The sequence below is a fragment of the Arthrobacter sp. C2 genome (assembly GCA_024207135.1).
Lineage (GTDB): Bacteria > Actinomycetota > Actinomycetes > Actinomycetales > Micrococcaceae > Paeniglutamicibacter.
This window is the reverse complement of record CP042428.1, coordinates 1,764,455-2,216,010: the sequence shown is the minus strand read 5'-3', so window position 1 is coordinate 2,216,010 and position 451,556 is coordinate 1,764,455. Positions and strand designations below refer to the sequence as shown.

Genomic DNA, 451,556 nt, shown 5'->3' with positions numbered 1-451,556 from the left:
CGCGTCTGGACGAGGAAGCCAAGGTCCTGCTGCGCCAGGCCCTGGACACGTTGATCCTGGCCTGAGCCGCGTCCGAGCTTTCCTAGAACAGGGTTGCCTCGGGCGGCGGCTCGATGCCTTCGAGGCGCAGCAGGAACAGCTTGGCCCCCAGCCCTCCGGCGTATCCGGTCAGCGAACCGTCCGCACCGATGACCCGATGGCACGGAACGATGATCGAGATCGGGTTGCGCCCGTTGGCAGTGCCCACCGCGCGCGTCAGCTTCTCATCGCCCAGCGCCAGGGCCAGCTGTCCGTAGCTGCGGGACGTGCCGAATTCAATGCGTGCCAATTGCTCCCAGACCCGCTTCTGGAACTCGGTTCCCTGCGCATCCAGCGGCACCCCGAAGGCGGTCCGGGTGCCGGCGAAGTATTCGGCAAGCTCGCTCGCGCAGTGGGCGATGAACGGGTCGTCGGCCACCGAGCCCAGCAATTGCCCGAGCTTCTCGGGGTCCGGCGGGTGGGAGTGGTTTTCCATGTAGATCCCGGCGATCCCGCGCGTCGAGGCCACGATCCGCAGCTCGCCGAGGGGCGAGTCCATGACGGCGTGGCGCAGCCGTCGATCCTCAGCCAAGGATCTGCCCCAGCGCCGCCTCGAAGTCCGGATAGGCAAACTCGAACCCGGCATCGGCCAGCACCCTGGAAGTCACGTGCCGTCCGGTGGTGCCCAGTGCCGGGTCGGTGTGCAGCAGCACTGCGCCTGCGGAGAGGATCGGCCTGGGGGTGGGCAGCGAGAACCTGCGCAGGGGCCCGGGCGCCACGCGGGCACGCAGCGCGGCCATCATTTGGCTGTTGCGCACCGGATGCGGGGCCGCGAGGTGGATGGTCCCGGCCGGGAGGGCGAGGTTTTCCTCCAGCCCCAGGGCCGCCCGGACGATGCGCAGCCAGTCGGCCAGGTGGATCCAGCTGACCCATTGGTCCCCGCCGGCCACCGGGCCGCCCAGGCCGACCCGGGCCAGCAGCGACAGTCGGTCCACCAACGGGCTCTCCTGCTCGAAGACCAGGGAGGTGCGCAGGATGTTCAGCCGCTTCGTATGCGCCCCGGCCGCCGCATCCTCCCAGGGCTTGGCCACCCCGGTCATCTGCGCCAGCGCGGCCGCGCCGGTGGGCAGGGAGGAATCCTCGGTGAGGTGCCGTTCTCCGGCGTCGGCGAAGATCGCGGTGGTGCTGGCCTGCAGGAACGCGGACAGCGGCTCCGGGGCGGCATTCGAGGCGTCCACCAGCGCGCGGGTGGAATCCACGCGCGAGGAGCGCAGGCGCGCGATGTTGGCCTCGGTTGGCGGCAGGTCCACCAGTTCCCCGGCCAGGTTCAGCACCGCGGTGTCTGCTCCGGCGCGGTAGAGGACGGTGGACCAGGGACCCTGGTTCTTCCCGTCCCACAGGACCTGGGTGTAGGGGCTGTCGGGACGGATGGTGCGGGTGAGGATGGTGACCTCGTGCCCGCGGCAGTACAGGTCAGCCGCGGCGCGGGAGCCGAGGAACCCGTGGCCCCCGGCGATGACGATGCGCAATTCCTGCGTGGCGGTTCCCCCGGCCAGCGCATAGAGCCGGGCGCAGTTCTCGGCGAAGTGTGCCGCGATCGGCTTGGCCGCGGTCTGCGCGAACACGACGGAGGCCGGGCCTGCGACCGTGACCGACTGGGTCAGTTCGGTGCCCCCGGGAACCTCGCGCAGCGACCAGTCCACCAGCAGGTGCCCGCCGGGCTGCGGCTGGCGCCAGGCGATGGAGCTGCCCTCGTCGAACCGGGTGACGGTTGCCGCTGGTGCGGTGGCCGAATGGATCGGCCCGATGAGCTTCCCCGCGGGGGCCAGGTCCAGCTCGGTCCCGGCGGCCACCGGCACCTCGTGCGGTTCCAGGCGCGCAATGGCCCGGTTCCATTGGGGGACCCGGGATGGGTCGCGCAGCACCTCCCACACCGCGGCGGTGGGACGTGCGAGGAAGTGGGTTTGCGTGCGCTGCCAGGCCATGGTCCCAGCTTAGCCACCCGGACTGCGGTGCTACACCCCCGTGACGAACCCGGCCAGTGCGGCCAGCTGCGTGGTGCGCACGGCCGGGTCCAGGTACATCATGTGCCCGGCCGCGTAGTAGTGGTGGCTGAACCGTTCCCTGGCCGCCGGCGGCACGTCCAGGTGCGCCCAGACGTACTCGGCTGCATAGTGCGGGGTCGCGCCGTCGTGGTAGCCGTAGTCCACGTGCACGCGCAGCTCCGGGATGTCGATGAGCAGGCGCTCGAGGTCCCCGGTGACGTCGATGGGCTTGCCTTCGAAGGTGTCGTAGCTCCAGGGGTTCACCCGGCCGGTGAGCACCTCGTAGGGCAGGTCCGATTCGTAGCCCAGCTCGGCGCGCACGTAGTGGTTGATGGCCGCGGAGAAGGGGCCGGTGATGGCGCGCATCGAGGGGTCGTCCCAGGTGTGGGATTCCTGCAGGCGCGGGGGGACCCCGGTGAAGCGCCCGTCGATGCGCCCGACCATCAGCCCGTTTTCGCGCAGCAGCTCGGTGGCGAATTCCATGTAGTCCCAGCGCAGGTTGGTGCGCCGGATGAAGGACTCGGAGAGCGTGGTGAGCTCGGCCAGGTGCTTGACCACCCCGTCGGACTTGCGCTTGGAGAGCCGGTTGCCCAGGTGCAGGGCCACCACGTAGTCGCCCGAGGCGTAGTCCTCGGCATCGCGCACGATCTCTTCCAGCGGGCGGTTGCCGTGGCGGCCGTGGTAGTGGGCGATCGCCGCGTAGGTGGGCAGGTGCAGGGCGTAGGGGGTGTCGTTGCCCGGGGCGAAGTCCAGGGTGGACATGTTCAGCACCGTGGAGATCAGCCCCAGCCCGTTCACCGCCATGCCGTGGGCCTCCTGCAGGCGCCGGGCCACGGCCACCGCGCGCATGGTGCCGTAGGACTCGCCGATGAGGTACTTGGGGGAGAGCCAGCGCTGGTTGCGGGTGACCCAGAGCCGGATGACCTCGGCGACCAGGTCGCGGTCGGCGGTGAAGGAATGGAATTCGTCGGTGGTCCCGCCCTCAACGACGCGGGAGAACCCGGTGTTCACCGGGTCGATCATCACCACATCGGCGTGCTCGAGCAGCGACTCGGGGTTGTCGATGACCCCGTAGGGTGCCGGGGTCATGTTTCCCACGTCCCCGGAATCGACGATGCGCGGGCCCAGCAGGCCCATGTGCAGCCAGAGGCTGGCCGAGCCGGGGCCGCCGTTGAAGGCGAACACCACCGGGCGCCGGTTGGCCGCCGTTGGTCCGGACGGCTTCTTGGCGCGGGACTTGGTCCCGTTCCCGGTGGCGGGTGCTTCCTCGGTCTCGGCGGTGTAGGCGACCAGGAAGATCTCCGCCTTGGCGTTGAAGCCCTCGGTTTTGCCCTCGGTGTCTTCTTCCTTGCGCAGCACCATCCGGCCGGTGGTGCTGGTGTAGCGCAACCCGGAAGCGGTGCGGTGGCTGCGGGTGACAAAATCGTCCACGACCTCGGGCTTGGGCGTGGTCTCGGGCGCGTTCGGGGAGGGTACGGAGACATCAGGCATGCCAAGATCTTACCGTCGAAAACCGGTTCTCTGTGGGTCCGTGCGCGCTCGCCGGGGGAGGGGAAATGGAACCGGCGGTGGATTCGCGGGGCCGCTAGGGCTTTCCCGTGAATCCACCGCCGGTTTATGCCGTGGCCGGTGGAGCGGCTAGGCCTGCGGCCCATTCCCGTAGGGGTTGGCCGGAGGTGCCGGCGGGCCTGCGGGGCCGCCGAACGAGGGGCCCGTGCCGCCCGGGTAGGTGCCGGGTGCGGGCTGGTTGGAGCCAGCGGCATTGCCGCCGGCCAGGCGCACCAGTTCGCCGGTGTTCTGCGCGGTGCGGATCGTGGCGATCAGCGATTCCAGGCCCATGCGTGCCAACGCCAGGTAGATCAGCACCACCAGGGGGCCGATGATGATCAGCGCCAGGAAGCCGAAGGCCACCTGCCTGGTGGCGAACGCGGAAATCACGATGCCCAGGTACAGGATGCCCAGGCCGATGGTGATCAAGATGTAGACGATCTTGACGACCTTGGGGGTGACGAAGCTGTCGAAATTGAAATCGAAAAGTTCCTTCATGCGACTTTCCTCCCTCTCAGGGGCTCTTTGTATAAGCGAGTGACTATTTGTCGTTCCAAGTCAAGCATGACAATGCCCCCTCGCCGAAACATGGCGAGGGGGCAGGGCCACATCCAGGGGTTGGCTACGGAACGACGGGTGCCTCGACGTAGGGTGCGTTCTCCTCGATTTCCGCTTCCATCGCGGAGAACTCCTCCTCGATGGCGGCGTTGTGCTTGTAGGTGGCACGGGAGGCCAGCACGGCAACCAAGAGGTTGAGCACGAAGCCCGGAACGATCTCGTACATGGCACTGGACAGCACATCGATGTTGCCCCAGACGAAGACCGTCACGGCACCGGTGAGCATGCCCGCCAGGGCGCCGGTGGAGGTCAGCTTGCGCCAGTACAGGCTCAACAGCACGATCGGTCCGAAGGCAGCGCCGAAGCCGGCCCAGGCGAAGGAGACCAGCTCCAGGATGCTGGAATCCCGGTTCAGGGCCAGCGCCGCGGCAACAACGGCCACGACCAGCACACCGGTGCGCCCGAGCATGACCTCGCGCTTGGGGGTCAGCTTCTTGCCGGCGATGTTGTACAGGTCCTCGACCAGGGCCGAGGAGCAGACGATCAGCTGCGAGGACATGGTGGACATGATGGCCGCCAGCACCGCGGCGAGCACCAGCCCCGCCACGAACGGGTGGAAGAAGATCTGGCTCAGCAGCAGGAAGACCGTCTCCGGGTCGGTGATCTCCTTTTCCGGGCTGCCGGCAAAGTAGGCGATGCCGACCAGGGCGGTGACGATCGCGCCCAGTGCCGTGAGCATCATCCAGCCGATGCCGATGCGTCGGGCCGTCTTGGCCTCGGACGGGGAGCGCAGCGCCATGAAGCGCACGATGATGTGCGGCTGGCCGAAGTAGCCCAGGCCCCAGGCCGCGGTGGAGAAGATGGCGACGGCGGCCAGGAATCCGTTGGTCGTGTTGAAGGACGAGAACAGGTTCAGCGCATCCGGGTTGACCTGCGTGATCTTGTCACTGATCTGCCCGATGTTGCCCATCTGGAAGATGGCCACGATCGGGACGGCAATGAGTGCGGCAAACATCAGCAGGCCCTGGGCGACGTCGGTGAGGGTTGCGCCCAGGAATCCGCCGAAGAGGGTGTAAAGCAGGGTGACGCCGGCGACAACGAACAGGCCGGTGAGGTAGTTCCAGCCGAAGGAGGACTCGAAGAACTTGCCTGCGGCCACCATGCCGGAGGAAACGTAGAAGGTGAAGAACGCCAGGATGATGACCGAGGCGGCGATGCGCAGGAAGTGGCTGTTGTCCTTCAGCCGCTTCTCGAAGAAGCTGGGGATGGTGATCGCGTTCTGCGCCACCGCCGTGTAGGAGCGCAGGCGCGGGGCGACGAACTTCCAGTTCAGCCATGCGCCGATGGTCAGGCCGATGGCGATCCAGGCCTCGATGAGGCCATTGAGGTAGATCGCGCCGGGCAGGCCCATCAGCAGCCAGCCGGACATGTCGGAGGCACCGGCGGAGAGCGCTGCGACCCCGGGCTTCAGCCCGCGGCCCGCGAGCATGTAGTCGTCGATGTTGTTGGTGCGCTTGAACGCGAAGTAGCCGATGCCCAGCATGGCGGCAAGGTACACCGCGATGGCTATCAGCTGGAATGTTGAATCGGACATGATGGGTCCTCATGAAGGTTGGGGCGTCCCGGGGAAGGGTGATCCCCGGGGTCTTTCGTTGCCGGCGGCACGGTTGCACTGCCGCACCGGCACGTGCCTGTGGAACGCAACCGGTCTCGAGTATGACAGCAAAGTTCGCCGGTTTGTGGCGGCTCTCACGGTGCCGTTACCCGTTTGTGACCTAAGTAACTGTACCGTCACCGACCGCATGGGGTCCGGGGAGCGCCACCGCCTGCTCGTGCAGCGCCTTGCGCGCGGCCACCAATCCGGGGTGCTGCGCGGAGGAGTGCCGCATGGCGGTGAAGATGGTCCGGTGCGGGGCTCCGGGCAGGTCGACCACGCGCAGGTCCCGTGCCCGGTAGGCCCAAACCAAATCCGGCAGCAGGGCCACGGCGTTGCCGGATTCGACCAATCGCACGTGGGCCTGCAGGTCTGCGGTCTCGTAGCGCACATCCGGCTCGAAGCCCGCGGTGCGGCAGGTCTGCTCGGCCCAATGCCGGGAGGCCGCACCGCGCGGCTCCATGACCCACGGGAGGCCAGCCGCGGCCTCGATGGAGGAGACGTGCCGGAACTCCGCGGGCATCTCGTCGTTGTTTCCCGGCAGCGCCAGGCGGATGGCGTCGTGGGCCAGGATCTTGCGGTCCAGGGCCGCGTAGTGCGGGGCCGCATGACCGGGGTACTGCTCGGCGACGACCAGGTCGAAATCCCGCGCCCACGTCTCATGCAGGGCGGTTTCCGGCTCGTGCTGCACCATCTCCACCCGCAGGTGCGGGTACTGGTGCCGCAGCTCGCGCAGCACCGGGGGAATCAGCGAGAGCACCGCGGTCTGGAACACCGCCAGGCGCACCGTGCCGGCAATCGCCGGCTGGGTCGAGGCGAGGTCGGCCTCGGCACGTTCCATGGAGTCGAGCAGCTCGTCGGTGTGGGCGACCAGGACCTCGGCCTGCGGGGTCAGCTGCAGGCGCCGGCCGACCTTGCGCAGCAGCTTCACCCCGGTCTCCTTTTCCAGCAGCGAAAGCTGCTGGGAGACGGAGGAAGGACTGTAGCTGAGGGCGTCGGAAACCTCGGCAATGGTGCCGCGGATGCTCAGCTCCCGCAGCAGCCGCAGGCGGCGGATTTCAAGCATGGGTTGCTCCCTGGGATGCTCGGTGGGGCGGCCGGATTGCGGCCTTTGTCGACACCCCAACGATACATTGGAAAAGCCGAAGTAAATCGTTCGGGTTTGTTCACTTTTGCCGAAGTGATGGTTGGGTCCATACTGACTGGTGAACCCGCCTATCAAAGCGACACCTTTCGTGTGCAAGATGGGTAGCGGTAGCCCCTTTTTTAGCCACCCCTTTCCTCCAAGGAGAAGCAGCCGTGTCCCTTACGACCCCGCACGTGCGTGTAGTCCCGCCGGCCCTCGCCGCCGACGGCACCGCTCTGGTCCGCCCCCAGGACCTTGCAGACGAAGCCATCAAGCTGGTGCGCCACTGGCTCACCGAAGGCTCGAAGGTTCCCGTGGATGCCTCCGCCGCGCAGCTTGCCGGTGTGCTCAAGGACCCCAACGGCCTGGACTTCACCGTCGGCTTCGTCGACGGCGTGATCCGCCCCGAGGACCTGAAGGTCGCCGCCCGCAACCTCAAGGCCCTGGCCCCGAAGGTCCCCTCCTTCCTGCCCTGGTACATGAAGTCGGCCGTGGCCCTGGGTGGCACCATGGCCCCGATCCTGCCGGGCATCGTGGTCCCGGCGGCCCGCCGCGTGCTGCGCGAGATGGTCGGCCACCTGATCATCGACGCCACCGACGCCAAGCTCGGCGCCTCGATCTCCAAGATCAAGAAGGAGGGCATCGACCTCAACGTCAACCTCCTGGGCGAAGCGATCCTCGGCGAGGGCGAAGCCGCCCGCCGCCTCGAGGGAACCCACAAGCTGCTGGCCCGCGACGATGTCGACTACGTGTCCATCAAGGTCTCCTCCACCGTGGCCCCGCACAACCACTGGGCCTTTGACGAGGCCGTCGAGCACATCATCGAAAAGCTCATCCCGCTCTACCGCCTGGCCGCCACCTCCGCGCCCAAGAAGAAGTTCATCAACCTGGACATGGAGGAGTACAAGGACCTGGACCTGACCATTGCGGTCTTCACCCGGATCCTCGACCTCCCCGAATTCCGCGACCTGGAGGCCGGCATCGTGCTGCAGGCCTACCTGCCCGACGCCCTCTCGGCCATGATCCACCTGCAGGAATGGTCCGCCAAGCGCGTGGGCGCCGGCGGGGCACCGATCAAGGTCCGCGTCGTGAAGGGCGCCAACCTGCCGATGGAGCAGGTCGAGGCAAACCTGCACGGATGGCCGGTTGCCACCTGGAACACCAAGCAGGACTCGGACACCTCCTACAAGTCGGTGCTGGACTACGCCCTGCGCCCGGGACACGTGGAAAACGTGCGCATCGGCATCGCCGGCCACAACCTCTTCGACGTGGCCCTGGCCTGGCTGCTGGCCCAGGGCCGTTCCGTCACCGAGGGCATCGAATTCGAGATGCTGCTGGGCATGGCCACCGGCCAGGCCGAGGCCGTCCGCAAGGATGTCGGGCGCCTGCTGCTCTACACGCCGGTCGTGCACCCGGGCGAGTTCGACGTGGCCATCGCCTATCTGATCCGGCGCCTCGAAGAGGGCGCCAGCCAGGAAAACTTCATGTCCGCCGTCTTCGAGCTGGACAAGAACGAGGCACTGTTCGAGCGCGAGAAGCAGCGCTTCCTCGCCTCCCTGGCGGACCTGGATGACAGCATCCCGGCCCCGCACCGCATCCAGGACCGCAACATCGTGGACCCTGTGGCGATCGAGGCCAAGCTGGCCGGGCTGGCCGATGGCACGCTCGACTTCGAGAACACCCCGGACACCGACCCGGACCTGCCGGGCAACCGCGCCTGGGGCCGGGAGATCGTGAACAAGATGGTCGGCTCGACCCTGGGCAAGGATTCCGTGGCGAAGGCCATGATCCACACCGAGGACGAGCTGAACCGGGTCGTCGAGACCGCCGTTGCGGCCTCGGCATCCTGGCAGGCCATGGGCGCCGCCGCCCGCGCAGCCATCCTGCACCGCGCCGGTGCCGTCATGGAGGCGCACCGCGCAGACCTGCTCGAGGTCATGGGCTCCGAATGCGGCAAGACCCTGGACCAGGGCGACCCCGAGGTTTCCGAGGCCATCGACTTCGCCCACTACTACGCCCAGCGCGGCCTGGAGCTGGAAAACGTCGACGGCGCCACCTTCGTGCCCTCGAAGCTCACCGTGGTCACCCCGCCGTGGAACTTCCCGGTCGCCATCCCGGCCGGCTCCACCCTCTCGGCCCTGGCCTCGGGTTCCTCGGTCATCATCAAGCCCGCGGGCCAGGCGGCACGCTCCGGCGCCGTCATGGTCGAGGCGCTGTGGGAAGCCGGAGTGCCGCGCGATGTCCTGCAGCTGGTCCAGCTCTCCGAGCGCTCCCTGGGCACCGAGCTGGTGTCCCACCCGAGCGTTGACCGGTTGATCCTCACCGGCGGCTACGAGACCGCCCAGCTCTTCCGTTCCTTCCGCAAGGACCTGCCGCTGCTGGCGGAAACCTCGGGCAAGAACGCCGTGATCGTCACCCCACACGCCGACCTGGACCTGGCCGCCAAGGACGTCGCGGCCTCGGCCTTCGGCCACGCCGGCCAGAAGTGCTCGGCCGCCTCGCTGGTGATCCTGGTGGGATCGGCTGCCGACTCCAAGCGCTTCCACAACCAGCTCATCGACGACATCCGCTCGCTGAAGGTCGGCTACCCGCAGGACCCGCAGACCCAGATGGGCCCGGTCATCGAGCCGGCGCAGGGCAAGCTGCTGCGCGGCCTGACCACCCTGGGCGAGGGCGAGAAGTGGGTGCTTGAGCCCAAGAAGCTCGACGAGTCCGGCAAGCTGTGGAGCCCGGGCGTCCGCTCCGGGGTCAAGCGCGGTTCCGAGTACCACCTCACCGAGTACTTCGGCCCGATCCTCGGCGTGATGACCGCAGAGACCCTCGAAGAGGCCGTCTCCATCGTCAACGACATCGACTACGGGCTGACCAGCGGCCTGCACTCGCTGGATTCGGATGAGATGGCCTACTGGCTGGAGAACATCCAGGCCGGCAACCTCTACATCAACCGCGGCATCACCGGCGCCATCGTGCAGCGCCAGCCGTTCGGCGGCTGGAAGAAGTCGGCCATCGGCGCGGGCACCAAGGCCGGCGGACCGAACTACCTGGTGGGCATGGGCTCCTGGGAAGACGCACCGGTCGCTCACACCGGGACGCTCCCGGCAACCTCGGCCGCGCTGCTGAAGGCGGCCGGCGAGTCCGGACTCGAGGCCGCGGACGTGTCCTGGCTCGAAGGCGCACTGACCTCCGACGCCACCGTCTGGGCCAACGAGTTCAACACCGCCAAGGACGTCTCCGGCCTGCACGCGGAGCGCAACGTGTTCCGCTACCGCGCCCTGCCGGTGACCGTTCGCTTCGAGAACGAGACCTCGGGCCACGGCATCGCCGAGCTGGTTCGCGTCGTCGCCGCGGGCATCGCCGCCGGGTCCCGCGTCACGGTGTCCTCCGCCGTCGAGGTCCCTGCAGCAATCCGCGCGGTGCTCACCGAATCCTCGGCCACCGTCGTGGTTGAGGACGCCCAGGGCTTCGGCGCCCGAGCCGCACGCCTGGCCGCCAAGACCGGTCCGGACTCCGCATCCCGCATCCGCCTGATCGGAGGATCGGTCATGGACGTTGCCGAAGCAACCAACGGCAAGCCCGATGTTGCCATCTACGGCAACAACGTGGTTTCCGCGGGACGTGTGGAAATGTTGACCTTCCTGCACGAGCAGGCGGTCTCCATCACCGCGCACCGCTTCGGCACCCCGAACCACCTGAGCGACTCGGTGATCTAGTATCCCGAAGCTCTAACGACGAAGGCTCGTAGCATTCCCATAGAGGGGAACGCTACGAGTCTTCGTTAGTTATGAAGCCAGCTGTCCGACCGCAAAAAGTCATTAGATATGATGTACAGTTCCTGTCAGTTCGTTGTCTAAAAGCTGGAGGCGGTCCCACTTCAAAACTGGGGCTTCTCAATAGAAGTAATGGCGGGACTGCTTTTTCTCAGTTTTCTACGGTTTTTGAGCGAGCGAGGCCTTCGAATGAAGTCGTCGCACGCGAAGCACCTTCGTCAGAAGGAACAAAATAATCGTCGAAACAGTAGGACAAGGAGTATCAATATGAAAGCAGCTCACTCAGTGGCATCTGTAGGAAACCAAGTAGTATCAGGGGCAACCCGCTCATGGTGGCAATATGGACTTGAAACCGTTTGGGCCGTAGGAGCTGGGGTAATGGCAGCCCGCCTCCCACTTTGAGACAACGAACCGAAGGACCCCGAGAGGGGTCCTTCCCGTTTTTAGCACACTGCTGCTCTGCTTCTGCCTGAGCGATCCCTGCCATCGTTTACAACCCGTATATTACTGGTTCAACTTCAGGACCTTGCGCGAAGATAGCGCACTGCCTGACTGCATGAACGCTAGTAATTCTGTGATTGACGGCAAACCGGCCCTGGCGCTTCCTGACACCTAGAAATGTTGAAGAAGCATTCTACTAATCGGGTTCTCTGATTCGATTCCGTGTTACCTAGAAACCTCCGCGTTTAGCCTGTGCCTCGGCTTTGAATCAACGAGGACTGTTGTTCTAATCCTCGAGCTTCAGCGCCTTGCGCCAGGACAATGCCGATCCGGTCTGCATGATCGCCCGGCGGTAGATCTTCTCGCCGAACAGCACCATGGCCCAGGCCGCCGCGACGGCAACGGCCAGCGAGGCGAACGGCTCCCACAGCGGAACATCGCTGCTGAGCAACCGGATGGGCATGGCCACCGAGGAAATCACCGGAACGTAGGAAGCAACGACCAGCAACGTGCCCTTGGCGTAGATGCCGGTGAACAACACCGCCACCAACACCATGATCACCGGGCCCGTGGACTGCTGCAGGTCCTCGGTGCGCGAGGCCATCGCACCCAGCGCCGCCCAGACCGCGGCCAGGATCAGGAAGCCGGCCAGGAAGAAGGCCAGGAACCAGCCGGCGGTGGCGAACACCACCGAAACGAACGGAACCGGGGTGGGCATCATGTTCAAGGCCAGCAGGCCGATCCCCGTGAACAGGCAGAGCTGACCCATGGCCAGGATCATGTTGCCCAGGATCTTGCCCGCGAGCAGCTGGCGGATCGGGATGGCGGTGGCCAGGATCTCCACCACCCGGTTCTGCTTCTCCTCCACCACCGAGTTGGCGATCGGCATCCCGAAGATCATCGCGGACATGTAAAAGAGGAACGAGAAGATGAAGCCCATGACCATGGCCATCGAGTTGCGTTCCGAGTCCCCGTCAAGCAGCACCGGGCTCACGGTGGAACCCGCGGTGAGCGACTCGGGGGAGACCCCCAGCTTCCCTGCGTTGAATTCCAGAGCCTGGGCGCTTGCCGCGTCGCCGAGCAGCGACTGGACCGGGCCGGGTACCTCGTTCAGTGCGGTGAGGCTGTAGCCATCCGGGGTGGGCGCGAGTACCAGGTCGGCGTCCTTGGCGCGCAGGGCATCGAGCGCCGCGGTCCCTGACGACAACGGATGGGAAACCAATTCGACCTTCTGGTCGTTGGCGAGGGCCAGCTCGTTGGCCGAGGCCACCAAGGCGGCGGTCCTGCCGTTTTGCTCGAAGGCAATCGTTGCGGTGGTGGTCTTGTCTCCCATGATCCCGGCGAACAGCACCGAACCCACGATGAGCGCGAGGGTGATCAGCGTGGTGACGATGAACGACTTGTCCCGGACCTTCACCGTGACCTCGCGCAGGGTCACGATCAGCCAGGGCGCGCTTGGCTGTCCGGAAGATGCGGACCGGGCCGGTGCGTCGGTGGGCCTGGTGCGGTGATCGGTGATGCTCATCGGATGACCTCCCGGTAGATTTCTGCCAACGACGGACGTTGCGGAGCGAATTCGGTGACGGCCCCGCGATCCACCGCGATGCGCAAGACGCGCTGGGCAGCCGCGTCATCGGTGAACTCCACCAGGGCCCGCGGGCCCGCGACATCCAGCACCCGCACGCCGGGCTGCTCGCGCAGCCATCCGGCATCGGGCGGGGTCACCACCACGTGCTTGGCGCTGGCCCGCGCCCGCAGCTCCGCGGCGCTGCCGGAGGCCACGATCTTGCCTCCTGCCAGCACCACGAGGTTGTCGCAGAGCTGGTCGATCAGATCCAGCTGGTGGCTGGAGAAGAGGATCGGCACCCCGGTTGCGGCCCGCTCGGCCAACAGCTTGGTCATGGAGTCCACGGCCAGCGGGTCCAGCCCGGAGAACGGCTCGTCCAGGACCAAAGCGGTGGGGTGGTGCATCAGCGAGGCGGCGACCTGCACGCGCTGCTGGTTGCCCAGCGAGAGGGATTCGAGCTTGTCCTTGGTGCGGTCGGCAATGCCGAAGCGGTCCAGCAGGTCCAGGGCCTCGCTGCGGGCATCGGTGCGGCTCATGCCGTGCAGCTGGCCCAGGTACTGGAGCTGGTCCAGCACCTGCTGCTTGGGGTAGAGCCCGCGTTCCTCGGGCATGTAGCCGAAGCGGGCCCGGTCGGTGTCGGTGATCTGCGTGCCGTTGAAATACACCGACCCGGAATGGGACTTGAGCACTCCCATGATGATGCGCATGGTGGTGGTCTTGCCGGCGCCGTTGGCCCCGACGAACCCGGTCATGCCGTCGGCGGGGACGGAAAACGACACCTCGTCAAGCACCGTCCGGTCACCGAATCGCCGGGTGAGACCTTGTACCTCTAACACGGTGGGACATTCCTTTGGTTGGCGGGTGTTCTCCTGCCTTCCAATCTATGTGCCGGGCCGGCCGCGGCGGATCGTTCGAAGGAATGAAATTCGCCTGCACGGAACCTGCGCCCCCGTCTCAGGCCTCCGTCGTAGGGATGAGCCCGACGCGGTAGGCGAAGACGACGGCCTGCACCCTGTCCCGCACCCCGGCCTTGGCCAAGACGTTGGACAGGTGCGTCTTTACGGTTGCCTCCGAGACATACAGGGCAGCGGCGATCTCCGCGTTGGACAGGCCCGAGGCCAGCCTGGTGAGCACTTCGCGTTCCCGGTTGGTCAGCTCGTCCAGCACCCGCCGGTCATCCGGGGCAAGTGCTGCCGTCGGCGCCGCGGGCGTGCCCGGCGCCGAAGAGGCAGTGCCGCGCTTGATGATGCGCAGCGTGACCTCGGGGGAGAGCAGCGCCTGGCCGCCGGCCGCCGCGTGCACCGCCTGGATGATCATTTCCGGTTCGGTGTTCTTCAGCAGGAATCCGCTGGCCCCGGCATCGATCGCGGCAAAGAGGTAGTCGTCGCGGTCGAAGGTGGTCAGCACAACGACCTTGGCGTTGGTTGCCGAGGTGATCTGCGCGGTGGCGCCGACCCCGTCGAGCACCGGCATCTGGATGTCCATGAGCACCACGTCCGGGTGCAGGTCCAGGGCCGCGGCGACGGCCTCCTGCCCGTCGGCGGCCGTGCCCACGACCGCGAGGGACTCGTCGGTGCCCAGGATCAGGGCCAGGGAGGAGCGGATCAGCGACTGGTCGTCGCAGACAAGAATGCGGATGGGGCTCATGGGGTTCCTTCAACGGTGTCGGGCGTGTGCAGGGTGCGCAGCCGGGCGCGGGTGCGCCACCCGGCCGGGGAGCGCGGGCCGATGTCCACCAGCCCGTGGTGCAGCGCCGCGCGTTCCTTGATGCCGCGCAGGCCGTAGCCGCTGCCGGCGGTTCCCGGGCGCGGGGTCCCGTCGTCGATGACCTCGACCTCCACCCAGTCGCCGTTCCCGTCGCTGCCGCTGCGCAGCGAGAGCACCGCCGAGCGTGCGGTGGAGTGCTCGCGCACGTTGGCCAGGGACTCTGCGGCGATCCGGTACAGCGCCAGGCCCAGCCCGGGGCCGACCTCGCCCAGGAAACCCGGCCGGTGTTCGACGGTGATCAGCTGCACCGCGACCCCGGCGCGGGCCGACTGCTCCACCAGCCCCGGCAGCTGCCCCAGCGAGGGTTCCGGGGAACGGTCGGTGGCGCCTTCCGCGTCGGTGTCCCCGTGGCGCAGCACCCGCAGCAGCGAGCGGGTCTCGCCCACCGCCTGGCGGGCCGAGTCCTCGATGCCGAGCATCAGCGCGGCCGAGCGTTCCGGGTCCCGCGGCTGGACCATGCGGGCGGCTGCCGCCTGCACCCCGACGGCCGAGATGTGGTGTGCCACCACGTCGTGCAATTCCCGGGCAATGCGCAGGCGTTCGTCGACCACCGCGCGGCGGGCCAGCTCCTTGGCCTGCTCCTGCAGCTGTGCGGCCTGTTCCACCACGACCTCGTGCCGCCAGGCGCTGCGCCAGGACGTCTCTCCCAGGAAGATGGCCCCGCCGAAGTAGAAGAGGTTGACCAGGAAGTTGTACCCGGCGTAGGCGATGACCGGGTCGATGAAGCCGGAGGTCTCGATGGCGATGGGCAGTTCCAGCTCGGTGCCGTAGAACAGTTTCGCGTTGGTGATGGCCACCAGCAGCCACACGGCCATGGCCAGGATGACGCCGCCCAGTGCCAGCCTCAGGCCGCGCCGGTCGCGCGCCCAGGTGACCGCCGAATAGAGCCCGACGAAGTAGGCGATCTGCGGTGCCAGCTGCATCATGACCGTCGGGAGCCAGGTGCCGAAGCCGATGAACAGCGCCGAGAGCACCAACATCGAGGCGATCGGGAAGCGCCGGCGCACCGCCAGCGGGGCAATCATCGCGCACATGGCCAGGTAGGCCGGGACTCGGTCGGGGGCGTCTTCCGCCGGCGCGAAGCTAAGGATCATTTCCATGCCCAGCAGCGCCGCGGCCATGAGCAGCAGCGTCACCCAGGCATCGCGCCGCAACTGCTGATCGCTCGGTTGCCGGCGTTCCCATTCCTCGGGCGGAAAATCGCCGGGCAGGAAGCGTTGGCGCAAGGCCAGGAATTTCATGGTCCATCCTTTAGTTGCGCAGCTGTCGTCATCATTCCCACACACGAACCTATCGCACCGGGAACCTGCGGGGCGTCTTTCGTTGCGGCACCGGAACCCAAATTCCCTTGTCTGGGAGCGGCAAATGAGATTGGGTGGGGCCATGGGCACTTTCATCGAGGACTACGCGTTGCTTTCGGACCAGCGCACCGCGGCACTGGTCTCCCGGCTGGGCTCGGTGGACTGGCTGTGTTTCCCGCGCTTCGACTCGGGATCCGTCTTCGCCTCGCTGCTGGGCGGCCAGGAGAACGGCCGCTGGCTGCTGGCGCCGCTGCAGGGCGAAGTGGTGAGCCGCAACTACCTCGACGCTTCCTTCGTGCTGCGCACCCTGTGGGCCAGCGACACCGGACAGATCCTGGTCACCGACTTCATGCCGACGGGCAACGGACACTCCGGCATCATGCGGCGCGTGGAGGGGCTTTCGGGAACCATGCGGGTGGAACACGAACTGGTCATCAGGTACAACTACGGGGCGGTGCTGCCGTGGGTGCGGCGCAGCTTCGACCCGGTCAAGGGCACCGAGTCGCTGGTGACGGTTGCCGGCCCGCATGCCGCGGTGCTGCATGCCGCCCGGCTTCCCAAGGCCAGGCACCACACCCACCGCGACGAATTCGACGTGCGGGCCGGGGACGTGTTCGACTTCGAGTTCGCCTGCTATCCCGGGCATGCGGCGACCCCCGAGCCCAGCGACGTGGGCCTGGCCATGACCCAGACCGCGAAGCACTGGCACGACTGGGCCGCGAAGATCCCGCGGCACGAGGCCCACGACGCGCTGGTGCGCCGCTCGTTGCTGGTGCTCAAGGCGCTGACCCACCGCGAGACCGGCGGGATCGTCGCCGCGCCGACCACCTCTTTGCCGGAGTTCTTCGGCGGGGAACGCAATTGGGACTACCGCTACTGCTGGTTGCGCGACGCCGCGCTGACGCTGCAGGTGATGATGACCCACGGCTACGAGCAGGAGGCGCTGCATTGGCGCGACTGGCTTTTGCGTGCCATCGCCGGGGACCACAACAACCTGCAGATCATGTACGGGGTCGGCGGGGAGCGCGAACTGCCCGAGCGCGTCCTGCAGCACCTACCCGGTTACGGGGGAGCCAAGCCGGTGCGGGTGGGCAACGCTGCGGTGCACCAGTACCAGGGGGATGTGGTCGGCGAGGTCATGGTCGCGCTCGACGAGCTGCGCACCATGGGCGGGCGCGAGGACCACTTCTCCTGGCCGCTGCAAAAGGCGCTGATCGACTACGTGATTGCCAACCTTAAACGCAAGGACCACGGCTTGTGGGAAATGCGCGGGAGCCCGGAGTACTTCACGCACTCGCGGGTCATGATGTGGGCGGCCCTGGATGCCGGGGTCCGGGCGGTGACGCACCACGGGCTGACCGGCGACGTGCTGGCGTGGGAGTCCGTCCGCGACAAGCTGCGTGCCGAGATCATGGAAAAGGGCTTCAACGCGGATCTGGACTCGTTCACGCAGACCTACGCCACCACCGAGGTTGACGCCTCGCTGCTGGTCCTGGCCCAGGTCGGCTTCGTCGACTACCAGGACCCCCGGATGCTGGGGACCGTGGCACGGCTGGAGAAGGACCTGCTCGACGCGAACGGGTTCATCCGCCGATACCGCACCGAGGCCGCGGGAGACGGGCTGCCGCCGGGGGAGTACACCTTCTTGGTGTGCACCTGTTGGCTGGTGGAGCAGTATGCCCACTCCGGGCGCCTCGACGATGCCCGGGCCCTGTTCGAGAAGCTCGCCGAAACCGTCAACGACCTGGGGTTGGTGGCCGAGGAATTCGACCCGGTCTCCGGGCACATGGCCGGGAACTTCCCGCAGGCGCTCTCGCACCTGGGGCTGATCCGTGCCGCCGACGCTATCGCGGAGGCCGAGGGGACGCGTCCGTTCAGGCCGCGCCGCGGACCGAAGTAGGACCGCGGGAAACTCGGCCTCCGACCGGCTACCGGCCCTCGGGCAGCGGCAGCGGTTCTGCCAGCGGCTGGCGGGCGGCATCCATGTCGATCCCGTAGTCCTTGGCGAAGACCGTGCGGGTGGAGGTGTAGATGTCCTTGGCGTTCTCGTCGAGCTCGAAGACGCGGGCACCGCGCAGGTTGTGCTGTTGTGCCCCGCCCAGGCCGTAGGGTCCGAAGCCGGTGCCCGGGCCGTATCCCAGCTCGATGCCGAAGTAGTTGCCCATGTAGGTGTTGATGTGGTCGTGGCCGCAATAGGCGCCGCGCACGTCCCCGCGCTCCAGCATCGCGGTGAACAACCCCGAGTTGAACGCGCCGACGTAGACGTCCTCGTTCTTCTCTCCCACGATGCCGTGCTTCTTTGCCGCCTTGGCGTGGTCGGCGTCGTTGGAGGTGAACTGGGAACCGAACCACATGTGGTGGTGTTCCCACAGCGGGATGTGGAAGAACATCAGCGACGGGACCTTGCCGAAGCGCTGTTCTGTGGCCTTTGAAGCCGCGCTGTACCAGGCAACCTGCTCGGGCCGGATCCAGTCGTAGGACTTCAAGCCGGCAAAGTCCTGTCCGCCGACCTTTTCGTCGGCGTAGCGTCCCGAGTCGAGCAGCCAGATGCCGAACACCGGCTTGTTGCCGCGCGAGGAGGAGATCAGCAACTGGGAATTCGAGGACCCGAACACCGCGTCGTCCTTGGTGTTCACGTTGTACTTGTAACCGCGCACGAACTCGAGCATTTTTGGCTCGGTCATCCCGGTGCCATGCACCAGGGAATCCTCGTCGTGGTTGCCAAAGGTCAGGGCCCAAGGGATCTTCCGGGATTCCATGGGCATCACGACGTTGTTGATGGCCTGCTTGACCTCGATGGCGGTGGTGGGCTTGCCGTCAATGACGTCCCCGTTGATCACCACGAAGCCAGGTTTCTCGGCATCCAGCACCGCCTCCATGAGTTCCAGGGTGCGCTTGTCGGTCAAATGGCCGTCCTGCGTGTCGTTGAATTGGACGATTTTGAACTTGCCCTCTGGCCCGAACCTCAGCTTGCCGTCGGGTGAGGCCACCGGCTGCACGGGAGTGGGGGTGGTTGCTGCACTGGCCGGGGCGGTTCCGGCGGCAAGCGCGCCGGAGATGGCCGCGGCGGTGCCGCCGAGCAGGATGCCTCGGCGGGGAACGGACGAGGGAGTTTTCACGTGATGCCTTTCGGTGGTTGCGCCTCGGGGGGACGATCGAACGGGATGGTTCGAGGGCGCGAACAAGACCTTAGAAAGGTTTGGTGACCAACGGGTTAATGCGGGGTTGACGAGGGAATCCGGTGAGTGAAGTCGAAGGTGGGAGCTTTCGGGGTGCGGGCTGCGCTCGCCGAACACGACCTTGCGGCGAGCACCGTTACCTGCAAGAATTCTTGATGCGCCCCAGATGGGCCGAGCTTCCAGGAGGTCAAGGCAACTCACGTCGTTGCCACAATGCAGCGGTTCACGGACCGCCATGCACCGTGGTGACGGTCTTGCGTTCAGCAAGAGCCCCTCCGTATCCGGCGCACACACTTTTCCACACTGCCTGTCGACATGGGCCATGTGTTGCCTGCATCCTTCGGATCCACCAATTCGAGAAACAGGAAAAACCATGAGCATTTCTTTCAACCACACCATAATTGCCGCGAAGGACCGCGAAGCCTCGGCGCAGTTCTACGTCGACCTCGCCGAGGCCCACCGCATCGAAAGCTGGGGCCCGTTCACCAACCTCCAGCTGGACGACGGGGTCATGCTGCAGTTCGCCGAACCGCCCATCGACTTCCCGCCCCAGCACTACGCGTTTCTCGTCGATGACGAGCACTTTGAGCGCACCTACGCGCGCATCCAGGAACGCGGGATCGAGCATTGGGCCGATCCGCAGCGAACCCGCCCGGGCCAGACGAACACCGAGCATGGTGGGCACGGGGTGTATCTCCTGGACCCGGCGGGGCACTACATCGAGTTCATTACCCGGCCCTACCTGTAACGGGAATGTGCAGCCCGTTGTCCGTTGCGCAGAAATCGCGGGAGTCCTCAGCGTAGCTACTTGTCGAACAGGGAAGCGCAGCCCGGTGCGTGGGGGTTCCGGGTGCAGTTTTCGGCGACCAGGATCTTCCTGGTCCGCCACACGCTCATCGTGACCTGTTCGCTGGGCACGTTGGCGACGCCCGGGATCGGGGTCCAGGGGCCGCCCTCGGTCGAGTATTCACCGCGGAACCGGGTGGTCAGGCCGACCCTGAAGTCGCCGGTGTCCTGGTAGACGTGGCTGGTGCTGGTGGCCTCGTCGAAGCCGCGCTCGGCCACGGGGCCGCCGGGGAATGCGAGCGTCCGGGAGGTTCCGTCGCCGTAGGTCCACAGGTATGAAACGGGGATCGCCCGCACCCGGATGTCCTGGTCGTACAGGGTGATGTTGAAGTCCTGGGGTTCGGACTCCGCATACATGTGAGCGTGTCCGTTGCGCAGCGAGAAGTTCTCGGGCTGGCTGACAATGGTCGAAGCCAAGATCGGCAGCCTTCGGAAGTCGCTGAGGCCAACCTTTGCGATGTCGTCTTCCGCGCCCGGGATGGTGGTCGGCGGTTCAACTTGGCAGTATTGCGTAACGGAAACTACTTGGCCAGCTCGAGGACCGTTGACTGCCCGAATGGTCCGCACGATTCGATAGCCGCCACCCGGGCAAGTTGGATCAGAGATTGCGTTGCAGCCTCGAGCCAGAGTGAGATCCGGGGTGCATTCGCTGAAGTATTCCACGTCGTATCGAAGCTTAGGTCCGTTTGAAACGGTCTTTGATTTCCCTGGGAGGTGGGCGAAATTGCTGGAGTTCTCAACATTTTTCGGTGGACACGTCACTTCGATGGTCATGTGACGACCGCCCACCTTCGTGTATTCAACGCATCCTGTTTGCGCATTCGCCGGTGCTGCAAGGGCAATGCATGCGATCAACAACGAGAGAACAGCAACAAGTGTTCTGCTGCAGATGCGGCCGGACATGTCATTTCACGTCTAGGTATTCGAGAGTCTCCACCGACCATCCGTCATCCCAGCTGAGGAGCATGGTGGCCGGAAATGGCTTGTCGCTCGCAGGGAAAACTCCTTGTCTTGTCCCGTCGCTCATGTACGCCACCATTTCGCTTTGGGTGGATGTGTAGAGCACTACTCCGTTCTTGGGCTGCAGGATGCTTTTGGTGACGGTGATTTCAAAGTCCGCACCAGCCAGCCACGATCCTGCCTTCCTGTTGTTGTCGAACGGATCAATGAAACCGCTGGCACATTCGACACAGGTACGTTCTGTCACCTGTTTGATTGGTTTCGTGTCGTTCGTTTGGATCGTGTACTCAACGAGTTCGTAGTAGTACTCGGCAAAAGCCTTGATCCCAGCCTCGTTCTTTTTCTTCGCAGCCTCGGGCATCTCCGGAATCGGCCAGTTCTTTGCGGGGCCTTTGGAACTTCCCGCAACCGGTGTGGGAGTTGGCTTCGCGCTGGGGGTCGGCGATGGCGTCGGAGGGGAACTCGTTGCGGTTGCTTCAGGCGTCGGAGGCGACTTGGTTGGCTCGAGCGGTTCGGCGCTTCCGCCGCATCCCGCCGCAGTGAGCACGAGCGCGCCGGAGCAGAATACGAGCATGACCTTTTTGAATTTCGCAAACATGCCAACGGCCTACGATTCGGTTGGAGTCAATTAGCAGACATCCTAACCCCGTTGCCAAATGTTTGGGAGAGGTTTTCCACAGGCACACCATCCGGGGCCGTTTGGTGTCCTGGGCCATGTTGCGGAACATGGCCCGGGACAACTCAGGCGTCGGCCTGCTGCGGAGCATCCACCCGGTCGAGCGGATGATCGATCTCGTCCCGGTACATTCGCCCTGCAAACCAAGCCAGGACGCCGATCACCGGTGAAGCCACACCCGCCACCACGAAGATGATCCACAGCGGCATGATTGCACCCAGCGGGCCGGCAAGCGCCATCGACACGGGCATGAGAGCCAGCGAGACGAAGAAGTCCAATGAGGACACCCGCCCGAGCATGTGGGTCGGCACCCGGCGCTGCAACAGCGTTCCCCAGATGACCTGCCCGAGTCCTCCGGTGATTCCCACGACGACCAATAGTGCGGCCAGCTGCCATGGGGATCGGGTCAACCCGATGAACGCCAGGGGGATCGTGCCAAAGGCCCAGAACGCCATCATGAAGGTCAGATAGCGCCGCGGCAAGGGAAGCGATGCGGTGACCATCGAGCCCAGCGCACTGCCGATGCCGAAAGCCGCCAGCATGAAGCCGAAGGTCTTTGCGTTGCCGTTGAGCTGGTCCTCCACGACGAAGGGCAGCAGAACCTCGATCGGGCCAATGAAACTGAGCACGGCGACAACGGCAAACAACAGGGTCCACAGCAGCCACGGGGTGCCCAGCGTGTAGCTGACCGCCTCGCGGAGGTCGGCCAGGACGCTGGGGCGCTTCTGGTCGGGTTCCAGGTGCGCGTCGTAGGCGCGGTGGTGGCCAAGAAGGTTCAACACCACGAAGGCCACCAGGTGGCAGGCGGCAATCCCGACTATCGCCATCGAGGGCGCAAAGGATGCGACGAGCACGCCGGCGATGGCGGGACCCGCGGCCTGCTGCAGCACCGGGCGAAACATTCCCTCCATGCCGTTTGCGGCCAACAGGTCCTCGGCCGGCAGGATCCTGGGAAGCAGCGCCGAGTATGCGGGAAAGAAGAATGCGGCACCGGCGCCCTGGATGAAACCTGCCACGGCGAGGTGCCAGAGCTGGATGGAACCGGTGAGTGCCAGGACCGACAGGGTGCTCATCACCGTTAGCGAGACGGCCTCGACGGCGATTATGATTTTCCGGCAGCTGACCCGGTCCGCGGTGATGCCGCCAATGAGCACGAAGCCAAGCAGGCCGAGCGAGGTTGCGGTGGCCACCACCGAAAGCTGGGCCGGGCCGCCGCCCAGGTGCTTGACCTGGTAGACCATGGCCACGGCCCACATTCCATGGGCAAAGACGCTGATGGCCATGGCAATGAGCAGGATGCGGTAATCGCGATGGGCGAAGGGTCGAAGCGCGCGCGGGGCCATGGTGGGGGTCCTGAAGATGGATGCGATGTCCGGAAGCACGGTGGTGTCCGGGTTCCATCTTGAATCAACTCATTGATATAAGTCAATCACTAGCGCGCGACAAAATGGGCGACAGGTAAGTTACCCATGAGTAGGATGGGGTTCATGCATGCTCTCTTTCGCCTCCTGATCCTGCTTGCCACTGCCGGCAAGCGCCCCAAGCTGTCCATGTTCGACACCTCGTCGGTGCCGATGCGGGCGCTGCTCACCGACATCGACGTGGCCGGACACATCAACAACGGCATGTACTTCTCGCTCTTCGACCTTGGCCGGTTCGATCTCATGGTCCGCGCCGGGGTGTGGAACGTGATGAAGAAGAACAAGTGGACCCCGGTGGTCCAGGCCGAGACCATTTCCTTCCGCAAGTCCGTGATCTTCAACCAGAAGTTCACGCAGGAAACCCGCATCCTGGGCATGGACGACAAGTGCATCTACTTTGAGCAGCGGATGGTCGCGGACGGTGAGATCTACGTGCACGCAACGATGGCCACCCGGTTGCTCTCCAGGAAGGGCCCGGTGTCCAACGAAGAGATCCTCGCCGCGGTGGGGCTGGAAGTTCCAGCGGACCTGGTGCTGCCCGATTGGGTGGCGCGCTGGCGCGAGGACACCGCGTTGCCCGGCGCCCGAAGGCCGGCGCCGCACCTCTGGGGCTAGCCGGCCGGGGCGTTGAAGTCCGCGAGCTGGCCGCGGATCCCGTCGAAGTGGCAGGCGAGCAGCGAGCTGGCCAGCGGCTTGTCGCCGGACTTCACTGCCTCGAAAAGTTCGCGGTGCGAATGCGCGGTTTCGGCAAGATGCGCGCGGGTGCTGTCCTTGGCATCGATGCTCTGGTGGATGGTGCGGTACACATCCCAGAAGACGCCCAGGAGGTTGCTCAGCAGTTGGTTGTTCAGCGGCTCGAACAGGATCCGGTGGAAATTCCTGTCGGCGTCGATGAAGCTGTGGCCTTCGGCTGCGAGCCGCTCCATGTCCACCACGGTGGCTTCGAGTTCGGCCAGGTGGTGCTCGGTGATCGCCGACATGGCCGTCCCCACGAGCCCGGCCTCGAGCGCCTGGCGCACGTCCACGAGCTCATTGGCCTCGTGCCCCTTGTGGCGCAGCGACATCTGCCCGCGGAAGGTCAGCGAGTCGGACAGGGCCACGAGGTTCTCCTCGGCCACGAACATGCCGAAGCCGTGGCGGATTTCCACCACGCCCAGGGCCTGCAGGACCTTGATGGCCTCGCGCAGGGTGTTGCGCCCCACGCCCAGTTCCGCCATGAGCTCCTGCTCGGTGGGCATGGCATCTCCCGGCAATAGGCCGCGGTCCAGGATCAGGTCGGTGATGTCGGAGGTGAGCGCACGCAGCCTGGCGTGGGCATCGAGACGAGGTGGTCGCGAGACGATCATGAGCGGCTGATTCCCCTTTCGGATGGGCGGTGAAGATTCCCTGCTGAATCAATGATGATGCAAGGTTTCCAATGTGACGCGGTTGACGTGTGGTGGTGATGGCGCTTACAGTCTATCTCACAGCATAGGACGTCCTACGTCCGACTTTCACCGTCTTGGAAATGAAAGAGATTAGATATGACCATCAAGGATTTGGCCAGCAAGCCCCGTGGCCGTCGTGAATTTCTCAAGATGACCGGCATGCTTGGTGCAGCAGCTGCCTTCTCGGCAACGGTTGCGGCCTGCTCGAGCCCAGGGACCGCAACCGGCGGCAGCGCCGCCGCCACGGGTGCCGCCACCCACCTGGAAGCCGGCATTTCCTACGCCCTGTCCACCGGTTTCGACCCGATGACTTCCTCCGGCGCCACCCCGTTCGCCGCCAACATGCACATCTTCGAGGGGCTAGTCGACCTGCACCCGGCAACCCGCGAGCCGTACCTGGCGCTGGCCGCCGCCGACCCGAAGCAGCTGACCGACACCAGCTGGGAAGTCAAGCTTCGCTCCGGCGCCAAGTTCCACAACGGCGACCCGGTCACCGTGGAGGACGTCGTCTACTCCTTCGATCGAGTCACCGACACCAAGAACGCCTCGCTGTTCGCACAGTTCGTCCCGTTCATCAAGTCCGTCAAGGCCAAGGGCGAAGACACCGTCGTGTTCACCCTGAACTACGCCTTCCCGCTCTTCGCCACCCGCATCTCCGTGGTCAAGATCGTCCCGAAGAAGGTTGCCTCCGCGGACCAGGCGGCATTCGACGCAGCCCCGGTCGGCTCGGGCCCGTACAAGCTGGTCTCCGCCACCAAGGACGACAAGATCGTCTTCGAGAAATTCGCCGACTACAACGGCGCCTACGCGGCCAAGGCGGACACCATGACCTGGTACCTGCTCTCGGACGCCGCAGCCCGCGTCACCGCTGCCGAATCCGGCCGCGTCGCAGCCATCGAGGACGTCCCGTACCTGGACGTCGACCGCCTCAAGTCCAAGATGAATGTCGAATCCGTGCAGTCCTTCGGCCTGCTCTTCCTGATGTTCAACTGCGAGTCCGGCCCGTTCGCCGACAAGCGCGTGCGCCAGGCATTCCACTACGCCACCGACACGCAGACCATCATCGACCGCGCATTGCTGGGCAACGCCAAGCCGGCCACCTCCTACGTGCAGGAAACCCACCCGCAGTACGTCAAGGCCGCCAACGTCTACGGCTACGACGGCGCCAAGGCCGAGGCCCTGTTCAAGGAAGCCGGCGTCACCAACCTCGAGATCGAGTTGCTGACCACCGACACCTCCTGGGTCAAGGACATCGCCCCGCTGCTGCTCGAATCCTGGAACAAGCTCCCGGGCGTCAAGGTCACCATGCAGAACCTGCAGTCCGGTGCCCTGTACACCGAGCGCGTCGACACCGGGAAGTTCACCATCGTGGCCGCCCCGGGCGACCCCTCGGTCTTCGGCAACGACCTGGATCTGCTGCTGAGCTGGTTCTACCGCGGCGATGTCTGGCCGACCAACCGCTTCCGCTGGTCCAAGGCCGCCGAATACAAGGCGCTGCAGGGCATGCTCGATGCGGCAGTGAAGTCCAAGGACGAGGCCGGTGCCGTCAAGGCCTGGACCGAAGCCATCAACCTGCTCTCCGACCAGGTTCCGCTGTACCCGGTGCTGCACCGCCAGCTGCCGACCGCCTGGGACGAGAAGAAGCTCGAGGGCTTCAAGCCGCTTCCGACCACCGGCATCTCCTTCGTCGGCGTGGCCCCCAAGGCCTAGCCCTCGATTGTTCCGGTTGCGCCGCCGATTCTCCCAAGTCGGCGGCGCAACCGCCCCCCTCCTGCAACACCCCTTGCCAACTCATTGCCTACCCATCGGAGTTCTTGCGTGGGAACCCTCCTACGGCTGCTGCTACGCCGCCTCGCCGCCCTGCCCCTGATGATCCTGGGAGTCACCTTCCTGGTCTTCATCATCCTTAAACTTGCACCCGGTGACGAGGCCACCTCCGCCCTGGGCGAAGGCGCCAGCGCGGCGGCCAAGGACGCCTACCGCGAGGAGCGCGGGCTCAACGACCCGCTGGTCATCCAGTACGTCTCCTTCCTGGCCCGGCTGATCCGGCTGGACTTCGGCACCACCACCCCGCCGGCCCGCCCGGTCGGCGAAATGATCGCCAACGCGTTCCCGCTGACCCTGCAGCTGACCTTCTTCGGCGTGGTGATCGCCGTGGTTCTTTCCCTTCTCTTCGGCGTGCTCGGCGCCCTCTACCGGGACCGCTGGCCCGACCAGCTGGTCCGCGTCTTCTCGATTGCCGCGATCGCCACCCCGTCCTTCTGGCTGGGCATCCTGCTGATCCAGTGGCTCGCCCTGGGCGCCAACCCGCTCTTCCCCTCCGGCGGCGCGGCCGCCGCGGGCACCGGGCTCGGCGGCTGGCTGGCCCACATGACCCTTCCCGCACTCGCACTGGCCATCCCGGTCTCCGCCTCGCTGATCCGCGTGGTGCGCACCTCGATGGTCGAGGAACTGGACAAGGACTACGTCCGCACGGCCATCGGCAACGGCGTGCCCCGCGGCGAGGTGCTGACCCGCAACGTGCTGCGCAACGCGCTGGTCACCCCGGTCACCGTGCTGGGCCTGCGCATCGGGTACCTGCTCGGCGGCGCCGTGGTGATCGAGATGATCTTCTCGCTGCCCGGCATGGGCCAGCTGATCATGAACGGCATCACCAACTCCGACGTGAACCTGGTCCAGGGCGTGGTGCTGGCCATCGCGGTCACCTTCGTGCTGGTCAACATCGCCGTGGACCTGCTCTACCTGCTCATCAACCCGCGCATCAGGACGGTGTAACTTCATGGCTCTCCTCGCCCCCCGCAACGGACTTGTTTCCCGCCTGAGCGCCGGCGGCACGCGCTTCACCGCGCTGCCGCTGGGCTCCAAGATTTCCCTGGCCTTCCTGGTGCTGGTCGCCCTCGCGGCGCTCCTGGCACCCATGCTGGCCCCGCAGGACCCGCTCGCCTCCGGCATCCCCGCCCAGGGCCCCAGCGGCGAAAACCCCTTCGGCACCGACCGGCTGGGCCGCGACATCCTTTCGCGCCTGCTCTTCGGCGCCCAGGCTTCGCTGCTGGTCGGCCTTGGTTCGGTAGCCCTGGCCCTGGTGATGGGCGGGCTGCTCGGCGCGCTTGCCGCCACCAGCGCCAAGTGGGCCAACGAGACCATCATGCGCATCATGGACATGCTCATGGCCTTCCCGGGCATCGCCCTGGCCGCCGCGCTGCTGGCCTCGCTGGGCAACTCGCTGCCGGTGATCATCCTGTCGATCGCGATCATCTACACCCCGCAGATCGCCCGCGTGGTCCGCGCCAACGTGCTGGCCCAATGGGGCGAGGACTACGTGCGCGCCGAACGCGTCATCGGCGCCGGCCGCTTCTACATCCTGGGCACCCACGTGCTGCGCAACTGCGCCGCCCCGGTGCTGGTCTTCGCCACCATCATGGTCGCCGACGCCATCATCCTCGAGGCCTCGCTGTCCTTCCTGGGCGCGGGCATCCAGGACCCAGCGCCCAGCTGGGGCAACGTGATCTCCTACGGCCGCACCCTGGTGCTCAACGGCGCCTGGTGGGCCACCACCTTCGCCGGCGTGACCATCCTGCTCACGGTGCTGGCGCTGAACATCCTGGCCGAGGGCATGACCGACGCGCTGGTGAACCCCAAGTCCACCCGGAAGTCGGCCTCCACCTCGGAGCGGGCCGCGGCCAAGGCCGCCAAGCCGGCCGTCGACACCGCCGCGCTGGCCCGCCTGCGCGCCGAGCTCGAGCTGCTCGCGGCCACCGAGGCCAGGCGCACCGACCGCCTGGTGCTCGATTCCTCGACCGGGGAGCCGAAGACCATCCTGGAGGTCAGGGACCTCTCGATCCGCTTCCCGGCCCGCTTCGGCGAGACCCGGATCGTGGACAACGTCTCCTTCACCGTCCGCGAGGGCGAGACCATGGCGCTGGTCGGGGAATCAGGCTGCGGCAAGTCGATCACCTCGCTGGCCATCATGGGCCTGCTGCCGGACACCGCCGTGGTCACCGGCTCCATCAAGTTCGGGGACAAGGAACTGCTGCCCGCCGGTCCCGACGGAAACCACATCGCCGGGGACGACAAGGTCTACAAGGGACTGCGCGGCGAGCAGATCGCGATGGTCTACCAGGATGCGCTGTCCTCGCTGAACCCCTCGATGCTGGTCGGAGACCAGCTGCGCCAGCTCACCAAGCGCGGCGGGCGCACCAGCCCCGCCGAACTGCTGCGCCTGGTCAAGCTCGACCCGGTGCGCACGCTGCGCTCCTACCCGCACGAGCTTTCCGGCGGGCAGCGCCAGCGCGTGCTCATCGCCATGGCCTTGAGCCGCAAGCCCAAGCTCGTGGTCTGCGACGAGCCGACCACCGCGCTGGATGTCACGGTGCAGAAGCAGGTCGTGGACCTGCTCAACGAGCTGCGCGAAACCCTGGGCTTCGCGATGGTCTTTGTCAGCCACGACCTGGCACTGGTCGCCTCGCTGGCGCACCGTGTGACGGTGATGTACGCCGGGCAGGTCGTCGAATCCGGCCCGGTCCCGGCGGTGCTCGCCGCCCCGGCGCACGAGTACACCCAGGGCCTGCTGGGCGCGGTGCTCTCGATCGAATCCGGCGCCGCCCGCCTGCACCAGATCCCCGGCACGGTGCCCTCCCCGTACTCGTTCGCGCCGGGGGACCGGTTCGCCGAACGCTCCCAGCGGGCCGCGGCGGATCCGAACCGTCCCACCGACTTCGTCCCGGCCGGGGAGCACCCGGAACACTTCTGGGCCAGCCACGAACCAGTTTCCCCAGGAGTATCGCGATGAGCAACGCATCCAGCACCCCCGTCGTCCAGCTGCGCGACATCCACGTGCACCACCGGGCCCGCGGCGGCAAGCTCTTCAGGCCGAACATCGTCAAGGCGGTCAACGGGGTCGACTTCTCCGTCTCGCGCGGGGAAACCGTGGGCATCGTGGGGGAATCCGGCTGCGGCAAGTCCACCCTCGCCTCGGTGCTGGTGGGCCTGCAGGAACCGACCAGCGGCCAGGTGCTCTTCCGCGGCAAGGACGCGGCCAAGCGCAACGCCGCGGGCCGCAAGGAATTCGGCCGCTCGGTGGCCGTGGTCTTCCAGGACCCCTCCACCGCGCTGAACCCGCGCATGAGCATCTCCGACATCCTCACCGACCCGCTGAAGATCCACGGCATCGGCACCCCCGCCAGCCGAGCGGCCAAGGTCGCGGACCTGCTCTCGGTGGTCGGGCTGCCGGCCTCGGCGGCCTCGGCGATGCCCAACCAGGTCTCCGGCGGCCAGCGCCAGCGCGTGGCCATCGCCCGCGCCCTGGCCCTGGACCCGGATATCATCGTCGCCGACGAGCCGACCAGCGCGCTGGATGTCTCGGTGCGCGCCCAGGTGCTGAACCTGCTCACCGACCTGAAGGCCACGCTGAACCTCGGCATGGTGTTCATCTCCCACGACATCCAGACCGTGCGCTACATCTCGGACCGGATCTGCGTGATGAACGCGGGCAAGATCGTCGAATCCGGCACCGCGGCCCAGGTCTTCGAGAACCCGACCGACCCCTACACCCGCACGCTGCTCGGCGCGGCCCCCACGCTGCTGCAGCTCTAGACCTGGCGGGCGGGGAACGCGGCACCACACATCCGCGCCCCCGCCCGCCACCTTCCCCACCCCAAGCACCACCCCCTAAAGAAAGATTTTCTCGTGGCATTCGCTAACAACCCCAAGTACTCCGGCGTCATCCCCCCGGTCGTGACCCCGCGCACCGCGGAGGGGGCCATCGATGTGGCGGGCCTGCGGGCTGTCGTCGAACACCTCATTTCCGGAGGGGTCACCGGCCTGTTCGTGCTCGGTTCCTCCGGCGAGGTCCCGTACCTGACCAACACCGAGCGCGAGCTCGTGGTCACCACCATCGCCGCCGCCAACGCCGGACGCGTCCCGCTGGTCGTGGGCGCCAACGAGCAGACCACCAACCGCGTCATCGAGGAAGGCCGCAAGATGGTCGACCTCGGCGCCGACGCCCTGGTCGTGACCACCCCGTACTACGCGCTGTCCAACGCCGCAGAGGTCGAGGCGCACTTCCGCGCCATCCACGCCGCGCTGGGCGTGGACATCTTCGCCTACGACGTGCCGGTGCGCACCCACGTCAAGCTGTCGGTGGCCACCGCCGTGGCGCTGGCCACCGACGGGGTCATCGTCGGGGTCAAGGACTCCTCGGGCGATGATGTCTCCTTCCGCCAGCTGCTGCTGGCCACCAAGGACATCGAGGGCTTTTCCGTGTTCACCGGGCACGAGGTCGTCGTCGACGGTGCGCTGCTGGGCGGCGCCCACGGCGTGGTCCCGGGCCTGGGCAACGTCGACCCGGCCGGCTACCGCCGCCTCTTCGACGCCGCGGTGGCCGGCGACTTCGCCACCGCCGCCAAGGAGCAGGACCGCCTGGCCCGCGTCTTCGACATCGTCTACACCCCGGACTCGGCACGCGTCTCCGGCGGCGCCGCGGGCCTGGGCGCCTTCAAGACCGCACTGGTCGCCCAGGGGATCATCGGCTGCAACAAGATGAGCGTCCCGATGGTGGACCTGAACGACTCCGAGGCCGCCGCGATCACCGCGATCCTCGCCGAGACCGGCCTGCTCTAGACGTCCATGGACAACGCAACAGCATTGGTGCGCCCCGGGAATCCGGGGCGCACCGCCGCGTTCGGCATCGACCTGGGCGGCACCAAGATCGCCGCCGGCCTGGTTGACGCCGCCGGCACCGTCCTGGCCACCGCCTCGGCCCCGACTCCCGCCACCGCCGGGGCCCGCGCCGTGCTCGACACCGTGGCCGCGCTGGTTGCCGAGCTCTCGGCCACCGAAGCCGCGGCGAACCTGCACCCGATCGGCCTGGGGCTGGGCGCGGCCGGGGTCATCGACCCGGGAACCGCCCGGGTGCTCTCGGCCACCGACACCATTGCCCGCTGGGCCGGCACCGACCTGGCCGCCGAACTGTACACCCGCACCAACCTGCCCGTGCGCGCGGTCAACGACGTGCACGCCCACGGACTGGGCGAGGCCTGGTGCGGCGCCGCCGCGGGCCGGGCCAACGTGCTGCTGCTGGCCGTGGGCACCGGGGTGGGCGGCTCGCACCTGCTGCACGGGGTGCCGCAGACCGGCGCGCACCACGTCGGCGGGCACATGGGGCACTTCGCCTCCCCGCTGGCCACGTCCGTGCCCTGCTCCTGCGGGCGCACCGGCCACCTGGAGGCCATCGCCGCGGGCCCCGGCATCCACCGGAACTACCTGCGCCTGGGCGGGGATCCGTCCGTTCCCGACACCCGCGAGCTGACCGCCCGTGCCTATGCGGGGGATGCGTTGGCCCGCCAGGCGCTGCGCACCGGGGCGCTGGCCGCCGGGATCGCCGCCGGTTCGCTGGCCAACATCCTGGACCCGGAGGCCATCGTGCTCTCCGGGGGCATGAGCGGGGCCGGAACCCTGTGGTGGGATGGTGTGCGGGAGGGCTTCGCCGCCGAGGCCATCGACCCGCTGGCGCACCTGGAACTGCTTCCCGCGGCCCTGGGCAACGACGCGGCGCTGATCGGCGCCGCCGGCCTCTTCCTGGCCCCGACCGATTCGAAGGAAAATCCATGCTCTTGACCCCCGCCGACCTCGAGGCCCTGCGCGGCCGGTTGATCGTCTCCGCGCAGGCCTACCCGGGCGAACCCATGCGCACCCCCACCACCATGGCGCAGGTCGCCGCCTCCGCCGTCATCGGGGGAGCGGCGGCCATCCGCGTCCAGGGCATCGCGGACGTGCAATTCACCCGCAGCGCCGTGGAGGTTCCGGTGATCGGGCTCTGGAAGGACGGGCACGATGGCGTGTTCATCACCCCCACGGCCCGCCACGCGCTGGCCGTGGCCCATGCCGGGGCGCACATCGTCGCCCTGGACGGCACCCGCCGCGGGCGCCCGGACGGATTGTCGCTGCAGCAGACCATCGAGCTGGTCCACGCCGAGTCCCACGCCCTGGTCATGGCGGACTGCGGGTCGCTGGCAGACGCACTGGCAGCGGCCGAGGCCGGGGCGGACCTGGTCGGGACCACGCTGGCGGGCTACTCCGGGGAACGGCCCAAGACCCAGGGCCCGGACCTGGAACTGCTGGAGGCGATCGCCGCCGCGGGCCTGTCGGTGCCGCTGGTCGCCGAGGGCCGCATCCACACCCCGGCCCAGGCCCGCGCGGCCCTGGACGCCGGGGCGTTTGCCGTGGTCGTCGGCACCGCGATCACCCACCCGGCAACCATCACCGGCTGGTTCGACGCCGCGCTGCGCTAGCGGCGATCCTCGTGGGTGACCAGCGACTCGGCGGTGTTCACGACCTGCTGGGCATGCAGGCGCGCAATGAAGTCCATGGGCCGCTCCTCGTCCAGCGCCCGGTTCGGGGACATCAGCCAGTCGACGGCCGCCTGCGGGTCCTCCAGCGACTGCAGGGTCAGCCAGACCCGGTAGCCCAGGCGCAGCCGCTGCTCCGTCATGGTGTCCGGTTCCGTGCTGTCCGGGTGGGCCCAGCGGTGCGGTGCGGTGGCGTCATGGGTGCCGGCCAGCTGCTGCACCGCGGGCGCGCCGATGGCATCGACCAGGGTGCGGACGATGTCGTGGATGTCCGTCCGTGTTGCTTCGACATACACGGCGCTGTGGTTCAACTCTTTCATGCCCTAAGCATCGTCCTGCCGGGCCCGAAAATCCATGGGATTCGCGGTCTTTTTGCCCAGATGGGGACACGGTTCTTGGCTTGCTGTACCCGGGGGCCGATTCAGTGGTGGAATGGAGGCATGATCATCGTTCCCCCGCCGCTGGCCGTCACCGGGTCCACTGGAAGCCTTGGCAGCCGGGTTGCTGCCGGGCTTTCCGCGGCCGGCGTGAAGCAGCGCCTGCTGGCCAGGACCCCGCGCAAGGCACCGCCAGTGGACGGCGCCACGGTGTTGCAGGCGGCGTACGAGAACACCTCCGCCACGCGCACGGCGCTGGCCGGGGCCGAAACGGTGTTCATGGTCTCGGCCTCCGAATCGCTGGAGCGCCTGGAGCAGCATTGCGACTTCGTGGATGCGGCCCTCGAGGCCGGGGTCCGCCACCTGGTGTATGTCTCGTTTGTCGGGGCCGCCCAGGACGCGGTGTTCACCCTGGCCCGGGACCACTTCGCCACCGAGGAATACATCCGGGCCTCGGGCCTGGACTTCACCTTCCTGCGCGACAACCTCTACGCAGACTTCCTGCCCGGGCTCGTGGGAGCCGACGGGGCCATCCGGGGGCCCGCAGGTTCGGGCAGGGTCGCGGTGGTGGCCCAGCACGACATCGCGCGCACCGCCGTGGCGATCCTGCAGGATCCGGAACGCCATGCCGGGGCAACCTACGAGTTGACCGGCCCCGAGGCGCTGTCGCTCACCGAGGTTGCCCGACAGCTCGGTGAGGCCCGCGGGGAACCGGTCAGCTACGTGGACGAGAACGTCGAGGAGGCCTACGCCTCGAGGGAACCGTACCGGGCCCCGAGATGGCAGGTGGATGCCTGGGTGTCCACCTACCTTTCGATTGCCTCCGGGGCCATGGAACGGGTCAGCGGGGACATCGAGGCGATCACCGGGGTGCCGCCGATGACGCTGGCGCAGCTGCTGGAAACCCTGCCGGCCGGTCGCTCCTAGGACACCAGGGATGACTCCCCGGCGCGTTCCTCCACGCTCCCGGAGGGCGAGATGAACTCGCCGCGCACCACGCGCGCCAGCACCTCGGAGAGCAGGTCCACGCCGGCAAGCATGTCCGCGTCACTGGTCAGCTCGCGCTCGTTGTGGCTGATGCCCTCGACGCTGGGCACGAAGAGCATGATGGTCGGGACGATGTCCTTCATGTTCGTCGAGTCGTGGCCCGCCAGGGTGCGCACCACCCCGTGGCTCAGGCCCAGCGACCCGGCGGCCCGCGCCGCCAGCTCCAGCCCGGCCTGGTCATAGGCCTTGGCGCCCCAGGCGTGCTCCTTGCCGCGCTCGATCCGCACGTTGGCCAGCTGCTCGATCTTCGCGATGCGGGCGTGCAGGTCCGCATCCGCGGCGGCCAGCACGTCGGGATCCGTGGAGCGCACGTCCACCAGCAGGTTCACGCGGCTTGCCACCACCACCGGGGAGTTGGGGAAGACGGTGAACTCGCCGCAGGAGGTGATGACCATGTGCTCATCGGTGGAGTGCTCCAGGGCGATCTCGCGGGCGGCCACCACCAGCGCGGAGGCACCCAGCAGCGCGTCCCGGCGGTCGGCGATGACCGTGGCGCCGGTGTGCGCCTGGTCGCCGTGCACCGTGAACTCGTACTTGTTCGCGCCCCAGGTCGACTCGACCAGGCCGATGGTGAGGTCCCGGTCCTCCAGGGAGCGGCCCTGCTCGATGTGGATCTCCACGTAGGCGGCCACGGGCAGCTCGAAGTCGCCGATGGTCCCGATGGCCTCGAGCGCCTCGCGCACCGTGGTGCCGGCCGGGTCGGTGGTTTCCAGCACCTGGTTGGCGGGCAGCTTGCCGGTGTACACGGAGCTGCCCATCATCGAGGGCTTGAACCTGCAGCCCTCCTCGTTGAACCAGTTGATGACCACGATGTTGAACCTGGCGGTGCCGGGGTCCCCGTCCAGGGATTCCCTCACGCGCAGGGCCGCATGCGCCCCGGCCAGCACGCCGTAGGCGCCGTCGAAGCGGCCGCCCAGCGGCTGGGAATCCAGGTGCGATCCCACGGCGATCCACGGGGCGCCGGGAACCAGCTCGAGCATCGAATACTGGTTGCCGACGGCGTCGTAGCGCACGGTGAAGCCGTGGCCCTCCACCAGTCCGCGGAACCAGTTGCGGGTCTGCCCGTCGGCCACGGTGGCGGCCTGGCGGTCCACGCCGCCGCCGGCGGTGGCGCCGTGGCTGCTCATCGAGGTGAAGTCGGCAAGGAAGGGGTTGTGGTCGGGGGTCATGGTCTCTCCTGCAAGGTGGTGGGGGCGGGGATCAGGCGGTGGCGGGAACCGCGGCGGCGGAGCGTGAGTAGCTGGACCTGCCGCCGACGAAGGTGCCCAGGATCTCGAGCGCGGCAATGTCGTCGGCGTGCAGCGGGGACTCGGAGAGCACCACGAAATCGGCGAGCTTGCCTCGGGCCAGGGACCCGCGGTCGGCGAACAGGCCGGTGGCCTGGGCGGCGTTGATGGTGTAGAGGCGCAGCGCCTCAAGCGGGCTCAGGCATTCCGCCGCACCGCCGAGCACCGTGCCGTTCTCGGTCCTGCGGTCCACGGCCGAGGCCATGGCCCGGCGCACGTTGTTGTCGGCCACCGGCAAGTCCGAGCTGCCGGCGGCCAGGACCCCGGCGGCCAGCAACGATTGGCCCCGGTAGAGCCAGCCCTCGCGCTCTGGACCCACGAGCTTGGCGAACTGGTCGCCGAGCGGGCCGATGAAGGAGGCCTGCGGGGTCACCGCGATGCCGTGCCTGGCCACCGCCGCGACCTGGTCGGGGCGGGCGATGCCGAAGTGCTCGATGCGGTTGGGCAGCGCGTTGCGGCCGTGCTTTTCCTGCAGCCCGGAGATGATCTCGATGGCCAGGTCGATGGCCGCGTCCCCGATGGCGTGCAGCGCCACGGGCCAGCCGGAGCGGTAGGTGGCGGCGATCCGGTCCCGGTACGCCTGCGCGTCGTCGAGCAGGTAGCCGGTGTTGTGCAGGTGCCCGCAATAGTCCTCGGTCACCGCGGCGGTGGCGCCCAGCAGCGAGCCGTCCATGAACACCTTCACCGGGCCCAGCGAAAGGTGCTCGTTGCCGAACCCTGCCGTGATGCCCAGGTCCAGTCCCATCCCGGTGCCGGTGCCGTGGGCATCGGAGGGGTGGGATTCCTGCTCGCGCAGCGCGTCGAGCGTCGGCATCAGCTGGGCGCGGGCGTGCAGCTTCCCGGCGGCCAGCGCCCTTTGGTAGGCGGTGACCTCCACGGGGGAGTGGCCGATCCAGCCGCCGCCGATGCCGGCCTCGGTGAAGGAGGTGATGCCCTCGGCGGCGTAGCGGGCGGTCGCGGCGTCCAGGGCCCCGGCGATCTGCTCCACCGAGTAGGGCAGCAGCATCTTCTGGATGATCCCCTGGGCCGATTCCTCGACCAGCCCGGTGGGGGCACCCTGCGCGTCGCGCACCACGGCGCCGCCCACGGGGTCGGCGAAGCCCGGTTCCAGGGCCCCGGCCAGGGCGAGGGTGGCGGTGTTGGTGATCGAGGCGTGCCCCGAGACGTGGCGCAGGTACATCGGGCGGTCCCCGGTGATCGCATCGAGCCGCACGATGTCCGGGAACAAGCCGCCGTGGTTCTTGTGGTTGAAGCCGGTGCCGTTGAGCCACACGACGGGGGTGTCGGCCAGCCGGTCCATCTCGGCTTCGAGCAGGGCGTAGAGCTCCTCGAGTCCGCGGGCCCCGGAGAGGTCCAGGGCGGCGAGCCCCAGCCCCCACCAGGTGGTGTGGCAGTGGGCGTCGATGAAGCCGGGGGTGATGGTCGCCTCGCCGAAGTCCTCGGTGCGTTCCGCGGTGCATCCGGCCAGTTCCTCGTCGAAGCCGACGATGCGCCCGCCGATGATCCCCATCTCGCGGGCCGTGGGGCGCGCCTCGTCCATGGTCAGGATGGTGCCGGCGCGCACCAGCAGATCGAGCCTCATGCGTGGGCCTCCGCACCGCTTGCCACGGATCCGTGCGCGACGGTGCCCGGGCCCATGGTGGCCGGGTCGGTCTTCAGGTGCAGCACCGCCGGCAGGCCGCTGGACAGGGCCCGTTCGAGTGCCGGGGCGAATTCCGCGGTGGTGGCGATGAATTCGCCGTGCCCGCCGAAGGATTCGATCCACTGTGCGAAGTTCGGGTTTTCCATCGCCGTGCCCGAGGGTCGCTGCGGGTAGTGCCGTTGCTGGTGGTCCACGATGGTGCCGAAGATCCCGTTGTCCGCCACGACGATGAGCGGGGTCCCGCCGTGGGCGAAGGAGACGGCAAGTTCCTGGGCGTTCATGAAGAAGTCCCCGTCCCCGCAGATGGCCACGACGTGGCGGCCCGGGTGCATGATGCTTGCGGCCACGGCGGCCGGAACCGAAAGCCCCATGGCGCCGTTGCGCGGTCCGGCCAGGGACTTCGGGCCGTGGTGGGACAGGTAGCGGTGTCCCCAGAGCGTGGCGTTGCCCGCGCCGTAGGTGATGATGCGGTCGGCATCAAGGGCGGCCTCGAGGGATTCGAAGGCGATGCCCAGGTCCACGCCGGTGCCGCCGTCTGGCCCGGGGACCGTGAAGTCCAGCTGTTCGGCGCGCAGCCTCTCCATCCATTCCGGACCGCGCGTGCCACGCAGCGAGTCGCCGGAGGGAAGGGCGGAAAGGAATTGCGCCGGGCCGATGCCCAGGTGCGCGTCGATGCGTCCGGCGTGGCCCGTCAGCCCGGCGTCGGGGGACACCACGATGGTCGGGGTGTCCAGCGCCGCTTGGTAGCCCTCGGAGAGCACATCGCCGCGGGTGCAGCCGATGAAGACCAACAGGTCGGCATCGTTCAGCGCCTGCACGGTGCGTTCGGCCCGGCCGTAGCCCAGCCAGCCCGCGTAGGCCGGGGAATCGTGGTCGATCGCGTCATAGGCGCGCCAGTCGGCCAGCACCGGCACGCGGGCGGCCTCGGCGAAATCGGCAAGCCTTGCCGAGGTGGCCGGATCCCAGCCGTCCCCGCCCACAACGATCGCCGGCTGCATCGCCCGGCCGAGCATGGTGGAAAGTGATTCAAGGGCGGCGGCACTTGGTACGGCATCGGGCAACGGAAGCACCGCGGGCACAGGGGAGGAGGTCATGCGCACCAGGACGTCCTCGGGCAGCCCGACCACGACCGGTCCGGGGCGTCCGGTGGAGGCCAGGCGCATGGCCCGTGCCACCACGTCGCCGGCCTGGTGCTCGTCATCGAGCACAAAGACCGCCTTGGCGGTGGTGGAGAACCAACCTTCCAGGCTGAACTCCTGGAAGGAGTCCCGTCCGCGGTCCGCCAGCGGAATCAGCCCGACGAACAGCACCATCGCGGTGGCGTCCTGCCAGGCGGTGTGGATCGCGATCATGGCGTTTGCGGCACCGGGGCCCCGGGTGACCATGGCAATGCCGGGGGTCTCGCCGAGCCGGCCCTCCGCCAGGGCCATGAATCCGGCACCGCCCTCGTGCCGGGTGACGACGGTGTGGATCGGGGAATCGTGAAGCCCGTCGAGCACATCGAGGTAGCTTTCACCCGGAACCGCATAGATGCGCTCCACGCCGTGGGCTTCGAGGGTCTTGACGATGAGGTGGCCGGCTGACAGGGTCATGAGCGGTCGTGGTCCTTTGTTGTCGAGCGTAAAAAAGAAGAGGGAGGCACCCGGTGTGCACCGCAGGAGTTGGGGCTCCTGCGGTGCACACCGGAGGGCCGCTAGTGCTTGAAGCCGGGCAGGTCGACGCTGAGCTTCGGGGCGATGACGCCCGCAACCGCGGTGAACAGCGACAGGAAGATGAGCATGGCGGCGGCGGGCCACCAGTGGTTGGACGCGGCGGCGACCAAGGCGGTGGCGGCCAGCGGGATGAACCCGGAGATCATGCCCGCGGTGTTCTGCGCGAAGCCGACGCCGGTGTAGCGGGTCTTGGCCGGGAACAGCCCGGTGAGCACCGTGCCGGAGGCGGCGTAGGGCAGCGAGAGCGCCGCGACGGCCAGGGTCATGCCGGCGATGACCAGCACGTCGTTGCCCGAATCGATGAGCATGAAGGCGGGCCAGGCAATGATCGCGGAGAAGATTCCGCCGTAGGTGATGACCTTGGAGGAGCCGAAGCGCTCGCCGAGGCGGCCGCCAATGATCAACACGGGGATTTCCACGAGGGCGGCAATGATGCCGCCAAGCAGCATCAGCGAACGCTCGTATTCCAGGACGTTGACGCCGTACCAGACCACGAATGCGGTGACCAGGTAGAAACCGCCGATGCCGAGCATGCCGGCAGCCATGCCGATGATGATGTGCTTCCAGGATTCCTTGAGCGTGGTGCGGATCGGGGCCTTTTCGGTCTCGCCATTTTCCATCAATTCCTTGAATACCGGGGACTCATCGAGGCGGCTGCGGATGTACAGTGCGACCAGCAGCATCGGGATCGCAGCCAGGAACGGGATGCGCCAGCCCCAGGCGTCGAAGCTTTCCTGGGACAGGAACACGGTCATCAGGAAGAAGCCTCCCGAGGAGAGGATCGTGCCAATGGGGGAGCCGATCTGCGGCAGTGCCGCGTAACGGGCACGACGGTGCAGGGGTGCGTTTTCCACGACGATGGTCATGGCTCCGGACCATTCGCCGCCGACGAACAGGCCCTGGGCGATGCGCAGCAGCACCAGCAGGATCGGGGCCGCGATGCCGATGGCCGCGTAGGTGGGCAGCAAGCCGATCAGGCCGGTGATGATGCCGATGCCGACGATGGTCACCATGAGCGTCTTGCGGCGTCCGATCTTGTCGCCCATGACCCCGAAGATCATTCCGCCGATGGGGCGGGCCACGAGTCCCACGCCGAAAGTGGCGAAGGCTGCCATGGCGGCAGCCGTGGCATTCTGGCTGTCGAAGAACTGGATGTTGAATACCAGCGCGGCGGCAGCGCTGAAGAGGAAGAAGTCGTACCACTCCATGGCCGTGCCAATGAGGGCACCAATGGCAACCTTGGTGGCCTCCTTGTCGGAGATTTCTCGGGTTGCACCAGCTTCGAGTGTTCCAGTGTGGGTCATGGGAATTTTCTGCCTGATCTCAAGGGGAGGGCCGGTGCGTCGCTGCATGCCATCCGGTTTGTGGGGATGATGTTTATCTTGCCAAGGATCCACCGTGATGCGTCGCACGTTTCTCAACGAGTTCCATGCCACAAACGGTGCAAAAGCACATAATATGGTCGAATGGCATGGAAGCAGGGCACCGAAAGCAAGCAAAACGTCCAATCTGGCGACGCGGGGCGTTGGAGCGTCCTGTTGGATGGGTTGGACGTTGGGAAGCTGACCGACGAATTCATTGCTCGTCTGGGCGCCATTTCGATCTATGCCCAATCGCCGTTGCCGCTCAGCGAGATCAGGCGCACCGGCAGCGCATCGTTCAAGGCCCTGATCCTCGCCATGAAGGCGGATGACGACGAACCTGGCTACTTGCGTGAACGCGATGCCATCGCGCTGGATGTGGGAGTCTCCAGGGCGCGGGCGGGGGTTCCCATTGAGGCGCTGATGACCGCGATCCGCTTGGACTTCTCGGTGATCTGGGAAGCCATCACTGCCATTGCCGCGCCCGCGGACGCACAAGTGCTGGTCGAGCACACTGCTCGCGTCTGGGAAGTCGTGGACGGCTATGCGGGCGAAACGCAGAGAGCCTATGTCGCGGAGCTGGCCAGGATCCAGGCGGAGGCTGCAAGCAAAAGGCAAGGTTACCTGGCCACGCTTTTTAGCGAGAAAAAATTGACGCCTTCCGCGTTGGAACGGATAGCAGAAGAACTTGGCCAGGACCCTGACACCGAGTATGTGGTCGCGGTCGCGCTGTGGGACCACATTCCAGCATTGCGACTTGCTTTGGCCAATGTGCAAGCGAGCAACCAGGTGTCGACCTATTCAATGGCGGATGCACTGGTGGTTTTTTATCCACTCGAGGAGAGTGCCGGCTCGGAGGCCCAGCGGCTCAACGCGAGCCTTGAGCGACTCTCCTGCGGATTGATCGGGGAAGGCTGCGTTTTGGAACAGGTTCCGCACGCCGCCGCCGTGGCTGCCGCGTTGGCAAGGTTGCTGGAGCCGACGGAAGAAGGTGCCATGACATGGGCTCGGGGATGGGCTCGCATGGCCCGGCGAGAGCTGGAACGGGCGGGCGCTCCAGGGCTGGGCGAGGTGGAGCGCGCATTGGATCAATGCGGCGCGACCGAACGCCGCCGACTGGGCGAAGCGGTGCAGGCCTACCTGCAATCCGGAAGCATTGCGCATGCAGCTGAACAGTTGTACTGCCACCGAAACACCTTGATGAACCGACTCAAACGCTTTGCCCAGCTCACCGGCGTGGACCCCACCATTCCCGTCCAGGCGGCGAGACTGGTGGTGGGTTGGTCTTAGGAGCCAGCCGGCTCGGGCCCGGTCGCAGTGGCGGTGGAGCGCCACATCGCGCCGCCATGGCGTTAGTGCATGATCCTGCCCGGCGAGCTGGTGCAAACTGCAAGCGGAGCGGTCCCGAAGTGCATTCGCTAGACGAAGTGGCTTGGGTATTCGGGAAGCCCACGGGGAGTCGGTTTCCCATGTGGTTGAAGTGCTCGGGGAAGCCATTGCCGCGCGGGAACCTGACAAATCCCCGAAATGGCAGGTCGAAGCAGGACTCCACCTATCTGTAAATTGGCTTCGGGCAATGGAGCATGTCGGTGGCGGCGCCGATGCCGTCTCCTGGAGTCTCTGCGGCAGGAAGTTCATGGGCTCATAGTGTGTTTGCCGCAGATCGGAGCCGCTCCATACTTTTAGAATATTTTTTCGATAATTTGTCATGGCACCTTCTAACTGTAGATTTTTAGTTTTATAATTAAGGTATGGCAGCGGCGTCATCGAGCAGCAGCAACCCCCTTCATGGGACCGCGATGTCGCTCGCCGGACAGGCCCCCACATATGATGCGCTGGTGCTTGCGGGAGTTGACCTGGACGCGATGGTCGCCGAGCACGTGACACGAACCGGCATTGACGGGATCCGCTGCGTGGCCTCGGCCGTGAACGCTGCCCCGCTGCACGAGGCAACCCACCAGGCGATTGATTCCTTGGGGGCCTTGGAGGCCCTGAAAACGGCCACATGGGCGAAGCAAGTAGCGCAAGCGGTGGCCTTCGAAGATACGGTAATCGCCCAGCGCGTGGAAACAGGGACGCGGAAGGACAACCCCTCGTGGGGAACCCGCGGTGAAGTGGCCCTGGCCTTGCATGTTTCCCCGGACAACGGGGCCAGCTTCATGAACAGCTCGCGGCTGCTTACCGACGACCTGCCCAGTACCGTTCGGGGCATGCGGTCCGGACTTATCACCTTCGAGCAAGCCATGGTGGTGGTTTCCTGCGTGCGTGACCTTCGGGTCGAAAACCGCCAGCTGATTGATGCGCTGCTGTGGAACGGGCAGCAAACCTGCTTCGAGGCTGGAACCGCCATGTTGCGGCACCGGATCCATTGCTGGGCGCTGGCCCTGGAACCCAAGGCCGCTGCTGATCTGGAGGATCTTGCCACCAAGCGTCGCTACTTCGATGGCTACCAGATCGATGACTACACCGTTAAATTCAGCGGCAGACTTCCCTTGGAACAGGGCCTGCCGATGTTGCAGGCCCTGCGCAACGCCGCGGACAAGCCCCGGAGCGCAGAGGATGACCGATCCCGGGCGCAAGTGGCCGCGGATACCGCGTTCGAGATGTTTTCGGGCACCAAGGCCGGCGACAGCGTTCCCGTGGAGCTCCTGCTGGTGATGAACGCAGAGAACCTGACCGCAGATGCCCAGCATCCGGTGCTGGTTCCCGGACATGGCTACCTCAGCGCGGCCAAAGGCCTCGACCTGTTGGCAGGGAGCCCCGAAAATCCGTTGGACACGTGGCTTCGAAACCTATATGTGGCCCCGGATACGGGGAAGCTGGTGGCCATGGAATCTGCCGGGCGGCTCTTCGCCGGGCAACTCAAGAAATTCATCAAGGTCCGTGACCAATATTGCCGGACACCCTTTTGCAACGGCAGGATCCAGGAACTTGACCACGTGGTGCAGGTGCGTCGCAATGGCAAGACCACCGAGATTAATTCCTCGGGTCGCTGCAAACGCTGCAATATGACAAAGGAAGCGCCCGGCTGGAAGGAATCCCCCCTTCCCGGCGCAGGCCGGCATGCCTTCGAAATCACCACACCCAGCAGCCACACATACATTTCCATTGCACCGGCTCCGATGAATGGAACCGGCCCCCAGTGGCCGCCGAAGCGTCTATAGAAACCCACCTCCACAACCACTTCCGGGCTCGGAAGCCATCACCGGGAACACACATGTGCTCCCGGCACAACTATGGGCTCGAGCCGTTCGAATCGCTGGAATTGTCCTGGGATTCGTGACGGGAACCGGGAGGGCACTAGATTATGGGAATGCCACAAGCAACCCCAATCACCGTATCGATAACCCGGACGGTACTTCCTGAACATCACCGTCGTTTCAATGCCTGGGTACAGGCCGGCCAGGTACTGGCGCGGGAATGGGACGGCTACCTTGGATCCGGATGGATCCGCACCGCTCCCGACTCCAACGAATGGCATGTCCTCTACCGGTTCTCCTCAGCCAAGGCCTTGGCGGCGTGGGACGAATCCGAGGAACGCAGCTGGTGGATCGACAGCGCCGCCGAACTGGTGGAAATCACCAAGGTCGAACACCGCACCGGAATCGAGGGCTGGTTCGAACAGCCCGGGGACATGAACTTCACCATCGCCGAAACCGTGGTGCCGCCGCGCTGGAAGCAAGCGGTCAGCATCTTCCTGCCATTCTTCCCGCTGAGTCTCTTGTCCAACTTCCTGCTCATGCCGCTACTGGGAAGCTGGCCGATTGTGCTCGCGGTGCTGCTCAACATTTGCATTCTCACCCCGCTGATGACGTACATCTTCCTGCCGGTGACCACCCAGCTGCTGAGGCCATGGCTGCAAAAGCCGCGCCGGGACAAACGCCGAAAGTAACCAGACCGGTCGTGGAAAAACGGGTGGGCACGGACCTTGCGGCCCGTACCCACCCGAAGAGCAGAGTCTTGCTGCGGTCTACAGCAGCTCGGCGCGCAGTTGCTCCGGGGACTTCGGGGACAACAAGCCGGGGGCGACGTCGAAGACCGTCTTTGCCCCGATCTGGCCGGACTGGTTCATCTTGTGGACCGCGCGGGCGTAGGCCACCAGCACGCTGGAGGTGAACTCCGGGTTCGACTGCAGGGTCAGCGAGTATTCGATGACCTGGGCGTGTGCATCGGTGGTGTTGCCGCTGCGGAAGACGAAACCGCCGTGCGGCATCGAGGAATGCTCGGAAGCCAGGGTGGCGGCATCGATGAAGTTCACCGTGGTGTCGTACTGGTCGAAGTAGTGCTCCATGGTCACGATGGCCTCGCGGACCGACGCGGCGTCGGCGCCGTCCTCGAGCACCACGAAGCACTCGCGCACGTGCTTCTCACGGGTCTCCAGGCTGGGGCGTTCGCCCGCCCGGACCTTGGCGATGGCCTCGGTGCTGGGGATCGTGTACTGGACGCCGCCTGCAACGCCCGGCACCCGGCGGATGGCGTCGGAGTGGCCCTGGCTCAGACCGCGGCCCCAGAAGGTGTAGGTTTCTCCGTCGGGAAGCAACGCCTCGCCGTAGACGCGGTTGATGGAGAACATTCCCGGGTCCCAGCCGGCGGAGATCAGCGCGGTCTTGCCGGCGGCGGTGGCCGGGGCATCGACGGCGGCGAAGTGCTCGGGGATCTTGGCGTGGGTGTCGAAGCTGTCGACGGTGTTGAACATGGCGGCCAAGGCCGGGCCCTGTTCGGGCAGGTCGGACTTCGAGCCGCCGCACAGGACCAACACGTCGATGTCTTCGGTGTGCTTGGTCAGCTCGTCCATATGGAAGGCCGTAGCACCGCCGGGAAGGGACAACGTTGCCGGGTCGCGGCGGGTGTAGACGCCGACCAGTTCCATGTCGGGGTTCTTGGCAATGGCTGCCTGCACCCCGCGTCCCAGATTTCCATAACCGGCAATGCCAATGCGGATTGATGCTCCCACGAAATTCCTCACTTCAAACTATTCTTGCGACCCCTCACACGCTAGTGCCTGCGGGGCCCGAACGCATAGAACGGTGACGGGCACCCGAACGGAACCCGGTTCGACCCGGTCTGTGTGGGGGACCGGTTCGCTAGCCCGGGAGGTTGGCTTCGATCGCGCGAATGATTTCGGGGTCGTCGGGCACGGTCTTCGGGCGGAACCGCTGGATTTCTCCCGAGGGCATCAGCAGGAACTTCTCGAAGTTCCACGTGATGCGCCCGGCCTTCCCGGTAGCATCCTTTGTCTTCTTCAGCTCGGTGTACAGCGGGTGTTCATGCTTGCCGTTGACCCTGACGCGGTCAAAGACCGGGAAGGTGACGCCGTAGGTGCTCGAGCAGAATTCCGCGATCGCCTCATTGCTGGACAGTTCCTGTAGGAACTGGTTGCTGGGGAATCCGAGCACGGTGAAACCGCGGTTCCCGTAGGTGCGTTGAAGCTGTTCAAGCTGCGCGTACTGCGGGGTGAGCCCGCAGCGTGAGGCGACATTGACTAGGAGGACGACCTGCTCGGCGTAGTCGTCGAGGGTTGTCATTGTTCCATCCATTTTTGCGATGGGAATGGTGTGGATGTTCATGCCAGTTACAGCAACACGGGGGTGCCTTGCATTCCCTGCGATGCACGTTTTCCGAGCTTTCCTCGTTCGCGGTGGTTGATGCGAATGGCAGCAACGGGGAAAGCGCAGGCGGCGCGGCCCCAAACCGGGGCCACGCCACCCGCTCCTGCTTTCATCGCATGGGTGCGATGGGAACCGCGTCCTAGCCGCGCAGGTGCCGGCGGTTGCGGACCATGACCAGCACCGGGATCAGCAACAACGCCAGCGGGATGAGCAGCAGCAGCGCGCTGGGACCGCTGCTGATCTTGGCTGCCGAGACCGCCTGAGTGCTGGCCTCCAACCGCGAGGTTCCGCTGGCCAGTTGTGTGGAACCTTCCGAGAGGGTGGACAGGCCGGTGGCGAGCTGGGAGTTGCCATCGGCCAGCTTCGCCGCACCGGCGTCGAGCTTGGTGGCTCCGGTGGACAAGTCCGAGGAGCCCTTGCGCAGGGCCTCGAGGCCCAACGCCAGTGTTTCGGTGCCGCCCGCGAGCTTCGCCGCACCGGCGTCGAGGTCTTCGGCGCCGCGGGCGAGTTTCGTGTTGCCTGCAGCCAGGTTTCCGGCACCGTTCTTGACCTTGGCTGCACCTGCTGCAGCCGAGTCGGCGCCCTGGGCCAGGGTGGGGGTGTTGGCCGCCAGTTTGGAGGTTCCGGCCTTGAGCTCGCCTGTTCCGGCTGCCAGCTTGTCCGTTCCGGCTGCCAGCTTCTTGCCTCCAGCTGCCAGGTCCTTGGCCCCGGTGTTGAGCTTGGCTGCCCCGGAATCCAGGGCCGAGGTTCCGGCCGCGAGCTTGGTTCCGCCCTGTGCCAGGGCACCGGCGCCGGTGCCGAGCTTGCCAGCCCCTTCTTCCAATGATGCCGTTCCCCGCGCCAGGGAACCGGCCCCGGTGCTGAGCTTGGTGGTTCCGGCGGCCAAGGAGTCGGTGCCCTCGGCTAGCTGCGAGGCTCCGTTGCCCAGCGAGCCAAGGCCCGCCAGCAGGCCCTTGGAAGAATCGTTGAACCCGGCGTCGAGTTGTCCGAGTCCCGCGTTGAGGTTCTTGGCGCCGGCATCCAGATCGGTGGCCCCGACCTTCAGCGCGCCGATGCCTTCGCCCAGGGCCTTGGAACCGTCACTGAGTTTTCCCAGTCCTCCATCGAGCCGCGCGGCACCGGACTTCAGTGCCTGTGCACCGTCATCCAGCGCGTCGGTCTGCTGGGGAAGTTCCTTGGTTCCCGCTTTCAGGGCGTGCATGCCCTGCGCAAGTTGCTTGCTTCCGGCGGCAAGTTCCCGGGCACCGGCGGACAGGCTGGTGGTGCCGGAGTGCAGCTTCTTCAGCCCGCCGTTGAGGTCCTGGGAACCCGAGCTCAGGGCGTTGACCTTATCCAGCAACAGGCCCGCCGGCACCGCCGGGTTTTCCTTCATGAATGCCGCCAGATCCGCGAGACCGCCGGAGAGACGCTCGGTTCCGGCTGCCAGTTCTGCGGTCTTTGCATCGGCCGTGGCCAGCCCGTCGGACAGGTTCTTGGCACCGTCCTCGACGCCGGAGGAGCCTTGTTGCGCCGCGACGATCCCGCCGCGCAATTGCGGTGCGGCGGCGGCCAGCGCCTTGGTGCCTGCGGCCAGCTTGGTGCTGCCGGAGGCAAGCTGGCCTGAGCCGTCCTTCAGGCCCGCCACGCCTTCGAGCAGGGCGGGAGCCTTGGCGGCGAGTTCTTCGACGCCGCCAAGCAGCTTGCCGCTTCCGGCGGCCAGTGCCCCGGATCCGGCCGCGGCGCTCGAGGTTCCTTCAGCGAGTTTTTGGGCACCCGCGTTTGCCGCTTGGGTTCCTGCGGCGAGTTTCTGCGCACCGTCCCGGGTGGCATCGGCGCCGGCGGCGACCTGCTGCGCGCCGGCGGACAGGTCCTGGGCTCCGGCGTTGGCCTGGCCCGTTCCCAGGCCCAGCTTCGCCATTCCCGCGGACAGTTCCAGGGATCCGGTCTTGAGCGACTGCGCCCCGGAGTCCAGGGTCGCGGTGCCCGTGGCCAGCGATTCGGTGCCGGTGGCGAGCTTGGTCGAGCCCGCACTCAGTGCACCTGCACCTGTGTGGGCATCCCGTGCACCGGTGGCCAGCTTGCCTGCACCGGCATCGAGCTTGCCCGCCGCGGCATCGAGTGAAGCGGTTCCCGCGGCTAACTTGTCCACACCTGTTGCCAGGTTGCTGGCCCCGTTGCCCAGCTTGGAGGCGCCGGCCGCGGCATCTTGGGCTCCGAGGGAGAGCTTTGAGGTGCCGGCGTGCAGCGAGTCCGCGCCGTCACCGAGCTTGCCGGCGCCCGCGGCGGCGTCCTGGGCTCCGTCGGCCAGCTTCTGTGCGCCGGCGGACAGGGCACCGGTGCCGTTGGCCAGCTCCGTGGCCCCGGCGGCTGCCGCGCCGGAGCCGTCGGCCAGCTTGGCAACCCCGTCGTTGGCCTTGCCCATGCCGTTGTTCAATTCGGAGGCACCGGTGGCGACCTGCGAGGAGAACATCGCGTAGAACGCCACGAAGGCGATCAGGAACAGGCCGAGCAAAACCGTGATGACGGCATGCAGCAACGTGTGCCGCTTGGCGGCAATATGTGCATTCAACTGGACTCCTTGGGGAAAAGCGTTGGACGGTGCAGTGGCTTGACGCAGCGTTTTTGGGCGCACCGAAGTACGCCGTGCACTGCGGCACGGTGGAGAGGGGAGGGCCTGCGGCCGGAGGCCGGATGGCCCGAGGTCGAACTGTGATGGGAGTAACAAAGAGGGCTAGACCCATTGAACTTACTCGTCGGTAGGTTTGCAAGGGTTTTGGCGAAAAAACTTACCCGACAGTAGGTTGTGACGGTTTCGGCGGCATTCTCCGCGGTCGACCCAAATGCCCTTCAACCGGTGCCGAGTGGAGCCGGGTTCCTGAATCGGCCCACATGGCGCGCGAAGGTTGTAGGCTCGCAGACATGGTGAGATTCCTGATTATCGCGTTGTTGTCGTTGCTCGGCTTCCTCACGATTGTCGCCGCGTCCTTCGGCCGCGATGGATGGTGGGCGATTGCTGCGCTGGCCTTGCTGCTGCTGGGGTTGGGCATCCACGACGTGATCCAGACCAAGCATGCGATCCTGCGAAACTTCCCGGTGCTCGGACGCATGCGCTTCTTGTTCGAGTCCATCCGCCCCGAGATCCAGCAGTACTTCATCGAGCGGAACACCGACGGACGGCCCTTTGACCGCGACACCCGCTCGCTCATCTACGCACGTGCCAAGGGCGCCGACAGCCACAAGGCCTTCGGCACCGAACGCGACGTCAACGAGGTCGGCTACGAGTTCCTGCTGCATTCCACCGCCCCGGTGCCGGTCAGCGGAGAGCAGCACCGGGTGCGGATCGGCGGACCGGACTGCACCCAGCCCTACGACATGTCGCTGATGAACGTCTCCTCCATGAGCTTCGGGGCGCTGTCCAAGAACGCCGTGCTGGCCATGAACAAGGGCGCCGCCATGGGCGGGTTCGTCCAGGAAACCGGAGAGGGCGGTCTGGCCCCGTACCACCTGGAATACGGAGCCGACCTGTTCTGGGAGATCGGCTCGGGCTACTTCGGCTGCCGGAATGCGGATGGAAACTTCGACCCCGTCGTCTTTGCCCAAAAGGCGGCCAACGAACACGTCAAGGGCATCACCATCAAGCTCTCCCAGGGGGCCAAGCCGGGCCTGGGCGGGGTGCTTCCGGCGGCCAAGATCACCCCGGAAATCGCCGCGACCCGCGGGGTTCCGATGGGCGTCGACTGCATTTCCCCTGCATCGCACTCGGCCTTCGGCACCCCGCGCGAACTCATGGAGTTCGTCGCGCAACTACGGGAACTTTCCGGCGGCAAGCCGATCGGCTACAAATTTTGTGTGGGTTCGCGCACCGACGTGCTCGCCATGTGCAAGGCCATGATCGAAACAGGGATCACCCCCGACTTCATCACCATTGACGGTTCCGAGGGAGGCACCGGTGCCGCACCGCTGGAATACGAAGACCATGTGGGCACCCCGCTGACGGAGGGCCTGATGCTGGTGCACAACGCCCTGGTCGGCGCCGGGCTGCGCGGCAGGATCCGGCTGGGGGCGGCCGGAAAGATCGCCACCGGCTCCGACGTGGTCAAGCGACTGATCCAGGGCGCCGACTTCACCTTCAGCGCGCGCGCCATGATGATGGCCACCGGCTGCATCCAGGCGCAGAAGTGCCACACCAACCGCTGCCCCGTCGGCGTGGCCACCCAGGACCCCCGGCTGATGCGGGCACTTGACGTCACGGACAAGGGCAACCGGGTCTACAACTACCACAAGCTCACCGTCCAGGAAGCGGCCCAGCTGATGGCCTCGATGGGCGTGGGGGCTCCGGGCCAGTTGAACCTGCGGATGCTGCGCAGGCGCATCGACCAGTTCACCACGCGCAGCTACGCGGGGCTGCACAACTGGCTGGCGCCGGGGGAACTGCTGGAGAACCCGCAGCGCGGCTGGGCGATGGACTGGGAGGAAGCGGACTCCGGCACCTTCGGCGAGCACGTGCCCCTGCTGTGGTCCAACGACCGCGAACCCGCTCCGGCGGCCGTGGCCGGGACGGTGCCGCCCCAGCGCGTGGAGCCCAAGGATTCCACGCACCACATTGTTGCCCCGGTGCACCCGAATGCCGAACGGCCCGAGGGGCGCCCGGCACCCAAGGCCACGCCCAAGTCAGGCTGACTTCGTCATGAATGCGTAGGCCCGGGCAGGGGCGCGGAATAATCGTCGCCATGGACGCACCCGGAACGGCACCGAAAATCGGATTCCCCTCGGTGCTTGCCCACGCGTTCTTCCTGCAGGGCGCCGTATACCTGGTGCGCCCGGCAACCTCCTACAAGGCGCTCGAGCTGGGGGTGGACCCCGGGCTGCTGGGGCTGGTGGTGGCCAGCTTCTCGATCCTGCCGGTCTTCCTGGCCATTGCGATCGGGCGTGCCACCGACAGGGGACGCGAAAAGCAGGTGCTGCTCGGTGGCGCGGGGCTGATGCTGGTCTCGGGCGCCGGGCTGCTTTTTGCCGCCCCCTCACTCCCTGCGCTGCTGGGCTGGAACGCGGTCCTGGGCGTGGGCCACCTGATGAGCATCATCGGGGAGCAAAGCCGGCTGGCGTCGGCCAATGCCCGGAACATGGATCGGGTCTTCGGCTTCTACACCATGGTCACAGCGGTGGCGCAGGCCGCGGCCCCGCTGCTGCTGGGGTTCCTGGGCGGGGCGGCGGTGAACCCGGACACCGCGGTGCTGCTGCGTGCCTACCTGCTGGCCGCCTCCGCGATGTTGCTGGCGACCTTGTTCATGGTGCGCCACTCGGTCCCGGTGGCGGCCGGCGGCTCCAAGGCCCCGGTGAAGCTGGGCACCGCGCTGAGGGTCGAACCCGCCGCCCGGAACACGCTCATCGCCTCGATCGGGCTGAGCATGATGGTGCTGTGCAGCATCGACCTGCTGCAGGTCTACCTGCCGGCGCTGGGCGTCGAACGCGGGATCCCCACCCAAACCATCGGCGCCCTGCTGGCGCTGCGGGCCGCAGCCACGGTGCTTTCCCGGCTGGGCATGGACCGGTTGGTCCGCGCGGTGGGCAGGGCACGGGTGCTGCTGGTGTCCACGGGTGCCTCGGCGCTTCTGGTCGGGTTGCTGGTGCTGGATTTGCCGGTGCCCGCGATGGCGGCGGTGCTGGCGGCGGCCGGGCTGGGCCTGGGCCTGGGGCAGCCGCTGAGCATGACGGTGGTGTCCACCGCGGCGACCGAGGGCACCCGCGGGACCTGGATGTCGATCCGGCTGCTGGGCAACCGGCTGGGCCAGGCGGTGATCCCGGTGGGCGTGGGCGTCTTTGCCACCACCCTGGGCGCCGGGGGAGTGTTCCTGGTTCTGGGCTTGGGCCTGGGAGCGGCGACGCTCGGGTCGATCGCGCCGCTGCGCCCCATGGGGAAATAAGTCCGCTACGGGGCCTCGGCAATGACCGCAGCCACCGCGGCGGTGTCCACCTCTTCCAGCCGGGCCGGCTTCCACGCGGGGTTCCGGTCCTTGTCGATGACCTGGGCGCGGATGCCCTCGGCGAGGTCGGGGCGGTGCATCAGGTAGTCGGCGACCCGCAGCTCGCGGTCCAGCGCCGAGCGCAGGTGGTCCTCGGCGCGCGCGGCACGCACCGCGGCCAGCGCGCATTCAAGCGACGTGGGTGAATTGGCCCGGATCGCCGCAGCGGCCTCGGCAGCGGCGCTGTGGCCCATTGCATCGAGGCGCTCCAGGATCCCGGCCAGGGAAGGTGCGGAAAACGCAGCATCGATCCACGGTTGTGCCGCGGCCAGCCCGGACGCGGCGAAGGACCCGAAAAGTACCTCGAGCCCGGCGGCGATCTCGGGTGCGGGCATCGCCTCGAAGTCCGCCAGCGCGTCGACGAGCTCCTCGAAGCGGCCGGAATCCACCAGCATGTCCGCAAAGCCCAGCTCCACGGCATCGGCACCGCTGAAGGTGGAGGCGGTCAGCACAAGGTATTCGCCCAGGTGCCCCGGGGCGCGGCCCATCAGGTGCGTGCCACCCACATCGGGGCTGTAGCCGATGCGGGTCTCTGGCATCGCGAAGCGCGCCTCGGGGGTGGTGATGCGGATCGAGGCGTGCGAGGCCAGCCCGATCCCGCCGCCCATGCACAAACCGTGGACCAGCGTGACCACCGGCTTGGGGTAGGAAGAGATCGTCTCGTTGAGGTCGAACTCCAGGGACAGCAACTCCAGGAAGCGGGCGTGTTCCGATTCGGTGACCGCGGCGTGGAAGTCCTTGATGTCACCTCCGGCGCAGAAGCCGCGTTCCCCCGCTCCGCGCAGCACGACCATCGAGATCGCGGGGTCCTGCGCCCAGGCGGTGAACACCTCGGTGAGCTCGGCCAGCATTCCACGGGTCAGCGCGTTGATGGCCGCGGGCCGGCGCAGCTCGATGAATCCCAGCGAACCGTTGCGGGCGGAATGGATGAAGGTCTTGATCGGTCTGGTCCTGTCGTTGCGGCTGCGGTGCTGCTGCCAAGATATCGCCGATGCACCCCGGATGCGAAACCGCCCGCTCGGCAACATCGCCGACTTGAACAGCGGGACAGCGCGGCTTCGCCGGTATCCTGAACAGGAATTCACCACACCGGTGCGGCGCGCCGCCGCACCCCAGGGAAACACAGCGCAAGGGAGCACTCCGGGGCCATGGGATCGACCGACGAAAACGACGAACGCGGGTCCATCGCCCGTCGCGTGCTGCCCGGCGGCAAGGAACCCGATCCGCGCTTCACGCTGGCCAACGAGCGCACGTTCCTGGCCTGGATCCGCACCGCCCTGGCCTTCCTGGCCGGAGGCATCGCGCTGGAGGCATTCGCCGCCGACGCGTTCCCGGGCCCGCTGCGCACCGGGATCTCGGTGCTGTTGATCGTGATCGGCATGCTGGTCAGCGCCGGTGCGGCCCTGCGCTGGCGCGGGATCGAGATGTCGATGCGCCATTCGCGGCCCCTGCCCTTGCCGCTGATCGTTCCCATCCTGGGCCTGGGCGCTGCCGTCGCCGCCGCGGTGGTGGCCGTGCTGATCGCCCTGGACCGTTGAGCGCCGGCCCGCGGGAACCCATCCACCAGGATCCCGGGCTGCAGCCCGAACGCACCGTGATGTCCTGGGGCCGGACCACGCTGTCGCTGTGCGTCGCGGCCCTGGTGTTCCTGCGCTGGCTGCCGCATTACGGGGTCGGGATCCTGGCCATGGTCGTGCTGGCGATGGCGGCCGCCGGGGGCATCTACGCCACCCAGCGCCACCGCTACGCACGTTCCTCCCGGGGGATCCGCTCCGAGCTCTTGCACGCCGACGTGGTTGCGGTGCTGTCCGTCAGCGCCCTGGTGCTGGGCCTGGGAGTGATCGGCATCCTGGTGGTGCTGGGCCCGTAGCGGTTGAAATTGGCAGGCCATGGCGGGTACCGGCCGATAAACGGTGGCATATGATCGGTAGTTGATGTTCCGCCGGGAAAACGCCCGGTTTCCCGCCGCACCGAGGTCCAAGGATCAACATGAGAAAAACCGCCCTGGCCGTATCGGCCGTGCTGATTGCCGCACTGCTGGTTCCCGGTGTTCCGGCGCTGGCCGTGGCCCCCGCCGGCGCCGCCGTGGCCCCCGCCGGCGCCGCCGTGGCCCCCGCGAGCATCAACGACACCAACAAGGCCTACCTGGCCAAGGCCGCCAAAACCCTCGGCGGGGCCGACGCGGCTACGGGCAAGCTCAAGGACGGGACGCTGTGGCGTTCGCACCGCGACGGCATCGTGGTGTATTCGAACAAGCGCCGCGCGCTGACGGTGCGCAACGCGATGGCCCGGGCGTGGGCGGACACCGGCTGGGAAAACGGCCGCTTCGGCTACCCAACGGGCGAGCAATACAAATCGGGGGCCGACACCCGGCAAAACTTCGGCGGCGGCGTCATCGGCGTGCGCCCCAACGGAACCTCATACTGGCTGCCCAAGGCCCCGAAGCTTCCCGACTTCACCGTCACCGGGGCCGGCTGGGGACACGGCGTGGGCATGAGCCAATACGGGGCCCGGGCCATGGCCGCCGAGGGCAAGAGCGCCACGGGCATCCTGCAGTACTACTACAACCCCGCCAAGGTCACCGCCGGCAAGAGTGCTCCGGCCGGAGACATCCGGGTGCAGGTGCTCAAGTCCGGCAGCAGCTCCCTGGCCGTTGCCGGCGGGCGCATGCGCGTGACCGACCCGGCGGCCAAGAAGACCTACACCGCTCCGGCCGGCTCAACGCTCACCCTGAAACGCAGCGGCTCCCAGCTGTCCTACGTGCTGAAGAACGCCGCCGGATACGACGTGGTGCCGCGCGATGCGAACAAGGACGGGGCCAGCGACAAGAACCCCAAGGCACAGGAAAACAAGACGAGCAGCAAGCTGCGTATCACCTGGGAGGGCACGCGCGCCTGGGCCTCGTCCAAGCGCGCCACCATTTCCATCCCCAAGGCCAACGCCGAGTCCTCGGCACCGGGGATCTACCGCCACGGATACCTGGAAGCGGGCCTGCTCAAGGACCAGGTGAACCTGGTGACCTCGCTGCGGTTGAACGACGAATACCTCTACGGCCTGGCCGAGGTCCCCTCCTCTTGGCCCTCGGCGGTGCTGCAGGCCCAGGCCATCGCCGGGCGCACCTACGCCATGCGCAAGGTCGGCAGGCTCAAGGAATCCTGCGACTGCAACGTCACCGACGAGGTCCAGGACCAGAAGTTCACCGGCTGGGCAAAGGAAAACGAACAGCCCGGCTACGGGGCCAAATGGAAGGCTGCCGTCAACGCCACCGTCTCGCGCAACGCCGCGGGCGTGCCCACTTCCGGCAAGGTCGTCACCTACGCCGGGCGGCTGGCCGAGACCGTGTACTCCTCCTCGACCGGCGGGGCCACCCGCAACAGCGAGGACGTCTGGGGCGGCGCGGGCCAGCCCTACCTGCGCTCGCGCACCGACCCCTGGTCGTTGAAGGCCAGCGCCAACAACCCCTACCGGTCCTGGACCCAGCGCACGTCCCAGCGGGAGATGGCCAAGGTCTTCGGCCTGGGCGATGTGGTGGGCGTGAAGTTCATCCGCGCCAAGGACCTGACCATCAGCTCGGCTACCGCCACAACCTCCTCCGGGACGGCCAAGACCCTGACCGGGAACGCCTTCCGCTCCTGGGCCTCCGGCATCGGCGCGCACTCGGCCTGGATCACCGGCATCAAGGCCAGCACCACCGTCCCCAAGGCCACGGCCATCAACCCCCGGAACTTCTGCAGCACCACGGTGAAACCCGGGTCGAACCTTGCCAAGGCCGCCTCCAAGGCCCGCGACGGGGCGGTCATTTGCCTGAAGGCCGGAACGCACAAGGCCGGCAACGTGGTGCTCAAGCCGCGGCAAACCCTCATCGGGCACACCCGGTCCAACACCCGGCTCGACGGGACCATCGCGGTCACGACGAAGAAGTCGGGCAAGCTGCACCGGATCGGCACGGCGCGGATACCTTCCAAGGCCCCCACGAAGCTTTCCTGCAACACGTCGAGCCCATGCAACTCCGCCCAGGTGCTCTTCGCCAACGGGGCCCAGCTGACCGCGGTGTCCTCCAAGTCCAAGGTCAAGGGCGGAACGTACTGGATCGACCACAGGAACCGGTCCATCTTCACGTCCAAGGCCAGCAGCAAGAAGTACAAGTACACCCTGGCCACCACGGCGCGCGCGGCAACGCTGGGCACACGGGCGCGGATGGGCAATGTGACTGTGTCCGGCTATGCCAACCCGGGCAACACCGGGGCTGTGTGGCTGCGCGGCGCCCACTCCACGCTGAGCGGCTCGACCGTCACCTGGAACCACGGCATCGGCGTGCAATCCAACGGCCAGGCCACGGCGGTCCTGGACTCCTTCGTCCGGCGCAACGGCCAGGCGGGCATCAGTGCCTCGGGCGGGAAGAACACCGTGGTGCGGGGAACCGAAATCAGCAAGAACGGGTGGGCGGGATTCCGGCCCGCGACGTTCACCGGCGGCATCGCCGCCTCCAACAAGGCCACGGTGAAGGTATCGGCCTCCCGGATCCTGGACAACAGGGGAGCGGGGACCCGCGGGGTGCGCGCCAAGAAGGGCGCCAAGGTCTCCGTCGTTTCAAGCACGGTGCGCGGAAACAAATAGGCGCGCGGCCTGCCAGTGCCGGTGTTGCCGGGTGCCCCCGAGGCGAGGACGGTGTCGCGCCGGCCCCTGAACCACCCGACGATTCCGAGGAGGATCGATGAATCTAGTTCCCCTGACCCAACCTGTTTCCGGCCGGGCGGTCTACAGCCTGGCGGACCAGGCCTTTGACTTCGTCCCCACCGATCCCGGGGAAGTGGCGGCGCGCAGGGGTTCGCCTGCCTCGCTGGCACTGGACACCGTGCTTATCGAGGTAGGTATGCCCAACGGCATCCTCCTTTACGTTTGGGGATACTCGCCGCGGTCATCGTGGTTCAGTGTCCCGGGTAGGCCCGAGGGTGCTATTGACGGGGTGGTGATGGTCGACGAGCCGGCCTTGGGTCCGAGCGGAAGTGTCTCCATTCGCCGCGACCGCAGTGATCCCGCAGAGGTGTGGTGGACGCAATTCGACCCGGAAAGCGGCTGGTGCCGGATCACCCGTGGCGGCGCCGATGGGCGCCTGACGAGGATTGCGACCGACACGGTGATTGGAACCGACGACAACGGCATCACCTCGATGTGGCTGAAGCCGACGTTCGTCCGCTGAGCAAGCCTCCACTGCCTAGCGTCGCTTGGGACCGATGCTTGTCTCAGCCAGCGCCTTGGTCAGCCGGTCCATGAACACCCCGGTCTTGGGGTTGTCCCGGCCTTCGGGCCGCAGCGCGAAGATGCTGCGGGCCAGGCGGATTTCCGGGGCGTCGATGACCTGGATGCCTTCGGGGGCACGCTGCATGGCCAGCTCGGGGACCAGGGCGGCGCCCAGCCCGGCGGCTGCCATGTGCAGCGAGGCGTTGAAGTCATCGGAGTGGGCGACCACGCGCGGGTGGATGTTGAACGCGGCAAAGAGCCGGGAGATCACCGTCGCGTCGGACGTGCCGGGGTGGTGCATGATCCAGGGCATGTCGGCCAGCTGGGAGGCGGAAAAGACCGATGAGCCATCGAGCTTCCAGGAAGCGGGGACGACGACGCGGAACGGGTCGTCGCCCAGCCACTGGCGCTCGAGCTGCGCCGGCCAGGCCAGCCCGGCCTGCCCGACCTGGAAGATCAGGGCCAGGTCCAGTTCCCCGTCCCGGCGCAACCCGGTGATGGTCTGGTGCGGCTCTCCCACGTTCACGCGCAGCGCGATGCCCAACCGGTCCCAATCCTTGGAGCCGAGCAGCCGGGGCAGGGCAAAGGTGGCCAGGGACGGGAAGATCCCGATGCGCAGTTCCTGCAACGGCTTGCCGCTGGGGTCAAGGTCGGGGGTGGAGGTCGCTGCCATGAGCGCATCGATGTCGGTGAGCACGCGCTTGGCGTGGCGCACCATGGTCAGCGCGGCCGGTGTCGGCTCGATGCTCTTGGCGCTGCGGGCAAAGAGCGTGGTTGAGGTGTCGCGTTCCAGGGCGGACATCTGCTGGGAGACCGCCGAGGGCGTGTAGCCCAGGGCCAGGGCGGCGGCGGCGAAGGACTTGTGAGACACCACTTCCAGCAGGGTGCGCAGATGTACCGGATTGACCACGTGGGGAACTCCTGTGCCTGGGGACGGGTTGAGGGCGCGAGCCGGTGGGGCTCGCACTCTCCTCAATCCTAGGCGGGCACGGGAGCTATTCGGTTTCCTCGGCGAGGACTTCCTCTTCCGTCCATTCCTCTTCGACGGTTTCCTCGTCGTCGTCCTGGTCCTGGGCGGCGAGGTCGTCATCGAGCAGGTACAGGTGTTTGCGCAGCGGATCCAGGGCGGTCATGGTCTCCGGGCTGTCGGAGGAACCCTCGTAGGGCTGGCCGTCACGGCCGTCGTCCGGCTCGTACATGTCGTCGTCAATCGGCTCGTCAAAGACGGTGTCGTCAAAGCTGTTGCCCATCATGTCCCTCTTTCCTCGATCGGGCGGGATTTGCGGCTGAACCCCGATTGATTACAGCCTATGTTGACTCGACCCGTATGGGAATGGGCACTTTTCGCGTGCGGACCAGGGTGCCGGCGCGCGGTATGGTCGATATATGGACAGCGACACCACACCCAGGTTCTTCACCCCGGCCATCAGCCGCACGGCATTGCTTGCCGCCGCCGGAAGGATCCTGGCACCTGCCTTGTGGCTGGGATTGCTGATCGGGATTTCATTCATCGAGACGCCATTGAAGTTCCTGGCCCCGGGCATGACCCTGGGGCTGGGACTGGGGATCGGGCAGCTGGTCTTCACCGCCATGAACATCGTGGAGGTCGTATTCTTCCTTGTGCTCGCGGCCTCCTGCATCAAGCGCGGCCTGGACAGGGCATTCCTGTGGGTGGTCGCGTCGACCGGCCTGGTGCTGCTGGCGAAGATCGGGCTGATCCGCCCGTTCCTGGCCAAGCGCACGGAGGCGGTGCTGGCAGGCGTCGAGGCCGGCGGATCGAGCTGGCACTACTTCTACATCGCCGCCGACGGGCTGCTGACGATCCTGCTTATCACCCTGCTGGTGATGGGCGTGCGCCGCTGGGTGCTCCCGGGACGCTGAGCCGGGGGCAGCAGGGCACAAGAAGGCCGCGCCGCGCAGAAGCCGGGGAACACACGGGTGTTCCGGGGCCTTCGCGCGACGCGGCCTGTTTGGTTGCGGCGCTAGACGCCTGCCGGTGCCATGGCCTTGGCGGTGATCTTCACCGAGGCCAAGCGCTGGCCGTGGTCGCTGGCACTGTGCACGGTGATCAGCTCGTCGGCCTGCGCGGTGCGCGCGAACTCCTCAAGGTACTGGGCCACGGCCGGGCCGTCGCCGACCGCGGTGTACTTGAGCATGTTCATGATCGAGTCCCCGTGCGGGGAATCCAGCAGCATCTCCACCTCGTCGTCGGTGAACTCGACGGGGCGGTTGCGGCCCAGCATCATCCGGATGCGGTCGCGGCGGACCTGCTCGAAGATGGCATGGGCCTCCGTGTTGGTCTCGGCGGCCACCACGCCGACGCCGGCGATGACCCAGGGCTCGGCGAGGAATTCGGAGGGCCTGAATTCGTTGCGGTACGCGGTGGTTGCCTGGATGAGCGCGTCGGGGGCAAAGTGCGAGGCGAAGGAGTATGGCAGGCCCAGTTGGGCGGCCAGCTTGGCGCCGAACATGCTGGAGCCCAGGATGTAGAGCGGGACGTTGGTGCCGTGGCCGGGGTAGGCATTGATGCCCTCGATGCGTGATTCCTGCCCGAGGTACGCCTGCAGCTCCAGCACGTCGTGCGGAAACGCGTCGGAGGCGGAAGGATCCCGGCGCATCGCCCGGAACGTGGCCTGGTCGGTGCCCGGCGCGCGGCCCAATCCCAGGTCGATGCGGCCCGGGAAGAGCGTTTCCAGGGTGCCGAACTGTTCGGCGATCACCAGAGGGGAGTGGTTGGGCAGCATGACGCCGCCGGCACCCAGCCGGATGGTGTTGGTGTGGTGGGCGACGTGGCCAATAAGCACCGAGGTTGCCGAAGAGGCGATCGAGCTCATGTTGTGGTGTTCGGCGTACCAAACGCGTTTGTAGCCGGTAGCCTCGGCGGTCTGCGCCAATTCGACGCTCTGCGCGAAGGTCTCGGCGGCTGAACCGCCACGGCGGATGGGGGCAAGATCAAGGATTGACATAGGAATGCTCACATAGGCGGCAACCAGCGCCCGCCCGCATTCATTCCCCGGCATCGTGCACACCACACCGCCACCGGATCCGGGCGTAGGCTGTGGGGCATGAGGCGGATTCCGTTGATGCTGGCGCCCGGACTGCTGGCCTGCCTCCTGGGTGCCTGTACCACCCTTGTGCCCGATCCTCCCGAACCGGAACCCTCCACCGAAGCGAACACCCAGCAGCTTCAGCTGCCGGGTGATTGCCCGCAGGCCGACGCCGTCGAACCGGCGAAGGGGATCGAACCAGGGACCGATGCCCAGATAGCCGCGGACCTGCTGGCAGCGGTGGGCCAATGGAGCAATGCCGGATCCGCCATGGTTGTCAACGAACCGGCCTGGATCGGCCCCGGGGTGCCCGGGCATTGCCTGGCGGACCTGGCCGAGTCGCTGGGGCGGATCTACGCACCGGTGCTGTTTGCCGGAAACGCGGATGAGACGCTGGCGGGTTTTCGGGCCGGGATCGTGCAGGAGAACCTGGCGAACCTGAAAACGGCCCGGGCGGAGGGCCGGGGCACGGATGCCAAGCGGGAATTGGCGCTGATCCAGCAATCGTCGCAGTCGGAGTCCGGGACGTTCTTGAATCTTGTCGTGCGCCGGTTCGAGAGCGGATCAATCCAGCCGGCAGGCGTGGAGGAATGGTTCGTCATCGTGGGGCCGCCGGACTCGCGGAACCTCGTGTTTCATCTGGAGATAAAGGCGAGCCCGCACGGATCGTTCAGCTGGTGAGGCGCAAATCGTTAAACAGCAAGGGCGCCACTCCCATAAGGAGTGACGCCCTCGCCTAGTCAGCTAAAAGCCGCAGGTGATGATCCGAAGCTTAGACAGCGCGGATATCGGTGGCCTGCAGGCCCTTCTGGCCCTGGGTAACTTCGAACTCTACGCGCTGGCCCTCTTCGAGCGAGCGGAAGCCGTTCGACTGAATGGCGGAGTAGTGTGCAAAGACATCATCCGAGTTGTCGTCCGGAGCGATGAAGCCGAAGCCCTTTTCGGCGTTGAACCACTTAACGGTACCTGTTGCCATGATGGGTGTGTCCTTTCGAGACTGTCCTGAAATGGGACGTAGGGGAGTGAAATCCACTATGGAATTCACTTGCAGCTACGTGATTCAACGCGGTTCAGAAAGGTACTCGCCCCGGCAACGGGGTATTTGCACTGCTTTACTGCGAGAAAAACTAGAACTACAAGCTCAACGGTACGCTACTTGGCGCCCAGTTACTACCATCGGGGTACTTTCGAGGCAAAGTTAGCCCGAAATACCCCGTTTGTTTACCTTGCGGAGGACTGGTGATACCGGGTGACAACGATATCCACCAGCTCTTTCGGAGGGCGTTGTGTGGAATTCAAAGGGGGACCGCTCGGCACGTCGGTGGCGCATTTGGCCGCCAATCGGGCGAAGCATCCCGGTGCCAGCCGGCAGATGGCCACCACCGTGCGCCGCCCCGGACTGTGTGATCGGGCATAGGCGAGCGCATCGTCCAGGAGGGGATCCTCCGCTGAGACGCAGGCAACAGCCACCTGCACCTGCAAACGGCCCGCAGGCAGCAGCGCCATGGTGCGGCGGTCGTTGACCCCCACCGGATCCGAGGTTCCGGCGCAGGCCATGATCACCGCTTCCCCGGGAACCCAGCCCGCCTGCGGCGGCCTCCGGGGCAGGCCGCCGCAAGGGAAGCATCGGGCCCAAGGGCGCGCACCGTGCGTCTAGGCCTCCGGCTGCTCCTTGACCGAACGCAGCGCGATCGCCACGATCACCGCGGAGGCCAGGGCCAGCACCATGGCGATTGCCGAGGTGTAGACCACGCCCTTGTCGAAGGCGTGCGCGGCGGATTCCAGCAGCCTGCCGGCCGCAGGCTCGCCCAGGGACCTCGCCACCTCGTGCGCGCCGCCGAGGGTCTGCCGGGCCGTCTCGGCCGCGTCCTCGCCCAGCCGCCCGGGGACCTGGACGTTGTTGCGGTACGCGGCATTGAGGATCGAGCCCAGCACGGCCGTGCCGAGCACCGACCCGACCTCGTAGGCGGTTTCGGAGATCGCCGAGGCCGCACCGGCCTGGGCCGGGGGCACCGCGGAAAGCGCCATGTCGTTGGACAGGGTCTCGCTCATGCCCACGCCCGCCCCGAGCACGCCGAAGGCCACCATGAGCATCAGCACCGAGCCGGACTGGCCGGTGAGCATCACGATGCCGTAGGCCAGCGCGTTCAGGCCCAGACCCCACACCATCACGTGCTTCACGGCGAAGCGGCTGGTCAGTCGCACGGCCAGCAGGCCGAAGCCAACCGTCAGCGCCAGGCCCGGCAGCATCAGCACCCCGGCCATCATCGGGGTGTAGCCGGCGACCAGCTGCAGGTGCTGGGAGATGAAGTAGATGAAGCCGACCAGCGCAAAGATGCTCAGCAGGTTCACCACCAGGGCCGCGGAGAAGGACGGGTTGGCAAACAGGCGCACATCCAGCATCGGGTTGGCGCGCCCCAGCTGGCGCCGGGTGAAGGTCACCCCGGCGGCGATGCCCACGGCAATGGCCAGGCACGGGAGCACCGGGGATCCGGCGGCGGTCAGTTCCTTGATGCCGTAGACGATCGGCAGCAGGGTCATGATGGCCAGCCCGATCGAGATCGGGTCGATGGCACCGGGGTTCGGGTCGCGGGATTCGGGGACCAGGGCCGGGGCCAGCACCAGCAGCGGCAACAACATCGGCACGGCCAGCAGGAAGACCGACCCCCACCAGTAATGCTCGAGCAGGAAGCCGCCGACAATCGGGCCCAGGGCGGCGCCGCCGGAGAACCCGGCGGCCCAGACGGCGATGGCCTTGCGGCGCTCGAGCGGGTCGGTGAAGATGTTGCGGATCAGCGAGAGCGTGGCGGGCATCAGCATGGCCCCGAAGATGCCCAGCAGCGCGCGGGCGGCAATGAGCTGCTCGGCGCTGGTGGCAAAGGCGGCGGCCGCGGAAACGGCGGCGAATCCGCTGGAGCCGACCAGCAGCAGCCTGCGGCGGCCGAAGCGGTCGCCGAGTGACCCCATGGGAACCAACAGTCCGGCGAGCACCAACGGGTAGATGTCGATGATCCACAGCAACTGGTTTCCGCTGGGGGCCAGCGCCTCCGAGAGTGCGGGAACGGCGAAGCTGAGCACCGTGTTGTCCACCGAGATCAGCAGGACCGGGAACATGAGCACGGCAAGGGCCGCCCAGCGTCGGCGGTGCATGGAACCGGTGTTCGTCTGCGGGGTTTGGCGGCTCAGGCGGGGAGTGCTCATGGGGATCTGTTTCCTGAATGGGTATGTGCGTGCTGACAACAGTAACTGTACCGTCCAGACGGTACAGTTACAATGTGACGATGCCTACGTGAAAGGGATAGGGTTCACTACATGTCTCGACCGCCATTAGCCAAGGAAAAGATCGTCGACGCCTACGCCTCGATGCTCTGCGACGAGGGCGAACGCGCGGCGACCATCGAGGCCACCGCCGCACGCGCCGGCGTCTCCAAGGGCGGGTTGCTGTACCACTTTGCCTCCAAGGAGGCCCTGGCACAGGCCGTCATCGAGGGGCTGCTCCAGGCACACGCCGATGACCTGGAGCGCATGTCCGCATCCCCGGAGGGCGCTTCGCGCTACTTCGTGCGCACCTCCACCGTCATCGGCAGCGACCTGGACAGGTACTTCCTGGCCGTGCTGCGCCTGGCCCAGTCCGGGCACGAGCCCTCCATCGAGGCGCTGGAACAGGTGCACGCCGGATGGCTCGACCTGATCCACGTCGAGGTGAAGGACAAGTACGTGGCCGAGACCATCATGCTCATCGGCGAGGGGCTGTACTACCAGACCTCCATGCCCGGGCCCTGGTCCAAGGGAACCTTCGCCAAGGACCTGGAGCACCTGCTGATCCAGGTGGAACGACTCAAGAACGGTAACTAAGCCCCATGGCACTGACCCCACCCCGACAAAAGCTGGCCGGCCGGATCGGTGCGTTGCTGGGCATCATCCTGATGGCCCTGTCCCTGCGTGCGGCCGTGGTCTCGGTGCCCCCGCTGCTGGGAAGCATCGGTCCGGAGCTGGGATTCGACTCCTTTTCCACCGGCCTGCTGGCCATGCTGGCCCCCGTTGTCTTTGCCGGGTTCGGGCTGCTGACCCCGCGCCTGATCCGCTGGTGGGGGTTGGAGAAGGTGCTGGTGGGCGCGGTCCTGCTGGCCGTGGCCGGGCAGCTGCTGCGCGCCGCGGTGGGGGACGTGGCAAGCTTCCTGCTGCTCTCGACCATCACACTGGCCGGGTACGGCATGGGCAACGTGGTGCTGCCGCCGCTGGTGAAGAAGTATTTCCCGGACCGCCTGGCGATCGTCACCTCGGGCTATGTCACGATGCTGGCGGTGGGCACCTGGATGGCCCCGCAATTCTCCGTACCGCTGTCCAACGCCACCGGCAACTGGCGCACCTCCATCGCCGCCTGGGCGCTGCTTTCGGCCGTGGTCCTGGTGCCCTGGGGCATCCAGATCTTCCGGGACCGCAAGACCCCGCGCCCGGACACCCCGCTGGTCAACGGGTTGGTGGCAGCGCCCCCGGCACGGATCAACCCGTGGAAGTCCCCGGTCGCCTGGGGGCTGGCGATCTTCCTGGCCGGAAACTCGGCCCAGACCTACGTCTACTTCACCTGGATGCCGCCCTACCTCTCCGAGCAGGGGCTGGACACCATGGCCGCCGGTTCGATGCTGGCCCTGTTCGCGATCCTGGGCCTTCCGGTGAGCCTGCTGGTGCCCTTGTGGGTGCCGCGCCTGCGCCACCCAATCCTTGCGGTGCTGGTCTTCACGGCCTTCTGGATCACCGGCCACCTGGGCCTGTATCTCTCGCCGACCGAGCACACCGTGCTGTGGGTCGTCTCCGCCGGGCTGGGACAGGGCACCTTCGCCATTGCCCTGCTGATGATGAACCTGCGCTCGCGCAGCACCTACGGCTCCGGCGTGCTGGCCGGCTTCAGCCAGGGGCTGGGATATGCCGGTGCGGCGATCGCCCCGCTGCTCTTTGGCATCGTCAAGGACGCCACCGGCGGCTGGAGCGCCTCGTTCGCGATGCTCGGGGTCTGCCTGATCGTGATGCTCACCGGTGCGGTGATGATCAACGGCCCGCGCAAGATCGAGGACGCCAAGGACGAGCCGGAGCACTACGCCGAGCTCGAGCGCGTCACCTGACCAGCCCGTTCCGCTATTGCAGTTCGATGTCGCGGTGCCAGTGCCCGACGGCCTTGGGCACGTGCCAGCGGAACTTCAGCGAGAGCAGGCGCAGGAGGAAGACGACGGCCGCGACGGCCAGCTCCCACACCCAGCCCCTCACGCCCATGACCCACAGCCCGGCCATGAGTCCGGCACCCAGCATGGCCGGGACCGCATAGATGTCTCGCGGGTCGAAGATCGAGGGGGTCTTGTTGGCAACCACGTCGCGCAGCAACCCGCCGCCCACCGCGGTGGTGACGCCCAGCAGCGTGGCGGCAAAGGGATTCATTCCCGCCTCCAGCGCCTTGATCGTGCCGGAGGTGCAGAACAGGGCCAGGCCGGCGGCATCAAAGACCAGCAGCGGGCGCATGAGCCGTTGCACGCCCGGGGCCACGAAGTACACCAGCAACGCCGCCAGGGTCGGCGGAATGAAGTAGTACGGGTTCTGGAACGCGGTGGGCACCACGCCCAGGACCAGGTCGCGCACGATGCCGCCGCCGATCCCGGTCAGCCCGGCCAGCAGCAGGGATCCGATGATGTCGAAACCGCGCCGTGCGGCCAGCAGCGACCCGGAGACGCCAAAGAAGAAGACGCCCAGGAGGTCGAAGAGCAGGGGCATGGTCAACGGGTCGTGTCCTCGGGTCTCATGTTCGCGGGCGGTGCGGCACTGGAAGTTCCATTACAACATGGGCGGTGCGGCGGTTTCACCGCCCCAGGGCGCGAAGCGCAACCAGGACCTTGTCGATGGTGTTCATGTTCCGGGTGGTCACCAGCGTGGAGGAAGCGGCCTTGGCGAAGTGCTTGGCCAGGGGCGAGCCCAGGGAATCCCCGCGTGGAACCTCCCAGCAGATGCACGCGCCCAGCTGCGCCACGCGCTCGGAATCCCCGAGGTCCGGGGCGCTGCCCAGGATGGCGGCGGCCTCTTTCTCGCCGGGCGTGAGCACCAGGTAGCGGTGCCGTTGCACACCGTCCTCGGGAGAATCGAAGGGGTAGTGCTCCGTGATCGACTCCAGCTGGTCCCCATCCTGGACGATCACCCCGATGTCCCGGCCGTAGCGGTCCCGCAGGGCTTGCTCGACGGCGTCCTTCACGCGCGAGGGGGTGGCTTCGGCGGCTCCGACCACCACGTTGCCGCTGGCCAGCAGGGTCTTCACCGGGGCGAAGCCGGACTCCTGCAGCAACGTGGCGAGGTCCTTCATCAGGATCTTGACCCCGCCGACATTGACCCCGCGCAGGAAGACAGCATAGAAGTTCATGGGGCCAAGTCTGCGCCGAGCGCGCCGGGGTTGTCCATTGCCACCCGGATGTACGAACGGGGCCGCACCCGCGAAAAGCGGATACGGCCCCGTGGGGTTTGGTGCGTTGCACCGAAAGGGAAGTGCTAGCCCTCCCAGAGCGGCGAGACGGCTTTGTACAGCTGTTGGACACCCAGGGAAATGAACAGGGCTGCGGTGATGGCCAGCAGGACGTTGGTGTGGACCTTGTTCGCCCAGACCTTGGGGATCCGCTTGCCGTTGAGCAGGCCCAGCAGGGTCACGGCGAGGAACGGCATGAACAGCGAGCCAAGCACGCCGTAGGCAAGGATCAGGGCGATCGGCTTGTCCAGCAGGAACAGCACCATCGGCGGGAAGGTCAGCCACAGGACGTAGAACTTGAAGTACTTGCCGCCCACGCGGGTGTCCGGGTGCCCGGATTCCTTGCCGCGGATGTTGCCCCAGAAGTCGGCGAACATCAGCGAGACGCCGTTCCACACCCCGATGATCGAGGAGAAGGACGCGGCCCAGAAACCCACCAGGAACCCGGTGCCGACCACGTTGCCGTACTTCTCGTTCAGCACCGTGGTCAGGTCCAGCAGGCCGGCATCGCCGGCGCTCAGCGAGACGCCTGCGGCGCGCACGACCTCGGCGCCGACGATCAGCATGGCGATCACGAAGATGCCGGTGAGAACGTAGGCCATGGAGTTGTCGATCCGCATGACCTTCATCCACTTGGGCGTGTACCAGCCCTTCTCGCGCAGCCAGTAGCCGTAGGCGGCCAGTGTGATGGTGCCGCCCACGCCGCCGGCGAGCGCCAGGGTGTAGACCACGCCGCCGGAGGGGATCATCGGGATCAGGCCCTTGAACATCTCGGGGATGTTCGGTGCGGCAATCACTGCCAGGCCCACGACGGTGACGAACATGATGCCCACCAGCACCGCGGTGATCTTCTCGAAGAAGGAGTAGCGGCCGAACCAGACCATGGCGAAGCCGGCCAGGCCCATGGCCACGGCGAAGACCTTCAGGTCGACGGCCGGGAACATGGCTGCCAGCGGCATCGCGGCCGAGGACATCGCGGTGGCCCCGTAGACGAAGCCCCAGATCATGATGTAGGGGCCGAAGTACCAGGTGGTCCACTTGCCCAGGGACTTCCAGCCCTCGAAGATGGTCTTGCCGGTGGCCAGGGTGAAGCGCCCGGCGCCCTCGACGAGGATGATCTTCAGTGCGACACCGACGATCACGGCCCAGAGAAGGGCGTAGCCGTAGCGGGATCCTGCCACCAGGGTGGCGACCATGTCGGCGGCGCCGACGCCGGTGGCCGCTACTACCAGGCCGGGGCCGACGATCTTCCATTTGGCGGCCTTGCCGCCGTCGTCGTCGATGCGGTCGGCGTGCAACGCCTTGACCGTCGGGAGGTGTTCTTCTGTTGGCATGGGCCTGTGCTTCCTGATCCTTGTGGTTGCCGTATGTGCCTGGGATGTCTCCCGCGGGGCGGCACATCCGGCACGATACTTCGCGTCCTGTGGGCCGGCATGCTACCCGTCGGACGTCCTGCGGCGGAAGTCGTCCGCCGGCGGCGCAGGGGGCCGGCCCGATGCCGGAGCGCAACGCTGCGGTTCCATGTGGGCCAAGTCCCGTGCGAGAGTCTTGTCACAGACAAACGTATAGGTGATCGCCCGCACACCGGTGCTTGTCCGCCCATTCCTAACACTTTCTTAGGGAACCGGCCGGTGAGCCGTTTTGGCGTTTCCGCCACCGGGCTGCCTCGCAGCCGCACCGCGGAAGGGTTCAGCCGAGCGTGCGGGAAGGCTAGGATCGCAGCATGACTACGCGTTTGCCCTACGGCTCCTGGCCCTCGCCCATTTCCGCCGCGCAGGTGGCCGCCGGCACCACGCCGGTGGGCGGCGGCGGTTTTGTCGGGGAGGAATTGTGGTGGCTCGAGGGCCGCCCGGCCGAGGGCGGGCGGCTGACCGTCCTGGCCCGGGCCGCCGCATCCGACGCTCCGACGCGCGAACTCGTGGCCGCCCCCTTCAATGTCCGCAGCCGGGTCAATGAATACGGCGGCGCGTCCTGGGCCGCCATCGGTTCCGGGGACGGGCAGAAGCTGGTGTTCGCGAACTTCCGCGACCAGCGCCTCTACCTCGTCGATGCCCACGGCGGCACCCCGGTTCCCCTGACCCCGGAGTCCTCCGGCGCCGACGGGGATCCGGCACTGCGCTTCGCCGAGATCATCCAGGGCCCCGCCGGGCACGTGCTGGCCATCTGCGAAGACCACCGCACCGATCTGCGCCGCTACATCGCCGCGATCCCGCTTGATGGCTCCGCCGCACAGGACCCCGGCGCGCTTCTCGAGGTCACGGCGTCCTCGCGCTTTGTCGCGGCCCCGCGGCTGAATCCCTCGGGCACCCGGATCAGCTGGATTTCCTGGGAACACCCGCAGATGCCCTGGGACGGGACCGAACTCCACGTGGCCGACCTGGGGGACCTGGCGGCCGCGAACGACACGGTGCTGGCCGGTTCCACCAGCGAATCGGTGCTGCAGCCCGAATGGCTCGACGATGACCGGCTCGTGTTCATCTCCGACCGCAGCGGCTGGTGGAACCCCTACCTGCACGATGTGCCCTCCTCGACCCAGCGCCCGCTGTGCGAAAGGGAGGAGGAGTTCGCCGGACCGCTGTGGACCGTGGGCCAAACCTGGTACAAGGTCATCGACGCCAACACCCTGCTGGTGACGCACGGCACCCACGGGAGCTCGCTGGCCACGCTGGATGTTGCCAGCGGCAAGCTGCAGCAACTCGTGCTGCCCTTCACCCGCATCTCGCCCACCGGGCTGCGCGGAAGCCTGCTGCTGGCCACCGCCACCTCGCTGGTTCAGGGCGACGGGCTGCGGCTGATCGACCTGGACACGCTGGCGGTACGGAACATCTCCCTGGCCCTGAAGGACCTGCCCGACCCCGAGGCGCTGCCCGGTGCCGAGGCCATGGAATTCACCACGGCCGACGGCTCGCGCGTCTACGCCCACGTGTACGAGCCGAAGCTCGGAATGCTCACCGGGGCCGCGGACGAGCTGCCGCCCTACGTGGCCTTCGTGCACGGCGGGCCCACGTCCCAGGCCTTTGCCCAGCTCTCCTTGTCCATCGCCTACTACACCTCGCGCGGCATCGGGGTGGTGGACGTGAACTACGGGGGATCCACCGGTTTCGGCCGGGCCTACCGCCAGCGGCTGAACGGGCAATGGGGAGTGGTCGATGTCCAGGACACCGTCGCGGTGCTCGAGGGCCTGGCGGCCGCCGGCATGGCCGACCCCAAGCGCCTGGCCATCGAGGGCGGGTCCGCCGGCGGCTGGACCGTGCTGTCTGCGCTGACCACCACCAAGACCTTCTCCGCGGGCATTTCCCGCTACGGGGTCTCGGACCTGGTCGGCCTGGTGCGCGACACCCACGACTTCGAATCCCGCTACATGGATTCGCTGGTCGGCCCCTACCCCGAGGCCGCCGAGCTCTACGCGCAGCGTGCGCCGATCAACCACGTGGCGGACATCAGCTGCCCGGTGCTGTTGCTGCAGGGGGACCAGGACAAGGTGGTGCCCCCGGCCCAGTCCCAGGTGGTCGCCGATGCGCTGGCCGCCAACGGGATCCCGCACGCCTATGTGCTCTACGAGGGCGAGCAGCACGGCTTCCGCCGCGCCGAGACCATCGTCAACGCGCTGGAAACCTCCCTCGGCTTCTATGCCGCGGTGTTCGGCTTCGAATCCGATGTCCCGGTGCTCAAGCTCAGCTAGCCGCCACGCAGCCTTCCGCCCGCACACCCGACCAACGCAAGGACAATCCGTAGAATGACCACCAACGGGAACGTGTCGTTTTGGTATGCCGAAGACGGGCTGCCGGCCCCGCGCCCGGCGCTCGCCGGGGACCTGGAGGTCGATGTCGCGATCGTCGGTGCCGGGTACACCGGGTTGTGGAGCGCCTACTACCTGGCCCGGGCCGACCCGTCGCTGCGCATCGCGGTGCTCGAGTCCCGCTTCGCCGGGTTCGGCGCCTCGGGCCGCAACGGCGGCTGGCTGGCCAACACCATCACCGGCGGACGCGACGGGTACGTCAAAAGCCACGGCCGGGCCTTGGTGGGCGACTTCCAACGGATGCTCAACGAGACCGTCGACGAGGTCATCTCCGTGGCCGCGGCCGAGGGCATCGACGCGCACGTGCACAAGGGCGGGGAACTGCTGGTGGCCCGCAACCGGGCGCAACTTGGCCGGCTCGAGGCCATGGCCGCGGAGCAGCTGAAGTGGCCGGAGGACGATGCGGTGCGGCTCTCGGCCGCCGCGACACGCGAGCGGATCAACGTGGCCGGTGCCCTGGGTTCGATGCACATCCCGCACTGCGCCCGCATCCACCCGGCGAAACTGGTGCGCGGGCTGGCCGCGGCGGTCGAACGCCGCAGCGTCACCATCTACGAGAACACCCTTGTCACCGAGATCAACGCCGGGGCCCACGGGGCACCTGCACACGCGGTGACCGAACGCGGAACCGTGCGCGCCGCGCACATCCTGCGGGCCACCGAGGGGTTCACCGCCAACCTTCCGCAGGCGCACCGCGACTGGCTGCCGATGAATTCCTCGATGATCGTGACCGAGCCGTTGGATGCCGGCGCCTGGGAGGACATCGGCTGGGAGGGGTGCGAGACCCTGGAGGATTTCGCCCACGCGTATGTGTACCTGCAGCGCACGCGGGACGGCCGCATCGCCATCGGCGGTCGCGGGGTGCCCTACCGCTACGGCTCGCGCACCGACATGGACGGGGCCACCGGGCCCAAGACCGTCAAGTCGTTGACCGGGATCCTGCACGAGATGTTCCCGGCAGCGGCGGGGGCCCGGATCGAGCATGCCTGGTCCGGGGTCCTGGGTGTGCCGCGCGACTGGCGGGCGAGCGTGAACTACGACCCGGCCACGGGCCTGGGCTTTGCCGGGGGATACGTCGGCACCGGGGTCACCGCGACCAACCTGGCCGGCCGGACGCTCACGGACCTGGTGCTGGGGCGGGACACCAAGGCCACCGCCATGCCGTGGGTCAACCGCACGGTGCGCCGCTGGGAACCCGAGCCGGTGCGCTGGCTCGCGGTGCAGGGCATGTATGCCATGTACCACCGGGCCGATGCCCAGGAGCGGGGCGGCCGGGCCGCCACCGCCCCGATCGCGCGGTTCGCCGACCTGGTCTCCGGGCGGTAGCCGGACTCAGCCGCCGGAGGCGATGGCCTGCAGCGCGGCCAGATGCCGGGCCCAGGTCTCCCGGCCGGCCTTGGTCAGCGAGAGCCAGGTGCGCGGACGCTTGCCGATGTAGCCCTTGCGGATGCGCACGATGCCGGCGGCCTCCAGGGCGGAGGCCTGGCGGCTGAGCACCGAGTCGCTGACCTGCAGGTGGTCGCGGAGCACCGCGAACTCCGTCTCGTCGGTGGCCGCCAGCGCCGCGGCCATCGAGAAGCGCACCGGGTGCGCGAGGTCCTCGGCCAGCCGGTGGCGGGGGTGCGAGGGGGTCTCCGGCGCGCTCATTTAGAAGCCTCGGTCCAGGCGCCGGCCACGGTGGCGATCGTGATGGCGGCCGCGGTGGCGGCGAAGAACCACAGCTCGCCGGCGAAGAAGTTGAGCCCGACGACGCACCCGATGCCCCACAGCACGGCCCAGATTCCGATGCAGATGCCCCAGCGGGCGGTGAAGCCCTGCTTCGTGGACCTGCCGAAGTACAGCATCACGGCCATGAAGATGCCCAACCAGGCGAGCATCCCGACCATGGGGATCCAGATGAGGGACTCGTCGACCTGGCCGACGAGCCAAAACGCGAGCAGCGACAGCGAAGAGATGGCGCCCATGCCCAGCAGCATCGTGATGTGCGGCCAGCCGGCACCGGAGCGCGAGGCGGCACCGAGCCGGCCCGCCTCGTTGAGCAGGTCCTGTGCCGCTGACGGTGAAAGCTTGTTGTTGTCCATGTCGGTCTCCTTGCGGATGTTGCCGGGGATCTGGCGTTTAACCCATCGTACGCAAGTACTTTCCATATTAGCAAGTACTTTTCACCATGGTTTGTGCGCGTCGGGATGGAGCGCGCGGGGTACAGGCCCTCCCATAGGATGGATCGAGTGTCAGACAGAATCATGCTCGGAGCCGTCGCCATCGTGATTGGCGTCGTCGCGGCGGTGGCCCTCCTCATTCCGTTCATTGCCATCAGCTATCGTCGGCGCGGGCACATCAGCGCGATGTGGCTGCTGGGGTGGATCGCCCTGGCCGTTTACGCCATGTCCCTGTGGACCTATACCCTGATGCCGCTGCCGCAGGACGGCTACCGCTGCGTCGGGATCCAGCTGACGCCGTTCGCCTCGGTGGCCGATGCGCGCGCCTTCCCGCATTCCACACCCGGCCAGATTCTGCGCAACCCCTCGGTCCAGCAGGTCGCGTTCAACATCATGCTTTTCATGCCCCTGGGTTTCCTGCTGCGGACCATGTTCCGGCGCGGGCTGGTTGTCGCCGCATTGGCCGGGGCCGGCATCTCGTTGTTCATCGAGGCCACCCAGCGCACCGGCGTGTGGGGCTTGTTTCCGTGTGCCTACCGCCTGTTCGACGTCGATGACCTGATGGCCAACACCCTCGGGGCAATCGCCGGTTCCGTGGTGGCGGTGCTCTTCGTACGCCGCCGCGGATCCAGCATCGATCCGTCGCAGCCGCGGGCGGTGACGGCCGGGCGGCGACTGCTGGGAATGCTCTGCGACGTGCTCTTCCTGGCGCTCCTGGGCGGAATGCTCGCCATCGGTTGGCGGGCCTGGCAGATGTATGTCGAGCACATTCCCTTTGAGCTGCTCGACCAAGACGTGCAGAGCCTGCTCGCGGCGTGGGTGCCGCTGGCGGTGCAATTGGCGTGGATCCTGGCCAGTGGGCAGAGCATCGGCGAAAGTGCGACACTGCTGCGCGGACACCCGACCCGGATGCCCGCCGTGCTGGCCCGTCCGCTGCGTTTTGTTGCAGGCATCGGCGGGTACGGAATCCTGGCGGCCCTCAGCTTCCCGTTCAGCGGGCTCCTGCTGGCGGTCTTCGTTCTGCTGAGCCTGGTAACGGTGTGGACAAGCCGAAACCATCGCGGATTCGCGGCCATGGTGGCGGGCATGGAACTGGAGGATGCCCGCGTGCGGCACGGGGTGCGGGCCGCAGCCCGCACCTGAAACCACGTTGCGGCTCCGCGCCGATCCCCATGCCCGGGTGGCTGCCCGACGTCAAGCGGCAGCTGCGCGGGCATGGGAACCACTCCTTTCGAACCGGCCCAGGGGATCTAGTCCAGCACCGCCTCGCTTTCGACGGCTGGCGTTTCGGCGGGTGGCTCGACGACCCGCTTCGGGATCAATGACACCGCGATGGCTGCCACCACGCCGACAATGGCAAAGAAAACAAAGTTGAATTCAAAGCTCAGCCCGGTCGAGGCAATCCACCCACCGATGATCGGCCCGGAGATGGCGCCGATGCGGGCAAAGGACAGCGCCCAGCCTGTGGCGGTGCCGCGCTGTGCCGCGGGGTAGTAGTCGGCGATGTATCCGGTCAGGACCAGTGAGGTCGAGATGGACCCGATGCCGGCGAATGCCACGAAGCACAGGTTCACGAACATGGTGTTGGGGAACATCAGCAACAGGATGCCGCCGGCACCTAGCAGGTAGAAGAGCACCAGGATGGTCTTCTGCCCGTATTTGTCTGCGAGGAAGCCCAGAACCAGGCCGCCAATGGCGGAGGCCAGCGAGAACACGAGCAGGAAGGCCAGGGAAGAGCCCAGATCGTAGCCCGCCTTGCGCATGATCTGCGGCAGCCACGTGTTCAGGCCATAGACCAGCACCATCCCGCAGAACAACGAGATCCAGAAGAACACCGTGGAGCGCAGGTACTTGCCCGAGAACATGGCGGCCATGACCTCGCGCCAAGGGATCCTCCGGCCCGGGTTCGCCGGGGCCACCGGCCGGTAGTCGCGCACGTTCAGCTTCTTGGCCAGGGCCTTGGCCTCGGCGATCCTGCCCTTGGCCACCAGGTATTCGAGTGATTCCGGAACGAGCCAGGCGACCACCGGAAGGATCAGGATCGGAAGCGTGCCCACGGCAATCACCCAACGCCAACCTAGCGTTGGCAGCAATGCCATGGCCACCATGGCCGCGGCGACGATGCCCAGCGAATAACCCGAGTACATGATTCCGTAGTTCAGCGACCGCTTCCTGGGTGCCGAGTATTCGATCGTCAGTGCCGCGGCGACCGGGATGATCCCGCCCATGCCCAGGCCGCCCAGGAAGCGGAACAAGCCAAAGATCTCAGGGGTCGGGGCCAGGGCAGCCCCGGCCTGGGTGATGGTGAAGATTGCCATCGATAGCAGGAGCATCCTGCGCCGGCCGATGATGTCGCTGAGGGTTCCGATGAAGAGGGCCCCGAAGAGCATGCCGACCAGCGCATAGGCGCCCAGTCCGCCAAGCTGCAACGGGGTCAGCGACCATTCCTGGTACTCGGCCAACGCCGGCAGGACGGCGCCAAGGACCCCAACGTCGTAGCCCTCCGCCAGGATCGCCAGCCAACAGGCGAAGAGGACCACCGAGGTGGTGCGTTTGGGGATTTTCCAGTCGGTGCTGGTTTGTGTTGCCGCCATGCTTAGGGCTCCTCGTATGAAGGGGTCAAGTCTTGATGGAGGTGGAACAGCGAATGCTTGTATTATGTCGTTAAAGTGACGTGCGTAACAATGGATGGATGGAGAAAACTTTACGATGATCGGAAAATCGAGTGACAATGGTGGAGTGAAAGCCGCTGCCGTTGCGGATGCGGCAGGGGAATTTCTCGCGTCGGGAGTAGCCGGCAGCGTGTTGGAGCGCCACATCGAATGGATCGACACCGATGCGGCAGGACACCAACACAACTCCGTGGTCATGCGGTTTGTCGAGGCCGCCGAAGCCAGGCTCTTTCGGGAGCTCGGCGTCGTTTCCTACTTCGGAAATGCACCTCGGGTACGACATGAAATCGACTACCGCGCAAAACTCTACTTCGGGCAACGGGTGACCACCGCAGTGGTTATTGAACATGTCGGATCCTCCTCCATGTCCTTTGCCTTCAAGGTCTGGGGACATCCACACGAAGGACGCGATTCCGTGCTCGCGGCCGAAGGCCGCTTTGTAACGGTTTGCGTGCCGGAAGGCGCCGAAAAATCGTCACCCTGGCCGGAGACGGTGCTTGCCGCGCTGAAACAACGATCCACCATCTGAGAAGGGCATGCAAGCGACCACGGTTCGCTGCTAGCCTGACCGGAATCTGCAATCTGGCCACCAACAACATTGGAGACCCATTATGAGCCCCGTCCACAGCTTCCTTTCCTCTCTTGCGGCCGGCACGGTCGAGCTCTTCGACCTGACCGCGCCGCTTTCGGCGCAGACGCCCACGTTGGTGCTGCCCGAGCCGTTCGCCAACCTGATCGATTTCAGCATCGAGGAGGTCTCCGGGTACAACGAGCCCGGCCCGTTCTGGAAGCACCACAACATCCACACCGGCGAACACATCGGCACCCACATCGACGCGCCGATCCACTGGGTCTCCGGGCGCGAGGGCAAGGATGTCTCCCAGCTCGATCCCGAACGCCTCGTCGGCCCCGCGGTGGTCCTGGATTTCAGCGAACAATCAGCCGCGGACCCCGACTTCCTGATCGACGTCGAGCACCTGGTTGCCTGGCAGGAGGAACACGGGCCCTTCCCGGCCAATTCGTGGTTGCTCTTCCGCACCGGCTGGGATCGTTTTGACCATGACAAGCAGGCATTCCTGAACCTGGATGAGCACGGCTCCCACACCCCGGGCTTCACCGCGGAGTGTGCCAAGTGGATCGCCGAGGAGCTGGACATCTCCGGCGTCGGTGTGGAAACCGTGGGCATCGATGCCGGGAACGCCGGGGCGCTGAACCCGCCGTTCCCGATGCACCACTTCCTGCTGGGCGCCGACAAATACGGCATCACGTCGCTGAAAAACCTTGACAAGCTGCCCACCCACGGGGCCATGGTCGTGGTGGCCCCGCTGCCGATCGTCGGCGGCACCGGCGCCCCGACGCGCGTGCTGGCCATGGTCGGAAGGAACCGACCATGAACGTTGCACAACTCGTCGGCAAGACCCTGGCCGAACTCGGCGTCGGCCACTGCTTCGGAGTGGTGGGCTCGGGCAACTTCACCATCACCAACACCCTGGTCGAACACGGGGTTCCCTTCACCGCCGCCCGGCACGAGGGCGGGGCCGCCACCATGTCCGATGCCTACGCGCGCACCAGCGGGAAGGTGGCCCTGCTGTCGGTGCACCAGGGCTGCGGGCTAACCAACGCGGCAACCGGGATCGGGGAGGCGGCCAAGTCCCGCACCCCGATGATCGTGCTGGCCGCCGAGGCGGCGCCGTCGGCGGTCTACTCGAACTTCGCCATGGACCAGGACGGCTTCGCCGCCTCGGTCTACGCCATCCCGGAACGGGTCCACAGCGCAGCCAGCGCGGTGGCGGACACGGTGCGTGCCTACCGGCGAGCGGTGAACGACCGTCGCACCGTCGTGTTGAACCTGCCGCTGAACGTCCAGGCGCAAGAAGCCCCGGCCGAGCAGACCCAAGCGACAGCTACCGTGGCCCCGGCAGAACCAATCCGGCCTTCGCGCGCCTCGGTGGAGGCCCTCGCGGAGCTGATCGGCAAGGCCACGCGCCCGGTGTTCGTCGCCGGCCGCGGAGGGCGCGGCGCCAGGGACGAGATCCTGGACCTGGCCCGGCACACGGGTGCCTTGGTGGCGACCTCCGCGGTGGCCAAGGGCCTGTTCAACGAGGACGAATTCAACCTCGGCATCTCCGGCGGGTTCTCCTCGCCGCTGGCGGCCGAGCTGATCACCGACGCGGACCTCATCATCGGCTTCGGCTGCGCGCTGAACATGTGGACCATGCGCCACGGGCACCTGATCGGCACCGGCACCAGGGTCGTCCAGGTCGATGTGGAGGAACAGGCGCTGGGTGCCAACCGGCCCATCGACCTGGGCATCGTGGGGGACTCGGCGCAGTGCGCCGCCGACGTGCTCGAAGAACTTCTTGGCCGAAGCGCCGAAGCCCGCGAGGGCTACCGCATCGCCGCGGTCGCCGCGCGCATCAAGGAATCCATCGACTGGAACCAGGTCGACTTCGATGACCTCTCGGATGCTCGGCTGATCGACCCGCGCGCGCTGACCAAGCGGCTCGACGAGCTGCTGCCGGCCGAACGCATCGTCAGCGTGGATTCCGGGAACTTCATGGGCTACCCCAGCCAGTACCTCTCGGTGCCCGACGAATTCGGCTTCTGCTTCACCCAGGCGTTCCAGTCCATCGGGCTGGGCCTGTACACGGCCATCGGTGCGGGCCTGGCGCAACCGGGACGCATGCCGGTGCTGGGCACCGGCGACGGCGGCTTCCACATGGCCATCGCCGAGTTGGACACCGCGGTGCGGCTGGGCATGCCGCTGGTCTGCATCGTGTACAACGACGCGGCCTACGGCGCCGAGGTGCACCACTTTGGGACCGGGAACCCGGAAGCGGACATGGGCATCGTGCAATTCCCGGACACCGACTTCGCCGCCATCGGCCGCGGCTTCGGCGCCGACGGGATCACCGTTCGCACGCTCGCGGACCTGGACGCGGTGCAGACCTGGCTGGATTCAAGCCCGGGCAGGCCGCTGGTCATCGACGCGAAGATCGCCTCGGACTCGGGTGCCTGGTGGCTCGCGGAGGCCTTCAAGGGGCACTGAGGCAATCGCCCGGAATCACCGGCGCGGAGTGCCAGGTGGGAAACGTTCCCCGCCGGCACTCCGCGCATTTCTGCGTCTTCTGCGTGGCGCCGCTCCGGATCTTGGCGGGAATGCACAGAGGGAGCGGCTCGGCCCGCTTCACGCGAATCGAGCCACTCCCTCCCTGCTTCCGATGCTAGGCGCTAGGCACCAGGTTCTTGGCTGCGGTGGCCTTGGCCGGGGTCCAGCGCAGGTGGACCTGCTCGTCGAGCTCGTCTTCCTTCAGCAGGGACAGGCGCGGGCGGACCGCGTCGGTGCGGGCGCTGGGCGGCTTGCGGCGCCCGGCCTTGAACGGCAGCGGCCAAGTGGCGCCGTCCCCGAGGTATTCCTGCTCCGCTGCTGCCTGCAGCGTCCAGGCGGGGTTGTACAGGTGCGTGCGGCCCAGTGCGACCAGGTCGGCACGTCCGGCCAACAGGATCGAGTTCACGTCGTCGTAGGAGGAGATCGCGCCCACCGCGATGACCGCGACGCCGGCAGCTGCGGCGACCTGGTTGCGGATCTTGTCCGCGAACGGCGTCTGGTAGCTGCGCCCGAACGCCGGGGACTCGTTGCGCACGATCTGCCCGGAGGACACGTCGATGGACTTGACCCCGTGGTCGATGAACGAGGCGGCGATGGCCAACGCATCGTCCTCGGTGTTCCCGCCCTCGGTCCAGTCGGTGGCGGAGATGCGCACGCCGATCGGCTTGTGCGCCGGCCACGCCGCGCGCACCGCATCGAGCACCTCCAGCGGGTAGCGCAGGCGGTTTTCCAGGGATCCGCCGTACTCGTCGCTGCGCTGGTTGGACAGCGGGGAGAGGAAGGAGGAGAGCAGGTAGCCGTGCGCGGCGTGCAGTTCCAGCAGGTCGAAGCCCGCCGCATCGGCGCGGCGGGCCGCGGCGACAAACTCGTCGCGGACCGTATCCATCGCGGCGCGGTCCATTTCCACCGGCACGTGGCAGCCCTCGCCGTAGGGGATCGCGCTGGCGGCCAGCACCTCCCAGTTGCCGGTTTCCAGCGGTTCGTCGATGCCCTCCCACATGAGCCTGGTGGAGCCCTTGCGCCCTGAATGCCCGATCTGCGCGCCGATCTTGGCCTTCGAGTTCCCATGAACGTAGTCGGTGATGCGCTTCCAGGCGATTGCCTGTTCGTCGTTGTACAGGCCGGTGCAACCGGGAGTGATCCGGCCGATCTGAGAGACGCAGACCATCTCGGTCATCACCAGTCCGGCCCCGCCCATGGCCTTGGACCCCAGGTGGACCAGGTGGAAGTCCCCGGGAACGCCGTCGACCGCGGAGTACATGTCCATGGGGGAGACCACCACGCGGTTCACCAATTCCAGCTCGCCGATCTTGTAGGGCTGGAACATGGCCGGGGCGGATTCCGCGGAGCCGGACAGTCGGGCGAAGTCGGCGTCGACCTTGGCCGCGAACTCGGTGTCGCGCAGCTTCAGGTTTTCATAGGTGATGCGGCGGGAGCGGGTGAGCAGGTTGAAGCAGAACTGCACCGGGTCCTGGTCCTTGTACTGCCCGATGTTCTCGAACCATTCCAGCGAGGCCTGGGCGGCACGCTGGGTCGAGGCCACCACCGGGCGGCGCTCGGTCTCGTAGGCTTCCAAAGCCGCATCGACGGAGGGGTGTTCGTGCAGGCAGGCGGCCAGGGCCAGGGAGTCCTCCATGGCCAGCTTGGTGCCCGAGCCGATGGAGAAGTGCGCGGTGTGCGCGGCATCGCCCAGCAGCACGATGTTCTCGTGGCGCCAGTTCTCGTTGCGCACGGTGGTGAAGTTGATCCACTTCGAGTTGTTGGTCAGTACGTTGTATCCGGCCAGTTCCTCGGCGAAGATCTCCTTCACCTTGGCAACGGCCTTCTCGTCGCTCACCCCGGGGGAGAAGACCTCGTCCTGCGTCTCGTCGAAGCCAGCGGCGCGCCAGACGTCCTCGTGCATTTCCACGATGAAGGTCGATCCCTCGTCCGAGTACGGGTAGCCGTGGATCTGCATGGTGCCGGCGTCGGTCTCCTTGACGAAGAACTTGAAGGCCTCAAAGACCTGGTCGGTGCCCAGCCACATGTACTTGGAAGTGCGCGCATCCAGGGACGGCTTGAAGGACTCGGCGAAGCGGGTGCGGATCGCGGAATTCAATCCATCCGCGGCCAGCACCAGGTCGTAGTTTGCCGACAGCTCTTCCACGTCCGGGGCGATGGTGGAGAAGCGCACGTCGACGCCGAGTTCGATGGCGCGGCGCTGCAGCAGCTGCAGCAGTTCCTTGCGGCTCATGGCGGCAAAGCCCTGGCCGCCCACGGTGTGCATCTGCCCGCGGAAGTGGATGTCGATGTCGCTCCAGCGGGCGAAGCGCCGGGACATGTAATCGGCGATGACGGTGTCGGCGTTGCCGATCCCGCCGAGGGTCTCGTCCGAGAAGACCACGCCGAAGCCAAAGGTGTCCGAGGCGGCATTGCGCTCCCAGACGGTGACCACGTGGGCCGGGTCGAGCTGCTTCATCAGGGCCGCGAAGTACAGGCCGCCGGGGCCGCCGCCAACAACTGCAATTTTCATGTCTGGGTCCTTATCTGGGGTCGGCAGGGCTGCGGCGACCGGGACTGATTCCGGTTCCGTGCGGTGCCGACGGGGGGAAAACTATGGGAAGTGTGGCTAGTGGGCCGGGGATTGGGCCAATGCCTCGCGCAGCTTGAAGTGCTGGAGCTTGCCACTGGGGTTCCGGGGCAGTTCGTCGACGAAGCGGACCTCGCGCGGGTACTTGTAGGGTGCGATGACGGTCTTGACGAAGTCCTGGAGCTCCTTGGCCTTCTCGGCCGAAGCGGTGACCCCGTCCACGAGCACCACGAAGGCACAGACCACCGAGCCGCGGTGTTCGTCGGGGCGTGCGACGACGGCGGTTTCCAGAACGTCGGGGTGCTGGATGATGGCCTCCTCGACCTCGGGCCCGCCGATGTTGTAGCCGGAGGAAATGATCATGTTGTCGCTGCGTGCCTGGTAGGTGAAGTAGCCGTCGGCGTCGCGCACGAAGGTGTCACCGGTGACGTTCCAGCCATTGGAGACGTAGGCATGCTGGCGCTCGTCATCGAGGTACCGGCAGCCCGTGGGGCCGATGACCGCGAGCCGGCCGACCTCGTCGGGCCCAAGCTCGTTGCCGTCAAGGTCAAGAATCGTTGCGCGGTAGCCGGGAACCGCAGTTCCGGTGGTGCCGGGGCGGATGTCCGCCCCGGCGGCCGAGATGAACACGTGCAGCAGCTCGGTCGAGCCGATTCCGTCGATCAATTCCAGGCCGGTGGCGTCCTTGACGGCTTCCCAGGTGGCCGCCGGGAGGTGCTCGCCGGCCGAGACGGCAATGCGCAGCGGGCGAAGCAGGTCCGCTTTGCCTTCCTTGAGGATGGCGCGGTAGGCGGTGGGTGCCGTGAAGAGGATCGTGGCACCGGCGTCATGGGAGAACTGCGCAAGCTCCACCGGGGTGGTGCGCTCGGTGAGCAGGGTGCTGGCGCCAAAGCGCAGCGGGAAGACGACCAGTCCGCCCAGGCCAAAGGTGAAGGCCAGCGGAGGGGAGCCGGCGAAGACATCGGAGGCGGTCGGCCGCAGGATGTGCCGGGCGAAGGTGTCCGCGTTGGCCAGGATGTCGCGGTGGAAGTGCATGGTGATCTTCGGGACCCCGGTGGTCCCGGAGGTTGGGCCGAGCAGGGCCACGTCGTCGGCCGCGGTGTCGACGTTGGTGAACTCGCCGGACCTGGCGCCAGCGAGCGCCACCAGATCCGCCGGGTCCTGGGATCCGACTGCCACGACCGGGTAGGAGGAACCAGCAGCGTCGCGGGCGTCATCCAGGAAGCGGTGGTCGCACAGCATCAGGGCGGGCTTGGTCAGCTGGGCCAGCTTGGCGATTTCCGGGGCGCGCAGGGCCGGCATGGTGGTGACCACGACGGCGCCGGCCTTCAGAACCCCGAGCCAGCAGGCCACGAGCCAGGCGTTGTTGGGGGCCCGGAGCATGACCCGGTTTCCGGGGACGATCCCGAAGTCCTCGACCAGCACCTGGGCGACCTGGTTGGAGCGGGTGAGCAGCTCCCCGTAGCTTTGCACCGTTCCGTCGGGGGCCAGCAGGGCCGGGGAACCGGCCCCGAACTTTGCCACGGCGTCGTCGATCAGCACCGTCGCGGCGTTGAGTCGTTCCGGGTACTGCAGCTCGGGCAGCGTGAATTCCAGGGTTGGCCACAACTCGTGCGGCGGCAGGTGGTCGCGCGTGAAGGTGTCTTGATGGGCCGAAAGCGATAATTCCATGAACTTGCCGTCTCTTTCCAGGAGTCGATTTTCAAGATTGCAATGGTGCTTGTGGTGCCTTAGCCGCGCGGTCCGCGGATCATGCCCTCCTGGGCGACGGTGGCCAGCAGCTGGCCCCCGCGGGTGTAGAAGCGGCCCAATGCCAAGCCGCGGTTGTTTTGGCTGGAGATGGCTTCCTGGACGTAGAGCACCCAATCATCCACGCGACCGCTGCGATGGAACCACATGGAGTGGTCAAGGCTCGCGGTGACGAGTCCTTCGGTGCTCCAGGACAGGTTCTGGGTCCGCAACAGCGGTTCCAGGATGGTGTAGTCGCACACATAGGCCAGGGCCGCGCGCTGGGTGATCTGGTCATCGGGAAGTTCGGTGAACGCCTTGACCCAGACCGCCTGGTGGGCCGAGGGCTTGCCGTCGACCTCGAGGTACAGGGCCCCGGGAACGTGGCGCATGTCGAAAGACCGGCCGGTGGACCAGTACTCGGCGGCAGGGCCCTCGGCAGAGGCCAGGACGCTGGCCGCGCTGGCCAGGGTTTCGGGATCCAGGTCCAGGAATTCGGCCGGTGCCGCGGAGGACTGTTCGGGACCGGACTCCGGCACGTGGAAGGATCCCAGGGCGGTGTAGACGGCCTTGCCGTTTTGGAAGCCTCGGACCTGGCGGGTGGAGTAGCCGCGGCCATCGCGCATCAGCTCGACCTCGTAGCGGACCGGAACGTGCATGTCCACGGGGCGCAGGAAGTATGAATGCATCGAGTGCAGTTCCCTGTCCCCGTCCACCGAGCGCATCATGGCCGAGGCGCCCTGGGCCACCATGTCCCCGCCGTAGGCCTTGGGCCACGGAACATATTGGGGGATGGCGGTGAAAGCCGTGTCAAAGACCTCGGCCTCGCAGGCGGTCAAATCGATGGCGTCAAGGAAGATTTGTGAGCTCATGCCCGGCGGTATCCTTCCAGGGTTTCGTCGGCGACTTCTTCGAGGTTCACCACGATGTTTTCCGGGGTGCGGGCGGTGAGCCAGACGAGGTCCTCGGTGATCGACATGTTGGCCTCGACATGCGGCATGAACGGCGGGACAAAGACCCAGTCGCCGGCGGTCATGTCCAGGAACTGCTCGTAGTTCTCGCCGAAGTAGATCCGTCCGTGGCCGCGCAGCACGTAGCCGCCGGTTTCGGCCTCGCCGTGGTGGTGGGGGAGGGACCGGTATCCGGGGGTGTTGGAGACCTGCCCGAACCAGAGCTTGGTGGCCGGGGTGTGCTGGATGCTGACCCCGGAGACGCGGATGCAGTCGCCGGATTGCGCGGTGTTGGTGTCTTCGGCGCCCTTGCGGGTGACCACGGGGACGACGACTCCGTCGGAGTTGGCGTAGACGGTGTTCTCACCCTCGGTGCGGTAGATGGTGGGGGTCGGGTTGTTCATGGGCTTGGCTCCTTGGTCTGTGGCTGGATGCGTGGATGGGGTGGTTAGAGGGAAGCGTTGATTCGCAGGTTGATGCGGTTGGACAGGGTTCCGATTCCGGGGATCTCGGTGACCAGCTCGTCCCCGTCCTTCAGGAAGCGCGGCGGGACCATGCCCATGCCGACCCCGCCGGGGGTTCCGGTGAGGACGACGTCGCCAGGGCGCAACACGGTGAAGGTGGAGATGTAGGAAAGGAGCTTGGCGGCGGAGAAGACCAGCGTTTTGGTGTTCCCGCGCTGGACCTCTTCGCCATTGAGTGTGCAGATGACCTCGAGGCCGGCCTCCGGATCCAGCGCATCGGCGGTGACCAGCACGGGTCCCAGCGGCGTGGTGCGGTCAAAGGCCTTGCCCTGGAACCACTGCAGGGTGCGGCGCTGCCAGTCGCGCATGGAAATGTCGTTGGCCACGGTGTAGCCGGCGATGGCGCCTGCCGCCTCGTCCTCGGAGGCGTCCTTCAGTGTGGAGCCGACCACCACGGCCAGCTCGGCTTCCCAGTCCAGGTCCACCGATTCGTCGGCGACGATCGGTGCTTCGGGGTCGGTGAGGGTGTCGGCGAACTTGGCGAAGAGCGTGGGGAATGCGGGAAGCTCGCGTCCCATTTCCAGGATGTGCTCGGAGTAGTTCAGGCCGCAGCAAATGACCTTCGCCGGGCTCGGCACCGGGTTCAACACTTCGACCTCGGCTGCGGGCAGGACATCCGGACCGCAATGGCCGGAAGCGGCATCCTTGAGGATCGCCTTCCACTCGGGAAGGGCCAGCAGCTCGCTGAGATTGCGTGCCGGCAGCGGCTGGTAGCCGCCTGCCACCACAAGGGCGGCGGTGGTGCGCCCACCGTGTCGAACCGTTGCGAGTTTCATTCCGTTGGCTCCTTTGCCATCCATCAAATCAACTGTGTCGACTTTTTGACCGCCGTCACGTATCCTCAATGTAACACGCATCACTAGCCCGGCGCCAGAGCGGAAGACCCGCAACCGCCACAAGAACCCACAGGAGAGCATGATGACCGAAACCACCCTCATCCAGAACCTCACCATCAACCCCGATTCACTGGGCAAGCCCTCCGGGTTCGCCCACGGCGTGCTCGCGGGAACGACCGTGTACCTGGGCGGGCAGACCGCCCTGGACAAGGACATGAAGATCGTTCCGGGCAACATCGTGGACCAGTTCAAGCAGGCGTTCTCCAACGTCCTGGCAACACTCGTCGAGGCCGGCGGACAGCCCGAGGATCTGGTGTCGGTGACCATCTACCTCACAGACGTTGACGACTACCTGGCCAACGGCCGCGAGATCGGCCGGCTCTGGCGCGAAATGGCAGGCAGCAAGTACCCGGCGCTCGCCGGCATCGGGGTCAGCCGCTTGTGGCAGCCCGAGGCGCTCATCGAGATCCAGGGCATTGCGGTGATCCAGGACCGCGCCTAGTTATCCGAGCCGGCAAGAAGGGCAAGAAACCAAGGAAGCCGTGTCGTGCTACCGCATACCCCGCAAGGGAGGGCGGTTGCACGGCACGGCTTCCTGTTGATGTGGGGGAGCGGCTATCCGGTGACGGCGTGGTCGTCGATGGCGCGGTCGGCATGGCGCTGTGCGCGCGGGGCCAGCAAGGTGTGGAGCTGCTGGAATAGGTGCTCGGCCTCCAGTGCGTTCCAGTTCCGGGGCAGGAACTCGGTGGGCAGCCCAGGGTCGAGGTAGGGCAGGCGTCGCCACTGGGTGACCAGGACCAGGTAGTCGGCAAAGGCCCGGGCGTCGGAGTCTGGATCTGCGGTGAACCCGTCGCGCTGGTCCCATGACTCCAGCAGCCCCCGGTTTTGCTCGAGGAAGTCCGAGTACAGTGCATCAAGCGCCGGCAGGTCCCACCAAGCACCGATGTTCTTGTGCAGGTCGGCGCCGCCAACGTGGTCGGCCATGAAGAACTCGAGGTATTCGTTCAGTCCGCGGGTGTCGAAATAGGCCAACACCGCGTCGCGCAGATGGCCCGGGGCGATCCACAGCCCCGGGGTCACCGAACCGAAGCCCATGCGCACCAGCGAAGAACGGATCTTGTGCCGGATGTTGCGCTGCGACTCGGGAACGGTGAAGGTTGCCAGGAGCCACTGCTCGCCGATCTTGGCCCGCCGGGGGTGGAAGATGCGTTCGTCGCCCTCGATGAAAGTTTCGATGACCGAGGGTGCCAATGCGTACCCGTTGCGGCCGTTGACCTGCACGCTGTCGATGACGCCGCGTTTTTTCAGGCGTGAGATCGAGGACCTGGTTCCAGTGGACTCGACCCCGATGTCACGCATCAAGTCGATGATGGTGGCCACGGCCAGGGCGCCGCCGTGCTGGCGTGCATACAGACCGAACAGCGAGACGATGAGCTGGTGGTGCCGCGGGACCGGGGTCTCTCTGGGGCCCTTGTTGTCGCCTACGAGTGTGGTCATGCGCTCACCTTATCGAACCACTCAAGGTAGCCTGTCCGAAGGGGCCCGGTTTTTTCGTCGTGTCGTTCTCGTGACGCTGGGAAAAACTACAGATGAGCCGCGTCCATTCGTCCCGCCACCCAACGATAGAGGTTCCTCAGTTCCATGCGCCCACAGGTTTTGATTTGCTCGTATCTCCAGGAGGAGCTGGTTGGCCGGCTGATCGATGCCACTCCCGAGGTCGATGTCATCTACCGGCCCGAGTTGCTGCCCGTCCCACAGTTCGGGGCGGACCATTGGGGCAAGCCCCGTGAGCTCACCGGGGGACAACTGGCGGAGTGGCAGTGGCATCTGGGCAATGCGACCATCATGTTTGATTTCGACTGGTGGCAGCCGCGCGATTGGCGGGAACACAGCCCACGGCTTGAATGGATCCAGGCCTCGCAGGCCGGGGTGGGCGCGCGGGCCGAGGCGATGGGGCACATTGATAACAAGGTTCGCATCACCACCGCTGCCGGCGTGCACGCCAAGCCACTGGCGGAATTCGCCCTGGCCGGGCTGCTGCATTTCATCCGCGAAATCCCACGCCTCGAATCCCAGAGAAAGGCACACCGTTGGACAAACGGTGCATCGAAGACCCTGTACGGACTGCGCACATTGATCATCGGGGCGGGCAGCATCGGGAGCGAAGTTGCCAGGACCTTGAGCTTCATGGGAGTCAGCTGCGACGGGACCACCCGAGCGGGCAGACTGCTGGACAGTCCATTTGAACGATCCGTCAGCCTGCAGGAATGTCGGCTGGGGGAGTACGACATCGTGGTTCTTGCCTGCCCGCTGACAGATGAAACCGCGGGGCTCATGGACGAGCGGCGACTGTCCGAAATGAAGCAGGGGGCATTTCTCGTAAATCTGGCGCGCGGCCCGGTCATTGACCAGAAGGCACTTATCGATGCACTTGTAGGCGGGAACCTCGGCGGGGCCGTCCTTGATGTGGCAAATCCGGAGCCGCTACCCGACGGGCACCCCTTGTGGGACGCCCCGAACCTGATTCTCTCCCCTCATACCGCCGCAAACGTGGACGCGGAGAATTCACGTTTGGTGGAACTCTTCACGAAAAACCTGCGCCGCTACTTGGACGGCGAAGCGCTGATCAATGCCTATGACCCGTTCCTGGGGTATTAGTTCAGACCAAAAAATTCAGGCACGGGGTGTTGCATGGCGCATGCGACCGACACCCAGCGGCACAGTCGTGCGCGACTCTTCCAGGAGCCCGGCTTGAACGGCCAAGACCGCGAGCTGGACACGGTTGCTGACGCCCAGCGGTTCCATGATTTTTGCCAGTTGCGCCTTGACCGTGCCTTCACTGACATGCAGCAATGAGGCGATTTGGACGTTGGTAAGGCCTTCTGACAGTGCTTGCAGTATGCGTCGATCGCGAGGTCCGGCCTGACGCAACAGTTGCGATTTCAAGTCATACTTGCTCGCGGAGTGGGGCGGGAACTGGTCCGCATCCGCGGGCTTGGAGAAGATCATGTTTCCCGAGTGGATCATCCGAAGTGCGGCACCCAGGTCGGTTGAAATCGAATTCTTGGCCAGGTAGCTACAGGCACCCGCCGAATGGGCCCTGGCCATGGTCTCGATATCGTGGGTCGCCGAAAGCATCACTACCTTCGTCTCCGGGGCCGCCGACACGATTCGCCGGGTGGCTTCCATGCTGCATATGTTGCTGAGACTGGTTTCCATGAGCACCAAGTCAGGCCTCTTCTCGAGTGCCGCGTCAACGGCGTCGTTGCCGGTGCCGGTAACTTGTTCAAGTTGGACATCCGGGCTTGAGGCCAAGAGGCTCTCCAGACCAAGCCGAAGAAAGTAATCGCCATCAGCAAGATGGACTCGAATTTGGGGCTGCATCGGGGGCTCCTTTAACTTCTGCGAATGCTCGTGAAAGCGCAATAATTCATGCACAGCAACAACGATCAAAGCCCCAAAACTCTATTTCTCGATGTAATTAGATCTCATCGTAGCCAATGTAAATAGCCGATTGGCGATCCCGAGGTCCGAAAGCGTGCACATTACGGTATGAGGTGCCGAACTGTAGCCAAGCGGCCACTTCGTCATGGTGAAGCAGCGCCACCCGTTGGACTTAAGCCTCCTGCTCGATAGCCGTAGGTTCGGCGGAATCTGTCCGTAAAGGGCAATGAAGCATCCGATCGCTTTCCTAAGGTCAATCTCGGGTCACGTTTATTTTTTGGCCCATGATCATTCCACTTTCGCCATGGAGGATGCATTGACAAGGGATATTTCACCACCGGGGAATGGGAAGCGACGCTTCCCAATTGCTCGCAGACTTTTGGCTGGCGCTGTAGCGTCCAGCCTCTTTATCGTTCCGACGACGTCGGCATTTGCCGCGCCCACGGATTCCTCGGAAGCCGAAGGCCGTGTTCTTAGTGGCGGTGGGGCAATCAACCTCAATGGGATTGCGGCCCTAGCCCCGGCATATAGTGCGGATCCCTCGGTACCTGGAGCTAAGAACAGCACGCTGGACCTTTCGGTTCTCAGCGCACTTGGTATTGATTTGGGTGGTGGCATACAGCTCTTCGGTCCCAATGGTGTCGTTGGTGTTGGTGCTCTCGGCCAGTTCGCCGAGTCCACCGCCGGAAACGCATATGCGGCATCCGGCGCAGTAACCGACACCGGTGCAATTTCAGTGGGCGGCAACGGGCAGCAAGACAACGCCTACGTCGACGCAACCGCACTGCTTAACAATGCGGGACTCGGCGGCATTACGGACGGTCTTATTTCCGCGCTTCGCGTCGAGCTTGGTGCAATATCGGCGACAGCATCCAAAGCCGGCGTAACCGAAGCCGAAGGCGAATACCAAGTCGCCGATGGCAATCTGCTCCTAACGAGCCCAGTGGTTGGGGGACTTTCAACGACGTTGACGACAACTCTCGACACACTCAGCGACGACGTCAATGCAATTACGGGCGCTAATGGCGCTTTGAACAACTTGCTCGGAGGCGTCGCGAATGACCTAGTGGGTCCCCTGACTAGCGGACTAGGTGCGGTATCTGGAGGACTCGTTGACGTCAGCAACGTGAAGCTTGCTGCTACGATTGATGCCGATTTGAAGACGGCGCTTTCCGCCGTTTTGGAAGAGCCATTGACCAATGCCGAAGAGTCCGTCGTCATTGATCTGAGCACCGGCGAAATCGTTATTGATATCGCTAGGCTCGTGAAGGAAGAGCAAGGCAAGAGCCCGGATGGCTCCTTGAATGACTTGGATCCAAACACCGTCCTTCTATCAAAGCCGGTGTTGGACGCAGCTATTGCCGGAGTCACCGACTTGCTCGATACGCTGCCGGCCACGCTGGTGACTGTTGTGACAGACACTCTGAATTCCACCGAGCTAAATATCGATCTCACCGCGGCTGCAGGCCTCCAGCTGCCATTGGTTCCACGGGTGGACCTTGTGGACATTGACGTCAAGATAAATGGAACTGTTGGTGCTTTCCTCGATGGAGACACTTCGGCGCTTAACATCGATACCTCGGGAACGAGAGCACTCGGGGCCATCCAGATTGGGACGCTCTTGAACCCGATTCTCAGCGTCGTCACAGGCACTCTGATCCCAGCGATAGGCGTGCCACTGCAGACTGCAATCACCGGGGTAGGAATCACTTCGACCGTGTTCGAGCCAGTTCTTAACGTGGCCACCACGGCGCTTTCTCCGCTAATGGAGACTGTGGCGAAGATCGTTTCCATCACAGTGAACGTCCAAGAACGCGACGGATCGTTCACCACGGTCGGTGCGGAGAACGTGGGTTCGTTTACGGAACGGGCAGTAGCAATTTCGCTTTTGCCGGTTCTGTCTACCCCATTGGCTGAGGTTAACCTGGCTTCAGCCACAGTACGTGCCAATGTGGTCCCTGCGACGGTTGTGGTGAATCCGACCTCCGTCGAGGCCGGTAACTCGACCGAGGTGACCGGTGAGAACTGGACCCCGGGCGAGGTAGTTACTGTTCAGCTTGTTGACGCCGAGGGCGCCAACGTGGGCGATCCGGTGACGGCGACTCCTGGCGCTGACGGTTTGTTGACTGTTGAGCTGCCGGTGGGTGCCGGGACTCCTGCTGCCGGTTACACGGTGAAGGCGTCGAACGGGACCCAGTCTGCCGAGACCGCGCTGACGGTGACCGCTCCGGTGGTTGCTCCGGCTGCGACGGTTGTGGTGAATCCGACCTCCGTCGAGGCCGGTAACTCGACCGAGGTGACCGGTGAGAACTGGACCCCGGGCGAGGTAGTTACTGTTCAGCTTGTTGACGCCGAGGGCGCCAACGTGGGCGATCCGGTGACGGCGACTCCTGGCGCTGACGGTTTGTTGACTGTTGAGCTGCCGGTGGGTGCCGGGACTCCTGCTGCCGGTTACACGGTGAAGGCGTCGAACGGGACCCAGTCTGCCGAGACCGCGCTGACGGTGACCGCTCCGGTGGTTGCTCCGGCTGCGACGGTTGTGGTGAATCCGACCTCCGTCGAGGCCGGTAACTCGACCGAGGTGACCGGTGAGAACTGGACCCCGGGCGAGGTAGTTACTGTTCAGCTTGTTGACGCCGAGGGCGCCAACGTGGGCGATCCGGTGACGGCGACTCCTGGCGCTGACGGTTTGTTGACTGTTGAGCTGCCGGTGGGTGCCGGGACTCCTGCTGCCGGTTACACGGTGAAGGCGTCGAACGGGACCCAGTCTGCCGAGACCGCGCTGACGGTGACCGCTCCGGTGGTTGCTCCGGCTGCGACGGTTGTGGTGAATCCGACCTCCGTCGAGGCCGGTAACTCGACCGAGGTGACCGGTGAGAACTGGACCCCGGGCGAGGTAGTTACTGTTCAGCTTGTTGACGCCGAGGGCGCCAACGTGGGCGATCCGGTGACGGCGACTCCTGGCGCTGACGGTTTGTTGACTGTTGAGCTGCCGGTGGGTGCCGGGACTCCTGCTGCCGGTTACACGGTGAAGGCGTCGAACGGGACCCAGTCTGCCGAGACCGCGCTGACGGTGACCGAAGCTGCTGCATCTGAGGCTGATACCGAAGCTGCTATCGATGCGGACGCCGCGACGGACGCTGCTACGGATGCGGACGCTGCGACCGATGCTGACGCCGCGACGGACGCTGCTACGGATGCTGACGCTGCTACCGATGCTGCTACGGATGCTGCTACGGATGCTGACGCCGCGACGGACGCTGCTACGGATGCTGACGCTGCTACCGATGCTGCTACGGATGCTGCTACGGATGCTGACACTGCGACGGATGCTGCTACGGATGCTGACACTGCGACGGATGCTGCTACGGATGCTGACACTGCGACGGATGCTGCTACGGATGCTGACGCTGCGACGGATGCTGCTACGGATGCTGACGCTGCGACGGATGCTGCTACGGATGCTGACGCTGCGACGGATGCTGACGCTGCTACCGATGCTGCTGCGGATGCTGCGACCGATGCGGATGCTGCGACGGACGCCGCGACGGACGCTGCGACGGACGCCGCGACGGACGCTGCGACGGATGCTGCTACGGATGCTGACGCTGCGACGGATACTGCTGCGGATGCTGACGCTGCTACCGATGCTGCTGCGGATGCTGCGACCGATGCGGATGCTGCGACGGACGCCGCGACGGACGCCGCGACGGACGCTGCGACGGACGCTGCGACGGACGCCGCGACGGACGCTGCGACCGATGCTGACGCTGCTCCCGACGCTGGAGACGAAGACGGCGACGGCCAGGAATCGACTGTGACTGTCGATCCGAAATCGGTTGAGGCCGGAAACTCGACGACGGTGACCGGTGAGAACTGGACTCCGAACGAAGAAGTTACGGTTCAGCTCAAGGATGCTGAAGGCAACAACGTGGGTGATCCGGTAACGGTGACTCCAAATGCCGAAGGTAAGTTCACAGTTGAGCTCCCGGTGGGCGCCAACACTCCTGCCGGCGGTTACGTTGTAGAAGCAACTAACAGCACACAGATCGGTCAAGCTGACCTGACCGTGACGGAAGCCAGTGCTGCTGATGCAGACGCCGCAACCGATTCTGCTGCTGATGCAGACGCCGGCTCTGCTGCCGACGCCGATGGATCCAAGTCTGATTCGGGCAAGACCCCGAATGGCGACCTGGCCAACACGGGCTCGAGTGCACTGATCCTGGGTGGCTCAGCATTGCTGCTGCTGCTGGCTGGTGCCGGTGCCTTCCTGTTCTCGCGTAAGCGCTCCATGCGCTAACGCTTGAATTTACGGTGAATGGGCTGGCCGGGACCTTTTGGTCCCGGCTTGCCCTTTCGCCCGATCCAGGGCAACCGGTTGTTGGAGTTCCAACGGCCAGCTGAGCCCAGGCTTGTGGTTTGAAAATCGATCGCGGCCGTTGCCTTTACGGAGATTTGATGAAACGTCCTCTGAACAAACCCCGGATCATGGGGATGCTGTCGGCCCTGGCCGTGGTCACCTATGTATTTGTGAGCCTCGTGGTGGTCTCGCCCAATACGCCTGTGCGCGCTGCGGTATTCTCGGTCGCTTCACCGTATTACACGCAGAAGTGGAACGTCTTTGCTCCCAGCATCATGAAAGTCAATACGGATTTCTCCTTCCAAGCTCAGTGGCGGGATGCCAACGGATCGCTGGTCAAATCGGAATGGGTCAACATCACCGATATCGAGCAAGGCAACTCCCTGGGCAATTGGGCTACATCCAGGATCCATAAACAGTCGTTGAACGCCATGGGTGCCTATCAAGGTAGATACAACAAGCTGACCGCGGCTCAGAAGAAGATCGCCCGGGATACCTTCATTGAACGATCAGGAAACGGCTTTCAGCCGATCGGGAACTCCGAGTTGATTCAAAAACTGGTCGACGCCGGCAATAACCGCAGCTCCGTCATCAGTTTCCTGCGCTACGACTACATGATGATGCGCTACGCCACGATCTTCGCCACCGCTTACTTCGGTGAAGACATCGAACGGGTCCGGTGGAAGGCGGAGCGCACGCGCGCGAACGACTTTGAGCACCGGTTTGATGCTGAACAGCAATTCAAACTTTCAGATCTGGTGTTCGGATGGCGTCAATCGAACGTCACGATCGATGGTGCGGTCGTCAACGAATACGCAGGGGTCATCGAGCGGAATGGCGGAAAGCAATGACCGTGAAGAAGTACTTGGCCACGAGCATCAACTCCGCCGCACAAGGATCGTCGACGTCATCGGATTCGTCGTGGGCGTCACGGCAGATCGATCGATTTGTAGCATGGGCTACCGGGGCTTACCGTGCCACCCGCAGCTTCTCCCTGCTGAGAATCATCTACGCCGTCGGCATGTTGCTGTTTCTCATTCCCAGCTATGGGGACCGCGCCTACCTCTGGGGCTTTGCCTCGACGTGGCTCGAACCGGAAATCAAGCGCCGGGGCTACCCATTCTTTATTGAAAAAATGTTCCCCAAAGACAATACTTTCGTCTTTGACCTGTCCTACTGGAGCCTGATCGTTCTGGTCCTGTTGTTTCTTGTAGGGTACAAGACACGGTTCGTCACCCCGGTGATGCTGCTGTTCTGGATTGGTTTGCAGTCGAACAGCATGCTGGTGACCAACGGTGGCGACACCATTTTCCGCATCACCCTTTCATTCTTGATTTTTGCGAATCTGAGCAAGCATTGGTCGGTCGATGCCTGGCTGCAGAAGCGGCGTGGCCACCGAAAGTCCTATACACAGAAGCACTTCCCGGTTCCCCTGTGGCTGGGGGCGGGCCTCCACAACACCGCCTTGATGCTGTGCTGCTACCAAATCATGCTGGTCTATGTGAACTCGGGCATCTTCAAGCTGATGGGCAAGGAATGGCTCGAGGGCAGTGCCTTGTACTACTCCCTGAACCTGGATGCCTTCCAGGTTGTTCCGCTTCTGAGCGAGCTTGCCTGGCAGATCACGCCGGCCGTGTTGGTGGCAACGTGGGTATCCATCTACTTCCAGCTGCTCTTCCCGGTGCTGCTGCTGTGGAAGTACACCCGCTATCTTTCCCTCGTCCTGCTCCTGGGCATGCACGTCGGGATCGGATTCTTCATGGGGCTTTGGTCGTTCTCCTTGGCGATGATCGCCCTGGACATGCTCTTTGTGCGCGACAGTTCCTGGGAAAAGGCCGGAAATTGGGTCCGTCGCACCAACACCAAGGCCAAACAGATTCTCCGGTCCGAGATTGGCCTGCCCCCTGTGCCAAGGAGCATTCCGCCCAGGCCGGAACAGTTCGCCAACGCGGGCAGCAGCAGCACGGCTTCCGAGTGAACCCAGGGAATTCATCGCCCGTGGTTCTGCAGATTCGTGGGGAATTCGACCGGTGTTGGCAATCGGTAAAGATTGATGCCCGACTTCATTGAGCAATATTGGGCCCGGTTGGAGCAATGATCCTGGAACTTCCCTGCCACCGGTTCTCCGTTGGGAGGCGTGTCCCGGCGAAAAGTATCGTCTGCTGGACATTGCCGTGCTAGGACCGAATTCGATTTTCAAGCCTGGCCGGGCCTTGGCGATCCCCAGATCCCGCCCGCGTCGGAATTGTGGCTACTTGACCCGACGCGTCCGTCCGAATGCCAGATACGCGATGGGCCCGAGGAAATTGATGAACGAGGCCGCGGCCCACGCGCCCTTTGCCCCACGGACCTCGGCCGCCGGACGTTTGACGAGATCGCGCAAGGCAACGAACTGGAGTGCCAACTGCGTGATGCCCAGGATGGCGACGCGCCAGCGTGATACGACAGAAAGTTCGTTCCAGGACTTGTTCCGGCTCATGGTTCTCCTCTGTTGCGACAACGGCTGTGACAGCTTCACTACCGCGTTATTGGCTATCCATTCCCATCGTAGTCGCCGTCTAATGGAACTGGTCCCGGAGTCTTTCCATCTCACGCCGATCTTTCTTCGTGGGCCGGCCTGCGCCCCTGTCCCTCACGGGAACCTGGGGGATGACTTCCTTGGGTCGGACAGGCGTGTGGTCGATGTAGCAACGGGTAGCGATGTCCGCTCCCACCCTTTTGGCGATCACAGCGGTCACTTCCAGGGTGCGGTCGAATCCCGATTGCCTGACCCTGATGGTGTCACCGGGTACAACGATCTGGGCGGCCTTGGCGGGCTTGTCGTTCAACCGCACATGACCGGCACGGCACGCGGTGGTTGCCGCGGAACGGGTCTTGTAGATCCGGATCGACCATAGCCAGGCGTCGATTCTGACAGCCTTTGTTTCCTGCTTCATGCCGCCAGTCTAGTCAGCGCGGGGACTTCGCCGCGGTTGTTGCAACACACCTGTGCCGGCTCAGGCAAGTGCGTTGTCGCAGGCGGTGACGAGCCTGGCCTGGACATCGGCGGGAACCTTGTCGCCTGAGGCCGCCACATCATCGAGTGCACTGACGATTTCCTGGGGCAGGCCACCCTCGCGGACCGCGTCCACCATGGACGAGACGACCTTGAGGTCGGAGGCGTTGATGCTGCCGTCCTTGATCGGTGCACACACCTTCTTGATGAGCTCCTTCTTTGCCCCATCGGCCAGCTGGGTTGCTGCCGAGGACGCCGCGGAGGAAGCGGTGTCGGCGATGGTCGCGCAACCGCTCACGGAGAGCAGCAGGACGGCAGCGGAAAGGAGCAAGGCATTTTTGGAACGTGAAAATCTCATGCGTTCCATCGTAGTGGCTCGAAGGTGGGAGAACGCCGGGAACTCCGAGGCCTCCCACCTGCGGGCACGGGCGATCAGCCCGAAACCGGTACGTTCTCCAGACGTGCAGGCCTGGACAGGCCCAGGGTTTCGCGCAGGGTCCTGCCCGGGTATGACGTGCGGAAAAGGCCACGTGCCTGCAAGATCGGCACCACGAGTGCCACGAAGTCATCTAGCCCCGCCGGGAAGCTGGGGCACATGAGATTGAAGCCGTCGCAGGCACCTGTGGTGAACCACTCCTCGATTTCGTCGGCGACCTCGGTGGGCGTGCCGATCATGGTGGCATGGCCGCCGCCGGCCGCCAGGAATCCCAGCAACTCGCGAAGCGTGGGCTGCTTCGTTTCGATGATGCGTTGCACCGTGAGGTAGCGGCCCTGCGGTCCGGAGAACCCTTCGGCCGGCGGCAGCCCAGGCACCGGCCCATCCAAAGGATGCGAGGTGTAGTCCTGGCCCGTGAACATGTTCAGTTGGGTGATGGCCGAGTCGAGATCCAGGTAGGAATCCAAAGCGGCCTTCTTTTCCCGGGCTTCCTCCCGGCTCGCCCCGATGTAGGTGACCAGCCCGGGAAGGATAGGCACCGAATTCCCGGCCCGCCCCACAAGTTCCAACCGCCTCCGCATGTCCGCGGCATATTCCAGGGCCGATTCCCGGTCCCAGGAAACCGAGTAGATCGCTTCGGCGTACCGGGCGGCAAAGGAACGCCCGGCCTCCGAGGATCCGGCCTGGAAAAGCACCGGACGCCCCTGCGGGCACCGCGGGACGGTCAGCGGGCCGGCAACCGTGAAATGGTTGCCGCGGTGGTTGATCGGGCGGATCTGGGAGGGATCGAGGTATTGGCCGGCCTCACGGTCGACCACCAGTGCCGAATCCGACCACGAATCCCACAGTCTCTGCACCGCGTCCATGAACTCCTCGGCACGTTCGTAGCGTTGTGCGTGCCCCGGCAAGGCATCCATCCCGTGGTTGCGGGCCTCGGCGTCGAACATGGAGGTCACCACGTTGATGCCCGAGCGGCCCGCACTGATGTGGTCGAGGGACGCCAGCAGCCGGGCGGCATGGAACGGGGTGTAGAAGCTCGCAGAGATCGTGGTGACCAGACCAATATGCTCGGTGGCCCGCGCCATGGCGCTCAGCGCGGTCACCGGTTCGAGGAACCAGGGGATTCCCGCCGCGTACTCGTGGTTGACGCTTTGCCCGTCGGCAAAGAACACCGCATCCAGGCAACCACGTTCGGCCAGCCGGGCCAGTTCCTCGTAGTAGGCGATGTCGCCGACGCGGTCGGCGCTGGAGTCGGGGTGGCGCCACCCCATGGTGTGGTGGCCGGCACCGTAGATGAAGGCGTTCAGGTGCAGTTGGCGTGTCGAATCCATGGTTTTGCCCTCCTCCTAATTCATCACCAGGCCGCCGTCGACCACCAGGTTCTGCCCGGTCACCGCCCGCGACCAGGGCGAGGCAAAGAGCAGGGCGGCATCGGCGAACTCCGCCGGGGAGGTGACCCGGCGCAGGGGAGTGGAACCGGCAATCAGGTCAAAGACCTCCTCCGGGGTGGCCGCCGAGGCATCGGTGGTGCGCAGCAGGCCCCCGGAGATCATGTTGACGCGGATGTTCTCGGGGCCCAGGTCCGACGCGAACGTGCGGGTCAGCGACAGCAGTGCCGCCTTGGCCGCGGTGTAGTCGTGGTACGGGACCACGGGGTTCTGGAAGAGGTTCGTTCCGATGTTGACGATGTTGCCGAAGCCTGCGGATTTCATGCCCGGCAAGGTCGCCTGGATGGTGTTCAATGCTCCGCCGATGATGCCGGTGAATTGCGCCCCGAATTCCGTGTACCCGATCCCGTCCGCCTTGGAGCGGGCATCGCCGTTGAAGGAAAAGTCCGGCAGGGCATTGTTGATCACCGTGGTGATAGGGGCGCCAAAGTGTTCCTGCGCAGTGGCGACCAGCTCGGCGACCTGTTCGGGTTCCGAGACGTCGGCTCGTATCGCAATCGCGCGATCCTCCCCGAACTCTGCGGCCAGTTCCTGGGCCCCGGCCTCACTGGAGCGGTAGTTCAGCACGAGCCGTGCTCCCTCACGGGCGAAGGCGCGGGCCAGGTCGGTGCCCAGGCCGCGGCCGGCACCGGTGACAAGTACGATTTGGTCCTTGATGAGCATTCTCTTGCACCTTTCGTTGGAGCGAAAGGATGCCATGGAACCGCCACGAGGTACCCAAAAGCGGGGCGCCACCATGCGTCATGCCGGACCGGCATCCCTTCGCTCGGATTATCGAGATCAGGTTCAACGGGTCTATCTCTCAGCCGCCAGGCGGCACCCCGTGTCGAGTCCTTGGCCCAACCTAGCACCGGTGGATCCCGATCCCCAACCATGTGAACGGCACCTGTGCGACACACGGCTCTCGTGGACCCGGTGACTGTGAGCCGTGGTGCCCATGCGGCAAACTGGAAGGGTGAGCCAGAGCCGAATAATCCAGACCATTGCCGCAGAACTTTCCACAGCCGGGGCACCCGTTTCCCCATGGCAAGTCAGGGCCGCCATCGAGCTCCTCGATGGCGGATCCACCGTTCCCTTCATTGCCAGGTACCGCAAGGAAGCCACCGGGACCCTTGATGATGCGCAATTGCGCATGCTGGAGGAACGACTGCGTTACCTGCGCGAACTCGAGGAACGGCGGGCCGCAATCCTCAAGGCCATCGCGGAAGCCGGCAAGCTCACCGAGGAGCTGGAATCCGCGATCGGGGCCGCAACGACCAAGGCGGAACTCGAAGACCTCTACCTGCCCTACAAGTCCAAGCGGCGCACCAAGGCCCAGATCGCCCGCGAGGCCGGCCTTGAACCGCTAGCCGATTCGCTCATCAAGGATCCGTCCCAGGATCCGGAGACGCTGGGGGCAACGTTCCTGAACCCGGAGCACGAGATCAACGCCGCCACCGAGGCGCTCGCCGGTGCCCGCGCCATCCTCACCGAGCGGGCCTCCCAGGATGCGGTGCTGGTCTCCGACCTGCGGGAGCGCTTGTGGTCCCGGGGCAAGATCGCCTCGAAGACCGCGGCAGGTGCCCCGGCTGCGGACGCGGCCAAGTTCTCCGACTACGAGGATTTCGTCCAGCCCGTGGCCACCCAGCCCTCGCACCGGATCCTGGCGCTGCTGCGCGGGGAACGCGAGGGCGTGCTGGACCTGGAACTTGCCGAGGCGGACCCGCGCGACGACGCGGCGCTGGCCGAGGCGCGCGCTTCCTACGAGGCTGCGGTCGCCAAGTCCCTGGGCATCACCGCGGCAGCCGATGCACCGGCCGGAAAATGGCTGGCCCAAACCGTGCGGCTGGCCTGGCGCGGCCGGCTGCTGGCCCGACTCGAATCCGACCTGCGCACCCGGCTTTTCGAGGCCGCGGAGGAAGCATCCGTGAAGGTCTTCGCCGCGAACCTGCGCGACGTGCTGCTCGCGGCCCCGGCCGGAAACCGCTCGGTGCTGGGCCTGGACCCGGGGCTGCGCACCGGGGTGAAGGTCGCCGTCGTGGATGCCACCGGGAAGGTCGTGGACATCGCCACGATCTATCCGCATGCCCCGGCGAACAAGTGGAACCAAGCCGTTGACACGCTGGTGGCCCTGGCCGCCAAGCACGGCACCGAGCTCATCGCCGTGGGCAACGGCACCGCCAGCCGGGAAACCGACAAGCTGGCCGGCGAGGTCATCGCCAAGCTGACCAACAAGCCCGCCAAGGTCATCGTCTCCGAGGCGGGCGCCTCGGTGTATTCGGCCTCCGCGCTGGCCAGTGCGGAACTGCCGGAGCTGGACGTGTCAATCCGCGGGGCGGTCTCGATTGCCCGACGCCTGCAGGATCCGCTGGCCGAACTGGTGAAGATCGAACCCAAGTCCATCGGCGTGGGCCAGTACCAGCACGATTTGACCCCGGCGAAGCTCGACCGCTCACTGGATGCGGTGGTCGAGGACTGCGTGAACGCGGTGGGCGTGGACGTGAACACCGCATCCCCGGCGCTGCTGGCCCGGGTCGCCGGCGTCGGCTCCCTGCTGAGTCGCAACATCGTCGAGCACCGCAACGCCAACGGCCCCTTCGCCACCCGCAAGTCCCTGCTGAAGGTCCCGCGCCTGGGCGCCAAGGCGTTCGAACAGTGCGCCGGATTCCTGCGCATCACCGGCGGCAAGCAGCCGCTGGATGCCTCGGCCGTTCACCCCGAGGCCTACGGCCTGGCCGAGACACTGCTGGCCGCGGCCACCGCCAAGAACCAGTCGGTGGACTCGTTGGATGCCAGGGAATTTGTCACCGAGCAATTCGGCTTGCCCACCGTCAAGGACGTCATTTCCGAACTGGTGCGCCCGGCCCGGGACCCGCGCCCCGACTTCAAGACCGCGAACCTCAAGGAGGGGGTGGAAAAGATCGGAGACCTGCAGGTCGGCATGATCCTGGAAGGCACCGTTTCCAACGTGGCCGCCTTCGGCGCCTTCGTCGACGTGGGCGTCCACCAAGACGGGCTGGTGCACGTCTCGGCCATGAGCAACAAGTTCATTTCCGATCCGCGCGAGGTCGTCACCTCCGGGCAGGTCGTGAAGGTCAAGGTACTCGAGGTGGATCCGGCGCGCAAGCGCATCTCCCTGACCCTGCGCCTGGACGACGAGCCCGGTGCCAAGGCTGAGAAGCCCGAGCGCGGGCCCCGCGGTCCGCGCAGCGCCGAATCCCGTACCCCGCACGGGGCCCAGGGTGCTCCGCGCGGAAACAAGCCGGCGGCTTCCCGCGAGGCCAAGCCTGCGGGAGGCAACACGGCCATGGCCGAGGCCCTGCGCCGCGCCGGGCTGAGCGGCTAGGGACCGCCAACCGCACCAGCCCCGCGCTGGATGCCCTCCATATAGCGGACCGCCGGCGACTGCCTCTCGACGGTCCAAGGACACCGGGTTTCGCCCACATGGCGTAGCGTTGAGTGCAAAAGTCGGCGAGGCACAGGGAGCGAGCCACACCCATGGACGGGGAGAGAATGACCGATTTGATCATGACGGTGTTCATGGTGCTGCTCATGGCGGCACTGGCCTGGATGATGAGGGCCGCTGCCACGGGGCAGATCAAGCGCAACGCATGGGTGGGAATCCGCACCCCCGCCCTGATGCACTGCGAGGAATGCTGGCTGCTGGGACACCACGCCGCCGCCCAGAAGGGCATCATCGGCTGCTGGCTTGCCGCAGCGGTCATGGCGGTCGGCGGCGTCGCCGCGCTGCTGGCCCCGGGCGCGGACTACCTCCAGCCCGCTTCACTGATGATCGGGGTGCTCGTGATGGTCGGCGGCCTGCTGCTGGGCCTGCGCGATGCGAACACCATGCTCGCCAAGATGCACGGCGGCGATCGGGCTGCCCGCCCGTGAGCGAAAACCAGATTGCGGTCCTGCTCTGTGCTGCACTGGCGGTGGCCTTCGCCTGGGCCGTGCGCGCCATCAACGGCACGGTCGAGGGCGGGAAACGCGGCATCAACCCGACCTTGGGCATCCGCACCAGCGCCACCATGCACTGCGAGGAATGCTGGGACGCGGGCCACCGTGCCGCGGGGGCCCCGCTGCGCAGGATGCGGCTTCCCGTGGTCTTGCTTGGCCTCGCTGCGCTGCCCGCAGCATTGCTGGAATCGGTGATCGGTCCGGCACCGGCCTGGATCGCGGTGATTGCCGGATGGGCTTGGGCCATGGCCGCGGTCTTCGTCGCGCTGAAGGCGGCCAATGCCGCGGCGCGCGAATTGCACCCGGCAGGTTCACCGTCCAGGACCCGCAGACCAAGGTGAGCATCACCTTGGTAACCCCTTTCGTTGGCCCGAGGCATGCCATATTTACCGTGAGGTAAGTACGGCCATACTTCGGTGACAAGGCACAAAAGAATCGGTAGCGTGTGTGCCATGGAACTTAACGGAAAGCTTGCAGACGCATTCAACGACCAAATCACCCTGGAACTTGCGGCCTCGACCGTCTACCGCCAGCTGGCGATTGAAATGGACGTGCTGAGCCTGCCCGGCGTTGCCGGCTGGTTCCGTGCCCAGGCCGCGGAGGAACTTGTGCACGCGGAAAAGTTCATCACGCACATGACCGACCGCGGCGCACACCCGGCCATCGGCGACATCTCGGCACCCGCCGTGAGCGTCTCCACCGTGGACGGTGCCTTCCAGGCCTCGCTGGACCACGAGAAGAAGGTCTCCGAGTCCATCCGCGACCTCTACCGCCTGGCGCACAACGAGGGCGACATCGACTCGGTGCCGCTGCTGAACTGGTTCATCGAGGAGCAGGTCGAAGAGGAAGCCACCGTTGGCGAGATCCTTGACCGCGTGAAGATGATCAACAACGACGGCAACGGACTGCTGCGCCTCGACAGCGAACTGGCCGCCCGCCAGATTTGACCCCCACGGGACCCCTCGCGCCGCGGCGCCGGGTGCCCCGAAGCTTCGTTGTGACCAAGGCCCCCGGACCTAGACTGGGGGCCTTGGCCGTCTGTGCAATAACATGGGGTGTAGGCATGTCCAAGTGCCCGCATCCCGGCACGAGGTTGTTGCCAACGGTCCGGGTGGGATATCGCTCCGTGCAATGATTTGCCGCCGCGCATGCCAGTCTCCGGTCAACCGCTTTCCCAGTGAGGTCATCCAAACGTGTTCCACGTGTCCGTGCATGCCTCGCCATGGCCGTCCCCGGTGCCGCAACACCGTCGCGCGGTGATGACGGAATGAAGAAATTCGACTTTGCACGCACGGATCCTGCACCGGTGCCGGTGGAGGTTCCCGGACCGACCCACCGCACGACAGCCGAACTCAAGCTGCGCAAGGGTGCCGGCCGGCACTATGCCACCCAGTACCTGATCGCGGAAAACACCCCCGTGTACCTGCTGCGCGTCAGCGGCCTGTGGGCCAGCGTGCAGCACGGCCAGACCTTCGGTTGGCTCCCGACCCAATGCCTCGAGCGACTCGAGGCACCCAGGCAACGCCCGCAGGTCCCGGTGCGCCCGGTCGCCAGCCAGGTGGCTGCCACGGCCGGCGGGGCCGACAGTGCCCCGGAAGTCCCCGACGAGGAATTCGTTCCCACGCACCGCAGCACGGCGGACCTGAACCTGCGCAAGGGCTCGGGAACCAACTACCCGGTGCTGCGCGTGCTGGCTGCAAACCTCCAGGTCCGCAAGCTGGAGGAGCTGGGCACATGGGCCAAGGTTTCCACCGGCAAGGACATCGGCTGGGTTCCCAGCGCCTACCTTGCCCGCATCAATGTGCGTCGCCCGGCCACGGGCATCCAGCCCATGGCACCGACCGAGTACACCACCACGGTACGCCTGAATGTCCGCAAGGACGCCGGGGATCATTTCCCGGTCATGCGCATCATGCAGGCCGGGACCCTGGTGCGGGTCAACGGGAAGTTGGGTCCGTGGTGCAGGATCATGCTGGACCAGGACGCCGGGTGGGTGCCGGCCAGCCAACTGCAATTGCGCTACCTGGCCTCCACGACACCCGTCACGATCGCGGAGACCACCCTGTACCAGGGAGCATCTGCCAACTACCGCGCCGTGGCGCAGCTCGGGGCAGGCCAACAGGTCGAGCTCCTGGCCAGCCGGGGACAGTGGACCAAGATCCGTGCCGGACGGCTTGAAGGCTGGGTCCACAGCACCCACCTGGACTGACACGCGAAATCATGATTGCCGTTTTCCCCCATGGGGGACGGATTTTGCATAAGGTAGTGGCTTGGGGGCGATGCTTGGGTGATGCTCCCGACCACTCGCACATCTCGTTGCTCCCCTGAGGGGCGACACGCCCCTTAGAGGAAGACCACTGACAATGGCCCTACCGAAATCCCTTCGCGCGCTTTTCTCGGGGGTGTTGGCGGCGGGACTGGTGTTTACGGCTCTGCCCGCCACCTCGCAGATGCGCACCGAGGTTCCAAAGACCAGTCCTGTGCGCGCCGGGGGATTCTCCCTTCCGCTCGTCCCGGAAACTTACCGAATGACCTCGCCCATGGGGCCGAGATGCATGCCGGTGGTGGGCGGATCGACCCACCACCTGGGCCAGGACATGGGCACCAAGGACAACTCCCCGATCTATGCGGTGGCCGACGGCACCGTTCGCAAGATCGTCCGGGGCACCGGGTCGACCTCGGGCCAGGTGATTGTCACCCACCGGTTCGACGGGACGACCTACGAGTCGGCCTACATGCACATGTGGCCCAACGACGTCCTGGTCCGGGAGGGCCAAAACGTCAAGTCCGGGCAGAAGATCGCGCTGGTGGGCTCCTCGGGTCCCTCGACGGGCCCGCACCTTCACCTGGAGATCTGGAAAGACCGCTTCTACTCCAAGGACGGAAACGTGCGCAATCCTGCGGCGTTCCTCAAAGCCCGCGGGCTAGACCTCGGTTCCCACGCCACCGCCAGCTACTCCGAGTCGCAGAAGACCTGCACGTATTTCGCGCGCGGCAAGGCGGATCTTTTTGCCTCGGCCTCCGACACCTCGAAGGTCCTGGCCAGGCCGTCACGCAGCGCCAAGGTCACCAGCCAGCCCGGAGCCATCAACGGGTTGCTCAACGGGTCTTACATCAAGGTCAAGTACGGCTCCACGACCGGCTGGATGAACCGTTTTGCCGTCACGCCCAACCCGATGGCCGCGGCGCCCGAGTGGGGACTGACTCCCACCGGCACCGTCACCAACGGCGTCCGGGTGCCCTTCGCCAAGTACACCAACCCCAGCGGCCTGAACATGCGTTCCGGGGCCGCCACCTGGTATGCGAAGCTCCTGATGATTCCGGCCGGCGCCACCTTCGAGGCCTATGAGAGCTCCGCCGGCTGGTTGCGGGTGAAGTACAAGGGAACCGAGGGCTGGGTCTCGGCGGGCCTGACGCGCAAGGTCGCCACCGTCAACCAAGCGGCGCTGCCCGCGACGCACGAGATCCTGCGCAACCTGAAGTTGCGTTCCGGAGCCGGAACGACCTACAAGGAAACCCAGGCACTGGGCCGCGGCTCCAAGGTTGCCCTGCGGCAGGTACGGGGCACCTGGTCCCACGTCCAGGCCGGGAAGAACTCGGGCTGGATCAGCTCGGCGGACCTGAAGAAGATCGGTTCCATCACGCCCCAGGCGTCGAAGCCGCCGGTCGCCAAGCCCACGCCGACCAAGCCGACCCATGAGGCCACCGCCAACCTGAACATGCGCAGCGGACCCGGCACCAACACCAGGATCGTCAAGGTCTTGCGCGACGGCACAGACGTCATCGAACTCACGCGCCAAGGCACCTGGAGCCAAGTCAAGGCCGGGAGCTCCACCGGCTGGGTCAGCAACCGCTACCTGCGAGTGGTCAAGGCCGGTGCGGCCCCGGCCAAACCCAAGCCGTCGGCGAAGCCGAAGCCCCCGGTAATCCAGTCGGTGAAGAAGACCACCTACGTCACCAAATCGAAGGTCGTGGTGCGCAAGTCGGCGGATGCGAAGTCGGCTTCGGTGGTGGGCATTGCGGCGAAGAAACAGGTTGTCGTGGATGCCAAGAGCGGGTCGTGGTTGCGCGTGCGCTACGCGGCGAAGACCGGCTGGGTTCCGGCGAACCAGCTCGCCCTCTACAAGGCCCCAGCCAAGCCGAAGCCCCCGGCAATACAGTCGGTAAAGAAGACCACGTACCAAACCAAGTCGAAGGTCGTGGCCCGCAAGTCGGCGGATGCGAAGTCGGCATCGGTGGTGGGCATTGCCGCGAAGAAGAAGGTTGTCGTGGATGCCAAAAGCGGGTCGTGGTTGCGCGTGCGCTACGCGGGGAAGACCGGGTGGGTTCCGGCGAAGCAACTTGCCGTGTACAAGGCTCCGGCCAAGGTGAAGACGACCACCGCCCGGCTTAACCTGCGCACCGGAACGAGCACGTCGACACGATCCTTGCTCGTGATTCCCAAGGGCAAGAAGGTCACGGTCAAGGCCACGCGCAGCAGCTGGACGCAAACCAGCTATGCGGGGAAGACCGGCTGGGTCAGCTCGAAGTACCTGCGCTAACTACATTGCATTTCGGGGCGGCGCCCCGACGTGAAACGGGCCGTGGAACCAACCAAAAGGTTGGTTCCACGGCCCGTAATATCTTGGGAAGCTCGCGGTCAGGAACGCTTGGGGCGCAGATCCGGGGACGGGGATCCGGTCTCGCGTTCGGCATCGACATCCTGGGCCCGCTCGGCCGCACCGACCTCGGCATGGGCCAGGACCTGCTCCTCGGTGGGCTCCTGCGCGGCTTCGTCCTTCTTGGAATCGGCACCGGGATCCAATCCCGGAAGATCACGGCCGGACCAGATCTTCACGATTGCCCAGGCAACGGCCGTGAGCGGAACGGCCAACACCGCACCCACCAATCCACCGAGCACCGTGCCGGCGGCCAGCGACAGCAAGATCACCAGCGCGTGCAGGTTCAGGGCGTGGGCCATGACCACGGGCTGCAGGAAGTTTCCTTCCAGCTGGTTCACCACGATCACCGCACCCAGGACAATCAGGGCAACCACCGGGCCATTGGTCACCAGGGCAATCAAGGTCGCCAGGATCCCGGCAAAGGTGGCACCCACCAATGGGATGAAGGAGCTCATGAACACCACGACGCCCAGCGGGATGGCCAGCGGGACCCGCAACACGAGCAAGACCACGGTGATGCCAATCGCATCCACCGCCGCCACGGTGGCGGTGCCGCGCATGTAACCGCCGAGTGTTTCAACGGTGCGTCCACCAGTGGAAAGCCAGCGGTGCATCTGGTGGTCCGGCATCCAGGAGAGGAAGAAAGCCCAGATCTTGTCGCCGTCCTTCAAGAAGAAAAACAGGATCACCAGCAGCAAGGCCAAGCCGGTGAAGAAGTTGCCCGCGGCGGAAAGCCCGTTCAGTGCCCCGGCACCAAATTGGGAGCTGGTCAGGAAACCGGTGACCTGGCTGACTGCCTGGTCGATTTGCTCGTTGGATATGCTCCAGGGCAGCTGGTTCAGCATTTCCTGGAGCTTGTTGAAGCCCTCCACACCCTTGTCCACCAGCGTGGACCATTCGGCAAGCACCGAATAGACCAGCGCGGTCCCGATGCCGCCGAGCACCAGCAACGAACCCAGGAACACCGACCATGCCGCCAGCATGGCCGACATGACCTTGCGCAGCAGGCGCACCAGCGGCCACAACGCGCAGGAAAGGATCAAGGCGATCAGGATCGGCAGCGCGATCACGCTCAGGCGCAGGAGACTGAAGACCACGGCCGAGGCCAACACCAGTACCACCAGCAACTGGACCGACCGCGTGGCCACGCGCCCCAAGGGATCGATCCACATCCCGGACACGCTGTGGGCGGGTGGAGCCACGACGGCCGCCGCAATGGGGGCTTCCTCGGGCGGGATCGGGCGCGGCTTTCTCTTGAAACGTAGTTTCGCTGACATCCAGTGACTCCTCGCAATTGGCAACGGCTATACTCCAGACACGGAACGTGCTGAGCAAGCGCCGGAAAAACCTCTTAGCAAAAAGGTTAGTCTAATAATGCACTAGTGGGCTTCGACTGCCCCTTGTTTGGTATGTCGCGTGAAAGTGGATGGTGGGGGAGCTATGCAGGGCAAAGACAAACGGGATGGCCGATGGCCTTCCAACAGGGTTTATACGGCATTGTTCATGGGAGCAGCGCTTGTGCTGGCCACCCTGAGCCCGGCCCAGGCACAGCAGGCTCCGTCGGCATCCGTGCAGGGTTCGGTCGCGCAGGCTGCCGCGGCCCACCTTGTTTCGCAGCACACGGGCAAGATCGGTGCGGCCGCCGTGAAGAGCGTCCAAGCGACGGCAAACCTGAACCTGCGTTCGAATCCCTCCACCTCGGGCAAGAAGCTGGCGCTCATTCCCAAGGGCACCAAGCTGACCGTGGGTTCGACGAAGCCGGGATGGAGCCAGGTCCGTTACGCCGGGAAAACGGGTTGGGCCTCGAGTGCCTATTTGCGTGCGGTGCCCAAGAATACCTCCAAGGCCATCAAGCGCGGGGACCTCGGCAAGAGCACCGTCGCGCTGAAACTGCGGCGGCAGGCGAGTACCACTTCCAAGGCCTTGGCCACGGTGCCCAATGCCGGCATCTACACGGTCAATAAGGTCTCGGCGGGATTCAGCCAGATCACCAGCCGGGGAAAAACCGGATGGGTGCAAAGCAAATACCTGAAGGTTGTTGCGAAGAAGCCCGGTCGTGAGATCTACATCGACAAGAAATACACCTCCAACCGTGCCGGCCTGACCGACCGGTACTGGACCAAGGTCTCCGGGAGCGACCTTCATGAGAGCGTGAAGGGCAAGATCCGCATAGGTGATATTCCACGCAACTCGGTGGTGTACCGCGACAAGAAGATGGAAAAAACCGCAGGCTCGGTCAAGGGGTGGATCTTCGTCCGAACACAGGGGATGAGTGGCTGGATGAAGACCAGCCAACTGGCCCGCAAATCCACGGCGACCACCAAGCCCGGAAAATATTCGGTCAAGACGGTGCTGGGACAGAAAAACGGCAAGATCCCGGAACGGATGCTCGTGGCCATCGGATGGGACAAGGAAAAGACCCTCATCGCCGCTCCCGCGCTGAAGGACCTGAACCGGCTCAACACCGCCTTCAAGAAGAAGTTCGGCCACAATCTCGACATCGACCTGGCCTACCGGACCCGCGCGACCCAGGATGCCTACTGGGTCGAACTCGGACCCTATGTCGCGGCGCGCCCCGGAACCTCCAACCACGGTTGGGGCACCGCCATTGACGTGCCCGAGACCTACAACTATTCCTTCCGCGGCAAATACCACAAGTGGTTGAAGGCCAACTCCAAGAAGTTCAACTGGGTGCACCGCAAGATCCTTGAAGAGGGCTCGCCCTATGCCGAAGCCTGGCACTTCGACTACGTAGGGAAGTGAGTGAAGACGAAGCAGATGTCCGCACTCGGCTTGCTGGGGGCGGTCCTGTTGCTGTCCTCCTGCGCTACCTCCTCGACGGTGGCGCCCGGGCCGGAGGGCAATTGGGGATCCGATGGGCCCGGGCAGCCGAGCCTGGTGCTCGAAGCCGGCGGGAAACTGCACGGCACCGACGGCTGCAACCGCTTGCTGGGCAGCTACGAGGCATCCGGCACGGACATCACCTTCGGCCCCTTGGGAGGAACCAGGATGTTCTGCGAGGGAGTCGACACCTGGCTTTCGCATGCCGCCGGTGCCACGCTCGGGGCCGACACGCTTGAAATCATGGACGCGCAGGGCCAGCGGATCGGCACGCTGGAACGCATGCCTTAACGGGCGTGCTGCAGAAAAAGCGAGGCTTCGTGCGAACCCCTATCCGGGGATCGCACGAAGCCTCGCTTCATGTCACGGTGGTGCGTGTGGTTAGTCGGCCACGTAGAAGAGGCGCTTGTTGACAAACTCCTCCATGCCCAGCGGGCCCAGCTCACGGCCGAAACCGGAGCGCTTCACGCCGCCGAAGGGCATTTCCGCTCCTTCGGCGCTCGGGGCATTCACGTTGGCCATGCCGACCTGAAGGCCAGCGGCAACCTTCGCGGCACGGGCCGGATCGGTGGAGAACACCGCGCCGCCCAAGCCGTACTGGGTGTCGTTGGCCAATTCCAGGGCCTCCTCGTCGGAGGACACCTTGTAGACAATCGCCACCGGGCCGAAGAGCTCCTCGTAGTAGGCACGCATGCCCTTGGTGATCCCGGAGAGGATCGTCGGGGACAGGTAGGCACCCGGGCCCTCGTGCAGCACGCCGCCGGCGTGCAGCGTTGCACCCTTGTCGATGGCGTCCTGGACCTGCGCGGCCACGCCCTCGGCGGCGCCACGGGTGGAGAGCGGACCGAAGGTGCCTTCCTCCTCCTTGGCCGGGTCGCCCGGAACCAGGTCGACGGCAAGCTTGGTCAGTTCGCCGACGAAGTCATCGAAGATGTCCTCCATGACGATCATGCGCTTGTTGGAGTTGCAGGCCTGGCCGGTGTTTTCCATGCGGGTGGCCCACGCGGTGGCCGCGTCCCCGGCGATGTCCGCCGAGTCGAGGATGACGTACGGGTCCGAACCGCCCAGTTCCAGCACTGCCTTCTTCAGGTTGCGTCCGGCCTGCTCGCCGATGATTGCGCCGGCGCGCTCGGAACCGGTCAGCGAGACGCCCTGGATGCGGGGATCCTCGATGATGGTGGAGATCTGCTCGTGCGAGGCGAAGACGTTGTTGTAGACGCCTGCCGGGACCCCTGCATCGTCCATGATCTGCGCGATGGCCAGGGCCGAACGCGGGCAGGTTTCGGCGTGCTTGAGCACGATGGTGTTGCCGAGCATCAGGTTCGGGGCCACGAAGCGGGCGACCTGGTAGTACGGGTAGTTCCACGGCATGATGCCCAGCAGCGGGCCGACGGGCAGGCGCTGGATGATGGCCTTGCCGCCGCCGATGGTCTTGATCTCCGTGTCCGCGGCCAGCGTCGGGCCCTCGGTGGCGAAGTACTCGAAGATGTCCTTGCAGAACTCGGCCTCGCCCTTGGACTCGGACAGGGGCTTGCCCATTTCCCGGGTGATGATCGCGGCAAGCTCGTCGGCGCGTTCGGCGAAGAGCTCGCCGACACGGGAGACGATCTTGGCGCGTTCGTTGATGTCGACGTCCTTCCACCCCTGGTAGCCGGCTTCGGCCGCGGCAATGGCGTCCTGGACCTCGGCGTCCGTCGCGGTGGCGAATTCCTCGAGAACTTCGCCGGTGGCGGGGTTGAGGACTCGATATCCGGTGGCGGTTGGCGTCGTCTGGGCGTTGGCGGTCACGGCCATGCTCCTTCTGGTAGTCACTGGGCGGCGAAAATCTGCGTTGCGCGCCACGTACGGTTACATCATGTCGCGAAAACTGCGATTTGTGAAGCCGGTCACGCGGGATCAGTGGTGATATCCGCCGTCAGCGAATTGTCCATCTGCGGTATTAGTTGTTAACGACGAGAAACCCTGCGGAATTCGTCTCCGCAGGGTTTCGGGTCGGGGCGCTTCGGCTACTTAGCTCGTGGCCGCCGCGCGCCAGTGGTCGATTCCGGCATCGCCGGCGGCGATCCTGTCGATCAGTTCCAGCTCCGCGGGGCTGAATGCGGTGTTGCCCAGGGCTCCGAGGTTCTCATCCAGCTGCGCGGTCGAGGACGCCCCGAGCAGCACCGAGGTCACCCCGCCCTCGCGCAGCAGCCAGGCGATGGCCAGCTGGGCCAGGGACTGGCCGCGCGTCTCGGCGACCTTGGACAGGTCGCGGGCCTTGGACAGGTTCTCCTCGGTCAGGTGCCCGGCCAGCGAGTTCCGTCCGCCGGACGGGATGGCCGATTCGTCCTTGAGGTACTTGCCGGTCAGCAGACCCTGGGCCAACGGGGTGAAGGCGATCGAGCCCATGCCGTGTTCCTTGAGGGTGTCCAGCAGCCCGTCTTCCACCCAGCGGTTGAGCATCGAGTAGGAAGGCTGGTGAATGACCAGCGGGGTGCCCATGGCCTTGGCGGCCTGCGCGGCCTGCGCAGTGCGTTCGGGGGAGTAAGAGGAAATGCCCACGTAGAGGGCCTTGCCCTGGCGGACCAGGGTGTCCAGCGCGCCGATGGTCTCCTCGATCGGGGTGTCTGGGTCCGGGCGGTGCGAGTAGAAGATGTCCACGTAGTCAAGGCCCATGCGGGAGAGGGACTCGTCGGCCGAGGCCATGATGTACTTGCGCGAACCCAGGTTGCCGTAGGGGCCCGGCCACATGTCCCAGCCGGCCTTCGACGAGATGATCAGCTCGTTGCGGTAGGCCTTGAAATCGCCGCGCATCATGCGGCCGAAGTTTTCCTCGGCGGAACCGTAGGGCGGGCCGTAGTTGTTGGCCAGGTCGAAGTGCGTGATGCCGTGGTCGAAGGCATGGCGCAACACCTCGCGCTGGGTGTCGAAGGGGCGGTTGTCGCCAAAGTTCCACCACAGGCCCAGGGAAATCGGGGGAAGGACCAAGCCGGAGTTGCCGACGCGCCGGTAGCCGGTGGCCTCGTAGCGATCCGCGGCGGCCACATAGGGTGCGTGGGTTTCGGGGACGGGGGCATAGCGGAGTTCTTCGGCCATGGTGGTGGTGTTCTCCTGAAATTGGTGGGACGGAAAATCTCATGACGCTTTCTGGGCGTCATTCGCATCCATTCTTGTCCCCCGAGGCGCCGATAATCCACGACGGCGGGCGCGGCACGCTGGGGAGAAGCGAAATCCGCTGCTTTGTGACCCGGGGAGAGGCCCACCTTCGGTGCCGGCGTTCTTAAAGTGAAGAACCGGTCGTGACGGCTAAGGAGGTGAAACTCCGCCGCGACCGGTTCTTCTGATCACTCGCACCTTGAGAAGGTAGCTTCAGCCTAAGAGGCCAAGCTGAGTGTGGGCTGAGGATTGGTTGTCAGTCAGCCGAGAGTCAGTAATTCGACGGGGGGTCGGAGGCGGGGAAGGACTCGTCTTCCCATTCCTCGACCAGCGCCTCGTCGTGGGCGCTGGCAACATGTTCCGGCTCTGCGGCAGCTTCTTCTGCCGTGACATCTTCTTCGTCGCCGATTGGTTTTTCACTCATCACGCGTGCTCCTTGGTCCGTAGATCATGTCGCCCGATTCACCGGCGCGACCGGTATCTTCAGTTTGGTCCGAAGTTCCGACGTTGTCGAGGGGATGCGCCATGCCTCGTCTCGGCGCCGCGCGCCGGGCACCGCCGGGCTTAAATGGTTGAGCACCGGTCGGAAGGCCAGGGGGGGAATCTGCCGTGTATCCGACCGGTGCTCTCATCACTCGCACCTTCATGAGGTAGTTATTACTCTAGGATTCCAATCTATGCACAGGCTGTACGGGGCCCGGCAACCACGTGTGAACTCAGGCCCGGAGCACCAGCGCATCGCCCTGCCCGCCACCGCCGCACAGCGAGACGACCCCGGTGCCGCCGCCGCGCCGCGCCAGCTCCATCGCCATGTGCAACACCAGCCGGGCCCCGGAGGCACCCACCGGGTGGCCCAGCGCGATGGCCCCGCCCTCGGTGTTGACCCTGGCCGGATCCACGCCGAGGTCCTTGGCCGATTGCAGCACCACCGAGGCGAAGGCCTCGTTGATCTCGATTGCGTCAAGGTCCCCGGCCTTCAGCCCCTCCTTCTCCAAGGCCGCGAGGATCGAGGTGCTGGGCTGGGAATGCAGTTGCCCGTCCGGCCCCGCGGTTTGTCCGTGAGCCCCGATCTCGCACAGCCAGGACAGCCCCGCACTGCGGGCCGCCCCCTTGGACGCCACGACCAACGCGGCTGCCCCGTCGGAGAGCGGCGAGGAAGAACCCGCCGTGATGGTTGCCCCCGGCTCCTGGGAAAATGCCGGTCCCAATGCGGCCAGTTTCTCCACCGTGGTCTCGGGGCGGATGCCCTCGTCGGTGGAGACAACCAGATCCTCCCCGCGGCGCTGGGGGATGGAGATGGGGGCGATCTCCGCATCAAGGTGCGCCCGGGCGGCGGCCGCGCGCTGGTGCGAGGCCGCGGCGTACGCGTCCTGCTCCGCCCTGCCGATCCCCAGCTTGGCGTTGCCGCGTTCGGTGGTCGAGCCCATGAGCTCGCCGGTGAGCGGGTCGGCCAGGGCATCGTGGTTCAGCGAGTCCTCCAGGCCGCGGTCCCCGATCGCCAGCCCCGTGCGCATGCCGCGGACCAAGTGGGGTGCGTTGGACATGGACTCCTGGCCGGCGGCGACGATGAAGTCGGCTTCCCCGGCCCGGATCATCCGGGCGGCGTCGATGACCGCCGTCAGCCCGGAGAGGCAGAGCTTGTTGATGGTCACCGTGGGCACGTCCCAGCCGATCCCGGCCTTCAAGGAGGCCTGGCGGGCCGGGCCCTGCCCGGTGCCGGCCAGGATCACCTGGCCCATGATGACGTGGTTGATGTCGCTGGCCGGCACCCCGCTGCGTTCCAGGGCCGCCTTGATGGCGTGGGCGCCGAGCTCTGTGGCCGGCAGCGAGGAGATGGCCCCGCGGAACCTCCCAAAGGGCGTGCGCGCCCCGCCAATGATCACGGGAGTCAGATCGTCATTCATTGCTGCATCCTTAGCGCTTGGGAAAATGCCGGTTCGGTGCCATAGGCTCATTCACATGCCCCATGCAGTGAACCCGATTGATGCCCAGACTATCTACTTCGACGCCAGCGACACAGGGGCCCCACCGGTCCTGCTGCTGCACGGCTCGGCTCTCTCCCGTTCCATCTGGCGCGGCCTGGGCTATGTGAAGGCCCTGGAGCCGGAGTTCGACACGATCCGCATGGACCTGCGCGGGCACGGGCGCTCGGGCAAGCCGCACGATCCGGCCGCCTACAACATGGACCTGGTGCTGGCGGACGTCAAGGCGGTGCTGGCGGCCACCGGCCACGAGTCGATCCACATCGTGGGATATTCCTTCGGCTCGCGCGTGGGCCTCTCGCTGGCCATCAAGCACCCGTCGATGGTGCGCTCGCTGACGATGCTCGGCGGAACCCACGCCATAGAGGCCCAACACATCAGCACGCTCTTCTTCGACGGCTATCTCGAGGCGCTCAAGACGGGCGACATGGACGCCTTCATCGCAGGCATGGAAGCCGACGGCGGGAGGCTCGACCCCGCAACACGCCTGGCCTTCGCGTCCAACGACGCGCTGGCGCTGGCGGCGTACTTCGAATCGACCGAGGCAGGAAGCGCGGTGAGCGAGCTGTTGCTGGCGCAGCTGGACACCCCGACGCTGCTGATGACCGGAACCCGGGACAGGCCGCGCATCGAGCACTCGCGCACCATGGCCTCGGTGATGCCCAACGCCCGGCTGGTTGAGCTGGAGGGCCGCACCCACGGAGGCACGCTCTACCCGCCGCAACCCATCCTGGAGCAGTTGCTGCCGTTCCTGCGGACCAACACCTAGGGTCCCGCGGCGTCAGGGCATGGGCAAATAAGGTGTATCCGTTTTCCCGGGCGAGTGCTCCGGCGGAACCACCAGCACCGGCACCATGCGGTGGGAAAGCAAACGTGCCAGCGTGGAGGCGCGCAGCCGGGCGGAGGTGATGCCGAGGGGGCGCCGCATGGGGGATCCGAGGACCAAAAGCGAGGCCCCCAATGCCGTTGCATACTCCTCAAGCGCACCCGCGGGAGCGCCCACCAGTATGCGCAGGATCCAGCGCACGGGTGAATCCTGCAACGCAGCGCCGAGGCCGGCTTGGAGCTCGCGGACAACCATGACGCCGATTTCCTCCTGCGCGTCCCGACCCAGCGTCTCGAAATCGATGATTGCCTTCGCCTTCCACTCGGAAGATTCCAACCCCGTGACGGCGTAGGCACACACCAGATCCAGTTTCAGGGCCACTGCCAGGCGTGCCGCGGTGGCGACCACCTCCGGATGCTGGTTCTGGCACACCCCCACGAGCACGGGATGCGGGGTGCGAATGGTTCCTTCTCCGCGCGGCTCGTTCATGGCGCGCTCCTGGAGGTTGACGGAGGCAGCGGGCGGGCAGCAGCCTTTCACCCAGTATGCCCGGACCTCGCCGGGCAAGGATAGGGCGGCGCCGTGTCCGGGCGCCAAAGCACCCCCCTTGACCGGGGCCGCCGCAGGGGCAAGACTCAAGAAATGGATGCTGACACGGCGGCAATCTCGATCACCGGGCTGAAAGTGTTGCGCGGGAAGAACCTGGTGCTTCCCGGCCTTGACCTGCTGGTTCCGCGCGGCGAGGTCGTGGGGCTGCTCGGTCCCAGTGGCTGCGGCAAGTCGACCCTGATGCGTGCGATCGTGGGCACCCAGATCATCTCCGGCGGGGACGTGAAAGTCCTGGGGGACACCGCAGGCTCCGCGGCGTTGCGCCACCGCGTGGGCTACATGACCCAGGAAGCGAGCATCTACGACGACCTGCCGGTGGCTGCGAACCTGAACTACTTCGCCAAGATCCTCGGCGCCCCGCCCGCGCAGGTCGCCGAGATCATCGAACGCACCGACCTGGGGTCGGAGGCCAAGTCGTTGGCCGCGGACCTGTCCGGCGGCCAGCGCAGCCGGCTCTCGCTGGCCATCGCGCTGCTGGGTTCCCCCGAGCTGCTGGTGCTGGACGAGCCGACCGTCGGGCTGGATCCGGTGCTGCGCGTGGCCCTCTGGGAACTGTTCGCGCAGCTCGCCGCCGAGGGCACGACGCTGCTGGTCTCCAGCCACGTCATGGACGAGGCCACGCGCTGCGACCGGCTGATCCTGATGCGCGAGGGGCAGGTCATCGCCCAGGAAACCCCCGGCTCGCTGCTGGAGCGCACCGGGACCGACAACGCCGAGGACGCCTTCCTCGCCCTGATCCGAGGGGCACAGGAGCCAGGGAGCGACACGCCGCACGTCCCCAAGCACCGCGCCGGGTCGGAGGAACCATGAGCGTCGCCCGCACCCTTGCCACCACCGCCCGGGTGCTGAACCAGGTGCGGCACGACCACCGCACGCTGGGCCTGCTGTTGTTGGTCCCCGCGCTGCTGGTGGGCCTGGTCGCCTGGATCTTCACGGACACCCCGGTGTTCGGGCAGATCGGCCCGGCCATGATCGCGCTGTTCCCCTTCATCGTGATGTTCCTGGTCACCTCGATCGCCACGTTGCGCGAACGGCGCAGCGGCACCCTGGAACGGCTGCTGTCCCTGCCGCTGGGCAAGGCCGACTTCATCTTGGGCTACGCGCTGGCCTTCGGTTTGCTGGCGATCGTGCAGACCGCGATCGCGGTGGGCTTCGCCGTGTGGGTCTGCGGGCTGGACGTGGGCGGGAACCTGGGGCTGCTGTTCGCGGTGGCGATCGTCGATGCGTTGCTGGGCACCTCGCTGGGGCTTTTGGCCAGCGCCTTTGCCCGCAGCGAGTTCCAGGTCGTGCAGTTCATGCCGGCCTTCGTTTTCCCGCAGGTGCTGCTCGGCGGGATCTTCCTGCCCCGGGACCAGCTGCCCGAGGCCCTGGAGAAGATCGGCGACTGGCTGCCCTTGAGCCACGCCATTGATGCGCTGAACGCCGTGGCCCGCGACGACCAGGACGCCGGCTACATCTGGCTGCGCATCGGATTCATTGCCGCCTGGATCCTGGCCGCCATCGTCGTGGGCTCGATGACGCTGCGCCGCCGCACGCCCTGATCCGGGGAACCGGCGGCAACACTGGATAATGGGGCGGGTGAGCACGCAGCAGATCCGGCAGGAAAATCCCCTACCCACCCACGACTTCGACCTGGCAGCCATCGGGCACGGGTTGGTCTTTGCCCATTCCCTGCCAGAACTTGCCCAGGTGATTGAGGGCGGCGGGGCCAGCGCCACCGCGGTCATCCAAGCCCCGCCGGGCACCGGCAAGACCACCTTGGTCCCGCCGCTGGTCGCCAACGCCGTTGCCGCCCGCACCGGGAAGCCCGCCCGCATCGTGGTCACCCAGCCGCGCCGCGTCGCCGCCCGCTCCGCCGCCCGCCGCCTGGCCTTCCTGGACGGCAGCGGCCTGGGCACCCGGGTGGGTTTCACGGTGCGCGGGGAACACACCGCCGGTGCCCACACGCTGGTGGAGTTCGTGACCCCCGGCATCCTGCTGCGCCGGCTGCTGGCCGACCCGGGCCTGGAAAACGTGGACGCGGTGATCATCGACGAGGTGCACGAACGCGGGCTGGAAACCGACCTGCTGCTGGGCATGCTGCGCGAGGTCCACGAACTGCGCGGGGACCTCACCCTGGTGGCCATGTCCGCCACGCTCGATGCCCCGCGCTTCGCCCAGCTGCTGGGGGATGCCACCGGCAGCGGGGAAGCCCCGCTGGTCGACTGCCCCTCCGCGCTGCACGAACTGGCGGTGCGCTGGGCACCGGCGGCGGCCCCGCGGCTGACCGACCGCGGGGTCTCACGCACCTTCCTCACCCACGTGGCGGCCGTCGCCGTCGAGGCCCACGCCCGGGCGCTGGCCCAGGACCCGGGCATCGACGCGCTGGTGTTCCTGCCCGGGGCCTGGGAGGTCGCCGACGTCGCGGCCCAATTGCGCTCCAGGGCCGAAGGCACCGAGGTGCTCGAGCTGCATGGCCAGGTGCCCGCCAATGAGCAGGACCGCGCGGTCTCCGGGCGCGAACCCGGCGGGAAACCGCGGATCATCGTCTCCACCTCGCTGGCCGAATCCTCGCTCACCGTCCCCGGGGTGCGGCTGGTCATCGACTCGGGGCTGGCCCGCGAACCCCGCCGGGACGCGGCCCGTTCCATGAGCGGACTTGTCACGGTCTCCGCCTCGCGGGCCTCGTGCATCCAGCGCGCCGGACGTGCCGCCCGCCTGGGCCCGGGCACCGTGGTGCGCTGCTTCGAGGAAAAGAGCTTCGCCGCCGCCCCGGCGCACCCGCGAGCCGAGATCACCGTGGCGGACCTGGCCTCCGCCGCGCTCATCCTGGCCTGCTGGGGCGCCCCCGGCGGGCAGGGGCTGGCGCTGCCCGAGGCGCCCCCGGCCTCCAGCCTGCAGGCAGCCACCACGGTGCTCGAACACCTCGGCGCGATCGAGGAATCCGGGCAGGCGACCGCGCTGGGCCGGCGCCTGGCTTCCATCCCGGCGGACCCGCGGCTTGGGCGCGCGCTGCTCGACGGAGCCCCGATGGCCGGGGCCGCCGCCACCGCACGCATCGTCGCCTTGCTGGCTGGCGACTACCGGGCCCAGGGTGCGGACCTCGGGGCGCTGCTGGCCTTGCTGCGCAGCGGCCGGCACCCCGGCTCCGGTGCCTGGAAACGCGAATCGGCCCGCCTCGAACGCATCGCCACGCAGGCTGCCGGCCAAGCGGACCGGTCCGCCGAAGCCTTCACCGGCGACCCGCTGGGCCTGATCACCGCGTTGGCCTTCCCGGGCCAGGTGGCCCGGCGCGTGGAAGGCGCCGCGGGAACCACCTACCTGCTGGCCTCCGGCACCCGGGCCGGGCTCCCGGCGGCAAGCCCCGTGGCACACCACGCCTGGATCGCGGTGGCCGAGGTGGCCCGGGCCGCCGGCCGCGACGCGGCCGGAACCGGCGCGCTGATCCGCGCCGCTGCCCCGCTGGACGAGGCCACCGCGCTGCTTGCCGCAGCCCACCTGGAAACCCAGGACACGGCCACCGTCTTTGCCCACGGGAAGCTCACCGCCAGGGACGTGCACCGGCTCGGTGCCATCGAGCTGGCCAGCACCCCGGTGGCACCCACCCGCGCCCAGGGACGCGCCGCGGTGCTTGATGCGCTGCGGGCCAACGGGTTGGGCATGCTCAGGTTCTCGGCCTCCGCCACGGCGCTGCGCAACCGGCTGGCCATTGTCCACCGCGAGCTCGGGGACCCGTGGCCGTCCATGGATGACGCCGCGCTGCTGGAAGCGGCCGAGACCTGGCTGGCCCCGGAACTCGAGGCGCTCGCCGGGGGCAAGTCCGCCGGCTCGCTGCACCTGGCCGATGCGCTGCGCCGGCTGCTGCCCTGGCCCGAGGCCACTGAGCTGGACGAGCTGGTTCCCGAACGCCTCGCGGTGCCCAGCGGATCGAAGGTCCGCATCGACTACCCGGGCGTCGATGCCCCGGACGCACCGCCGGTGGTCGCGGTGAAGCTGCAGGAGTGCTTCGGGCTGGCGACCTCCCCGGCGCTGGTGCGCGGGAGGGTGCCGGTCCTGTTCCACCTGCTCTCCCCGGCCGGACGCCCGCTGGCGGTCACCGACGACCTGGCCTCCTTCTGGTCCGGGCCCTACACCCAGGTGCGGGCGGAGAACCGTGGCCGCTATCCCAAGCATCCGTGGCCCGAGGACCCGTGGACCGCTCCCGCCACCCGGCACGTGAAGAAGCGCATGGGCCAGCCCTGATCCCTCCTTGTCAGCGGTCCATGGCACACTGATGGGCATGAGCCCGCGCAGACCCATTCCCCTCGCCACCAGGCGCCGCCCGTCCGGGCTGCTGCTGATCTGCCTGGCCGGAATCGCGTGGGGGACCATCGGCCCGGCCGTCCAGCTCGCGCACCGGGCCTCGGGGCTTTCACCCTCGCTGCTCGGCTCCTACCGGGCCGCCGCGGCAGCCCTCGCCTTGCTGGTGGCGGCCTTGGTTGCCGGTCGGCTGCGCGAGTGCTGGGTGCTGGGCCGGGCGAGCCCCGGGCGCGCGGTGGCCGTGGGGTCGTTGACGGCGGTCTTCCAGTTCTTCTTTTTCCTGGCCGTGGTGTGGGCCGGGGTCAGCGTCGGCACGGTGGTGGCCCTGGGCTTGGCACCGGTGTTGTTGCTGGTGCTCAAGTCCATTCGCTCCAGGGCCTTGCCGCGGCCCGGGGCGCTGGCCACGGTGGCCGTGGCGCTGGCGGGGTTGTGCCTGGTGAGCCTGGCCGGTGCCGAGGTTTCCACGGCTCCGCACCCGGTGCTGGGGATCCTGGCCGCGCTGGTCTCGGGGACGGGGTTTGCGCTGGCTGCCGATGCGGCCGTGCCGATGGCCCGGGTGCTGGACCCCTTCGCGTTGACCGTCATCACCATGGTGCTGGCCGCCGCCTGCCTGGTCCCCGCAGGCCTCATGCTGGCCTGGGTGAACGCCGAGCCGCTGGGCACCACCGACGCCGGATCGTGGTGGCTGGTTATCTACCTGGGTGTGGTGGCGATGGCGCTGGCCTACGGCCTGTTCTATGCCGGGTTGCGCACCACCTCGAGCGCCAACGCCGTGGTGGCCACGCTGCTCGAACCTGCCACTGCGGTGCTGATCGCGGTGCTCTTCCTGGGCGATGAACCAACGGTGGCCTCGACCACGGGGTTCTTGATGATCATTGCCGCCATTGCGACGCTCGGACGGGGACCCAAGCAACCGGTGACAGGCGAGAGACCGGAAGAAATCAGCGTTCCGGGGTCCGACTGACGGCTTCCGTGCAGCGGTTCGGCACCCGGGTCTCGGACTCGGCACGCGGCAGACGCATCGGGGACGGTCCCGCACCTGCTCGCCATCTAAAAGTCCGCCCCGCGGCTGTTCCGGGCCGCCTTCCGGATCGAAGCCCAATTCCGCAACGGAACCGAGCAGGGCACGAACCCGGGCCAGATCCAGAACGCCCCGGAATTCGCGAAGGGCAAGGAGAACCTCGACGATTGCCGCGTCCAGCGCCATGAATTTGCCCCAGGACGGAACAGACGGAACAAATGACGAGACACACCGGGCTGGTTCGTGCCGGGCGCGCTAGTGGAGAATCCGGCGGACGAATCACGGATCTCCCAGGAAGAGCGGTTCGGCTCGATCCTGCAGTTTCAGCGGTGTCCACTGGCGGCCAGTTGTCGGTCGCACCTGCTAGCGTCGATCGGATGGAAGCCATGGATCCCCCGCCGCAACTTTCCGACGTGTTCGACGCGCTGCTGTCTACACGCTGGAACGTCGACCAAGCGAGGAAACGCCTGCAACCCGTTCCAGGGCTGTATGCCATCTACGGTGACGCCGACGCCTGGCACGATCTTGGCCTGGAGCCGCGGCCGGAAAACGCGCTCTATGTGGGCAAGAGCGAATCGAGTCTCGTGGGCAGGGACCTCACCACCCACTTTGCGGCCGACAAAACCGGCAAGGCCCGGACCGGCAGCTCAACCGTGCGCAGGTCTTTTGCCGCGCTGCTCAGCGATTCCCTGGACCTGCAGGCGACTCCACGGAATCCAGGGAAACCCGGAAAATATTCCCACTATGCCCTGACGGCAGCCGGGGACGCCCGGCTCACGGCCTGGATGCACGAACGCCTGACCCTCGCGGCCTGGGAGAAAACCACAGGTGTTGCACAACCGCTGAGTGACATCGAATCCGCCGTGATCCGATGCTGGAAGCCACCCATCAATATCCAGATGAACCCGCGGCCGCTTCAGCGCCTCAAGCTGGCCCGTGAAGCCATGGCACGGCAGGCCGCCGCCAGCGCCCTTGTCCCCGGCAACTCCACGCCGTCGACTCCCGGCAGGGACGGTTCGGGGGAAGAACCTGTGGCAGCCCAAGCCCGGATGCCGCGGGGTCCCGGTTTTACGCCGGTCGAGTTGGCCCGGGAGCTCGGGAAAGACCCCAAGACGGTTCGCCACGTGCTCCGGACCAGGTATGGACCGCTGCCGCATCCCGGGGACCGCTGGGGTGTGCTCACTGCCGAGCAGGAGAACCATGTCCGGGCGAGATTGGCCCCCGGTACCTAAATTGTGGAGCTGGCCGGGTCGGTTTCCGGTTCAACGAAGCCCTGCGAGTTCGGCCCGCCCGGGACTATCCGCAGGTCGAATCCGCCGGCCCCATGGCCCGCCCTAGGCCGGGCCACAGCGGGGTCAAATCCGCCGGGCCTAGCGTGGGAAACCAACCCACCACGCGCCGGCATGCGGCGCACGAGCTGCCCCAAGGAGCACCCGACCATGGAGAACAAGATCCGCAACCGCACACCGAGTTCCGGGCGTCCCACGTACAAGGGCAGGACCCTGCCGCGACCCGCGGAAGACCTCGAGGACCAGGGACTCGGCTTCGACGTCCAGACGCTGCTGGGGCGCCGCAGCGCGCTGAAGGCCTTCGGGGTTGGGGCCCTGGCGCTGGGCCTGGCCGCCTGCAGCGCCACCGCGGATGCGGAAGCACCCATCGGATCGTCCGGTACGTCCGCCGGGGAGACCCCCGATGAAACCGCCGGCCCCTATCCTGGTGACGGGTCCAATGGCCCGGACGTGCTGGAGCAAAGCGGCATCGTGCGCTCCGACATCCGCTCCAGCTTCGGGGAATCGAGCACCACGGCCGCAGGCATCCCGATGACCCTCGAGCTGAACATCAAGGACCTGGCCAACGCCTCGGCGCCCTTCGCCGGGGTCGCCGTCTACGTCTGGCATTGCGACCGCGAGGGCAACTACTCCATGTACTCCGCCGCCGTGGAGAACGAGAACTACCTGCGCGGGGTGCAGGTCGCCGATGCACAGGGCACCGTGCGCTTCACCAGCATCTTCCCGGCCTGCTACACCGGCCGATGGCCGCACATCCACTTCGAGGTCTACCCCGACGCGGCATCGATCACCGACACGGCCAACGCCATCGCCACCTCCCAGGTGGCGCTGCCCGAAGATGTCTCCGCGAAGGTCTACGCGGTCACCGGGTACGAGTCCTCGGTCAAGAACATGGCCCAGCTGTCGCTGGCGACCGACAACGTGTTCGGCGACGATTCGGGTGCCAGCCAGCTCGCCACCGTCACCGGGGATATCTCGAACGGATACAAGGTGGTGCTGGATGTCGGGGTGGACACCCGGACCACGCCCGCCGCAGGTGGCGGTGCCCCGGGTGGCGGCCAGGGCGGAACACCACCCAGTGGCGGACCCGGCGGAACCCCTCCGAGCGGTGCACCAGGAGATTCCGGCAGCCAACAGGTCGGGTCCCCGGGTTCAGGGCAGTAGCAGGCCCACCGCATACACGGCGCAGCCGACCACCAGACCGGCCAGGACCTGTGTGGAGGTGTGGTCCTTCAGCTCGATGCGCGACCATCCCACGGTTGCCGCCAGGACCAGCGCCAACGCGGGGCCAACCTGCCCCAAGGGCGCCAGGAGTTCCAGGCCCACAAAGGCCGCCACCGCGCTGTGGACCGAAAGCTTCCAGAGAAGGTTGGCCAGCAGGCACACCAGCAGACCCAGGAAGATGGTTCCCACGGCGCTGAAAAGCCCCGCGGGGGCATCAAGCACGAAGAGCAGGACGGCGCCGACCACCAGGGACGTTCCGGCCATCATCATGACCGGTGCCCGCTGGCGGCGGTCGCCGACGTGGTGGTCGGTGACCTTGCCCCGGTGCCTCATCCACAGCAGCGCGCCGAAGGGCAGCCCCGTCACGAAGAAGAAGGCCACCAGGGCCTGGGGCCAGGTGGTTCCGGGCGTGAGAAGCGGCTGCAGCAGCAGCAAGACGCTCACCAGGATCGCCGGTGACAGGATTTCGGTCACGTACCGGGCTGGCCGCAGCGTGGGAGTTAGGCTCATCCACCGATCATACGAAAGATCGTCCAACGTCAGCGGGTCGTGGCGGGCGGCGCCCGTGGCAAGGACACTGCAGTGGTGCCCTTGCCACGGTCGTGTTCCTAGGCGAAGGCGGAGATCCCGGTGATCGAGCGCCCGATGATCAGCGCTTGCACCGTTTCGGTGCCCTCGTAGGTGTGGATCGCCTCGATGTCGGCGATGTGCCGGGCCACGCGGTTCTTCAGCAGGATGCCGTTGCCGCCAAGCAGGTCGCGGGCGTTGGACGCGATGGTCCGGGCGATGCGCGTGCAGGTGAACTTGGCCAGCGAGGCCTGCACCGGAGACAGCGTGCCGGCTTCCTCGCGCTTCGTGGCCTGCATGACCATCAGCTGCATGGTGGCCAGCTCCGAGTGCATCCGGGCCAGGCGTTCCTGGACGATCTGGCTGGCGGCCAGCGGGCGGCCGAACTGGATGCGCTGGGCCGCGTACTGCACCGCGGTCTCGTAGCAGGCGGTCGCGTGTCCCACCGCGGACCAGGCGACGCCCAGCCGGGTGGCGAAGAGGACCTTGGCGGTGTCCTTGAAGCTGTTGGCCCCGGGCAGCACGTGCGAGTCGGGGACGAAGACGTTTTCCATGCGGATGTGGGCCTGCCAGATGGCGCGCAAGGACAGCTTGCCCTCGATGGTGGTGCCGGTGTAGCCCTCCCACTCCTGCTGCACGATGAAGCCGCGGACCTTGTCGTCCTCGTCGCGCGCCCACACGATGGTGATCCCGCCGGTGGAGCCGTTGCCGATCCACTTCTTCTCGCCGCTGATCCGGTAGCCGCCCTCCACCTTGGTGGCGCGGGTTTCCAGCGACACCGAGTCCGAGCCGTGGGTGGGCTCGGTCAGCGCGAAGGCGCCGAGCACCTCAGCGGTGGCGAGCTTCGGGGCCCAGTGGGCGATCTGTTCGGGTGAGCCGCAGTAGACGATGGAGCGCAGCGCCAGCCCGGCCTGCACGGCGGCGATGGTGCCCACCGATCCGTCGGCGCGGGACAGTTCCATGTTCACCAGCCCGGCGGCCAGCACGCTCATTTCCGGGTGGCCCTCGAGGGTGAGCCCGTCGCGCAGCAGGTCCAGCTCGCCCAGGCGCGTGGCCAAATCCAGCGGGTAGTCGGAGTTGTTCCAGTATTCGTCGATGACCGGGCGCACCTCGTCGAGCCCGAACTTCCGGGCGCGGTCCCAGTATTCGCGGTCCGCCGCGTCGATGTCCTCGAAGAGCCCTGCCGGATCGACGTCCACCTCGCCCCAGAGTTCGTACTCGGGTTCAACGACCCCGGCGGGGAAATTGGTGCTGAGGCTGGCTTCGATGCTCATGGAAGGTGGCGCCCTTTCGTCGGCGGCGGAAATGTCGCTAGGGCACCAGCATACTGGAACTGAGTATCACGTCAAGAGACTGAGGTTCACTTGGTCTGGGTTGCATGCCATTCATCGGCGAGCAGGGCGTATCCGTACCCGTCCATCCAGGTGCCGTCGCGGTGCAGGAAGCCTGCGGCGAGGTGGGTTTCGCGGCGCATCCCGACCCGTTCCATCAGCCGCCACGAGGGTTCGTTGGCGGAAAGGCAGCGGGCGTGGACCCGGTGCAGTCCCAGCTCGACAAAACACAGGCCCAGCACCCGTTCAACGGCCTCGGTCGCGTACCCGCGGCCGGCATGGGCCGGATCGATCGACCATCCAAGCTCGGCTTCGGTGTCTGCGGCCCGGGCCGCGGACTCGCGCTGGGACCACGCGTCGCGGAGCCGGACCACCACCTCGCCGATGAGCGTTCCGCCGGATTCCAGGACCAATCGTTCGCCCAGGTGATCCGGGCAGGCGAAGGCACGTCGGTATTCGTCGGCGTCGGTCCAAGCGGAATGGGTCCAGCGAGAGGATTCCGGCAACTTGCGGTATGACCAGGTCGCTCCCGCATCCGCAGCCGTGGCCGGGCGCAAGGCGAGCCGTGCAGTTTCCAACGGCCAAGCGGCGGCCCCATGCAGGGGCGGACTGGAATCCGAAGCCATGCCCGTCCTCAGCCCCTGGGCCGGTCCAGGGCCTCGCGGACCTGGGAGAGCACCGTCTCGGTGTCCGGGGTGCCGCCGGCGATGGTGATGACCACCGTGGTCGGCTCGGGTGCCGGCGCCGATTCCTGCGGCTCGAGCACCGGGGCGAACAGCGCGCCCAGCGCGTTCAGCTCGCGCTCCAGCTCCGGGCGGCGGGTGTCCTCCGGGTGGCGCAGCCAGCGCCGCAGGTGGTCGTTGTGCACCGAGACGACCCCGGAGGCAAAGGCGATGCACATCGCCCGCCCGTTGGGCAGCGAGTACAGCCCGCGGTCGCGCAGGTGGTTGCGGAAGACCCGCTCGTAGCGGTGGATCGAGACCAGCTCGCGGTCGCGCAGCGAGGGCACGTCCAGCAGCAGGCGGTGGCGCAGGCCCGCGGCCTCGGGCCGGGCGGTGTGCTGGTCGAAGACCGTCAGCCCCGCGTGCACCAGCGAGGCCACGGGCCCGGCCGAGGAGGTGGCCAGCACGGTTTCGAGGTGGTGGATGATCGTCTCCATGTCGGCGAAGACCATCTCTTCCTTGGAGCCGAAGCGCCGGAAGAAGGTGGAGCGCGAGATGCCCGCGGCCTGGGCCAGCGCATCGACGCTGGTGGCATCGAAGCCCTTTTCGACAAGCAGGCGCAGTGCGGCGTCGGGAACCGCGGAGGAGGTGATCATGCACGAGAATCTAGCACGCCGCCCGATTCCCGCGCTCCCATGTTGACGCGTGATTCACGAATGTGCGCCACGCCACAGCCCGCGCGTGCGCCGGCACCCGACCCGCGCCACACCGGGGGAGCTATAGCCCTGGCGGAGGGCCAAACCATAGGGTGGGGTGAGAAGTAGCAAGACCGCGACCCACGACCAGGAGAAAACACATGGGCTTCAACATCGCCAACGCCGCACTACGACTCGTCTCGGGTGCCTACATCCTCAACAGCGGCATCGGGAAGCTGCGGCTTCCCGCCGAATCAGCCCAGGGCCTGCAGTCGATGACCGCCAACGCCATCCCGCAGGTCGAAAAGCTGGAACCGGCGGTCTTCGGCAAGGCCGTCGCCGTCGGCGAGATCGGCCTGGGTGCCGCACTGCTGACCCCGTTCCTGCCCTCGCGCCTGGTCGGCCTGGGCCTGGGGGCCTTCGCCGCGGGACTGGTGGCCGTCTACCTGAAGACCCCGGGGCTGACCGAGTCCGACGGAATCCGCCCGACGACCAACGGCGGAGCGATGGCCAAGGACTTCTGGCTCGCGGGCATTGCCGCCGCCCTGGTCCTCGGCCGCGGCAAGACCAAGACCAAGATCAAGGAAGTCGCCGCCAAGAAGAAGTAGCAGGGCGGCAACGGCGGGCCGGGACGCACGAATCATCGTGCGCCCCGGCCCGCCATGTTTCACCCTGGTGGCTGTCCTACGGGGTGCGGCGCGCACCCTTGCGGAACATCAGGGCCACCAGGGCCGCGGCCATCGCCACGATGCCCGGCAGCAGCAGCGCCTGGCCCAGGGCCAGCGAGAACGCCTGGTGCAGGAACTCGGGCACCCGTGCCCCGGTTCCCGGCTCCGCGCCGATCCCGGCCGGCGCCCCGCCGGCCATGGACGCCACGACCTTCTCGGATTCCACGGCAATGCGCGATTCCATCATCAGCGCGATCAGGGCCGAACCCAGCACCGCACCGACCTGCCGGGTGGTGTTGTACACGCCCGACCCGGCGCCGGCATTGGCCTGGCCCAGGTCGCGGGTGGCGGTCAGCGAGACCGAGGGCCAGATCATGGCCGAGCCCAGCCCCATGAACACCGGCGGAAGCAGCAGCACCCAGAACGGGGTGTCGGCGCGCAGGATCAGCCCGTAGGCGGTGATCGAGGCGCCGAAGAGGAAGAACCCGGGGACCGCGAAGTACTTGGCCTCGATCTTCCCGACGTTCTTGCCGATGACCGGGGCCAGCACCCCGGCCACCACCGCCATCGGGGCGAGCATCAGCGCCGAGGCCGTGGGGGTCAGCCCGCGCACCGACTGCAGGTACAGGATCATCGGGAAGCTCATGGCGGTGATCGACAGGCCCATGAAGGCGATCGCGATGTTGGCCAGCGAGAAGTTCTTGTCCTTGAACAACCCCAGCGGCACCAGCGGCTCGGCCCGGGTGGCTGCCTGCCACCAGATGAACAGCCCCAGCAGCACCACGCCGCCGATGATCAGGTGCCAGGAACCGATGGGGCCGATGAACGGTCCCCAGTCGTGCCCGTTGCCCTCCTGGATGCCGAAGACCAGCGCAAACATCGCCACGGCGCTCAGGCCCACGCCCAGCCAGTCGAAGGAGTGCGAGTGGCGCGGCAGCTCGGGAACCTTCACCAGCACCCGCCAGATGGCCAACACGCCGACCGGCACGTTGACGAAGAAGATCCATTCCCAGCCCAGGGTGTCGACGAAGATGCCGCCGGCGATCGGGCCCACCAGCGTGGCGATGCCCGCGACAGCGCCCCACACGCCCATGGCCGCGCCGCGGCGGGCGTAGGGGAACATGCGGGTAATGAAGGTCATGGTCTGCGGGCTCATCAGGGAGGCGCCCAGGCCCTGGACCACGCGCGCAACGATCAGCGTGGTGATGTCGCCGGCCAGCCCGCACCACAGCGAGGAGAGCGTGAAGACCACCAGGCCGACGAGGTAGATGGTGCGCGGGCCGAACCGGTCGCCCAGCCGCCCGGTGATCAGCAGCGGCACCGCGAAGGCCAGCAGGTAGGCGCTGTTGACCCAGATGACGCCGTTGATGTCGGTGTCCAGGCCGTTCATGATCGCCGGCATGGCCGTGGAAACGATGGTGGAGTCCACCAGGATCATGAAGAAGCCGATGACCAGCGCCCAGAGGGCACCCCATGCGCGCTTGTCCTCGGTCTTTGCCGCTATGTCCTGGTTCGCATCCACCGCCCGAGTGTACGCCGGGGCGCCGGGGAGCAACAGGGATTTGAGCCGCACCTCACAGTGAACCGTTTTAGGGTCCTAGGGCAGGTTGACGAAGCCCTCGATGCAGGTGAACGACTGCCCGGCGATCCACACGCCGGCCGGATCGCGGTCCACGTGCAGGATCGCGGAGCGCCCCAGCCGGGTGCCCTGGCGCACCGTGTAGGACTCCGGGGCCAGCCCGGAACCGGTCAGCCAGACCCCGAACCCGGCATTCAGCGACCCGGTGGCCGGGTCCTCGGGAAGCCCCTCGCCGGGGCAGAAGGCACGGACCTCGTAGTCGGCCGGGATGCCGGTGACCACGTTGCGGAAGCGCTGGGAGCCGCGGCGCTCGTCGGCCTCGGAGACCGGGCGCAACTCCTCGCGCGCCCCGGAGGGCCGGTCTGTGGGCACATTGGGGTCGTAGGAGCGTGCCGGGATGCCCGGGACGGTGTGCGGGCCGATGACCCCGACCTCCAGCCCGGCCAGGATCGAGTAGTCCGGTTCCAGGGAGAGCACCATTTCCGCGTCGCGCAGCAGCAGCCCGGCGAATTGCGGCCCGTTGGCCAGCCACTGGTGCCCCACGACGTCCTCGCGCGTGATGCCCAGCCCGGTCAGCGCCCAGTCCAGCACGTCGTCCTCGAGCCCGCCGGTGCGCACCATGGGCGGCGCCTTGAACGCCAGGGACTCGGGATCGGACGGGTCCTCGCCCGGGACGCGGCGGACCTCGATGAGCCCGGCGTCGCATTGCTGGATCAGCGCGGCGGGGTTCTTGGGCACCCCTCCGGCCTCGAGCCACGCGTGGGCCGCACCCAGGGTGGGATGGCCGGCGAAGGGCAGCTCGGTGGTGGTGGTGAAGATGCGCACGCGGTAGTCGGCGTCGGGGTGCGTGGCCGGCAGCAGGAACGCGGTTTCGGCCAGGTTGGTCCAATTGGCGAAGTTCAGCATCTGCGCATCGGACAGCCCCTCGCCGTCGAGCACCACGGCCAGGCCGTTGCCGGTGTAGGGGGAGGAAGAGAAGACATCGACTTGCTTGTACGGGCGGGCAATACTCATGAATGAATCGTGACACATCCGCCCGAGCGGCGCGCCGGATGACGCCGTTTTGTCATCCAACGACGCAACAACCCCGGCGGGGCAACAACGGGCACCAAGGCAGGGGCGCCGGCCGCACCCCACGGTTTGTGGGGTGCAGCCGGCGCCCTGTTGCCGGGAACGAGGCGGCCTACCAGCGGTGGGCCACATCGATCACCAGGCGGCTGTTGCCCGTGGCGTCGATGAGCACGAAGGTCCGGAACGGCAGCCGGGCGCGGACCCCCAGGCCGAAGGAGCTCTGGCCCTCGAAGCTGCCCAGGAACGCCACCTGCCTGAAGGTGGTGTAGCCCGAGACGTCGCGCACGTTCAGCCGGTTGGCCGGGTAGTACGTCGGGGTTCCGGAGGTCGTGTAGGCCGGTGCCTTGACGATGATGCGCAGGTCCGCGGCCCCGGCCAGCGGAACGAGCTTGCCCTGGCCCTCGGTGTAGACGGCCGAGACGTAGCGGACGTCGTAGCCCTTCACCTTGCCCTTCAGGTCGATGACCATCCGGTCGAAGCAATCGTGGCGGCCGGTGCGGACGTTGGTGACGGTGGCCGAGGAGTAGCCGGCGACCGAGTCGGCCAGCGAGCCCCAGGTGATGCCGCAGTAGGGTGCGGCCACCGCGGTGGGGGTTGCGGCGGGGGCGGCCGGTGCGATGCCGAGCCCCGCAATGAGCAGTGCGCCGGCCAGGCCGGCGGCGATCCTGGTTTTCATGGTGATCCTCGCTTGGTGCGGTAAATCCGTGTGTGGGTGGATGGTGGAATCAGCATGCGCGCCGGGAAACCGGGCCGCAAGGGGGTATATCCACAATCCATTCCATTGCAATGCGCAGGAGATATGCCTTACGTCGACCGGTCATATCCAGCGTGCGCCCACGGGGGTGTGACAACCTTGTTGATATGCAAATCTTTGCCACCGGAACACTGGACGACGCCCTGAACGAGGTAGTGGAGAACACGAACGCATTACCGGATCCCATCCGACCATGGGTTGTGGTTGCGATCGGGTTACTGGCCGCGGTGCTCATCACCGTGGTCCTCTCCTTCATCTTCACCCGCATGCTCCGCCGCATCCAGGGGTCCGCACCCGATCGCCCCCTGCGCCGCATGCCCCTGCTGCTGACCCTGGCCTTCGCCTTCACCAAGATCACCGTGGGGCTCTCGTTTGCCTCGAACCAATGGGTCACGATCTGGCAGTTCCTGCTGCTGCTGGGACTGATCAGCTCCATTGCCTGGCTGCTAATCGTCGCCATGGGAATCTTCGAGGACATCCTCCTGGCCAAGTACCGCGAGGACGACGGGAACCCGCGGCGGCTGGCGAAGATCCAGACGCAGGTCGGATTGTTGCGCCGGGTGGCCACCGCGCTGGTCATCACCCTGGCTGTTGCAGGTGCACTGCTCACGATTCCCGAGGTCAGGGCGCTGGGCGCGGGGCTGCTGGCCTCGGCCGGCCTGATCTCGGTGGTCGCGGCGCTCGCCGTGCAGTCCTCGCTGGCCAACGTGTTCGCCGGGCTGCAGATCGCCTTCACCGACGCGATCCGGGTCAACGACACCGTGGTGGTGGAGACCCAACGCGGCACCATCGAGGAAATCACCCTCACCTACGTGGTGGTGCTGTTGCTTGACGGGCGCCGGATGATCATCCCCTCGACGCACTTCACCACGGTCCCGTTCGAGAACTGGTCGCGCCGCAGCACCGAGATCAGCGGCTTCGTGCTGCTGGACCTGAACTGGAATGCGCCCATCGAACACCTGCGCACGCGCACCGAGCAATTGCTCGCCTCCACGGATTTGTGGGACGGACGCACCGGGTCCCTGAACGTGACAGATGCCATCGGCGGCATCCTCAAGGTCACGATTGCGCTCAGCGCCAGGAACCCCGGGGACCTCTACGACCTGCGCAACTACGTGCGCGAGCACCTGATTGCCGAATTGGGAAGGGACTACCCCGACGCACTGCCCAAGCCGATGATGCCGGGTGCCGCCCCGGCCTAAAGGCGCAGTGCCGCCGGCCCGTAGTCCTCATAGGCCCGGGCCCGGGCGGTGCGTTCGCGCAGGATCGCCACCATCGCATCGGCCTTGGAGATCAGGTCGGCGATCTCGGCATCGTCGCGGTCCACCCATCGGGTCAGCGGCTCCCGGTGGACCGGGACGAAGTCCTTGTGCGGTTCCCACACAAAGAGCGTGCGCTCGGCGCCAAGCACGTACTGCTGCCAGAACACCTGGCGCAGGTAGTTGCGCGGGATGGTCTTGAACGGCTTGTTGGTGGTCTTGATTTCCGCCAGCTCCACCCGCCCGTGCTCCCGGATGCCCAAGCCGTCGGGGGTGGCCAGGTGGATGTGGTTCTCCGCGGCGTGGAACAGCTGGGTGGAGGGCACGATCCCGTAGTTCTCCTGCACCCACGCGGCGATCACTGGTTCGCGGGCCCGCCCGTGGTCGGTGTACGGATTCCCGCCGAAGCCCGAGCCGTTCAGTTTGTCCCAGGCCGCGGACTGGATGGATTTCGGGGTGGAGAGCCTGGCCGCGTCGGTGGCCGTGATGCCCTGCGAGCGGGCCCGCAGCCAGGCGATCCGGTCCGAGGAATCGGCGACGATGCGCTGCAGGCAGGCGGCGGGGGCGGGGTCTAGCGGCGAGGGGATCACCTGACCCATTGTTCACAAAAAACCCGGGCACCGCGAACCGGCGGCGCGTCGGGCCCCGGCACCCGCCGCGCGGCGATGGCGGCCTGCGGTGTCCCTGGCCGATGCCACCTGCCCCGACGACATCCGTTCGCGGATGCTCCCCGCACGATGGACGACCCCGTGGAATCGATGTCCCAAGCCTCCAGGGAACCCCGGGGGCCGCACCCAGCGCACTGGCCGGAGGGCGCACGCGGGCGTAGCCTGAAACTCCGGACCCCCCACCGCCGCAACGGAAGGAACACCGCATCGCCATGGAACGATTGCTGGGCGTGACCACCCGGGTATGGACCTCCCCGCTCACCGACGCGACGCTGCCCGAACTCGCCGCCCATGTGGCGTCGCTGGGCTTCGGCGCCATTGCGCTCCCGCTGGAAAACCTCGGAGACTGGGACCCGAAGCGCGCCCGCGAGGTGCTGGCCGAACACTCCCTGGCTCCTGTGCTCATCGGCACCATGTCCCCGGGACGCAACCTGGTCTCCGCACCCGACGCCGAGCTCGAAGCCACCCGTGACCACCTGCGCGGCCTCATCGACGCGGCGGCATCCCTCGGGGCGACCACCGTCGCCGGCCCCTTCCACGCGGCCACCGGCCGGACCTGGTCCATGAACGAGGTCCACCGCCGGGCCACCTACACCCAGCTACGCGAAAACCTCGCACCGCTGGCCGCCCACGCGGCCGCCCACGGAATCACCCTGGGGATCGAACCGCGCAACCGCTACGAAACCTCGCTGATCAACACCGTGGACCAGGCCTTTGACGCGCTGGAACCGCTGCTCGGGCCCGGGCTCGGCATCGCCCTGGACAGCTTCCAGCTGAACATCGAGGAACAGGACATCGCGGCCGCCGTCGCCCGCGCCACCGCCCACATCGCCCACGTCCAGGTCAGCGGCAACGACCGCGGCACCGTCGGCGCCGACCACTTCGACTGGCACGGCTTCATCCGCGCGCTGGACCTGGCCGGGTACGCCGGCCCGCTCTGCGTCGAATCCTTCACCCCCGGGAACGCCTCGAACGCCGAGGCGGCCCCCATCTGGCGGCCGCTGGCCAGCACCCAGGACGCCTTGGCCGCGGACTCCCTCGGCTACCTGAAGAACCTGCAAGCCGGTGGCCTGCGCTGAGGTCCACCGCTTCCGCAGCCCGCCCCTCCGGCTGGGTGGCCGGGCACCGCGGGGGAAGATTCGGGCAAGGAACGCCTTTCAGCCGAAGACATCGAAGCCCTCCTGCACCGGGCCGCGGAGCACCACCCGGTGAAGTCCGCGGTGTTCCTGGTCGGTTACGAGCCGCTCGAGGACGCCCACCGAACCCCGCCGGACAGTGCCGGCGATCCGGGTGCCGCGGTGCTGCGCGGGTACCTGGAAGACGACCAGCTCCCCTTCTTCATCCTGGAGTCCTGCGCCGGGCAGCATCCTGACACCGTCGACGGCCTCTACCGCGTGGCCCTTTCGCGCCCCGACTTCACCTGGAAGTGTGACGGGAAGTCGTTGGTGCGCACGTACAAGCCGGCACCCGTCCATCATGAGGACCTGCCGAAGATCGCGATGGTCCCGGTGTCCCTCTCCAGGCCTGCCAAAACCTCACCTGAAGACCCGCACCCGGCACCCGGGCCGATGGTCGGGGCTCAGCCGCGGGATTCCAGCCTGTCGACGTAGCCGACCAGCGGGCTGGCCACGACGGTGACGGCCTGCCCCGGCCGCAGCCCGCGGGCCTTTTGCCGGTTCCGCAGGGTCCAGGCACGGGTCCCGTCTTCGGTGTCGATGACCAGCTCGTGGCGGACCCTGCGCCGCTCGGCCCAGGACTGTCCGACGATGTTCTTCCGTTCCCACAGCGCGTTGTTCAGCGCATCGGGAAGGAAGTCCAGGAACCGGCGCTCGGAGATGCTCACGACGGTCCCGGGAACCGAGGTCCGCGGCACCAAATCGAGGATGCCCACTGCGACCTTCAGCAGCGCGGCCAGTGCCAGCACCACCAGCACGACCCCGGCCAGCATCAGGAACCCGCCCAGTTGGGCGGCCCCGGCATCCGCCGCCGCGAGCTGCCGCATCTCGGTGCGCATCCGGAAGCCCACCACCAGCAGCGCGATGCAGATTGCTGCCTGGAGCGCGCCGCGCAGGACCAGTGACAGGGGCGCATGCCCCGAAAACGGGCGCAGCGAAACCCCCAGGAACCGCGTCCACGACGTTGTTTTTTCCATGTCCAACCATTCCCCCTTGGCCATGCCCCGGCAAGGGGAGGACAACCACCCTCGGAACCGGAGCAGAACAGATGTTCACGCAGTGCGCCACACCTAAAATCCCCAAAACGCACTGGTCAGCACAGCATAGCCCGAGGCAGCAGGAAGGGGAACGGGTGCCCGCGCCGGCCTAGCGGGCAGGCTCCCAGACTCCCCGGGCCCACGTGCCGACCGGCCCCGGACCCGGCGGACGCTACGCCAGCGCGAGCGCCGCCGCGGCCAGCACCTGCTGCACGCTGGGCACCCCGGAGGCGCGGAACACCTCGGTGCCGTCCCGGCGCACCACCAGCGTGGGGGTGGAGGCGATGCCCGCCTCCTCGGATTCGGCCAGGTGCGAGAGCACGTCGACCTCGCGGATGCTCGCCTGGGCCAGCAGCTTGCCCGCCTTGCGGAGCACGGAGCGGGCGCGCACGCACGGTGCACAGAAAGCGGAGGTGTACAGAATAAGTTCCATCACCGGGATACAACCGGGACTCGGCGCATTCGATTCCCGGCTCCAAGCAGGACTGCTCGGGGTGCCGATGAAACTGTGTTGACGTTCGGTGCCGGGCCTTCCACGGAGCTTCGAAGTGCGATACCGGCGCGCTACCACGGCATCCGGTTTAATCTCCTGGACTCTGATGAACGACAGCGTTTTCACGATGAGGCCTTCGACGCGAAGGGAAAGCAGGCCCACGCGGGCCACAAGCCTCATCCATCGCTGCTGGTGTGACACACTCGCGGCACTGCGAGAATTGTGAAACAATTGGGCTTGTGGGCATTACCCACACGTGTTGTAATGGTATCAACGCAGTTTCAACCACGACGGAGACCAAGAGCATGGACGAGCGCGGCTTTGTGCCAGCAGGAGAAGTGATCGCTGATGGGCGCTCACGCATGGCCTTCGGCAAGGTTGGCGTACGCCACGACGACAAATACGCAGTGGCTGTCAACGAAGATGGAGAAATACTGTTGACGCCGTTGGCTTCCGTGCCCCTCCGGGAACTGCTGATCTGGGAAAATGCGCAGGTTCGCGAGGCCCTCAGCCGCGGACTCCTGGAAGCCGCTGCTGGCGAGACCGATGACCTCGGCGACTTCACACAGTTCATCGACGCAGATGACGACGCTTAATGGCGTTCATGTTGCGCTTTACAAAACAGGCTCAGAAGGATCTTCAAGGGCTTAGTAAGAGTGGGCATTCGGCCGAAAGGCTGAAAAAGGTTCGAAGGGCTCTTGGCAGGTTGCAGGAAGATCCGAAGTATCCGGGTTTGAGGTCGCACAAGTACCACTCAGCACAGGGGCCGGGAGATACCGATGTCTGGGATTCCTACGTTGAAAACAACACGCCATCGGCGTGGAGAATTTATTGGCAGTATGGTCCAGAGCCAGGCATGATCACCATCGTCACGATAACACCACACCCATAACCTTCACCCTGTAATAAAACAGACTCCAGCGATATGCTCGGATGACGTTACTGAGGGGGAACGAACTGTGGATTTTGAAGCGCAGTCCGAACGGTTTATCGGTCATGCAATTATCGCCTTTGCCGATTCCTGTACCCGGCCAAAGCTCACAGCCTCATGTCCGTTTTATAGGGTCGAAGGTGGTACCCCGACCTGTGACGAGGAGTGTCGGGCGATTGCCGAACAGCTTGGGTACCGTGATCGTCCGGTGGAGAGTCACGACTTTGGTGGCTTGAGACTCACGGGTCGCGCGATCCCTCTGGCGGCTACGGCCGGTTACCAAGTCTTCGATGCTAACCGGACCTATCTGCAGGATCGGCACCTCGAACCGTCAGAGCAATCCACGACGACGTTGTTGCTCGGTGTTCAGGCTCGAATTACGGCTGCCGTTTTGGGCCAGAATGAACAAGCCGAAAGTGACCTCGGATATTTCTGGGAAGAGCTGGAAAAACGAAAATTCCCGGTGAGGCAGGCTGCCGGCGCGGGCTTGGCGCTGACGCTCGCTCGCTCTGTTGTATCCCTTATCTCGCGCCCACGAATGGAAACCCTTGGGCTCATTCGATCCAACCAGGACTCAACATCCACTTTGGCAGAGTCGTGGCAGCCAGTGTTGGATGGGGTCCGGATGCAGCTCACAAACGACCACGACCGCGCCGTTCAGAGCAAAGCACTGGCCCTGCCAAATTGGATCCGAGGGCTTGTAAACAGTGAAGTCGTGATTCAGCGGATACAGCACGACGAAGAATTGCGGCATGTATTCAGCCCCGCAGTCGTTTACCCTTTGAGCAACTGGTTCGGCGGGCTGCTACGTGAAGGCGTTTTCCAATCCGTCAGGAATCGAATTCCGTCAGTCGACCTCTTCCGCTCGCTGGCAAAAGTCGGGTACTCGGACAAGCTCGGGAGTTGGTTTTGGGATAGACATACCCAAACCCGACTCGAAGATTGGCAAACCACCTCCTACGCATTGGAATGGAACTGGCAAAAATTTCAAGAAAGCCATGGACTGCCCCGTCACTTCCTCAATGAGCGCGCCATTGATTCCGAACAGATAGCCTCTGCCAGCATGGCTCGAACGATGGGAGACCACGGACGGATGGCCGAAAGTGTTGGATTTTCCAACGCAATCGGAATCGCAGTGCAGTATCTTCGAGAAGGAAATCCTCGCGCAGCAGCCGACCTGTTTTCCGGAATCACGGAACTGCAACCCGCAAACGCTGACTCCTGGAACAATCTGGGTTTCTGCCAGTTGGCTTTTGATCCGTCAGCCGCTTTGAGGTCCTTCGGGATCGCGGCTGCATTCCGTAGCAACGAAAACCAGCTGCTGACGGCAAACCATCTTCTGGCCCTGCATGTTCTGGGCCGGGACGAAGAAGCCGCACTGCTGATCAAAGCTGAGATTTACGATGATCCAACGTTGCCCGAAGCCTATGTTTGGGAACATCGCAATTGTGGGGAGCCCCTAAAGCTTGGTTCCACCAAAGACGTTTCCACATACCTGAGAATGACCGGGTCCCATATTCGTGAAATGCTAGATTCGCGTTGACGCTGGCGTTCGCGGGTCTGTACCCGGCGTGGTGTTGTTGGAGGCCTGATAGCAACATCAGAGGTGGCTTGTTCAATTTTTGCCGGTCCTGATCGACAGAAAAGGTAGCTGAAACCGTCTGGTTCAAGCGAAGTGGTTCAGTCGATTGAGGACAAATCACAAGATAGGGGCCACCGCAGGGCTGACGATGAACTCCACCCTGGGGTGGAGACGGGCCGCAAACAGTTCATCACCTGCTCCGATGCCGCGGCGGTGCGGATTTGAAATGCTGGTGGCATGATCGAAGCAAACCCCGCACCCGAGACCGCCGCAGCCACGGCGGCACCCCCATCCACCACCCCGGTGCTTTCCGCCCGGGCCCTGCGCCGCGCCTATGGATCTACCTTGGCACTGGACGGCGTGGACCTGGACATCCGCGCCGGCGAGTCGGTGGCCATCATGGGTCCCTCGGGCTCCGGCAAGTCCACCCTGTTGCACACCCTGGCCGGCATCGAACGTCCGGACTCCGGCTCGGTGCTCTTCGCCCCGGCCCAGGGGGCACCGCGTGAAATCACCGCGCTGGGAGAGTCCGAACGCTCCGCGCTGCGCCGCGGGGCCTTCGGCTTCGTCTTCCAGTCCGGACTGCTGATCCCGGAACTCACCGCCGTGGAGAACGTGGCGATGGCGCTGATGATCAACGGGACCCCGCGCGCCGCGGCGCTGCCCCGGGCCACCGAATGGCTGCGTGCACTGGGTCTGGGCGGGATGGAGGAACGCCGCATCGGCCAACTTTCCGGAGGCCAGGCCCAACGCGTGGCCATCGCCCGCGCCCAGGTGTCCGGTGCCCAGGTGACCTTTGCCGACGAACCGACCGGCGCCCTGGACTCGGGCACCGGGGCCGAGGTGCTGTCGATCCTCATGGATTCCACCGTCGGACGCGGGAACACCCTGGTCATGGTGACCCACGATGCCGAGGTCGCGGCACGCTGCGACCGGACCATCCGGCTGCGCGACGGACGCATCCTCGCCGAGCACGCCGCGGCCCCTGCCGCCGGAAGCCCGCGGACCGCAACCCCGGGAACGATGAAGTGATGCGCGCGCTGACCCTGGCCTGGATGCTGGGCCGGCCCGGCCACGGGCGCCGCGCCCCGCTGTTGCTGACCATGGGGGCCTACGCCCTGGTCTCCGCGCTGGTGCTCACCGTCACCGCCGGCGCCTTGTCCTTCACCCGCGTGCAAGACGAGTTGACCGGCATGTACCTGACGCTGGCCGGGCTCGCGGTGGTGCTGCTGCTGGTTCCGCTGGCGGTGCTCGGCGCGGCCGCCGCCCGGCTCTCGGCCCGCAGCCAGGACACCCGGCTGTCCACCGTCCGCCTGCTCGGAGGCACCCCGTCGCTGGTTGTGGGCATCACCATCATCGAATCCAGCGCCACCGCCCTGGCCGGGGCAGTGGGTGGGGTGCTGCTCTACGCCGCTGCCGCTCCGGCGGTCGGCCTGGTGCACTTCCAGGGCTCGGCCATCGGTTCGGCGATGTGGCTGGAACCGGGCATCGTCGCCCTGGTGGTGGCGGCCGTGGCGCTCATCGCCGCGATCTCGGCGGCCGTGGGCCTGCGCAAGGTCATCGTCTCCCCGCTGGGCGTGCGCAACCGCACCACCACCCCGAAGCCGCGCTGGATCCGTGCGGTGGTCGTTGCGGCACTGATCCTGGTGGTTTCCCTGGCGTTCTCGATGCTCTCGGCCTTCCAGTCCATGGCCATCATCATTGCCGTGCTGCTCGGAGGGTTCGCTCTGGGCCTGGGCGCGTTGAACCTGGTGGGCCCGTGGGCCGTGCGGGTCATCGGCAACGCCAAGCTCAAGAAGGCCGAAGCCCCGGCCGACCTGCTGGCCGCCCGGATGATCCTGGAAAACCCGGCGCAGGCCTGGCGGCAGGTCTCCGGCATCGCGATGAGCAGCTTCGTCGCGGTGGTCGGCGGCAGCGGCGCCGCGCTGATGAACACGGCGGGTACCGAGTCCGACCCCGGCAGCCCGGACGCGTTGCTGGCCGCCGACGTGATGACCGGCGTGCTGATCACCCTGGTCGCCTCGTTCATCTCGGTGGCCTGCTCCACGGCCATCACCCAGGCCGCTGCCACCCTGGATCGGGCCGACCTGTACTCCGGCCTGCACCGGCTGGGCATGGAGCGGGACACCATGGAAAAGGCGCGCGTCGGCTCCGTCATGGCCCCGGTCATCGGGGTCGGCGCGGGCGCGGTGCTCGTCAGCGGCGTGCTGGTCTTCCCGCTGGCCGGGATCGCCGTCATCGTCGCCCCGGTCTCGGTGGGCATCATCCTGCTGACGCTGCTGGCCGGGGTGCTGGCGGTGCGCGGGACCGTGGCCCTGACGGCCACCGGCGGTGTGCTGAAGCTGGGCAAATCCGGCTAGTCGCGGCAAGACCCCACAAGAAACGCCGCTGCCCGGGCACCAACCATCGGTGCCCGGGCAGCGGCGCGCGCGGCGTTGGCGCGGCGCCTACTTCCGGAGGCCGTCCCAGCCGGCGGCAAGCTTCGAGTGCCTTCGCCCGTAGCCCAGGTAGATGAACGCGCCAACGACCATCCACACCCCGAAGACCACCCAGGTCATCACCCCGAGGTTGGCCATCAGGTACCCGCAGAACAGGATCGCCAGGATCGGGGTCAGCGGGTAGAGCGGCACCTTGAAGGTGCGCGGCAGTTCCGGCTGGGTGCGGCGCAGGATGATCACTGCAAGGGACACCAGCGAGAACGCGAAGAGCGTGCCGATGGAGGTCGCGTCGGCCAGCTGGCCCAGCGGCACCAGGCCCGCGACCAGGGCCACGGCTCCGCCGGTGATCCAGGTGCCGGCCACCGGTGCGCCGTTGCGCGGGGAGATCCGCCCGAAGACCTTCGGCACCATGCCGTCGCGGCTCATCGCCACCAGGATCCGGGTCTGCCCGTAGAGCACGGTGATCACGATGGAGACGATGGCCAGCACCGCGCCGGCGGCGAAAAGCAGCGCCACCCAGCCCTGCCCGGTGACCTCCTCGAGCAGCTGGACCAGCGCGGCGCTCTTGCCCTCGAACCAGGTCCACTGGCGGGCACCGATCGCGGAGATCGCCACCAGGATGTACAGGGAGGTGATGATGACCATCGACAGCACGATGGCACGGGGCAGGTCCCGTTGCGGGTTCCTTGCTTCCTCGCCGGCGGTGGAGGCGGCGTCGAAGCCGATGTAGGAGAAGAACAGGCGGGCGGCCGCCGCGGAGACCCCGGCGGTGCCCATGGGCAGCAACGGGTCGAAGTTCCCGGAGGTGAACGCGCTGAAGGCGATCACGATGAAGAAGATGAGCACGGCGATCTTGATGAACACCAGCACGGTGTTGACCACGGTCGATTCGCGGGTGCCGCGCACCAGCAGCACCGTGGCAAACAGGACGATCAGCAGGGCAGGGATGTTGAACACCCCTCCGTCGGTGCCCGGGGGATTGGTCAGCGCCGCGGGCAGGCCGATGCCCAGCGAGCGGGCCATCTCGTTGAGGTATTCGCCGGCTCCCACCGCGATCGCCGCGACGGAGACCGCGTACTCGAGCACCAAGCACCAGCCGCAGATCCAGGCCAGGCCCTCGCCCATGGTCGCGTATGTGTAGGTGTAGCTCGACCCGGAAACCGGGACCGCGCCGGCCATTTCCGCGTAGGACAGCGCGGCAAAAAGGGCGGCAAGCCCGGCGATGGCGAAGGAGATCCAGACCGCGGGCCCGGCCATCGGCACCGAGGAGGAGAGCACGACGAAGATGCCGGTGCCCAGCGTGGCCCCGACGCTGATCATGGTCAGGTGCAGCAGCCCGAGGGTGCGGCGCAGCTTGGGGCCGCCGGTGCCGTTGCCGGCCTCGGCCATGAATGCCTCGATGGGCTTGCGTGCGCCCAGTTGTTGGCGCAGCGTGGGCTTGGATGTGCCCGCTGCAATGTTTTGCGTGGTCATGCATAAATCTTTGCATTTATTGGCGGTCTGCCGCGCGCTGCGGCAGCCGCGGGAAGCCCACGGAATGCTCATGAAACTACAGGTCAAGCATGAAGTTGTGCATCACCGACGCGGGGCGCACTGTGGCAAAACTTACCCCGGCATCCGGAATCAACGCCCCGAAACATGCACGACGATGAATTGTTTTGCATCAGCATGGCCGCCGCCGGGCCGCGCCACGAACCTCAGGCGAAGTACACGCCGATCCGGTTGCCGTCGATCTCCTCGATGCGGATGTCGATGTCGTAGATGTCGCGCAATACCTCTTGGGTCATGATCTTCGACGGTGTTCCCTGGTGCACCAGCACGCCGCGGCGCATGGCCAGGATGGTGTCCGAGTAGCAGGATGCGAAGTTGATGTCGTGGATGACGATCACCACGGTCTTGCCCAGGTCGTCGGCAAGCTTGCGGATCATCCGCATCATTTCCACCGAGTGCTTCATATCCAGGTTGTTCAGCGGCTCGTCCAGCAGCAGGTAGTCGGTGTCCTGCGCCAGCACCATCGCGATGTAGGCGCGCTGGCGCTGGCCGCCGGAGAGCTCGTCGAGGAAGCTGTCGGCCATCTCGGTCAAATCCAGCTGGTCCATGGCGGCCTCGATGTGCGCCAGGTCCTCGGTGGTCGGGTGCCCGCCGGAGTGCGGGAAACGCCCGAAGCCCACCAGGTCGCGCACGCGCAGGCGCATGGTGATGTGGTTTTCCTGCCGCAAGATCGCCATCGACTTGGCCAGGTCCTTGCTGGGGGTGCGCCCGATGTCCAGCCCGGCAATCGACACCGCACCGGAATCCATCGGGATCAGCCGCGAAATCAGCGACAGCAGCGTGGACTTGCCCGCGCCGTTGGGCCCGATGATGGAGGTGACACCACCGGCGGGGATGGTGGTGCTCACCGCGTCCACCACTGTCTTGCCGGAGTAGGACTTGGTCACCGAATCAATGCGGATCACTTCAGGGAACCCTTCAGGAGCAGGTAGAGGAACAGCAGTCCGCCGGCGAACTCGATGATCACGCTCAGCGCGGTGGCGAAGCCGAAGACCCGCTCGAGCAGCAGTTGGCCGCCGATCAGCGTGATGGCCCCGAGCAGGCAGACAATGGGGATCAGGGCGGCGTGGGAGAACTTGCGCACCATCTGGTACGCCAGCGAGACCACCAGCAACCCGAAGAAGGTCACCGGACCCACCAGCGCGGTGGAGATCGCGACCAGGATCGAGCAGAGCACCAGCACCAGCGTGACGATGCGCTGGTGGTCCACGCCCAGGTTGATGGCCGTTTCGCGGCCCAGGGCCAGCACGTCGAAGCTCTTGCGCAGCTTCCACACCACGGCCGCGACCAGCGCCACGATGACCGCGGAGATCCCCAGCAGCAGCGGCTCGACCTGGTTGAAGGAGGCGAAGAAGAGGTCCTGCAGCACGATGTATTCGCTCGGTTCCATCAGTCGCTGCAGCAGCGAGGAGAACCCGCGGAAAAGCGTGCCGATGACGATGCCCACCAGCAGCATCAGGTGCAGCGACCCGGTGCCGCCGGTGAACAGCCAGCGGTAGAGCAGCGCGGAGAACACGATCATCAGGCCCACCTCGACCCCGAACTTCAGCGCGGGGGAGGCGGTGAGCAGCGTGGAGGAACCCAGCATGAACACCAGCGCGGTCTGGATCAGGATGTACAGCGCGTCGAATCCCATGATCGAGGGGGTCAGGATGCGGTTGGCGGTCACGGTCTGGAACATCAGCGTGGACAGGCCCACCGCGACGGCGACCACCAGCATCGCGCCCACGCGGATGCCGCGGCGGGTCAGCGCGTAGGACAGGTTTCCGCGCAGCTCGATCGTCATGAAGGCGGCGATGCAGCCCAGGGTGATCACGGCCATCACGGTGATCAGCGCGGCCGGGGAGATCCGCTTGGGCGAGAGCATGGCGGGGGAGAAGCTGCGCCGGGGCAGGGGCCGGCGGGTCCCGGCGAGGGCCGGCGAGGGTGTCTTAGGCATTGCGTTTCCTGGTTCTCAGCAGCAGGGCCAGGAAGATGGTGGCGCCGAGCACGCTCATCACCATGCCCACGGGGACCTCGTAGGGGAAGCGGATGGTGCGCCCGATGATGTCGCAGACCAGCACGAAGCCGGCGCCGAAGAGCGCGGTCCACGGGACGGCCCGGCGCAGGTTGTCGCCGAAGAGCAACGAGACGATGTTCGGCACGATCAGCCCGAGGAACGGTACGGCGCCGACGGTGGTGACCACGACGGCGGAAATCAGCGACACCAGCACCAGGCCCAGGCGCATGATGGCCTTGTGGTTCATCCCCAGGTTGGTGGTGAAGTCGGCGCCCAGGCCCGCGACGGTGAACCTGTCCGCGGCCAGGTAGCCGGCCAGCGTGAGCGCGGCGACGATCCACAGCAGCTCGTAGCGCCCGCGCAGCACCCCGGAGAAGTCCCCGATCATCCAGTTGCTCAGCGTCTGGAGCAGGTCGTACTTGTAGGCGAAGAAGGTGGTGACCGAGCCGATGACCCCGCCGAGCATGATGCCCACGATCGGCACCAGCAGCGTGTTGCGCGCCGGCAGCCTGCCCAGCACCGCCAGGAAAAGGGCGGTGCCACCGAGCGCGAACACCGAGGCCACACCCATCTTCATCATGATCGGGGCAGCGGGGACCAGCACGGTGACGACCAGGATGCCCAGGGTCGCGGACTCCACGGTGCCCACGGTGGAGGGTTCGACGAAGCGGTTGCGCACCATCAGCTGCATGATCAGCCCCGCCACGGCCACCGCGGTTCCGGCCAGGATCACGGCCAGGGTGCGTGGCACGCGGGAGATCCACAGCAGGTCCCAGGCCTCCGGGTCGCCGGCCAGCAGCATCGGAAGGCTGACGTCGGACACCCCGACGAACAGGCTTACGACGGCGAGCAGCCCCACCAGGACGGTGCCGGAGACCAGCCACGTGGTTTCGGAGGGCTTCTTGGAACGCCGAACGGCCACCGCGGGATCCTGCTCCGCGGCGGCCGAACGGCTGAGTACTGGTGCGCTCATGATCAGTTTGCGACTGTGGGCGGGTGCCTACAGACCCGCAGCGACCTCGTCGATCATCTTTTCGGTGTTGTCCAGGCCGTAGCCGACCATGTACCAGGCGTTGGAATCCAGGTTCACGATCTTGTTGTTCTTGGCGGCGTTGGTCGAGGCGACCAGCTCGTTGTCCAGGACGGCCTTGGCTGCATCGCCCGAGGTGCCCATGGCCGAATCGCGGTCAATGACGTACAGGGTGTCGGGATTGTTCGTCTTGAGGAACTCGAAGGAGATCGACTCGCCGTGGGAGCCTTCGGACTTGACGTCGGCGACGGTGGCCACCCCGAGCACGTCGTGGATCAGGCCGAAGCGCGAGCCGGCGCCGTAGGCGGTCAGTTCGCCGCCGGAGGTCATGATGATCAGGCCCTTGCCGGCATCGGCGCTCTTGGCCTTGGTGTCGGCGATCTTGGTGTCGATGGCCGCGAGCTTCTCGGTGACCTTGGATTCGACGTCGAAGATTTGGCCCAGCTTGCCGGCCTGCTCCTTGAAGGAGTCCAGCGGCTTCTTGAGGTCCACGGACAGGTCGACGGTCGGGGCGATCTTGGAAAGTTCCTCGTAGGAGGTGGCGGTGCGGCCCGTGATGATGATCAGGTCCGGATTGCCGTTGGAGATGGCTTCGAAGTCGGGTTCCTTCATGGAACCGATCTTGGCGACGGAAGCGTCGTTGTACTTGGCCAGCGACTCGGGGTACTTGGTTTCCGGAACGCCGTCGGCTTCCAGACCCAAGGCGGTCATCGAGTCGAGCACACCCAGGTCGAAGGTGTAGACGGTCTCCGGGTTCACCGGAACCTCGGTGGTCCCCTGCGCGTGGGTGATGCTCACGGTCTTGCCGGAATCGGCCTGGGCACCTGCCTCGGTGGAGCCGCCGCAAGCGGTCAGGGCGAGCAGGGATGCGCCGGCGGCAAGTGCGCCAAGGACGACGCGAACGGGGGTCTTCACGATGATTTCTCCGATGGTGGGGCCGCTGCCCAAGGCCCGCATCAATTAGCGAACGACCTCGTGGCGTAAATGAACTTAAGTGAAACGCTATAGATAAGGCCTGCCTATGTGCAAACCGAGCAACCTTGATAGGTTGTCGGCGCCATCCGATCGCGAGGGTAGGTCTGCCTAAGGAACCCCTGCGACACGGGGAATCCGGGACACCCTCGCCCCGATATGTGATCTCGGTCACTCATGGTTTCGGGCGCGGCAAAAGGGCGTGCCGTGACGATTCTTGACCTCCGGCGACGGACGGGTGGCCCGTGCGGGGTGGAAGTAATGCAGTGGCTGGGCGGCCGGCCGGGGTGGGGGTGGGCGGCTTTGCTAGCGCCCGCGTCTGGCAAGGCGCTCCACCAGTGCATCGGGCGCGATCCGCGCCAAGGCGGTAGCGAGCTTGTAGCGCACCGAAGGGATCGATACGGATTTGCCCGCGTCGCTGTCGGCCAGCGCCTGCCGCACCACGCTCGGGGCATCCAGCCACCCCCGGGCGGGGATCTTGGTCTTGTCCACGCCCATGCGGTCGTGGAACTCGGTGCGCACGAAGCCGGGGCACACGGCGGTGACGGAGATGCCGCGGCCGGCATAGAAAACGTTGGCCCATCGGCTGAAATTCACGATCAGCGCCTTGGCTGCCGAGTAGCTGCCGCGCGGGGTGAAGGCGGCGACCGAGGCGACGTTGATGATCCTTCCCCCGCCGCCGGAGCCCATGGCGTTCAGTGCCGCATGCATCAGTACCAGCGGTGCCTGGGTGTGGATCCGCAGGTGGTCAAGCTCCTCGCCGAGGTCGTTGTCGGCGAAATTGCCGCGCAGGCCGTACCCGGCGTTATTGACCAGCAGGTTGACGGGTCGCGCGGCTTGGGCGAGGCGGGCGGACACCCGTTCGGTTCCCTCGTCGGTCACCAGGTCCGCGGCCAGCACTTCGACGTTGACGGCAAACTGTGCGTGCAGCCGTGCGGCGAGCTCCGCCAGCCGCTGCCCGTCACGGGCCGTGACCACCAGGTCGTGTCCGCGGGCCGCCAGTTGCGCGCAGAATTCGGCGCCCAGCCCCGAGGTGGCACCCGTGACCAGTGCCGTGCCCGGAGTGCGGTGCGGGTTGCTGGTTTCCGGCGGCAAGAAATCTTTCATGATGTGAGCCTAGTCACCGAATGGCCGGATGGCTTGCGAAATGACGGGCATTTGTCATCCCCGGCCACGGCGGCGTTCGGGCAATTAGGTCCGAGCTGTGTTGCGTAATCCGAATTGGTGAGGTTAGCCTTACTCGTCAGGTGTTGGTGTGACGGCCAATCCACAATTCCTGCCGACCGAGCACCTCCTCCTCCGTATCCATCGCTTTCCACCGCTGAATCGCAAAGGATTCCACACCCACATGAAGTTCACTCGACGCGCCGGCCTCATCGCCGCAGCAACCACCGCCCTTGCCTTGACCCTCAGCGCCTGCGGCGGAACCGCCGACAGCGCCCCGGCCAGCAGCACCGCAGCGGCAAGCGCCGCCTTCCCTGTCAGCATCAAGCACATCTACGGGACCACCGAAATCACCGAGGCACCCGAGCGCGTGGCCACGGTTTCCTGGGTCAACGCCGATGCGGTGCTGGCACTGGGCGTCGTTCCGGTGGCCATGGCCGAGGACACCTGGGGAAACAACAAGCAGGGCTCCACCGACTGGAAGGATGCCAAGCTCACCGAGCTGGGCGCCCCGATCGGCAGCGAGAAGGCCCCGGTTCAGTACTCCGAGAAGGACGGCGTGAACTTCACCGCGCTGGCCGAGGCCCAGCCGGACCTCATCGTGGCCGGGTACTCGGGCCTGACGCAGGAGGAGTACGACAAGCTCTCCAAGATCGCCCCGGTCATCGGCCCGATGGCACCGAACTACACCTCCGGCTGGCAGGACGTGACCACCGCCGTAGGCCAGGCACTGGGCAAGGACGCCGAGGCCAAGGCCGTAATCACCGAGGTCGAGGGCAAGGTCGCTGCTGCCGCCGAGGCGAACCCGGTCTTCAAGGACACCACTTTCATTGCCGGAAACCTGGAACTGTCGGACAACTCCATCAGCCTCTACGCCACCGGGGATTCGCGCCCGCGCTTCCTCACCGCACTGGGCATGACCCAGGCGGCAATCGTCGATGCGAACGCCAAGGACGGCGAGTTCTTCCTTCCATGGGCCGCGGAACGCGCGAACGAGCTGGACTCCGACATCTTCTTCACCTGGGCCGCCGAGGGCACCGGCACCGATGCGGTCGCCAAGAACAAGCTCTTTGCCCAGCTCCCCGCCGTCTCCAAGGGCGGGCTGGTGGCCGCGGCCAACGACATGGAGGTGCTCGCCATCTCGGCGGCGTCCCCGCTGTCGGTGCCCTACGCCCTCGAGAAGGTCGTCCCGGCCTTCGCTGCGGCCGCGCAGGCAGCCGCCGGCAAGTAGCCGGCCCGCACCACCCACGCACCGGCACCGATACAGGCGGGAACCACAGGCAATGTCAGGAAGCTTCGGACTCCTCAAGGTAGCGCAATTGCGCTGCCACCGAGATCTCGGCTGCCCGTCGCACCCGTGGATCCACGTCGGCGTAGACCACGTCGGTGACCTGGGCGATGGTGGGCGCAACGGCGGAATCTGCCCGGATCTGCGCCAGGGCGGCGCGGATCTGGGCCAGCCGTTCAAGCCGGTGCGCCCGGTATTCGCGCACGATACCGTGCAGGGACCCCAGCACCGGGCCGTGCGCCGGGAGCACCAGCGCATCGGGGCCGGCCTCCAGCTTGTCCAGCGAGGACAGGTAGTCGCCCAGGGTCCCGTCTGGCGCATCCAGGATGGTGGTGCCGCGGCCCAGGATGGTGTCCCCGGTGAGCATCGAGCCGTTTGCCCCGTCGTCGGGCAGCAGGAAGCCGAGCGAATCGGAGGTGTGGCCTGGGGTGGCCAGCACGCGCAGCCGCAGGCCCGCCGCGTGGATCTCCTCGCCGTCGACCAAGACCCCGGCCTCGCGGCAATGCTCCGGCAGCGCCGCACGCACCGGCGCCCCGGTGAGCCGGTGCAGCGTGTCGATGCCCTCGGTGTGGTCGTGGTGGCGGTGCGTGATCAGGATCAGTTCGACGGATTCGGCGGCCAGCGCACCCAGGTGCCCGGCGTCGTCGGGACCCGGATCCACGACGATGGCATGCTCGGACCCCGGTGCGCGCAGGATCCAGGAATTGGTTCCCTCCAGCGACATCGGTCCGGGGTTCGGGGCCAGGTGGAAGGCTGCCTGCTCGGAGACGACGGTGGCTTGCTGCTTGCTCATGGCCCCCAGTCTAGGGCCACGGCCCGCGCCTCCGCCCGGAACCGGGTGGACAATCCATGAGCGCTCCACCATCCGGGTCACGAACGTCCGAGGCCCTGCCGCTGTCCGCGCAGAAAACCGATTCCCGCGCGCCCGCCCGGCGCCCCGGGCTGATGCCCGCGCCGGTGCTCGGACTTCTCCTGGCGGCAGCCCTGGCCCTGGGGCTCTTCCTGTCCCTGCTCATCGGTGCCCGGCCCATCGCCCCGTCCACGGTCCTCGACGCGCTGGTGCACCTGGACCCGGCCAACGGGGACCACGCGGTCGTCGCCTCGCGCATCCCGCGCACCGTTGCCGGGCTGCTCATCGGCGCCGCCCTGGGGCTCGCCGGAGCCGGGATGCAGGGCATCACCCGCAACCCGCTGGCGGACCCGGGCATCCTGGGCGTCAACGCCGGGGCCGCGCTGGCCGTGGTGGCCGGCATCCACTTCTTCGCCGTGACCACGCTGCACGGCTACATCCTCTTCGCCTTCGTGGGAGCCGCGGGCGCCTCGCTGCTGGTCTACCTGGTAGCATCGCTGGGCCGCGACAGCGCCACGGGGCTGAAACTGGCCCTGGCCGGTGCGGCCATGGCCGCGGGCCTCGGGTCGCTGACCAACGCCGTGCTGATGATCGGCCAGGAGGCCCTGGACCGCTTCAGGTTCTGGCAGGTCGGCACCCTCGGCGCCCGCGAGGTGCCCGAGATGCTCTCCGTCGCCCCGTTCCTGGCCCTGGGCGCGGTCGCGGTGCTGGCCGGTGCCAGGCTGTTCAACGCGCTGGCCCTGGGCGACGACTCGGCCGTGGGTCTCGGCTTCCGCGTGGGCCGCGGGCGTGCCGTGTCGGCGGCGGGCGTGGTGCTGCTGTGCGGCGCGGCCACCGCGCTGGCCGGGCCCATCGGCTTCGTCGGGCTGATCGTGCCGCACGCGATCCGCGTGCTGGCCGGCGGGGACTACCGCTGGCTGCTGCCGCTGTCCATGCTCGCCGGCCCGGTGTTGCTGCTGGGTGCCGATGTGCTGGGCCGGGTCATCGCCCCACCGGCGGAAATCCAGGTCGGGGTCATGACCGCGGTGATCGGCGCGCCGCTGTTCCTCTGGCTGCTGCGCCGCGGAAGGAAGGTCACGCTGTGAGCCGCCAGATGCTCTCCCGGGTTGGCGACGCCGCCGCGGCTGCGCCCGCAATGGAGCGGGCCGAGGCTTCCGCCGCGCCGTCCGGAGGACGGCCTCCGGGCGCGCCGCGGCCCAGGCCCCGGCGCATGCCCCGGGCCCCGCGCCAATCCACACCCCGCGCCAAGCGCCGCATCGGCCCGGTGGCCCGGGTGAACCTGCTGGCCACCGCCGGCATCCTGGTTGCGGTGCTCCTGAACCTGGTGGCCGGGCGCCATCCCATCGCCCTCGACGAGATGCTCGCCGCCCTGTCCGGCGAACGCGTTCCGGGGGTCTCCTTCATGCTCTGGGAAGACCGGCTGCCGCAGGCCGCCGTCGGAATCCTGGCCGGGGCCGCGTTCGGCGCCTCCGGGGCCATCTTCCAGCGCATGCTGCGCAACCCGCTGGCCAGCCCCGACGTGATCGGGGTCGGCTACGGGGCGTCCGCCGCCGCGGTGGCGGGCATGTTGTTCTTCGGCGCCCAGGGGATCGGGCTTTCGCTGATCGCCTGCGCCGGCGCCCTGGCCGTGGCGCTGCTGATCTACGCGATTGCCGACGCCGGGAAGCACACCGGGGCCCGGCTGATCCTGGCCGGCATCGCGGTCGCCGCGATGCTGCAGGGCATCATCTCCTACCTGCTCACCCGCACCGACATCCGCATGGCCTCCGACGCACTGCGCTGGCTCACCGGGTCGCTGTCCGCCAGCACCTGGGAGCGGGCCGGAATGCTGGGTGCGGCACTGGCGATCCTGCTGCCGCTGCTTCTGCCCGCCGCGGCGAAGCTGCGGATCCTGGAACTGGGCGACGACACCGCCGCCGGGTTGGGGCTGCGCGTGCGGTCCACCCGGCTGGGGCTGATCCTGCTGGGGGTCGGGCTGTGCGCGGTGGCAACCGCGGTGACCGGCCCGCTGGCGTTCGTCGCGTTCCTGGCCGGGCCGCTGGCCCTGCGCCTGTGCAATGGCCGCAGCCACCTGGGCTCCGCCGCCGGCATCGGCGCCTTGCTGGTCACCACGGCGACATTCATCGCCACCAACATCTTGCCCGACATACAATTACCAGTCGGCGTCGTCACCGGCGCACTGGGAGCACCATTCCTGATTTGGGTCTTGGTGCGCTCCAACAAGGAAGGAACCTGAGGGTACGCATGGCACTTCTCGAAGCACAGGACCTCACACTCGCCTACGACGCGGTCAGCATCGTCGACGAGCTCTCGTTGCAGCTGCCCACCGGCGAGGTGACGATCATCGTGGGAGCCAATGGCTGCGGCAAGTCCACGCTGCTGCGCGGCCTGTCCCGGCTGCTGAAGCCCGCCGGGGGCAAGGTCCTGCTCAACGGCGAGGACATCCACACCCGCCCGGCCCGCGAGGTCGCCAAGATGCTGGGCCTGCTGCCGCAGACCCCGACCGCGCCCGACGGGATCACGGTGCGCGAGCTGATCGGCCGCGGCCGCTACCCGCACCAGGGCTGGTTCAAGCGTTTCTCCTCCGAGGACGAGGCCGCGGTGGCCCGCGCCATGGCCGTCACCGGTACCACCGACCTGGCCGAGCGGCCCATCGACGAGCTCTCCGGCGGGCAGCGCCAACGCGTCTGGATCGCCATGGCGCTGGCCCAGGAAACCGAGCTGCTGCTGCTCGACGAGCCGACCACCTACCTGGACGTCGCCCACCAGCTGGAGGTGCTCGACGTGATTTCCGAGCTGAACCGCACCCGCGGCACCACCGTGGTGATCGTGCTGCACGACCTCAACCTCGCCGCCCGCTACGCCGACCACCTGGTCGCGCTGAAGGAAGGCAAGATCGTTGCCGCCGGGCACCCCGCGGCGGTGGTCACCGAGGAGATGGTGAAAAACGTCTTCGGCATGCCGTGCCGCGTCATCCCGGACCCCGTGGCCGGCACCCCGCTGGTGCTGCCGATCGGCCGGCACCGGGTGCTGCGCGCCGAGTCGGTGCTGGCGGCCAAGGGCATCCACCGCACCACGAATCCCGATGCCCGGCTCGATGCCGGTCCCGTGCCGTCCGAGGTGCCCGCGGCCGCACCGGGAACCGCAGGCCCCGAGGCCGGCGGCGTTGCGGATGCAGCCACGGATTCCGTGGCGGAGGCAACGGCCGGGACCGCAGCCGCAACCGCCGAAGCGGACTCCCCGGCGCCCGCGGCCCAGGACGTGCCCGAACGCGCCGAGGAGATCAGCGAGATGCTGGCCTTCGCCACGCATGTGGTCGCGGTGCAGGGCATCGGCGAGAACTTCAAGCGCATCACCCTGGCCGGCGCGGACCTGGCGCACTTCGGCGCCGGGGATTCCCCGCTGGATCTGCGCATCAAGCTGATGATCCAGCCGGCCGCCGAATCCGGGGTCCCGGCTGCCGGGCTGCCCGCGGAATTCGCGTCGCTGCGCCCGGGCGCCTGGCTTTCCCGGGCGGAGGCCACCGGCTGGTACCGGCGCTGGCTCGCGCTGCCGGCCGAATCCCGCGGCGCCATGCGCACCTACACCGTCCGTGCCCTGCGCCCGGCGGGCCACCGGGACAACCGCGGTACGGAGGCGGAGATCGACATCGACTTCGTGCTGCACCTGCGCACCGAGAACGGCAAGCTGGCCGGCGGCCCGGCCACGGTGTGGGCGGCCCGGGCCAAGGCCGGGGACGAATTGCTGTTGCTGGGTCCCAACGCGGGCCTGTGCGGGCCCGACTACGGCGGCATCGAGTTCCGCCCCGGCTCGGCCAAGCGGATCCTGCTGGCCGGGGACGAGACCGCTGCCCCGGCGATCTGCTCGATCCTCGAATCGCTGCCTGCCGGGATCACCGGACATGCGCTCATCGAGGTGCCCGACACCGGGGACATCCAGGGTTCCTCGACCCGCTCGGGCGTGTCCGTGCAGTGGCTGCCGCGCGGTTCCCACCCGCACGGCGAGCTGCTGGCGGCCGCGGTGCGCGACGTCGTGGCGATTCCCGCCGCCGGCGCGGTGATGCCCGGGGCCGACCCGGAGGACGTCGACGTCGACTCGCAGATCCTTTGGGAGACGGCCACCGCCTCCACGCAGCCGTTCTACGCGTGGCTGGCCGGCGAGGCGGAAATGATCAAGGGCATGCGCCGCTACCTGGTCCGCGAGGCCGGCATGGACCGCAAGCAGGTCGCCTTCATGGGGTACTGGCGCCGGGGCAGGTCCGAGAACTAGGACCCGGTCGCCGGGGAGTTCCCGCGGAACGCGTTCAGCGCTCCGGGTGGCCGCCGAGCTTGCCCAGGATGCGGGCCAGCTCGGCGCGTTCCTGCGCATCGATCCGGCCGAAGTAGCTCTCCGTGTGCTCGCGGCGTGCCGCGCGGACTTCCTCGGTCAGCCTGAGCCCCTCGGCAGTCAGCGTGACCAGCGTGGCGCGGCGATCGACGGGGTCGGCGCTGCGGGCCACCAGCCCCTTGGCCTCGAGGTGGTCGATGACCTCGGTGGCCGAGCGCGGGGCAATGCGCAGGCGTTCGGCAACGTCCTTGAGCCGCATCCCGTCGGCGGACGCCGGGTCCGCGGCGTTGCGCGCGAGCGAGTGCAGGGCGCGGAACTGGTGCGGGGTCAGCTCAAAGGGGGCAAGGCGCTGCGACCAGGAATGGCGCAGCGAACGAAAAGCGCGGTGGAAAAGCTCCGAAAGGTCACCGGGAAGTGCCGGATTGTTGCTGGCTGGCATGCCCTCAAGACTACCGTCCGGCGGGTGCCGAATTTGACGGGCAACCACATAGTGAGGTAACCTCATCAATAACGTGGTGCGAGTCCCGCACCCACGACCACCACGAAAGGTGGTGCATATGTTGGAATCGAGTTCATCTTCCAGCACGGCCCGTTCGGGCCAGGGCCAATCGGCCAAGAATCACGCCGGTGCCGATCGGGCACCCGGCGGCGGGGGAGGCCGCGGCGGTCCCGTCGCCCGCCTGAACCCCGCGGACCTCAAGCAGGTCAGGCTCCACCCGGTGCAGCCGGCCCGGATCGCTGCGCTCTTCAAGCCGCACAAGCTCGCCATCGCCGTCGTCGTGCTGCTCATCTCCGCAGCCTCCGTCATCGGACTGGCCCAGCCGTTCCTGATCCGCGCCATAATCGACGACGCGCTGCCGCACCAAGACACCGTACTGCTCGCCTGGCTTGCCGGCGGGCTGGTGGCCGTCGCCGCGGCGACAGCGGCCATCGGCGTGGTCCAGACCTGGATGGCCACCAAGATGGGCCAGAAGGTCATGCACACGCTGCGGACCCGCCTGTTTTCCCACCTGCAGGCCCAGTCGCTGGGCTTTTTCACCCGCACCCGCTCCGGGGAGGTGCAGTCGCGGCTGACCAACGACATCGCCGGGATGCAGTCGGTGGTGACCTCCACCGCCACCTCGGTGGCCTCCAACCTGACCACGGCGGTGGCCACCGCCATCGCGATGGCCGCACTCTCCTGGCGGATGAGCCTGCTCTCGCTGGTGGTGCTGCCGCCGGCGATCTGGCTTTCGCGCAAGGTGGCGCTGATGCGCCGCGACGTGACCAGCAAGCGGCAGGCCGAGCTTGCCGGGATGTACACGCAGATCGAGGAGGGCCTCTCGGTCTCCGGCATCCGCCTGGCCAAGACCCTGGGCACCACCGGGCGGGACGTGGAACGCTTTGCCGGGTCCTCGCACCGGCTCGTGGACCTGGAAATGCGCAGCCAGTTGGCCGGGCGCTGGCGCATGGCCACCATGGGCATCGTGTTCGCCGCGATCCCCGCGGTCATCTACCTGGCCGCCGGCTTCCCCGCCACCTCCGGGGGGATGACCATCGGCACGCTGGTGGCGTTCACCGCGCTGCAGGGCGCGATCTTCCGCCCCATCATGGGCCTGCTGAACGTCGGGGTCCAATGGGTCACCGCGATGGCCCTGTTCAGCCGCATCTTCGAGTACCTGGACATGGACCCGGAAATCAAGGCGCCGGCGAACCCGGCGAGCCTGGACCCGGAGACCGTTGCGGGGCTGGTGCGCTTCGAAGGCGTCTCCTTCGCCTACCGGGACGGGCCGAAGGTGCTACACGGGATCGACCTGGAGCTGGCCCCGGGCACCGCGACGGCGATCGTCGGGCCCACCGGATCGGGCAAGTCCACGCTCGGTTCGCTGCTGCCGCGCCTGCATGACCCAAGCCGCGGCCGCATCACCATCGACGGCATCGACATCCGCGAGCTCGCCCCGGAAACCCTGAACAAGATCGTGGGCGTGGTATCCCAGGAGACCTACCTGATCCACGCCTCGATCCGCAACAACCTGCTGCTGGCCGATCCCGGGGCCGACGACGCAACGCTGTGGAAGGCACTGGCCAGCGCACAGATCGCCGACCTGGTTGCGGGTCTGCCCGAGGGTCTTGACACGCTGGTCGGTGCGCGCGGGCACCGTTTCTCCGGGGGAGAGCAGCAGCGCCTGGCCATTGCCCGCACCATCCTGCGCAACCCGAAGGTGCTGGTGCTCGACGAGGCCACCAGCGCACTGGACAACACCACCGAGGCGCTGGTGCAGGACGCGTTGGATCGCCTGGCCGTGGGGCGCACCACCTTGATGATCGCCCACCGGCTGTCCACCGTGGAAAACGCCGACCGGTTGGCGGTGCTCGAATCCGGAGCGATCGTCGAGCGCGGCAGCCCGGCCGAACTGCGCGATGCCGATGGCCCCTTCGCCAGGCTTGTGGCGGCCGGCGAGGAACGGGCCGCCGAGCTGGTCCCCTGAGCGGCGATTCCCGAGAGCCGACGGTACGCACATCCAGGCCAAGGGGCCCCGCCTGCGGTGAAGGCCCCATGGCAAACCCGGGCCCCAATCGGCCGATCCCGAGCCGGACGACCTGGTCCTTGCCCGCCGAAGCCCGGGAACGCCGCCGTCACTTCGCGCGGAGCACGAAGAAAATGAAGCTCAGGAACGAATCCCGGTCCTTGAATTGCGCAGGGACGATGTCCGGGGGCGCATCGGTCGAGTACGGTGGTTCGCTGAGCTCCTCGATCTGGAATCCTGCCTTGGCAAACGCGTCAGTCATGGCATGCAATGGCCGGTGCCAATACGTCAGGGTGGCCGGTTGGCCGTTGAAGGTGTGCTCATCCGAGTACTTCACGGGCTTGAAGTAGTCTGTGCCGGGGTTTGTCCAGGGATACAGGATCGGATGGTTGACGGACATGATGAGCCTGCCTTCCGGCCGCAGCACGCGCCGCATCTCGGTCAGCGGGCCCACCCAGTCTTCCAAGTAGTGGAAGACCAACGAGGCAACCACGTCGTCGAACGTGTCGTCGGCGAACGGAAGGGGCCGGCCAAGGTCCGCCACGAGCAGTTCCGCCCTTTCGCCCAGTCTTTTTCGGGCCAGATTGACCATTGCTTCGCTGGAATCAAATCCTGTCACGGTGGCGCCGCGTTCACCGAGCGCCGCAGCCAGCGGCCCGGAACCGCAGCCGGCGTCAAGAATCCGGCGGTCGCGGACATCCCCGGCGAGGTTGAGCATTGCCGGGCGCTCGTAGAATCCATTGAGCAGACTGGATTCGTTTTCGGCAGAGTACGCCTCGGCAAAGGTGTCGTAATTGGTGTCCTGCGGCATCTGGCAATTCCTCCGGAGCTTGGAAGGGGAACACGCATTTACCTGAGGCTAACAGCCCTCGACCCCTCCCACGGGGAGGAATCGCTGCCCTTGCCCGCAAGTCGCCCTAAGGCATGACTCGACGTATAACGGCCTGGAACGTCGTCTCCTGCGGGCATTCGCCATGCGGTCGACATGGGCATTCGGACGTAGGCGGTGGAGCCGAGGAGTGCCGATGGATCACCGGGCAATGGCGTCGGCTGCCAGGAGTACCATCCGACAGGTTCCACGCCCCGAGAGGCCCAAAGCTCCGTTCAGGGCAGACGACACTGCACGACTCACCCTCGCTGCAACAGCTCCAGCACTTGTTCGACGACCAGATCGGGTCGGGAAATGAACGGATGGTGCCCGGTCGGCAGTTCGACGGAGTGCGTCGCTCGGCTCGCGTGGAAGCGTTGCAACTCGACCGACGTGCTGCGGTCCTGCCCGCAGACGATGTACGTTGAATCGATTCCCTCCCAGCCGGCAGCACTCGTCGGGGTCATGAATGCCCCGGCAGCCTGTGCGGTCACCCGCTCCCACGCCTGGTGCTGGGTCTCGTCGTCTGCGTCCTGAAGGAATCGGGCTCCAAACGACGTTGCGTCGTAGCCGGACACGCTCAGCGTTCCGTCACTGTTGTCGCCGATGGATACCGGGTCGCCTTCGCCGCTCATGATCGCACCCTGAGACTGCCCGACCTCGGGCAGGTACGACGACACATAGAGCAGGTGCGCAATGGCCGGATGCCGGCCGGCTTCGGCGATAACGGTGCCGCCGTAGGAGTGGCCGACAACGATGGCGGAGTCCACCTCGCCCAGTGCGCCGCGCAGCACAGCCGCGTCCGCAATGAGGCCGCCAGCAACCTCTTCAGGTGCTCCCTCGCCGCAGGAGGGCAACGCAATGGCTCTGCTCCGGATCCCGGTGTGTTCGTGGAGCAGCTCTGCGGTCCGCTGCCACCACCACTGTCCGTCACGCACCAAAGCGCCGTGCACAAAGATCAGTTCCATGTAGAGCTCCTCACCTGGACCATTCGTTGGGTCGGTCCGCATAGGACGCCCGGACCGGGACGCTGTCGCCCTGCAGGGCCTGCCGGCCGTAGCCGCGCCGGATATGCGCAACCGTACCTTGCCAGGGCCGGTGGTTGATAGGTCACTGCGGTCCGTTCCAAGAACGGCATCCCCCGGTCTGCCGAAATGTTTTCAACGGAACTGCGATGTCTGCGCCTTGGCTTCGTGACCGTCCGCGCAGTTGCACCGGCGGCCTGTAAACGCAAAACGCCGATGGCGTGGGCCCCAGGCCTTTCGGCTCGGGATCCACGCCATCGGCGGTGGTCGACGCGGTTGGTTAGACGGCGTCCAGGTCCGTTTCCAGCAGTGCAACCAGGGAATCCAGCGCGGCCTCGGCGCCGTCGCCGGAGGCGCGCAGCACCACTTCGTCGCCCTTGGCGGCACCCAGGGTCATCAGCGAGAGGATGCTCGAGGCGTCCAGGGCATCGTCCTCCGGGGCGCCCTTGGGCGCGATGGTGACCTCGATGTCCAGGGCGCCGGCTGCTTCGGCGAAGAGCGCGGCGGGACGGGCGTGCAGGCCGGAGGCGCTGGCGATGGTGGCAAGACGTTCGGACATGTGTTTTCTCCTGTGTACGAAGGTGTTTGGGAAACAATTGGGGGCAGGCAGGATCAATCCTACGGTGCCGGGGTGTTGGCTACAGGCCCAGTTCGGCCAGTGCCGGCAGCGCCTCGCGCACCGCGGTGCGTGCTGCCTCGGCGCTCGGTGCGGCCAATGCCAGCTGCGCCAATTCGCCGGCGCGTTCCAGCGTGACGGTCTTGAGCACCGCGGCCACGGAGGCCAGCGAGCGGGCCGACATCGACAGGGTCGAGACGCCCAAGCCCACCAGCACCACGGCCAGCGCCGGATCCGCCGCGGCCTCGCCGCAGACGCCCACGGGCTTGTGGTTGCCCTCGGCCCGGGAGCCGGCAACCGTCAATTCGATCAGGCGCAGCACCGCAGGCTGCCACGGGTTGTTCAACGCGGCCAGCGGGCCGAGCTGCCGGTCCGCGGCCATGGTGTACTGCGTCAGGTCGTTGGTGCCCAGGGACGCGAAGGACACCTGGCCCAGGATGGCCTCGGAGCTCAGTGCCGCGGAGGGGACCTCGACCATCACCCCGGGGGTGGCCAGTCCGGCGTCGGCGCACATCGCGGCGAAATCGGCCGCCTCGGACGGAGTGGAAATCATCGGGGCCATGACCCAGACCTCGGCCTCGGAGCCGGCCGATGCGGTGGCGATGGCCGAGAGCTGGCGGGCCAGCACCCCGGGGGAGGTGGTGTCGGTGCGGTAGCCGCGCACGCCCAGGGCCGGGTTGGGCTCCGAGGCGTCGGTGAGGAAGGGCAGCGGCTTGTCGGCGCCGGCATCCAGCGTGCGCACCACAACCTTCTTGGACCCGAAGGCATCGAAGACGGCCTTGTACTGGGCGACCTGCTCCTCGATGGACGGCTCGGTGTCGCGGCCCAGGAAGCAGAATTCGGTGCGCAGCAGCCCCACGCCCTGGGCTCCGGCCGCAGCGGCCTTAACCGCGTCCTTGCCGCCCCCGACGTTGGCCAGCAGCGGGACCTGGTGCCCGTCGGCCATCACGCCGTTGCCGTCGAAGACCGAGAGCAGCGCGGCGTTCTTCAGCCAGGCGTCCACGGCCGTGCGCTCGGTGTCGCCGGGGGAGGTGGAAATGGTTCCCGCGGCTCCGTCGACGAAGATCTCGGTGCCGGATTCCAGTGCCTCCAGGCCCTTGGCGGCGACGATGGCGGTCAGGCCCATGGCGCGGGCGATGATGGCGGTGTGCGACTGGGGCCCGCCGCCGGTGGTCAGCAGGGCAATGACCTTGGCCGGGTCCAGCGTGGCGGTGTCCGCCGGTGCCAGGTCCTCGGCCACCAGGATGAACGGGTCCGTCGAATCGGGGATGCCGGGGGCCGGGACCCCGCGCAGCGCAGCCACGATGCGGGCGCGCACGTCCAGCACGTCGGTGGCGCGTTCGGCCATGTAGCCGCCGAGGGTGATGAGCATCTGGGCGACTGTTTCGCCGGACTCCCAGATGCCGCGTTCGGCCGAAAGGCCGGTGTTGATCAGCTTGTTGGCACCCTTGAGCAGCATCGAGTCGGTGGCCATCTGCGCGGTGGCCTCCAGCACGGCCTTGGCCTCGGGGCTGGCGGTTGCGGCGCGGGTGCGCAGGTCCGCCTGCACGGACGCGGCAGCTTCCTTGAGCCCGGCGATGGCCTGCTCCGCGGTGACCGCGGCGTCCAGCTTCTCGCCGGCCGGCGGTTCGGAAAGCGCCGGGGGCATGTGCCGGATGGTTCCGATGACACGTCCGGGCATGACGCCCACTCCGGAGAAGTGTTGCACTTGAGTTCCTCGTTCCCGTGGGTTGCTCTTGGGTTGTCCGTTGCGCGATGCAGACGATGATCACGCAGGACTCGAGCATAAACTCAAGCTGTGATCCCCTTCATATAGCAATGCTATAGGTGCTAGGGTAGCAGTCATGAGTCTAGACATCCAGCTTCCGCCGAGGGAGCGACTGCTGCAGGCAGCCGTCGAGCTCTTGGCCAATTCGGACGGGGCTCCGGTCTCCACCCGGAAGATCACCGAGCTGGCGGGGGTCACGGCGCCGACGCTGTACCACCACTTCGGGGACAAGGAAGGCCTGTTCGACGCGGTCGTTGCCGTGGGTTTCGAGCAGTACGTGGCCAGTGAAATGGACCTTGAACCCACCGGGAAGCCGCTGGACGACGTGCGGCGCATGTGGGACCAACACGTGCGCTTCGGCATCGAGAAACCGCACCTCTACCTGGTGATGTTCGGCAAGGTCAGGCCCGGAAACCGATCCAACAGGGTCTCGGAGGCGGAAGCGCTGCTGCGCGGGAAGCTCGACCGGGCAGCGGAAGCCGGGCACCTGAACGTGCCCCCGGCCGACGCGGTGCGCAGCATCATGGCCGCGAATATCGGGGTCACCCTGATGCTCATCTCCGAGCCGGAGAAGGAGCGGAACTTCGAGCTGTCCGACATGACGCGCGATGCCGTGATCACCGCGGTGTCCTCGGAGGCCGGAATTGCCGACTCCGCCACCCCGGTGGGTGCCTCCGCGGTCGTCGTGGCCGCCATCGCGCTGAACGCCGCGTTGGAGTCCTCGAACCCGCAGCAACTTTCCAACACCGAAATGAAGATGTTCCTCGAATGGCTGCATCGCATCTCCAAGACGACATAACCGTGCACACGCGTCGGTTCCTTCCCTGCGACGGCGCAGGACTAACGATTAGGAAGAATCATGGCAACACAAACTGAGGCTGCCACCCGCGGCGGGCTGCGGGTCGGGGTGCAGAAGTTCGGCACCTTCCTCTCGGGGATGATCATGCCCAACATCGGGGCGTTCATCGCCTGGGGGTTGATCACCGCGTTGTTCATTCCCGACGGCTTCCTGCCCAACGAGCAACTTGGCTCGTTGGTGGAACCGATGATCACCTACCTGCTGCCGCTGCTGATCGGCTACACCGGCGGCAAGATGATCCACGGGGTCCGCGGCGGCGTGATCGGTGCGATCGCCACGATGGGCGTGGTGGTCGGTGCCGACATCCCGATGTTCATCGGTGCGATGATCATGGGTCCGCTCTCGGCCTGGGTCATGAAGAAGCTCGATGCCGCGTGGGAAGGCCGGGTCAAGCCGGGCTTCGAGATGCTCATCGACAACTTCTCTTCCGGCATCGTCGGGGCGGCCATGGCGATCTTCGGCATGCTGCTGGTCAACCCGCTGGTGGTGGCGTTCTCCAACGGCGCCGGCGCGGTGGTGCAGTTCCTGGTCAACCACGGACTACTGCCGCTGACCAGCATCTTCATCGAACCGGCCAAGGTCCTGTTCCTGAACAACGCCATCAACCACGGCATCCTCACCCCGCTGGGCACCGAACAGGCGCTGGAGCAGGGCAAGTCCATCCTCTTCCTGCTTGAGGCCAACCCCGGCCCGGGCTTCGGCATCCTGCTGGCTTACGCGATCTTCGGCAAGGGCCTGGCCAAGGCCTCGGCCCCGGGCGCCGCGCTGATCCAGTTCGTCGGCGGCATCCACGAGATCTACTTCCCGTACATCCTGATGAAGCCGGTCATGATCCTGGCCGCCATCGGCGGCGGCATGAGCGGGATCTTCATGCTGGTGCTCACCGGCGCCGGCCTGCGCGCGCCGGCCGCACCGGGCAGCATCTTCGCCGTGTTCGCCATGACCTCCTCGGACAGCTACCTGGGCGTCGCGCTCTCGGTGGTTGCCGCAACGGTGGTCTCCTTCCTGATCGGTTCGTTCCTGCTTAAGATCTCCAAGGCCCCCGAGGGCGACGAGCTCGGCGAGGCAGCGGCCAAGATGGAAGCCATGAAGGGCAAGAAGTCCGCGGTGGGCTTCGCCTTCGCCGCCGATGCCACTTCCGGCCCGGTGAACAACGTGGTCTTCGCCTGCGACGCGGGCATGGGGTCGAGCGCCATGGGCGCCTCGGTGCTGCGCAACATGTTCAAGAAGGCAGGGCTGGTGGACGTCAAGGTCACCAACTCGGCCATTGCGAACCTGACCGACACCTACGACATCGTCGTCACCCACCAGGACCTTGCGGCCCGTGCCACGCCCGTGACGGCCAGCGCGGTGCACGTTTCGGTGGACAACTTCATGAACAGCCCGCGCTACGAGGAAATCGTCGAGCTGGTGCGCACCCGCAACGCCGCACCGGCGGAATCCGTTTCCGTGGGCGCAGTGGCAGCAGGTGCCGGTGCCTCGGCAACCGACGAGCACGCCGGTGCCGCGGCCCACGCGGCCAAGCATGCCGCCGCCCCTGCCGAAACCGAAGCGGCCCCGGCACGCGAGGTGCTGGTCGCCGACAGCGTGGTGCTCACCGGCACCGCCGCCTCGCGCGATGCCGCCATCGACGAGGCCGGCGCCCTGCTGCTGGCACGCGGTGCGGTCAACGCGGAATACGTGGCCTCGATGCACACCCGCGAGTCCTCGGTGTCCACCTACATGGGCAACTTCCTGGCCATCCCGCACGGCACCAACGAGGCCAAGGGCAATATCGCCAGCTCCGCGGTGTCGATCATCCGCTACCCCGAGGGCATCGACTGGAACGGCAAGGAGGTCAAGTTCGTGGTCGGCATCGCCGGGGTGAACAACGAGCACCTGGCCATCCTGTCCTCGATCGCCCGGGTCTTCACCGACAAGGCGCAGGTGGCACGGCTGGAAACCGCGACCACGCGCGAGGAAATCCTGGACATCTTCGGAAAGGTCAACGCATCGTGAAGGTAGTACATTTTGGGGCCGGGAACATCGGCCGGGGGTTCGTCGGGCTGCTGCTGCACGACGCGGGCTACGAGATCGTGTTTGCGGACGTGGCCGACGCGCTGATCACCGCGCTGGCTGCGGCCGACAGCTACCAGGTGCACGAGGTCGGGCAGGATCCGAAGGTGCGCACCGTGGAGAACTTCCGCGCGCTGAATTCCTCGACCCAGGCCGATGCGGTCATCGACGAGATCGCCACCGCCCAGATGGTCACCACCGCCGTGGGGCCGCACATCCTGAAATTCGTCGCCCCGCTGATTGCCGCCGGCATCGCCAAGCGCGACGCCGCGCTGGCGCCGCTGCAGGTGATGGCGTGCGAGAACGCCATCAACGCCACGGACATCCTTGAAGCGGCGGTGCGCGCCGACGGCGCCGCCGCTGCGGAGACCATCGACGCCAACGCGATCTTCGCCAACACCGCGGTGGATCGCATCGTGCCGAACCAGGCGCCGGGCCAGGGCCTGGACGTCACGGTGGAAACCTTCTTCGAGTGGGTCATCGACAAGACCCCGTTCGGGGATGCCGTTCCGGAGATCGGCGGAGCGACGTTCGTGGAGGACCTGGGTCCGTACATCGAGCGCAAGCTCTTCACCGTGAACACCGGGCACGCCGCAACGGCATACCTGGGCTTTGCCGCCGGCATGGAGAAGATCTCCGAAGCGATGGCCGACCCGCGGGTCTTTGCGAAGGTTGCCGCGGTGCTGGCGGAAACCAAATCGCTGTTGGTGTCCAAGCACGGATTTGCCGAGGCCGACCAGGAGGCCTACGTGCAAAAGATCCTGGCCCGGTTCTCCAACGAGTACCTGCCCGACACCGTGGCGCGCGTGGGCCGGGCGCCGCTGCGCAAGCTCAGCCGGCACGAGCGGTTCATCGGCCCGGCCGCCGAGCTGGCTGAGAACGGCATCAAGCCGGTGGCGCTGCTCGAGGCCATGTCCGCGGCATTGCGGTTCAACGACTCGGAAGACGCCGAGGCCGCCGAACTGGCCGTGATCCTGGCGGGAAACACGAGTGAAGCAGCCACCGAGAAGATCACCGGGCTGGCTGAGGGGCACCCGCTCTTCGGATCGGTGAACGAACTGGTCAAGGCCGCGCAAGCCGGCTGATTCCTCATCCGGGTCCGGGCCATGGCAAGGACCGTTGAACGGCCACGCGTAAGGTGCCGGTTCCCTTCTCCAGCGGAGAAGGGAACCGGCACCTTTTGTCGTTGGTCGGGGCGCCGTTTCCGGTCTGCCCCGGGAGTCGGAAGGGGGCAGTGCGGCACCACAGGGTGTTTCGACGGCCGCGAGGGGCTGTTGCGCGGTCTGCCTCGCCAACGACCCGTCGCGCTACGTGATGCATTTTTCGCGGAACGGCCAGTTCAAACCCATCGATGGCATGGAAACAGGACGGTGGAGGAGAAAGTCCAACGTGAGTTCTTTCGGGAACATGAAACCGGGCGCCGCGCCGGAAACCCTGGCTGGGTTGAAAGGACACCGGGCGGGCTCGTGGAACTTCGTCACGCGCAACCCATGGGGCTCGCGGGAAGCCGCCACCTGACGTAGCAACCGTGGAAGGAGCGCAGTTGGAGTACGAATGGTCTTGGGCCCGGTGTGGGCCTCGAATATCAAGTTGTGGCGTGAAAGTGTTGTGGATCGGTCCTGAAGTGGCTGTGTCAGCTGTCTCGCTGCTGACTACCGACCGGTCGAGATGGTGTCCGTCGAACCATCGGGGGCACGCCCCAGGAACCAATTGGCAATTGTTTCCCGGCTGACCGTGAAAGTTCGACCCGACAATGTTAAGGTCGGCTCATGGACATCCGGTTGGTTGAGCTTGGCAGCGGGATCCGAATCGCCTGTCACCTATCGGGCCCCTTGGGCGGACCTGCGATGGTGTTGTTGCACGCGTTGGGGGAGCAAGCCGCCAGCTGGTCCGGAGTCGCGCCACGGTTCGCTTCGCGGTACAGGGTGGTGAATCTGGAATTGCGCGGTCACGGCAGCAGCGATCGACCGGGGGTCTACTCGTTCGAACTCATGCGCGATGACGTCATTGAAGTCCTTGAGGTCCTCGGTTTGCATGATGTGGTGCTGGTTGGCCACTCGATGGGCGGTGCGGTGGCCTACCTGGTTGCCCAGGCGCAACCGGGTCGCATCGCGCGATTGGTGGTCGAGGACGTTCCTCCGCCGTTTCCCCGTGTCCGGCAGGTGCCCGAAAGACCCAAGGGTGCACTGGGGTTCGATTGGGCCGTTGTCCCGGCAATTGTCGACCAGGTCAACGACCCCACCCGGCGTTGGTGGAAGCGGCTGACCGATATTTCATCTCCCACGTTGCTCATCGGTGGCGGTCCCGCCAGTCACATCCCGCAGGAGTTGCTCGTGGAGGTCTCCGAAACCATCCCCGAATGCACCCTCGTCACCATGCCCGTTGGCCATAACGTTCATCAGGTGCAACCGAGCAATTTTTCCGACGTTGTCTTGGGGTGGTTGGCCGACGCCGACGCGAAGCCGGTTGCGGGAGCTCCACGGTTTGAGCCGAAGGAGTGATTCCCCCGCCGGGGGCTCTCCATGTCGGCTTCGCCGACCGGAACCAGGAGCCGGAACCGGCATCGCGTGGCAGAATAAAAACATGGACTCGAACCAGCTGCTCGTCAATTCCGCCATTGAACAACTGCGGAGCAGGTGGCCCGGGGCGCAGGACTCTGTGGCGGCCGCTGCCGTTGTCCTGGAGGACGGCCAGATCCTGACCAGCGTCAGTTTCGACAATTTCAATGCCGCCGCGACGCTGTGCGCCGAGGCCGGAGCGGTCGCCCAGGCCTACACCCTCGGAAAGCGTGTGGTGGCTTCGGCCTGCGTAACCAACGGCACCGAAGAGGGGACCTACCAGGTGCTTGCGCCCTGCGGCATCTGCCAGGAACGCCTGGCTGTCTGGGGGCCCGAGGTCCTGGCCGCCGTGCCGGGTTCGGCTGGAAACGATACGTGGGAGATGCTGACGCTGCGGAAGCTGAACCCCTACTACTGGGCAACCTCGTTCACCGCGGACGGGCACTGGCCCTCAACCGCAGAACACGGGGAGTAGGTTTCAGGGCCCGGCGCGGTCACCAGAGGTTGCGGTCGACCGCTGCCGAACGGATCTTGGCGAGCATTGTCCCGAATTGTTCCTGTTCGGCCGCGGACAGCGGGTCGAAGAGCGTTTCGCGCACGAACGAGACGTGGTCGGGGGCCGCGCTGCGAATCGTTTTCCAGCCGGCATCGCTCAGCTTGATGTCTTGGCCCCGGCCGTCGGAGCTGGAGGCGCAGCGCTCGATCAGGCCCTTGGCCTCCATCCGGCGCAACAGGTGCGAGACCCGGGATCGCTCCCATTGCAGCGTCGCGGCCAGGTCGCCCGAGCGCAGGGCCTCGGGGGCCGCTTCCGAAACGGCGGCGAGCACCGCATATTCCCCGCCGGACATCCCGGCGTCGCGGATGAGCTGGCGATCCATCGCGCGGGGGAACCCCCAGAGGAATTCCCGGAACTCCAGCCACAGCTGGGCTTCTACTTCGTTGAGCCAACGGGGCTCGGACATGGTGCGCCTCACACTTCTTCACATTTAGTTGACATGTCAATCTTCTCCCGGCAGGATAGAGATATCAAGTTTTAGTTGACGCGTCAGTAAATAGCCTGCGTGTCACCCCCCCAGACCAAGGAGACCCAGCATGACCAAGATTGCCATCATCACCGGTTCAACCCGCCCGGGACGTAACAACGCCGGCGTGGCCCAGTGGGTCCTGGAGCAGGCGAACCTGCGCGGCGACGCCGACTACGAGCTCGTTGACATCGCCGATTTCAACCTGGCACTGCTGGATGAAGCCTACCCGGCTGCCTACCAGAACTACCAGAACGAGGCCACCAAGGCCTGGTCGGCCAAGATCGCCGAATTCGATGGCTACGTCTTCGTCACCCCCGAGTACAACCACTCGGTCGCACCGGCCCTGGCCAACGCGCTGTCCTACCTGAACGCCGAGTTCGCCAACAAGGCCGCCGGCATCGTCTCCTACGGCTCGGCCATGGGCGTGCGCGCCGTCGAGCACCTGCGCGGCATCCTCTCCGAGCTGCAGGTCGCCCACGTGCAGAAGACCGGCATGTTCTCGCTGTTCACCGACTTCGAGAACTTCTCGGTGTTCAAGCCCACCGAACTGCAGGCAGCCTCGCTGGCACCGGTCCTGGACCAGCTGGTGCCGTGGACCGTTGCCATGAAGACCGTGCGCGACGCAGCACTGGTTTCCGCCTAAGGGCCAACCGCCCAAGACAACATCACTTGGCCGCTCCCCGTGCAACATGGGGGCGCGGGGACCGGCCAAGTGATTCCCCCCCCGGGCCGCCCGCCTCGTGCCGTTCAACGGACGTGCGGCCCGGCCCGCGGGATCAAGGCCTGCCCCGGAGAAGTCCACGGGCAGGCCATTCCTTTTCCTCCATGGTGCTTCAGGGCACCCGAACATAGGGTTGGGTTATGAGCGAACAGCAGCACAGCACCGCCGGTGCATACGTCACGGGCGCGGAATTCACGCGCGACACCAACTACATCCAGGACCGGATCGTCGCCGATCCCGACGCCGTGCGCGCCTCCGGCGGGCCGACCGCGGGGACCATCGGCAACGTGCACTCGGGTGCGGCCGAGGGTGCCGAACTCTGGCCGGTCCAGGCCGACCGCTACCGGCTGGTTGCCGCGCGCGCCTGCCCCTGGGCCAACCGTGCCATCATCGTGCGGCGCCTACTGGGCCTGGAGGACGCGATCTCCCTGGGCACCCCCGGGCCGGTGCACGACGTGCGGTCCTGGACCTTCGACCTCGATGAGGGCGGGGTGGACCCGGTGCTGGGCACCGAACGCATCCAGGAGAACTACTTCAAGCGCTTTGCGAACTACCCGCGCGGCATCACCGTGCCGGCTATCGTCGATGTGCCCTCCGGTGCCGTGGTCACCAACGACTACCCGCAGATCACCCTGGACCTCTCCACCCAGTGGAAGGAATTCCACCGCGAAGGCGCCCCGGACCTGCTGCCCGAGGACAAGCTCGAGGAGATGATGCCGGTCATCAAGCGCATCTTCACCGAGGTCAACAACGGCGTCTACCGCTGCGGATTTGCCGGAAGCCAGCAGGCCTACGACGAGGCCTACGACCGGCTCTGGACGGCCATGGACTGGCTGGAGGAACGCCTGGCAACCCGCCGCTTCCTGATGGGCGACTCGGTCACCGAGGCCGACGTGCGCCTGTTCACCACGCTGGTGCGCTTCGATGCGGTCTACCACGGGCACTTCAAGACCAACCGGAACAAGCTCACCGAGATGCCGAACCTCTGGGCCTACGCCCGCGAGCTGTTCCAGCTTCCGGGCTTCGGCGACACCGTCGACTTCGACCAGATCAAGAAGCACTACTACGTGGTCCACGAGGACATCAACCCGACGCAGATCGTCCCGGTCGGCCCGGACCTGGAAAACTGGCTCGAGCCGCACGGCCGCGAGGCCCTCGGCGGGAACCCCTGGGGCAACGGCACCGCTCCGGAGCCGGTCCGCGAATCCGAGCAGGTCGCCGCCGGGCACAACCCGCTCTACCCGCTGGCCTAGGAACCACCGGGCCAAAAGCACGTGTGAAGCAAGCCCAGAACCCCCACCCGAGATTCCCGGGCGGGGGTTCTGGGCTTCTGCGTCGTTCAACCGCGCCGATTCCACCGCCGGCAACCCTGGCCACGCTCCGCGGGCCGGGTCTAGCGTGAAGCCATGGAACGAACACTTGCAGGAAAGATCGCCCTGGTGGCCGGGGCAACGCGCGGGGCCGGGCGTGGCATTGCCGTCGCGCTGGGCGAGGCCGGGGCCACGGTGTACTGCACCGGGCGCAGCACCCGGGAAGCCCGCAGCGAGTACGACCGCCCCGAAACCATCGAGGAAACGGCAGAACGTGTCACCGCGGCCGGCGGCACCGGGATCGCGGTGGCGGTTGACCACCTGGAGTCCGATGCAGTTGCCGCGCTGGTGGCGCGCATCGAAGCCGAGCAGGGCAGGCTGGATCTGCTGGTCAACGACATCTGGGGCGGGGAAAAACTCATTCAGTGGGAACAAAACATCTGGGAGCATGACCTCGAGGCCGGCCTGCACATGCTGGAACTTGGGGTGAAGACGCACCTGATCACCTCCCACCACGCGCTGGGGCTGCTTTCCCGGAAGCCCGGCGGACTGGTTGTCGAGGTGACCGACGGGACCAGGGAATTCAACTGGAGCCACTATCGGGTCTCCACGTTCTACGACCTGGCCAAGAACGCTGCGTTGCGCATGGCCTTCACGCTCGCCCACGAACTCAAGCCCCATGGGTGCGCTGCAGTGGTCGTGAGCCCGGGGTGGCTGCGCTCGGAGATGATGCTGGAGCACTACGGGGTGACCGAGGCCAACTGGCAAAGCTCCCCGGAGGAAGCGGGGCACTTTGCCGCGATCAGCGAATCCCCGCGCTTCGTGGGCCGGGCAATCGCCTCGCTCGCCGCGGATCCCGAGCTTCTCTCGCGCAGCGGCGGGTCATTCTCCAGCGGGGGGCTTGCCCGCGACTACGGTTTCACGGACCTGGACGGGTCGGCGCCCGATTGCTGGCGCTACATGGACGAGGTGCAGGGAGCCGGGCTGCCGGCCAACGGTGCCGGGTATCGGTGACGGACACGGCAACCAGCCAACGGCAGCCTGCCGGGTGCCCCTGGCGCGGCCGTCCTGAAACCGCAGCAACCAGCCATCACCGGTCGGTGAAGCACGGTGTTCCGGTGCGCTAACGGTGTGCCACCACGATCAGTTCCCCGGCGCCGCGGCCCACCGGTTCCCGGTGCCAGCCGCCGAACACCGCATCGACCTGCAGGTCCGCGGCGGCCAGAGCGGTTCGCAATTGCTCCTCGCTGCGGAAGGCCAGCACGGCGTCCTCGAACTCCCGGTTTCCATCCGCCAGCAGGCGGTGCTCGGTGATGGCAACCAGGCCGCGTTCGCGTTCCTGGGCATCGATCCACAAATGGACGCCGGTTCCGTCGGCCAGCGTGTACTGGCTGCGGGTGCTGCCCGGGGTCCAGCGTTCCCAGGCCCGTGCCCGAGGATCGCGTGAGTCGAACACCAGCCGCCCGCCGGGCCGCAAGGCGGAGCGGATATCGGCCAGGGTGCGCTGCCATTCGTCATCGTCGTTGATGGCCTGGGCCACGTGCGAACTCATCAGCACCGCATCGAAGCTGGTGCCCGGCGGCAGCTGCGCCGAGGTGCCATCGATCCAGTCGACCGCCTGGGCACCGGGCTTTGTCCTGGCGGCGGCCAGCGATCCGGCGTGCGGGTCCAGGCCGGTGACCCGGTGTCCGGCCCGGGCCAGGGCGATGGTCAGCCGACCGGTGCCGCAGCCGAGGTCAAGCACCCTGCTGCGGGGCTGCTCGTCAATGAAGGCGAAGAAGAAATCCTCGGCCACGGTCCAGGTGTTCTCGGCATCGTAAAGATCCGCGTGCTGCTCCGGGGTCAGGAATGATTGCATGGCCCGAGCTTAAACGAATTTTGCCAAAGATTGTATAAACATTGTGTTCCGATTGATGCGAAACTCCTCGAAACCGGTGGTGCCGGGAACTGCGCTCCGCCGGGGGCCGGCGTGGAATCCGGGCACTTCCGAGGGGCAACATGGCGCTTCGGACGGACACCGTACCCGCGGTGCGGTGCGCCGGAGGTGTGGGCGACGGGCGAAAACCAACGGCGGCAGCTCGGTGCGGATGCCGAGGAATCAGCTGGGCTTGCGGGCGGACCAAATCATGTTGGTGCGCAGGTACTTCGGCTTGACCTTGACGTCCTCGAAGCCTGCCTTGATGAATCGCTCGCGCAATGCCTCGGGAGACAGGAAGCCCAGGGTCGAATCGACCAGGTACTCGTAGGACGCCCGGTCCTTGCCGATGAACTGCCCCAGCGTCGGGATGACGATGCGCATGCCCAGGCGGATGGCCGGTGCCAACGGCCCGGCCGGGGGGGAAGACTCCAATGCGGAGACCATGCCGCCGGGCTTGAGCACCCGAAACTGTTCGGCCAGCACCTTGTCCAGGTCGCTGACGTTGCGCAGCAGGTAGCCGTGGGTGACCGCATCGAAGGAGGAATCGGCGAAGGGAAGGTCATGGGCGTCGGCAAACTGCCATTCGATGCCGTCGCCGCCGTTGATCTGCCGGGCCAAGGCCAGCATCGAGTCGGAGAAATCGGCGCCGGTGATGCTGGCCGCGGGGTACTGTTTGCGGATTTCGCGGGCGATGACACCGGTTCCGGTGGCCAGGTCAAGGTAGTCGCGTCCCGGGAACGAGGTGGCGCGGGCGGCTACCTCGCGGCACCACGTTTGGTGCGAGCCCAGGGTCATCAGGCGGTTGATCAGGTCGTAGCGCCGGGCGACGGAATTGAAGGTCGCCTGGACTGAGGAATCTTTGTTTTGCATGGCCGCCGGTTCTTGCGTGGGAGTGCTGGTGGGTTCGCCTTCGAGTCTATGTGAGGGCACGGTCCGAAGACGTCATTGCGGGCCCCTGTCCGGGCAAGGTTGCGGCGCCGTGCCACCATGGGAAGCATGGAGATTTCCACCAGAAGGTTGCTGCTGCGCGAGTACCGCCCCGGCGACCTGGACGCCGTGCATGCCTTCGCCTCAGACCCGGTGGTGTGCGCTTTCGCCGAATGGGGGCCAAACACGCCGCAGGACACCGCGGCGTTTTTGGAAGAATGCGCCGCGGAGCAGGTTGCGGTGCCGCGGGAGACCTGGACCTTGGCGATTGCCTGGGGCGGCTCGGTCATCGGTTCGGTGGCGCTGATGACGGGGGAATCGGACCTGGTCCACGGGCCCGGTGAAGCGGAGCTCGGTTACGTCCTGGACCGTAACGCCTGGGGCAACGGGTACGCGGCGGAGGCCGCCGAAGCGCTGCTGGCTTGGGCCGGGGCGCATCGGGGGATCACGAGGGTGGTGGCCACCTGCCGGCCGGAGAACACCGGCTCGGTGCGGGTGCTGGAAAAGATCGGGATGCAGCAGGTGGACTACCTGTACGAGCACGAGCGCATCGACGGAAAAGCCCGGGATTCGCTCGTGTTTTCCGGCCTGCTTCCGGTGGGCCAACCGGCCGGGACATCGGCCGGCTAGAGGTTCACCGCCCGGGATGCCGGGCGGCCGGTTGCGGGAAGCACTCGCCGCCACGATCGGTGTTCCACCGCCAAGGGAGGGCCGACGCCGCGCTGGCCTCGAACAGAATGCTGGCTCGGAAATGCTTCACGCGTCCTGTCTGGGGACACCCCGCTCTCTGCACCAGAAAACGCCAATCGAGGCCGGGTGCGGGAGGAATGTGGTGACGGTAAATCCACTTCATCGATAACTGTCCGCCGCCGCTCCCGAAGTCTCCGAGCGCCTGCTGACGGACCCTCCGCCGGTAGTGGGGCTGGTCCATGTCTTGGCGGTGCTCGGGCTTGGGTGATGCCAGGTCGCTTAGTCCCCCTGGTCGTTGGCCACTGGGCCGGGACTCAACGAACGCGTATTCAACGTTGTCGGAGACGGGCGCTTCCCGCCCGGGCCACGGCGGATTTTTCTGCGCCGGGACCGGATCCTCGGTCGCCTCGGCACCGGATCCGCGAGTTCCGCTCGACCCCTGGTCGAGGTGTCGGGAGCTTCGGGCATGTCTTGGCGGATGCTCCCTTTTGGCGAACCAGCCATGCGGGTTTGCAGCTTCCGGGCAGCAACTGCGTTTCGCATATGGCAGGCTTGTGACCGACCTGACCCAACTTTATACAGCTAACCAATAGACTTTATGTCAGGCGAGGCAATCGAGGGAGCCCGACCGGGTGCCCAAACCGACGCTTCACGAAGTATGCACAGCACGAGAAGCGCCGGAAACTTGAGGCTCCGCCGAGGCCGAATACTTGAACCATGCCGCGCCTTTTGGCCCGTCAGTCAGCCCACGAAGGAATCGACATGCTCGCATTCGCAGTGATCGGAGGCATTGGCCTCCTGCTCCTCATCCTGTCCATGACCCTGGGAGAGCTTGTCGATTTCTTCGACGGAATCATCTCCACCACTGCCGTCGGTGCGGCAGCCACGCTTTTCGGCGCCGCGGGTGCGATTGTGTTGCTCAACAACGGTCCACTCTTCCTGGCCTACAGCGCGGGTGCCCTTCTGGGCGTGATTGGCATCGTCGGCGTAGCGCTGCTTGCCCGAAAGCTGGCAAGAATCTCCGACGCACAGCCGCACGAAGTCATCGGTTTGCTTGGCATTGCCACCACAGACATCAACGACATCGTCGGGAAAGTACAGCTGGACCACCCCGACGAAATCAATCAGCGCCTCGTATTTTCAAGCAGCCCTATCGAGAAGGACACACCAATTGCCGTCGTGGCTATTGTTGGAGACCGCATCAGGGTCGCATCCACCTCTGAACTGAACGGATTTTAGCCATGGATCTTGCCGTAAATGGAACCGTCATCGCCGTCGCAGCAATCCTTGCTGTCCTCATAGCCCTCATCTGGTATGCCACCACCCGGCTGGTCACCGTCGCCCCCAACCAGGCCGTCATTCGCGCCGGCAAGGGGGCAAAGGGACAGGTGCAAATATTCACCAAGGGCATCGTACTTTTCCTGCCGGTCATTCACCAGAAATACGTCATGTCGCTGGAGCAGCGCCAGGTGGAGCTTGCCGTGGAAGGCGTTGACAAGAACTTCATCACCACCTCGGTGACCGCCAGCCTGAACTTCAAGTTCGACGACTCGGTGGAGGGAATGAGCAAGGCCGTCCAGCGCTTTCTCACACACTCCAAGGAAGACCTGAACGCCTCGGTGACCAAGTCGGCCGAGGGCGTTCTGCGCGGCATCGTTTCGGCCATGTCGGTGGAGGACGCCAACAACAACCGCAAGGAATTCCAGGACCAGTCCCTGGAATCGGCCGTCACCCAGTTCGCCGAGCAGGGCATCCAGATTGACGCCTTCAACATCTCGTCGGTCAGCACGCCCTCGCGCACCGTGATCGGCCCGGACAACAAGCCGACCGTCATCGACTACCTGGAAGAGGTCGGCAAGCCGGGCCTGGAACGCGCCAAGCGCGAAGCCCGCGTCGCCACGTCCAAGGCCTTCCAGGAATCGGAAGCTGCCCGCATCGAGCAGGAAGGGGCCACTGCGGCCCTGGCCCGTGACCTCGCGATCAAGAAATCCGAGTTCAAGGCCGAGGAAGATCGTGCAGCAGCCATCGCCAGCTCGGCCCATGAGCTGGCCAAGGCAGAGCAGGACGTCCTGGTTGCAGAACTCGAGCGCAAGGCGCTGGCCGAAAAGGCCCTGGTGGAGCAGGAACGCCTGGACATCGATGTCCACAAGCCGGCCGACGCCCAGGCCTACAAGCTCCGTACCGAGGCACAGGCCAAGCGCGATGCCGACGTCTTCAATGCAACGGCCCGCTCCGAGTCCAAGGCCATCGAGGCCGACGGCGCCAAGCGCGCATCCATCGCCGACGCCGAGGCCCGCGCGGCCGCCCAGACCGTGGAGGCAGAAGCTTCGAAGAACGCCGAGGTGTTCCGCGCCGAGGGTCAGGCCACCGCCGTGGAGCTCAATGCGAAGGCCGAGGCAACGGCCGTTGAATACAACGCCAAGGCCGAGGCCGACGCGATTCGCCTGCGCGGCGAGGCCGAGGGCGCGTCCATTTCCGCCATCGGTGCGGCAACCGCTTCGGCAGAGGATGCAAGGGCCACCGCACTGACCGGCCACACCCAGGCCAGCCTGGCGTTCCTGGCGATCAGTGCTTTGCCGGAGATCGTCAAGGCCAGCTCGGATGCCGTCTCCGGCATCGACAACTACACGGTCATCAGTTCGGACGGTGCATCCGATGCCGTCAAGCAGGCGAACCGCATCGTCACCGAGGGCCTCGCCATGATCAAGGGCAGCACCGAGATCGACATCGCCGGAATGCTCTCCGGGTTCCTGAACGGCGCGGAAACAACCCCCGAGGCGGCACCGGCACCCGTCCTGCGCTCCGAGGAAACGGTCGCCGAGCAGAACTGACCTAACCGCCGGACCCACCCACCGATCGCCCCGCCAAACCGGCGGGGCGATCGGCCGTGGAGCACCCGGCCCAGTGGACAAAAGGCCGGAGCGTGAGTCGATGGTTCCGGCGGTGGGCCGCCCGGACCGGCTACAGCGCGGTGCTGCCGGCCTCCGCGACCTCCTGGTCCTGGGCCCCGGATCCGCCACTGACCCCGACGGCGCCGACGACCACGCCGTCGCGGGTCACCGGGATGCCGCCGGCGAAGATCATGATGCGCCCGTGGTTGGAGGCGTGGATGCCGTAGAACTGCTGGGTGGGTTGCGAATTTTCCGCGAGGTCCTTGGTGGGGAGGTCGAAGGCCCGGGCGGTGAAGGCCTTGTTGATGGAGATGTCGATGCTGCCCAGCCAGGCACCGTCCATCCGCACGTGGGAGACGAGGTTTCCGCCGGCGTCGACGACGGCGATGTTCATGGGCTGGCCGATTTTGGTGGCGCGCTCCTCGGCGGCGGCAATGATGGTGCGGGCGTCCGCGAGATTCAATGACATGGCACTGCTCCTTGAAATATGGATGGGTGGCTACTTGGAGAGGTAGCCGTTGGGGTCCAGGACGTACTTGGTGGCCGCGCCGGCGTCGAACTCGGCGTAGCCGCGCGGGGCGTCGGACAGGGGGATGGCCTGGGCGTTGACGGCCTTGGCGATGTGGATGCGATCGTGCAGGATCGCCATCATCAACTGGCGGTTGTACTTCATCACCGGGCACTGGCCGGTGGCGAAGGACAGGGACTTGGCCCAGCCGGTGCCCAGGGACAGCGACAGGCTGCCCTTCTGGGCGGCCTCGTCCACGGCGCCGGGGTCCCCGGTGACGTAGAGGCCGGGGATGCCCAGGGAGCCGCCGGCCCGGGTGAGGTCCATCAGGGAGTTCAGCACGGTGGCCGGGGCCTCGGACGCGTGGGTGCCGTGGCCGTGGCCGCGGGCCTCGAAGCCGACGGCGTCGATGCCGCAGTCGACCTCGCGCACGCCGAGGATTTGCTCGATCTGGTCGGCCGGGTCCCCGGCGCCGACGTTGATCGCCTCGCAGCCGAAGGAGCGTGCCTGGGCCAGGCGGTCCTCGTTCAGGTCCCCGACGATGACCACCGCGGCGCCCAGCAGCTGGGCGGAGGCGGCGGCGGCGAGCCCGACGGGCCCGGCGCCGGCGACGTAGACGGTGGAGCCGACGGTGACCCCGGCGGTGACCGCGCCGTGGAAGCCGGTGGGCAGGATGTCGGAGAGCATGGTCAGGTCCATGATCTTTTCCAGGGCCTGGTCGCGGTCGGGGAACTTGAGCAGGTTCCAGTCGGCGTAGGGGACCAGGACGTATTCGGCCTGGCCGCCGACCCAGCCGCCCATGTCGACGTAGCCGTAGGCGCTTCCGGGGCGGTCGGGGTTCACGTTCAGGCAGATGCCGGTCTTGGCTTCCTTGCAGTTGCGGCAGCGGCCGCAGGAGATGTTGAAGGGGACCGAGACGATGTCCCCGACCTTGAGGAATTCGACGTCGGGTCCGGTTTCGATGACCTCGCCGGTGATTTCGTGCCCCAGCACCAGGCCGGCGGGGGCGGTGGTGCGGCCGCGGACCATGTGCTGGTCGGAGCCGCAGATGTTGGTGGCCACGGTGCGCAGGATGGCCCCGTGGGGGACCTTGCGCCCGATGTTGGACGGGTTCACCCCGGGTCCGTCCTGCAGTTCGAAGGTGGGGTAGGGGGTGTCGATGACCTCGACGATTCCCGGCGACTTGTAGGCGACGGCCTTGTTTCCAGGCATGGGCACCACTACCTTCCGCAGTTCTGTTTCTCTCCGTCGGACGGGAACCTGGAAGCGAAAGCCGATGCGGGCGTTGCGGTGTGCGGGGAAAAGCTGGTCCCCGGGCGCGATGACGGCTCCAAACCTTCGATGGCGGTGTTGCATGGTGCCGCAGTCTCCGGCCCCCATCCCTTATGGCCCCAGCGTACGACCTGGACGCGGACAAGGCCATGGGTGGACCCCGCCGAAAGGCACCGATGTGAAAGCGTCGGTGGGACCGTGGCAGGATTGAAATATGACGATCACCGCAGCCGCAGACGGATCAGCCCTTGGAAACCCCGGACCGGCAGGATGGGCCTGGTACATCGACGACGACCGTTGGGCCGCCGGCGGCTGGGCCCACGGGACCAACAACATGGGCGAACTCATGGCCGTGCTTGACCTCTTCCGCGCCACCGCGCACCTGCCCGAAGAGGAACTGCACATCCTGTGCGACTCCCAATACGTGATCAACTCGGTGACCAAGTGGATGCCGGGCTGGAAGAAAAAGGGCTGGAAAAAGTCCGACGGCAAGCCCGTGCTGAACCTGGAGTTGTTCAAGGACATCGACGCCGCCATCAAGGGCCGCAAATACCGATTCGAATGGGTCAAGGGGCATGCTGGCCACGAGCTCAACGAGGCCGCCGACGACCGCGCCCGCGCCGCCGCCACCGCCTACCAGGCCGGCCGGGAACCGGACACCGGACCGGGGCTCGATGGTGTGCCGGGTGCTGCCGATCGGGCCGCCAACCACGAGGTTCCGGCGCCCGACGGCCACGACTCGATGATCTTTGAGGACCAGGAGGCACCGGTGCCGGTCGAGCCGGTGCAGGCCGACCCGGCGGCCCAACTCGCCGCGGACGTGCAGATGGTCTTCGAACTGGAAACCGAGCTTCTCTCCCCGGCGGTGCGCGGGGACCTGGACGAGGTCATGGCGTTCCTGCACCCGGAGTTCCAGGAGATCAGCCGCGACGGTTCACTGACAGACCGCTCCACCATCATCTCCGCGTTCAACGCCGCCGAGCCGCTGCCCACGGGCGGCGCCTTGCAGGTTCTGGCCGCCACGCCCTGGGGCCTGGACAAGGTGCAGCTGGCCTACCGGCTGCTGGCCGGTGACCAAGCGGTGCTGTGCTCGTCGTTCTGGCAGCGGGTCGAGGGCCGCTGGCTGCTGCGCTACCGCCAGGAAACGCCGACCGCTTGAGCAGGTCGGCGGCCGTCGGGCACGGTTGGGTCGGTAATGTGGGGGTCGTGACTACGCAGAGCAACCACACCGATGTCATTGACCAGCGCTTCGCCCCGGTGGCAGAGCTGATGTCTTCCTTCGCCGCCAACGATCCGGACTACTCCGGGCAGCTGGCCATCTACCAGGGCGGGAACCTGGTGCTGGACATGAGCGTGGGGGAGCACTGCACCCCGGACTCGATGACCGGGGTGTTCTCCTGTTCCAAGGGCGCCGGGGCCATCGTCATGGCGCTGCTGGTGCAGCAGGGACTGCTGGACCTGGATGCACCGGTGGCCGTGTACTGGCCCGAGTTCGCCGCCGCCGGCAAGGCCTCGATCACCGTGGCCCAGCTGCTCAGCCACCAGGCGGGCCTGCCCGGGGTCGAGGGCGGGTTCACCCAGGAGGAGCTGCTTGATTCGCGGCTGGCGGCCGGCATCATTGCCGCCGCCGCGCCGCTGTGGACCCCGGGCAGCACGCACAGCTACCATGCGCTGACCATGGGCGTGTTCATGGAGGAACTCGCCCGCCGCTGCGCGCAGGAATCCCTGCAGGAGATCTTCGAGCGCCGCATCCGCGCCCCGCACGACATCGACTTCCACCTGGGCCTGCCCGAGGAACTTGAACCGCGCTTCCGCCCGGTCCTCAAGGGCGCCAACGGCGAGCCGGCACCCTTCATCGACCCGTTCTCCCCGATGGGGCTGGCCCTGAACTCGACCGGCGGATTCGACGGGCCCAAGGGGCCCAGCTTCGAGATCATGGACGTGCCCAATGTGCGCGCCATCCGCGAGGCCGGGCTGGCGGCGATCGGCGGGGTGGCCAACGCCCGCGGGCTGGCCAAGCTCTACGCCGCGGTGAGCACCGGCTTCGTCGACGAGTCCGGGGACGAGCATGCGCCGCTGCTCACCGAGGCCACGATCGCGCAGGTCACCCAGGACCGGGTGTTCGGGCTGGACCGGGCCGGCGGGTACCCCGGGGCCTTCGGCATCGGGTTCATGAAGGCCCACGCGAACAACGACTTCGGATCCGCGCGGGCCTTTGGCCACGACGGGGCCAACGCCTCGCTGGGCTATGCGGATCCGGCCTACGGGTTGGCGCTGGGCTACGTCCCGGCACGGGCCGAGGCGAACGGGACCGGGTCCCGCGGTGGGCAGCTGAGCGTGCTGGCCCGCCAGGTGCAGCTGGCCGGTTAGATGACCCCGGAGTAGGAATCGTGCAGGTGCTGGTCGCCGCGGTTCTCTTCGAGCCAGGGGATCTGCGCGGGGCCGGGGCCCTGGTGGGTCGGCACGACGTCGCAACGCACCTCGTAGGTCCCCGGGCCCACGGAAACCGGACCGCTGCCATGCGCCCCGGGCTCGGGCGTGTGCGCCGGCATGCCCAGGGGCTCGGCACCGTGGCCGATGACGTTCCTGGCGGGATGCCCGTTCGTGCGGTGGGTATTGCGACGGTTTGTGGCCTTCATGTTTTCCAGCGTGCGCGCGTTGGCTAGGTGCGCGCTGTGTGCCGGCACAGCGCCGCCGGTGAGTCGTGTCCGCGTGGGTGGGTGCCCGGGTGTTGCGCAGCGTGTCGCCGCGGTGCCGGGACAAGACCGGTGCCGGCGATACGCTGGGGGCGTGGAATTTTCGAAACGATATCTGGCCCTGGGCGACTCGTTCACCGAGGGCATGGGCGATGTGGATCCGAACCGTCCGAACCGGGTGCGTGGCTGGGCCGACAGGGTGGCCGAGCAACTCTGTGCGGACCCGGACTGGGGATACGCCAACCTGGCGATCCGCGGCAAGAAGGTCGGGCAGGTGATCGCCGAACAGCTGCCCGTGGCGATGGCCATGCGCCCGACGCTGGTCAGCCTGTACATGGGCGGCAACGACATCCTGCGCCCGGCCGTCGACATCGACGCCATGATGTCCAGGTACGAGGAGGCGGTCGGCCAGCTGGCGGCCACCGGCGCCTCGCTGCTGCTGTTCACCGGGTTCGATTCCAATGGCTCGGCGATCTTCGAGAAAACCCGCGGCCGCACCGCCATCTACAACGAGGCCGTGCGCGAGATCGCCGAGCGCCACGGGGCGGTGATCGCCGACTACTGGCGATGGCGCGAATTCCGGGACTGGCGCTACTGGGCCACCGACCGCCTGCACATGGGCACCGCCGGACACACCCTGATGGCCAGGAAGGTACTCGGGGTCCTGGAACAGGACAGCGACATCCAGCTTCCCGAGCTCCCGCCGCTGGTTGTGCAGTCACGGGCCGAAAAGCTGCGTGGGGACGCGACCTGGGCCAAGGAATTCCTGGCCCCGTGGGTCAAGCGCCGGCTCACCGGCACCTCGTCGGGGGACAACCTGTCCGCCCGGTACCCGCGTTACGTTTCGCTGCCGGTGCCGCGGGTCCGGTAATCGCAGGTCGCGCCGCTGGCCAAGAAGCATCGAGGGTGCTTTGCTGGTGGGCATGGACGGGCAGCAGGAACCGCAGGGACAACACGAGGACGAACCGCACAACCAGGGCGTGGCCGAACGCCTCAACTGGCTGCGCGCCGGGGTGCTGGGCGCCAACGACGGGATCGTCTCGGTAGCCGCCGTGGTGGTCGGTGTTGCCGGCGCCACCACGGCGAACGGGCCGATCCTGGCGGCCGGGGCGGCCGCTGCCATCGGCGGGGCGATCTCCATGGCGCTGGGGGAGTACGTCTCGGTGTCCAGCTCGGCGGACTCGCAAAAGGCACTCATCGAGAAGGAACGCCTCGAGCTGGCCCAGATGCCGCAGGAAGAACTGGCGGAGTTGACCGGGCTCTACGAGGCCAAGGGACTGAGCCCGGAAACCGCAGCACGGGTGGCCCACGAACTGACCGCCCACGATGCGCTGGCAGCGCACCTTGATGCCGAGCTGCAGCTCGACGAGCAAGAGGTCCTGAACCCGTGGAACGCCGCAGTGGCCTCCGCGGTGTCCTTCACGGTGGGGGCCGCACTGCCCTTCGCCACCGCGGTGTTCCTGCCCGGGCCCCTGAAGATCCCGGTGACGTTCATTGCCGTGATGCTGGCGCTGGGAATCACCGGCGCGCTTGGCGCCAGGCTGGGCGGGGCACCCATGCTGCGCCCGACCCTGCGGGTGCTCATCGGCGGGGCCGCGGCGCTCGTGGTCACCTTCGCTATCGGCTCCTGGCTGGGGGTTGCCGGGATCGTGTAGCTGCCGCTCGGTGCACTTGCTTCGGGTCCGGACTGGATCTGCGGGGGTTTGGGTGGTGGAACGCCGCGGGGAGCCCGGCCTGGTGGCCGGGCTCCCCGCGGTGCTGCTGACATGTGTGGTCGGGTCCGGATCAGCCGACGATCTTCAGCGCGGTGCCCCAATTGAAATCGGGCAGCGCGGGGTTGACCTGCATGGCCATGACCAGCAGCTGGAAGCCCTCGAGCTCCCGGGCGTGGTGCAGGCCGCCGACCTCGATCGGGCGCATGCCGGCCGCCGTGACGAATGCGGCTACCTCGGCGCGGGCGGAATCCTCGCCGGCGATGAAGACATCCAGCGGCTCGCCTGCAGCCGAACCGGCGGTCAGCGGGCCGGCAAAGGTGGTGTTGAAGGCCTTGACGACGGTGGCCGAAGTCAGCGCGGCGATTTCCTCGGCAGCCGAGCTGCCGGCAGCGGTGGTCAGCGAGTCGAAGGTCGAGAAGTCCACCGGGTTGGTGATGTCGATGACGATCTTGGAATCGAGGGCGGCACCCTGGGCCGCGACGTATTCCTTGGCGGCGTCGAAGGGCAGCGCCAGGACGACGATTCGTCCGGCCGGGGCCTCGGTGAGGTTTCCGCCGGTGGTGCCACCGCCGAGCTCCGCGGCGAGCGTGGCCGAAGCCTCGGTGTCGCGGGCCAGGACCTGAAGGTTCTTGCCCGCTGCGAGGGTGCGGGCCGCCAGTGCGCGTCCCATGTTGCCGGTTCCGATGATGCTGATGTCGATGGACATTGCTGCCTTCTTTCCGAAGAGTCGAGCGAGGAAGTTTTTCATGTGGTCTCAATCCATATGGTTGAAGCTTCAAGTACTACGGTACGCCTCTTTTGATTGAAGTGTCAAGTGTTTATTCGCGGAGGTTTTGGGAGAGCCGTTGCCGTCGCCTGGGCGGCGCGGGCTTGCGGCCGAAAAAGCCTGGCTGACGTGGGCAATGGTTGACAGTTTTGCAGATGGTTGTGGAGGCTTGGGGCATGGTTGGAGACGAAAAAAGCACAGCGGCTGCCGAAACCGGTCTCGCCCGTGCCGGACGGGGGCTTCCCGGTCCGCGAGCGAGGCGCCTGGTGCTTCTGGTGAGCCCACTGGCCATCGTCGGCGTCGGCCACCTGGTCGCGCGCATCGCTGCCGACATGAACGCCGGGACCGCGTGGCTGTGGGTGGCCGCCGTCTACTGGGGCCTCATCGCAGCGGTCCTCGCCATGACCACCGACGCAGGGCAGCGTCGGGCTTGGTTTCGGCGCAGTGCCAGGCGCCCGGCCTGGGTGTGGATCGTGGGCCTGCTGCTCGGGCTGTTCCCGCTGGCGGGGATCCTTGCACTCAATCTCGGCTTGGTGGCGCAGTATCCCGGGGTGTTCGTTTCGGTATTGGCTTTTGCACTGGTCAACCCGGTCTTTGAGGAAGTGTATTGGCGCGGTGCGCTCCTGGATGCCGGCCGCTGTTGGCCGTTCTGGGTGATCGCCTTGTACTCGACGGTCTTGTTCGTGGCCGGCCACCCGCTGATGTGGGGCGTCTTCTCCATCGGGAACCGATCGGTGGTGCTCTACGCCACGCTGTTCGTGATGGGCCTGGCATGGTCCTGCATGCGCCGGGCCACGGGCAGCCTGCGTATTTCCATGCTGTCCCATGGCCTGGTTGATGTGGGGAACCTGTCGGTCTTTGTCTTCATGAACCTCTATATACCGCCCGGAATGTGATGCCTGGCATGGCTCCGCGGGTTCCCGGAACCGAAAGGAACATGGCGGCCCGAAACCGGGTTCCCCTACCGGCGTGGCGCGCATTGGAGGCGGGACCTAGGATGGGCTGAACAACCGCACCGCAGGTCGGAGCGCCGGTCCCGTCCAGCCAAGGAGGCGTCACGATGGAAAGGTTGACCCCTGAGGATGCGGGCACCCTCCGGAGCCGTCCGCGGACGGCCGCGTCCATCGGAGTGCTTGTCGCAGTGGTCGCCACCGCAGGCTGGGCGGGGTACCGGATGCTGGATCCGGTGGCAGGGCACGGCCAAGGCAACCTGACCTGTCACAGCACCGCGGCCCCCGGGGTGGCTCCGGGCGTCTTGACCACTCCGTGGATCGAGGTGAAGCCCGGGAGTTCGCTCCGGGTGCGGGCGCTCACGTTGGTGGCACCGGTGAACTATGCACTTGCCGGAACGGGCATCCAGCACGACGGTGTGCAACTTGGTGCATGGGAGTACCCGGTGGGCGATGGCGATCCGGAAATGCAGGCCACGTGGCTTTCCCGCACCGAACTGCCGGCCACCCTGGACGACCGGACCGATCATTCGATCATCATGGCGCTTGAACCCGTCGACGCGAGCCAAGAGTCCTCACTGCGTGCCGTGCGCGTGCGCTATGACAACCAGTGGGGCATTCCATATTCGATCGACGTCGGACCACGCTTCGAGGCCAAGCCCAGCTGCCTGCTCGACGAAGGGGAGGCGGACTAAGGGCAACCGCCGTCCCGGCAGGGGTGGTCAGTATCGGGCGAAAGCCCGAAAACTCTCTTGTGGAGCCCAAAAGACGGTTCTGACCTGAAGCGGGGCGACCCGTGTTGTTTGGCTCACGCTTCGCCGGTAGGATGGGAGTCGTGCCTCGAAAGAGGCACAGCCACTGACATGCGGCGGGAGAGTCCCGTACAGCGAAAGTTGGTCGGGCGCCGTAGGAGCAATTCCTCCCCGGGAAACTCTCAGGCCCCCGTACCGCCGCGAAGAGGCAACTCTGGAAAGTAGCAACATCGCCCTTCGGCGGTGCTGCTCACCGAAGGTGCAAGCACGTTCCGACTACCAAGTCCGGTGCGTCGCGGAAACTCTCAGGTCACAGCAACAGGGTCGGGGAGGAACTTGCAGCTCGTTCGGTGTGCGCGCACGCCGATGACCCAATGGAGTTCCCCATGACCGTGACCCCGTCCGCTGAGTTCGTCGCCCGCCATATTGGCCCCCAGGGCAGCGACATCGACACCATGCTTTCGCAGCTTGGTTATTCCTCCCTCGACGAACTCGTCGACACGGCCGTCCCGGCCGACATCCGCCAGTCCGAACCCCTTGACCTGCCAGGCGCCCTGACCGAGGCCGAGGCCCTGGCCAAGCTGCGCGAACTGTCGAACAAGAACGTCATGAAGACCCAGATGATCGGCCAGGGTTTCTCCGACACCTACACCCCGCCGGTGATCCTGCGCAACGTGCTCGAGGACCCGGCCTGGTACACCGCGTACACCCCGTACCAGCCGGAAATCTCCCAGGGCCGCCTCGAGGCGCTGCTGAACTTCCAGACCATGGTCATGGACCTGACCGCGCTGCCGATCGCCAACGCCTCCATGCTTGACGAGGCCTCCGCCGTCGCCGAGGCCGTGCTGCTGATGCGCCGCGCCAACAAGGCCAAGGGCTCCGCCAAGACCGTGCTGGACGCCAACCTCTTCCCGCAGACCGTCGCAGTGGTCCAGGGCCGCGCCGACGCACTGGGCTTCGAGGTCGAGATCGCCGACCTGACCGCGGGCCTGCCCGAGGGCGAGATCTCCGGAATCGTGCTGCAGCAGCCGGGCAACAACGGCGCCGTCATCGACCACTCCGGCATCATTGCCGCGGCCAAGGAACGCGGCGCGATGGTCACCATCGCCGCCGACATCCTGGCTCTGACCCTGATCGCCGCACCGGGCGACCAGGGCGCCGACATCGCCGTGGGCAACACCCAGCGCTTCGGCGTCCCGCTGTTCTTCGGCGGCCCGCACGCGGCCTACATGGCGGTGCGCAACGGCCTGGAGCGCCAGCTGCCCGGTCGCCTGGTCGGCGTGTCCAAGGACGACGTCGGAACCCCGGCCTACCGCCTGGCACTGCAGACCCGCGAGCAGCACATCCGCCGCGAGAAGGCCACCTCCAACATCTGCACCGCGCAGGCGCTGCTGGCCATCACCGCCTCGATGTACGCCGTGTACCACGGTCCGGCGGGCCTCAAGCGCATCGCCCAGCGTGCCCACAACCACGCCCGCGCCATCGCCACCGCACTGTCCGGCTCCGGACTGGGCCTGGCCGCCGAGTCGTTCTTTGACACCGTCCAGGTGACCGTCGAGAACGCTGACATCGTCATCTCCAAGGCCGAGGACGCGGGCATCAACCTGCGCCGCGTCAACTCCACCACCGTGGGCATCTCCACCGACGAGACCACCACGAGCGCACACGTTGCCGCGATCGCCGGGGTCTTCGGCATTGAGGGCGAGTCCTTCGCCGCCGAGGGCTTCGAGCTGCCTGCCGCCGTGCAGCGCACCAGCGACTACCTGACCCACCCGATCTTCAACACCATCAAGTCCGAGACCCAGATGTTGCGCTACCTGCGCCGCCTCTCGGACCGCGACCTGGCCCTGGACCGCACCATGATCCCGCTGGGCTCGTGCACCATGAAGCTGAACTCCACCGCCGAGATGGAATCCATCTCCTGGCCGGAATTCGCCTCCATCCACCCGTACGCACCGGAGCACCAGACCGAGGGCTGGCGCGAACTGATCACCGACCTTGAGGGCCGCCTGACAACCATCACCGGCTACGCGGGCGTCTCCATCCAGCCCAACGCCGGTTCGCAGGGCGAATACGCGGGCCTGCTCGCGATCAGCGCCTACCACCAGTCCAACGGCGAGGACGCACGCACCGTCTGCCTGATCCCCGCCTCGGCACACGGCACCAACGCCGCCTCCGCCGTGCTTGCAGGCATGAAGGTCGTCGTGGTCAAGACCGCCGCGGACGGATCCATCGACGCGTCCGACCTGGATGCGAAGATCGAAGCGAACAAGGACGTTCTCTCGGCCATCATGATCACCTACCCGTCCACGCACGGGGTCTACGACCCCGACGTGCGCGAGGTCTGCGACAAGGTCCACGCGGCCGGCGGCCAGGTCTACATCGACGGCGCCAACATGAACGCCCTGGTGGGCCTCGCGCAGCCGGGCCAGTTCGGCGGCGACGTAAGCCACCTGAACCTGCACAAGACCTTCTGCATCCCGCACGGCGGCGGCGGACCGGGCGTGGGCCCGATCGGCGTGGCCGAGCACCTGATCCCGTTCCTGCCGGGCGATGCCTCGGGCACCTACTCGATGCGCGACGGCGTGCCGGTGGTCGCCACCATGTTCGGCTCCGCCGGCGTGCTGCCGATCTCCTGGGCCTACATCGCGATGATGGGCGGCGACGGGCTGACCGACGCCACCAAGACCGCGATCCTCTCGGCGAACTACATCGCTTCGCGCCTCAACGAGCACTTCCCGATCCTGTTCACCGGCAACAAGGGCCTGGTCGCGCACGAGTGCATCCTTGACCTCCGCGAGCTGACCAACAAGACCGGCGTCACCGCCGAGGACGTGGCCAAGCGCCTGATCGACTTCGGCTTCCACGCCCCGACCCTGTCCTTCCCGGTCGCCGGCACCCTGATGGTGGAGCCGACCGAGTCCGAGGACCTGGCCGAGATCGAGCGCTTCATCGAGGCCATGGTCGCCATCCGCGGCGAAATGGAACAGGTGCTCGCCGGGGACTTCGCGATCGAGGATTCCCCGCTGCGCAACGCCCCGCACACCGTGGCCGCAGTGGTCAACACCGCCTGGGACCGCAAGTACACCGTCGAGCAGGCGGCCTTCCCGGTTCGTGCGCTGCGCGTGGACAAGTACTTCCCGGCCGTGGGACGCATCGACGGCGCAGGCGGCGACAGGAACCTGATCTGCTCCTGCCCGGCTCCCGAAGCCTTCGAAAACTAGTCCACGACCACTCGATTTACCTCACGAAAGGTAGCTTGATGAGCGACCCGAAGAAAACCTCCCTGCATGCCAAGCATGCGGAACTCGGCGCCTCCTTCACTGACTTCGGCGGCTGGGACATGCCGCTGAAGTACGGTTCGGAACTGGCCGAGCACAAGGCCGTGCGCGCCACCGCCGGCCTGTTCGACCTCTCCCACATGGGTGAGGTCTGGGTCGAGGGACCCGAGGCGGCGAAGTTCCTGAACTCCGCGCTGGCCGGCAACATGGCCGTGATGTCCGTGGGCCGTGCCAAGTACTCGGTGATCTGCAACGAAGCAGGCGGCATCATCGACGACCTGATCACCTACCGCCGCGGCGAGGAAAAATTCCTCGTGGTGCCCAACGCCGGCAACGCCCCGGTGGTTGCCGCGGCGCTGGCCGAACGCGCCGCGGGCTTCGACGTGGTCGTCACCGACGCCTCGGCGGACACCTCGCTGATCGCCGTGCAGGGCCCGGCCTCCGAGGCCATCCTGCACGAACTGGTCGATGAGTCCACCAAGAGCCTTGTCACCGACATGAAGTACTACGCGGCGGACGAGGCCACCGTGGCCGGCTTCGACGTGCTGCTGGCCCGCACCGGCTACACCGGCGAGGACGGCTTCGAGCTGTACCTGCCCAACGACCAGGCACCCGCCCTCTGGGACGCGCTCATGGCCGCCGGCGCCAACCACGGGCTGATCCCCGCGGGCCTGGCCTGCCGCGACTCGCTGCGCCTGGAAGCCGGCATGCCGCTGTACGGCAACGAGCTGTCCCTCGAAGGCAACCCGTTCGAGGCCAACCTGGGCCCCATCGTCTCCTTCAAGAAGGAAGAGGACTTCACGGGCCGCAAGGCGTTGGAGGCCATCAAGGCCGAGGGCGCCAAGAAGGTGCTCGTGGGCCTCAAGGGCCTGGGCCGTCGCGCAGGCCGCGGCGGCTACCCGGTTTCGGTTGACGGCACCCAGATCGGTTCCGTCACCTCCGGCCAGCCGTCCCCGACCCTGGGCTACCCGGTGGCCCTGGCCTACGTCGAGCCGGCGTACGCCGAAATCGGCACGAAGGTCGATGTCGACCTGCGCGGCAAGCCGGAGGCCTTCGAGGTCGTCGCGCTGCCGTTCTACACCCGAGCCAAGTAACGTTGTCGGTGGCGGGCGCGACGCGTCCCGCCACCGATCAACCGGCTTAACTTCTTTACCCACATTCTTTGAGAGGAAACACCCCCATGAGCAAGGTTCTCGCATCCCTTCGTTACTCGGCCGAGCACGAATGGGTTGACGCCTCGACCCCGACCAAGGTCGGGATCACCCAGGTTGCCGCCGACGCACTGGGAGACGTCGTCTACGTTGACCTGCCCGAGGTCGGCGACGCCGTCACCGCCGGCGAAACCTGCGGCGAGGTCGAGTCGACCAAGTCGGTTTCAGACCTGTACGCACCGGTCACCGGCACCATCGTCGAGGTCAACCAGGAAGCCATCGACAACCCGGCCATCCTGAACGAAGACCCGTACGGCGCCGGCTGGCTGTTCACCGTCGAGGTCACCGAGGAAGGTCCACTGCTTTCGGCAGCCGACTACGCCTCCGCCAACGGCGGCGATGTAGCGTGACCGCAGTTTACGAATCCCTTGCCCCTGCGTCGCTGACGCAGGACATCGGGACGCTTGATCCGGAGATCGCGCAGCGCATCGACGCGGAGCTGGCCCGCCAGCAGCGCGGCCTGGAGATGATCGCCTCGGAGAACCACACGGCCTTGGCCGTGATGCAGGCGCAGGGCTCGGTGCTGACCAACAAGTACGCCGAGGGCTACCCGGGCAAGCGCTACTACGGCGGCTGCGAGGAGGTCGACGTGGTGGAGACCCTGGCCCTGGAGCGGGTCAAGGCGCTGTTCGGTGCCGGGTTCGCGAACGTGCAGCCGCACTCCGGCGCGCAGGCCAACGCCTCGGTGATGCACGCGCTGATCCGCCCGGGCGACACCATCATGGGGTTGAACCTGGCCCACGGCGGGCACCTGACCCACGGGATGAAGATCAACTTCTCCGGGCGCCTCTACAACATCGTCCCCTACGGGGTCGAGGAGGACACCCTGGTGGTGGACATGGACAAGGTCGAGGCCCTGGCCCTGGAGCATAAGCCGAAGATGATCGTGGCCGGCTGGTCCGCCTACCCGCGGCAGCTGGACTTCGCCCGCTTCCGGGAGATTGCCGACAAGGTCGGGGCGTACCTGTTCGTGGACATGGCGCACTTCGCGGGCCTGGTCGCCGCGGGGCTGCACCCGAACCCGGTGCCGCACGCCCACGTGGTCTCCTCCACCACGCACAAGACCCTGGCCGGCCCGCGCGGCGGGATCATCCTGACCAACGACGCGGACATCGCCAAGAAGGTCAACTCCGCGGTGTTCCCCGGGCAGCAGGGCGGCCCGCTGGAGCACGTGATCGCCGGCAAGGCCGTGGCGTTCAAGATCGCCGCGACCGAGGAATTCCGCGAACGCCAGGAACGCACCCTGGCCGGGGCCAAGATCCTGGCCGAGCGCCTCACCGCACCGGACGTGGCGGCGGTCGGCATCAGCGTGCTGACCGGCGGCACCGATGTGCACCTGGTCCTGGTGGACCTGCGCAACTCCCAGCTGGACGGGCAGCAGGGCGAGGACCTGCTGGCGAAGGTGGAGATCACGGTGAACCGCAACGCGGTCCCCTTCGACCCGCGTCCGCCGATGGTCACTTCCGGGTTGCGGATCGGCACCCCGGCGCTGGCCACCCGCGGCTTCTCCGAGGCCGCGTTCGTGGAGGTCGCGGACATCATCGCCGAGACCCTCATCGCCGGCACGAAGGCGGACAACGAGGCGACGCTCGCGGCGCTGAAGGACCGCGTGCATGCCCTGGCCAACGCCCACCCGCTGTACCCGGAATTGGCAAAACTGGCATAATCCCGGTTCGCCAACCACCTCGCCGCGAGCCCGGGATCCACAAGGTCCTGGGCTCGCGGTCTCTGCACCACCGACAGTGACGCGCCTCACCAATCCGCGTGTCGGCTCCCACCCAGCAATGTCTCTTGAAAGAAGTATTCTCGTGGCTATCAGCGTTTTTGATCTATTCACCGTCGGAATCGGGCCATCGTCCTCGCATACGGTGGGACCCATGCGTGCGGCCCACGCATTCGCCGCCAAGCTGGTGCGCGAGGAACACCTCGCGAACACCGCCACCCTGCGCGTCGATGTCTACGGCTCGCTGGCAGCCACCGGCCGCGGACACGGAACATTCACCGCAATCATGCTGGGCCTCGAGGGCTACGAGCCCGAGGCCATCCTGCCCGAAGAGGTGGACTCGCGCCTGGAAGACATGGCCGCCACGGGCAAGCTGCAGCTGTGCAAGGCCGTGGGCGAGGGCGCCGGCAAGGAACTCGACTACAAGGTCGAAGACATGATCCAGCACCCGCTGACCATCCTGCCGCGGCACACCAACGGCATGAAGATGGCAGCCCTGGATGCGGACGGCAACGTCCTGGCCGAGGACACCTATTACTCGGTGGGCGGCGGATTCATCGTGCGCGAGGGTGCCGAGGAAAAACTCGCGGCGAACCTCGAGGAGGCTGTCAGCGCGCAGCCCTACCCGTTCACCACCGCCGCCAAGCTGCTCGAGCACTGCGCGGAGACCGGGCTGTCGATCGCCGGGGTCATGGCCGCCAACGAGGAGGTCTACCGCTCCAAGGAAGAGATCCGGGAAGGGCTGCTGCACATCTGGCAGGTCATGGAGGACTGCAAGAACGCCTCGCTGGAACGCGAGGGCGTGCTGCCCGGCGGGCTCAAGGTCCGCCGCCGAGCTCCCGAGTGGCACAAGCGCCTGGCCAAGGAAGACAAGGACCGCGACCCGGTGTTCTGGCAGGAATGGGTCAACCTGGTTGCCCTGGCCGTCAACGAGGAAAACGCCTCAGGCGGCCGCGTGGTCACCGCCCCGACCAACGGGGCGGCCGGCATCATCCCCGCGGTGATGTTCTACGCGACCCACTACGCACCCGGTGCCAAGTACTGGAACCAGGAGGAGCGCGAGGACGTGATCGTGCGCTTCATGCTCACCGCCGCGGCCATCGGCGTGCTCTACAAGGAGCAGGCCTCGATCTCCGGCGCCGAGGTCGGCTGCCAGGGCGAGGTCGGTTCGGCCTCCTCGATGGCCGCCGGCGGGCTGGCCGAAATCCTCGGCGGAACCGTTGACCAGGTGGAAAACGCCGCGGAAATCGCGATGGAACACAACCTGGGCCTGACCTGCGACCCGATCGGCGGACTCGTGCAGATCCCGTGCATCGAACGCAATGCCATCGCCGCTTCCAAGGCCATCAATGCCGCCAAGATGGCGCTGATGGGCGACGGGCAGCACCACGTGACCCTCGACGAGGTCATCATCACCATGCGCGAGACCGGCAAGGACATGAGCGACAAGTACAAGGAAACCGCGATGGGCGGCCTGGCCGTGAACGTCATCGAATGCTAGCGGCGTAGCCGGTAGCCTGTTGCGGCCCGGCCGGTGCCACGACCCGGAGGACTCCGGGACGCGGCACCGGCCGGGCCGTCGCTCTTTTTCCGGTGCCGGTGTCCGGCTGGTAGCGTTCGAACCATGCTTGAGATTCGCCCCTTCACCGCCGCCGACGGCCCCGAGGCGCTTGCCGCGCGCACCGAACTGGACGCAGAGGACTTTGATTTCCTGCTTGGCTACTCCTCCCGGCGGGGCTTTGAATCCTACCTGGAGCAATTGCAGGCGCACGAAGACGGACTGGGCCTGCCTCCGGGATGGGTGCGTTCGGCGCTGTGGGGCGCCTTCGTCGACGGGCAACTGGTTGGCCGCACCTGCATCCGGTTCGAACTCAACGAGAACCTGCGGGCGGTTGGCGGGAACATCGGCTACGCGGTGCGTCCCGAGCACCGGCGCCGCGGCTACGCCACACAAATCCTGCGCCTGTCCCTGGCACAGCTGGCACAGCGCAACATCGAAGCGGCGCTGGTGACCTGCCGGGAAGACAACCTCGCTTCGGCCCGAACCATCGAGGCCAACGGGGGAGTGCTGGAGAACATCATCGAGGCCTCCGACGGGCCGACCAAGCGCTACTGGGTTCCCACCTCCGCGACGCCCCGGGGCTGAACCGACGAAGGTGGACCACGGGGTCCGGAAGCCCGGGCCGGGACCCGCATTGGCCGTTCGAAGCGGTGGTGGCCTAGGATGGGAAGGACGCCCCGACCCGGTGCGGCTTGCCCGGAATGCGGCGGCCGTCCAGGGATTTTCGGGCCCTGAGGACGGATGGAGGTGACCGCACGCATGGATGACGGACCTAGTCGATCTATCACGCCGCGCGAGCATCACCTGGGTGCTCGGGAAGCCCTGACCCTCCAGCACTGATCCTCCCTTCCTCCGCCGGATGCCATGCACCGGCCCTGAGGGGGGAATGGATCCCGCACCCTTGCGCGCACCGCGCCGAGGCTGCAGGTCCCCGATGAACGGATCACGGCCGGAGGCCACCGCGGGCCGTCCCGGGGATTGAGGCGCTTGCTGCGCGGTTGTGTTTTTGCGCAACACCCAGCCCACACCACCCATTCCTGGCACACGTCGCTAAGCACGCGCCGGCGCGATGCATGCGTGTGTTTTCACCGGAGGGAACCGGATCATGATCAAGACGCCCACCAGCTCGTTTGACTTCAGCGCGGAACAACTGGCCAAGGCCCTGGCCGCCAACGACATTGCCGCGACATCAAAGGTGTTCCACCCCCTGGGGACCGCCGAGACGCTGGAACAACTTGAACGCCTGAACACCATTGACCGGGCGCTGGCCTACCGTACGCTGCCCAAGGACCGGGCCATGGAGGTCTTCGAGCGACTTGACGCCTCCTTGCAGGCGGACCTGGTCGCGGGCCTGCAGGAAGCCGACGTTGCCGAGGTCTTTGAGGCGATGAGCCCCGATGACCGGGTGGCGCTGCTCGACGAACTGCCGGCCGCGGTGGCGAACCGGTTGATCCTGGGACTGACCGAGAAGGAACGTGCGCTGACCAGCACCGTGCTGGGCTACCCGCAGGGCGCGGTCGGGCGCTACATGAGCCCGGAGTTCGTGATCACCCACCCGGAGATGAGCGCGGGGGAGACCCTGGGGCGGGTGCGTGCCCAGCTTGACGACGCCGAGTCCGTCTACACCATCCTGGTCACGGACACGGGCCGGCACCTGGTGGGCGTGGTGTCGTTGCGCGATGTGCTGCGCGCCGAGCCGGACGAGCGCGTGCAGGACATCATGAAGAAACCCATCAGCGTGGGTGCGACGCTCGACGCGGAGGAAGCCGCCCGCTATTGCGCCGACGCCAAGATCCTGGTGCTGCCGATCGTTGACGGCGAGGAACGCCTCGTGGGCATCCTGACGGTAGATGACGCGCTGCGGATCCTGGAGGATGCCGAGTCCGAGGACGCGGCCCGGTCCGGCGGTTCCGAGCCGCTGCGCCGCCCCTACCTGGCGACCCCGGTGCGCGCCATCGTGCGGGCCCGGGTGGTGTGGCTGCTGGTGCTGGCGCTCGGTGCCACCCTGACTGTCCAGGTCATCGGCGCGTTCGAGGCGACCCTCGAGGCCCAGGTGGTGCTCTCGCTGTTCATCCCGCTGCTCATCGGCACCGGCGGAAACACCGGGAACCAGGCGGCCACCACCATCACCCGCGCCCTGGCGCTGGGGGACGTGCGCCCGCGCGACGTGTTCAAGGTGTTTGTGCGCGAGGTGCGGGTCGGCGCGCTGCTGGGCCTGCTGCTCGGGTCCCTGGGCTTCGCCATCGCCGCGCTGGCCTTCGATGTGCCCATCGGGCTGGTCATCGGGCTCACGCTGCTGGGGGTGTGCACCATGGCCGCGAGCATCGGCGGGCTGATGCCGTTGCTGGGCAAGGCGGTGCGCGCGGACCCGGCGGTGTTCTCCAACCCGTTCATCTCCACCTTCGTGGATGCGGCCGGGCTGATCATCTACTTCCTGATCGCCACCAGCGTGCTGGGGCTCTAGGAAAAGCCCGGTAAAAGGGCCCCGACGTGCCGTTTCATTCGGGCCTACATGCCGGGGCCGCAGGGCACGGATGAGATCATCGTACCGGCTGGGAGCCCTTCTGGGCAGACCCTTTCGGCGGGACCTCCAGCGGTGCTACGGTGAGCAGACGGTTCGAATCGGCACGCGGGCTTCCCCGCGTGGGAAGGAGCTCCCCCATGGCATCACGCGCAGGTTCCACAGGAATCGACGCCTCGCTCTACCGTCGAGAGGGCCAATGGTGTACCGCCCTCGTAGACGTTTCGCTTGGAACAACCGCCGCGCAGGAAGCAGTTGACGCACTGCCCGAGGTCGTGGGCAAGCTGCTCGCTTCGCAGCAGGCCTCGGAGGCCGACATTGCCGCCCTGGCCGAGGCGCTGCTGCCGGCGCAGGGCCATGCATCCCCGGTGGCACGCTTCGTCGCGGTGAACAACGGGGAGGTAGTTCTCGACGAGCTCATTGACGGACTGAAGGTCGAGGCCGCGGACGTCGACTGCGGCCCGTTCCCCAACCTGGTCGCCCTGGCCCGCGCCCGCGGCGGGCAATTTCCCTACCTGGTGGCCGAGGCCAGCAAGGACGGCGGCGAGGTGCGGCTCTACCATTCCTCGGTCCAAGGCGTCGGCGAGTCCCGCGGCGTCACCGGGGACCCGGAGGAGGCACACCACGCCCGGAAGGTTCCGGGCCGCTACGACGAACCCAAGAACCGTTCCAACACCGAGGAGATCTGGCGGCGCAACGCCGACGAGCTGGCCAAGCAGATCGACGAGCTGGCGCGGGAAAACTATGTGAAGCTGATCGTGCTGGCAGGCGACATCAAGGCCCGCGAGCTGGTGGCCGGCAAGCTGGCCCCGGCGCACAAGCCGATCACCAGCATCCTCGAGCAGCACACGCGCACCGGAGGCGCCGACCAGGCCGCGTTCGCAGCTGCGGTGCAGGAGCAGGTCGACGAGGTTCTGGGCCGGGACGTCCAGGACCTCTCGGAACGGGTGGCAAACCGCAGCGGCAACGGCCGCACGGAACTGGCCCTGGGCTTCGACGAGGTCGTGGCCGCGCTGCAGCAGGCCCAGGCCGACACGGTGCTGGTGGGCCAGTACCAGGACGATGAGACGCTCATGGCCCTGGATGCCGACCCGTGGCTGTGCGGCGAGGACTCCGAGGAACATTCCGAATCGGTCATCGGGTCCTGGCCGGCCCCCGAGGTGCTCCTGCGTGCCACGGCGTTGACCGATGCCACCATCCGCTATGTACCCGAGGGAGTGCTGCCCGAGGGCGTGGGCATTGCCGCGCTGCTGCGCTGGCCCAACAACACCGCCGAGCCGGCGAGCTGACGGCAGGCGGGAAACGGCAAGGTCCGTGGGGCGCGAACCACCGGTTCGCGCCCCACGGACCTTTTTGCTGCCCGGCGGGAGGCAAGGCTACTTGGCCAGTGCCTCCATGGCCCGGATGTTGGCGTCCATCCAGGAGACGTAGTCGGTGTTCGGCGGCAGCGTCTCGGTGAAGTCGATGACCTCGACGTTGGCGGCGTCGGCCAGCGCGCGGATGCGTTCGGTCTGCGGGCTTTCGGTCTGGGTGTTGTAGGCCAGCACGTCGATGGAGCCGTTGTCGAACAAGGTGCCCATCTCGTTGAAGGCCTGCGGGGAGACCTCGCTGCCGCCCTCGATGGATTCGCTCAGGCCCTCGGGGGTGGCGTCCTCCATCCCCAGGTCCTCAAGCAGGTGGAAGGGCACCGGTTCGGTCATGGCGAAGTGCTTGGCTTCCAGCGAGCCGCGCAGGGTTGCGACCTTGGCTTCCAGGCCCTGGATCTCGGTGGTCAGCCCCGCCGCGTTCGCGGTGAAGGTCGAGGCCTTCGCCGGGTCGAGGGTGGACAGGCGGGCGGCGATCTCGTCGGAGAGCAGGCGCATGGATTCGAGGTCGTACCAGACGTGCTCGTTGAAGGCGGCGTGGTCGTGGCCGGCGTGGTCCTCGGCGGTTTCGCCCGCGTGGTCAGCGTGGTCCTCGGCGGTTTCGCCCGCGTGGTCAGCGTGTTCCTCGGCGGTTTCGCCCGCGTGGTCGTCGTGTTCGTCGGCGGCTTCGCCCTCATCGGCCACCGGGGAGGTGTCCACCGCGCTGATGACGGTGGTCGCGGGAAGGTCCAGGTCCTTGGCCAGCACGTCCATGAAGGCGTCGTATCCGCCGCCGTTGGCGACCACCAGCTGGGCCTTGGACATCGCGAGCTTGTCACGCGAGGTCGCCTCGTAGGAGTGCGGGTCCTGGGACACCGAGTCGATGAGGGCGGTGGCCTGCACCGCGTCGCCGCCGATCTTTTCCACGAGGTTGGCGTACACGGTGGTGCTGGTGACCACCTTGAGCTTCTCGCTACCGGGGGCCGGCTCGTCTCCGGCGGCGTTGCCGCCACAGGCGGCCAGTGCGAGGGTTCCGGCAAGGGCCAAGGGAAGCAGGGTGCGGGTACGGCGATTCATGGGGCGGGAAGGTCCTTGTGTCGGGTGAAGGGATGATGCGTTCGGTTTCCCAGCCTATCTTAAACAAGAACGATTCGCATTAGACGCCGGGGTGCGGGCCCGCATCCACCGCGACTCCGTCCTGCCGGGGCGTAACCGGTGCCGACGGCTGCAGCACCAGGGCCCGCCGTCCGGTTGGCCGGGAGGCGGCTTCTGCCGGAGCGGCACCCGAGCCTGTCGCCTTGACGACGGCCACCGCTATCGCGGTGGTAACCGGGATGGCCAGGACCAGGCCGATCGAACCCACCAGGATGCGGATGACCTCCTCGGCCATCTGCCCCGTGGTGAGGGTGTCGATCAGGGGCCTGTCGTACAGGCTGACCAGCACCAGGATGGGAAGGGCCGCACCCGCGTAGGCGAAGGCGATGGTGTAGACGGTCGAGGCGATGTGGTCCCTGCCGATGCGCATGCCCGAGGCGAAAAGCTGCCGGGCGGTGGAGTGCGGTGCGATCTCCGCCAGCTCCCACACCGCGGAGGACTGGGTGATGGTCACGTCGTTGAGCACGCCCATGCCGGCAATGAGCAGTCCGCACAGCAGCAACCCGGACAGGCTCAACTGCGGCACCACCGTGCTCAGCGTCAGCGCCGCGTCGTCCGTGGCCCCGGTCAGCGCCGCCGCATCGGTGGCCCAGACGGCTATCGCCGCGGTGACTCCCAGCCCGAACAGTGTCCCGAGCAGGGCCGTGGAGGTTCTGGCCGAGAAACCGTGGGCAAAATACAGGGCGGCAAACATGACGACGGTGGAGGTGGTCAGCCCGACCAGCATCGGGGACTCGCCCTCCAGCAGTGCCGGGATCATGAAGCCGACGATGAAGGCCAGCCCGCCAACAAGCCCGGCCAGGGCACGCAGCCCGCGCCAACGCGCGACCAGGCAGACAACCACCGCGTAGATGATTCCGAGCAGGGCCAGCGGGGTCGAACGCACGAAGTCAACGAAGACGTAGGGTGCCGAGGAATCGGTGGTGTGCGACAGGTCGAGGTACTTGATCTTGTCCCCTGCCACCAGGGGCCGGGACTGGGTGGTTTCCGGGGGCACCTCCAAGGCGAAGGATGCGCCGCCGGCCTCGGGGGCGACGTAGGAAACATCGCACAGCAGCTCCTTGCCGCCGACCTCGTCCAGGCCCTGGGTGGAGGGACAGGTTTCGCTCACGGTCCGGGTGACGGTGCCGGTGGAGAGCTCCACGCCGTTCGCGGTGTCAAAGACGTCGCCCAGGGGAGCCTGGGTGATGCCGCCGCTGGGCCAGAGCACCAGGGTCGCCACGAAGGCCAGGACCCCGACCGGGGCCAGCAGGATCCACAGGATGAGGTTGGCGCGGCGGCGCCTGGCGGGGTCGACGAGCACGTCGCCGTGGTGGTGTCCACCCATGAAAGTTCAGCTCCAGATCGGTTGGAAGGCCTTGTGTCCCCAAGTATTGCCCAAGGGAACAGTGTAGCGATTCGAGAAGAACAACTGGCGTTTGTGCCCGCCGGCGGCGTCAACGGAGCCGGTCCCGGAACACGGATTTGGAGCGCACAGTGCCATGGTGTGCCCGGCTAGAATCGAGCCCATGTCGAGAACCCGCGTGCGCGATGCCTACTCCCGGCGCGCCGATGAATACATCCAGGCCGTGGGCTCGATGGATCATGTCCATCGGGATGACCGTGAACTGGTGCTCGAGATGGCGCAGCTTGCCGAAGGGTTGATCCTGGATGCCGGTTGCGGGCCCGGCCAGTGGACCAATTTCCTGCAGGAACACGGTGCCGAGGTCGTGGGGGTGGATCTTTCCCCGGTCTTCGTCGAGCGTGCGCGGCAACGCTTCCCGCGGGTGCCTTTCCGGGAAGGCACCCTCGAGGACCTCCAGGTGCCGGACGGATCGGTCGGCGGGATCCTGTCCTGGTACTCGATCATCCACACCGATCCCGCGGACCTGGGCAGGATCCTGCGCGAATTCGCCCGCTGCCTCAGGCCCGGCGGCTACCTCGTGACCGGGTTCTTCGAGGGCCCGCGCCTCGAGGCCTTCGACCACCAGGTCGTGGGGGCCTACCGGTGGCCGGTGGGCGAACTGTCCGGCGAACTCAAGGACGCCGGATTCACCGTGCATGGGGTCCGCACGCGGACAGACCCGGGCCACCGGCCCCACGGCGCGATTCTCGCCCGAAGGAACGTCGGAGACAACTAGCGCGGGGCCAAGGTTTCGGGGCCGGTCCCGGTGCTACAGGGCGTCCCCGGGAACCGCGACGACCTGCACGTCGTCCTCGTGCGTGATCGTCCCGGGGCTGGTTGAACGCAGCTCGATCCACCCGACATGGTGCCTGTCCAGCAGTTGAAGGTATTCCCGGGTCATTTCCAGCAGGTGCGTTGCCGAAACCTTGAACCACGAGCATGCGCCCGGCAGCGCATAGCATTCCGGAGACGCACTGGTCGGATCCGCATACAGCGCGTTGGCCGCGGCGTTGGCGGTGCGGTGCCAGGCCACGTCGGCAGGGTCGAGCCTTCCGGCGGAGGCCAGCCCGTTCGCCAGCGCAAACACACCGGGAAACCGGCCATGCCGGTTCGGGGCGGTGCCCTGGTACCTGATGAATTCCATGTCTCGACACTACGGCAGCGGGCGCTTGCCGGTGTCGGGGACCTAGCGCTGCTTGAAGACGGTGTCCTGCCAGGCCTTGTGCACGTCGGTGTCGTGGGAGATCAGCACGTGCTTGACGTTGGTGTATTCCTCGAAGGAGTAGGAACTCATGTCCTTGCCGAAGCCCGAGGCCTTGTACCCGCCGTGCGGCATTTCCGAGACGATCGGGATGTGCTCGTTGATCCACACGCAGCCGGCCTGGATCCGGGCCGCGGCACGCATGGCCAGGTTCACGTTGCTGGTCCAGGCGGAGGCGGCCAGCCCGTACGGGGTGTCGTTGGCCAGGGCGATGGCCTCGTCCTCGGTGTCGAAGGGCAGCGCGACCAGCACGGGACCGAAGACCTCGTCCTGGACGATCTCGGAATCCTGTGCGGCACCGGTGATGAGCGTGGGGCGGTAGAACGCCCCGGGCAGCTCCGGGGCCAGCCCGCCGGCCAGCACGCTGGCACCGGAGTCCCGCGCGCGCTGGACCATGGAGGCGACCTTGTCGCGGTGGGCAAAGGAGATCAGCGAGCCCATGTCGGTGTCCGGGTCGGTGGGATCGCCCACCACCATCTGGTCCATGAGCTCGGCCACCCGTGCGGTGAATTTCCCGAACAGCGAGGAATGCACATAGGCGCGGGTCGCGGCGGTGCAGTCCTGGCCGGCGTTGATGGTGGAACCGGCCACGGCGCCGTGGGCCGCGGCCTCCACGTCGGCGTCGGCAAAGACGACCAGCGGCGCCTTGCCGCCAAGTTCCAGGTGCACGCGCTTTCCGGTCTCGGCTGCCATTTCCATGATGCGCCGGCCCACGGCCGTGGAACCGGTGAAGGAGCACATGGCCACCTGCGGGTGGCGGAGCAGGGCCTCGCCGACCTCGCGGCCGGACCCCGTGACGATGTTGATGACCCCGTCGGGGATGCCAGCGGCGGTGGCCGCCTCGGCGAAGACGAGCGAGGTTGCCGGGGTCAGTTCGCTGGGCTTGAGCACGATGGTGTTGCCGGCCGCGATCGCCGGAAGGATCTTCCAGGCCGCCATCTGCAGCGGGTAGTTCCACGGGGCGATGGAGCCGATCACGCCGATGGCCTCGCGGCGGATCATCGAGGTGGAGTTTCCGGCGTAGTCCCCGGCGGCGGCCCCCTGCAGGTTGCGTGCGGCCCCGGCAAAGAAGTTCACGTTGTCGATGGTGCCGGGCACGTCGAACTCGGTGGACATGCGCGTGGACTTGCCGGTCTGGGCTGTTTCCAGGGCGGCGAGCTGCCCGGCCCGGGAGGCAAGCTCGGTGGCGAAGGCCAGCAGGAAGTCGGAGCGGGCGCCGGGGGTCAGTCGCGACCAGGTGGTGAAGGCGGCCGCGGCGGCGGCCACCGCGTCCTCGACATCCCGGGGCCCGGCATAATCGATGACCGAGTCGACCGCCCCGGTGGCGGGGTTGATGCGTTCGGTGGCGGGGCCCGAACCCACGCGGTAGGAGCCGTTGATGTATTGGTTGCCCTGGCTGGTGGTGCTCATGGATTGCTCCCGGTGGTGTGGGTGGGGGTGAAGTAGATCTTGCGAAGCGGCTCGGTGACGGTCCAGGTGGTCTGCATTCCCGCGCTCAGGCGCATGATGGTTCCCGGCACAAGGTCGGCGGTGCGGGCGGGGTGGCCCTCGAAGGGGGCGATGACCACGGTGCCGTGCCCGGCGGTGACAACGAAGATTTCCTCGGCTTCCACGTCGTACATGGAGCCGGCGGCCATCTCCCAGATCCCGAATTCGGTCCCGGCCAGGGTGCCGAGTTCCACCAGCGCGGTGGTGGTGGTTTCGTCGGCCGCCTGAGAGGGGGCCACCGGTTCGTGGTCCATGGGCACGCGGTTCACGCGCAGGGCCTGGCCGCCCAACAGGTGCGGGAAGTCGGGGGTGCTCACGAGTCGAACCCCATTCCGAGTCGGTCCATGGCCTTGAGGAACGGGCCGCGCCTGCCCTCGTTCCGGTCGGCCTTGACCAGGCCGTTGGTCATCAATTTGACGCCCAGCCAGGCCACCGGTTCCGGGGGGAAGGGCAGCGGCTTCGTCCTGACCATTTCCAGTTCGGTCAGTTCCGTATTGGCGCCCGAGAGCAGATCGAGCATGACCCGTGCCCCGAAGCGCGTGGCGCCCACGCCCAGTCCGGTGTACCCGGCGCAGTAGGCGACGCGTCCGCCGTGGGAGGTGTCGAAGAAGGCGAAGAAGCGGCTGCAGGTGTCGATGGCCCCGCCCCAGGCGTGGGAGAACCTGATGCCCTCCAGCTGCGGGAAGGTGCCCACGAAGTGCGCGGCGAGCTTCCGGAAGGTCTCGTGGTGGGTGTCGTATTGGTGCTTGACGCCCCGCCCGTAGTGGTAGACGGCGTCGTAGCCGCCAAAGAGGATGCGCCAGCCGCCGTTCGCATCCACGGTGGGACGGGAGTAGTGGAAGCGGTTGTTCAGGTCGGCCAGGCCCATGCCTTCCTCCCAGCCGATGGCCGCACGCTGCTGATCGGTCAGCGGCTCGGTCATCAGGGCGTAGTCGTACACCGGGATGGTGTGCATCCGGTGGCGCTTGAGCAACGAGGGGAAGACGTTGGTGGCCAGGGCGACCCGCGCGGCGGTGATGTGCCCCGCTCCGGTGCGCACCCCGATCGATTCGGGGGTGGAGGAAAGTTCCTCGCCCTTGGTGTGCTCGAAGATCTTCACGCCCTTCTCCAGGCAGACCCGGCGCAGGCCCCAGGCGAGCTTGGCCGGGTGCACCAGCACGGTGGTGTGCTTATCCCAGTTTCCGCCCTCGAAGATCGGCGAGTTGATGTGGCTCCTGACCTCCTGTGCATCCATGAAGGGCACCTCGGGGTTGGCCGCCGCCTCCTCCTGGAGCCAGGACACCTGGTGTTGTTCGGTGGCGACGTTCAGCACGCCGCTGGGGGACAGGTCGCAGTCGATGTTGTACCTCTGGATGGTTTCCACGATGCCGGCGAGGTTTTCGGCGCCGAGCTCGGTGAGCCGCTTGTTTTCCCTGGGCAGGTGCTTTTCGCCGTTGGATTCCCCGTGCACCAGCGATGCCTCGCAGAAACCGCCGTTGCGCCCGGAGGCGGCCCAGCCGATGGTCTCGGATTCGATCAGGGTGACATCGCGGGCAGGGTCCGCTTCCTTGGCCAGCAACGCGGTCCACAACCCGGAGTAGCCGCCGCCGACGACCAGCAGATCGGTGGACACGCGGCCTTCCAACGCCGGAAGCGGGGCCGGGCGGTCGGGGTGCTGCAGCCAGTAGGGGGAGTAGTCGGTGCCGGACAGAGCCGCGTCGATGGCGGACCCGGAAACGGCCGCCTCGATGCGGTCAAAGGAGACGTGGGTGCCGGTGGAAGTGGCAGGAGTGCTGCTCATGGAGGTTCCTTGCATGGACGAAGTGAACGGGTGTTCGTGCAGAAAATGCGTGCGGGGGAGGACTGGAGCCGAATCGGTGCCCCTAGACGCCCGCGGTGGCCCGGGTGAAGACCGCGTGCCCAGAGGCGAGGGTGAGTTCCACCCCCACCCGGTGCAGGTCGCGGGAGGGGATGGAGAATGGATCGGCATCCAGCAGCACCAGGTCGGCCCGTGCCCCGGGTCGGAGGTTTCCGCCTTCGTGGTCGCGGTTCACCCAGGCGCTGCCGGAGGTGTAGCCGCGCATGGCCTCCAGCACCGTGATGGCCTGCTCCGGGACCAGCGGTGCGCCCTGGGGGTGGCCGGGCTCGGTGCGGTTGACCGCGACGTGGATGGCTGCGAACGGGTCGGGCGTGGAAACCGGCCAGTCCGATCCCATCACCAGGTGCGCCCCGGCGTCGATCAGGGAGCGGAAGGGATACTGCCAGCCGGCGCGTTCCGCGCCCAGGATCGGGTTGGTCAGCTCCAGCATCTGCTCGTCGTTGCACGCCCAGAGCGCCTGGGCGTTGATGCTCAGGCCCAGGGCCCCGAACCGTGCCACGTCGTCGGGGTGGATGACCTGCAGGTGGGCGAGGTGGTGGCGTCCGCCGGTGGCGCCGTTGGCCGCGCGGGCTGCCTCGAGTGCATCCAGTCCCAGACGGGCGGCCCCGTCGCCGATGACGTGCAGGTGCAGGTCGAACCCGGCGGCGTCCAGCGCCACGGCAACCGCGGTGAGCACCTCGGCGGAGAGGTAGCGCAGCCCGGTGTCGCCCGGGGAGTCGGGGGCGCAATCGCAGGCACGCAGGTAGGGATCGAGCATGGCGGCGGTCCGGTTCTCCGCGACCCCGTCGACCATGATCTTCGCGGTGGTCGTGCGGAACCCGGCGGCGGCGTTTTCCTTCCGGCGGGCCAGGAAATCCTGGACCAGGGCGGGCACCGAGGCGAGGGTGGTCTCGCGGGGAACCCAGAGCGCGCCCGCGGCCTGCCCGGTGAGCAGGCCCTCGGCCAACAGCCCGCGGTAGATACCGGACCCGTCCGTGTATCCGGCGTAGTTGCCCAGGATCGCTTCCTGCCATCCGGTGATCCCGAAGGAGTGCAGGTTCCGCTGGCCGGCCAGCAGCCCCGCGCGCAGGGTGGCTGCCTCGGGGGCGGGGACCAGGGCGTTGACCAGGTCCATGGCGCCCTCGTGCAGGGTTCCGGTCGGATGTCCCTGCGCGTCGCGCTCGATCCGCCCGTCCGCCGGGTCCGCCGTTTGCGCGGTGATCCCTGCAAGCTGCAGTGCCGCGGAATTGACCCAGGCGCCATGGTGGTCGCGGTTGATCAAGTAAGTGGGGATCGCGCCGGTGGCTGGGTCCAGCATTGCGGCGGTGGGGGTGCCGCCGGGGAAGTCGCTCATGGTCCAGCCGCCGCCGGTGAGCCAGCCGCCGGTGTGGGTTGCGGCAAAGGAAGCGATGGCTGCCAGGGTTTCGTCCGGGCCGTCGGCACCGGTGAGGTCGCAGGCCAGGGACTCCACGCCGCCCATCAGGGCATGGACGTGTGCGTCGGTGAAACCGGGGGACAGCGCACGGCCGGCCAGGGAAACCTCGTGGTCCGGGTTCGGAAGCGCGCGGCGGACCTGCGCCTCGGGGCCCACAGCCAGGACCCGGCCGTTGCGCACGGCGAGCGCGCTGCCGGCGGCCATGACGTTGTGGCCATCGAAGATGGTGCCCGAGTGGAAAAGCCAGGTCTCGCTCACTGCCGCCCTTTCGCCGTGGAGGTGCGCAGCAATTGCCTGCGACCCTGAAGAAGTGATCCACTTCATAAAATCGCACCCATGGCCTAAAGTCAACACTGTTGACTTTAGTGCGAGACAAGAGGGAGCGACACCCGCCGATGGATATCGACAAGCCAGTGGACAAGGCATCCGCCCCGCGCCGCCGCGCCCAGGGCCTGACTCGGGAGGTTATCCTCGAGGCCTGTTTGGGGCTTGCAGCCGGGACCGAACCCGATGCGCTCTCCTTCCGGAAGATCGGCAAGGAACTCGGAGCCGATCCCACCGCTCTGTACCGCCACTTCGCCGACAAGGACGAGTTGCTGCTGGCGCTCGCCGACCGGGTGATCGCCAGGGGCATGGACGGCTACGGCCCGGGCGCGGGCTGGGAGGCCTCGGTGCGGGAGCTGATGCTGCGGATCCGGGCAAGCTTCCTGCACTACCCCCAGGTCGCCACGCTTGCCGCATTGCGGGTGACGCGCCAGGAGGGCGAGCGTGAATTCATCGAGGCGATGCTCGCGGCGCTGCGCCAGGCGGGATTCGGGAAACGCGAAGCGGCACTGGTGTACCGGGCGTGCGGGGACTTCGTGCTGGCCTGGACCGGATTCAGTGCCGGCCTGCTGCTTCTGGGCGAGAAGTCCGCGCAGGACGACGAGGCCTGGGTGCGCAGCTACGCCCAGGAACCCGAGGGGAAGTACCCCCTGGGGACCGGCTCGGTGGAAGCGATGGCAGCGGTCCAGGACGAGGAGAACTACCGGTTCGCCCTGGATCTGCTGCTGGGCGGGATCGCCGCGCGGCTGGTGCGCTGAGCGCCGGGCCACCGCGGCAGGGAACCGGGAAGTATCCCAAAACCCCGCCGCGGCGGCGAAGCGGCGACTGCGGTTTAGCGGCCGGTGCCGCCGGTGCCCTCCGCGGAACGGTGGGCGGCCAGCCGCATGCCGATCCCGCAGAGCATGACCAGCGACAGCTCGGCCACGGCGATGCCCAGCATTGCGCCGGAGCCGGCGCCGGCGGTCGCGACCGGGCCCTCGCCGCCGTGCCGGTGTTCGTGGACGCCCAGGGCCATGAAGGTGTGCGCCAGGGCCATGAGGGCGGACATGGCCAGCAATTCGACCAAGGCCGCCGGGTGTCCCCAGGACCGGTGCGCGCACTTGAGGCACAGCAACACCATGGCGCCCAAAACGGCGCCCACCCACGGCCCGTGGGGAAACGCGACCATGACCCACACATGGACCAGGCCCAGACCCGCCGCCAGGATGGCAACGATCCGCGCGTAGACCACTGTCCCCGGCACCCGGGTCAGCACGGTCGCACCGATCCGCGGCACGGACCACGCGGCGGGGGTGCCGGCAAGATTCGTGGTCATGGCAGGCCGCCTAGGAGTGGCAGGACTTGCCGGTGGCCGGAGCCGGGACATCCAGGACCGGCGAGCGGTCGAAGAAGCCCTCGGGACGCAGCTTGAAGCCCACGGTGTCCACCGGCATGATGGGCCAGTCCTCCGGGCGCGGGAAGTGTGTGAGCCCGAAGGTGTGCCACAGGACGATCTCCTCGCCGTCGATGCTGCGGTCGGCCTTGACCCATTCGGGCAGCCCGGCACCACCGGCATGCTGGTTCACGAAGTCGCCGGTCGGGTAGCGCTGGTCCTCGGTGGCCGGGGTGACCCACAGGGCCTTGGCGGCAAAGGTGGCGCGGCGGTGGATCGAGGATCCCTCGTCGGCCAGGAGGGTGGGATTGCCCTGCGGGTGCAGCTTGTAGCCCACCGGGTGGCCCAGGCGGTTTTTCGATTCCGGGTTGGAGACCACCCAGGTGCGGCCCTTGGCGTTGTCCGCGTCGCGGATCGCTTCGGACTCGCGGGCCAGCACCGTGCGCTGGCGCGAGAACGCATTGCCCCGCAGGTTCTCCGGTCCGGTGGGCACACGAACCACGTCCTCTTCCTCGACGCGGCCGGGGCCGCCGTCGAGGGCGAAGTCCAGTCGTGCTCCGAAGAGGTGCTGGTGGTAGGGGGCGCCGAGCCCCGGGGCCAGCTCGGAGGCGTAGGGCGTTTCCCCGTCCGGAAGCGCACTGGTGAACACGATGCCGGTGGCCTTGGCCTCGAACTCGATGGTGCCGTCAAGGTAGAGGTACCAGTAGAAACCGTAGTCGTAGTTGCCGATGGTGGTGAAGAAGGAGATCACCAGGCGGCGGTTGCGGCGGGTGTAGTTGATGCCGCTCCACAGATCCGAGTGCTTGGCCAGGATCGAATAGTCTTCCTCGTGCATGCAGATGCCGTTGCGGATGGTGCGTGCCTCGCCGCGGGCGTTGGAGACCACCGGGGAAATATAGTGGATCTCGCCCAGGCAGTCGCAGCCCAGCTCGAGCGAGTTGGCGAACTGGCCCACCAGGTATTCGCCGGTGTCGAAGTAGTTCTGCCAGCTGCGCACCGGGGAGGGATCGCCATAGGGGACCACCATCTCGGCGATCGAGGCGCGGTTGAGGATGCGCCGCGGTGCACCCTTGTCCAAGAAGGAAATATTGTGCAGCACCAAACCCTCACGCACATCGAAACCCACATCCAGGCTCCATTTTTCCCACTCGACGTGGTTGCCTCCGGTGACGGCAAAGCTGGGGCCCTCGGGTTGCGTGATGGAGATCGGCTTCTGCGTGGTGCGCAGCGGGCCGGTCAATTCGGGGTCGGTGTAGTTGCCGTGTTCGGCTGGGATCGGGACGACGCCCAGGTCGATGACCTGGTCCACGCTGCGGTTTCCCACATCCACGTAGCCGACGAGTCCGTCGACCGGGTGGGCCCAGGCCGAGTCTTCCGGGTGGTCCTGCACGAAGGCCAGTCCGCGCAGGATGCGGCGGCCCGATTCCTCCGGGTACTCGAACACACCTGCAGAGAGCGGGGCGACGCGCACCTTGTCCACGTCGAGGTTCCGCTTGGCCAGGGCCTCGAGCCAGCGCGGGTCCTGTGCCAGCAATTGCTCGACGACCTCGAATTCCTCCTCCAGCACCGGCAGCTCGCCGCTGGTGGCTGTGTCCAGCTCGATGACGCTTTCCACCTCGCCGCGGGTCACGGAAACCACGATGTCCTTGGGGCGGTTGCCGCCGACATCGAGGAGGAAGACCCGGAAGCGGCGATCGGTCTCCGTTGCGTCCCGGCGAGGATCCTCGAGTCCCAGGTAGGCAACGCGGGCCGATTCCGGGAAGTGGCCGTTTTCGGCCAGGATGGTGCGCACCTGTGCGATTTCCGCTTCGGCGGCAAGGGCATAGGCTCCGAGGCGGGTGTCTTGGTCGATGGCGTTGCTGAGGTTCATGGCGTTGCCCTTTCGGGGGTGGGGACGAACGAGACGTGCATTACCGGTGCCGGTGACCTGCACCACGTTTTTATTCTCTGCTTGTAGAGAATAACCGCGTTTGTCGGGCATGGCAAGGGGGTGGTCCCGGGCGGTGCACCGTGCGGCAGGGGATGGGGGAATCCGTAGGATGGGTGGCATGCCAAAGATTGTTGATCATGACGCCCGCCGCCTCGAGCTTGTCGAGGTCACCTGGAGGGTCATTGCCCACCGCGGCTTTGACGGGGTGACCCTGCGCGACGTGGCGGCCGAGGCCGGCTTTGCCAACGGGGCGCTGAAGCCGTACTTTCCCACGCGGGCCAGCCTGGTCCGCGCAACCTTCACCCATGTCTTCGGCCGCACCAACGCCCGGGTCGAATCTTCCATTCGGGGCTTGAGCGGGCTGGGGGCCCTGCACGCATTTGCCCTGGAGGTCCTTCCACTGGATGAGGACCGGCTCGACGAGGCCCGGGTCGTGATCCCGTTTTGGCAGGCGGCCATCCACGACCCCGAATTTTCCGCACTCAATGACGAGGCCATGCTCCAATGGCGGAGCTGGATCAGGGAGTGGCTCGCCGAGGCGGCAAGCCAGGGTGCGCTGCGCCAGGAGGTCCGCACCGACGCCGCGGCTGAATCGCTGCTGACCTTCCTTCTGGGCGCCCAGGTGGCGGCCGTGCTGGATGCGGGGTTCAACGACCCGGCGCAACTGCGCGCCCAATTGGATCAATATCTGGAGCTGTTGAAGGCGGGCCGACCCGACACCTGGATTTAAAACCTACAGTCAGAGAAAAAACGTGACTTTAGGGGCTGTTGCGCGTACATTGACTGGAATGTGATGTCGTTCACTTCCCTTGGAGCCGTTCATGCCGAGGGACATCACCGCAATTGGGGAAAGGTCTCTCGCTCATGTACCAGATGCAACACGTTGATTCCTTCGAAGCATGGAAGTCGCTCGTGTCCAGTGCCTTCGTTCCGCTGCATTCGGAACCGGTGCGTGCGGGAGCCTTTGCCGGAAGCATCGCCGGCAGCCAATTCGGCTCCGTGGGCGTCATGCAGGTCGAGGCCACTGCCCACGCGGTGCGCCGCACAGAAAACCAGCTGGCCGCAGGCGACGCGCCGCACTTCAAGCTCAACCTGCAGCTCAGCGGGCATGGAATGCTGCTGCAGGACGGTCGGGAAACCCTGCTGCGACCCGGCGAACTGGCCATCTACGACACGCAGCGCCCCTACACGCTGATGTTCGAGGAGGACTTCAAGACCCTCGTCCTCATGTTTCCCCAGCACCAGTTGGGACTGCCGGTGGCCAAAATCCGGGAGATGACGGCCACTGCCATCGGAACAGAACATCCCCTGGGCCGGGCCGTCACGCCATTCCTGGGGCAACTGGCGGGCCTGCTTCCGCAGCTTCGGGATCCCGTGGGGCATCGGCTGGCCGCAAACGCCATTGACCTGTTGGGCACCTTGCTCGCGGCCGAACTCCACGACCACGACGACCCGGCAGCCGACGGCCAACACCGACAGCTCCTGGCCATACAGGCCTACATCAACGAGCATCTCGCCGATCCCGAATTGTGCCCGGGCTCCGTAGCCGAGTCGCATTTCGTGTCCTTGCGCAGCCTGCACAAGATTTTCGCCGAGTCGGGGCACACCGTCGCCGAATGGATTCGCACCCGAAGGCTCGAGCAATGCCGACGAGACCTGGAAGATCCCCTCCAACGCCACGTCCCCGTGGGAGCGGTTGGCTCCCGCTGGGGTTTTCCCGATGCAGCGCATTTCAGCAGGGTCTTTCGTGCGGCGTACGGGATCTCGCCCTCGGCGTTCAAGGCCCAATTCTAGTTTCGACACGACAGCCGGGCGGGGTCCGAGGGCAAGATTGCACTGTTTGCCAAGGAGCGCTCACGCAAAGCCAAGCCCCAACACCCGACTGGAAAGCAAACTGGTAGGAAAGACGCTACAAGGAGGAACTTCCCATGGCTTCATCCACCGATTCACACATCACCACGGCCCCGAGCCTCGGCAAACGCACTCTCGGGGTGCCCGCGCTGGTCTTCATGATCATCGCCGCTTCCGCGCCGCTGACGGTCGTCGCCGGGGGAGTCACCAGCAACTACGCGGTCACCGGCGTGCTGGGCATCCCGCTGTCCTTCGTCGTGCTGGGCGTCGTCCTGCTGGTCTTCGCCGTGGGGTACACGGCCATGAGCCAGCACGTGAGCAACGCCGGCGCGTTCTACGCCTATGTGGCCCGCGGCCTGGGCAAGCCCGCAGGGATCGGTGCCGCGTGGGTGGCGCTGATCAGCTACAACGCCATGCAGATCGGCATCTACGGGATGTTCGGGTTCGCGCTCGCCGATTTCCTCGCCACCACGTTCGGGTTTTCACTCCCGTGGTGGGTGTGCGCCCTGGCCGGCTGGGCCGTCGTGGCCATCCTGGGCGTGAACAAGGTCGATCTCTCCGCCAAGGTGCTGGGCATCGTGGTGGCCTGTGAATTCCTCGTCGTCATCGTCTACGACGTGCTGGCCTTCAAGGTCGCTCCCGAGGGCATCTCCACCGAGTCGCTGGAACCGGCAAGCCTGTTCACCGCCGGTGCGGGTGCCGCCCTGGCCTTCAGCATCGCGGCGTTCATGGGATTTGAATCCGGCGCCATCTACGGCGAGGAGGTCAAGGACCCCAAGAACACCCCGCGGCGGGCGACGCTGATCGCGATCGGCATCATCGCCGTCTTCTACGCGCTCTCCGCGTGGGCCATGGCCGTGGGCGAGGGACACAGCGCCGTCATCGAAAACTCCGCCGCGGGTCCAGGCCTGGTCTTCGGGTTCCTGGCCGCCCACACCCCAGGGTGGTTTGTCACCCTCGGAAACCTGCTGTTCATCACCAGCCTGCTCGCCGCACTGATCGCCTTCCACAACGTGGTGGCGCGCTACGTCTTCTCGCTGGGCCGCGAGGGCGTGCTTCCCGCGGCCGCGGCCAAGACCAACCCGCGCACCCATGCCCCGGTGGCAGGCTCGCTGGCCCAGTCGGCAGTGGCGCTGCTGGTGCTGGTGGTCTTCGCAATCGCCGGGGCGGGCGCCGACGTCATGTTCCCCGTGTTCACGCTGTTCACCTGGCTCACCAACACCGGCGCGTTCGGGCTGGTCATGCTCATGGCGCTGACGTCCTTCGCGGTCATCGGCTACTTCCGCAGCGAACCGCACGGGCTGGGACGGTGGACCACCGTGGTGGCACCGCTGCTCGCCGGGATCGCACTGGTTGTCCTCTTCGGGGCGATCGTGGCGAACTTCGACGTGCTGATCGGACTGGAAGGCGCCAGCATCCTGGGATGGCTGCTTCCGGCACTCGTGGTGGTCCCGGGCATCCTCGGCCTGCTCTGGGCCTTCAGGCTGCGCTCCACCCAACCGGCGATTTACGCGGGCGTCGGACACGGCGGGGACCTAGATGAAGCCGACGAGACCACGCCGCGCTGACCCGCCGCCCCCACCGACCCATTCAACAAACACGACTTCCGGCAAACCCAGAGACAAGAAAAGGAAACGAACCATGAGCACCGAAACCAACACCGTCGCCAGCTACGCCACCGCTGAGCAATTGCTGGAAGCCATCCAGCCGGCCACCGGCGGGCGCGAAATCCTCGACCCGGCCACCGGCGAACTGGTGGGCCGCGCACCGGAACACGAGGTCGCGGACCTCGAGGCCGCCATCGCCGCTGCCCGTGCGGCACAGCCGGAATGGGACGGACTGGGCCACGAGGCACGCCGCGCCCTGATGAACCGGGCCGCCGACGCCATCGAGGCAAATGCCGAGGCGCTGGCCCACCTGCTCTCGCGCGAGCAGGGCAAGCCGCTGAACGGCCCGAACGCCCGCTTCGAGGTCGGGGGCGCGGCAGCCTGGCTGCGCGCCGCAGCCGCCTTCGACCTCGAGGCCGAGGTGCTCGTTGACGACGGAACCACCTACGCGGAGATGCACTACCGCCCCTTCGGCGTCGTCGGTGCCATCGGCCCGTGGAACTGGCCGATGATGATCTCGGTCTGGCAGCTGGCCCCGGCCCTGCGCATGGGCAACACCGTGGTGATGAAGCCCAGCGAATACACCCCGCTGAGCGTGCTGGCCCTGGGCCACGTCATCAACCAGGTGCTCCCGGCCGGCGTGCTGCACGTGGTCGCCGGCGGCCGCGACGTCGGCCAGCTGCTGAGCACCCACCAGGACGTCGACAAGGTCATGTTCACCGGCTCCACCGCCACCGGCAAGGCCATCATCCGGTCCTCGGCCGACACCGTGAAGCGGCTGACCCTGGAACTGGGCGGCAACGATGCCGGCATCGTGCTGCCCGACGTGGACCCCAAGGCCATCGCCGAGAACCTGTTCTGGGGCGCGTTCATCAACACCGGCCAGACCTGTGCGGCGCTCAAGCGCCTCTACGTGCACAAGGACATCTACGATGAGGTCTGTGCGGCGTTGGTCGAGGTCGCGAGGAACATGCCGATGGGCGTGGGCCTGGACGAGGCCAACGTGCTGGGGCCGCTGCAGAACAAGGCCCAGTACGACATCGTCGCCGCACTGGTGGACAAGGCCACCGAATCCGGTGCGCGCGTGCTGCTCGGCGCCAACCCGCAGGCGGACCAGCCGGGCTACTTCTACCCCAGCACGCTGATCGCGGACATCGCCACCGACAACCCGCTGGTCGTCGAGGAGCAGTTCGGCCCGGTCCTGCCGATCGTCAAGGTCGACTCGATCGAGCAGGCCCTGGAACTCGCCAATGGGCTCGATGTCGGCCTGGGTGCCTCCGTGTGGTCCGGCGACCGCGAGGCGGCCCGTGCCGTTGCAGCGCGCATGCAGGCCGGTACCGTGTGGATCAACAGCCACGGCGGCGTGGATCCGCGGATTCCCTTCGGCGGGGCCAAGTCCTCCGGCTACGGCGTGGAATTCGGGGTGGACGGGCTCAAGGCCCTGGGCCAGCCGCAGGTGATCAACGGCTAGTTCCGACCAGCACAAGGGGTCGGGGCAGGGAAGCGCGTCAGCAGGCGGGAGCTCCCCACCCCGGCCCCTTGTGTGCGCGTCGCCACGACCGCTGCGGCGTTGGTCGGTGGCTAGCCGCCTTTGGCGCGTTGCGCCTTGGCCTGCTCGGCGATCACCTTCTCGGCGATGCCCTTGAGTTCCGGAGTGTAGGCGCTGAGGTGGCCGCCTTCCTGGGACACCCACCACTTCCCGCACAGGTGCGTGGTCTTTCCCTCCTGGCCGGTGGGCCACCAGTCCGCCGCCAGCAGGGGCGTCTGGTACTGGGATTCCACACGTTCGGCGAGTTCCTGGGCGGCTGCCGGATCCTCGGCGTCCAGCCCCGCCGACAGCTCGGCCTCACTGGGCTTGCCGGTCTCCGCGATCGAGGCACAGCTTTCCGGCAGCGCGCCGCCGAACTCCATGCGCAGGATGCGCTCGTTGCCCGTGGTGCGCACAACCTCCTTGAGGTTCGTCGCTTCGTCGGGAACCCAGGACGGAACGACCTTCTTTTCCTTTCCCTCGGCCCCGGTGGCGAAGTCATGGCTGGAGCTCTTGTCGTACGTGGACTCGATTCCCAGGGCGCTGCACCCGGTGAGCGCCAGGGCCGCCAGGACCGTGGCGGAGGCCAGGAAGACGGCCTTGGGGCTTAGGCATGCGGAGGGAGAAGAAGGCGTTGTCTGTGTCATGGCTTCGAGCCTACGAAGCCGCAGGGCTTGCGCGCATCGGAGGCCGGGCGCAGGTTTCGGGCATCCGACCAGGACCTGGGGTGGAGAGCCCCGGCCCCCGACGGGACCAAGGTACCGATTCGCTCAGCCCCGGCGCAGCTCCAGGGCGTGTTCGACGGCATGCTTCGGGTCCAGCCCGAATGCCGCATCGCGCAGGACCGGTGCACCCACGGCGTCGAAGGACACCTCGATCCCCGTGGCCGCAACGCCGTTGGCGTCCACCAGGTCGACCAGGGCCGCCGAGCCGTTCCAGCCGGTCATCACCACGTCGGACACGACATAGCGGGTTTCGACGTTGGCCACGAGATTCTTTTCGGATTGCTTCCACCCGGCGCCGAACATGCCGGTGAGCACCAGGGCAGCGATGAGCCCGAGGGCGGCGACACCCGATTCGATGCCCATGTCCCTGCGCCGCGCGTAGGTCTGTTGCTGGGGAGGGTCCTTGCGGAACTTGCGCCAGCGCACCAGTGCGTGGATGCCCATGGGAATGGCAAACACGAGGATGATCCCGGCCACGGCGAGGTGGAGCTGCGGGCTGGCGAAATCCACTGGCTGGTACATGTCCCCAGACTAACAAGGCATTTGAGCGTGCCGCATCGACCTTTGGGCGTATTGCCGTTCCGGTCGGCCGGATACTGTTCTAGGCTCGTTGCAGGGGCGGGATTCCGGCGCGGGGCCACCCTTAGCTCGCCGGTGAACCGACCCGGATGGAGCAGCATGATGCACAGGGGCCAAGGCGGAACGGCCCGGGCACTGGGCTTGCTGGTGCTCGGCGTCCTGTTGGCCGGATGCATGCAGTTGACCGACCAGGTCCCCGGTCCCCGGGACGGTGCCGGGCCGACGCTGCAGCCCAGCCAGCGGGCGGAACCGGCACCACTGCCGGAAATCCGCAGGCTGCTGCCGGGGAAGGGGGAAGCGGTCGTAACCCGGATGTCCGGCTACCGAGGGTCGGCCAAGGGCAGCTTCTGGCTGGGCCCGGGGGAAACGACGGTGCACTGGACCTGCGACGGGTTCGGCCCCATCGACATCACCTTCAGCGACGGCAGAAGCTATGGGGCCCGCTGCGAGGACTTCGAACCAAACGAGGTCAGGCTCGATTCCTTCCGGAACGAGTCCCCCCGCAAGCTGTTCATCGCCATCGATGCCAGGGAACGGCAGCTCTGGCAGGTGCTCGTGACCCAGCAGGCGGGGCGGCCCGGCCCCGCCGCTTGACGAGGGTTGGCCGTGCCGCGCGGAATTCCTTCCGCGGGACACGGCCAACGTTGGCACTGCGGATGCGTCTATGCCTCGACGAATCCGTCGGCGACCGTGAGCGCCTCGTCCAGGATCGCAAGACCCGCGCGCAGGTCCTCGTCGCTGATGTTCAGCGGCGGAACCACATGGACGCGGTTGAAGTTCACGAACGGCAGCACGCTGCCGGACTTCAACGCCGCGGTCACCGCGGCCATGGCCGGGGAGGAACCGCCGTAGGGAGCCATGGGTTCGCGGGTTTCGCGGTTGGTGACCAGCTCGACGGCCCAGAAGCAGCCGGTGCCGCGCACGTCGCCCACCGACGGGTGCCTGGCCTTGAGTTCTTCCAGCACCGGGCCGATGATGTCGGAGCCCAGGCGTGCGGCGTTTTCCACCATCCCCTCGTCCTTCATGGCGTTGATGGTTGCCACGACGGCGGCGGAGGCCAGCGGGTGGCCCGAGTAGGTCAGGCCGCCCGGGTAGGCGCGGTCGCGGAAGGTCTCGAAGATGGCATCCGAGATCGCCACCCCGCCCAGGGGAACGTAGCCGGAATTCACGCCCTTGGCGAAGGTGAGCAGGTCCGGGGTCACATTCCAGTGGTTCACGGCGAACCACTTTCCGGCGCGGCCGAAGCCGGCCATGACCTCGTCGGCGATGAAGACGATGCCGTGCCTGCGGGTCAGCTCGCGCACGCCTTCCATGTAGCCGGCCGGCGGCACGTAGATGCCGCAGCTGCCCGGGATCGATTCGAGGATCAGCGCGGCAATGTTGCCCGGGCCCTCGAGCACGATGGTGTCTTCAAGGTGGCGCAGTGCGCGCTGGGTCTCTTCGGCCTCGGTGGTCGAGTTGAAGTAGGAGCGGTACGGGTAGGCCGGGAAGAAGTGCACGACGCCGTCGGTGGCGTTGTCCGAGGCCACGCGGCGCGGGTCGCCGGTGACGTTCACCGCCAAGTGCGTGCCGCCGTGGTAGCTGCGGTAGGCCGAGAGGACCTTGTGCCTGCCGGTGTGCACGCGGGCCATGCGGATGGCGTGCTCGTTGGCGTCGGCGCCGCCGTTGGTGAAGAAGATCTTGTTCAGGTCCCCGGGGGTCAGCTCCGCGATCAGCCGGGCCGCCTCGGAACGGGCGTCGTTGACGTACTGCGGGGCGATGGTGCAGATGTCTGCCGCCTGCGCCTGGATGGCCGCGACGACCTTGGGGTGCTGGTGGCCGATGTTGGTGTTGACCAGCTGCGAGGAAAGGTCAAGAAGCTTGTTGCCCTCCCCGTCCCAGATCCAGGAGCCCTCGGTCTTGATGATGGTCATCGGATCGAAGGGGCCCTGGGCCTGCCAGGAATGGAAGACATGCTCGCGGTCCAGGTCGTGGGCCACCTTGCCGGCGGCAATCTGCTCCGCGGTGATCTCGGTGTTCACGGAAGTGCTCATGGGAGTAGTCCCTTTCTGGATTCTGTGCTTGTCGCTTAGGCGTTCTGCGGGAAGCCGAGGTTCAGGCCGCCGTGGCTCGGGTCGAGCCAGCGGGAGGTGACGACCTTGCCGCGGGTGAAGAAGTTGATGCCCTCGGCGCCGTAGGCGTGGGTGTCGCCGAAGAGCGAGTTCTTCCAGCCGCCGAAGGAGTAGTAGGCCATCGGCACCGGAATGGGGACGTTGATGCCGACCATGCCGACCTGGATCTCGTTCTCGAAGCGGCGGGCGGCGCCTCCGTCGTTGGTGAAGATCGCGGTGCCGTTGCCGAACTCGTTGGCGTTGATGGTCTCGATGCCCTCGTCGAAGGAGTCTACGCGCACCACCGAGAGCACGGGGCCGAAGATCTCGTCGGTGTAGATGGACATGTCGGTGGTGACGTTGTCGAAGAGCGTCGGGTTCAGGAAGAAGCCCGCCCCGTCGGCATCCGGGGTGACCTTGCGCCCGTCCAGCACCATGGTGGCTCCCGCCGCCTCGCCGGCGTCGATGTAGCCGGCGACCTTGTCGCGGTGCGCGGCGGTGACCAGCGGGCCCATGTCGCAGCCGCGGGTGCCGTCGCCCACGCGCAGGGTGGCGGTGCGCTCGGCGATCTTGGCGACCAGCGTATCGGCGATCGAGTCGATGGCGACGATCGCGGAAATGGCCATGCAGCGCTCGCCGGCGGCGCCGAAACCGGCGTTGACGGCGGCGTCGGCCGCCAGGTCCAGGTCCGCATCCGGGAGCACCAGCATGTGGTTCTTGGCCCCGCCCAGGGCCTGGACGCGCTTGCCGTGCGCGGTGCCGGTGGCGTAGACGTACTGGGCGATCGGGGTGGAACCCACGAAGGAGACCGAGGAGACACGCGGGTCGGTCAGCAGGACATCGACCGACTCCTTGTCGCCGTTGACCACGTTGAACACGCCATCCGGAAGTCCTGCTTCCTTCCAGAGCTCGGCCATCCAGATGGCGGCGGTCGGGTCCTTCTCGCTGGGCTTGAGCACCACGGTGTTGCCCGCGGCGATGGCGATGGGGAAGAACCACATCGGGACCATGGCCGGGAAGTTGAAGGGGGAGATGATCGCCGAGACGCCCAGTGGCTGGCGGATCGAGTGGACATCGATCTTGGTGGAGGCGTTCTCCGTGTAGCCGCCCTTGACCAGGTGCGGGATGCCGCAGGCGTACTCGACGACTTCCTGGCCGCGGGCGATTTCTCCCATGGCATCGTCCAGCACCTTGCCGTGCTCGGCGGTGATGATCGCCGCGAGCTCTCCCTTGCGCTTGTTGAGCAGCTCGCGGTAGTTGAACAGGATGTTGGCGCGGCGGGTCAGCGAGGTGTCGCGCCAGGCCGGGAAGGCGGCGTGCGCCGCTGCGATGACCTCGGCGGTGGTGTCGGCACTGGCCAGCGCCACGCGGGAGGAGACCTCGCCGGTGGCGGGGTTCATGACGTCGGCGTAGCGGGAGTCGGCGGGTGCTTCGAGGGTGGTGCCGTTGGACCAGTGTGCGAGGGTTTCCACGGAGGTGGTGTCCTTTCAAGACGGAGATGTTGTTGCCTCCATTGTGTCGTCCGGGACACACCCACAACACTGGCAACATGTAACCTCTTGGTGTAAAAGCATTACACTCTGTTCATGAGTCCCCTGAACACCCACCCGCATCCGGCCGTGGCCGGGACGCTGAGCATCGCCCGGATCCTTGAATTGCCCGCCGTCGCCGCGGGGGAGCCGGAGGTCCTGGGAGGATCCTCATTGCTTCAGAGCCCGGTGCGCTGGGTGCACGTGGCCGAGACCCCGCAGCTGGCGAACCTGCTGTCCGGAGGGGAACTGGTGTTGACCACCGGCATGACCTTCGGGGATACCGGCAGCGGGGTCGCCGAGTTCCTGGACCAGGTGCGCCGGGCCGGGGCCGCGGGGATCATCGTCGAATTGGTCGCCTCGCCGGCCGCCCAGCGCTCCCCGGCCATCGAGGCCCTGCGCCGGGTGGCCGCGCAAAGTGAATTCCCGGTGGTGCTGCTGCACCGGAGGGTCAGGTTCGTCGAGATCACCGAGGTGGTGCACCGGATGCTGGTCTCCGACCAGCTCGCCGCCCTGGAGCGCTCGCGGATGATCCACGAGGTCTTCACGGCGCTGAGCCTGCAAAACGCCACCGAGGAAGGGATCGTGGCGCGCGCCGCGGAACTCATCGGCGCCCCCGTCGTCCTCGAGGACGTGGCGCACCTGGTCCTGGGCTTCGACCCCGGGCCGCGGCCGGATGCCGGGTTGCTGGCGCACTGGCCCGAGCGCTCGCGCCGGGTCGGCTACCTGGAATCCACCGGACGCGGCATGGGGGAGGAAAACTGGCTGCAAACCCCGGTGGGGATCCAGGGCCAACGCTGGGGCCGGCTGGTGGTTCCCGGGGAACCGGGCAACGACTCGGACGCGGCCATGGTTCTCGAACGCGCCGGGCAGACCCTGTCGATTGCCCGTCTGGCCGGGCGGGACCAGAAGGAATTGCTGCACCAGGCCCGGGCCGGGCTGCTGCACGAACTGCGCCAGCCCCACGCCCTGGGTGCCGAGGAGGTGCTGATCCGGGCGCAGGCGCTCGGGCTGGTGGAATCCCCGCATTACGTCCCGGTGGTGTTCCGGCTCGACAAGCACCGCGGGCAGACGCCCACCGGCGTGCAGTTGCGCGAGCGGGCCCTGCTGGATGCGATCAACGCCGTGGTGGATTCCACCAGGTCCACCGCGCTGGCCGCGTCCCTGCAAAGCGGCCAGGTCGGCATGGTGCTGGGCGTTGGGGCCAAGCAGCTTGAGGAACCGCTGCTGGAGCGGATCTGCCGGCAACTGGCCCAGGGCCAGCCCGCCATCGACTGGTCGGTGGGCGTGGGCCGGGGACGGCGCGGCGTGAAGGAGGCCGCGCACGGGCTGGAGGAAGCGATCCAGGTCGCCGAGACCGTGGCGACCTTCGACACCCGCGCGCGGCCCTTCTATCGCTTTGCCGATGTGCGCCTGCGTGGATTGCTGGCCTTGATGCGCGAGGATGCACGGCTGAAATCCTTCGCCGAGGCCGAGCTGGCCGGGATCCTGGACCCGCCCGACGAGCCCGCGCTCGAGCTGCTCGGCCTGTACCTGAAGCACGGCGGAAACAAGTCGGCGCTGGCCCGCACCGGGTTCCTGAGCCGCCCGGCGCTCTATGCGCGGCTGGAGAAGCTTGAGGACAAGCTCGGGGTCAGCCTGGAGGATGCCGAGTCGCGCACCTCCCTGCACGTGGCACTGCTCTGGCTCGGCTTGGGCGCGAAGTAGCCGGCCCGCCACGGGGCCACCGGTTGGCGGGCTCCATTCCCGCGGAACGGGCAAGGCCGCCCGGGCCGCGACTTGCGCGGTGGTCCGGACGGCCTTCCTTGCATCACCTTCAGCGGGGATGCACGTGGCCGGCGTCGTCTGACGACGCCGGCCGGGTAGGTCTTAGTTGCTCGGCAGGGCGTGCTCTTCGAGCTTGCTGCCCTCGGCGGCCTCGATGTTTTCGTCCGCCGGGTCCTGTGCCTGCGTGCCCAGGTGTCCGCGGGTGAGCTTGTTCATGATCAGGGCGATGGCGCCGTCGCCGGTCACGTTGGTCGCCGTGCCGAAGCTGTCCAGCGCGATGTACGCGGCGAACATGAGGCCCACCTCGACCTCGCCGAAGCCGAGCATCTGTGCCAGCAGGCCGGCTGCGGCGGCGATCGCGCCACCGGGAACGCCGGGGGCCGCGATCATCATGACGCCGAGCATCAGGATGAAGGGCAGGTACGCCCCGAAGGTGACGTCCCCGCCGGTGAGCAGCAGCACCGCGATGGAGAAGCAGGTGATCTTGACCATCGAGCCGGAGAGGTGGATGGTGGCGCACAGCGGAACCACAAAGCCGGCAACCGAGTTGGAGACGCCGTTCTTCTTGGTCGATTCGAGGGTCACCGGGATCGTCGCGGCCGAGGAGGAGGTGCCCAGGGCCGTGAAGTAGGCATCGCGCATGTTCCACAGCGCCTTCAGGGGATTTTGGCCAGTCATGGCACCTGCCACCGAGTACTGGATGAGCAACACGACGAGGCACAGCGTGAATGACACCACGGCAACGAGCAGGAACTTGGTGACGATGGTGACCGCCGAGCCGCTGGCCGAAAGATCCATGAAGATGCCGAAGATGAACAGCGGCAGTGCCGGAACGATGATCCGACGGATCACGGACTCTACGATGGTGCGGAACTCGACGGCTCCGCGGAAGAGCACCTTGGAGTGGAAGGCGGTCAATCCGACTCCGATCACGAAGGCGAGGACCAGTGCGCTCATCACGTCGATTACCGGCGGCAGCACGATCTCGGTGGCCGAGTCGCTGGCGCTGCCAACAATTGTGATGTACGGGGTGAATCCGGAACCCGACTCGTCGCCCAGCTCCTCCAGCCCGCCACCGGCCAGCGACGGGGTGAACAGCCAACGGCTCACGAAGTACGCGAGCAGCCCCGCGATGATGGTGGAACCGTACGCGATTGCGGCGGTGGCACCGAGCCACTTGCCGGCGCCCTTGCCGAGCTCGGCGATGGCCGGCATGACCAGGCCCAGGATGATCAGCGGCACGATGAAGCCGAGGAACCCGGAGAAGATCGAGTTGTAGGTCAGGAACGCCCCGCCGAGCCACTCGGGCATGATCGGGCCGGTCAGGATGCCCAGGACGATGGCTACGATGATCCAGCCGAGCAGGGGGATCGATTTCAGGAAATTCATGGGGTCCTCAAGGTGACGGAAACGAGTGCCGCGGGTATGCGAAACATGGAGGTGGCGCTGGTCACGCCTCAGCAATCGTAGGCTGTGCGGGCCATTACTCGAAATCCACGGGCCGTGCCCCTCCCGCCCGCGGCGGAGGCGGGCCCCGCGGCGTCCGGGGCGGATCGACGGCGGCACGGGGAACCCGAGAAAGCAAGCCCCGGGGGAAACCGTGCCGTGCCGCCGGGGCGCGGCCTCCGCGTCTAGGCCCCGTAGGGTCGCCGCCGATCGGGCAACGTCTCGGTCGACCAGGGAGCGATCCACTCCCCGGTCCCCTCGGAAGGATCGAGGATTCCGGATTCCAGCCAGGTGAAGTCGCCGGCAAGGACCTTCTTGGAGAGCTTCCGGTCGGTCTTGTCGCTGTTGGCCCACAGGTCGCGGAACAGGGTTTCGCAGCGGTGCTCGGATTGTTCGCAGAAGGCCAGGGCCAGCAGCTCGGCCGAGGCCGCGTTTGCCGGGTCCTGGGTGCGCATGAGCTCGACCCGGGAGATGCAGGCGGCCATGGCGAAGAGCTCGGCGCCCAGGTCCACGACCCGGCCCAGGAATGCCTGGTGGCTTTCCATGCCGGCCTGCCAGGTGGCCATGCCGGCGAACGTGTGCCGTGCCAGGCGCCGCGAGGCCCGCTCGATGAAGCGCAGGTACTTGGCCAGCCTGCCGTGGTCCGAATAGGAATGGGGCAGCAGCCCGGAACCGACCGCCAGGGTCGGCAGCCACTTGGCATAGAATCCGGAAGCGCCCATGGCTGCCTTGGCTTTCGCCTGCAGGTCCGCGTCCTTGTTGGCCAAGTCCCCGGCGGCCTTCAGGTGGGCATCGACAGCCTCGCGGGCGATGAGCAGGTGCATGATCTCGGTGGACCCCTCGAAGATCCGGTTGATCCGCAGATCCCGCAGCAGTTGCTCCACGGGTACCGCGCGCTCCCCGCGTGCTTGCTGCGAGGCTGCGGTTTCGTAGCCCCGTCCGCCGCGGATCTGCAGCAGCTCGTCGGCGATCTTGTAGGAGACCTCCGAGGAGAAGAGCTTGGCCAGGGCGGCCTCGATGCGCACGTCCTTCATCCCGGCATCGGCCAGGGCGGCGGAAAGCTCAAAGACCGCCTCGAGGGCGAAGGTGTTGGCGGCGATGTAAGCGATCTTCTTGCCGACCGCCTCGTGTTCCCCGACCGGCTTGCCCCACTGGATGCGCGCGTTGGACCATTCGCGGGCGATCTTCAGGGACCACTTCCCGGCCCCCGCGCACATGGCCGGGATGGACAGGCGTCCGGTGTTCAGGGTGCTCAGGGCGATCTTGAGACCCGCGCCTTCCTTGCCCAGGCGGTTTTCGACGGGGACCACCACGTCGCGGAAGCGGGTCACGCCGTTTTCGATGCCGCGCAGCCCCATGAAGGCATTGCGGTTTTCCACGATGATGCCGGGGGAGTCGGCCTCCACGACGAAGGCGCTGATTCCGCCCCTGGACTTGCTGCCGTCGGGCAGCTCGTGGGGCGGGACCGCTGCCATGACCACGAGCAGCTCGGCGACCACCCCGTTGGTGGTCCAGAGCTTGGCCCCGTTGAGGGTGTAGCTGGTGCCGTCCGCCGAAAGGGTTGCCGTGGTGCCCAGGCGTGCGGGGTCGGAGCCGACATCGTTTTCGGTCAGCAGGAATGCCGAGATGGACCCGGCTGCGCAGCGGGGCAGGAAGGCCCGTTTTTGCTCCTCGGTGCCGAACATCTTCACAGGCTCGGGAACGCCGATGGATTGGTGGGCAGAGAGCAGCGCACCGAGGCTGGGGTTGAGCGTGCCCACCAGCATCAGGGCCCGGCCGTAGTCGGCCAAATCAAGGCCGAGCCCGCCGTATTCCACCGGGATCTTCATGCCGAATGCGCCGACCTCGCGCAGTGCCCGGATGATCTCGTCGGGGATCCGGGACTCGCGTTCGATGGCACCGGTGTCGAGGTCCTTGATGGCCTCGCGCAGCCGTGCCATGAAGGCCGTGCCGCGCGCTGCGGCCTCCGGGTCGGGTTGCGGATGCGGGTGGATCAGGCCCCAGTCGAAGTCGCCCATGTACAGGCCCTTGGCGAAGCTGGGCCTCTCCCACTGCTGCTCGCGGGCGGCTTCGGCCACCTGGCGTGCAACCTTCTCATCGACGCGTTCACCGGAATGCTGTTCATCAATGCTCATGGTGCTTCCTTTGTCGAAAACAAAGGGCCCGACACGGGGACTTACAGGCCCTGGCGTATTGATGCCAGCCTAGCCGCGGCGCCCGGTTGCCGATAGGGGCCTTGGCGAGGTGCGACGCGGGCCGCCAAGGGGCACCGGAGCTCGAGCGGGTCGCGGAGCAACGGAAAGGATCGGCGCACGGGCCCGCTGCGCGGCTACACCTCGTGCGGGTCGAGCCGCACGCAGCAGTGGTGCTCGTTCGTGGGTGGGTCGAAGCATGCGCGGTACGGCGCGTTGGCGCCGTCGACCGCGGCCGTGAGCAACTCGAAGTTCATGGTGCATACGGTGGTGCGGTGGCTGGCCGAGAGCTGGTGGAACGGGCAGTCCAGCAGGCCGATGGAGCCGTCCTCACGTTCTTCGGGTCGGTAGCCGTGGTCTGCCAAAGCCTGCGTCAGCGAGCCGGCATGTGCACCAATTGACCGACCGGCTTCGCGTGCCACCTCGGCCAACACAGGTGCAACGGGCCGGTTCTCGGTGCCGGCCCGATCGATGGCACTGGCCATGATATTCGCGGCCAACGCGTATTCCCGGTGCGGAATGCTTGCGGATACGTCGATCCGGGTGGCCGCATAAAGCTTTGCCGGGCGCCCCGACCCCGGCCCGCCCTTTCCGTTGAGTCGCCGAAACTCCACGGAAAGGAGTCCTTGGTCTGCGAGCTTGTCCAGCTGGAACGCGACGGTGTTGCGTGGAAGTTCGAGGGCCGAGGCGCATTCGTCGCGTCCCACGGCAGTCTCACTGGTGCGCACGAATTCATAGACTGCCTTGCGTACCGGATCGGCCAAGGCAGCCACGGCATTGAGCCCTTGATCCCTTGCTTGAAACCTCATGGCTCCAGTCTAAATCTAAAGTTAGCAACTGTTGACTTAGAGGGGGTGGTGTTTCTAAAGTTAAATATCACCACTTTAGAAGGAAGGGTCGAGATCATGGCCACCCACACCGTGAACACCGCGGCCGAGAGAAGCGTCCAGCTTCATCACCAGGCGTTCTTCGTTTTGCGCACGATCTTCACCGTCGCACCCATCGTCTTCGGGCTCGACAAGTTCACCAACCTGCTGACCGACTGGACGCACTACCTGGCTCCCTTGGCCACCGACATCATCCCGGTCAGCCCGCAGGTTTTCATGTATGCGGTCGGCGTCGTCGAAATCATCGCCGGCATCCTTGTGGCACTTCGCCCCAAGATCGGTTCCTTGGTCGTTTGCCTCTGGCTGCTGGGAATCATCGTGAACCTCATCATCCTGCCGGGGTTCTTCGACGTGGCCCTTCGCGACTTCGGCCTGCTGGTGGCCGCATTTGCCCTGAACCGTCTGGCGTTGGCGCGAGACGTTTAGGTTGGTTGGCCCCCGGCGGCACGACACCGACATTGTGGCGGCCCGGTGGACGAAGAAGACTCGTTCACCGGACCGCTGCTTCTTTTTTGCACGGGATCGAAGGGGCGGTTTGCTGAACGAAGGTGCCCGGTAGCCTTTGGCTGTGCTGTTGCCCGATGCCGGAGCGAGATGCGACGATGGGCCAGAACCCGACCGCAGGACTCCTCCGGGACCCCAGGCAACGCCAACCAGGCCCACGCCGCCAACGAAAAGGGCAAGAACCTTCATGAAGCGAACCGCAGCCACCGCCACCGTGCAAATCGACAACGATCGTGTCCGGGTGACCGAGTGGCGATTCCCGCCCGGCACCGAAACCGGGTGGCACATCCACCCGACCGACTACGTCGTCGTGCCCATGGACACCGGTGAACTGCTGCTTGAGGCCAGTGACCGCACAGCCCGGAACAAACTCACTGCCGGGGTGTCCTACACCCGTGCAGCCGGAAGCGAGCACAACGTCGTCAACGATGCGGATACCGAATTCGTGTTCGTGGAAATCGAGCTCAAATAGTGTCTTCCTGTATGCCTGCTGTGTAGCGGGCGACGGTCATTGTTTCCACGAAGCCGGACTGCCACCATGGAAGAATGCCCCGCACACCCATTGGATGCATGAACAGCGCAATGAACCGAAAGTCGCGGTCGGAGGCACCGCGACACTTTCCGTAGTCCCGTCCCGTGCAAGAAGACCAACCACAACAACGCCGGTGCAACGCGGGTCCGCGATGCGAACCTTTGGGGCACGCGGTTCTTGCAACGAACGGAATGCCTTCCAATGACGATTCCAGCGGCACGCGCTGAACGCACCGAAGAGCAAAAACAACACCGCAACATCCTGCTGGTCTTTGCCGGCCTGGTCATGACGATGCTGTTGGCCTCCTTGGACCAAACGATCTTCTCCACCGCACTGCCAACGATCGTCGGTGAACTCAACGGCGTCAACGAAATGCTGTGGGTCATCACCATATACATCTTGGCGTCCACCATCACGCTGCCGATTTACGGGAAGATGGGCGATCTGGTGGGCCGCAAGGGCATCTTCATGGGCGCCATAAGCCTGTTCATCGCCGGGTCGATCGTGGGAGGCTTTGCCCCGGACATGGCGTGGTTGATTGCCGGGCGCGGCATCCAGGGGCTGGGCGGCGGCGGGCTGATGGTGCTCTCCCAGGCGATCATCGCCGACGTGGTTCCGGCCCGCGAGCGCGGCAAGTATATGGGCATCATGGGCGGGGTCTTCGCGCTGTCCTCCGTGGCGGGCCCGTTGCTGGGCGGCTGGTTCACCGAGGAAGTGACGTGGCGGTGGTGCCTGTGGATGAATATCCCGCTGGGCATCATGGCCTTGGTTGCGGCGCTGTTCTTCCTCCACCTTCCCGAGACTGCCGCCGGGGAGCGGCCGCGGGTGGATGTCGGCGGCATGCTGCTGCTGGCGGTGGCCTCCACGGCGTTGGTGCTGACCACCACCTGGGGTGGGACCACCTACGCGTGGGATTCGGCCATGGTGCTCTTCCTCATGGGACTCACGCTGGCCGCCGCGGTGCTGTTCGTGCTGGTGGAACGGCGGGCCCAGGCCCCCATCATGTCCATGAAGTTGTTCAGGGAGCCCAACTTCATCCGGACCACCCTGGCCGGCCTGGTCATCGGGGTGGCCATGTTCGGGGCGCTGGCCTACCTTCCGACGTTCCTGCAGATGGTCACCGGGGCCAATGCCACCCAGGCTGGTTTGCTGATGATCCCTATGATGGGCGGGCTGCTGGTGACCTCCATTGGTTCCGGCGCCTTCGTGAGCAAGACCGGGCGTTACAAGTGGTTTCCCGTGGTGGGCACGCTCGTGGTCGCCGGGGCGCTGGCCCTGCTCTCGACCATGGATGCAGACCTCCAGGTGTGGATCATCTGTTGCTACCTCGCGCTGATGGGCGTCGGGCTCGGGCTGGGAATGCAGATCCTGGTGTTGATCGTGCAAAACACCTTTCCCAACTCGCAGGTGGGCATGGCCACGGCGGCCAACAACTACTTCCGGCAGATCGGTGCCTCGATCGGCACGGCCGTGGTCGGCAGCGTCTTCGTCACGAATCTGGGTGACCTGCTCACCGAGCGGATGCCGGCCGCAGGTGCCGGCCCGCAGGGCGATTCCAACTCGTTCACCCCGGACCTGGTGCGCTCCCTGCCCGAGGGGATCCGCCACATCATTGTCGGGGCCTACAGCGATGCGCTGACTCCGGTGTTCCTCTACATGGTCCCGTTGGTGATTGCCGCCGCGATCGTGCTGGTGTTCCTGAGGGAAAAGCCCCTGGCCACCTCCATCGAGCGCGACGGGCAGAAGAATCCGGCCACGGTTGCGGGCTCCGGGCCCGGGCCGGCGCCTCGCCATCGTGCGGTGCCCCCGGACGAGGGATAGGCGCACCGCGCGCGAAAAGAAGCGGCGGTGCATCCGCAAAAACGCCCGGGAGGCCGGGGCGGTGAATATCTTTACCGTCCCGGCCTCCCCGTTCCGTTCCCGCTGCTTTCCTAGAAGTGGTTTTCCGCCTCGGAGAGCACCGAACGCAGGATCGACTCTATTTGGTCGAACTCCGGCGGACCCACCGTCAGCGGGGGAGCCAGCTGGATGACCGGGTCGCCGCGGTCATCGGCGCGGCAGTACAGCCCGGCGTCGTAGAGTGCGGTGGACAGGAATCCGCGCAGCAGGCGCTCGGACTCCTCGTCGTTGAACGTCTCCTTGGTCTTCTTGTCCTTGACCAGCTCGATGCCGTAGAAATAGCCCGCACCGCGCACGTCCCCGACGATCGGCAGGTCCTTGAGCTTCTCCAAGGTCGACTTGAAGATCGGGGCGTTGTCCTTGACCCGCTGGTTCAGGCCCTCGCGCTCGAAGATGTCCAGGTTCGCCATGGCCACCGCGGTGGACACGGGGTGTCCGCCGAAGGTGTAGCCGTGGTAGAAAGTGGTGTCCCCGTGCTTGAACGGCTCGAAGAGCCTTTCGGAGGCGATCATGGCGCCCAGCGGCGAGTAGCCGCTGGTGATGCCCTTGGCGCAGGTGATGATGTCCGGGACGTAGCCGAAGTCGTCACAGGCGAACATCGAGCCGATGCGGCCGAAGGCGCAGATGACCTCGTCCGAGACCAGCAGCACGTCGTACTCGTCGCAGATCTCCCGCACCCGCTGGAAGTAGCCCGGGGGCGGCGGGAAGCAGCCGCCGGAATTCTGCACCGGCTCCAGGAAGACCGCCGCGACCGAGTCGGCGCCCTCGAACTCGATGGCCTCGCGGATGCGCTCGGCGGCCCAGAAGCCGAAGTCCTTCTCGTTGTCCGCGAACTGCTCCGGGGCGCGGTAGAAGTTGGTGTTCGGGACCCGGAACGTGCCGGGGACCAGGGGCTCGAACGGCGTCTTCATGTCCGGAAGGGAGGTGATGGCCAGGGCGCCCTGCGGGGTGCCGTGGTACGCCAGTGCCCGGGAAATGACCTTGTACTTGCCGGGCTTGCCCTGCAGCTTGAAGTACTGCTTGGCGAGCTTGAACGCCGACTCGACTGCTTCTCCGCCGCCGGTGGTGAAGAAGACGCGGTTCAGGTCTCCCGGTGCGTAGTTGGCCAGGCGCTCGGCGAGGTCGATGGCAGGTTCGTGCGCATAGGACCACAGCGGCATGAAGGCAAGCTTTTCGGCCTGCTTGGCGGCGGCCTCGGCCAGTTCGGCCCTGCCGTGTCCGGCGTTGACGACAAAGAGGCCTGCAAGCCCGTCGATGTAGCTCTTGCCCTGGTCGTCCCAGAGCGTATGGCCCTTGCCTCGGGTGATGATCGGAACGCGGCCGCCCTCCTGCAGGACGGAGTGGCGTGCCATGTGCATCCACAAGTGGTCCCTGGCAGCGACCTGGCGGTCGGTGCCCAAGGGCGTGGTGCTCGTTGCGGTGTTTGCAGTGGTGCTGGAAATGCTCATCGGGTACCCCAGTTGTATTCCTGTTTGCGTAGCGAGAGATACATGAACGTTTCGGTTTCACGTACCCCTTCCACGGATCGAATTTCTGTGATGATACGAAGCAGGTCCTCATCATTGGCGCAAATGACTTCCGCAATGATGTCCGAAGGTCCGGCCACCACAACGCAGTAGTCGACTTCGGGCAGGGCCGCGATCCTGTCGGCGGTGGCAATGATGTCGCCGGTGGATCGGATGCCCAGGAGGGCCTGGCGCTTGAAGCCAAGCTGCAGCGGGTCGGTGACCGCCACTACCTGCATGACTTTGCTGTCGACGAGTTTTTGGACCCGCTGCCGCACGGCTGCCTCGCTGAGGCCCACGGCCTTGCCGATGGCAGCGTATGAACGCCGCCCGTCTTGCTGCAATTGCTCAATGATTGCCTTGGACGTTTCATCCATGACGAAGCCATTGGATGTGCCGTTGGGTGCGGATTGGGTCACTTCCTATCGACCTCCTGATCGAACGAATTGGGTGGCCACGCTCGCGGATGCGGCTTGGGCCCCACCACTTGGGAATGAGCATAGCCCGAAGGAATCAGTTGTGGAAGAGGTGTTTTACAGCAGATTTCAGTGGTTCCTGAAATGCAACTCAACGAAAACTATTGTCAGCTTTGAAGATTCCTGACATGATCCATGTCAAGAGTTGAGCGTGACGAGCGTCACGATCGCCCAGTGTTCATCAAGGGAAGATGCAACGCCAGTTGAAGGGGAACCAGATGATGTCCAACCAGAACCAGCGCGAAATGCCTCGGGATCCGGCCGTCCGGGCCCTGATCGGACAGGCGCAGCGCATCCAGCTGTCGCGCCGCAAGTTGCTGGCAGGTGCCGGCGGCCTGGGACTGGCAGCCTTCCTGGCTGCCTGCGGCACCGGAGGCGGAGGAGGCAGCGCCACCAGCGCCTCCGCGGCCGTGACGGACATGTCCGAAAGCGACAAGAACGTCTTCTGGGCCAACTGGACCCTGTACCTGGACTACGACGACAAAACCAAGAAATATCCAACGCTCGAGGATTTCACCAAGCTCACCGGGATCAAGACGCATTACGCCGAGGACATCGACGGCAACGATTCCTACTACGGCAAGGTCCAGGCGCAGCTGGCCGCGGGCCAAGACATTGGCCAGGACATCATGACCCTGACCGACTGGATGGCCGGCCGGGTCATCCGCCAGGGCTTCACCCAGGAACTGGACCACGCCAACATCCCGAACATGAAAAACCTGTTGCCGAGCCTGAAGGACGTTGACTTCGACCAGGGCCGGAAGAACTCGCTGACCTGGCAAAGCGGCTACGCGGGCATTGCATACAACAAGGCCAAGTACCCCAAGGGACTGCGCAGCGTCTCCGACCTGTGGAACCCGGACCTCAAGGGCCGGATCACGGTGCTCGATGAAATGCGCGACACCATGGGCCTGTTGCTGCTCGACAACGGCGTGGAAATCTCCGGCGCCTGGGGGGACACCGAATTCGCTGCGGCCACCGATGTGCTTTCCAAGCAAATCGCCAATGGCCAGATCCGCCAGGTGAAGGGCAATTCCTACAAGGAGGACTTCATCTCCGGGGACGCCATCGCCGGGATCGTCTGGAGCGGTGACATCACCCAAATGAACTTCGAGAACGACAACCAGTGGGAGTTCGTGCTTCCCGATGCGGGCGGAACCCTGTGGAGCGACAACCTCATGGTCCCGGTCGCCTCCCCGCGCAAGGCCAACGCCGAGAAGCTCATGGACTACTACTACGAACCGGAGGTCGCCGCCCAGGTGGCCGCGTACGTGAACTTCATTTCCCCGGTAGAGGGGGCCAAGGAAGCCATGGAAAAGATCGACCCGGAACTGATGAACAATCCGCTGATCTTCCCGTCCGAATCCGATCTGGCCAAGGCGCACGTCTTCAGGTCGCTGAGCGCCGAGGAAGAAACCAACTTCAACAGCCAGTTCCAAACCGCGATCGGAGCCTAATGTCCCGCCCTGACCGTCAGATCTCTTCCCGTCGACGCATCGCGCGCGGGATCGCGGAAGCCCAGGCTTCACGCAGGGGCGTGTTGGCCGGTGCCGGCGGGCTGGCATTGGCCGGCCTGCTGGCAGCCTGCGGGACCGCCGGCTCCAAGTCCTCCGCCGGCCCCAGCGCCGCAGTCGACCTGTCCGGCGAGCAAAAGCTTGTCAGCTGGGCCAACTGGACGCTGTACCTTGACTACGACGACGAGACCAAGAAGTACCCGACCCTTGAACGGTTCATGAAGGAAAGTGGCATCACCGCCACGTACGCGGAGGACATCGACTCCAACGACACCTACTACGGCAAGATCCAGGCCCAGCTGGCCGCCGGCAAGGACATCGGCCAGGACATCATCACCCCCAGCGACTGGATGTCCGAGCGGCTGATCCGCCAGGGCTACGTCCAGGAACTCGACCACGCCAACATCCCCAACATCAAGAACCTGCTGCCCGAGCTGCGCGATGTCCGCTTCGATCCCGGGCGCACGAAGTCCTTGACCTGGCAGTCCGGGTTCACCGGGCTGGCCTGGAACAAGGAGGCCTTCCCGAGGGGCCTGAAAAACGTCTCGGACCTGTGGGATCCGGCGCTCAAGGGCCGGGTCACGGTGCTCGACGAAATGCGTGACACCATGCCGATGCTGCTGCTCGACCACGGCGTGGACATCCAGGGCGACTGGGGAGAGAACGAATACGGGAACTCGCTGGACGTCCTGGAAAGGAACATCGCCAACGGCCAGATCCGCCAGGTGAAGGGCAACTCCTACAAGCAGGACTTCATTTCGGGCGATGCGATCGCCGGGCTGGTCTACTCCGGGGACATCACCCAGCTGAACTTCGAAGAGGGCGACAAATGGGAGTTCGTGATGCCCGAAGCCAAGGGCCTGATCTGGAGCGACAACTTCATGGTCCCGATCGGTGCCACGCACAAGACCAACGCCGAGAAGCTCATGGACTTCTACTACGACCCGGACGTCGCCGCCGAGGTAGCGGCCTACGTGAACTACGTCTGCCCCGTGGTTGGCGCTCGTGAGGCCATGGAAAAGATCGACCCGGACCTCGTGGACAACCCGCTGATCTTCCCGACCGAGGAATTCCTCTCCCTTTCCTCCACCGAGCGCGCGATGAGCGTGGAGGAAGAAACCCAGTTCCAGAACATGTTCCAGCAAGTGATTGGTGCCTGACTATGACAACCACGACTTCCCTGAAGGGCAAGGCCCAGCCCATGACAGCCTCGGGGGCGGACCTTCACCTGGGCAACGTCACCAAGCGATTTGCCGACTTCACCGCGGTCGACGACCTGACCCTGACCGTGCCCAGCGGCACCTTCTTCGCACTCTTGGGCCCCTCGGGCTGCGGCAAGACCACCACGTTGCGGATGATCGCCGGTCTTGAACAACCCACCAGCGGCACCATCAGCATCGGCGGGCAGGACGTCACCAAGCTCGCCTCCTACCAACGCCAGGTCAACACCGTTTTCCAGTCCTACGCGCTCTTCCCGCACATGAGCGTGCTGGACAACGTGGCCTTCGGACTCAAGCGCAAGGGCGTCAAGGACTCGGTGTCCCGGGCCAAGGCCGCACTGGAAATGGTGGAACTCGAACATCTCGCGTCGCGCAAGCCGGTCCAGCTCTCCGGCGGGCAACAGCAGCGCGTGGCCCTGGCCCGTGCCCTGGTCAACCGCCCCGCGGTCCTGCTGCTTGACGAGCCCCTCGGGGCCCTGGACATGAAGCTGCGCCGGCAGATGCAGGTGGAGCTCAAATCCATCCAGACCGAGGTCGGCCTGACCTTCATCCACGTGACCCACGACCAGGAAGAGGCCATGACCATGGCCGACACCGTCGCGGTCATGAACAAGGGAAAGATCGAGCAGATGGGTGCCCCGCGCGACCTGTACGAACTGCCCAAGACCGCCTTTGTGGCCAACTTCCTGGGCAAGTCAAACCTCATGTACGGAACGGTGACCGAGGACCTCGGGGACGCCGTCGCCGTGAACGCTGCCGGACACCGCCTGGTCATGCCCAAGGACCGGTCGGTGGCCCACAGCGGTGCCGCCGTGGTGGGGGTGCGCCCGGAAAAGATGCGGGTCATGAACCTGTCCGACGAATACTCGCCCAGCGCCAACATGCTCACCGGCACGGTGCTGGACGCCTCGTTCACCGGGGTCAGCACCGAGTACCTGGTGGAGGTCCAGGGCATCGGAACCATCGGGACGTTCTCCCAGAACATGGGCCAGCCACCGGCACAGCGCGGGGACACCGTGCGCATGACCTGGGAACCGGAGTTCTCCTTCGGGCTTGACGGGGCCGAAGAGGCATCCGCGGGGAGGGACGCGGTATGACCACCACCGGATCCCGCCCCCGGAACAAGAAAAAGCCGGCAACCGTGGACCTGCGCAGCGAGGAGGAACTTGCCGCCGAGCGGCGCAAGGGAAGGGTCGGGCTGTACCTGATCATTCCGGGAATGGCCGTCCTGGCACTGTTTTTCGCGGCGCCGGTGCTGGTCCTTTTGAGCATGTCGCTCTACGCCAGGCCCCCGGGCGCCGAAATCGGCGAGTTCGTCCCGGCCCTGGAATTCGGCAACTACGTCACGGTCATCGGCGCGTACTGGGACGTGTTCCTGCGTTCGTTCTTCTTCGCCCTTATCGCCACGGTCGCGGCCCTGCTCATCGGCTACCCCATGGCCTACCTGGTGGCGGTGCGGCTGCGCGGGCACCAGCTGATGCAGGGGATCTTGCTGGTGCTGCTGATTGCACCGTTCTTCTCCAGCTTCATCCTGCGCACCCAGGCCTGGAAGCAGATCCTCTCCGACGAGGGCCCGGTGGTCACGGTGCTGCGGGCCATCGCGATCCTGCCGGCGGACGGACACCTCACCGCCACGGCCTTCGCCGTGGTGTGCGGGCTGACCTACAACTTCCTGCCGTTCATGATGCTGCCGATCTACGCCAACCTCGACCGGCTGGACACCAACCTGCTGGAGGCCTCGGGAGACCTGTATGCCAGCCCGCTGACGACCTTCTTCAAGGTGACGCTGCCGCTGTCGATGCCCGGGGTCTTTGCCGGCACGCTGCTCACGTTCATTCCCGCGGCCGGCGACTACGTCAACGCGGCGCTGCTGGGCAACAACCGGGACACGGCCATGATCGGGCAGATCATTGATTCGCGCTTCTTCAAGGTTGTCGACTACCCCGGCGCCTCGGCGTTGAGCTTCATCCTGATGATCCTGATCCTTGCCTTGGTCATGATCTACATCAAACGCTTTGGCACCAAGGAACTGTTCTAGGAAGGCTTGGAATGCGACAAAAATTTGGGCGCTGGTTCATCCCGGTCGCCGGAGGCCTGGCCTTCATCTATCTCTTGGTACCCATTGCGTACATCTTCGTGTTCTCGTTCAATGACGCCGGACGCACCAACCTCGAATGGCGGGGCTTCACGCTCGAGAACTGGAAGAACCCCTGCGGCGCACCGAATGTGTGCGAGTCGTTGGTCAACTCGCTGCAGATCGGGTTGGTCGCCACGATCTTCGCCACGGTGCTTGGCACCTGCGTGGCCCTGGGCCTGGTGCGCTACAAGTTCAAGTTCCGCAACACCGCGGACCTGTTGATCATCCTGCCGCTGGCCACCCCGGAGGTCGTGCTCGGCGCCTCGCTGCTGGCCCAGTTCCTGAACCTGGGATGGGAGCTTGGCTTCAGCACCATCGTGATTTCCCACGTGATCTTCTGCATGTCCTTCGTGGTTGTCACCGTCAGGGCGCGCGTTTCCTCGCTTGACCCCAGGTTGGAAGAAGCGGCATCGGACCTGTATGCCAGCCCGTTCCTCACGTTCTGGAAGGTCACCTTCCCGCTGTTGCTTCCGGGGATCGTGGCCGCGGCGCTGCTGTCCTTCGCGATGAGTTTCGATGACTTCATCATCACGAACTTCAACTCCGGAAATTTCTCGACGTTCCCGAAGTTCATCTACGTTTCGGCCACCCGCGGCATCCCCGCGCAGGCCAACGTGATCGGGTCGGCCATGTTCATCCTGGCGCTGGTGGTCGTTGTCACCTCGCAGGTCATTGCCTACCGCCGCCGCAAGGCCCTGGCCGCGCGCTAGAAGCGGCGGGGCCGTGCCGTGCGGTGTGCCCTTCTCCCACGGTGAAAGGGCACACCGGAGCACGGAATCTTGAAGCGGGCATGAGCTATGCAAGGATAGTGCCCATGAGCGAACCTAAGTGGCTAAGCCCCGTTGAAAGAGACGCTTGGCTGGCCCTGGTGTCCGTCACCACGCTGCTGCCCGCCGCACTCGACAGCGAGTTGCAGGTCCAGGCCAAGATCACCCTTTTCGACTACAACGTGCTTGCCATGCTGTCGGAGGCCCCCGAACGGATCCTGCCGATGAGCGAACTGGCCTCCCGGACCAGCGCCTCGCTCTCGCGGCTGTCGCACGTGGTCAAGAAGCTGGAAGGCCGGGGATGGGTTGAACGAACCAGGTCCCCGGAGGATGCCCGCGTGACCATCGCCAGGCTCACGGACGATGGGTGGGACAAGGTTGAGTCCCTTGCCCCCGAACATGTTGGTTCGGTGCGGAAACTGATTTTCGAGGGTTTAGACGACCACGACGTGGCGGAACTGGCACGCATCGGCCAGAAGCTCGTGGGCCGGCTGGACCCCGCGCACTGGATTCTGCGCTAGGAGCGCCTCGGGTCCGGTGGCCCCGCCTCGGGGCCTTTGATTCGGACGTGAGGCAGATCGCATGCCGGGGACCCGGAAAGCCCTGTTGTCGATTTGGCTGCCGATGTGTTAATCGCCTAGAATGGTTAGGCGTTAAGTCGTGCATGCCCAAACGGGTTTGCACGGTTGCCCGTAAAACCGAATATCATGGTCAGCCGAGTAGGGAAAAGTACTCATTGGCCATGAGGTTCACCGTCTTTCACGCTAAAAAAGGCTCTTCGGTTGGTTCTCACCCAGCCTGGTTACCTTCTGCAGTAATAACGGTGTCACAACTGGTGGCGGGACTCTTATACGCAGATTCAGAGGCAGCAGTTTTCCGCTGTATCTGTCAACGAGTACCGCCAATATTTACTACAACTGAGGAGTGATCATGGCAGCTGTATGCCAGGTGACTGGTGCGGTTCCGAACTTCGGACACAGCATCTCCCACTCGCACCGCCGCAACAAGCGTCGGTTCGACCCGAATATCCAAAAGAAGCGCTACTGGGTTCCGTCCCTGCGTCGCAACGTTACCCTGACCCTTTCGGTCAAGGGCATCAAGCGCATTGACGTCCGCGGCATTGATGCCGTTGTAGCCGACCTGCTTGCGAAGGGTGTGAAGCTCTAGTGGCTAAGGATAAGGACGTACGTCCGATCATTAAGCTCAAGTCGACCGCCGGCACCGGGTTCACCTACGTGACCCGCAAGAACCGTCGTAACAACCCAGACCGCATGGTTCTGAAGAAGTACGACCCGGTAGTCCGCAAGCACGTCGAATTCCGAGAGGAGCGCTAAACATGGCCAAGAAGTCTATGATTGCTAAGAACGAGCAGCGCAAGGTCATTGTTGAGCGTTACGCCGAAAAGCGTGCAGCCCTCAAGAAGACCTTGGTTGATCCGAACGCAACCGATGAGGCACGCGAAGAGGCCCGCTTGGGTCTGCAGAAGCTGCCCCGCAATGCTTCGCCGGTACGCGTTCGTAACCGCGATTCCATTGACGGCCGCCCGCGCGGCACCCTCCAGAAGTTCGGTATCTCCCGTGTTCGCTTCCGCGACATGGCACACCGTGGCGAGCTTCCGGGCATCACCAAGTCTTCCTGGTAAATTCCAGAAGCAGTCGAAGGCCCCAACCGAATCGGTTGGGGCCTTTGGCCACTTAACAAGCGCTTTCCCGATCCGGTCCCTTAAAGATCGGAACGAGAGTAGGCTCGCAGCATGGACATGCTATCGATCTTGATCGTCGCGGGGATTCTCGTGCTGTGTCTGTTGTCAGTCGGAATCGGAATGCGCAGGACCCTGGACAAGCGAGCAGTCGACATTCAGCGGACTGATCCCGAGACCGCTCGCGCCCTGCGCGAAGCGCGACGCAACATCGATCAGGGCAGAGGCCTCTACCGCCGCTGAATGCCTTCGCCACCCGTACCGGGCAGGGCGGGTGGCGCCGCCGACGGCCTGGATGGCCCACTGGCGGTCACCGCTTTCGTGCCGACCCGAACAAGCGCCCGAACCGCCCGGGACGGTGCTCCTGCGGTGCCTTTTCTGTGGGTGCCGCGGCCACTGCACGGGCGGTTCGGCGTTCTCGCCACGCGGCGACTTCGTCCTCGACGTCACGCAGCGCGGTGATCACCGGTGGACCGCCGAGCAGCTGGCGGCGGGCCTCGATGATACGGGCGTTGAAATCCTCCAGCAATGACCGCACCGCGGCGGGATCCGCCATCCGGTCCAAGGTCTCTTCCAGTTCTTCGTCTTCCTTGCGCAGCAGCAGCGCCGGGGGACCGACACCGCTGATCTGTTCACGCTTCATCAGCCCCTTGATCCACCAATCGGGATCCGCGGTGGATCCAAGGCCCGGTATCGGCTTGCCCGCATAGGCGAGGTTGTCGAAGTCGCCCCTGGCGAACGCGGCGTCCAGGGCGCTGTTGGCGACTTCCCAGACCTCGTCGTCGGCGTGGAAGCTGCGGACCTCGGCTGCCGGTTCCGACTCATCGCCCAGCCTCCGCCCGGTCCTTTCGGCGTACTCATCGACGGGGAGCTGTTCCCCGTCGACATCGCGAGCCAAGCGGTAGCGGGCCGAGCGCAGTGCGGCCTCACGGTTCTCATCAAGGTTGCGTCGGGACATGTGCTGGGACCACCCTTCCGGGATGTTGCCTTAACCTTAACAACGCGCTTGGCCAGCATCAACAGGCAGGCACTGGTGGTTCCCGGGCGCTGGGCCTCCAACGTCTCGCCCGATTAAGGCCCTGCTTTTGCTCGTTCGGTAGGCTGTGCCCGATGAAGGCACTATTTGGCACCTCAACCGTTCTGTTCCTGCTGACTACCGCCATTGCCCTGAGCATCGACCCACTGTGGGGATTGCTGACGGCCGCTGGCGCGCTGTCATCGGGCATTGGCTATCTTCTATGCCGCAACCAAGCCAAGGAGAGCAAGCTGGAGCGCTGAGCCAACGACTGGCCGGGACGCGAGCCACCGAAAGCCGGGGAGCACCGGCAGACCAACCCCACGCATCGGGCACTGCTATCGGGAAGACTGTAGCTTTGGACATCATGGACCAGTTCAAGACCACAGGCATCAACAAGACCCGAACTTCCAGGCAGGAAGACGCGGTGGTGGCACGTCGCCGAAACGGCGACGCCAGCGGCCTGCGCATCTTGGTCACCGGAGCGAATGCAGGGATTGGATTCTGGACCAGTCTCCACTTGGCCCGGCGCGGGGCCGAAGTCATCATGGCGTGCCGCGACAAACGCAAGGCGGAAGCCGCCGCGCAGGCAATTCGTGCACGTGTACCCGGGGCACGGCTTCGCCTGGCGACCCTTGATGTTTCCAGTCTCGGATCCGTCGCCGCAGCGGTTGCCGAACTTGGCCGCCTTGAGCACCTGGATGTGCTGATCGCCAACGCCGGCATGGTGCATGCCCCGCGCACGCGCCAGCAGAGCGTGGACGGGCTGGAACTCGTGGCTGCGACCAACTTCTTCGGGCACTTCGCGCTGGTCGCCGGGCTGCTTCCGGTCCTGGAACGGGCCCCGGCCGCCCGCGTGCTGACCCTGGGCTCGCTTTCCACCCTGCTGGTTCGCCCGCACCTGGATGATCCGCAATTGCAGGGCAACTATTCCTCGTGGCAGGCCTACGCCCAATCCAAGATCATGCTCCAATCCTTCGCTTTCGAACTCGACCGACGGCTGCAGCGAACCCCCGGCACGACCAGGGCGTTGAGCGCCCATCCCGGTTATTCGCTCTCCGGGCGCACACCCGGGATTGCCGGCGTCAACGAGCCCGGCACGTTCAAACGAGTCGTTGATACGCTCCAGGCCCCGTTTACCCAGGGCAAGGACCGGGGTGCCTGGCCGATAGTTCGGGCCGCCGTGGACCCCGACGCCTTCAGCACTCCGGGAGCGGTCTTTTACGGACCGCGGTGGCTGGTCAGGGGTGGCCCGCGCAAGGCCACCCCTGCGTCAATCACCACGGATTCCGGGCCTGCCGCAACCATATGGAAGGCAGCCGAATCCGCCACCGGAATTTCCCTTTTCGGTTAGCCCATTGACCGCTTGCCGGCGGAGCGACGTCGATGTTTGAAGTCCCTGGAAGCGATGGCCAGGGAACCCGAAATGACCGCGTGAACCGGTCTGCTGGATTGTGGCGACTTCGACCCCCAAGAGTGCTGTTCGTCTCTCTTTCGGAGTAAAACGGGCCGCTGAAGGCGAAAAAACCGCCAAACTTCAAAAAATTCCCGGGAATTCGGCCCGTATCGGGCGTTTCGCGCAGGAACATTTGGTAAGTTCTCACACAGAAGTCCCCGCGAACGCGAGGCGACCCGGGCCAACTGCGTCCGGGAAGAGAAGTCCAGGAGGACATACTTTGGCTATGAACCGTAGTGAACTTGTTGCAGCTGTCGCCGAGAAGACCGGCAACTCCCAGGTAGCCGTCAACGGTGTTTTGGATGCAGTGTTCGACGTATTCGTTTCCCAGATTTCCAAGGGCGAAAAGGTCTCGATCCCGGGCTGGCTCGCAGTCGAGCGCACCGACCGTGCAGCACGCACCGGCCGCAACCCGCAGACCGGCGAAGCCATCCAGATTCCGGCTGGCCACTCGGTCAAGCTGACCGCTGGCTCCAAGCTGAAGGCTGCCGTTACCGGCAAGTAGTCTGCGCCGCGCGCAACAGCTTTCAAGCCGCCCCACGCAATGGTCCCAAGGACCGGATGCGGGGGGCGGCTTTGGCGTTAATGGGTGCCGTGGGCGAATTTAGAATTCTACGACCCGTAGAATCGCGTAGAATGACTTGCTGGAACCATGAGGCATTACCTATCAATCCCTTGGCGGAGGAAAACGGCATGAAGGATCACGGCCTGCGCATCTTGCGTGGCTGGATTGGTGCATTGATTTGCACCTGCCTTGCCGCCGCCTCCCATACCGCCGTGGACGGGGTCATGCCGCCGCTTGCCGTCATCGGACTCCTGCTATGTATCAGCGCCGTCATCTGCACGGCCCTGGCCTCCGGCAAGACCTCATTGATGCGCACCGGCCTCGCGGTGTTGCTGAGCCAGGGCGCCTACCATGGCGCCTTCGGCCTGTTCGGCCACCAGCACCAAGGCGCCGCCGGGCTCATCCTGGAAAGCGGCGCCCACGCAGGACACGGTCTTGAACTGGGCATAGGCCCAACCGTGGCCGCCGCAACCGCCGCCGAGTCGCCAGCGGGCTGGCTGATGACCGTCGCCCACGTGGCCGCCGCAATCGTGACCATCACGGCCATGCGCCGGGGTGAGATCGCCGCCCGCACATTTGCCCAGGCCATCTCCCTGTACGTACCGCGCCTGATCCTGTTTGTACGCGGGCTGCAGGCAACTCGGGGCAAACAGCCCCTGCTCGGCGTTGCCTACCGCGTGCTGGTCCTGCGTGACGTGCTGCGCCCGGCCCTGCACCGCCGCGGTCCTCCGCGGGGACCTGCTTTCGCACACCCGTAAAGCAGCCCCCAACTTCCTGCGAGCCAACATCGCCGCGGAGAAAAGGACCACGTACCCCATGACTGACACAATCCAAGCCCCACGCACCGCCACCCGAATCGGCGTACTCGTCGCCGCCGTGCTGCTGTGCCTGATGACCGTTTTCGGCGTATCAAGCGCCCAGGCACACGACGAACTGATTTCCTCCACACCTGCCAGCGGAGAGGTGCTCAAGACGGCACCCAAATCACTGGTGCTGACCTTCAGCGGAGACATCAAGAAGATCGGGACGATCCTTGAACTTTCGGATGGCAAGGGAACCAACGTCGATACCACCTTTGCGATCGACCGCCGCGAAGTAACCGTCACCCCGTCCACCATCTTGGCCAACGGAGATTACACCCTCATCGCCCGGGTGGTGTCCTCGGACGGGCACCCGATTGACAAGAAGATCGCCTTCGAGGTCAACGACCCGGCGGCAGTGGCCAGCAGTGCACCGGCAACCGCGAGCGCTCCGGCGGCGTCCGCTACGCCGAGTGCCACGCCGTCGGAGCAGCCGAGCGCCGAGGACGGCGACACCACCACACCGGTTGCCGGCATGCCCGCGGGCCTGGTCTGGGCCATCATCGGCGTTGCCGGGATCGGCATCATCGCCCTGGTGTTGCTGAAGGTCCGCCGCCAGACCAAGTAGCCGCCCGGCCACACCCCGCCGAGTCCGCCACGAGGGCCCCGGTTCCCCGGCACCAGCGCATGCCGGGGAACCGGGCGGCGCCTTGCGGCTCGGCGGCGACACGACCTTCCCCCTGAACAGGCATCGCCTTCCTCCAACGGAAGCGATGCCTTGCGGGCCATGCCCACGGACAGTCTTGGCGTGCCCGCAGCCCTGAATTTTGGAGAGTTTCCCATGAACTTCAACATCCCCACCCATCGCTTTTCCGCACCCCTCGCTGCCGCATCCATGGCCGGCCTGCTGCTGAGCGGATGCGCAGTTGCCGGCGCATCCGATGCGGCTACTCAGAATGCAAACACCACCGAAGCCGAATCGCTGCAGATTTCCGAATCCTGGATCAGGGCAGCCAGCGACGGGATGACCAGCGGCTTTGCCGTGCTGGAAAACCCCACGGACCATCCGGCCGCGCTCGTCAAGGTCGACTCGACCCTGGCCGGCAGCACCGAGCTGCACGACATGGAAGGCTCGGGCACCGCCATGAGCATGAAGGAGCTTGACGGTCCGCTGGAGATCCCCGCACATTCAACCATCGAGCTTGCCCCGGGTGGCAAACATGTGATGCTGATGGACCTGAAGCAGGAACTCAAGGTCGGTCAAAGCCGTGCCCTGAGACTCACCTTCGGCGACGGCAGCACCCGCGAGGTCCCCTTCGAGATCAAGAGCTTCACCGGGGCCAAGGAGTCCTACGCACCGGAAGCCGAGGAATCGGGCCACGCAGGTCCCGCGGAAGGGGACGGGCATGCCGGTCACTGACACCGCCCATGCGAAGGCAAGCCGCCTACCCTCGCGCCGCGGCCTGCTGCTCGGCTCGGCCGCAGCCGCTGCGGGTGCCGCGGCGGGATTCACCGCCGCCGGCCTGCCACTCGGCGCGGCAGCCGCCGAACCGGACCAGGCGCTGCACGGCTCGGACACCATTGCGTTTCACGGGCAGCGCCAACCGGGAATCACCACCCCTGCCCCGGCATATGCCACATTCCTGGCCCTGGACCTGATCCATGAACCGGGCGCCAATGAGGCAACGACACGTGACGCGCTGGCCCGGATACTGAAGATCATCAGCGACGACGCATCCCGCCTCATGGCCGGCCGCGGCGTCCTTGCCGACACCGAACCGGAAATGGCGGCAAACCCGGCGCGACTCACGCTCACGGTGGGGCTGGGGCAGCACGCCGCGGCCATCCTGAATCCGGACCTGGTGCCAGGGTGGCTGAAGGACCTTCCCCGCTTCTCCGTTGACCGGCTGGACAAGGCCTGGGGCCAAAGCGACGTGCTGGTGCAATTATGCGGGGACGACCAAATCTCGCTGGTGCACGCCCGCCGGGCCATCCAAAAGGACCTGCGCACCCTGGCCAAGACCAGGTGGGTGCAGGACGGGTTCCGCCACTCGCGCGGTTCCATGCCCGAGGGGGCGACCATGCGCAACCTGTTCGGGCAGAAGGACGGCACCGGGAATCCCGTCGATGCCATGCTTGATCGGGCAGTGTTCGGCGGCGAGGGACTTGAACCCTGGGTGGCGGGTGGAACCTCACTGGTGCTGCGGCGCATCGAGATGGACCTGGATGCCTGGGACGAGGTGGACCGCCCGGCCCGGGACTTCTCCCTGGGGCGCCGCCAGTCCGACGGCTCACCGCTGACCGGGGAGCACGAGTTCGACACCCCCGATCTGCGGGTGCGCGACGCCGCCGGCTTCCCGGTGATATCCGACGATTCGCACGTGGCCCGCTCGCAGGCCCGCGAGGCGGATGAAAAAATCCTGCGCCGCGGCTACAACTACCTCGACGGCACCAAGGCGGGGTTGCTCTTTGCCTCCTACCAATGCGACGTCGATCGCCAATTCGTCCCCATCCAGCAACGCTTGGATGCGGCCGACCTGCTCAACGAGTGGACCACGCCGATCGGGTCAGCTGTCTATGCGATCCTTCCGGGGTGCCGCGAAGGTTCGTTCCTGGGCAAGGAACTGCTCGCCACCTGATCCCCGGATACCGGTCCCGAGGTGCCGGCGGGTGGCGTGAGCCACCTTGGCACCTTGGTGCCGGGCAATCGGTGGGAGAATGGATCGGCGAGGAAGCTGAAAGGACATTGTGAACAAGTCACGGAACACGCAGGCCACGGCCACCAAGGTCGAGGCGTCGATGCCAGGCAAGAGGCTCTTGCTCATGCTGACCCTTCCCGCACTCGTGGTCGGGGTGCTGGTGATCATTGCGGCCAGCTATTTTGCCGGCACCGCCCAGGCCAGTGAGCTGGGGGACCCCGGGCCCTTCGTGCGGTGGGCGCTGCCTGCCGCCAAGGCACTTCACCACTCGTCGATGGCCATCACGATCGCCGCCCTGGTCTTCGCCGCAACCATCCTGCCGCGTTCCACCAAGCCCAAGCGCCCGGAACCGGGCAAGCACGACACCGACGGCGGCCAAACCCACCCCGCCTTTGCCCGCACCTTGAACCTTGCCGCCGCCTCCGGCATGGTCTGGACGGTGTCCGCGGCCGCGGTGCTGGTCTTCAACTTCTGGGACCTGGTCGGCAAGCCCATGAGCACCGACCCCAGCTACACCTCCGCCATGCTCGACTACGTCCTGAACATCTCCGTGGGCAAGGCCTGGGCGTGGATGATCGTGATTGCCGCGATCACCTCCTCCCTTGCCTTCGGCGTGCGTTCCCCGGCCTGGGTCGGGGCCACCACCGCCTTCTCCTTCGCCGGGATCCTGCCGATGTCGCTGATCGGCCACGCCGCCGGGGGAGACGACCACTGGGGTGCGGTCAACTCGATCATGCTGCACCTGGCCGGGGTGTGCCTGTGGTTCGGCGGCATCGTGGTGCTCGCCGCGCTGGCACCGTTGCTGGCCGCCAAGGCCCCGGGACGCTACCCCGGCGCCCGCCCGATCCTGGCCGGCACCGTGCTGCACCGCTTCTCCGCGCTGGCCACCATCTCCATCATCCTGGTCGCCGGTTCCGGTGTCGTGAACGCGACCATCCGCATCACCGACTGGGACCAGTGGATGACACCCTACGGGTGGCTGGTGATCGCCAAGGCGCTGGCCACCATCGCCCTGGGCGCGCTGGGCCTGGCCCACCGCCGCCGGGTCATCCCCGCCCTGGAAGCCGGAAAGCTTGCGGCAACCCGCGCGGCCTGGCTGATCGTGGGAGCCGAAACCATCATCATGGCCACGGTCATGGCCCTGGCCACGGTGCTGGCCCGCACCGCGCCGCCCACCCCGGACACCCCGCCGGAATTGCCCACCCCGGCCCGGCTGCTCACCGGGTACGAGCTGCCCCCGGAACTGACCAGCTCCAGCTGGATGGAAGTCTGGCGCTTTGACTGGCTGTGGATCGCCATCGCGCTCTTCCTGGCCGTCGCCTACCTGTGGGCCGTGGTGACGGTGCGCCGTCGCGGCGACAAGTGGTCGATCCTGCTGACCATCTCCTGGCTCCTCGGACTCACGGCACTGTTCTACTTCACCTCCGGTGCGCTGGCGGTCTACGGCAAGATCCTGTTCTCCGTGCACATGGTGGACCACATGGCCCTGACCATGGTGGCCCCGCTGCTCCTGGTGGTCGGCTCGCCGGTCACCCTGGCGTTGAAGGCCCTGGGCTCGCGCACCGACGGGACCCGTGGGCCGCGTGAATGGATCCTGGTGCTGGTGCACTCGAAGTTCTCCGCCCTCGTCACCAACCCGCTCTTTGCCGCGGCCAACTTCGCCGGTTCCATCATCATCTTCTATGAATCCTCGGCCTTCGGCTTCGCGCTGCGCAACCACATGGGCCACGAGCTGATGAACCTGCACTTCCTCATCACCGGGTACCTCTTTGCACTGTCAATGATCGGCACCGACCCGGTCCCGAAGCGGGCACCGCACGCGATGCGCCTGGTGATCCTGCTGGCCACCATGGCCTTCCACGCCTTCTACGGCGTCTCCATCATGAGCTCCACCTCGCTGTACCAGGCCGACTGGTTCGGCAACATGGGCAGGAGCTGGGGCGAGGGTGCGCTGGCCGACCAGCGGCTGGGTGCCGGGGCCATGTGGGGGATCGGGGAGATCCCGACGCTGCTGATCGCCTTGGGCGTGATGGTGTCCTGGAACCGGGACGACACCAGGGAATCCAAGCGCAAGGACCGGCAGGCGGACCGCGACAACGACGCGGAACTGCACGCCTACAACGAGATGTTTGCCCAATTGAAAAAGCAGGACGAGGAGATTGCGCGCCGTGGCCGCTAGGACCAAGACGGGTGCGTTGCGCACCCTTGCCCTGACCCTTTCCCTGGGGCTGGCACTTGCCGGCTGCGCCGGGGCCCCGCAAGCCGTGGAACTGCCCGAGGGACACGCACCGTTGCCCACCGGCGCCTCCGCCGCCGCAACACCCAGCGGTGAGGCCGCCGAACTGAACGTCTCCGAACTCTCGGTGGCCTCGGGCATCTCCATGGCCGCACGGCTGGGCTTCGACAAGGCCCGGGTGATCTCCGGGACCGAACTCGCCGACCTGAAGAAGGCCCCCGAAGACACCCCGGGAGGGGTCGCGGTGCTGCCCACCCAATGCGCGGATGTCATCGAGTCGCTGAACTGGTCCCCGGTGCAAATGGGCGGCGAGGGAGCGCGTACCGACTTCCTCACCGAGAAGATCCCCGCCACCGGATCGGTCGAGGTCGCGAAGGTCACCGACAAGTCGGCGCTGGATGCCCACTACGCCACGGTGCTGGCGATGCTCACCGAATGCCAGAAGGTGACCATGCACCAGGAAACCGAGACCGTTCCCTTCTCCACCGAGAAGCCCGTGTTGCAGGCCGGGGACGCGGATTCGGCCATCCTGTGGACCCGCGGCAGGCAGGGCCAGGGAATGCGGCAGCAGGCCCTGGTGTTGATCAAGGCCAAGGGGGATTACGTGGCAATGGTTTCGTTCATTGCCGCCGACGGCCTGAAGGCGCCGGAGTTCAGCCAAATGGCGGCCCAGGTGCTCAACGCCGCCCTGACCCAGGCCCGCTAGCCCGTCGACGGATCGTCGCATCATGTCATGATCTCGGCTTCGCCGGGCAAAAACGGGATAATTGAATACAGCACAACGTCAGCCGACAAGCCCAGGAGCAGATCCATGACAGCAACCCCCAGCACCGGAACCGAATCCGTACGCACCTCCTACAAGGTCCGTGCCTCCGAACTGGTCGGCCGCAACTGGCTGAACACCGGCGGGAAGCAACTGACGCTGGAGGACTTCCGCGGCAAGATCATGATCCTCGATTTCTGGACCTTCTGCTGCATCAATTGCCTCCACGTGCTCGATGAGCTGCGTCCGCTGGAGGCCAAGTACTCCGATGTCCTGGTGACCGTGGGCGTGCACTCCCCGAAGTTCGAGTACGAGGCCGATCCGGTCGCGCTGGCCGCCGCCGTGGAACGCTACGAGATCGAGCACCCTGTGCTGGACGACCCGGAGCTGGTCACCTGGCAGGCCTATGCCGCACGCGCCTGGCCCACCCTGGTGGTCGTGGACCCCGAGGGCTACATCGTGGCCCACCTCTCCGGCGAGGGTCATGCGGCCGGGCTGGAATCGCTCGTCGAGGAACTCATCGCCGAGCACGATGCCAAGGGCACGCTGCACCGCGGCACCGGCCCCTACGTGGCGCCGCCCGCCCGCGAGGGGGACCTGCGCTTCCCGGGCAAGGCCGTGGCGCTCCAAAACGGGAATTTCCTGGTCGGGGACTCGGGCCACCACCGCATCGTGGAACTGGGCAACGACCTGTCCACCGTGGTGCGCACCTTCGGCTCGGGCGTGAAGGGCTTTGCCGACGGCGACGCGGAAACCGCGCAGTTCAACGAGCCGCAGGGCCTGGCCCTGCTCCCGGCCGAGCTCGCCGCCACGCTGGGCTACCACGCGGTCATCGCCGACACCGTGAACCACCGCCTGCGCGGGCTGGACCTGGACACCGGGAACGTCACCACGCTGGCCGGGAACGGCATCCAGCGCCTGCTGGACGCCGAACAGGCACGCGCCGCTGTCGACGAGAACAACGAGGAAGCCTGGATCAGCGACCTGGGCAGCGACCCGCTGGGCACCTCGCTGTCCTCCCCGTGGGACGTGCTGTGGAGCCCCAAGACGCAGGCCGTGGCCATCGCGATGGCCGGCACCCACCAGATCTTCGCCTTCAACCCGGTGACCGGTGCCCTGTCGGTCTTCGCCGGCACCGGCCTGGAAGGCCTGGCCGACGGCGGCCCGGATGCCAGCTGGTTCGCCCAGCCCTCGGGCCTGGCCCTGGACAAGGACGAGAACATCTGGGTCGCCGACTCGGAGACCTCCGCGCTGCGCCGCCTGGTGCTGGCCGAGGACGGATCGGTTGCGGCCGTGGAATCGGCCATCGGTGCCGGACTCTTCGACTTCGGCTTCCGCGACGGCGCCGCCGCCGAGGCCCGCCTGCAGCACCCGCTGGGCGTTGCCGCGCTGCCGGACGGCTCGATCGCCATTGCCGACACCTACAACGGCGCGGTGCGCCGCTACGACCCGGCCACCGCGACCGTCAGCACGCTGGCCCGCGGCCTGAACGAGCCGGCCGACGTGCAGCTGGATTCCTCGGTGGACGGCGAGCCGGTGCTGCTGGTCGTGGAGACCAACAACCACCAGCTGGTGCGCCTGCCACTTCCGGCCGAGGCCCTTCTCGTCGACGAGGGCGCGTCCCAGACCCAGCGCCCCAAGACCAAGGTCGCTTCGGGGGAGCACGCGCTGACCGTGCGCTTCTCCGCACCCACAGGGCAGAAGCTCGATGACCGCTGGGGGGATCCGACCCAGCTGAAGATCTCCTCCTCGCCGGAGGAATTGCTGCTTTCCGGCGGCGGCACCTCCACCGGGCTGACCCGGACCCTGGAACTGAACCCGGAGATCGCCGAGGGTGTCCTGCACATCACGGCCCGTGCGGCCGCCTGCGATGGCGAGCCCGGCGGGGAGATCCCCATGCACGCCGCCTGCCACCTGTACCAGCAGGACTGGGGAATCCCGGTGCTGGTGGATGCCGAGGGCGAGACCGAACTGGTCCTGGACCTGCGCGGCATGGACAACTAGGCGGCAACACCACGCCCGAAGCGAGGCCCGTCCCCCGAAACGAGGGGGCGGGCCTCGTTCGCGCTTAACACCGGGGTCGGTGGTTAGGCATCTCACCCTTCAGATGGGTGCCCGGGTGATGGCCATCATGGCGGGAATATTTCGACCCAAGTATTGTTAGCAATGCTAAGGAACTGAAGAGGTCGAAACCCAAGGCGCCGGCGCCCCGGCGCATTGAAGGAGAATCCCGGGCCCGCCCGGATCACATGAACGCAACCAATGATGCCCCGAAACCCGTACGCATAGCCCCCACCCGCGTCAGCAACGCAACCAACACCGGCGACCTGGCCGCCGAACTTCGGGTGGCCGTGATGAAGACATCCCGCCGCCTGCGCCTGGAATCAAGCTCCGAAACCCTCACCCCCGCCCAGTACTCGGTGCTGGCGGGCCTGCGGAACCAGCAACACACCATCGGCGACCTGGCTGCCCGCGAACAGGTCGCCGCCCCGTCCATGACCCGCATCGTGAAGTCCCTGCTGGAAGCCGGGCTGGTCACCCGCACCGTCAGCGAGGCCGACGCCCGCCAGGTGATGATCGCTCCCACCCCCGAGGGGATGGCCGCCTACCACGGCGCCCGAAGCCAACGCACCGCCTGGCTGGCCGTGCGGCTGGAAACGCTCGATGCCAAGGACCGGGCAACCCTGGCGCGGGCCGCGGCCCTGCTGCAGGAAATGAGCGCCAAATGAGCAAGATGTTCAGCGCCCTGAAGATCCCGAACTACCGCCTGTGGACCGCCGGCGCCCTGGTTTCCAACATCGGCACCTGGATGCAGCGCGTCGCCCAGGACTGGCTGGTGCTCACCATCCTGACCGACCACGACGGAACGGCTGTCGGCATCACCACCGGCCTGCAATTCCTCCCCATTCTCATTTTGGGACCCTTTGCTGGCGTGCTTGCGGACCGCATGGACAAGCGCAAGCTGCTGTTGATCACGCAGTCGGCGATGGGCTTCTTTGCCGTGGTGTTGGGCGTACTGGTGGTCACCGGCGCCGCGGAGCTTTGGCATGTCTACCTGCTTGCACTGGGGCTGGGCGTGGCCAGCGCCTTCGACGCCCCGGCACGCCAGGCCTTCGTCTCCGAACTCGTCCCGGCCAGCGACCTGCCCAATGCCGTCGCCCTGAACAGCGCCTCGTTCAACCTGGCCCGGCTGGCCGGCCCCGGCGTGGCCGGGATGCTGATCGCCTGGTTCGGCACCGGACCGGCATTCCTGATCAATGCAGCCAGCTTCGGGGCCGTGATCTTCTCGCTGGCCAAGATGCGCACCGAGCAGTTCCAGCCCACCCGGCTGGTGGCCCGCCAAAAGGGCCAGATCCGCGAGGGCGTCGCCTACGTGCGCAACCGCCCCGATCTGTTGCTGATCTTCGCGCTGGCCTTCGTGGTTGCCACCTTCGGGCTGAACTTCCAGCTCACCAACGCGATGATGGCCACCGATGTCTTCCATGTCGGGGCGGGGGAGTTCGGCCTGCTGGGAACCATTATGGCCATCGGCACGCTCGCCGGGGCCCTGCTGGCCGCCCGGCGCGGCAAGCCGCGGATGCGCTACCTGCTCGGTGGCGCCGTCGGCTTCGGCCTTGCGGCATTGGTCGCCAGCTTCATGCCCACGTTCTTCTGGTACGCGGTGATGATGGTGCCGGTGGGACTGGCCTCGCTGACCTTCCTGAACAGCTCCAACACCATGATCCAGCTCTCGGTCGACCCCGCCTACCGCGGGCGCGTGCTGGGGCTCTACGTGATGGTCGTCCAGGGCGGCACGCCGCTGGGCGCCCCGCTGGTGGGTTGGCTCGGCACCGAGTTCGGTGCCCGGTGGTCGGTCGGCAGCGGAGCATTGATCTCGCTTGTCGCCGGGCTCATCGCGGTGGCCGTGGTGCTGCGCCGGACCCGTCGCACACAGAAACAGGGCTCCGGGACCCCGGCCAGGCACAAGGCCCGCGCCAGGTCCCTGGTCCCGGCGCTGGGCCGCTAGGACCCGGCAACCGGGCGGCTACTCGCTGGAAACCGGGGTGACCCTGACCTTGGTGGTGCTGGCCTTGAGCACGGCGGTGAACCCGAAGCTGTCATCAACGGTCCGCTCGGTGTACCGCCCGGTGCGCAGGTCCTGTTCGGTGACGTCCAAGCGTGCCTTGACCGTCAGCGGGCGCAGGGCCCACGAGCCGTCGTAGGCCACGATCTCGGCCGAGGGGTAGTCGACGATGCTCCAGTGGATGGAATCCGAACGCACCCGCGCAGTGGTGGAGTAACTCATCGGGCAGCCCGCGGGCATGAGGACCTGCTGCTTTGCGCAGTCATCCAGGTACGCGGTGATCTGCTTGTTGACCTCGTCGAGCAGCTTCTTGGTGGGCTGCGTGCGAAGCTTGACCTCGGTGGCCTTCTTCGAGAACCCGGTGACCGCCAGGCCGCGCGAGTCGGCCCGGAAGTTCGGGGTGGCGAAGCTGGTGTCGATGACGGCCGGAACAAACACCGGGACCGTGGTCTTGCCCTTGACCAGCGGGGCGGGGCGCGCATTCACGACCACCTCGTTGGTGGTGTTCGCGGAGATCGCCACGGTGGGAAGCGTCGTGGGCACAAACGACCAGTTCTCGAAGAACAGCCAGCTGCGGCCCGTGCGTTCCAGTTGGTAGGTCGTCTGTTGCTGCACCCCGTGGATGGAGTAGGTTGCCGTGACGGTGGCCAGGTCATCGGCGCCGGCGACCTTTTCGGGCTTGCCCACCGTGAAGTCCTTGACGTCGGCGCTGGCGGCCTTCAGGCCCTCGCCGTCAAGCAGCAGGGCATTGCCCTTGGGGACCGTGGCCTGGAGCAGCCCCAGTGCCGCGGCGCCTTCGCCGCGGGTGAGATGCACATGCAGTTCCTTGACCTTCTGGGCGGGTCCGAAGGAGTTGTGGTTGACCAGGGCAATGGCAGCAAAGGCCAGGACGGCCAGCACCACAAGGGCCGCCGCCCATGTGGCGGCGACCCTTGTGGGAGATAAACGTTCGCTCATTGTGTCCAAGGCTACCGGGAATTCGGCGTGGTTCGCGCCGACCCTCCCTAGCGGCGGCGGCGCCGCTTGGTGCCGAACATGCCGCGAAACAGCTCTCTGCCGATCATGTTTGCGGCCTGCAAGGCCATGTCAAGCACGGGATTGTCGGGTTTCGGCGCGGGGGCGGGGGCACTTGCCTTGCGGCCGGGGGCTCTCTTCGCGGTCGCCGGAGGTTCGGGCATGGCGTAATCGGTGGCGCCGGGTTCCGGTGCGGAATGGGGGATCGACGAGGGCCGGCCCAGGATCGATTCCTCGATTTCGCGGGCAGCGGCATCGATGTCGGCCTGGGACTGGCCCGGACCGGGCACGCGTGCGGCCACCGATCCGCCGGTGGGGACCTGGGCGGCGGCAGGCGCCGCGGCGCCCGCGGTGAGTTTCTCGTACGCGGACTCCCGGTCCACGGCCGTGCCGTAGACCTGCATCAGGGCCGAGGTGCCAATGATCCCGGAAACCGTTTCCGGCGCCGAGGGGCCCATGGTCGATTCCGGGCTCCACATCCGGGTCCAGGCCACCGGGGTCGGCGCGCCCTTCTCGTTCATCACGGTGACCACCGCTTCACCGGTCCCGGCCTGCGTCAACGCCGCATCCAGGTCGTAGTCGCTGGTGGGGAACGTGGAGATGGTGGCCTTCAGGGCCTTGGCGTCGTCCGGGGTGAAGGCGCGCAGCGCGTGCTGGACGCGGTTGGCCAACTGCCCGAGCACGTCCGCGGGGACGTCCTTGGGCGTCTGGGTCACGAAGAACACCCCGACGCCCTTGGAACGGATCAGCCGCACCGTGGCGGTGATCGAGGCCAGGAACGCCTTGGAGGCCCCGTTGAAGAGCAGGTGGGCCTCGTCGAGGAAGAACACCAGCTTCGGCTTCTCCGGGTTTCCGATCTCGGGCAGCTCGGAGAAGAGATCGGCCAGCAGCCAGATCATGAAGGTGGAGAAGAGCACCGGCTTTTCCATGAGCGTGGGAAGTTCCAGGCAGCTGATGATTCCCCGCCCGTCGGGAGCCTGGCGCAGCAGCTCGGCGGTGTCGAATTCCGGTTCGCCGAAGAAGGACTCCATGCCCTGGGCCTGCAGGGTGACCAGCTCGCGCAGGATCACCCCGGCGGTGGCCTTGGAGACCCCGCCCAGCCCTTCGAGCTCGGTCTTGCCCTCGTCGCTGGTCAGATGCGTGATGACCGCGCGGAGGTCCTTGAGGTCGTGCAGCTCGAGGTCCTTGGTGTCCGCGTAGTGGAAGATCAGCTGCAGGCAGGATTCCTGGGTCTCGTTCAACTCCATGATCCGCGAGAGAAGCAACGGGCCGAAGGAGGAGATGGTGGCCCGGATCGGGATCCCCTGCCCGTCCCCGCCCAGAGAGTAGTACTCCACGGGGAAGGACTTCGCTTCCCAGGCCATGCCGACCGAGGCGGTGCGCGCCGTGAGTTTTTCCGTGGGTGTTCCCGGGGTGGAAAGTCCGGTGAGGTCGCCCTTGATGTCCGCCAGGAACACCGGGACCCCATGGGAGGAGAGCTGCTCGGCCATCAGCTGCAAGGTGATGGTCTTGCCGGTGCCGGTGGCGCCGGCCACCAGTCCGTGCCGGTTCATCATGCGCAGCGGCAAGCGGACCTGCGCCTCGGGGAAGAGCTGGTCATCGACCAGCGCCGCTCCGAGTGTCACGGCCGGGCCTTCGAAGGCGTAACCGGCGGTTATGGTTTCCACGTGCTGGGATGTCGTCATCTTGGCCATGTCCATAGCCTACGGTCTGGAACACGTCCGTGGTGGTGGGCGCACCAATTCTTTTTCTCCCGTCAGGGCGGCGGTCCCTAGAACGGGTTGAGCAGCCGGTGCACAAACTGCTTGGTGCGCTCGTTCTGCGGGGTGCGCAGCACCACCTCGGGATGCCCGCGCTCGACGACCACGCCCTGGTCCATGAATACGATCTCATCGGCGACCTCCCGGGCGAAGGCCAGCTCGTGGGTCACCAGCACCATGGTCCAGCCCTCGTCGGCGAGTTCCTTGATCACCCTGAGCACGTCTCCCACCAGTTCCGGGTCCAGGGCCGAGGTCGGCTCGTCGAAGAGCAGCAGCGACGGCTTCAGCGCCAGCGCCCGGACAATGCCGACGCGCTGCTGCTGGCCTCCGGAGAGCTGGTGCGGATACTGGTCGCGCTTCTCGGCCAGCCCGACCCGGGCCAGCAGGGACTCGGCCTCGGCGACCACCTCGACGCGTTTGCGGCGCTGGACCTGGAGGGGGCCCTCGATGACATTTTCCAGCACCGTCATGTGCGGGAAGAGGTTGTAGTTCTGGAACACCATGGCGCTGCGGGTGCGCAGCACCTGCGCCTGCTTCTGCGTGGTGCCCGGGGCGAAGGCCACCGCCGGTCCGCCGTCGAAGGCCACCTCGCCGCCGTCGGGGATCTCCAACCCGTTGAGGCAGCGCAGCACCGTGGTCTTGCCGGAACCGGACGGTCCGATCAATGCCAGGACCTGCCCCTTGCCGATCAACAGGTCAATGGACTTGAGCACCTGGTGCTCGCCGAAGCTCTTTTGCAGGTCGGTGGCCCTCAGCAGGGGCCGGGCGTTGCCGGGGTCAGTGTGCGACATAGCGGTCAAACCTTCTTTCCAGTCGGGTCTGGCCCGAGGAAAGCACCAGGCAGAACACCCAGTACACCAGGGCTGCCTCGATGTAGACGAGCATGAATTCCTGGCTGAAAGCGGCGATTTCCTGGGCGCGGCGGAACAGCTCGGTGAATGTGATCAGCGAGGCCAGGGAGGTGTCCTTGACCAGGGAAATGAATGTGTTTGACAGCGGCGGGACGGAAACCCTGGCCGCCTGCGGCAAGATCAGCCGGCGCAGCGTGGTGGTGCGCGACATGCCAATGGTGTAGCCGGCCTCCCACTGCCCCTTGGGGACCGAAAGGATGGCCGCCCGGATCACCTCCGCCGCATAGCCGCCGACGTTCATCGAGAAGGCAATGATGGCGCTTGGCCACGGGCTCAGGGTCACGCCGATGGAGGGCAGCCCGTAGAAGATGACGAAGAGCTGCACCAGCAACGGGGTGCCGCGGATCACCGAGATGTACGCCCGGGCGATGAAGGACACCACCGGGTTTCGGCTCAGCCGCATCAGCGCCATGACCAGCGCAATCGCCAGGCCGATGGCAAAGCTTGCCAGCGACAGCGGAATGGTGCCGCTCAGCCCGCCCAGCACTATGGGCCAGAGGGAATCGCCGATAAGTTCCCAATTGATGTCCATGGGCAGGGCTCCTTCGCACGGTGGAATCGCGGGCCGCCGGGCTGCAGTCCGCGATGCTGCAGGAAACTACTTGGTGACGTCGGCCCCGAAGTACTTATCGGAGATCGTGGACAGGGTCCCGTCACTCGAGAGCTCTTCGAGCGCCTTGTCCACGGCCTTGACCAGGTCCTCGCTGCCCTGCCGGAAGGCCATGGCGCTGAGGGACTTCTCGGCGGTCTCTGCGGCGATCTTGATGCCGTCGTCCTGCTTGGTTTTCTGCGAATCCAGGTAGGTGAGCTTGTCATTGATGGTGGCATCGACGCGGCCCTGCTTCAGCAAGGTGATGGCCTGGGCCCAGCCCTCGACGGCCTCGATATTCGCCCCGGAGTCCTTGGCCAGCTGCTGCCAGTTGCTGGTCAGGGACTGGGCGGTGGTCTTGCCCTTCAAATCCGCGAAGGAGGAAATGTCGGTATTGCCGGACTTGGTCACGATGACCCCGGTGCTCACGGTATAGGGCTTGGAAAACTCGTACTTGGCCTCGCGCTCCGGGGTGATGGAGACCTGGTTGGCGATCACGTCGGAGCGCCCGGCTTCCAGTCCGGCAAAGATCGCATCCCACTGGGTTTCCTCGAACTGCGGCTTCACGCCCAGCTTCTGGGCCACGGCGGTGACGACGTCCACGTCGAAGCCGGTCAGCGCGCCGGTCCCTCCCTCGTGGAAGGAGAACGGCTTGTAGGTTCCCTCGGTGCCGATCTTCAGCACCCCGGCATCCTGGACCTGCTTGAGCGTCAGGCCGGTCGCGGTGCCGCTGGCGGAAGGGGACCCGGAAGGATCGGTGGAGCCGCTGCACCCGGTGACCGACACGGCGAGCAATGCGGCGGTGGCCAGGGCGATGATGTGGCGCTTCATGGGAAACGGTCCTTTCGGTCACGGTCGTCCACCCGCCGCCCGGCAGCTGCCGCCGTCGCGAATCGAGGCGGGCACCGGATGCCGAACAAGTGAACCTTGATCAGACGCTAACACGGAGGTGGGAATCGCATAAGCCCTTTGTTCCGAAGTGCGTCGCCATGTCGCGTTCCGGCCCGCAACCCGGTGCCAATCCGGGAAGAAGCTCAGGTCAGCAACAGGGGAACGAGCATCATGGCCGGGACCGCGACGATGGTGGTGAGCAGGACGGTGTCCTTGGCCAGGACGATGCCGCGCTCGTAGCGCGAGGCGGTGACGAAGATGTTCTGGGCCGTGGGAAGTGCGGCCATGATGACCGCGACAAACACGGCGTGGGGATCCAGGCGGAACACCCACACGGCCAGCGCCCAGGCGACCACGGGCTGGAACACCAGCTTCATGCCGGTGGCCACCAGGGTGTCGGCCCTCCGGCCGCCGGAGGCCTCGAGGGGCTTGGAACCCACCAGCGAAATGCCGAAGGCGATGAGCATAGCCGGGATCGAGGCCCCGGCGATCAGCTCGATGGGGTCGGCCAGCGGCTGGGGGAGCCTGATGTCGAACAACGCACACGCCAGGCCCGCCAACGATCCGACGATCATCGGGTTTTTCAGGGTCTGGACCAGCATGGAAAACACCGTGGTGCGGTGCCTCGAGGTGCTGGCATCCAGGATGGCCAGGCACACGGGGGAGTAGAGGGCCAGCTGCCACAGGATCACCGGCGCCGCATGGGCCATGTCGCCCAGGACGTACAGGGCAATGGGCAACCCCAGGTTGGCCGAGTTCACGGTGGAAGCACTCATGGCGCCGATGGTCGACTCGGTCAAATCCCGGCGCAGCCACCAGCGGGTCACCAGCACGAAGGCAATGGCGGTGGCCAGGGAGGAAAGCGCGGCAACACCCAGGAACGGGCCAAGCACCGAGGCGGGGTTGGAGTCGGCCAGGGTGGTGAACAGCAGGGCCGGGCTGGCGACGAAGAAGGTCAGCCGGTTGAGCACGTAGCGGGCGTTCTCTCCCAGCACGCCGGTCCGCCCGACGAAATACCCCACGGCGATGACGGTCCAGACCACGGCAAAACCAGAGAGTACTCCGCTCATGAGGTTTAAGGGCCTGCTTCCCGCTGTTGGTGGCCCCGCGCTGCGCGAAGGCCTTAACGACGTGGGACCCGGCCGCCGGCCGGGTCCCACATGCTTGCGAGCGGGCGACGGGAATCGAACCCGCGTGTCCAGCTTGGGAAGCTGGCGCTCTACCATTGAGCTACGCCCGCAGTGCTCCGGGAAGCCTAATGGCCGCCCGGGCAGAAAACAGCATATCCCAAGGTGGGGTGCGAAAACCTAATCGGCGATCCCGGGCGCGTCAAAAAGCGGTGTCCGGCTCCGGTGCGGCCTTGGACAGGAACGGACGGGACAGAGGCTCGGCCAGGCGGGCCGCCACGGGGCCGAGGACCGCCAGCAGCAGCACATAGGCGGTTGCGAGCGCTGCCAGCTCGCCGGTGACCGCCCCGGAAGCGACGGCCAAGCCGGCAATGACAATGGAGAACTCGCCGCGGGCAATCAAGGCCAGGCCGGCGCGGATGCGCCCGGGGACCCCGATGCCGGCGCGTCTGGCGGCCCAGACACCGGTGGCGACCTTCGTCAGCGAGGTGACAACGGCCAGCAGGACCGCCATCGGCAGCACTGCGGGAATGGTGGTCGGATCGGTGTTCAGCCCGAAGACCACGAAGAACATCGCGGCAAACAGGTCACGCAGCGGCTCGAGGATCTTGGTCGCCGAGTGCGCGGTGGACCCGGAAATCGCGATGCCGAGCATGAAGGCGCCGACCGCGGCGGACACCTGCAGCGCCGAGGCGAGGCCTGCGACCAGCAGTGCGGCGCCGATCAGCTTGAGCAGGAAGTTTTCGCGGTCCGAGGAGTGGATCAGCCGGGAGATCTGCGGGCCGAAGCGCAGTGCCGCCAACAAGACCAGGGTGATGGTGCCCAGCGCGATGCCGACCGCACGCAGGCCGCCCAGGAAGCTGAGCCCGGCCAGTGTGGCGGTGAGCACCGGCAGGTAGATGGCCATGGCCAGGTCCTCGAGCACCAGGATGGAGAGCACCACCGGTGTTTCCCGGTTGCCCAGCCTGCCCAGGTCCGAAAGGACCTTGGCGATGATGCCGGAGGAGGAGACATAGGTGACTCCGCCCAGGACCAGTGCCCCGGGAAAGCCCCAGCCCATGAGCAGGGCCAGTCCGGCGCCCGGGGTGAAATTCAGCACCAGGTCCACGATCCCGGCGAGCCAGGCCCCCTTTAAGCCGGTGACAAGTTCGCGGGCGGTGTATTCCAGGCCCAGCATCAGCAGGAGCAGGATCACCCCGATTTCGCTGGCGATCTCCCCGAACTCGGAAATGCCCGCCAGGTTGACCATGCCGCCGCTGCCAAAGAGCAGCCCGCCCAGCAGGTACAACGGAACGGGGGACATGCCGACCCTGGCGGCCAGCCTCCCCAACAACCCAAGCCCCAAGAAAACGGCGCCAAGCTCAACCAAGATCAGCGCGGTGCCGTCCATGTCCCGTGCACCTCTCCCTTAGCCGTCGTTGATCAGGTGCGCTGCGTTTTCCAACCCTGCAGAGGTTCCGACGATGACCAGCACGTCCCCGGCATTGAGCTCGAACCCGGGGCTGGGGGAGGGGAAGACGCTGCCGCTGCGTGAGATCGCGACGACCGAGACGCCCGTGCGGGTGCGCAGGTGGGTGTCCCCGAGGGTCTGGTTCACGTACGGGCTTTCGTGGCTGAGCACGAATTGCTGCGTGTTGACCCCGGGCAAGTCTCGGTGCTGGTCCGACAGCTGGGTGACCAGTTGCGGTGCACCGAGCATGGCGCCGATGGCCCCGGCCTCTTCGGTGCTCAGCGGTATGGCCGCGGCGCAGGCGTCGGGGTCCTCGCGCTGGGAAATGATCAGCTGCATGGTTCCGTCACGCAGGATCACCACGCCCACCCGGCGCCCGGACGCGAGGGTTATTTCGCGACGGACGCCCAGGCCGGGCAGCGACGTATCTTCAAAATTCATGATCCCACTCTAGACCTCGCGGCGGGCCGTGGCCCGTGATTCCGGCCACCCATGCAGGCGGGATGAACCGTGGGCCTACTTCGAGGGGTTTTTCAGGCTTCCGTCGAGGTTGAATTCCTGGCGGATGGTCTTCACCCCGGCGGCGTCGATCTCCAGGCAGAGCTCGTGGCCCGGGTTGATGACCAGCCCGGTGTCTTGCAGCGAGCGGATGATGGTGCCGCCCAGCAGCTGCACCCCGTAGGGTGCGACGTCGATGTAGGCACCCGGGATCCGGGCCAGGTGGGTGAACAGGGCGATGACGGGTTCGCCGGCGGCGTTCTGCAGCAGCATCGGTTGCGCGTTGGTGGTTTCGCCGGAGACCTCCTCACGGCTGAGGAAATACACTTCCGAGTTCATGAAGCTGGCGATGACCTGTCCGTTTAGCGCCGGATCATTCTGGGCGGCGCGGATCATCATCTCCAGGTGGGTGGCCGGCTCGTTGCCGACGGTCTTCGGTTCAACGCCCAAGGCCGCCTGGATGTCCTCGGCGTTGGTGCTGGTCTTGGCTTGCTCGTTCTCTTCGCTCATGCCCCCAAGCATGTCGACTAAGCGACCGGCGGCGCAACCCGATGTCTGGTTGAAGGGCCAACCGTTCTAGAGTGGAGGGACAAAATTGTTTCTGTTGCAAGGAAGCCTGATGCCCGAATTCCAGTACGAAGACCTCCTGCCCATCGGGGCGGACGAGACCACCTACCGCCAGATTTCCACCGAAGGCGTACGCACCATCGAGGGTCCGGGCGGCCGGACATACCTCGAGGTCGACCCCGAGGCGCTTGAACTGCTGGCCTCCACCGCACTGCACGACATCTCGCACTACCTGCGCCCGGCGCACCTTCAGCAGCTGCGCAACATCCTCGATGACGAGGAAGCCAGCCCGAACGACAAGTTCGTCGCCCTGGACCTGTTGAAGAACGCCAACATCGCCGCCGGCGGCATCCTGCCGATGTGCCAGGACACCGGAACGGCCATCGTCATGGGCAAGCGCGGTTCGCAGGTGCTGACCCAGGGCCCGGACGAGAAGGACCTGTCCAAGGGCATCTACAACGCCTACACCACGCTGAACCTGCGCTACTCGCAGCTGGCCCCGCTGACCACCTGGGAAGAAAAGTCCACGGGCAACAACCTGCCGGCGCAGATCGAGCTGTACGCGGACACCACCCCGGGGCACGAGAACCAGTACAAGTTCCTCTTCATGGCCAAGGGCGGCGGCTCGGCGAACAAGTCCTTCCTGTACCAGGAGACCAAGGCCATCCTGAACCCGAACGCGATGCTGCGCTTCCTTGATGAGAAGCTGCGCTCGCTGGGCACCGCCGCGTGCCCGCCGTACCACCTGTCCATTGTCATCGGCGGCACCTCCGCCGAATTCGCGCTGAAGACCGCCAAATACGGTTCGGCCAAGTACCTGGACAACCTGCCGACCACCGGCGCGATGACCGGCCGCGGCTTCCGCGACACCGAGCTGGAGGAGCAGGTGCTGGAGCTGACCCGCAACTTCGGCATCGGCGCCCAGTTCGGCGGCAAGTACTTCTGCCACGACGTGCGCGTGGTGCGCCTGCCGCGCCACGGTGCCTCGCTGCCGGTCGCCATTGCCGTCTCGTGCTCGGCCGACCGCCAGATGCTGGCCAAGATCACCCCCGAGGGCGTGTTCGTGGAGCAGCTGGAAACCGATCCGGCGCGCTTCATGCCGGAGTCCGACCACCCGGCGATCGCCGCCCACGACTCGGAGACCGACGGGGTCACCGGCACCGGCGGCTCCTCGGTGGTGAAGATCGACCTGAACCAGCCGATGGAGCAGATCCTGGCCGAGCTGACCAAGCACCCGGTCAAGACCCGCCTGTCGCTGTCCGGGCCGCTGGTGGTGGCCCGAGATATCGCGCACGCCAAGATCAAGGAACGCCTGGACGCCGGCGAGGACATGCCGGCGTACCTCAAGGACCACCCGGTCTACTATGCGGGGCCGGCCAAGACCCCCGAAGGCATGGCCTCGGGTTCCTTCGGCCCGACCACCGCCGGTCGCATGGACTCCTACGTCGAGCAGTTCCAGGCCGCCGGCGGCTCGATGGTGATGCTGGCCAAGGGCAACCGCTCCAAGGCGGTCACCGACGCGTGCAACACCCACGGCGGCTTCTACCTGGGCTCCATCGGCGGCCCGGCCGCCCGCCTGGCCCTGGATTGCATCAAGAAGGTCGAGGTTCTCGAGTACGAGGAGCTCGGCATGGAAGCGATCTGGAAGATCGAGGTCGAGGACTTCCCGGCGTTCATCGTGGTCGACGACAAGGGCAACGACTTCTTCTCCGAGTCCTCCAAGCCGACCTTCACGGGCCTGCCGATCCGCACCAAGTAGGCATCACGCAGCGGAGCCTCCAAGGTTTCCACGGCACCCAAGTGGGGGTTGCGGGCAGTCCTGCCCGCACCCCCACCGGTGTCTTGCATCCGGTGGCGGCCCCGGGCCCGCGCAGCTTTTGGGGCATCAGCCCCGGACGGTGAGCACGATCAGCAGCACGTTCAGCGACACCAGCAGCACGGAAACCAGGATCCCGGCCCCGGTCGTGAACCAGCGGTTGGCGTGTGCGCCCATGACGGCCTTGCGGGCCGTGAGGTTCACCAGCGGGATCAGCGCGAAGGGGATGCCGAAGGACAGGGCAACCTGGCTGATGATCAGCGCGAAGGTCGGCTCCACTCCGGAGGCCAGCAGGGCCAGGGCCGGGGCGAGGGTGATCAGGCGGCGGGCCAACAGGGAAATGCGCCGGTGCAGCAGCCCCGCCATGATCTCGGCCCCGGCGTAGGCGCCCACCGCGGTGGAGGCCAGGCCGGAGGCCAGCAGGCCCACGGCGAAGAGCGTGGCGACCACGGGGCCCAGGGCAACCTCGAGGGCGGCGTGGGCCCCCTCGAGGGATTCGGTGCCCTCGACCCCGGCCAGGTTCACCGCGGCCAGCAGCAGCATCGCGACGTTGACGGACCCGGCGATGAGCATGGCGATCGAGACGTCCCAGCGCGTGGCCTTCAGCAGCCGGGGGATGGAGCGGAGCAGCGGCTTGGAGCCGAAGCGGTCCCGTGCCAGCGAGGAGTGGGCATAGATCGCGTGCGGCATGATCGTGGCGCCGAGGATGGACACGGCCAGCAGCACCGAGTTGGTGTCGGCGAAGCGGGGAACCAGCCCGCTGGCCAATCCGGCCGCCTCGGGCGGTGCGATGAACACCCCGGCGCAGAATCCCACGGCAATGACCAGCAGCAGGCCGATCACGATGCGTTCAAAGACCCAGGGTCCGCGGCGGGACTGGACCAGCAGAAGCCCCATGGAGATGACCCCGGTGATCAGGCCCCCGGCCAGCAACGGCAGGTCGAAGAGCAGGTAGAGGGCCACGGCCCCGCCGATGACCTCGGCGACATCGGTGGCCATGGCGACGGCCTCGGCCTGGAGCCAGTAGGCGATCCGGCCCGCCCGGCTGCCGAAGCGTTCGCGCAACACCTCGGGCAGCGACTTTCCGGTCACCACTCCGAGCTTCGCCGAGAGGTACTGCACCAGCCAGGCCATGAGGTTGCCGCTGAGCACCACCCACACCAGCAGGTACCCGTATTGCGCCCCGGCGCTCATGTTGGCCGCGACGTTGCCCGGGTCCAGGTAGGCGACCCCGGCGACCAGGGCCGGGCCCAGCAGCCAGAGCAGGCGGCGGGTCGCCGGCAGGTTCGTGCCGGGGGTTGTGGATTGCCCTGTTGCTACCGGGGCCTCGGGGGTGTCTTTCGCCATGGCTAAAGAATAGCCCGCTTTAGGCATGGCTAAAACACCTGGGTGGTTGGCGTGGGCACGGCCTTGGCGGCCGATTCACCCGGCGAACCATCGCCGGGAGGGAACGGGAAAGCCCCGCGGAAGCCAGGTGGCTTGCTAGCGGGCGAAGTCGTAGCCGATTGACCAGTCGCGGTACGGCGGCAGGAACCGCAGCACCAGCAGGGACTCGCGCTGCTGCTTGATCTCTGCGGCCGTCAGCGGCTTGACCTTGGACGCCTTGACCAGGGCCGCGTGGAATGCCTCGAAGGTGCCGGCCTTGGATTTTGCCATGGCCTTGGCCTGGTCCACGCCGATGTAGCGCAGGTGCCACGGCTCGTACTTGTATCCGGTCACCGTTTCGCCGTCGGCCGGGTAGCGGACGATGAAGCCGAAGTCCGCGGCATTGGCGGCCAGCCACTTCCCGCCGGCGGTGTCGCCGAAGCAGGCCTTGAGGTTGCAGTATCCGCTGGACAGGCCGATGTCCGCGGCCAGCCCGATCTGGTGTTCGCTGGTTCCGGCCGGTGCCGACAACCGTGTGGCGTATTCGGTCCCGTACCGGGCCTTGTACCCGTTGAACAAGGACAACTGGCGGTCATAGGAGCGGTACGCGCTGAGCACGGCCAGCGACTGGGAATCCTTGCGTGCCGCCTTGAGCAGGGACTCCAAGGCGGTGGCGGCATCCTTGCGCAGTTCGTGCCCGCTGCCGGCGACGTCGCGCAGGTCCTTGGGCTTGTAGTTCGCCGGATCCAGGGGATGGTCCCGGCTCACCAGCGCCAGGTAGGAACCCTGGTCCTTGGTCAGTTCCTCGGTTGTCGGCGGTTTCGGCTGCTTTTCCGCATGCACCTGCGCCGCAGCGGGTGCCGCGGGCGCGGCCTGTGCGGCGAGGGGGGCTGCCAGCACCAGGCTGGCGCCCAGCAACAGGGCGGGAATGCCGGCACGAAACAAAGACACGATGTCCCTTCGGGGAATGAAGCAAGATGGATCCCCTTCAGGATAACCGCTGGTCCCGTGGTTAGCCCATGCCGGAGGGCCCGTAGCGCCCGCCCCGGGACCCGAAGCGGCACGGGCCGGGCGGCTCGACGAGGTCACCAATGCCCGGTCCACGTGCCCAATGGGATATTTTGGGTACTGTGCTGATTTCTGATGGTGATATTCGACGCGAGCTGGCCTCCGAACGTATTAAGCTCGACCCCTTCGACCCGGCGATGGTCCAGCCGGCGAGCGTGGATGTGAGGCTCGATCGGTTCTTCCGGCTTTTCGACAACCACAAGTACGCCCACATAGACCCGGCAGCGGACCAGCCGGAGCTGACGCGCCTGGTGGAAGTCGCTCCCGACGAGGCATTCATCCTGCACCCCGGAGAATTCGTGCTGGGCTCGACGTACGAAACCGTCACCCTGCCCACCGACATCGCCGCCCGGCTGGAGGGCAAGAGCTCGCTGGGGCGCCTGGGCCTGTTGACCCACTCCACCGCCGGATTCATCGACCCGGGGTTCTCCGGGCACGTGACCCTGGAACTGTCGAACATGGCGACCCTGCCCATCAAGCTGTGGCCGGGATCGAAGATCGGGCAGCTGTGCTTCTTCAAGCTCTCTTCCCCGGCCGAGCACCCCTACGGGTCCGGTGCCTACGGAAACCGCTACCAGGGCCAGCGCGGACCCACCGCATCGCGCAGCCACCTGAACTTCCACCGCACGACGCTGGAAAGCTAGCCACAACCACCTGGCGTTCGTGTGCGTGCGCAGGTCCGGGGAACCGGGCCTGCGCACCAGCTTAAGCGCCCGGCGGGGCCGCACATCCCTACAGCTGCAACTTCATGCCATCGTGGCTCGCCGTGAATCCGAGGCCCGCATAGAAGCGGTGCGCGTCGGCGCGGCTCTTGTCCGTCGTCAGCTGCACCAACGAGCAACCCTGGGACCGCGCGTACCCGATACACCACTGAAGGAATTTCTTCCCCACCCCGCGCCCGCGGTAGTCCGCCCGGATGCGCACCGCCTCGATCTGCGCGCGCCAGGCCCCGCGGCGGGACAAGCCCGGGATGAGAGAGAGCTGAAGCATCGCGATGACCTGCCCCGCATGCTCGCACACCAGCAATCGGTGCGCCGGGTCCCGCTCGATGGCCTCGAATGCCGCCAGGTACGGCCCCGAATCGTCCCCGGGCGCATCCCGTGTTGCGCCCAGTTGGTCATCGGCCAGCATCGACAGGAGCGCGGGCAGGTCGGCCCGCGCCGCATCGCGAACCGCGACCTCCAGCCCGGGGACCTCCAAGCGGGCCAGGGGCTTCACCGGCCGTGCCTTCCGTGGTCGCGTCCGATCAGCCCCATGGAGGCGACCAGCTCGCGTTCCTCCTCGAGCTCCCTGACCGAGGACGCGATCCGCGCACGGACCTCGGCTCCCGGCTCCAGGCCCTGCTCGATCTGCCAGGCGCCGTCGCGCGAGTGCACGGGAAAGGAACTGACCAGGCCCCGGGGCACGCCGTAGGATCCGTCCGAGACCACCCCTGCAGACGTCCACGAATCGGCGGTTCCCGAGACCCAGTCCCGGACGTGGTCGATGGCTGCGGCCGCGGCCGAGGCGGCGGAGGAGGAACCTCGCACGGCAATGATCTCCGCCCCGCGCTTGGCCACCCGGGGAATGAATCTCTCCGCCAACCAGGACTCGAGGCTGCAGCTGCCGCCCAGGGCCTGCGTCAGCGCCTCGGGCAGCGGGCGGCGCGTGCCGTCGGGGCCCTGGACCCAGCCGTGGGAGATGTCCGGGACCTGGGTGGCCGAGTGGTTGCCCCAGATGGTCACGTTGCCGATTCCCGCCACGGGGACATCCAGGGTGCGGGCCACGAGCGCCAGGGCCCGGTTGTGGTCCAGGCGGGTCATGGCGGTGAAGCGTTCGGGGGGCACATCCGGCGCATGGGCCGCGGCGATCAATGCATTGGTGTTGGCGGGGTTCCCCACCACCAGGACGCGCACATCCGCAGCCGCATGGGCGTTGATGGCTGCACCCTGCGGGCCGAAGATCGCACCGTTGGCGGCCAGCAGGTCCCCGCGTTCCATCCCGGCCCCGCGCGGCCGGGAACCGACCAGCAGGGCCACGTTGGCACCGTCGAAGCCGCGGGAGGGATCGCTTGTCACTTCCACCGATGCCAGCGAGCCGAACGCACAGTCCTGCAATTCCAGGGCGCTGCCCTCGGCCGACTTCATGCCGGCAGGGATTTCCAGCAGCTGCAACCTCACCGGGGTGTCGGGTCCGAACATGGCCCCGGAGGCGATGCGGAACAGCAGCGCGTAGCCGATCTGCCCTCCGGCTCCGGTCACGGCAACGGTCACGGGTGTTGGTGTGCTCATGGCTAAATGCAACCACCAATGACGGGCAAAAGCCACGGCCCGCCAGACAGGCTAGGCGGACGTGCGCGGGCCGCGAACCGGGATCAGCAGCAGCAGCCCCAGGAGCAGCACCACCAGGATGCCCAGGATGCCGTAGCGCTGGGCCTCGGCCACATGCGGGGCGGCCACGGCGATGGAGGCCGCGAAGAGGGCCGGGGCCAGGAAGCTGACGGCACGGCCCGTGGTGGCGTAGAGCCCGAACAGCTCGCCCTCCTGCCCGGCCGGGGCCAGCCGGGCCAGGAAGGCTCGGCTGGAGGCCTGGGCGGGACCGACGAACAGGCACAGCAGCAACCCGAAGATCCAGAAGCCCGAGGCGTCGGGGGAGAAGAACACGCCCAGGCCCGCAACGAGCAACCCGAGCAGGGAGATGACGATGACCCGCTTGGGACCGATCCTGTCATCGAGCATGCCGCCGACCATGGCCCCGGCCGCGGCCACCACGTTGCCGACGATGGCGAAGATGATCACCTGCTGCAGCGGGAAGCCGAAGGTGCCCGCGGCGATGATCCCGCCGAAGGTGAACACCGCCGCCAGCCCGTCGCGGAAGACCGCACTGGCGAACAGGAAATAGACCGTGTGGCGATCCGCGCGGGCCAGCGCCACGACGCGGCGCCACAATTCCTGGTAGGACTGCACGATGGTGAAGCGCGGCCCCCCGGGATCCCCGGGGATCTCGGGCACCGCAAAGAGCACCGGCAGGCCGAAGCCCACGAACCACACGGCGGAGAACACCGCGACCAGGCGCAGGTTCAGCGAGTTGGTTTCCGAGGCCCCGGCCCAGTCGAAGAGCGGGGTCACCAGGGTGAACAGCACGATCGCCAGGGCCAGGATGCCACCGAGGTAGCCCATGCCCCAGCCGAATCCGGAGACCTTGCCGATGGTGGACGGGGTGGAAATCTGCGGCAGCATCGCGTTGTAGTTCACCGCGGCGAACTCCGCGAAGACCGAGGCCGCGGCAATCAGGGTCACCCCGAGGACCAGGAAGCGCGGCTCGGGGAAAACGAAGAAGCAGGCGGCCGTGAGAAGGGCCACGATCACGGTGTTCACACCCAGCCAGAAACGCCTCCGGCCCCCGGCATCCGAACGCAGCCCGGTGACCGGGGCCAGCAGCGCGATGGCCACCCCGGCGATGGCCAGGCCGTTGCCCAGGACCACCGAATTGGCGTCCTTGTTGCCGAAAAGGTCGCTGGTCAGATACACGGTGAAGACGAAAGTTGTCATCACCGCGTTGATCGCGGCGGAACCCCAATCCCAGGATGCCCATGCCAAGACGGGTTTGGTGATTATTTTCCGCCGGTCGGTCGATGCCGAGGGTGCCACAGGGAACTCGCTCATGGGTGCATCGTAACTCGCCGAAACAAACAACGGGGGAAGACCGGCAAATTTCGTGCTCGCGCCGCAGAAATTTTCTTTGCAATTCGGATCTTAAACAATCCGGAAACGCGTATTATTCCTCAAAACTTCATCGGCTGAATCCCGTGCCAAAGAGCTGTTCGACACCATCCGGCTGATATCCTAAAAGCTGCCTTTTGACCGTTTTTGTTGCCAGGGCACTGGCCTGCCGACCATGGGAGATAAGTGTGCTCCTAGTCCTGATTGCGCTTTTTGTTGTTGCGGCAATTGCACCATTGATTTTTCGGCTGCTGGGCCGTTCAACCTTCTATGTCTTGGCGGCGGTTCCCGCCGTGGCCTTCGCCTGGCTTGTGGCCAGCTTCCCCTCGTTCCTGGATGCCGAGCAGGCCGCCGCGAGCGGTGAGCCCAACGCACCGCCCTCCGAGCTCTACAGCTGGATCGGCCCGCTGAACGCCCATCTCGATTTCCGGATGGATGCCCTGGCCGCGGTGCTGTGCCTGCTGGTGCTCGGGGTCGGTTCCCTGGTGCTGTTTTACTGTGCGCGCTATTTCAAGAACGAGGACCCGCACACCGGAGCTTTCGGCGCCCAGCTGCTGGCCTTTGCCGCCTCGATGTTCGGCCTGGTCACCGCCGACGACATGATCATGCTCTTCATCTTCTGGGAGCTGACCACGATCCTGTCCTTCCTGCTGATCGGGTTCAACCGCACCAGGATGAGCGCACGGCGTTCGGCACTGACCGCCCTGATGGTCACCACCTTTGGCGGCCTGACGATGCTGGCCGGACTGGTCATGCTCGGCAATGCGGCCGGCACCTACCGCATCTCCGAGATCCTGGCCATGGCCCCGGAACTCACCGCCCTGGGCACCTACATCGACGTGGCCATCGCCCTGGTGTTGATCGGCGCGATCTCCAAGTCCGCTCTCGTTCCCTTCCACTTCTGGCTCCCCGGCGCCATGGCGGCCCCCACCCCGGTCTCCGCGTACCTGCACGCAGCGGCCATGGTCAAGGCCGGCATCTACCTGGTGGCACGACTGGCCCCGGGCTTCAACGAAACCGCCTTCTGGCAACCCATGCTGCTCTGGCTCGGACTGGCGACCCTGCTGATCGGCGGCTGGCGAGCGCTGAAGCAACACGACCTCAAACTGCTGCTGGCCTACGGCACGGTCTCCCAGCTGGGCTTCCTGATCCTGGTCATGGGCATCGGAAGCCCCAACGCGGCGCTCGCTGGCCTGGCCATGATGCTGGCCCACGGGTTCTTCAAGGCAACGCTCTTCCTGGTCGTGGGAATCATCGACCACAAGTCCGGAACCCGCGACCTGCACCAGCTGTCCGGGCTCTACCGCTCCTCCCCGGTCCTCTTTGCCGTTGCCGCCATCGCCGCGGCCTCGATGGCAGGCTTCCCGCCGCTCTACGGCTTCGTCGCCAAGGAAGCGGTCTACGAGGCGCTGCTGGAGCATGCCCAGGGCAACGGCGCCACCGGTGTGGTGCTGCTGGTGGGCGTCCTGCTCGGGGCCATGATGACCTTCGCCTACTCCGCACGCTTCTTGTGGGGCGGCTTCGCCTCCAAGCGGGGCCTTGAACCCAGCGTGTTCCCGCGCGTCCCGGCACTGTTCCTGGCCCCGCTGCTGGTCCTCACCGGCGCCACGGTCGTGTTCGCCTGGATCCCGCACGTGCTCGAGGGCGCCATCGCCCCCTACCTGGGCCTGTTCGGATCCGCCGAGAACCCCATCCACCTGGGCCTCTGGCACGGGTTCAGCCCCGCGCTGGGTTTGAGCATCCTGACCATGATCGCGGGCACCGCGCTCTTCCTGGCCCGGGAGAGGACCTTCCACCTCCAGTCCCGGGTCCCGGCGTTGCTGGATGCCGAACGAGACTACAAGCACATGGTCACCGGCGTGGACAACCTGGCCATCTGGCTCACCGGACGCACCCAGCGCGGTTCCTTGTCCTTCTACCTCGTGGTGATCCTCATCGTGGCGCTGCTGCTGCCGGCCGGCACCGCGATCCTGCTCAGCACCCCGGCACCGGGAAACTTCATCGCCTTCGACCACCCCGCCCAGCTGGTCATCGGGCTCATCATGATCCTCGGCGCCCTCGGTGCGCTGCAGGCCAACCGCCGCTTCCTGGCGGTGCTGATGGTCTCGGTCAGCGGCTACGGCATGGCCGCGATCTTCGCGCTGCAGGGAGCACCGGACCTGGCCGTGACCCAGCTCTTGGTCGAAACCATCGTGCTGGTCGCCTTCGTGCTGGCGCTGCGCGCCCTGCCGGTGGAACTGTGGGCCAAGAACCCCACCGGGCACCGGCTGGGCCGGGCGCTGATCGGCATCGGGTTCGGCGCCTCCATGATCTACATCGCCGCCACCTCGATGGCCTCGCGGGTCGCGGATCCGATCTCCCTGGCCTACCCGGAGCTTGCCTACACCGGCGGAGCGGGCAAGAACATCGTCAACGTCACCCTGGTGGACATGCGCGCCTGGGACACCTTCGGGGAAATCACGGTGCTGGCCGCGGCCGCCACCGGCGTGGCCTCTCTGATCTTCGTGCGCGGGCGCGGGGACAAGCGGGTGCGCGCCTCGAACGTTCCGCGCGGATCGGTCGACCACGGTTCCGAGGCCATCGGCGGGGCCAGTCCCAGCCGTGCCGGACTGGCAGTGGCCAGGACCTTTGCGATCTCCAAGAAGGATTCCTGGCTGGTCGCCGGGCACACCCTGGCCCCGGAGCGCCGCTCGATCACCTTCGAGGTGGTTACCCGGCTGCTGTTCCACACCATCCTGCTGGCCTCCGTGTACTTGCTGCTGGCCGGCCACAACACCCCCGGCGGAGGCTTTGCCGGCGGGCTGCTGGCCGGCCTGGCCCTGACCATCCGCTACCTGGCCGGCGGACGGGTGGAACTGGCCGAGGCCACCCCGGTGAGCCCGGGCACGCTGATGGGCACCGGGCTGGGCCTGGCGGCACTGACCGCCGCGGCGCCGCTGCTCCTGGGCGCCCAGATGTTCACCTCCGCGGCCATCGAATTCACCTGGCCGCTCTTCGGGGAGCAGAAGTTCGTGACTTCCACGCTCTTCGACATCGGGGTGTACCTGGTGGTGGTCGGGCTGGTCATCGACGTGCTGCGCTCCCTGGGCTCGGAGATCGACGACCGTTCCGAGGGCCGCAGCCCCACCGACACACATGACATGGTTTCCGACGCGGATACGGGAGTTGGACGATGAGCACCAATATCACCTTGCTCATAGTGATGGGCGTGCTCTTCGCCGTGGGCATCTACCTTTTGCTCGAGCGTTCGCTGACCCGCGTGCTGCTGGGCATCGTGGTGCTGGGCAACGGGGTGAACCTGTTGATCCTCTCCGCCGGAGGGCGCCGCGGCGAGGCGCCGCTGTACCGGTCGGCGCTGGATGCACAGGAATACAGCGACCCGCTGCCGCAGGCGCTGATCCTCACGGCCATCGTGATCACCTTTGCGGTGACAGCGTTCATGCTGGGCATCATCTACCGCTCCTGGGTCATCTCCCGGGCCGACGTGGTCGCCGACGACGACGAGGACCTGCGCGTCTCGCAGCAGTCGACCTTCGACTTCGAAGAAGACTCCCCGGTCCCCGAGGACACCACCGAATTCGAGGGCGAGGACGCCGAGCCCGCAGGGAACCACCCGGAGAAGGGGCCGCACGCATGATCGATGCACCACTGACCGCCGTTTCATTTGCCCCGCTGGTCGTGGCCCTGCCGATCTTCGGTGCCGCCCTGGCCTTCATCCTGCGCCGCAAGCGCCGCACCCAGCGCCTGGTCACCATCGCGGTCCTGGTCATCACGCTCTGCCTGGAAGCCTGGATGCTGGCCACGGTCTGGGGCGGGGGGACCTACTCGGTGACCCTCGGCGGCTGGGCCCCGCCGTTTGGCATCTCCATGGTCGTGGACGGGTTCTCGGCATTCATGCTGGTGGTCTCCTCCATCGTCTCCCTGGCGGTGCTGCTCTACGCCACCAGCCAGGGCATGGCCGACGGGGACGAGGACGGGCCCGTCTCGATCTTCCACCCCGCCTACCTGATCCTGGTCGCCGGGGTCTCCAACGCCTTTTTGGCCGGGGACCTCTTCAACCTCTACGTGGGCTTCGAGATCCTGCTGACGGCCTCCTACGTGCTGCTGACCCTGGGCGGGACCACCGCGCGGATCCGAGCGGGCACCACCTACGTGGTGGTCTCGGTCGCCTCCTCGCTGCTCTTCCTGATCGCCATCGGCATGATCTATGCGGCCGCCGGCACCGTGAACATGGCGGACCTGGCCGTGAAGCTGCCGGAGATCTCCCCGGGCACGCAGACCGTGCTGCACGTGATGCTGCTGGTCGCCTTCGGGATCAAGGCCGCGGTCTTCCCGCTGTCCTTCTGGCTCCCGGACTCCTACCCGACCGCCCCGGCCCCGGTCACCGCGGTGTTCGCCGGGCTGCTGACCAAGGTCGGGGTCTATGCGATCATCCGCACCGAGACGCTGCTCTTCCCCGGGAACCAGCTCTCCGAACCCTTGATGGTCGTGGCCGGGCTGACCATGCTGGTGGGCATCCTGGGTGCCGTGGCGCAGACCGACATCAAGCGCATGCTCTCCTTCACCCTCACCAGCCACATCGGATTCCTGATCTTCGGGGTGGCCGTGGGGAACCAGCTGGGGCTGGGGGCCACCATCTACTACGTGGCCCACCACATCGTGGTGCAGACCTCGCTCTTCCTGGTCGCCGGGCTCATCGAACGCCGGGCCGGGACCTCGAACATCGAGCGGCTCGGCTCGCTGGCCAAGCTTTCGCCGTTGCTGGCGCTGCTCTTCTTCGTCCCGGCCATGAACCTGGGCGGCATCCCGCCGTTCTCCGGCTTCCTGGGGAAGCTCGGGCTGGTGCAGGGCGGCGCCGAACTGGGCACGCCCGTGGCCTGGGCGCTGGTGGGGGTGTCCCTGTTGACCTCGCTGTTGACGTTGCTGGCGATAGCGCGTGTTTGGAACAGGGCGTTCTGGCGCAAGGCCGAGGACGCCACGGACCCGGACCCGCTGCTGCTGGTGGGCGTGGAAGCCGCGCGCGGGGCGACCTACGACATCGTGGCCAACGAGCCGGCCAGCCGCTATTCCGACCGCGGGAACACCGCACTGCTGCCCAACGGCATGCTGGCCATGACCGCGGCCCTGGTGCTGGTGGGCGTGGCGCTGACGGTGTTTGCCGGGCCGCTGTTTGAATTCAGCGACCAGGTCGCCGGCCAGCTGCTGGACCCAAACAACTACATCGAGGCGGTCCTCGGAACCGGGCAGGGGGTACGGTAAATGACCAAGGAACAACGGCTGAAAGACGCCACCGACGAATCCGGGGCACGCCAACGCGCCACCCTGCGCCAGGAACTGCCTCTGCTGGCAGGCATGATGCTGGTCTGGGGTGCGCTCTGGCAGGACTTCGCCATCGGCAACCTCGTCTTCGGGCTGCTGATCTCGCTGGTGCTGGTGCGGGTCTTCCGGCTGCCGCCGGTGATCCTATCGGGGCGCTTCAATGTTTGGCGTGCCGCGGTGTTCGCCGGGGCGTTCCTGCGGGACGTGACCCTGGCCAGCTTCGAGGTGCTGTACCTGGCGGTGTTCCGCGGCCCGCGCACCACAAGCGCGATCATCACCGTGCAGCTGCGCACCGAATCGGACTTGCTGGTCACCTTCGTGGGCCACGTGCTGACGCTGGTCCCCGGCTCCTACGTCGTGGAGGTGGACCGGCGGACCTCGACCCTGTACCTGCACGTGCTCAACGTCAACGACGAGGCCGGGGTGGAAAAGGCGCGGGCCTCGGTGATGATGATCGAGGAACGGCTGATCCGCATGATGGGCACCAAGGAAGAACTGGCCGAGTTGAATGCCGAGAAATCGGCCCCGGGCAAGGAACACGGAGAAACACCATGAACATCGTCCTGTGGATCTGCGGGATCACGCTCTCGATCGCCGGCGCCCTGGCCATGATCAGGCTGGCCAAGGGGCCCTCGATCCTGGAACGCGTCATCGCCACCGACGTGCTGCTGCTGATCGTCTCCGCGGCGCTGTGCGTGGACATGACCATCAACAAGCACACCGACAACCTCATCTTCGTGCTGCTGGCATGCCTGGTCGGGTTCGTCGGCTCGGTGACGGTTTCGCGCTTCGTCACGGACCGGAGGAACGCCTGATGCTGGACACCGTCATCGACATCGTGGCCGGGACGTTCATGATCGTCGGCTGCCTGATGTCACTGGCCGCGGGCATCGGCATGCTGCGCTTCCCGGACCTGCTCTCGCGCCTGCATGCGGCGACCAAGCCGCAGGTGCTGGGGCTGTTCCTGCTGCTGGCCGCGCTCGGGCTGGAACTGCGGTCCTGGGCGGTGCTTCCGGTGCTGCTCCTGGCCTGGCTGCTGCAGTTGCTCACCGCCCCGGTCTCGGCGCACATGGTGGGACGGGCCGGCTACCGGACCCGGCACCTGAAGCGCGAGACCCTCATCGCGGACGAATTGGCGGCGGTGGTCGAGGCCGCGGAGCAGCGCGAAGAGGCCGAGCACGGCCGGGACGGCAACAGGGACCGCGCCGACTTCATCGACTAGTCCACCGGACCCTGGGCCGGCGCCGCCAACCGGCACGGGCCACGCCAAAGCAGGGCCCGGCCGAACGCATCCGGCCGGACCCCCCGTGTGCGGAAGTGCGGAAGCTCAGGCCTTCTTGGTGAACCTCGCGATGGCCCGCTGGGTGCCGCGGTCGGTGAGCACCTGGATCAACGCGGCGGTGACGGCCGACAGCACGGCGAACCCGATGGCCTGGCGCATCGAGGCCTCGGCCTGGGCCTCCTTGTTGCCGTGCTTGGGCGGCTGCTGGCCGGTGAAACCGATCCAGGCCTTGTCGACGATCTTCCCTCCCAGGAAACCCGCGGCGATGGAAATTGCTGGACCGATCAGTTTCATCAAGCTGTTCATGGGGACTCCCGAATATTGCGGCAAAGGTACTAGGCCCAGCCTAGCTGAGGTAGCATCATAGAACTGAAACAATCACGACAGGGGAGCGTCGTGCGGGGCAACCCGCACCCAGGCGCTGAGAGTGCGGATAGCCGCAGACCCTCGAACCTGCCCCGGCTAGTACCGGCGAAGGAAGTCGAGTTCTCAGGGGTGCGCGCGGAAGTGTGCGGGCATTCCCTCCCCTCCTTGAATCCAAGGAGGATCAACACCATGGGCATCACCCACCAGCCCGCCGGGCACAAAACGGCAACCACATCCTGGCGCGTCGTCGACATCGTTATCGCGGCAGTCATCGCCGTGTCCTCGGGCGTCATCTTCTGGGCCTGGAACAGCAGCCACCACCTGCTCGACGTGCTGTTCCTGGCCTTCCCGCCTTCGGCCGCACTGGTCTCGGGCATGTGGCTCTTCCCCGCGGTGCTCGGCGCACTGATCATCCGCAAGCCCGGCGCGGCACTGTTCTGCGAAGTGGTCGCCGCGATGGTCTCGGCGCTCATGGGCTCGGAATTCGGGCTGACGGTCCTGGCCTCGGGCCTGATCCAGGGCCTGGGCGCCGAAGTGGTCTTCGCCGCGTTCCGCTACCGCACCTTCAACCTGCCCGTGGCACTGCTGGCCGGCGCCGGAGCAGGACTATTTGGAAGCGTCAACGACACCTTCATCTTCCGCTGGTTCCCCGAATACACCACCGGCATGCTCTTGGCCTACATCGGGTTCATGACCATCTCGGGCATCATCATTGCCGGGCTGCTCTCCTTCCTGGGAACCCGCGCCCTGGCCAAGACCGGCGCACTGGGCGCGCTTGCCAGCCGCAAGGCAGCCACCGAACCAATCCTCGGCTGATGGGCACGGGCATCACCATGTCTTCAGCCTCGATGCTGCACCGCGAAAACGACACCGCGGCCACGGTGCAACACCGCTGCGACGCGGTGTCCGTCAGCGCCCGGAACTGGGGGTGGCGGCACGCCGACCGCAAGCAAGCAGCGCTGTCGGGCCTGGACCTGGAGATCCGGGCCGGGGAACGCGTGCTGCTGGCCGGGCCCTCGGGCGCCGGCAAATCCACGCTGCTCTACGCGCTGGCCGGGGTCCTGGACGAAGACGACGAAACCTATTCCTCCGGCGAGCTGCTGCTGGACGGGGCACCGGCAGCCCAAGGCCGCGGACTGGTCGGGCTCATGCAGCAGGATCCCGAAACCCAGGTCGTCCAGGCCCGGGTCGGGGACGACGTGGCCTTCGGCGCGGAAAACCTTTCGGTGCCGCCCGCGCAGATCCGGCGGCGGATCATCGAGGCACTGGACGCCGTGGGACTGGAGGTCCCGCTGGACCACCCGACCTCCGCGCTCTCGGGCGGGCAGAAACAGCGCCTGGCCCTGGCCGGGATCCTGGCCATGGGACCGGGGCTGGTGCTGCTGGACGAGCCCACGGCAAACCTGGACCCGGACGGGGTGCTGGAGGTCCGCGACGCGGTGCTGGCCGCACTGGATTCCACCGGCGCGACCCTGCTGATCGTCGAACACCGGCTCGAGGCGTGGGCGGAGCACATGGACCGGGTCATCGTGTTGGAACCCGGCGGCGGCATCGCCCACGACGGAACCCCCGGCGAGCTCTTTGCCCCCGGCCCGGTCCGCGACCAGTTGGTTGCCGCCGGGGTCTGGGTGCCCGGGTACACCCCGGCATTCGACCCGCTGCCGGCCCCCGGGGAATCCGCTGCGTTGCTGCTGGAGGCCACGGACCTTGCCGTTACGCGCAAGCGCGGCGCCAGGCCGGCCGCCTCCGGCCTGGACCTGCGCCTGGGGGCGGGCGAGGCCTGGTGCGTGCGCGGGGCCAACGGCTCGGGCAAGTCGACCTTCGCGCTGACCCTCGGTGGACTGCTTCCGGTCGGATCCGGCACGGTGCTGGCCACCGGCGAATTGGCGGCCGGCACCGAGGCCCGGCCGTACCACTGGCGCGCCACCGAATTGGTGGGACGGATCGGCTCGGTCTTCCAGGAACCCGAGCACCAGTTCGTCACCCACACCGTGGCCGAGGAACTGGCCTACGGCCCGCGGCACGCGGTCAGGCCCGGAACCCGGGAACCGCTGTTCACCGAGCAGGAAATCTCCTCGCGCGTCGAATCGCTGCTGTCCCGGCTGCGGCTGGGACACCTGGCGGAGGCGAACCCCTTCACCCTCTCGGGCGGGGAAAAGCGCCGGCTCTCGGTCGCCACGGTGCTGGCGGCGGGCCCGCAGGTCCTCATCCTCGACGAGCCGACCTTCGGTCAGGACGCCAACACCTGGCGTGAACTGGCCCTGTTGCTGCGCGAGGAGCTGGGCCGCGGCACCGCGATCATCGCGGTGACCCACGATGCGGACTTCGCTCGCGCCCTGGGCGCACACGAGTTCGTCCTGCAGTCCCCGGACACCGCGGACGCTGCCGCCCCCGCCGACGCACGGCCCGGATTGCTCGAGGCCGATGTGCGCGGGGGGACAAGTTTCCTGGGCCGGGCCAACCCGCTGGCCAAGTTGGCCGCGGTTTCCCTGGCCACGATCCCGCTGGTCGCGTCCATGGACTGGGTCAGCAGCGGAATCGTGGTGGCCGCGACCGTCCTGGCGCTGCCGCTGGCCGGGCTGTCCATCCCGCGTTTCCTGGCCCGCGGCTGGCCGCTGCTGCTCGCCGCGCTCTTCGGGGCCTGGGGCACCGCGCTGGTGGGCAACGATTCCGGGGCGGTGCTGCTGGATGCTGGCATCTTCACCATCACCGAGGGCTCGCTGTCCGCCGGTGCGGCCACGGGGATGCGCGCCTTCGCGGTGGCGATCCCCGCGGTGCTGGTGCTGTTCACCACCGACCCGACGGATCTGGCCAACGCGCTGGCGCAAAAGGCGCGGCTGCCGCACCGCTTTGTGCTCGGCGCGCTGGCGGGCATGCGGCTGCTGGGGTTGCTGATCGAGGAATGGACGACGCTGGGCATGGCCCGGAGGGCCCGGGGCGTGGGCAGCCGCGGCTCGGCCGCCGCCCGGTTGCGGGCGAACCTGGGGCAGGTCTTCGGGCTGCTGGTCCAGGCCATCCGGCGGGCCTCGCGGTTGGCGGTGACCATGGAAGCCAAGGGCTTCGGCACCGCCGAGCGGACCTGGCTGCGGCCCTCGAGATACGGCCTGCGGGATGCGGGGATCGTTGCCGCCGGGCTGCTGCTGGGCACCGTCGCAACAGGGGCATCGTTGGCCCTGGGCACCTGGAACCTGGTCTGGAGCTAGGGCGTATCACTCCTGGTGGTTTCTCGATGTCCGAGCCCCAGATGGGCACGGCATGGAGCGCCGCGGCCGAGCGGCAGGCCAGGGCATGCCAGGCGCCCCACGATGTTGCGCCGCTTGCAGGCTTCCTTGTCATGGCTCACCGGGCGGCCGCCCGCCGAACCCTTGCGCTTGCGCAGGAGTTTCCTCTTGCCCCGGGATGGGGGAGGCCTTGCCGGCCACGGCCCGTTCGGCGTGTCTCCGGGCGCTGCCAGCCCTCGACCAGTGAGCGGATCATGGTGGTCGGGGCGGCGCAGGAGGTTGGTGCCGTGCTGGTGGGCCCAGTTGATCGCCGCGTCCACCGGCACTTTGATGACAGGCCCTACTTACTCCCCGCAACCTGATTGAACACCATGGGTGGTCTGGCGTGCCGTGGCGCCGCCGTCACACCAGGCGCTGTTTTGCAGCAGCCACGAGAATCCGTCGGTGGAAGCGTTGAGGTAGTTACCGTTGGCGCCGGGCAGGCCCGCCCCAACGGAAGGGATGGATCCCGGCGTGCCGAAGCCCCAGGCAGCTTCCGGGATGCCGATGCTGGGCAGCCACACCCAGTTGCCAACGATGACGGGTGCGGTGCAGGTCATTCCGCAGGCAGCCGGCGGGCGGCTGACGTTGAGACAGTCGTCGGCCAGGGCGGCCGTTGGGGCAATGAGGGCCAGGGCGGCGGTTGCGCCGGCCACGGCCAGGAATCTTCTGAGCATGATGAACTCCGAACTTTGGGCCCGGTAGATGGAAGCCGGGACCGTTTGTTGTTTCGAACGAGTACACGCAAAGGCGTTGACGGCGGCACAATGGTGCCGTCCGAATTTCACATCGAATCCCCAGTCTGGGTTCAGGGTAGACCTGCACGGCCAACGGCAGCAATAGCCAGTGACAGAGAATCTGGAACCGTCATTTTTCAACGGATAACGTGTGGTCGGTCCGCAGGGCCCTTGATTTGCCCCACAGCGGTGACCCTGAAAATTGGGCTTTTCACCACCGGCATCGTTGCTGCCATGTGTCTGCGCACCGCGCGGGCCACCGCGGCGATCCCGGAACGGCTGGGGCACGGGGCGGTGTTCCCGCCCGGACCGGCCCGCCGGGGCCAGATGCACGTGAATTCACCCGATTTCCAAGCCGAACCACGCCGACCGGAAGTGGGAGACAATCCCTGGTCGCAGGACCCGCTTGTTCCCGGTGCGTGCCCCCGGGGCTACCGGGTGAAGCCCAGGGACGCGATGGCCGGCAGGGTCCCGGCGGCAAGGTTCTGCAACACGTAGCGCTCGTGCTCCGGCATGGGCTCGGGCAGGTGGTCCAGGTCGAACCATTCCATGGCGGCGCACTTTTCCGGCTCCATGATGCGGGCCTCGCCCCGCCACGTATCCGCGGCGAAGAAGAAGTCAACGCGCTGGGCACGGGGAGAATCCCCGCCGTTGGTGCGGTGCAGGGTCGACAGCGGGACCAGGTCCGCCGGGTCCAGCAGCACCCCGGCCTCCTCGGCGGCCTCGCGCACCGCAGCGGCGAGCACCGATTCGCCGGCTTCCACGTGCCCGGCCGCGGCGCAGGCCCAGTGACCGTCCATGAACCCGGTGTTCTGCCGCAATTGCAGCAGCACCCGCGCGTCGCGGCGGAACACCACGTAGGCGGCCGGCACCAGCTGGAAGAGCTCTTGCATGATGGAACCTCGAATCCGTTGCTTCGCCCCGACGCCGGGGGATTGACCTGGGGCCGCTTATTGGATGGCGTCGACCATGGCGGTGAGTTCGGCATGCAGTTGCCCGTCGCGGGCGATCACGGTGCCGTCGATGGAGTTCACCGGGGTGAGCAGCCGGACGCTGGAGACCAGCCACACGCCCTCGGCATCCAGCAGGTTTTCCGGGGTCAGCGGCCCGTAGCCCAGCTCCCATCCGGCCTCGCGGGCGGCGGCAAAGATGGCTCCCTGGGTGGTTCCCGGCAGGATGCCGGTTTCCAGGGTCGGGGTGATCAGCCGCTTGGTGTCCCCGTCGCGGTGCGCGATCAGCACGGTGGAGGTGGGGCCCTCCAGGACGATTCCGTCGCTTGAGGTGAAGATGACGTCGTCGGCGCCCAGCTTCTTGGCGTGCCGCAGCGCCGCCATGTTCACCGCGTAGGACAGGGTCTTGGCGCCCATCAACAGCCAGGGGGCGCGCTCGGCCACCCGGGAGTCGTAGCCGCGGTCCAGGAAGATCACCGAGATCCCGCTCTGGCGCTGCTGCCGTCCCAGCTCCGGGGCCGGGGAGACCATGACCCAGGAGGTGCCGTGGCCGTTGCCCTCGGTGCCGCGGGTGGCCACGAGCTTCACCACCGCTTCCTCGGCCGGGGTGGAGGCTTCGAATGCCGCCACGGCGGTGGCGATGGCCGCACGCCACGCCTCCTCGTGCGGAACCAGCAGGTCGCAGGTCGAGGCCGAGACGCGCAGCCGGGCCAGGTGGGCGTCGAGCTTGCGCACGATCCCGTCGGTGTACAGCGCGGATTCGAAGATCCCGTCGCCGCGGGTCACGCCCTGGTCCAGGACCGAGAGCTGGGCGGTGGCGGCATCGGCGACGCGGCCGGCGGGAAAGTCGGGATCGAGGAACACAAGAGCAGTCATGGTTACCAGATTACCGCCGGGCCGGCGGTTCCCAAGTGTTCCCCGCACTGGCGGTAGTCTGGGACAAAGGCCGGGAACCACACTCTGGCAAGGAGGGATCCATGAACGAGGGCAACGACGCGCTGACGATCGGTGCCGCCTTGTGGTCCGTGGCCGTGGGGATCGAACTGACCATTCGCATCACCATGGTGGGCATCGTGCCCGGCAACCGCCGCCCCACCACCGCCATGGCCTGGCTGCTGGCGATCTTCTTCATCCCCGTGGTGGGCCTGCTGCTCTACCTGCTCTTTGCCAACACCAAGCTCTCGAGGCGCCGGATCCAGCGGCAGAGAAACGTCAACGAATCGATCCTTGAAGCCACCCAGCACATGATCGGCGGAAACCGCTCGCCAGAGGCCCCGGACTGGGTGCTCTCGGCGGTCGAGCTGAACCGGACCCTGGGTGCGCTGCCGCTGCAGGCCGGGAACGCGGTGGAATTCATCACCGGATACAAGGAATCCCTGGATGAGATGCGCCTGGAGATCGACAAGGCCCGACGCTACGTGCATGTGCAGTTCTACATCATCGGCGAGGACGATGAGTACGTCGGCCCGATCCTCGAGGCCCTGGAGCGCGCGGTCGATCGCGGGGTCAAGGTACGGGTGCTCTTCGACCACCTGGGCTCAATGCGCGTGAAGGGCTACTTCGGGTTGGTGCGGCGGATGAGCGCGGCCGGGATCAACTGGCGGCGGATGCTTCCGCTGGCACCCTTCCAGCGGCGGTGGCGGCGCCCGGATTTGCGCAACCACCGCAAGATCGTGGTGGTGGACGGGCAAGTCGCCTTCACCGGTTCGCAGAACCTCATCGAGCCCGGATACAAGCGGTCCTCCGCGCACAAGATCGGCCGCGAATGGGTCGAGCTGATGGCCAAGGTCCGCGGTCCGCTGGTGACCAGCCTGGACGTGGTATTTGCCACCGACTGGTCGCAGGAATCCGACGAGGACCTGCTCCACGACCTGGCCACGGTCGAGGATGCCATGCGCAAGGCGCCCGACGCGGGGGAGGACATCGGCCAGCTGGTTCCCAGCGGGCCGGGCTTCGAGGCGGAGAACAACCTGCGGCTGTTCAACACGCTGATCTATTCGGCCACCGAGCGGCTTTCGATCACCAGCCCCTACTTCGTCCCGGACGATTCGCTGCTCTATGCGATCACCACCGCCGCCCAGCGCGGCGTGGCGGTGGAACTGTTCGTCTGCGAGAAGGGCGACCAGGCCCTGGTGCAGCACGCCCAGCAGTCCTACTACGAGGCGCTGCTGCGCGCCGGGGTGCGGATCTACCGGTACAAGGCACCCACGGTGCTGCATTCAAAGTGCATGGCCGTGGACGACGAGGTGGTGGTCATGGGCTCATCCAACATGGACATGCGATCCTTCTCGCTGAACCTCGAGATCACCCTGATGCTGCTGGGCTCCGACCTGGTCAACGAGTTGATGAAGGTGCAGGACGTCTACCGGGCCAACTCCACCGAGCTGACCCTGGAGCAATGGTCCAAGCGCACCCCGGTGAGCCGCTGGATCGACAACGTCGCCAGGCTCTCGGCCACCTTGCAATAGGCGGCGGCAGCCGGGACGGCGAACCGCCAGGCCTTTGGCGCGGTGGCGCCGCGGGGGAAGGCAGCGCCGCGCGCAGGACCAGCTCGAGCACCGGCTTCGGGTCCGGCCCGGGGTGGCGGCGCCGGCGGTTCACGGCGCCGGATGGCCCTTGCCCACCACGGAGGCGCCAAAGACGCGCCTGACGATCACGGCGTTCACCGGGGCCAGGTTCATCAGGTGCAGCGACCACCGGCGTAGCAACAGCGCCCGGCGGCCGGCGGGCACAAAGAACCGGGCGTTGCGCCGTCCGGCCTCCTGCTGCTGCTCCACCAGGGGACGCCAGCTCGCCTCATAGCCGGCCAGTGCCGCGGGGATGCCATTGCCCGAGCCCAAGGCATCGACGAGCACCTTTGCCCCGGCAATGGCCAACGAGGCGCCCTGCCCGGCGAGCAGCGAGACGGCGAAGGCGGCATCACCCAGCAGCACGCATCGCCCGGCGCTCCAGGCCGGGACCACCGCCTGGGCGACGACATCCTCGAAGATCTCCGCGGGGCGTTGGTCCAGCGCCCGGTCGACATTGCTCCCCAGGCCGCGGAACTTCGCGAACAGTTCCTCCCGGGTATCCGGACCCGGGTCCGGGTCGCTGCACTCGACGACCCCGAAGAACGCAACGCGCCCGTCGGACAGGGCATAGAGCGTCGCCTGGCGGACCAGCGAATCGGTCAGCACCACCTCGCGCCCCAGGCTTGCGGCAAGCCCGGGATCCAAAAAGACGTACCCGAAGACGTGCAATCCCAAATGCCGCAGCACGCCGGTGGCGGGCAGCGCGGGCATGGCGCCGCGCACCGTCGAGTGGATGCCGTCGGCGCCGACGAGCAGGTCGGCATCGAAGTCGCGCCCGTCGGCCAACACCGCCCGTGCGGGAGCCCCCGGCCCCTCGGCATCCGGGAACCGGCCCGGGTCCACGGACACGACCTTCGCGCCCTGGATGATGCCCGCCGAATCGCCGACCCATTCGCGCAATCCCGTTTCGATGTCGGGGCGAAGGATGGAGAAGAACTTCCCGTGGGCGGCGTTCAGGAAGGATTCCATGGCGAACTTCGCCCGGGTTCGCCCGGCCGGGTCGACGTAGCGGGCCCGTGCATACATTTCCCCGTGGCGTTGCAGGTGCGCGATGGCGCCCAGGGACTCGGCCGCGGCAAAGCCGGGACCGAAGAAATCGATCATGTAGCCGGCCGTGCGCGGTGCCGGCGCCTGCTCCAGCAACGTGGTCTCCCAGCCGTTTTGTGCCAGTGCCCCGGCGGCGGCCAGCCCGCCGATTCCCGCGCCGACGACCAATGCCCGCATGGTTCTTCACCCCATTCGATCCGCCGGGGCAATCGCTGCCCCTCTGCGGCCACGATACCGCCGTGCCACGCCATCGGTACCCGATCGTTTCCACCAGGAATACACCGGAGGGAAACTGACGGCCCACGGGCGGGGTGTTCCTCGGACGCCAAGGGTTTGGGCTGACGCCAAGCCCCTGGGTGAAGCTCCAGCCGGTTTCTTCCCGGGGCCCGGGATGAAACGCGTTGGACGCTTTGCCCGGTTGGCGGTGTGGTTGCCCGGCGTCGCGAATTCGACATGGCTGTTGCCCTTGATGGTGCCTGGTCGAGGAACGAACCGTTCCGGTGCCCACCCGTTCACGGGTCCCGATTCCGCCGGGCATGGCCTTGGGTGTCGCCGCGCGGACGACCGCGGATGCTGGCATACTCGGTGGCCTACGCCACGAAGCCGCGAATGGAGCCTGCCAAGCCGTGAACAGCATCAAGGAAGCAGCGGTCGTCCTGCGCCACCGGCAGTTTCGAAGCTTTTGGACCGGGCGGGTGGTTTCCTCACTTGGATCGGCGGCGGCCCCGATCGCTGTCGCGTTTGCCGCCCTGGAGGCGGGCGGCGGAGTCGAATGGCTGGGGTTCATCCTCGCCCTCAACATCGCCCCGCAGGTCCTCCTGCTGCTCGTCGGCGGCGTGCTGGGCGACAGGGTCCGGCGTGACCGGGTCATGGTCGTCGCCAACGCCGTCTCCGGGATCGTGCAGGTGGCCATGGCCATCCTGATCCTGGCGGGTGTGGCCGAACTGTGGATGCTGGCCGCTTCCGTCTTTCTGCTGGGCATGGCCTCGGCCTTCTTCCAGCCGGCCTCGCAGGGATCCATCGTCCAGCTGGTCTCCGCGGAACTTCGGGTGGCGGCGAACGCGGTGCTGCGCCTGCCGCTGAACGTCGCCAAGGTGCTGGGCCCGGCACTTGGCGGACTGGTGGTGGCCCTGGTGGGTCCGGGCTGGGCACTGGCGTTCAATGCCTCGACATTCCTTGTGTCGGTGTTCTTTCTCGCGGCCATCCGCCTGCCGCAGCCGATCAAGGCCAAGGCCTCGGCGTTCTCGGCCTTCCGGACCGGGTGGAAGGAATTTCGTGCCAGGCGTTGGTACGTCGTCATGGTGGCGCAGTCCGCCGTCACGGTGCTTATGTGGCTTGTGGGATTCCAGCTCTTCGGACCCGTCATTTCCCATTCGTCCCTGGGCGGTGCCTTCGCCTGGGGACTGATCAGCGGGGGATTCGCCTTCGGGCTGGTCGGAGGCTCGCTGGTCGCCGTCGCGGTCCGGCTCCAACGGGTGGGCGTCACCGTGTCCTTCTGCCTCGCGGCCCAGGCCTTGCCGCTGGTTGCGCTTGGCTTTGTGGCACCGATCTGGGTGATCGTGGGTGCCGCCGTCCTGGCCGGCATTGCCCTGGATATCTCGATCGTTTCCTGGTCTGCGTTCTTCCAGGAACAAATACCGGAAGGCTTGCAGTCCCGCCTGTCCTCGATCAGCACCTTCGGCCAGCTGCTGCCCGTCCCGATCGGGTACGTCCTGTTCGGTGCGCTGAGCCGGGAGAGCGGCACGCTCGGCCTGATGACCCTCATGTCCGGCGTTCTCGTTGTCGCGGCGTTGCTCCCGCTCGCGCTTCCCTCCATTCGCCAGCTGAGGCTCGGACTAGTCATCGACGGGGACCGGGCCACGATTCCGGGCGGAGGCTCCACAGTGGGCATGGGCACCAACCTCCGCTGACGACCGGTATCCATGGGATAGCTCCGCGGAACCTAGATATTGCATGGGCAGCCTTCCCCGCCTAGACAGAGCTTGGAAGGTTCCGTCGCTGTTGTTCTCGGCAGCCAGCGGGAACAACCGGCGGATCGTGCTCGCCGATTGCACAACGGCCGGACGGATGATCCGGGCAATCGCCGGTGGCGAGTTCTGGTGGGGCCCGTCTGTCTTGGCAGTACGTACCAAAGTTCTTCCTTGCGGTTGCGCGAACACAGCACAGTCCCACCGGGACAGCCAAGGAGTGCGTCAGAACGTGGTAACTTCCCATGCAGACTTCGGATTCCAACGACGATTCACCCGGCATCGGCGCAATAAATGCACCCTGCTATCCTTGGGAACATGCGTAGCCCACAGCGATTTATCGGCCCCCGACCGTTTACCGGTCGCGAGGGCTACTTGGCGCGCGCCTAGGTCCTGGTGACGGAGCGGATCGGGGGATTGCCCACCGATCCATTCCCACCCAAGGACCCCTGATGACTAATTATCTCTCCCCGGCCGAACTTCACGAGGCGCTGGCCTTGCGCGACCTCTCCGATCCCGAACACGGCCCCCACGCCATGCAAGAGCTGCTGGCGCAAGTGGCAAACGCCCTCACCCGATCGTGGGGCGTGGCCGCCCGAACGGTGCGAAACAGCCCGTTGGTCTCGGTGGCCGACAACTACGACAAGCTCGGCTTCTCCGCGTCGACGGTGACCCGCGACCGGCGGTATTCGCGCTACGTGAGTCCCACGGTGATGCTTCGAAGCCACACCTCGGCCTCCGTCCCGGCCCTGCTCCGGAACCTGCCGCCAAAGCAACACATGGATGAGTTGGTCGTGATGCCGGGGCTGGTCTATCGCCGGGACGCCATTGACCGCACCCACGTCGGTGCGCCCCACCAGGTCGACCTCTGGCGGATCGCATCCACCCCCACGCTGGCGCCGAGGGACCTGGAATCCATGGTGGCCGAGCTTGTTGAAGCCGTCCTTCCCGGTGCCCCATGGCGCACGGTTCCGGCCGTGCATCCCTACACGAGACACGGGATGCAGGTGGATGTGCTGGTGGGGAACGACTGGCTGGAACTGGCCGAATGCGGCTTGATGGCGCCCGGGCTCTTCGCCGATGCGGGACTCGACCCGGAGCAGTGGTCGGGCCTGGCCCTGGGCATGGGCCTGGACCGCGCCCTGATGCTGCGCAAGGGAATCCCAGACATCCGCCTCCTGCGCGCCGGCAACGAACGCATCGCATCCCAGATGCTCGACCTGGAACCGTGGCAACAGGTCTCCCTGCTCCCTCCCACGCGCAGGGACATCTCGATCGTCGTGCCCGAATCATTCGACGACGAGATCCTGGGCGACGAAGTCCGCCAAGCCCTGGGCGCGCGCATGGACGACCTGGAATCTGTCGAGCTCCTGGACCTGACACCCTTCACGGAGCTGCCCGCCGCGGCACGGGACCGGCTGCGGATCGAGCCAGGACAGGCCAACGCCCTGATCCGCCTGGTCTTGCGGCCCATCGAGCGAACACTGACGGCGCCGGAGGCCAACCTGATTCGCGACGACATCTACCGGGCGCTGCACCAGGGCCCGGTCATGGAACTCATCGCCGGTTGACCCTGCGCGGGCGCGGGCGGCCGCAACTCCAAGCCGGCCGCGCCCCCGGCAAGGTTCGGCAGGCCGGATGGCCACGGGCGTTGCCGGAGCGACCGCGACCCGAGTGATGGACGCCCGACCGACCGGGTTGCATGATGGAAAGACCTCGAGAATTGGAGAAGCGCATGAACGTCATCCGAATAACGATCGACCTCACCGTGGAAGACATCGAGGGGGCGAAGGCCTTCTATTCCGACTACCTGGGGCTGGACGGGCAGGACATGGGACTCGACTGGGTCACCCGTTTCGTGGTGCCCGGATCCGGGGAACACCTTCAGCTGGTCTCGGGGGATGCGACGGCACCCGAGAACCCCAAGCTCACCGTCAAGGTGGACGACGTCGACGAAGCGTACGCCGGGGCCGTCCGACGTGGCTACGAACTCGTCCATCCGCTGACGACGGAGCCGTGGGGCATCCGCCGGTTTTTCGTCCGGGCGCCCGACGGGACGGTGCTCAACATCGCCCAACACATCGACACCTAGCCACCTCCCCGGGCTGCATCCAACGCGGGACATCCAAGCCAGCAGGATTCAAGAAGCGCTGCCCGCTGACTCCGCCTAAAGTGAATGGCGTAACGCAGACGATCGAGAGGAACAAGCCATGAGCACGACCTTCAGCAAAGAGGAAAAGGCAGCGATGCGGGCTGCCGCCGCCGAAGCCAAGGCCTCAAAGGCCGCGGCCGACCTGGAAGCGGCATGCCTTGCCGCCATCGGGGAGATGACCGGCACGGACAAGGAACTGGCCCAGACCCTGCACGAGCTGGTCCAGGAGCACACGTCCCTGGGTGCGAAGACGTGGTACGGCATGCCGGCTTACACCAATGCGGAAGGCAAGGTGGTGGTCTTCTTCCAGAGCGCCGCCAAGTTCAAGGTGCGCTATGCCACGATCGGTTTCCAGCCGGACGCGAACCTCGACGACGGCAATTTCTGGCCAAGCTCCTACGCCGTGACCAAGTTGACCGCCGACGACAAGAAGCAATTGGTTCAGTTGCTGAAGAAGGCCGTCAGCCAGGCATAGTCCGCGGGGGATACCTCCGGGCCGCTGCGGCACCACACCGCGGGTCCCGAGTGCCTGCTAGTTGCCCGGGAAGGTGGTGCCCAGGGCCGAGAGCACCCCGAAGGCCTTGGTGCGGACCTCGTCCCATTCCTCCTCGGGGGAGGAATCCGCGGTGATTGCCCCGCCCACGCCCAGGGACAGATCCCACGACCCGGCTTCGGCCTCCGGTGTCCGGCTCATCACCAGGGTGCGGATCACCACCGACAGGTCCGCGGACCCGGTGGCTGAGAAGTACCCGACGGCCCCGGAATACAGGCCGCGGGCAGCCCCGTCCTCCAGGGAATCGAGGATCGCCATGGTGGAGACCTTTGGCGCCCCGGTCATGGAGCCGGCGGGGAACGCCGCGGCGATTGCCTCGGCGCGAGGGGCTCCCGGGCGCAGCTTCGCATCGATGGTGGAGACCATCTGGTGCACCGTTGCATAGCTTTCAATGGCACAGAGCCGCGGCACCGACAGGGTGCCGGGCACCGCGAAGTGCGAGAGGTCGTTGCGCAGCAAATCCACGATCATGATGTTCTCGGCACGGTCCTTGGGGGAGGATGCCAGGTCCCGGTGAAGCCGCTGGTCGGCATCGGGCGTTTGGCCGCGCGGCCGGGTGCCCTTGATGGGTTCGGCCCGCATCCAGCCGTTGGCGCCGATGGACATGAACCGCTCGGGGGAGGTGCTGGCCGCTGCCATGTTCCCGAAGCGCAGGTAGTGGGCGAAGGGCGCGGGATTTGCCGCGCGCAGGCGCAGGTAGTTTCCCCAGGGGTCGCACGGTACGCCCGGGGCGCCCAACGCGGTGGTCAGGCAGACCTCGTAGCTGTTGCCCTGGCGGATCTGCTCCTGGGCTGCACGGACCTTGGCCAGGTAGCCGTCGCGCTCGTCGCGCACCGTGAACCCGGGGGCCGGCTCCAGTGCCGCGGGAACCGCGGGCGCCTCCACGGATCCGGGCAACACCTTCCTGACCCGGGCCTGGAATCCGGCCGGGTCGCTGGTGGCCAGCAGGTGCACGGTGGAGGTGTGGTGGTCAACGACCACGACCTGGGAGGGCCTGAGCAGGGCCGCGTCGGCCGGCCCGCCGGGAACCCGTGCCGCGGCCCGGTTGTCGCTGCCTCCGGTTTCCCGCTTGAGCTCATAGCCCAGGTAACCCAGCCAGCCGGGAAGGAAGGGCAGGCCGTTCTGGTCCGGCTGGAAGCTTCCGGCTTCCCAGGCGCGGGAGAGCCAATCGAAGAAGCCGCCGGCGAGCCGTGCGGTGGCGGTGCCCTCGGTGAGGACCCCGACCCCGCCGCGTTGTTCGTAGATGGCGCACTCGTCGGTGGTGGCTGCGGCCATGATGGAATAGCGGTTGCGTTGGTGCGGGTCCGTGAAGCCGAGGTTGCTTGATTCGAGCAGCACGGCATGTTCAGCCCCGGAATACAGCGCGGCGAAGAGCGCGGCGGCATCCGGGGCAGCATCCAGCGCCAGGTGGACCGGCTCCCGCGCCGCGGATTCGGCGCGCTCGGGCGTGAGCACGCGGTGGCAGGCCGGCAACGACAGCAGTGCCCGCAACACGTGCCCCGGGGCGCTGCCGTCGGCCCGGTTCTCCACGGTGACATCGGCCTGGTCCTGCACCGCGTCGGCGGCCAGGTAGGAATCCTCCTGGGCGGCCCAGTCGTCCCAGTGGGCGGCAAAGACCTCCCCGTCGCGTTCCAGGGCGCGGGTCTTGCGGGTGTCGTCGGGCACCCGGACCCAGAGGAGGGCATCGAGCAGGGGGCGGGCGGCTGCACAGCCGGCCCCGACGCCCTCGATGATGATGACCGGGGCGGGATTCAGTGCCGCCCGGGTTCCGGGGGTGCTCGAGCTCCAGTCCCAGGTGTCCCAGCCGGCGGCGCGGCCAGCGGCCAGGGGGGTCAGGACCTGCTCGACGTAGGCCGCGGTGCCGGCGGCCAGGCCGTCCCATCCGGGGTAGATGTCCTCGAGGTGGAAGACGGAGACCTCGCGGTGGCGGCGAAGGACGGTGGCCAGCTCCGCGGCAAGGGTGCTCTTCCCGGCGCCGGAGCGGCCGTCGATGCCAAGGACCAGGACGGGGCTAGTTGCCACGTTGGGGCATGATGTGGGCGCGCACGTAGTCGAGCACTCCCGGGATGGCGGCGTTGACCATTTGCCAGCACAGGCGGAAATCCGCCGAGTCGCCGAACCACGGATCGTAGATGCCCTGTTCCTCGAGCGGGGTCGCGGACAATGCGGTGTCGAAGGAACGCATCATGCGCAGCTCGGGTCGCGGGGCCGAGGCCTCGGTGGGCAGCAACTTCGCCAGCGCCGCGTGGTGGTCCTGGTCCATGGCCAGCAGCAGGTCCACCCCGGACAGCGAATCGGGGTCGAGGGCGCGGGCGACGTGTTCCTCGGCATCGATGCCGTGGGATTGCAGGACGGCCGCGGCCCTCGGGTCGATGCCGTGGCCTGCCTCGCCGTCGCTGGTGCCGGCGGACTCCACCGAGACGTCCGTGATCCCGGCATCCTCAAGTGCCGTGCGAAGCATGTACTCGGCCATGGGGGAGCGGCAGATGTTGCCCGTGCACACTGTCATTATCCGAAACATGGTTTTAGTCTAGGGCCCTTACGCACCTAGTGACAGGCCCAAACACGCTTCCACCCGATGGTTACCGGATTGTGCCCTTCCCCCCGTGCCTGCCGACCGTGGTGCCGTGCGGGGCGTCAGTGGATGAAGACCAGCAGGGCGGCGACGAAAATGAACAGCGTGCCAAAGGTCAGGTTCAGGATCTTTTGCCCGCGCTCGGTGGCGGTGAAGCGGCTAAAGCTCTTGGCGGAAGCGGCAAAGAACAGCCACATCACCACGATGTCCACGGCCACGATGGTGCCGATGAAGACCAGGTACTGGGGCGCCGCCGGGGCATCGAGCCGAATGAACTGCGGGGTGAAGGCCAGGAAGAACACTATGGCCTTGGGGTTGAGCAGGTTGACCCAGAGCCCGCGGCGGAACATCGAGAGGGCCGATTCGCGTCCGCGCAGGTCGATTTCCTCGCTTCCCTGCGGCTTGGCCAGGATCAGCCGAACACCCAGGTACACCAGGTAGGCGGCGCCGGCATAGCGGATGGCGGTGAAGAACAGCGGGGAGCGGGACACCAGCAGCCCCACGCCGGCGGCCACAACGATCACATGGATGAGCAGGGCGGCCTGTTGGCCCAGGATGCCCCACATGGAGCGGCGGAAACCGGAGTTCAGCGAGTTGGTCATGGTGTTGATCGCCCCGGCGCCGGGGGTGAAGCTGATCAACGTGGAAGCGCCTAGCAACGAGAGCCAAAGGGAAAGAGTCACCGGACAAGTTTAGGGGAGCGCGGGCCCCCACCTGTACCTGCCCGGCCCGGCATCCCGGCAGGTGGGACGGCCGGCGAACACTACTCCCGGGCCGGCACCCGGTGCGAGGAGGCAACCTGCGCATACCAGCGGGCCGAGGCCTTCGGGATGCGGGCCTGGGTGCCGTAGTCCACCCGCACGATCCCGAAGCGCTTGTCGTAGCCGAAGGCCCACTCGAAATTGTCCAGCAGCGACCACACCAGGTACCCGCGCACCTCGGCCCCGCGTTCCATGGCCCGGTGCACGGCCCGCAGGTGCGCATCGATGAACGCCAGCCGGTCGGCGGAGTCGTCGACAAAGCCGGAGGCATCCGGTGCATCGTCGTAGGCGGCGCCGTTCTCCGTGACGACCATGGGGATCCCGGCCGGCCCGGTGTATTGCTCCTGCAGGCGCAGCAGCAATCGTTCGAGCCCCTCGGGTTGGACCTCCCAGCCCATGGCGGTGCGCGGCAGGGGCCGGTCGATGTTCCGCACCCGTTCGCTGCCCACCGCGGGGCTCCGGCGCGGGAGCCCGCGCTCGGACGCGAACACCAGCGACTGCTCGGAGGCCGGCGGATCCTGGGGAGCGGCAACCAGCACCCCGTTGTAGTAGTTGACGCCCAACACGTCGATGGGTGCGGCAATGGTTTCCAGGTCGTTGTCCCGGATGTGCCCGGCCAGGCCGGCCCCGGCCATGTCTTCAAGGACGTCTGGGGGGTATTGGCCGCGGAAGATCGGGTCCAGGAAGACCCTGTTGAAGGAGCCGTCGATGCGCCGTGCGGCATCGACGTCCCCGGGGTTGGCCGGGTCGGCGGGATCGGCGACGGTGAAATTCAGCGTGATGCCCAGCCGGTGCTCCTTGCCCGCGACCTCCCGCATCGCTTCGGTGGCCAGTCCGTGGCCCAGCAGCAGGTGGTGCGCCGCGGCCACCGCCTCTTCCGGGTTCGTGTGCCCCGGGGCATGCTCGCCGCCGGCATGGGAGAGGAAGGAGGCGCACCAGGGCTCGTTCAGCGTGGTCCAGTCCGTGACCCGGTCCTTCAGGTGCTCGAACACCGCCAGGGCGTAGTCGGCAAAACGGTAGGCGGTGTCCCGGTTCGCCCAGCCGCCGCGCTCGCCCAGGGCCTGCGGCAAATCCCAGTGGTAGAGCGTCAGCCACGGGGAGATCCCGTGTTCCAGCAGCTCGTCGACCAGCCGCGAGTAGAAGTCCAGGCCCTTGGGGTTCAGCGCCCTGTCCCCGGGCCTGATGCGCGCCCAGGAGGTGGAGAACCTGTAGGTGTCCAGGCCCAGCTCGGCCATCAGCGCCACGTCCTGCGGCATCCGGTGGTAGTGGTCCGCGGCAACCGCACCGTCATGCCCCTCGAAGACGGCGCCGGGCAGCCGGCAAAAGGCATCCCAGATGGAGTCCTCCCGGCCGTCCTCCTGGCTCGCGCCCTCGATCTGGAAGGCGGCGGTTGCCGACCCGAAGCGGAATCCGTCGGGAAATTCCAGGGTGCGCGTGGAATCGAATCCGGCGGCCAGGGGACGGGGCGTGCCGGTGGTGGGGAGTTCGGTCATGGCGGGGACTGGTCCTCAACGATCATGAACGCACCAGCGTTCGGCCGACGGTTGCCACGAGCCTAGTGCGAATACCCGCTGCGGGCCAGCGCCGGCAGGGCAGGCCGGGACAGGCGCAGCTGCCGAGGGCCCTGTCCGTGGCGCGCTCGCCGGGACCCGGCCGGGCCAAGGCCGGCGGCTACGTGTGCTCCGCGTTGTGCCTGGCCTTGTCCACGCCGGCCGTCGCGTCGGCCATGAAGCGGGATACCAGCTTCACCTCCTGGTCGGTGTAGGTGGAGATGACCTCCATCATGCTTGCCGCCAGGGGTGCGAACATGGCCCGCCCGTCGGCCTGCGCCTTCGGTGTCATCTTGACGCGGACGACGCGTCGGTCCTTGTCGATGCGCAGGCGCTCGATGTGGCCGACGCGCTCGAGCCGGTCGAGCAGGGCGCTGGTGGCCGGCGAACTCAGTTGCAGGGTCCGGGAGAGTTCGCCCGGGGTGGGCGGGGTCCCGGCGCGTTCGAAGCGCATGATGACGGCCAGGGCATTCATGTCCGTGCGGTGGGTCTTGTGCCTGGACCCGGTGGTTTCCACGTAGCGGTCCGAGGCCTGGCCGAACTGCTGAAGCAGCAGGACGAGTTCGAAGGCGGCGGCGGGATCCATGGGAACCATTCTATGCCTCAACTTGTAATAGTTCCATGATGAAAATACTCTTTGATGGAGACGTAACTGAATGTGGATGGAAAGCCATCGGCACAACGAGGAGTTGGAACGTGGACAATCGAGTCATGGCGGTCGGGGCGGGCCCCGGCAAACCGGGAAAGAAGCCCGGTCCGGGAACGGGCAAAGCCGTCTTCCGCGCGGTGCTGGCCGTCGTGCTGGTCGCGATCTGGCTGGGCGTCGCCGGAGTGGGCGGGCCGACCTTCGGCAAGCTGGGGGATGTGCAAACCAACGACCAGGCGGCGTTCCTGCCGGCCACGGCCGAGGCGACGCGGGCCCTGGAGTGGCAAGCGAAGTTCCGCACCTCCGACGCCATCCCCGCGGTGGTGGTGATTGCCGGCGAATCGGCGATCGACCAGGACCGGATCAAGGAGGTTGCCGCCTCGCTGAAGGACCTCGGGGGCCTGGACGGCGAGATCGTCGGCCCCTTCGCTTCCGAGGACGGGCTTGCGGCACAGCTGCTGGTTCCATTGGACGGCAATGCGGAGGTCGACGCTGCGGTCGACGACCTGCGCACGGAGCTTGCCGAGCGGATTCCCGAGGGGACCCGCGCCTACGTCACCGGCCCGGCCGGATTCAGCGCCGACCTCGTGGAGGCCTTCGGGGGCATCGACGGGGTGCTGCTCGGGGTGGCGCTCGGCGCGGTCTTCCTGATCCTGCTGCTGGTCTACCGCTCCGTCCTGCTGCCGGTGACGGTGCTGTTCACGGCCGTCGCCGCACTGTGTGCCGCCATCCTCGCGGTGTACTTCATGGCCAAGGAGGGCTGGATCAGCCTCGACGGGCAAAGCCAAGGCATTCTCTCCATCCTTGTCATCGGCGCCGCAACCGACTATTCATTGCTGCTGGTGGCCAGGCACAAGGAGGCGCTGTCCAAGGGGCAGGACCGCTGGGAGGCCGTGGTGACGGCCTGGAAGCGATCCGTGGAACCCATCCTGGCTTCCGGCGGCACCGTGACAGTGGGCCTGCTGTGCCTGCTCTTCTCGGACCTGAACTCCAACAAGGCGCTGGGCCCGATTGGCGCGAGCGGCATCGTCTTTTCCATCATCGCCGCCCTGACGTTCCTGCCCGCCGCGCTGGCGCTGCTGGGCAGGAAAGCCTACTGGCCCTTCATGCCGAAGCCCGAGGTCCGGTTGGACGCCGAGGAGCTGCCCGCGGGCCTGTGGGGACGTGTCGCCGGTTTCGTCGGTCGCCACCCCCGGCCGATCTGGGTGCTTACGGCGTTGGTGCTGGCCGCCGGTGCCCTGGGCATGACCCAGCTCAAGGCCTCCGGCGTGCCGCAAAGCGAACTGGTCTTGGGCCAGACCGATTCGCGCGACGGCCAACTCGTGCTCGGGGAGCACTTCCCCGGAGGCACGGGAAGCCCGCTCTTCGCCATCGTCGACGAATCGCGCGCCGCGGACCTGTTGCCCCGGATCGAGGACGCCGGCGGGGTGGCCTCGGCCTACCTCCAGGCCGCCGACGGCGGACCCGCCCTCGTGCAGGCCGGACGCGAGCCCCAGGTGGTCGAGGGGCGGAGCCTGATCTCCATCACCCTGGACGACGCCGCGGACTCGGACGCCGCCAAGGCAACGCTGTTGGACCTGCGGGAGATGCTCCACGGGCAGGACCCGGAATCGCTGGTGGGCGGAACCACGGCGACGCTGAGCGACACCGCGACCACGGCGCAGGCCGACCTGGTCAAGATCATCCCGCTGATCCTCGGCGCCATCCTGCTCATCCTGATGCTGCTGCTGCGCTCGATCCTGGCCCCGGTGCTCCTGGTGGCGACCACCCTGCTGTCCTACGGAACCGCCATGGGGGTTTCCGCCTGGGTCTTCAACGGCATCTTCAACTTCGTCGGGGCCGACCCGTCCGTTCCGCTGTTCGGATTCGTGTTCCTGGTCGCGTTGGGCGTGGACTACAACATCTTCCTGATGACCCGGGTCCGGGAGGAATCCCTGGAGCACGGCACGCGTGCGGGCGTCCTGCGAGGCCTGGCCGTCACCGGTGGCGTCATCACCTCCGCGGGCGTGGTGCTGGCGGCCACGTTCGCCGCGCTGGGCATCATCCCCATCATGTTCCTTCTGCAGCTCGGATTCATCGTCGCCTTCGGCGTGCTGCTTGACACCCTGGTGGTCAGGTCGCTGCTGGTGCCGGCACTGGTCCATGATCTCGGCGGGAAAGTGTGGTGGCCAAGCAAGCTCGGGCGCACAAGGTAACGGATCTCTCGTTCGGCGAGGCCCCGGGTGCTGATAAGCTGGGTACTTGTAGATCGGTAAGGTGCGAGCACTCTGCTTGCAGCCCGAGGGTCTATGCGTCGACAGATTAGATTTCCCGATCCGCCGCACGCCTTGCTTCCTTTCGAGGGAGCGAACGCGGCCGGTCAATGTGCGCTTAGCGCCATCTTGGCTCTCTCTTTCTTCGGCGACCACGCGCGCCGAAACCGTCGTGCGAAGCTTTGAGAGAAAGTACCACGTGAGTCCTTCATTCACTTCCCTTGGCGTGCCCGCAATCTTCGCAGACGTCCTCGCGTCGCAGGGGATCGAGAGCGCATTCCCCATCCAGGAAGCCACCCTTCCGACCACCCTCAACGGCGGAGACGTGCTCGGCCGCGGCCAGACCGGCTCGGGCAAGACCCTGGCATTCTCCCTTCCGGTGGTCGCCCGCCTGGCCGCCAACCCCAAGCCGCGCAAGGCCCGCTTCCCGCGTGCCCTGATCATGGCACCGACCCGCGAGCTGGCCACCCAGATCGCCAAGGTTGTTGAGCCGCTGGCCAAGGCCGTGGACCTGCGCGTTGCCGTCGTCTTCGGCGGCGTCTCGCAGGTGCGACAGGAAAAGGACCTCAACGCCGGGGTCGACATCCTCATCGCCTGCCCGGGCCGCCTCGAGGACCTGCTCAAGCAGCGCGTCGCCGACCTCTCCCGCGTGGAGATCTCCGTGCTGGACGAGGCCGACCACATGGCCGACCTCGGCTTCCTGCCGGTCGTCAAGCGCATCCTGGACCAGGCCCCCCGCGGCATCCAGCACATGCTCTTCTCCGCCACCCTCGACAACGGCGTGGACAAGCTTGTCCAGCGCTACCTCGAGAACCCGACCGTGCACTCGGTGGATTCCTCCTCGGCCTCGGTGAACACCATGGAGCACCACGTGTTCCTGGTGTCCAACGACGACAAGAAGGAACTGGTCCGCACCCTGGCCTCGGGCTCCGGGCGCCGCATCATGTTCATGCGCACCAAGCACCACGCCAAGAAGATGGCCGTCTGGCTGTCCAAATGCGGCATCCCGACCGTTGACCTGCACGGCAACCTGAGCCAGAACGCCCGCGACCGCAACCTTGCCGCCTTCTCGGCCGGGGATGCCCGCGTGCTGGTGGCCACCGACGTCGCCGCCCGCGGCGTGCACGTTGACGGTGTCGAGCTTGTCGTCCACATCGACCCGCCGGCAGAGCACAAGGCCTACCTACACCGCTCGGGCCGCACCGCCCGCGCCGGTTCGGACGGCACCGTCGTCACCGTCGTCACCCCGGACCAGCAGAGCGACGTCAAGTCGCTGCTGAAGGCCGCAGGCATCAAGGTGCCGATGGTCAAGGTCACCCCGAACGCCCAGATTGTTTCCGACGTTGTCGGCGAGCGTGCCGAGCCCGTTGCCTACGTTGCCCCGCAGCTGCGCAGCACCGCCAGCGTCCGCAAGGACACCCTGAGCGACTCCGACGCAGCAGGCGGCCGGGGCCGTCGCCGCGGCGGCCGCGGCACCGCCAAGAGCGCCGGCGGGGAAGCACCGCGCAACCGCGACGAAAACCGCGGCGAGCGTCGCACTGAGAGCCGCGGCGGGAACGGCGCGGCAGGACGTGGCGGCGAACGTCGCACCGAGAACCGCACTGAGAACCGTGGCGAAGGCCGCGGCTACGCCGCTGCAGGCGGCCGTGGCGGGGAACGCCGCAACGACGGCCGCGGCGCCTCGGCCCCGCGTGGCGGCGAGCGTCGGACCGACAACCGCTCCGACCGTCGTGTCGACGTGCGCCAGGACGACCGCGACGTAGCCCGTCGCAGCCCCGTTCCGAACCGCGGTTCGGCAGCGGCACGCAACAACTCGGGCCAGCGCCAGGGTTCGGGTGCCGGCTCCCGCCCGCGCGGGGGCAACACCATTGCCGAGGCACTGGGCGCCTCCAAGGTGGAGGCCGCAACCGGTGCAGGCCGTGGACGCGGTCCGCGTCGTGCCTCGGCTCCGGCCTCGAACGGCCGCAACTTCTAGGACCATTCCGGCCACCGCTGGTGGCCAGCCTGATCCAACAACTGGGCCCGGGAATGCAACATTCGTTGCAATCCCGGGCCCACTTGGCGTTTAAGGAACGCTCGGCGACGTTCGCGGAATCATCCCTTTGGTTGAACCCGGTGCGTTCCCATCCCCGGGGAGATCATCCTTTGGATGCCCGGGCCGGGCGGGGAGAGCCAATAATCTGGTGACACGACGCCGCGGCAAGCGCCCGAATCATTTGATCGGCAGGGAAACCGCGCAGATGACCGAGACCTGACGATATTGGAGATCCACCTTGATTGAATCGCTGCAGCAGTTCACCGCCGAATTCCCGCCCGCACTGCAGTGGCTCGCCGTGATGCTGGCAGCGGCCGTCCCCTTCATCGAGTCCTACTTCGGCTCGGCGCTCGGAGTGGTCATCGGGGTCAACCCGGTGATTGCCGTGGGGGCCGCTGTCATTGGAAACGTCGCCTCGATGCTCCTGCTGGTCAACGGGGCCCACCTGGTGCGCCGAAAGGTTGCCAAGGAAAATTCCTCCCCGTCGGTGAAGTACGCCAAGCTGCGCTCGGCATTCGACAAGTACGGGATTGCCGGCGTAAGCCTGCTGGGGCAGACCATCCTGCCCAGCCAAATCACCTCGGCCGCGCTGGTGTCCTTCGGGGCCGCCAAGGAAAAGGTGATCTTCTGGCAGGTCATTTCGATCATCCTCTGGGGTACTGCCTTCGGCCTGCTTGCCTACCTCGGCGTGGACCTGGTCCTGGGTCGCTGAGCCGGTTTGCCTCGCGCCACTGCCGCACGCTACCTTGCAGGCCAGGCATCCCCGGGGTATCGATCCGCGGATGCCGGCCGGCTCACCGGCATCGGCCACGGGCGTTTCCCGCATGATCTCTGCCGGCGAACAACGTTCACAGCCAACTCCAAGTTCCCCGGGATTCCGGGGAACTTTTGTTGGATTGGGGACCAGAACCACGCCTCAACGGCAAAGTTGAGCCATTCTCGCTCAACTTTGAATTGACATCGATTTGACGGCGAGTAAACTTGAGTCCAGAACGCTCAACCGATGTGAATCGTGCTGGCGTTGGAACATTTTCCCAAGGTAATGAAGGAGCATCCCCATGTCACGTGCCGTAGGTATTGACCTCGGAACCACCAACTCCGTTGTATCCGTCCTCGAAGGTGGCGAGCCCACCGTCATCGCCAACGCCGAAGGCAACCGCACCACCCCGTCGGTTGTGGCCTTCGCCAAGAGCGGCGAGGTCCTGGTTGGCGACATCGCCAAGCGCCAGGCCGTGAACAACATCGATCGCACCATCGCCTCGGTCAAGCGCCACATGGGCACCGACTGGTCGGTCGCCATCGACGACAAGAAGTACACCGCGCAGGAAATCTCCGCACGTACGCTGATGAAGCTCAAGACCGACGCCGAGTCGTACCTGGGCGAGAAGGTCACCGACGCGGTCATCACCGTCCCGGCCTACTTCAACGACGCCGAGCGCCAGGCCACCAAGGAAGCCGGCGAGATCGCCGGCCTGAACGTCCTGCGCATCGTCAACGAGCCGACCGCAGCCGCCTTGGCCTACGGCCTGGACAAGGGCAAGGAAGACGAGCTCATCCTGGTCTTCGACCTCGGCGGCGGAACATTCGACGTCTCCCTGCTGGAAGTCGGCAAGGACGAAGACGACTTCTCCACCATCCAGGTGCGCGCCACCTCGGGTGACAACCGCCTCGGCGGCGACGACTGGGACCAGCGCGTCGTCGACTGGCTGCTGGCCCAGGCCAAGCAGAAGGGCGCAGACCTGTCCAAGGACAAGATCGCCCTGCAGCGCCTGAAGGAAGCCGCGGAGCAGGCCAAGAAGGAACTGTCCTCGGCTACCTCCACCAACATCTCCCTGCAGTACCTCTCGGTCACCGCCGACGGCCCGGTCCACTTGGACGAGCACCTTTCGCGCGCCAAGTTCCAGGAACTGACCGCCGACCTGCTCGAGCGCACCCGCAAGCCGTTCAAGGACGTCATCGCCGAAGCCGGCGTGAAGGTCTCCGAGATCGCCCACGTGATCCTCGTTGGCGGCTCGACCCGCATGCCCGCCGTTGTCGAACTGGTCAAGGAACTGGCCGGCAAGGACGCAAACAAGGGCGTGAACCCGGACGAGGTCGTCGCCGTGGGCGCCGCATTGCAGGCCGGCGTGCTGAAGGGCGAGCGCAAGGACGTGCTGCTCATCGACGTCACCCCGCTGTCCCTGGGCATCGAAACCAAGGGTGGTGTGATGACCAAGCTGATCGAGCGCAACACCGCGATCCCGACCAAGCGTTCGGAGACCTTCACCACCGCCGAGGACAACCAGCCCTCGGTTTCCATCCAGGTCTTCCAGGGCGAGCGCGAGTTCACCCGCGACAACAAGGCTCTGGGCACCTTTGAGCTGACCGGCATCGCGCCGGCCCCGCGCGGCATCCCGCAAGTCGAGGTCACCTTCGACATCGACGCCAACGGCATCGTCCACGTCTCCGCCAAGGACAAGGGCACCGGCGTCGAGCAGTCGATGACCATCACCGGCGGCACCGCGCTGTCCAAGGACGACATCGACCGCATGGTCCGCGAGGCCGAGGAGCACGCTTCCGAGGACAAGGCCCGCCGCGAGGCAGCCGAGACCCGCAACGCCGCCGAGCAGTCTGCGTACTCTGTTGACAAGCTGATCAAGGACAACGAGGACAAGCTGCCCGAGGAAGTCAAGACCGAGGTCCAGGCCGACGTCGACGCGCTGAAGGCCGCCCTGGAGAAGCAGGACAACGACGACGAGGTCAAGACCGCGTTCGAGAAGCTGCAGGCTTCGCAGACCAAGCTGGGCGAGGCCATCTACTCGCAGGCACAGTCCGAGGGCGCAGCCGCCGCTGATGCCGAGGCCCCGAACGCCGAAGAGGACATCGTCGACGCCGAGGTCATCGACGAAGACGAAAAGAAGTAAGGGGCGCATCAACCATGTCAGAGGAAAACCACGACGAGGGCATCTCCAAGGACGAGGTTACCCCCGTTGACGAGGCCCACGACTCGGGTGACGCGTTGAGCCAGGCCGAGGCCATCCTCAACGAGGCAGCAGCCGACACCGAGGCGCCGGAGGCAAACGACAAGGAAGCCGAATTGCGCGACGACCTGTTGCGCCTGCAGGCCGAGTACGTCAACTACCGCAAGCGCGTCGAGCGCGACCGTGACGTGGCACGCGATGTCGCCGTGCAGTCGGTGTTCGTCAACCTGCTGCCGGTGCTTGACGACATCGACGCGGCCCGTGCCCACGGCGACCTGACCGAGGGCCCGTTCGCCTCGATCGCCAACAAGCTCGACGCAGTGCTTGAGAGCCTCGGCCTGGAGCGCATCGCCGAGGCCGGGGTGCTCTTCGACCCGAACATCCACGAGGCGCTGATCCAGCAGCCGCACGCGGAGATCCCGGCGGACCACGTGGCCCAGGTGCTGCGCACCGGGTTCAAGAAGGGCGAGCGCATCCTTCGCGCAGCCCAGGTGATTGTTTCCCTCGGGGAATAGCCACCACCGGCAACGACTGCAGCAATGCACGAATTGCACCACCGTATGCGGCGGATCGCTTCGCTTCCCCTTGGGGGGAACCAGCGATCCGCCGCACACTTGGTGAAGCACCACCCACAGATTTCTGGTCCGCCGCGAATTTCCGGCGGGCCATCCACAGAGAATTTCACCACCAAAGGAGGCGCCTGATGGCAAGTCAGGACTGGGTCGAAAAGGATTTCTACGCCATTCTTGGCGTCTCCAAGGACGCCAGCGACGCGGATATCAAGAAGGCGTACCGGAAGCTTGCCCGCAAGCACCACCCGGACACCAACTCCGGGGATCCCGCGTCCGAGCGCAAGTTCAAGGACATCACCGAGGCGCACTCGGTGCTCTCGGATCCCGAGGACCGCCAGCAGTACGACGCCATCCGTGCCATGGGCTCCGGGGCGCGCTTCAGCGCCGGCGGCCAAGGCGGGGCACCGGGCAACGGCGGATTCGAGGATGTCTTCTCCAACCTCTTCGGTGGCGGCGGAGGCGGAGGAAGCCGGCGCGGCGGCCAGGTGCCGCCGGAATTCGCCGACCTCTTTGGCGGCGGGGGCGGCTTCGGGGGCTTCGGCCAGCAGGCGCCGCGCAAGGGCGCGGACCGCACCGCAAGCACCACCATTTCCTTCGCCGGTTCCATAAAGGGAACCACCATCGGCCTGCGCGAGGCCAACGGCGAAGTCATCGACGTGCGGATCCCCGCGGGGATCAAGGACGGGCAGTCGGTGCGCGTGCGCGGCAAGGGATCGCCCGGTTCCGCCGGCGCCGGTGACCTGATCGTCAAGGTCACCGTCAGCCCGCACCCGGTCTTCATCCGTGAAGACAACAACATCCGCATCCATGTCCCGGTCACCTTCGACGAGGCCGCACTGGGCGGACAGATCGAGGTGCCGACACTGACCGGGGAAAGCGTCAAGATGAAGGTCCCCGCGGGATCGGCAACCGGGCGCACGCTGCGGCTCAAGGGCCGCGGCGTCAAGACCTCCAAGGCCACCGGCGACCTGCTGGTCACCCTGGACGTGGTGGTCCCGCAGAACCTCTCCAAGGAAGCCAAGGCGGCCGTCGAGGCCTTCGCCGAGGCAACCAAGGGCGAGAACCCGCGCGAGTCCCTGGTCGCCCGCGCAAAACTCTAAACACCTCAGGGCCCCGCGCCGCTTGACCGGCGACGCGGGGCCCTTGGCCCCACCGGGATATTGGCTACGGTGGATGAAACCGGATGAAAGGCAGGGATCATGGGCAATGACCGACTAAGGCCGATCTTCGTCATTTCAGTTGCAGCCGAATTGGCCGACATGCACCCCCAGACGCTGCGCCAATACGACCGCCTCGGCCTGGTTTCCCCCTCCCGCCAGGGCGGCAAGCAACGCAGGTACTCCGAGCACGACGTGGAATTGCTCCGCGAGATCCAGCGCCTGTCCAAGGACGGGGTCTCGCTGGAAGGCATCAGGCGCATCATGGCCCTGGAAAACCAGGTCGCCGCCCTGCGCATGCGGATCGGCGAACTGAGCAACGAGGTCTTCGCCCTGCGCAGCGCCCACCAGGCCGCGGGCCTGGGACGCGTCTTTGCCGCCGGGAGCACCGGGGACGTGGTCTCCCTGGCCCGCGGGCAGCGCCCGCGCGGCCGCAGCCAGGCCGTGGTCGTGTGGAAGCCGCGCGGCAAGTAGCCGCCGCACCGGGACGCCCCCTATGCCACCGACCGAGGACTATGCCCGTCTCTCCGCCGCGGCCCAGCGCCGCTTCGAGGCGTTGTGCAAGATCCGCGGACGGCTGCGCACCTCCCACCGCCAGGCCCTCGACGGGACAGCCCATGCGCTGCGCCCCGGAGCCATGGACCCGGCCATTCCCGCACGCCACCTGCTGTACCTTGATTTGTCCGGCCGCGAGCCGCTGGCCGCGGTTGCCGTGGGCGAGCTGGACACCGCCACGCACGTGACCTTCCAGCTTTCCGGAACCGGCATCAGGGCGCGCAACGCGTTGTGGGGCAGCGTCCGGGAAGCCGGGCAGCTCTACCTGGAACAACTAAAGGTCGGGATCGCCGAACCCGCGGTGGTCGCGTGGCTGGGATACCCCGCCCCCAACTTGGCCAGCGCCCTGCTGGACAATGCCGCCCGGCGGGGCCTGCATCGGCTCGGGCAAGACCTGGGCACCTTTGCCCGCTTGAGGCCCGACGCCCCGCACCTGGCACTCGAAGCCCACTCCTACGCAGCCACGCTTGCCGCCCAGGTTCTTGACCCGGCATCCGGGTACGCGGTCCACGCCCAGGCGCTGGCCACCATCGGTTCGGCCGGGATTCCCCGGCACCTGTCCCGCAGCCCGGGGCGGCTGAACGTGCCGCCACACAACGTCTACGAGGCCATCGCCCCGGGCGACCGACTGGCGTGGTTAGGCCGCGCGCTCTCGGGCCGCAAGATGCTTTCCGGCCACGAGTTCAGCGTCGGTGCCATCCCGGAACTGGGACTGCATGCCGCCACCGGCCACAACACCTCCCAGCACCTGCCGGGGAATCCGGCCTCGCCCCGAGGCTACCGGGACCCCGACACGCTGTCCCTGCGCAACCTGGCGTTGATCACCACCGGGCAGCAACCGCTGGCTTAAGCACGGCGGGCGGTGCCGGACCGAAACCCGACACCGCCCACAGCAACACCGACCGGCTACGGCGCCTTGCGGTAGGCCAGGTCGAAGATCATCCGGCCGGCCTTGAGCGCCTTGCCCTCGAAGCTGGTCAACGTGCGGCCCTCGAAGCGGGGAGCCCAGCCCCCGCGCTCGTCGATGAATGCGGGATCCTTCTCGTCCTTTTCCAGGCCCAGGCGGCGCACCTTGGTGAGGTTGCTGTCCTCGCCGGCCAGCTCGCCGGGGTGCAGGCTGGTGAACGCGTCGGCCGCGTCAAAGACCTCGCGCATTTGCTCGGCGTAGTTGGACCAGTCGGTGGCAAGGCGGACCACGCCGCCGGGGACCAGCACGCGCTCAAGCTTCTTCACGAACGAATCCTTGATCAGGCGGCGCTTGTGGTGGCGGATCTTGTGCCACGGGTCGGAGAAGAAGATCCAGACCTCGTCGGCTGAGGCCGCCGGAAGCATCGAGTCCAGGACCTCCGGCGCATTGGCCTGGACCGCGCGCACGTTGGTCAGCTCGTTGTTTTCCACCCGCACCATGAGCGCTGCCAATCCGGGGCGGTACACCTCGACGGCCAGGAAGTCCTTGTCGCGGTGCTCGCTGGCGGCAAAGGCCATGGCTTCGCCCAGGCCCGAGCCGATCTCCACGATCAGCGGGGCCTTGCGGCCGTAGATGGCTTCCTGGTCGAACTGGTAGCCCTCGGCCACGGAGGTGTCTGCCTGCTCGCGCGGCGGCTCGATGATGTACTTTTGGGCGGTGCGTTCCCAGGCGTCGGCACGGCGGCCCTGCAGGCGGTTGCCGCGGCGGACAAACGAGACGGGTTCGGTTCGGTAAAAGGCGAGGTCTTCGACGGCGCGGCCGCTGACCGGCATCTTGCGCTCTGGGGGAATGCTCATGGGCTTAAGGGTAGCGAACTTCACCGGGTGGCTTTGGCGCCCTTGGCACCGGAGGCTTTTGCCGGTTGCGGGCCGCGGGCGTAGCTCTCTCCGGCCTTGAGCGCCGAATCGCCCATGAGCTCGGTGACGGTAACAAAGGTGTACCCCTTGGCGCGCAGGCCGGCAAGGATCTTGGGGACCGCCGCCACGGTGCTGGAATGGATGTCATGCATCAACACGATCGACCCCGGCGTGGTCTGGGAAATCGCGGCGTCGACGACCTTTTCGGTGTTGCGGTGCTTCCAGTCCAGGGTGTCGACGTCCCACAGGATCACCGGGGTGCTCGCGAGCCGGTCGCTGATGGAGTTGTGTGCGCCGTAGGGAGGGCGCATCAGGGTGGCGGGCTGGTCGACGGCCTTGGCGATCGCCGCGTTGGTGCGGTCAATCTCACGTTGGATCTGCGCCGAGGACAGCGAGGTGAGCGAGCGGTGGTTCCACGTGTGGTTCCCGACTTCATGGCCCTCGGCCACCATGCGGGCCAAGATCTCGGGTCGCAGCTTGGCATTGGGGCCGACGACGAAGAACGTGGAGGGCGCGTTGCCCTCGCGCAGGGTGTCGAGCAGTTTCCCGGTCTTCGGGCCCGGTCCGTCGTCGAAGGTCAATGCCACGCACTTCGTTGCCGTGCAGTCGACGGCACGTTGCGGTCGCCGGTTGCGATCGGCCCCCTCGGATTTCTTGCCGGCATCGGGAACGGATTCCGGACTCGTCGCCGCGGCACCGCCGTCGGGTGCCTGGCTGGCCCGGTCCTGCAGCAGGCCCAGCTGCACCCTGGGGCTCGGAGACGTTGCGGCCGTGCGGGCCAGGGTTCCGAACCCGGAGAGCAACGCGGCAACGTGCTCGGCATCGACCTTCACGACAATGGGGCCGGCCGAGCCGGGGCCGACACTGTTGTCATCGAATTCCACCAGGGCGTTTCCATGCGCGTCGAAATTCACGGAGTCCAGCCAGGCATCATCGAGGTCCAGCAGGCTCCCGACGAAAACCCTGGGATCGGCGGTTGCTGCCTGGGCGATGAACTCCTTGAACTGCGCCCAGTCCTCGTCGCTGTCAAACAAGTCCCTGGTTCCCAGTGCCGCTGGTGCGTCTTGGGTGAACCACTGTGTCACATACCGGGTTCCGGCACCGGCGCCGGTGGACTCATAGGTGTTGACCCGGATGCCCAGGACCCGGGTGGAAACGGCCGTGAGATGGCTGCGCATGTTCAGTTCCGCCACGGGCCGTTCCCCCGTAGCCACATCCGGAACATTCGTGGACTTGAATGCATCGACCTGCTCCGTGACAAGGTCCGACTGGGACCGGGCCACCGCGGGGACGGAAGAAACCTCGAAATGCTTGGTGAAGATGCGGCGGTGCTCATCGGTCGCGGTCACCGCATTCAGGTCCGGAACCAGGAACAGGGGAAGGGCGTCGGAGTTTTGGCCCTCCGCGTTGGATGACGCGTTTGCGGCTTCCTGGATCGAATCCCGCGGGGACTTGGGGGATCCTGGTGCCGGTGCGCAACCTGCCAGAAGTACGATCACAAGGAGTCCGGAAAGAAGCAGGGAAGATTTTCGAGCAAACGCATACGGCATCCAATAATCTTGCCTGTTTGCCGTACGCTTATCGAATCCTCGGGGCCATCGGCGCGAATCGTTAGAAAGCGTTATCAAGCAATTGGGGGACGACTCAGGGTATTACCCCATGGCGCGGCACGGGCTCATGGGCGAAGCTGGATACATGCGAAACACTCTCTCCGTGGTCCTGAACGTCATCTGGCTTGTTTTCGGCGGTATCTGGCTGGCGGCGGGATACATGCTGGCCGGCATCATTTGCTGCCTGCTCATTGTCACCATCCCCTTCGGCATTGCTTCCTTCCGGATTGCCCTTTATGCACTGTGGCCTTTTGGGCGCACGGTGGTGGACCGAGGCGGGGTAGGAGCTTTTTCAACCATTGGAAATGTCATCTGGGTATTGGTGGCCGGCATTTGGATCGCCATTGGCCACGTGCTGACCGCGATCCCGATGTTCGTGAGCATCGTCGGCATCCCGCTGGGCATCGCCAACCTCAAGATGATCCCGATTTCCCTCATGCCCCTGGGAAAGGAAATCGTTCCCAGCACCCAGTACATTCCCACGTACCGGTAGGTCTGCCCTCGCGACTGGATCCGTGCAACATCCGTGGGCGAGAGGAATCCCACGGATGCGGCGCGGAAAACTTCCGCACCCGTTTTGTCGCCGGCCCCTTGAATCATGCCGAACACCTTTCTAGCCTCTGGGGTGGGAAACAATTCCCCACACCAACCGGATGGGATCATCACATGAAAGACCTGATCAACTGCCTGTGGTTTGACGGCCAGGGGCTGGAAGCCGCCCGGTTCTACACCGGGATCTTTCCGAATTCCGGGATCGTCTCCCACCTCGACATGGACTCGCAGGGGAATCCGTCCAGCGAACCGTTGACGGTGGAGTTCAACCTCAATGGCCGATCCTTCGTGGCCCTCAACGGAGGCCCGCTTTTCAAGTTCAACGAGTCGATTTCCTTCCAGATCATGTGCGAGGACCAGACCGAAGTCGACTACTTCTGGGACAAGCTCACCGCCGGTGGAGAGGAAAGCCAATGCGGATGGCTCAAAGACCGTTTCGGCGTTTCCTGGCAGGTGGTCCCGGTGCGGATGGTGGAGCTGCTTGGCGATCCGGATCCGGAGGTTACGCGTCGGGTGACGGAGGCGTTCATGCCCATGCGGAAGTTGGATATCGCCGTGCTTGAGGCCGCCGCCCGGGGATAGACCGGTCTGCGCATCCCTGATGCGCAGGTTCCGGGCGAATGCCCGCGGCCTTTTTGGATTCCTGCCCGGTATCGCCTCGAGGGGCGGTGCCGGGGTTTCTCCGTGTCGCTGGTCGTACAAACCCCGCAGCGCCGGGGAGCGGCCATCCCGGGACCTCTTTGTCCCCGTGGCAGCACCAGCAGTTGTTGCGCCGCGGGCCTTGGCAAAAAGTCGCGGGCAACAGGAGACGGGCGGACATTGCGTTGGTAGTGTAAGCACCAGCCGGGCGGACACGTCCACCCGTACAGCAACCACAAGGGGGACCAATGACCCAGCTCGATCCAGCCTACGCGGGGACGTGGCGATTCGATCCAGGGCACACTCGCATCGGCTTCAATGCGCGCCACGCGATGGTGACGAAGGTGCGGGGCGCCTTCAACGAGGTGGAGGGAACAGTCCACATCGATGCCGAAGACATGAGCAAATGCAGTGTCGAGATGACCGTGAAAGTCGCCAGCGTCGACACGCGCAATGCCGACCGCGACCAGCACCTGCGGACCAACGACTTCTTCGACGCACCCAAATACCCAAACATCGTTTTCCGCTCCACGCGGATAGACCAGGTCGACGAGAACAGCTTCATCGTCAACGGCGAACTGACGATCAAGGAGACCACGCGAGAGATCGCGGTACCCCTCGAATTCACCGGCGTCGAGACCGATCCATTTGGCAACCTTCGTGCGGGCTTCGAGGGCAGCCGACGCATCGACCGCCGCGAGTACGGCGTGAGTTGGAACAAGGCGCTTGACTCCGGGGGAGTCCTGGTATCCGAACGGGTCCTGCTCGAGTTCGAGATCTCCGCCATCAAGGATGCAAAGGGCGGGGCTGGAGCCACCTAGCCTCTCCTGCCGGACGGCCTGTTTGGGCCCCGGCCCCCGGGGCCGAACCTCACGTAACCGGCCCGCGGCCGCACCGCAACCTGTATGGCAAAGCGCCGGCGACCCGTGTCCGGGTCGCCGGCGCTTTGCCATTCACGGGAATATCCCTCGCCAGAGCATAGTTGAGTGGAGTAGACTCAAGTTTGAGTGAATGCCCAACCATGAAAGGAAGAGCGTGGACACCAAGCTAACAACCAAAAGCCAGGAGGCGCTCGCCGCGTCGGGAATGAACGCCTCCACCGCTGGGAATCCCCAAGTGGAACCCGCCCACCTGCTCAAGGCGCTGGTCGACCAGCGAGAATCGGTCGCGGTCGCCCTGTTGAAGGCCGCCGGTGTCGACCCGGACCAGGTCTCGGTCCAGGCCAGTGCCGCCATCAAGGCGTTGCCCAGCTCCTCGGGAAGCAACGTGGCGCAGGCCCAGTATTCCCGCGGGATCCTGCAGGCCATCACCGCCGCCCAGCAGGCCGCCGCTTCCTTGGGGGACAGCTTTGTCTCCACCGAACACCTGCTGCTTGGACTCAGCGAGGACACCGGGGCCGCCGGCAGGGCGCTGCGCGAAAGCGGTGCCACCCGCCAGGCCCTGGACAGCGCGCTGCCCGGCATCAGGGGCGACCGCAAGGTCAACAACCCCGATCCCGAAAACACCTTCCAGGCCCTGGAAAAATTCGGCACCGACATGACGGCCATCGCCCGCTCGGGCAAGCTCGACCCGGTGATCGGGCGCGACGCCGAGATCCGCCGTGTCGTCCAGGTGCTCTCCAGGCGCACCAAGAACAACCCGGTGCTCATCGGGGAACCCGGAGTCGGCAAGACCGCCGTGGTCGAGGGCCTGGCCCAGCGCATGGTCGCCGGAGACGTTCCCGAGTCGCTGCGCGGCAAGACACTGATCGCCCTGGACCTGGGTTCGATGATCGCCGGGGCCAAGTACCGCGGCGAGTTCGAGGAGCGGCTCAAGGCCGTCCTGGAGGAAATCAAGTCCTCGGACGGGCAGATCGTCACCTTCATCGACGAGATCCACACCGTCGTTGGCGCGGGAGCCTCCGAGGGGGCCATGGATGCGGGCAACATGCTCAAGCCCATGCTGGCCCGCGGCGAGCTGCGCCTGATCGGTGCCACGACGCTGGACGAGTACCGCCAGAACATCGAGAAGGATCCGGCGCTCGAGCGCCGCTTCGCCCAGGTCTATGTGGGGGAGCCGAGCGTGGATGACACCATAGCGATCCTGCGCGGGCTCAAGCAGCGCTACGAGGCCCACCACAAGGTCACGATCGGCGACTCCGCACTCGTGGCCGCAGCCACGCTGTCCAACCGCTACATCGCCGGACGCCAGCTCCCGGACAAGGCCATCGACCTGGTCGACGAGGCCGCCAGCCGGCTGCGCATGGAAATCGACTCCGCACCCGAGGAAATCGATGCACTGCGCCGTGCGGTGGACCGGCTGACCATGGAGGAGCTTGCCCTCGACGGGGAGACCGATCCCGCCTCCCGTGAACGCCTCGATGCGCTGCGCGCCGACAAGGCCGACAAGAAGGAGGAGCTTGATGCGCTGAACGCCCGTTGGGAGGCCGAGAAGGCCGGACTGAACAGGGTCGGAGACCTGAAGGTCAAGCTGGACGAGGCGCGCTCGAGCGCCGAGAAGCTGCAGCGCGAGGGCGACCTGGAAAGCGCCTCGCGGCTGCTCTACGGCGAGATCCCCGCGCTGGAAAAGGAGATGAAGGACGCCGCCGCGGCCGAGGCCACCGCCGGCACGCAGGAATCGATGGTCGCCGAGGAAGTCACCGCCGACGACATCGCCGAGGTCATCTCGGCCTGGACCGGCATCCCGGCCGGGCGCATGCTGCAAGGCGAAAGCCAGAAGCTGCTCGAGATGGAGGACTTCCTGGGCCACCGGCTGATCGGCCAGCGGAAGGCCGTCGCCTCGGTCTCCGATGCGGTGCGCCGCGCCCGGGCCGGGATCTCGGATCCCGACCGCCCCACCGGCTCGTTCCTGTTCCTGGGCCCCACCGGCGTGGGCAAGACCGAGCTGGCCAAGGCCCTGGCCGACTTCCTATTCGACGACGAACGCGCGATGGTGCGCATCGACATGTCCGAGTACGGGGAGAAGCATTCCGTGGCCCGGCTGGTCGGCGCCCCTCCGGGGTACGTCGGCTACGAGGAGGGCGGACAGCTCACCGAGGCGGTGCGCCGCCGCCCCTACTCGGTGGTGCTGCTCGACGAGGTGGAAAAGGCCCACCCGGAGGTCTTCGACATCCTGCTGCAGGTGCTCGACGACGGGCGCCTGACCGACGGGCAGGGACGCACCGTCGACTTCCGCAACGTCATCCTGATCATGACCTCCAACCTGGGCTCGCAGTTCATGGTTGACCAGACGCTGGAGGAAGACACCAAGCGCGCGGCCGTGATGAACCTGGTCAACGCCTCGTTCAAGCCCGAGTTCCTGAACCGGCTGGACGATGTGATCATGTTCGACGCACTCTCGCTGGACGAGCTCGGCTCGATCGTTGCCCTGCAGGTCGACGCGCTGGCCAAGCGCCTGGCGGGACGCCGCCTGGTGCTGGAGGTCAACGACGATGCACGCGACTGGCTGGCCTTCACCGGCTTCGACCCGGCCTTCGGCGCCCGGCCGCTGCGCCGCCTGGTGCAACGCGAGATCGGGGACCGGCTGGCCCGCCAATTGCTGCTCGGGACTATCCTGGACGGCGACACCGTGGTGGTGGGCGTCGGCGAGGACGGCAACGGGCTGTCCCTGACTTCCCGCCGCAACTAAGGATCCAAGGTCAACGGCCGGTGCCCGAGGCGCGAACAGCGCTTCGGGCACCGGCCGCGTCGTGCCCGGCCTGCTTCCGCGAATGGGGTGGCAGCGGGTGTCAGGTGTTCAATGCCGCGGATTCGGAAGGCAGCATCGAGACCCGAACGCTGCCCTCGTTCAGTGACAGGAAGCAGGCGACCAGCCGGTCGCCGTTCTTCCAGGTGGCTTCGGACGGCCGCGAGAATTGATATGACCAACCCGTGTCCAGGGGGCTGGCGGGATCCAGTGCAATCGACTTGCACAGTTCCTCGGACCGCGACAGGATTCCTGCCGGACCGGGGAACTGGTCCCCGTCCATGGTGAAGGTGCCGATCAGCTGTGCGTTGTGTGCGGTCAGGCAGGTCACCACCGTGGAGGTTTCCAGCGGGCCGTTGAATCCCTGAAGGCAATCGCCAACCTGCAACTGGTCCGCCGGGACGTCCGTGGCAATGACCCCGTCGATGCCGGGGGATGCGTTTCGTGTCACTTCGGCGACCGGCGCCGCGGCGTCGTGGTGGCCAAAAAACCTGTTGGCTCCGTAGATGACAATCAGCATGATTCCCAGTGCCCCGAGCAAGGCCCAAAGGGCCGGGGCACGCCACCACGAACGCGTCTGTGACATGGCACTTAGAGCAGGAAGCGCAGCTCTTGGCTCTGGCGGTGGCGGATCAGGCAAGCAAGCTCCCGGGCGGGTGGCAGTCGACTTGGTGGACAAAATAATACTCTACCGGCGGAACGGTGGTTCCGGGCAGGCACTCGCCGCGGAATCATGTTAACCTTGAAATACGAAAGAATTAGTCACATATTCTGGGGCCTCCGCCTGACATAGGTGGACCACCTCCAGATCTACTGAAAAAAGGGGGTCACGCCATGGGGCGCGGCCGTCAGAAGGCAAAAGCGACACGACAGGCCAGGGACATGAAATATTTCTCCCCGGCCACTGATTTGTCCGCCTTGGAACGCGAGCTTGGGAAGAGCCGTGGTCACAGCACCACGACACCAAGCCCTGTCGACGTACCCTTCGAGTCCGATTATTCGGATTACGAAGACAAGTACGCAGACGATGACGACGAGGACGACCAACGGCGCATCAGCTGATGCGCCGACTCCCTGAAGTGACCCCAGAGCAATCTGTGGTTATCGGTTCTCCAATACGTGAACACGGCAGCCGTGGCCACTACGCCCCCAGCGGCGCTAGTGACCGCGGCCTTTGCCTTGCCCGGGAAACAGCGATGGGACCACATGCTGCATGAAGGCGAACTAGGCATCCGGATGGCGCATCGTGCCGCCATCCGTTCCATCGAACGCGTGGTGGGGGAGACCGCACCGCTGCAGGATCCGCAGGTCGCCGCCGCCGGCATCCGCAGGATGCTCGAGGCCGGCTCGGTGCTGGTGCTCACCGGCGCCGGGGTCTCGACCGACTCCGGGATCCCCGACTACCGGGGGCCCCAGGGGTCCCTGCTTCGCCACCGGCCGATGACCTATCAGGAGTTCCAGCACGAGCCCAGCGCCCGCCACCGGTATTGGGCACGCAGTTTCGTGGGATGGCGGCACATGGCCCAGGCCTCGCCCAACCCCATCCACCGACGCCTGGCCCAATGGGAAGCGCAGGGCAAGATCAGCGGCATCGTGACGCAAAACGTCGACGGGTTGCATGTCGCGGCCGGCTCGCTGAACGTCATTCCCCTGCACGGGGACCTGCAGCAGATCAGCTGCCTGAATTGCGGGGCCCTGGAGGACCGGAAACACCTCGATGCGAGGCTGCACGAAGCCAACCCGGGGTATCTTGAACGCGTCGACCTGGATCCCTCGCTGGTGAACCCTGACGGCGACGTGTCGCTGGATGATGCGCACGTGGCCGAGTTCCACATGGTCGGCTGCCTGGTGTGCGGCTCGCAGGCCTTGAAGCCCAACGTGGTCTATTTCGGGGAAAGCGTCCCGGCTGAACGCAAGGTCCGGCTCAAGGCGATGGAGGCGCACTCCGCCTCGCTGCTGGTGGTCGGTTCCTCCCTGGCGGTCATGAGCGGCTACAAGCTGCTGCTGGACGCCCGCGGCGCCGGCAAGCCGGTCGGGCTGATCAACGGCGGCCCCACCCGGGGAGACGCCAAGGCCGATTACCGGTGGCGCAGCAACATCGCCGAGGCCCTGGCCATCCTGGAAGAACCGCTCGGCGGGACCACGCGCCGACCCATGTAGGGCTTCCGCCTCCGCTGTCGGGCGCTGGCAGTCGACGCAGGCCAGGCGTTGGAGCCGAGGCCGGCGGCGAGCCAGGCCGGGTCGAGCGCCCGGAACAGGGGTTTCCCCTGCCGCGGGAGGCATCCCCACCGTCTGAACCCGTCTGCCGACCGGGACCGAGGACTTAAAAGAGCGAGGGACCGCACCCATCGGGTGCGGTCCCTCGCTCTTAAGGGCCTTGTGGCAGTTAGCCGGCGAAATTGCCGCGCATCAGCACCGCACCGCCGTCGACGCCCTTGGCGCCCTGGACGTAATCCAAACCGGCGGCCTTGGCTTCGTCGGTGACGGTTCCGACCTTGCCCATGACCCAGGAGGTCATGCCGCGGGCGTTGAGGCGGGCCAGCGCAGCGTCGGCCACCGCGGCGTCAACGATGGCAACCATGCCCACGCCCAGGTTCAGCGTGCGTTCCAGGTCCGGCTGCGGCACGGAACCCAGCTCGGCCATCACCTTGAACACGGCCGGAAGTTCCCAGCTGTTGCGCTCCACGGTGGCCATCAGGCCCTGGGGAAGCACGCGGGCAAGGTTGGCCGCCAGGCCGCCTCCGGTGACATGGCTGAAACCGTGGATGTCGATGGCGCCGTCGACGTTGAACGTGCGGATCAAGTCCAGGCAGTCCATGGTGTAGATGCGGGTCGGTTCCAGCAGTTCCTCGCCCAGGGTGCGGCCGAACTCCGGCACGTGGCGGTCAAGCGCCCAGCCGGCGTGCGCCACAACGCTGCGGACCAGCGAGTAGCCGTTGGAGTGGATGCCCGAGGCGGCCATGCCGATGACGACGTCGCCGTCCTTCACGCGCTCCGGGCCCAGCAGGCCGTCGGCCTCGACGATGCCGGTGGCGGCACCGGCAACATCGTATTCGTGCTCGCCCAGCAGACCCGGGTGCTCGGCGGTTTCCCCGCCGACCAGCGCGGTGCCGGCGATGGTGCAGCCCTCGGCGATGCCGCGGACGATGTCCGCGATGCGCTCGGGGACGACCTTGCCGCAGGCGATGTAGTCGGTCATGAACAGCGGCTCGGCGCCGACCACGACGATGTCATCGACGACCATGCCGACCAGGTCCTGGCCGATGGTGTGGTGGATGTCCATGGCCTGGGCGATGGCGACCTTGGTGCCGACTCCGTCGGTGGAGGTGGCCAGCAGGGGCTTCTTGTAGGAAAGGAACTTCGAGGCGTCGTACAGGCCTGCGAATCCGCCGACACCGCCTAGGACGTTGGCGTTGTGGGTGGCCTTGATGGCGCCCTTCATCAATTCAACGGCGCGGTCACCGGCCTCGACATCGACACCGGCCGAAGCGTAGGTGATTCCGGAATTCTCAGGGGTGGCGCTTGTCATCTCTGATGGTCCTTTACTTAGTTGCGCGGTGTTTTGTCTTCGGCGGTGAGAGCCGACTCGAACTCTGCATCCGGGCCCGGCTCACATCCTGCCTGGTTGCTACGTTCAAGCAGGTTCTTGCCCCGCAGTGCTGCTTCGGGCAGGGCGATCGGGTAGTCGCCGGTGAAGCAGGCGGTGCACAGGCGCTCGCGCTTCTGCTCGGTGGCACCGATCATGCCGTCCTCGGAGATGTAGGCCAGCGAGTCGGCGCCGATGGACTTGCCGATTTCCTCGACCGCGGCGCCGTTGGCGATGAGCTCGGCGCGGGTGGCGAAGTCGATGCCGTAGAAGCAGGGCCACTTGATGGGCGGGGAGGAGATCTTCACGTGGATCTCCGCCGCTCCCGCCTCGCGCAGCATCCGCACCACGGCGCGCTGGGTGTTGCCGCGCACGATCGAATCGTCGACCACGACCACGCGCTTGCCCTTGATGACCGGTTCCAGGGCGTTGAGCTTGAGCTTGATGCCCAGCTGGCGCAGCGTCTGCGAGGGCTGGATGAAGGTGCGGCCCACATAGGCGTTCTTGACGAAGCCGTGGGCGAAGGGGATGCCCGACTGCTCGGCGTAGCCGATGGCAGCCGGAGTGCCCGACTCGGGCACCGGGATGACGATGTCCGCCTCGGCGGCATTCTCGCGTGCCAGCTGGCGGCCCATTTCCACACGGGTCTCGTAGACCGAACGTCCGTTGATGGAGGCATCGGGGCGGGCCAGGTAGACGTACTCGAAGACGCAGGCCGCGGGGGTGGCCGCGCCGAAACGCCGGGAGCGCACGCCCTCTTCGTCGATGGCGATGAATTCGCCCGGTTCGATCTCGCGGATGAAGCTGGCACCGACGGTGGCCAGGGCGGCCTGCTCGGAGGCCACGACCCAGCCGCGTTCCAGGCGGCCGAGCACCAGCGGGCGAACGCCGTAGGTGTCGCGTGCCGCGTAGAGGGTGTGTTCGTCCATGAAGACGAAGCAGAAGGCGCCGCGCAGCTTGGGCAGCAACGACAGGGCGGTCTCTTCGAGGGATTCGCCTTCGGCGCCGTTGAGCAGCGCCGTCACCAGTGCGGTGTCGGTGGTGTTGCCCTGGGCGATTTCGCCGCGGACCTTTTCCCCGGATTCTTCCTGCTCGTCCCTGACCATTTCCATCAGCTCGGCCGAGTTGGTCAGGTTCCCGTTGTGCGCCAGGGCAACCGTGCCCGCGGCGGTGGGGCCGAGAGTCGGCTGGGCGTTGGCCCAGTGGCTGGCGCCCGTGGTCGAGTAGCGGCAGTGGCCAATGGCCAGGTGCCCCTGCATCGAATTGAGGGTGTTCTCGTCGAACACCTGGGAGACCAGACCCATGTCCTTGTAGACATTGATCCGGGCCCCGTCGCTAGTGGCCAATCCGGCCGATTCCTGCCCGCGATGCTGCAGCGCATAGAGACCGTAATAGGTCAGCTTCGCTACTTCCTCGCCGGGAGCCCACACGCCAAAGACACCGCATTCATCCTGCGGGCCCTTCTCGTTGGGCAAAAGATCATGATTTAGGTTTCCGTCACCACGCGCCATAGCAATTATTCTCTCACGAGCCGGATGCCCGTTTGGGCGTGAAGTCTCCCACAAGCCGGCTTCTAGCGGTGTTCTGGGTCACCCATCGGCACGGCAAGCGCGCGACGTGCCTTTTTTCGTGTGATGCGATCCACAACCAGAAAGACGACGCCGGCGAGCAATACGCCGAAGAAGGCGAATGCGACCGACAGGAAGCCCGCCACCGCGGCCCGGGAGAAGTCGGTGGATTCCTCGCCGGTGAAGGCGGAAACAAACGCGATGACGATGCCCAGCAGGGCGCCGATGCCCATGAACGGCCAGAACTTGGGTGCAGCGTAGACCTCGACCTCGATGTCGCCGGCGGCCTTGTCTGCGGGGGTGGGATTGCTGGGGTGCTGGCTGGATTCCATACCCTCTAGGGTACTAAACCAGCGGCAGTTCGGCCGACAGGTCCGCCCGCAGCCCAGAGGCGGTGACCTTGCCCGTGGCAAGCGCGGCTTCCCAGCCGATCTTGCCCGAGGCCAGCGCGAGCCAGAGCGCCGCTGGCAGCTCGATGACGTTCGGGGGAGTGCCCCGGGTGTGCCGGGGACCGGGAATGCACTGGGTCACCCCGAACGGCGGGACCCGCACCTCCACGGAGTTGCCCTCGGCCCGGCTGGCCAGTTCCTCCAGGGTGTAGCGCACCGCCATGGCAATGAGCGGGCGCGGCAGCGCGTCCGCCTGGGCGTCGGCGGTGTCGATCCAGCGGCGGAAGGCACGGTTGCCCTCGGCCGGATCAATGCGTCGCTTGATGGCCATGGCTTTTCAGGAATCCAGCAGGTCCATGACCGGGGAGGCCAGGCGCAGCGCGCCGACCGGGACCCCGCCGCCGAGCACCGGGCTGGTCAACTTGGCCAGGATGTCGGTGAGCTGGTCGGTGGAAATGGCGCCGGCGTTGGCCAGCAGCGTGAGTCCCAACAGGTCGCTTCCGCGGCCCGAACCGTCGCTCATCTTCACCGCCACCGCTATCCCGCACGGTGCTGCCAGCAGCAGCACGCCCTCGGCGCCGAGCTTGGCAATGACGCCCAGGTCCTCCATCACCACGGAGTTGGGCTTGCCGTGGCCCTGGACGGCCCACGGATAGTCGAGCATCGCGGTGGCAATCGTTGCCGCCCGCGCATCGGCATGCTTGTTGCCGGGGGCCTGGGCCAGCTTCGAGGCGGCCCGGGCCAGCCCGGCCAGCGAGATCACCGGAACCGGCGCGCCGCAGCCGTCCACGCCCAGGTGCGAGATGGTTTCGCCGGCGTACTCCTCGATGACGCCGATGACCCGTTGCTGCACCGGGTGCCCGGGGGACAGGTAGGTCTTGGTGTCCCACCCGTTCTCGGCGCACGCCCAGAGGAACGCGGCATGCTTTCCGGAGCAGTTGAAGCTGATCGCGGATTTGCCAAGCCCCGCTCGGATCCGCTCGGTGCGGGTTTCCTCGTGCGACGGCCAGGAGGCCGGGCACAACAGGTCGGCTTCCGACAGGCCGGCCTTGGCCAGCATGGATTCGACCACCTCGGTGTGTTCGGTGCTGCCGTCGTGGCTGGCGCAGGCCAGGGCCACCTGCGCGCCGCGCAACGGGACCCCGGATTGCATGGAGGCCAAGGCCTGGAACGGCTTGAGCGCCGAGCGCGGATAGACCAGGACGTTGGGGTTTCCCAGGGCGTCGAGCACCTCGCCCGCGGCATTGACGACCACCGCTGTTCCGCGGTGGCGGGATTCAATGAAGCCGTTGCGTTCGAGCACAACGAGGTCCACGGTGTCGGAAGCAAGCAAGGTTTCGGCCATGTGACCTAGTTTACGGTGCGGGCAGGCTCAAGCAGCGCAACGACGAAGTCCGCGCCGGGCCGCAGGGGCCGCATGTCCCAGGTGGAAAAGAGCGTGCCGATCCGCAGTCCCGCCGCCGCGGCGTCCGCTTCGAAGGTCTCCAGTGCGTAGCCCTTCAGGGGTGAGAAGCCCACGACGAGCCGACCGTCCGGTGCCAGGTGTTCCGCCAGCGCGCCCAGCACGGTAGCGGCGGTGCCCGGGGCGACGAAGGCCAGCACGTTGCCCGGGGAGATGACCAGTTCGAAGAGCTCGCGTTCTCCGGCCTCGTTGCGCACATCTAGTGTTGCGAGGTTGCCCTCCAGCCAGCGCGAGCCGGGAAAATCGGTGCGGGCCGCGGCCAGCAGTTCGGCATCAAGGTCCACCCCGGTGACCCGGTGGCCGCGCGCGGCCAGCTCTCCGCCGACCCGGCCGGTCCCGCATCCGGCATCCAGCACCCGCGAGCCGCGGGCAAGCATCGCATCGGCGAAGCGTGCCTCGCCGTCAAGGTCTGCGCCCGATGCGCGCAATTCCGCGAACCGGCCGATGTAGTTCCGGGCCTGGGCGGGGTCCCGGCGCGCCTGCTGCTGCCACTTGGTTTCCTGATCCATGTACACGAGCATAGGCGGGGCCGCCGGGCCTTCGAAGGCCAAGCCGGCGGCAATGCGTCGGGATCGCGACCCGGTGCGGGACCGGCCGGGCCGAACCCGGTAGGCTTAAGCCTCGTGAAGGTACTGGTTATTGGCCCCGGCGGCCGCGAACATGCACTGATCCGCGCTTTGGCTGCGGATCCCTACGTCTCCGACCTGCATTGCGCACCCGGCAATGCCGGGATTTCGCGTGATGTCACCACCCACCAAATCGATGCCCAGGACCCCGCCGCGGTGGTGGCCCTGGCCCGCGAGCTGGGTTCTGAACTGGTTGTGGTTGGCCCCGAGGCACCGCTGGCGGCAGGTGTTGCCGATGCGTTGATCGCCGCAGGCATCCCCGTCTTTGGTCCCACCAAGGCGGCGGCCCAGCTGGAGGCTTCCAAGGCCTTCGCCAAGACCGTGATGGCCGAGGCGGGAGTTCCCACCGCGATGGCCAAGGTCGCCACGAACACCGAGGAGGCAGCCGAGGCACTCGATGCCTTCGGAGCCCCCTACGTCGTCAAGGACGACGGGCTGGCCGCGGGCAAGGGAGTGGTGGTCACCTCCGACCGCTCCGAGGCCCTGGCCCACGCCGAAACCTGCTTCGATGCCGGCGGCACCGTGGTCATCGAGGAGTTCCTCGACGGTCCCGAGGTCTCCCTCTTTGTCATCTGCGACGGCACCCACGCCGTCCCGCTGGCCCCTGCCCAGGACTTCAAGCGCATCTTCGATGGCGACGAGGGCCCGAACACCGGCGGCATGGGTGCCTACTCACCGCTGCCATGGCTGCCCGCCGGCTTCGTCGACGAGGTCATGGACCGCGTCGCCTACCCGACGCTGCGCGACATGGAGTCCCGCGGCACCCCCTTCACCGGCGTGCTGTACTGCGGCCTGGCCATCACCTCGCGCGGCATCCGCGTGATCGAATTCAACGCACGCTTCGGCGACCCCGAAACCCAGGCCGTGCTCGCACGCCTGAAGACCCCGCTCGGTGCCCTGCTCATGGCCGCAGCCACGGGCGAGCTGGACGACGCCGAGCAGCTGCACTGGCGCCCCGAAACCGCCGTCGGCGTGGTCATGGCCGCCGAAAACTACCCGGAGGACCCCATCAAGGGCGCCGCCATCCGCGGATTGGATGCCGCCGAGGCACTCGAGGACGTCTCGGTGCTGCACGCCGGAACCACCGCGAACGAGGCCGGGGAAGTCATCGTCGCCGGCGGCCGCGTGCTCGCGGTCGTGGGCCTGGGTGCCGACCTGCATGCGGCCCGCGACAAGGCCTACGCCGGGGTCGCGGCCATCTCCTGGGACGGTGCCCAGCACCGCACCGACATCGCGTTGAAGGCCGCCAACGGCCAGATCAGCGTCGCGGAAGGAAGCAACTAAATGTCAGGCCTGCAAACCGAAACACTGGATCTCCCGGGCTGGACCCACTTCTACTCGGGCAAGGTCCGTGACCTCTACGTCCCGGCCGGTTCCTCCTTCGAGGAAACCGACCGCGTGCTGGTGGTCGCCTCGGACCGGATCAGCGCCTTCGACTTCGTGCTGGAGTCCGAGATCCCCGACAAGGGCAAGGTGCTCACGCAGCTGAGCCTGTGGTGGTTCGAGCAGCTCTCCGAGATCCCCAACCACGTCATCTCCACCGACGTCCCCGAGGCCGTGGCCGGGCGTGCCATGGTGTGCAAGAAGCTGGAGATGTTCCCGATCGAATGCATCGCCCGCGGATACCTGACCGGCTCGGGCCTGGCGGAGTACAAGGCACGCCAGACCGTGTGCGCGTTGCCGCTGAAGGGCGGCATGGTAGACGGTTCGAAGCTGGAGCCGGCGATCTTCACCCCCTCGGCCAAGGCCGAGGTCGGCGAGCACGACGAGAACATCACTTTCGAGGAAACCGCCGCACGCATCGGCGGCCAGCAGGCCGCGGACCTGCGCGACGCCACCCTGGCCCTGTACCTGCGCGCCGAGGAGATCGCCCGCACCCGCGGCATCATCCTGGCCGACACCAAGGTCGAGTTCGGGATCGATCCGTCCAACGGCGAGATCACCCTGGGCGACGAGGTGCTGACCCCGGATTCCTCGCGCTTCTGGGACGCGGAGACCTACGCACCGGGCAAGGCGCAGCCCTCGTTCGACAAGCAGTTCGTGCGCGACTGGCTCACCTCGGAGGCCTCCGGCTGGGACAAGGCCTCGGGCGCCGAGCCCCCGGCATTGCCGGCGGAGATCATCGAGCGCACCCGCGGGCGCTACATCGAGGCCTACGAGCGCCTGACCGGGCTCACCTTCACGGCTTAGAAGCCGCCTTCGGGTCCTCCAAGGGCAGGGGGCCTGGAACCGCAACTTGATGCGGTTCCAGGCCCCCTTGCCGCATCACCCGGGGACCGCGTGGCCTAGCCGGTGCCGGCCGCGGCGCCGCCGTGCACCAGGACGTTGGGATGCAGCCGGATGAACCCGCCGGCCTCGCGGTCTCGGGTGTCCGCATCGTCCCTGACAAGCACCGCCGTGCGCGCGGGGTTGCTGCCGGAGACCTCCACGATCTCGCCGGCGGCACCCGCACCGCCGCACCCGGCGACCCAGTCGGGATCGTTGCCCGCGGGCTGGATCAGGAGGCAGGCGGTGGTCTTGTCGGTGGTGGTGCCGGCGAAATACCTGACCCCCTCGTGCGCGGCCAGCAGGCGGACGCTTGCCGCGTCGAAGTCCTCCATCATCGTGATGCCCGGCGGCAACGCATCGCCGGGGCCCGCGGCACGGTCAAGGGCCGCCACCCCGGTGTACCCGGAGCAGCCCGCCAACAGCAGTGTCCCGCCCAGCAGGCCCGCCACGGCCGGAACCCGATTCCTTCGCATGACAACCCCTGAACTCGTCGTTGCCGGCAACCCTACCGCGAAAGCCGCGCCGATGGCACCGGGGAGGGTCAGACCAGCGAGTCCTTCCAGGCCTTGTGCAGGGCGGCGAACCTGCCCTCGGAGCCGATCAACTCGGCGGGGGATCCGTCCTCGACGATCTTGCCGTCGTGGACCACCAGTACCCGGTCGGCAATCTGCACGGTGGACAGACGGTGCGCGATGATCAGCGCGGTGCGGTTGCCCAGCAGCGTCTGCAAGCCGCGCTGCACTGCGCGTTCGGAGGGGATGTCCAGCGAGCTGGTCGCCTCGTCGAGGATCAGCACCGCCGGGTCCGCCAGGAAGGCCCGGGCGAAGGAGATCAGCTGGCGCTGTCCCGAGGACACGCGACCGCCGCGCTTGTTCACGTCGGTGTCGTAGCCTTCCGGCAGCGCGGTGATGAATTCGTGCGCGCCCACCGCGCGGGCCGCCAGGATGATCTCCTCGGTGCTGGCCCCGGGCTTGCCCAGCGCGATGTTTTCGGCCACGGTGCCGGAGAACAGGAACGATTCCTGGGTCACCATCACCACATGCCGGCGCAGGTCGTCGTTGGCGATTCTTTCGATCGGCACCCCATCCAGCGTCAGGGCACCGGATCGCAGGTCGTAGAACCGGGCGATCAGCTTGGCCAGCGTGGACTTGCCGGCACCGGTCTGCCCGACCACGGCCACGGTCTGCCCCGCCGGGATGGACAGGTCGAACCGGTCCATGACGACCGGGCCGTCGCCGTAGCCGAAGACCGCGTCCTGGAACTTCAGGGCACCGGCGACCTCGCCCAGGGGCTGGGGCCTGGCCGGTTCCACCACGGTGGGTTCCTCCTCGAGCAGCCCGGAGACCTTTTCCAGGGCCGCGGTGGCGGCCTGCAGCGAGGAGTAGAACATGGCGATGTTCTCCACCGGCTGGAACACGCGCTTGGTGGCCAGCAGCAGCGCCACCAGCACGCCCACGCCCAGGTCGCCGTCCAGGATGCGGAAGCCGCCCCAGGCCAGCACCGCGGCCACCGACAGGTTCCCGATGAGCACCAGGCCCGGCTGCAGCACCCCGAAGAGGTTGATGGAGCGGATGGAGTTGTCGCGGTATTCCCCGGCGACCTGCGCGTAGTTCTTGTCGTTGACCTTCTCCTTGCGGAAGGCCTTGACCGCGCGGATGCCCGTCATGGTTTCCACGAACGTGCCGATCAGCCGCGCGGAGACCACGCGGGATTCGCGGTAGACGACCTCGGACCGGCGCTGGTACCAGCCAAAGAGCAGCGAAATGGGGATCGCGGCGATCATCACCACGATCCCGGAACGCCAGTCCAGCACGAAGATCGAGATCAGCGTGAACGTCACGAAGACGCAGGCGGAGACCAGCTCGGAGATGCCCTGGTCCAGCAGTTCGCGCAGCGTCTCGAGGTCCGAGGTCTGCCGGGAAATGATGCGCCCGGAGGTGTACTTCTCGTGGAATTCCAGGCTCAGGCGCTGGGTGTGCCGAAAGACGCGCAACCGCAGGTCCAGCAGCATCGCCTGGGAGATCTTCGCGGTGCACAGCACGTACCAGCCCAGCAGCGAGCCGGCCGCGATGGCCGAGAGCACGTAGGCGCCGCCGGTGATGCCCAGTGCCGCGAGGTTGCCGCCGGTGACCTGCGGCAGGCCCCAGTCGATGGCCCAGGCGATGATGATCGGGAAGGATGCGCGGGCGGCATTGGAGATGACCACCAGCACCACGGTGAGCACCAGCATCGGCTTCTGCCTGGAGGCCAGGGTGGCAAGCAGCCGCCAGGAGCGGGCGCGCACGCGCTTGCGTTCGTCCGCGGTCAGGGTGATGGCGTCCTCGTTGGACACTCCGGTGTGGGTGCTCATGCCCGTGGCCCGCCTTCCAGCAAATTTGTGTCTTCGTCTTCGAGGCTGGCGATCACGAAGCGGTAGTGCTCGTTGCGTGCCAGCAGTTCCGAGTGCGTGCCGACGTCGTCGATCGCCCCGTCCCGCAGCAGCGCGACCCGGTCGGCCAGGGCCACGGTGGAGGGCCGGTGGGCGACGATCAGCGTGGTGGTTCCGGCCAGGGTGATGCGCAGCTTCTGCGTGACGGCTTCCTCGGTGCGCACGTCCAGGGCCGAGAGCGGGTCATCGAGGATCAGCACGCGCGGCCGGGCGGCGATGGCCCGGGCCAGTGCGATGCGTTGGCGCTGGCCGCCGGACAGCGAGAGCCCTTCCTCGCCGATGACCGTGTCCAGCCCCTCGGGCAGGGTGCGGGCGAACCCGGCCTGCGCGGTGTCGATCGCCTCGTTGAGCAGCGCCGTGGTTTCCGCCTCGGGGAGCTCGGGGGCGCCGAGCAGCACGTTGTCGCGGATCGAGGAGGAAAACAGGATGGTGTCCTCGAAGGCGACGGCCACCGCGCGGCGCAGCTCGAGCAGGTCCCAGTCGCGCACGTCGACCCCGTCGATCAGCACCCGCCCGCCGGTGACCTCGTGGAGCCGGGGGATCAGCGCCAACAGCGTGGACTTGCCGGTGCCGGTCATGCCGACCAGGGCCATGGTCTCCCCGGGGTCGACAGCGAGGTTGACCCCGCGCAGCGTCGGGGCGCCGGTGCCGGCCGCGTCGGGGAAGGCAAAGTGGACATTGCGCAGCTCCAGGTCCCCGAGCCCGTTCGCCGGGGTGCGCGAAGCCTGCGGGGAGGTGATGGTGTTGGGCGTGTCCATGACCTCGAAGTGGCGGTCCAGGGCGGTCTTGGTCGTCAGCGTCATGCCCAGCAGCATGCCCATGCCTTCGACCGGTCCGGCCAGCACGGTGGCGGTGGCGAAGTAGGCGACCAGGGCGCCGACGCTCAATTCTCCCTGGGCGGTCAGCCAGAGCCCGGCGACCAGGCCCAGGCCCAGGGTGGTCTCGGGGATCGCGACGACGTAGAGCAGGAAGCTGGCCAGGGTCCTGGCCTTGACGACCTCGGTGTCGCGCAATTGCTTGGCCCGGGAGTTGAAGCCGTCGTACATGTGCCGGCCGCGGCCAAAGGCCTTGATGACGCGGATGCCGTGGACCGATTCCTCCACCGCGGTGGCCAGGTCGCCGGCCTGGTCCTGGCTCAGCCGGCTGGCCGCGCGGTAGGTGTTGCGGAAGTAGAAGGCCTTGATGCTGATGGGGATGGCCCCGGCGAGGTAGATGCTGCCCAGCACCCAGCTGGAGGAGAACATCAGGGTCAGCCCGGTGATCACCGTGACGGTGGAGACGACCAGCATCAGGGCGCCGAAGGCCAGCCAGCGGCGCAGCAGGCTCAAGTCCGACATGGAGCGGGAGAGCAGCTGCCCGGAGCCCCAGCGTTCGTGGAAGGCGACCGGAAGCTGCTGGAGGTGCTCGTAGAAACGCACCCGCATCTGGGTTTCCAGGCGGGCGGCCGGGGTGATCACGAATTGCCGGCGCAGGAACACCAGCAGCGCCTCGAGGGCGCCCAGTCCCGCGACCAGGCCCACGGCCAGCCAGACCTCGGAGTCCTTGCCCTCGGGGTGCAGCACGTTGTTCACCAGCCAGGCCAGCACCTGGGGGATGGTCAGGGCAACGATGCCTGCGGCCAGCGCACAGAGGAAGCCGAAGAAGAGCCGCGGCAGGATGGGCTTGACGAAGGGGGCAAGCCGGGCAAAGGTCCGGCCAAGCGTGGGTGTGCCCGCCGCGGGGGCGTGTCCTTGTTGTACTGCCACCGGTGTCCGACCTCAATCCCCGAGCGCCAATTCGCTACTGGGAATACCCTACAGTGTGGGGTTGGGATTGTTCAATCAGACGCGGGGGGCTAGTCCCCGGCGGTCAGCGTCAGCAAGATTGCTTCCGGAGGGCAGGCGATCCGCACCGGTGCGAAGCGCGAGGTTCCGATGCCCGCCGAGACGTTCAACGGCACGCTCTTGCCCGCATGCTCCCATTGCGTCAGTCCGCTGGCACGCCAGGTCGGCAGGTCGCAATTGGTCACCAGTGCGCCGTAGCCAGGGATGCATACCTGTCCGCCGTGGGTGTGCCCGGCCAGGATCAGGTCGGCGCCCGCGTCGGTGAACGTGTCCAGCACCCGTTGGTACGGGGCGTGGGCCAGGGCAACCCGCAGGTGGGGAGCGGCGTCGGACGACACCGAGCCGGCCGGCCAGCCGGCGAAGCGTTCCAGGTGCAAGTGAGGGTCGTCCACCCCGGTGAAGTCCAGGCGCGTGCCGTTCACGGCCATGGAATGGTTTCGGTTGGTCAGGTTGACCCAGCCGGCGGCACCGAAGGCGCTGTGCATCTGTTGCCACGGCAATTGGTACTTGGGGGAGTTGCGCGGCACATCCGAGCGCTTGCCCAGGTAGCGCAACGGGTTTTTCAGGCGTGGCCCGAAGTAGCAGTTCGATCCCGGAACGAAGGCGCCGGGGAAGGCCATCAGCGGACCCAGTGCCTCCAGCAGCGAGCCCAGCCCATCCATGTGGCCCAGGTTGTCTCCGGTGTTGATGACCAGATCCGGTTGCAGTTCCGCCAGCGAGTGCAGCCAACGCCGTTTGAGTTCCTGGTTGGGCACCATGTGGATGTCCGACAGGTGCAGGATCCGGATCGGGGACGAGCCCGGTGGCAGCAGCGCCAGGGATTCCTCGCGGAGGGCAAAACGCGTCGTCTGGCCCAGGCCGTAGCCATAGAGGACACCGGCCGAAGCGGTTGCCGCTGCAGCCGCCAAAGCGGCCCCACGCACAGTGCGTGAGACCGCTTCGGCCAGCGAGGATGGGTTCGCCATGGAACTAGTCATCATTCGTCTTCTTGGGAGGGGCTGGTGTCCTGTCGCTGTTTCCCTTTGGCTTGGCGCTTTCGGTTGCCTTCGGTTTTTCCGTGGCCTTGGGCTTTTCCGAGGTGTCCTTCGGAGCGGAGGACTCGGTCGTTGCCGGCTTCGAATCGTCCTTTTCTTCCTTCTTGGGCTCAGGCTTGGGTGCTGCCTTGGCGCTGCCGAACGACTTGGCCGGGTACAGGGTACCGACCTGCTTCATGTAGTTGGTCCACAAAGGTGAGGCCCAGGTGCCCGAGTCGGTCCAACGGCGGGCAACACCGTTGACAACCTTGCCCTGAGTCTTCATTTTCTTGTCTTTGTCGTAGCGGCCAACCCAGGCCGCCGTCGACATGCCGGTGGTGTATCCAACGAACCAGGTGGAGTTGGCATCGTTATTGGTACCGGTTTTGCCGGCGATCGGGAGATTGATTTGGCCCTTGGTGGCCTTCTTGCCGATCTTCTTCATGGTGCCGTTCATGTCGGCAGCCACCTGTGGGTCCATCACTTGTTCACAAGACACGGGCTTGACCTTGTACTCATTGCCCTTCGCATCTGTGACGGAGGTCAGCGCGCGGTTCTCACAGAATTCGCCCTTGTTGGCCCAGGTGGCAAACGCGGTGGCCTGAGCCAGCGGGGTAACCTGCGCAGAACCAATAACGAAGGATGGGTTCGCCGGGTTTACCGGCTGGCCGTAGGTGCTGACCTCTCGGGTCTTGGGATCAACGTTCTCTCCGTAATCAATAATGCCCAAGCGGGTTGCGGCATTAGCGATGTCACACAGGTCGATCTTCGAGGCCTCGGTAATGGTCGCGGTATTCACCGAATTGAGGAGCCCGTAGTCAACGGTCATTGATGAGGGCCAGGTGACAGCGTTTCGTGGAGCCCAACCCTTGGCGCCACCACCCGAAGTTGCATATCCGCTAGGAAGGCACGAAGCCTTCCACTTAAAACTACTCGGATATCTCTTCACCGGTGTGCTGAGCTTTTCCCACATATTGTGACCGGATTCGAGCCAGGCCATCGTGGTGTAAGGCTTGAATGTTGAGCCAGCCTGGAAACCACCTGCACCACCCATTGCCGCTTCAACGGCAAAGTTGTACATGGTGATGGGCCCCTTGTCCTTGTCGGTCGGGGCATACGTCTTGTTCTGGCCCATGGCCAGGATATTTCCGGTGCCCGGTTCAACGGTCACGATCGCGGCGCCCATGTTCGACTTGTCGTCGGCCGGGATCATGAGCTCGGTCTGCTTGACTGCTTCCTTCTGCAACCGCATATCCAAGGTGGTCTTGATGTTCATGCCACCGCGGTACAACAGGTTCTCGCGGTCCTTCTTGGTCTTGCCGAATGCGGAATCGGAAGTGATCAATCGCGTCACGTAATCACAGAAGTAGGCAGCCCCGTCCGCGGCAATGCAACCGGACTTCAGTTCCTTCGCCTTGATGCCCAGCTTCGACTTGACGGCCTTGTCGTAGGCCTTCTTGTCGATGGCACCGGTGCGCAGCATGGCAGCCAGCACGGTGTTGCGACGCTTGAGGCTCCGCTCGGGGTACTTTTCCGGGTTGTAGGCGTTGGGGAGCTGAACCATGCCGGCAAGCATGGCGGACTGCTGCAGGTTCAGGTCCTTGGCGTCCACCGAGTAGAAACGCTGTGCGGCGGCCTGGACCCCGTAGTTGCGTCCGGAGAACAACACGAGGTTCAAGTAGCCCTCAAGGATTTCGTCCTTGGTCATTTCCTTCTCGATGGAGATCGCCAGCTTGGCCTCGCGGGCCTTGTCCGCGATGTCCTTCGTGCCGGAGATCGTCATCTCGGAGCGATCCACTCCGTTGACGACGTCGGCGTTCACCAGGAGGTTGTTGACGTATTGCTGCGTCAGCGTGGAAGCGCCCTGCTGGGAGGAAGAGGTGAAGTTGTTGACGGCGGCGCGGGCAATGCCTCGGACATCTACGCCGTTGTGCTCGTAGAAGCGCTCGTCCTCGATGGAGACGATGGCCTTCTGCATGACCTTCGAAATGTCCTTGAGCTTCACCGGCTGCCGGTTTTCCGAGTAGAACGTGGCGATGGTCGAACCATCGGACGCCAGGACCTTGGAAGGCTGGGCGATCGGCTCTCCCTTGAAGCTGGCCGGCAAAGCGTCAAACACTTCCGCACCTGCGGTTGCGCCGCTGCCGGCAAGGGAAGCGACCGGGACCATGAGTCCTGCCGCCAGTACGCCACATAAAGCGCTCACCCCAAAGAAGGCAACGATCTTGCCGAGGGTGGTAGCCGTATCAAAAAAAGGGGACTTTTTAGCTGCCATGCCCACTAGTTTACAAGGACGCGCTAACGTATCGGTTATGACCAAATGGGAGTACGCCACTTTGCCGCTCATTATTCACGCCACGAAGCAGATCCTGGATCAGTGGGGAGACGACGGCTGGGAGCTTGTTGCCGTCGTTCCCGGACCCAATGGAAATGCCCCGGTCGCTTACCTCAAGCGCCCCAAGGCCTAATCACAGAAACGAGAATTACCCATGCAACAAGAGACTTCTTCAGCAGTAGAGGCGCGCCTGGCCGAGCTCGGCCACGCCCTCCCCGCCGTCGTCGCACCCGTGGCCGCATACGTGCCGGCAACCATCACCGGCAACCTGGTTTACACCTCGGGTCAGCTGCCTTTTATTAACGGGGAACTCACAGCCACAGGAAAGGTCGGAGCCGCGGTTTCGGCCGAGGTCGCAGCCGGCCAGGCACAGGCCTGCGCGCTGAACGCACTGGCAGCCATCAAGGACGTCATCGGGGACCTGGATCGCATTGTCCGCGTGGTCAAGGTCGTTGGCTTCGTGGCCTCGGACCCGTCCTTCACCGGCCAGCCGGCCGTCATCAACGGTGCCTCCGAATTCCTCGGTGCCGTGCTTGGTGACAAGGGTGTGCACGCCCGTTCGGCGGTCGGCGTCGCTGCCCTGCCGTTGGACGCCCCGGTCGAGGTTGAACTGATTGTCGAATTTGCCTAACCAGCACGACATCGGCGGCCCCGTGAACGAGATTCCCGCGGTGAAACCGCGCAATCCGTCCACGGGGCTGCTGCGCCGGCTTTTTGACCTGCCGCCGGCGCAATATGACGCTGCAGAAAATTGGGTTTCCTTTGGAAGCCGCACGCCCCGGGCCGTGAGGCGCGCCTCATCGGTGGTGCTGATCCGCGACTCCCCAAAAGGTGTCGAAACTTACCTCGGATATCGTCCGGGCGGTTCTCCGCTCGGGAGTGTCGCCTTTCCCGGCGGGAGCCTGGAAGCCGACGACGAACGCGACATTCCCTGGTACGGCCCGACGCTCTCCGAGTGGTCAAAACGCCTGGGCATCCTTGACCAGCGACTGGTTCGGGCACACATCGTGTGTGCCATCCGCGAGCTCTTCGAGGAAACCGGTGTGCTTTTGGCGGGCACCGACGAACTCTCCGTCGTGGAAAACTGCGACAGCGAGGATTGGATGGCCGTGCGAGAGGCGGTTGCGGGCCAGGACAAGTCGCTTTCGGACGTGTTGGCCAAGCGCGGGCTGGGCCTGCGCACCGATCTGTTGCGGCCGCTCTCGCACTGGATCTCCCCGAACTTTGCGCTGCGGCGCTTTGACACCCGCTACTTTGCCGCGGCGCTGCCCGTGCGCCAAGAACCGTCGCTGTTGCGCGGCAAGGGCATCTGGGCCACCTGGCAGGTGGCCTCCGAAGTCATCGCCCAACGCAACACCACCGCGCTGGGCGACGCAGCGGGGGCACCGGACACCAAGGGCCTGCCCTTGAGCATGATCACCACGCCGGCCGTGGAGGTCTTCCTGGAAAAGATTGCCTCCACCCGTGGCACCGTCGCCTATCTCTCGGTGCGGCGCGAGTTGAAGAGCTACCATCCGGAACTCGTCCAGGTGGGCGGGAAGTTCTACTTGGATGTCACCACCACGACCGCCGCCGAGGGCGGCGGCCTGGGACGCGGCCGCTGAGCACCAGCGGCTTCCGGCACGCGGCCCCTAAAGATAGATCAATGCTCGAGGCTTAAACGGGTGTGGCGGGGTTCCCCTTCGAAGGGGAACCCCGCCACACCCGTTAGTGCACGGTTGCGTATTTAGCGTGAACGCTGGCGCAAACGCTGGATGTCCAGGATCACGACGGCGCGTGCCTCAAGACGCAACCAACCACGCTGCACGAACTCGGCCAGGGCCTTGTTCACGGTTTCGCGCGAGGCGCCCACCAGCTGGGCCAGTTCTTCCTGCGTCAGTTCGTGGGCAACCAGGATGCCGTCCGTTGCCGGACGACCGAAACGGTCGGCCAGATCCAGGAGCGCCTTGGCGACACGTCCCGGAACGTCGGAGAAGACCAGGTCGGCCAGCGACTCGTTGGTGCGGCGAAGGCGCGAAGCCAGAGCCTGCAGCAACTGGACCGAAACCTCCGGGCTGGTCAGGATGACCTTGCGCAGGTTTTCGTGACGCAGGCCGGCAAGGCGAGTCTCAGAGACTGCCGTTGCCGTGGCGTTGCGCGGGCTCGGATCGAACAGTGCCATCTCGCCGAACAATTCGCCCGGGCCGAGGACCGCAATGAGGTTTTCACGTCCATCGGAAGAGGTGCGGCCCAGCTTGATCTTGCCCGAAACGATGAAGTAGAGCTGGTCGCCCTGGTCGCCCTCGCGGAATACCGAAGCACCACGGGACAGATCCACTTCAGTTAGTTCTTCAGTCAATGCAGAGAACACCTCGTCGCCCAATGAAGCGAAGAGTGGTGCTCGGCGCAGTACCTCGATGTCCATAAAATCTCCTGTCAACTGTCGTTAGCGCTCACCTAATTGTGCCGTACGGTTGGCCCATGTGACAGCTTCCACACGCCAAATAGGGCCAAATGTGGTTAGAATCGCGGGGAACGGAGGCCGCCCCGGACTAGACTCGGGGCAGCAGATAGTGTTTTGGGGCCTTGGTTTGGGCCGTGCAGCACGGTATGAAGAGTGGGAGTCCAAACTGAATGTTGGGATTGACATGGTTGGACCTGTTGCTCATCGTTTCCTTGATCAGCTTTTTGGCCTCTGGCCTGCGTAAAGGCTTCTTTGTCACGCTCGGGGCGATCATTGGTTTCCTTGCCGGCGGCATCGCCGCGTTTTACGGAATCCCCCTGGTTTCCACCTGGGTGGCCAACCCCGGATGGCGAATCTTCTGGATTGTGGCCTCCGGACTGATCTTCATCCTGATCGGCCAGGGAATCGGCATGGCCATCGGGGCAAGAATCCGCTTATGGCTGAACTTCCCGGTCCTGAAGTCCTTTGACCGGCTCCTAGGCGGCCTGGCCAACACCCTGATGGCCGCCTTGGTCATCTCCGCCATCGCCCTTTCGGCCGCCACCATGGGCGTGCCGTGGGTGTCCCAGCAGGTCGCCGATTCGCGGGTGTTGACCGCGATCCAGACCTGGACCCCGAAGCCGATCACCAACTTCGTCACCCAGGCCCGCGCGCAGGTCATGGGCCAGACCATCCCCGAACTCCTCGAGCCCTTCGCCCCGAAGGTGCCCATCGAGGTGCCCGAGGCCGAATCGCTGGGTGCCGGTGTCGACGCGGCCGCCGGGTCGGTGGTCAAGATCATTGGCACCGCCTACGCCTGCGGCGTCAACCAATCCGGGACCGGCTTCGTGTTCGCTTCGGACCGCGTGCTGACCAACGCGCACGTGGTGGCCGGAATCAGCGAACCGTCGGTGACCACGCAGGACGGGCGGGTGCTTTCGGGCAATGTCGTGTACTTCGACTCCGTGGCCGACATCGCCGTGCTGGCGGTGCCTGAGCTTGGGCTGGAACCGCTGGAGTTCGGCAAGGACCTGGGACGCGGTGACACCGCGGCATTCCTGGGCTATCCCGGCGGCGGTTCCTTCCGCGCCATGGGCGCGGTCGTCGAGTCCCTGAGCACCATTTCGATCCAGAACATCTACGGGGCCGAACCGGCACCGTTGCGCATCTACCAGCTGGCCGGGGATGTCGAGCAGGGCAACTCCGGCGGGCCGCTGCTCGACTCCTCCGGCAGGGTCGTGGGCATGGTCTTCGCCAAGGCCAAGGGCGGTGCCGAGGTCGGTTACGCGTTGGCGCTCGACGAGATCAACGCGGCACTGGACAAGTCCGCTTCCTCCCGCGAACCGGTGCCCACCGGGGCCTGCTCCCCGCACTAGGGGCCATGTCGGCCAGGGCCCGACCCGGCGGAAACGCCGCGGGTCAGAGCCAGTGGAGTTCGGACCCGTGCTGTCCGGTGCGGGCCAGCGGAACCCGGTCCAGGGCCAGGGTGAAGTAGTTGGTGTCGGTCCCCGCCCTGGTCTGGTTCGCCGCATCCATGAAGAACGACTCGTTGGAGATCCAAGGCAGCCCAGCGCTGCGACGGTGTCGGCGAAGCGGACGCGCTGGGCTTGGTCCAGGTAGGCGAGCACCGCCGAGTGCATGACCACCGGAACCGCGTGCTTGGGCGCGGCATCCACCAGGTCGGCGATGCATTCGTTCAGGTCCCCGGCCAGCAACAGCGGCGGACCGGCCGAGGCCTGCAGGGCACCGGACTTCAACGCGGCCAGCGTGCCCAGTGCCGCATCCAGCCGTTCCAGGCGCTCTGCCTGCCCGGGCCAGACCAGGGCCCGCAGCCATGCCACGGTGTCGGGATCGGTGCCGTCGAGCGGATTCAGGTCCACCCCTGCCCGCCAGGCGATCTCCGGCAGCTGCCGCGGCAGCGGGGGATTGCCGGTGGTCGAGCAGCGCAGCAGCGGGGATCCGTTCCCGAACGGCGCGGCCCCGTCGTAGGAATACGAGTACAAGTCCGGCAGCAGGCACAATCCGGCGGAGGGGCCGACCTCGATCAGCGCCAGCGGACGCTGCTCCTGGGCGGCGACCAGTCCCAGCGCCGGCAGCAGCGTGGCGCAGCGGGCCGCCTCGTTGGTCTGGGTTGCATGGGTCATGATGACCGCGCGGATCCCTGACCAGTGCGCGGCGAGGTACGTTTCCAGGACCCCGAACGGCTCGTCGGGGCAGCCGTGGAAGCGGGCGGAGGCAAAGACCAGGTTCGGCTGGCGCTTGGGTTCGGGCAGTGCGGAAACCAAGGCCAGCAATTCCGGGCTGGTGGCCAGGCCCGTTGCCCACTGGACATAGAGTTCGCTGTGGCCGGGGAACCAGCGGCGCGCGTAGTCACGGTAGAGGGAAGCTGTGCTTTCCGTTGCCTGGTTGCTCACGTTCGTGCCTTACGTCGCCGGATCCAACGGGTGCCTGGGATGCTGCGTTCGTCTCCAGCTTCGCCCGGAACCACCCCGTGGCACAAGGGGGTCGTTTCCGGCGCGAAGGGTTCCCCGGGCACCGACCCGGCGCGGTGCACGCCCGGAGCCGTGCTCTCATTGGCGGGCGCCGCCGGCTAGCCGGTGGGACTCGACCAGCAGCTCGTGGAGCTGCGCGGTATCGACGAGCTCGAGCCGCAGCAGCACCAGCAACGGTGATCGTTCATGGTGCGGCGTCCAGAAATAGGTACCGGGTTCCATGGCCACCAGCGCCTCCCGCTCGGTGGTCTTGACGGTGAGCACGCCGTCGTCCCAGATGCGGGCCATCAGCGTTGCGGCGACCCAGGCCGGCCGCTGCCAGCTCATCCTTTCGGTGACGCCGGGAAGGGCCAGGCACAGCCGGCGGACGTCGTCTTCGGTGCTCATCTCCACACACTACCCAGCCGGCAGGCACCTCGAACAGGGGCCGGGGGACCCGGCTACCGGGAGGCGAGGTGGATCAGTTGCTGCACGCCCAGGACATAGCCGTTGACGCCCGCGCCCACAATGATGGAGGCGGCCACGGGGGAGATGTAGGAGTGGTGGCGGAAAGCCTCGCGCTTGTGGACGTTGGAAATGTGCACCTCGATGGCCGGCAGCTGCACCCCGGAAATGGCGTCGGCCAGGGCAACGGAGGTGTGGGTGAAGGCACCGGGGTTGATCACGATGCCGGCGACCTGCCCGCGGGCGGCGTGGATCGCGTCGATCAGCGCGCCCTCGTGGTTCGACTGCAGGAAGTCGACCTCGAAGCCTGCCTTGGCGGCGGCGGCACGGCACAGCTCCTCGACGTCTTTCAGGGTCTCGTGCCCGTAGATCTCCGGTTCCCGGGTGCCCAGGAGGTTCAGGTTCGGGCCGTTGAGGACCAGGATGCGCGCAGGTGTTTTTTCACTCATGCCTCCAGCTTAGGCAACCGGGGCGGGGCGGGCCGCGGCGGCAAGCCGGGTTTGCGTTAAATGACGCGGCGGGCGGGGGACGGCCCGCGGGCCTTCCCCCGCCCGCCGGCGGGTGGCGCGGTGCTACTTGCGCATCGAGTCGGCGATCTGCGCCATCACGGTGTTGTCCGCCAGCGTGGTGGAGTCCCCGACCTCGCGGCCCTCGGCGACGTCCTTGAGCAGGCGGCGCATGATCTTGCCCGAACGGGTCTTGGGCAGCTCCGGGACCACCAGGATGTGGCGCGGCTTGGCGATCGGGCCGATGTCCTTGGCCACGTGGGCCCGCAGCGTGGCGACGACGTCCTCGCCGGCCTCGGGTTCGATCTGCAGGATCACGAATGCGACAACTGCCTCGCCGGTGGTCTCGTCCTTGGCCCCGACCACGGCGGCCTCGGCCACGTACGGGTGGGCGACCAGGGAGGATTCGATCTCGGTGGTGGACAGGCGGTGCCCGGAGACGTTCATGACGTCGTCCACGCGGCCCAGCAGCCAGATGTCCCCGTCCTCGTCCTTCTTGGCACCGTCCCCGGCGAAGTACATGCCCTCGAAGCGGGACCAGTAGGTCTCCTTGTAGCGGTCCATGTCGCCCCAGATGCCGCGCAGCATCCCCGGCCAGGGGTCGCGGATGACCAGGAAGCCGCCCTCGCCGTTGCCCACGGACTCGCCGGCCTCGTCGACGACGTCCACGGTGATGCCCGGGACCGGGGTCTGCGCGGAGCCGGGCTTGGTGGCGGTGACGCCGGGCAGCGGGGCGATCATGTGCGCGCCGGTCTCGGTCTGCCACCAGGTGTCAACGATCGGGGTCGGGTGTTCCTTCTTTTCCCCGTTGGCTCCGTTGTTGGTGCCGATGACCTCGCGGTACCACATCCACGCCTCGGGGTTGATGGGTTCGCCCACCGAGCCGAGCAGGCGCAGCGAGGACAGGTCGTAGGAGTCCGGGATCTGCCGGCCCCACTTCATGAAGGTGCGGATGGCGGTGGGGGCGGTGTACAGGATGGTCACCCCGTACTTGGCCACGATTTCCCACCAGCGGCCCTGGTGCGGGGAATCGGGGGTGCCTTCGTACATGACCTGGGTGGCGCCGTTGATCAGCGGGGCGTAGGTGACGTAGGTGTGGCCGGTGACCCAGCCGATGTCGGCGGTGCACCAGAACACGTCCGACTCGGGGTGCAGGTCGAAGGTGTCGCGGTGCGTGGCCGCGGCCTGGACCAGGTAGCCGCCGGTGGTGTGGATGATGCCCTTGGGCTTGCCGGTGGTGCCGGAGGTGTAGAGCACGAAGAGCGGGTGCTCGGATTCGTGGCCCACGGCGGTGTGCTCGGTGGAGGCGGTCTCAACGACATCGCTCCACCATTTGTCCAGCGAATCGTTCCAGGCGACGTCCTGCCCGTTGCGCTTGACCACCAGCACGTTCTGCACGGTGTGGCCGGGGGCCGCGAGGGCCTCGTCGACGGCCGGCTTCAGGGCCGAGGGCTTGCCGCGGCGCCAGGTGCCGTCGGCGGTGACCACGAGCTTGGCCTCGGCGTCGTCGACGCGGGAGCGCAGCGCGTCGGCGGAGAAGCCGCCGAAGACCACCGAGTGGATCGCGCCGATGCGGGCGCAGGCCAGCATGGTGATCACGGCCTCCGGGATCATCGGCAGGTAGACGGCGACGCGGTCGCCCTTGGCCACGCCGAGGGACTCGAAGGCGTTGGCCGCCTGCTTCACCGCATCGGTGAGCTGTGCGTAGGTGTAGGAGCGGGTGTCGCCCGGCTCGCCCTCGAAGTGGATGGCCACGCGGTCACCGAGCCCGTTTTCGACGTGGCGGTCCAGCGCGTTGTAGGCGGCGTTGACCTTGCCGTCGGCGAACCACTTGGCCACCGGGGCGCCGGACCAGTCGAGGACCTCGGTGAAGTCGGTGTCCCAGGTCAGCACCTTGCGGGCCGTCTCGGCCCAGTAGCCCAGGCGGTCGGCGTTGGCCGCCTCGTACTGTTCCGGCTTGCCGATGGCATTGGCCACGAACTCGGCGCTCGGGGCAAAGGCACGCGTCTCGTGCGAGAGGTTGTCAAGCGTGGAGGTATGGGTGTCCGACACGGTTTTGGTCCTTCCAACAACTAAAGTGGGGTCTGGTGATTCAGGTTACAGCCGCGGGGCTTCCCCCAGTGTGACCCGTCACAAGTATGACAGTGGAGGGGTGGTGATTGTGCGTTGAGCGGCAAATATTCACGATCAATGGTTGCCGGCGCCCGGGCCTTCGGACCCCGGAATCTTCCCCGGGAACGGCGCCGCCGGGGCGTCGGGCCGAACCCGGATAAGACCTTGGCGGACGATGGCGTAACACGGCCGGTATTCGCGGTGCGCCGAATCGCGTCCGTTGGACGGCGGCACGGATAAGGTTGTAGCTAGCCTTGACTACAAGGCGCAACCGGTCGAAGCGCAAGCCGTCCGGGCGCCGATGCAGGGCCAAGGAAGAAACACGAACAAGAAGCGGGGTCTTCACATGGACAAGGTGCATACCAAGGCAGAGGGTTCGACGCCAGGGCGCACGCCCAAGGCTGTTCTGGGGCCGCTGACGATGCGCGACGGGTTCGTCATCCTCGGCGGGCTGCTGGTGCTGGTGGGTTCGCTGGTCCCCATCCCGTGGACCAAGGCCGTCTCGGTGAACATGTGGATCTTCCCGGGCCTGCCCTTCCACCTGCTGGTCTCGCTGTTGCTGCCGCTGCTGGTCGCCGCCGGGTTCACCTGGCGACGGCTCACCGGGCGCACCCGGGTGCGCATCGGGTCGCTGAGCCTTGACCAGGCCGGATCGGTTGTGTCGCTGTTTGCCGCCGCCTACTTCTTCAACTCCTACGTGGCTTCCATGTCCCCGGCCTACCTGATCGGGCTCGTCGGGGCGCTGGCCATGATCGCCGGCACGACGCTGGCCAGCTACCTCGGGGCCTTCCGCCGCGACTTCGTTTCCGGCGGCGAAACCGTGCTGGGTTCCGACGTCCTGGCGGCGGCGACTCCGGCCGCGAAGGCGTCCGCTGCCGCCGCGTCGGCCGAGCCGGAAAGCTTCGGCGCCAGCAGCGCCGGTGCCCCGGCCACTCCGACGGCCCATGGCGCAAACCGCCCGGGCATGCCGGTGACGGGCAAGGACGAGGCGCGCCGCGGGGCCGCACCCGCTGCGGTTCCGGCACAGAAGGCCGGCGCGTCCGCAGCCGGTGCTTCCACAGCCGCTGCTGCTGCCTCGAGCGCAGCCGCCTCTTCCGAAGCATCCGCCCCGGCTTCGGCTTCGGCCACCGGCGCCACGGATGGCGCAGCGGATGGCGCAGCGAACAAGTCCGACCACGCGCCGTTCACCAAGGATGCCGGCCGGGCACCGGCCTCCGGATCCAACGTGTCCGACACCGACGCACCGGCCCCGGGCCAGGACACCCCTCCGGTACCAGCCACGGAAGCCCCCATCGTCGATGGTTCCCGCGCCGGGGCCTCGGCCAACGAACCGGAACCGGGCAGCGCCAAGTCCGCGGAAGCAGGCGAGGCTGCCGATGCCGCACGGGCCACGGAAACCGATTCCAAGCCATCGACCGGCAGCAACGAGAACCCGGACGCAAAGGCGGCTCCCGGCACGGGTGACGGCAATGCCGCTGAAGTGAACGTCCCGATGCCCGGGGCCGGCGCAGCCAAGTCCGGCACCGGCACGGGCGAACCTGCATCGATCCGGAAGCCGGAACCGGCCGCCCCGGGCCCGAACGCTGTCGGCCAGGACGCCCCCGAACCCGGCCGGGACCTCGCGCAGGCCGCAGGCGCGGACGCCGCAGTCCACCCGGAGACGGCGAACGAAGCAGCAGCCGAGGCCAAGCCCGCCAACGACTCCGCGCCCGTTGCCGCCGAGCCTGCCGCCCCAAAGCCCGCCGCCGCGGAATCCGCCGTCCCGGCGGCCGGAAACCCGAACCCGGCCACCATGGCCGTTCCGCGGGCCGGCGACATCAAGGCCACGGCCGCGATCTCGCGCACCGAGATCGACGCGCACCGCGCCGCCGCCGAGCGCGCCAAGGCCGAGGCCGAGTCGTCCTTCGGGGCCCGGGCCGAGGTTGCCGCGGCCGATCCGGAGCCCGCCAGCTTCTGGTTCGCGTTGAACCACTCGCGCCCGGTCTTTCACCCGGTCAACGGCACCATGCTTGCGACGCTGAACCCCGGCAAATGGATCCTGTGCCTGGAGGACCGCGGCACGGAGTACCTCATCAACCTCGCCGAGGGACGCCCCGCGGTGCTGCGCGACCTCGACGACCTGCAATTCCCGGACAAGTAGGCATGGCAGTGCAAGAGACGGCGCTGGGGCGCAAGCGCCGGGCGCGGAAGATCAACCGGATCCTGGCCGAGACCTACCCGTACGCGGTCGCGGAACTGGACTTCACCAACGCCTTCGAGCTGCTGGTGGCCACGGTGCTCTCCGCGCAGACCACCGATGTGCGGGTCAACGCGATCACCCCGGCGCTCTTTGCCGCCTATCCCGACCCGCTGGCCATGAGCCAGGCCGAGCCGGAGGCGCTGCAGGAGCTGATCCGTCCCACCGGGTTCTTCCGCGCGAAGGCGACCTCGCTGCTGGCCCTGTCCACCCGGATCGTCGACGAATACGACGGGGTGGTCCCCGGACGGCTCGAGGACCTGGTCACGCTGGCCGGGGTGGGGCGCAAGACCGCCAACGTGGTGCTTGGCAACGCCTTCGGGGTCCCGGGGATCACCGTGGACACCCACTTCATCCGCCTTGCGCGGCGCTTTGGCTGGACCACGGAAACGGACCCGGTGAAGATCGAGCACGCCGTGGCGGAGCTGTTCGGGCCGGCGGACTGGACCATGCTCAGCCACCGGGTGGTCTTCCACGGCCGGCGCATCTGCCTGGCCCGCAAGCCCGCCTGCGGCGCCTGCCCGCTGACCACGCTCTGCCCCGCCTACGGGGAGGGCGAGACCGACGAGGCCAAGGCCGCCAAGCTGCTCAAGTACGAGCTGGCGCCGGGGCGCGAAGACCTGCTGGAAAAGATGCGCGCCGGGGCGACCCGCCGGGAGCTGCGCGCACAAGGTTACGGGCTGGAAGCATGAGCGTGCGCACGGAACTGCTGGAGATGATCGCGGCCAAGTCGCACCTGGTGGGCAACGGAACCCAGGACGCGACCAAGATGCCCGAAACCTGGGTGTTCAACCCGCTGGACCCGGAGACGGCCAGGCACGCGGCGGTGCTGATCCTCTTCGGGCGGCTCGACGACGTGCCGGCCACCAGCGAGGTCAAGTCGGTGCACGAGGACCTGGACGTGCTCTTCGTGACCCGGGCGGACACGCTGCGCAAGCACGCCGGGCAGGTGGCCTTCCCCGGCGGCAAGGTCGATGACGAGGACCAGGACGCGATCGCCGCGGCGCTGCGCGAGGCGCGCGAGGAGACCGGGCTGGACCCGGACGGCGTGGAGATCCTGGGCGTGCTGCCCGACGCGGAGCTGCCCATCACCAACTTCATCGTCACCCCGGTCATCGGCTGGTGGCACGCACCCTCGGAGGTGTTCGTGGTTGACACCGCGGAGTCCTCCACGGTCTTCCGCGCCCCGGTGGCCGACCTGCTGGACCCCCACAACCGGGTCTCCTCGGTCGTGGAGCGCGACGGGCAGCGCTTTTCCGCACCGGCCTTCGACGTGGACGGCGGCTTCATCTGGGGCTTCACCGGGATCCTGCTGGATCGGATCTTCAACGACCTGGGCTGGACCGTGCCCTGGGACGAGGGCCGCGAGGTGCCGATCCACGTCGGCGACCGGCGCTCTAGCTGACACCGCCCGGCCCGGAGGCTACTTGGCCTGGTCGTAGGAATCGACGACGACCGCGGTGACAGGGAAGTCCACCGGGATCTTGCCGAAGAGCAGCTCGGAGGCCGACCTGGCCGACTCGTGCACCAGGTCCACCACGGCCTGGGCCTGCGCCGCCGGGACGTGCAACATGATTTCGTCGTGCAGGAAGAACACCAGTTCGCCGGTGTCCACCCCGGCCGCCCGGCCCGCGTTCATCCGGCGGCGCAGCTCGCCCATCCAGCACAGCGCCCACTCGGCCGCGGTGCCCTGGACGATGAAGTTGCGGGTGAAGCGGCCGCGGGACCGTCCCTCGGCCTCCACCGCGCGCTGCTCGGCCTCCGTGGAGGCGCGCGACCTGGACTTCAGCCAGCCCTCGGGCGCCTGAGGGGTTCCGCGGCCCAGGAACGTCGCCACGCCCGCCCCGGCCTCGCCCTGGGCCGCGGCCCATTCGACCAGGCCCACGGCCTGGGGGTAGGTGGCCTTGAGCTGGGGCATCAGCCGGCCGGATTCGCCGCTGGTGGCCCCGTACATCGCCCCGAGCATCGCGACCTTGGCATGCGCCCGGTCCCCGCCGAACCCGGCATCGGCAATCCCCTGGTACAAATCCCGGGCCGTTGCCGCCGCCGCGAGGGCGGTGTCGCGCGAGAGTGCGGCCAGGATGCGCGGCTCCAGCTGCGCGGCATCGGCGACCACCAGCACCTTGCCGGGATCGGCGCGCACCGCCGAGCGCACCTGGTGCGGTATCTGCAGCGCCCCGCCGCCGTGGGAGGCCCAGCGCCCGGTGACCACCCCGCCGACGATGTATTCGGGGCGGAAGCGTCCGCCATGCACCCAGCGGTCCACCCAGGCGTAGCCGTTGGCGGTGGCCAGCCGGGCGATCTTCTTGTACGCCAGCAGCGGCTCGATGACCGGGTGCTTGATCTCCGTCAGCTCCCATGCGCGGGTGTTGGACACCGCGATGCCGGCCCGGTTCATGGCCTTGAGCAGCTCGGCCGGGGAATCGGGGTTCAGTGCCGGGGCGTCGAGCAGGGTGCGCAGTTGCGCGGCCAGTTCCTCCATGCGCGGGGGCCGCACCCCGGCCGGAACCTGCGGGCCCAGGGCCTCATGCAGCAGCCGGTGGTGCTCCGCCACGTCCCAGGGCACTCCCGCATGGGTCATTTCCGCGGCGATCAGCGCCCCGGCGGACTCGGCGGCCAGCAGCAGGCCCAGCTTCGCCCCGCGCTGGGTGTCCGGCACCGCGGCGCGCTGGGCCAGGAACTCGGCGAGCACGTTTTCCAGCGCGCCGGAGCGGTCCTTGGGCTCGGAGAACAGCTCGCCCTGGTTCTCCGGCACCCGTGCCGGCGGCAAGAGGTGCGCCGGGGCGGCGTTGGCCGGATCCGGTTCCCGGCCGAGGGCCGAGAGGTATTCGCCGGGCACCGCGTAGGGCGCGTTGCGCAGGATGGCACGGACCAGCCCCACGTCGTGGGCGCGTTCGATGCGCACGCCCGCGGCCACCAGCCCCGGGTACCAGGCATGCACCGAGTCGAAGACCCAGCGCGGCCTGTGCGTGGCCTCCAGCTCCGCGACCACCGCGGGAAGCTGGTCGCCATAGACCTGCATGGGCGGGATGAGCGCGGTGCCGCCCGCGTCGACCAATTGGACCACGGCGGTGGCGGAACCGGCTTCGGGTTCGGGCTGGGAGATGGAGTGGGTGGCCACTACCGCAAATTGCTGCACGCTTCATTCTCGCAGTTCCTTGGGTGTCCGTCCGGTCCGCCCCTCCGCCGTCGCGCCTTCCCGCTTTCCCGCACACCGCCGGTCGGTGCCCGCGGGGAGTTGTCCGTTCCCCGGCCGCCGGGGGCTTCACCGGGGCGGTGCCGTGCGGCCACGCTGGGGGGCATGAATGAACAGAGACGATTTGTGGCCCGGCTGCCCGGGGCGGGACCGCGGAACCTGCAGCTTCCGGCACTGCGGGCGGCCCGGGCGCAGGCACGGCCCCCGGAACCGGGGTTTGCCCGGGCACCCGGCGCCGTCCCGGGGCCCGGCCCTGCCGCGGCGCCGGCACCGGTGCCCTGGTTGGGCGAGCCCGACGGGTTTCCGGTGCGCTCCATGCCCGCAGTCATGCCCGTCGTCACGCCCGCCGATTCCACCGTGCCGATGAGCCCCGCACGGACCCCGGACCCGGCCGGAAGCCGGCCGGCTGAACTGGCCCGCTGCATCCTGTTCAGCCGCGACGTGGAGTTGGCGCAGGTGCTGGCCGCCGTCGCCGTGGGTGCGGGGGTGCAGCTGCTGCCGTGCCGGGACGCCGCCCAGGTGGCCGAACACCGCGACGAGGTGATCCTGGTGGGGCAGGACTGCGTCGCGGACATCGATGCCCGGCTTGCCGCCTCCACGCTGGTGCTCACCGGCGGGGAAGAACACCAGGGCGTGCTGTGGCGTGCGGCCGCCACCTGCCCCGGGGCCCGGGTGGCGGTGCTGCCGCAGGCCGCCGCATGGCTGGGCGAATACCTCGGTGAGCTGGGCCTGCATGCGGGGCGCGCCCACACCACCATCGTTGCCGGGGCCGGCGGCGGGGCCGGGACCTCGACCTTCGCCGCCCTGCTGGCCGCAACGGCCACGCTGGACGGGCACCGGACGCTGCTGCTGGACGCCGACCCGCACTCGGCCGGGCTCTGGCCGGTGCTGCGGGCCAGGGAACCGGACGGCCTGGGCTGGGAGGACCTGCAGCATGCCCGCGGCCAGCTCTCACCGGGCCAGCTCGCCGAGATCCTCCCGCTGTCGGCGGGCACCGCGGTGCTCTCCTGGGTGCGGAACCCGGGCTGCTTTGCGCCCTCCGAGGCCCTGCTCACCGAGGTGCTGGCCGCCTCCCGGCGCATCTACGAACGGGTCGTGGTCGACGCCGGACACGTCACCGGGGTTCCCGCGTCCGTGGCCGCGCTGGCCAACTCCCGGCTGCTGCTGCTTTCCGCACGCCCCGGGAACGGTGCGGCGGGAACCTCGGCGCGGCTGGGGGAGCAGGCCGCGAACTGGAGGCTGGTCCTCACCGGGAAACTGGCCCCCGGCACGGACACCCGCGCGCTGGCCCGGAGGACCGGAGTGGAACTGGGCGGGTACTTCGCCCCGTCCCGCCGCATCGAACGCTGTGCCGCGGACGGGGCGCTGATGAACGCGCTGGCGCACCGCCCGCTGCGCCGCGCCGTCGCCCGGCTCGGGGAGCACTCCGGTGCTGCACCCGGGTCGGCAGCGGGGCAGGCGGCATGAGCACCCCGGAACCTGCCGATAACCCGGCACCCGCAGGCACCCCGGGCCGCGGGAGGCGACGCTGGGCCGCGCCGGCGCCCGCGCAGGACCAGTCCGCCGACCCGAGGGTGCTCGAGGAGATCCGCCGCCGCGCCATGGAATCGACCGGGGGCCTGAGCGAGGTGGACCTGGCCTCGGCGGTGCGCGCCTCGGGCAGCGTCATGGGGGCGGCATCCAGTACCGAGATGCTGCGCAGCCTGAGCGATGACATCCACGGTCTCGGGGTCCTCGAACGTCTCGCCCAGGTCCCGGGCACCACCGACATCCTCGTCGACGCCGCCGGCCGGGTGTGGGTCGACGGCAGCGCCGGGCTGCATGCCTCCGAGCTTCGCTTCACCGATCCCGGGCAGATCCGCGCGCTGGCCGTGCGCCTGGCCGCGGCCGGGGGACGGCGGCTGGACGACGCCGCTCCCTTCGTCGACGTCTCGCTGGGCAACTACCGCATCCACGCGGTGCTGCCCCCGATCTCCACCGGCGGCCCGCTGCTGTCCATCCGCATCAAGTCCAAGAGCAACCAGACGCTGGACTCCCTGGTCGCCGACTCCCACTGGCTCGCGGCCCTGGAGGCCGTCGTCGCGGCGAAACTGAACTTCCTGGTCTCCGGCGGCACCGGGGCCGGCAAGACCACGCTGCTGGCCGCGATGCTGGCCCGGGTCCCGGGAAACCAGCGGATCATCGTGGTCGAGGACTCCGCGGAGCTCGCCCCCTCGCACCCGCACCTGATCGGGCTGCAGGCCCGCGGCGGCAACGTGGAGGGCGCCGGGGAGATCGGGCTGCAGGCCTTGGTGCGCCAGGCGCTTCGCATGCGCCCGGACCGGCTGGTGGTCGGGGAATGCCGTGGAGCGGAGGTGCGCGAGTTCCTCGGCGCCATGAACACCGGGCACGAGGGGGCCGCCGGCACGCTGCACGCCAACTCCGTGGCTGCGGTCCCCGCACGGCTCGCGGCGATGGGCGCACTGGCGTCGATGGACGCCGCGGCCACCGCGCTGCAGGCGGCCAGCGCCCTGGATGTGCTGATCCATGTGCGGCGCGACCCTGCCACCGGGGCCAGGGGGCCGGTCCAGCTCGGCCGGCTGGTTCTCACCGATGCCGGGACGCTGGCGGTGCGGCTGATCCACGAATCCGGCACCTGCGATCCTGGAACCCTGGCCTGGTTCCGCTCCCGGCTGGAATCCGCCGGGGAAACGAGCCCGTGGTGAGCGCGGCCCTCGCGGCGCTCGCCGCCCTGGCCGTGCTGCTGGCTGGCGCCGCCGCCTGGCTGTGGCTCGGCGGCGGGAACGCCGGGGGCCACCGGCTCCCGATGCCGCCCGGCCACCCGGGAAGCCTGCCGCACGATGCCTTCGCCCGACGGCCAGCGCGCCGCACCCTCCGCCGCGAACGCACCGACCACGCGGCCGACACCGAGGAATACGCGAAGTTCCTGCGCCAGCTCGCCGCGCTGCTGCGTGCCGGCACCGGCCCGGCTGCCGCTTTCGGGCTGCTGGCCGAGCTCTGGGCCCGGGGGTCGACCCGCACCGCCATCGACCTTTACTCCGGGGCGAGCCGCGCCCTGGCCCAGGTGCACACCGGCGGAACACTGCAGCAGGGCCTGGCCGCCCACGCCGCCGCCCACCTGGGCAACCGGCGGCTGTGGACGCGCCTGGCCTGGTGCCTGGCGATCTGCGAGGAATCAGGCGCGGCCCTGGCCGAACTGCTCGACACCCTCGCCGAAGACGCGGAAACCGCCGCCGACATGCATCGGGCCCTGCACTCCGCGCTCGCCGGACCGCGTGCCACCAGCAGGCTGCTGACCTTCCTGCCCGGCATCGGGCTGGGCCTGGGACAGCTGCTGGGCATCAACCCGCTGGCGGTCCTCACCACGCATCCCGCCGGCCGCATCGCGCTGGTGGCAGGTGCCTGCCTGTGGCTGGGCAACCGCTGGTGGTGCGGCAGGATGCTGCGGGCCATCACCAACAAGGTGCCCTCGTGATTCCCGCACTTCTCGCGGTGCTCCTGGCGGGTGCCGCGGTGTGGGTTTTCACCGGCTCCGGGTCCCTGCCGCAGGGCCCGTCCCGGGTCCGGACCCCGTCCGCTCTCCTGCGGCGCAACGGCACGCCGGACTTGGACCGTGCGGATGCCGGTCCCGATGCCGGTGCCGGTGCCGAAGGCCCCGCGGAACCACTGCCGCTGGTGCTGGAAATGTGTGCCACGCTGCTCGAATCCGGGCTGCCGATCCGCTCGGTGCTGCGCATCGTCGGCACCACCGTCCCGGGCTACGCCTCGCTGCTGCTGGTCTCCCGCGCCCTGGACCTGAACGTCGGATGGGAACGGGCCTGGGGCCAGGGTGCCGGGCCGGCGCGCGAACTGGAACAGGCGCTGCGCCTCACCCGGCTCTCCGGCGCCCCGGCCGCTGCCCTGCTGCGATCGGCCGCGGCCTCCGCCCGCAAGCGCGGGGTCCGGGAGGCCGAGGCCCGCGGCGCCGAGTTCGGCATCAAGCTGGTGATTCCGCTGGGGCTCTGCGCGCTTCCGGCCTTCATCTGCCTCGGCGTGGTGCCCGTGGTGATCTCCCTGCTCCCGCGCTTCTAGCTTCCCCGCACCTTCCGGCACCGCCTCGCGGACAGCGCACCTGCCGCCCAGGCCGTCCGCCGCCGGTTATCCCCAGCCCGCATCTTCCCCGGCGAAGCGCCCGGAGGGTGACCCCCACACTCGAAGTGGGATCCGCACGCCACACCCTCGTGGCGGCACGCGGGAAATCCGCTGTTCCAGGAGCAACCTCACCACGACCGAACAAAGGACAAAACCATGGACAACCACCTGACCGATGCCGCACCCGGACACATCGACCTGCATCTGGACGCCGAACAGGCACCGTTGGCGCCGGCCGACGAGGAAGGCAGCACCACAGCCGAATTCGCCATCGTCACCCTGGCCGCGGTGGCCTTCGCCGGGCTGCTGGTGAGCATCCTCTCCAGCGGGGACGTGCGCGGATTGCTGATGGGCCTGATCCGCCAGGCCCTGTCCTTCTAGCCGGAGGCAGGCGCGCCATGGCCAGGGAATCGCAAGCAGGTTCCGCCACCGCCGAGGTGGCGGTGCTGCTGCCCGCGGTGGCCATCTTGCTGGCCGTCGTCGCCGGGGCCGGTGCCGTGGGCGGCCAGCAGGTCCGCATCCAGCAGGCGGCAAGTGCCGCGGCCCGGGAACTGGCCCGCGGGACCTCGGCATCCGAGGCCGTCGGCACCGCCCACCGCATTGCCGGTGAACGGATCAGCGTGAGCACCGGTGAATCCGGCGGCTACGGGCACGTGGTCGTCCGCGCCGCGGTGGACCTGCCGCTGCTCGGGGCCATCGAATTGCGGGCCGAAGCCAACGCACGCACGGAGCAGCAACCATGAGCCCGCCCCCCGGCGCCCACACGCGCCCGGCCCCGGAACCGGCGATTGACAGGCACCCGGCCACGTTCGCGGGCCATTGCCCGAGCCATTCCCCGGAGCGGCGCCAACGCGGCAGCGGCACCGTGCTGATGCTCGCGGTGGTGTGCGTGGCAGCGCTGGGGCTGGTGGTGGTGCTGATGTTCACCGCGGTCTCCAACGCCGGGGCCAAGGCGGGCACGGCGGCGGACCTGGCGGCACTGGCCGCCGCGGACGCCGCCCGCCAGCTGCTGCCCGGGGACCCGTGCGCCGTCGCCGCCGCAACCGCCGCGGCGAACGAGGCAACCTTGGCCGGCTGCACGCGCCAGGGCCCTGGCGGCCAGGTCGTGACGGTGCGGGTCCAGGTGCCGGTGTCCCCGGTGGGCTGGCTGCCGCCGCTGACCCGGGCGCAGTCGGTGGCCCGGGCCGGGCCGCCGCCGCAACCCTGGCGCGGCGAGTGACCAGCGCGGCGGGCAACCCGGGCGGCCGGGCCGGCTATCCCAGCGGGAGCGGCCCGGCCGCCTGTTGCGCTTCGGCCAGGATCGCGGAAAGCAGGCGCACGGCCCCGGCCTTGTCCAGCGGGTTGTTCTTGTTCCCGCACTTGGGAGACTGCACGCAGGAGGGGCAACCGCTGGCGCATTCGCAGGCGGCAATCGCGTCCCGGGTGGCACCCAGCCAAGTGCGCGCCGCGTCGAAGCCGCGCTCGGCGAAACCTGCACCGCCCGGGTGTCCGTCGTACACGAAAATCGTCGGCATCCCGGTATCCATGTGCAGCGCCGTGGACACCCCGCCGATGTCCCACCTGTCGCTGGAGGCCACCAGCGGCAACAGCCCGATGGCCGCGTGTTCGGCCGCATGCAGCGACCCGGGGAATTCCTCCGGGGTGATCCCGGCGGCCAGCAGCCGGGTCTCGGGGATGGTGAACCACACCGACTTGGTGTGCAGGTCCCGGGCCTCCAGCGCCAGCGGCTCCTCGGAGAGGATCTCGTTGCTCATCACCGACTTGCGCTGGAATGACACCACCTGGGTGGTCACCACCACGTCGCCGAAGTTCGCGGTGATCGGCCCCCACGCCACCGCGCGGTCGTTGGTGACGACCTCGACCGTGGTGATGTCCCGGGCCTGGGTGTAGAAGTCCGGGTTGGCGCGGGTGACCATGACGCAGTGGTCGGTTTCGTTCAGCTCGTCGACCACATAGGTGGCGCCCTGGTGCACGTAGATGGCCCCGTCGTGCGCCTGGTAGTGCGTCTGCGGGGAATCCATGGTGCCCAGCAGCGCGCCGGTGTCGGACTCGATGATGCTCACCGGCCCGCCGCCGTCGCCGCGCAGCTTCACCATGGAGGCCGCGTGCTCGGGGTGCGTCCAGAACCAGCCGGCCGGGCGGCGGCGCAGGAACCCGCGCTCCACCAGCGAGTCCAGCAACCCGTGGGCGCTGGGCCCGAAGGCCGCTAGGTCTTCGGCGCGCAGCGGGAGTTCCTCGGCTGCGGCGCAGAGGTGCCCGGAGAGCACATAGGGGTTTTCCGGGTCGAAGACGGTGGCCTCGACGCCGGCCTCGAAGATCGCCTCGGGGTGGTTGACCAGGTAGGTGTCCAGCGGGTCGTCGCTGGCCACCAGCACCGCCAGCGAATCCTGCCCGGCGCGCCCGGCCCGCCCGATCTGCTGGAAGAACGAGGCCCGGGTCCCGGGCCAGCCGGCGACCAGCACCGCGTCGAGCCCGGCCACGTCGATGCCCAGTTCCAGCGCCGAGGTGGACGCGACCCCCAGCAGGGTTCCGTCGCGCAACGCATTCTCCAGCTCCCGGCGCTCGGAGGGAAGGTAGCCGGAGCGGTAGGCGGCCACCCGGTCGGGCAGCGAGGGATGGACCTGGTCGACCATCGAGCGGGTGATGGTGGCGATGGTTTCGGCCCCGCGGCGCGATTTGATGAACGCCAGGGTCCGCACGTGGGAGCAGACCAGGTTGGCCAGCAGGTTCGAGGTCTCGGCGATCACGGTGCGCCGGGTCGGTGCGCCGTTTTCCCCGTGCAGCTCGGTCAGCGGCGGCTCCCACAGCGCAACGGTCACCGAGCCCTTGGGGGAGAAGTCGTTGGTGACCTGCGTGGCCGGGGCGCCGATGAGCCTGGAGAAGGAGGCTGCCGGGTCGGCGCTGGTGGCCGAGGCGCCGATGAACACCGGGTTGGCCCCGTAGTGCGCGCAGATCCGGCGCAAGCGCCGCAGTAGGTTGGCGATGTTGGAGCCGAAGACCCCGCGGTAGGAGTGGGCTTCGTCGATGACCACGAATTTCAGCCGGCGCAGCACCCGCGCCCACCAGGTGTGGTTGGGCAGGATCCCGAAGTGCAGCATGTCGGGGTTGGAGAGGATGAAGTTCGAGTGGTCGCGGATCCAGCGCCGGGCCGAGACCTCGGTGTCCCCGTCGTAGCCGGCAGCCCGCACGGTGGGCAGCCGGTAGCCCTCGATCGCCTTGAGCTGGTCGGCGGCCAGCGCCTTGGTGGGTGCCAGGTAGAGCACCGTGGCGTCGTTGGGAACCAGGCTGGCCTGGTTCTGCAAGGCCGACGTGTGGATCGCGTTCAGGGCCGGAAGCTGGTAGGCCAGCGACTTGCCCGAAGCGGTGCCGGTGGCCACGATGATGTTGCTGCCCTCGTGGGCCAGGTTGGCGGCCTGCACCTGGTGCAGCCACGGGGAGGCCACGCCCGTGCGTTCGAAGGCGGTTCGCACTTCGGGGTGCACCCAGTCGGGCCAGGGGCCGGGCAGCGCGTCCCTGGCCTCGATGATCCGGGAATGGAGCAGCGCTTGGGGAGTTGGCCCGTGGCCCAGCAAGGCGATCTGTTCCGAGTATGCGTTCACCGCTTCATTGTGGCATCACCGGGCACAGGCCCGTGGCCACGTGAACAAGAAAGTGGTGGGCCTCGCATCCGCGAGACCCACCACTTCGAGGTGCCGGAGGCCGCTTAGGCTTCCTGCTTGCCTTCAAAAAGTACGACGTTGCCCAGGTTGGTCCAGCCCAGGGACTTGTACAGCTGCTGCCCGTCGATGCTGGCGATCAGCAGGCCTTCCTCGACGTCGTGTTCCAGGGCCAGGGAGACCAGGGCGCGCATGGTCAGGCTGCCCAGGCCGCGGCGCCGGAATTCCGGGGCCGTGATGATGCGGTCGAAGATGGCGTAGCCGTTGACGGCGGAAACGTGGCCGCTGGCCGCAACGACCTCCGGGTCGTCGACCGGGTGGATGGACACGTAGGCGTGCGTCTGGTCGCGTTCGATCTGGAAGGCGAAGCCATCGGTCGGACGCGGTTCCTCGACATCGTGGCCGCCCATCGCCGTGACCATCAGGACCTCGTCGGAATTAAGTACATTGAGCCCCGCCGCCCGGGCGGCCTCGATCAGGGTCGAAGTCTCGTCGGCAAACGCCGTCAGTCGACGCTTGGGATGCTTGTGCAGCGTCTCCGCGACGGCCACTAATTCCTCGTTGGAAGGCTCGTAAATGACATATTCCCAGTCACCCGACGTGTCATGGCGCAGGGCTGCATGGACGCGGCCCTCGTGCCTGCTCTCGTAGCCTCGTGCACCGGCCCAGCCAGATACCCATGTACCGATTAATTCATCGCTTGCAGTAGATCCCATGTTCCGACCCTACCCCGTGTCCTGCCTACTTGGCGTCCATTTGGGGGAACTGTTGCAAGCTTGAAACACTGCGTTAACCAGGTGATCACTGCCACCTCACGTGCGCCTAACGGGTTTTAGGCCATACCCTTAAGAGCGTGTCGCAGAACCGAATTGTCTTGTATTACGCCTTTGTCCCGCTGGCCGATCCCGAGGCCGTGCGCCTCTGGCAGCGTGCCCTTCTGGAGAGGTGGGGTCTGCGTGGCCGCATCATCATCTCCAAGGACGGCATCAACGGCACGGTCGGGGGTGGCATCAAGGAAGTCAAGAAGTATGTGAAGGCCACCCGGGAGTATCCGGCGTTCAAGAAAATGGACATCAAGTGGTCGGAAGGCTCTGCCGAGGACTTCCCCCGGATTTCGGTCAAGGTCCGTGACGAAGTGGTTTCCTTTGGGGCCCCCGGCGAGCTGGAAGTCGATGAAAACGGCGTGGTGGGCGGCGGTGTCCACCTCAAGCCCGAGGCCCTGCACGAGCTGGTGGAGTCGAAAAAGGCCGCGGGCCAGGAGGTCCTGTTCTTCGACGGCCGCAACGCCTTTGAGGCGCAGATCGGCAAGTTCAAGAACGCGATCGTGCCGGAGGTCGAAACCACCCACGATTTCATCGCAGAGATCGAATCGGGCAAGTACGACGGGATGAAGGACCAGCCGATCGTCACCTATTGCACGGGCGGCATCCGCTGCGAGGTTCTCTCGGCGCTCATGGTCAAGCGCGGTTTCACCGAGGTCTACCAGATGCAGGGCGGCATCGTCCGCTACGGGGAAACCTACGGCGACAAGGGGCTGTGGGAAGGATCACTGTATGTCTTCGACAAGCGCATGCATATGGAATTCAGCGAAGACGCAGTGACCATCGGAAAATGCGTGTGCTGCGAGGCCCCGACGAACAAGTTCGAGAACTGCTCGAACCTCTCCTGCCGGAACCTGCGGCTCTTCTGCGCCGAATGCGCCGCGACCGACGAACTGCGCCAGTGCCCCGACTGCGTCGCGGAAGCCACCGACCTGCTCAAGGCCTAGCACGGCATGTCCCCTGGGATAGGGGACCGCAATGCCTCGGGCCGCAATTTCCTTGAAGATCGGGCCTGCGCGGTCCCCTTCCGGCCAAGTGCCGGGGTGGACCGCCTTTTCGTACCCGCATGCCGGCCGTCGGCTGGTTGGCGATTGATCCGCGGCGCGACGTCCGGCCGGCACCAGCGCTCAGAAAAGGCGTGGTTCGGGGGTGCGCCAGTAGGTGTTGCGCCGCGGTTTTTGCTCGGGATCCATGAACTTGGGCAAGATGACGGAGAAGAGCCCGTCGTCGTCGCGGATGACCTGGAAGAGCCCGGAATGTATGCCGTGATGGGCGTCGGGGCAGAACGGGGCTCCGAGGTGGATCGCGGTCCTGCCGCCGTCGGCGTAGAAATCATAGTGGTGGATCTCGAGGTATTCGGGTGGAACCGTGCAGCCGGGCATGATGCATCCCCCGTAGAGTGCAATGATGGCCTCGCGCATGTAGTCGGGGAAGAAGCGTTCCTCCTGGCCGAGGTCCAGGATCCGGGACTTTCCGTTGAGGGTCATGGGCACGGCTCCGCCGTTGCACAAGGCCTGGCGCAGTTCCGCCGGGGTCAGTTTTTGGCCATGGCTGGTGATGCCGTGGGTATCGGCCAATCCGCGCAGTTCGTCCAGGGTCGCAATGATGAAGGTCGTCGGGGAGGGCAGGCCGATGGTCTTCTTCCCGGTGCGTGGTTGGCCCGCCGCCCGGATGAGGTTGAGCAGTCCCTGCAGGTGTCGTTGGGGCGGGGTGAGTCCGTCGCCTCCATAGGCGGTGGAGTTCATGGTTTCCGGGTCGAATAGCCCGTTCCGGGTGCCCGCGTCGCTGCCGGTGCCGTTTGCGGTGAACAGGTTGCCGACGATGCCCGGGCCCTCGGGGTCCAGTGAGAGCTTCCGGATGGTGTCCGGGTCGGTGAGCGGGGCGCCGGTGGCGGGGTCGGTGAGGAAATCCGGGAATCCGGAGCCTGTGCCGGCCTGGTCGGGTGTGCCCGGCTGGCCGTTGGAACCGTTGGAACCGTTGGAACCGTTGGTTCCGGCCTCGCTTGTCGTGGCCGGAGCGACTGCACCCGTTCCCGTAGTCGAGGTGGAGGCCAAGGCCTGGGCGAGCAGCCCGTCGCGGTCGCCGGCCTTGGTCTTCGGGTTGTCGGTGCTGGCGCACAGTGCGAGCAGGGCTTCGGTGTCCCGCGGCATGGTGCGCAGCAGGAACTCGCCGATACCGCCGGTGGTGCCGCGGTAGAACAGCCCGGTCTTTGCCCGCAGCAATTCCTCCGGAACCTCGGCAATGTCCTGCTCGAGGGTGGCTTGTATCCCGGCCAGCAGCTTCGCGGTGGTGCGGGGGTCCTCCCGGCGGACGGACTCGGCGACCTGGTGCTCCAGCTCCCCTGCCAAGCGGGCCGGTTCGGGGCGCTGGCTGATGTGCGGGGCGAGTTCCTCCAGTTTTCGCGCCGCGGCCCCGATCTGGCCGGGGTCGGCGGTCCCGTCGGCCAGGTCCCCTGCCAGCACCGGGAACTTCGGCGGGGTCGTAACCCCGTTGAGGTCGGTGCCCGGCAGCAGCCGATCGATCGACCGCATCCGTTCGCGGGCCGCGAAGAAGCTGATGTGCAGCAAACCAGTGAGCATCGCGGTGGTGTCCTTGAAGACCGGCCGCCCGGTCGGGACCGTGGCCGGGTCCGCCGGCAAGAGCACCGACCCCTCCACGTAGGGAACCGGGTCGTCGTGGATCTCGGTGATCTTGGTGAAGGCTTCTTGGGGGAGCTCGTGGGCCAGGGTGCGGCGTGCGGTGTCGGCGGCCAGCAGCTGGGTGTGGACTGCGGTGCGGTGCGCATCCTCGGCCAGCTGGGCGAACAGCACCGCCTGCACGGGGGACTTGGTGCGCGCGGCAATGCTGCGGCCCAGGTCCCTGACCAGCGCCTGGGCCTCAAGCAGGGCGCGCAGTTCATCGTCCGGGGACACGTGGTGTCCCGGGGCGCCGCGGGTGCCCGCGGCGAGTTCGATGAACCGGGTTGCTTCCATGTCCACCAGCATGCGCCGAACCCGGGAGCCGCGGGGTCGGATCCGGGAATCTGTGGATAACTATTTTTCCGGGACTGGTTTCGGGGACGACCGGCACCGGAAGGCACAAGGCGGGGGTAGCCCTTTCCAGCCAGCACGATCAGGGCGACGCCGACCACGGCCAGCCCAATGAGCCGGCCACCGCGCAGGCCAGGAAGGGGTCGGGTGGCTTCGGCGCGCACCGTGCGCGGCTGCATGGGCCCCGGGTGCAGGGCGCTGCGCACCACGATGTTGGCGCTTTCAACCAGGAAAAGGCCCACGGCAAACACCATGGCCAGCTGCTCCGGGGATAGTTGCGGATCCACGCGGGCGCGGTGGTGGTCAGCCATTGCGCGGCAGGGGTTCCGGAACAGGGCGTACCTGCTTCGGCGGACAGGAAGACAGCGGTTGCCGCCAGGAGTCCCGTTGCCGGCCACGGCCACAGCACCGCCGGGGCATTCTCGCGGCCGGCGGTGCGGGCCAGCCAGACACAACATCGTCCAAAAAATAGGTATTTAACTTATATTTTGGGGATCATGAGTTGGCGGATTCGGCCGGCCACATGCCGACGGCACCGTCCCCGGGGGAGATCATTTCGTGTTCCATGTGGAAAACACGCAGGCCGCGGGCCTCGTAGTTGGCGATGGCCGCCGGGCCGTCCAGGGTGCAGGTGTGCACCCAAACCCGGGACACCGGGGCGAAGCCTTCGAAGCGTGTATCCAGGTCCCACGCCCGGGAAATTCCCTCGGTCAGCAACGTGCCGCCCAGGCCCTGGCCGATGCAATGGGGGAACAAGCCGAAGTACATGATCTCGACCTCGGTCGCCGCACCCTCGGAGCGACCCACCAGCTCGATGTATCCGCCCGGTGCCCCGTCAACGTAAAGCACATGGGTTTCGGTGCCCGGGGCCAGCAACAGCGCTTCCCACTCGGTGCGGGTCAGGGCCAGGCGGTCGGCCCAGTTCCATCCGCTGCCCACTCCCCGGTAGAGGAACTTGCTGAACTCCGGGGTGATGGCCTCGACGCGTTCGATCCTCGCCCCGGCAGGCAGGGCCCGCCCGGAGGGGATCAGCTCGTCGGGGGAGAGCTGCTGCAGGTGCGTGGTGGTGACTTCAATCATGGGTTCCATCATAGGCAAGGCGCTACCCGGTTTGAGCGACGTCGATAGACTGTGAGGCGTGACTTCCACCATTGATTTTGCCCAGGTTCCCGATGCCCCCCGCAGCGACGATGTCGCGCTCCTGGACCGGTTTGCCGCCGACCTGCGGGCGGCCGGATACGGGCACGAGTCAATCACCGGCTTCCTGGGCGAGGTCGCCCACGAGGCGCTGATGCGCGATGCGCTCGTCCCTGCACTGCGCCGCATCTCCTCGAGGCCGGAGCCCGGCGCGCTGGGGACCATGCTCGGGCTGTTCATGCTGGGCGCCGATGCCGGACATGACGAGGTCGCCGCCGCATTCGAAGCCACTGGCGTCGACGGGCTGCTGCGGCTCGATGCCATCGAACCGTCCGACGAAGGCCGGGGACGGTGGCGGGCGAAAATCGACCTGCGCCCGCACGCCTCGGATGCCGACGCAGAGCTCTGGGTCGCCAGCGACCTCGGGGCCCACCAGCGCCCGGGGGTGCTGCGCCACGACCACGTGCTGGGCATCGGCCAGGCGTCGCTGACCCTGGCCCAGACCACCATCCGCCCGCAGGTGGACACCGCCCTGGACCTGGGCACCGGCTGCGGGATCCAGGCGTTCCACCTGCTGTCCCACGCCCGCAAGGTCGTCGCCACCGACATCTCGGCCCGCGCCCTGGGCTTCACCCGCTTCAACCTGCTGCTGAACCACGCGGCCCTGGACCTGGACCCGGCGAACCTGGCCGAGCGCGTCGAGCTGCGCCTGGGCTCCCTGCTTGAGCCGGTGGCGGGGGAGCGCTTCGACCTGGTGGTTTCCAACCCGCCGTTCGTCATCACCCCGCGCCTCGAGGGCCAAGACGACGCCGAGCGCTTCACCTACCGCGACGGCGGGATGCCCGGGGACACCCTGGTGGAGACCCTGGTGCGTTCGATCCCCGGGATCCTGAACCCCGGAGGCAGCGCGCAGATGCTCGCCAACTGGGAAATCACCGCCGCGGCATCCGCGGGGGAGGACCCGGAATGGAGCGACGGCCCGCGCTCCTGGCTCACCGGGGACACCGAGGCCTGGTTCATCCAGCGCGAAGCGGTCAGCCCCACGCAGTACGCCGAGACCTGGCTGCGCGACGCCTCGCAGGGGCGGGACGCACAGGAGTTCGCCCTGCAGTACGGCGCGTACCTGGATGACTTCGCCTCGCGCAATGTCGCAGCCATCGGCTTCGGCATGGTGTGGCTGCGCCGCCCGGCGGCCGGAAGCGCCGGATTCGGGAGGCTCTTCGAGTCCATCGGCTACCCCATTGAGCAACCCGTCGGCCCGTACCTGGCCCGCGACATCGCCGTGGCCGACGAGCTGGAGTCGCGCGACGTGGGTGCGCTCCACCTGGTGGTGGCGGAGGACGTCACCGAGGAACGCCACCAGCGTCCGGGTGCCGAGCATCCCGGGGTGATCTTGTTACGCCAAGGTGCCGGATTGCGGCGGACCGAAATACTTGACACCGCCCTGGCCGGCTTCGTTTCCGCCTGCGACGGGGACCTGGACGTATCGTCCCTAGTCGGTGCGTTGGAGTCGCTGATTGCCCCAGACGATTCGGAGTTTTCCGCAAGGCTTTATGAAGGGGTTGTTCGGCTCATTAAGCGTGGCTTCCTTTTGGAGATGCGAAACAACCGCTAAAGTTTTTTTATATGAGCCAGAACACTTCCCCGGGACCGGGTGCCAGCAACCCTGGCCTGTCACCGGCGCCGCCCCAGCCGGTGTCCATCAGCGACCCGCAAGCCATCCGGGCACTCGCCCACGAGGCGCGGTTGACGGTGCTCGAGGAACTCTTCGCCTCGCAGTCAACCCGCACCGCCACCGAGCTGGCCACGCGCTGCGAACTCACGCCCAGCGCCATGAGCTACCACCTGCGCGCCCTGGAGAAATACGGCTACGTGGTCCGCGCCGCCAGCGAGGGCGACGGACGTGAACGCCGGTGGAAAGCGGCCGGCAGCCAGCTCGTGCTCGGATCGCTCTCGGATTCGACCTCCGCGAAGAATGCCTACCTGAATGTGCAGCTCAACGCGTTCCGCGAACGGCTCTCCGCGGAGATCGCCCGTCGTGACAAAGAACGCAAGGAAGGCAAGGAGCCGGAGCCGGACCGCGCCCCGGTGCTGACCACCGGGGTGGTCTTCCTCTCGGAATCCCAGCGCAAGGATTTCATCGCCAAGGTCTACGACCTGCTCTACGAATACGAGGCCCTGGCCGAACCGGAGGCCCGCGGCGTGGACGGGGAACGGCTCTACTACATGCTTTCCTTCCTGCCCGAAATCCGTGACGGCCAGGTCCGCTGACACCAAGCGGCTCGGGCGGGAAAACGGGGTCCCGTGGTCCCTGCTTGCCGTCGGGCGCAAAAATACGGCTAACCTAGAGCAGGGAATGTGCTGTGCGCCCACTTTGGTGCACCACTGGTTGCTAATAGGAGTGTTGTGCCCGCCAAGGCCAAGGAAAAGACCGGAATGAAGCTCGTGATCGTGGAGTCCCCGGCTAAAAGCAAGTCCATCGCCAAGTACCTGGGCGAGGGCTTTGAAGTCGACGCCTCGGTGGGGCATATCCGCGATTTGGCGCAACCCGCCGATCTGCCCGCGGAGATGAAGAAGGGGCCCTACGGCAAGTTCGCCGTGGACGTCGAGAACGACTTCGACCCCTACTACGTCGTGTACCCGGACAAGAAAAAGCGCGTTGCCGAACTCAAGGCCAAGCTCAAGGGCGCCGACGCGCTCTATCTGGCAACAGATGCGGACCGCGAAGGCGAAGCCATCGCGTGGCACCTGCTCGAGGTGCTCAAGCCCAAGGTCCCGGTCTACCGCATGGCGTTCACCGAGATCACCCAAGAGGGCATCAACCGTGCCATGGAGAACATCCGGGAGCTGGACACCGACCTGGTCAACGCCCAGGAAACCCGCCGCGTGCTCGACCGCCTCTACGGCTACGAGATTTCCCCGGTGCTCTGGCGCAAGGTGGCCCGCGGCCTGTCGGCCGGACGCGTGCAGTCGGTGGCAACCCGCCTGGTCGTCGAGCGCGAACGCGAACGCATGGCCTTCCGCAGCGCCTCCTACTGGGACTTGACCGGCACCTTCGCCACCGCCAACGGCGAATCCTTCGGCGCGAAGCTCTCCTCCGTCGACGGGGCACGGGTGGCCACCGGCCGCGACTTCACCGACCGCGGCGAGCTGAAGACCCCCAAGACCGGCTCCGTCGCGCACCTGGACGAGGCCAAGGCCCAGGCCCTGGCCGCCGGTTTGGCCGATGCGGACTTCGCCGTCACCAACGTCGACGAGAAGCCCTACACCCGCCGCCCGGCCGCACCGTTCACCACCTCGACGCTGCAGCAGGAAGCAAGCCGCAAGCTGCGCTGGAGCTCGAAGTCCACCATGCAGGTCGCCCAGCGCCTGTATGAAAACGGCTACATCACCTACATGCGTACCGACTCGGTGTTCCTGTCCAACGAGGCGGTCAACGCCGCCCGCAAGCAGGCCGCCGAACTCTACGGATCCGAATCCGTGCCGGCCTCCCCGCGGCTCTACAAGGCCAAGTCCGGCGCCGCGCAGGAGGCCCACGAGGCCATCCGCCCGGCCGGCGACTCCTTCCGCCGCCCCGCCACCGTGCGCGCCCAGCTTTCGGGCGACGAGTTCAAGCTCTACGAGCTGATCTGGAAGCGGACCGTCGCCTCGCAAATGGCCGACGCCAAGGGCTTCACCGCCACCATCAAGCTGGCCGGGGAATCCACCACCGGGCAGGTCGCGGAATTCTCCGCCTCCGGCACCGTGATCACCTTCCGCGGGTTCATGGCAGCCTACGAGGAGGGCCGCGACGCCGCCCGCGAGGCCGAGGCCGCGGAGGCCGCCGAGGAGGCGCGCCTGCCGCAGCTGAAGGTCGCCGACGCGCTGGCCGGAACCGGCATCGACGCCATCGGGCACACCACGTCCCCGCCGGCACGCTACACCGAGGCCTCGATCGTCGCGGAGCTCGAGGCCCGGGAGATCGGGCGCCCCTCGACCTTCGCGCCGACCATCTCCACCATCATGGACCGCGGCTACGTCACCAAGCGCGGCGGCGCCCTGGTGCCCAGCTGGATCGCGTTCTCCGTGATCCGCCTGCTGGAGGAGCACTTCGGCAAGTACGTCGACTACGACTTCACCGCGCGCCTCGAAGACGACCTGGACGAGATCGCCCACGGCCAGAAGGGCCGCACCGCCTGGCTCAAGGACTTCTACTTCGGCTCGCCCGAGACCGGGCAGGTCGGCCTGGAATCGGTGGTCAACAACCTCGGCGACATCGACGCGCGGGCCATCAACTCCATCGAGATCGCCCCGGGCATCGTGCTGCGCGTGGGCAAGTTCGGCCCGTACCTGGAAAAGCCGCTGCCGGCCGACGCCCCCGAGGGCACCGACCCGCAGCGGGCCAACGTGCCCGAGGACCTGGCCCCGGACGAGCTCACCGCCGAGAAGGCCATCGAGCTGATGGAGACCCAGGGCCCTTCGGAGCGGGTGCTGGGCACCGACCCGGAGACCGGGCGCACCATCGTGGCCAAGGACGGGCGCTACGGCGCCTACGTCACCGAGGTCATCGTGGAGCCCACGGCCGAGGAACTGGCGGCGATGCCGGTGGAGTACTACAAGAACGGCAAGCCCAAGCCGCCGAAGAAGCCGGTCAAGGCCAAGCCGCGAACCGGTTCGCTGTTCAAGTCGATGACCGTGGAAACCGTCACGCTCGAGGAGGCGCTGCGGCTGATCTCGCTGCCGCGCGTGCTGGGCGTCGACGCCGAGGGCGTGGAGATCACCGTGCAGAACGGCCGCTTCGGGCCCTACCTGAAGAAGGGCACCGATTCGCGCTCCATCGGCTCCGAGGAGGAGATCTTCACGATCACCCTCGAAGAGGCGCTGGAGATCTACTCGCAGCCCAAGGTCCGCGGCGCCCGTGCCGCGGTGCCGCCGCTGGCCGAGTTCGGCGTGGACCCGGTCTCGGAGAAGAATATCGTGGTCAAGGAGGGACGCTTCGGGGCCTACATCACCGACGGGGTCACCAACATCACGATCCCGCGCGACACCACCCTGGAGGAGCTGACCCGGGAGAAGGCCATCGAGCTGCTCGCGGACAAGCGCGCCCGCGGACCGGTCAAGCGGACCTCCGCGGCCAAGGCCCCGGCGAAGAAGGCACCGGCCAAGAAGGCCCCGGCGAAAAAGGCCGCGGCCAAAAAACCGGCGGCCAAGAAGACCGGCAACTAGCCGCACGCGGCGAGGGGCCACACACATGAGGATGACACCATGAGGCTGGGCGTACTGGATATCGGGTCGAACACCGTTCACCTGTTGCTGGTCGACGCATATCCGGGCGCCCGGCCGGTGCCCTTCGCCTCGCACAAGCGCCCGCTCTCGCTGGTGGCCTACCTGGACGAGCACGGGGCCATCACCCCCGAGGGCCAGGACGAGCTGCTGGATTTCGTGCACGAGGCGGCGCAATTCGCGATCAACCACCACGCGGAGGACCTGTTGGCCTTCTGCACCTCGGCGATCCGCGAATCGGCCAACGGCGAGGCCGTCCTGGCCCGGGTCGTGGCCGAGACGGGCGTGAGGCTGACCGAGCTGACCGGCGAGCAGGAGGCCGGGATGACGTACTACGCGGTGCGCCGCTGGTTCGGCTGGAGCTCGGATTCGCTGCTGAACCTGGACATGGGCGGCGGCTCCTTCGAGCTGGCCATGGGCCAGGACGAGTTCCCCACCGTGGCCCACTCGGTGCCGCTGGGGGCCGGACGGCTGACCCGCGACTGGCTGGAGGCCGACCCGCCCTCGATCAAGGACGTCAAGGCGCTGCGCCACCACGTGCGCGAGGTGCTCGCCGAGCCGGTGGCCGAGCTGCGCCAGTTCGGCAAGCCGACGATGGTCACCGGGACCTCGAAGACCTTCAGGTCGCTGGCCCGGATCACCGGGGCCGCCCCGTCCGCGGAGGGCCCCTACGTCAAGCGGGTGCTGCGCGCCGAGTCGCTGAAGGTCTGGACCAACCGGCTCACCGCGATGAACTGGGAGGAACGCGCCGAGCTTCCGGGGGTCTCGGCGATCCGCGCCCCGCAGCTGCTGGCCGGTGCCATCGTCGCCCTGGAGGCGATGAACGCGCTGAAGGTCAAGAGCCTGCGGATCTGCCCGTGGGCGCTGCGCGAGGGGTTGATGCTGCGCAGGTTCGACCACGTCCTGTTTGACTCCACCGCTCCGCTCAGTAGTAGCGTGGGTGTCGGAGAGGTAGCACTGGGACAATCCTCGGTATTGTCGATGTCCCAGGGCAGCAACGTTCTGTAGCGAAAGACTCTGTAGCGAAAGAAAAGGGGCACAGGATCCATGGTCGAGTCAGGCACGGGCGCCAAGGCCCCGATCCCGGTGGCGCTTTCCAGCGCCTCGGTATACCCGCTGAACGTCCACGACGCCTTCGCGGTGTCCCACGACCTGGGCTACGACGGGGTCGAGGTGCTGGTCACCGGCAACCAGGTGTCGCAGGACGCGGTGGCGCTGAACCGGCTGGCCGAACGCTACGAGCAGCCGGTGATGGCCATCCACGCCCCCACGCTGCTGCTGACCCAGCAGGTCTGGGGCACCGCGTGGAACAAGATCGAATCCGCCGCCGCGATGGCCGTGCAGGTCGGCTGCGACGTCGTGGTCGCCCACCCGCCGTTCCGCTGGCAGGGCACCTATGCCACCGAGTTCGCCACCGGCATCCGCCGCATCATGGAGGAGTATGGGGTGAAGATCGCGGTGGAGAACATGTACCCGTGGCGGGCCCGGGGCCGCGAGGCGAAGATGTACCTGCCGCACTGGAACCCGGTCCCCGAACCCTACGAGTTCGTCACCTGGGACTTCTCGCACTCGGCGATCGCCGACATGGACTCGGCGGTGGCCATGCGTGATTTGGGGCAGCGGCTGACCCACGTGCACCTTTGCGACGGACTGAACAACGGCAAGGACGAGCACCTGGTGCCCGGCCGCGGCACCCAGCCGGTCATCGAGGCCATCGAGTACCTGCGCGACTCGGCCTGGGACGGGGTGGTGGCCGTGGAGGTCTCCACGCGCAAGGCCAAGGGCGCCGGGGAGCGCGAGGCCTGGCTGGGCGAGACCCTCGAGTTCGCCCGGCGGCACCTGGCCCCGGCCAACGAGGGCGCCGCCTCGGGGACCCACTCGATCTAGCCGCCGCACGCCGGCAAACCGGCCGGTCCGGCCGCCGGGCGTGGAACAATGGGCACATGACTTCCGTGCTTTCGACTTCCGACCTGGCCGCCAACAGACTTGCCTTCCTGGGCACCGGATCCATGAACGGGGCGGTGCTGCGCGGCATCATCGCCACCGGCTACAGCCCCGGGGCGATCGTGGCGACGCTGCGCAGCAATGCCAAGGCCCACGACCTGCGCGCCGAGACCGGCGTCACGGTCCTGGTCGGGGAGCAGGACCCGGAAGCCAACCGCACCGCCGCCCGGGACGCAGACATCGTCTTTTTGGGTGTCAAGCCCGTGGGCATCGCCGCCCTCTGCGACGAGATCAGGGACGTGCTCAAGCCCACCGCCGTGGTGGTCTCGGTGGCCGCGGCCATCACCATCGAGATGATCGCCGCGCACCTTGCCCCGGGCCAGCCGGTGGTGCGCTCCATGCCCAACACCCCGCTGAAGGTGGGCGTCGGCGCCGTCGGGCTCAGCGCCGGGGAGACCGTCTCCGAGGCGGCGCTGGCCGCGGTCGTGGACCTGTTCGCCGGTTCCGGGGTGGTCCACGTGGTCCCCGAATCCCAGCAGGACGCGGTGTCGGCGATCAGCGGCTCCGGGCCGGCCTATGCGTTCTACCTGGCCGAGGCCATGGCCGCTGCCGGGGTCAAGCTGGGCCTGGATCCGGCGCTGGCCACCGACCTGGCCCGCGCCACCGTCGCCGGGGCCGGGAAGATGCTTGTCGACCCGCAGGCCGACCCCTCCGCCCTGCGCCGGGGGGTGTCCAGCCCCAACGGCACCACCGTTCAGGCCCTGGCCGTCTTCGACGCGGAGGACCTTGCGGGGATCGTTGCCCGCGGGGCCGCGGCCGCCGCCGCACGCGCCGCGGCGATCACCCGGGAACTGGCCTAGCAAGCACATAAGTTCCCCCTTCCGTGGCGTCTTCACGCGGCGGAAGGGGGAACTTTGCGTTGTCCGGGGCCCCTAGGGCCGGGCGGCGAAGCGCTCGAGCAGATCCACGTGCCCGGAGACGATCAGCACGTCGCGCCGGGTGACCTTGGTGTCGGGCTGCGCGTAGGTGAAGTCCTCGCCGGGGGACTTCACGCCCACCACGGTGATCCCGTACTTGGAGCGCACCTGGGACTCGGCCAGCGTGAAGCCCTGGGTCTCCTTGGGCGGGAACATCTTCACGATCGCGAAGCCGTCGTCGAACTCGATGAAGTCCAGCATCCGCCCGCCGACCAGGTGCGCGGCGCGCACCCCGGCGTCTGCCTCCGGGTAGATCACGTGGTTGGCGCCGATGCGGGTGAGGATCTTGCCGTGCGAGGGCGTGATGGCCTTGACCCACAGGTGCTCGATGCCCAGGTCCACCAGGTTCACGGTGATCAGCACGGAGGACTCGATGGAGGTGCCCACGCCCACGACGGCGGAGGTGAACTCCTGGGCGCCGAGCTGGCGCAGCGCGTCGATGTTGGTCGCGTCGGCCTCCACCACGTGGGTGAGCACCGAGGCCCACTTCTGCACCAGTTCCTGGTTGCGTTCGATGGCCAGGACCTCGCGGCCCTGCTTGACCAGTTGCTCGGCCACCGAGGCGCCAAAACGGCCCAGCCCGATGACCAGCACCGGGGCGTTGTGGTCCGTGTTCTTCTCAGCCAATGATGGGCCTCTCTTCGGGGAAGTGGTAGAGCTGGTTGCGTTGGCGCAGGGTCAGTGCCGCCGCCAGGGTAATCGTACCGATTCGGCCGGCAAACATCAGTGCCGAGAGCACGTACTTGCCCGCCGGCGGCAATTCTCCCGACAGGTTGGTGCTCAGCCCCACGGTCGCGAAGGCCGAGATCGACTCGAACAGCGCCCGGGAGAGCGAGGTGCCGGAAATCGCCAGCAGCGAGGCGGTCGCCAGCATCACCAGCGTGGCGCCCAGCACGATGACCGAGATGGCCACGCGCATGGTGCCCTCGGGGATGCGCCGGCCGAAGGCGCGCACGTCGGTGTCGCCGCGGGCCTCGGCGAAGATCGCCAGGAACATCACCGCGATGGTGGTGACCTTGATGCCGCCGGCCGTGGAGGCCGAGCCGCCGCCGGCGAACATCAGCGCGTTGGACAGCAGCATCGTCACCTGGTGCATCTCGCCCTGCTCCACCAGCGAAAAGCCGCCCGAGCGGGTCATCACCGAGGCGAAGACCGAGTGGATGACCTTGTCGCCGTCGGACATGTAGCCGATGGTGTCGGGGTTGGTCCATTCGGCCGCCGCCCACAGCAGCGCCCCGGCCACCAGCAGCATCGTGGTGACCAGCAGGGTCAGCTTGGCATGCAGCGACCACTTGCGGGTGTTGAAGCGGTGGGCCAGCAGCACCATCAGCACCGGGAATCCCAGCGAGCCCAGGAAGACCCCGAGCATCAGCGGGACCAGGATCCACAGGTCGGTTTCGTAGGGGACCAGGCCGTCGGAGTGCGGGGTGAACCCGGCGTTGTTGAAGGAGGAGATGGAGTAGAAGATCCCGTGCCACACGGCCTCGCCCACCGGCTCGCCCAGGATGAGGAAGCGCGGGATGAGCATCAGGGCCAGTGCGACCTCGATGGCGACCGAGGTGGTGATCACGATGCGCAGCAGCGAACCGACCTCGCCCAGGGTGGAGGCCGCGGAGGTGTTCATGGAGTTCTGTGCCATCAGCTTACCGCGCACGCCCAGCCGCTTGGACACCGCCAGGGAGAGCACCGAGGCCAGGGTCAGGATGCCCAAGCCGCCGACGAACACCGCGATGATCATCACCAGCTGGCCGAAGAAGGACCAGTGGGTGGCGGTGGAGACGACGGTGAGCCCGGTGACGCAGACCGCGGAGACCGCGGTGAACAGGGCGTCGTAGAAGGGAGTGGGTTCGCCGTTTGCCGAGGACACCGGCAGTGCCAGCACGGAGGTGAACAGCGAGATGACGATGACGAAGGTGAACAGGGCCAGGCGGGCGGGGGAGCGGACGGTGAAATCCGAGGCCAGCGCCCGCCACTGGCCCACGCGCGTGCGCCATCTGGCCGGCGCGCCGGATTCGGCGCCGGCCCGTCGTGCTGGTTCGGAAAAGGGAGGCGTTCCCATGTGTATAGCTCGGCTCCAAGACGTGGACATCTTCGGTGCGGAAGCCCTGCCCCGCAAGCTCCCACAATAAACCATGCCGCCACGGGTTCCGCCGGGGAACGGCGCGACGCGCGGCCACGGGGCCCCGGCGCGGGGAAACGCATCCCCGCATCCGGGTTCGCCGGTGGCGTCCTCGCGGCGGTCCGGCCGGAAGGAACAGGTGTCCTTGCACACACCCGCCCGGCGGATCGCGTAGCCTAAGTGTGTGTTTGCCGTAAATGCGCCCGTGCCCCCGACCCAGGTGATCTGGAGCGAGCAGATGATGGCCTACCGCTTCAGCGAGACCCATCCGATGCACCCGCTCCGGCTCGAGCTCACCGCCCGGCTCTGCGCGGACCTGGGCCTCTTCGACCGTGCCAACCTCACTCTGGTTGAGCCCGAAGTCGCCACCGACGAGCAGCTGGCCGCGGTGCACGATCCGGCCTACATCGCCGCGGTCCACGAGGTCAGCGCCCATCCCGAGGTGCCCGACGAGGCCCGCGGGCTGGGCACCGAGGACAATCCCGCCTATGCCGGGATCCACGAGGCCAGCGCCCGGCTGGCCGGGGGGTCGCTGGCCGCCGCCGAGGCCATCCTGGGCGAGCGGGCCCTGCACGTGGTGAACTTCGGCGGCGGCATGCACCATGCCTCCGCGTCCAAGGCCAGCGGCTTTTGCATCTACAACGACGCCGCCCTGGCGATCCAGCGACTGCTGGACGGCGGCGTGAAAAAGGTCCTGTACATCGACGTGGACGCGCACCACGGGGACGGGACCCAGGCCATTTTCTGGAACGACCCGCGGGTCATGACCATTTCCATCCACGAATCCGGGATGACGCTGTTCCCGGGCACCGGGTATGCCAACGAGATCGGCGGGCCCGATGCGCAGGGCACCGCGGTGAACGTGGCGGTGCCAGCGCGCACCACCGATGCCGCCTGGCTGCGCGCCTTCCACGCGGTCGTCCCGCAGCTGGCAGCGGCCTTCGCCCCGGAGGTCATCGTCTCGCAGCACGGCTGCGACGGGCACCGCGACGACGATTTGTCCAACCTGCGCCTGACCATCGACGCCCAGCGGCAAAACGCGCTGGACATCGCCGAGCTGGCGGCCCGGCACTGCGACGGCCGCTGGATCGCCACCGGCGGCGGGGGCTACAACACCGCCTCCGTGGTGCCGCGGGCCTGGAGCCACCTGGTGGCCGTCGCCTCGGGCAAGCCGGTGCCGCTGGCCACCCCCGTGCCGCGACAGTGGCGCGACTACGTGCTGGGGCGCTACGGGGTCCGCACCCCCGAGTCCATGGGCGACAACGCCGAGCTGTGGTGGCGGTCCTGGGAGGTCGGCTACGACCCGGCGGATCCGGTGGACCGCACCATCATGGCCACGCGCAAGGAGATCTTCCCGCTTTTCGGGCTGGACCCCTGGTTCGATTAGGGCAGCCCAAGATGCCAACGCGCGTATATGCGGATAGGGTTATGCGGTGGCTCATGATGATATTTTCTCCGCACTGGCAGACCCCACCCGGCGCCGGTTGCTCGAGGCCCTGCGCGAGGATTCGTGCTCGGTCGGTTCCCTGGTCGAGGCGCTGGGTGTTTCCCAGCCGACCGTATCCAAGCACCTGAAGGTGTTGCGCGAAGCCGGGTTGGTCTCGATGCGCGCCGACGGGCAGCGCCGCTACTACGCCCTGGAACCCGCGACGTTCCTGGAACTGGAGACCTGGCTGCACCGCTACCTGCCCCCGGCGCCGGCCTTGGCCCTGGTTCCGGAGCACTACCCGGAGCAGGCTGCCGGATCCCACGAGGTCGCCAGCCAGGCGACGGTGGCGGCCGCGCAGCTGGGCCGCACCGTCGGCCGCGGCCTGGAACAGGTCACCGGCCGCGCCCAGGATTTCCTCGAACGTTTCCCCAAGCCGAAGTTCGGCAGAAAGCGGTAGCCAGCCCCCGTATGGTGCTGCGGCATCGTACCGCGTCAGGCAAAAACGTTACGCGGGCGTGGTTCCATGATTACGCCCGGGTTGTGCCCGCGGGCGCTGCGCGTGTCATTCTCTAAGGCGGGGCAGCGTCGCCAGTCATGGCGGTAGCGTGCCCTCGTGCCTGCCCCAAGTGATGAGGAGATAAGACTTGGACCAGCAACTTGCGACCATTCGCGACGAAGTGTTCCGTCGCAACCCCGGTGAAGCGGAATTCCACCAGGCGGTGACCGAGGTTTTCGAAAGCCTTGAAGCGGTTTCGCGCAAGCGTCCCGAATATGCCGAAGCGGCCATCCTGCAGCGCTTGTGCGAGCCGGAGCGCCAGATCATCTTCCGTGTCCCGTGGACCGACGATGAAGGCCGCGTGCAGATCAACCGCGGTTTCCGTGTGGAATTCAACTCCGCGCTGGGCCCGTACAAGGGCGGACTGCGCTTCCACCCCTCGGTGTACCTGGGCATCGTGAAGTTCCTGGGCTTCGAGCAGATCTTCAAGAACTCGCTCACCGGCATGCCGATCGGCGGCGGCAAGGGCGGTTCCGACTTCGATCCGCGCGGCAAGTCCGACTCCGAGGTCATGCGCTTCTGCCAGTCGTTCATGACGGAGCTGTACCGGCACATCGGCGAGTACACCGACGTGCCGGCCGGTGACATCGGCGTCGGCGGCCGTGAAATCGGCTACCTGTTCGGCCAGTACAAGCGCATCACCAACCGCTACGAATCCGGTGTGCTCACCGGCAAGGGCATCAGCTGGGGCGGCTCCCTGGTGCGTCCCGAGGCCACCGGCTTTGGTGCGGTGATCTTTACCCAGGAAATGCTCAAGTCCCGCGGCACGAGCTTTGACGGCCAGCGCGTCGTCGTTTCCGGTTCGGGCAACGTGGCCATCAACGCCATCGACAAGGCCCAGAGCCTCGGAGCCCGCGTCTTGACGGCCTCGGATTCCTCCGGCTACATCCTCGACGAGCGCGGCATCGACATCGAATTGCTTCGCCAGATCAAGGAAGTCGAACGCGGACGCATCAGCGAGTACGCCGAGCGCGCCAAGTCCAAGAGGGTGCACTATGTCGAGGGCGGCAACGTCTGGGACGTGGATGCCACCGTGGCGCTGCCCTGCGCCACGCAGAACGAGCTGGACGCCAAGCACGCCAAGCGCCTGATCTCCGCAGGTGTCCTGGCCGTGGCCGAGGGCGCCAACATGCCCTGCACCGCCGCGGCAACCTCGCTCTTCCAGGACGCCGGGGTGCTCTTTGCCCCGGGCAAGGCGGCCAACGCCGGCGGCGTGGCCACCTCGGCACTGGAAATGCAGCAGAACGCGAGCCGCGACTCGTGGAGCTTTGCGCACACCGAGGCCCGCCTGACCGAGATCATGGTCGGCATCCACGACCGTTGCGCCTCGACCGCCGACGAGTACGGGGTCCCGGGCAACTACGTGGCCGGCGCCAACATCGCAGGCTTCGTCAAGGTCGCCGACGCCATGCTGGCCCAGGGCTTGATCTAGCAAGCACCGCAGCAGCCGTCGCACGCGACACCAAGGCGGGGGCCGGCAAGCATGAACCCAAGGGGTTCTGCTTGCCGACCCCCGCCTTTGCGTGTTTGAGACGTTTTGTTTCAGCGGGTCTCGGTGCCGGGTTTGCCGATTTCGACGGGTCGGGGGTACATTTCCATCATGACTAATCGTTGGTATGCGTATTTTGTGTCGGCTCTGGAGGGGCCTAAGACGCGATAATTTCGCATACCCACCTTCAGAGCCGACAAGGGCCGCAAGCTATTGCTTGCCGGCCCTTCGCTATTTCCAAGATAGCGGCCCTGGAGGATTACGGAGACGTGTCAGCGGGGGCCGCATTGAAACCAATGGGCCCCGCGAAGACGCGCGGGGCAGAAACCGAAAGGCCCCCAGCCATGAGCATCGCAGCCGCCACCGAGACGCAGCAACGCGCCAACACCAATGAACGCGTGTTGGGCATCACCGAACTTCCCACCCCCGCCGAGATGCTCGCCGAACTTCCCGTGGGCGACGCCCAGGGATACCGGATCATGCGGGCCCGGCAGGAAGTCCGCGCCGTGCTCTCCGGGCTCGATGAGCGCCTGCTGGTCATCATCGGCCCCTGCTCCATCCACGACCCGGTTGCGGGGTTTGAATACGCCACCAGGCTCGCCGCAGCGGCCAAGGAGCACGAGGGGGAGCTGCTGGTGGTGATGCGCAGCTACTTCGAAAAGCCGCGGACCACCGTGGGCTGGAAGGGCCTGGTCAACGACCCCCACCTGGATGGCAGCCACGACATGGCCGCCGGACTGCGTGCCGCGCGCGAGTTCATGCTGGCAGCCAGCAACCTGGGGCTGCCGCTGGCCACCGAATTCCTGGAACCGCTCAGTGCCCAGTACCTCGCCGACGTGATCAGCTGGGGAGCCATCGGTGCCCGCACCACCGAAAGCCAGACCCACCGCCAACTGGTTTCGGGTCTGTCGATGCCCGTGGGCTTCAAGAACGGCACCGACGGATCGGTGCAGGTCGCGATCGACGCCTGCCAGGCCGCCGGTGCGCCGCAGTCGTTCATGGGAATCAGTGACGAGGGACGCACTGCCATCGTGCGGACCGCGGGAAACCAGGACGCCCACCTGATCCTGCGTGGCGGCGCGGACGGTCCCAACTTCGCTCCTGAACCGGTGTCCAAGGCCTCGGCGGCCATGTCAAGCGCCGGCATGAATCCGCGGATGATCGTCGATGCATCCCACGCGAACTCGGGAAAGTCCCACGTGCGCCAGGGCGAGGTCATTGCGGAACTGGCCGCCCGGATCGCCGCGGGTGACCAGAAGATTGCCGGCATCATGGCCGAAAGTTTTCTGGTCCCCGGCTCCCAGAAGCACGATCCGGACACCGTTGCGGAGGGAGCCAACGTGCTCTCGGGGCTGACCTACGGCCAGTCCGTCACCGATGCTTGCATGGGTTGGGACACCAGCGCGGAACTGCTCGAGACCTTGGCCGCTGCGGTGCGTGCGGCACGCTAGGGGTTGCGCACGCTCGTTCGACCCACGACTGGACTATGGCCTACGCATTGTTAGACGTTGCCCAGTTCACATTGGCCCCGCGAGCCACTAAAGTGTGACATAAGAACATAGGGTATCTTGGGGTGTTGGCGTGTGCAAGGAACACTCCCTAGTTGGCGCCAATGCATGACTGCTATGTGAATATTGTCAGGAGAATCAGGGAATGGTCGAATCGCAAAACTTTGCCAACGCGCGTTTCATGACGGTGGCCGAGGTTGCCGAGGTGATGCGCGTGTCAAAGATGACCGTTTACCGCCTCGTTCACGCCGGTGAATTGCCGGCCGTTCGATTCGGTCGTTCCTACCGGGTACCCGAGAATGCGGTGCAGGAATACCTGCGGGCGGCCGGGTTCGGGCGGAACTCCAGCACCGGCTAGCGCCGACGGTTTTCACGAGTGGTCAGAATCCGCTCTGGAAGCAGGTAATCTGTTAAGGAACGTTTAACGTCCCGTTGGCTATTCTGGTGCTTTGGTGCCGAAGAAGTAGTAGTCGGCAATCGAATCAGTTTGTGAGGAACCATTATGGGCTCTGTTATTAAGAAGCGCCGCAAGCGTATGGCCAAGAAGAAGCACCGTAAATTGCTTCGTAAGACCCGCCACCAGCGTCGTAATAAGAAGTAAATGCCGGCTCCGGGCTTGCCCGGAATCGAGCATGTGAAAAGGTGCGTTTCCCCTTGAACGGGAAGCGCACCTTTTTGCATGCCACGGAAGTCGCCACGGACGCGGCGGATGATCGCTCAGGGGCGGCGGCGAAGTGCTCCAACGCTGCGCCACAAGCCCCAGAGCGCGCCCGAGACCCCGGCAGCCTTCAGCCCAAAGGTCGCGGCCTTGCGCCCGGTCCGGAAATCGTAGACGGGCCAGTTTCGCTCCTTGGCGTGGCGGCGAAGCCTGCCGTCCGGATTGATCGCCACAGGGTGGCCGACCACCTCGAGCAGGGGGATGTCGTTGTGGGAGTCGCTGTACCCCCAGCATTCTGCAAGATCCAGGCCCTCTTCCCGGGCTAGGTTCTGGACCGCGTTGGCCTTCGCTGCCCCGTGCAGGATCTCGCCGACCAGGCGGCCGGTGTAGACGCCCTCGACATGTTCCACGCTGGTTCCAAGCGCGCCGCTGAGACCCAGCCGCCGGGCCATGATTGTGGCAACCTCCAGCGGCGTGGCGGTGACAAGCCAGACCTGGCGCCCGGCGTGCATATGCTGGTCGGCGATGGCCCGGGTGCCGGGCCAGATTTTCGACTCAATGAACTCGTCATAAATTTCATCCCCGAGCGCAACCATGTCTGCCACCGAGAACCCGGAAGCCAGCAAAAGCGCGCGGTCGCGGATGGCGTGGATATCACCGAGGTTTTCTCCCCGGGTCACGAACCGCAGCTGGTGAAGGGCAAACCACGCTACCTCGCGCAAGGTAAAAGCCCGGTGTTGGTACATTTTCCGGGCAACCGCATACAGCGATGCGCCACGCATCATGGTGTTGTCGACATCAAAAAAGGCGGCCGAGGTGCTGGAGAGCACCGGCTCCTGCCCAAGGTGGGACACGGGAAAAGGGTTGGAGGGCATCCGCCCAGTGTATTGCAATCTTTTTTCACCGGAGCTGTAGCGTTGGATCATGAGCAGTGTGCAGACCCCGCGAGAGATCAAGTTGTTGGTTCGTTCAGGATGCCATTTGTGCCTTGCCGCGACAAAGACCCTCGATGAGGTCACCAGCAGGCTGGGATACACGTGGCAGAGCGTTGACATCGACGAGGACCCGGAACTCCTGGCCCAGCATTCGGAAGAAGTTCCGGTGCTGTTGGTGGACGGACGGGTGCGGGACTTCTGGGTGATCGATGCCCAGCGACTTGAGTCCTTGCTGGCAGGATAGCGTCGCGGCCAGCGGCAGGCCGCCCGGGTGAAACCCGGTGGCAGTGCGGCGGCCCGGAAGAACCGGTTGGTACGTTATGAAGTCATCCAAGGAATCGAGTCAGAACCCATGCCCATTGAGCACCACCCCGCAGGCAGCGACGTGGACGCTTCCGCTGCAGGCTACCGGATCGCTGAGGACCTCGAGCCCGGCATGGAACAGGGGCGGCCGCATACCGGATCGCTGGGCCGGATCCTTCCGGAAGCGACCCTGGCTCGATTGACGCAGTACCTGCGGGCGCTGAACGCGATGCAGGCCCGCGGTGCGGAACGCACTTCCTCGGGCGTGCTGGCCGCGGAGGCGGGGGTCAACCCCGCCATCCTCCGCAAGGATTTGTCCCTGCTGGGGTCATACGGGACCCGCGGAGTGGGCTACGTGGTGACCGAATTGACCGAGCACATTTCCAAGGCCATGGGCCTGATGCAGCATTGGCGTGTTGCCATTATCGGCGCCGGCAACCTGGGCCGGGCGCTGTCGGGATATGGCGGGTTCAGAAGCCGAGGATTTGAAATCGTCGCGCTGCTGGATTCCTCACCCGAGGTCATAGGCACCGAGGTGGGGGACCTGCAGGTCCAAGACATTGCCGACCTGGACCAAATCCTTGAAGCCACCGATGCCAACATCGCGGTGCTCTCCGTTCCGGGAGCGGCCGCCCAAGACCTGTGCGACAAGCTGGTGGGCCGTGGCGTGCGCAGCATCCTGAGTTTTGCCCCGGTAGTCCTGCAGGTGCCGTCCGGCGTCAACCTCCGCAAGGTCGATCTGGCCACCGAACTCCAGATCCTGGCCTACCACGCACAGAACCTGGGTTCCTAGACTCCACCGGCCGGACGCCGAAAGGCACCGGTGCCAACAAAAAGGGTCCGCGGGGGCCAGCCGCAACCGGCTGGTTCCCGCGGACCATTCACAATGAAGGGCGGTTTTTAGCGGTAACCCGCTGCCCGTGCCGCACGGCGGGCGGCAATGTACTGGCTGGCCGGACGCAACCAGGCGAAGACAACGCCAACGACGCCGAGCACGACCGAGAGCAGGATCAGTATTCCGCTTCCGAGGCTCAAGAGCGAGAGCGCTGCAAGGATCGTGGCGAAGATGCGTGCCACGTTGCTTCCCCTGCGGACCATGAACGCAATCAACACGTAGACGCCCAGGAAGATCAAGGCAAAGACAACCGCGGTCGACTGGATCGCCGGAAGCATCCCCACGACGTCGTCCAGGGTCAGACCGGAAGCCTCAAGCTGCTCCGTCATGCCCGGCATGGCGCCGAGTTCGCTGCTCAGCGTTGCCGAGTTCAGGCTAAAGACCGAGGTGACCACGGCGATGGCAAAGACCACACCGGCTGCCAGGATGGCCCAGAACGACGTGTCCAGTTCCTTGGGGCGGTGCGTTGGCATCTGGGGTGCCGCAAAGTTGCCCTGCGGAGGCACCGGGAAGCCGCCAGGGTATGGCTGTTGGCCGTAGGGCGACGGCGCCTGGGGCGGCTGCTGGCCGTAAGGATTGTTGGCGGGCGGCTGCTGGCCGTACGGGTTGGGGTTCTGCCCATAGGGGTTGGGCTGCTGGACGCCATGCTGAGGCGACTGGCCGTAGGGCGGCTGCCCGGCGGCGGTTGGATCCTGCGGCGTGCGCTGCCCGTACTGCGGCGGGTTCGGTTCGCCGGACGGCGGCTTCGGGTTCTGGGGATCATTTTCAGGGGTAGACATAACCTGCTCCTTTTGGTGGAAAACTACGGCTTACCCCTCACGATATAGGGTGCGGTTTCCATTTTGACCCTCCCTAAGGATGGTTTTTCGTAGCGTTTGGACGATTTGTCCAACGGGGTGGCAAAGCCCGGGGCCCTTGCGGCGCAGAATACGGCCACACTTGTACAAGTTGTAGAAAATGGAGCCGATTCCTCGTGCTTTCCGGTCGGCGCAAGGGCAAAGTCACGTTTCCGGTTTAGGTATCGGAACAAAGTTTTGAGACACTTAACCCATGTCGACTGCTACCGTTCACCTTCTGCGTCATGGCGAAGTGTATAACCCGGACAGGGTTCTCTACGGTCGGCTGCCGGAGTTCCACCTTTCCGATCTTGGCCACGAAATGGCCGATCGTGCTGCGGAGTACTTCACCGCGCAGCGAAATGCGGGAGCCAACATCACGCATTTGGTCTCCTCCCCGCTCGTTCGGGCGCAGGAAACGGCCGAACCGACTTCCAAGGCGCTGGGCCTGGAAATTGTGACCGATGATCGGATCATCGAAGCCGCGAACCGCTTCGAGGGACTCTCGCAGATCAAGAACCGGCTGAAGGAACCAAAATACTGGTCCTACGTCGTTAACCCTTTTCGTCCATCCTGGGGGGAGCCCTACCGGGACCAGGTGGCACGAATGATGACCGCCATTGTCGAACACCGCGATCGAGCGGTTGAACTTGGCGGCCGTGGAGCCGAAGCCATATTGGTCAGCCACCAGCTGCCGATCTGGGTCACGCGCCGCTCTGCCGAGGGCCGAGCCCTGTGGCATGACCCGCGGAAACGCGAGTGCACTCTCACCTCCGTGACTAGCCTGGACTTTGAAGGTGAAAGTCTGGTCGCAGTCCGTTATGCAGAACCTAGCGTGGACCTCTTGGCCAACGCTGCGAACATCCCTGGAGCTTGAGATCATGACCGATCCCATCTCGGCCCAAGCACAGCGCTTGGGCCGACGTACATTCTTGCGCGCAGCCCTGATTGGTGCTGCCGTCCTGCCGCTGGCTGCATGCGTCGGCGACGAAGACCCCCTGGCCAAGCAGGCCCGCGAGGGCAACAACAAGAATTACATCGCCGGTGACGGCTCCGTGCAGGAATACGGTCCCGACTCGCGTACGGCCCCGGTGGAGATCCAGGCCGTTTCCTACGACGGAACCAAGATCGACTCTGCCGACTGGGCCGACCAGGCCACCGTCCTGAACTTCTGGTACGCGGCTTGTGCCCCGTGCCGCATCGAAGCCCCGCACATGGTTGAACTCAGCAAGGAGTTCAAGGGCAAGGTCGAATTCATTGGGATCAACGTGCGCGACGAGAAGGAAGCCGCCGAGGCATTCGAGCGCACCTTCGGGATCAAGTACCCCTCGATCCAAGACACCCAGGGTGCAATCCAGCTGGCAATGACCAAATACGTTCCGCTCAAGGCCGTGCCCACCACGCTGGTGCTGGACAAACGTGGCCGGGTCTCGGCACGCATCCTCGGCGTCGCCGAAAAGCCGACGCTCAAGGCCCTGATCAATACGGCTCTGACCGAGTCGTTGTGATCAACCCCGTGCTGGCCGGCGCCTTGATGCTGCCGGCCCAAGGTAACCAGTTTGCCGAGATCGTGCAGGACGGGTCGCTGATTCTCGCTGTCCCCGTGGCCATCCTGGCGGGCCTCGTTTCTTTCCTGTCGCCTTGCGTGCTGCCACTTGTACCGGGCTACCTGGGTTACGTCACCGGCCTTTCCGGCGCCGATCTCGCCGAGCAGAAACGTGGACGGATGGTCGCCGGAATCGGCCTGTTCATCCTCGGATTCACGGTTATCTTCATGCTCGCCGGTGTGCTCTTTTCACAGATCGCCGGATGGATGATCTACAAGGGTGCGTGGGTTACGCAGCTTTTGGGCCTCGTGGTGATCTTCATGGGCATTGTCTTCATGGGGAAGTTCTCCTTCATGCAGCGAGAAGCCAAGATACACCGCAAGCCGCCGGCCGGCCTCTGGGGAGCGCCGGTCCTGGGTCTGACCTTCGGCTTGGGATGGGCACCGTGCATCGGCCCGACGCTGGCCGCCGTGTTGGCGATGAGCTCCGGCGTGGATCCGAATCCGGGCAAGGGCGCCCTGCTGACTTTCTTCTACTGCATGGGATTGGGACTGCCGTTCCTCTTCATCGCCATGGCAATACGCCGCGGCATGGGAGCCATGCAATTTTTCCGTCGACACCAGTTGGCGATCATGCGCTTCGGCGGCGGCATGTTGATTCTTCTGGGAATCCTGATGGCCACTGGCCTGTGGGGTACCTGGGTTACGCAATTGCAGGATTGGTTCACCAATGAGATCAGGTTGCCCATCTAATGGCGAAAAATGACATGAAAAAAGACGTAGCGGTCCCGGCCCTTGGACTCGTTGGCATGCTGCGCTGGGCCTGGACCCAGCTCACCAGCATGAAAACAGCGCTTTTCCTGCTGCTGCTGCTGGCAGTGGCCGCCGTGCCCGGGTCGCTCTTTCCCCAGCGCTCGGTGAATCCGGAGCAGGTGACCATCTACCTGACCAACAAGCCAACCGCCGGGGAGTGGCTGGACCGCTTCCAGCTTTTCGACGTTTACTCCTCGGTGTGGTTCTCGGCGATCTACATGCTGTTGTTCATCTCGCTGATCGGCTGCATCCTGCCGCGCGTGAAAAAGCACGCCAAGGCCTTGCGCACCCCTCCGCCGCGCACCCCCTCAAGGCTGAACCGGTTGCCGCAAAACGGCACCATCGAAATCCAGTCCGCGTTGGAGTCTGGCCTCAGCGACGCAGAAATCGCCAGGCAGGCCGCCGCCCTCTTGAAGAAGCGCGGTTATCGTTCCGAAGCTCGTACCGAAGGCCCGACCCCGTCGGCGGGCGCCGAGCGCGGATACATCCGTGAAATCGGCAACCTGCTGTTCCACATTTCCCTGGTGGGGCTCCTGGCCTCGGTGGGCATCGGCGGAGCCTTCGGGTACAACGGGCAACGCGTCCTAGTCGAGGGCGAGACGTTCGTGAACTCTCTGGTTTCCTACGATTCGTTCAAGCCCGGCACCTGGTTCAAGGAAGACTCCCTGGACCCGTATTCGGTGAAGCTCGACAAGTTCAACATCACCTTCGACCGCGAATCGACGACCCACTTCGGCCAGCCGATCGACTTCACCGCCGAGGTCGAAACCCGCCGCAGCCCGGATGCCGAACCCCAGAAGGAAACGATCCGCGTCAACCATCCGCTGCGCATCGATGGCGCGGACATGTACCTGGTCGGCAACGGCTACGCACCGGTGGTCACCGTCCGTGACGGTGCTGGAAACGTCGCGTTCAGTGGACCGGTGGTGTCGGTGCCCCAGGACGGCATGTACACCTCGCTGATGGTGATCAAGGCTCCCGACGCCAAGCCGGATCAGCTGGGCTTCCAGGGGTTCCTGCTCCCCACCGCGATGACTGACGAGACGGGGTTCGCGATTTCCGGCGACCCCAATGCCATCAACCCGCAATTGCAGCTGAACTCGTACTACGGAAACCTGGGACTGGACGACGGCAATCCGCAAAACGTCTATGTTCTTGAAACCGACAACCTGAAAGAACTGAACAACCGAAACCTCGACGCCGGGGGCATCGTGCTGTCGGCAGGACAGACCTACAAGCTGCCGGACGGCAAGGGAAGCATTTCCTTTGACGGACTCAAGCGCTTTATCGGCGTGGATATCGCCTACGACCCGAGCAAGCGCCCGGTGGCGATCTTCGCAGCGCTTTCGCTGTTGGGCCTGGGCATCTCACTGTTCACTGCCCGACGCCGTGCCTGGGTGAAGGTCAAGACCTCGGTTGACGGATCGGGCCGTGAAGAGCGGATAATCGAATACGGATTGCTGGCCCGCGGTGAAGACCACGGACTTGAATCCGAAGCCAAGGAGCTGCGCAAGCTTCTTGAGCAGCAGTGGCCCGCCGTTGAGCGAGCCGGAGTCTAGGAGACCGAATGGAAAACAACATGCCCACGATCAACGTGGCCTTGGGTCAGTACAGCGACCTGTTCATGTTGCTTGCCGCAATTGTCTATGCATCGGCTTTCGTGGCCTTCGCGTGGGATCTTGCGAAGTCAAGCAAGCTCATCCAGGAAATCGACGCCGCGACGCTTGCATCGGAAAAGAAGGTCCTCGTCGCGGCCGGCGCCGTGGGAACACCACCCTCAAGTCGCGCGGAAGACGAGCTGGTCAACGACTCCATGACGTACACGGCCAGCTCCGCCAAGCGCATGGCGGCCAAGATTGCTGTCTCCCTGACATGGCTTGGCGTGCTGTTGCAGGGCTTTGCCGTGGTCGCCCGCGGCATTGCTGCCGGCCGCGTGCCGTGGGGCAACATGTACGAGTTCCTGTCCACCGGTTCCTTCTTGGTGGCCCTCGTGTTCTCGCTCGTGTTGTTGAAGAAGGACCTGCGCTTCATGGGCACCTTCGTCATCGGCCTAGTCACCGTGATGCTGTGTGGAGCCACCATGGGCTTCCCGACACCGGTCGCACACCTGGTGCCCGCACTGCAGAGCTACTGGCTGATCATTCATGTGTCCATTGCCGTGCTGGCCTCGTCGTTGTTCACCATCACCTTCGCGATGAACGTGCTCCAGCTGGTCCAGCACTGGCGAATGGATGCCCTGGCCGCGGGCAAGCCGGACAAGATGCCGTTCATGCGCCTGGTCCCCGGTGCCGCTCCCTTGGAAAACTTCGCCTACCGCATCAATGCGGTGGCCTTCGTGATGTGGACCTTCACCGTGATGGCCGGAGCGATCTGGGCCGAAGCCGCCTGGGGCCGTTACTGGGGCTGGGACACCAAGGAAGTGTGGAGCTTCGTGATCTGGGTTGTCTACGCCGGTTACCTGCATGCCCGCGCCACCGGCGGCTGGACGGGCGCCCGCTCGGCCTGGCTGAGCATCATCGGCTACCTGTGCATCGTCTTCAACTTCACAGTCGTGAACATCTACTTCAACGGACTGCACTCCTACGCGGGCCTGTAAAGACCCCACGCTGCACCTGGTGGCCCCATTCCCGCATTTGCGGGCGCGGGGCCACTGCCGCGTTAACAGGCCCCTCGAGGGGCCGCTGGCGGCCTTCCCGGCTTGGTCCATTCACAGGTTGTGGTCCGCTTTTGGTCTATTTGAGTGCCGGTCAGAATCAGGAACCCACCGACGATGCAGCGCCTGAGTGGACGACTCGAATTTGCCAAGCCGGGACCACGGCAGTATCTGCGAGGGGCCCAAGACATAACGGTCGCGGATGCCGTCCTTACTGCCGGGGTGCACAACGGCCAGGGCTTCGAAGGGCAAGGCGACGAGCATGACGGCAGTTCGGTGCGCCGCGACTGCATTATCGTCTCGCCCCTCAGCTTCACCGGCGTGCCAAGGGCACACGGGCCGATCGGGGGCGCAGCATTGGGGGAAGACGGCTGTCCGGTAGCGGTGCCCCTTGGCCCCCTTGGTCCCCGTTGGCAGTGGCCACCTCAGAAGGAAGCCAGTTTGCCTCCGGCGTCCGTGCGAATCGCAAAAAGGAAGTGGAATTCAATGGTGATCGACATCACTGGCGAAAGTGCATGAATATCGTGCGTTTCGGCTCAAATAACACGAATGATCCATCGATTTCTGCCGAAAACTGCCGTGATTCCGATGGGATTCGCCGAATCCACCACCCGATTAGGTCGACGGGCAAAGCGCTGTTATTGTTGTATCTACCGACGCGGGGTGGAGCAGTTCGGTAGCTCGCCGGGCTCATAACCCGGAGGTCACAGGTTCAAATCCTGTCCCCGCCACAAAGAAGAAGCTCTTGTCCCAGACCCGGGGCAAGAGCTTCTTGCATTTCCGGGTCAAGCGGGCCGCCCGCCTGATGCTTTGGGCCCCAGCGCCTGACGTGCGAGCGCGGCCATATGCTTCCTGATCCGTCTTGCCGCCCGTCGGCACCGCGGAAGCCCGGATGGCGACCGCAGGAAACGGAGCGGCACTACGGGGCAAATCAAGAATCTCTTGCTCAAAATCAATTCTCGATGTTAGGATCGGCATTTGTCGATCATTTACTGTGATCGACTCAATCTAGATCCCGATCCATGGGAAACGTCCTGAACTGAAGGGAAAGATCCGTGCTGAATCCGCAAATGACTCACACAGGCGCTCTTTCCCTGCGCGTATCCAATCGCCAGTACAAGCAAGAACCAGGCCGTCGGTTGCCCCGCGCATAGACTTCTGCACGCCAGCAGCAAGCCAAGCCCCGCAACCACACAATGGTTCGGGGTTACTTTTTTGGATCCGATCGTTTCCCCGAACCTTTCTAGCTTTGCCGTGGATTTCCATGGCAAGGAAAACAACACCAGAAAGTGAAATCGTGGAGACCATCAACAGCCGGCTCAAGAACTGGGCTTCCATCCTGGATGAGAAAACCCGTGAGCAGGCGATCACCGCCTCGAAGATGGCATTCATCTTCCCCCACCTCGCCTTGATGCCCGATGCCCACCTTGGCAAGGGAGCAACCGTAGGATCCGTCATTCCCACCATGGGAGCCATCATTCCCGCGGCGGTCGGGGTGGACATCGGGTGCGGCATGATTGCCGTGAAGACCCAGTACACCGCCCGCCAGCTGCCAAAGGACCGCAAGCCGCTGCGTGAGGACATCGAGCGCGCCATTCCGCTCTCGGCCGGCAAGTACAACCGCAAGGTCGTCGCCACCGCGGTGCCACGCATCGCCGAACTCAAGGACCTCGCGCAGCGTGCAGGCTTCGATCCGGCAAGCTACGCGGGAAACTGGGAACTGCAGCTGGGGTCGCTCGGCTCGGGAAACCATTTCATTGAGGTTTCGCTGGACGAAGACGACAACGTGTGGCTGTTCCTGCACTCGGGCTCCCGCGGGGTTGGGAACCGGATCGCCGCCAAACACATCAAGGTGGCCCAGCAGATTGCCAAGAAGTATTGGATCGAACTTCCCGACCCCGACCTTGCCTACCTGGTGGAGGGCACCGAGGAGTTCGATGCCTACATCCGGGAGTTGCGGTGGGCGCAGCATTTCGCCCTGCTCAACCGCGAGGAAATGATGGACCGGGTCATTCGCCAGTTCAGCGAATGGGTTGGGGGAGAGGTGCGCGAAATCGAGCGGATCAACTGCCACCACAACTTCACCGAGAAGGAAACGCACTTCGGCAAGTCGGTGTGGCTCTCGCGCAAGGGGGCCATCCGGGCCCGCGAGGGGGATCCGGGTCTGATCCCCGGGTCCATGGGCACCGCATCCTACGTGGTCGTCGGCAAGGGCAACAAGGTGGCGCTGGAATCCTCGCCGCACGGCGCCGGCCGGGAATACTCGCGATCGGCAGCCCGCAAGACCTTCAGCGTCGAGCAGCTGCGGGAAGCGATGAAGGGGATCGAATACCGCGACACCGACGCCTTCATCGATGAGATCCCCGGTGCCTACAAGCCGATTGACCAGGTCATGGAGGATGCTGCCGACCTGGTGGACGTGAGGCACAAGCTGCGCCAGATCATCAACGTCAAGGGGGATTGAACAGATGGGTGGTGGCCCAAGGAAGACTTGGTCCACCACCCATCCGGTGTATCGGGGTCGAGAAAGCGACTACGGCGTGTGCCGAGGGGTTTCCTCGGTGGGGTTTCCGCCTTCATCCCGCGGTTTGCCCTCTTCGCGCAGCTTGCGTTCGCGGGCTTCGAGTTCGGCCTCCTTGCGGCGCAGTTCGTCCTCGCGGGCCTTGTTGCGGCGCTGCGTTTCCAGGTTGCGGAGGAATTCCGGGTCGTCGTCCGGTGCACCGGTGGCAGGCCTGTTGGCCTGGGTGGGCTGCGCGTAGTTGCTGGAGGACGGGCGGCCCAACCAGAACCACAATCCTGCTCCGATCAGTGGAAGCAGGACGATTGCCGCCACCCAACCTGACTTGGGCAGCGAACGCACATCACTCGGACGCGTACGCACGCATTCGATCAAGGCATAGATGGTTACTGCGAGTGCAACCAACGCCATAAAAATAAAGTTCCTGACCATGCCTACAGTCTAGTGAATTTATCTGTGTTCTGGCTGCGTCTAGACTGGAGGGGTGCAGTTCTTCAAGTACACCGTGATCCGGTTAGCCCTTTTCTTCGTAGTTTTCCTTCCACTGGTCTTCCTTTTGCAGTGGCCGTTGTACACGGCCGGCCTCATCGCACTGGTGATCGCCTTTGCGCTGAGCTACCTGTTCCTGAACAAGATGCGACTGGCGGCTAACGCCGATGTGCAGAAAATGTTCAACGCGCGGGGACCCAAGAAGACCAGGCACGACCTGGAAGACGAGGAAGCCGAAGACCGCTTCCTCGATAACGGACAGTAAACTTCGCATCCATGCGGCAGAGGGGCTGCGCATTGCACGCCAAGGTGTGCAATGCGCAGCCCCTCTGGCTTTAAGCGAAGATGGGCCGTTGGTCAGGAACGCTGTCCCGCGTTCCTTTCGAGTTCGGCCGCCAGCAGTTCCCTGGCGTGGGCCAGGTGCCCATCGAGTGCCCCGGCCGCGCCTTCCGGGTCCCCGGCCGCAATCCGTTCCAGGATGGTGGCGTGCTCGCTGGCGATCTGGGCGGAATCGAGCAATTCCAGCGACTGCACTCGAGTCATGCAGAGCCGGACCTCGCCCAGCAGCGAGCGATACATTGCGCTGGTCCGCTGGTTGCCCATCGCGTCAACCAAGGCCGTGTGGAAGTCCATGTCGGGGTCGATGATTGCCGTCGCCGGCTGCGAAAGTCGGGCCTCGATTTCGGTGTTCGCGCTGCGCGCGGCGTCCGGGACGGAGGCGGTCTTGGCCAGGCGCCGGACCACCTCGGACTCCAGGAACGCCCGCGCGAAATAGATGTCCCGGACCGATTCGGCCCCCAGCGTCTTCACCCTTGCCGTCTTGTGGGCTCCGCGCTCCAGCAGGGAATCCGCCACCAGTCGCTCGATGGCGGCCTTGGCCGTTGGGCGGGCGACGTCATAGGATGCCGCCAGCTCCGCCTCGGTCAACGGCGTTCCCTGCACGAGGTCGCCCGCGTAGATTCGTCGGCGCAGATCCCCGGCGATGGCATCAATGATGGAAAGCGCGGAGACGCGTTGGCTCATGAAGACGGGATCCTTTGATTGGCGGGCAACAGGGACAACAATCGTGACAGATTTTTCCGGCGGGAGCTTGATGCACAAGTGTACTTGTTAGACAATTGTAGGGTTGGTGGCTTGGACACTCAAGACCCCCTCCACGCCCGACGGAGTATTCTCACCTGATGGAACGGAAAAGCCACACCTTGATTCCCACACTGCGCAATGCGCTGGGCAACGACGACCAGCTCACCGAACGCGCCATCGACCTGCATGCCTACGCGAACGATGCCTCCCACTTCCTGCTGACACCGCAAGCCGTGTCGATCCCGAACAATGCCGCCGAGGTCGGCGCCCTGCTCAAGGCCAGTGCCGAGCTCAAGCTGCCGCTGACGTTCCGCTCGGGCGGGACCTCGCTCTCGGGGCAGGGGGTCACCGACTCGCTGCTGGTCGACGTGCGGAAGAACTTCAAGGACATCGAGGTCCTGGACAACGGCATGCGCGTGCGGGTCCAGCCCGGAGTCACGGTGCGTGCACTGAACGCACGGCTGGCGCTGTACGGACGCAAGTTCGGGCCGGACCCGGCCTCCGAGGTGGCCTGCACCATCGGCGGCGTGGTGGCCAACAACTCCTCCGGGATGCACTGCGGAACCGTGGACAACGTATACCGCACCCTCGAATCCCTGGTCATCGTACTCACCAGCGGAACCGTCATCGACACAGGTGCCCCCGATGCCAACGAGAAACTTCGGGCACTTGAACCGGTTCTTTTTGATGGCCTCGAACGCCTCACGAAGCGCGTGCGGTCCAACCCCGACTCCGTGGCGAGAATCAACCACCAGTTCTCCATGAAGAACACCATGGGATATGGACTGAACTCATTCCTTGACTACGAGGATCCCGCCCAGACACTGGCCCACCTGATCGTCGGTTCCGAGGGAACGCTCGGGTTCGTGGCCGAGGCGACGTTCAGGACCGTGCCCACCTACAAGCACGTGACCACGTCCCTGCTGGTCTTCGACGACCTCTTTACCGCCAACGAATCCCTCGAGGCGCTGGTGGGCTCCGGGGCCGCAACCGTGGAACTCATGGATTCGCTCTCGCTGAAGGTCGGGAAGGCGCTGCCCGGGTCACCGGCGATTGTCAGCGACCTGAACGTGCAGTCGCATGCCGCGTTCCTGGTCGAATACACCGCCACGAGTGCCGAGGAACTGTCCGAACGCCAAGCCGCGGGCATGGCGCTGGCGAACTCGCTCGAGCTCAGCGCCCCGGCCAGGTTCAGCCCGGACCCCAAGGCCCGCGCCGAATTGTGGCAGCTGCGCAAGGGCCTCTACGCCTCCGTGGCGGGGGCCCGCACCCAGGGAACCACCGCGCTGCTGGAAGACGTGGTCGTGCCGGTTCCGGCCCTGGCCAGGACCTGCGCCGAGCTCTCGGTGCTCTTCGAGCGGTACGGCTACGAAAATTCGGTCATCTTCGGCCACGCCAAGGACGGCAACGTCCACTTCATGCTCACCGACGGTTTCCACACGAAGGACCAGATCCAGCGCTACTCGGCATTCACCGAGGACATGGTTGACCTGGTGCTCGGCGAGGGCGGCTCGCTCAAGGCCGAACACGGCACCGGCCGGATGATGGCACCCTATGTGCGCCGCCAATACGGCGACGAACTTTACTCGGTCATGCGCGAGCTCAAGACCTTGCTCGACCCGGCGGGCCTGCTGAACCCGGGGGTCATCCTGGACGAGGACCCGCAGGCACACCTGCGCCACATCAAGGTCACCCCCGCCGTGGATGAGGAGGTCGATCGCTGCGTGGCCTGCGGCTACTGCGAGCCGGTCTGCCCCTCGCGGAACCTCACGCTGACCCCGCGCCAGCGCATTGTCACGCTGCGCGCCATCGAAACGGCCCGGCAGGCCGGCGACGAAAAGCTGGTCGCCGAGCTCGAGAAGGACTATTCCTACGAGTCGGTGGACACCTGTGCGGTCGACGGAATGTGCCAGACCGCCTGCCCGGTGGACATCAACACCGGCACCCTGGTGAAGAAATTGCGCGCCAAGGAGGCCGGCAGGATCGAGGGCGCGGTTTGGGACGCCGCGGCGAAGCATTGGTCGGCCGTGACCCGGGGCGCCGGCACGGCGCTGACCATGGCCGACAAGGTCCCGGTTCCGCTGGTTCTTGGCGCCAACAAAGTGGGCCGCGCGGTGCTGGGGGACGACACGCTGCCGCTGTATTCCGCCGAGCTGCCCGCCGGCGGCACCAAGCGGGCACGTCCGGCACCGGCCGGCGCACCGGTCGCGGTCTACTTCCCGGCCTGCGTGAACACCATGTTCGGCCCCGCGGACCCGTCGCAGGCCGGGATCCAGGAAAGCTTCGGCGCACTGGCCGAACGCACGGGCATTGAACTGCTCGTGCCCGAGGGCATCGACTCGCTGTGCTGCGGCACCCCGTGGTCATCCAAGGGGATGGAAACGGGACATGCGTCCATGGGGGAGCGCACCGTCGCGGCCCTGCGCGCCGCCAGCCGCAACGGCGAGCTTCCGATCCTCTGTGATGCCTCCTCGTGCACCGAAGGCCTGCGCCACAGCATCGAAGCCGAAGAGATCCCGGCAGGCGGCAAGGCCCTGCGGATCATCGACGTGGTGGACTACACCGCCGAACACATCCTGCCGCTGCTGCCCGAGGGACGGAAGGTGGCCTCCCTGGCGTTGCACCCGACGTGTTCCTCCACGCGCATGGGGCTGAACCCGGCGCTGCACACCGTCGCCGAGGCCGTGGCCGAGACCGTGCAGGTCCCGGAGAACTGGGGCTGCTGCGCCTTCGCCGGGGACCGCGGGATGCTGCACCCCGAGCTCACCGCCTCCGCCACCGAGGCGCAGGCCGCCGAGGTCCGCGCCTTCGGCGCCACCGCGCACGCCTCGTGCAACAGGACCTGCGAGCTGGGCATGACCCGGGCGACGGAACAGCCCTACGAGCACGTGCTGGAATTGCTGGAGCGCGGCACCCGGCCCTAGCGCGGTTCCGACACGGCGTCCGGTCCACCGGCGTCGAGCCGAACGGCGGGAGCCGCGCCGGAACCGCCAGCGCCATGGCCAAGCATGATTCTGCGGTTGCCCGGCCCCGTCGCCACGCTCCGGAGACTAGCGAGGATAGGATGGGGCCAACGCCAGGCGGGAAGCCCCTCGGCACCGGCGGGGTTACTGCGCCACGGGGATTTCGAAGGGCAGGACCTTGATGGACACCACGCAACTAAGGCACCGGAGGACCCCGGAGGCGCGCGCCCTCGATGGGTTCGCGATCACCAAGGGCTGGCTGTCGACGCTGGGGTTGTGGCTGGGCTTCACGCTCGTGCTCGCGGTGTTTGCCGAGGCGGGTTGGGTGGAAGAGTCCCTCGCCGCCTACGACGGCTACCTTTGGGTATGGTCGATTTTTGCCGGCATCAGCATCCTCGTGGCGATATTCGTCGGGCTTCCACTGGCCGTGCTGCTGGATCTGGTCCTGCGCAGGGTGCAAGTGCCATGGGTGCACGTCGTGGCATTCCTGGTCGTCTTCGCGCTGCTTCCGGGCATCGGGTTGTGGCCTACCGTGGGATCGATGGCGCTGTTCTGGTTTTGCACACTGCTGGGCGCCTGTGCAGCAGCGGGCCGTGCCTTGGCCTTCAGGCGACGCGGAAGATACCGCCGGCCAACGACCTGGGCGTGAAGGCTAAGGCCGGGCAAGGAAAAATCACCGGTTCGAAGTCACTTATGAGGCCCGGCCTCTTGGTTCGACCCGGGTGAATCACCCTCGGGTTGCCTAGGAAATGAATCCCAATTCGGGAGAACCGCGCCCGTCGCGATCGCCGGGTGATATCCCGTTACGTTCTTTCGAGATGCCCATTGGAACCTGTTTGCCCCGCTGTAGCATTCTCCAAAGGAAAGCCCGGACGTGTGCTCAGGAGCCACCGGCTGATGATCGAGGACATCATCCACCGCCACCGTCCAGGGATTCATTGACGGGACCAGCCGAGTATTTCGGATCGTTGAAGACCATATGGAAGCCCGCGTTCTCATCCGGTGCTCGCCTTGGCTTCACTTGGCGCTCCGCCTGGTGTCGATGTCCTGAGTTATCCCGTGTGACAGGCTCGGCCGCAGCACTGCGGAATCGTGTGTCCGATGCCATAGCGCGTATGTTGTCGGTGCAAACATACCGTGGCCACACCCCCAACGTCATCCCGCGGTCTCTCGCTGTAATGACCACATGCCCATCGCGGGGTTTGGCGGATCGATCCACGATCAGATCTTCGCCGTCGGAAATCCCCGCGCCTTCCATGGAACCGCCGGAGACCGTGGCGATGAACGTACTCACCTGGTCGCGGATTAGCATCTCGGACAGGTCGATTTTCGTGTCGGAGTAGTCATGGGTCGGACTTGGACAGCCCGTCAGTACGCTGGTCATCGGCGCGTGAAGGGGTCGTTTGGATGGTGCCGACGAGCAAACCTGCATTCTTTGATTTTCATCATTCATCCCAAGCACGGATTACATGTTCCGCGTCTTCTTTTGCAGCAGGGAACCGGTCGGGCCCTCCCGAAATTTGGGGGTGAACTTTGCTGGATTCAGAGACGGTCTTGGGCGCCCGACTCGATACCAACGCAGGCCGCACCGACTTGTCACCGGAGGCAGAACGGGTTTCCGCTGACTTTCGTTGATTCGCCGTGGACCATTGGCGCGCGTCTGCTTCTTTTCGGACAATGCGCGGAATATGTCGAACTCCGGGACAACGTCAAGTTCGATCCGTCGATTGCAGTGGGCGTGCGCAATTTGAGGGTTCTTGACAGTGCAGCGATCCTGTCAACACCACATCCTGAAGCTTTCACTCCAGCTCAAAGGGTGCAAGTGACCCGTCGATCAACCACCACTGGAATGCCTGACGGTGTATTCAGGACAACACGCAGAAAGCAGAAATAGGTTCCGGCGTGGTTTGGTTAGCCCCCACAGGATCCCTGAGTGTTTGGGTGCAGGCTGGCGCTCACCGTAAGGGGCTCCGAAGTCCATCCGTCTGCGGTAGTGCGTAGACCAAGCAGAAAGGTTTCCGTATTGCTGTACATGCCTTCGAAGTATCGTCCGGATGTACTGGCGTTGATGGTGGTGGTGTACTCTGCGCTGGCATTCGGGCCGGTCGATGAATAGGCGGCCGGAGGCAGCTCGATCAGTGTCGGGTTCGTCAGGGAGGTGCTGCGCAGGAACTGGACATTCGCAAGGATATGGCCGCTATCGGCCGGGATTTTCCAGGTAAAGACAAAGCGCCGGTCAATGTTCGTGCCAGTGTGGGTGCATGTCCCGGTGGGAGTGGGGACCTTTGCCCCCATGGTTCCCTGGTGGTGTGTTGAATCCGACCAGACTGCGAGGGTGGGGGTGGAGGAAACGAGGACGGCACCCAGCAGCGCCAGTCCCGTGAGGGCGACCGCGGCCTTGGTCAGGGAGGGACGCTCCAATCCCGACGACATCATGTGCTTGTTCATCCGGGCGGCTCTTGACGCCGTGTGTAGGCTTTCTTCCAGCGACTCAGCGCCATGCCAGCCAGAACGGCCGCCAGGCCCAGGAGGCCATAGAGAGCGATATCCACGCCGGTGTTGGGCAGCGATCCATGGCTGTCGTTGGGGGTGGCGCTGCCGTCTCCCTGAGGGTCTCCGGCTCCACGGTCTGGACTGTCGCCGCTGTCCGGTCCGTGGGCATGGACGCCCACCCGCAAGGTGATTGAGGATCCCTGCACCGACTTCGGCGCACCTTTCGCCAGCGTGACTCCGGTCAGGAGATGGACCTCTTCCGGGATCTTGCCACCGCCCGTGGCGAGGTTGGCGGTTCGTGTTCCCGAGTGGTCAAGGGGTCCTTGTTTCACCAAGGTGCGCGCCCCGGTCGGGCAGACTGCATCCTGCCAGGGCTCGGAACAGGCTTGCACGCCAATGGTGAGTGCCTGGACGAATTCAGGGGTGACGGTGGCCACGCGGCCATCAGATTCCAAGGTCATCCGTAGCGTGCTGATGTCAGGGGCCCGCGTTCTAACTCCCAGCGGCCACAAGGCCGTTTCACCGGGGACCAGGACAAAGGTGTTCCGGGACTCTTCGTGCAGGTCCAGGGACTTCTCGGCAGCGTGGGCGCCGGAAGCAGCCAGCCCAGTGAGGCCGAGGGCGGCAGCCGCGACTGCGGCTGGTCCGATAAAACTGTGACGCCGCATGTTGCTATCCTCGTTCCTTCCGGGTTGAGCGCTCGGAGCGGGGCCAGAGCACCCAAGTCACCAGGGCTGCGACGGCGATCGTGATCGCTCCCAGCCCCACCGGGTTCGACATCGAGGCCAACGGATAGGCAAGCCCGGGGACCGACCCCATCACCAGCCGGGCATCGCTGATGGTGTACGGCACCGGATCCGGCGAAGAATTCGCGTCGCCCTTCATCGTGATCACCCGCTGGTTGTTTCCCGTGTCTTCCACGCTCTGGACGCGGTGGGTGACAGGGAGCAAGCCGGGCCGGTCGACGGTAAGGATGTCCCCGACCTCGACCTCGCTGGCCGGAATCTGGCGAACGACGGCCACCGATCCTGCCGGGATGGTCGGCGACATCGACCCGGTCTTGAACAAGATCAAGGTGATGTCGAACAGCAACGCACAGATGACAGCGACAATGCAAAGCGCGCCACCGGCGGCGGCAAGGTTCAGTAGCGTGGCCCGCACCATCGCCATGGCGCGCCTGGGCGACGCGGGGCGCGGTGTCGGGGGCTCAGTCATCATTCATTCGAGACGGACGTGAATTGCCAGGTCGCTACCGCGGTCTGTCCCTGCAAGGTGTTTGCCGCCCCGCTGGGCAGCCTCACTTCGAGGCAGAACTGGGTGGGAACGCCGGCGGCGGTGGATGTTGCCGCGGCCAGGGTATTGGTGACGCCGGTATTCTGCCCTGTCGCCAGCGGACTGTAGGTGGTCGCATTGCCGACCACATAAACCGCGCCGGCGGTGAAGGCAGCGACCGAACAGGTGTCCGAGCGCACGGCTCGGTACTGCATGGCCCCTGTTAGTGGGCTCGATCCGGTGAGGGTGGGTGCCGGCAAGGTGACGGTCCCTGAGGTGGAATTCGTTTTCGTCCGGATCGCAATCGGTGCATAGAAGGACACGGTTGGTGACATGGCCGCGGCGTTGAAGACCAATGTGGATCCGGGGGGTGTTGCCGCGTCGCTCCAGGGTCCAGCGACGGAGTAAGGCTTGGAAACGTTCGATTCGACGTCGAAGACACTGGTGCCGAAGCTGCCCTGGGCGTAAATGTCGTCGGTCCACGCCGCGACCGTCATCGACCCGCCCACGCCCAGCACCAATGCGCCAGCGAGCACTGCCTTGATGCGGGCGGACGTGGAGGGGCGCTCAGCGGGTTGAGGAGTCACGGACTACTGGGATTCGGCGACAAAGGACCAGGTGGTCGACGCGGTTTGACCCTGGGTAAGCGTGTCGCCGGCCGTGACCTTGAAACAGAGATTCACCGGCGTACCGGGCGCGGGATCGGCTCCCTGGATGAGGTCGAAACTCACCTCGTCGGGGGTTGTTCCCAAGGCAGTGCCGGCGGGGACAAGCGGATCCCCGGTCGAGTCCGCATCGCACCCGAAAACTTCCGTGGCAATGAGTTCGTAGGTCAAGCCGGTCACGTTCCCCGTCGTCACTTGTGGGCCGACGACGACGTTGGCATCAGTGGTTGTCTCGCCATCCAAGCGCGCGGCGAATGGGGCATACACGGCGTCTCCGGGTGCGAGGTTCTCCGGATCAACTGTAAAGGTCAGGGCTCCCGCGGCATCGGCTGTAGCGTGCTCCGCGAAGGCTGCCCCATCGGTGCTTCCCTCCATGTTGAAGGAGCCTGCCCCGAAGGTGCCGATGGCGAATTCGGAATCATTCCATGCCGCCAAGACGACGGCTGCCCCGACGCCAAGCACCAGTCCGCCTGCGAGGATGGCGCGGAATTTGCCGCGGGATTTTGTGGGGGAAGTTGTATCAGTCATGGTGAGAAGTCCTTTTTTGGAAACCTAAGAGGGCCAAAGATGACAGCGAGACCATCCTCACGGTTCACGATAGGGCACAGGCGCCAGAAAATCTCTAGTTTTTGGATAAATTGACCGAACGTTTAATGGTTTTCGCTATCAGTGAACGGATTGGGCACGTCCTCGTTCTGAAGCGATTGCCATGGGCCAACTGAAGGCAGGGGTTCAAGTTGTAGTGCTGAATCCGGCAATTCCAACACGAAGAAGGAAAGGGTCTGGTGAGCTGCGATCAAACCCTGCGCCCTACCGTTCCCACCACCGTTGCTCCACGCTGATCGCAGTCAGTTCTTATGGGAAGGAGCGTTACCTGAATCATTGAATGACCTTCTGGCACGCCAAGAAGGCGATGCCGGGCCGTTTTCGGTGCTAGAGCGTGTCTCCCAATGGTGATTTCTCGAGGCTGGTGCTCCAGATGACCACCGCGTGGAGCACCACGGCCGAGCGGTAGGCCAGGGCGAGGTTCTCATAGTGCGTCGCCATGCCGCGCTACTGCTTCAGGGCGTTGAAGCGGCGCTCGACGACGTTGCGACCCCTGTGGGCTTCCTTGTCCTCGGTGACCGGCATTCCGCCGGCGGAGTCCTCGCGCTTTCGGTTGGACTTCTGGTGGTCCTTTTCGGGGGTCACGCATTGGATGCCGCGCTCGCGCAGGTATTTCCTGTTGCCCTTGGAGGAGTAGGCATTGTCGGCCATCGCCCGGGCCGGGCGCCTTTGGGGCGTCCCTGTGGCCGGGTTCTTGACCTTCGGGGCGTCCATGAGGTTTTCTGGCATCGGGGAATCACCGGCCTGCCCGGGCCCGAGCATCATCACCAGCGGGCGCTGCTTGCCGTCTACCAGGGAGTGGATCTGGGTAGTAAGCCCCCTGCAGGACGTGCCGATGGCGTGGTCAGGGGGCTCTTCGAGAAGATTCTTGTCATCCGGCAGGTCCCCCAGTAAGGCGCGGGAGGTTGCTGCCGTGCCAGTGGGCACGGTTCATCGTGGTGTCCACGGACACCTCCCCGTCGATCGGTCCGCGGAATCGGGCATGAACGGGGCGATTAGCTCCCACTGGGCATCGGAGAAGCGGGCGAAACGGGAATTCACCCGTTAATCCCGCCAAACCGAACAGTCAGCAAGTAAATAGGAGACGCTCCCTAGGCCAAGGCCTTGTCCATCACGATCGCCACGGTGAACAACGCGGCGTAGGCAAGGTTGATGATGCCGGTCTGCTTGAGCACCGGGATCAGGGCGCCGGGCTCGTGCCTGCGCAGCACGGTCCAGCTCGGCGTGCCGCCCAGCAACGCGGTGAGCAGGATCAGCCACATCCACGGATGGGTGGACACCAGCACCAGCGGCAGCAGGATCGCCACGGCCAGCATCATCACGTAGCTGATGCGTGCCGCCTCGTCGCCCAGCCGCACGGCCAGGGTCATCTTGCCGACGTCCTTGTCGGTGGGGATGTCGCGGATGTTGTTGGCCATCAGCAGGGCGGTGGCGATGAGTCCGGTGCCCACGGCGCCGATGTAGGCCGGCAGGGTGAGCTGGTGGGCCTGGGTGTAGGCGGTGCCCAGGGTGGCCACGAGGCCGAAGAAGATGAAGACGAACACCTCGCCCAGCCCCCGGTAGCCGTAGGGGTTCTTGCCGCCGGTGTAGCCCCATGCCGCGATGATGGCCGCTACGCCAACGAGCAGCAGCGGCCAGGATCCGGTGTACACCACGAGGAATGCGCCGACGATGCCGGCCAGCCCGAAGCAGGCGAAGGCGGCGTTGCGGACCGTGGCCGGCTTGGCCAGGCCGGAGCCGGTCAGCCGCAGCGGGCCCACGCGAACGTCATCGGTGCCGCGGATCCCGTCGGAGTAGTCGTTGGAGTAGTTCACCCCGACCTGCAGCAACAGGCCCACCACCAGGGCCAGGACGGCTTCGAGCCAGGCGAGCTTTCCCGTGGTGTCCACGGCGGCCGCGGTTCCGATGACCACCGGGGCAATCACAATGGGCAGGGTGCGCAGGCGTGCCCCCGCCACCCACTGGGCAATCGTAGCCACCATCAATCCTCTCGCTGCTTGGATAAAACATGCAGCCCTCATTCTCCCTTGCCCGCGGGCAACGGAGAAATTCCGGGGAGCCCGGCGGGGTTTGGATCCACAGTTAATCGAGCGGATCCGGGCCCCGGAACCGCATCAACTGGCTGGCTGGTCCGAGACGGCAGCCAGGCGCGAGGCAAGCAGCATCCGGTCGACCTTGCCGTTGGGCAGCAACGGCAACGCCGGCAGGTTGAGCATCCGCCGCGGCACCGCCGGGGCTCCGAGCGCTTGGCGCACCGCGGCGGCCAAGGACTCCGGGGCGGCGTTGCCCGCGTAGGCGGCACCGATCTGCTGGCCCCATTGGGCATCGGGCACCGGCACCACGGCCACCGCCGAAACACCGGGCACGGATTCCAGGACGTGCTGGACCTCGGCGGCGGAGACCTTAACCCCGCCGGTGATGATCACGTCGTCCGCCCGTCCGGTTACTGACAGCACGCCGTCGGTGTAGCTGCCCAGGTCTTCGGTCGTGTACCAGCGCACGCCGGAATCATCGACGCTGAAGTGCCTGGCCGTCAGTTCCGGGTTGCCGAGGTAGCCGGAGGCGATGGTGGTCCCGCCCAGCCAGATCCGTCCGTCGACGGTTTTCACCTGGACCCCGGGCAGGGCGCGGGCGTCGTAGACGCAGCCGCCGGCGGTCTCGCTGGACCCGTAGGTGAGGTGGAGCTTCAGCGAGTGCTTGGCCGCCGCGTCCAGAACGGCCCGCGGCGCGCGCGCCCCGCCGAGCAGGATCGCATCGAAGCGCTTGAGCGTGGCCAGGGTTTCATCCGTCGGGTCGGTGAGCAGGCGCTGCAGCTGCGTGGGTACCAGGGAAACAAGCCGCCTGGCGTCGGTCAGGGCGGAGGCCGCCTCGTTGAATCCGGCGGCGTCGAAGCTGGTGTCCAGGTCCATGGCCCAGGGGCGGGTCCCGGCGTAGAGGCTGCGGGTGAGCACCGCGAGCCCGGCAACGTAGTGCAGCGGCAGGGCCAGGAGCCACTGGCCCTCGAACCCCAGGTATTCGGCCGTGGCCATGGAGGAGGTGGCCAGGGCCTGGGCCGACAGCGCGGTGCGCTTCGGTGTTCCGGTGGAACCCGAGGTGCGCACCACCGCCGCGATGTCTTCCAGGCCCTTCAGCTGCGCCGCGTCCACGGGGTTCACCCGATAGTCGTTGTTCGTGGTGCCGGGCAGGATTTCCACCGCGGGACCGTCCTCGTTGAGCGAGGCGGACAAGGCAGCGAGCGCGGAATTTGGATTCATGGGTGGTGGGGGTCCTCGGCCTTAGAAGTAGTACGGGTGGCCGGACCAGTCGGGGTCGCGCTTTTGCAGGAAGGCGTCCCGTCCCTCGACGGCCTCGTCGGTCATGTAGGCCATGCGGGTGGCCTCGCCGGCGAAGACCTGCTGGCCGGCCAGCCCGTCGTCGGCCAGGTTGAAGGCGAACTTGAGCATGCGGATGGCCTGCGGGGACTGGCGTGCGATGTCCGCGGCATATTCCAGGGCGACCTCCTCGAGTCGCTCGTGGTCCACCGCCTCGTTGACCGCTCCCATGGCCACCATGTCCTCGGCGGAGTGCTCGCGGGCGAGGAAGAAGATCGATCGGGCGTTTTTTTGCCCGACCTGGCGGGCCAGCAACGCCGAGCCGTAGCCGGCGTCGAAGGAGCCGACGGTGGCGTCGGTCTGCTTGAACTTGCCGTGCTGCCGGGAAGCAATGGTCAGGTCCGAGACGACGTGAAGCGAGTGCCCGCCGCCGGCGGCCCAGCCGTTGACCACGGCGATGACCACCTTGGGCATGGTGCGCATCAGGCGCTGGACCTCGAGGATGTGCAGGCGCCCTGCGCGTGCCGGGTCGATCGAGTCGGCGGTCTCGCCCTCGGCGTAGCGGTAGCCGTCGCGGCCGCGGATGCGCTGGTCGCCGCCGGAGCAGAACGAGTGCCCGCCGTCCTTGGGGGAGGGGCCGTTTCCGGTGAGCAGCACCGTGGCCACATCCGAGCTCATGCGGGCGTGGTCCATGATGCGGTAGAGCTCGTCGACCGTGCCGGGGCGGAACGCGTTGCGGACCTCCGGGCGGTTGAAGGCGATGCGCACGGTCGGCAGGTCGCGGACGATGGCGCCCTCGGCGTCGCGTTCGACCTGCCGGTGGTAGGTCATGTCTTCAAGGTCGAAGCCCTCGACAACACGCCAGCGCACGGGGTCGAAGATGTCGGAAACCTTGGCTGGAAACTGGGGGGTGGATTCAACGGTGCTCACAACCATGAATGCTATCCGCTGGGCGGCCCCGGGGCGAAAGGGCGGTGATGGGCGGCGCTTTGGGTGTCGGGTGCACCCCGGCAATGCCGTCGCGTGAAGGTACTGGTCGCGGATTGGCAGTAGAACTGTTCAACAATTAATATTGATGTTTTCCTTGACAGTGTGACCTTCGTCAAAGTGCGCCCCCACTTGGATGCTTGTGTTAACCGGGATGGTGTGCACCGCGTTGCGCCGCTGTGCTCCACTCCACATTCGACTTCATGTTGTGATGAAAAATACGGTAAGTTTGCCATCTGCACCCCCGCTTAAGTGTGTGATCGGGCGCCCTGAAACGGGTCTGACCGGGTGTACTCCCCGTGTTACCCATGCGGGTTGATTGAGTCACCAAAGGAGTTACACGTTGGAACCACACAACGTACGAGAGCACCAGCACCCCGTGTCCACCAAGGTCGCGGAACTGTCTGCCGAAGGCTACAAGAAGACGCTGACCCGTCGCCACGTCCAGATGATCGCCATGGGCGGCGCCATTGGCGTGGGCCTGTTCATGGGCGCCGGTGGTCGCCTGGCCTCGACCGGCCCGGCCCTGATCTTCTCCTACGCGCTGGCCGGCCTGATCGCCTACTTCCTGATGCGTGCCCTGGGCGAGCTGATCATGTACCGCCAGTCCTCGGGTTCCTTCGTTTCCTATGCCGGTGAGCTGTTCGGCGCCAAGGGTGCCTTCCTCACCGGTTGGATGTACGTGCTGAACTGGGTCATGACCGGCATTGCCGAGCTGATCGCCATCGGCCTGTACTTCACCTACTTCTTCCCCGGCGTCCCGGTGGAAGCCGCGGCGCTGTGCGCCCTGGGCCTGCTGGTGGCCGTGAACCTCTTTAGCGCCAAGGCCTTTGCCGAGTTCGAATTCTGGGCGTCCTTCCTGAAGGTTGCCGCGATCGTGCTCTTCCTGCTGATCGGCATCTACCTGGTGGTCACCAATGCGCAGATCGGCGACGGACACGCAGCGGTGAGCAACCTCTTCGCTTCCGAAGGTGGCATGTTCCCGCGTGGCGTGCTGATCTCCATCCTGGTCCTGAACGCAGTGATCTTCGCCTACAACGGCATCGAGCTGGTGGGCATCACCGCCGGCGAAATGGAGGATCCCGAAAAGGAGGTCCCCGCGGCCATCCGCGCAGTGGTGGTGCGCATCGTGGTCTTCTACGTCGGCTCGGTCACCCTGCTGGCGATGATCCTTCCGTGGAACCACTACAAGGCCGGCGAGAGCCCGTTCGTAACGGTCTTCGACCAGCTGGGCTGGGGCTGGATCGGCAGCGCCATGAACTTCATCGTCATCACCGCCGCGCTGAGCTCCTGCAACTCCGGGATCTACTCGATTGGCCGCGTCTTCCGCGCGATGGCCAACAACGGCCACGCGCCGCAGTGGCTCACCAAGATGAACAAGCGCTACGTGCCCTACGCCGCCATTTGGGCGATTGCCGCCGTCTACTTCGTTGGCGTCATGCTGAACATCTGGCTTGGCGGATCGTACGCGTTCGACCTCGCCTTGAACACCGCCTCGATCGGCGTGCTGTTCACCTGGGCCTCGATCTTTGCCTGCCAGATCATGCTGCGCAGGAAGAAGGGCAAGGTCTCCAAGCTCCCGATGTCCGGTTCCCCGTACACCAGCTGGGCGGGATTGGTGGCGCTTGCCATCATCACGGTGCTGATCGGCTTTGACACCATGGTCGGCACGGACGGGGAGGTCTTCCACCTGGGCCTTTACACCATTGGCTGCATCCCGCTGATCGCGGTCGGCCTCTGGATCGGCTGGCAGAAGGCCAAGCACAACACGGCCAAGAGCGAACTCTACTCGTAGGGTCTCGTCCGCGCCGGAGCGCAAACGGCAAAACGGTGGGTGGGTGGTTCCCAAGGAAATCTTGGGAACCACCCACCCACCGTTGTTTCCGACGCCGCTGCCCCGCGGGAATGGGCCGGGCCAAGCTAGGACCGGGGAGCGAGGGCCTCCGCGTCGGCGTCGGCCAGGATGCCCGTCTGGTGGGCGTCCGGAAGCTCGGTTCCGCGCAGCGAGGCACCGGCGGTCTCGGGCAGGTACCGCGTGGCGACCAGACCGATGGCACAGGCCGCCATCATGTAGACGGCCGGGAACAGCAGGAAGTCGGTCTCGTTGATGACTGCCTCGTTGACTATGGCCGCGGTGCCGCCGAAGATCGCGGTTGCCACGTTGTAGGTCACGGCAAAGCCGGCAAACCTGACATGGGACGGGAACATGGCGGGGAAGGTGGCAGTGATGGTGGCCAGTTGAGGGATGTAGAGCAGGCCCAGGATGGCGAAGCCGAGGATTGCGAGCGGAAAACTCCTGCCCATCAGCCAGAACAGCGGCAGGGCCAGCACAAAGAGGCCGATCAGCGACGCGAACCACAGGGGCTTTCGACCCACCTTGTCCGAGAGTGATCCGGCAAAGGGGATGACGGCCATCATCGCGACCTCACCGACCAGGATCACCATCAGGGACGCCTTCGGGTCGAGGCCCAGCTGGCCCTCGAGATAGGTTGGCATGTAGCTCAACAACGTGTAGTTCACGACGTTCAGGGCGATGACTAGGCCACTCATGATGAGCATCGGGCGCCAGTAGCCGCGGATGAGCGTGCGCAGCGAGCTTGATTCCTGGACCTCGCCGCGCTCTTCGAGTTCCTGGAAGACCGGGGTGTCCTCCAGCTTGTTTCGCAGGTAGAGGCCGATCAGGCCCATGGGCAGGGCCATCATGAACGGTACGCGCCAGCCCCAGTCCATCATTGCCTCGTCGCTCAGCGCGACCTGGAAGCCCAGCATCACGGCCGTGCCCAGGGCGAAGCCGCCGAGGGTCCCGAATTCCAGGAACGACCCGAAGAAACCGCGCTTCTTGTCCGGGGAGTATTCGGCCATGAATGTTGCGGCACCGCCGTATTCCCCGCCGGTGGAGAAGCCCTGGACCATGCGCAGGAGGACCAGCATTACCGGCGCCAGGATGCCGACCTGTTCAAAGGTCGGCAGGATGCCGATGAAGAAGGTTGCCAGGGACATCATCAGGATGGTGAGGGCCAGGATGTGCTTGCGGCCCAGCTTGTCGCCCAGCGGTCCCCAGACCAGGCCGCCGAGGGGCCTGACCAGGAATGAGAGGGCGAAGGTCCCCAGCGCCATGAGGGTTCCGCCCTCGGTGGGGAAAAAGTGGAAGGTGATGTAAGTTACTGCCACGGCGTAGACGCCGTAATCGAACCATTCGGTGAGGTTTCCCATGGCCGAGGCGGCAGTTGCCTTGCGGATTTCGCTGCGGCCGGCGGTGGTGGACAGGTCCGGGCCGATCTCTTCGCCGAAGTCCACCGGGTTGGTGGCCTGGGATGCCGCCGGTGTGGTGTTATTTAGTTGGTTGGGTTGGCTGTTTTCCGGCTGCATTACTGCTCCGTTTGCTATTCAGCTTTCCGTCGACCGGATGCCCGCCCAAGTCCATGTTGAAGGCCTGGACGGTGACGGTCCACGATCCGGGCAGGGCCCGGAGTCGGTCAAGTGGAAGACGATACGGCAGGGAATTGGCGTGGTCAACCCGAAAAGTTTGCTTGCCGGGTGGTTGACCCCGCTTGTGGCAAGATGGGATTGTATTAGTGAACGAATGGTCGGTTATTCGGCCGTTCCCGCTCAGGGAGCGGCAATCGGGGCCAAAAAACGGTGTACGAACGGTTCCTTCCGCTGGGCAAACCATCGGACGGACCTGGGCATGCACCGAATGACAAAGGAGTTGTTATGACCGAGGCATTCTTGGTGGGCGGAGCCCGCACACCGGTGGGACGTTACGGCGGGGCGCTGTCCAGCGTGCGCCCCGACGACCTGGCGGCCATCGCCATCAAGGCCGCCGTCGAGCGCGCCGGCATCGACCCGGCCGATGTCGACGAGGTCATCTTCGGCAACGCCAACGGCGCCGGCGAGGAAAACCGCAACGTCGCCCGCATGGCCTGGCTGCTGGCCGGCTTCGAGGATTCAGTCCCGGGCATCACCGTGAACCGCCTGTGTGCCTCCGGCATGAGCGCCATCACCATGGCCAGCCACATGATCAAGGCCGGTGCCGCGGACATCGTCGTCGCAGGCGGCGTCGAGTCCATGTCCCGCGCCCCCTGGGTCATGGAGAAGCCCGACAAGGCCTTCGCCAAGCCGGGCGCCAGCTACGACACCTCCATCGGCTGGCGCTTCCCGAACCCCGAATTCCTCTCCGGCGAGCTGTCCCGCGAGGGCAAGGCCACCTTCTCGATGCCCGAAACGGCCGAGGAAGTCGCCCGCGTCTATGGCACCTCCCGCGAGGATTGCGATGCCTTTGCCGTGCGCTCCCACGAACGCGCGCTTGCCGCCATCGAGGCGGGCCGCTTCAAGGACGAGATCGTCCCGGTCACCGTGAAGACCCGCAAGGGCGAGGTCGTCGTGGACACCGACGAGGGGCCGCGCCCCGGGACCACCATGGAGGTGCTGGGCAAGCTGCGCCCGGTCGTCAAGGGCGGCACCGTGGTCACCGCCGGCAACGCCTCCACCCTCAACGACGGCGCCTCGGCCATCATCGTCGCCTCCGAGGCCGCCATCAAGAAGTACGGCCTTGTCCCGCGCGCCCGCATCATCGACGGCGCCTCCGCCGGCCTGGCCCCGGAGATCATGGGCGTCGGCCCGGTCCCTGCCACCCGCAAGGTCATGGAGCGCTCCGGCCGCACCGTCGGGGAGCTCGCCGCCGTGGAGCTCAACGAGGCCTTCTCCTCGCAGTCGCTGGCCTCCATGCGCGAACTGGGGCTGGATCCGGAAATCGTGAACCGGGACGGCGGGGCCATCGCGCTGGGCCACCCACTGGGGTCCTCGGGCTCCCGCATCGTGATCACCCTGCTGGGACGCCTGCAGCGCGAAGTCCAGGAAGGCGGGTCCAAGCTGGGCCTGGCCACCATGTGCGTGGGCGTCGGCCAGGGCGCCGCGCTGCTCATCGAGGGGGTCTAGGCATGGCGGAGCGCTTGGAGCCTTCCGGTTTCACGACCCTGAAGCTCACCGAATTCGACGACCGGCTCTATGTCCGGCTTGACCGCCCGGAGGTCAAAAACGCCATCGACCAGCTGATGGTCGACGAGCTGCACGCGGTGTGCGCCTACCTGGAGGCCACCCCGAAGGTCCTGGTGCTCTCCGGCACCCCGGCGGACCCGGGCACCGGCACCAAGGGCATCTTCGCCTCCGGCGCCGACATCGCCGAGCTGCGGATGCGCCGGCGCGACGATGCGCTGGCGGGGATCAACTCGGGCATCTTCGACAGGCTCGCCAAGCTGCCGATGCCGGTCATCGCGGCCCTGGACGGGTTCGCGCTGGGCGGCGGGGCGGAACTGGCGTACGCGGCGGACTTCCGCATCGGCACCCCCGAGCTGCGCATGGGCAACCCCGAAACCGGGCTCGGCATCATGGCCGCAGCCGGAGCCACCTGGCGGCTGAAGGAGCTCGTGGGCGAACCCGTCGCCAAGGAGATCCTGCTGGCCGGGAAGGTGCTCACGGGCGACGAGGCCCTGCGCGTCGGGCTGATCACCGAACTCGTCGAGGGCAAGGACCTGCTGGAGGCCGCCTCCGCACTGGCCGACCGCATCGGCAAGCAGGACGCGCTGGCCGTGCGCATCACCAAGTCGGTGTTCCACGCCCCGCGCGAGGCGCACCCCGTCATCGACACCCTGGCCCAGGGGATGCTCTTCGAGTCCCAGGCCAAGTTCGACCGCATGCAGGAATTCCTGGACAGGAAGAAGAAGCAATGACAACCCTCCCCAATTCACTCCCCGCCAAGGTCGGTGTGCTCGGCGGCGGACGCATGGGCGCAGGCATCGCCCACGCGTTCCTGGTCAACGGGTGCGATGTGCTGGTCGTCGAGCGCGACGAGGCTTCGGCCATCGCGGCGCGCGAGCGCGTCGAATCGGCCGCGGCGAAGTCGATCGAGCGCGGCGCCACCGATGCGAACCTCGGCGAGATGGCTTCGCGCCTGCACGTCTCGGTGGACTACGCCGACTTCGCCGACCGGTCCCTCGTGGTCGAGGCGGTCCCGGAAATCTGGGACCTGAAGGTCTCCTCGCTGCAGAGGGTCGAGGAAAACCTCGCGCCCGATGCGATCCTGGCTTCGAACACCTCCTCGCTGTCGATGAGCGGACTGGCCGCCGAGCTGCAGCGCCCGGAAAACTTCCTGGGCCTGCACTTCTTCAACCCGGTGCCGGCCTCGACCCTGATCGAGGTGGTCATCGCCAAGCAGAGCTCCGAAGAAGTGATCGAGGCGGCCCGCGGCTGGGTCAAGGCCCTGGGCAAGACCGCGGTGGTCGTCAACGACGCCCCCGGCTTCGCCTCCTCTCGCCTGGGCGTGGCGATCGCGCTGGAGGCCATGCGCATGGTCGAAGAGGGCGTCGCAAGCGCCGAGGACATCGACAACGCCATGGTGCTGGGCTACAAGCACCCGACCGGGCCGCTGAAGACCACCGACATCGTGGGCCTGGACGTGCGCCTGGGCATTGCCGAATACCTGCACGAGACCCTGGGCGACCGCTTCGCCCCGCCGCAGATCCTGCGCGACCTGGTCGAGGCGGGCCACCTGGGCCGCAAGACCGGCAAGGGCTTCTACGACTGGAACGACGCCAGGTAGTTCGCCGAACCGCGCAGCCGGTGCCCGGAGGCGTTCCATCGCCCCTCCGGGCACCGGCCCTTGCCTGCCCGTGGGCCGGGCCATGCGGGAAACCGCGGGAGTTCTTCGGTAGCGTGGAACAAGGCCCGCACGGCGGGCCACCAGGTTGTCGTCCGGGGGAGGGGAAGATCCGCAGATGCAGGCGCTGACCATGCGTATCGGGGTCCCGGCCGGGGACGCGCCGGAGTTCGAAAGCCGCTTCATCGACCACTTGGGCACCGCCTTCGCGGAGGTTCCCGGGCTGGCCCCGGCGGAGCTGGAATTTCCCCGGGACGGGCAGGCCCGCCACGCGGTGGTGCCGGAGTTCGGCTTCCGGGAGCAGGATGGAGCATGGAATCAGTGAGCAATTCGATGGACCAGCCGAGATGGGAAGGCGCCGTGAACGCGCGCCAGGTGCTGGGGAAGATCTACCGCATGGGACGCAGCGAGTGGCTGACCACCACCGGGTGGCAGCAGGCCTATGCCGACGGGGTGCGCACCGTCATCGACCTGCGCAATCCCGGCGAACGGACCCGCCGGCACACCGATCCCGACGTCGACGAGGCCGCCAAGGCGGGGATCACCATCATCAATTCCCCCACCGAGGAGCCCGGCCACCCGGAGTTCGAGGCGCTCGCGGTGCCCTACATGAACCACCCGCGCATGTATCCGGAGAACCTCGCGTTCTTCCCCGAACGGATTGCCGAGGTGTTCCACCAGATCGCCGCGGCCGAGGGCAAGATCGTGCTGCATTGCTCGGCGGGACGGGACCGCACCGGGCTGATCGTCTCGATGCTGCTCGAATTGGTGGGCCGCGAAGACCTGCTCGAACCCCAATACGAGGCAGCGTTGCGCGGGATCAACGACTGGCACAGGATCAGCGCCTACAAGCACCCCCACGAGTCCTACCTCGAGGAACAAGACCTCCTCGGCCCGCTGCACGAACGGCTCCGGGCGCTGGGGGAGTTCGTCGCCTCGCTGCGCGTCGAAGACTTCCTGCGGGAGCACGGGCTCAGCGAGACGGAGCTCGAAGCGATCAAGAACCGGCTCACCTGAATTTCCCGGCATCCGGAGCCCGCGCGCCGTAGGCTGAATAGATGACTCAGATTGTTCCCGTGACGCTGGCCGGTTCGCTGGTCACGCTCGAACCGCTGGCCCCATCCCACCACGACGAACTGGTGGCGGCCGTGCGCGACGGCGAGGTCTGGAAACTTTGGTATACGGCGGTACCGTCGCCGGAGCAGATGGGCGCGGAGATCGACCGCCGGCTGGCGTTGCAGGAGGCCGGCTCGATGCTGCCCTTCGTCACCCGGCGCAATGCCGATTCCGTGGTGCTGGGCATGACCACCTTCATGGACATCGACCCCGTGCTGCCCAGGGTGGAGATCGGCTCGACGTGGAACCGGGCCTCGGTGCGGGGAACCGGCACGAACGTCGACTCCAAGCTCCTGCTGCTCACCCATGCCTTCGAGGTCCTGGGCTGCCCGGCCGTGGAGTTCCGCACGCATTGGATGAACATGGCCTCCCGCGCCGCAATCGAGCGCCTGGGTGCCAAGCTTGACGGGGTGCTGCGCGCGCACCGGCGCACGGCCGACGGATCGCTGCGCGACACCTGCGTGTACTCGATCATCGCCCCCGAATGGCCCCAGGTCCGTGCCGGACTCGAACACCGGCTGGCCAGGCACCTGGGCAACCAGGTGCAGCGGAGGACGGAACCACCGGGTCCCGCCGCGGGAACGGGAAGCGCGACCCCGGCAGCCGGCGGTCAGCCGTCGAACGGCGCCCGCGTGTAGCTGAACACGATGACCTCCGCCGATACCTCGGCGGAGGGGGCGAAATCGACGAAGACCGACCCGACGCCGTCGGGCAGGCCGCCGGAGCCTCCCGAGGAACCGCTGGTGTTGCAGGTACTGGAAGCGCCTCCGTAGTCGCTGCCCGTGGTGCCGTCCGCGATATCGAGGCTGTACCGTGCGTCCTCGGCGCACCAGACGTAGTGCCCGATGGCGTTGGCCTCGTCGTCCAGTTGGATGATGGCACGCTGGCCGCCGTCGGACTTTTCGGCATAGAGCAGTTGCACGGACCCGGGAACGGCGGAGTCGTAGGTGAAAGTGCCCTCGAGCATCGCTCGGGCGGGGGAGCTTTTCGAGAGGCCCGACACCCGCTCGGCGAGTCCCTCGGCGGAGTAGGTCTTCAGGTCCGGGACCGGGGTGCCGGGTACCGGCTCGAGCGGCAGCGGCTCGGCGACCGGGGAGGAGGCCGGTGGCGGCAGCTCCAGCGGGACGCAGCCGGTTGTCGCCGAAGCCAGAAGCGCTGCCGCCAACGCAGTGGTCAGATACCGTTTCATCGTTTGAGCCTAGCCGTTGGAGCGGGCCAAGCGGCAAGCGCACAATAACGTTTGGGCATCATCTGGGCGGAGGGGAACGGACGGCGGCGGCTGGCCGGGACCGCCCGAAGGCGGCCCCGGCCGGGTCTCAGCGCCCGCGCCCGGCCAGCGGGTTGGTCAGGGTCCCGGCGTAGATCAGCCCGCCGGACTGGTCGGTGAGATCCAGCATCTGCGCGTTGTTGCGCAGCTGCAGCCGGTTCAGGCAGGAGAGCTCGAAGTCCGCGGCAAAGAGGTCCAGCGCCTCGAACGCCGCGGCCGTCTCCGGGTGCCGGTCGCGGTAGTCGCGCAGGCTGCGTGCGGCGGTGTCCCAGAACCGATCCTCGCTGCAGATCCCCTCGCGGGCCAGCAGCGGCGCGAGGAAGCGCAGGAAGCAGTCGACGATGTCGGTGAAGACCACCAGCCGGCGCTCGGCGTCCGGGACCGCGGCCCGGATCCGCTCGACCTGGGGCGGCAGCGGCTGCCGGTCCCCGAGCACCGCGACCTCCTCGGCCAGGTCCTTGTGCAGCACCTTCACCGGGACCGAATCCTCCAGCACCAGGATGACGTTTTCCCCGTGCGGCATGAACGCCAGGTCGTAGCGGCACAGGCAGTGCACCAGCGGCACCAGGTAGGCGTCGAAGTAGCGGGACAGCCAGTCGGTGGCGGCGAGCCCCGAGCGGCGGATGTGCGCGGCGGCCAGCGAGGCGCCGGCCGAATCCACGTGCAGCAGCGAGGCCATGGTGGCCAGCTGCTGCCCGGGCGCGATCGACGCGGCGGGGGACTCGCGCCAGAGCGCGGCCAGCATCTTGCGCTGCGGGGCATCGGGGCCGGCAGCCTCGTAGAGCGGGTTGGCGTAGCCGACCGCGGCGATCTCGCGCAGCAGCCCCACGTTGCCGCCGGCCAGTTCCGCGTCGTTCGCGAAGATGCCGGACAGCCACGCGTTGATGGCCGGGGTGCCCTCCATGTAGGCGGCCGAGAGCCCGCGCATGAAGCCCATGTTCAGCACCGACAGGGCGGTCTTCACGTAGTGGCGCGTCGGCGCGCTGCGGTTGAAGAAGGTGCGGATCGACTGCTGCGGCTGGTAGAGGTCCGCCCCGGCACCCAGGTGCACCAGGTGCCCGCTGGCGACATCCCCGGCGAAACCGACGGAGAGCTTGTGCTCCCACTGCCAGGGGTGGACCGGGATGAGCACGAAGTCCTCCGGGTCCAGGCCGCTGGCCGCGCAGGCCTCGGCGATCCGTGCCCGGAAGCGCGCCAGCTGCCGGGCACCGAGCTCGTCCTGCAGCAGCGTCTCGACATCCAGCCCGGGCAGCGTGCTGTAGCTGGCGCGGGAGCCGTGCGCGGCAATCCACTGCAGGGCCAGGGCCGCCCCGGTCTCCGGGGCGTGGTCCAGGTAGCCGGTGGCGCCCAGGCCCAGCCGGCCGTTGTTGGCCACGAAGCACGGGTGCCCCTCGGTCATCGCGGCCTCGGTGCGCTGGAAGTCGGCGACCGCGTCCCCGGTCCCGGCGGCCAGCTCTGCCGCGCTCGCCGTGGAGTGCAGCTGCTTGTAGCAGTGCGAAGCCAGGGTGCTGGTGATTTCCTCGAGGTACACCGGCAGCTGGGCGTCGGGCATGCCCAGGGTGTCGCGGAAGGCCAGCACGAAGGCGGCGGCGTCCGGGGCCGCAGGCTCCCCGTTGACGGTGGCTTCCAGCGAATCCGGGTCGATGACCCAGTGCTCCAGGGCGTGGACGGTCGCGGAAAAGCGGTATGTGTGGGTTCCGGTGCCCACGGACCAGCCGCCGTCCGCGGGCACGGGGGCCAGCAGCCGCTCGTGGGTGAACTCGGCAATCGCCTTGGCCAGCAGGTGGCGGTTGGCGTTCTCCCAGCGGCCGGGGGACAGGTGCACGGCGGCACTTGCGGGGCGGGCCGTCGCGGCGGCGAAGTCCGCCCTGGTGCAGATCGAAAGCAGCGCGGTCTTGGCCGGGGTGTCGTCCCCGCCCGGCAGCTCGATCCGGCCGGCGGGGCGGAAACCCAGCCGGGAGTTCAGCGAGTGGACGGCGGTGTTCGCGGCGTCGGGCTCGACCACGATCCGCAGCACCGCCGGATCCGCGAAGAGGTGGGCGAGCGCCGCCTCCATGGCCGCGGCGCTGAAGCCCGGCAGGGCCTTGCCGTCCCCGGGGCCGGCGAGCAGCAGGTGCATGCCGGTGTCGCCGTGCCGGTGGGCGTAGCGGCCGGCCAGCGCCGAGTGTTCCGGGGCATAGTGCTCGAGCAGGAACATCGGTTCCGGTTCGGCCGCACCGCGCGGGGCGGGCAGCAGGCCCAGCAGCACGTGGTGGTGCGCCGAGCCGTCGAGCTGCTCGTAGGCGGCGCGGACCTCGGGGACGGTCGTGCCGATCATGCCCCAGTAGCGGGCCCGCTCGGTGTTCACCCATCCGTGCAGCAAGGCGGCGTCGGTTCCCGGATCGAAGCGGCGGAGGGTGAAGTCGGTGGCCGCCGGCGCGGTGCGGCGGGCCGGGGGAAGGACGATGGCGGGCGTGAAAATCATGCGTGGGCTCCTTCGAGCGTGGGGGAGGGCGATGCGGGGGCGGTGGCGGGGCTGCCGAAGGACTGGAACCCGATGCGTTTTTCCACCGCGTAGTGCTCGTATCCCAGGATCCGGTTGATGATCACGGAGTTGCGGTACGCGCCCATGCCGAGGTCGGGGGCGGTGAAGCCGTGGGTGTGCAGCTCGGCGTTCTGCACCAGCACGTCGCCGTCGTTGTTGACCGCGTAGTTCCGGTCAACATCCAGCCGGCCGTCGGCAAATCGGTTGATGCGCTCCCCGAGCCCGGCCAGGAAGGCCGGCTCGCGGTAGGCGTAGCCGGTGGCCAGCACCATGGTGTCGGCCACGGTGGAGAACTCCCCGCCGTCGTCCTGGTTGCGCAGCAGCATCTCCAGGGCGCCGTCGCGGTGTTCGATGCCCTGCAGGGACGTGGCAGCGCGGAGGGTGGCCGGGGCGTGCCCGGAGACCTGGCGGCGGTAGAGCAGCTCGTGGATCTCGTCGATCAACTCGGCGTTGATGCCCTTGTACAGGCCCTTCTGGCTGGCCGAAAGCGCGTCGCGGGTGCCCTGCGGCAACCCGTGGAAGTGGTCGATGTATTCCGGTGAGGTCATCTCCAGGGTCAGCTTGGTGTATTCGAGCGGGAAAAAGCGCGCGGAGCGGGTCACCCACTGCAGGTGCTGCTCCGGACCCAGGGTCCCGAGCAGGTCGGCGAAGACCTCCGCGGCGCTCTGTCCGCTGCCCACCACCGCGATGCGGGAGCCCGCGGCGATCGCTGCGCGGGCGGGACGGTAGCCGCTGCTGTGCACCGCGGCCCCGGTTCCCAGCACGGATGCGGGGACGGAAGCGGGCAGGTGCGGGGTGGTGCCGGTGCCCAGCACCAGGCGGCGGGTGCGCACGGTGGAGACGCCGTCGCCGGTGTGCACGTCGAGCTCGTACAGGCCGTCGGCGTAGCGGGCCGCGGCCACGTGCGCACCGAAGCGCACCGAGGGCAGGCGGGCGGCCGCCCAGCGCAGGTAGTTGTTGTATTCCTCGCGCAGCGGGTAGAAGTTCTCACGGATGTAGAACGGGTAGAGGCGTCCGGTGTCCTTCAGGTGGTTCAGAAAGGAGAGCGGGTGGGCGGGATCGGCCATGGTGACCAGGTCGGCCATGAAGGGAACCTGCAGGTGGGTCCCCTCGAGCATCATGCCCGGGTGCCAGGCGAATTCCTCGGCGCGCTCAAGCACCAGCACCTCGAGCCCCGGCGCGGTGTCCGCCAGCGCCGCGAAGCCGAGGTTGAAGGGGCCGGCGCCGATGCCCACGGCATCCCAGATTCGGTCGTGAAGCGGCGCGCTCATGCGGCAGCCATCCCGGTGCGCATCTGGCAGATCGCCCGGCCGCGGGACACCACGGCATCGAGGATTCCCGCGACGTCACCGTGCGTGGTGTTCGGGTTCAACAGCGTCAGTTTCAGGTGGCGCACCCCGTCGATGGTCGTGGCAGCGACCATGGCTGCCCCGGAGTCGTAGAGTGCCGTGCGGATGGCGTTGGCCAGCGGCTCGGTCGCGGTGTCCGTGGCGGCTTCGGGGCCAGACGGCACGTAGCGGAAGACCACGGTGCTCAATTGCACCTCGGCGGCGAGCTCGAGCTCGGGGTGCGCTTGAACCATCGCTGCGGCGGCGGCCGCGAGGTCCATGACCGAGTCGAACATCTGCCCGATCGCCTCGGTGCCCAGCGCGCGCAGCGTCACCCAGAGCTTGAGGGCGTCGAAGCGGCGGGTTGTGGCCAGGGACTTGTCGACCTGGTTGGGGGTGCGCCCGGCCTCGGCGGCGGGGTTCAGGTACTCGGCGTGGTGCGAGACCAACGCAAGGGCCGCCCGGTTGCGGACCAGGATTGCGCTGGATCCGATGGGCTGGAAGAAGGACTTGTGGAAGTCGACTGTCACCGAATCGGCTGCCTCGATCCCGGCAAGCATCCCGCGGTGTCGCCGCGAGGCCAGCAGCCCGCAACCGTAGGCGGCATCGACGTGGAACCAGGCCCCGTGTTCGGCGGCCAGGGAGCCGATGGCCACCAGCGGGTCGATGGAGCCGAAGTCGGTGGTCCCGGCGGTGGCCACGATGGCCATGGCGCGCAGCCCGGCCGCTCTGTCCTTTTCCAGTGCGCGCCGCAGGGCGGAGGCGTCCATCCGGTGGAGCGCGTCGCACTCGATGGCAACGACCGCCTCGGCGCCCAGCCCCAGCAGGGACGCGGAGGTGGAGATGCTGAAGTGGCTGTCGGCGGAGGCATAGATGCGCAGTCCGGCGAGGCACTCGGGCAGCGACCCCGGGGCCCCTGCCACCGCGGTGTTGCGGGCCAGCAGCATGGCCTGGAGGTTCGAGGCGGTGCCGCCGCTGGTGAACACGCCGTCGGCGTCCGGGCCCAGCCCGGCCAGGCCGGCTGCCCAGTCGACGAGCCGCTGTTCGATGAGGGTGGCGCCGGCGCTTTGGTCCCAGGTGTCCATCGAGGTGTTCACCGTGGTGACCAGGGCCTCGGCGGCAATTGCTGGCAGGGCGACAGGGCAGTTCAGGTGGGCGGCGTAGCGCGGATGGTGGAAGTAGACCGCATCTCGCAGGTACAGCTCGGTGGCCTCTTCCAGGGCTGCGGCCGTGCTGCCCAGCGGTGTGCGCAGGTCCACGGCGTCGAGCCGGGCGCGCAGGGCTTCCGGGCGGGGCCCGGTGGTGGGGCCCGTGGCTCCGGCAATCGTTCGGGCCGCAAGCCGGGCTGCGGAGGCGAACTCCTCGGCCATTCTTTCGGCGGTATCGCTGGTGAGCAATTGCCCGGCAGCAAGGTCAGCAGGGGAGGACAGGGATTGCGCCAGTTGACGTTGGGGCGTCATGGGGCTCCTTCAATATCGGTGACTGCCACGATGCGAGATGGAAAGGTTATGCTTACCTAACTCGTGACCAGATATTAAAGACACAGTGGCGGGAGCTAATGCAACTTAAGTTCAACAAGCAACCAAAAATTCCATGTCGGACGGCCCAAAGTGGCCGTCGTGTTTCTGCGTGCCCGGAAATGACCGCAGGACGCCAATTGCCGGGTGTAACAATTCGGAAGGAACCAAGGAAGAGGCCTGGCGTTGACAAGGCATGGCGGCGTCGGGAAGCGGCACCTTCAAAGGTTGCGCGCGTCCACCATGAATGGAATGCGCGCCCGGAGACCGGGTGCGGCCTTGGGGTTCTTCAGTCCTCTTGCGTACCGGTGTAGGCGACCACGCTGAGCACCATGTCGGATTCACCCTCGAAGCGGACCTGTATCTGCCCGGCTTCCTGGGTTTCCCGCAGGCCGGCACGCATGCCGCTGGGACCCTCGGAACCGCATGAGCCCACGCTGCTGCTGCCGCCTGTTTCCCGCCCATTGCCGTCGATGACCGAGAAAGCGTGCGGTACTGACCTTGAACAGGTCAATTCAACGCTGATGCGGTCGCTGGTGAGATTGCGGGGCAGTTCAAAGTCCATGCTGGATGAGAAGCGTTCGGCCAGCACCACGTGCTCGCTGCCCGGTTCGCCATCGTCGAGCGGGTGCAGGCCCTGCTGGATCTGGTGGGCGGCCATGGAAGGCGGCAGCTGCGAGATTCGCTTTCTCAGCCCGTCCGCGGAATACGGCTGCAGGGGCACCGGTGTTTCGGTCACCTGGATGGGCAGCGGGTGTGCATCGTGGTTTCCGCCGCTCGAGGAGGAAGGCTCCGGGGCATCGTTGCTCCCGTCAATCGGCATGCAGGCCGTCAACAACAGCCCCAGCCCGGCCAGGGTCGCAACCACCATCGAAAAACGGTTCATGACCTGACCCTATACGCATGCTTCGGCGTGTGGGCGGTTTAGTGGGTTCGATCCCGCATCATTCGGGATTCACTGCCCTTCAGCGCGCGTGAGGGTCACGACGCTGAGTTCCATCCCGGATTCCCGGTCAAAGGCGAGTTGCACCTGGCCCAGCTGGGGGTTGCCCCGGATGCCGATCCCAAAGCCGCTGGGCCCGCCGGGCGAACACTCCGATGACGAGCCGCCGCCCAGCGGGGCCCCGTTAATGTCGAAGAGCATGACCTCGAAGCCGATGCTCTTCGAGCAGGCCACCTCGATGAGGACCATGTCGCCCGGGTTTTCCCGGGGCAGTGCAAAACGGCTGCTTGCGGTCAATTGCTCTGCCAAAAGCACCTGTTCGCTGCCCGGGACTCCATAGTCGATGGGGTGCAATCCCTGTTGGATCTGGGGTGCGGCCATCGAGTGCGGCAGCTTGGCGATCCGCTGGTCGAGGTCGATGGTGCTGTATTCCTGCAGCGGCAGATCCTCACGCGGCGCTTCGACGGGCGGCACATAGGTGTCGCCGGTGGAGCTCGTGGATTCGTCGGGTGTCGGGACGGAGGTGTTCCCGTCAATCGGCACGCAGGCCGCCAGCAAGAGGCCAAGGCCGGCCAATGCTGCGATCAATCCCGAAAAACGCTTCATGGCCTCACCTTATCTGCGCCGCCCGGTACCCGCTCGCTTCGGCAACCCATCCTTGCAATGTGTCGGATTCCCTCGGGGCGTTCCTACGCCAAGAACGAAGAGGCCTTGCCGCTGGACCGGGCGCGCTGTTGGCTCGAAGCATGAAACAGATTCTGTTGTTGGGCGGGACCGGGTGGCTGGGGCAAACCATTTCCCTCCAGGCGCTGGACCGCGGACACTCGGTGACCGCGCTGGCCCGCGGCACCAAGCCTTTTACCCCTGGTGTCCGCGCCGTGATCGCCGACCGCGAAGCACCTGACGCCTACGAACAGGTGGCGGGCCGGGCCTGGGACCTGGTCATCGAGCTCACCGACAGGCCGCCTTTCGCACGGGAGGCGGTGCAACACCTTGGCGGATCGGCCGGGAACTGGGTCTTCATATCCTCGTGTTCGGTCTATGACCTCCAGTCCGAACCCGGCGCCGACGAGACCGCGAGGACCGCCGAACCGCTGCCCGGAGCGGAGGACGGGGAGGATGCGGATTTCGGGCGGGCCAAGTCCGCATGCGAGGAAGTGAGCGTCCGGTATCGCAACGGCGGGGCGTTGGTTGTCCGTCCCGGGTTGATCGGCGGTCCCGGGGACCCGAGTGGACGCAGCACCTACTGGCCGCTGCGCTTCGCCGAACGCCGGGATCCGGTCCTCGTCCCGAAGGCACCCGACGGGGAAGCCCATGTGCAAATCATCGATGTGCGCGACCTCGCCGCCTTCATCCTCGACGCGGGCCTGGCCGGGGAACACGGATACGTCAACGCCGTGGGCGAGGCGCACCGCCTGGGCCAGGCGCTGGAGATGGCCCGGGAAGCGGCCGCAACCGTGGCAGCCTCCAACGGGCGGCCGGCGCCCGAACACCAAGTGGTTGGCTACGACGTGTCCAGGATGGCGGCGGACGGTGTGAATCCGTGGGCGGGTCCCACATCGCTGCCGCTTCTGCTGCCGCCGGGCGACGGATATGCAGGGTTTGCCCGCCGCTCGGATGCCCGTGCCCTGCAGCTGGGGTTGCGCCGGCGGAGCCTGCGGCAGACGTTTGAAGACATCGTCCGTTCCGGAGGGGAAACCGATGTGGATTCGCTGAGCTCCGGGCTCACCGCGGCGGAAGAACAGCGGCTCCTGGCTCGCTGAGAATCCGGCTCCGTCCCGGTGCCCGGGGCGCGGACGTTTGACACCCGGCACCGGTGGGCAGCAGGATTGAATGGTCCCATTGTCTACGAACGGACATGACGTGCTTGTAGTTCTCGCCTTCGCCTAACCGCGCCAGGACCCCCATGCCCTCCACCCCGATGCCGGGGCAAGATCGAGGCCATGGTGATGTTTCGGCGCATCCACCGTCGAAACGAGAACAACCATGCAGCACCACAACCCCATCGTCATTGACCGCCTCGGCTATTCCTGGCCCAACGGCGGCACCGTCTTCGAAGGGCTCTCCACCACGTTTTCGCGCGGAACCACCGGGCTGATCGGGCCCAACGGCTCGGGCAAGTCAACGCTCCTGCGGCTGATCGCCGGCGAACTGGCACCCGTTCGGGGCGCCATCCACACTGACTCGCAACCCGCCTACCTGGCGCAAGACATCGTCCTTGACACCCGCCGCAGCGTGGCCGACCTCATGGGAATCGCCACCAAGCTCGCTGCGCTGCAGCGCGTCCTGGCGAACACCACCGAGAACCTGGAACTCGACCTGGAAGCCGTCGGTGACGACTGGGACCTGGAGGAGCGGTCGTCGGCGCTGCTGAACGGATATCTGGAGGTGCCGGTCGCCCCGGAATTCCTGACGCGCACCGTGGGTACGCTCTCCGGCGGCGAAACCATGGCCGTGGGCCTGGCGGGGGTCGAACTCCGCGGCGCCGGCATCATGCTGCTGGACGAGCCGACGAACAACCTTGACCGGACCGCCCGCCACCGCCTCTACGACATGGTGCAGCGCCATCCCGGAACCCTGGTGGTCTCCACCCACGACAAGACGCTGCTGCGGCTCCTCGACTCGCTGGCGGAATTGCGGCCGGTGAATGTCCGGGCACTGCGGGCCGAGAAGTTCGACCTGGTGCGCTTCGGGGACTGGGATTCCAGGGCCGAGGCCCTGGGCCACGAGGGGGACAGCGCCGAGCGCCGTCTCAGCGACGCCCGCCGAAAACTGGCCATCGAGAAGCGCCAGGGCCGCGAGGCCGAGACAAAGATCGCCAGGCGGGCCAAGCAAGGCAGGAAGGCCGCCGAATCGATGCCCAAGATCCTGGCCAACTCGCTGCGCAACCAGGCCGAGGTGTCCGCCGCCAAAAACCGGGGCATCATGAAATCGCATGAAGCGGATGCTGCAGCGGAACTGGCTGCCGCACGCGAGGCGGTGCCGGTTGACCTGCGTATCGCCATCGACCTTCCGGACACCCGCGTTCCGGCGGGACGCGGCATCGTCGAAATCCCGGTCTCCGCGATCTCCCGCGGGGCCGTGCTCGAACACGCCGAGCCCCTGGCGGAGGACTCGGTGCTCGCGATCCGGGGGCCCGAACGCATTGGGCTGGCCGGTGGCAACGGTGTCGGGAAGTCGACGTTGCTGGGCCAGATCGAGGCCGCGGCCAAGGTGCCGACCGGTTTCCTGCGCCAGCGGCTTGGCGCAGCGGAATCCGACGGCTGGGCAGGCCTCCATGACGGGCTGGGCATGTTGGAGAACCTGCGTCTGGCGGCGCCGGGCGTGGAGCCGGGGACCTTGCGGGAGAAGCTGGCGGCATTCCACTTCCGGGGGAGCCGGGTCGATGAACCGGTCTCGCAGTTGTCAGGTGGTGAAAGATTCAGGGTTGCCCTGGCGATGATCCTGCTGGCCGACCCCGCTCCCCAGCTCCTGCTGCTCGACGAGCCGACGAACAACCTGGACATGGCCACGATCGAGCAGTTGCTCTCGGCGCTCGAGTCGTTTGGCGGTGCCATGGTTGTGGCCAGCCACGACGAGGAATTCCTCGCCGCGCTGGCCACGGATCGTGAATGGGAGATGCAACGGGCGGTTACGTCGCCGGACGCATGACATGCTTGGTGCCCGGCACATGCTCTGGTGCATGGGCGACCGCCCGCGCACCGACCTCGGCCAGCGCGATGAGGGCGAAGGCGTTGGCGCCGTGCAGCAGCCCCACCCATGCCGATTCGAAGGCCACGAAGGCCAACGTGATCTGCACTGCCACGGCCAGAAGGAGCCACAGGGCCCACTTGAGTCCGGCGTGGCCCAGCAAAGCGACGACCACCAGCGCCAGCACGAGTACCGGAACGACGTACATCCCGATCATGCCGTGCAGCATCGCTGACAACGGGGGCTCGGTGGGGAGCGTCCCTGATTCCAGCGAGGGGATCAGCCCGAACATGGACCAAGCGATCAGTGCTGCCTGAACAACAACGGCAGCGGCAATGATGTGGGCAATAACCTTGTATGCGGTACGCAACGTGTATGTCCTTTCTGGGAATTGCTCAAGGTACCGAATGTGAGGGCCAGCGGTGGCCACGTGGCCGCATTTTCCTGCCGAATGGTGCGAGTGGTTTCGTGTCGTTTGCGCGGCCCAAGCGTTTTTGATGGCTAACGATAGCTCCGATGGGTGCCCGATACCAGCACGGCGAATGAACCAATTTAGCCCGTGCGGGTGTGGAGCGGTTGTCGGGGCTCCGGATGCCTACCAGGCCTCGGCGATGAGTTCGGCCAGCAGTTCCTCTCCGTCGACATCCAAGCCGCGCGACCGGAACCAGCCGCAGATGTTTTGGCAGTCGCGTTGCAGCAGCCCGACACCGCGTTCATTCCCCGCAAGGTCGACAAATTGCGGCAAGTCGATGACGACGATACGGTCCCCGGCGGCGAGCACGTTGTAGGGGGAGAGGTCCCCATGGGCAAATCCCAGCCGCGCAAAGACCTTCATGGCGTCCACGATTTGTTCCCAGTAGCGGACCAGCCGCTCGGGGTCGGGGCGCACATGTTGCAGGCGCGGTGCCGCGGCGCCCGGGGCCTCGGGATCCTCGATGAACTCCATCAGGATTTCCGTGCCCATGATCTGTACCGGATAGGGAACCGGGGCGCCTGCCTCGAAACAGAGCCGGAGGTATTGCCATTCGGAACTGGCCCAACGCGAGGCCTCCACGAGCCGCCCGTAGGTGCTGCCGTTTTTCAGGGCCCGGGCATCACGTGAGCGCCTGACGTTTCGCCCCTCGGTGTAGGTCGAGGACCGGGTGAAGGACCTCTGCTCCGGTGAACGGTAACGCTTGGCAGCCAACAACACGTGTTGGTCCGAGGTGGCCCGCTCGACCAAGAAGACGTCGGCCTCCTTGCCGGTCTTGAGCACGCCGAGCTCGGTGTCGATGGCACCGGCATCTTCGATGACGAACTCGGGGTAGGGCAAGGGCCCCCGCATGAGTTTCTCGGTGGCCGGCCAGGTTGACCAGCGCTGTGATTCCGAGAGCTGGTCGTCAAGATAGTTCCAGTCATCCGCGCGATCGGTGTGCTTGGTGTTGGCGCCCGCGGATCGCCGTTCAAAGGTGTCTGGAAAGCTGTTTTCTACGTAATTCTGCATTGCTGGAGTAACTCCTGTGGGAAGGAAAGCATGGATCCGGGGTCACGGCTGGGACACTCATTGGTTTCCTCCTCAGGTAGTTACTGTTGCAGTCGCTTCAAGGACACCACAACTCATTGGCGTGTGTCAATCACTTGGGATCATGGGCTTTGGGTCGGGATGGGTGCCATTGCCGAGCATAACGATAAGCATTATGGTTGCATGAAGGTCCGGGGAGCTTCCTCCCCGGTCTACATCAAGCGGGGCGGAGCCGGGACAATGTCCATATTGGGAACTATCGTCATGTTGCTTATGGCGCTTCTGGTGGCACTGCTTGTGGCGCCGTATGTGCACCGGAAGGGCGGGACCCCGGAAGTTGGACTTACTCGGTGGGTGGCCATCGCCTACGTGGTGATTGCCGGCGGAGCAACAATCTACCGGCTTGCCGAGATCGCGATGAGTCCCAATCTGAGAATCAGCATGCCGGTGCAGGAGTTCTGGCCGCAGATCCCCGCAAGTGCGGGTGTGGAGGGGCCAACCGCTCAGGTGGTTTCCGGTGGATTCACCGAGGCCCTCGTCGAAGTCCAGGGACTGGCATCCGGAACGCGGTGGCTGCTCGGGGCGGGAGAGCTTCTTCAGGGGATTGCGGCACTTTTCATTGGGGCAGCGGTCATCAGCATGTGCAACGGACACCTCAAGAATTCGAGCTTCAGGCCGGCGCTCGTCAAGTGGTTCTCCGCCGCGGCCGTGGTGATTGTGGTGTGCGGGCTGGTCTGGCAGGTGCTCGAAGGCATTGCGGGGTTGCAGGCATCCGAGCAGGTGCTGGGAGTTGTCGGGGCGCACTGGGATACGGCCAGCATGGGCCGCGAAAGCCTGAATGACATCATTGGCCAGCTGGAGCCAAGCGGGTTCGCGCTTCAAGTGAATTTCTGGCCGCTCTGGGCCGGGCTTGGACTGTTCACCACGGCGCAGATATTCAAGCGCGGACTCGAAATGCAAAAAGACACGGCAGGACTGATTTAGTGGCTCGCGAAGAGTCCGAGGACCACACCGAGATCAGATGCCACTTGGGGGAATTGCTTGAAGAAAGGTCGATGACGCTGGTCGAACTGGGCGAGCGGGTGGATATCAGCGTGGTGAACCTGTCGATTCTCAAGAACAACCGTGCCAGGGCAATGCGCTTCTCCACGCTGCAGGCGATCTGCAAAGCCCTGGACTGTGAAGTCGGGGAACTGCTCAGCTACGTGCCGGAGCGGTAGCAGGCCAACGCTCGCCTGCCGACCTTGTGTAGGTGGCGTTGCTGGACTACTTCTTGATGTCGATGATCAGGTTGGTGATCCGCAGGGTGCATAGGCGCTCGCCGGCCTCGTTGTCGATGACGACCTGGTGGCTTGCCATGCGCCTGCCCAGGCTGATGGGGGTTGCGGTGATCGTGATGATCCCCTCGCGTGTTCCCTTGTGGTGGGTGGCCGAGACGTCCACGCCCACCGCGGACTTGCCCATGGTCGAGGCGTGCTTCACCGCGGCCCAGGAGCCGACGGCCTCGCCCACGGCCAGCGAGGCGCCGCCGTGCAGCAACCCGAATGACTGGCGGTTTCCCTCCACCGGCATGGTGGCCACGACCTTCTGCACCGATTCCTCGATGATTTTGACGCCCATCTTGATATCAAGCTCGCCCAGGGCAATTTGCCAGACTCCGTCGATGGAGGCTTCCGGGGTGGGCGCGGTGGGGCGCTCTGCGCTCATGCTGCATTTCTCCTGAAATTCGAGGCTGTGTGACGCCCGAGGCTCGTGGCGTTCTTCCCCATACTGTACTGTGGTTGCTAATACTGACCGATCGTTCAGGAAGGATTTCGTCGATGACGACAACTCCCATGGCTCCACTCGTTCCCAGCTTCGTCCAAAACTCCTGGTGGACCCCCTCCGATCCCGACGGTGGGACCTCCGTGCTGGATGCCAACACCGGTGAGCCCCTGGCCACGGTCAACAGCGACGGCCTGGACCTTGCCGCGGTCGTCGAGTACGGCCGCACCGTCGGCCAGCGCGAACTGGGCAAGCTGTCCCTGCACGAACGCGCCCTCAAGCTCAAGGAACTTGCCACATTCCTCAACGAACGCCGCGAGGAACTCTACGAGATCTCCTACCGCACCGGCGCCACCAAGATCGACTCGATGGTGGACATCGACGGAGGCATCGGCGTGCTGTTCACCTTCTCCTCCAAGGGCCGGCGCGAACTGCCCAACTCCAACGTCATCCTCGACGGACCCATGGAAGTGCTCTCGCGCGACGGATCCTTCGCCGGCGAGCACATCTACACCCGCATCCCGGGCGTTGCGGCACAGATCAACGCCTTCAACTTCCCGGTCTGGGGCATGCTCGAGAAGTTCGCACCCGCCTTCATCGCCGGGGTGCCGACCATCGCCAAGCCAGCCACCCCCACCGGCTACGTCGCCGAGGCGATGGTGCGCCTGATGGTCGAATCCGGCATCCTGCCCGCCGGTTCCATCCAGCTGATTTCCGGTTCCGCCCGGACCCTGCTGGACGTGCTTGACTACCGCGACATGCTCTCCTTCACCGGTTCGGCCTCCACCGCCTCGGCGCTGAAGGCCCACAAGAACGTCATCGACGGCGGAGTGCGCTTCACCGCCGAGACCGACTCGCTCAACGCGGCGATCCTGGGCCCGGACGCCGTGGTGGGAACCCCGGAATTCGACGCCTTCGTCAAGGCCGTCACCACGGAAATGACGTCGAAGGCCGGCCAGAAGTGCACCGCCATCCGCCGCAACATCGTCCCGGCAGCGCTGGTCGACGACGTGGTCAAGGCCGTGGGCGGGCGCCTCGATGCTCGCGTGGTCATTGGCGACCCGCGTGCCGAGGGCGTCACCATGGGAGCCCTGGCCTCCCTGGAACAGCTGCGCGACGTCCGCGGCGCCGTCGAGGACATGATCGCCGCCGGCGGCGAGATCGCCTACGGCACACTTGACGCACCGGTGGTCCGCACCACCGGCGGAGAGGAAAAGACCGTGGATGCCGGGGCCTTCATGTCCCCGCTGATCCTCACCTGGGACGACGTGGAAAACCAGGCCGTGCACAGCCGCGAGGCCTTCGGCCCGGTCTCCTCGGTGATCGGCTACACCGACCTGGATGATGCCATCCGCCTGGCGGCCATGGGCTCGGGCTCCCTGGTGGCCACGGTCTGCACCAACGACGCGGACACGGCACGGGTCCTGACCACCGGCATCGCCTCGCACCACGGGCGCGTGCACATGCTCAACCGCGAAACCGCCCGGTCGTCCACCGGCCACGGTTCCCCGGTGCCGCACCTGGTCCACGGCGGCCCGGGCCGCGCCGGCGGCGGCGAGGAACTCGGCGGCATCCGCTCGGTCAAGCACCACATGCAGCGCACCGCCATCCAAGGCTCGCCCAACATGCTCACCGCCGTCACCGGCGTCTGGCACACCGGTGCCGACCGCGTGATTGCCGGGGATCCGGAATTCGGTGCCGTCGCCGGTGCCATCCACCCGTTCCGCAAGTCGCTGGCCGAGCTGGAGATCGGGGACGCCTTCGCCTCGCCGCTGCGCAAGGTGTCCCTGGAGGAGATCACGGCGTTCGCCAACGAAACCGGCGACACCTTCTACGCGCACACCGACCGCGCCGCGGCCGAGGCCAACCCGTTCTTCCCCGGCATCGTCGCCCACGGGTACCTGCTGGTCTCCTGGGCCGCGGGACTCTTCGTCCAGCCCGCCCCGGGACCGGTCCTGGCGAACTACGGCCTGGAGAACCTGCGCTTCATCACCCCGGTGCCGGACGGGGACTCGATCCGGGTCACGCTGACCGCCAAGAAGATCACCCCGCGCGTCACCGACGAGTACGGCGAGGTCGCATGGGATGCGGTCATCAACAACCAGGATGGCGAGATCGTGGCCACCTACGATGTGCTGACCCTGGTGGAGAAGGAAGACACCACCTACGCCAACTGGGGCAAGTAGCCCCGGGCCGCGCGTCGGCGCGGACACTTCCATTGGCCGGACGCCTGGCTCCCTTCGCGGGTGCAGGCGGCCGGCCATTGCCGTTGGCCGGGAATGCGGGCGGGCCGCGTGGTCGGCCGCGCCCTGGATGTGAGAAGGTAGCGGGCAGGGCAAGGTACCCAACTTCCGCATGGCCCTGCGCCGGATAGCCCCCGAGCACACACGAGGAACGAGGATTCGATGAATGCACCGGTCATCAAGGATGCGAACGCCTGGACCGAACGCGAACAACTTGAATTCCTTGGGTCGCCGCAGTTCGCCGGGATCCTGGCCGATGTCGTTCGGCCCATGGGGCTGGCGGATGCCAAGATCACCGTGGCCGAGTTGCACCACCGGCCCGGCGCCGGGGTCTCCGGGGTCTTCGAGGCCACCGATGGATCCTCCACGCTGTACCTGGGGGCCACGGCCGAAAAGCTCGAGACGGTTCCCGAGGGGACGGTGCAGCTGGACAGCGGACAGGGAAGTATTGTCGTCTGGCTTCACCCGGCCGACCCGCTGCTGCCCGGACTTCCCCTGGCAACCACCCCGGCGCTGGTCGAGGAACACTGGGGCGGGGGCCGGGTGATCGAGGAACTGCGCACCCTGGCCTATCGACCGTTGCGCCGGGCAGTGATGCTGGCGCGATTCGGCGACGGGCAGCAATTGTTTCTCAAGGTGCTGCGCAAGGACGCCGAACTGCTGCACGAGAAACACCTGGCGTTGTTGTCCGCCGGAATCCCGGCACCGATACCGGCGGGGCCGCCGATCGACGGGGTCCTGGCCTTTCACCGCGCCCACGGGGTGCCCCTGGCCGAGGATCTCATGCACGCCCCGGAACTGCCGCTGGCACCGCAACACATCATCGGGCTGCTCGACGCGCTGCCGCAAGCACTCCTGGAGGTCCCGGCTCGGCCGGCTTGGTCCGACCGCCTGGGCTGGTACGGGCATGCCGCGCAAACCGCCGTCCCCGACCAGGCCGGACCTATCGGTGAGCTGCTCACACGCCTGGCCCGCATCCTGGAAACCGCGCACCGCGGTGACCTGGTGCCCAGCCACGGGGACTTCTACGAGGCGAACATCTTCGTCGAGAACGGGAACATCACCGGGCTGCTCGACATTGATTCGGCCGGCCCAGGGTACCTGGTTGACGACCTGGCCTGCTTCTTGGGGCACTTGGCGGTCCTGCCCGACCTGGACGCGCGCTACGGGCGCGTCAACGGCTACTTCGAGGATTATGCCGCGGCCTTCGAGACCGAACTCGGGAACCGCGGGGTCTCGGCCAATGGACTGTATGCCCGGGCAGCGTGCGTGGTCCTGTCGCTCGTGGCAGGAGCCCGCGACGAGGCGAATCCCGACTGGCATGCCGTGGCCCTGGCCCGGTTGGCATTGGTGGAACAGTTGCTGGCCCGCGCCGAATAGGCCCCCGGCGGCGAAGATGAGAGCTTTCTCATCCGGCTCTCCTCTTCGGCTCACATTCATTGGCCATGCTTGAAGCAGATCAAGAGCAAGACAATGAACGAGAGGTTCGCAGCCATGAAGAAGTCACGTACGTTTTGGTCCATCACCGGTGCGCTGGGCGTAGTCGCCATCGGCGCTGGCGTTGCGGTCGCCCAGCCAATCGTCCCGGTCAACGAGACCGTGATCATGCAGGAAAGCGCGGCGCAGCAAGGATTCTCCTCCGTGGAGCGCGTCGCCGAAAAGGCCGAAACCTCGGCCGCGGTGGCCGACTCGGCACAGCCCGCGGTCTCTGCGGTGTCGGCGAAGTCCGCTGTTTCCCCGGTGTCGGCGAAGTCCGCTGTTTCCCCGGTGTCGGCGAAGTCGGCCGTCTCGCCGGTGTCGGCGAAGTCCGCTGTTTCCCCGGTGTCGGCCACGTCGGCCGTTTCCCCGGTGTCGGCGAAGTCGGCCGTCTCGCCGGTGTCGGCGAAGTCCGCTGTTTCCCCGGTGTCGGCCAAGTCGGCTGTCTCCCCGGTGTCCCCGATGTCGCCGCAGTCCGCTCCCTCGGCTGCCAGCGCCGCCTAACGGACAAAAGACTAGAAGACACGCGGCGGGTGCCGGTTCCGTTCCAGGAACCGGCACCCGCCGCGTTCATGCGCCCGGCAGCGCAGGGCACGTCTTCGTACCCACGCGATGTCTTGCCTGATCACTGCGGGACCGCGGTGGCATACTGTGGTTTGTGAAACCAGAAGACGCCAATGCAAGCCGCTTGGACACGGAAGCCGCCGCCCGGATGTGGGATTCGTACGCAGCAGCCCACCCGGATGCCGTGCGCCTCTGCGCCGAGTATTCGGTCGAACGCTTTGGGGATTCGGCCGAGCTGGCCGATGCCCTGCTGCGGGAAGTTATCCATGGCAGCAAGCGCGCCACCTCGACCCTGGCCCGGGAATTCCTGGACGACGGGGCATCCCTGCCCCGAGTTGGCTCGCACTGGATTGCCTGCGACGGCGAGGGAACCCCAAGGGTCATCTTGCGCAGCATCGAACTGAGATTGGGAACCTTCAACGACGCCGACGCCGATTTTGCCAGGGACGAGGGCGAGGATGACCTGTCCCTGGAAAGCTGGCGGCGTGAACACCGCAGGTACTGGCAGCGCACGGAGGCCGCCCGCGGGCGGAGCTGGAGCGAGGACGACCCGATCGTTTTCGAACGCTTCCGGATTGCCTGGACACCGGCACCTGCCGGCATTGAACCCGAAGCAGCCGGCACCTGATCCGGGCGGGGAATGACAAGCCCGAAACCGAGTTCCATGCGTAGTCATGGGGAGCCGAATCCGAGTGCTGCACGCAAGTTCGGGTAGTTAACTGGTAGCCCCACCTGTTGTCCGCCCGTTGTGGCGGACGTACTCTTCGTACATCTGGAACGCAGCATATCCACAGGGTCCTTGTGGGGAACACAAGGTGGGGCTCGTGCTTGCTGGGAGTGCAATCGATCTGTTGGGTGCCGGATGCAGTATCCAACTCGTCGATCAGAGGGATCCCATGAACAAGATCTTTGCCATTCCCAGCGCAATCTTCATCGCTTGCGCGACCATGCTGGTGGCCCCGGCAACCGCGGCACCGCCGGCAGGCACCCAGCTCTCCGGGGCGATCTTCACCTCGGATGTCACCGGCACTCCGGTCAACCTGAACGTCTACGACGCCAAGGAAGATGTCTACCTCAACGGCGGGCCCGGCATCAACGCTCCCGACGACGCGGCGGGACTGCCCGCCGGAACCTATTCCTTCCAGGTCACCGATCCCTCGGGAAAGGTGCTGCTGTCTTCGGACCCGGTTGCCTGTCGCCAGTTCACGGTGAATGCCAGCGGTGTCATCCAGGACACCTCGCCCTCGGGGGCCTGCGCCCACGCCACCGGGCTCGACGGTGAAGACGGAGGGGCAACCGTCCAGTTGTTCCCGTACGCCGACACCCCGAACAACGGCGGGGTCTACAAGGTCTGGGTCACCCCCACCGACAGGTTGGACTGCTCGGACCGGGGCAGCAAGAACTGTTTCGTGCCGCGCTACAGCAAGGTGGACAACTACAAGGTCCTCAGCGACATGATCGTCGAGATCGACGTGAGGTTCTGGAAGGACGGGGTGGCCATGGACGGCTACGCCGCCACGTGGACCGACACCAACGGCGCCCACAACGTGAAGTTCTCCGAATGGAACCCGGCGGTGTTGGCCTTCCACGAGGCCCACTTCGAGGCAACCGAGCAGGGCACGCACTCCATCCGCGTGGCCAGCCAGCCCGGCTGCACCATCGTGTCCGTCCAGGCGCCCGACGGATCCGCGGCCAAGGTGAAGGGCACGACCTCGGACGTGGCGGTGACCGTCGCGGACCACGCCGACGGCAACCACACCTACTGGGTGGATGTCACCTGCAAGTAGGCAAGCAAGGAAGCGCTCCGGCCGGGTGCCCTTTTCGGGCATCCGGCCGGAGCGCGTCAGGTGCGCAAACCGTGCCGGAGCGTCCGGCGGGACCCGCTGCCGCAACCTCGCCGGCCGCCCGGGCCCGCTGCCCGGCTAGCTCGGTTCCTCGAAGCGGTAACCCATGCCGCGGACCGTGGTGAACCATTCGGCGCCCAGCTTGTTGCGCAGGTAGCGCACGTACACGTCCACGACGTTTGAACCCGGGTCGAAGTCATAGCCCCAGACCCGGGAGAGCAGTTGCTCGCGGCTGAGGACCTGCCCGGGGTTGCGCATGAAGGCCTCGGCCAACCCGAATTCCCTGGCCGAGAGGTCGATCTCGCGCCCGTGCAGGCGGGTGCGGCGGCTGGCGGCGTCAAGCTCCAACGGCCCCACGCGGATCACCTGGTCCTCGGGCACCGCTGCCTGCGGACGCAGCCGCAGGCGCACCCGGGCCAGCAACTCCTCGAAGCGGAAGGGCTTGGCCATGTAGTCGTCCGCACCGCCCTCGAGCCCGGCGACGGTGTCGTCGATGCTTGAACGCGCGGTCAGGATGATGACCGGGGTGTCGACATTCGTGGAGCGGATCCGTGACAGCACCGAGAACCCGTCCTCGTCGGGCAACCCGAGGTCAAGGATGATCAGCTCGAAGTCCCCGGTCTGGGCCAGGTAGCCGCCCTCCTTGCCGGTGTCGGCGACGGTCGGCTGGAAGCCGGAGGACTTCAGTCCCTTGGCAACGAAGGAGCTGATGCGCTCCTCGTCCTCAATGATCAGTATCCGGCTCATCTTCTTCTCTTTCCAGGCTGGTGGGGATCTCAATGACGAAGGTGGACCCGACGCCCACGTCGGAGCTGACCCCGACGGACCCGTGGTGCGCCTCGGCGATGGCCGAGACGATGTTCAGGCCCAGGCCCGAACCCTCGGTGCGCTTGGAGTTGCGGCCACGCCCGAAGCGCTCGAAGATCCGCGATTGGTCCTCGACCCCGATGCCGACCCCCTCGTCGCGCACCCAGAGGCGCAGCACCGATTCCTCGTTGGTGCCGTGGGTGACATTGGTTCCCATGGTAATCGTGGACCCGTCGGCGGAGAACTTCACCGCGTTGGAACACAGCTGCAGCATGGCCTGGGTGATCCGCTGGGGATCGACGTTGGCCACGGCCTCCACGCGGTGCCCGATCCGCCAGGCCCTTTCGCCCAGCGGGCGGGCCCGGTCCAGCAAGTCGTCCAGCAGCGTGCCGATGTTCGTGGGCACGGGTTGGACGAAATCGACGCTGTTGGAGGTGGCCAGGGTGACCAGGTCGTTGATCAGCAGGGACATCCGGTCCAGTTCGGCCAGGGCGATGTCCCGCGACTGGTTCACGTCCACCGGATCGTTGGCGTCCATGAGTTCGAGGTGACCCTGGATGATGGTCACCGGTGTGCGTAGTTCGTGGCCCACGTCGTCCAGCAGCTGCCGCTGGGAGACCATGGCGTTTTCCACGCGGTCCAGCATGGCGTTGACGGTGATCGTCAACTCGGCCAGGTCGTCGCGCCCGACGACCTCGATGCGCTGGGACAAATCGGATTCGGAGATCTTCCGGGCCGTGTCGCGCAGCAGCGCCACGGGGCGCAGGAACCTGCCCACCAGCAGCCATCCGGCGGTTCCCGCGGCCAGCAGGATGACCATCCCGACCACCATGTACATCACGAAGCCGCGGTTCAGTGCCTGCTTCTCGGCCGTGTAGTCGTAGGCGAACACCAGGTGGGCCGGGGTCCGGGGCTGGGTGACGGTCAGCGGTATGCTCACCGCGCGGTAGGTGGACTGGCTGGTCGGCACGGTCTGCAGCATGATCTGCTCGTCCGGTGCGTCGTGCACCGCCCAGGCGACGAATCCCGGGTCGTTTTCCAGACGGGTCTGCACGACCTCGGGGGCGGTCCAACGCACCTTCTGGTTGACCAGGCTCAGCATCCCCTCGTGCCGTGCCGGCAGGGTTTGCTGCATTGCGGTGTACAGCAGCACCTCGGCCGTGAGGGGTTCGGCGGCGGTCGCCAGTTCGGAACTGCGCGCGGTGAGCACCTGGAACTCCTGGACGCTGCGCTTGAGCGAGTCGTCTATGCGGGCGTCCATGGTCTTGACCTGCAAGAGGTAGACCACGGTTCCGGTGACGGCGAAGGCAAGCGTCATCAACCCGAGCATCCCGGCCAGCACCCGGGTGCGGACGGAGAACCCGCGGCGGGCAAAACGGGTGCCTTCGGGCGCGGAGGCCAGTTGTTGGGCGAGCTCGGGGATCCTAATCATCGTCGTCCCCGTCGTCCCCGTCGTCCCCGTCATCATCATCATCGTCGTCATCATCGTCGTAGGCCTTGGAAGGCGGCAGCGGCTTGACCGGCGCCGACTTGCTGGGCAGGACGGTGGGTTTCTTGGACGGGGGGCTGGTCGTGGGCTTGGGCGTAGTCGACTTCGTGGGCTTGGGCGTTGGCGTGGGCACGGCCGATGGGCTGGGCGTCGCGGATGTCGATGACGGAGTGGCCGGTGCGGTGCCTTGCTCGATCGTGATCCCCGGGCCCAGGTTCACCGCCGGCGGAGCCGAAAGTTCCAGGGCAACCACGTAGGCGCCGAAACCCAGTGCCAAGAGCGCCACCAGCGCGGCCGCGATCTTGCCGATCTTTCCCAATCCCATGAACCCAAGTATGGCCGAGATTGATGAGACCCAAATGAGAGGGAGCCCATGTCGGCGTCGTTTCCCGCAGCAAGCCCCCGGCAACCGGCCAGCCCGTGCAACAAGGTGGATGCGGTTTCCCCGCATCCGGCGCATTGACAGGGGAACGGGGAAGGTCGACCCTGAGGACTGGGACGGCACGGGAAACCGTGGCGGGGGGAGCGTTGGCTGGTTCAGGGGCAGGGCTATGCGAAGGGAACCACGATGAGCGGCTTCGTTGGTATCGAACGAATCCGGCGTGTTTGGCTGGATGCCGTCCAGGCGGGGCCCTCCCTGCTGCAGGGACACCGGATCGCCAGGAACATCCCGAGACTCGAGGAAGCGGCCGGACCCAACTGGGGCCTGGTCGATGCGGCCGGAAGCGGCGGGGTGCCGCTGCGGTTGCTGGTCATCGGGGATTCCAACGTTGCCGGGACCGGGGCTCCCACACACTCCGTGGCATTGACCGGCCAGCTGGCGGTGCGCCTTTCGGCGCGGCGGCACCGCCCGGTGGCCTGGGAAGCCGATGGCGCGAACGGCGCCACCTTGGAACGCATCCGGCATGAAGTGCTCGGACTCATCCAGGAACACGACCCGGACATCGTCGTGCTGGTCGCCGGGGCCAACGACGCGATGTCCGGACGGAGCCCCGCGCATTGGGGCAGTGACCTGCGGGCGGTGCTGGGGGCCTTCCTGGATCCGGGCAGGGACCGGGAAATCGTGGTGGCAGGGGTCCCGCCGTTTCGGTACTTCCCGGCACTTCCGACACCGCTGAACGAGTTCCTGGAACGCCGGGCCAGCCGCCTGGATGCAGTCTCGGCGGGAGTGTGCGCGGAACTGGGGCTGGACTTCGTCTCCTTTGCCGATGATCCGCCGCTCGGGGAGGCCTTCTTTGCCACCGACCGTTTTCATGCCTCGGTGGCTGGTTACGGTCACTGGGCGGAGTTCCTGCTCGAGGTCTTGCAGGACCGCCGTTCGAGCGGTGGCTGAGGCGGCTGGCCCGCAGCAAACGGCAAGTGCCTGCCGCTTCCCCGCAGGCGGGGATGCGACAGGCACCGTTGGTTTTCGGCGCGGAGCCGGGTCAGTAGGCCTTGACGCGCTGCTCCACGATCAGGTGGACGAGGGCGAACTGGCCCTTCTCGTCAATCGCCGAGAGTGCTGCCTCGAGGGCGGCGGGAACATCGGCGTCGTTCTCGACGCGGATGCCGAAACCGCCGAAGGCCTGGGCCATCAATGCGAAATCCGGGTTCTTGAGCTGGGTGCCCGAAATGCGTTCCGGGTAGTGGCGTTCCTGGTGGGTGCGGATGGTTCCGTACTCCTGGTTGTCCATCACGATGACCAGCGGGGTGGCGCCGTACTGTGCCGCGGTGGCCAGTTCCTGGCCGTTCATCAGGAACTCGCCGTCACCGGCGATGGTGACCACGCGGCGGCCCGGGAAGTTCAGCGAGGCCGCGATGGCGGAGGGCACCGAATACCCCATGGACCCGTTGCGGGCCGAAATCATCGAGGCGTATTCCTCGGTCGGGAAGTAGCGGTGCGCCCAGTTGGTGTGCTCGCCGGCGCCCAGGGTGATGATGGCGTCCTTGGGCAGGGACGGGACCAGGTTGGCCATGAGCGTGTCCATGCGTGCAGGCCCCGCCGAGGGCGTGGCCGGGGGCAGGGCCGCGAACTTTTCCTGTTCGCCGCGCATGCGTTCGGTGAAGGACCTCCACTCGGGCTTGCCGGAGAATTCCATCATGACCAGGTCCCGCACGAAGACATCGGGCTTGGAGACGATCTGGTGGGAGACCGGGCCGGAGCGGCCGCGCAGGGACGGGTCGATGGTGACCAGGAAGTTCTTCTTTGACCAGTCCTGGCGCACCAGGAAGCCGTCGGTGATGACGTCGCCCGGGACGGTGCCGACGAAGATCAGCAGGTCGGTTTCCTCGAGCAGGTCGTAGGTGGGTTTCGGGCGGCCGTAGCCGATGGGACCCACGTAGGACGGGGAGCTGAAGGGGATGTTTCCCTCGCAGCGCCATTCGACGGCTGCCGGGAGGTGGTGTTCCTCGAGCCAGGAGGTCAGCTGGGTGGTTCCTTCCTGGGTCCAGTCGTTGCCGCCCAGGACGAACAGGGGCTTGGAGGATTGCTCGAGTGCGTTCTTGAGTTCCTTCCAGTCGGTCACGGTCATGCCGCCGGTGGCCACCGGGATGACCGGGTGCAGGGCGGGGTCGACCATTTCCCGGATGACGTCCTCGGGCAGTCCGACGACCACGGGGCCGGGGCGTCCGCTCATGGCTGCGAACATGGCTTCGGCCACGATTTCCGAGGCCCGCTCCGCGTGGTCCAGGACCATCACGCGCTTGGCGCCGGTGTCGAACCATCCCTTGATGTCGAATTCCTGGAAGGCCTCGCGGTCCCGGTGGGCGAAGGGGATCAGGCCGACGAAGAGCACCATCGGGGTCGAATCCTGCCATGCGGTGTGCAGGCCGACGTGCGCGTTGGCGGCACCCGGTCCGCGGGTCACCATGGCAATGCCCGGGCGCTGGTGCATCTTGCCGTCGGCCTCGGCCATGTAGGCGGCGCCGCCCTCGTGGCGGCACACGACGGTTTCGATGGGGGAGCGGTGCAGTCCGTCCAGGACGTCGAGGTAGCTTTCCCCGGGAATCACGTAGGTGCGCTCGACACCGTGGGCCACCAGGGTGTCGACGATGATGTGTCCGGCCGACTTCTTGGTCGGCACCTGGACCTCGGCGGGTTCTTGCAGTACTTGGGTGCTCATGCGTCATTGCTCCTTGCTGTCACCGCGGCGAACGGCGACATGTGTTGCACGGCGGTCACGTCATTGTGCCGCGTCGGGTCGAACGAATTCTGAAGTTCCAGCAAATGTACATGATGCTCGGGACCGACCCTAAGTATGGTACGAAATGCTTCTGTCACAATGGGTTGTTGATCACTATGACTTGTTTTTGCTATCGAACCTCCCGGTGAAATCGGGATCCCGGGTTTGGCCTCGCGTCGCTTGAATACCGAGTATGTAAGATGGTCGGAAGCATACTGAGTATTTAGGGGTCGATTTGTCAATCAAGCATTCATTGCTGGTCATGCTGGAACAGCAGCAACGCTACGGGTTCGAGCTGCGCGAGGAGTTCGAGCGTTCCACCGGAAGCACCTGGCCGCTGAACATCGGGCAGGTCTACACGACACTGGACCGGCTGGAACGCGACGGTCTGGTCAGCGACCTGGGCACGGACGAACGCGGGCACCGCTACTACGCCATCACCGAGGCGGGGCGGATGGAGGTCGCCGCCTGGTTCTCCACCCCGGTGGCCCCCAGCACCCCGCCGCGCAACGAGTTGGCCATCAAGCTCGCCCTGGCGCTGGGAACACCGCGGGTCGATGTCGCCGCGGTCATCCAGACCCAACGGCTCTCGACCATCCACGCCATGCAGGGATACGTGCGTTCCCGGCGCGAGGCCGACAAGGCCAACAAGGCAGAGGACTTTTCCTGGCGGCTGGTCCTGGAATCGCTGATCTACTCGGCAGATGCCGAGCTGAAGTGGCTGGACCACTGCGAGGAGAAAATGCTGACCATGGCCAAGCCCTCCGTGGCTGGGGCAGGCATCGCGGCCTCGGTGGCCGCACCGGCGCGCACCCGGGAACTCTCGTGAGCGCGCCGGGGAACCGACAGTTGCTGGAGCTGGCGGGCGTGACCAAGACCTACGGCACCGGGGACACCTCGGTTGCCGCGTTGCGCGATGTCTCCTTCAGCGTCGACGAGGGGGAGTTCGTCGCGGTGATGGGCCCCTCGGGTTCGGGCAAGTCCTCGCTGCTGGCCCTGGCCGGAGGGCTCGACACCGCCACCAGCGGGGAGGTGTTCATCCAGGACACGCCGCTGGGTTCGCTGGGCCTGGCCAACCTGGCCCGGCTGCGCCGCCGGGCCGTGGGGTACGTCTTCCAGGACTTCAACCTGATACCCACGCTGACCGCGGTGGAAAACGCCGCACTGCCGCTGGAACTCGACGGCTGGAAGCCGGCCAAGGCGCACCGGGCGGCGCGCAACGCCCTGCGCCAGGTCGGCATCGAACACCTGGCCGGGAGGTTCATGGACCAGCTCTCCGGCGGCCAGCAACAACGGGTCGCCATCGCCCGCGCCATCATTGGCGAGCGCTCACTGATCCTTGCCGACGAACCCACCGGTGCCCTGGACTCGGTGACCGGCAACGGTGTCCTCGAGGTGCTGCGCCAGCGCGCGGATGCCGGGGCCGCGGTGGTCATGGTGACCCACGAGCCCCGGCATGCGGGATGGGCGGACCGCGTGGTGTTCCTCAAGGACGGGCGCATCGTGGACCAGACCGCATTGCAAAACGACCCGGCCTCGCTGTTGGTGAACCGATGATGTTCAAGCCGCGCTCCGGAACCCAGGGACCCACCGGCCAAGCCGGCGGACGCGCCCTGGCCCGCAGGATGGCGCTGCGCGACATCCGCGCCAACAAATCGACTTCGGCACTGGTGCTGTCATTGATCGCCCTGCCACTGATGCTGATGGTGCTGGCCGTGACGCTCATCGACAGCGCCGTCCCCACGGGACCGGAAAACGCGAGCAGGCAGCTGGGCGGATTTGACCTGCAGCTGCTGGGCAGCGAGTACCCCCTCGGTGCCGTGCAGAACCCGAACGACCCCTTCCAGTCCGCCAGCAATGGCGATCCGGGCCCCGAGGAAGAGACAACTGGTGCAGCGGATGTGCCGGCGATCCTGAAACAGCTCGACGAGGGCGCCTCGAGCACCGTGGTGCGCAACGGCTACCTCAAGTTCCCGGGCGCGGACGGCGAGGTGCAAACCGAGGTAACGGTCGGGGAGCTTCAGGACCCGCGTTTCACCGGGCGCTACACGCTGTTGGCCGGTGCCTGGGGCACGGGGGAGTCGGTGGCCATCAACCGGGATCTTGCCGATGCCACCGGGCTGGGCATCGGAGGGCGGCTGGTGCTGGGGGACGCCGGGTACCCGATCAACGGGATTGCGGAGCAGTCAGTCGGCATGGGACTCAGCGGCAGCGGACTCGGGCTCAGCCTGGGGATTGGCGGGTTCGAATCCCCGGCGGTGTTCCTTGCCCCGGGACACCCGATGGCCAAGGAGGCGGAACACGCGTACTTCTCGGTCTTCGTGGAGGGGATGGAGATCGACCTGGAGCGGCAGGCAGCGCTCAATGCCCTGGGGATCGGCAGCTACGCCAGGGACTTCATCATCGACCCTCCCGCCAGTGGCCTGTGGACGGGATCCTCGGGCGACGACGCGAGGGCCGAGGCATTGTTCAGGTTCATGGCGATCTCCACCGTTGGGTTCTTCGTCTTCCTGGAGGTGGGGCTGCTGGCCGGTGCCGCCTTCGCCGTGGGAGCAAAGCGGCAACGCCGGACCTTTGCGCTGTTGGGCGCCAACGGCGCCGACGCCGGGGTGATCAGGTGGATCGGTGGGTACTCGGGTCTCTTCCTGGGCGGGAGCGCGGTACTGCTGGGCACGGGCCTGGGCCTGGCCGGGGCCCGGGGCGTGACCTGGTGGAGCGAGGCGAACGCCGGGGGCTTCCCCGGTTGGCATGTCCCCTGGAGCATCATCGCCGCACTTGTCCTGCTGGGCCTGGCCAGCGCCGTGGTCGCCGCCCTGGTGCCCGCGCGGTCGGTGTCCCGCAATGCGGCACTTTCCGCGCTGCGCGCCGAGGCGAGCCCCTCGGCGCGGCCCAGGATCCCGGTGCTTGGGTTTGTGTTCCTCGGGTTGGGTGCAGCCTGTTGGTCCGTGGCGCTGGTGCTGGGGTTCGGAGCCGGCAGCTACGGAGTGCTCAACGAGCGCGGCAGCTTGGTGGCGGGCGGATTTATTGCCGGGATGGTGCTGTGCACCGTGGGCTTGATGCTCTCGATCGGGTTCATCCTGAGGGTGCTCGGCAACGCCGGGCACAGGTTGCCGCTGGCCGGGCGGCTCGCGGTGCGCGACATCCAGCGCAACCACGGGCGCACAGTGCCCGCGGTTGCCGCGGTGATCGCCGGCACGGCGCTGGCCACGGCATTGGCCCTGGCTGCCGGGCACACGGTGTCCGGTGCCGGGTTTGCGGAGCCCACCAAGCCCCCGAACCTCCAAGCGATCTTCCTCATGTCCGGCACGGAAGAAGACTTGTCTGTCAACGAGAATGATGCCCGGACCAAGGCCGCGGAGGTCATCGAGCAACTCGAACGCTCTGGCCATGCTCCGCTGTCCAGTGCCAGGCAGGGGTCGTTCCATGCAGGCAAACGGCAGCCGGGCACCGGGGATTCCTCCGGGGGGCCGTGGGTCGCGTTGTTGGCACCGAGCAGCATCTGCCGCTACGGACACCAGGACATGGACAGCAGCACCGCTCCGGACCTGGCGGGGTTGGAAGCACGCACGCAAGCCGTGGCGCAGAGCATTTGGGAGTCGGACAGATTCACTGCACGGTACTGCGGGGTGGACGGCAACGGAAGCGGGGCCTCGGTGCATGCCGAGAACTCCGCAACCATCACCGACCTGGCGGGGCTCAAGCTCCTGTTGGACAAGTCCTACACGCCCGCGGCAGGCGAGGCCTTCGGGAAGGGCAAAGCCATCGTCACGGTGCCCGAATTCGTCACCGACCAGCAGCGCGTGGCCTTGGGAATTCCGGACATGGGGCTTCCGGAAGTCGAGCGCGGATACTTTTATGCAAGTCCCGCCGGGGCGCTGCTGGGCATTCCGGTGAAGGATGCCTTCGAGATCGACGCCCTCGAGGTGCGCGTCCCCCACCGGAACGTGCCGCCGGTCATGATGTCCAAGGAAGCGATGATCGGCACCGGGGGATTCATCGCAGACTCGACCCTGCTGGTCGATCTGGGGAAGAGCCTGAACACGGAGGAAATCCGGGCCGTGAACAAGGACCTGGAGCGGCTGGGCGTCAGCCTCGAAACGAGGATCGAACCCTCGGGAATGGACCGGCTCATGGTGTTGCTGCCCTGGCTGCTGGGCATCGCCGCCGGGCTGCTGGTGCTGGGCACCGTGGCGGTGACCACCGGCCTGGCGCTCGCCGACGGACGGCCTGATGCCCGGGTCATGGCGGGAGTCGGCGCTTCCCTGGAAACCCGCCGCCGTTTCGGGGCCGCGCAGGCCGGATTCACCGCGCTGCTTGGCACGGTGCTGGGAATGCTGCTCGGGGCCATGCCGGTGCTACTGCTGCTCGTCGTCATGGAGGGAACCGTGGATCCGCGGCTGTTGGCGCCGCTGACGGTGCTTGTGGCCGTCCCTCCGTTGGCTGGACTGGTCGGTTGGCTCATGGTTCCGCGCCGCATCCGCGCAGCTAGGATGGGCGGATGACCACAGTTGACCATTCGCCGACCGCCGGCCGCCTGCGTCCCTGGACCGACTCCGGACAAGACCTTGCCGCGATTCTCGAGGCCTTCGACAGCGACGACATGGCGGCGCAGGCCGGGGAACCGCTCGGGACCGAGGCAGCCGCGCGGCGTTGGGTGGCACAGTGGATCGGCCCCGGGAACCAGGGCGCCGTGGCGTTCGCCATCGACGTGGCGGGCAGGGCGGTCGGGCACGTGATGGCCGGCGCGATCGACCGCCGCCACGACACGGCATGGGTCTCGTACTGGGTCGCACCCGAAGCCCGTGGCACGGGGTTGGCCTCGCGGGCGACAGCCGGCCTGGCCGAGCACTGCTTCGGGTCCTTGGGGCTCTTTCGCCTCGAACTGGCCTACCGGGTGAACAATCCAGGCTCCGCGGGCGTGGCCAGGAACGCCGGGTTCCGCATCGAGGGCCTGGAACGCGCGAAGCTGCGCTACCTGGACGAACACGGGAACGCGGTGCGGTACGACGTGCAAACCTGCGCCCGGCTGCGCAGCGACGGCCCCGCACTGGTTCCTCCGCTGCCGCGCGCCCCTGCGGGAGCCGCGTAAACCGGGAATCGACGTTGGATGGCAATGGCCCGGAACCACAAGGTTCCGGGCCATTGCCATGACGGAAAAACGCGCCTGTGCCGATGCAGCCTATGCGGTGTAGGGGCTTGGCGGGTACTTTGCCCCGGGTGCCGCATCGGCATCCATCGAGGCCTGGGTGGGCAGGTTGCGCCAGGCGAACCAGCCGTAGATTCCGGCCAGGGCCTGGAAGACCGTGACGCCGAGCAGGGCCAGTGCGGGGTTGGTGTCAAAGAGCAGGGCGACATAGACGATGGCCGATGCGGTGCTGGCCAGCCAGGCCCAGCGGTAACCGCACGCGATGCCGACAAGGGACACGATCAGTGCGGCCTCGGCCGCAAAGGAGATCCACAAGGATGCGGTCCCCTCGGTGAAGATGAACCCGGATGTCAGCATGCGGCCCATGCGCAGGGCTGTGAACACCAGCACCAGCAGCACGCCGACCAACAGGGACTTGACGCTGAACCCGCGCTGGATGACCTTGCGTCCGAACTTCCCGGAGATCTCGAACTTGGAGAAACGCCACAGGCCGAAGGCCGCCGCCAGCAGGGCAGGCACGGCATAGGCGAGCAGGGATGCCTCGAATTGCAGGGCGATGACCAACGGGCCGGCGAAGACGGCCAGGATCTGTGCCCACCAGCCCAGGTCGTTGCGCCGGGCGAGCACCACCATGGCGATGCAGCTGAGCAGTGCCGAAAGGGCAAAGAGTGCCACCTGGGTTCCGGAATCCGTTCCGGGGGCCTGGGTGAAGAGATTGTAGAAAAGTTCGTCCACGAAGAATGCTGCCTATTCACAAAGAAAATCGGTGGGGGCGGTGCCTCAGCTATCGATCGTAGCGCGACTTGACGTGGTGAACCCTATTGGCCGTTCTGGTGTAATCCATCGAACATCATGGTGATGGCGTGCTCCTCGACCTGTTCGGCCGTGACGTTTCCATCTTCCCTGAACCATTCGACCAGGGAGTTGATGGTGCCGAACAGCAACCGGGTGGTGGTTCGCGGGTCGATGTCGCTGCGCAGCGAGCCTTCCCGCTGGGCCTCGACCACCAGGTCAGAGACCTTGCGGTCCACGGCGCGGCGGCGCTGGAGCGCGTCGCGCTCGATCTCGGTGTTGCCGCGCAGCCGCAGCAGCAGCGTCACGTATTGCTGGCGCTTGACCAGGACCCGGATCGTGGAGCGGAGGAAGAACTTCAGGCGTTCCTCGGCGGTGCCCACGCTGGCACGCTCGTCCTCGGCGATGGCCTCGAGCGGCACCAACGCCTCGTCAAGGGCCAAGCGCAGCAAGTCGCCCTTGGAGGGAACATGGTGGTAGATCGCGGACTTGCTGATACCCAGGTTCTCGGCGAGCTTGCCCATGGAGGTGGCGTCGTAGCCGTGCTTGTTGAAGACCTCCACGGCAATCGAGAGGACGGATTCCTGGTCGTATCCGGGGCGACCGCGCTTGGTCGGTGAGGAGTTCGTAACGCTGGCAGTCATGATTCCTCATTCTCTCACGAACGGTCGGTCCGTAAATTCGGCCCGGGATGCCGCCTTGGGGGCGGGCGGTGGCGTGTCCATCGCCCGCCCCCAAGGCGGAGGGGATCGGCCTACTTCTTCTCGCGCAGGTCGTAGATGCGGCGCAGCTTGCCCGAGGAACGGGCCAGGGAGCCGGGGTCCACGACGTCGATCTCGCAGGACGAACCGACATGGATCTTGATTTCCCGGGCAAGTTCCCTGCCGGCGGCGATCGCCCGGTCGGCGTCGCAGTCCTCGCGGCGCTCGATGCGCACCGCCAGCTGGTCCATGCGGCCCGGCCGGGTGATCTCCAGCTGGAAGTGCGGGGAAAGGCCCGGCACCCGCAACGCGATTTCCTCGATCTGGGACGGGAAGAGGTTCACGCCCCGCAGGATGATCATGTCGTCGCTGCGCCCGGTGATCCGGCCCATGCGGCGGTGCCCCGGCCGTGCGGTGCCCGGCAGCAGGCGGGTGAGGTCGTGGGTGCGGTAGCGGATGATCGGCAGGGCCTGCTTGGTCAGCGAGGTGAACACCAGTTCGCCGTGCTCGCCGTCGCGCAGGACCTGGGTCTCGTCGAAGGCGTCAATGATCTCCGGACGGAAGTGGTCCTCCCAGATGTGGCTGCCATCCTTGGTCTCGTTGGATTCGCCGGCCACCCCCGGGCCCATGACCTCGGACAGACCGTAGATGTCGCAGGCATCGATGTCGAACATGACCTCGAGCTCGTGGCGCATTTCCTCGGTCCACGGCTCGGCACCCAGGACCGCGGTCTTCAGCGAGGTCTTGCGCGGGTCGATCCCGGCCCGCTGCATGGCATCGCCGATGGTCAGCAGGTACGTGGGTGTGCACAGGATCGCGTCCGGCTCGAAGTCCTGGATCAGCGTGATCTGCTTTTCGGTCTGGCCGCCGGACATCGGAATCACCGTGGTGCCCAGGCGCTCGGCCGCGGCGTGCGCTCCCAGGCCGCCGGTGAACAGGCCGTAGCCGTAGGCGTTGTGGACCTTCCATCCCGGCTTGACGCCCGAGAGGCGCAGGCAGCGTGCGCCCATCTTGGCCCAGTCGTCCAGGTCCTGCTGGGTGTAGCCGACCACGGTGGCCCGGCCGGTGGTGCCGGAGGAAGCGTGGATGCGGGCGACCTCGTGCTGCGGGACGGCGAACATGCCGAACGGGTAGGTCTTGCGCAGGTCTTCCTTTTCCGTGAACGGGAACTTGGACAGGTCCGCCAGTTCCTTCAGGTCGCTCGGGTGGACCCCGGCGGCATCGTACTTTTCCTTGTACAGCGGAACCCGGTCGTACGCGTAGGCCAGGGTTTCCTGCAGCCGCGTGAGCTGGATCGATTCGATCTGGTCCCGGCTCATGCTTTCTTCCGGGTCCAGCGGGTTGGGCAGTTCGATCCGGGTGGAGGTCTGGGTCATGATGTGGCCTTACGTGCGATGTTGCGGGAGGTGGGGGAGGGGGGGCGTCAGGGACGCTTCGGGATGGTGCGGGAACGGCCGCGGAACTCGGCCAGCACCTCGTCCTCGGCGCCCGGGACGCTCTGCAGGACCTGGATGTCGTAGATCCCGCTGCGCCCGGTTTGCTGGCGGCGGTTGGCCACGGCGGTGAGGGTCCGGCCGGGGATGCCGGGCTTGAGGAAGTTGATGTCGACGCCGGAGGCCACCGTGATGGTGTCGGCCGAGCCGGTGTGCGGGTTGCAGGACATGGCGAACGCGGTGTCGGCGAGGGCGAAAACCATCCCGCCGTGGGCGATGCCGAAGCCGTTGAGCATTTCCCGGCGCAGCTCCATGGAAATGGTTGCGTGCCCGTCTGCCACCTTCAGCACCTCGATGCCCAACCACTTGGCCGCATAGTCGTTTTCCAGGATGGGATGCATCAGCGGTGCATCGACGCCAGTGTCGCTCATAGGGAGCCTCTCAGTTATTTACCGAACGATCATTAGGTAATCCTGAAATGTGAGATAAGTCAAGACGGGAGGAGCCGAAGCCCGGGTTTTCGGGCGACATCCATTCGTCATCAAGGTCCCAACCGGGCCGGTTGCCCAAGGTGCCCGCCGGGTCGGGTCCCGAGGCGGCGGTGGGACGAAAGCCCCTACCCGCCACGGCGCACCCGGCCCAGACTGAAGGCAGGATCAAGTGCGTGACAGCAAAGGAGTTGAAGTCCAATGCGTAGATTCAGGCGTTGGGAAGATTGGGTCGTCGTGGTCGTCGGGCTCGTGATGGCGCTGACTCCCATCTGGTCGGAAGGCACAGGCAACTCGGTGTCGATGCTGATCATCTCCGGGGTGCTGTTGCTGGCCGTCGGGCTGGTCAACCTGGCCGGGCCGAACCTGTACGGGATCGAGGTCGGGCAGGTCCTGGCATCCATCCTGGCCATCATCCTGCCATGGCTGGGCCACTTCAACGGGACAAATGTCCCGGCGCTCACCGCATGGATCGGTGGGGGATTGGCCCTGCTGGCAACCTTCCTGGCCATGAAGCCCAGCATCGACGTCTCGGAAAAACTGCACCACCAAGAGGGGTAGGCGCGGCCTCGGCCGCCTGTGCATCCGCCGGCACAACCGTGTGCCGGCGGAAGCCTGCGTCCTAGGCATTGGTTCCGCGCGGTTCGGGGCCCAGGTGCCAGCTGCGCAGCGGGGAGAAAAGAATGGGCACCGCGGATAGCCCTGCCAGCAGCGCCCACGCCCACAGCACCGGTTGGATCCCGAAGGCGGAAGCCGCAATGCCCCCGGCGATGCTGGCCACCGGCATGATCCCCAGTGTGAAGAAGCGGTTGCCGGCCATGACGGTGCCAAGCCGCGATTCCTCGCACAGTTGCGGGATGACCCCGGCGCCGGCCACGGTCGCCAGCACCAGCATGAATGCCCACAAAAACGACTGTGCGGCCACCCAGGCCAGGGCGGGGCCCGGCAGGATTTCGGCCAGGGCCAGCGCAGCAACGGCCGGCACGCAGCCCAGCAATGCGGCGATCTTCAGCCTTCCGATGCCCAAGCGCCCGAGCAGCCGCGGGGCGATCAGCGAGGCAACCAGGCTGCCGCTTGCCGAGACGGTCCCGACCAGGGCGAAGGTTGCCGCGGAAAACCCCAGCGATGAGATCACGAAGACGGCGAGGACCGAGTTGCCCAGTATTGCCGCGGCATTGAGCAACAGGTTCGACAGCAGCAGCGCGCGCATTGTGCGATGGCCAACGGCCATCGACAACCCCTGGGCGATCGAGCGCCAAAACCGCGGCCTTGGCCCGGCCGCCGGGGGCGTGGCATGGCCGGAGGCTCGGGGCAGCAGGAGCGCGGAGCACAGGTAGCCGAAGCCGCCCAGGACCAAAGCCAGCGGCGCGGCGAGGACCTTCAGCCCCGCGGTTGCCACCGCGGGGGTGCCGATCGAGGCCAGGCTGGAGGCTCGCTGGAGCCTGGCGTAGGCGCCACCGAGTTCGTTGGATCCCACAAGGGACGGGACCAGTGCCCCGCTGGCCGAAGTGAAGAAGACGTCGGCGATGCCCAGCAGTGCGGCGGCCACCAGCAAGTGCCACATGTCCAATGAACCAAGGAGAAAGAGCAATGGGATCGCCAGGATGAGTGCGGCCCGGGCCAGGTCTGCCGCGCGCATGGCCGGAAGCTTGGGGAGCCGGTCGACCAGGGCGCCTATGGGCAGTCCGAGGACCAGGAACGCCCCGAGCCCCAGGGCGTTGAGCAGGCCGACCTCCACCGTTCCTGCGCCGAGGCTTGCCACGGCGATCACCGGCAGCAGGGTCCGGGTGGCGTTGTCGGCGACGGCTTCAAAGGCGTTGGATGCCAGGAGCCGTCGGAAGGCCGCCGGATTTCCCTGTCGCTTCGCCGTTGTCAGTGTTGGTGCGGGGTTCACGGTGGGGGACCTCTCGATCGTGTCAGGTGATTCCTGACAGATTGTCAGGTTAATCCTGACAGCGCAACCCCGTTGATCACGTAGTGTTGGGTTGTGAGCGAACCAGGGGCAATGATGAGTCCGTCCGACCGGATGGCGGATACCGGCCAGTGCAGTTTTTGCGGGCGTGACCGGGAGGCCTGCGGCAAGCTTGCCTACGGGCCGGGCGTCGCCATTTGCTCGGACTGCACGGAAAACTGCGCTTCCCTGCATGCCGGCGGGGTCGCCTCCGAACCGTGGCTTGACATGACCCAAGAGCAGGTGCTGGAACTGCTGCCGCGGATTTCCGCGGTGGCCGCACAGGTCGAGCAACGCCTGGCCGCGTGGGTGGGCGTCGCCCGGGGCAAGGGTGCCAGCTGGGCACGCGTGGGCGAGGCCCTGGCCATGACCAGGCAATCGGCCTGGGAAAGGTTCAAGCAGCCCGGCAGCAATCGGGCCGCAGGGGGCAAACCGTCAAGGCCCCGAGAGCAAGGCTGAGCGACCCGGGGCCGCAGGGCCGCATGTTCCGGGATCGCCAGGCCACAAGGCCCGGCAGGCTACCGGTAGTTGGCCATCGTGTGTTCGCCGTCGGTGCCGCCGGGAGCCGGACGACGGTTAGCGTTCCTCCGGCCCCGGATGGCCTTGCAGGATCCGTGCGTAGAGGTCGCGGATGAACGGTTCCTTGGCCCGGTTGTAGTCCATCACCAGCCCGGCACCGCCGCCGCGTTCGTTGATCCGTTCGGCGGACGCCCGCTTGATGCGCGCATAGGCATCGAGGTCCGCCGGATGGGTGCGCAGCCATTGGCGGAACGCGAGCATGCGTGCGGTCTCGGGGCAGCCCGGCGCAAAGACATGGATGTTGGCTGCCGGCAGCCCGGAGCCCGGGCCGGAAACCAGCAGCCGGTGGCCATACCAGCCGCGCTCGCGGAGGCGGAAGACGAATCCCGCCGCCTCGAGCAGGGGCACGTAGTGGTCCTCAAGGTCCGGGTCCTCGACCGTCAACACCACGTCAATGACCGGCTTGGCCCAAAGCCCCGGCACCGAGGTGGAACCCAGGTGCTCGAGGGCCAGGGCCCGGGAACCCAGCGCGTCGCGCAGGCGCCCGGCGAGCGCGTCGAAGTCGCCGGCCCAGTGCGGCGAGGCGGGCACCACATGCACGGGGGCAGGGGACGGTTCCCCATGGATCCACTCGACGCCACCGTCATCGGACTGCGGGCTGCGCAGCAACGGCAGGTGGTGCAGCACGCAGAGGTAGCGGCGGCGACCGGGCCAGCGGGAATCGGGCGGTGAATCGCCGGCGTGGAACCCTGCGGCCCGGTAGAAGCCGATGGCGTCGTCATCGGTGCGGGCTACAACCATGGCGGCCTCGTCGCCCTGGATCCGGTGCACCAGCGCGGTGGCAAGCCCCTGGTTTTGCAGTGCCGGGGCCACGGCGAGGTATTCGATCTCGACCGCGAAACCGTCGATGCGCCGGTAGGCGGCCAGCGCCGCAGGTTCCCTGCCCGCATCGGGCGCAACGAGCAGCTCCAGGTCCTTGATTTCCTCAACCACGGCGTCGAGGTCGGCGCCGGTGGCGCCGGAAGCCGCGGTGAGCAGCGCCCGGAACGCGGGGTTCGTGGCGAACCCCGCGCCGGACGTGCTGGTTATTTCCGGTGTGCTCATGCGCCTTCGGGGTTCAGGCCCAGGGTGTCCAGGGCGAAGGCGTAGTCCCAGGCGCGGGTCTTCCAGCCCTCGTAGCGGCCCGAGGCGCCGCCGTGCCCGCCGTCCATCTCGATCTTCATCACGATGGGTGCGGTGCCGGTGGTCTCCTCGCGCAGCTTCGCCACCCACTTGGCCGGCTCCACGTACAGCACGCGCGTGTCGTTTAGCGAGGTGACGGCGGCGATCCGCGGGTAGGGCAGGGCCGCGACGTTCTCGTAGGGGGTGTAGGACTTCATGTAGTCGTACACCTCCTTCTCCTCGATGGGGTTGCCCCATTCCTCCCATTCCAGGGCCGAGAGCGGCAGGTCCGGGTCCAGGATGGAGGTCAGTGCGTCGACGAAGGGGACCTGGGCGATGATGCCGGCGTAGAGCTGCGGGGCCAGGTTGGCGACCGCGCCCATGAGCAGCCCGCCGGCCGAACCGCCCAGGGCGACGATGCGCTTCGGGTCTGCCCATCCGGATTCCAGCAGGTACTTGGTGGCGTCCACGAAGTCGGTGAAGGTGTTCTTCTTGGCCAGCTTCTTCCCGTCCAGGTACCACTGCCTTCCCAGTTCTCCGCCGCCGCGCACGTGGGCGATGACGAACACGACGCCGCGGTCCAGCAGCGAGAGCCGCGGGATGCCGAAGCCCGGGTCCATGGACATCTCGTAGCTGCCGTAGCCGTAGACGAGCACCGGGTTGGGCGATTCGTTGGTGATCTCCGCGCGGCGCAGGATGGTCAGCGGGATCCTGGTGCCGTCGGCCGCGGTGGCCCACTCGCGGGTGGCGCGGTAGTTGGCCGGGTCGTAGTTGTTGACCTGGGTCTGCTTGCGCAGGGTCAGGGTGCCGTCGGCGAGCGTGTAGTCGTAGACGCGGGCGGGGGTGAAGTCCGAGGTGTAGGAAAGCCGGATCATCGGCGCCTCGAGCTCCGCGTTGGCCAGCGAGCAGGTGTAGAGCTCCTCGTCGAACGCCGGTTCCACGGCCGGGAGCTGGGTTGCGGTGCCCAGGCCCGCCAGCGGGAGCACCTGGATGCGTTCGGTGGTGTCCTGGCGCACGGAGATGACCAGGTGGGTGGCCGTGGCGGCGGTGCCTTCGACCTTGACGGTGTCGCGGTGCTCGATCACCGTGTCCCAGCGCTGCTGCGCGTAGGGCAGGGCAAGCTGGTCGGCGCGCAGCAGCGAGACCATGTTGTTCAGGGCCTGGCGGTCGTGCGTGATGACGTAGGCGCGCTGCCCGTCCAGGGTGACGGGGTCCGCGGTGTGCAGGATGCGGTGCTCGCGGGAGACCAGCATGGCCGGGACCGCCTGCTCGTCGAGCAGGTCCAGGGTGCGGGTCTCGGAGTATTCGGAGTTGCCGATGGAGATCAGCAGCTCGGTGCGGTCCGCGGAGAGGTCGAAGCCCAGCCACATGCCCGGGTCGTCTTCCTGGAAGACCACGGTATCGTCGGCGGGGTCGGTGCCCAGGGTGTGGACCTTGATCTGGTGGGGGCGCCAGGAATCGTCGACCACGGTGTAGAAGACCCGGGTTCCGTCGGGGGAGAACACCAGACCGTAGAACACGTTTTCGATGGTGTCCGGGAGCAGCTGCCCGGTGGACAGGTCCTTGAGGCGCAGGGTGAAGCGTTCGTCCCCGGCGTTGTCCTGGGCGTAGGCCAGCAGGTTCCCGTCCTCGCTGACGGCCATCCCGCCCAGGGAGAAGAAGGGCTTGCCCTCGGCCTCCCGGTTGCCGTCCAGCAGCACCTGTTCGCCGGCGATGGCCACGCCCGGCTCGATGGCCGGCGGCGTCCAGTCCGCGGCCAGGTCCCCGGTGTCGGTGGCAGCCACGCGGCAGTGGATGGTGTACTGGGAGCCTTCGGCGGTGCGGGTGAAGTACCACCATCCGCGCTTGCGGGCGGGGACCGAGAGATCGGTTTCCACGGTGCGGGCCTTGATCTCGTTGAAGATCGCCTCGCGCAGCGGCGCCTGGTTGGCGGTGACCGCCTCGGCGTAGGCGTTCTCGTCCTGAAGGTGGGCCCGGACCGCGGGGCTGTCCTTGTCCCGCAACCATTCGTAGTCGTCAGTGAAGGCATCCCCGTGGTGGGTGCGAACGGTGGGGACCTTGGGGGTCTGCGGGGGGACGGGTGCGTGCTCGGCGTGGCTCATGCTTCCATTCAATCCGACTTGCCGCCCATTGGGCCCATGGCTTCGCCCAACGCGGACAAAACCACACCGGAGGGAGGCAACGGCACGAGCCAGCGGTCCCTGGGCCCGTGAGGCCCCTGGACCCCTGGCTCGTGCGACGGCCATGGATCAGCGTTGCCGGGTCAGCGTCTTGGTGTACTGCACCTTCCCGTTGGCGTTGATCAGCTTCACCGTGAAGGCGGAGCCGTCGCCGGGAATCTCCACGTGGCCGAAGTACTGGTGCTCGCCCGAGCGCGGGGAAGCCATGGTGGGCCCCGCCTGCTGGAAGTCGACCCGCGGGCCGAAGGTTCCATCCAGCGCGTTGGGTCCAAAGGAGCCGGCGTTGATGGGCCCGGCCACGAATTCCCAGAACCCGTTGAAGTCCTTGAAGGCGGCGCGCTCGGGGGAGTAGTGGTGGGCCGCGCAATAGTGCACGTCTCCGGTCAGGAACACCACGTTCTTGATGTCGTGTTTCTTGATCTCCGACAGCAGGCGCGCCAGTTCCAACTCGCGGCCCAGCGGCTTGCCGTGCTCGGCGTTGGAGATCGACTCCTGCGCCTTCCCGTCGGGGACGATGAGCCCCAGCGGCAGGTCGTTGCCGATGACCTTCCACGTTGCGTCCGAGTCGCGCAGCGAGCGGATCAGCCACTGCAGCTGTTCCTCGCCCAGCAGGGCGGTTTCCTGCGTCTCCAGGCCAGCGGTGTTGGGGCCCTTGTGCGAGCGCATGTCCAGGGCGAACACGTCCAGGTGCGGCCCGCGGCGGACCTGCCGGTAGATGCGGGCAGCCTCGAACCCGGTGCCCGGGCGCAGCGCGCGCTTGTCGGCGATCGGCATGTATTCCTGCCACGCCCGGCGTCCGCGGGCAGCGAGGGTGTCCACCTCGCGCACGGTGTAGCGCGGGTCGTCGATGATCTCGCCGGGATACCAGTTGTTCACCGTCTCGTGGTCGTCCCATTGGGCGATCACCGGGACCTGGGCATACATGGCCCGCAGGTTGGCATCCATCATGTTGTAGCGGTGGCGGCCGCGGTACTCGTTGAGGGTCTCGGCGACCTTGGAGACCTCCTCGGTGATGACGTTGCGCCAAATGTTCCCGTCCGGCTCCGTCATCTCGGCGGACATCGGCCCGTCCGCGTAGATGGAGTCGCCCGAGTGCAGGAAGAAGTCCGGCTTGGTCGCGGCCATGGCCGCGTAGCCGCGCATCCCGCCGATCTCCTCGTTGATCCCGTAGCCCTGCCCGGCGGTGTCTGCGGTCCAGACGAAGCTCTGCGCCGCCGACTCGCGGTTGCGCCCCTTGCCGGGGGCCGGGGCGGTGCTGAAGGTCCCGGTCCCGGTTTCGCTGCGCCGGCCGGACTCGTCCTCGAAGTACAGCTCCATGTTGAATCGCGTGCCCGCGGGCAGCCCGCGCGCATTGATCTTGGCCGTGAAGTCGGTACCGGCGTGCGCCTGCGATCCGGAAAGCGTCACCGTGCGGGCGAAGCGCCCCTTGAGCCGATCGCCCTGCTCGTCGGCGGCGCGCAGGGTGGCGTGCAGGCGCCCCGGTCCGGAGGCACGGGACCACAGGACGGCGGAATTCGTCGAGACATCCCCGGTGGAGATGCCCGAGGGCAGACTCAGGCGGCGGGCCGCCAGCGGCACGGCGGAGGGCCGCGGGGAGGCCAGGGCGGAAGGGGCAACGAACGAGGATGCGGCGAGGGCGGAGAGCGCCGCGGCGCCCTTGAGCAGCGAGCGGCGATCCGGGAGCGGGGAGGTATCCATGGGTTCCAGCCAACAGCACCCCGGAAACCGGAACCTTGCTCCGCGGTTAACGACCGCCCAACCTTGCCGGAACGGCCCGCCGCCGTGCCATGCGGAGCCAATACGTCGGCCACCTGCCGCCCGGTGGCAGGACGGCTCCATGAGCACAGCGCACGGGACCGGCGGGCAGCAAGCCACCAAGGGCCTCGACGAACGTGCGGGGGAGCTGGCCTCCGGGTACGGCACGCTCGCGCTCGCCGGAGAACACGGTGCCCTGGCGGGGCGCACCCGGATCGAATACGTCCACGCCCGGTTGCCGGGAGCCGCCATGGGCTTCTACTCCACCGCCTCGGACATGGAGCCCGGCGCGGTGTCACGGTCGGGCAACAATGCCGGAGCAATCCGGCGTTCCTTCCGCGTGGATGGTGCCGCGCGCGGCCATCAGCATCTAGGCTATGACCCGTGTTAGCGCCCTCGCACCACGGCGGCGGAACCTGCAATCAAGGAGATGAACGACTCTTGAAGACGTCCAGAACGACTCGAGGTCCAAGGACCTGGCCCAGGGCGGTGATTGCCGCCATCATGGGCATGTTCCTGGTGTTCGGCGGTGCCGGCGCCGCCATGGCGGCCCCTGCCGACAACGGTGTCGAAGGCAAGACCTTTGTCATCGGCACAGACACCACCTTCGCCCCCTTCGAGTTCCGCGAGAACGGGGAACTGACCGGAATCGACATGGACCTGGTCCGCGCCATTGCCGAGGCGGAAGGCTTCAAGGTCGAGATCCGTTCCCTGGGATTCAACGCGGCATTGCAGGCACTGACCTCCAACCAGGTCGACGGTGTGATCGCCGGCATGTCGATCACCGACGAACGCAAGCAGGTCTACGACTTCTCGGAACCCTACTTCGAGTCCGGCATCCAGATGGCGGTCGCCAAGAACGACGACACCATCAAGGGCTATGAGGACCTCAAGGGCAAGACCGTGGTCGCCAAGACCGGGTCCGAGGGCGAGGCCTACGCCAAGTCGATTGCCGGGCAGTACGGTTTCACCGTCAAGTCCCTGGACCAGTCGGCAACCATGTACGAGTCCGTCAAGTCCGGTTCCGCCGTGGCCGTCTTCGACGACTACCCGGTGCTCGCCTACGGCGTGGCCCAGAACAACGGGCTGAAGACCGTCACCGACAAGGTCCCCGGCGGCTCCTACGGGTTCGCCGTGAACAAGGGCAAGAACACCGCACTGCTGGCCGCCTTCAACGACGGGCTGGCCAAGCTGAAGGCCGACGGCGACTACCAGAAGATCCTGGACAAGTACCTGGCCAATCCGACCGCCGCGCAACCCACCACCTTCCTGGACCTGCTGGGCAAGTCCTTCCCTGCCCTGATGAGCGGCCTGAAGAACACACTGGTGGTGACGATCATTTCCTTCGCCGTGGCCATGGCGATCGGCCTGTTGGCCGGATTCATGAAGATCTCCCACAACATCGTGCTGCGCGGCATCGCCACGACCTTCGTCAACATCTTCCGCGGCACCCCGCTGCTGCTGTGGGCCTTCATGTTCTACTTCGGCCTCCCGCAGCTGACCGGGCAGCCGATCAACATCTGGGTTGCCGGCGTGCTGACGCTGTCGCTGAACTCCGGCGCCTATGTAGCGGAGATCGTGCGCGGCGGCATCCAGTCCGTGGACCCCGGGCAGCTTGAGGCCTCGCGTTCGCTGGGCCTGGGCTACGGCAAGTCCATGCAGAAGGTCGTGGTCCCGCAGGCGTTCAAGATGATGACCCCGTCGCTGATCAACCAGCTGATCATCATGCTCAAGGATTCCTCGCTGCTGTTGGCCATCGGCTTTGCCGAGCTCCTGTACCAGGGCCAGCAGATCTACGCGGCGAACTTCCGCGTCACCGAGACCCTGCTGATCGTGGGCGTCATCTACTTCGTGGCCGTCATGGCCCTGACCAAACTGGCAAACTACGCCGATCGGAGGTTCAACAAGTGAGTGCATCACCGGTTGAAACACAAAAGCCAGCCAAGATCACCGTCAAGGGACTGCGCAAGTCCTTCGGCGCCAACGAGGTGCTCAAGGGCATCGACGTGGAAATCGCCGAGGGCGAGGTGGTGTGCGTGATCGGTCCCTCGGGCTCGGGCAAGTCCACGCTGCTGCGCTGCCTGAACAAGCTGGAGGAGATCTCCGCCGGCCATGTCATCGTCGACGGATTCGATGTCACCGACCCGAAGGTCGACATCAACGAGGTCCGCCGCCACGTGGGCATGGTCTTCCAGCACTTCAACCTCTTCCCGCACATGTCGGTGGCGGAGAACATCATGCTCGCCCCGGTGGAACTGAAGAAGGCCACCAGGGTCGAGGCCAGGGCCCAGGCCATGAAGCTGCTTGAGCGCGTGGGCCTGAAGGAGAAGGCGGACGCCCGCCCGGCATCGCTCTCCGGCGGCCAGAAGCAGCGTGTGGCCATCGCCCGCGCGCTGGCCATGAACCCCGGCATCATGCTCTTTGACGAGGCCACCAGCGCACTGGACCCGGAAATGGTCGGCGAGGTGCTCCAGGTCATCCGCGACCTGGCCGCCGAGGGCATGACCATGGTCCTGGTGACCCACGAGATGGGCTTCGCCAAGGAAATCGGGGACCGGGTGGTCTTCATGGCCGATGGCGTGGTCTGCGAATCGGGCCCGCCGGCCGAACTGTTCGGCAACCCGCAGCAGGACCGCACCAAGGAGTTCCTCTCCAAGGTCCTTTAGGCGGAGTCCTTCACGCATAAGGACGAAAGCCCGCGCTGCCCCTGCGGTTCCCTTTCCGGGATCCTGCGCGGCAACGCGGGCTTTCGTGTTTTCACCGGCGGTTGGCCGGATGGGTCACTTCTTCGTCCCTGGTTTCTGGCCGGTCTCGTATCCGACCCCGGGTTTGGGTTGGCCGATCAGCTGGCTGACGGTGACGAAATGGTAGCCCTGGGCCCCCAGGTCCTCGAGGATCTTCGGTACGGCATCGACCGTGGACTTGTGGATGTCGTGCATCAAGACAATGGAGCCGGGCTTGATGTCCTCGGCAGCCTTGACGGTCTTCTTGGTATTGCGGGTCTTCCAGTCCAGGGTGTCGTCGCTCCACAGCACCACGGGTACTGGCTGGGCCTTCTTCAGGCTTTCGGTAATCGTGCCGTAGGGGGGCCGCATCAGCGTCGGGGCGGCCCCTGTCGCTTGCTTGATGGCCTCGTCCGCCTTTCTGAGTTCGCGTTGGGCGGCGGCCGGGGACAGCTTGGCGAGGTCCTGGTGCGACCAGGTGTGGTTTCCGATTTCATGGCCGTTGGCCAATTCCTCCCGCACGACTTCGGGATATTTGGCGACGTCCTTGCCGATGAGGAAGAACGATGCCTTGGCGTTGTGCTTCTCCATGACATCGAGCAGCGACTCGGTGTAGGGACCGGGCCCATCGTCGAAAGTCAGGGCCACGCACTTGACCTCGGCGCAGTCCGGCCCCTCCGGGGTGCCGGTCACCTCTGGGGATTCCGTGGCTGCACCCTGTTCCGACGGCGCTTTCCCCGGAAGCCCCTGCCAGTGCGCACTGAGCGGGGCGCCGCAACCGGCCAAGGTGAGGGCGAGTGCCGGAGCAAGGATGAAACGTAAAGCCGTGGAGCGAGAAATCATGCTGGCCATCCTCTCAAACCAACCTGCGAGAATGCGCAAAGGGCCCCTGCTGCGGGCCGCCGCGCCGCGGCTTCCCGGGGGACGAGCGAATGGCACGGTTGGGTGTTTCCTTTTGTGACGCGAGGCGCATCTCACATCACTTGAAGATTCAAGTAAAGATGTGTCATGGTGGATTTGAGCTTGCGGACCGGATGAACCGGTCCGACGCGACCGACATCCACGACGATGTCTGGTTTGCTACGAAACGACAGAAGGATTTTCATGGATACTGCAGCAAAGAACCCCGCCTTGGCCATCGCCGCACGGACGATGCTTCGCGTCGTCATCGGCTTCCTCTTCGCGGCGCACGGCTGGCAGAAGTACTTCCAGTTCACCCTGGATGGGACCACCGCGGCGTTCGGCCAGATGGGCGTTCCCGCGGCCGGCGTGGTGGCACCCGTGGTGGCAACCCTTGAAATCGTGGGCGGCATCGCCCTGGTCCTCGGTGTGCTCACCCGCATCTTTGCCGCGCTGTTGACCGTGAACATGCTCGGCGCACTGTTCCTGGTGCACGCCCCGGCAGGCGTGTTCGTCGAGGCCGGCGGCTTCGAGCTCGTGCTCGCCCTGGCCGCGGGCGCAGCAGCCATCGCTCTGGTGGGCCCGGGACGCCTTTCCGTGGACAGGTTCATCCCGTCCCGCATTGCCGCCTAACAGGCATTCGCCAATCCACCCGGGACGCCCCGGGGCACCGGAATTCCCCGGTGCTCCGGGGCGTTCCTGCGTGCTGCCAAGGTATGCCAGCGCTAGGTCCGGGCCCGTGCCGGCGCGGCCATGGCCCGGGCTGCGGGCACGGACCCGGCGAGCAACAGCGCCAGGGCAGCGACGCCCACGGCCGTCCTGGCGCTTGAATGGAAAGCGAAGGCGGCAATGGTCAGAGGACTGCTGGCAGCCATCATCCAGGCCGCCCACCGCGGAATGATCCGGCCCCGGCCCAGGATGACGCCAAGCATCACGTACGCGACCAGGTGGAAGGCGACGTAGACGACCAGGTAGGTGGACATGACCGCATCATTGGTGAATGTATCGAGCAACGCGCCGTTTTCCCTGGCGCCCGGATGCCGCGTCATGGCCCGGGCCAGGTCGTCCAGGGCCGTGAGCGCCGAGAACGGCAGCCATCCCAGCACCCCCAGCAGCCCGGCGCCGAGGGCGAGCCGCGGGTTGCGCCGGTACCCCAAGTAGCCCAGGCCCGCAGCGCCGACCGGCAGGAGGAACGAGGCCAGCACGAATGCCGCCAGGTGCATCGCGTTGCCCGCCGGATTCGCCGCTGCATTCGCAGCTATGGTGGCAGGTCCCGAGTCGTGGATGGCCGGCGCCAGAAGGCCTCCGAGCAGATAACCCAGCGGCCCGCCAACGATCGCCACGACCACGGGTATCCGCAGCAACCGCTCGGTCCCGCTCATGCCTTGAACGCCCATAGCTCCATGCTATTCCCGCCCGCGGACCGGGGGCGCGGGGCGGAATCGGCAGGCCCTGGCCGGTGCGTCCGATCGCTGTGTGGCTCCGACCGGCACCGGGAGGGCCAGGGCTTGTGCCGGAAAGCGGGCCTGGCGACCTTGCCGGTGAATGCTGCGCGGTTCGGCACCGTCGAATCGGCAAGCGCCCTGGATGTCGCCCTGATGCGGTGCCAGGGTGATTTCCTAGGCAGCGACGTTTGCCGGTGTTTGCTCGGGGTGATGGCCTTCCGCAGCGCCCGCAGCGCCCGCAGCGCTCGCGGTCCCCGCGGACAGTGTTGCCCCGGTAGCAGCGTGCGGTGGCTTGGTGCTTGCGTTGGAACCGATGATCGCACCCGCAGCGATGGCGGCGGCCAGGGCGATGGCGCCCAGGACCCATGGCCACTGTCTTTGCTTTCGGGCTGTGAGGTCGTCGGTGTCGGGTCTGGCGTCGGGATCTGTGCTGGTCACGGGGAAGGCTTCCTTTTGGTGCGGGAATGTGCGAGTACTGGCTGCTCGGGAACCGGGGGATTGCGCTCTCGCGCCGGCGAACTGCTCAATGGGGGCGATAGCGACCGGTGATGAACCATTGTGTTCCGTCGGAAAGGGCCCGCGCGACGGGTCGGTCACAGGATGGCATGCAACGACTTTTTGCGTCATCTGCGCGTGGGGATTCTGCGCCGCGCCTTCATCCGCCAGGCGGCTGCGGCCTGGTTGCCGACTTTCTTCGTCATGTTCGGGCGGCGTTGTGCGTTGGCGTGCTCAAAGCCGCGGCGGCAGGTGTCCCGTTTCATTGCAAGTGAGGCAAAGTGGAGGATCCGTTGGCTCGAGGGTGTTTTTAGTTGATGTTCATTTGTTGAGGTCGGCTGGTGTTGGAATCGTTGATTCAGGTGCCCTCGTTTGGTTCCATCCAATCGAGGAGAGGGCTAATGCCTCGGATGCAATGAAACGGAAAGGTGTTTGCCTCGGGTGTAGTGAGATTGCCCCACCTGTAATGAGACAGGACAAAAGCAGTCAAAACCGCGCCAGCGATTGACGAAAAGACGGCAGGACGCATATATTGAACGAACGGTCAGTAAATAATTCTTTGTCACAGTGAGGTGAGCACTATGGCTGCACAGCAAGAAAGCGGCGGATCGCTATCCGCGGTACTTTCTCCTGAGGAGCAAGCAGGGCAGGATCGGTTCAACCAGATCATTGCCGACGATTCGCGCATCGAACCGCGCGACTGGATGCCCGAGGCATACCGCAAGACCTTGACGCGGCAGATGTCGCAGCACGCGCACTCCGAGATCATTGGCATGCAGCCAGAGGCCAACTGGATCACCCGGGCACCGTCGCTGAAGCGCAAGGCAATCCTGATGGCCAAGGTGCAGGATGAAGCGGGCCACGGACTGTACCTGTACTCGGGCACCGAGACCCTGGGCACCCCGCGCGACGTGCTCAACGAGCAGCTGATGACGGGCAAGGCCAAGTACTCCTCGATCTTCAACTACCCGGCACGCTCCTGGGCCGACATGGGCGCGATCGGCTGGCTGGTCGACGGCGCAGCCATCGCCAACCAGGTGCCGCTGTGCCGCGCTTCCTACGGCCCGTACGGCCGGGCCATGGTGCGCATCTGCAAGGAGGAATCCTTCCACCAGCGCCAGGGGTTCGAGATCCTGCTGGAGCTGGCCAACGGCACCGAAGCCCAGAAGAAGATGGCACAGGATGCCATCAACCGTTTCTACGCCCCGTCGCTGATGATGTTCGGACCACCGGATTCCGATTCCCCGAACTCGGGCCAGTCCACCGCGTGGAAGATCAAGCGCTTCTCCAACGACGAATTGCGCCAGCGCTTCGTGGGCATGATCGCCGAGCAGGTCAAGGTCCTGGGCCTGACCCTTCCCGACCCGGAGCTGCGTTTTGATGCGGAAACCGGGACTTGGATCCACATGGAACTGGACTGGGTCGAGTTCAAGGCCGTCATCGCCGGCAACGGGCCCTGCAACGCGCAGCGCCTGCAGCGCCGCCGCGATGCCCACAACGAAGGCGCCTGGGTGCGCGAAGCTGCCGCGGCGTACGCGGCAAAGATGGCTCGAAAGACCGAGGTTGCATAAATCATGACCGAAACACACGGCACCTGGCCGCTCTGGGAAGTATTCGTCCGTTCCTCCCGCGGACTCTCGCACGTCCACGCCGGTTCGCTGCACGCACCGGATGCGGAGATGGCGCTGAAGAACGCCCGGGACCTGTACACCCGCCGCAACGAGGGCATTTCGCTCTGGGTCGTGGCCAGCACCGACATCATCGCCTCGGACCCCGACGCCAAGGGCATGTACTTCGAGTCCCCGCAGGGCAAGGACTACCGCCACGCAACGTACTACACCAAGAGTGAGGGCGTGAAGCACCTGTGAGCGCACACGACATCGACCATTCGCTGGACTCCTTCGGCGACTCCACGGCCTCGGCCACCCGCGTCACCCCGGGCAACGCGCTGCGCCCCGAGGACATTGCCATCGCGCAGGACAAGCCATCCGA

General features: G+C 66.7%; 411 protein-coding genes, 2 tRNA genes, 4 pseudogenes and 3 riboswitches (2 of these 420 running past the window's edge). Of the genes and pseudogenes, 224 read left to right on the top strand and 193 right to left on the bottom strand.

Annotated elements, in window-relative coordinates:
- Positions 1–65, top strand: the end of a protein-coding gene (locus FPY90_RS10370; RefSeq protein ID WP_217641819.1) for a DeoR/GlpR family DNA-binding transcription regulator. It extends 712 nt beyond the left edge of the window; only the last 65 of its 777 coding nucleotides appear in the window; its start codon lies off the left edge, out of view; it ends in the stop codon at positions 63–65.
- A 17-nt stretch (positions 66–82) separates the two neighbouring features.
- Here the strand turns inward: FPY90_RS10370 and FPY90_RS10365 are convergent, their stop codons facing one another.
- From FPY90_RS10365 to FPY90_RS10340, 6 genes are all read right to left on the bottom strand, one after another.
- Positions 83–610 (bottom strand): methylated-DNA--[protein]-cysteine S-methyltransferase, encoded by a 528-nt coding sequence (locus tag FPY90_RS10365; protein WP_286135297.1) that lies wholly within the window; start codon positions 608–610, stop codon positions 83–85.
- Entirely contained in the window at positions 603–2,003 is a 1,401-nt protein-coding gene (locus FPY90_RS10360; protein ID WP_498685412.1) for a DUF1731 domain-containing protein, read from the bottom strand. The genes FPY90_RS10365 and FPY90_RS10360 overlap by 8 nt, the downstream gene beginning before the upstream one ends.
- A 30-nt stretch (positions 2,004–2,033) precedes the next feature.
- The gene (locus tag FPY90_RS10355) at positions 2,034–3,554 is read right to left on the bottom strand and encodes a S10 family peptidase (protein ID WP_498685411.1); all 1,521 of its coding nucleotides are present in this window, start codon (positions 3,552–3,554) and stop codon (positions 2,034–2,036) included.
- Between the two features lie 147 nt (positions 3,555–3,701).
- Entirely contained in the window at positions 3,702–4,109 is a 408-nt protein-coding gene (locus FPY90_RS10350) for a DUF4282 domain-containing protein (RefSeq protein ID WP_498685409.1), read from the bottom strand.
- Between the two features lie 124 nt (positions 4,110–4,233).
- Positions 4,234–5,763, bottom strand: a complete 1,530-nt coding sequence (gene putP, locus FPY90_RS10345) for a sodium/proline symporter PutP (RefSeq protein ID WP_498685407.1) — start codon at positions 5,761–5,763, stop codon at positions 4,234–4,236.
- 181 nt (positions 5,764–5,944) lie between these two features.
- Positions 5,945–6,889, bottom strand: a complete 945-nt coding sequence (locus FPY90_RS10340; protein ID WP_498685405.1) for a LysR substrate-binding domain-containing protein — start codon at positions 6,887–6,889, stop codon at positions 5,945–5,947.
- Positions 6,890–7,122: 233 nt separating this feature from the next.
- Between FPY90_RS10340 and FPY90_RS10335 the strand changes: the two genes are divergently transcribed.
- A complete protein-coding gene (locus FPY90_RS10335; RefSeq protein ID WP_498685403.1) occupies positions 7,123–10,659 on the top strand; it encodes a bifunctional proline dehydrogenase/L-glutamate gamma-semialdehyde dehydrogenase in 3,537 nt (1,178 codons plus the stop codon).
- Between the two features lie 784 nt (positions 10,660–11,443).
- Here FPY90_RS10335 and FPY90_RS10330 read toward each other — a convergent pair.
- From FPY90_RS10330 to FPY90_RS10315, 4 genes are all read right to left on the bottom strand, one after another.
- Positions 11,444–12,682, bottom strand: a complete 1,239-nt coding sequence (locus tag FPY90_RS10330) for an ABC transporter permease (RefSeq protein WP_498685401.1) — start codon at positions 12,680–12,682, stop codon at positions 11,444–11,446.
- Positions 12,679–13,560 carry an ABC transporter ATP-binding protein gene (locus FPY90_RS10325; protein WP_498685399.1) on the bottom strand — a complete coding sequence of 294 codons (882 nt, stop codon included), beginning with the start codon at positions 13,558–13,560 and terminating at the stop codon, positions 12,679–12,681. The genes FPY90_RS10330 and FPY90_RS10325 overlap by 4 nt, the downstream gene beginning before the upstream one ends.
- A gap of 118 nt (positions 13,561–13,678) precedes the next feature.
- Complete coding sequence (locus FPY90_RS10320) at positions 13,679–14,371, bottom strand: response regulator (protein WP_498685398.1); 693 nt, start codon at positions 14,369–14,371, stop codon at positions 13,679–13,681.
- Positions 14,368–15,732 carry a sensor histidine kinase gene (locus FPY90_RS10315; protein WP_498685397.1) on the bottom strand — a complete coding sequence of 455 codons (1,365 nt, stop codon included), beginning with the start codon at positions 15,730–15,732 and terminating at the stop codon, positions 14,368–14,370. Before FPY90_RS10315 ends, FPY90_RS10320 begins: the two co-directional genes overlap by 4 nt.
- Positions 15,733–15,874: 142 nt before the next feature.
- Between FPY90_RS10315 and FPY90_RS10310 the strand changes: the two genes are divergently transcribed.
- Positions 15,875–17,692 carry a glycoside hydrolase family 15 protein gene (locus FPY90_RS10310; RefSeq protein WP_498685395.1) on the top strand — a complete coding sequence of 606 codons (1,818 nt, stop codon included), beginning with the start codon at positions 15,875–15,877 and terminating at the stop codon, positions 17,690–17,692.
- 28 nt (positions 17,693–17,720) lie between these two features.
- Here FPY90_RS10310 and FPY90_RS10305 read toward each other — a convergent pair whose 3' ends face one another.
- Positions 17,721–18,911: a metallophosphoesterase family protein gene (locus FPY90_RS10305; RefSeq protein ID WP_498685393.1), complete on the bottom strand. Its 1,191-nt coding sequence runs from the start codon at positions 18,909–18,911 to the stop codon at positions 17,721–17,723.
- 433 nt (positions 18,912–19,344) lie between these two features.
- On the opposite strand from FPY90_RS10305, the gene FPY90_RS10300 reads away from it, so the two are divergent.
- Entirely contained in the window at positions 19,345–19,719 is a 375-nt protein-coding gene (locus tag FPY90_RS10300; protein ID WP_071213964.1) for a VOC family protein, read from the top strand.
- 56 nt (positions 19,720–19,775) lie between these two features.
- Here FPY90_RS10300 and FPY90_RS10295 read toward each other — a convergent pair whose 3' ends face one another.
- From FPY90_RS10295 to FPY90_RS10285, 3 genes are all read right to left on the bottom strand, one after another.
- On the bottom strand, positions 19,776–20,234 hold the full coding sequence (locus tag FPY90_RS10295) for a hypothetical protein (protein ID WP_083411059.1): 459 nt from the start codon (positions 20,232–20,234) through the stop codon (positions 19,776–19,778).
- 487 nt (positions 20,235–20,721) lie between these two features.
- Entirely contained in the window at positions 20,722–21,375 is a 654-nt protein-coding gene (locus tag FPY90_RS10290) for a DUF6318 family protein (protein WP_139194759.1), read from the bottom strand.
- Positions 21,376–21,518: 143 nt separating this feature from the next.
- Entirely contained in the window at positions 21,519–22,796 is a 1,278-nt protein-coding gene (locus tag FPY90_RS10285; RefSeq protein ID WP_498685563.1) for an MFS transporter, read from the bottom strand.
- A 144-nt stretch (positions 22,797–22,940) separates the two neighbouring features.
- On the opposite strand from FPY90_RS10285, the gene FPY90_RS10280 reads away from it, so the two are divergent.
- A complete protein-coding gene (locus tag FPY90_RS10280; RefSeq protein WP_071214475.1) occupies positions 22,941–23,489 on the top strand; it encodes an acyl-CoA thioesterase in 549 nt (182 codons plus the stop codon).
- Here the strand turns inward: FPY90_RS10280 and FPY90_RS10275 are convergent.
- On the bottom strand, positions 23,486–24,220 hold the full coding sequence (locus FPY90_RS10275) for a FadR/GntR family transcriptional regulator (protein WP_071213962.1): 735 nt from the start codon (positions 24,218–24,220) through the stop codon (positions 23,486–23,488). The genes FPY90_RS10280 and FPY90_RS10275 overlap by 4 nt on opposite strands.
- Positions 24,221–24,397: 177 nt before the next feature.
- Between FPY90_RS10275 and FPY90_RS10270 the strand changes: the two genes are divergently transcribed.
- From FPY90_RS10270 to FPY90_RS10240, 7 genes are all read left to right on the top strand, one after another.
- The gene (locus FPY90_RS10270; protein ID WP_498685388.1) at positions 24,398–26,011 is read left to right on the top strand and encodes an ABC transporter substrate-binding protein; all 1,614 of its coding nucleotides are present in this window, start codon (positions 24,398–24,400) and stop codon (positions 26,009–26,011) included.
- Between the two features lie 159 nt (positions 26,012–26,170).
- Positions 26,171–27,076 carry an ABC transporter permease gene (locus tag FPY90_RS10265; protein ID WP_071214474.1) on the top strand — a complete coding sequence of 302 codons (906 nt, stop codon included), beginning with the start codon at positions 26,171–26,173 and terminating at the stop codon, positions 27,074–27,076.
- 4 nt (positions 27,077–27,080) lie between these two features.
- Entirely contained in the window at positions 27,081–29,090 is a 2,010-nt protein-coding gene (locus FPY90_RS10260; RefSeq protein WP_498685387.1) for a dipeptide/oligopeptide/nickel ABC transporter permease/ATP-binding protein, read from the top strand.
- Positions 29,087–29,893 carry an ATP-binding cassette domain-containing protein gene (locus tag FPY90_RS10255; protein WP_498685385.1) on the top strand — a complete coding sequence of 269 codons (807 nt, stop codon included), beginning with the start codon at positions 29,087–29,089 and terminating at the stop codon, positions 29,891–29,893. Before FPY90_RS10260 ends, FPY90_RS10255 begins: the two co-directional genes overlap by 4 nt.
- A 93-nt stretch (positions 29,894–29,986) precedes the next feature.
- Positions 29,987–30,919: a dihydrodipicolinate synthase family protein gene (locus FPY90_RS10250; protein WP_498685383.1), complete on the top strand. Its 933-nt coding sequence runs from the start codon at positions 29,987–29,989 to the stop codon at positions 30,917–30,919.
- A gap of 6 nt (positions 30,920–30,925) precedes the next feature.
- Complete coding sequence (locus FPY90_RS10245) at positions 30,926–31,915, top strand: ROK family protein (RefSeq protein ID WP_498685381.1); 990 nt, start codon at positions 30,926–30,928, stop codon at positions 31,913–31,915.
- The gene (locus FPY90_RS10240; protein WP_498685379.1) at positions 31,906–32,589 is read left to right on the top strand and encodes an N-acetylmannosamine-6-phosphate 2-epimerase; all 684 of its coding nucleotides are present in this window, start codon (positions 31,906–31,908) and stop codon (positions 32,587–32,589) included. The genes FPY90_RS10245 and FPY90_RS10240 overlap by 10 nt, the downstream gene beginning before the upstream one ends.
- Here FPY90_RS10240 and FPY90_RS10235 read toward each other — a convergent pair.
- The gene (locus FPY90_RS10235; protein ID WP_071213954.1) at positions 32,586–32,966 is read right to left on the bottom strand and encodes an MbcA/ParS/Xre antitoxin family protein; all 381 of its coding nucleotides are present in this window, start codon (positions 32,964–32,966) and stop codon (positions 32,586–32,588) included. The two genes, FPY90_RS10240 and FPY90_RS10235, sit on opposite strands and share 4 nt — an antisense overlap.
- Positions 32,967–33,086: 120 nt before the next feature.
- Between FPY90_RS10235 and FPY90_RS10230 the strand changes: the two genes are divergently transcribed.
- Entirely contained in the window at positions 33,087–33,950 is an 864-nt protein-coding gene (locus FPY90_RS10230; RefSeq protein WP_071213953.1) for an SDR family oxidoreductase, read from the top strand.
- On the opposite strand, the gene FPY90_RS10225 is transcribed toward FPY90_RS10230, so the two are convergent.
- The 4 genes from FPY90_RS10225 to FPY90_RS10210 form a co-directional block, all read right to left on the bottom strand.
- Positions 33,947–35,239 carry a M20 family metallo-hydrolase gene (locus FPY90_RS10225; protein WP_498685376.1) on the bottom strand — a complete coding sequence of 431 codons (1,293 nt, stop codon included), beginning with the start codon at positions 35,237–35,239 and terminating at the stop codon, positions 33,947–33,949. The two genes, FPY90_RS10230 and FPY90_RS10225, sit on opposite strands and share 4 nt — an antisense overlap.
- A 31-nt stretch (positions 35,240–35,270) precedes the next feature.
- Positions 35,271–36,938, bottom strand: a complete 1,668-nt coding sequence (locus tag FPY90_RS10220; RefSeq protein WP_498685374.1) for an amidohydrolase — start codon at positions 36,936–36,938, stop codon at positions 35,271–35,273.
- On the bottom strand, positions 36,935–38,590 hold the full coding sequence (locus tag FPY90_RS10215) for a thiamine pyrophosphate-dependent enzyme (protein WP_498685373.1): 1,656 nt from the start codon (positions 38,588–38,590) through the stop codon (positions 36,935–36,937). Before FPY90_RS10215 ends, FPY90_RS10220 begins: the two co-directional genes overlap by 4 nt.
- 101 nt (positions 38,591–38,691) lie before the next feature.
- A complete protein-coding gene (locus FPY90_RS10210) occupies positions 38,692–40,014 on the bottom strand; it encodes an MFS transporter (RefSeq protein WP_071213949.1) in 1,323 nt (440 codons plus the stop codon).
- A 162-nt stretch (positions 40,015–40,176) separates the two neighbouring features.
- Between FPY90_RS10210 and FPY90_RS10205 the strand changes: the two genes are divergently transcribed.
- From FPY90_RS10205 to FPY90_RS10195, 3 genes are all read left to right on the top strand, one after another.
- Entirely contained in the window at positions 40,177–41,361 is a 1,185-nt protein-coding gene (locus FPY90_RS10205; protein WP_498685371.1) for an RsbRD N-terminal domain-containing protein, read from the top strand.
- Positions 41,362–42,053: 692 nt separating this feature from the next.
- On the top strand, positions 42,054–43,235 hold the full coding sequence (locus FPY90_RS10200; protein ID WP_498685370.1) for a DUF222 domain-containing protein: 1,182 nt from the start codon (positions 42,054–42,056) through the stop codon (positions 43,233–43,235).
- A 149-nt stretch (positions 43,236–43,384) separates the two neighbouring features.
- The gene (locus FPY90_RS10195) at positions 43,385–43,963 is read left to right on the top strand and encodes a putative antibiotic biosynthesis monooxygenase (protein WP_071214473.1); all 579 of its coding nucleotides are present in this window, start codon (positions 43,385–43,387) and stop codon (positions 43,961–43,963) included.
- 78 nt (positions 43,964–44,041) lie between these two features.
- Here the strand turns inward: FPY90_RS10195 and FPY90_RS10190 are convergent, their stop codons facing one another.
- The 3 genes from FPY90_RS10190 to FPY90_RS10180 form a co-directional block, all read right to left on the bottom strand.
- The gene (locus FPY90_RS10190) at positions 44,042–45,025 is read right to left on the bottom strand and encodes a diaminopimelate dehydrogenase (RefSeq protein WP_498685369.1); all 984 of its coding nucleotides are present in this window, start codon (positions 45,023–45,025) and stop codon (positions 44,042–44,044) included.
- Between the two features lie 130 nt (positions 45,026–45,155).
- Positions 45,156–45,638, bottom strand: a complete 483-nt coding sequence (locus FPY90_RS10185; RefSeq protein ID WP_071213942.1) for a glutathione peroxidase — start codon at positions 45,636–45,638, stop codon at positions 45,156–45,158.
- A 181-nt stretch (positions 45,639–45,819) separates the two neighbouring features.
- Positions 45,820–48,228, bottom strand: coding sequence for a hypothetical protein (locus tag FPY90_RS10180; RefSeq protein WP_498685367.1), 2,409 nt, complete (start codon positions 48,226–48,228; stop codon positions 45,820–45,822).
- Positions 48,229–48,578: 350 nt separating this feature from the next.
- Between FPY90_RS10180 and FPY90_RS10175 the strand changes: the two genes are divergently transcribed.
- Entirely contained in the window at positions 48,579–50,339 is a 1,761-nt protein-coding gene (locus FPY90_RS10175; protein WP_071213938.1) for an FMN-binding glutamate synthase family protein, read from the top strand.
- Positions 50,340–50,389: 50 nt separating this feature from the next.
- On the top strand, positions 50,390–51,583 hold the full coding sequence (locus tag FPY90_RS10170; protein ID WP_498685366.1) for an MFS transporter: 1,194 nt from the start codon (positions 50,390–50,392) through the stop codon (positions 51,581–51,583).
- 5 nt (positions 51,584–51,588) lie between these two features.
- Here the strand turns inward: FPY90_RS10170 and FPY90_RS10165 are convergent, their stop codons facing one another.
- A complete protein-coding gene (locus FPY90_RS10165) occupies positions 51,589–52,710 on the bottom strand; it encodes an enoyl-CoA hydratase/isomerase family protein (protein ID WP_083411056.1) in 1,122 nt (373 codons plus the stop codon).
- 120 nt (positions 52,711–52,830) lie between these two features.
- Between FPY90_RS10165 and FPY90_RS10160 the strand changes: the two genes are divergently transcribed.
- The 5 genes and pseudogenes from FPY90_RS10160 (at position 52,831) to FPY90_RS10140 (ending at position 56,882) form a co-directional block, all read left to right on the top strand.
- Positions 52,831–53,220, top strand: a complete 390-nt coding sequence (locus FPY90_RS10160; RefSeq protein WP_071213935.1) for a YidH family protein — start codon at positions 52,831–52,833, stop codon at positions 53,218–53,220.
- Positions 53,217–53,552 carry a DUF202 domain-containing protein gene (locus tag FPY90_RS10155; protein ID WP_071213933.1) on the top strand — a complete coding sequence of 112 codons (336 nt, stop codon included), beginning with the start codon at positions 53,217–53,219 and terminating at the stop codon, positions 53,550–53,552. The genes FPY90_RS10160 and FPY90_RS10155 overlap by 4 nt, the downstream gene beginning before the upstream one ends.
- A gap of 119 nt (positions 53,553–53,671) precedes the next feature.
- A pseudogene (locus FPY90_RS10150) lies at positions 53,672–55,162 on the top strand (SpoIID/LytB domain-containing protein); the annotation flags it as partial.
- 717 nt (positions 55,163–55,879) lie between these two features.
- Entirely contained in the window at positions 55,880–56,299 is a 420-nt protein-coding gene (locus tag FPY90_RS10145) for a right-handed parallel beta-helix repeat-containing protein (protein WP_498685561.1), read from the top strand.
- Between the two features lie 97 nt (positions 56,300–56,396).
- Positions 56,397–56,882 (top strand): hypothetical protein, encoded by a 486-nt coding sequence (locus FPY90_RS10140; protein ID WP_498685362.1) that lies wholly within the window; start codon positions 56,397–56,399, stop codon positions 56,880–56,882.
- Positions 56,883–56,897: 15 nt separating this feature from the next.
- Here FPY90_RS10140 and FPY90_RS10135 read toward each other — a convergent pair whose 3' ends face one another.
- A complete protein-coding gene (locus FPY90_RS10135; RefSeq protein WP_071213929.1) occupies positions 56,898–57,833 on the bottom strand; it encodes a LysR family transcriptional regulator in 936 nt (311 codons plus the stop codon).
- An 85-nt stretch (positions 57,834–57,918) separates the two neighbouring features.
- Entirely contained in the window at positions 57,919–58,176 is a 258-nt protein-coding gene (locus FPY90_RS10130) for a hypothetical protein (protein ID WP_498685357.1), read from the bottom strand.
- Between the two features lie 133 nt (positions 58,177–58,309).
- On the opposite strand from FPY90_RS10130, the gene FPY90_RS10125 reads away from it, so the two are divergent.
- A complete protein-coding gene (locus FPY90_RS10125; protein ID WP_498685355.1) occupies positions 58,310–58,804 on the top strand; it encodes a hypothetical protein in 495 nt (164 codons plus the stop codon).
- A gap of 101 nt (positions 58,805–58,905) precedes the next feature.
- Here the strand turns inward: FPY90_RS10125 and FPY90_RS10120 are convergent, their stop codons facing one another.
- The gene (locus FPY90_RS10120) at positions 58,906–59,889 is read right to left on the bottom strand and encodes an LLM class flavin-dependent oxidoreductase (RefSeq protein ID WP_286135295.1); all 984 of its coding nucleotides are present in this window, start codon (positions 59,887–59,889) and stop codon (positions 58,906–58,908) included.
- 99 nt (positions 59,890–59,988) lie between these two features.
- Here FPY90_RS10120 and FPY90_RS10115 point away from each other — a divergent pair, with 99 nt between their 5' ends.
- Positions 59,989–60,651, top strand: coding sequence for a hypothetical protein (locus FPY90_RS10115; protein ID WP_498685353.1), 663 nt, complete (start codon positions 59,989–59,991; stop codon positions 60,649–60,651).
- Between the two features lie 91 nt (positions 60,652–60,742).
- Here FPY90_RS10115 and cspE read toward each other — a convergent pair whose 3' ends face one another.
- From cspE to FPY90_RS10100, 3 genes are all read right to left on the bottom strand, one after another.
- Positions 60,743–60,946: a transcription antiterminator/RNA stability regulator CspE gene (cspE, locus tag FPY90_RS10110; RefSeq protein ID WP_007271190.1), complete on the bottom strand. Its 204-nt coding sequence runs from the start codon at positions 60,944–60,946 to the stop codon at positions 60,743–60,745.
- Positions 60,947–61,191: 245 nt separating this feature from the next.
- Entirely contained in the window at positions 61,192–61,527 is a 336-nt protein-coding gene (locus tag FPY90_RS10105) for a sirohydrochlorin chelatase family protein (RefSeq protein WP_498685350.1), read from the bottom strand.
- A 96-nt stretch (positions 61,528–61,623) separates the two neighbouring features.
- Positions 61,624–63,171: an MFS transporter gene (locus tag FPY90_RS10100; protein ID WP_498685348.1), complete on the bottom strand. Its 1,548-nt coding sequence runs from the start codon at positions 63,169–63,171 to the stop codon at positions 61,624–61,626.
- 111 nt (positions 63,172–63,282) lie between these two features.
- Between FPY90_RS10100 and FPY90_RS10095 the strand changes: the two genes are divergently transcribed.
- Both FPY90_RS10095 and FPY90_RS10090 read left to right on the top strand, forming a co-directional pair.
- Complete coding sequence (locus FPY90_RS10095) at positions 63,283–63,825, top strand: TetR/AcrR family transcriptional regulator (RefSeq protein ID WP_071213921.1); 543 nt, start codon at positions 63,283–63,285, stop codon at positions 63,823–63,825.
- A gap of 5 nt (positions 63,826–63,830) precedes the next feature.
- Positions 63,831–65,090, top strand: a complete 1,260-nt coding sequence (locus tag FPY90_RS10090) for an MFS transporter (protein ID WP_071213919.1) — start codon at positions 63,831–63,833, stop codon at positions 65,088–65,090.
- A gap of 13 nt (positions 65,091–65,103) precedes the next feature.
- On the opposite strand, the gene FPY90_RS10085 is transcribed toward FPY90_RS10090, so the two are convergent.
- The 3 genes from FPY90_RS10085 to FPY90_RS10075 all read right to left on the bottom strand — a co-directional run bounded on the left by FPY90_RS10085 (position 65,104) and on the right by FPY90_RS10075 (position 67,800).
- Entirely contained in the window at positions 65,104–65,730 is a 627-nt protein-coding gene (locus FPY90_RS10085) for a trimeric intracellular cation channel family protein (protein WP_071214470.1), read from the bottom strand.
- Between the two features lie 85 nt (positions 65,731–65,815).
- Positions 65,816–66,367: a DUF1697 domain-containing protein gene (locus FPY90_RS10080; RefSeq protein WP_071213918.1), complete on the bottom strand. Its 552-nt coding sequence runs from the start codon at positions 66,365–66,367 to the stop codon at positions 65,816–65,818.
- A gap of 125 nt (positions 66,368–66,492) precedes the next feature.
- The gene (locus tag FPY90_RS10075) at positions 66,493–67,800 is read right to left on the bottom strand and encodes an Nramp family divalent metal transporter (protein ID WP_139194754.1); all 1,308 of its coding nucleotides are present in this window, start codon (positions 67,798–67,800) and stop codon (positions 66,493–66,495) included.
- A gap of 389 nt (positions 67,801–68,189) precedes the next feature.
- Here FPY90_RS10075 and FPY90_RS10070 point away from each other — a divergent pair, with 389 nt between their 5' ends.
- Together FPY90_RS10070 and FPY90_RS10065 are read left to right on the top strand one after the other, a co-directional pair.
- Positions 68,190–70,148 (top strand): S9 family peptidase, encoded by a 1,959-nt coding sequence (locus FPY90_RS10070; RefSeq protein WP_498685342.1) that lies wholly within the window; start codon positions 68,190–68,192, stop codon positions 70,146–70,148.
- A 54-nt stretch (positions 70,149–70,202) separates the two neighbouring features.
- Positions 70,203–71,591, top strand: a complete 1,389-nt coding sequence (locus tag FPY90_RS10065) for an NAD(P)/FAD-dependent oxidoreductase (RefSeq protein ID WP_498685340.1) — start codon at positions 70,203–70,205, stop codon at positions 71,589–71,591.
- A 6-nt stretch (positions 71,592–71,597) separates the two neighbouring features.
- On the opposite strand, the gene FPY90_RS10060 is transcribed toward FPY90_RS10065, so the two are convergent.
- Both FPY90_RS10060 and FPY90_RS10055 read right to left on the bottom strand, forming a co-directional pair.
- Positions 71,598–71,912 (bottom strand): winged helix-turn-helix domain-containing protein, encoded by a 315-nt coding sequence (locus FPY90_RS10060; RefSeq protein ID WP_071213913.1) that lies wholly within the window; start codon positions 71,910–71,912, stop codon positions 71,598–71,600.
- Positions 71,909–72,346: a hypothetical protein gene (locus FPY90_RS10055; RefSeq protein WP_071213911.1), complete on the bottom strand. Its 438-nt coding sequence runs from the start codon at positions 72,344–72,346 to the stop codon at positions 71,909–71,911. The genes FPY90_RS10060 and FPY90_RS10055 overlap by 4 nt, the downstream gene beginning before the upstream one ends.
- Before the next feature lie 147 nt (positions 72,347–72,493).
- Here FPY90_RS10055 and FPY90_RS10050 point away from each other — a divergent pair, with 147 nt between their 5' ends.
- Complete coding sequence (locus tag FPY90_RS10050) at positions 72,494–73,567, top strand: VanZ family protein (RefSeq protein WP_498685338.1); 1,074 nt, start codon at positions 72,494–72,496, stop codon at positions 73,565–73,567.
- Positions 73,568–73,674: 107 nt separating this feature from the next.
- On the opposite strand, the gene FPY90_RS10045 is transcribed toward FPY90_RS10050, so the two are convergent.
- Positions 73,675–75,018, bottom strand: coding sequence for an MFS transporter (locus tag FPY90_RS10045; RefSeq protein ID WP_498685336.1), 1,344 nt, complete (start codon positions 75,016–75,018; stop codon positions 73,675–73,677).
- A gap of 115 nt (positions 75,019–75,133) precedes the next feature.
- Here FPY90_RS10045 and FPY90_RS10040 point away from each other — a divergent pair, with 115 nt between their 5' ends.
- The 3 genes from FPY90_RS10040 (at position 75,134) to FPY90_RS10030 (ending at position 78,145) form a co-directional block, all read left to right on the top strand.
- Positions 75,134–75,625 carry an acyl-CoA thioesterase gene (locus FPY90_RS10040; protein ID WP_083411053.1) on the top strand — a complete coding sequence of 164 codons (492 nt, stop codon included), beginning with the start codon at positions 75,134–75,136 and terminating at the stop codon, positions 75,623–75,625.
- Positions 75,626–75,707: 82 nt separating this feature from the next.
- Entirely contained in the window at positions 75,708–76,490 is a 783-nt protein-coding gene (locus FPY90_RS10035) for a cyclase family protein (protein WP_498685334.1), read from the top strand.
- Positions 76,487–78,145 carry a thiamine pyrophosphate-binding protein gene (locus FPY90_RS10030; RefSeq protein WP_498685332.1) on the top strand — a complete coding sequence of 553 codons (1,659 nt, stop codon included), beginning with the start codon at positions 76,487–76,489 and terminating at the stop codon, positions 78,143–78,145. The genes FPY90_RS10035 and FPY90_RS10030 overlap by 4 nt, the downstream gene beginning before the upstream one ends.
- Before the next feature lie 175 nt (positions 78,146–78,320).
- Here FPY90_RS10030 and FPY90_RS10025 read toward each other — a convergent pair whose 3' ends face one another.
- From FPY90_RS10025 to FPY90_RS10005, 5 genes are all read right to left on the bottom strand, one after another.
- Positions 78,321–80,717 (bottom strand): bifunctional salicylyl-CoA 5-hydroxylase/oxidoreductase, encoded by a 2,397-nt coding sequence (locus FPY90_RS10025; RefSeq protein ID WP_498685331.1) that lies wholly within the window; start codon positions 80,715–80,717, stop codon positions 78,321–78,323.
- A 96-nt stretch (positions 80,718–80,813) separates the two neighbouring features.
- Positions 80,814–82,445 carry an AMP-binding protein gene (locus FPY90_RS10020; protein ID WP_498685329.1) on the bottom strand — a complete coding sequence of 544 codons (1,632 nt, stop codon included), beginning with the start codon at positions 82,443–82,445 and terminating at the stop codon, positions 80,814–80,816.
- Positions 82,446–82,504: 59 nt separating this feature from the next.
- A complete protein-coding gene (locus FPY90_RS10015; RefSeq protein ID WP_498685328.1) occupies positions 82,505–83,374 on the bottom strand; it encodes an acyl-CoA thioesterase in 870 nt (289 codons plus the stop codon).
- Complete coding sequence (locus tag FPY90_RS10010; RefSeq protein ID WP_071213901.1) at positions 83,371–83,856, bottom strand: cupin domain-containing protein; 486 nt, start codon at positions 83,854–83,856, stop codon at positions 83,371–83,373. Before FPY90_RS10010 ends, FPY90_RS10015 begins: the two co-directional genes overlap by 4 nt.
- Before the next feature lie 44 nt (positions 83,857–83,900).
- Positions 83,901–84,752 (bottom strand): fumarylacetoacetate hydrolase family protein, encoded by an 852-nt coding sequence (locus FPY90_RS10005; RefSeq protein ID WP_071213900.1) that lies wholly within the window; start codon positions 84,750–84,752, stop codon positions 83,901–83,903.
- Between the two features lie 142 nt (positions 84,753–84,894).
- Here FPY90_RS10005 and FPY90_RS10000 point away from each other — a divergent pair, with 142 nt between their 5' ends.
- Complete coding sequence (locus tag FPY90_RS10000) at positions 84,895–85,314, top strand: RidA family protein (RefSeq protein ID WP_498685324.1); 420 nt, start codon at positions 84,895–84,897, stop codon at positions 85,312–85,314.
- A gap of 113 nt (positions 85,315–85,427) precedes the next feature.
- On the opposite strand, the gene FPY90_RS09995 is transcribed toward FPY90_RS10000, so the two are convergent.
- Entirely contained in the window at positions 85,428–86,309 is an 882-nt protein-coding gene (locus FPY90_RS09995) for a PaaX family transcriptional regulator (RefSeq protein WP_498685323.1), read from the bottom strand.
- Between the two features lie 144 nt (positions 86,310–86,453).
- Here FPY90_RS09995 and FPY90_RS09990 point away from each other — a divergent pair, with 144 nt between their 5' ends.
- Positions 86,454–87,470, top strand: a complete 1,017-nt coding sequence (locus FPY90_RS09990) for a D-2-hydroxyacid dehydrogenase (RefSeq protein ID WP_498685321.1) — start codon at positions 86,454–86,456, stop codon at positions 87,468–87,470.
- 15 nt (positions 87,471–87,485) lie between these two features.
- Here the strand turns inward: FPY90_RS09990 and FPY90_RS09985 are convergent, their stop codons facing one another.
- Positions 87,486–88,196, bottom strand: coding sequence for a response regulator transcription factor (locus FPY90_RS09985; protein WP_071213894.1), 711 nt, complete (start codon positions 88,194–88,196; stop codon positions 87,486–87,488).
- 364 nt (positions 88,197–88,560) lie between these two features.
- Here FPY90_RS09985 and FPY90_RS09980 point away from each other — a divergent pair, with 364 nt between their 5' ends.
- From FPY90_RS09980 to FPY90_RS09970, 3 genes are all read left to right on the top strand, one after another.
- Positions 88,561–92,556, top strand: a complete 3,996-nt coding sequence (locus tag FPY90_RS09980; protein WP_498685318.1) for a choice-of-anchor G family protein — start codon at positions 88,561–88,563, stop codon at positions 92,554–92,556.
- Between the two features lie 119 nt (positions 92,557–92,675).
- On the top strand, positions 92,676–93,467 hold the full coding sequence (locus FPY90_RS09975) for a DUF5819 family protein (protein ID WP_498685316.1): 792 nt from the start codon (positions 92,676–92,678) through the stop codon (positions 93,465–93,467).
- Positions 93,464–94,594, top strand: a complete 1,131-nt coding sequence (locus FPY90_RS09970) for an HTTM domain-containing protein (RefSeq protein ID WP_071213890.1) — start codon at positions 93,464–93,466, stop codon at positions 94,592–94,594. The genes FPY90_RS09975 and FPY90_RS09970 overlap by 4 nt, the downstream gene beginning before the upstream one ends.
- Before the next feature lie 273 nt (positions 94,595–94,867).
- Here FPY90_RS09970 and FPY90_RS09965 read toward each other — a convergent pair whose 3' ends face one another.
- The 5 genes from FPY90_RS09965 to FPY90_RS09945 all read right to left on the bottom strand — a co-directional run bounded on the left by FPY90_RS09965 (position 94,868) and on the right by FPY90_RS09945 (position 98,158).
- The gene (locus FPY90_RS09965; RefSeq protein WP_071213889.1) at positions 94,868–95,095 is read right to left on the bottom strand and encodes a PLDc N-terminal domain-containing protein; all 228 of its coding nucleotides are present in this window, start codon (positions 95,093–95,095) and stop codon (positions 94,868–94,870) included.
- Between the two features lie 79 nt (positions 95,096–95,174).
- Entirely contained in the window at positions 95,175–95,552 is a 378-nt protein-coding gene (locus tag FPY90_RS09960; RefSeq protein WP_071213888.1) for an RNA-binding S4 domain-containing protein, read from the bottom strand.
- A 60-nt stretch (positions 95,553–95,612) separates the two neighbouring features.
- A complete protein-coding gene (locus tag FPY90_RS09955; protein WP_286135293.1) occupies positions 95,613–95,969 on the bottom strand; it encodes a hypothetical protein in 357 nt (118 codons plus the stop codon).
- A gap of 74 nt (positions 95,970–96,043) precedes the next feature.
- Complete coding sequence (locus FPY90_RS09950) at positions 96,044–97,378, bottom strand: LLM class flavin-dependent oxidoreductase (protein WP_498685311.1); 1,335 nt, start codon at positions 97,376–97,378, stop codon at positions 96,044–96,046.
- Between the two features lie 15 nt (positions 97,379–97,393).
- Complete coding sequence (locus FPY90_RS09945) at positions 97,394–98,158, bottom strand: 3-oxoacyl-ACP reductase (RefSeq protein WP_071213885.1); 765 nt, start codon at positions 98,156–98,158, stop codon at positions 97,394–97,396.
- Positions 98,159–98,235: 77 nt separating this feature from the next.
- A riboswitch (TPP riboswitch) is annotated at positions 98,236–98,329 on the bottom strand.
- A 103-nt stretch (positions 98,330–98,432) separates the two neighbouring features.
- Here FPY90_RS09945 and FPY90_RS09940 point away from each other — a divergent pair.
- From FPY90_RS09940 to FPY90_RS09915, 6 genes are all read left to right on the top strand, one after another.
- Complete coding sequence (locus tag FPY90_RS09940; RefSeq protein ID WP_498685308.1) at positions 98,433–100,820, top strand: Tex family protein; 2,388 nt, start codon at positions 98,433–98,435, stop codon at positions 100,818–100,820.
- 167 nt (positions 100,821–100,987) lie between these two features.
- The gene (locus tag FPY90_RS09935) at positions 100,988–101,368 is read left to right on the top strand and encodes an SdpI family protein (protein WP_498685306.1); all 381 of its coding nucleotides are present in this window, start codon (positions 100,988–100,990) and stop codon (positions 101,366–101,368) included.
- Positions 101,365–101,775, top strand: a complete 411-nt coding sequence (locus FPY90_RS09930; protein ID WP_071213881.1) for an SdpI family protein — start codon at positions 101,365–101,367, stop codon at positions 101,773–101,775. The genes FPY90_RS09935 and FPY90_RS09930 overlap by 4 nt, the downstream gene beginning before the upstream one ends.
- A 111-nt stretch (positions 101,776–101,886) precedes the next feature.
- Positions 101,887–102,381 carry a ferritin gene (locus FPY90_RS09925; protein WP_071213880.1) on the top strand — a complete coding sequence of 165 codons (495 nt, stop codon included), beginning with the start codon at positions 101,887–101,889 and terminating at the stop codon, positions 102,379–102,381.
- Between the two features lie 320 nt (positions 102,382–102,701).
- Positions 102,702–103,643: an SH3 domain-containing protein gene (locus tag FPY90_RS09920; RefSeq protein ID WP_498685304.1), complete on the top strand. Its 942-nt coding sequence runs from the start codon at positions 102,702–102,704 to the stop codon at positions 103,641–103,643.
- A 319-nt stretch (positions 103,644–103,962) separates the two neighbouring features.
- Complete coding sequence (locus FPY90_RS09915; RefSeq protein WP_498685303.1) at positions 103,963–105,975, top strand: SH3 domain-containing protein; 2,013 nt, start codon at positions 103,963–103,965, stop codon at positions 105,973–105,975.
- Between the two features lie 98 nt (positions 105,976–106,073).
- Here FPY90_RS09915 and FPY90_RS09910 read toward each other — a convergent pair whose 3' ends face one another.
- Positions 106,074–107,372 carry an AI-2E family transporter gene (locus FPY90_RS09910; RefSeq protein WP_071213877.1) on the bottom strand — a complete coding sequence of 433 codons (1,299 nt, stop codon included), beginning with the start codon at positions 107,370–107,372 and terminating at the stop codon, positions 106,074–106,076.
- A 226-nt stretch (positions 107,373–107,598) separates the two neighbouring features.
- Between FPY90_RS09910 and FPY90_RS09905 the strand changes: the two genes are divergently transcribed.
- Together FPY90_RS09905 and FPY90_RS09900 are read left to right on the top strand one after the other, a co-directional pair.
- On the top strand, positions 107,599–108,858 hold the full coding sequence (locus FPY90_RS09905; protein ID WP_498685301.1) for an SH3 domain-containing protein: 1,260 nt from the start codon (positions 107,599–107,601) through the stop codon (positions 108,856–108,858).
- Positions 108,859–109,227, top strand: coding sequence for an META domain-containing protein (locus tag FPY90_RS09900; RefSeq protein WP_498685296.1), 369 nt, complete (start codon positions 108,859–108,861; stop codon positions 109,225–109,227). It begins immediately after the preceding gene.
- 90 nt (positions 109,228–109,317) lie between these two features.
- Here the strand turns inward: FPY90_RS09900 and FPY90_RS09895 are convergent, their stop codons facing one another.
- The 4 genes from FPY90_RS09895 to FPY90_RS09880 form a co-directional block, all read right to left on the bottom strand.
- The gene (locus FPY90_RS09895; protein ID WP_498685293.1) at positions 109,318–110,730 is read right to left on the bottom strand and encodes an NAD-dependent succinate-semialdehyde dehydrogenase; all 1,413 of its coding nucleotides are present in this window, start codon (positions 110,728–110,730) and stop codon (positions 109,318–109,320) included.
- A 216-nt stretch (positions 110,731–110,946) separates the two neighbouring features.
- On the bottom strand, positions 110,947–112,011 hold the full coding sequence (locus tag FPY90_RS09890; RefSeq protein ID WP_071213874.1) for an aldo/keto reductase: 1,065 nt from the start codon (positions 112,009–112,011) through the stop codon (positions 110,947–110,949).
- A 331-nt stretch (positions 112,012–112,342) separates the two neighbouring features.
- A complete protein-coding gene (locus FPY90_RS09885) occupies positions 112,343–112,495 on the bottom strand; it encodes a hypothetical protein (protein WP_175475408.1) in 153 nt (50 codons plus the stop codon).
- A 292-nt stretch (positions 112,496–112,787) separates the two neighbouring features.
- Entirely contained in the window at positions 112,788–113,975 is a 1,188-nt protein-coding gene (locus tag FPY90_RS09880; RefSeq protein WP_498685291.1) for an acetyl-CoA C-acyltransferase, read from the bottom strand.
- 55 nt (positions 113,976–114,030) lie between these two features.
- Between FPY90_RS09880 and FPY90_RS09875 the strand changes: the two genes are divergently transcribed.
- On the top strand, positions 114,031–114,822 hold the full coding sequence (locus tag FPY90_RS09875) for an alpha/beta fold hydrolase (RefSeq protein ID WP_498685289.1): 792 nt from the start codon (positions 114,031–114,033) through the stop codon (positions 114,820–114,822).
- Between the two features lie 12 nt (positions 114,823–114,834).
- On the opposite strand, the gene FPY90_RS09870 is transcribed toward FPY90_RS09875, so the two are convergent.
- Positions 114,835–115,368, bottom strand: a complete 534-nt coding sequence (locus tag FPY90_RS09870; RefSeq protein ID WP_498685287.1) for a universal stress protein — start codon at positions 115,366–115,368, stop codon at positions 114,835–114,837.
- A gap of 153 nt (positions 115,369–115,521) precedes the next feature.
- Here FPY90_RS09870 and FPY90_RS09865 point away from each other — a divergent pair, with 153 nt between their 5' ends.
- The 6 genes from FPY90_RS09865 to FPY90_RS09840 all read left to right on the top strand — a co-directional run bounded on the left by FPY90_RS09865 (position 115,522) and on the right by FPY90_RS09840 (position 123,240).
- A complete protein-coding gene (locus FPY90_RS09865; RefSeq protein WP_071216690.1) occupies positions 115,522–116,298 on the top strand; it encodes an ABC transporter ATP-binding protein in 777 nt (258 codons plus the stop codon).
- Complete coding sequence (locus FPY90_RS09860; RefSeq protein WP_071216692.1) at positions 116,295–117,029, top strand: ABC transporter permease; 735 nt, start codon at positions 116,295–116,297, stop codon at positions 117,027–117,029. The genes FPY90_RS09865 and FPY90_RS09860 overlap by 4 nt, the downstream gene beginning before the upstream one ends.
- Before the next feature lie 28 nt (positions 117,030–117,057).
- Positions 117,058–119,709 (top strand): ATP-dependent helicase HrpB, encoded by a 2,652-nt coding sequence (hrpB, locus tag FPY90_RS09855; protein ID WP_498685285.1) that lies wholly within the window; start codon positions 117,058–117,060, stop codon positions 119,707–119,709.
- Positions 119,710–119,746: 37 nt separating this feature from the next.
- Positions 119,747–120,730, top strand: a complete 984-nt coding sequence (locus tag FPY90_RS09850) for a DMT family transporter (RefSeq protein WP_498685283.1) — start codon at positions 119,747–119,749, stop codon at positions 120,728–120,730.
- A gap of 443 nt (positions 120,731–121,173) precedes the next feature.
- Positions 121,174–122,019, top strand: a complete 846-nt coding sequence (locus FPY90_RS09845) for a GIY-YIG nuclease family protein (RefSeq protein WP_498685280.1) — start codon at positions 121,174–121,176, stop codon at positions 122,017–122,019.
- A 207-nt stretch (positions 122,020–122,226) separates the two neighbouring features.
- Complete coding sequence (locus FPY90_RS09840; protein ID WP_498685279.1) at positions 122,227–123,240, top strand: intradiol ring-cleavage dioxygenase; 1,014 nt, start codon at positions 122,227–122,229, stop codon at positions 123,238–123,240.
- Here the strand turns inward: FPY90_RS09840 and FPY90_RS09835 are convergent.
- The 4 genes from FPY90_RS09835 to FPY90_RS09820 form a co-directional block, all read right to left on the bottom strand.
- Positions 123,229–123,810 carry a phosphatase PAP2 family protein gene (locus FPY90_RS09835; RefSeq protein ID WP_498685276.1) on the bottom strand — a complete coding sequence of 194 codons (582 nt, stop codon included), beginning with the start codon at positions 123,808–123,810 and terminating at the stop codon, positions 123,229–123,231. The two genes, FPY90_RS09840 and FPY90_RS09835, sit on opposite strands and share 12 nt — an antisense overlap.
- A gap of 98 nt (positions 123,811–123,908) precedes the next feature.
- On the bottom strand, positions 123,909–125,141 hold the full coding sequence (locus tag FPY90_RS09830; protein ID WP_071216701.1) for an acyl-CoA dehydrogenase family protein: 1,233 nt from the start codon (positions 125,139–125,141) through the stop codon (positions 123,909–123,911).
- Between the two features lie 86 nt (positions 125,142–125,227).
- A complete protein-coding gene (locus FPY90_RS09825) occupies positions 125,228–125,776 on the bottom strand; it encodes a GNAT family N-acetyltransferase (RefSeq protein WP_498685274.1) in 549 nt (182 codons plus the stop codon).
- Between the two features lie 56 nt (positions 125,777–125,832).
- Positions 125,833–126,516: a TetR/AcrR family transcriptional regulator gene (locus FPY90_RS09820; protein ID WP_071216704.1), complete on the bottom strand. Its 684-nt coding sequence runs from the start codon at positions 126,514–126,516 to the stop codon at positions 125,833–125,835.
- Positions 126,517–126,716: 200 nt separating this feature from the next.
- On the opposite strand from FPY90_RS09820, the gene FPY90_RS09815 reads away from it, so the two are divergent.
- Positions 126,717–127,163 (top strand): DoxX family membrane protein, encoded by a 447-nt coding sequence (locus tag FPY90_RS09815; protein ID WP_071216705.1) that lies wholly within the window; start codon positions 126,717–126,719, stop codon positions 127,161–127,163.
- A gap of 76 nt (positions 127,164–127,239) precedes the next feature.
- Here the strand turns inward: FPY90_RS09815 and FPY90_RS09810 are convergent, their stop codons facing one another.
- From FPY90_RS09810 to FPY90_RS09800, 3 genes are all read right to left on the bottom strand, one after another.
- Positions 127,240–128,745, bottom strand: a complete 1,506-nt coding sequence (locus FPY90_RS09810) for a DHA2 family efflux MFS transporter permease subunit (RefSeq protein WP_498685271.1) — start codon at positions 128,743–128,745, stop codon at positions 127,240–127,242.
- Positions 128,746–128,820: 75 nt separating this feature from the next.
- Positions 128,821–129,816: a PhzF family phenazine biosynthesis protein gene (locus FPY90_RS09805; protein WP_071216706.1), complete on the bottom strand. Its 996-nt coding sequence runs from the start codon at positions 129,814–129,816 to the stop codon at positions 128,821–128,823.
- Positions 129,817–129,985: 169 nt separating this feature from the next.
- Positions 129,986–130,549 carry an AMIN-like domain-containing (lipo)protein gene (locus FPY90_RS09800; RefSeq protein ID WP_071216707.1) on the bottom strand — a complete coding sequence of 188 codons (564 nt, stop codon included), beginning with the start codon at positions 130,547–130,549 and terminating at the stop codon, positions 129,986–129,988.
- A gap of 185 nt (positions 130,550–130,734) precedes the next feature.
- Between FPY90_RS09800 and FPY90_RS09795 the strand changes: the two genes are divergently transcribed.
- The gene (locus tag FPY90_RS09795) at positions 130,735–131,829 is read left to right on the top strand and encodes a mechanosensitive ion channel family protein (protein WP_071216708.1); all 1,095 of its coding nucleotides are present in this window, start codon (positions 130,735–130,737) and stop codon (positions 131,827–131,829) included.
- Here the strand turns inward: FPY90_RS09795 and FPY90_RS09790 are convergent.
- Positions 131,826–132,485, bottom strand: a complete 660-nt coding sequence (locus FPY90_RS09790; protein ID WP_071216709.1) for a YqaJ viral recombinase family protein — start codon at positions 132,483–132,485, stop codon at positions 131,826–131,828. The two genes, FPY90_RS09795 and FPY90_RS09790, sit on opposite strands and share 4 nt — an antisense overlap.
- 281 nt (positions 132,486–132,766) lie before the next feature.
- Between FPY90_RS09790 and FPY90_RS09785 the strand changes: the two genes are divergently transcribed.
- Together FPY90_RS09785 and FPY90_RS09780 are read left to right on the top strand one after the other, a co-directional pair.
- Positions 132,767–133,633, top strand: a complete 867-nt coding sequence (locus FPY90_RS09785; RefSeq protein ID WP_071216710.1) for a sugar phosphate isomerase/epimerase family protein — start codon at positions 132,767–132,769, stop codon at positions 133,631–133,633.
- Positions 133,634–133,762: 129 nt separating this feature from the next.
- Entirely contained in the window at positions 133,763–134,164 is a 402-nt protein-coding gene (locus tag FPY90_RS09780) for a hypothetical protein (RefSeq protein WP_498685267.1), read from the top strand.
- On the opposite strand, the gene FPY90_RS09775 is transcribed toward FPY90_RS09780, so the two are convergent.
- Positions 134,134–134,706: a hypothetical protein gene (locus FPY90_RS09775; protein WP_139194997.1), complete on the bottom strand. Its 573-nt coding sequence runs from the start codon at positions 134,704–134,706 to the stop codon at positions 134,134–134,136. The genes FPY90_RS09780 and FPY90_RS09775 overlap by 31 nt on opposite strands.
- Positions 134,707–134,938: 232 nt before the next feature.
- The gene (locus FPY90_RS09770) at positions 134,939–135,199 is read right to left on the bottom strand and encodes a glutaredoxin family protein (RefSeq protein WP_498685263.1); all 261 of its coding nucleotides are present in this window, start codon (positions 135,197–135,199) and stop codon (positions 134,939–134,941) included.
- Positions 135,200–135,564: 365 nt separating this feature from the next.
- On the opposite strand from FPY90_RS09770, the gene FPY90_RS09765 reads away from it, so the two are divergent.
- The 4 genes from FPY90_RS09765 to FPY90_RS09750 all read left to right on the top strand — a co-directional run bounded on the left by FPY90_RS09765 (position 135,565) and on the right by FPY90_RS09750 (position 140,132).
- Positions 135,565–135,855, top strand: a complete 291-nt coding sequence (locus FPY90_RS09765) for a hypothetical protein (RefSeq protein WP_071216714.1) — start codon at positions 135,565–135,567, stop codon at positions 135,853–135,855.
- Positions 135,856–136,218: 363 nt separating this feature from the next.
- Complete coding sequence (locus FPY90_RS09760; protein WP_498685262.1) at positions 136,219–137,733, top strand: tetratricopeptide repeat protein; 1,515 nt, start codon at positions 136,219–136,221, stop codon at positions 137,731–137,733.
- Positions 137,734–138,009: 276 nt separating this feature from the next.
- Entirely contained in the window at positions 138,010–138,804 is a 795-nt protein-coding gene (locus FPY90_RS09755) for an ABC transporter ATP-binding protein (RefSeq protein WP_498685260.1), read from the top strand.
- Positions 138,804–140,132: a permease gene (locus FPY90_RS09750; protein WP_498685259.1), complete on the top strand. Its 1,329-nt coding sequence runs from the start codon at positions 138,804–138,806 to the stop codon at positions 140,130–140,132. Before FPY90_RS09755 ends, FPY90_RS09750 begins: the two co-directional genes overlap by 1 nt.
- Before the next feature lie 87 nt (positions 140,133–140,219).
- Here the strand turns inward: FPY90_RS09750 and FPY90_RS09745 are convergent, their stop codons facing one another.
- The 6 genes from FPY90_RS09745 to FPY90_RS09720 all read right to left on the bottom strand — a co-directional run bounded on the left by FPY90_RS09745 (position 140,220) and on the right by FPY90_RS09720 (position 146,869).
- A complete protein-coding gene (locus tag FPY90_RS09745; protein WP_498685258.1) occupies positions 140,220–141,683 on the bottom strand; it encodes an amino acid permease in 1,464 nt (487 codons plus the stop codon).
- Between the two features lie 224 nt (positions 141,684–141,907).
- The gene (locus tag FPY90_RS09740) at positions 141,908–142,666 is read right to left on the bottom strand and encodes an iron ABC transporter ATP-binding protein (protein WP_071216719.1); all 759 of its coding nucleotides are present in this window, start codon (positions 142,664–142,666) and stop codon (positions 141,908–141,910) included.
- Positions 142,663–143,700: an iron chelate uptake ABC transporter family permease subunit gene (locus FPY90_RS09735; protein WP_498685256.1), complete on the bottom strand. Its 1,038-nt coding sequence runs from the start codon at positions 143,698–143,700 to the stop codon at positions 142,663–142,665. The genes FPY90_RS09740 and FPY90_RS09735 overlap by 4 nt, the downstream gene beginning before the upstream one ends.
- Positions 143,693–144,733 (bottom strand): ABC transporter permease, encoded by a 1,041-nt coding sequence (locus tag FPY90_RS09730; protein ID WP_498685255.1) that lies wholly within the window; start codon positions 144,731–144,733, stop codon positions 143,693–143,695. The genes FPY90_RS09735 and FPY90_RS09730 overlap by 8 nt, the downstream gene beginning before the upstream one ends.
- Before the next feature lie 27 nt (positions 144,734–144,760).
- Positions 144,761–145,705 (bottom strand): siderophore ABC transporter substrate-binding protein, encoded by a 945-nt coding sequence (locus FPY90_RS09725; protein WP_498685253.1) that lies wholly within the window; start codon positions 145,703–145,705, stop codon positions 144,761–144,763.
- A 363-nt stretch (positions 145,706–146,068) separates the two neighbouring features.
- A complete protein-coding gene (locus FPY90_RS09720; RefSeq protein WP_071216721.1) occupies positions 146,069–146,869 on the bottom strand; it encodes an SDR family NAD(P)-dependent oxidoreductase in 801 nt (266 codons plus the stop codon).
- Positions 146,870–147,110: 241 nt separating this feature from the next.
- On the opposite strand from FPY90_RS09720, the gene FPY90_RS09715 reads away from it, so the two are divergent.
- Positions 147,111–148,157 carry an ABC transporter substrate-binding protein gene (locus FPY90_RS09715; protein WP_071216722.1) on the top strand — a complete coding sequence of 349 codons (1,047 nt, stop codon included), beginning with the start codon at positions 147,111–147,113 and terminating at the stop codon, positions 148,155–148,157.
- 55 nt (positions 148,158–148,212) lie between these two features.
- Here FPY90_RS09715 and FPY90_RS09710 read toward each other — a convergent pair whose 3' ends face one another.
- Positions 148,213–149,007: an MBL fold metallo-hydrolase gene (locus tag FPY90_RS09710; protein WP_071216723.1), complete on the bottom strand. Its 795-nt coding sequence runs from the start codon at positions 149,005–149,007 to the stop codon at positions 148,213–148,215.
- Positions 149,008–149,063: 56 nt separating this feature from the next.
- Between FPY90_RS09710 and FPY90_RS09705 the strand changes: the two genes are divergently transcribed.
- The 3 genes from FPY90_RS09705 to FPY90_RS09695 are packed head-to-tail and all read left to right on the top strand — an operon-like array spanning position 149,064 to position 153,333.
- Positions 149,064–150,149: a FecCD family ABC transporter permease gene (locus FPY90_RS09705; protein WP_498685249.1), complete on the top strand. Its 1,086-nt coding sequence runs from the start codon at positions 149,064–149,066 to the stop codon at positions 150,147–150,149.
- On the top strand, positions 150,146–151,300 hold the full coding sequence (locus tag FPY90_RS09700) for a FecCD family ABC transporter permease (protein WP_498685247.1): 1,155 nt from the start codon (positions 150,146–150,148) through the stop codon (positions 151,298–151,300). Before FPY90_RS09705 ends, FPY90_RS09700 begins: the two co-directional genes overlap by 4 nt.
- A gap of 8 nt (positions 151,301–151,308) precedes the next feature.
- Complete coding sequence (locus tag FPY90_RS09695; RefSeq protein WP_498685246.1) at positions 151,309–153,333, top strand: SIP domain-containing protein; 2,025 nt, start codon at positions 151,309–151,311, stop codon at positions 153,331–153,333.
- 34 nt (positions 153,334–153,367) lie between these two features.
- Here FPY90_RS09695 and FPY90_RS09690 read toward each other — a convergent pair whose 3' ends face one another.
- Entirely contained in the window at positions 153,368–153,829 is a 462-nt protein-coding gene (locus FPY90_RS09690; RefSeq protein WP_071216726.1) for a MarR family winged helix-turn-helix transcriptional regulator, read from the bottom strand.
- Between the two features lie 118 nt (positions 153,830–153,947).
- Between FPY90_RS09690 and FPY90_RS09685 the strand changes: the two genes are divergently transcribed.
- On the top strand, positions 153,948–155,858 hold the full coding sequence (locus FPY90_RS09685; RefSeq protein ID WP_498685244.1) for an ABC transporter ATP-binding protein: 1,911 nt from the start codon (positions 153,948–153,950) through the stop codon (positions 155,856–155,858).
- Positions 155,859–156,006: 148 nt separating this feature from the next.
- Here FPY90_RS09685 and FPY90_RS09680 read toward each other — a convergent pair whose 3' ends face one another.
- From FPY90_RS09680 to ptsP, 4 genes are all read right to left on the bottom strand, one after another.
- Entirely contained in the window at positions 156,007–156,708 is a 702-nt protein-coding gene (locus FPY90_RS09680; RefSeq protein ID WP_498685242.1) for a class I SAM-dependent methyltransferase, read from the bottom strand.
- 317 nt (positions 156,709–157,025) lie between these two features.
- Complete coding sequence (locus tag FPY90_RS09675; protein WP_498685240.1) at positions 157,026–157,733, bottom strand: alpha/beta hydrolase; 708 nt, start codon at positions 157,731–157,733, stop codon at positions 157,026–157,028.
- Positions 157,734–158,070: 337 nt separating this feature from the next.
- Entirely contained in the window at positions 158,071–158,349 is a 279-nt protein-coding gene (locus FPY90_RS09670; protein WP_071216729.1) for an HPr family phosphocarrier protein, read from the bottom strand.
- A 79-nt stretch (positions 158,350–158,428) separates the two neighbouring features.
- Entirely contained in the window at positions 158,429–160,114 is a 1,686-nt protein-coding gene (ptsP, locus tag FPY90_RS09665; RefSeq protein WP_498685238.1) for a phosphoenolpyruvate--protein phosphotransferase, read from the bottom strand.
- Positions 160,115–160,250: 136 nt separating this feature from the next.
- On the opposite strand from ptsP, the gene FPY90_RS09660 reads away from it, so the two are divergent.
- From FPY90_RS09660 to FPY90_RS09640, 5 genes are all read left to right on the top strand, one after another.
- Complete coding sequence (locus FPY90_RS09660) at positions 160,251–160,973, top strand: TetR/AcrR family transcriptional regulator (RefSeq protein WP_498685237.1); 723 nt, start codon at positions 160,251–160,253, stop codon at positions 160,971–160,973.
- Positions 160,974–161,033: 60 nt separating this feature from the next.
- Positions 161,034–163,031: a PTS mannitol transporter subunit IICBA gene (locus tag FPY90_RS09655; protein WP_071216732.1), complete on the top strand. Its 1,998-nt coding sequence runs from the start codon at positions 161,034–161,036 to the stop codon at positions 163,029–163,031.
- Complete coding sequence (locus tag FPY90_RS09650; RefSeq protein WP_498685235.1) at positions 163,028–164,173, top strand: mannitol-1-phosphate 5-dehydrogenase; 1,146 nt, start codon at positions 163,028–163,030, stop codon at positions 164,171–164,173. Before FPY90_RS09655 ends, FPY90_RS09650 begins: the two co-directional genes overlap by 4 nt.
- Positions 164,174–164,857: 684 nt before the next feature.
- Positions 164,858–165,589, top strand: a complete 732-nt coding sequence (locus tag FPY90_RS09645; RefSeq protein WP_071216734.1) for an alpha/beta fold hydrolase — start codon at positions 164,858–164,860, stop codon at positions 165,587–165,589.
- Positions 165,590–165,671: 82 nt separating this feature from the next.
- A complete protein-coding gene (locus FPY90_RS09640; protein ID WP_071216735.1) occupies positions 165,672–166,121 on the top strand; it encodes a cytidine deaminase in 450 nt (149 codons plus the stop codon).
- A 19-nt stretch (positions 166,122–166,140) separates the two neighbouring features.
- On the opposite strand, the gene FPY90_RS09635 is transcribed toward FPY90_RS09640, so the two are convergent.
- The gene (locus FPY90_RS09635; RefSeq protein WP_071216736.1) at positions 166,141–166,608 is read right to left on the bottom strand and encodes a MarR family winged helix-turn-helix transcriptional regulator; all 468 of its coding nucleotides are present in this window, start codon (positions 166,606–166,608) and stop codon (positions 166,141–166,143) included.
- Positions 166,609–166,738: 130 nt separating this feature from the next.
- Between FPY90_RS09635 and FPY90_RS09630 the strand changes: the two genes are divergently transcribed.
- The 3 genes from FPY90_RS09630 (at position 166,739) to FPY90_RS09620 (ending at position 169,716) form a co-directional block, all read left to right on the top strand.
- Positions 166,739–167,314 (top strand): NADPH-dependent FMN reductase, encoded by a 576-nt coding sequence (locus tag FPY90_RS09630; protein WP_071216737.1) that lies wholly within the window; start codon positions 166,739–166,741, stop codon positions 167,312–167,314.
- A gap of 218 nt (positions 167,315–167,532) precedes the next feature.
- On the top strand, positions 167,533–168,645 hold the full coding sequence (locus FPY90_RS09625) for a glutathione S-transferase family protein (protein WP_498685233.1): 1,113 nt from the start codon (positions 167,533–167,535) through the stop codon (positions 168,643–168,645).
- A 153-nt stretch (positions 168,646–168,798) separates the two neighbouring features.
- On the top strand, positions 168,799–169,716 hold the full coding sequence (locus FPY90_RS09620) for an SDR family oxidoreductase (protein ID WP_498685232.1): 918 nt from the start codon (positions 168,799–168,801) through the stop codon (positions 169,714–169,716).
- Between the two features lie 109 nt (positions 169,717–169,825).
- Here the strand turns inward: FPY90_RS09620 and FPY90_RS09615 are convergent, their stop codons facing one another.
- Both FPY90_RS09615 and FPY90_RS09610 read right to left on the bottom strand, forming a co-directional pair.
- Positions 169,826–170,560 (bottom strand): class I SAM-dependent methyltransferase, encoded by a 735-nt coding sequence (locus FPY90_RS09615; RefSeq protein ID WP_071216740.1) that lies wholly within the window; start codon positions 170,558–170,560, stop codon positions 169,826–169,828.
- A 240-nt stretch (positions 170,561–170,800) separates the two neighbouring features.
- Entirely contained in the window at positions 170,801–171,490 is a 690-nt protein-coding gene (locus FPY90_RS09610) for a ubiquinone/menaquinone biosynthesis methyltransferase (protein WP_071216741.1), read from the bottom strand.
- A 126-nt stretch (positions 171,491–171,616) separates the two neighbouring features.
- Between FPY90_RS09610 and FPY90_RS09605 the strand changes: the two genes are divergently transcribed.
- From FPY90_RS09605 to FPY90_RS09595, 3 genes are all read left to right on the top strand, one after another.
- On the top strand, positions 171,617–172,177 hold the full coding sequence (locus FPY90_RS09605; RefSeq protein WP_498685230.1) for a GNAT family N-acetyltransferase: 561 nt from the start codon (positions 171,617–171,619) through the stop codon (positions 172,175–172,177).
- Between the two features lie 822 nt (positions 172,178–172,999).
- Entirely contained in the window at positions 173,000–173,476 is a 477-nt protein-coding gene (locus tag FPY90_RS09600; protein WP_071216742.1) for an NfeD family protein, read from the top strand.
- A gap of 2 nt (positions 173,477–173,478) precedes the next feature.
- Positions 173,479–175,068, top strand: a complete 1,590-nt coding sequence (locus FPY90_RS09595; RefSeq protein ID WP_071216743.1) for an SPFH domain-containing protein — start codon at positions 173,479–173,481, stop codon at positions 175,066–175,068.
- Positions 175,069–175,198: 130 nt separating this feature from the next.
- Here FPY90_RS09595 and FPY90_RS09590 read toward each other — a convergent pair whose 3' ends face one another.
- Together FPY90_RS09590 and fdhA are read right to left on the bottom strand one after the other, a co-directional pair.
- Positions 175,199–175,597: a GlcG/HbpS family heme-binding protein gene (locus FPY90_RS09590; RefSeq protein WP_071216744.1), complete on the bottom strand. Its 399-nt coding sequence runs from the start codon at positions 175,595–175,597 to the stop codon at positions 175,199–175,201.
- Between the two features lie 30 nt (positions 175,598–175,627).
- Entirely contained in the window at positions 175,628–176,848 is a 1,221-nt protein-coding gene (gene fdhA / locus FPY90_RS09585) for a formaldehyde dehydrogenase, glutathione-independent (protein WP_498685229.1), read from the bottom strand.
- 274 nt (positions 176,849–177,122) lie between these two features.
- Between fdhA and FPY90_RS09580 the strand changes: the two genes are divergently transcribed.
- Together FPY90_RS09580 and FPY90_RS09575 are read left to right on the top strand one after the other, a co-directional pair.
- Positions 177,123–178,067 carry an RNase H family protein gene (locus tag FPY90_RS09580; RefSeq protein WP_498685227.1) on the top strand — a complete coding sequence of 315 codons (945 nt, stop codon included), beginning with the start codon at positions 177,123–177,125 and terminating at the stop codon, positions 178,065–178,067.
- A gap of 47 nt (positions 178,068–178,114) precedes the next feature.
- Entirely contained in the window at positions 178,115–179,278 is a 1,164-nt protein-coding gene (locus tag FPY90_RS09575; RefSeq protein ID WP_498685225.1) for a serine hydrolase domain-containing protein, read from the top strand.
- Here the strand turns inward: FPY90_RS09575 and FPY90_RS09570 are convergent.
- Positions 179,275–179,547, bottom strand: a complete 273-nt coding sequence (locus tag FPY90_RS09570; RefSeq protein WP_498685224.1) for a hypothetical protein — start codon at positions 179,545–179,547, stop codon at positions 179,275–179,277. The two genes, FPY90_RS09575 and FPY90_RS09570, sit on opposite strands and share 4 nt — an antisense overlap.
- A 151-nt stretch (positions 179,548–179,698) precedes the next feature.
- On the opposite strand from FPY90_RS09570, the gene FPY90_RS09565 reads away from it, so the two are divergent.
- On the top strand, positions 179,699–180,475 hold the full coding sequence (locus tag FPY90_RS09565; RefSeq protein WP_498685222.1) for an SGNH/GDSL hydrolase family protein: 777 nt from the start codon (positions 179,699–179,701) through the stop codon (positions 180,473–180,475).
- Positions 180,476–180,527: 52 nt separating this feature from the next.
- Positions 180,528–181,259 (top strand): VIT1/CCC1 transporter family protein, encoded by a 732-nt coding sequence (locus FPY90_RS09560; protein WP_071216976.1) that lies wholly within the window; start codon positions 180,528–180,530, stop codon positions 181,257–181,259.
- Between the two features lie 130 nt (positions 181,260–181,389).
- On the opposite strand, the gene FPY90_RS09555 is transcribed toward FPY90_RS09560, so the two are convergent.
- Complete coding sequence (locus tag FPY90_RS09555; protein ID WP_498685221.1) at positions 181,390–182,067, bottom strand: NADPH-dependent F420 reductase; 678 nt, start codon at positions 182,065–182,067, stop codon at positions 181,390–181,392.
- Positions 182,068–182,360: 293 nt separating this feature from the next.
- Here FPY90_RS09555 and FPY90_RS09550 point away from each other — a divergent pair, with 293 nt between their 5' ends.
- From FPY90_RS09550 to FPY90_RS09505, 10 genes are all read left to right on the top strand, one after another.
- Positions 182,361–182,981 carry a CPBP family intramembrane glutamic endopeptidase gene (locus FPY90_RS09550; protein WP_175475575.1) on the top strand — a complete coding sequence of 207 codons (621 nt, stop codon included), beginning with the start codon at positions 182,361–182,363 and terminating at the stop codon, positions 182,979–182,981.
- Between the two features lie 164 nt (positions 182,982–183,145).
- Complete coding sequence (locus FPY90_RS09545; RefSeq protein WP_498685219.1) at positions 183,146–183,730, top strand: hypothetical protein; 585 nt, start codon at positions 183,146–183,148, stop codon at positions 183,728–183,730.
- 164 nt (positions 183,731–183,894) lie between these two features.
- A riboswitch (glycine riboswitch) is annotated at positions 183,895–183,995 on the top strand.
- Positions 183,996–184,173: 178 nt separating this feature from the next.
- The gene (gcvP, locus tag FPY90_RS09540; protein ID WP_175475576.1) at positions 184,174–187,011 is read left to right on the top strand and encodes an aminomethyl-transferring glycine dehydrogenase; all 2,838 of its coding nucleotides are present in this window, start codon (positions 184,174–184,176) and stop codon (positions 187,009–187,011) included.
- A gap of 38 nt (positions 187,012–187,049) precedes the next feature.
- Entirely contained in the window at positions 187,050–188,162 is a 1,113-nt protein-coding gene (gene gcvT / locus FPY90_RS09535; protein ID WP_498685217.1) for a glycine cleavage system aminomethyltransferase GcvT, read from the top strand.
- A gap of 86 nt (positions 188,163–188,248) precedes the next feature.
- Positions 188,249–188,629, top strand: a complete 381-nt coding sequence (gcvH, locus tag FPY90_RS09530; RefSeq protein ID WP_071216974.1) for a glycine cleavage system protein GcvH — start codon at positions 188,249–188,251, stop codon at positions 188,627–188,629.
- Positions 188,626–189,945: a serine hydroxymethyltransferase gene (glyA, locus tag FPY90_RS09525; RefSeq protein WP_498685215.1), complete on the top strand. Its 1,320-nt coding sequence runs from the start codon at positions 188,626–188,628 to the stop codon at positions 189,943–189,945. The genes gcvH and glyA overlap by 4 nt, the downstream gene beginning before the upstream one ends.
- A 142-nt stretch (positions 189,946–190,087) precedes the next feature.
- Entirely contained in the window at positions 190,088–191,503 is a 1,416-nt protein-coding gene (locus tag FPY90_RS09520; protein WP_071212631.1) for an L-serine ammonia-lyase, read from the top strand.
- A gap of 123 nt (positions 191,504–191,626) precedes the next feature.
- On the top strand, positions 191,627–192,148 hold the full coding sequence (locus FPY90_RS09515) for a GNAT family N-acetyltransferase (RefSeq protein ID WP_071212633.1): 522 nt from the start codon (positions 191,627–191,629) through the stop codon (positions 192,146–192,148).
- 520 nt (positions 192,149–192,668) lie between these two features.
- On the top strand, positions 192,669–194,027 hold the full coding sequence (gene mgtE, locus FPY90_RS09510) for a magnesium transporter (RefSeq protein WP_498685214.1): 1,359 nt from the start codon (positions 192,669–192,671) through the stop codon (positions 194,025–194,027).
- Between the two features lie 197 nt (positions 194,028–194,224).
- The gene (locus tag FPY90_RS09505) at positions 194,225–195,373 is read left to right on the top strand and encodes a baeRF2 domain-containing protein (RefSeq protein WP_498685213.1); all 1,149 of its coding nucleotides are present in this window, start codon (positions 194,225–194,227) and stop codon (positions 195,371–195,373) included.
- A gap of 87 nt (positions 195,374–195,460) precedes the next feature.
- Here the strand turns inward: FPY90_RS09505 and FPY90_RS09500 are convergent, their stop codons facing one another.
- Positions 195,461–196,504 (bottom strand): metal ABC transporter solute-binding protein, Zn/Mn family, encoded by a 1,044-nt coding sequence (locus FPY90_RS09500; RefSeq protein ID WP_498685211.1) that lies wholly within the window; start codon positions 196,502–196,504, stop codon positions 195,461–195,463.
- Positions 196,505–196,583: 79 nt separating this feature from the next.
- Positions 196,584–197,909, bottom strand: a complete 1,326-nt coding sequence (locus tag FPY90_RS09495; protein WP_498685210.1) for a YibE/F family protein — start codon at positions 197,907–197,909, stop codon at positions 196,584–196,586.
- Positions 197,910–198,090: 181 nt separating this feature from the next.
- Here FPY90_RS09495 and FPY90_RS09490 point away from each other — a divergent pair, with 181 nt between their 5' ends.
- Positions 198,091–198,702: a class I SAM-dependent methyltransferase gene (locus FPY90_RS09490; protein ID WP_498685209.1), complete on the top strand. Its 612-nt coding sequence runs from the start codon at positions 198,091–198,093 to the stop codon at positions 198,700–198,702.
- Positions 198,703–198,735: 33 nt separating this feature from the next.
- Here the strand turns inward: FPY90_RS09490 and FPY90_RS09485 are convergent, their stop codons facing one another.
- The 5 genes from FPY90_RS09485 to FPY90_RS09465 form a co-directional block, all read right to left on the bottom strand.
- Positions 198,736–199,110: a hypothetical protein gene (locus FPY90_RS09485; protein ID WP_498685208.1), complete on the bottom strand. Its 375-nt coding sequence runs from the start codon at positions 199,108–199,110 to the stop codon at positions 198,736–198,738.
- A gap of 42 nt (positions 199,111–199,152) precedes the next feature.
- Positions 199,153–200,637 carry a gamma-aminobutyraldehyde dehydrogenase gene (locus FPY90_RS09480; RefSeq protein ID WP_498685206.1) on the bottom strand — a complete coding sequence of 495 codons (1,485 nt, stop codon included), beginning with the start codon at positions 200,635–200,637 and terminating at the stop codon, positions 199,153–199,155.
- Positions 200,634–201,032 (bottom strand): cupin domain-containing protein, encoded by a 399-nt coding sequence (locus FPY90_RS09475; protein WP_498685204.1) that lies wholly within the window; start codon positions 201,030–201,032, stop codon positions 200,634–200,636. The genes FPY90_RS09480 and FPY90_RS09475 overlap by 4 nt, the downstream gene beginning before the upstream one ends.
- Complete coding sequence (locus FPY90_RS09470; RefSeq protein WP_498685202.1) at positions 201,029–202,495, bottom strand: NAD(P)/FAD-dependent oxidoreductase; 1,467 nt, start codon at positions 202,493–202,495, stop codon at positions 201,029–201,031. Before FPY90_RS09470 ends, FPY90_RS09475 begins: the two co-directional genes overlap by 4 nt.
- Positions 202,496–202,577: 82 nt before the next feature.
- Entirely contained in the window at positions 202,578–204,245 is a 1,668-nt protein-coding gene (locus FPY90_RS09465) for an amidohydrolase (protein WP_498685201.1), read from the bottom strand.
- Between the two features lie 137 nt (positions 204,246–204,382).
- Between FPY90_RS09465 and FPY90_RS09460 the strand changes: the two genes are divergently transcribed.
- Positions 204,383–205,069 carry a TetR/AcrR family transcriptional regulator C-terminal domain-containing protein gene (locus tag FPY90_RS09460; RefSeq protein WP_071212645.1) on the top strand — a complete coding sequence of 229 codons (687 nt, stop codon included), beginning with the start codon at positions 204,383–204,385 and terminating at the stop codon, positions 205,067–205,069.
- A 74-nt stretch (positions 205,070–205,143) separates the two neighbouring features.
- Here the strand turns inward: FPY90_RS09460 and FPY90_RS09455 are convergent, their stop codons facing one another.
- Together FPY90_RS09455 and FPY90_RS09450 are read right to left on the bottom strand one after the other, a co-directional pair.
- On the bottom strand, positions 205,144–205,626 hold the full coding sequence (locus FPY90_RS09455; RefSeq protein ID WP_498685199.1) for a hypothetical protein: 483 nt from the start codon (positions 205,624–205,626) through the stop codon (positions 205,144–205,146).
- Positions 205,627–205,636: 10 nt separating this feature from the next.
- On the bottom strand, positions 205,637–207,553 hold the full coding sequence (locus FPY90_RS09450; RefSeq protein ID WP_498685198.1) for a primary-amine oxidase: 1,917 nt from the start codon (positions 207,551–207,553) through the stop codon (positions 205,637–205,639).
- 178 nt (positions 207,554–207,731) lie between these two features.
- On the opposite strand from FPY90_RS09450, the gene FPY90_RS09445 reads away from it, so the two are divergent.
- The 4 genes from FPY90_RS09445 (at position 207,732) to FPY90_RS09430 (ending at position 212,542) form a co-directional block, all read left to right on the top strand.
- The gene (locus FPY90_RS09445; RefSeq protein ID WP_071212648.1) at positions 207,732–208,343 is read left to right on the top strand and encodes a TetR/AcrR family transcriptional regulator; all 612 of its coding nucleotides are present in this window, start codon (positions 207,732–207,734) and stop codon (positions 208,341–208,343) included.
- A gap of 134 nt (positions 208,344–208,477) precedes the next feature.
- The gene (locus FPY90_RS09440) at positions 208,478–209,407 is read left to right on the top strand and encodes an AraC-like ligand-binding domain-containing protein (protein ID WP_498685197.1); all 930 of its coding nucleotides are present in this window, start codon (positions 208,478–208,480) and stop codon (positions 209,405–209,407) included.
- A gap of 134 nt (positions 209,408–209,541) precedes the next feature.
- On the top strand, positions 209,542–211,032 hold the full coding sequence (locus FPY90_RS09435; RefSeq protein ID WP_498685196.1) for an APC family permease: 1,491 nt from the start codon (positions 209,542–209,544) through the stop codon (positions 211,030–211,032).
- Between the two features lie 73 nt (positions 211,033–211,105).
- On the top strand, positions 211,106–212,542 hold the full coding sequence (locus FPY90_RS09430) for an aldehyde dehydrogenase family protein (RefSeq protein ID WP_498685195.1): 1,437 nt from the start codon (positions 211,106–211,108) through the stop codon (positions 212,540–212,542).
- A gap of 110 nt (positions 212,543–212,652) precedes the next feature.
- Here FPY90_RS09430 and FPY90_RS09425 read toward each other — a convergent pair whose 3' ends face one another.
- Together FPY90_RS09425 and FPY90_RS09420 are read right to left on the bottom strand one after the other, a co-directional pair.
- Complete coding sequence (locus FPY90_RS09425; protein ID WP_498685194.1) at positions 212,653–213,246, bottom strand: hypothetical protein; 594 nt, start codon at positions 213,244–213,246, stop codon at positions 212,653–212,655.
- 123 nt (positions 213,247–213,369) lie between these two features.
- The gene (locus FPY90_RS09420; protein WP_498685192.1) at positions 213,370–213,846 is read right to left on the bottom strand and encodes a hypothetical protein; all 477 of its coding nucleotides are present in this window, start codon (positions 213,844–213,846) and stop codon (positions 213,370–213,372) included.
- 159 nt (positions 213,847–214,005) lie between these two features.
- Here FPY90_RS09420 and FPY90_RS09415 point away from each other — a divergent pair, with 159 nt between their 5' ends.
- Positions 214,006–214,497, top strand: a complete 492-nt coding sequence (locus tag FPY90_RS09415; RefSeq protein ID WP_498685190.1) for a hypothetical protein — start codon at positions 214,006–214,008, stop codon at positions 214,495–214,497.
- 68 nt (positions 214,498–214,565) lie between these two features.
- Here the strand turns inward: FPY90_RS09415 and FPY90_RS09410 are convergent, their stop codons facing one another.
- Both FPY90_RS09410 and FPY90_RS09405 read right to left on the bottom strand, forming a co-directional pair.
- Positions 214,566–215,936, bottom strand: coding sequence for an aspartate aminotransferase family protein (locus FPY90_RS09410; protein ID WP_498685188.1), 1,371 nt, complete (start codon positions 215,934–215,936; stop codon positions 214,566–214,568).
- A 35-nt stretch (positions 215,937–215,971) separates the two neighbouring features.
- Positions 215,972–217,465: a CoA-acylating methylmalonate-semialdehyde dehydrogenase gene (locus FPY90_RS09405; RefSeq protein ID WP_071212659.1), complete on the bottom strand. Its 1,494-nt coding sequence runs from the start codon at positions 217,463–217,465 to the stop codon at positions 215,972–215,974.
- 114 nt (positions 217,466–217,579) lie between these two features.
- Between FPY90_RS09405 and FPY90_RS09400 the strand changes: the two genes are divergently transcribed.
- A complete protein-coding gene (locus FPY90_RS09400; RefSeq protein ID WP_498685185.1) occupies positions 217,580–219,229 on the top strand; it encodes a PucR family transcriptional regulator in 1,650 nt (549 codons plus the stop codon).
- Between the two features lie 162 nt (positions 219,230–219,391).
- On the opposite strand, the gene FPY90_RS09395 is transcribed toward FPY90_RS09400, so the two are convergent.
- From FPY90_RS09395 to FPY90_RS09385, 3 genes are all read right to left on the bottom strand, one after another.
- Positions 219,392–220,678 carry a dicarboxylate/amino acid:cation symporter gene (locus FPY90_RS09395; protein ID WP_071212661.1) on the bottom strand — a complete coding sequence of 429 codons (1,287 nt, stop codon included), beginning with the start codon at positions 220,676–220,678 and terminating at the stop codon, positions 219,392–219,394.
- A gap of 242 nt (positions 220,679–220,920) precedes the next feature.
- Positions 220,921–222,870, bottom strand: a complete 1,950-nt coding sequence (locus tag FPY90_RS09390) for an acyl-CoA dehydrogenase family protein (RefSeq protein ID WP_498685184.1) — start codon at positions 222,868–222,870, stop codon at positions 220,921–220,923.
- Positions 222,871–223,064: 194 nt separating this feature from the next.
- Positions 223,065–223,736, bottom strand: a complete 672-nt coding sequence (locus FPY90_RS09385; RefSeq protein WP_071212663.1) for a helix-turn-helix transcriptional regulator — start codon at positions 223,734–223,736, stop codon at positions 223,065–223,067.
- Positions 223,737–223,832: 96 nt separating this feature from the next.
- Between FPY90_RS09385 and FPY90_RS09380 the strand changes: the two genes are divergently transcribed.
- From FPY90_RS09380 to FPY90_RS09370, 3 genes are all read left to right on the top strand, one after another.
- A complete protein-coding gene (locus tag FPY90_RS09380; RefSeq protein ID WP_071212664.1) occupies positions 223,833–224,240 on the top strand; it encodes a DoxX family membrane protein in 408 nt (135 codons plus the stop codon).
- Between the two features lie 265 nt (positions 224,241–224,505).
- Positions 224,506–224,790 (top strand): cupin domain-containing protein, encoded by a 285-nt coding sequence (locus FPY90_RS09375; RefSeq protein WP_071212665.1) that lies wholly within the window; start codon positions 224,506–224,508, stop codon positions 224,788–224,790.
- 261 nt (positions 224,791–225,051) lie between these two features.
- A complete protein-coding gene (locus tag FPY90_RS09370; protein ID WP_498685178.1) occupies positions 225,052–226,671 on the top strand; it encodes an MDR family MFS transporter in 1,620 nt (539 codons plus the stop codon).
- A 110-nt stretch (positions 226,672–226,781) separates the two neighbouring features.
- Here the strand turns inward: FPY90_RS09370 and FPY90_RS09365 are convergent, their stop codons facing one another.
- Positions 226,782–228,197, bottom strand: a complete 1,416-nt coding sequence (locus FPY90_RS09365) for an aspartate aminotransferase family protein (protein WP_139194648.1) — start codon at positions 228,195–228,197, stop codon at positions 226,782–226,784.
- Positions 228,194–228,631 carry an Lrp/AsnC family transcriptional regulator gene (locus FPY90_RS09360; protein ID WP_071213195.1) on the bottom strand — a complete coding sequence of 146 codons (438 nt, stop codon included), beginning with the start codon at positions 228,629–228,631 and terminating at the stop codon, positions 228,194–228,196. Before FPY90_RS09360 ends, FPY90_RS09365 begins: the two co-directional genes overlap by 4 nt.
- Positions 228,632–228,951: 320 nt before the next feature.
- Here FPY90_RS09360 and FPY90_RS09355 point away from each other — a divergent pair, with 320 nt between their 5' ends.
- The 10 genes from FPY90_RS09355 (at position 228,952) to FPY90_RS09310 (ending at position 236,310) form a co-directional block, all read left to right on the top strand.
- A complete protein-coding gene (locus tag FPY90_RS09355; protein WP_139194682.1) occupies positions 228,952–230,187 on the top strand; it encodes a polyamine ABC transporter substrate-binding protein in 1,236 nt (411 codons plus the stop codon).
- Positions 230,187–231,404 carry an ABC transporter substrate-binding protein gene (locus FPY90_RS09350; RefSeq protein ID WP_498685176.1) on the top strand — a complete coding sequence of 406 codons (1,218 nt, stop codon included), beginning with the start codon at positions 230,187–230,189 and terminating at the stop codon, positions 231,402–231,404. The genes FPY90_RS09355 and FPY90_RS09350 overlap by 1 nt, the downstream gene beginning before the upstream one ends.
- Before the next feature lie 2 nt (positions 231,405–231,406).
- A complete protein-coding gene (locus FPY90_RS09345) occupies positions 231,407–232,561 on the top strand; it encodes an ABC transporter ATP-binding protein (protein ID WP_071212668.1) in 1,155 nt (384 codons plus the stop codon).
- Positions 232,558–233,502 carry an ABC transporter permease gene (locus tag FPY90_RS09340; protein ID WP_083410891.1) on the top strand — a complete coding sequence of 315 codons (945 nt, stop codon included), beginning with the start codon at positions 232,558–232,560 and terminating at the stop codon, positions 233,500–233,502. Before FPY90_RS09345 ends, FPY90_RS09340 begins: the two co-directional genes overlap by 4 nt.
- Before the next feature lie 11 nt (positions 233,503–233,513).
- The gene (locus FPY90_RS09335) at positions 233,514–234,311 is read left to right on the top strand and encodes an ABC transporter permease (RefSeq protein ID WP_113761636.1); all 798 of its coding nucleotides are present in this window, start codon (positions 233,514–233,516) and stop codon (positions 234,309–234,311) included.
- Positions 234,312–234,415: 104 nt separating this feature from the next.
- Positions 234,416–234,889, top strand: a complete 474-nt coding sequence (locus FPY90_RS09330; RefSeq protein ID WP_071212670.1) for a MarR family winged helix-turn-helix transcriptional regulator — start codon at positions 234,416–234,418, stop codon at positions 234,887–234,889.
- Between the two features lie 409 nt (positions 234,890–235,298).
- A complete protein-coding gene (rpmB, locus tag FPY90_RS09325) occupies positions 235,299–235,535 on the top strand; it encodes a 50S ribosomal protein L28 (RefSeq protein WP_071212671.1) in 237 nt (78 codons plus the stop codon).
- Positions 235,535–235,702 (top strand): 50S ribosomal protein L33, encoded by a 168-nt coding sequence (rpmG, locus tag FPY90_RS09320; RefSeq protein WP_007270730.1) that lies wholly within the window; start codon positions 235,535–235,537, stop codon positions 235,700–235,702. The genes rpmB and rpmG overlap by 1 nt, the downstream gene beginning before the upstream one ends.
- Before the next feature lie 2 nt (positions 235,703–235,704).
- The gene (gene rpsN, locus FPY90_RS09315) at positions 235,705–236,010 is read left to right on the top strand and encodes a 30S ribosomal protein S14 (RefSeq protein ID WP_071212672.1); all 306 of its coding nucleotides are present in this window, start codon (positions 235,705–235,707) and stop codon (positions 236,008–236,010) included.
- 111 nt (positions 236,011–236,121) lie between these two features.
- The gene (locus FPY90_RS09310; protein ID WP_071212673.1) at positions 236,122–236,310 is read left to right on the top strand and encodes a hypothetical protein; all 189 of its coding nucleotides are present in this window, start codon (positions 236,122–236,124) and stop codon (positions 236,308–236,310) included.
- Positions 236,311–236,377: 67 nt separating this feature from the next.
- On the opposite strand, the gene FPY90_RS09305 is transcribed toward FPY90_RS09310, so the two are convergent.
- On the bottom strand, positions 236,378–237,025 hold the full coding sequence (locus FPY90_RS09305) for a DnaJ family domain-containing protein (RefSeq protein ID WP_498685171.1): 648 nt from the start codon (positions 237,023–237,025) through the stop codon (positions 236,378–236,380).
- A gap of 152 nt (positions 237,026–237,177) precedes the next feature.
- On the opposite strand from FPY90_RS09305, the gene FPY90_RS09300 reads away from it, so the two are divergent.
- The 12 genes from FPY90_RS09300 to FPY90_RS09245 all read left to right on the top strand — a co-directional run bounded on the left by FPY90_RS09300 (position 237,178) and on the right by FPY90_RS09245 (position 249,607).
- Entirely contained in the window at positions 237,178–237,345 is a 168-nt protein-coding gene (locus FPY90_RS09300) for a hypothetical protein (RefSeq protein WP_498685168.1), read from the top strand.
- A 104-nt stretch (positions 237,346–237,449) separates the two neighbouring features.
- Positions 237,450–238,436 (top strand): SDR family NAD(P)-dependent oxidoreductase, encoded by a 987-nt coding sequence (locus tag FPY90_RS09295; RefSeq protein WP_175475350.1) that lies wholly within the window; start codon positions 237,450–237,452, stop codon positions 238,434–238,436.
- Between the two features lie 322 nt (positions 238,437–238,758).
- Complete coding sequence (locus FPY90_RS09290; protein ID WP_071212675.1) at positions 238,759–239,043, top strand: HU family DNA-binding protein; 285 nt, start codon at positions 238,759–238,761, stop codon at positions 239,041–239,043.
- A 188-nt stretch (positions 239,044–239,231) separates the two neighbouring features.
- Positions 239,232–239,861, top strand: coding sequence for a hypothetical protein (locus FPY90_RS09285; protein ID WP_498685165.1), 630 nt, complete (start codon positions 239,232–239,234; stop codon positions 239,859–239,861).
- Positions 239,862–239,919: 58 nt separating this feature from the next.
- On the top strand, positions 239,920–240,531 hold the full coding sequence (locus FPY90_RS09280) for a copper resistance CopC family protein (protein WP_498685164.1): 612 nt from the start codon (positions 239,920–239,922) through the stop codon (positions 240,529–240,531).
- 213 nt (positions 240,532–240,744) lie between these two features.
- Positions 240,745–241,323: a copper chaperone PCu(A)C gene (locus FPY90_RS09275; protein ID WP_498685163.1), complete on the top strand. Its 579-nt coding sequence runs from the start codon at positions 240,745–240,747 to the stop codon at positions 241,321–241,323.
- Positions 241,310–242,542, top strand: a complete 1,233-nt coding sequence (locus tag FPY90_RS09270) for a Dyp-type peroxidase (protein WP_498685161.1) — start codon at positions 241,310–241,312, stop codon at positions 242,540–242,542. Before FPY90_RS09275 ends, FPY90_RS09270 begins: the two co-directional genes overlap by 14 nt.
- Positions 242,543–242,651: 109 nt before the next feature.
- A complete protein-coding gene (locus FPY90_RS09265) occupies positions 242,652–244,781 on the top strand; it encodes a bifunctional copper resistance protein CopD/cytochrome c oxidase assembly protein (RefSeq protein WP_498685160.1) in 2,130 nt (709 codons plus the stop codon).
- On the top strand, positions 244,771–245,544 hold the full coding sequence (locus tag FPY90_RS09260; RefSeq protein WP_498685158.1) for a hypothetical protein: 774 nt from the start codon (positions 244,771–244,773) through the stop codon (positions 245,542–245,544). The genes FPY90_RS09265 and FPY90_RS09260 overlap by 11 nt, the downstream gene beginning before the upstream one ends.
- Before the next feature lie 105 nt (positions 245,545–245,649).
- Positions 245,650–247,605: an NHL domain-containing thioredoxin family protein gene (locus FPY90_RS09255; protein WP_498685155.1), complete on the top strand. Its 1,956-nt coding sequence runs from the start codon at positions 245,650–245,652 to the stop codon at positions 247,603–247,605.
- Between the two features lie 245 nt (positions 247,606–247,850).
- Positions 247,851–248,330, top strand: a complete 480-nt coding sequence (locus tag FPY90_RS09250) for a MarR family winged helix-turn-helix transcriptional regulator (RefSeq protein WP_083410894.1) — start codon at positions 247,851–247,853, stop codon at positions 248,328–248,330.
- Positions 248,327–249,607, top strand: coding sequence for an MFS transporter (locus FPY90_RS09245; RefSeq protein WP_286135208.1), 1,281 nt, complete (start codon positions 248,327–248,329; stop codon positions 249,605–249,607). The genes FPY90_RS09250 and FPY90_RS09245 overlap by 4 nt, the downstream gene beginning before the upstream one ends.
- An 18-nt stretch (positions 249,608–249,625) precedes the next feature.
- Here FPY90_RS09245 and FPY90_RS09240 read toward each other — a convergent pair whose 3' ends face one another.
- From FPY90_RS09240 to FPY90_RS09195, 10 genes are all read right to left on the bottom strand, one after another.
- Positions 249,626–250,621, bottom strand: coding sequence for a hypothetical protein (locus FPY90_RS09240; protein ID WP_139194651.1), 996 nt, complete (start codon positions 250,619–250,621; stop codon positions 249,626–249,628).
- A 47-nt stretch (positions 250,622–250,668) separates the two neighbouring features.
- On the bottom strand, positions 250,669–252,378 hold the full coding sequence (locus FPY90_RS09235) for a helicase HerA-like domain-containing protein (RefSeq protein ID WP_071212684.1): 1,710 nt from the start codon (positions 252,376–252,378) through the stop codon (positions 250,669–250,671).
- A gap of 71 nt (positions 252,379–252,449) precedes the next feature.
- On the bottom strand, positions 252,450–253,229 hold the full coding sequence (locus FPY90_RS09230; RefSeq protein ID WP_071212685.1) for an amino acid ABC transporter ATP-binding protein: 780 nt from the start codon (positions 253,227–253,229) through the stop codon (positions 252,450–252,452).
- Positions 253,216–253,881 carry an amino acid ABC transporter permease gene (locus FPY90_RS09225; RefSeq protein ID WP_175475352.1) on the bottom strand — a complete coding sequence of 222 codons (666 nt, stop codon included), beginning with the start codon at positions 253,879–253,881 and terminating at the stop codon, positions 253,216–253,218. The genes FPY90_RS09230 and FPY90_RS09225 overlap by 14 nt, the downstream gene beginning before the upstream one ends.
- Before the next feature lie 66 nt (positions 253,882–253,947).
- A complete protein-coding gene (locus tag FPY90_RS09220) occupies positions 253,948–254,769 on the bottom strand; it encodes an amino acid ABC transporter substrate-binding protein (RefSeq protein WP_071212686.1) in 822 nt (273 codons plus the stop codon).
- A 203-nt stretch (positions 254,770–254,972) separates the two neighbouring features.
- The gene (locus tag FPY90_RS09215) at positions 254,973–255,899 is read right to left on the bottom strand and encodes an AEC family transporter (protein WP_071212687.1); all 927 of its coding nucleotides are present in this window, start codon (positions 255,897–255,899) and stop codon (positions 254,973–254,975) included.
- A 99-nt stretch (positions 255,900–255,998) separates the two neighbouring features.
- A tRNA-Gly gene (locus FPY90_RS09210) sits at positions 255,999–256,069 on the bottom strand.
- An 89-nt stretch (positions 256,070–256,158) separates the two neighbouring features.
- Positions 256,159–257,346: a cation:proton antiporter gene (locus FPY90_RS09205; RefSeq protein ID WP_071212688.1), complete on the bottom strand. Its 1,188-nt coding sequence runs from the start codon at positions 257,344–257,346 to the stop codon at positions 256,159–256,161.
- Positions 257,347–257,364: 18 nt separating this feature from the next.
- Positions 257,365–257,847, bottom strand: a complete 483-nt coding sequence (locus FPY90_RS09200; protein WP_071212689.1) for a cation:proton antiporter regulatory subunit — start codon at positions 257,845–257,847, stop codon at positions 257,365–257,367.
- Between the two features lie 75 nt (positions 257,848–257,922).
- Positions 257,923–258,414: an SseB family protein gene (locus tag FPY90_RS09195; protein WP_071212690.1), complete on the bottom strand. Its 492-nt coding sequence runs from the start codon at positions 258,412–258,414 to the stop codon at positions 257,923–257,925.
- Positions 258,415–258,523: 109 nt separating this feature from the next.
- Between FPY90_RS09195 and FPY90_RS09190 the strand changes: the two genes are divergently transcribed.
- On the top strand, positions 258,524–260,230 hold the full coding sequence (locus FPY90_RS09190; protein ID WP_071212691.1) for a fumarate hydratase: 1,707 nt from the start codon (positions 258,524–258,526) through the stop codon (positions 260,228–260,230).
- 126 nt (positions 260,231–260,356) lie between these two features.
- Here FPY90_RS09190 and FPY90_RS09185 read toward each other — a convergent pair whose 3' ends face one another.
- Together FPY90_RS09185 and FPY90_RS09180 are read right to left on the bottom strand one after the other, a co-directional pair.
- Entirely contained in the window at positions 260,357–261,634 is a 1,278-nt protein-coding gene (locus FPY90_RS09185) for an Nramp family divalent metal transporter (RefSeq protein ID WP_071212692.1), read from the bottom strand.
- A gap of 135 nt (positions 261,635–261,769) precedes the next feature.
- On the bottom strand, positions 261,770–262,603 hold the full coding sequence (locus FPY90_RS09180) for a M15 family metallopeptidase (protein ID WP_175475353.1): 834 nt from the start codon (positions 262,601–262,603) through the stop codon (positions 261,770–261,772).
- Positions 262,604–262,782: 179 nt separating this feature from the next.
- On the opposite strand from FPY90_RS09180, the gene dcd reads away from it, so the two are divergent.
- On the top strand, positions 262,783–263,364 hold the full coding sequence (gene dcd, locus FPY90_RS09175) for a dCTP deaminase (RefSeq protein ID WP_071212694.1): 582 nt from the start codon (positions 262,783–262,785) through the stop codon (positions 263,362–263,364).
- 88 nt (positions 263,365–263,452) lie between these two features.
- Here the strand turns inward: dcd and FPY90_RS09170 are convergent, their stop codons facing one another.
- The 3 genes from FPY90_RS09170 to FPY90_RS09160 all read right to left on the bottom strand — a co-directional run bounded on the left by FPY90_RS09170 (position 263,453) and on the right by FPY90_RS09160 (position 266,364).
- Positions 263,453–263,851 carry a GNAT family N-acetyltransferase gene (locus FPY90_RS09170; protein WP_071213203.1) on the bottom strand — a complete coding sequence of 133 codons (399 nt, stop codon included), beginning with the start codon at positions 263,849–263,851 and terminating at the stop codon, positions 263,453–263,455.
- Positions 263,852–263,934: 83 nt separating this feature from the next.
- Positions 263,935–264,990, bottom strand: a complete 1,056-nt coding sequence (locus FPY90_RS09165) for a malate dehydrogenase (protein ID WP_498685145.1) — start codon at positions 264,988–264,990, stop codon at positions 263,935–263,937.
- Between the two features lie 51 nt (positions 264,991–265,041).
- Positions 265,042–266,364, bottom strand: coding sequence for an MFS transporter (locus tag FPY90_RS09160; RefSeq protein ID WP_498685143.1), 1,323 nt, complete (start codon positions 266,362–266,364; stop codon positions 265,042–265,044).
- A 245-nt stretch (positions 266,365–266,609) separates the two neighbouring features.
- Here FPY90_RS09160 and FPY90_RS09155 point away from each other — a divergent pair, with 245 nt between their 5' ends.
- Genes FPY90_RS09155 through mnhG form a run of 6 tightly spaced genes read left to right on the top strand, consistent with a single transcriptional unit; the run spans position 266,610 to position 272,962 of the window.
- Entirely contained in the window at positions 266,610–269,597 is a 2,988-nt protein-coding gene (locus FPY90_RS09155; RefSeq protein WP_071212697.1) for a Na+/H+ antiporter subunit A, read from the top strand.
- Positions 269,594–270,058, top strand: coding sequence for a Na(+)/H(+) antiporter subunit C (locus FPY90_RS09150; RefSeq protein WP_071212698.1), 465 nt, complete (start codon positions 269,594–269,596; stop codon positions 270,056–270,058). Before FPY90_RS09155 ends, FPY90_RS09150 begins: the two co-directional genes overlap by 4 nt.
- Positions 270,055–271,680 carry a Na+/H+ antiporter subunit D gene (locus tag FPY90_RS09145; RefSeq protein WP_071212699.1) on the top strand — a complete coding sequence of 542 codons (1,626 nt, stop codon included), beginning with the start codon at positions 270,055–270,057 and terminating at the stop codon, positions 271,678–271,680. The genes FPY90_RS09150 and FPY90_RS09145 overlap by 4 nt, the downstream gene beginning before the upstream one ends.
- Positions 271,681–272,295, top strand: coding sequence for a Na+/H+ antiporter subunit E (locus tag FPY90_RS09140; protein WP_071212700.1), 615 nt, complete (start codon positions 271,681–271,683; stop codon positions 272,293–272,295).
- Positions 272,292–272,555 carry an MrpF/PhaF family protein gene (locus FPY90_RS09135; RefSeq protein ID WP_071212701.1) on the top strand — a complete coding sequence of 88 codons (264 nt, stop codon included), beginning with the start codon at positions 272,292–272,294 and terminating at the stop codon, positions 272,553–272,555. Before FPY90_RS09140 ends, FPY90_RS09135 begins: the two co-directional genes overlap by 4 nt.
- Positions 272,555–272,962 (top strand): monovalent cation/H(+) antiporter subunit G, encoded by a 408-nt coding sequence (gene mnhG / locus FPY90_RS09130; protein WP_071212702.1) that lies wholly within the window; start codon positions 272,555–272,557, stop codon positions 272,960–272,962. Before FPY90_RS09135 ends, mnhG begins: the two co-directional genes overlap by 1 nt.
- A gap of 105 nt (positions 272,963–273,067) precedes the next feature.
- On the opposite strand, the gene FPY90_RS09125 is transcribed toward mnhG, so the two are convergent.
- Entirely contained in the window at positions 273,068–273,328 is a 261-nt protein-coding gene (locus FPY90_RS09125; protein ID WP_071212703.1) for a DUF4235 domain-containing protein, read from the bottom strand.
- Between the two features lie 69 nt (positions 273,329–273,397).
- Positions 273,398–273,519: riboswitch (TPP riboswitch) on the top strand.
- Between the two features lie 58 nt (positions 273,520–273,577).
- Here FPY90_RS09125 and FPY90_RS09120 point away from each other — a divergent pair.
- Positions 273,578–274,204, top strand: a complete 627-nt coding sequence (locus FPY90_RS09120) for an ECF transporter S component (protein ID WP_071212704.1) — start codon at positions 273,578–273,580, stop codon at positions 274,202–274,204.
- Between the two features lie 32 nt (positions 274,205–274,236).
- On the top strand, positions 274,237–276,591 hold the full coding sequence (locus tag FPY90_RS09115) for an ATP-binding cassette domain-containing protein (RefSeq protein ID WP_498685559.1): 2,355 nt from the start codon (positions 274,237–274,239) through the stop codon (positions 276,589–276,591).
- A gap of 362 nt (positions 276,592–276,953) precedes the next feature.
- Here FPY90_RS09115 and FPY90_RS09110 read toward each other — a convergent pair whose 3' ends face one another.
- The 3 genes from FPY90_RS09110 to FPY90_RS09100 all read right to left on the bottom strand — a co-directional run bounded on the left by FPY90_RS09110 (position 276,954) and on the right by FPY90_RS09100 (position 279,211).
- Entirely contained in the window at positions 276,954–277,325 is a 372-nt protein-coding gene (locus FPY90_RS09110; RefSeq protein WP_498685134.1) for a hypothetical protein, read from the bottom strand.
- Positions 277,326–277,816: 491 nt separating this feature from the next.
- Positions 277,817–278,278, bottom strand: a complete 462-nt coding sequence (locus FPY90_RS09105) for an NUDIX domain-containing protein (protein WP_071212706.1) — start codon at positions 278,276–278,278, stop codon at positions 277,817–277,819.
- A 57-nt stretch (positions 278,279–278,335) separates the two neighbouring features.
- The gene (locus FPY90_RS09100) at positions 278,336–279,211 is read right to left on the bottom strand and encodes an aminodeoxychorismate lyase (RefSeq protein ID WP_498685129.1); all 876 of its coding nucleotides are present in this window, start codon (positions 279,209–279,211) and stop codon (positions 278,336–278,338) included.
- Positions 279,212–279,312: 101 nt separating this feature from the next.
- Between FPY90_RS09100 and cls the strand changes: the two genes are divergently transcribed.
- Positions 279,313–280,803 carry a cardiolipin synthase gene (gene cls, locus FPY90_RS09095; RefSeq protein WP_175475354.1) on the top strand — a complete coding sequence of 497 codons (1,491 nt, stop codon included), beginning with the start codon at positions 279,313–279,315 and terminating at the stop codon, positions 280,801–280,803.
- 129 nt (positions 280,804–280,932) lie between these two features.
- Here the strand turns inward: cls and FPY90_RS09090 are convergent, their stop codons facing one another.
- Complete coding sequence (locus FPY90_RS09090; RefSeq protein ID WP_498685125.1) at positions 280,933–282,129, bottom strand: FAD-dependent monooxygenase; 1,197 nt, start codon at positions 282,127–282,129, stop codon at positions 280,933–280,935.
- A 449-nt stretch (positions 282,130–282,578) separates the two neighbouring features.
- On the opposite strand from FPY90_RS09090, the gene FPY90_RS09085 reads away from it, so the two are divergent.
- The 4 genes from FPY90_RS09085 (at position 282,579) to FPY90_RS09070 (ending at position 286,546) form a co-directional block, all read left to right on the top strand.
- A complete protein-coding gene (locus FPY90_RS09085; RefSeq protein ID WP_498685122.1) occupies positions 282,579–283,862 on the top strand; it encodes an MFS transporter in 1,284 nt (427 codons plus the stop codon).
- Between the two features lie 509 nt (positions 283,863–284,371).
- The gene (gene srmL / locus FPY90_RS09080; protein WP_498685121.1) at positions 284,372–285,490 is read left to right on the top strand and encodes a PheS-related mystery ligase SrmL; all 1,119 of its coding nucleotides are present in this window, start codon (positions 284,372–284,374) and stop codon (positions 285,488–285,490) included.
- A 164-nt stretch (positions 285,491–285,654) separates the two neighbouring features.
- Positions 285,655–286,011: a VOC family protein gene (locus tag FPY90_RS09075; RefSeq protein ID WP_498685119.1), complete on the top strand. Its 357-nt coding sequence runs from the start codon at positions 285,655–285,657 to the stop codon at positions 286,009–286,011.
- Positions 286,012–286,129: 118 nt separating this feature from the next.
- Positions 286,130–286,546 carry a hypothetical protein gene (locus tag FPY90_RS09070; protein WP_498685117.1) on the top strand — a complete coding sequence of 139 codons (417 nt, stop codon included), beginning with the start codon at positions 286,130–286,132 and terminating at the stop codon, positions 286,544–286,546.
- 57 nt (positions 286,547–286,603) lie between these two features.
- Here FPY90_RS09070 and FPY90_RS09065 read toward each other — a convergent pair whose 3' ends face one another.
- The 5 genes from FPY90_RS09065 to FPY90_RS09045 form a co-directional block, all read right to left on the bottom strand.
- Positions 286,604–288,646: a chorismate-binding protein gene (locus FPY90_RS09065; protein ID WP_498685116.1), complete on the bottom strand. Its 2,043-nt coding sequence runs from the start codon at positions 288,644–288,646 to the stop codon at positions 286,604–286,606.
- Positions 288,636–289,133 carry a low molecular weight protein-tyrosine-phosphatase gene (locus tag FPY90_RS09060; protein WP_498685113.1) on the bottom strand — a complete coding sequence of 166 codons (498 nt, stop codon included), beginning with the start codon at positions 289,131–289,133 and terminating at the stop codon, positions 288,636–288,638. The genes FPY90_RS09065 and FPY90_RS09060 overlap by 11 nt, the downstream gene beginning before the upstream one ends.
- A 128-nt stretch (positions 289,134–289,261) precedes the next feature.
- Positions 289,262–289,882, bottom strand: a complete 621-nt coding sequence (locus FPY90_RS09055; protein ID WP_071212715.1) for a LysE family transporter — start codon at positions 289,880–289,882, stop codon at positions 289,262–289,264.
- Positions 289,883–289,962: 80 nt separating this feature from the next.
- Positions 289,963–291,453, bottom strand: a complete 1,491-nt coding sequence (locus tag FPY90_RS09050; protein WP_498685111.1) for a glycoside hydrolase family 1 protein — start codon at positions 291,451–291,453, stop codon at positions 289,963–289,965.
- A gap of 178 nt (positions 291,454–291,631) precedes the next feature.
- The gene (locus FPY90_RS09045) at positions 291,632–292,096 is read right to left on the bottom strand and encodes a MarR family winged helix-turn-helix transcriptional regulator (RefSeq protein WP_498685110.1); all 465 of its coding nucleotides are present in this window, start codon (positions 292,094–292,096) and stop codon (positions 291,632–291,634) included.
- 125 nt (positions 292,097–292,221) lie between these two features.
- Between FPY90_RS09045 and FPY90_RS09040 the strand changes: the two genes are divergently transcribed.
- The 8 genes from FPY90_RS09040 (at position 292,222) to FPY90_RS09005 (ending at position 302,537) form a co-directional block, all read left to right on the top strand.
- Entirely contained in the window at positions 292,222–294,351 is a 2,130-nt protein-coding gene (locus FPY90_RS09040; RefSeq protein ID WP_498685558.1) for an MMPL family transporter, read from the top strand.
- Positions 294,352–294,607: 256 nt separating this feature from the next.
- Positions 294,608–296,383 carry a DEAD/DEAH box helicase gene (locus FPY90_RS09035; protein WP_498685108.1) on the top strand — a complete coding sequence of 592 codons (1,776 nt, stop codon included), beginning with the start codon at positions 294,608–294,610 and terminating at the stop codon, positions 296,381–296,383.
- A 298-nt stretch (positions 296,384–296,681) separates the two neighbouring features.
- Positions 296,682–297,155, top strand: a complete 474-nt coding sequence (locus tag FPY90_RS09030; protein ID WP_071212718.1) for a hypothetical protein — start codon at positions 296,682–296,684, stop codon at positions 297,153–297,155.
- Positions 297,156–297,501: 346 nt separating this feature from the next.
- Positions 297,502–299,346 carry a molecular chaperone DnaK gene (dnaK, locus tag FPY90_RS09025; protein ID WP_071212719.1) on the top strand — a complete coding sequence of 615 codons (1,845 nt, stop codon included), beginning with the start codon at positions 297,502–297,504 and terminating at the stop codon, positions 299,344–299,346.
- Positions 299,347–299,360: 14 nt separating this feature from the next.
- The gene (locus tag FPY90_RS09020; protein ID WP_071212720.1) at positions 299,361–299,918 is read left to right on the top strand and encodes a nucleotide exchange factor GrpE; all 558 of its coding nucleotides are present in this window, start codon (positions 299,361–299,363) and stop codon (positions 299,916–299,918) included.
- A gap of 188 nt (positions 299,919–300,106) precedes the next feature.
- Complete coding sequence (locus tag FPY90_RS09015) at positions 300,107–301,075, top strand: DnaJ C-terminal domain-containing protein (protein WP_071212721.1); 969 nt, start codon at positions 300,107–300,109, stop codon at positions 301,073–301,075.
- Positions 301,076–301,174: 99 nt separating this feature from the next.
- Positions 301,175–301,606 (top strand): heat shock protein transcriptional repressor HspR, encoded by a 432-nt coding sequence (locus FPY90_RS09010; protein ID WP_071212722.1) that lies wholly within the window; start codon positions 301,175–301,177, stop codon positions 301,604–301,606.
- Positions 301,607–301,628: 22 nt separating this feature from the next.
- Positions 301,629–302,537, top strand: a complete 909-nt coding sequence (locus tag FPY90_RS09005) for an alpha/beta hydrolase (RefSeq protein WP_071212723.1) — start codon at positions 301,629–301,631, stop codon at positions 302,535–302,537.
- 56 nt (positions 302,538–302,593) lie between these two features.
- On the opposite strand, the gene trmB is transcribed toward FPY90_RS09005, so the two are convergent.
- A complete protein-coding gene (gene trmB / locus FPY90_RS09000; RefSeq protein WP_071212724.1) occupies positions 302,594–303,451 on the bottom strand; it encodes a tRNA (guanosine(46)-N7)-methyltransferase TrmB in 858 nt (285 codons plus the stop codon).
- 20 nt (positions 303,452–303,471) lie between these two features.
- Positions 303,472–305,010 (bottom strand): polysaccharide deacetylase family protein, encoded by a 1,539-nt coding sequence (locus FPY90_RS08995; RefSeq protein WP_071212725.1) that lies wholly within the window; start codon positions 305,008–305,010, stop codon positions 303,472–303,474.
- A 196-nt stretch (positions 305,011–305,206) separates the two neighbouring features.
- Here FPY90_RS08995 and FPY90_RS08990 point away from each other — a divergent pair, with 196 nt between their 5' ends.
- The 4 genes from FPY90_RS08990 (at position 305,207) to clpB (ending at position 309,939) form a co-directional block, all read left to right on the top strand.
- Positions 305,207–305,614, top strand: a complete 408-nt coding sequence (locus FPY90_RS08990) for a YccF domain-containing protein (RefSeq protein ID WP_071212726.1) — start codon at positions 305,207–305,209, stop codon at positions 305,612–305,614.
- Between the two features lie 173 nt (positions 305,615–305,787).
- Positions 305,788–306,255 carry a VOC family protein gene (locus FPY90_RS08985; RefSeq protein ID WP_071212727.1) on the top strand — a complete coding sequence of 156 codons (468 nt, stop codon included), beginning with the start codon at positions 305,788–305,790 and terminating at the stop codon, positions 306,253–306,255.
- 305 nt (positions 306,256–306,560) lie between these two features.
- Positions 306,561–307,133 carry a YceI family protein gene (locus tag FPY90_RS08980; RefSeq protein ID WP_071212728.1) on the top strand — a complete coding sequence of 191 codons (573 nt, stop codon included), beginning with the start codon at positions 306,561–306,563 and terminating at the stop codon, positions 307,131–307,133.
- A 214-nt stretch (positions 307,134–307,347) separates the two neighbouring features.
- On the top strand, positions 307,348–309,939 hold the full coding sequence (gene clpB, locus FPY90_RS08975; protein ID WP_498685097.1) for an ATP-dependent chaperone ClpB: 2,592 nt from the start codon (positions 307,348–307,350) through the stop codon (positions 309,937–309,939).
- 100 nt (positions 309,940–310,039) lie between these two features.
- On the opposite strand, the gene FPY90_RS08970 is transcribed toward clpB, so the two are convergent.
- On the bottom strand, positions 310,040–310,582 hold the full coding sequence (locus tag FPY90_RS08970) for a hypothetical protein (protein WP_139194654.1): 543 nt from the start codon (positions 310,580–310,582) through the stop codon (positions 310,040–310,042).
- Between the two features lie 248 nt (positions 310,583–310,830).
- Here FPY90_RS08970 and FPY90_RS08965 point away from each other — a divergent pair, with 248 nt between their 5' ends.
- Positions 310,831–311,058 carry a DUF3073 domain-containing protein gene (locus tag FPY90_RS08965; RefSeq protein ID WP_071212731.1) on the top strand — a complete coding sequence of 76 codons (228 nt, stop codon included), beginning with the start codon at positions 310,831–310,833 and terminating at the stop codon, positions 311,056–311,058.
- Positions 311,059–311,232: 174 nt separating this feature from the next.
- The gene (locus FPY90_RS08960; RefSeq protein ID WP_071213209.1) at positions 311,233–312,156 is read left to right on the top strand and encodes a Sir2 family NAD-dependent protein deacetylase; all 924 of its coding nucleotides are present in this window, start codon (positions 311,233–311,235) and stop codon (positions 312,154–312,156) included.
- 226 nt (positions 312,157–312,382) lie between these two features.
- On the opposite strand, the gene purM is transcribed toward FPY90_RS08960, so the two are convergent.
- The 6 genes from purM to FPY90_RS08930 all read right to left on the bottom strand — a co-directional run bounded on the left by purM (position 312,383) and on the right by FPY90_RS08930 (position 317,510).
- Positions 312,383–313,525, bottom strand: a complete 1,143-nt coding sequence (gene purM / locus FPY90_RS08955; protein ID WP_498685093.1) for a phosphoribosylformylglycinamidine cyclo-ligase — start codon at positions 313,523–313,525, stop codon at positions 312,383–312,385.
- A gap of 17 nt (positions 313,526–313,542) precedes the next feature.
- A complete protein-coding gene (gene purF / locus FPY90_RS08950) occupies positions 313,543–315,093 on the bottom strand; it encodes an amidophosphoribosyltransferase (protein WP_071212733.1) in 1,551 nt (516 codons plus the stop codon).
- A gap of 62 nt (positions 315,094–315,155) precedes the next feature.
- Positions 315,156–315,482, bottom strand: coding sequence for a hypothetical protein (locus FPY90_RS08945; protein WP_071212734.1), 327 nt, complete (start codon positions 315,480–315,482; stop codon positions 315,156–315,158).
- Positions 315,483–315,495: 13 nt separating this feature from the next.
- The gene (locus FPY90_RS08940) at positions 315,496–315,870 is read right to left on the bottom strand and encodes a sterol carrier family protein (RefSeq protein WP_071212735.1); all 375 of its coding nucleotides are present in this window, start codon (positions 315,868–315,870) and stop codon (positions 315,496–315,498) included.
- Positions 315,871–315,876: 6 nt separating this feature from the next.
- Positions 315,877–316,884: an asparaginase gene (locus FPY90_RS08935; RefSeq protein WP_071212736.1), complete on the bottom strand. Its 1,008-nt coding sequence runs from the start codon at positions 316,882–316,884 to the stop codon at positions 315,877–315,879.
- A 5-nt stretch (positions 316,885–316,889) separates the two neighbouring features.
- Positions 316,890–317,510, bottom strand: coding sequence for a class I SAM-dependent methyltransferase (locus tag FPY90_RS08930; RefSeq protein ID WP_498685086.1), 621 nt, complete (start codon positions 317,508–317,510; stop codon positions 316,890–316,892).
- 114 nt (positions 317,511–317,624) lie between these two features.
- Here FPY90_RS08930 and purD point away from each other — a divergent pair, with 114 nt between their 5' ends.
- Entirely contained in the window at positions 317,625–318,911 is a 1,287-nt protein-coding gene (gene purD / locus FPY90_RS08925) for a phosphoribosylamine--glycine ligase (RefSeq protein WP_498685084.1), read from the top strand.
- The gene (locus tag FPY90_RS08920; RefSeq protein ID WP_498685082.1) at positions 318,912–319,817 is read left to right on the top strand and encodes a phosphoribosylaminoimidazolesuccinocarboxamide synthase; all 906 of its coding nucleotides are present in this window, start codon (positions 318,912–318,914) and stop codon (positions 319,815–319,817) included.
- Positions 319,818–319,912: 95 nt separating this feature from the next.
- Here FPY90_RS08920 and FPY90_RS08915 read toward each other — a convergent pair whose 3' ends face one another.
- The 5 genes from FPY90_RS08915 to FPY90_RS08895 form a co-directional block, all read right to left on the bottom strand.
- Positions 319,913–320,368 carry a hypothetical protein gene (locus FPY90_RS08915; RefSeq protein WP_498685081.1) on the bottom strand — a complete coding sequence of 152 codons (456 nt, stop codon included), beginning with the start codon at positions 320,366–320,368 and terminating at the stop codon, positions 319,913–319,915.
- A gap of 68 nt (positions 320,369–320,436) precedes the next feature.
- Positions 320,437–322,245, bottom strand: coding sequence for an ABC transporter ATP-binding protein (locus tag FPY90_RS08910; protein WP_498685079.1), 1,809 nt, complete (start codon positions 322,243–322,245; stop codon positions 320,437–320,439).
- The gene (locus FPY90_RS08905; protein WP_083410902.1) at positions 322,242–324,068 is read right to left on the bottom strand and encodes an ABC transporter ATP-binding protein; all 1,827 of its coding nucleotides are present in this window, start codon (positions 324,066–324,068) and stop codon (positions 322,242–322,244) included. The genes FPY90_RS08910 and FPY90_RS08905 overlap by 4 nt, the downstream gene beginning before the upstream one ends.
- A gap of 89 nt (positions 324,069–324,157) precedes the next feature.
- Positions 324,158–325,111: a metallophosphoesterase gene (locus tag FPY90_RS08900; protein WP_498685076.1), complete on the bottom strand. Its 954-nt coding sequence runs from the start codon at positions 325,109–325,111 to the stop codon at positions 324,158–324,160.
- Between the two features lie 4 nt (positions 325,112–325,115).
- Positions 325,116–327,434 carry a transglycosylase domain-containing protein gene (locus FPY90_RS08895; protein ID WP_498685074.1) on the bottom strand — a complete coding sequence of 773 codons (2,319 nt, stop codon included), beginning with the start codon at positions 327,432–327,434 and terminating at the stop codon, positions 325,116–325,118.
- Between the two features lie 37 nt (positions 327,435–327,471).
- Here FPY90_RS08895 and sp36 point away from each other — a divergent pair, with 37 nt between their 5' ends.
- The 3 genes from sp36 to FPY90_RS08880 are packed head-to-tail and all read left to right on the top strand — an operon-like array spanning position 327,472 to position 329,098.
- Positions 327,472–327,627 carry a Sp36 family protein gene (gene sp36 / locus FPY90_RS08890; protein WP_181578252.1) on the top strand — a complete coding sequence of 52 codons (156 nt, stop codon included), beginning with the start codon at positions 327,472–327,474 and terminating at the stop codon, positions 327,625–327,627.
- 21 nt (positions 327,628–327,648) lie between these two features.
- Positions 327,649–328,125 (top strand): RidA family protein, encoded by a 477-nt coding sequence (locus tag FPY90_RS08885; RefSeq protein WP_498685073.1) that lies wholly within the window; start codon positions 327,649–327,651, stop codon positions 328,123–328,125.
- Between the two features lie 40 nt (positions 328,126–328,165).
- Entirely contained in the window at positions 328,166–329,098 is a 933-nt protein-coding gene (locus FPY90_RS08880; RefSeq protein WP_498685557.1) for an NUDIX hydrolase, read from the top strand.
- 122 nt (positions 329,099–329,220) lie between these two features.
- On the opposite strand, the gene FPY90_RS08875 is transcribed toward FPY90_RS08880, so the two are convergent.
- Complete coding sequence (locus FPY90_RS08875) at positions 329,221–329,898, bottom strand: Crp/Fnr family transcriptional regulator (protein ID WP_113761716.1); 678 nt, start codon at positions 329,896–329,898, stop codon at positions 329,221–329,223.
- A gap of 209 nt (positions 329,899–330,107) precedes the next feature.
- On the opposite strand from FPY90_RS08875, the gene FPY90_RS08870 reads away from it, so the two are divergent.
- Positions 330,108–331,292 carry a MarP family serine protease gene (locus FPY90_RS08870; protein ID WP_498685071.1) on the top strand — a complete coding sequence of 395 codons (1,185 nt, stop codon included), beginning with the start codon at positions 330,108–330,110 and terminating at the stop codon, positions 331,290–331,292.
- Between the two features lie 249 nt (positions 331,293–331,541).
- On the opposite strand, the pseudogene FPY90_RS08865 reads toward FPY90_RS08870, so the two are convergent.
- The 4 genes and pseudogenes from FPY90_RS08865 to acs form a co-directional block, all read right to left on the bottom strand.
- Positions 331,542–332,330 (bottom strand): annotated as a pseudogene (locus FPY90_RS08865) (DUF2332 domain-containing protein); the annotation flags it as partial.
- A gap of 156 nt (positions 332,331–332,486) precedes the next feature.
- Entirely contained in the window at positions 332,487–332,795 is a 309-nt protein-coding gene (locus tag FPY90_RS08860; protein WP_498685069.1) for an MmcQ/YjbR family DNA-binding protein, read from the bottom strand.
- A 53-nt stretch (positions 332,796–332,848) separates the two neighbouring features.
- Complete coding sequence (aroQ, locus tag FPY90_RS08855) at positions 332,849–333,301, bottom strand: type II 3-dehydroquinate dehydratase (protein ID WP_498685068.1); 453 nt, start codon at positions 333,299–333,301, stop codon at positions 332,849–332,851.
- Between the two features lie 123 nt (positions 333,302–333,424).
- Positions 333,425–335,410, bottom strand: a complete 1,986-nt coding sequence (acs, locus tag FPY90_RS08850; protein ID WP_498685066.1) for an acetate--CoA ligase — start codon at positions 335,408–335,410, stop codon at positions 333,425–333,427.
- A gap of 406 nt (positions 335,411–335,816) precedes the next feature.
- On the opposite strand from acs, the gene FPY90_RS08845 reads away from it, so the two are divergent.
- From FPY90_RS08845 to FPY90_RS08835, 3 genes are read left to right on the top strand one after another with little or no spacing between them, the layout of a single operon-like run.
- Positions 335,817–337,610 carry a hypothetical protein gene (locus FPY90_RS08845; protein ID WP_498685062.1) on the top strand — a complete coding sequence of 598 codons (1,794 nt, stop codon included), beginning with the start codon at positions 335,817–335,819 and terminating at the stop codon, positions 337,608–337,610.
- Positions 337,611–337,612: 2 nt separating this feature from the next.
- Positions 337,613–338,398: an endonuclease III gene (nth, locus tag FPY90_RS08840; protein WP_498685061.1), complete on the top strand. Its 786-nt coding sequence runs from the start codon at positions 337,613–337,615 to the stop codon at positions 338,396–338,398.
- The gene (locus tag FPY90_RS08835) at positions 338,395–339,111 is read left to right on the top strand and encodes an NUDIX hydrolase (RefSeq protein WP_498685059.1); all 717 of its coding nucleotides are present in this window, start codon (positions 338,395–338,397) and stop codon (positions 339,109–339,111) included. The genes nth and FPY90_RS08835 overlap by 4 nt, the downstream gene beginning before the upstream one ends.
- Positions 339,112–339,129: 18 nt before the next feature.
- On the opposite strand, the gene FPY90_RS08830 is transcribed toward FPY90_RS08835, so the two are convergent.
- Complete coding sequence (locus FPY90_RS08830) at positions 339,130–340,827, bottom strand: bifunctional 3'-5' exonuclease/DNA polymerase (RefSeq protein ID WP_498685058.1); 1,698 nt, start codon at positions 340,825–340,827, stop codon at positions 339,130–339,132.
- Between the two features lie 180 nt (positions 340,828–341,007).
- Here FPY90_RS08830 and ssd point away from each other — a divergent pair, with 180 nt between their 5' ends.
- The 7 genes from ssd to FPY90_RS08795 all read left to right on the top strand — a co-directional run bounded on the left by ssd (position 341,008) and on the right by FPY90_RS08795 (position 346,252).
- Entirely contained in the window at positions 341,008–342,369 is a 1,362-nt protein-coding gene (gene ssd, locus FPY90_RS08825; RefSeq protein ID WP_498685056.1) for a septum site-determining protein Ssd, read from the top strand.
- A complete protein-coding gene (locus FPY90_RS08820) occupies positions 342,366–343,607 on the top strand; it encodes a TadA family conjugal transfer-associated ATPase (RefSeq protein WP_498685055.1) in 1,242 nt (413 codons plus the stop codon). The genes ssd and FPY90_RS08820 overlap by 4 nt, the downstream gene beginning before the upstream one ends.
- The gene (locus FPY90_RS08815) at positions 343,604–344,377 is read left to right on the top strand and encodes a type II secretion system F family protein (RefSeq protein WP_498685053.1); all 774 of its coding nucleotides are present in this window, start codon (positions 343,604–343,606) and stop codon (positions 344,375–344,377) included. The genes FPY90_RS08820 and FPY90_RS08815 overlap by 4 nt, the downstream gene beginning before the upstream one ends.
- Entirely contained in the window at positions 344,374–344,973 is a 600-nt protein-coding gene (locus FPY90_RS08810; RefSeq protein WP_498685051.1) for a type II secretion system F family protein, read from the top strand. The genes FPY90_RS08815 and FPY90_RS08810 overlap by 4 nt, the downstream gene beginning before the upstream one ends.
- Before the next feature lie 216 nt (positions 344,974–345,189).
- Positions 345,190–345,414, top strand: coding sequence for a DUF4244 domain-containing protein (locus FPY90_RS08805; RefSeq protein ID WP_498685050.1), 225 nt, complete (start codon positions 345,190–345,192; stop codon positions 345,412–345,414).
- Between the two features lie 17 nt (positions 345,415–345,431).
- Positions 345,432–345,776: a TadE family type IV pilus minor pilin gene (locus FPY90_RS08800; RefSeq protein ID WP_498685048.1), complete on the top strand. Its 345-nt coding sequence runs from the start codon at positions 345,432–345,434 to the stop codon at positions 345,774–345,776.
- Positions 345,773–346,252 (top strand): Rv3654c family TadE-like protein, encoded by a 480-nt coding sequence (locus FPY90_RS08795; protein WP_498685045.1) that lies wholly within the window; start codon positions 345,773–345,775, stop codon positions 346,250–346,252. The genes FPY90_RS08800 and FPY90_RS08795 overlap by 4 nt, the downstream gene beginning before the upstream one ends.
- Positions 346,253–346,286: 34 nt before the next feature.
- Here FPY90_RS08795 and FPY90_RS08790 read toward each other — a convergent pair whose 3' ends face one another.
- A complete protein-coding gene (locus tag FPY90_RS08790; protein ID WP_071212756.1) occupies positions 346,287–348,632 on the bottom strand; it encodes a DEAD/DEAH box helicase in 2,346 nt (781 codons plus the stop codon).
- Between the two features lie 104 nt (positions 348,633–348,736).
- Positions 348,737–349,405 carry a GNAT family N-acetyltransferase gene (locus tag FPY90_RS08785; RefSeq protein ID WP_071212757.1) on the bottom strand — a complete coding sequence of 223 codons (669 nt, stop codon included), beginning with the start codon at positions 349,403–349,405 and terminating at the stop codon, positions 348,737–348,739.
- Between the two features lie 137 nt (positions 349,406–349,542).
- On the opposite strand from FPY90_RS08785, the gene trhO reads away from it, so the two are divergent.
- Entirely contained in the window at positions 349,543–350,457 is a 915-nt protein-coding gene (gene trhO / locus FPY90_RS08780) for an oxygen-dependent tRNA uridine(34) hydroxylase TrhO (RefSeq protein WP_071212758.1), read from the top strand.
- A gap of 180 nt (positions 350,458–350,637) precedes the next feature.
- Here the strand turns inward: trhO and FPY90_RS08775 are convergent, their stop codons facing one another.
- Entirely contained in the window at positions 350,638–352,482 is a 1,845-nt protein-coding gene (locus FPY90_RS08775; RefSeq protein WP_498685042.1) for an HNH endonuclease signature motif containing protein, read from the bottom strand.
- 552 nt (positions 352,483–353,034) lie between these two features.
- Positions 353,035–353,619: a GNAT family acetyltransferase gene (locus FPY90_RS08770; protein ID WP_286135215.1), complete on the bottom strand. Its 585-nt coding sequence runs from the start codon at positions 353,617–353,619 to the stop codon at positions 353,035–353,037.
- A 58-nt stretch (positions 353,620–353,677) separates the two neighbouring features.
- On the opposite strand from FPY90_RS08770, the gene FPY90_RS08765 reads away from it, so the two are divergent.
- The 6 genes from FPY90_RS08765 (at position 353,678) to proC (ending at position 361,742) form a co-directional block, all read left to right on the top strand.
- Entirely contained in the window at positions 353,678–355,291 is a 1,614-nt protein-coding gene (locus FPY90_RS08765) for a DUF7059 domain-containing protein (protein WP_071212761.1), read from the top strand.
- 11 nt (positions 355,292–355,302) lie between these two features.
- Positions 355,303–355,947, top strand: coding sequence for an ArsR/SmtB family transcription factor (locus FPY90_RS08760; RefSeq protein ID WP_071212762.1), 645 nt, complete (start codon positions 355,303–355,305; stop codon positions 355,945–355,947).
- 135 nt (positions 355,948–356,082) lie between these two features.
- A complete protein-coding gene (gene topA, locus FPY90_RS08755; protein WP_498685040.1) occupies positions 356,083–358,881 on the top strand; it encodes a type I DNA topoisomerase in 2,799 nt (932 codons plus the stop codon).
- A gap of 39 nt (positions 358,882–358,920) precedes the next feature.
- Complete coding sequence (locus FPY90_RS08750) at positions 358,921–359,946, top strand: Ppx/GppA family phosphatase (RefSeq protein WP_071212764.1); 1,026 nt, start codon at positions 358,921–358,923, stop codon at positions 359,944–359,946.
- Positions 359,947–359,985: 39 nt separating this feature from the next.
- A complete protein-coding gene (locus FPY90_RS08745) occupies positions 359,986–360,825 on the top strand; it encodes a sugar phosphate isomerase/epimerase family protein (RefSeq protein WP_071212765.1) in 840 nt (279 codons plus the stop codon).
- 56 nt (positions 360,826–360,881) lie between these two features.
- A complete protein-coding gene (proC, locus tag FPY90_RS08740; RefSeq protein ID WP_498685038.1) occupies positions 360,882–361,742 on the top strand; it encodes a pyrroline-5-carboxylate reductase in 861 nt (286 codons plus the stop codon).
- Positions 361,743–361,814: 72 nt separating this feature from the next.
- Here the strand turns inward: proC and FPY90_RS08735 are convergent, their stop codons facing one another.
- Both FPY90_RS08735 and FPY90_RS08730 read right to left on the bottom strand, forming a co-directional pair.
- The gene (locus tag FPY90_RS08735) at positions 361,815–362,453 is read right to left on the bottom strand and encodes a potassium channel family protein (RefSeq protein WP_071213217.1); all 639 of its coding nucleotides are present in this window, start codon (positions 362,451–362,453) and stop codon (positions 361,815–361,817) included.
- 25 nt (positions 362,454–362,478) lie between these two features.
- Positions 362,479–363,918 carry a TrkH family potassium uptake protein gene (locus FPY90_RS08730; RefSeq protein WP_498685036.1) on the bottom strand — a complete coding sequence of 480 codons (1,440 nt, stop codon included), beginning with the start codon at positions 363,916–363,918 and terminating at the stop codon, positions 362,479–362,481.
- A gap of 298 nt (positions 363,919–364,216) precedes the next feature.
- On the opposite strand from FPY90_RS08730, the gene FPY90_RS08725 reads away from it, so the two are divergent.
- From FPY90_RS08725 to FPY90_RS08700, 6 genes are all read left to right on the top strand, one after another.
- A complete protein-coding gene (locus FPY90_RS08725) occupies positions 364,217–365,365 on the top strand; it encodes an acetoin utilization protein AcuC (RefSeq protein WP_498685555.1) in 1,149 nt (382 codons plus the stop codon).
- Positions 365,366–365,411: 46 nt separating this feature from the next.
- Complete coding sequence (locus tag FPY90_RS08720; RefSeq protein WP_498685034.1) at positions 365,412–365,864, top strand: ArsR/SmtB family transcription factor; 453 nt, start codon at positions 365,412–365,414, stop codon at positions 365,862–365,864.
- 187 nt (positions 365,865–366,051) lie between these two features.
- Entirely contained in the window at positions 366,052–367,395 is a 1,344-nt protein-coding gene (gene gdhA, locus FPY90_RS08715) for an NADP-specific glutamate dehydrogenase (protein ID WP_071212770.1), read from the top strand.
- A 401-nt stretch (positions 367,396–367,796) separates the two neighbouring features.
- Entirely contained in the window at positions 367,797–368,903 is a 1,107-nt protein-coding gene (locus tag FPY90_RS08710; RefSeq protein WP_498685033.1) for a 3-deoxy-7-phosphoheptulonate synthase, read from the top strand.
- 202 nt (positions 368,904–369,105) lie between these two features.
- Positions 369,106–369,318, top strand: a complete 213-nt coding sequence (locus tag FPY90_RS08705; RefSeq protein ID WP_071212771.1) for a helix-turn-helix domain-containing protein — start codon at positions 369,106–369,108, stop codon at positions 369,316–369,318.
- A gap of 144 nt (positions 369,319–369,462) precedes the next feature.
- The gene (locus FPY90_RS08700; protein ID WP_003792170.1) at positions 369,463–369,561 is read left to right on the top strand and encodes a 30S ribosomal protein bS22; all 99 of its coding nucleotides are present in this window, start codon (positions 369,463–369,465) and stop codon (positions 369,559–369,561) included.
- A gap of 116 nt (positions 369,562–369,677) precedes the next feature.
- On the opposite strand, the gene FPY90_RS08695 is transcribed toward FPY90_RS08700, so the two are convergent.
- Positions 369,678–370,493, bottom strand: a complete 816-nt coding sequence (locus FPY90_RS08695) for an HAD family hydrolase (protein ID WP_071212772.1) — start codon at positions 370,491–370,493, stop codon at positions 369,678–369,680.
- 49 nt (positions 370,494–370,542) lie between these two features.
- On the opposite strand from FPY90_RS08695, the gene FPY90_RS08690 reads away from it, so the two are divergent.
- Positions 370,543–370,797 (top strand): glutaredoxin family protein, encoded by a 255-nt coding sequence (locus tag FPY90_RS08690; RefSeq protein ID WP_071212773.1) that lies wholly within the window; start codon positions 370,543–370,545, stop codon positions 370,795–370,797.
- Positions 370,798–370,989: 192 nt separating this feature from the next.
- Positions 370,990–371,649, top strand: coding sequence for a redox-sensing transcriptional repressor Rex (locus tag FPY90_RS08685; protein WP_071213219.1), 660 nt, complete (start codon positions 370,990–370,992; stop codon positions 371,647–371,649).
- Positions 371,650–371,756: 107 nt separating this feature from the next.
- Here the strand turns inward: FPY90_RS08685 and FPY90_RS08680 are convergent, their stop codons facing one another.
- The gene (locus tag FPY90_RS08680) at positions 371,757–372,530 is read right to left on the bottom strand and encodes a polyadenylate binding domain-containing protein (RefSeq protein WP_071212774.1); all 774 of its coding nucleotides are present in this window, start codon (positions 372,528–372,530) and stop codon (positions 371,757–371,759) included.
- 271 nt (positions 372,531–372,801) lie between these two features.
- On the opposite strand from FPY90_RS08680, the gene FPY90_RS08675 reads away from it, so the two are divergent.
- The 7 genes from FPY90_RS08675 (at position 372,802) to FPY90_RS08645 (ending at position 380,063) form a co-directional block, all read left to right on the top strand.
- Positions 372,802–373,464 carry a histidine phosphatase family protein gene (locus FPY90_RS08675; RefSeq protein ID WP_498685030.1) on the top strand — a complete coding sequence of 221 codons (663 nt, stop codon included), beginning with the start codon at positions 372,802–372,804 and terminating at the stop codon, positions 373,462–373,464.
- A gap of 4 nt (positions 373,465–373,468) precedes the next feature.
- Positions 373,469–374,095 (top strand): TlpA family protein disulfide reductase, encoded by a 627-nt coding sequence (locus tag FPY90_RS08670; RefSeq protein WP_071212776.1) that lies wholly within the window; start codon positions 373,469–373,471, stop codon positions 374,093–374,095.
- Positions 374,096–374,121: 26 nt separating this feature from the next.
- Complete coding sequence (locus FPY90_RS08665) at positions 374,122–374,886, top strand: cytochrome c biogenesis CcdA family protein (RefSeq protein WP_071213220.1); 765 nt, start codon at positions 374,122–374,124, stop codon at positions 374,884–374,886.
- 14 nt (positions 374,887–374,900) lie between these two features.
- Positions 374,901–376,505, top strand: a complete 1,605-nt coding sequence (gene resB, locus FPY90_RS08660; protein WP_498685028.1) for a cytochrome c biogenesis protein ResB — start codon at positions 374,901–374,903, stop codon at positions 376,503–376,505.
- Between the two features lie 8 nt (positions 376,506–376,513).
- Positions 376,514–377,542: a c-type cytochrome biogenesis protein CcsB gene (gene ccsB, locus FPY90_RS08655; protein WP_498685026.1), complete on the top strand. Its 1,029-nt coding sequence runs from the start codon at positions 376,514–376,516 to the stop codon at positions 377,540–377,542.
- 714 nt (positions 377,543–378,256) lie between these two features.
- A tRNA-Met gene (locus tag FPY90_RS08650) sits at positions 378,257–378,330 on the top strand.
- A gap of 566 nt (positions 378,331–378,896) precedes the next feature.
- Positions 378,897–380,063 carry an RtcB family protein gene (locus FPY90_RS08645; RefSeq protein WP_498685024.1) on the top strand — a complete coding sequence of 389 codons (1,167 nt, stop codon included), beginning with the start codon at positions 378,897–378,899 and terminating at the stop codon, positions 380,061–380,063.
- 69 nt (positions 380,064–380,132) lie between these two features.
- Here the strand turns inward: FPY90_RS08645 and FPY90_RS08640 are convergent, their stop codons facing one another.
- Positions 380,133–380,528, bottom strand: a complete 396-nt coding sequence (locus FPY90_RS08640) for a PLD nuclease N-terminal domain-containing protein (protein WP_498685023.1) — start codon at positions 380,526–380,528, stop codon at positions 380,133–380,135.
- A gap of 73 nt (positions 380,529–380,601) precedes the next feature.
- Between FPY90_RS08640 and FPY90_RS08635 the strand changes: the two genes are divergently transcribed.
- Positions 380,602–380,871 (top strand): DUF4229 domain-containing protein, encoded by a 270-nt coding sequence (locus FPY90_RS08635; protein WP_071212779.1) that lies wholly within the window; start codon positions 380,602–380,604, stop codon positions 380,869–380,871.
- A 92-nt stretch (positions 380,872–380,963) separates the two neighbouring features.
- Here the strand turns inward: FPY90_RS08635 and FPY90_RS08630 are convergent, their stop codons facing one another.
- Positions 380,964–381,629 carry a GntR family transcriptional regulator gene (locus tag FPY90_RS08630; RefSeq protein WP_498685021.1) on the bottom strand — a complete coding sequence of 222 codons (666 nt, stop codon included), beginning with the start codon at positions 381,627–381,629 and terminating at the stop codon, positions 380,964–380,966.
- Between the two features lie 158 nt (positions 381,630–381,787).
- Here FPY90_RS08630 and FPY90_RS08625 point away from each other — a divergent pair, with 158 nt between their 5' ends.
- The gene (locus tag FPY90_RS08625) at positions 381,788–384,613 is read left to right on the top strand and encodes an FAD-binding and (Fe-S)-binding domain-containing protein (RefSeq protein WP_498685019.1); all 2,826 of its coding nucleotides are present in this window, start codon (positions 381,788–381,790) and stop codon (positions 384,611–384,613) included.
- A gap of 220 nt (positions 384,614–384,833) precedes the next feature.
- The gene (locus tag FPY90_RS08620; protein WP_498685017.1) at positions 384,834–385,301 is read left to right on the top strand and encodes a hypothetical protein; all 468 of its coding nucleotides are present in this window, start codon (positions 384,834–384,836) and stop codon (positions 385,299–385,301) included.
- A 261-nt stretch (positions 385,302–385,562) separates the two neighbouring features.
- Here FPY90_RS08620 and FPY90_RS08615 read toward each other — a convergent pair whose 3' ends face one another.
- From FPY90_RS08615 to FPY90_RS08570, 10 genes are all read right to left on the bottom strand, one after another.
- The gene (locus FPY90_RS08615) at positions 385,563–386,036 is read right to left on the bottom strand and encodes a S24 family peptidase (RefSeq protein WP_498685015.1); all 474 of its coding nucleotides are present in this window, start codon (positions 386,034–386,036) and stop codon (positions 385,563–385,565) included.
- A 527-nt stretch (positions 386,037–386,563) separates the two neighbouring features.
- On the bottom strand, positions 386,564–387,100 hold the full coding sequence (locus FPY90_RS08610; RefSeq protein ID WP_498685014.1) for a hypothetical protein: 537 nt from the start codon (positions 387,098–387,100) through the stop codon (positions 386,564–386,566).
- Positions 387,097–387,606, bottom strand: coding sequence for an LPXTG cell wall anchor domain-containing protein (locus tag FPY90_RS08605; protein WP_498685013.1), 510 nt, complete (start codon positions 387,604–387,606; stop codon positions 387,097–387,099). Before FPY90_RS08605 ends, FPY90_RS08610 begins: the two co-directional genes overlap by 4 nt.
- A gap of 211 nt (positions 387,607–387,817) precedes the next feature.
- Entirely contained in the window at positions 387,818–388,360 is a 543-nt protein-coding gene (locus FPY90_RS08600) for a signal peptidase I (protein WP_498685011.1), read from the bottom strand.
- Complete coding sequence (locus FPY90_RS08595) at positions 388,360–389,004, bottom strand: hypothetical protein (protein ID WP_498685009.1); 645 nt, start codon at positions 389,002–389,004, stop codon at positions 388,360–388,362. Before FPY90_RS08595 ends, FPY90_RS08600 begins: the two co-directional genes overlap by 1 nt.
- 3 nt (positions 389,005–389,007) lie before the next feature.
- Positions 389,008–389,610: a SipW-dependent-type signal peptide-containing protein gene (locus tag FPY90_RS08590; RefSeq protein ID WP_498685008.1), complete on the bottom strand. Its 603-nt coding sequence runs from the start codon at positions 389,608–389,610 to the stop codon at positions 389,008–389,010.
- A 525-nt stretch (positions 389,611–390,135) separates the two neighbouring features.
- Positions 390,136–390,615, bottom strand: a complete 480-nt coding sequence (locus tag FPY90_RS08585; RefSeq protein ID WP_498685007.1) for a transposase — start codon at positions 390,613–390,615, stop codon at positions 390,136–390,138.
- Positions 390,616–390,779: 164 nt separating this feature from the next.
- Complete coding sequence (locus FPY90_RS08580) at positions 390,780–391,667, bottom strand: 1,4-dihydroxy-2-naphthoate polyprenyltransferase (protein WP_498685006.1); 888 nt, start codon at positions 391,665–391,667, stop codon at positions 390,780–390,782.
- 135 nt (positions 391,668–391,802) lie between these two features.
- On the bottom strand, positions 391,803–392,942 hold the full coding sequence (locus FPY90_RS08575) for an AMP-binding protein (protein WP_498685005.1): 1,140 nt from the start codon (positions 392,940–392,942) through the stop codon (positions 391,803–391,805).
- Between the two features lie 21 nt (positions 392,943–392,963).
- Positions 392,964–393,935 carry a 1,4-dihydroxy-2-naphthoyl-CoA synthase gene (locus FPY90_RS08570; RefSeq protein ID WP_498685004.1) on the bottom strand — a complete coding sequence of 324 codons (972 nt, stop codon included), beginning with the start codon at positions 393,933–393,935 and terminating at the stop codon, positions 392,964–392,966.
- A gap of 394 nt (positions 393,936–394,329) precedes the next feature.
- On the opposite strand from FPY90_RS08570, the gene FPY90_RS08565 reads away from it, so the two are divergent.
- On the top strand, positions 394,330–395,781 hold the full coding sequence (locus FPY90_RS08565) for an amino acid permease (RefSeq protein ID WP_498685002.1): 1,452 nt from the start codon (positions 394,330–394,332) through the stop codon (positions 395,779–395,781).
- Between the two features lie 125 nt (positions 395,782–395,906).
- Here the strand turns inward: FPY90_RS08565 and FPY90_RS08560 are convergent, their stop codons facing one another.
- The gene (locus tag FPY90_RS08560) at positions 395,907–397,355 is read right to left on the bottom strand and encodes an MFS transporter (RefSeq protein ID WP_498685001.1); all 1,449 of its coding nucleotides are present in this window, start codon (positions 397,353–397,355) and stop codon (positions 395,907–395,909) included.
- Between the two features lie 345 nt (positions 397,356–397,700).
- Here FPY90_RS08560 and FPY90_RS08555 point away from each other — a divergent pair, with 345 nt between their 5' ends.
- The 6 genes and pseudogenes from FPY90_RS08555 to FPY90_RS08530 form a co-directional block, all read left to right on the top strand.
- Complete coding sequence (locus FPY90_RS08555; RefSeq protein WP_071212786.1) at positions 397,701–398,924, top strand: thiolase family protein; 1,224 nt, start codon at positions 397,701–397,703, stop codon at positions 398,922–398,924.
- Between the two features lie 2 nt (positions 398,925–398,926).
- Positions 398,927–399,715 carry an enoyl-CoA hydratase/isomerase family protein gene (locus tag FPY90_RS08550; RefSeq protein ID WP_498684999.1) on the top strand — a complete coding sequence of 263 codons (789 nt, stop codon included), beginning with the start codon at positions 398,927–398,929 and terminating at the stop codon, positions 399,713–399,715.
- Complete coding sequence (locus FPY90_RS08545) at positions 399,712–400,584, top strand: 3-hydroxyacyl-CoA dehydrogenase family protein (RefSeq protein ID WP_071212788.1); 873 nt, start codon at positions 399,712–399,714, stop codon at positions 400,582–400,584. Before FPY90_RS08550 ends, FPY90_RS08545 begins: the two co-directional genes overlap by 4 nt.
- A gap of 175 nt (positions 400,585–400,759) precedes the next feature.
- Entirely contained in the window at positions 400,760–400,966 is a 207-nt protein-coding gene (locus FPY90_RS08540; RefSeq protein ID WP_498684998.1) for a hypothetical protein, read from the top strand.
- Positions 400,963–401,658, top strand: a complete 696-nt coding sequence (locus FPY90_RS08535; RefSeq protein ID WP_498684996.1) for a tyrosine-protein phosphatase — start codon at positions 400,963–400,965, stop codon at positions 401,656–401,658. The genes FPY90_RS08540 and FPY90_RS08535 overlap by 4 nt, the downstream gene beginning before the upstream one ends.
- Positions 401,659–401,699: 41 nt before the next feature.
- Positions 401,700–402,284, top strand: a pseudogene (locus FPY90_RS08530) (GNAT family N-acetyltransferase); the annotation flags it as partial.
- An 83-nt stretch (positions 402,285–402,367) separates the two neighbouring features.
- On the opposite strand, the gene FPY90_RS08525 reads toward FPY90_RS08530, so the two are convergent.
- The 6 genes from FPY90_RS08525 to FPY90_RS08500 form a co-directional block, all read right to left on the bottom strand.
- Positions 402,368–402,946 (bottom strand): hypothetical protein, encoded by a 579-nt coding sequence (locus FPY90_RS08525; protein WP_175475356.1) that lies wholly within the window; start codon positions 402,944–402,946, stop codon positions 402,368–402,370.
- Positions 402,947–403,073: 127 nt separating this feature from the next.
- Positions 403,074–405,488, bottom strand: a complete 2,415-nt coding sequence (locus FPY90_RS08520) for a GNAT family N-acetyltransferase (RefSeq protein WP_498684995.1) — start codon at positions 405,486–405,488, stop codon at positions 403,074–403,076.
- Positions 405,485–406,819: a lysine N(6)-hydroxylase/L-ornithine N(5)-oxygenase family protein gene (locus FPY90_RS08515; RefSeq protein ID WP_498684994.1), complete on the bottom strand. Its 1,335-nt coding sequence runs from the start codon at positions 406,817–406,819 to the stop codon at positions 405,485–405,487. Before FPY90_RS08515 ends, FPY90_RS08520 begins: the two co-directional genes overlap by 4 nt.
- The gene (locus tag FPY90_RS08510; protein ID WP_498684992.1) at positions 406,816–408,336 is read right to left on the bottom strand and encodes a pyridoxal phosphate-dependent decarboxylase family protein; all 1,521 of its coding nucleotides are present in this window, start codon (positions 408,334–408,336) and stop codon (positions 406,816–406,818) included. The genes FPY90_RS08515 and FPY90_RS08510 overlap by 4 nt, the downstream gene beginning before the upstream one ends.
- A 346-nt stretch (positions 408,337–408,682) precedes the next feature.
- Entirely contained in the window at positions 408,683–409,279 is a 597-nt protein-coding gene (locus FPY90_RS08505; RefSeq protein ID WP_139194658.1) for a hypothetical protein, read from the bottom strand.
- A gap of 69 nt (positions 409,280–409,348) precedes the next feature.
- Positions 409,349–409,942: a hypothetical protein gene (locus tag FPY90_RS08500; RefSeq protein ID WP_071212796.1), complete on the bottom strand. Its 594-nt coding sequence runs from the start codon at positions 409,940–409,942 to the stop codon at positions 409,349–409,351.
- 140 nt (positions 409,943–410,082) lie between these two features.
- Between FPY90_RS08500 and FPY90_RS08495 the strand changes: the two genes are divergently transcribed.
- Positions 410,083–411,099, top strand: coding sequence for an NAD-dependent epimerase/dehydratase family protein (locus FPY90_RS08495; RefSeq protein ID WP_071212797.1), 1,017 nt, complete (start codon positions 410,083–410,085; stop codon positions 411,097–411,099).
- Between the two features lie 223 nt (positions 411,100–411,322).
- The gene (locus FPY90_RS08490) at positions 411,323–412,987 is read left to right on the top strand and encodes an ATP-binding cassette domain-containing protein (protein ID WP_498684989.1); all 1,665 of its coding nucleotides are present in this window, start codon (positions 411,323–411,325) and stop codon (positions 412,985–412,987) included.
- On the opposite strand, the gene FPY90_RS08485 is transcribed toward FPY90_RS08490, so the two are convergent.
- Entirely contained in the window at positions 412,968–413,396 is a 429-nt protein-coding gene (locus FPY90_RS08485; RefSeq protein ID WP_071212799.1) for a hypothetical protein, read from the bottom strand. The two genes, FPY90_RS08490 and FPY90_RS08485, sit on opposite strands and share 20 nt — an antisense overlap.
- Before the next feature lie 225 nt (positions 413,397–413,621).
- Positions 413,622–414,509, bottom strand: a complete 888-nt coding sequence (locus tag FPY90_RS08480) for a serine protein kinase RIO (RefSeq protein WP_498684988.1) — start codon at positions 414,507–414,509, stop codon at positions 413,622–413,624.
- Positions 414,510–414,668: 159 nt separating this feature from the next.
- On the opposite strand from FPY90_RS08480, the gene FPY90_RS08475 reads away from it, so the two are divergent.
- Complete coding sequence (locus FPY90_RS08475) at positions 414,669–415,511, top strand: hypothetical protein (protein WP_498684985.1); 843 nt, start codon at positions 414,669–414,671, stop codon at positions 415,509–415,511.
- Positions 415,511–415,747 (top strand): helix-turn-helix domain-containing protein, encoded by a 237-nt coding sequence (locus FPY90_RS08470; RefSeq protein WP_071212802.1) that lies wholly within the window; start codon positions 415,511–415,513, stop codon positions 415,745–415,747. The genes FPY90_RS08475 and FPY90_RS08470 overlap by 1 nt, the downstream gene beginning before the upstream one ends.
- A gap of 46 nt (positions 415,748–415,793) precedes the next feature.
- Here the strand turns inward: FPY90_RS08470 and FPY90_RS08465 are convergent, their stop codons facing one another.
- Positions 415,794–416,234, bottom strand: coding sequence for a hotdog fold thioesterase (locus FPY90_RS08465; RefSeq protein WP_071212803.1), 441 nt, complete (start codon positions 416,232–416,234; stop codon positions 415,794–415,796).
- A gap of 113 nt (positions 416,235–416,347) precedes the next feature.
- Between FPY90_RS08465 and paaZ the strand changes: the two genes are divergently transcribed.
- Positions 416,348–418,477, top strand: a complete 2,130-nt coding sequence (gene paaZ, locus FPY90_RS08460) for a phenylacetic acid degradation bifunctional protein PaaZ (protein ID WP_071212804.1) — start codon at positions 416,348–416,350, stop codon at positions 418,475–418,477.
- 219 nt (positions 418,478–418,696) lie between these two features.
- On the top strand, positions 418,697–419,914 hold the full coding sequence (locus FPY90_RS08455) for a phosphotransferase (protein WP_071212805.1): 1,218 nt from the start codon (positions 418,697–418,699) through the stop codon (positions 419,912–419,914).
- Positions 419,915–419,970: 56 nt separating this feature from the next.
- Here FPY90_RS08455 and FPY90_RS08450 read toward each other — a convergent pair whose 3' ends face one another.
- A complete protein-coding gene (locus FPY90_RS08450; RefSeq protein ID WP_498684980.1) occupies positions 419,971–420,447 on the bottom strand; it encodes a hypothetical protein in 477 nt (158 codons plus the stop codon).
- 275 nt (positions 420,448–420,722) lie between these two features.
- Here FPY90_RS08450 and FPY90_RS08445 point away from each other — a divergent pair, with 275 nt between their 5' ends.
- Together FPY90_RS08445 and FPY90_RS08440 are read left to right on the top strand one after the other, a co-directional pair.
- Positions 420,723–421,202, top strand: a complete 480-nt coding sequence (locus FPY90_RS08445; RefSeq protein ID WP_071212807.1) for an ASCH domain-containing protein — start codon at positions 420,723–420,725, stop codon at positions 421,200–421,202.
- Positions 421,203–421,470: 268 nt separating this feature from the next.
- Entirely contained in the window at positions 421,471–422,361 is an 891-nt protein-coding gene (locus tag FPY90_RS08440; protein WP_071212808.1) for a hypothetical protein, read from the top strand.
- A gap of 135 nt (positions 422,362–422,496) precedes the next feature.
- Here the strand turns inward: FPY90_RS08440 and FPY90_RS08435 are convergent, their stop codons facing one another.
- Genes FPY90_RS08435 through FPY90_RS08425 form a run of 3 tightly spaced genes read right to left on the bottom strand, consistent with a single transcriptional unit; the run spans position 422,497 to position 425,039 of the window.
- A complete protein-coding gene (locus FPY90_RS08435) occupies positions 422,497–423,165 on the bottom strand; it encodes a response regulator transcription factor (RefSeq protein WP_071212809.1) in 669 nt (222 codons plus the stop codon).
- Positions 423,143–424,657 (bottom strand): sensor histidine kinase, encoded by a 1,515-nt coding sequence (locus tag FPY90_RS08430; protein WP_083410916.1) that lies wholly within the window; start codon positions 424,655–424,657, stop codon positions 423,143–423,145. The genes FPY90_RS08435 and FPY90_RS08430 overlap by 23 nt, the downstream gene beginning before the upstream one ends.
- The gene (locus FPY90_RS08425; protein WP_498684979.1) at positions 424,650–425,039 is read right to left on the bottom strand and encodes a hypothetical protein; all 390 of its coding nucleotides are present in this window, start codon (positions 425,037–425,039) and stop codon (positions 424,650–424,652) included. Before FPY90_RS08425 ends, FPY90_RS08430 begins: the two co-directional genes overlap by 8 nt.
- A 243-nt stretch (positions 425,040–425,282) precedes the next feature.
- On the opposite strand from FPY90_RS08425, the gene FPY90_RS08420 reads away from it, so the two are divergent.
- A complete protein-coding gene (locus FPY90_RS08420) occupies positions 425,283–426,047 on the top strand; it encodes an SGNH/GDSL hydrolase family protein (protein WP_071212811.1) in 765 nt (254 codons plus the stop codon).
- A gap of 91 nt (positions 426,048–426,138) precedes the next feature.
- On the opposite strand, the gene FPY90_RS08415 is transcribed toward FPY90_RS08420, so the two are convergent.
- On the bottom strand, positions 426,139–427,815 hold the full coding sequence (locus FPY90_RS08415) for a thiamine pyrophosphate-dependent enzyme (RefSeq protein ID WP_071212812.1): 1,677 nt from the start codon (positions 427,813–427,815) through the stop codon (positions 426,139–426,141).
- A 295-nt stretch (positions 427,816–428,110) separates the two neighbouring features.
- Between FPY90_RS08415 and FPY90_RS08410 the strand changes: the two genes are divergently transcribed.
- From FPY90_RS08410 to FPY90_RS08395, 4 genes are read left to right on the top strand one after another with little or no spacing between them, the layout of a single operon-like run.
- Positions 428,111–428,704, top strand: coding sequence for a PadR family transcriptional regulator (locus FPY90_RS08410; RefSeq protein ID WP_498684978.1), 594 nt, complete (start codon positions 428,111–428,113; stop codon positions 428,702–428,704).
- Positions 428,701–429,432 carry an ABC transporter ATP-binding protein gene (locus FPY90_RS08405; protein ID WP_498684977.1) on the top strand — a complete coding sequence of 244 codons (732 nt, stop codon included), beginning with the start codon at positions 428,701–428,703 and terminating at the stop codon, positions 429,430–429,432. Before FPY90_RS08410 ends, FPY90_RS08405 begins: the two co-directional genes overlap by 4 nt.
- On the top strand, positions 429,429–432,377 hold the full coding sequence (locus tag FPY90_RS08400; protein WP_498684974.1) for an FtsX-like permease family protein: 2,949 nt from the start codon (positions 429,429–429,431) through the stop codon (positions 432,375–432,377). The genes FPY90_RS08405 and FPY90_RS08400 overlap by 4 nt, the downstream gene beginning before the upstream one ends.
- Positions 432,374–432,964: a GNAT family N-acetyltransferase gene (locus tag FPY90_RS08395; protein WP_498684973.1), complete on the top strand. Its 591-nt coding sequence runs from the start codon at positions 432,374–432,376 to the stop codon at positions 432,962–432,964. The genes FPY90_RS08400 and FPY90_RS08395 overlap by 4 nt, the downstream gene beginning before the upstream one ends.
- 90 nt (positions 432,965–433,054) lie before the next feature.
- Here FPY90_RS08395 and FPY90_RS08390 read toward each other — a convergent pair whose 3' ends face one another.
- The 4 genes from FPY90_RS08390 to paaI form a co-directional block, all read right to left on the bottom strand.
- The gene (locus tag FPY90_RS08390) at positions 433,055–433,756 is read right to left on the bottom strand and encodes a nicotinamide mononucleotide transporter (RefSeq protein WP_071212817.1); all 702 of its coding nucleotides are present in this window, start codon (positions 433,754–433,756) and stop codon (positions 433,055–433,057) included.
- A gap of 83 nt (positions 433,757–433,839) precedes the next feature.
- A complete protein-coding gene (locus FPY90_RS08385; protein ID WP_071212818.1) occupies positions 433,840–434,457 on the bottom strand; it encodes a TetR/AcrR family transcriptional regulator in 618 nt (205 codons plus the stop codon).
- A 110-nt stretch (positions 434,458–434,567) separates the two neighbouring features.
- A complete protein-coding gene (locus FPY90_RS08380) occupies positions 434,568–435,890 on the bottom strand; it encodes a phenylacetate--CoA ligase family protein (RefSeq protein WP_498684970.1) in 1,323 nt (440 codons plus the stop codon).
- 47 nt (positions 435,891–435,937) lie between these two features.
- Positions 435,938–436,378 (bottom strand): hydroxyphenylacetyl-CoA thioesterase PaaI, encoded by a 441-nt coding sequence (gene paaI, locus FPY90_RS08375; RefSeq protein ID WP_071212820.1) that lies wholly within the window; start codon positions 436,376–436,378, stop codon positions 435,938–435,940.
- Positions 436,379–436,636: 258 nt separating this feature from the next.
- On the opposite strand from paaI, the gene FPY90_RS08370 reads away from it, so the two are divergent.
- Positions 436,637–436,996, top strand: a complete 360-nt coding sequence (locus FPY90_RS08370) for an SPW repeat domain-containing protein (RefSeq protein WP_071212821.1) — start codon at positions 436,637–436,639, stop codon at positions 436,994–436,996.
- A 61-nt stretch (positions 436,997–437,057) separates the two neighbouring features.
- On the opposite strand, the gene FPY90_RS08365 is transcribed toward FPY90_RS08370, so the two are convergent.
- Positions 437,058–438,329: an MFS transporter gene (locus FPY90_RS08365; RefSeq protein WP_498684967.1), complete on the bottom strand. Its 1,272-nt coding sequence runs from the start codon at positions 438,327–438,329 to the stop codon at positions 437,058–437,060.
- Positions 438,330–438,440: 111 nt separating this feature from the next.
- On the opposite strand from FPY90_RS08365, the pseudogene FPY90_RS08360 reads away from it, so the two are divergent.
- Positions 438,441–438,530, top strand: a pseudogene (locus tag FPY90_RS08360) (hypothetical protein); the annotation flags it as partial.
- 84 nt (positions 438,531–438,614) lie between these two features.
- Entirely contained in the window at positions 438,615–438,845 is a 231-nt protein-coding gene (locus tag FPY90_RS08355; RefSeq protein WP_286135225.1) for a hypothetical protein, read from the top strand.
- A gap of 117 nt (positions 438,846–438,962) precedes the next feature.
- Here FPY90_RS08355 and FPY90_RS08350 read toward each other — a convergent pair whose 3' ends face one another.
- From FPY90_RS08350 to FPY90_RS08340, 3 genes are all read right to left on the bottom strand, one after another.
- Positions 438,963–440,009, bottom strand: a complete 1,047-nt coding sequence (locus tag FPY90_RS08350; protein WP_498684964.1) for a GNAT family N-acetyltransferase — start codon at positions 440,007–440,009, stop codon at positions 438,963–438,965.
- Positions 440,006–442,168, bottom strand: coding sequence for a S9 family peptidase (locus tag FPY90_RS08345; RefSeq protein WP_498684963.1), 2,163 nt, complete (start codon positions 442,166–442,168; stop codon positions 440,006–440,008). The genes FPY90_RS08350 and FPY90_RS08345 overlap by 4 nt, the downstream gene beginning before the upstream one ends.
- 147 nt (positions 442,169–442,315) lie before the next feature.
- Positions 442,316–443,944: an alkaline phosphatase D family protein gene (locus tag FPY90_RS08340; protein ID WP_498684961.1), complete on the bottom strand. Its 1,629-nt coding sequence runs from the start codon at positions 443,942–443,944 to the stop codon at positions 442,316–442,318.
- 139 nt (positions 443,945–444,083) lie between these two features.
- Between FPY90_RS08340 and FPY90_RS08335 the strand changes: the two genes are divergently transcribed.
- The 3 genes from FPY90_RS08335 (at position 444,084) to FPY90_RS08325 (ending at position 446,667) form a co-directional block, all read left to right on the top strand.
- Positions 444,084–444,392, top strand: coding sequence for a hypothetical protein (locus FPY90_RS08335; protein WP_498684958.1), 309 nt, complete (start codon positions 444,084–444,086; stop codon positions 444,390–444,392).
- 113 nt (positions 444,393–444,505) lie between these two features.
- Complete coding sequence (locus tag FPY90_RS08330; protein WP_071213226.1) at positions 444,506–445,912, top strand: amino acid ABC transporter substrate-binding protein/permease; 1,407 nt, start codon at positions 444,506–444,508, stop codon at positions 445,910–445,912.
- Positions 445,909–446,667 carry an amino acid ABC transporter ATP-binding protein gene (locus FPY90_RS08325; protein WP_071212827.1) on the top strand — a complete coding sequence of 253 codons (759 nt, stop codon included), beginning with the start codon at positions 445,909–445,911 and terminating at the stop codon, positions 446,665–446,667. Before FPY90_RS08330 ends, FPY90_RS08325 begins: the two co-directional genes overlap by 4 nt.
- 114 nt (positions 446,668–446,781) lie before the next feature.
- Here FPY90_RS08325 and FPY90_RS08320 read toward each other — a convergent pair whose 3' ends face one another.
- Positions 446,782–447,417, bottom strand: a complete 636-nt coding sequence (locus FPY90_RS08320) for a polysaccharide deacetylase family protein (protein WP_286135226.1) — start codon at positions 447,415–447,417, stop codon at positions 446,782–446,784.
- 411 nt (positions 447,418–447,828) lie between these two features.
- Between FPY90_RS08320 and FPY90_RS08315 the strand changes: the two genes are divergently transcribed.
- Entirely contained in the window at positions 447,829–448,257 is a 429-nt protein-coding gene (locus FPY90_RS08315; RefSeq protein ID WP_071212829.1) for a DoxX family protein, read from the top strand.
- Positions 448,258–448,349: 92 nt separating this feature from the next.
- Here the strand turns inward: FPY90_RS08315 and FPY90_RS08310 are convergent, their stop codons facing one another.
- Positions 448,350–449,021, bottom strand: a complete 672-nt coding sequence (locus FPY90_RS08310; RefSeq protein WP_083410918.1) for a DUF4386 family protein — start codon at positions 449,019–449,021, stop codon at positions 448,350–448,352.
- 222 nt (positions 449,022–449,243) lie between these two features.
- Positions 449,244–449,507: a hypothetical protein gene (locus FPY90_RS08305; protein ID WP_498684955.1), complete on the bottom strand. Its 264-nt coding sequence runs from the start codon at positions 449,505–449,507 to the stop codon at positions 449,244–449,246.
- A gap of 638 nt (positions 449,508–450,145) precedes the next feature.
- On the opposite strand from FPY90_RS08305, the gene paaA reads away from it, so the two are divergent.
- The 3 genes in view from paaA to paaC are tightly spaced (at most 3 nt apart) and all read left to right on the top strand, a layout consistent with a single transcriptional unit that may run on beyond the window.
- Positions 450,146–451,135: a 1,2-phenylacetyl-CoA epoxidase subunit PaaA gene (paaA, locus tag FPY90_RS08300; RefSeq protein WP_071212831.1), complete on the top strand. Its 990-nt coding sequence runs from the start codon at positions 450,146–450,148 to the stop codon at positions 451,133–451,135.
- Between the two features lie 3 nt (positions 451,136–451,138).
- Positions 451,139–451,432: a 1,2-phenylacetyl-CoA epoxidase subunit PaaB gene (paaB, locus tag FPY90_RS08295; RefSeq protein ID WP_071212832.1), complete on the top strand. Its 294-nt coding sequence runs from the start codon at positions 451,139–451,141 to the stop codon at positions 451,430–451,432.
- Positions 451,429–451,556 carry the 5' end (the start) of a 1,2-phenylacetyl-CoA epoxidase subunit PaaC gene (gene paaC / locus FPY90_RS08290; protein ID WP_071212833.1) on the top strand. The gene runs 733 nt beyond the window's last position, so 128 of the gene's 861 nt are visible here — the first part of the coding sequence; its start codon is at positions 451,429–451,431; its stop codon lies beyond the right edge, outside the window. The genes paaB and paaC overlap by 4 nt, the downstream gene beginning before the upstream one ends.

Excerpts from the sequence above, each read along its gene's own strand:
- FPY90_RS10360 (WP_498685412.1), bottom strand. The coding sequence starts at position 2,003 with ATGGCCTGGCAGCGCACGCAAACCCACTTCCTCGCACGTCCCACCGCC.
- FPY90_RS10355 (WP_498685411.1), bottom strand. The coding sequence starts at position 3,554 with ATGCCTGATGTCTCCGTACCCTCCCCGAACGCGCCCGAGACCACGCCC.
- FPY90_RS10350 (WP_498685409.1), bottom strand. The coding sequence starts at position 4,109 with ATGAAGGAACTTTTCGATTTCAATTTCGACAGCTTCGTCACCCCCAAG.
- putP (WP_498685407.1), bottom strand. The coding sequence starts at position 5,763 with ATGTCCGATTCAACATTCCAGCTGATAGCCATCGCGGTGTACCTTGCC.
- FPY90_RS10340 (WP_498685405.1), bottom strand. The coding sequence starts at position 6,889 with ATGCTTGAAATCCGCCGCCTGCGGCTGCTGCGGGAGCTGAGCATCCGC.
- FPY90_RS10330 (WP_498685401.1), bottom strand. The coding sequence starts at position 12,682 with ATGAGCATCACCGATCACCGCACCAGGCCCACCGACGCACCGGCCCGG.
- FPY90_RS10320 (WP_498685398.1), bottom strand. The coding sequence starts at position 14,371 with ATGAGCCCCATCCGCATTCTTGTCTGCGACGACCAGTCGCTGATCCGC.
- FPY90_RS10315 (WP_498685397.1), bottom strand. The coding sequence starts at position 15,732 with ATGAAATTCCTGGCCTTGCGCCAACGCTTCCTGCCCGGCGATTTTCCG.
- FPY90_RS10310 (WP_498685395.1), top strand. The coding sequence starts at position 15,875 with ATGGGCACTTTCATCGAGGACTACGCGTTGCTTTCGGACCAGCGCACC.
- FPY90_RS10300 (WP_071213964.1), top strand. The coding sequence starts at position 19,345 with ATGAGCATTTCTTTCAACCACACCATAATTGCCGCGAAGGACCGCGAA.
- FPY90_RS10290 (WP_139194759.1), bottom strand. The coding sequence starts at position 21,375 with ATGTTTGCGAAATTCAAAAAGGTCATGCTCGTATTCTGCTCCGGCGCG.
- FPY90_RS10285 (WP_498685563.1), bottom strand. The coding sequence starts at position 22,796 with ATGGCCCCGCGCGCGCTTCGACCCTTCGCCCATCGCGATTACCGCATC.
- FPY90_RS10280 (WP_071214475.1), top strand. The coding sequence starts at position 22,941 with ATGCATGCTCTCTTTCGCCTCCTGATCCTGCTTGCCACTGCCGGCAAG.
- FPY90_RS10275 (WP_071213962.1), bottom strand. The coding sequence starts at position 24,220 with ATGATCGTCTCGCGACCACCTCGTCTCGATGCCCACGCCAGGCTGCGT.
- FPY90_RS10270 (WP_498685388.1), top strand. The coding sequence starts at position 24,398 with ATGACCATCAAGGATTTGGCCAGCAAGCCCCGTGGCCGTCGTGAATTT.
- FPY90_RS10265 (WP_071214474.1), top strand. The coding sequence starts at position 26,171 with ATGATCCTGGGAGTCACCTTCCTGGTCTTCATCATCCTTAAACTTGCA.
- FPY90_RS10260 (WP_498685387.1), top strand. The coding sequence starts at position 27,081 with ATGGCTCTCCTCGCCCCCCGCAACGGACTTGTTTCCCGCCTGAGCGCC.
- FPY90_RS10255 (WP_498685385.1), top strand. The coding sequence starts at position 29,087 with ATGAGCAACGCATCCAGCACCCCCGTCGTCCAGCTGCGCGACATCCAC.
- FPY90_RS10245 (WP_498685381.1), top strand. The coding sequence starts at position 30,926 with ATGGACAACGCAACAGCATTGGTGCGCCCCGGGAATCCGGGGCGCACC.
- FPY90_RS10240 (WP_498685379.1), top strand. The coding sequence starts at position 31,906 with ATGCTCTTGACCCCCGCCGACCTCGAGGCCCTGCGCGGCCGGTTGATC.
- FPY90_RS10235 (WP_071213954.1), bottom strand. The coding sequence starts at position 32,966 with ATGAAAGAGTTGAACCACAGCGCCGTGTATGTCGAAGCAACACGGACG.
- FPY90_RS10230 (WP_071213953.1), top strand. The coding sequence starts at position 33,087 with ATGATCATCGTTCCCCCGCCGCTGGCCGTCACCGGGTCCACTGGAAGC.
- FPY90_RS10225 (WP_498685376.1), bottom strand. The coding sequence starts at position 35,239 with ATGACCCCCGACCACAACCCCTTCCTTGCCGACTTCACCTCGATGAGC.
- FPY90_RS10220 (WP_498685374.1), bottom strand. The coding sequence starts at position 36,938 with ATGAGGCTCGATCTGCTGGTGCGCGCCGGCACCATCCTGACCATGGAC.
- FPY90_RS10215 (WP_498685373.1), bottom strand. The coding sequence starts at position 38,590 with ATGACCCTGTCAGCCGGCCACCTCATCGTCAAGACCCTCGAAGCCCAC.
- FPY90_RS10210 (WP_071213949.1), bottom strand. The coding sequence starts at position 40,014 with ATGACCCACACTGGAACACTCGAAGCTGGTGCAACCCGAGAAATCTCC.
- FPY90_RS10205 (WP_498685371.1), top strand. The coding sequence starts at position 40,177 with ATGGCATGGAAGCAGGGCACCGAAAGCAAGCAAAACGTCCAATCTGGC.
- FPY90_RS10195 (WP_071214473.1), top strand. The coding sequence starts at position 43,385 with ATGCCACAAGCAACCCCAATCACCGTATCGATAACCCGGACGGTACTT.
- FPY90_RS10185 (WP_071213942.1), bottom strand. The coding sequence starts at position 45,638 with ATGAACATCCACACCATTCCCATCGCAAAAATGGATGGAACAATGACA.
- FPY90_RS10175 (WP_071213938.1), top strand. The coding sequence starts at position 48,579 with ATGGTGAGATTCCTGATTATCGCGTTGTTGTCGTTGCTCGGCTTCCTC.
- FPY90_RS10170 (WP_498685366.1), top strand. The coding sequence starts at position 50,390 with ATGGACGCACCCGGAACGGCACCGAAAATCGGATTCCCCTCGGTGCTT.
- FPY90_RS10165 (WP_083411056.1), bottom strand. The coding sequence starts at position 52,710 with ATGTTGCCGAGCGGGCGGTTTCGCATCCGGGGTGCATCGGCGATATCT.
- FPY90_RS10160 (WP_071213935.1), top strand. The coding sequence starts at position 52,831 with ATGGGATCGACCGACGAAAACGACGAACGCGGGTCCATCGCCCGTCGC.
- FPY90_RS10145 (WP_498685561.1), top strand. The coding sequence starts at position 55,880 with ATGGGCAATGTGACTGTGTCCGGCTATGCCAACCCGGGCAACACCGGG.
- FPY90_RS10140 (WP_498685362.1), top strand. The coding sequence starts at position 56,397 with ATGAATCTAGTTCCCCTGACCCAACCTGTTTCCGGCCGGGCGGTCTAC.
- FPY90_RS10130 (WP_498685357.1), bottom strand. The coding sequence starts at position 58,176 with ATGATGGGCAACAGCTTTGACGACACCGTCTTTGACGAGCCGATTGAC.
- FPY90_RS10125 (WP_498685355.1), top strand. The coding sequence starts at position 58,310 with ATGGACAGCGACACCACACCCAGGTTCTTCACCCCGGCCATCAGCCGC.
- FPY90_RS10120 (WP_286135295.1), bottom strand. The coding sequence starts at position 59,889 with ATGTCAATCCTTGATCTTGCCCCCATCCGCCGTGGCGGTTCAGCCGCC.
- FPY90_RS10115 (WP_498685353.1), top strand. The coding sequence starts at position 59,989 with ATGAGGCGGATTCCGTTGATGCTGGCGCCCGGACTGCTGGCCTGCCTC.
- cspE (WP_007271190.1), bottom strand. The coding sequence starts at position 60,946 with ATGGCAACAGGTACCGTTAAGTGGTTCAACGCCGAAAAGGGCTTCGGC.
- FPY90_RS10105 (WP_498685350.1), bottom strand. The coding sequence starts at position 61,527 with ATGGCCTGCGCCGGAACCTCGGATCCGGTGGGGGTCAACGACCGCCGC.
- FPY90_RS10100 (WP_498685348.1), bottom strand. The coding sequence starts at position 63,171 with ATGAGCACTCCCCGCCTGAGCCGCCAAACCCCGCAGACGAACACCGGT.
- FPY90_RS10095 (WP_071213921.1), top strand. The coding sequence starts at position 63,283 with ATGTCTCGACCGCCATTAGCCAAGGAAAAGATCGTCGACGCCTACGCC.
- FPY90_RS10090 (WP_071213919.1), top strand. The coding sequence starts at position 63,831 with ATGGCACTGACCCCACCCCGACAAAAGCTGGCCGGCCGGATCGGTGCG.
- FPY90_RS10085 (WP_071214470.1), bottom strand. The coding sequence starts at position 65,730 with ATGCCCCTGCTCTTCGACCTCCTGGGCGTCTTCTTCTTTGGCGTCTCC.
- FPY90_RS10080 (WP_071213918.1), bottom strand. The coding sequence starts at position 66,367 with ATGAACTTCTATGCTGTCTTCCTGCGCGGGGTCAATGTCGGCGGGGTC.
- FPY90_RS10075 (WP_139194754.1), bottom strand. The coding sequence starts at position 67,800 with ATGCCAACAGAAGAACACCTCCCGACGGTCAAGGCGTTGCACGCCGAC.
- FPY90_RS10070 (WP_498685342.1), top strand. The coding sequence starts at position 68,190 with ATGACTACGCGTTTGCCCTACGGCTCCTGGCCCTCGCCCATTTCCGCC.
- FPY90_RS10065 (WP_498685340.1), top strand. The coding sequence starts at position 70,203 with ATGACCACCAACGGGAACGTGTCGTTTTGGTATGCCGAAGACGGGCTG.
- FPY90_RS10060 (WP_071213913.1), bottom strand. The coding sequence starts at position 71,912 with ATGAGCGCGCCGGAGACCCCCTCGCACCCCCGCCACCGGCTGGCCGAG.
- FPY90_RS10055 (WP_071213911.1), bottom strand. The coding sequence starts at position 72,346 with ATGGACAACAACAAGCTTTCACCGTCAGCGGCACAGGACCTGCTCAAC.
- FPY90_RS10045 (WP_498685336.1), bottom strand. The coding sequence starts at position 75,018 with ATGGCGGCAACACAAACCAGCACCGACTGGAAAATCCCCAAACGCACC.
- FPY90_RS10040 (WP_083411053.1), top strand. The coding sequence starts at position 75,134 with ATGATCGGAAAATCGAGTGACAATGGTGGAGTGAAAGCCGCTGCCGTT.
- FPY90_RS10035 (WP_498685334.1), top strand. The coding sequence starts at position 75,708 with ATGAGCCCCGTCCACAGCTTCCTTTCCTCTCTTGCGGCCGGCACGGTC.
- FPY90_RS10030 (WP_498685332.1), top strand. The coding sequence starts at position 76,487 with ATGAACGTTGCACAACTCGTCGGCAAGACCCTGGCCGAACTCGGCGTC.
- FPY90_RS10025 (WP_498685331.1), bottom strand. The coding sequence starts at position 80,717 with ATGAAAATTGCAGTTGTTGGCGGCGGCCCCGGCGGCCTGTACTTCGCG.
- FPY90_RS10020 (WP_498685329.1), bottom strand. The coding sequence starts at position 82,445 with ATGGAATTATCGCTTTCGGCCCATCAAGACACCTTCACGCGCGACCAC.
- FPY90_RS10015 (WP_498685328.1), bottom strand. The coding sequence starts at position 83,374 with ATGAGCTCACAAATCTTCCTTGACGCCATCGATTTGACCGCCTGCGAG.
- FPY90_RS10010 (WP_071213901.1), bottom strand. The coding sequence starts at position 83,856 with ATGAACAACCCGACCCCCACCATCTACCGCACCGAGGGTGAGAACACC.
- FPY90_RS10005 (WP_071213900.1), bottom strand. The coding sequence starts at position 84,752 with ATGAAACTCGCAACGGTTCGACACGGTGGGCGCACCACCGCCGCCCTT.
- FPY90_RS10000 (WP_498685324.1), top strand. The coding sequence starts at position 84,895 with ATGACCGAAACCACCCTCATCCAGAACCTCACCATCAACCCCGATTCA.
- FPY90_RS09995 (WP_498685323.1), bottom strand. The coding sequence starts at position 86,309 with ATGACCACACTCGTAGGCGACAACAAGGGCCCCAGAGAGACCCCGGTC.
- FPY90_RS09990 (WP_498685321.1), top strand. The coding sequence starts at position 86,454 with ATGCGCCCACAGGTTTTGATTTGCTCGTATCTCCAGGAGGAGCTGGTT.
- FPY90_RS09985 (WP_071213894.1), bottom strand. The coding sequence starts at position 88,196 with ATGCAGCCCCAAATTCGAGTCCATCTTGCTGATGGCGATTACTTTCTT.
- FPY90_RS09980 (WP_498685318.1), top strand. The coding sequence starts at position 88,561 with ATGGAGGATGCATTGACAAGGGATATTTCACCACCGGGGAATGGGAAG.
- FPY90_RS09970 (WP_071213890.1), top strand. The coding sequence starts at position 93,464 with ATGACCGTGAAGAAGTACTTGGCCACGAGCATCAACTCCGCCGCACAA.
- FPY90_RS09965 (WP_071213889.1), bottom strand. The coding sequence starts at position 95,095 with ATGAGCCGGAACAAGTCCTGGAACGAACTTTCTGTCGTATCACGCTGG.
- FPY90_RS09960 (WP_071213888.1), bottom strand. The coding sequence starts at position 95,552 with ATGAAGCAGGAAACAAAGGCTGTCAGAATCGACGCCTGGCTATGGTCG.
- FPY90_RS09955 (WP_286135293.1), bottom strand. The coding sequence starts at position 95,969 with ATGAGATTTTCACGTTCCAAAAATGCCTTGCTCCTTTCCGCTGCCGTC.
- FPY90_RS09950 (WP_498685311.1), bottom strand. The coding sequence starts at position 97,378 with ATGGATTCGACACGCCAACTGCACCTGAACGCCTTCATCTACGGTGCC.
- FPY90_RS09945 (WP_071213885.1), bottom strand. The coding sequence starts at position 98,158 with ATGCTCATCAAGGACCAAATCGTACTTGTCACCGGTGCCGGCCGCGGC.
- FPY90_RS09940 (WP_498685308.1), top strand. The coding sequence starts at position 98,433 with ATGCGGCAAACTGGAAGGGTGAGCCAGAGCCGAATAATCCAGACCATT.
- FPY90_RS09935 (WP_498685306.1), top strand. The coding sequence starts at position 100,988 with ATGACCGATTTGATCATGACGGTGTTCATGGTGCTGCTCATGGCGGCA.
- FPY90_RS09925 (WP_071213880.1), top strand. The coding sequence starts at position 101,887 with ATGGAACTTAACGGAAAGCTTGCAGACGCATTCAACGACCAAATCACC.
- FPY90_RS09920 (WP_498685304.1), top strand. The coding sequence starts at position 102,702 with ATGAAGAAATTCGACTTTGCACGCACGGATCCTGCACCGGTGCCGGTG.
- FPY90_RS09915 (WP_498685303.1), top strand. The coding sequence starts at position 103,963 with ATGACCTCGCCCATGGGGCCGAGATGCATGCCGGTGGTGGGCGGATCG.
- FPY90_RS09910 (WP_071213877.1), bottom strand. The coding sequence starts at position 107,372 with ATGTCAGCGAAACTACGTTTCAAGAGAAAGCCGCGCCCGATCCCGCCC.
- FPY90_RS09905 (WP_498685301.1), top strand. The coding sequence starts at position 107,599 with ATGGGAGCAGCGCTTGTGCTGGCCACCCTGAGCCCGGCCCAGGCACAG.
- FPY90_RS09895 (WP_498685293.1), bottom strand. The coding sequence starts at position 110,730 with ATGGCCGTGACCGCCAACGCCCAGACGACGCCAACCGCCACCGGATAT.
- FPY90_RS09890 (WP_071213874.1), bottom strand. The coding sequence starts at position 112,011 with ATGGCCGAAGAACTCCGCTATGCCCCCGTCCCCGAAACCCACGCACCC.
- FPY90_RS09885 (WP_175475408.1), bottom strand. The coding sequence starts at position 112,495 with ATGAGTGAAAAACCAATCGGCGACGAAGAAGATGTCACGGCAGAAGAA.
- FPY90_RS09880 (WP_498685291.1), bottom strand. The coding sequence starts at position 113,975 with ATGAATGACGATCTGACTCCCGTGATCATTGGCGGGGCGCGCACGCCC.
- FPY90_RS09875 (WP_498685289.1), top strand. The coding sequence starts at position 114,031 with ATGCCCCATGCAGTGAACCCGATTGATGCCCAGACTATCTACTTCGAC.
- FPY90_RS09870 (WP_498685287.1), bottom strand. The coding sequence starts at position 115,368 with ATGAACGAGCCGCGCGGAGAAGGAACCATTCGCACCCCGCATCCCGTG.
- FPY90_RS09865 (WP_071216690.1), top strand. The coding sequence starts at position 115,522 with ATGGATGCTGACACGGCGGCAATCTCGATCACCGGGCTGAAAGTGTTG.
- FPY90_RS09860 (WP_071216692.1), top strand. The coding sequence starts at position 116,295 with ATGAGCGTCGCCCGCACCCTTGCCACCACCGCCCGGGTGCTGAACCAG.
- hrpB (WP_498685285.1), top strand. The coding sequence starts at position 117,058 with ATGGGGCGGGTGAGCACGCAGCAGATCCGGCAGGAAAATCCCCTACCC.
- FPY90_RS09850 (WP_498685283.1), top strand. The coding sequence starts at position 119,747 with ATGAGCCCGCGCAGACCCATTCCCCTCGCCACCAGGCGCCGCCCGTCC.
- FPY90_RS09845 (WP_498685280.1), top strand. The coding sequence starts at position 121,174 with ATGGATCCCCCGCCGCAACTTTCCGACGTGTTCGACGCGCTGCTGTCT.
- FPY90_RS09840 (WP_498685279.1), top strand. The coding sequence starts at position 122,227 with ATGGAGAACAAGATCCGCAACCGCACACCGAGTTCCGGGCGTCCCACG.
- FPY90_RS09835 (WP_498685276.1), bottom strand. The coding sequence starts at position 123,810 with ATGAGCCTAACTCCCACGCTGCGGCCAGCCCGGTACGTGACCGAAATC.
- FPY90_RS09830 (WP_071216701.1), bottom strand. The coding sequence starts at position 125,141 with ATGAGCATCGAAGCCAGCCTCAGCACCAATTTCCCCGCCGGGGTCGTT.
- FPY90_RS09820 (WP_071216704.1), bottom strand. The coding sequence starts at position 126,516 with ATGATCACCTCCTCCGCGGTTCCCGACGCCGCACTGCGCCTGCTTGTC.
- FPY90_RS09815 (WP_071216705.1), top strand. The coding sequence starts at position 126,717 with ATGGGCTTCAACATCGCCAACGCCGCACTACGACTCGTCTCGGGTGCC.
- FPY90_RS09805 (WP_071216706.1), bottom strand. The coding sequence starts at position 129,816 with ATGAGTATTGCCCGCCCGTACAAGCAAGTCGATGTCTTCTCTTCCTCC.
- FPY90_RS09800 (WP_071216707.1), bottom strand. The coding sequence starts at position 130,549 with ATGAAAACCAGGATCGCCGCCGGCCTGGCCGGCGCACTGCTCATTGCG.
- FPY90_RS09795 (WP_071216708.1), top strand. The coding sequence starts at position 130,735 with ATGCAAATCTTTGCCACCGGAACACTGGACGACGCCCTGAACGAGGTA.
- FPY90_RS09790 (WP_071216709.1), bottom strand. The coding sequence starts at position 132,485 with ATGGGTCAGGTGATCCCCTCGCCGCTAGACCCCGCCCCCGCCGCCTGC.
- FPY90_RS09785 (WP_071216710.1), top strand. The coding sequence starts at position 132,767 with ATGGAACGATTGCTGGGCGTGACCACCCGGGTATGGACCTCCCCGCTC.
- FPY90_RS09775 (WP_139194997.1), bottom strand. The coding sequence starts at position 134,706 with ATGGAAAAAACAACGTCGTGGACGCGGTTCCTGGGGGTTTCGCTGCGC.
- FPY90_RS09770 (WP_498685263.1), bottom strand. The coding sequence starts at position 135,199 with ATGGAACTTATTCTGTACACCTCCGCTTTCTGTGCACCGTGCGTGCGC.
- FPY90_RS09765 (WP_071216714.1), top strand. The coding sequence starts at position 135,565 with ATGGACGAGCGCGGCTTTGTGCCAGCAGGAGAAGTGATCGCTGATGGG.
- FPY90_RS09755 (WP_498685260.1), top strand. The coding sequence starts at position 138,010 with ATGATCGAAGCAAACCCCGCACCCGAGACCGCCGCAGCCACGGCGGCA.
- FPY90_RS09750 (WP_498685259.1), top strand. The coding sequence starts at position 138,804 with ATGCGCGCGCTGACCCTGGCCTGGATGCTGGGCCGGCCCGGCCACGGG.
- FPY90_RS09745 (WP_498685258.1), bottom strand. The coding sequence starts at position 141,683 with ATGACCACGCAAAACATTGCAGCGGGCACATCCAAGCCCACGCTGCGC.
- FPY90_RS09735 (WP_498685256.1), bottom strand. The coding sequence starts at position 143,700 with ATGCCTAAGACACCCTCGCCGGCCCTCGCCGGGACCCGCCGGCCCCTG.
- FPY90_RS09730 (WP_498685255.1), bottom strand. The coding sequence starts at position 144,733 with ATGAGCGCACCAGTACTCAGCCGTTCGGCCGCCGCGGAGCAGGATCCC.
- FPY90_RS09720 (WP_071216721.1), bottom strand. The coding sequence starts at position 146,869 with ATGAAAGATTTCTTGCCGCCGGAAACCAGCAACCCGCACCGCACTCCG.
- FPY90_RS09715 (WP_071216722.1), top strand. The coding sequence starts at position 147,111 with ATGAAGTTCACTCGACGCGCCGGCCTCATCGCCGCAGCAACCACCGCC.
- FPY90_RS09710 (WP_071216723.1), bottom strand. The coding sequence starts at position 149,007 with ATGAGCAAGCAGCAAGCCACCGTCGTCTCCGAGCAGGCAGCCTTCCAC.
- FPY90_RS09705 (WP_498685249.1), top strand. The coding sequence starts at position 149,064 with ATGAGCGCTCCACCATCCGGGTCACGAACGTCCGAGGCCCTGCCGCTG.
- FPY90_RS09695 (WP_498685246.1), top strand. The coding sequence starts at position 151,309 with ATGGCACTTCTCGAAGCACAGGACCTCACACTCGCCTACGACGCGGTC.
- FPY90_RS09690 (WP_071216726.1), bottom strand. The coding sequence starts at position 153,829 with ATGCCAGCCAGCAACAATCCGGCACTTCCCGGTGACCTTTCGGAGCTT.
- FPY90_RS09685 (WP_498685244.1), top strand. The coding sequence starts at position 153,948 with ATGTTGGAATCGAGTTCATCTTCCAGCACGGCCCGTTCGGGCCAGGGC.
- FPY90_RS09680 (WP_498685242.1), bottom strand. The coding sequence starts at position 156,708 with ATGCCGCAGGACACCAATTACGACACCTTTGCCGAGGCGTACTCTGCC.
- FPY90_RS09675 (WP_498685240.1), bottom strand. The coding sequence starts at position 157,733 with ATGGAACTGATCTTTGTGCACGGCGCTTTGGTGCGTGACGGACAGTGG.
- FPY90_RS09670 (WP_071216729.1), bottom strand. The coding sequence starts at position 158,349 with ATGTCCGAACGTCTTGCCACCATCGCCAGCGCCTCCGGCCTGCACGCC.
- FPY90_RS09660 (WP_498685237.1), top strand. The coding sequence starts at position 160,251 with ATGAGTCTAGACATCCAGCTTCCGCCGAGGGAGCGACTGCTGCAGGCA.
- FPY90_RS09655 (WP_071216732.1), top strand. The coding sequence starts at position 161,034 with ATGGCAACACAAACTGAGGCTGCCACCCGCGGCGGGCTGCGGGTCGGG.
- FPY90_RS09645 (WP_071216734.1), top strand. The coding sequence starts at position 164,858 with ATGGACATCCGGTTGGTTGAGCTTGGCAGCGGGATCCGAATCGCCTGT.
- FPY90_RS09640 (WP_071216735.1), top strand. The coding sequence starts at position 165,672 with ATGGACTCGAACCAGCTGCTCGTCAATTCCGCCATTGAACAACTGCGG.
- FPY90_RS09635 (WP_071216736.1), bottom strand. The coding sequence starts at position 166,608 with ATGTCCGAGCCCCGTTGGCTCAACGAAGTAGAAGCCCAGCTGTGGCTG.
- FPY90_RS09630 (WP_071216737.1), top strand. The coding sequence starts at position 166,739 with ATGACCAAGATTGCCATCATCACCGGTTCAACCCGCCCGGGACGTAAC.
- FPY90_RS09625 (WP_498685233.1), top strand. The coding sequence starts at position 167,533 with ATGAGCGAACAGCAGCACAGCACCGCCGGTGCATACGTCACGGGCGCG.
- FPY90_RS09620 (WP_498685232.1), top strand. The coding sequence starts at position 168,799 with ATGGAACGAACACTTGCAGGAAAGATCGCCCTGGTGGCCGGGGCAACG.
- FPY90_RS09615 (WP_071216740.1), bottom strand. The coding sequence starts at position 170,560 with ATGCAATCATTCCTGACCCCGGAGCAGCACGCGGATCTTTACGATGCC.
- FPY90_RS09610 (WP_071216741.1), bottom strand. The coding sequence starts at position 171,490 with ATGCAAAACAAAGATTCCTCAGTCCAGGCGACCTTCAATTCCGTCGCC.
- FPY90_RS09605 (WP_498685230.1), top strand. The coding sequence starts at position 171,617 with ATGGAGATTTCCACCAGAAGGTTGCTGCTGCGCGAGTACCGCCCCGGC.
- FPY90_RS09600 (WP_071216742.1), top strand. The coding sequence starts at position 173,000 with ATGCTCGCATTCGCAGTGATCGGAGGCATTGGCCTCCTGCTCCTCATC.
- FPY90_RS09595 (WP_071216743.1), top strand. The coding sequence starts at position 173,479 with ATGGATCTTGCCGTAAATGGAACCGTCATCGCCGTCGCAGCAATCCTT.
- FPY90_RS09590 (WP_071216744.1), bottom strand. The coding sequence starts at position 175,597 with ATGTCATTGAATCTCGCGGACGCCCGCACCATCATTGCCGCCGCCGAG.
- fdhA (WP_498685229.1), bottom strand. The coding sequence starts at position 176,848 with ATGCCTGGAAACAAGGCCGTCGCCTACAAGTCGCCGGGAATCGTCGAG.
- FPY90_RS09580 (WP_498685227.1), top strand. The coding sequence starts at position 177,123 with ATGACGATCACCGCAGCCGCAGACGGATCAGCCCTTGGAAACCCCGGA.
- FPY90_RS09570 (WP_498685224.1), bottom strand. The coding sequence starts at position 179,547 with ATGAAGGCCACAAACCGTCGCAATACCCACCGCACGAACGGGCATCCC.
- FPY90_RS09560 (WP_071216976.1), top strand. The coding sequence starts at position 180,528 with ATGGACGGGCAGCAGGAACCGCAGGGACAACACGAGGACGAACCGCAC.
- FPY90_RS09555 (WP_498685221.1), bottom strand. The coding sequence starts at position 182,067 with ATGAAAAACTTCCTCGCTCGACTCTTCGGAAAGAAGGCAGCAATGTCC.
- FPY90_RS09545 (WP_498685219.1), top strand. The coding sequence starts at position 183,146 with ATGGAAAGGTTGACCCCTGAGGATGCGGGCACCCTCCGGAGCCGTCCG.
- gcvP (WP_175475576.1), top strand. The coding sequence starts at position 184,174 with ATGACCGTGACCCCGTCCGCTGAGTTCGTCGCCCGCCATATTGGCCCC.
- gcvT (WP_498685217.1), top strand. The coding sequence starts at position 187,050 with ATGAGCGACCCGAAGAAAACCTCCCTGCATGCCAAGCATGCGGAACTC.
- gcvH (WP_071216974.1), top strand. The coding sequence starts at position 188,249 with ATGAGCAAGGTTCTCGCATCCCTTCGTTACTCGGCCGAGCACGAATGG.
- FPY90_RS09515 (WP_071212633.1), top strand. The coding sequence starts at position 191,627 with ATGCTTGAGATTCGCCCCTTCACCGCCGCCGACGGCCCCGAGGCGCTT.
- mgtE (WP_498685214.1), top strand. The coding sequence starts at position 192,669 with ATGATCAAGACGCCCACCAGCTCGTTTGACTTCAGCGCGGAACAACTG.
- FPY90_RS09505 (WP_498685213.1), top strand. The coding sequence starts at position 194,225 with ATGGCATCACGCGCAGGTTCCACAGGAATCGACGCCTCGCTCTACCGT.
- FPY90_RS09500 (WP_498685211.1), bottom strand. The coding sequence starts at position 196,504 with ATGAATCGCCGTACCCGCACCCTGCTTCCCTTGGCCCTTGCCGGAACC.
- FPY90_RS09495 (WP_498685210.1), bottom strand. The coding sequence starts at position 197,909 with ATGGGTGGACACCACCACGGCGACGTGCTCGTCGACCCCGCCAGGCGC.
- FPY90_RS09490 (WP_498685209.1), top strand. The coding sequence starts at position 198,091 with ATGTCGAGAACCCGCGTGCGCGATGCCTACTCCCGGCGCGCCGATGAA.
- FPY90_RS09485 (WP_498685208.1), bottom strand. The coding sequence starts at position 199,110 with ATGGAATTCATCAGGTACCAGGGCACCGCCCCGAACCGGCATGGCCGG.
- FPY90_RS09480 (WP_498685206.1), bottom strand. The coding sequence starts at position 200,637 with ATGAGCACCACCAGCCAGGGCAACCAATACATCAACGGCTCCTACCGC.
- FPY90_RS09470 (WP_498685202.1), bottom strand. The coding sequence starts at position 202,495 with ATGAGCAGCACTCCTGCCACTTCCACCGGCACCCACGTCTCCTTTGAC.
- FPY90_RS09460 (WP_071212645.1), top strand. The coding sequence starts at position 204,383 with ATGGATATCGACAAGCCAGTGGACAAGGCATCCGCCCCGCGCCGCCGC.
- FPY90_RS09455 (WP_498685199.1), bottom strand. The coding sequence starts at position 205,626 with ATGACCACGAATCTTGCCGGCACCCCCGCCGCGTGGTCCGTGCCGCGG.
- FPY90_RS09450 (WP_498685198.1), bottom strand. The coding sequence starts at position 207,553 with ATGAACCTCAGCAACGCCATCGACCAAGACACCCGCCTCGGAGCCTAT.
- FPY90_RS09445 (WP_071212648.1), top strand. The coding sequence starts at position 207,732 with ATGCCAAAGATTGTTGATCATGACGCCCGCCGCCTCGAGCTTGTCGAG.
- FPY90_RS09440 (WP_498685197.1), top strand. The coding sequence starts at position 208,478 with ATGTACCAGATGCAACACGTTGATTCCTTCGAAGCATGGAAGTCGCTC.
- FPY90_RS09435 (WP_498685196.1), top strand. The coding sequence starts at position 209,542 with ATGGCTTCATCCACCGATTCACACATCACCACGGCCCCGAGCCTCGGC.
- FPY90_RS09430 (WP_498685195.1), top strand. The coding sequence starts at position 211,106 with ATGAGCACCGAAACCAACACCGTCGCCAGCTACGCCACCGCTGAGCAA.
- FPY90_RS09425 (WP_498685194.1), bottom strand. The coding sequence starts at position 213,246 with ATGACACAGACAACGCCTTCTTCTCCCTCCGCATGCCTAAGCCCCAAG.
- FPY90_RS09420 (WP_498685192.1), bottom strand. The coding sequence starts at position 213,846 with ATGTACCAGCCAGTGGATTTCGCCAGCCCGCAGCTCCACCTCGCCGTG.
- FPY90_RS09415 (WP_498685190.1), top strand. The coding sequence starts at position 214,006 with ATGCACAGGGGCCAAGGCGGAACGGCCCGGGCACTGGGCTTGCTGGTG.
- FPY90_RS09410 (WP_498685188.1), bottom strand. The coding sequence starts at position 215,936 with ATGAGCACTTCCGTGAACACCGAGATCACCGCGGAGCAGATTGCCGCC.
- FPY90_RS09400 (WP_498685185.1), top strand. The coding sequence starts at position 217,580 with ATGAGTCCCCTGAACACCCACCCGCATCCGGCCGTGGCCGGGACGCTG.
- FPY90_RS09395 (WP_071212661.1), bottom strand. The coding sequence starts at position 220,678 with ATGAATTTCCTGAAATCGATCCCCCTGCTCGGCTGGATCATCGTAGCC.
- FPY90_RS09390 (WP_498685184.1), bottom strand. The coding sequence starts at position 222,870 with ATGAGCATTGATGAACAGCATTCCGGTGAACGCGTCGATGAGAAGGTT.
- FPY90_RS09385 (WP_071212663.1), bottom strand. The coding sequence starts at position 223,736 with ATGAGGTTTCAAGCAAGGGATCAAGGGCTCAATGCCGTGGCTGCCTTG.
- FPY90_RS09380 (WP_071212664.1), top strand. The coding sequence starts at position 223,833 with ATGGCCACCCACACCGTGAACACCGCGGCCGAGAGAAGCGTCCAGCTT.
- FPY90_RS09375 (WP_071212665.1), top strand. The coding sequence starts at position 224,506 with ATGAAGCGAACCGCAGCCACCGCCACCGTGCAAATCGACAACGATCGT.
- FPY90_RS09370 (WP_498685178.1), top strand. The coding sequence starts at position 225,052 with ATGACGATTCCAGCGGCACGCGCTGAACGCACCGAAGAGCAAAAACAA.
- FPY90_RS09365 (WP_139194648.1), bottom strand. The coding sequence starts at position 228,197 with ATGAGCATTTCCAGCACCACTGCAAACACCGCAACGAGCACCACGCCC.
- FPY90_RS09360 (WP_071213195.1), bottom strand. The coding sequence starts at position 228,631 with ATGGATGAAACGTCCAAGGCAATCATTGAGCAATTGCAGCAAGACGGG.
- FPY90_RS09355 (WP_139194682.1), top strand. The coding sequence starts at position 228,952 with ATGTCCAACCAGAACCAGCGCGAAATGCCTCGGGATCCGGCCGTCCGG.
- FPY90_RS09350 (WP_498685176.1), top strand. The coding sequence starts at position 230,187 with ATGTCCCGCCCTGACCGTCAGATCTCTTCCCGTCGACGCATCGCGCGC.
- FPY90_RS09345 (WP_071212668.1), top strand. The coding sequence starts at position 231,407 with ATGACAACCACGACTTCCCTGAAGGGCAAGGCCCAGCCCATGACAGCC.
- FPY90_RS09340 (WP_083410891.1), top strand. The coding sequence starts at position 232,558 with ATGACCACCACCGGATCCCGCCCCCGGAACAAGAAAAAGCCGGCAACC.
- FPY90_RS09335 (WP_113761636.1), top strand. The coding sequence starts at position 233,514 with ATGCGACAAAAATTTGGGCGCTGGTTCATCCCGGTCGCCGGAGGCCTG.
- FPY90_RS09330 (WP_071212670.1), top strand. The coding sequence starts at position 234,416 with ATGAGCGAACCTAAGTGGCTAAGCCCCGTTGAAAGAGACGCTTGGCTG.
- rpmB (WP_071212671.1), top strand. The coding sequence starts at position 235,299 with ATGGCAGCTGTATGCCAGGTGACTGGTGCGGTTCCGAACTTCGGACAC.
- rpsN (WP_071212672.1), top strand. The coding sequence starts at position 235,705 with ATGGCCAAGAAGTCTATGATTGCTAAGAACGAGCAGCGCAAGGTCATT.
- FPY90_RS09310 (WP_071212673.1), top strand. The coding sequence starts at position 236,122 with ATGGACATGCTATCGATCTTGATCGTCGCGGGGATTCTCGTGCTGTGT.
- FPY90_RS09305 (WP_498685171.1), bottom strand. The coding sequence starts at position 237,025 with ATGTCCCGACGCAACCTTGATGAGAACCGTGAGGCCGCACTGCGCTCG.
- FPY90_RS09300 (WP_498685168.1), top strand. The coding sequence starts at position 237,178 with ATGAAGGCACTATTTGGCACCTCAACCGTTCTGTTCCTGCTGACTACC.
- FPY90_RS09295 (WP_175475350.1), top strand. The coding sequence starts at position 237,450 with ATGGACCAGTTCAAGACCACAGGCATCAACAAGACCCGAACTTCCAGG.
- FPY90_RS09285 (WP_498685165.1), top strand. The coding sequence starts at position 239,232 with ATGAAGGATCACGGCCTGCGCATCTTGCGTGGCTGGATTGGTGCATTG.
- FPY90_RS09280 (WP_498685164.1), top strand. The coding sequence starts at position 239,920 with ATGACTGACACAATCCAAGCCCCACGCACCGCCACCCGAATCGGCGTA.
- FPY90_RS09275 (WP_498685163.1), top strand. The coding sequence starts at position 240,745 with ATGAACTTCAACATCCCCACCCATCGCTTTTCCGCACCCCTCGCTGCC.
- FPY90_RS09270 (WP_498685161.1), top strand. The coding sequence starts at position 241,310 with ATGCCGGTCACTGACACCGCCCATGCGAAGGCAAGCCGCCTACCCTCG.
- FPY90_RS09255 (WP_498685155.1), top strand. The coding sequence starts at position 245,650 with ATGACAGCAACCCCCAGCACCGGAACCGAATCCGTACGCACCTCCTAC.
- FPY90_RS09250 (WP_083410894.1), top strand. The coding sequence starts at position 247,851 with ATGAACGCAACCAATGATGCCCCGAAACCCGTACGCATAGCCCCCACC.
- FPY90_RS09245 (WP_286135208.1), top strand. The coding sequence starts at position 248,327 with ATGAGCAAGATGTTCAGCGCCCTGAAGATCCCGAACTACCGCCTGTGG.
- FPY90_RS09240 (WP_139194651.1), bottom strand. The coding sequence starts at position 250,621 with ATGAGCGAACGTTTATCTCCCACAAGGGTCGCCGCCACATGGGCGGCG.
- FPY90_RS09235 (WP_071212684.1), bottom strand. The coding sequence starts at position 252,378 with ATGGACATGGCCAAGATGACGACATCCCAGCACGTGGAAACCATAACC.
- FPY90_RS09230 (WP_071212685.1), bottom strand. The coding sequence starts at position 253,229 with ATGTCGCACACTGACCCCGGCAACGCCCGGCCCCTGCTGAGGGCCACC.
- FPY90_RS09225 (WP_175475352.1), bottom strand. The coding sequence starts at position 253,881 with ATGGACATCAATTGGGAACTTATCGGCGATTCCCTCTGGCCCATAGTG.
- FPY90_RS09220 (WP_071212686.1), bottom strand. The coding sequence starts at position 254,769 with ATGAAGCGCCACATCATCGCCCTGGCCACCGCCGCATTGCTCGCCGTG.
- FPY90_RS09215 (WP_071212687.1), bottom strand. The coding sequence starts at position 255,899 with ATGAGCGGAGTACTCTCTGGTTTTGCCGTGGTCTGGACCGTCATCGCC.
- FPY90_RS09205 (WP_071212688.1), bottom strand. The coding sequence starts at position 257,346 with ATGGACGGCACCGCGCTGATCTTGGTTGAGCTTGGCGCCGTTTTCTTG.
- FPY90_RS09200 (WP_071212689.1), bottom strand. The coding sequence starts at position 257,847 with ATGAATTTTGAAGATACGTCGCTGCCCGGCCTGGGCGTCCGTCGCGAA.
- FPY90_RS09195 (WP_071212690.1), bottom strand. The coding sequence starts at position 258,414 with ATGAGCGAAGAGAACGAGCAAGCCAAGACCAGCACCAACGCCGAGGAC.
- FPY90_RS09190 (WP_071212691.1), top strand. The coding sequence starts at position 258,524 with ATGCCCGAATTCCAGTACGAAGACCTCCTGCCCATCGGGGCGGACGAG.
- FPY90_RS09185 (WP_071212692.1), bottom strand. The coding sequence starts at position 261,634 with ATGGCGAAAGACACCCCCGAGGCCCCGGTAGCAACAGGGCAATCCACA.
- FPY90_RS09170 (WP_071213203.1), bottom strand. The coding sequence starts at position 263,851 with ATGCTGGCCGATGACCAACTGGGCGCAACACGGGATGCGCCCGGGGAC.
- FPY90_RS09165 (WP_498685145.1), bottom strand. The coding sequence starts at position 264,990 with ATGAGCACACCAACACCCGTGACCGTTGCCGTGACCGGAGCCGGAGGG.
- FPY90_RS09160 (WP_498685143.1), bottom strand. The coding sequence starts at position 266,364 with ATGAGCGAGTTCCCTGTGGCACCCTCGGCATCGACCGACCGGCGGAAA.
- FPY90_RS09150 (WP_071212698.1), top strand. The coding sequence starts at position 269,594 with ATGAGCACCAATATCACCTTGCTCATAGTGATGGGCGTGCTCTTCGCC.
- FPY90_RS09145 (WP_071212699.1), top strand. The coding sequence starts at position 270,055 with ATGATCGATGCACCACTGACCGCCGTTTCATTTGCCCCGCTGGTCGTG.
- FPY90_RS09140 (WP_071212700.1), top strand. The coding sequence starts at position 271,681 with ATGACCAAGGAACAACGGCTGAAAGACGCCACCGACGAATCCGGGGCA.
- FPY90_RS09135 (WP_071212701.1), top strand. The coding sequence starts at position 272,292 with ATGAACATCGTCCTGTGGATCTGCGGGATCACGCTCTCGATCGCCGGC.
- mnhG (WP_071212702.1), top strand. The coding sequence starts at position 272,555 with ATGCTGGACACCGTCATCGACATCGTGGCCGGGACGTTCATGATCGTC.
- FPY90_RS09125 (WP_071212703.1), bottom strand. The coding sequence starts at position 273,328 with ATGAACAGCTTGATGAAACTGATCGGTCCAGCAATTTCCATCGCCGCG.
- FPY90_RS09120 (WP_071212704.1), top strand. The coding sequence starts at position 273,578 with ATGGGCATCACCCACCAGCCCGCCGGGCACAAAACGGCAACCACATCC.
- FPY90_RS09115 (WP_498685559.1), top strand. The coding sequence starts at position 274,237 with ATGCTGCACCGCGAAAACGACACCGCGGCCACGGTGCAACACCGCTGC.
- FPY90_RS09110 (WP_498685134.1), bottom strand. The coding sequence starts at position 277,325 with ATGCTCAGAAGATTCCTGGCCGTGGCCGGCGCAACCGCCGCCCTGGCC.
- FPY90_RS09105 (WP_071212706.1), bottom strand. The coding sequence starts at position 278,278 with ATGCAAGAGCTCTTCCAGCTGGTGCCGGCCGCCTACGTGGTGTTCCGC.
- FPY90_RS09100 (WP_498685129.1), bottom strand. The coding sequence starts at position 279,211 with ATGACTGCTCTTGTGTTCCTCGATCCCGACTTTCCCGCCGGCCGCGTC.
- cls (WP_175475354.1), top strand. The coding sequence starts at position 279,313 with ATGAACGAGGGCAACGACGCGCTGACGATCGGTGCCGCCTTGTGGTCC.
- FPY90_RS09090 (WP_498685125.1), bottom strand. The coding sequence starts at position 282,129 with ATGCGGGCATTGGTCGTCGGCGCGGGAATCGGCGGGCTGGCCGCCGCC.
- srmL (WP_498685121.1), top strand. The coding sequence starts at position 284,372 with ATGACTAATTATCTCTCCCCGGCCGAACTTCACGAGGCGCTGGCCTTG.
- FPY90_RS09075 (WP_498685119.1), top strand. The coding sequence starts at position 285,655 with ATGAACGTCATCCGAATAACGATCGACCTCACCGTGGAAGACATCGAG.
- FPY90_RS09070 (WP_498685117.1), top strand. The coding sequence starts at position 286,130 with ATGAGCACGACCTTCAGCAAAGAGGAAAAGGCAGCGATGCGGGCTGCC.
- FPY90_RS09060 (WP_498685113.1), bottom strand. The coding sequence starts at position 289,133 with ATGACAGTGTGCACGGGCAACATCTGCCGCTCCCCCATGGCCGAGTAC.
- FPY90_RS09050 (WP_498685111.1), bottom strand. The coding sequence starts at position 291,453 with ATGACCGAACTCCCCACCACCGGCACGCCCCGTCCCCTGGCCGCCGGA.
- FPY90_RS09045 (WP_498685110.1), bottom strand. The coding sequence starts at position 292,096 with ATGGATCCCGCCGCCGCCTTCGAACTCGTCCTGCTGCTTCAGCAGTTC.
- FPY90_RS09040 (WP_498685558.1), top strand. The coding sequence starts at position 292,222 with ATGGCGGTCGGGGCGGGCCCCGGCAAACCGGGAAAGAAGCCCGGTCCG.
- dnaK (WP_071212719.1), top strand. The coding sequence starts at position 297,502 with ATGTCACGTGCCGTAGGTATTGACCTCGGAACCACCAACTCCGTTGTA.
- FPY90_RS09020 (WP_071212720.1), top strand. The coding sequence starts at position 299,361 with ATGTCAGAGGAAAACCACGACGAGGGCATCTCCAAGGACGAGGTTACC.
- FPY90_RS09015 (WP_071212721.1), top strand. The coding sequence starts at position 300,107 with ATGGCAAGTCAGGACTGGGTCGAAAAGGATTTCTACGCCATTCTTGGC.
- FPY90_RS09010 (WP_071212722.1), top strand. The coding sequence starts at position 301,175 with ATGGGCAATGACCGACTAAGGCCGATCTTCGTCATTTCAGTTGCAGCC.
- FPY90_RS09005 (WP_071212723.1), top strand. The coding sequence starts at position 301,629 with ATGCCACCGACCGAGGACTATGCCCGTCTCTCCGCCGCGGCCCAGCGC.
- trmB (WP_071212724.1), bottom strand. The coding sequence starts at position 303,451 with ATGAGCATTCCCCCAGAGCGCAAGATGCCGGTCAGCGGCCGCGCCGTC.
- FPY90_RS08990 (WP_071212726.1), top strand. The coding sequence starts at position 305,207 with ATGCGAAACACTCTCTCCGTGGTCCTGAACGTCATCTGGCTTGTTTTC.
- FPY90_RS08985 (WP_071212727.1), top strand. The coding sequence starts at position 305,788 with ATGAAAGACCTGATCAACTGCCTGTGGTTTGACGGCCAGGGGCTGGAA.
- FPY90_RS08980 (WP_071212728.1), top strand. The coding sequence starts at position 306,561 with ATGACCCAGCTCGATCCAGCCTACGCGGGGACGTGGCGATTCGATCCA.
- FPY90_RS08970 (WP_139194654.1), bottom strand. The coding sequence starts at position 310,582 with ATGTCACAGACGCGTTCGTGGTGGCGTGCCCCGGCCCTTTGGGCCTTG.
- FPY90_RS08965 (WP_071212731.1), top strand. The coding sequence starts at position 310,831 with ATGGGGCGCGGCCGTCAGAAGGCAAAAGCGACACGACAGGCCAGGGAC.
- FPY90_RS08960 (WP_071213209.1), top strand. The coding sequence starts at position 311,233 with ATGGCGCATCGTGCCGCCATCCGTTCCATCGAACGCGTGGTGGGGGAG.
- purM (WP_498685093.1), bottom strand. The coding sequence starts at position 313,525 with ATGACAAGCGCCACCCCTGAGAATTCCGGAATCACCTACGCTTCGGCC.
- purF (WP_071212733.1), bottom strand. The coding sequence starts at position 315,093 with ATGGCGCGTGGTGACGGAAACCTAAATCATGATCTTTTGCCCAACGAG.
- FPY90_RS08945 (WP_071212734.1), bottom strand. The coding sequence starts at position 315,482 with ATGGAATCCAGCCAGCACCCCAGCAATCCCACCCCCGCAGACAAGGCC.
- FPY90_RS08940 (WP_071212735.1), bottom strand. The coding sequence starts at position 315,870 with ATGGCCATCAAGCGACGCATTGATCCGGCCGAGGGCAACCGTGCCTTC.
- FPY90_RS08935 (WP_071212736.1), bottom strand. The coding sequence starts at position 316,884 with ATGGCCGAAACCTTGCTTGCTTCCGACACCGTGGACCTCGTTGTGCTC.
- FPY90_RS08930 (WP_498685086.1), bottom strand. The coding sequence starts at position 317,510 with ATGGATCAGGAAACCAAGTGGCAGCAGCAGGCGCGCCGGGACCCCGCC.
- FPY90_RS08920 (WP_498685082.1), top strand. The coding sequence starts at position 318,912 with ATGTCAGGCCTGCAAACCGAAACACTGGATCTCCCGGGCTGGACCCAC.
- FPY90_RS08915 (WP_498685081.1), bottom strand. The coding sequence starts at position 320,368 with ATGCGAAGGAATCGGGTTCCGGCCGTGGCGGGCCTGCTGGGCGGGACA.
- FPY90_RS08910 (WP_498685079.1), bottom strand. The coding sequence starts at position 322,245 with ATGAGCACCCACACCGGAGTGTCCAACGAGGACGCCATCACCCTGACC.
- FPY90_RS08900 (WP_498685076.1), bottom strand. The coding sequence starts at position 325,111 with ATGGCGAACCCATCCTCGCTGGCCGAAGCGGTCTCACGCACTGTGCGT.
- FPY90_RS08895 (WP_498685074.1), bottom strand. The coding sequence starts at position 327,434 with ATGGCAGCTAAAAAGTCCCCTTTTTTTGATACGGCTACCACCCTCGGC.
- sp36 (WP_181578252.1), top strand. The coding sequence starts at position 327,472 with ATGACCAAATGGGAGTACGCCACTTTGCCGCTCATTATTCACGCCACG.
- FPY90_RS08885 (WP_498685073.1), top strand. The coding sequence starts at position 327,649 with ATGCAACAAGAGACTTCTTCAGCAGTAGAGGCGCGCCTGGCCGAGCTC.
- FPY90_RS08875 (WP_113761716.1), bottom strand. The coding sequence starts at position 329,898 with ATGGACATCGAGGTACTGCGCCGAGCACCACTCTTCGCTTCATTGGGC.
- FPY90_RS08870 (WP_498685071.1), top strand. The coding sequence starts at position 330,108 with ATGTTGGGATTGACATGGTTGGACCTGTTGCTCATCGTTTCCTTGATC.
- FPY90_RS08860 (WP_498685069.1), bottom strand. The coding sequence starts at position 332,795 with ATGAGCACCGAAGACGACGTCCGCCGGCTGTGCCTGGCCCTTCCCGGC.
- aroQ (WP_498685068.1), bottom strand. The coding sequence starts at position 333,301 with ATGAGTGAAAAAACACCTGCGCGCATCCTGGTCCTCAACGGCCCGAAC.
- FPY90_RS08845 (WP_498685062.1), top strand. The coding sequence starts at position 335,817 with ATGGACAAGGTGCATACCAAGGCAGAGGGTTCGACGCCAGGGCGCACG.
- nth (WP_498685061.1), top strand. The coding sequence starts at position 337,613 with ATGGCAGTGCAAGAGACGGCGCTGGGGCGCAAGCGCCGGGCGCGGAAG.
- FPY90_RS08835 (WP_498685059.1), top strand. The coding sequence starts at position 338,395 with ATGAGCGTGCGCACGGAACTGCTGGAGATGATCGCGGCCAAGTCGCAC.
- ssd (WP_498685056.1), top strand. The coding sequence starts at position 341,008 with ATGAATGAACAGAGACGATTTGTGGCCCGGCTGCCCGGGGCGGGACCG.
- FPY90_RS08820 (WP_498685055.1), top strand. The coding sequence starts at position 342,366 with ATGAGCACCCCGGAACCTGCCGATAACCCGGCACCCGCAGGCACCCCG.
- FPY90_RS08805 (WP_498685050.1), top strand. The coding sequence starts at position 345,190 with ATGGACAACCACCTGACCGATGCCGCACCCGGACACATCGACCTGCAT.
- FPY90_RS08800 (WP_498685048.1), top strand. The coding sequence starts at position 345,432 with ATGGCCAGGGAATCGCAAGCAGGTTCCGCCACCGCCGAGGTGGCGGTG.
- FPY90_RS08795 (WP_498685045.1), top strand. The coding sequence starts at position 345,773 with ATGAGCCCGCCCCCCGGCGCCCACACGCGCCCGGCCCCGGAACCGGCG.
- FPY90_RS08785 (WP_071212757.1), bottom strand. The coding sequence starts at position 349,405 with ATGGGATCTACTGCAAGCGATGAATTAATCGGTACATGGGTATCTGGC.
- FPY90_RS08775 (WP_498685042.1), bottom strand. The coding sequence starts at position 352,482 with ATGGAAGCAACCCGGTTCATCGAACTCGCCGCGGGCACCCGCGGCGCC.
- FPY90_RS08770 (WP_286135215.1), bottom strand. The coding sequence starts at position 353,619 with ATGATTGAAGTCACCACCACGCACCTGCAGCAGCTCTCCCCCGACGAG.
- FPY90_RS08760 (WP_071212762.1), top strand. The coding sequence starts at position 355,303 with ATGAGCCAGAACACTTCCCCGGGACCGGGTGCCAGCAACCCTGGCCTG.
- FPY90_RS08750 (WP_071212764.1), top strand. The coding sequence starts at position 358,921 with ATGAGGCTGGGCGTACTGGATATCGGGTCGAACACCGTTCACCTGTTG.
- FPY90_RS08745 (WP_071212765.1), top strand. The coding sequence starts at position 359,986 with ATGGTCGAGTCAGGCACGGGCGCCAAGGCCCCGATCCCGGTGGCGCTT.
- proC (WP_498685038.1), top strand. The coding sequence starts at position 360,882 with ATGACTTCCGTGCTTTCGACTTCCGACCTGGCCGCCAACAGACTTGCC.
- FPY90_RS08730 (WP_498685036.1), bottom strand. The coding sequence starts at position 363,918 with ATGGGAACGCCTCCCTTTTCCGAACCAGCACGACGGGCCGGCGCCGAA.
- FPY90_RS08725 (WP_498685555.1), top strand. The coding sequence starts at position 364,217 with ATGATGGCCTACCGCTTCAGCGAGACCCATCCGATGCACCCGCTCCGG.
- FPY90_RS08710 (WP_498685033.1), top strand. The coding sequence starts at position 367,797 with ATGAGCATCGCAGCCGCCACCGAGACGCAGCAACGCGCCAACACCAAT.
- FPY90_RS08705 (WP_071212771.1), top strand. The coding sequence starts at position 369,106 with ATGGTCGAATCGCAAAACTTTGCCAACGCGCGTTTCATGACGGTGGCC.
- FPY90_RS08700 (WP_003792170.1), top strand. The coding sequence starts at position 369,463 with ATGGGCTCTGTTATTAAGAAGCGCCGCAAGCGTATGGCCAAGAAGAAG.
- FPY90_RS08695 (WP_071212772.1), bottom strand. The coding sequence starts at position 370,493 with ATGCCCTCCAACCCTTTTCCCGTGTCCCACCTTGGGCAGGAGCCGGTG.
- FPY90_RS08690 (WP_071212773.1), top strand. The coding sequence starts at position 370,543 with ATGAGCAGTGTGCAGACCCCGCGAGAGATCAAGTTGTTGGTTCGTTCA.
- FPY90_RS08685 (WP_071213219.1), top strand. The coding sequence starts at position 370,990 with ATGGAACAGGGGCGGCCGCATACCGGATCGCTGGGCCGGATCCTTCCG.
- FPY90_RS08680 (WP_071212774.1), bottom strand. The coding sequence starts at position 372,530 with ATGTCTACCCCTGAAAATGATCCCCAGAACCCGAAGCCGCCGTCCGGC.
- FPY90_RS08675 (WP_498685030.1), top strand. The coding sequence starts at position 372,802 with ATGTCGACTGCTACCGTTCACCTTCTGCGTCATGGCGAAGTGTATAAC.
- FPY90_RS08670 (WP_071212776.1), top strand. The coding sequence starts at position 373,469 with ATGACCGATCCCATCTCGGCCCAAGCACAGCGCTTGGGCCGACGTACA.
- FPY90_RS08665 (WP_071213220.1), top strand. The coding sequence starts at position 374,122 with ATGCTGCCGGCCCAAGGTAACCAGTTTGCCGAGATCGTGCAGGACGGG.
- resB (WP_498685028.1), top strand. The coding sequence starts at position 374,901 with ATGAAAAAAGACGTAGCGGTCCCGGCCCTTGGACTCGTTGGCATGCTG.
- ccsB (WP_498685026.1), top strand. The coding sequence starts at position 376,514 with ATGGAAAACAACATGCCCACGATCAACGTGGCCTTGGGTCAGTACAGC.
- FPY90_RS08640 (WP_498685023.1), bottom strand. The coding sequence starts at position 380,528 with ATGGCGTTGGTTGCACTCGCAGTAACCATCTATGCCTTGATCGAATGC.
- FPY90_RS08630 (WP_498685021.1), bottom strand. The coding sequence starts at position 381,629 with ATGAGCCAACGCGTCTCCGCGCTTTCCATCATTGATGCCATCGCCGGG.
- FPY90_RS08625 (WP_498685019.1), top strand. The coding sequence starts at position 381,788 with ATGGAACGGAAAAGCCACACCTTGATTCCCACACTGCGCAATGCGCTG.
- FPY90_RS08620 (WP_498685017.1), top strand. The coding sequence starts at position 384,834 with ATGGACACCACGCAACTAAGGCACCGGAGGACCCCGGAGGCGCGCGCC.
- FPY90_RS08615 (WP_498685015.1), bottom strand. The coding sequence starts at position 386,036 with ATGACCAGCGTACTGACGGGCTGTCCAAGTCCGACCCATGACTACTCC.
- FPY90_RS08610 (WP_498685014.1), bottom strand. The coding sequence starts at position 387,100 with ATGAACAAGCACATGATGTCGTCGGGATTGGAGCGTCCCTCCCTGACC.
- FPY90_RS08605 (WP_498685013.1), bottom strand. The coding sequence starts at position 387,606 with ATGACCTTGGAATCTGATGGCCGCGTGGCCACCGTCACCCCTGAATTC.
- FPY90_RS08600 (WP_498685011.1), bottom strand. The coding sequence starts at position 388,360 with ATGACTGAGCCCCCGACACCGCGCCCCGCGTCGCCCAGGCGCGCCATG.
- FPY90_RS08590 (WP_498685008.1), bottom strand. The coding sequence starts at position 389,610 with ATGACTGATACAACTTCCCCCACAAAATCCCGCGGCAAATTCCGCGCC.
- FPY90_RS08575 (WP_498685005.1), bottom strand. The coding sequence starts at position 392,942 with ATGAATCCAAATTCCGCGCTCGCTGCCTTGTCCGCCTCGCTCAACGAG.
- FPY90_RS08570 (WP_498685004.1), bottom strand. The coding sequence starts at position 393,935 with ATGGTTGTGAGCACCGTTGAATCCACCCCCCAGTTTCCAGCCAAGGTT.
- FPY90_RS08560 (WP_498685001.1), bottom strand. The coding sequence starts at position 397,355 with ATGCAGCCGGAAAACAGCCAACCCAACCAACTAAATAACACCACACCG.
- FPY90_RS08555 (WP_071212786.1), top strand. The coding sequence starts at position 397,701 with ATGACCGAGGCATTCTTGGTGGGCGGAGCCCGCACACCGGTGGGACGT.
- FPY90_RS08550 (WP_498684999.1), top strand. The coding sequence starts at position 398,927 with ATGGCGGAGCGCTTGGAGCCTTCCGGTTTCACGACCCTGAAGCTCACC.
- FPY90_RS08545 (WP_071212788.1), top strand. The coding sequence starts at position 399,712 with ATGACAACCCTCCCCAATTCACTCCCCGCCAAGGTCGGTGTGCTCGGC.
- FPY90_RS08540 (WP_498684998.1), top strand. The coding sequence starts at position 400,760 with ATGCAGGCGCTGACCATGCGTATCGGGGTCCCGGCCGGGGACGCGCCG.
- FPY90_RS08525 (WP_175475356.1), bottom strand. The coding sequence starts at position 402,946 with ATGAAACGGTATCTGACCACTGCGTTGGCGGCAGCGCTTCTGGCTTCG.
- FPY90_RS08520 (WP_498684995.1), bottom strand. The coding sequence starts at position 405,488 with ATGATTTTCACGCCCGCCATCGTCCTTCCCCCGGCCCGCCGCACCGCG.
- FPY90_RS08515 (WP_498684994.1), bottom strand. The coding sequence starts at position 406,819 with ATGAGCGCGCCGCTTCACGACCGAATCTGGGATGCCGTGGGCATCGGC.
- FPY90_RS08510 (WP_498684992.1), bottom strand. The coding sequence starts at position 408,336 with ATGACGCCCCAACGTCAACTGGCGCAATCCCTGTCCTCCCCTGCTGAC.
- FPY90_RS08505 (WP_139194658.1), bottom strand. The coding sequence starts at position 409,279 with ATGAACCGTTTTTCGATGGTGGTTGCGACCCTGGCCGGGCTGGGGCTG.
- FPY90_RS08500 (WP_071212796.1), bottom strand. The coding sequence starts at position 409,942 with ATGAAGCGTTTTTCGGGATTGATCGCAGCATTGGCCGGCCTTGGCCTC.
- FPY90_RS08495 (WP_071212797.1), top strand. The coding sequence starts at position 410,083 with ATGAAACAGATTCTGTTGTTGGGCGGGACCGGGTGGCTGGGGCAAACC.
- FPY90_RS08490 (WP_498684989.1), top strand. The coding sequence starts at position 411,323 with ATGCAGCACCACAACCCCATCGTCATTGACCGCCTCGGCTATTCCTGG.
- FPY90_RS08480 (WP_498684988.1), bottom strand. The coding sequence starts at position 414,509 with ATGCAGAATTACGTAGAAAACAGCTTTCCAGACACCTTTGAACGGCGA.
- FPY90_RS08475 (WP_498684985.1), top strand. The coding sequence starts at position 414,669 with ATGGGTGCCATTGCCGAGCATAACGATAAGCATTATGGTTGCATGAAG.
- FPY90_RS08465 (WP_071212803.1), bottom strand. The coding sequence starts at position 416,234 with ATGAGCGCAGAGCGCCCCACCGCGCCCACCCCGGAAGCCTCCATCGAC.
- paaZ (WP_071212804.1), top strand. The coding sequence starts at position 416,348 with ATGACGACAACTCCCATGGCTCCACTCGTTCCCAGCTTCGTCCAAAAC.
- FPY90_RS08455 (WP_071212805.1), top strand. The coding sequence starts at position 418,697 with ATGAATGCACCGGTCATCAAGGATGCGAACGCCTGGACCGAACGCGAA.
- FPY90_RS08445 (WP_071212807.1), top strand. The coding sequence starts at position 420,723 with ATGTGGGATTCGTACGCAGCAGCCCACCCGGATGCCGTGCGCCTCTGC.
- FPY90_RS08440 (WP_071212808.1), top strand. The coding sequence starts at position 421,471 with ATGAACAAGATCTTTGCCATTCCCAGCGCAATCTTCATCGCTTGCGCG.
- FPY90_RS08435 (WP_071212809.1), bottom strand. The coding sequence starts at position 423,165 with ATGAGCCGGATACTGATCATTGAGGACGAGGAGCGCATCAGCTCCTTC.
- FPY90_RS08430 (WP_083410916.1), bottom strand. The coding sequence starts at position 424,657 with ATGATTAGGATCCCCGAGCTCGCCCAACAACTGGCCTCCGCGCCCGAA.
- FPY90_RS08425 (WP_498684979.1), bottom strand. The coding sequence starts at position 425,039 with ATGGGATTGGGAAAGATCGGCAAGATCGCGGCCGCGCTGGTGGCGCTC.
- FPY90_RS08420 (WP_071212811.1), top strand. The coding sequence starts at position 425,283 with ATGAGCGGCTTCGTTGGTATCGAACGAATCCGGCGTGTTTGGCTGGAT.
- FPY90_RS08415 (WP_071212812.1), bottom strand. The coding sequence starts at position 427,815 with ATGAGCACCCAAGTACTGCAAGAACCCGCCGAGGTCCAGGTGCCGACC.
- FPY90_RS08400 (WP_498684974.1), top strand. The coding sequence starts at position 429,429 with ATGATGTTCAAGCCGCGCTCCGGAACCCAGGGACCCACCGGCCAAGCC.
- FPY90_RS08395 (WP_498684973.1), top strand. The coding sequence starts at position 432,374 with ATGACCACAGTTGACCATTCGCCGACCGCCGGCCGCCTGCGTCCCTGG.
- FPY90_RS08385 (WP_071212818.1), bottom strand. The coding sequence starts at position 434,457 with ATGACTGCCAGCGTTACGAACTCCTCACCGACCAAGCGCGGTCGCCCC.
- FPY90_RS08380 (WP_498684970.1), bottom strand. The coding sequence starts at position 435,890 with ATGACCCAGACCTCCACCCGGATCGAACTGCCCAACCCGCTGGACCCG.
- paaI (WP_071212820.1), bottom strand. The coding sequence starts at position 436,378 with ATGAGCGACACTGGCGTCGATGCACCGCTGATGCATCCCATCCTGGAA.
- FPY90_RS08370 (WP_071212821.1), top strand. The coding sequence starts at position 436,637 with ATGCGTAGATTCAGGCGTTGGGAAGATTGGGTCGTCGTGGTCGTCGGG.
- FPY90_RS08355 (WP_286135225.1), top strand. The coding sequence starts at position 438,615 with ATGACCCAAGAGCAGGTGCTGGAACTGCTGCCGCGGATTTCCGCGGTG.
- FPY90_RS08350 (WP_498684964.1), bottom strand. The coding sequence starts at position 440,009 with ATGAGCACACCGGAAATAACCAGCACGTCCGGCGCGGGGTTCGCCACG.
- FPY90_RS08345 (WP_498684963.1), bottom strand. The coding sequence starts at position 442,168 with ATGAGCCACGCCGAGCACGCACCCGTCCCCCCGCAGACCCCCAAGGTC.
- FPY90_RS08340 (WP_498684961.1), bottom strand. The coding sequence starts at position 443,944 with ATGGATACCTCCCCGCTCCCGGATCGCCGCTCGCTGCTCAAGGGCGCC.
- FPY90_RS08335 (WP_498684958.1), top strand. The coding sequence starts at position 444,084 with ATGAGCACAGCGCACGGGACCGGCGGGCAGCAAGCCACCAAGGGCCTC.
- FPY90_RS08330 (WP_071213226.1), top strand. The coding sequence starts at position 444,506 with ATGGGCATGTTCCTGGTGTTCGGCGGTGCCGGCGCCGCCATGGCGGCC.
- FPY90_RS08315 (WP_071212829.1), top strand. The coding sequence starts at position 447,829 with ATGGATACTGCAGCAAAGAACCCCGCCTTGGCCATCGCCGCACGGACG.
- FPY90_RS08310 (WP_083410918.1), bottom strand. The coding sequence starts at position 449,021 with ATGGGCGTTCAAGGCATGAGCGGGACCGAGCGGTTGCTGCGGATACCC.
- paaA (WP_071212831.1), top strand. The coding sequence starts at position 450,146 with ATGGCTGCACAGCAAGAAAGCGGCGGATCGCTATCCGCGGTACTTTCT.
- paaB (WP_071212832.1), top strand. The coding sequence starts at position 451,139 with ATGACCGAAACACACGGCACCTGGCCGCTCTGGGAAGTATTCGTCCGT.